General features: G+C 74.5%; 250 protein-coding genes and 5 pseudogenes. 154 read left to right on the forward strand and 101 right to left on the reverse strand.

What is annotated here, in order from left to right:
- Positions 1-98 precede the first annotated feature (98 nt).
- Positions 99-1256, forward strand: a complete 1158-nt coding sequence (locus tag CG736_RS13470) for an AI-2E family transporter (RefSeq protein WP_100586448.1) — start codon at positions 99-101, stop codon at positions 1254-1256.
- Positions 1257-1695: 439 nt separating this feature from the next.
- Here the strand turns inward: CG736_RS13470 and CG736_RS36165 are convergent, their stop codons facing one another.
- A complete protein-coding gene (locus CG736_RS36165; protein ID WP_157815564.1) occupies positions 1696-1854 on the reverse strand; it encodes a hypothetical protein in 159 nt (52 codons plus the stop codon).
- Positions 1855-2219: 365 nt separating this feature from the next.
- Here CG736_RS36165 and CG736_RS37660 point away from each other — a divergent pair, with 365 nt between their 5' ends.
- Together CG736_RS37660 and CG736_RS37665 are read left to right on the forward strand one after the other, a co-directional pair.
- On the forward strand, positions 2220-2657 hold the full coding sequence (locus CG736_RS37660) for a DJ-1/PfpI family protein (protein ID WP_232733978.1): 438 nt from the start codon (positions 2220-2222) through the stop codon (positions 2655-2657).
- An 81-nt stretch (positions 2658-2738) separates the two neighbouring features.
- Positions 2739-3080, forward strand: a complete 342-nt coding sequence (locus CG736_RS37665) for a hypothetical protein (protein ID WP_232733979.1) — start codon at positions 2739-2741, stop codon at positions 3078-3080.
- A gap of 64 nt (positions 3081-3144) precedes the next feature.
- Here CG736_RS37665 and CG736_RS13480 read toward each other — a convergent pair whose 3' ends face one another.
- A complete protein-coding gene (locus CG736_RS13480; RefSeq protein WP_100586449.1) occupies positions 3145-3354 on the reverse strand; it encodes a CsbD family protein in 210 nt (69 codons plus the stop codon).
- 97 nt (positions 3355-3451) lie between these two features.
- On the reverse strand, positions 3452-3826 hold the full coding sequence (locus tag CG736_RS37075) for a hypothetical protein (protein ID WP_198520490.1): 375 nt from the start codon (positions 3824-3826) through the stop codon (positions 3452-3454).
- A gap of 423 nt (positions 3827-4249) precedes the next feature.
- Here CG736_RS37075 and CG736_RS36170 point away from each other — a divergent pair, with 423 nt between their 5' ends.
- Complete coding sequence (locus CG736_RS36170; RefSeq protein ID WP_157815565.1) at positions 4250-4387, forward strand: hypothetical protein; 138 nt, start codon at positions 4250-4252, stop codon at positions 4385-4387.
- Between the two features lie 68 nt (positions 4388-4455).
- Here CG736_RS36170 and CG736_RS13490 read toward each other — a convergent pair whose 3' ends face one another.
- A complete protein-coding gene (locus tag CG736_RS13490) occupies positions 4456-5052 on the reverse strand; it encodes a TetR/AcrR family transcriptional regulator (RefSeq protein WP_100586450.1) in 597 nt (198 codons plus the stop codon).
- Between the two features lie 60 nt (positions 5053-5112).
- Here CG736_RS13490 and CG736_RS13495 point away from each other — a divergent pair, with 60 nt between their 5' ends.
- Positions 5113-6018: an alpha/beta fold hydrolase gene (locus tag CG736_RS13495; protein WP_232733980.1), complete on the forward strand. Its 906-nt coding sequence runs from the start codon at positions 5113-5115 to the stop codon at positions 6016-6018.
- A 24-nt stretch (positions 6019-6042) separates the two neighbouring features.
- Here CG736_RS13495 and CG736_RS36175 read toward each other — a convergent pair whose 3' ends face one another.
- Positions 6043-6279, reverse strand: a complete 237-nt coding sequence (locus CG736_RS36175; protein ID WP_157815566.1) for a hypothetical protein — start codon at positions 6277-6279, stop codon at positions 6043-6045.
- Positions 6280-6644: 365 nt separating this feature from the next.
- On the opposite strand from CG736_RS36175, the gene CG736_RS13505 reads away from it, so the two are divergent.
- From CG736_RS13505 to CG736_RS13555, 11 genes are all read left to right on the forward strand, one after another.
- Complete coding sequence (locus CG736_RS13505) at positions 6645-7628, forward strand: SigB/SigF/SigG family RNA polymerase sigma factor (protein WP_232734001.1); 984 nt, start codon at positions 6645-6647, stop codon at positions 7626-7628.
- Positions 7629-7709: 81 nt separating this feature from the next.
- On the forward strand, positions 7710-8273 hold the full coding sequence (locus CG736_RS13510; RefSeq protein WP_100586452.1) for an ATP-binding protein: 564 nt from the start codon (positions 7710-7712) through the stop codon (positions 8271-8273).
- The gene (locus CG736_RS13515; protein ID WP_100586453.1) at positions 8270-8695 is read left to right on the forward strand and encodes an SRPBCC family protein; all 426 of its coding nucleotides are present in this window, start codon (positions 8270-8272) and stop codon (positions 8693-8695) included. The genes CG736_RS13510 and CG736_RS13515 overlap by 4 nt, the downstream gene beginning before the upstream one ends.
- A gap of 73 nt (positions 8696-8768) precedes the next feature.
- Positions 8769-9638, forward strand: coding sequence for a Rieske 2Fe-2S domain-containing protein (locus tag CG736_RS13520; RefSeq protein ID WP_100586454.1), 870 nt, complete (start codon positions 8769-8771; stop codon positions 9636-9638).
- Positions 9635-10234, forward strand: a complete 600-nt coding sequence (locus CG736_RS13525) for an endonuclease (RefSeq protein ID WP_100586455.1) — start codon at positions 9635-9637, stop codon at positions 10232-10234. The genes CG736_RS13520 and CG736_RS13525 overlap by 4 nt, the downstream gene beginning before the upstream one ends.
- A 100-nt stretch (positions 10235-10334) precedes the next feature.
- Positions 10335-11801 (forward strand): MFS transporter, encoded by a 1467-nt coding sequence (locus CG736_RS13530; protein WP_100586456.1) that lies wholly within the window; start codon positions 10335-10337, stop codon positions 11799-11801.
- Between the two features lie 45 nt (positions 11802-11846).
- Positions 11847-12311, forward strand: coding sequence for a hypothetical protein (locus CG736_RS13535; RefSeq protein ID WP_100586457.1), 465 nt, complete (start codon positions 11847-11849; stop codon positions 12309-12311).
- Complete coding sequence (locus tag CG736_RS13540) at positions 12308-12646, forward strand: hypothetical protein (protein ID WP_100586458.1); 339 nt, start codon at positions 12308-12310, stop codon at positions 12644-12646. Before CG736_RS13535 ends, CG736_RS13540 begins: the two co-directional genes overlap by 4 nt.
- Positions 12643-12807: a hypothetical protein gene (locus CG736_RS13545; protein ID WP_157815567.1), complete on the forward strand. Its 165-nt coding sequence runs from the start codon at positions 12643-12645 to the stop codon at positions 12805-12807. Before CG736_RS13540 ends, CG736_RS13545 begins: the two co-directional genes overlap by 4 nt.
- A 53-nt stretch (positions 12808-12860) precedes the next feature.
- Positions 12861-13067, forward strand: coding sequence for a hypothetical protein (locus CG736_RS13550; RefSeq protein ID WP_157815568.1), 207 nt, complete (start codon positions 12861-12863; stop codon positions 13065-13067).
- A gap of 29 nt (positions 13068-13096) precedes the next feature.
- A complete protein-coding gene (locus CG736_RS13555) occupies positions 13097-13774 on the forward strand; it encodes a hypothetical protein (protein WP_100586461.1) in 678 nt (225 codons plus the stop codon).
- 7 nt (positions 13775-13781) lie between these two features.
- Here CG736_RS13555 and CG736_RS13560 read toward each other — a convergent pair whose 3' ends face one another.
- Positions 13782-15068, reverse strand: coding sequence for a glycoside hydrolase family 16 protein (locus CG736_RS13560; protein ID WP_100586462.1), 1287 nt, complete (start codon positions 15066-15068; stop codon positions 13782-13784).
- A 223-nt stretch (positions 15069-15291) separates the two neighbouring features.
- Between CG736_RS13560 and CG736_RS13565 the strand changes: the two genes are divergently transcribed.
- Positions 15292-16653 carry an NAD(P)/FAD-dependent oxidoreductase gene (locus CG736_RS13565; protein ID WP_100586463.1) on the forward strand — a complete coding sequence of 454 codons (1362 nt, stop codon included), beginning with the start codon at positions 15292-15294 and terminating at the stop codon, positions 16651-16653.
- A 15-nt stretch (positions 16654-16668) separates the two neighbouring features.
- Here the strand turns inward: CG736_RS13565 and CG736_RS38900 are convergent, their stop codons facing one another.
- From CG736_RS38900 to CG736_RS13575, 3 genes are read right to left on the reverse strand one after another with little or no spacing between them, the layout of a single operon-like run.
- Positions 16669-16818, reverse strand: coding sequence for a hypothetical protein (locus CG736_RS38900; protein ID WP_369880187.1), 150 nt, complete (start codon positions 16816-16818; stop codon positions 16669-16671).
- On the reverse strand, positions 16815-17189 hold the full coding sequence (locus tag CG736_RS13570; protein WP_369880189.1) for an AAA family ATPase: 375 nt from the start codon (positions 17187-17189) through the stop codon (positions 16815-16817). The genes CG736_RS38900 and CG736_RS13570 overlap by 4 nt, the downstream gene beginning before the upstream one ends.
- Before the next feature lie 43 nt (positions 17190-17232).
- On the reverse strand, positions 17233-17820 hold the full coding sequence (locus CG736_RS13575; protein WP_100586464.1) for a histidine phosphatase family protein: 588 nt from the start codon (positions 17818-17820) through the stop codon (positions 17233-17235).
- Between the two features lie 360 nt (positions 17821-18180).
- On the opposite strand from CG736_RS13575, the gene CG736_RS13580 reads away from it, so the two are divergent.
- The 5 genes from CG736_RS13580 (at position 18181) to CG736_RS13600 (ending at position 21397) form a co-directional block, all read left to right on the forward strand.
- A complete protein-coding gene (locus tag CG736_RS13580) occupies positions 18181-19026 on the forward strand; it encodes a hypothetical protein (RefSeq protein WP_100586465.1) in 846 nt (281 codons plus the stop codon).
- A 275-nt stretch (positions 19027-19301) separates the two neighbouring features.
- The gene (locus tag CG736_RS13585; RefSeq protein WP_157815569.1) at positions 19302-20030 is read left to right on the forward strand and encodes a hypothetical protein; all 729 of its coding nucleotides are present in this window, start codon (positions 19302-19304) and stop codon (positions 20028-20030) included.
- A gap of 16 nt (positions 20031-20046) precedes the next feature.
- Positions 20047-20433, forward strand: coding sequence for a hypothetical protein (locus tag CG736_RS13590; protein ID WP_100586467.1), 387 nt, complete (start codon positions 20047-20049; stop codon positions 20431-20433).
- A gap of 90 nt (positions 20434-20523) precedes the next feature.
- On the forward strand, positions 20524-21246 hold the full coding sequence (locus CG736_RS13595; RefSeq protein ID WP_198520491.1) for a DUF6338 family protein: 723 nt from the start codon (positions 20524-20526) through the stop codon (positions 21244-21246).
- On the forward strand, positions 21194-21397 hold the full coding sequence (locus CG736_RS13600) for a hypothetical protein (protein WP_100586468.1): 204 nt from the start codon (positions 21194-21196) through the stop codon (positions 21395-21397). Before CG736_RS13595 ends, CG736_RS13600 begins: the two co-directional genes overlap by 53 nt.
- Before the next feature lie 10 nt (positions 21398-21407).
- Here the strand turns inward: CG736_RS13600 and CG736_RS13605 are convergent, their stop codons facing one another.
- Positions 21408-26303 (reverse strand): CHAT domain-containing protein, encoded by a 4896-nt coding sequence (locus CG736_RS13605; RefSeq protein WP_100586469.1) that lies wholly within the window; start codon positions 26301-26303, stop codon positions 21408-21410.
- Positions 26300-29824, reverse strand: coding sequence for a right-handed parallel beta-helix repeat-containing protein (locus tag CG736_RS13610; protein ID WP_157815570.1), 3525 nt, complete (start codon positions 29822-29824; stop codon positions 26300-26302). Before CG736_RS13610 ends, CG736_RS13605 begins: the two co-directional genes overlap by 4 nt.
- A 140-nt stretch (positions 29825-29964) precedes the next feature.
- Between CG736_RS13610 and CG736_RS13615 the strand changes: the two genes are divergently transcribed.
- The 3 genes from CG736_RS13615 to CG736_RS13625 all read left to right on the forward strand — a co-directional run bounded on the left by CG736_RS13615 (position 29965) and on the right by CG736_RS13625 (position 33009).
- Positions 29965-30321, forward strand: coding sequence for a ferrous iron transport protein A (locus tag CG736_RS13615; RefSeq protein WP_100586471.1), 357 nt, complete (start codon positions 29965-29967; stop codon positions 30319-30321).
- Positions 30322-30384: 63 nt separating this feature from the next.
- Positions 30385-32058, forward strand: a complete 1674-nt coding sequence (locus CG736_RS13620) for an AMP-binding protein (RefSeq protein ID WP_198520492.1) — start codon at positions 30385-30387, stop codon at positions 32056-32058.
- A gap of 84 nt (positions 32059-32142) precedes the next feature.
- Positions 32143-33009 (forward strand): DMT family transporter, encoded by an 867-nt coding sequence (locus tag CG736_RS13625; protein WP_100586473.1) that lies wholly within the window; start codon positions 32143-32145, stop codon positions 33007-33009.
- A 51-nt stretch (positions 33010-33060) separates the two neighbouring features.
- Here the strand turns inward: CG736_RS13625 and CG736_RS13630 are convergent, their stop codons facing one another.
- From CG736_RS13630 to CG736_RS13640, 3 genes are all read right to left on the reverse strand, one after another.
- Positions 33061-35256, reverse strand: coding sequence for a M4 family metallopeptidase (locus tag CG736_RS13630; protein ID WP_100586716.1), 2196 nt, complete (start codon positions 35254-35256; stop codon positions 33061-33063).
- 474 nt (positions 35257-35730) lie between these two features.
- Complete coding sequence (locus tag CG736_RS13635; RefSeq protein WP_043907762.1) at positions 35731-36501, reverse strand: sigma 54 modulation/S30EA ribosomal C-terminal domain-containing protein; 771 nt, start codon at positions 36499-36501, stop codon at positions 35731-35733.
- A gap of 133 nt (positions 36502-36634) precedes the next feature.
- Positions 36635-37372, reverse strand: coding sequence for a DedA family protein (locus CG736_RS13640; protein WP_100586717.1), 738 nt, complete (start codon positions 37370-37372; stop codon positions 36635-36637).
- 107 nt (positions 37373-37479) lie between these two features.
- Here CG736_RS13640 and CG736_RS37670 point away from each other — a divergent pair.
- Together CG736_RS37670 and CG736_RS37675 are read left to right on the forward strand one after the other, a co-directional pair.
- Positions 37480-38010 (forward strand): annotated as a pseudogene (locus tag CG736_RS37670) (TerD family protein); the annotation flags it as partial.
- An 891-nt stretch (positions 38011-38901) separates the two neighbouring features.
- A pseudogene (locus tag CG736_RS37675) lies at positions 38902-39660 on the forward strand (VWA domain-containing protein); the annotation flags it as partial.
- Between the two features lie 7 nt (positions 39661-39667).
- Here CG736_RS37675 and CG736_RS13650 read toward each other — a convergent pair.
- The gene (locus CG736_RS13650) at positions 39668-40276 is read right to left on the reverse strand and encodes a CBS domain-containing protein (protein ID WP_232733981.1); all 609 of its coding nucleotides are present in this window, start codon (positions 40274-40276) and stop codon (positions 39668-39670) included.
- Positions 40273-40794 (reverse strand): pyridoxamine 5'-phosphate oxidase family protein, encoded by a 522-nt coding sequence (locus CG736_RS13655; RefSeq protein WP_100586476.1) that lies wholly within the window; start codon positions 40792-40794, stop codon positions 40273-40275. Before CG736_RS13655 ends, CG736_RS13650 begins: the two co-directional genes overlap by 4 nt.
- Before the next feature lie 201 nt (positions 40795-40995).
- Between CG736_RS13655 and CG736_RS13660 the strand changes: the two genes are divergently transcribed.
- From CG736_RS13660 to CG736_RS13710, 11 genes are all read left to right on the forward strand, one after another.
- Positions 40996-42591 carry a M4 family metallopeptidase gene (locus CG736_RS13660; protein WP_100586477.1) on the forward strand — a complete coding sequence of 532 codons (1596 nt, stop codon included), beginning with the start codon at positions 40996-40998 and terminating at the stop codon, positions 42589-42591.
- A 47-nt stretch (positions 42592-42638) separates the two neighbouring features.
- Positions 42639-42992 carry a zinc ribbon domain-containing protein YjdM gene (locus CG736_RS13665; RefSeq protein ID WP_100586478.1) on the forward strand — a complete coding sequence of 118 codons (354 nt, stop codon included), beginning with the start codon at positions 42639-42641 and terminating at the stop codon, positions 42990-42992.
- Between the two features lie 109 nt (positions 42993-43101).
- Positions 43102-43470, forward strand: coding sequence for a helix-turn-helix transcriptional regulator (locus CG736_RS13670; RefSeq protein WP_100586479.1), 369 nt, complete (start codon positions 43102-43104; stop codon positions 43468-43470).
- A 162-nt stretch (positions 43471-43632) separates the two neighbouring features.
- Positions 43633-43836, forward strand: coding sequence for a hypothetical protein (locus CG736_RS13675; protein WP_100586480.1), 204 nt, complete (start codon positions 43633-43635; stop codon positions 43834-43836).
- Between the two features lie 146 nt (positions 43837-43982).
- Positions 43983-45593, forward strand: a complete 1611-nt coding sequence (locus tag CG736_RS13680) for a SulP family inorganic anion transporter (RefSeq protein ID WP_232734002.1) — start codon at positions 43983-43985, stop codon at positions 45591-45593.
- A gap of 186 nt (positions 45594-45779) precedes the next feature.
- Complete coding sequence (crcB, locus tag CG736_RS13685) at positions 45780-46259, forward strand: fluoride efflux transporter CrcB (protein WP_198520507.1); 480 nt, start codon at positions 45780-45782, stop codon at positions 46257-46259.
- Entirely contained in the window at positions 46256-46606 is a 351-nt protein-coding gene (locus CG736_RS13690; protein WP_043907753.1) for a DUF190 domain-containing protein, read from the forward strand. Before crcB (CG736_RS13685) ends, CG736_RS13690 begins: the two co-directional genes overlap by 4 nt.
- Complete coding sequence (gene crcB / locus CG736_RS13695; RefSeq protein ID WP_100586482.1) at positions 46603-46977, forward strand: fluoride efflux transporter CrcB; 375 nt, start codon at positions 46603-46605, stop codon at positions 46975-46977. The genes CG736_RS13690 and crcB (CG736_RS13695) overlap by 4 nt, the downstream gene beginning before the upstream one ends.
- Positions 46978-47260: 283 nt before the next feature.
- Positions 47261-48460 (forward strand): cytochrome P450, encoded by a 1200-nt coding sequence (locus tag CG736_RS13700; RefSeq protein WP_100586483.1) that lies wholly within the window; start codon positions 47261-47263, stop codon positions 48458-48460.
- A 47-nt stretch (positions 48461-48507) separates the two neighbouring features.
- Positions 48508-48705, forward strand: coding sequence for a ferredoxin (locus CG736_RS13705; RefSeq protein ID WP_043909247.1), 198 nt, complete (start codon positions 48508-48510; stop codon positions 48703-48705).
- Between the two features lie 87 nt (positions 48706-48792).
- Complete coding sequence (locus tag CG736_RS13710; RefSeq protein WP_100586484.1) at positions 48793-49428, forward strand: AAA family ATPase; 636 nt, start codon at positions 48793-48795, stop codon at positions 49426-49428.
- 7 nt (positions 49429-49435) lie between these two features.
- Here the strand turns inward: CG736_RS13710 and CG736_RS13715 are convergent, their stop codons facing one another.
- The 3 genes from CG736_RS13715 to CG736_RS13725 are packed head-to-tail and all read right to left on the reverse strand — an operon-like array spanning position 49436 to position 51883.
- Positions 49436-50065 (reverse strand): MBL fold metallo-hydrolase, encoded by a 630-nt coding sequence (locus tag CG736_RS13715; RefSeq protein ID WP_100586485.1) that lies wholly within the window; start codon positions 50063-50065, stop codon positions 49436-49438.
- The gene (locus CG736_RS13720) at positions 50065-51150 is read right to left on the reverse strand and encodes an S-(hydroxymethyl)mycothiol dehydrogenase (RefSeq protein ID WP_100586486.1); all 1086 of its coding nucleotides are present in this window, start codon (positions 51148-51150) and stop codon (positions 50065-50067) included. Before CG736_RS13720 ends, CG736_RS13715 begins: the two co-directional genes overlap by 1 nt.
- A 55-nt stretch (positions 51151-51205) precedes the next feature.
- The gene (locus tag CG736_RS13725; protein WP_100586487.1) at positions 51206-51883 is read right to left on the reverse strand and encodes a phosphatase PAP2 family protein; all 678 of its coding nucleotides are present in this window, start codon (positions 51881-51883) and stop codon (positions 51206-51208) included.
- 145 nt (positions 51884-52028) lie between these two features.
- Between CG736_RS13725 and CG736_RS13730 the strand changes: the two genes are divergently transcribed.
- The 5 genes from CG736_RS13730 (at position 52029) to CG736_RS13750 (ending at position 58421) form a co-directional block, all read left to right on the forward strand.
- Entirely contained in the window at positions 52029-53150 is a 1122-nt protein-coding gene (locus CG736_RS13730; protein ID WP_100586488.1) for a CdaR family transcriptional regulator, read from the forward strand.
- 913 nt (positions 53151-54063) lie between these two features.
- On the forward strand, positions 54064-55164 hold the full coding sequence (locus tag CG736_RS13735) for a hypothetical protein (RefSeq protein WP_100586489.1): 1101 nt from the start codon (positions 54064-54066) through the stop codon (positions 55162-55164).
- Between the two features lie 164 nt (positions 55165-55328).
- Positions 55329-57035 (forward strand): cytochrome c oxidase subunit I, encoded by a 1707-nt coding sequence (ctaD, locus tag CG736_RS13740; protein WP_198520508.1) that lies wholly within the window; start codon positions 55329-55331, stop codon positions 57033-57035.
- Positions 57032-57409: a hypothetical protein gene (locus CG736_RS13745; protein WP_100586491.1), complete on the forward strand. Its 378-nt coding sequence runs from the start codon at positions 57032-57034 to the stop codon at positions 57407-57409. The genes ctaD and CG736_RS13745 overlap by 4 nt, the downstream gene beginning before the upstream one ends.
- Before the next feature lie 163 nt (positions 57410-57572).
- Positions 57573-58421, forward strand: coding sequence for an LLM class F420-dependent oxidoreductase (locus CG736_RS13750; protein ID WP_100586492.1), 849 nt, complete (start codon positions 57573-57575; stop codon positions 58419-58421).
- 55 nt (positions 58422-58476) lie between these two features.
- Here CG736_RS13750 and CG736_RS13755 read toward each other — a convergent pair whose 3' ends face one another.
- Positions 58477-59529: an aldo/keto reductase gene (locus tag CG736_RS13755; RefSeq protein WP_100586493.1), complete on the reverse strand. Its 1053-nt coding sequence runs from the start codon at positions 59527-59529 to the stop codon at positions 58477-58479.
- Positions 59530-59626: 97 nt separating this feature from the next.
- On the opposite strand from CG736_RS13755, the gene CG736_RS13760 reads away from it, so the two are divergent.
- From CG736_RS13760 to CG736_RS13775, 4 genes are all read left to right on the forward strand, one after another.
- Positions 59627-60037, forward strand: coding sequence for a MerR family transcriptional regulator (locus CG736_RS13760; protein WP_100586494.1), 411 nt, complete (start codon positions 59627-59629; stop codon positions 60035-60037).
- 95 nt (positions 60038-60132) lie between these two features.
- Entirely contained in the window at positions 60133-60537 is a 405-nt protein-coding gene (locus CG736_RS13765; protein ID WP_100586495.1) for an SsgA family sporulation/cell division regulator, read from the forward strand.
- Between the two features lie 177 nt (positions 60538-60714).
- On the forward strand, positions 60715-61239 hold the full coding sequence (locus tag CG736_RS13770; RefSeq protein WP_100586496.1) for a ricin-type beta-trefoil lectin domain protein: 525 nt from the start codon (positions 60715-60717) through the stop codon (positions 61237-61239).
- Positions 61240-61327: 88 nt separating this feature from the next.
- The gene (locus tag CG736_RS13775) at positions 61328-61711 is read left to right on the forward strand and encodes a VOC family protein (protein ID WP_100586497.1); all 384 of its coding nucleotides are present in this window, start codon (positions 61328-61330) and stop codon (positions 61709-61711) included.
- A 55-nt stretch (positions 61712-61766) separates the two neighbouring features.
- On the opposite strand, the gene CG736_RS13780 is transcribed toward CG736_RS13775, so the two are convergent.
- Both CG736_RS13780 and CG736_RS13785 read right to left on the reverse strand, forming a co-directional pair.
- Positions 61767-62387, reverse strand: a complete 621-nt coding sequence (locus CG736_RS13780) for a hypothetical protein (RefSeq protein WP_100586498.1) — start codon at positions 62385-62387, stop codon at positions 61767-61769.
- A gap of 12 nt (positions 62388-62399) precedes the next feature.
- The gene (locus CG736_RS13785) at positions 62400-64601 is read right to left on the reverse strand and encodes an MMPL family transporter (protein WP_100586499.1); all 2202 of its coding nucleotides are present in this window, start codon (positions 64599-64601) and stop codon (positions 62400-62402) included.
- A 292-nt stretch (positions 64602-64893) separates the two neighbouring features.
- Here CG736_RS13785 and CG736_RS13790 point away from each other — a divergent pair, with 292 nt between their 5' ends.
- From CG736_RS13790 to CG736_RS13800, 3 genes are all read left to right on the forward strand, one after another.
- Entirely contained in the window at positions 64894-66108 is a 1215-nt protein-coding gene (locus tag CG736_RS13790; protein ID WP_100586500.1) for a sensor histidine kinase, read from the forward strand.
- The gene (locus CG736_RS13795) at positions 66105-66788 is read left to right on the forward strand and encodes a response regulator transcription factor (protein ID WP_100586501.1); all 684 of its coding nucleotides are present in this window, start codon (positions 66105-66107) and stop codon (positions 66786-66788) included. The genes CG736_RS13790 and CG736_RS13795 overlap by 4 nt, the downstream gene beginning before the upstream one ends.
- Before the next feature lie 76 nt (positions 66789-66864).
- Complete coding sequence (locus CG736_RS13800; protein WP_100586502.1) at positions 66865-67482, forward strand: VOC family protein; 618 nt, start codon at positions 66865-66867, stop codon at positions 67480-67482.
- A gap of 7 nt (positions 67483-67489) precedes the next feature.
- On the opposite strand, the gene CG736_RS13805 is transcribed toward CG736_RS13800, so the two are convergent.
- Positions 67490-68683 (reverse strand): GDSL-type esterase/lipase family protein, encoded by a 1194-nt coding sequence (locus CG736_RS13805; RefSeq protein WP_100586503.1) that lies wholly within the window; start codon positions 68681-68683, stop codon positions 67490-67492.
- A gap of 350 nt (positions 68684-69033) precedes the next feature.
- Here CG736_RS13805 and CG736_RS13810 point away from each other — a divergent pair, with 350 nt between their 5' ends.
- Both CG736_RS13810 and CG736_RS13815 read left to right on the forward strand, forming a co-directional pair.
- The gene (locus CG736_RS13810) at positions 69034-70293 is read left to right on the forward strand and encodes a benzoate/H(+) symporter BenE family transporter (protein ID WP_100586504.1); all 1260 of its coding nucleotides are present in this window, start codon (positions 69034-69036) and stop codon (positions 70291-70293) included.
- Positions 70294-70344: 51 nt separating this feature from the next.
- Complete coding sequence (locus CG736_RS13815; protein WP_100586505.1) at positions 70345-70677, forward strand: hypothetical protein; 333 nt, start codon at positions 70345-70347, stop codon at positions 70675-70677.
- Between the two features lie 18 nt (positions 70678-70695).
- Here CG736_RS13815 and CG736_RS13820 read toward each other — a convergent pair whose 3' ends face one another.
- The 5 genes from CG736_RS13820 to CG736_RS13840 all read right to left on the reverse strand — a co-directional run bounded on the left by CG736_RS13820 (position 70696) and on the right by CG736_RS13840 (position 74763).
- On the reverse strand, positions 70696-72294 hold the full coding sequence (locus CG736_RS13820) for a serine/threonine-protein kinase (protein ID WP_100586719.1): 1599 nt from the start codon (positions 72292-72294) through the stop codon (positions 70696-70698).
- A 47-nt stretch (positions 72295-72341) separates the two neighbouring features.
- Positions 72342-72626 carry a hypothetical protein gene (locus CG736_RS13825; RefSeq protein WP_100586506.1) on the reverse strand — a complete coding sequence of 95 codons (285 nt, stop codon included), beginning with the start codon at positions 72624-72626 and terminating at the stop codon, positions 72342-72344.
- A gap of 294 nt (positions 72627-72920) precedes the next feature.
- Positions 72921-73562, reverse strand: a complete 642-nt coding sequence (locus CG736_RS37680; RefSeq protein WP_232733983.1) for a restriction endonuclease — start codon at positions 73560-73562, stop codon at positions 72921-72923.
- A 46-nt stretch (positions 73563-73608) separates the two neighbouring features.
- Entirely contained in the window at positions 73609-73812 is a 204-nt protein-coding gene (locus tag CG736_RS13835) for a hypothetical protein (RefSeq protein WP_100586507.1), read from the reverse strand.
- A 300-nt stretch (positions 73813-74112) separates the two neighbouring features.
- On the reverse strand, positions 74113-74763 hold the full coding sequence (locus CG736_RS13840) for a MerR family transcriptional regulator (RefSeq protein ID WP_100586508.1): 651 nt from the start codon (positions 74761-74763) through the stop codon (positions 74113-74115).
- A 92-nt stretch (positions 74764-74855) separates the two neighbouring features.
- Between CG736_RS13840 and CG736_RS13845 the strand changes: the two genes are divergently transcribed.
- Positions 74856-75362, forward strand: a complete 507-nt coding sequence (locus CG736_RS13845) for a DUF4188 domain-containing protein (RefSeq protein ID WP_100586509.1) — start codon at positions 74856-74858, stop codon at positions 75360-75362.
- Positions 75363-75514: 152 nt separating this feature from the next.
- Here the strand turns inward: CG736_RS13845 and CG736_RS13850 are convergent, their stop codons facing one another.
- Positions 75515-75862, reverse strand: coding sequence for a hypothetical protein (locus tag CG736_RS13850; RefSeq protein WP_100586510.1), 348 nt, complete (start codon positions 75860-75862; stop codon positions 75515-75517).
- Positions 75863-76359: 497 nt separating this feature from the next.
- Between CG736_RS13850 and CG736_RS13855 the strand changes: the two genes are divergently transcribed.
- Positions 76360-76881 carry a cysteine/serine endopeptidase inhibitor gene (locus tag CG736_RS13855; RefSeq protein ID WP_100586511.1) on the forward strand — a complete coding sequence of 174 codons (522 nt, stop codon included), beginning with the start codon at positions 76360-76362 and terminating at the stop codon, positions 76879-76881.
- A 63-nt stretch (positions 76882-76944) separates the two neighbouring features.
- Here the strand turns inward: CG736_RS13855 and CG736_RS13860 are convergent, their stop codons facing one another.
- Positions 76945-77715 (reverse strand): hypothetical protein, encoded by a 771-nt coding sequence (locus CG736_RS13860; protein WP_100586512.1) that lies wholly within the window; start codon positions 77713-77715, stop codon positions 76945-76947.
- Between the two features lie 202 nt (positions 77716-77917).
- Between CG736_RS13860 and CG736_RS13865 the strand changes: the two genes are divergently transcribed.
- The 7 genes from CG736_RS13865 (at position 77918) to CG736_RS13895 (ending at position 83967) form a co-directional block, all read left to right on the forward strand.
- Positions 77918-78595: a response regulator transcription factor gene (locus CG736_RS13865; RefSeq protein WP_100586513.1), complete on the forward strand. Its 678-nt coding sequence runs from the start codon at positions 77918-77920 to the stop codon at positions 78593-78595.
- Positions 78588-80072, forward strand: coding sequence for a HAMP domain-containing sensor histidine kinase (locus CG736_RS13870; RefSeq protein WP_232733984.1), 1485 nt, complete (start codon positions 78588-78590; stop codon positions 80070-80072). The genes CG736_RS13865 and CG736_RS13870 overlap by 8 nt, the downstream gene beginning before the upstream one ends.
- A gap of 135 nt (positions 80073-80207) precedes the next feature.
- Positions 80208-80954 (forward strand): hypothetical protein, encoded by a 747-nt coding sequence (locus CG736_RS13875; RefSeq protein WP_100586514.1) that lies wholly within the window; start codon positions 80208-80210, stop codon positions 80952-80954.
- A gap of 143 nt (positions 80955-81097) precedes the next feature.
- Positions 81098-81721 (forward strand): sigma-70 family RNA polymerase sigma factor, encoded by a 624-nt coding sequence (locus tag CG736_RS13880; protein ID WP_100586515.1) that lies wholly within the window; start codon positions 81098-81100, stop codon positions 81719-81721.
- 104 nt (positions 81722-81825) lie between these two features.
- A complete protein-coding gene (locus tag CG736_RS13885; protein WP_100586516.1) occupies positions 81826-82476 on the forward strand; it encodes a hypothetical protein in 651 nt (216 codons plus the stop codon).
- A gap of 104 nt (positions 82477-82580) precedes the next feature.
- Positions 82581-83339: a DUF5710 domain-containing protein gene (locus CG736_RS13890; RefSeq protein WP_198520494.1), complete on the forward strand. Its 759-nt coding sequence runs from the start codon at positions 82581-82583 to the stop codon at positions 83337-83339.
- Between the two features lie 82 nt (positions 83340-83421).
- On the forward strand, positions 83422-83967 hold the full coding sequence (locus tag CG736_RS13895; protein WP_100586517.1) for a hypothetical protein: 546 nt from the start codon (positions 83422-83424) through the stop codon (positions 83965-83967).
- An 88-nt stretch (positions 83968-84055) separates the two neighbouring features.
- On the opposite strand, the gene CG736_RS13900 is transcribed toward CG736_RS13895, so the two are convergent.
- Positions 84056-85879: a CocE/NonD family hydrolase gene (locus CG736_RS13900; RefSeq protein ID WP_100586518.1), complete on the reverse strand. Its 1824-nt coding sequence runs from the start codon at positions 85877-85879 to the stop codon at positions 84056-84058.
- Positions 85880-86169: 290 nt separating this feature from the next.
- On the opposite strand from CG736_RS13900, the gene CG736_RS13905 reads away from it, so the two are divergent.
- Positions 86170-86967, forward strand: coding sequence for a DUF1963 domain-containing protein (locus CG736_RS13905; RefSeq protein WP_100586519.1), 798 nt, complete (start codon positions 86170-86172; stop codon positions 86965-86967).
- Positions 86968-87075: 108 nt separating this feature from the next.
- Here CG736_RS13905 and CG736_RS13910 read toward each other — a convergent pair whose 3' ends face one another.
- The gene (locus CG736_RS13910; RefSeq protein WP_100586520.1) at positions 87076-87828 is read right to left on the reverse strand and encodes a DUF4937 domain-containing protein; all 753 of its coding nucleotides are present in this window, start codon (positions 87826-87828) and stop codon (positions 87076-87078) included.
- A 200-nt stretch (positions 87829-88028) separates the two neighbouring features.
- Between CG736_RS13910 and CG736_RS13915 the strand changes: the two genes are divergently transcribed.
- The 7 genes from CG736_RS13915 (at position 88029) to CG736_RS13945 (ending at position 94042) form a co-directional block, all read left to right on the forward strand.
- The gene (locus CG736_RS13915; RefSeq protein WP_100586521.1) at positions 88029-88643 is read left to right on the forward strand and encodes a hypothetical protein; all 615 of its coding nucleotides are present in this window, start codon (positions 88029-88031) and stop codon (positions 88641-88643) included.
- Positions 88644-88823: 180 nt separating this feature from the next.
- A complete protein-coding gene (locus CG736_RS13920) occupies positions 88824-89027 on the forward strand; it encodes a hypothetical protein (protein WP_100586522.1) in 204 nt (67 codons plus the stop codon).
- Positions 89028-89214: 187 nt separating this feature from the next.
- Positions 89215-89433: a heavy-metal-associated domain-containing protein gene (locus tag CG736_RS13925; protein WP_100586523.1), complete on the forward strand. Its 219-nt coding sequence runs from the start codon at positions 89215-89217 to the stop codon at positions 89431-89433.
- A 1086-nt stretch (positions 89434-90519) separates the two neighbouring features.
- The gene (locus CG736_RS13930) at positions 90520-91587 is read left to right on the forward strand and encodes an ABC transporter substrate-binding protein (protein WP_100586722.1); all 1068 of its coding nucleotides are present in this window, start codon (positions 90520-90522) and stop codon (positions 91585-91587) included.
- The gene (locus tag CG736_RS13935; protein ID WP_100586524.1) at positions 91588-92643 is read left to right on the forward strand and encodes an iron ABC transporter permease; all 1056 of its coding nucleotides are present in this window, start codon (positions 91588-91590) and stop codon (positions 92641-92643) included.
- On the forward strand, positions 92640-93419 hold the full coding sequence (locus tag CG736_RS13940; protein ID WP_100586525.1) for an ABC transporter ATP-binding protein: 780 nt from the start codon (positions 92640-92642) through the stop codon (positions 93417-93419). The genes CG736_RS13935 and CG736_RS13940 overlap by 4 nt, the downstream gene beginning before the upstream one ends.
- A 143-nt stretch (positions 93420-93562) precedes the next feature.
- Positions 93563-94042, forward strand: coding sequence for a DUF2231 domain-containing protein (locus tag CG736_RS13945; protein WP_100586526.1), 480 nt, complete (start codon positions 93563-93565; stop codon positions 94040-94042).
- Positions 94043-94046: 4 nt separating this feature from the next.
- Here CG736_RS13945 and CG736_RS37080 read toward each other — a convergent pair whose 3' ends face one another.
- Genes CG736_RS37080 through CG736_RS13970 form a run of 5 tightly spaced genes read right to left on the reverse strand, consistent with a single transcriptional unit; the run spans position 94047 to position 99447 of the window.
- Entirely contained in the window at positions 94047-95081 is a 1035-nt protein-coding gene (locus CG736_RS37080) for an ABC transporter ATP-binding protein (RefSeq protein WP_198520495.1), read from the reverse strand.
- The gene (locus CG736_RS13955) at positions 95078-96100 is read right to left on the reverse strand and encodes an ABC transporter ATP-binding protein (protein ID WP_100586527.1); all 1023 of its coding nucleotides are present in this window, start codon (positions 96098-96100) and stop codon (positions 95078-95080) included. The genes CG736_RS37080 and CG736_RS13955 overlap by 4 nt, the downstream gene beginning before the upstream one ends.
- Positions 96097-96957, reverse strand: coding sequence for an ABC transporter permease (locus CG736_RS13960; protein ID WP_100586528.1), 861 nt, complete (start codon positions 96955-96957; stop codon positions 96097-96099). Before CG736_RS13960 ends, CG736_RS13955 begins: the two co-directional genes overlap by 4 nt.
- The gene (locus CG736_RS13965; protein ID WP_100586529.1) at positions 96944-97903 is read right to left on the reverse strand and encodes an ABC transporter permease; all 960 of its coding nucleotides are present in this window, start codon (positions 97901-97903) and stop codon (positions 96944-96946) included. The genes CG736_RS13960 and CG736_RS13965 overlap by 14 nt, the downstream gene beginning before the upstream one ends.
- Positions 97900-99447, reverse strand: a complete 1548-nt coding sequence (locus tag CG736_RS13970; protein ID WP_157815573.1) for an ABC transporter substrate-binding protein — start codon at positions 99445-99447, stop codon at positions 97900-97902. The genes CG736_RS13965 and CG736_RS13970 overlap by 4 nt, the downstream gene beginning before the upstream one ends.
- A gap of 256 nt (positions 99448-99703) precedes the next feature.
- On the opposite strand from CG736_RS13970, the gene CG736_RS13975 reads away from it, so the two are divergent.
- Positions 99704-100321 carry a TetR family transcriptional regulator gene (locus tag CG736_RS13975; protein ID WP_100586531.1) on the forward strand — a complete coding sequence of 206 codons (618 nt, stop codon included), beginning with the start codon at positions 99704-99706 and terminating at the stop codon, positions 100319-100321.
- Here CG736_RS13975 and CG736_RS13980 read toward each other — a convergent pair.
- On the reverse strand, positions 100294-101091 hold the full coding sequence (locus CG736_RS13980; RefSeq protein ID WP_100586532.1) for a GntR family transcriptional regulator: 798 nt from the start codon (positions 101089-101091) through the stop codon (positions 100294-100296). The genes CG736_RS13975 and CG736_RS13980 overlap by 28 nt on opposite strands.
- A 233-nt stretch (positions 101092-101324) precedes the next feature.
- Between CG736_RS13980 and CG736_RS13985 the strand changes: the two genes are divergently transcribed.
- Entirely contained in the window at positions 101325-102074 is a 750-nt protein-coding gene (locus tag CG736_RS13985; protein ID WP_100586533.1) for a tyrosine-protein phosphatase, read from the forward strand.
- A complete protein-coding gene (locus CG736_RS13990) occupies positions 102074-103870 on the forward strand; it encodes a glycoside hydrolase family 3 protein (RefSeq protein WP_100586534.1) in 1797 nt (598 codons plus the stop codon). The genes CG736_RS13985 and CG736_RS13990 overlap by 1 nt, the downstream gene beginning before the upstream one ends.
- Positions 103871-103886: 16 nt before the next feature.
- On the opposite strand, the gene CG736_RS13995 is transcribed toward CG736_RS13990, so the two are convergent.
- The 6 genes from CG736_RS13995 to CG736_RS14020 form a co-directional block, all read right to left on the reverse strand.
- A complete protein-coding gene (locus CG736_RS13995) occupies positions 103887-104561 on the reverse strand; it encodes a response regulator transcription factor (RefSeq protein WP_100586535.1) in 675 nt (224 codons plus the stop codon).
- Positions 104558-105799, reverse strand: a complete 1242-nt coding sequence (locus CG736_RS14000) for a sensor histidine kinase (protein WP_100586536.1) — start codon at positions 105797-105799, stop codon at positions 104558-104560. The genes CG736_RS13995 and CG736_RS14000 overlap by 4 nt, the downstream gene beginning before the upstream one ends.
- Positions 105800-105954: 155 nt before the next feature.
- On the reverse strand, positions 105955-108156 hold the full coding sequence (locus tag CG736_RS14005; RefSeq protein WP_100586537.1) for an MMPL family transporter: 2202 nt from the start codon (positions 108154-108156) through the stop codon (positions 105955-105957).
- A gap of 195 nt (positions 108157-108351) precedes the next feature.
- Positions 108352-109554, reverse strand: a complete 1203-nt coding sequence (locus CG736_RS14010) for an acetylhydrolase (protein ID WP_100586538.1) — start codon at positions 109552-109554, stop codon at positions 108352-108354.
- A 34-nt stretch (positions 109555-109588) separates the two neighbouring features.
- Positions 109589-110425: an ABC transporter permease gene (locus CG736_RS14015; RefSeq protein ID WP_100586539.1), complete on the reverse strand. Its 837-nt coding sequence runs from the start codon at positions 110423-110425 to the stop codon at positions 109589-109591.
- On the reverse strand, positions 110422-111333 hold the full coding sequence (locus tag CG736_RS14020; protein ID WP_100586540.1) for an ABC transporter ATP-binding protein: 912 nt from the start codon (positions 111331-111333) through the stop codon (positions 110422-110424). The genes CG736_RS14015 and CG736_RS14020 overlap by 4 nt, the downstream gene beginning before the upstream one ends.
- Positions 111334-111467: 134 nt before the next feature.
- On the opposite strand from CG736_RS14020, the gene CG736_RS14025 reads away from it, so the two are divergent.
- From CG736_RS14025 to CG736_RS14060, 9 genes and pseudogenes are all read left to right on the forward strand, one after another.
- On the forward strand, positions 111468-112694 hold the full coding sequence (locus CG736_RS14025) for a sensor histidine kinase (RefSeq protein WP_100586541.1): 1227 nt from the start codon (positions 111468-111470) through the stop codon (positions 112692-112694).
- A complete protein-coding gene (locus CG736_RS14030) occupies positions 112691-113344 on the forward strand; it encodes a response regulator transcription factor (RefSeq protein ID WP_255419006.1) in 654 nt (217 codons plus the stop codon). Before CG736_RS14025 ends, CG736_RS14030 begins: the two co-directional genes overlap by 4 nt.
- 1161 nt (positions 113345-114505) lie before the next feature.
- Positions 114506-115144 carry a DUF4232 domain-containing protein gene (locus CG736_RS14035; RefSeq protein WP_100586542.1) on the forward strand — a complete coding sequence of 213 codons (639 nt, stop codon included), beginning with the start codon at positions 114506-114508 and terminating at the stop codon, positions 115142-115144.
- 144 nt (positions 115145-115288) lie between these two features.
- The gene (locus CG736_RS14040) at positions 115289-116143 is read left to right on the forward strand and encodes a DUF4132 domain-containing protein (RefSeq protein ID WP_100586543.1); all 855 of its coding nucleotides are present in this window, start codon (positions 115289-115291) and stop codon (positions 116141-116143) included.
- Positions 116140-121176 carry a hypothetical protein gene (locus CG736_RS14045; RefSeq protein ID WP_100586544.1) on the forward strand — a complete coding sequence of 1679 codons (5037 nt, stop codon included), beginning with the start codon at positions 116140-116142 and terminating at the stop codon, positions 121174-121176. The genes CG736_RS14040 and CG736_RS14045 overlap by 4 nt, the downstream gene beginning before the upstream one ends.
- Positions 121173-122330, forward strand: coding sequence for an AAA family ATPase (locus CG736_RS14050; protein WP_369880194.1), 1158 nt, complete (start codon positions 121173-121175; stop codon positions 122328-122330). Before CG736_RS14045 ends, CG736_RS14050 begins: the two co-directional genes overlap by 4 nt.
- 212 nt (positions 122331-122542) lie before the next feature.
- Positions 122543-123316, forward strand: a pseudogene (locus CG736_RS38905) (DUF5682 family protein); the annotation flags it as partial.
- Between the two features lie 1149 nt (positions 123317-124465).
- A pseudogene (locus CG736_RS38910) lies at positions 124466-127372 on the forward strand (DUF5682 family protein); the annotation flags it as partial.
- On the forward strand, positions 127369-129189 hold the full coding sequence (locus tag CG736_RS14060) for a hypothetical protein (RefSeq protein ID WP_100586545.1): 1821 nt from the start codon (positions 127369-127371) through the stop codon (positions 129187-129189). The pseudogene CG736_RS38910 and the gene CG736_RS14060, both read left to right, overlap by 4 nt.
- A gap of 23 nt (positions 129190-129212) precedes the next feature.
- Here the strand turns inward: CG736_RS14060 and CG736_RS14065 are convergent, their stop codons facing one another.
- The 25 genes from CG736_RS14065 to CG736_RS14185 all read right to left on the reverse strand — a co-directional run bounded on the left by CG736_RS14065 (position 129213) and on the right by CG736_RS14185 (position 161967).
- Positions 129213-130874 (reverse strand): hypothetical protein, encoded by a 1662-nt coding sequence (locus CG736_RS14065; protein WP_100586546.1) that lies wholly within the window; start codon positions 130872-130874, stop codon positions 129213-129215.
- 72 nt (positions 130875-130946) lie between these two features.
- Positions 130947-132434, reverse strand: coding sequence for a hypothetical protein (locus tag CG736_RS14070; protein ID WP_157815574.1), 1488 nt, complete (start codon positions 132432-132434; stop codon positions 130947-130949).
- Positions 132435-132437: 3 nt separating this feature from the next.
- Positions 132438-134168 carry a hypothetical protein gene (locus tag CG736_RS14075; protein WP_157815575.1) on the reverse strand — a complete coding sequence of 577 codons (1731 nt, stop codon included), beginning with the start codon at positions 134166-134168 and terminating at the stop codon, positions 132438-132440.
- 3 nt (positions 134169-134171) lie between these two features.
- A complete protein-coding gene (locus CG736_RS14080; RefSeq protein WP_100586549.1) occupies positions 134172-136049 on the reverse strand; it encodes a hypothetical protein in 1878 nt (625 codons plus the stop codon).
- 101 nt (positions 136050-136150) lie between these two features.
- Positions 136151-136741, reverse strand: coding sequence for a hypothetical protein (locus CG736_RS14085; RefSeq protein ID WP_100586550.1), 591 nt, complete (start codon positions 136739-136741; stop codon positions 136151-136153).
- Positions 136738-140793, reverse strand: coding sequence for a LamG-like jellyroll fold domain-containing protein (locus tag CG736_RS14090; RefSeq protein WP_100586551.1), 4056 nt, complete (start codon positions 140791-140793; stop codon positions 136738-136740). The genes CG736_RS14085 and CG736_RS14090 overlap by 4 nt, the downstream gene beginning before the upstream one ends.
- Positions 140790-142157, reverse strand: a complete 1368-nt coding sequence (locus tag CG736_RS14095) for a baseplate J/gp47 family protein (protein WP_100586552.1) — start codon at positions 142155-142157, stop codon at positions 140790-140792. The genes CG736_RS14090 and CG736_RS14095 overlap by 4 nt, the downstream gene beginning before the upstream one ends.
- Positions 142150-142758 (reverse strand): hypothetical protein, encoded by a 609-nt coding sequence (locus CG736_RS14100; protein ID WP_100586553.1) that lies wholly within the window; start codon positions 142756-142758, stop codon positions 142150-142152. Before CG736_RS14100 ends, CG736_RS14095 begins: the two co-directional genes overlap by 8 nt.
- 1 nt (position 142759) lies before the next feature.
- Complete coding sequence (locus CG736_RS14105) at positions 142760-143137, reverse strand: hypothetical protein (RefSeq protein ID WP_157815576.1); 378 nt, start codon at positions 143135-143137, stop codon at positions 142760-142762.
- Positions 143137-145026 (reverse strand): hypothetical protein, encoded by a 1890-nt coding sequence (locus CG736_RS14110; protein WP_100586555.1) that lies wholly within the window; start codon positions 145024-145026, stop codon positions 143137-143139. Before CG736_RS14110 ends, CG736_RS14105 begins: the two co-directional genes overlap by 1 nt.
- Positions 145017-145445 (reverse strand): hypothetical protein, encoded by a 429-nt coding sequence (locus CG736_RS14115; protein WP_100586556.1) that lies wholly within the window; start codon positions 145443-145445, stop codon positions 145017-145019. Before CG736_RS14115 ends, CG736_RS14110 begins: the two co-directional genes overlap by 10 nt.
- Positions 145442-145939, reverse strand: coding sequence for a hypothetical protein (locus CG736_RS14120; protein WP_232733985.1), 498 nt, complete (start codon positions 145937-145939; stop codon positions 145442-145444). Before CG736_RS14120 ends, CG736_RS14115 begins: the two co-directional genes overlap by 4 nt.
- A gap of 19 nt (positions 145940-145958) precedes the next feature.
- Complete coding sequence (locus CG736_RS14125; RefSeq protein WP_100586558.1) at positions 145959-149426, reverse strand: hypothetical protein; 3468 nt, start codon at positions 149424-149426, stop codon at positions 145959-145961.
- A complete protein-coding gene (locus tag CG736_RS14130) occupies positions 149423-149662 on the reverse strand; it encodes a hypothetical protein (RefSeq protein ID WP_100586559.1) in 240 nt (79 codons plus the stop codon). Before CG736_RS14130 ends, CG736_RS14125 begins: the two co-directional genes overlap by 4 nt.
- Positions 149663-149692: 30 nt before the next feature.
- Complete coding sequence (locus CG736_RS14135; RefSeq protein ID WP_100586560.1) at positions 149693-149914, reverse strand: hypothetical protein; 222 nt, start codon at positions 149912-149914, stop codon at positions 149693-149695.
- Between the two features lie 31 nt (positions 149915-149945).
- Positions 149946-150350: a hypothetical protein gene (locus CG736_RS14140; RefSeq protein ID WP_100586561.1), complete on the reverse strand. Its 405-nt coding sequence runs from the start codon at positions 150348-150350 to the stop codon at positions 149946-149948.
- A gap of 33 nt (positions 150351-150383) precedes the next feature.
- A complete protein-coding gene (locus tag CG736_RS14145) occupies positions 150384-151721 on the reverse strand; it encodes a hypothetical protein (protein ID WP_100586562.1) in 1338 nt (445 codons plus the stop codon).
- 148 nt (positions 151722-151869) lie between these two features.
- Positions 151870-152673, reverse strand: coding sequence for a hypothetical protein (locus CG736_RS14150; RefSeq protein ID WP_157815577.1), 804 nt, complete (start codon positions 152671-152673; stop codon positions 151870-151872).
- A 207-nt stretch (positions 152674-152880) separates the two neighbouring features.
- The gene (locus tag CG736_RS14155) at positions 152881-154311 is read right to left on the reverse strand and encodes a DUF2252 domain-containing protein (RefSeq protein WP_100586564.1); all 1431 of its coding nucleotides are present in this window, start codon (positions 154309-154311) and stop codon (positions 152881-152883) included.
- Positions 154312-154688: 377 nt separating this feature from the next.
- Positions 154689-155540, reverse strand: a complete 852-nt coding sequence (locus CG736_RS14160; protein WP_232733986.1) for a PaaX family transcriptional regulator C-terminal domain-containing protein — start codon at positions 155538-155540, stop codon at positions 154689-154691.
- 46 nt (positions 155541-155586) lie between these two features.
- Positions 155587-157959 (reverse strand): bifunctional salicylyl-CoA 5-hydroxylase/oxidoreductase, encoded by a 2373-nt coding sequence (locus CG736_RS14165; protein WP_100586565.1) that lies wholly within the window; start codon positions 157957-157959, stop codon positions 155587-155589.
- Complete coding sequence (locus tag CG736_RS14170) at positions 157956-159629, reverse strand: AMP-binding protein (RefSeq protein WP_100586566.1); 1674 nt, start codon at positions 159627-159629, stop codon at positions 157956-157958. Before CG736_RS14170 ends, CG736_RS14165 begins: the two co-directional genes overlap by 4 nt.
- Entirely contained in the window at positions 159626-160552 is a 927-nt protein-coding gene (locus CG736_RS14175; RefSeq protein ID WP_100586567.1) for an acyl-CoA thioesterase II, read from the reverse strand. The genes CG736_RS14170 and CG736_RS14175 overlap by 4 nt, the downstream gene beginning before the upstream one ends.
- Positions 160552-161055, reverse strand: coding sequence for a cupin domain-containing protein (locus CG736_RS14180; RefSeq protein ID WP_043907673.1), 504 nt, complete (start codon positions 161053-161055; stop codon positions 160552-160554). The genes CG736_RS14175 and CG736_RS14180 overlap by 1 nt, the downstream gene beginning before the upstream one ends.
- 105 nt (positions 161056-161160) lie before the next feature.
- Positions 161161-161967 carry a fumarylacetoacetate hydrolase family protein gene (locus CG736_RS14185; RefSeq protein ID WP_100586568.1) on the reverse strand — a complete coding sequence of 269 codons (807 nt, stop codon included), beginning with the start codon at positions 161965-161967 and terminating at the stop codon, positions 161161-161163.
- A 138-nt stretch (positions 161968-162105) separates the two neighbouring features.
- Between CG736_RS14185 and CG736_RS14190 the strand changes: the two genes are divergently transcribed.
- On the forward strand, positions 162106-162540 hold the full coding sequence (locus CG736_RS14190; RefSeq protein WP_100586569.1) for a RidA family protein: 435 nt from the start codon (positions 162106-162108) through the stop codon (positions 162538-162540).
- 113 nt (positions 162541-162653) lie between these two features.
- On the opposite strand, the gene CG736_RS14195 is transcribed toward CG736_RS14190, so the two are convergent.
- On the reverse strand, positions 162654-163892 hold the full coding sequence (locus tag CG736_RS14195; protein WP_100586570.1) for a S53 family peptidase: 1239 nt from the start codon (positions 163890-163892) through the stop codon (positions 162654-162656).
- A 443-nt stretch (positions 163893-164335) separates the two neighbouring features.
- Here CG736_RS14195 and CG736_RS14200 point away from each other — a divergent pair, with 443 nt between their 5' ends.
- Positions 164336-168298 carry a hypothetical protein gene (locus CG736_RS14200; protein WP_157815578.1) on the forward strand — a complete coding sequence of 1321 codons (3963 nt, stop codon included), beginning with the start codon at positions 164336-164338 and terminating at the stop codon, positions 168296-168298.
- A gap of 57 nt (positions 168299-168355) precedes the next feature.
- Here CG736_RS14200 and CG736_RS37685 read toward each other — a convergent pair whose 3' ends face one another.
- The 5 genes from CG736_RS37685 to CG736_RS14220 form a co-directional block, all read right to left on the reverse strand.
- The gene (locus tag CG736_RS37685) at positions 168356-169357 is read right to left on the reverse strand and encodes a serine hydrolase (RefSeq protein ID WP_232733987.1); all 1002 of its coding nucleotides are present in this window, start codon (positions 169355-169357) and stop codon (positions 168356-168358) included.
- A 5-nt stretch (positions 169358-169362) separates the two neighbouring features.
- Complete coding sequence (locus CG736_RS37690; RefSeq protein WP_232733988.1) at positions 169363-170274, reverse strand: hypothetical protein; 912 nt, start codon at positions 170272-170274, stop codon at positions 169363-169365.
- The gene (locus CG736_RS14210) at positions 170271-170951 is read right to left on the reverse strand and encodes a hypothetical protein (RefSeq protein WP_100586572.1); all 681 of its coding nucleotides are present in this window, start codon (positions 170949-170951) and stop codon (positions 170271-170273) included. Before CG736_RS14210 ends, CG736_RS37690 begins: the two co-directional genes overlap by 4 nt.
- Positions 170952-170999: 48 nt before the next feature.
- On the reverse strand, positions 171000-171182 hold the full coding sequence (locus CG736_RS14215; protein WP_100586573.1) for a hypothetical protein: 183 nt from the start codon (positions 171180-171182) through the stop codon (positions 171000-171002).
- Positions 171183-171599: 417 nt separating this feature from the next.
- Positions 171600-171956, reverse strand: a complete 357-nt coding sequence (locus CG736_RS14220) for a YciI family protein (RefSeq protein WP_100586574.1) — start codon at positions 171954-171956, stop codon at positions 171600-171602.
- A gap of 195 nt (positions 171957-172151) precedes the next feature.
- On the opposite strand from CG736_RS14220, the gene CG736_RS14225 reads away from it, so the two are divergent.
- Both CG736_RS14225 and CG736_RS14230 read left to right on the forward strand, forming a co-directional pair.
- The gene (locus tag CG736_RS14225) at positions 172152-173645 is read left to right on the forward strand and encodes an MFS transporter (protein ID WP_100586575.1); all 1494 of its coding nucleotides are present in this window, start codon (positions 172152-172154) and stop codon (positions 173643-173645) included.
- Between the two features lie 110 nt (positions 173646-173755).
- The gene (locus tag CG736_RS14230) at positions 173756-174415 is read left to right on the forward strand and encodes a LuxR family transcriptional regulator (RefSeq protein ID WP_100586576.1); all 660 of its coding nucleotides are present in this window, start codon (positions 173756-173758) and stop codon (positions 174413-174415) included.
- A gap of 25 nt (positions 174416-174440) precedes the next feature.
- Here CG736_RS14230 and CG736_RS14235 read toward each other — a convergent pair whose 3' ends face one another.
- Positions 174441-175463 (reverse strand): zinc-dependent alcohol dehydrogenase family protein, encoded by a 1023-nt coding sequence (locus tag CG736_RS14235; protein WP_100586577.1) that lies wholly within the window; start codon positions 175461-175463, stop codon positions 174441-174443.
- 271 nt (positions 175464-175734) lie between these two features.
- Between CG736_RS14235 and CG736_RS14240 the strand changes: the two genes are divergently transcribed.
- A complete protein-coding gene (locus CG736_RS14240) occupies positions 175735-176202 on the forward strand; it encodes a hypothetical protein (RefSeq protein ID WP_157815579.1) in 468 nt (155 codons plus the stop codon).
- 519 nt (positions 176203-176721) lie between these two features.
- Positions 176722-178137, forward strand: a complete 1416-nt coding sequence (locus tag CG736_RS14245; RefSeq protein WP_198520496.1) for an MBL fold metallo-hydrolase RNA specificity domain-containing protein — start codon at positions 176722-176724, stop codon at positions 178135-178137.
- Positions 178138-178167: 30 nt separating this feature from the next.
- Here the strand turns inward: CG736_RS14245 and CG736_RS14250 are convergent, their stop codons facing one another.
- Entirely contained in the window at positions 178168-179211 is a 1044-nt protein-coding gene (locus CG736_RS14250) for a zinc-dependent alcohol dehydrogenase family protein (RefSeq protein WP_100586579.1), read from the reverse strand.
- 139 nt (positions 179212-179350) lie between these two features.
- Here CG736_RS14250 and CG736_RS14255 point away from each other — a divergent pair, with 139 nt between their 5' ends.
- The 10 genes from CG736_RS14255 (at position 179351) to CG736_RS14300 (ending at position 191243) form a co-directional block, all read left to right on the forward strand.
- Positions 179351-181777 carry a glycoside hydrolase family 65 protein gene (locus CG736_RS14255; RefSeq protein ID WP_369880195.1) on the forward strand — a complete coding sequence of 809 codons (2427 nt, stop codon included), beginning with the start codon at positions 179351-179353 and terminating at the stop codon, positions 181775-181777.
- A gap of 172 nt (positions 181778-181949) precedes the next feature.
- Positions 181950-183284, forward strand: a complete 1335-nt coding sequence (locus CG736_RS14260) for a cytochrome P450 (protein WP_100586580.1) — start codon at positions 181950-181952, stop codon at positions 183282-183284.
- Positions 183285-183333: 49 nt separating this feature from the next.
- The gene (locus tag CG736_RS14265) at positions 183334-184464 is read left to right on the forward strand and encodes an acyl-CoA dehydrogenase family protein (RefSeq protein WP_198520497.1); all 1131 of its coding nucleotides are present in this window, start codon (positions 183334-183336) and stop codon (positions 184462-184464) included.
- 4 nt (positions 184465-184468) lie between these two features.
- Positions 184469-185656, forward strand: coding sequence for a GNAT family N-acetyltransferase (locus CG736_RS14270; protein ID WP_100586582.1), 1188 nt, complete (start codon positions 184469-184471; stop codon positions 185654-185656).
- A complete protein-coding gene (locus tag CG736_RS14275) occupies positions 185643-186098 on the forward strand; it encodes a type II toxin-antitoxin system RatA family toxin (protein ID WP_100586583.1) in 456 nt (151 codons plus the stop codon). The genes CG736_RS14270 and CG736_RS14275 overlap by 14 nt, the downstream gene beginning before the upstream one ends.
- Positions 186095-187345 carry an aspartate aminotransferase family protein gene (locus CG736_RS14280; RefSeq protein ID WP_100586584.1) on the forward strand — a complete coding sequence of 417 codons (1251 nt, stop codon included), beginning with the start codon at positions 186095-186097 and terminating at the stop codon, positions 187343-187345. Before CG736_RS14275 ends, CG736_RS14280 begins: the two co-directional genes overlap by 4 nt.
- A gap of 51 nt (positions 187346-187396) precedes the next feature.
- A complete protein-coding gene (locus CG736_RS14285; RefSeq protein WP_100586585.1) occupies positions 187397-187651 on the forward strand; it encodes an acyl carrier protein in 255 nt (84 codons plus the stop codon).
- The gene (locus CG736_RS14290; RefSeq protein ID WP_100586586.1) at positions 187648-188895 is read left to right on the forward strand and encodes a beta-ketoacyl synthase; all 1248 of its coding nucleotides are present in this window, start codon (positions 187648-187650) and stop codon (positions 188893-188895) included. Before CG736_RS14285 ends, CG736_RS14290 begins: the two co-directional genes overlap by 4 nt.
- Positions 188896-188929: 34 nt before the next feature.
- The gene (locus CG736_RS14295; RefSeq protein ID WP_100586587.1) at positions 188930-189961 is read left to right on the forward strand and encodes an SDR family oxidoreductase; all 1032 of its coding nucleotides are present in this window, start codon (positions 188930-188932) and stop codon (positions 189959-189961) included.
- 85 nt (positions 189962-190046) lie between these two features.
- Positions 190047-191243: a GyrI-like domain-containing protein gene (locus tag CG736_RS14300; RefSeq protein WP_100586588.1), complete on the forward strand. Its 1197-nt coding sequence runs from the start codon at positions 190047-190049 to the stop codon at positions 191241-191243.
- Between the two features lie 3 nt (positions 191244-191246).
- On the opposite strand, the gene CG736_RS14305 is transcribed toward CG736_RS14300, so the two are convergent.
- Positions 191247-191813 (reverse strand): hypothetical protein, encoded by a 567-nt coding sequence (locus CG736_RS14305; protein ID WP_100586730.1) that lies wholly within the window; start codon positions 191811-191813, stop codon positions 191247-191249.
- A 113-nt stretch (positions 191814-191926) separates the two neighbouring features.
- On the opposite strand from CG736_RS14305, the gene CG736_RS14310 reads away from it, so the two are divergent.
- From CG736_RS14310 to CG736_RS14325, 4 genes are all read left to right on the forward strand, one after another.
- Positions 191927-193078, forward strand: coding sequence for a hypothetical protein (locus CG736_RS14310; RefSeq protein WP_100586589.1), 1152 nt, complete (start codon positions 191927-191929; stop codon positions 193076-193078).
- A 322-nt stretch (positions 193079-193400) separates the two neighbouring features.
- A complete protein-coding gene (locus CG736_RS14315) occupies positions 193401-194060 on the forward strand; it encodes an SDR family NAD(P)-dependent oxidoreductase (RefSeq protein WP_100586590.1) in 660 nt (219 codons plus the stop codon).
- Positions 194061-194268: 208 nt separating this feature from the next.
- Positions 194269-195798 carry a M1 family metallopeptidase gene (locus CG736_RS14320; protein WP_100586591.1) on the forward strand — a complete coding sequence of 510 codons (1530 nt, stop codon included), beginning with the start codon at positions 194269-194271 and terminating at the stop codon, positions 195796-195798.
- Between the two features lie 190 nt (positions 195799-195988).
- Positions 195989-196651 carry a Type 1 glutamine amidotransferase-like domain-containing protein gene (locus CG736_RS14325; RefSeq protein WP_043907640.1) on the forward strand — a complete coding sequence of 221 codons (663 nt, stop codon included), beginning with the start codon at positions 195989-195991 and terminating at the stop codon, positions 196649-196651.
- A gap of 84 nt (positions 196652-196735) precedes the next feature.
- Here the strand turns inward: CG736_RS14325 and CG736_RS14330 are convergent, their stop codons facing one another.
- On the reverse strand, positions 196736-197650 hold the full coding sequence (locus CG736_RS14330; protein ID WP_100586592.1) for a DUF6039 family protein: 915 nt from the start codon (positions 197648-197650) through the stop codon (positions 196736-196738).
- Between the two features lie 315 nt (positions 197651-197965).
- Between CG736_RS14330 and CG736_RS14335 the strand changes: the two genes are divergently transcribed.
- Genes CG736_RS14335 through CG736_RS14350 form a run of 4 tightly spaced genes read left to right on the forward strand, consistent with a single transcriptional unit; the run spans position 197966 to position 202873 of the window.
- Entirely contained in the window at positions 197966-199459 is a 1494-nt protein-coding gene (locus CG736_RS14335; protein ID WP_198520498.1) for an ABC transporter substrate-binding protein, read from the forward strand.
- A gap of 35 nt (positions 199460-199494) precedes the next feature.
- The gene (locus CG736_RS14340; protein ID WP_100586593.1) at positions 199495-200430 is read left to right on the forward strand and encodes an ABC transporter permease; all 936 of its coding nucleotides are present in this window, start codon (positions 199495-199497) and stop codon (positions 200428-200430) included.
- Positions 200427-201245, forward strand: a complete 819-nt coding sequence (locus tag CG736_RS14345; RefSeq protein WP_100586594.1) for an ABC transporter permease — start codon at positions 200427-200429, stop codon at positions 201243-201245. Before CG736_RS14340 ends, CG736_RS14345 begins: the two co-directional genes overlap by 4 nt.
- On the forward strand, positions 201242-202873 hold the full coding sequence (locus CG736_RS14350; RefSeq protein WP_100586595.1) for an ABC transporter ATP-binding protein: 1632 nt from the start codon (positions 201242-201244) through the stop codon (positions 202871-202873). The genes CG736_RS14345 and CG736_RS14350 overlap by 4 nt, the downstream gene beginning before the upstream one ends.
- Positions 202874-202976: 103 nt before the next feature.
- Here CG736_RS14350 and CG736_RS14355 read toward each other — a convergent pair whose 3' ends face one another.
- The 5 genes from CG736_RS14355 to CG736_RS14375 form a co-directional block, all read right to left on the reverse strand.
- Positions 202977-204563: an AMP-binding protein gene (locus CG736_RS14355; protein WP_198520499.1), complete on the reverse strand. Its 1587-nt coding sequence runs from the start codon at positions 204561-204563 to the stop codon at positions 202977-202979.
- Entirely contained in the window at positions 204560-204835 is a 276-nt protein-coding gene (locus CG736_RS14360; protein WP_100586596.1) for an acyl carrier protein, read from the reverse strand. Before CG736_RS14360 ends, CG736_RS14355 begins: the two co-directional genes overlap by 4 nt.
- A 95-nt stretch (positions 204836-204930) precedes the next feature.
- Positions 204931-205611: a Crp/Fnr family transcriptional regulator gene (locus CG736_RS14365; protein WP_157815580.1), complete on the reverse strand. Its 681-nt coding sequence runs from the start codon at positions 205609-205611 to the stop codon at positions 204931-204933.
- 414 nt (positions 205612-206025) lie between these two features.
- On the reverse strand, positions 206026-206256 hold the full coding sequence (locus CG736_RS14370; RefSeq protein WP_100586598.1) for a ferredoxin: 231 nt from the start codon (positions 206254-206256) through the stop codon (positions 206026-206028).
- Between the two features lie 7 nt (positions 206257-206263).
- Positions 206264-207463 (reverse strand): cytochrome P450, encoded by a 1200-nt coding sequence (locus CG736_RS14375; protein ID WP_100586599.1) that lies wholly within the window; start codon positions 207461-207463, stop codon positions 206264-206266.
- A gap of 189 nt (positions 207464-207652) precedes the next feature.
- Here CG736_RS14375 and CG736_RS14380 point away from each other — a divergent pair, with 189 nt between their 5' ends.
- The 11 genes from CG736_RS14380 to CG736_RS14430 all read left to right on the forward strand — a co-directional run bounded on the left by CG736_RS14380 (position 207653) and on the right by CG736_RS14430 (position 253338).
- Complete coding sequence (locus CG736_RS14380; protein ID WP_100586600.1) at positions 207653-209002, forward strand: alpha/beta fold hydrolase; 1350 nt, start codon at positions 207653-207655, stop codon at positions 209000-209002.
- Between the two features lie 591 nt (positions 209003-209593).
- Positions 209594-210427, forward strand: a complete 834-nt coding sequence (locus tag CG736_RS14385) for an enoyl-CoA hydratase-related protein (protein ID WP_198520500.1) — start codon at positions 209594-209596, stop codon at positions 210425-210427.
- Complete coding sequence (fabD, locus tag CG736_RS14390; RefSeq protein ID WP_100586601.1) at positions 210424-212697, forward strand: ACP S-malonyltransferase; 2274 nt, start codon at positions 210424-210426, stop codon at positions 212695-212697. Before CG736_RS14385 ends, fabD begins: the two co-directional genes overlap by 4 nt.
- Before the next feature lie 60 nt (positions 212698-212757).
- Positions 212758-213630, forward strand: coding sequence for a DUF6039 family protein (locus CG736_RS14395; protein ID WP_100586602.1), 873 nt, complete (start codon positions 212758-212760; stop codon positions 213628-213630).
- A 248-nt stretch (positions 213631-213878) separates the two neighbouring features.
- Positions 213879-227486 carry a non-ribosomal peptide synthetase gene (locus CG736_RS14400; protein WP_198520501.1) on the forward strand — a complete coding sequence of 4536 codons (13608 nt, stop codon included), beginning with the start codon at positions 213879-213881 and terminating at the stop codon, positions 227484-227486.
- Positions 227483-249217: an SDR family NAD(P)-dependent oxidoreductase gene (locus tag CG736_RS38600; RefSeq protein WP_198520502.1), complete on the forward strand. Its 21735-nt coding sequence runs from the start codon at positions 227483-227485 to the stop codon at positions 249215-249217. The genes CG736_RS14400 and CG736_RS38600 overlap by 4 nt, the downstream gene beginning before the upstream one ends.
- Before the next feature lie 14 nt (positions 249218-249231).
- Complete coding sequence (locus CG736_RS14410) at positions 249232-250218, forward strand: LnmK family bifunctional acyltransferase/decarboxylase (protein ID WP_100586605.1); 987 nt, start codon at positions 249232-249234, stop codon at positions 250216-250218.
- Complete coding sequence (locus tag CG736_RS14415; RefSeq protein WP_100586606.1) at positions 250215-250478, forward strand: acyl carrier protein; 264 nt, start codon at positions 250215-250217, stop codon at positions 250476-250478. Before CG736_RS14410 ends, CG736_RS14415 begins: the two co-directional genes overlap by 4 nt.
- Positions 250475-251731: a hydroxymethylglutaryl-CoA synthase family protein gene (locus CG736_RS14420; protein WP_100586607.1), complete on the forward strand. Its 1257-nt coding sequence runs from the start codon at positions 250475-250477 to the stop codon at positions 251729-251731. The genes CG736_RS14415 and CG736_RS14420 overlap by 4 nt, the downstream gene beginning before the upstream one ends.
- 47 nt (positions 251732-251778) lie before the next feature.
- A complete protein-coding gene (locus tag CG736_RS14425) occupies positions 251779-252534 on the forward strand; it encodes a thioesterase II family protein (RefSeq protein ID WP_100586734.1) in 756 nt (251 codons plus the stop codon).
- Positions 252535-252537: 3 nt separating this feature from the next.
- Positions 252538-253338 carry a 4'-phosphopantetheinyl transferase superfamily protein gene (locus CG736_RS14430; protein WP_100586608.1) on the forward strand — a complete coding sequence of 267 codons (801 nt, stop codon included), beginning with the start codon at positions 252538-252540 and terminating at the stop codon, positions 253336-253338.
- Positions 253339-253399: 61 nt separating this feature from the next.
- Here CG736_RS14430 and CG736_RS14435 read toward each other — a convergent pair whose 3' ends face one another.
- Positions 253400-253810: a DUF3224 domain-containing protein gene (locus CG736_RS14435; protein WP_100586609.1), complete on the reverse strand. Its 411-nt coding sequence runs from the start codon at positions 253808-253810 to the stop codon at positions 253400-253402.
- Between the two features lie 144 nt (positions 253811-253954).
- Here CG736_RS14435 and CG736_RS14440 point away from each other — a divergent pair, with 144 nt between their 5' ends.
- The 6 genes from CG736_RS14440 (at position 253955) to CG736_RS14465 (ending at position 260146) form a co-directional block, all read left to right on the forward strand.
- On the forward strand, positions 253955-255145 hold the full coding sequence (locus tag CG736_RS14440) for a cytochrome P450 (RefSeq protein WP_100586735.1): 1191 nt from the start codon (positions 253955-253957) through the stop codon (positions 255143-255145).
- A 132-nt stretch (positions 255146-255277) separates the two neighbouring features.
- Positions 255278-255670: a DUF3224 domain-containing protein gene (locus tag CG736_RS14445; RefSeq protein ID WP_100586610.1), complete on the forward strand. Its 393-nt coding sequence runs from the start codon at positions 255278-255280 to the stop codon at positions 255668-255670.
- Positions 255671-255911: 241 nt separating this feature from the next.
- The gene (locus tag CG736_RS14450; protein WP_100586611.1) at positions 255912-257339 is read left to right on the forward strand and encodes an MFS transporter; all 1428 of its coding nucleotides are present in this window, start codon (positions 255912-255914) and stop codon (positions 257337-257339) included.
- Between the two features lie 27 nt (positions 257340-257366).
- Positions 257367-258095 carry a PIG-L deacetylase family protein gene (locus tag CG736_RS14455; RefSeq protein WP_100586612.1) on the forward strand — a complete coding sequence of 243 codons (729 nt, stop codon included), beginning with the start codon at positions 257367-257369 and terminating at the stop codon, positions 258093-258095.
- Between the two features lie 153 nt (positions 258096-258248).
- Positions 258249-259787, forward strand: coding sequence for a class I adenylate-forming enzyme family protein (locus tag CG736_RS14460; protein ID WP_100586613.1), 1539 nt, complete (start codon positions 258249-258251; stop codon positions 259785-259787).
- Positions 259784-260146 (forward strand): nuclear transport factor 2 family protein, encoded by a 363-nt coding sequence (locus tag CG736_RS14465; RefSeq protein ID WP_100586614.1) that lies wholly within the window; start codon positions 259784-259786, stop codon positions 260144-260146. The genes CG736_RS14460 and CG736_RS14465 overlap by 4 nt, the downstream gene beginning before the upstream one ends.
- A 105-nt stretch (positions 260147-260251) precedes the next feature.
- Here the strand turns inward: CG736_RS14465 and CG736_RS37705 are convergent, their stop codons facing one another.
- Entirely contained in the window at positions 260252-260827 is a 576-nt protein-coding gene (locus tag CG736_RS37705) for a hypothetical protein (protein ID WP_232733989.1), read from the reverse strand.
- Between the two features lie 598 nt (positions 260828-261425).
- Positions 261426-262469: a hypothetical protein gene (locus CG736_RS36190; protein ID WP_157815581.1), complete on the reverse strand. Its 1044-nt coding sequence runs from the start codon at positions 262467-262469 to the stop codon at positions 261426-261428.
- A 1348-nt stretch (positions 262470-263817) separates the two neighbouring features.
- On the opposite strand from CG736_RS36190, the gene CG736_RS14480 reads away from it, so the two are divergent.
- The 12 genes from CG736_RS14480 to CG736_RS14535 all read left to right on the forward strand — a co-directional run bounded on the left by CG736_RS14480 (position 263818) and on the right by CG736_RS14535 (position 273815).
- Positions 263818-264834, forward strand: a complete 1017-nt coding sequence (locus CG736_RS14480; protein WP_157815582.1) for a zinc-binding dehydrogenase — start codon at positions 263818-263820, stop codon at positions 264832-264834.
- Positions 264831-265748, forward strand: a complete 918-nt coding sequence (locus CG736_RS14485) for an ROK family protein (RefSeq protein ID WP_100586616.1) — start codon at positions 264831-264833, stop codon at positions 265746-265748. The genes CG736_RS14480 and CG736_RS14485 overlap by 4 nt, the downstream gene beginning before the upstream one ends.
- A gap of 104 nt (positions 265749-265852) precedes the next feature.
- Positions 265853-266863, forward strand: a complete 1011-nt coding sequence (locus tag CG736_RS14490) for a phosphotransferase family protein (RefSeq protein ID WP_157815583.1) — start codon at positions 265853-265855, stop codon at positions 266861-266863.
- Positions 266864-267009: 146 nt separating this feature from the next.
- The gene (locus CG736_RS14495) at positions 267010-267534 is read left to right on the forward strand and encodes an intradiol ring-cleavage dioxygenase (protein ID WP_100586618.1); all 525 of its coding nucleotides are present in this window, start codon (positions 267010-267012) and stop codon (positions 267532-267534) included.
- A gap of 82 nt (positions 267535-267616) precedes the next feature.
- Positions 267617-268885, forward strand: a complete 1269-nt coding sequence (locus tag CG736_RS14500; RefSeq protein WP_232733990.1) for an aspartate aminotransferase family protein — start codon at positions 267617-267619, stop codon at positions 268883-268885.
- Positions 268885-269823 (forward strand): inositol monophosphatase family protein, encoded by a 939-nt coding sequence (locus CG736_RS14505; protein WP_232733991.1) that lies wholly within the window; start codon positions 268885-268887, stop codon positions 269821-269823. Before CG736_RS14500 ends, CG736_RS14505 begins: the two co-directional genes overlap by 1 nt.
- The gene (locus tag CG736_RS14510) at positions 269820-270683 is read left to right on the forward strand and encodes a diiron oxygenase (RefSeq protein WP_100586619.1); all 864 of its coding nucleotides are present in this window, start codon (positions 269820-269822) and stop codon (positions 270681-270683) included. Before CG736_RS14505 ends, CG736_RS14510 begins: the two co-directional genes overlap by 4 nt.
- Before the next feature lie 61 nt (positions 270684-270744).
- On the forward strand, positions 270745-271623 hold the full coding sequence (locus CG736_RS14515) for a hypothetical protein (protein ID WP_100586620.1): 879 nt from the start codon (positions 270745-270747) through the stop codon (positions 271621-271623).
- The gene (locus tag CG736_RS14520; RefSeq protein WP_157815584.1) at positions 271620-272660 is read left to right on the forward strand and encodes a nitronate monooxygenase family protein; all 1041 of its coding nucleotides are present in this window, start codon (positions 271620-271622) and stop codon (positions 272658-272660) included. Before CG736_RS14515 ends, CG736_RS14520 begins: the two co-directional genes overlap by 4 nt.
- Positions 272653-272898, forward strand: a complete 246-nt coding sequence (locus CG736_RS14525; RefSeq protein ID WP_043907635.1) for an acyl carrier protein — start codon at positions 272653-272655, stop codon at positions 272896-272898. The genes CG736_RS14520 and CG736_RS14525 overlap by 8 nt, the downstream gene beginning before the upstream one ends.
- Positions 272899-273408: an MOSC domain-containing protein gene (locus tag CG736_RS14530; protein ID WP_100586622.1), complete on the forward strand. Its 510-nt coding sequence runs from the start codon at positions 272899-272901 to the stop codon at positions 273406-273408. It abuts the gene before it with no gap.
- Positions 273409-273551: 143 nt separating this feature from the next.
- Positions 273552-273815, forward strand: a complete 264-nt coding sequence (locus CG736_RS14535) for a hypothetical protein (RefSeq protein ID WP_100586623.1) — start codon at positions 273552-273554, stop codon at positions 273813-273815.
- Between the two features lie 3 nt (positions 273816-273818).
- Here CG736_RS14535 and CG736_RS14540 read toward each other — a convergent pair whose 3' ends face one another.
- Positions 273819-274091: a hypothetical protein gene (locus tag CG736_RS14540; RefSeq protein ID WP_100586624.1), complete on the reverse strand. Its 273-nt coding sequence runs from the start codon at positions 274089-274091 to the stop codon at positions 273819-273821.
- Positions 274092-274249: 158 nt separating this feature from the next.
- Positions 274250-274648 carry a hypothetical protein gene (locus tag CG736_RS14545; protein ID WP_100586625.1) on the reverse strand — a complete coding sequence of 133 codons (399 nt, stop codon included), beginning with the start codon at positions 274646-274648 and terminating at the stop codon, positions 274250-274252.
- 166 nt (positions 274649-274814) lie between these two features.
- On the opposite strand from CG736_RS14545, the gene CG736_RS14550 reads away from it, so the two are divergent.
- Entirely contained in the window at positions 274815-275780 is a 966-nt protein-coding gene (locus CG736_RS14550) for an SDR family oxidoreductase (RefSeq protein ID WP_100586626.1), read from the forward strand.
- On the opposite strand, the gene CG736_RS14555 is transcribed toward CG736_RS14550, so the two are convergent.
- The 3 genes from CG736_RS14555 to CG736_RS14565 all read right to left on the reverse strand — a co-directional run bounded on the left by CG736_RS14555 (position 275771) and on the right by CG736_RS14565 (position 280619).
- Entirely contained in the window at positions 275771-276844 is a 1074-nt protein-coding gene (locus tag CG736_RS14555) for a YafY family protein (RefSeq protein ID WP_100586738.1), read from the reverse strand. The genes CG736_RS14550 and CG736_RS14555 overlap by 10 nt on opposite strands.
- Positions 276845-277507: 663 nt before the next feature.
- On the reverse strand, positions 277508-279067 hold the full coding sequence (locus CG736_RS14560; protein ID WP_100586627.1) for a long-chain fatty acid--CoA ligase: 1560 nt from the start codon (positions 279065-279067) through the stop codon (positions 277508-277510).
- Positions 279068-279074: 7 nt separating this feature from the next.
- A complete protein-coding gene (locus CG736_RS14565; protein ID WP_100586628.1) occupies positions 279075-280619 on the reverse strand; it encodes a class I adenylate-forming enzyme family protein in 1545 nt (514 codons plus the stop codon).
- Between the two features lie 211 nt (positions 280620-280830).
- On the opposite strand from CG736_RS14565, the gene hemA reads away from it, so the two are divergent.
- The 10 genes from hemA (at position 280831) to CG736_RS14615 (ending at position 343441) form a co-directional block, all read left to right on the forward strand.
- Positions 280831-282075 (forward strand): 5-aminolevulinate synthase, encoded by a 1245-nt coding sequence (gene hemA / locus CG736_RS14570; protein WP_100586629.1) that lies wholly within the window; start codon positions 280831-280833, stop codon positions 282073-282075.
- 252 nt (positions 282076-282327) lie between these two features.
- On the forward strand, positions 282328-296577 hold the full coding sequence (locus CG736_RS14575; RefSeq protein ID WP_100586739.1) for a type I polyketide synthase: 14250 nt from the start codon (positions 282328-282330) through the stop codon (positions 296575-296577).
- 16 nt (positions 296578-296593) lie between these two features.
- On the forward strand, positions 296594-311554 hold the full coding sequence (locus CG736_RS14580) for a type I polyketide synthase (RefSeq protein ID WP_100586630.1): 14961 nt from the start codon (positions 296594-296596) through the stop codon (positions 311552-311554).
- Between the two features lie 40 nt (positions 311555-311594).
- The gene (locus CG736_RS14585) at positions 311595-323336 is read left to right on the forward strand and encodes an SDR family NAD(P)-dependent oxidoreductase (RefSeq protein WP_369880200.1); all 11742 of its coding nucleotides are present in this window, start codon (positions 311595-311597) and stop codon (positions 323334-323336) included.
- Between the two features lie 85 nt (positions 323337-323421).
- Complete coding sequence (locus CG736_RS14590; RefSeq protein WP_369880196.1) at positions 323422-333633, forward strand: type I polyketide synthase; 10212 nt, start codon at positions 323422-323424, stop codon at positions 333631-333633.
- 31 nt (positions 333634-333664) lie between these two features.
- Positions 333665-339958, forward strand: coding sequence for a type I polyketide synthase (locus CG736_RS14595; RefSeq protein ID WP_100586633.1), 6294 nt, complete (start codon positions 333665-333667; stop codon positions 339956-339958).
- 17 nt (positions 339959-339975) lie between these two features.
- A complete protein-coding gene (locus CG736_RS14600; protein ID WP_100586634.1) occupies positions 339976-340845 on the forward strand; it encodes a 3-hydroxyacyl-CoA dehydrogenase family protein in 870 nt (289 codons plus the stop codon).
- A gap of 70 nt (positions 340846-340915) precedes the next feature.
- A complete protein-coding gene (locus CG736_RS14605) occupies positions 340916-341197 on the forward strand; it encodes an acyl carrier protein (protein ID WP_100586635.1) in 282 nt (93 codons plus the stop codon).
- Positions 341190-342305, forward strand: coding sequence for an acyl-CoA dehydrogenase family protein (locus CG736_RS14610; protein WP_100586636.1), 1116 nt, complete (start codon positions 341190-341192; stop codon positions 342303-342305). Before CG736_RS14605 ends, CG736_RS14610 begins: the two co-directional genes overlap by 8 nt.
- 35 nt (positions 342306-342340) lie before the next feature.
- A complete protein-coding gene (locus tag CG736_RS14615; RefSeq protein ID WP_100586637.1) occupies positions 342341-343441 on the forward strand; it encodes an HAD family hydrolase in 1101 nt (366 codons plus the stop codon).
- Between the two features lie 53 nt (positions 343442-343494).
- Here CG736_RS14615 and CG736_RS14620 read toward each other — a convergent pair whose 3' ends face one another.
- Positions 343495-344157, reverse strand: a complete 663-nt coding sequence (locus CG736_RS14620; RefSeq protein ID WP_100586638.1) for an O-methyltransferase — start codon at positions 344155-344157, stop codon at positions 343495-343497.
- 87 nt (positions 344158-344244) lie between these two features.
- Complete coding sequence (locus tag CG736_RS14625; RefSeq protein WP_255419007.1) at positions 344245-346152, reverse strand: AfsR/SARP family transcriptional regulator; 1908 nt, start codon at positions 346150-346152, stop codon at positions 344245-344247.
- 558 nt (positions 346153-346710) lie between these two features.
- Here CG736_RS14625 and CG736_RS14630 point away from each other — a divergent pair.
- The 3 genes from CG736_RS14630 (at position 346711) to CG736_RS14640 (ending at position 349986) form a co-directional block, all read left to right on the forward strand.
- The gene (locus CG736_RS14630; RefSeq protein ID WP_100586640.1) at positions 346711-347472 is read left to right on the forward strand and encodes a thioesterase II family protein; all 762 of its coding nucleotides are present in this window, start codon (positions 346711-346713) and stop codon (positions 347470-347472) included.
- Positions 347473-347941: 469 nt separating this feature from the next.
- Positions 347942-348904 (forward strand): malonyl transferase, encoded by a 963-nt coding sequence (locus CG736_RS14635; protein ID WP_100586641.1) that lies wholly within the window; start codon positions 347942-347944, stop codon positions 348902-348904.
- Entirely contained in the window at positions 348901-349986 is a 1086-nt protein-coding gene (locus tag CG736_RS14640) for an arylcarboxylate reductase (protein ID WP_100586642.1), read from the forward strand. The genes CG736_RS14635 and CG736_RS14640 overlap by 4 nt, the downstream gene beginning before the upstream one ends.
- 99 nt (positions 349987-350085) lie before the next feature.
- Here CG736_RS14640 and CG736_RS14645 read toward each other — a convergent pair whose 3' ends face one another.
- Positions 350086-351417 carry an NADH-quinone oxidoreductase subunit D gene (locus CG736_RS14645; RefSeq protein WP_100586643.1) on the reverse strand — a complete coding sequence of 444 codons (1332 nt, stop codon included), beginning with the start codon at positions 351415-351417 and terminating at the stop codon, positions 350086-350088.
- A 301-nt stretch (positions 351418-351718) separates the two neighbouring features.
- Between CG736_RS14645 and CG736_RS14650 the strand changes: the two genes are divergently transcribed.
- The 4 genes from CG736_RS14650 to CG736_RS14665 all read left to right on the forward strand — a co-directional run bounded on the left by CG736_RS14650 (position 351719) and on the right by CG736_RS14665 (position 355392).
- On the forward strand, positions 351719-352168 hold the full coding sequence (locus tag CG736_RS14650) for a hypothetical protein (protein WP_100586644.1): 450 nt from the start codon (positions 351719-351721) through the stop codon (positions 352166-352168).
- Positions 352169-352238: 70 nt separating this feature from the next.
- Positions 352239-352655 carry a hypothetical protein gene (locus CG736_RS14655; RefSeq protein ID WP_100586740.1) on the forward strand — a complete coding sequence of 139 codons (417 nt, stop codon included), beginning with the start codon at positions 352239-352241 and terminating at the stop codon, positions 352653-352655.
- Positions 352652-354529 (forward strand): GMC family oxidoreductase, encoded by a 1878-nt coding sequence (locus CG736_RS14660; protein ID WP_100586645.1) that lies wholly within the window; start codon positions 352652-352654, stop codon positions 354527-354529. Before CG736_RS14655 ends, CG736_RS14660 begins: the two co-directional genes overlap by 4 nt.
- Complete coding sequence (locus CG736_RS14665; protein WP_100586646.1) at positions 354526-355392, forward strand: hypothetical protein; 867 nt, start codon at positions 354526-354528, stop codon at positions 355390-355392. The genes CG736_RS14660 and CG736_RS14665 overlap by 4 nt, the downstream gene beginning before the upstream one ends.
- Positions 355393-355507: 115 nt before the next feature.
- On the opposite strand, the gene CG736_RS14670 is transcribed toward CG736_RS14665, so the two are convergent.
- A complete protein-coding gene (locus CG736_RS14670; RefSeq protein WP_100586647.1) occupies positions 355508-355849 on the reverse strand; it encodes a hypothetical protein in 342 nt (113 codons plus the stop codon).
- A 1002-nt stretch (positions 355850-356851) separates the two neighbouring features.
- On the reverse strand, positions 356852-357391 hold the full coding sequence (locus tag CG736_RS38915) for a glycoside hydrolase family 3 C-terminal domain-containing protein (RefSeq protein WP_369880201.1): 540 nt from the start codon (positions 357389-357391) through the stop codon (positions 356852-356854).
- Between the two features lie 293 nt (positions 357392-357684).
- Between CG736_RS38915 and CG736_RS14680 the strand changes: the two genes are divergently transcribed.
- Positions 357685-358272 (forward strand): hypothetical protein, encoded by a 588-nt coding sequence (locus tag CG736_RS14680; RefSeq protein ID WP_100586648.1) that lies wholly within the window; start codon positions 357685-357687, stop codon positions 358270-358272.
- On the opposite strand, the gene CG736_RS14685 is transcribed toward CG736_RS14680, so the two are convergent.
- The gene (locus tag CG736_RS14685; protein WP_100586649.1) at positions 358269-359480 is read right to left on the reverse strand and encodes an NAD(P) transhydrogenase subunit alpha; all 1212 of its coding nucleotides are present in this window, start codon (positions 359478-359480) and stop codon (positions 358269-358271) included. The genes CG736_RS14680 and CG736_RS14685 overlap by 4 nt on opposite strands.
- 145 nt (positions 359481-359625) lie before the next feature.
- Between CG736_RS14685 and CG736_RS14690 the strand changes: the two genes are divergently transcribed.
- Positions 359626-363231: a hydantoinase B/oxoprolinase family protein gene (locus CG736_RS14690; protein ID WP_100586650.1), complete on the forward strand. Its 3606-nt coding sequence runs from the start codon at positions 359626-359628 to the stop codon at positions 363229-363231.
- Between the two features lie 6 nt (positions 363232-363237).
- Here the strand turns inward: CG736_RS14690 and CG736_RS37710 are convergent, their stop codons facing one another.
- The 3 genes and pseudogenes from CG736_RS37710 to CG736_RS14700 all read right to left on the reverse strand — a co-directional run bounded on the left by CG736_RS37710 (position 363238) and on the right by CG736_RS14700 (position 364874).
- Complete coding sequence (locus CG736_RS37710) at positions 363238-363474, reverse strand: universal stress protein (RefSeq protein WP_369880197.1); 237 nt, start codon at positions 363472-363474, stop codon at positions 363238-363240.
- A gap of 143 nt (positions 363475-363617) precedes the next feature.
- Positions 363618-363731, reverse strand: a pseudogene (locus CG736_RS38920) (hypothetical protein); the annotation flags it as partial.
- A gap of 315 nt (positions 363732-364046) precedes the next feature.
- Entirely contained in the window at positions 364047-364874 is an 828-nt protein-coding gene (locus CG736_RS14700; protein WP_100586651.1) for a lipase family protein, read from the reverse strand.
- Positions 364875-365674: the final 800 nt, after the last annotated feature.

Consider the following 365674-nt stretch of genomic DNA (forward strand, 5'->3'; position numbering starts at 1 on the left):
GGGCGGGCGGGAGGCCCGGGGAGTCGTGCTGTGCGCGGGCGGGCCCGGCACGGCGCGGAGCGGGTCGGGCAGGCGCGGCAGCGGGAGGTGGGGCGCTGATGCCCGATCGCACGGACGGCCGGCGGGATGACCGGGTTCGCGCGCCGCTCGGCAGTCGGCCGGCCGGGCCGCGGCGGCGGGCGGCGCTCGCGCGCGGCACCGGGGTGCCCGTTCGGCGGACCGGGCTGGAACGGTTGGCCGGGCGGGCGTGGCGGCTGCTCGCCGTCGCGGTCGCCGGGTACGCCGGGTACCTGATCGTCAGCCGACTGCTGCTGCCGGTGGTGGCGGTGTTCGTCGCGCTGGTCGTCACCGCCGTGCTGCGCCCGGCCGTCGACCTGCTGGCCCGTCGGATGCCGCGTGCGCTCGCGGTGCTGCTCACCGTGCTGGGTGCGCTGGTGGTGCTCGCCGGGCTGGCGGCACTGCTCACGGCGGTGGTCAGGTCGCAGTCCGGGCAGCTCGGCGGGCAGGTGCGCGGCGGGTTGGACCGGCTGGAGCGCTGGCTGGAGGGCCCGCCGTTCCACGCCCGGGCCGGCACCCTCGGCGACCTGCGGCAGCGGCTCGGCCAGCTGATCAGCACCCACCGGCAGACCGTGCTGTCCACGGCCGTGACCGGTGCTGGCTGGGTGGTGGAGGCGGCGGCCGCCGGTGCGCTGGCGCTGTTCTGCGCGGTGTTCTTCGCGCACTCGGGGGAGCGGATGTGGAGCTGGGGGACGTCCCTGCTGCCCACCCGCGCCGGCGCCGTGTGGCAGCGGGCCGGCCAGGCCGCGTGGCGCACCTTCGCCGGCTACACCCGCGGCCTGTTCCTGGTCGCGGGCACCAACGCCGTCGTGGTCGGCGTCGCGCTGGCCGTGCTCGGTGTGCCGCTCGCCGTGCCGCTTGCCTTCCTGGAGTTCGTGGCGGCGCTGATCCCGCTGATCGGCTCACCGATCGCCCTGGCCGTGGCCTCGCTGGTCGCGCTCGCCACCCGGGGGCCGGTGACCGCGCTGGTGGTGCTCGTCCTGATCGTGGTGGTCGGACAGTTGGAGGGCCACGTCCTGCACCCGCTGGTGATGGGCTGGGCGGTACGCCTGCACCCCGTCGCGATCGCCCTGGCGGTCGCCATCGGCGGCACCCTCGGCGGGATCGTCGGCGCGGCGGTCGCGGTGCCGGTGCTGTCGGTCGGGTGGGCGGTGTTCCGCGAACTGCACGCACCTGGCGGCGGGTCGGGCGGCGGCTGAGGGGCGCGCGGCAGGTGGTCGCGCGCCGGGCGCGCGGAAACGGGTCTGGTGAGAGCGGGGCGCGCGAAGTCGGCCCACGTACGCGCCCGGCGGGTGAATCACCGGCCCGCACCTGCGCCCGGCGGGTGAACCGTCGGCGCGGCCCGGGCAGTCGCGCGTTCGAGGTCGACCCGCAGTTCGGCCGCCAGTTGGGGCTCCCCGGGCGTGTGAGCCGTGCCGTCCGCCGTGCTCACCGCCACTCGTCATGCCGCCCCGGACCCGCCTCCGCCCGTCCCGGTGGCGCCCGCGCCGCCAGCGGTGCCAGCGGTGCCGGGGGCGGGTCGGCGCAGCGGCGCGCCCGCCTCCGGGTTCCCGCAGAGAGCGCACAGCGCCGTCCAGGCCATCGCACGGAGTCGGTACGCGGCCCGCCGCGCCGAGGCTGCCGGGCCCCGCGCGGCGCTCACCGGACACCGGCCCGGGTGAGGGCGGGCACGCCCGGGTCCAGCACCTGGTGGCCGAACTGCCGCAGTGCCTTCCGCCGGGTGAAGGCGTGCGAGTACGGGGTGTTCACCAGGGCGCCGTGCACGTCGAACAGCGCGGCCGCGGCGTCCGCTGCCATGGCGTTTCCTCCTCAGGGCGGTCCCGGGTCCCGCCGGAGCTGTCCCGGCGTTTCGGCCCGTCTACCCCCAACGCCCGCCCGCACACCCACTGTTGCGCCGGAGTCGTTTCCGGGCCCGGTACCGCGAACGGACCCGAGCGCGGAAGGGGGTGCAGGACGATGCCCGAGAACGGCCGGGGCTGCTCGCACCGACCGCCGGCCCGGTCCGGCTCCGGCTGCTGAACGTCGCCATCGGCGCCACGGCAGCCCGGGCTGATCCTCGGTGGGGCCGCCGTCGCGCCGCTCGCCCGCGAGGCGCGGGCCTGGCCTGATCTGACAGAGCCTGGTCATTGCGGCCATGCCGGCCCGGGCGGAAGGATCGAGACATGCCTGCACCGCACCGTGTCGTGATCGTCGCTTTCCCCGGCATCGAAGTGCTCGACGTCACCGGGCCGGCCGAGGTGTTCTCGGTCGCCTCGCGCGTCGGGAGCGGCGACCGGCCGGGGTACCTGGTGCGGATCGCGACGGTGGACGGCGGGCCGGTGACCACCTCCAGCGGGGTCCGGCTGATGGCGGACCTGGCGTTCGACGAGGTGGCCGATCCGGTCGACACCCTGCTGGTGTCGGGCGCGATCGAGCTCGTCGACGGCGGGGTGCGGCCCGTGATCGACCGCGACGTCACCGAGTGGCTGCGCGGCGCGGTGCCACGGGCCGGGCGGACCGGGTCGATCTGTGCCGGGGCGCACCTGCTGGCCGCCGCCGGGCTGTTGGAGGGCCGGCCCGCCACGACGCACTGGCTGACCGCGGACCGGCTGGCCGCCTAGCACCCCGGTGTCCGGGTCGACCCCGACCCGATCTTCATCCGGGACGGACGGCTGTGGACCTGCGCCGGCATCACCTCGGGGATGGACATGGCGCTGGCCATGGTCGCCGAGGACCACGGCCAGGACCTCGCGCTGATGACCGCCCGGACGATGGTGATGTACGTCAAACGCTCCGGCGGACAGAGCCAGTTCAGCGTGCCGCTCTCGGTCCGGTCCGCTTCGGACGACCGGGTCGACGAGCTGCGCCGGTGGATCGCCGAGCACCTCACCGAGGACCTGTCCCTCGAAGCCCTGGCGGCCCGCCTGCACGTCGGCCACGGCACCCCGCTGGATCCCGCCCGGGTGCGGTGCTGGGCCGAGCGGGAGCACCGCCGCCTCGCGCGACGCGGGGCCGGGGCCGGGGCCGGGCGCTCCGAGGAGTGAGATGCCGCTCACGGCAGCCCGCCCCCGACCGGTGGTCGGGGGCGGGCGGGCGACGGTCCGCGGGTCAGCGCTTGAAGGCGCCCTTGACCTTGTCGATACCCTCCTTGATCGCGTCCTTCGCCTTGTCGGCGGTCTGCTTGGCCTGGGCCTCGGCCTGGTCGCCGCGGCCCTCCTGCTCCAGCCGCTCGTTGCCGGTGGCGGCGCCGGCCTTCTCCTTCGCGGCGCCGACGGCTTCCTCGGTGCGGTGCTTGATTCGGTCGGAGGCGTCACTCATCGGGGTGTCCCTTCTCGCGCTGTCAGGCGGCGGGTTCGTGGGTTCGTGGGTTCGTGGATTCGTGTCCGGGAGTTCGTGGGTTCGTGGGTTCGTGGGTTCAGTGCGTGAAGCGGTGGCGTGGACCGCCGGGCGGCCGCTGCGCGGTGGCGGTGGGGTCGACGGTGCCGGTGCCGCTCGGGCCGACCGTCGGGTCGGCGGCGCGGTCGACGACCACGGGCTCGTCCGTCGCGACCCGGTGGGTGGCGCGACGGCGGCGGTGCCGACGCAGGCCGGCGGTCACCAGGGCGATGCCGGCGGCGGCCAGCAGCGTCAGGGCGATTCCGGCGAGGAACGCGCCGAGGGTGCTGATGTCGCCGATGTGGTGGCCGAGCACCGTGACGCCCGTCTCGGGTCCGCCGCCGAGGTTGTCGGCGATCAGCAGTCCGGCGAACGCGCCGGACGCGGCGAACAGGAGGAGTCCGAGCAGCAGCATGGTCCACGTCCTTTCGCTTGCTCCGTTGCTCCGTGTCGTGCTGCGTCTGCCCGGCGGCGGGCCGCCCAATCAGCGCGGGCCGCAGCGGCGGGCGCGCGGAGGCGCGGCGCGCAGTGCGTGGACAGCGGCGCCTCGGCCGTCCCGGCGACGGTTGCGACGCGGACGGCGGCTGGGCCGGGCGGGTCGGCTCGCGCACATCACGACGGCGGTCAGCGTGGTCCGGCCGTTTCCGGGAGGCTCGACGCTGTCGGCCGACCAGCCGACCGCGGGGCCGCCGTCGACGGCGTTGAAGGGCGTCGAGGTCTCGACCAGCCGAACCCCTTCGACCCGGAATTCACTTCCGGTGACGACCGTTCCGCGGGGCAGTGCGCCTGGGAGAGCAGGTAGCCGCCGTTCTCGGCCACGGCGGTGCTCCCGACGTACATGTTCGTCACGATGCGGGTCGCCGAGATGGCGGCCGCCGCGGTCGTGGTGGTGAGCGGGGCGGCGCAGGCCGCCACCGTCGCGCCGGTCGCGGCCGGAAATCTCCACGCCGATATCACTGCGTGCTCCTGGATGTAGGGGCCCCGACCTGGCTCGACAGAACCGGGGCCGCACCCCGGTGGGGGCCATCCGGAGGGAGCGCGGGATCAGGGGGCGCGGAACAGGCGGCCCAGGTGGTGGTGGAGGACGGCGGTGGCGGCCTCGGGGGTGCGCTGGCCGAGCAGGACGCTCAGGCCGAGGCCGGCGGAGAGGGCGAGCAGGGCGACCGCTTCGAGGTGGGGGTCGGTGACGGTGGCGGCCGTGAGCCGGTCGACCAGGAAGGCCTCCATCTCGTCGGGGGCGGCCAGGAAGGACTGGCCGGCGAGCGCCGGGTCGGTGACCGAGAGGACGGCGTACGCGGTGTAGACGAGGTGGAAGGTGCGGCTCTCCTCGTCGGTGGGGACGGCCTCCACGAGCACCGCCTCGACGATCTCGCGGGGGGACGGCGGCGCGGCCGACCCGGCGGTGGCGGCCCTGACCCGGTCGCGGACGCGCTCGCCCATCCGGACGCCGAGGCGGGTGAGGGCGGCGAGGAGGAGCTGCTCCTTGGTGTCGAAGTAGTACTGCACCAGGCGGACGGAGATGCCCGCCTCCTGGGCGACGGAGCGCATGGTGACGGCGTGCAGGCCCGTCCGCGCGGCGTCGCGCAGCAGGGCGTCGATGATCAGGGCCCGCCGTTCCTCGTGGTCGACCAGCTTCGGCATCCCGATCCCTTCGAACGTTTTTGTGGTACAAACATACCACCAAGCGATCAGGAGAGGATCATGACCAGGACCAGCGTCGGACACTTCGCCGGCGAGGAAGCCCGCACCGCGTTCCTCGACGCCTACGACCGGGCCATGGAGCTGTGGCCCGCCCCGCACCGCGCCCTCGACGTCGAGACCTCCTACGGCACCGTCCACGTCCACCACTACGCGGGAACCGGCGCGGGCGACCCCGTCGTGCTGTTGCACGGACACGCCGGCCACCCCGCCAACTGGTACCCGCAGATCGCCGCGCTCGGCGCCCACCACCCCGTGTACGCGATCTCCACCCTCGACGACCCCGGCCGCAGCGTGCAGCGCGCCGTCGCCGCCGGGCCGGCCGAGAACGCCGAATGGCTCGGCGAGGTGCTGGCCGGACTCGACCTGGAGCGCGTGCACCTGGTCGGTGTCTCGTACGGCGGCTGGCTGGCGCTCAACCAGGCGATCCGGCAGCCTCAACGGCTCGCCACCGTCACGCCGTTGGACCCGGGCGGCATCGAGAAGGTCCCCGCCCGGTTCTACCTCCACATGGTCGCCGGCCTGTTCGGGATGCTCGCCCCCCGCCGGCTGCGCCCCGCCGTTGCCCGGCTGCTCGCCAACCCCGCCCTCGTCGCCCCGCCCGAGATGCTCAAGCCGATGATGCTCGCCATGCGCACCTGGAAGCCGGCGAGCCGCCCCGCCGCGCCCCCGTTCACCGACGAGGAGCTGCGCCGCATCGCCCTCCCCGTGCTGGTCCTGATCGGCTCCCGCAGCGCCCTGCTGCGCCCGGGCCGGGTGCTGGCCCGGGTCGAGGCCCTGATCCCGTCGGTGCGGGCCGAGGTCGTTCCGGGCGCAGGGCACGGCCTCACCCTGGAGCGCCCGGAGCTGGTCAACACTCGGCTGCTGGAGTTCTTCGCCGCCACGAAGGAAAAGCGCGCGGTGAAGTGACGCGACGTCAGGCCGGGCCGACGGCTACCCGCCCGGCGGGGGAGTGGCCGGCTGGGGCTCGGGTTCGGGTGTGGGCTCCGGGCCGGGCGGGGTCGGGCTCGGCGGCTGCGGCTCGGTCGGGACGGGCGGGGAGAGCGGCGGGTCCGGGTCCGGCGGCAGCGGCGAGGGGCCGAGCGGGCCGGGCGGGTCGGTGGGGCGCGGGGGGCTGTCCGGCGGTTCGGGCGGCCGGACGTCGGGGTCGACGGGGATCGGCATGGTCATCGTGCTCACCGCCCCAGGGCGCTTTCGAGCTGGTGCTTGTTCATCTTCGAACGGCCCTCGACGTCGCGCCGCCGAGCCTCGTGCTCGTACTGGCGCTCCCGCTGGGGGCTCGATCCGGCGGGCATGATCGCTCTCCTTCCGTCGCCGGGCGGGTCATGTCGCGCATACCCGGATCGATCCGGACGAATCGGGTTCAATCCGGTTCAACGGCAGTCGATCGGGTACGAGTGGGGCGTCGCACCGAGCGCACCGCCCGGTGTGCCCGACCCGCATGCTCGCCGGCCGTTCGACGCGCGGCGGGCCGCCCGCCGGGGCGGCGCAGCGGGTCCCTCGCCGTCCCCGGGAGATGACTCCCCGTGACCACCATGATCAGCCGCCAGCCGTCGGCGCACCGCCGCGCCGCCGCCCGGCCGCACGACGACCGTCACCAGCGCCGCGCCACGAGCGGCCGCCCCGCCACCGGCCCGGGCGCCGACCCGACGCGCCGCACCGACCCGGTGCGCGACGTCGACCCGATGTACCGGCCGACCCGGCGCGAGATGCGCGCCATGGGCAAGTTCGAGGCCCGGGGGCTCAGCGACGCGCTGTTCCGGCGGCTGGCCGAACTGCCGCGCGAGGAGCCGAAGTACAGCTACGTGCGCGGCACCGTGATCGAACTCAACATGCCGCTGGTGCGGTTCGTCGCCGCCCGGTTCCGGCACCGCCCCGAGGAGCTCGACGACATCCTCCAGGTCGGCACCATCGGCCTGATCAAGGCCGTCGACGGGTTCGACCCGGACCGCGGCGTCGAGTTCGTCACCTACGCGATCCCGACCATCTCCGGCGAGATCAAGCGGTTCTTCCGGGACACCTCGTGGCCGCTGCGGGTCCCGCGCAGCGTGCAGGAGCGCTACCTGGCCGCCGCCCGCGCCTCCGACCGGCTCGAACAGGATCTCGGTCGGCTGCCCGACACCGCCGAACTCGCCGAGGAGCTGCACGTCACCGAGGCCGAGGCGGCCGAGGGACTGGACGCCGGGAGGCTGTGCCGCTGCGACTCGCTGGACTCGCTGCGCGACGACGACTCCGACGACACCGGCAGCGCCCTGATCAACCGGCTCGGCTGCTGCGACCCGGAACTCGAACTCGCCGAACTGCGCGTCGCCGCACGGCCGTTCCTCAGCAGGCTGCCCGAGCGGGAGCGCACCGTGCTGCTGCTGCGGTTCTGGGGCGGACTCACCCAGAGCGAGATCGCCCACGAGATCGGCGTCTCGCAGATGCACGTCTCGCGGATCCTCGCCGCCACCCTGACCGGGCTGCGCGAACAGATCGAGGGCGGGACGGGGGTCGTGACGGACACCGCGAGTGATTGAGCCCCGCCGGACCGGGTAGCCGCGCGGACCGAGCCGCCCTCGGGCGGAGAGCCGCATCGGTCGGCAGGAGGTGTTCGTACCGTGGACCCGCGACCTGCGGTCGGTGCGAAAGGGCCGGGCGGGCAGCGAGGGCGGGACCGGCCCGTTGCGGGCCGCACCGAGCGCCGCCGCCTGCCGCTGGACGCCGCGTCCGGGGCAGTCGCCCGCAGCCGCGAGTTCACCCGCCGGGCCCTGCTGGCGTGGGGCTGGCTGCCCGCGCGGGACGCCGACGGGAAGGCCGCCGCCGAGGACGTCCTGCTGATGACCGGCGAACTCGTCACCAACGCCTGCCAGCACGCGGTCGGCCCGTACGCGCTGGAACTGACCAGGTGCGGACCGCTGTTGCGGGTCGCGGTGTGCGACGGCGACGACCGGATGCCGGTGCTGCGCGCACGGTGCGCCCCCGCCCGGCCCGGCGGCCACGGGCTGCGGGTGGTCGACCGGCTCGCCGCGGTCTGGGGCAGTGAGCCCGTTCCCGGCGGCGGCAAACGGGTGTGGCTGGAGACGCTCCGCCCGCCGACGGGCCGTACGGGTTTGACCCACCCCGAACCGGTCAGACGCCCGGCCGGGGGCGATGCGACGAGAGACGGAGGAGAGCGCGCATGAGCATGATCCAGGAGACCGTCGAGGTGGACGTCCCGCTGAGCACCGCGTACGACCAGTGGACGCAGGTCGAGGACTTCCCCCGATTCATGGACGGCGTCGAACAGGTGACCAGGATCGACGAGCGGCACAGCCACTGGCGGACCAGCTTCTCCGGCGTCCCGCGCGAGTTCGACACCGAGATCGTCGACCGGCAGCCCGAGCAGCGGATCGCCTGGCAGGCCGTCGGCGGCGACATCCGGCAGCAGGGCGTGGTCAGTTTCGCCCGGCTCGACGACGACCGCTGCGAGGTGCGCCTCGCGATGGACTACGACCCGCAGGGGACGGCCCACCACGCCGCCGACACCATGGGCGTGATCGACCGGCGGGTGCGCGGCGATCTGGAACGGTTCAAGTCCTTCGTCGAGGAGCGCGGCGCCGACTGAGGCCCCGCCCCCGGGTTTGAGGCAGGACACACCCCCGGGTTTGAGGCAGGACACAACGGACAGCCGCCCCCACATGGAACAACTGCACTCAGGCCCCGCCGACTGGCTGGACGTCCCCGGGCACTGGACGTTCCTCGACCCGGTCGCCGAGCGCCTCGCCGACTTCATCCAGGCCCTGCCGCTCGGCCGTGCCCGCGACGTCCTGCACGGCGTCCCGCTCGGCCACCCGCTGCACCCGGCGCTCGTCCAGACCCCGATCGGCTGCTGGCTGGCCGCCGGACTGCTCGACGTCACCGGCGGTGACGACCGGGCCGCCCGCCGACTGACCGCCGCCGGGCTGATCAGCCTGCCGCCCGTGCTGTGGTCCGGCTGGGTCGACTGGTCCCGGCTGCCGCCCGCCCAGCGCCGCACCGGACTGGTGCACGCCGCGAGCGCCGTCACCGGCGCCCTGCTGCACCTGTGCTCGCTGCGCGCCCGCCGCCACGGCCACCCGCTGCGCGGCCGGATGCTCGGACTGAGCGGCACCACCGTCATCGGCCTCACCGCCGCGCTCGGCGGACACCTGGCCTTCCGGCAGGCCGCCGGCGCCGCCCACGCCGAGGCCGAGTTCCGGCTTGCCCCGCCCGACTGGCACCCGCTCGGCGAGACCGACGACTTCCCCGCCGACGTCCCGGTGCGCCGCCGGCTCGGCGAGGTCGCCGTGGTCGTGGTGCACGGCTCCGACGACAGCTGGACCGTCCTCGCCGACCGCTGCACCCACATGGCCGGCTCGCTCGCCGCGGGCGAACTGATCGACGGCTGCGTGCAGTGCCCCGTGCACCGGTCCCGGTTCCGGCTCAGCGACGGCCACCCCGTCCAGGGCCCCGCCACCGCCCCGCAGCCCCGCTTCGACACCCGCATCCTCGGCGACCACCTGGAGGCCCGGCCGCCCGTCGACCCGTGACCGCCGTCGCCGACCTGCTCGACCGCCACGGCACCACCTACGCCGAACAGGCCGGCATCCGGCTGCGCGACACCCCCGCGCCGCTGTACCGACTGCTGGTCCTCACCCAGCTGTGCGCGATCCGGATCCGTGCCGACACCGCCGTCGCCGCCGCCCGCGAACTGTTCGCCGCCCAGCTGCGCACCCCGCGCGCGATGGCCGACTCCACCTGGCAGCAGCGGGTGGACCTGCTCGGCCGCGCCCGCTACGTCCGCTACGACGAGAGCACCGCCACCGCGCTCGGCGAGGGCGCCGAACTCGTCCGGCGGCGCTGGCGCGGCGACCTGCGGCGGCTGCGCGAGGAGGCCGGCCGCGACCCGGCCGCGATCGGGCGGCTGCTCCGCGAAGTGCCCCGGATCGGTCCGGTCGGCGCGGACGTCTTCCGCCGCGAGGCGCAGCTGGTCTGGCCCGAACTCCGCCCGTTCTTCGACCGCCGCGCGCTGACCGCCGCCGCCGGACTCGGCCTGCCCCGCAGCCCCGACGCGCTCGCCGCCCTCGTCCCCGGCGACGACCTGGCCCGCCTTGCCGCCGCGCTCGTCCGCTCCGTGTTGAGCTGATCGGCCGACGGCCAGGTGTGCGCCACCTCCCTTACCGGGCACACGCGTTGACGGTGCGTCCGGAACGGCCGGGCGCGGGGGGCGTTCGACGGAGGTCGAGATGTCCGCACCGCAACGCCAGTCGGCCGTGGCCGTGGAGACCGCCGTCCCCGGCAGGCTCGACCGGCTGCCGTGGTCGCCCTGGCACTGGCGGATCCTGATCGGCCTCGGCACCGTGTGGATCCTGGACGGCCTGGAAGTCACCGTCGTCGGCAACCTGGCCGCCCGGCTGGCCGAGCCCGGCAGCGGCATCGCGATCAGCACCGCCCAGGTCACCACCACCGCCGCCGCGCTGTACGTGGCCGGCGCCTGCTGCGGGGCGCTGTTCTTCGGCTGGCTCACCGACCGGCTGGGCCGCAAGAAGCTGTTCATGATCACCCTCGCGGTGTATCTCGCCGCGACCGCCGTCACCGCGTTCTCCTGGACGGCCTGGTTCTTCTTCCTCTGCCGGTTCTTCACCGGCTTCGGCATCGGCGGCGAGTACGCGGCGATCAACTCCGCCATCGACGAGCTGATCCCCGCCCGGGTCCGCGGCCGGATCGACCTGATCGTCAACGGCAGCTTCTGGATCGGCGCCGCGATCGGCGCGTTCGCCTCGATCGCGCTGCTCAACACCTCGCTGTTCGCCACCGACGTCGGCTGGCGGCTGGCGTTCGGCATCGGCGTGGTGCTCGGGCTGGTCATCCTGCTGGTGCGCCGGCACGTCCCGGAGAGCCCGCGCTGGCTGATCACCCACGGCCGCCGCCGGGAGGCCGAGGAAATCGTCGCCGAGGCCGAACGGATCGTCGAACGGGAGACCGGCGGGCCCCTGCCGCCGGTGGACGAACCACCGATCCGGATCCGCGAGCGCGGTCCGATCGGCTTCGTCACCATCGGCCGCACCCTGGTCTCGCACTACCCGCGCCGTACGGTCCTCGGCCTGGCGCTGTTCATCGGCCAGTCCTTCCTGTACAACTCCGTCACCTTCGGCTACGCGGCGATCCTCACCACGTTCTTCGACGTCCCCGCCGGCGACACCGGCTACTACTTCGCGGTGATCGCCGTCGGCAACTTCCTCGGCCCGCTGCTGCTCGGCCACCTCTTCGACTCCGTCGGCCGCCGACCGATGATCGCCGGGACCTACATCGGCTCCGGCGTCCTGCTGTTCGGCACCGCCTGGCTGTTCCAGCGCGGCTCGCTGGACGCCACCACCATGACCGCCTGCTGGACGGTCGTGCTGTTCTTCGCCTCCGCCGGGGCCAGCGCCGCCTACCTCACCGTCAGCGAGATCTTCCCGCTGGAGACCAGGGCGCTGTGCATCGCCTTCTTCTATGCCGTCGGCACCGCCGCCGGCGGCATCTCCGGCCCGCTGCTCTTCAACGGCCTGGTCTCCAGCGGCCAGGTCGGCGACGCCACCCTGGCGTTCTGCATCGGGGCGGGCCTGATGACGCTGGCCGGCCTGGTCGAGGCCCTGATCGGCGTCAAGGCGGAGCGCCGCAGCCTGGAGTCGCTGGCGGCCCCGCTCAGCCAGGTCCCGACCGAGCCGTGACGGCACGTCAAACGGGGGCGGGCCAAGGAAGGCCACGGCTGTCAGGTGCGCTTTCCGACGAACGGGGTAGCACAGATTGAACCGGACCAGGTCACGGCGGCCGTACTCGCCGGGCAGGCGGCGACCACCGTGGTGACGCTGCTGGCCACCGACGCGTGGGAGGGCGCCAAGAGCGCCGTCACCGGGGCCTGGCGCCGACTGCGGCCCGAGCGGGCCGAGTCGATCTCGCAGGAACTCGACGACTCCCGCGAGGACGTGCTGCGGGCCCGCGCGGCCGGCACCGAGGACGAGACGCCGGCCTCCCTCGCGGGCGACCGGGAGAGCCGCTTCCGCCGGCTGATCGGCGACGACCCGGCGCTCGCCGCCGAGATCCGCCGCGTCCTGGACGAGGAACTCGCCCCCGCCCTGCCGCCCGAGCAGCGCCCCGCGGCCGGCGGCACGGTGTTCCACGCCGCCGTCACCCGCGGCAACGTCTACCAGGCCGGGCGCGACCAGGTCTTCCACCGGTGACCGGACCCGACCGGTCCTTCGACGCGCAGGTCCGCGACGGCAACGCCTACCAGGCCGGCCGGAGCCAGACCATCGACAACTCGCACACCGTGCACCACTACGACTCCGGGCGCGGCCGCGGCGTGCTCGGCGCGGTCGCGGTGCTGAGCGTGTCCGGCCCGGTGTTCGGGCTGTACCAGGTCACCCGGCACGAGGAGCGCCCCGCACCGCCGGCGCCCGGGCCTGCGGTGACGGCGCAGGGGAGCAGCGCCGCGCCCCCCCCGCACCCGTCACGCCGGGGGCGAGGCCCGAGCGGATCGTGCTGCAACGGAGCGGGCTCGGCGAGCTCCAGGTGATCGACCTGGACCGGCGGTCGGGCCGCTCGGAGCGGATCACCGACGACGAGTGGCGGCTGCGCGACGCCAAGGACCAGAAGTCCTTCGACCTGGTGACGTCCAACGCCTCCTGGGCGGAGTTCGAAGTCCCGGCCGGGGCGGCCGGACCGCCGGGGTGCTGAAGCCCGGCGAGCCCGTCGCCCGGGAGCCCTGCCTCCGGGCGGCCCGGAGCGGCTTGCTGGAGCGGCTCCGGATCTCCAACCAGTACCGCTCCGAGCTCGACCGGGCCGGGCTGCAACCGGGCGGCGCCGTCTGCGTGCTGACGGACCGCCACCAGCTGGTGCAGGCCGTCGTCACCGACCGGGAGTTCGACAACGACGATCCCTCCACCGCGGGCCGCCTCACCGTCGAGGTCACCGAGCTGGGGCCCGTCACCGACTGACCGCCGTCCACACGAACTCGGGAGTGCAGATGGATCCGGATCAGGCACCGGCGCGCAGGCGCCAACGCAGCGCGGCGGCGGTGGTCGCGGTGCTGATCGGGTGCGGGCTGCTGGCCGGGCTGTACCTGGCCGACCGGGGCGAGCACCGCGCCGCGCCGCCGGCCCCGGCGCCGGGCGCGCCGGAGAACAGCGGCGCGCCCGCCGGCTCCGCCACCTCCGCCGCACCGGGCCCGGCGCTGGAGCGGATCGTGCTGGAGCGGGCCCCGCAGGGCAAGGTGCAGGTGATCGACCTGGACCTGCCGTCCGGCCGCTCGCAGCTGACGACCGACGAGGAGTGGCAGCAGCGTGCGGACGGCGACCGGGCGCACATCGATCTGCTGATGGTCGACGCCGCGACGGCGGAGTTCGAGGTCCCGTCCGGCGACGGGCGGATCGGCGGGGTGCTGGCGCCCAACTGGCCGGTCACCCGGGAGACCTGCCTGCGGGCGGCGAACAGCGGCTCGCTGACGAGGTTCCGGGTCGGCACCGGCGACCGCTCCTCGCTGGCGAGCCTCGGCCTCCAGCGGGGCAGCGCCATCTGCGTGGTGACGGACAGCCGACAGCTGGTGCAGCTCTCCGTCACCGATCAGACCTTCGACAACGCGAAGATCAACACCACCGGCCGGCTCACCGTCGCGGTCACCCCGCTCGGACCGGTCACCGACTGACGGTGCGTCAGCCCAGCGTCCACCGCTGGGCGGGCGTGCCGTTGCAGGTCCACAGCTGGAGCCGGGTGCCGTCGGCGGAGGAGCCGTTCGGGGAGTCCAGGCACTTGCCGGAGCCGGTGTTCACCAGGTCGTGGCCGGCGCCGTACGACCACTGCTGGGCGCCGGTGCCGTTGCAGGTGTACAGCTGGATCACCGCGCCGTCGCTGTGCGAGGCCGCGTCCACGTCCAGGCACTTGCCGAGCGCGCGGACGGTGCCGTCGAGGCCGACCGTCCACTGCTGGGCGGCGTTGCCGGTGCAGTTGTGCAACTGGATCGGGGTGCGGTCGGCGCTGGAGGCCCCCGCCACGTCCACGCACATGCCGCCCGGGCCGGTGATCCGGCCGGTGTACGGCAGCGGGCCGGTGCCCGACGTGGTGGCGTGGACGTAGTCGACCACCATGGTCTGCGGGAACGTCGACGACCCGTCGGGGCTGCCCGGCCAGTCGCCGCCGACGGCCAGGTTGAGGATCACGAAGAACGGGTGGTCGAACACCCAGCGGTTGCCGCCCAGGTCGGCCGGGGTGCGGGTCTGGTAGGCGCGGCCGTCCACCGACCAGGTGAGGGCGGACGGGCTCCAGTCGACGGCGAAGACGTGGAAGTCGTCCGCGAACGCCTGCCCGGCCGGCAGCGAGTACGGCGCGCCGATGCCGCCCGCGCCCGAGTAGCCCGGCCCGTGAATGGTGCCGTGCACCGTGCCCGGCTCCCGCCCGATGTTCTCCATCACGTCGATCTCGCCGCTGTTCGGCCAGTTCACCGTGCCGATGTCGTTGCCGAGCATCCAGAACGCCGGCCAGATCCCCTGCCCGCGCGGGATCTTGATCCGCGACTCGAAGTGCCCGTACGCCTGCGTGAAGGTGCGGGCGGTGTTCAGCCGCGCCGAGGTGTACTGGCAGGTCCCGTACCAACAGCCCAGCCCCGCATCGGTGTTCCGCCGGGCGGTGATCACCAGGTGCCCCTGCCCGTCCAGCGCGGCGTTCGCCGCGCCCGCCGTGTAGTACTGGAGCTCGTGGTTGCCGTTGCCCGAACCGCCGGTCTCCACCGTCCACTTGGCGGGATCGACGGCCGCCCCCGCCGGGCCGTCGAAGTCGTCGCCCCAGCTCTGCGCGGCCGCCGCGGGCCGGACGGGGGCCTGCTGTGCGGCGGCCTGCTGGGCGGCGGCAGGGGTGGCGCTCGGGGCGGCGCCGAACAGTGCGGCGGCCAGGAGGAGTGCGAGGCCGACGAAGGGCCGGCGGAGGGTGGGCGGTGCAGCAGTCATGGACGAACCCGCTTCCTGCTAGCGCTCGTTGACGGCGGATCGACGCCGGTAGGCCTGATGGTACGAACACGTCCTCGGCATGGCAATGTCAAGGAAGTGGTTCAGGGATGCGCCGGTTGCGGCGGAATTCGATCACCGGGCGCACATCATCGGTCGCCAGGTGTGAGGGGCCCGCGTGGCGGGCACGGGGCCCCTGCGACCCCCTCACGGATCGGATCCCACGGTGAACCTGGCACGTCGCGGTACGGAGACCGGCACCGGCCACGCCCTGGTGCTGGGCGCCGGCATCAGCGGCCTGTGCGCCGCCCGGGCCCTCGCCGAGGTCTTCGACCGGGTCACCCTCGTCGAACGCGACACCCTCACGGGCGACGGCACGACCCGGCGCGGTGCTCCGCAGGGGGCGCACGTGCACTCGCTGACGGTCCGCGGCGCGACCGTCCTGGAGGAGTTCTTCCCGGGCTTCGCCGCCGAACTCGCCGCCGACGGCGCCACCCTCGCCACCGCACTGAGCGAGGTCGACATCGTGTTCTTCGGCTCCCTGCTGCGCAACGTGCCGGTGGGCACGGTGCTCCAGACCAGCCGGCCCTTCCTGGAGGACCGCCTGCGGGCCAAGGTCTGCGCCGCGTCCAACGTCACCCTGCTGGACGGCCGGGAGGCGATCGCCCCCCTCACCACGCCCGACCACGCCCGGGTGACAGGCGCCCGGGTGGCGCGGCCGGGCGCGCCCGACACCGCCGAGGACCTCGACGCCGACCTCGTCGTGGACGCCATGGGCCGGGCCGGCCGGGGCGCGACCTGGCTGAGAACCCTGGGCTACGAAAAGCCCGTTGAACAGCGGATGCGCGTCGACGTCGCATACGCGAGCCGCCGCTACCGGCTCCCCCCGGGCGCGCTCGGCCAGGGCAAGGCGCTGCTCGTCGGCGCGACCCCCGCCCGCCCGCGCGGCCTGGTCCTCACCGCGCAGGAGAACGACATCTGGGTGCTCTCCCTGTACGGATTCGGCAGCCAGGACCACCCGCCGACCGCGCCGGACGAATTCCTGCGCTTCGCCCAGGAGTTGGCGACCGCAGCCGCGTGGGAGGCGCTCCGGCGCGCCGAGCCGGTCACCGACGTCGCCTCGTTCGCCTACCCCCACTCGCTGCGCCGGGACTTCCACCGGCTCCGCCGCCTGCCCGACGGCCTGATCTCCATCGGCGACGCGATCTGCAGCCTCAACCCGATCTACGGCGCCGGCATGACCGTCGCCGCGCTCGAAGCCGCCGCGCTGCGCGGATGCCTCGCCGACGGCACCCGTGATCTCCCCCGGCGCTTCTACCGGTCCGCCGCGAAATCCCTGCAACTCTCCTGGCTGTTCGCCGCCCTGGCCGACAGGTCCATGCCCCAGGTCCCGGGCACCCGCCCCGCCCTCGCCGCCCTGCTGGCCAAATCCTTCCGGGCCACCATGCGGGCCGCGGCCACCGACGCCGAGGTCGCGACCGCCGTCTGGAACGCCGTCAGCCTCACCGGCTCCCCGGCCGGACTGGCCCGGCCCCGCATCATCGCAGCGATGCTGCGCAACTGGCCCCGGACGCCGACCGGCACCTGACCGGCGGCGGCACTGTCAGGTGAACGACGGCCGGCGGTCGGCGGCGGCCCAGACGCGCCAGTCGGAGTGGCCCGGGGGCGCCGCGGGGACGGGCCCGTCGGAGAGTTCGGCGAGGTCCGGTTCCTCGAACCGGTCGCGGCCGTCGCGGACTTGGGCCTCGGTCATCGAGCAGGCCCGGTCGGGACGGGTCGCCCAGCGGTGGGCGATCCGGGCGCGCCGGGTGACGGCGTCCATCGGCAGGTGCACGAGACGGCACTGCGCGCCTTCGGCCGCAGCCGGCCGGTGGACCGCTCGTCCCGCGACCAGCAGCCGAAGTCCACCACCGCATCGACGCCGACCCGGACCGCGTCCAGCGCGAGCCGGAGCATCCGCCCCTCCAGGACGTCGCGCCTGTCGCCCGGCTCGGCCCGGTCGAACAGCGGGAGCAGCCACCCGTCCGCTGGCAGCCGCAACGCGCGGTGCTGCTCGGCGAGTTGACGGGCCGTGGCGGTCTTGCCGGCCCCCGGGAGGCCGACCATCAGGAACAGTGCGGGCACGTCCACGACGGTGGCGCCGACCCGCCCGCGCGGCCATCGATTTCTACGGGACGTTCCAGGCGGAGAGCACCGGGCGGCCGTGTTCGACCGCCAGGACGGCGAGGGTGCCGGGGTCGGGGTGGCCGAGGAGGCCGGCGGCGGACGGGTCGAGGCCGAGCCAGCGGACGGTGAGAATGCGGGCCAGGTGACCGTGCGCGACGACGGCGACATCGCCTTCGGCCAGCAGCGGACGGATCCGGTCCAGCGCCGCGTCCGTGCGGTCGGCCACCTGCTGGAGCTGCTCGCCCGGGTACGGCGCGTCGCCGGGGACGACACCGTCCCGCCACAAGTCCCAACCCGGCCGGGTCCGCTCGATCTGATCCGCCGTCAGGCCCTCGTAACCGCCGTAGTCCCATTCGAGGAGGTCGGGGTCGAGGACGGCGCCCGTCAGCCCCGCGAGCTCGGCCGTCCGAACGGCGCGACTCAGCGGGCTGCTGACGACGGCGACCAACCGGCGGGCCGCGAGTCGTGGCGCGAGCGCCCGCGCCGACGCCTCGCCGGCCGCCGTCAACAGGACGTCGGTGCGGCCGGCATGACGCCCCGACAGGCTCCACTCGGTCTGGCCGTGCCTGATCACTATCAGCTCACCCATGGCCGTGCAGACTAGCCGATGAGATGCGCGGCAAGGTCAGGGGCAGGTCTTCCGGTAGGGGATGCCGGGCAGGAAGCGGCGCCACTGCTCGGCGGTGAGACCTCCGCCGAGCAGACCCTATCGGCCGCCGTGGCAGGGCCGATGTCGAAGCGCTGGAACGGGATGGGCCGGCCGCTCGCGTACCGGGCGGTGCCGTCGGGGAGCGAACTAGAGGGCGTGGATCGGGTCGCCGTTGGTCGGCAGCGGCGGGCCCAGTGACCGAGCTGCTGACCCGCCGCGTCCGGTCGGTCCGTGCGGTCCCCGCCGCGCGGGCCGGCTCCGGGGGAGGGCGTCGGGGCGGCTGCCGGGACAATGGGGTGCGTGAGTGAGGAATACGTTGACCTGGGGTTCGTCACGGCGCCGTCCGGGGTGCTGGTGCTCGGCATGGCGTCGTGGATCGACCGGTGGCCGGAGCTCGGGGCGCCGCTGTCCGAGCGGGCCGGGGCGGCGGCGGCCGGCGGGGGCGGGCACCTGTGGGACGGCGAGTGCGAGGCGGTGGCCGTCCGAGCCGCGGGGGGCGGGGAGTTGCGGGTTCGGGCCCGGACGGCGCTGTCCTGGTACACCGAGGAGCCGGTGATCTCGCTGCTGGAGGTCGACCTCGGCGTGCCGTGGACGGGGGAGGGCGACGACCCGATCCCGCTCGGCGACCTCCCGGTCGACCGGTGCGGCACGGTCGTCGGCGACGGCGTCGCGCTCGACGCCTGGATCGGACCGGCGGGCGAACCGGCCGACGGTCTCGCCGATGTCAGCTACTGGGGGCTCCACGCGGACGACGCCCACGCACAGTTCGGCGGGCAGCGGACGGCGCCGTACGAGGGCGCCCCCTGGGGCCGGCCCGACCTGCCGGTGGCCGAGGCCGAGGCGCTCGCGGCCGAGATCGGGACATGGCGGGGCGGCCTGCGCCGAAAGGGCGTCGCGGTCACGGTCGACAAGCACACCGACTGCCACCTCTTCCAGCGCGCCGCGGCGAACCACCCCCTGCTGGCCGGCGCGATCGAGGTCGCCGGCTGCCGGATGCTCGGCATCGACTGGGACCCGGCCGACCACTCGATGACCCATCACGGCGAACGGGAACTCGGCCGGGTCCACCCGGTGACCCTCGAACCCGACGGGACGGGCGGGACGGTACTGCGATGGCGGATCGAGCCGGTGGACGCGGCGGACTGACGGGCGCCGATGAGTTCGTTCGCGCAGCTGTGCCGGACGGCCGCGTGACGGTGTTCCGCGATTCGGGCCGGCGCGGATTCCCGAGTGTCGGATCCGGTGCTCAAGTCCCGTTCCGGGCCTGGCGGATACGCGTCAATGGAGGGCGGTCCGGCGGTGGGGGGAATCGACTTCCCAATGACAGTGGTGATCACTAGGGTCTGGGGGCTGTGACCACGAAAGAGCCCGGTGACGACCTGTGGGAAGGGTTCGTCAGGGAATTCGAGAAGAGCAACGCCGTGCACGAACCCAGTGCCGCCGAACGCGCCGCCGAACGTGCCGGGCGGCAGCTTCAGCCGCCCGCGGCGCGGCGGCGGCCGGGGCGTTGGCTGGTGCTGCCGGCGGCCGCCGTGCTGCTGGCGGCGGTGGGCGGGGTCGCGTACCTGACGCGGCCCTCGGACCGGGAGCCGGCCGTCACGGCTGCGCCCGCTCCGTCCGTGACGGCGTCGGCGACGTCGGCGGCACCGGCAGCGGCGGCGGCCGGGGCGCCGAGTGGCGCGATACCGCTGACGGTCTTTCCGGAGAAGGTGCAGGGGTACACGCTGGTGGCGAAGGCGGCGAATCCCGACTGCACGGGCTCCGACCTCGTGGGGCCGTCCCTGGCCGGGCTGATCGTCCAGGGGCACGGCTGTGTCGGGGTCGACGTGGCGCTGTACAAGGACGCCGACGGCAACCAGTACAACCTGGCGCTGTTCACCATGAAGGACCCGATGGACGGTGTCCGCCTGGTGAACGTGCTGGCCGAGCACGTCGAGTCGTACCAGGTCGCCGTCCAGCTCCCGCCCGACGGCTCCGGACTGCGTCGACTCCCGGCCGACAGCCCGCGGGTGCAGGGGTTCACGGTCGCCGACCACGGCATGCTGGTCGGCATGGCGCAGTGGTCCGACGGCCGCACCGTCGACTTCGACAAGCTGTCGGCCCGGCTCACACCGCTGACCGGTGCCGTCACGCGCGCGATCCTGGCCTGACGGGGGGAGCGGAGACGTGAAACTGTCCTGGTACTCCGAGTACGGCGAGGTCGACGTCGAGGGGACGGCCGAGGAACTGACCGCCCTGGCGGTGGCCTTGGACGCAGCGGAGGGGCATCTCACCGTCGAGGACGGCGAGTTGACGGGGGTCGAGGTGGTCGGGACGGACGGTCCCGGGGTGATGATCCGCGTCGATGCCGGGCGACGGGTGCTGGTGGTCCTCGGTGATGCGGACGGCCGGGAGCTGCTGGCGGAGGGGCTGCGGGACATGGCGTCCGCCGACGACGGCGGGCACTGGCACATCGACCACCACCCCGGGCACGCGTGGCTGGCCGAGGGGTCGGTGGCGCTGGTGGTCAACAGCCCGCTCGGCGGCATGCCGCTCCGCCGAGAGGGATCATGACGGACCGTCAACTCGGTTGAACCGCAGGCGGGCTGTCGGCGGACTCGGCTAGGGTGAGGTGCTGCGGCAGAGGTCGGGAGGGGTGGCGCGGTGCTTCCGAGTACGGTCGAGCAGTTGGCCATCCTGGTGGCGCTGATGCTGCCCGGGGTCTTCTACCAGGCCGTCTCGGACCGGCTGCGCGGGCCGCAGGCCTCCGAGCAGGAGCCGCAGAACCGTGCGCTGCGGGCGCTCGCGATCAGCGGGCTGCTGGACGCGGTGTACGCGGTGATCGCGGGCCCCTGGGTGGTGCGGCTGCTGGGCGAGGGCGACGGCGGGCCGCTCGCCGCGGTGCTGCGGCACCCGCGGCAGGCCGGGCTGGCGGTGCTGCTGCTGGTCGTGGTGGTGCCGGCCGGTGCGGCGTGGGCGGCGGCGTCCGTGCGGCGGCGGCGCGAGCGGGCGCACTACGAGCCGACGCCGACGGCCTGGGACTTCCTGTTCGCCGACCGCGACCCCGGTTTCGTCCGGATCCGGCTCAAGGGCGGCCTGTGGGTGGGCGGTTGGCTCGGATCGAGGTCGGCGGTGTCCGCGTTCCCGCAGCCGCAGGACATCTACCTGGAGTCGCAGTGGCGGCTGGACCGCGACGGGACGTTCCTCGGCCGGGTGCCCGGCACCACCGGGGTGTACGTCAAGGGCAGCGAGATCGAGGTGCTGGAACTGCTGGCGCCGCCGGAGACAGGACGGACGCCGGCACCGGTGCCGGTGACACGGAGGGAGCAGCAGGATGGCAGCGGCACGGAGCGGTCGGAACGACCCGAAGAAGCGCGGGAGCGGTGACGGCACGTCACCGGAGAGCCTGGTCGACGAGTTCCGCGACCGGCGGATCTTCCGGATCGGCGACGGAGCGGCCGAACCCGACCAGGGCCCCGAGGGTGCGTCGGGCACGGCGCAGAGCGAGAAGCCGGAGAACGGCGGACCGGAGTCCTGAGGGCCGGGGCTCACGGCCCGATGTGGACGTGCGCGGCCCACAAGTGCGTTGCGGGCAGCAGGCGTTCACGCAGTGATCGGACGGCTTGGTGCAGGGCGAGCGACGGGTCGAACGGCAGGCCTTCGGCGGCGTCCTCCGACAGCGCGGCGTAGAACTCCCCGGTGACGTGGCGGGCGATCTTGTCGGAGACGCTCCAGAGCGTGCCGACGACGTGGGCGAAGCCGGCCAGCTGGAAGGACGGCGCCAGGTGCACCGCCTCGTCCGGCAGGTCGAGGCCGCCCTGGGAGGTCGAGCAGGCGGAGAGGAAGGCGAGTTCGGCGTCGACCGGGCGGCGCGCGGACAGGTCGAGGGCGCTGAGCCGGCCGTCGTGGAGGACCAGTCCGCTGTTCGACGGGCTGGCCGGGTCGCTGACGCCGTGACAGCTGAAATGCACCCAGGAGTGCCGGTACAGCGCCCGGCGCACCCGTTCCACGGTGGCCTGCCCGCCGTCCAGCCGCAGACCGTCGGGGAAGAGCTCGGCCACCAGCGCGGCCTCGGGCCCGGCGCCCGGCAGCGGCGGGCCGCCCGGCGTCTGCGCGAGCGAGACCACCAGCGGAGCGGGGCGGCGACGGGGCGGACCGGCGTCGGCAGGCCTGCGGCGGGCCCGCAGCAGCGACCGCAGCGTCGGCGTGTACGAGGACACCGCCCGGTCCATCGCCCAGGTGCCGGGAATGCCCTGGCCCTTGCCCGCGGCGTGCAGCGGCAGGAACGCCAGCCGGCCCGTCGGGCACCACCACAGCCGCGGCCACGGCTCCCCGTCCAGCGGGGTCCCGCGCAGGCCGAGCCGGTCCAGGACGGGCGCGGCCACGGCCTCCCACAGCCACGCCAGGGCGGCGCGTTGCGCCTTCATCGTCCGGGTGGCCCGGTCCACGCCCTGGTCCCCGTACGCGGCGTCGATCGACTCCTCGGTGAAGGCATGTAGGGCCACCGTGATGTGCAGGGGCGTGAGGTCCGGCAACTCCACCACCTCGATGCGCGGCGGGCCGCCGGCGGGCGCGACCAGGAGCAGGGCGTGCGCGCCGTAGTCGCTGACGTTGACCACCACCACGGGGCCGCGCTCCGCCACCGAGAGCAGCTGATGGACGGTCGGCGGGCGCAGGAAGTCCTCCAGGCCGGGCAACGTGCGGATCTCTTCCAGGAGTCGGTCCCAGCGGCGGGACGTGGCGTGGCGCTCCTCGGCGTCCCGCAGGGCGGCCGCATCCGCTCCCGCCGCGCCCTGGGCGAAGAACGTGTCGGACGCCTCCGCCGACGCGAGGGGGTGCTCGCGGCTCAGCCGGTCCCGGATCGCCTCGAACTCCGTGGCGCGGGCCGGGTCGAGCTCGCGCAGCCGGGACAGGTCGCCCTGGTACTCCAGGCCCTGCGCCAGCAGCACGCACCGCCCCTGTTCGAGCAGCGTCAGCGCCCCGGCGGGGTCGCCGGCCAGGATCGCCAGCGTCGCCGCCGCGCTGGTCACCCCCCAGGAGGACGCCAGCCGGTCCTCCTGGTCGAGCCGGGCCAGGTGGCGGGGCGCCACGCCGGGAAGCAGGGCGACCGCGTGCTTGAAACCGTTCAGGGCCTCGGCGGGCAGGCCGGCGTCGGCCGCGATGCTGCCCCACATCCGCGCCGCCTGGAGGCGGGTGTGCGGCGGGAACGCCCGGTCCTCGGCCGTGCGCCGGATCAGCCGGATCGCCTCGGCCAGGTCGACCCGTTCGCCGCCCTTGGCCCGCCGCACCTGCGCCCGGGCCAGCGCCCGCCGGGCCAGCGCGGAGACCGGCGCGGCGTTCGCCGCGTCGTCGGCGAGGGCCTCGCGGGCAGCGGCGGCCGCCCGCCGCAGGACTGGCCGGGCGGCGCGCTCGGGGAGCAGGTCCGCGAGGCCGAGAGCGGCGTCGGCGAGCCGGGCCAGCGCGAGCGGGCGCAGCGGATGCGGGGAGCCCAGCTCCCCGAGCAGCACGTCGAACCGCCGGAACGCCTCGGCGGTGGCAGGCAGGTCCTTCGTCGAGCGGGCCTGCGCGAACCGCAGCACGGCCAGGTTGAGCGCGGCCCGCTCCCGGGCCAGGGACATCCCCGGACGCCGCTCCGCGGCCTCCTTCAGCAGCGCGAACGCCTGCTCGCGAAGCGCGGACTCCCCGGTCCCGGTCGTCCCCGACAGGTCGAGCAGCGCCATGGCGAGGTTGTTCAGCACCACCGGGCGCTGCGCCGAGGACGGCCCGGTGTGCTCCAGCGCGGCCCGGAACACGGCCACGGCCTGGAGCTCCCAGGCGCGGTCGCCGGTCCGGCCCGCCCGGTCGAGCAGGGCGACGCCGAGGTTGGTGAGGGCCAGGCCGCGGGTGTCGTGGCCGTCCGGCGCGACGTCGACGGCGGCCCTCAGCGTGCCGAGGGCGCCGTCCAGCCGCTCGGCCTCGCCGGACTCGACGGCCACCGACCATTCGAGGTAGCCGAGGTCGGCCTGGATCGAGGCGCGCTCCGGGTCGTCCGCGGGCAGCCGGTCCAGCGCGGCGCGGCAGTACTCCATCGCCTCGGTGCGCAGCCGCGGGTCCGGCCGGTAGCCGTGCAGGTTGGCGAGGCAGGTGGCGAGCCCGCTGAGGGCGGCCGGGTCGGGTTCCGGCGCGGTCAGGGCGATGGCCTCGCGGAGGCGCTCGACGGCGTGCTTCAGGTGCGTCGGGTCGCCGGTGAGGTGGTAGCGCAGCCGGAGGTTGCGGCCGAGCGCGGCCAGGAATTCCGCCCGGTCGGTGGGGTCCGGGTCCGCATCGTCTCCGTCCGGCCCGGCCAGGGCCTCGGCGAGCAGCTCGGAGGCCCGGTCGAGGGCGGCGATGTCCGAGCGCATCCAGGCGACCGAGGAGAACACCCCGGCGGACAGGACGGCCAGGTGCGGCCGCCGCGGGTCGCCGGCCGGGACCAGCTCCAGGGCCTGTTCGAGCGGGCCCGCCGCCCCGGCCACCAGTTCCTCCATGCCGCCGTGCTCGGCGAGGCCCAGCACGGCCGCGCCCAACGTCGTCCGGTGGAGCACCCGGTCGGCGGCGGTGCACTCCTGGTCGGCCGCCACGACCGCGCGCAGCACCCGGGCGCCCTCCAGGCGGGCGGCCGGGTCACGGGTGTCGTCCGCGTGCTGCACCCAGCGGGTGCCGAGCCGGAACTCCAGCTCGATCCGCCGCGGGTCGCCGACCGGCAGCAGGGCGATCGCCCCGGTCATCGACGCGACGGACCGCTGCCAGGCGTCCCGGTCGCCCGGCGCGACCCGCCGGGCGCGGGCGGTGCCCAGGGAGAACCGCACCTCCGCCTCGAACCCCGGCCCGGGGGACGGAAGTTCGAGACACTCCCGGTAGCGTGCCACCGCTTCGGCCGCCCGCTCCTCCCGATCGTCCCGCACCGCGGATTCGAGCAGGCAGTCGGCCAAGTACCGCAGCGCCTGCGCCCGTTCGACCGAGGGCGCGGGCAACTCCCCGACGAGCCCCCGCAGCAGCGCGAGCGGTTCGGCCGACGGATCGTCGCTGCCGTCCGCCTCGGCCCGCAGACCCAGCAGGTTCGCCAGGGTGTTCCCCTGCTCGACCCGGTGCGACGGCATCGACGCCGGGGTGGCCTCGAAGGCCTCGGTGGCCCGGGCGACGGCCGCCGCGAGGTCCGCCGGCTGCCCGTCCGTCAGGTAGCGCCTGGTCAGGGCGAGGGCGAGCAGCCCCCGGGTGTCGGCGAACAGCGCACTCCCGACCGGCGAGAGCTCGGCCGACTCGTACGCCGCGGTCAGCGCGAGCGACGTGGCCCCGGCGTCGTCCACGGCCGCGGACCTGAGCAGGATGAGACCCAGGTTGCACAGGTACTGCCGCCGGGTGGCGTCGGTGGGCGCGCTCTCGGCGGCCTGCCGGCACAGCGCCACGCCTTCGGCCCGCAGCGCGGCCGCCCGCTCCGACTCCGCCGCGGCCGGCGATCCGGTCTCCGCCGTCGCCCCGGCCGCCTCCCCGGCCTGGGTGATCAGCACCAGGCCCAGGTAGCAGAGCCGTTCCGGGTGGCCGGCGCGGTCTGAGGGGTCGGCGGTGCGGAGCGCCTCGCGGAGCACGGCGGCGGCTTCCGGCAGGGCGGGGCGGTCGCCGAAGAAGACGGCGGACTGGGTGAGGGCCACTCCCAGTTCGACGCGGCAGGTGGCGAGTTGGGGATCGTCCGGCGGGCAGAGGCGCAGTGCGGTGCGGATCTCGGAGACGGCCTCGCGGATGGCGCCGTCGGCGAGGCCGGCGTCGGACCAGAAGCGCAGGGCGGTGCCCAGGTTGGCGTGGCGGCGGGCCTGTTCGCCGGGTGCGCCCGGCACGGCGGCGACGGCGGCGCGGCAGGCCTGGACGGCTTCGGCGAGCGACGACAGGTCGGTGCGGTCGAAGTGGTCGTTCAGCAGGGCCACGCCGAGTGCGGAGAGGACGGCGCCCCGCAGCGGCGTGTCCGGCGGGCATTCGGCCGCCGCGTGGCGCAGCAGGGGGACGGCCGCGGCGGGCGCGCCGGGGTGCCGCCAGCGCTGGTACGCCATGACCAGCGCGATCCCGGCGGCGTGCGCCCGTTCGACGCTCGGCCCGGTCGGCGGGCTCTCCCCGTCGATCACCGCGAGCACCTCCGCGAACTCCGGCGCGACCCGTTCCGGGAAGTGGCGGCGGGCCAGTTGCAGGCAGAGCAGTGTCTCGCCGAGGAGGGACGGGTCGCGCTGGTCGTCGGCCCAGAAGCCGAGCAGGTCGCTGAAGCCGAGGGCGAGGGCGTGCTCCGGCGGGACGTCCGAGCCGGGCGGCACCCCGGCAGTCCGGAGGACGGCGGCGGCCGCGTGGGCCTCGGCGGTGCCGAACCACGGCATGAGGTCGGGGTCGGTCGCCACCTGGTCGAGGCGGGCGGCGAGGAGGTCGAAGGCTTCGTCGGTGTTCACAGCCAGGTGTTCTCCTCGGGAAGGTCGTCCGCCAGCAGCACCACCAGGTCCTCCCGGCCGGGGGTGTCGCCGCCGGCCAGCCGGGAGGCCTGGTGTTCGACCATCTCCTCCAGCAGGGTGCGGGCGTCGCGGGCGTTGGCGGGGTCGCCGCGCAGTTCGCGACGGGTGAAGCGTTCGACGAGGAGGTCCACCACCTCGGGGGCGAGGCGGTAGGCGTGGCGGTCGGCTTCGCGGGCGACGATCTCGGCGAGTTCGTCGGGGTCGTACGGCTCGAACTCGAGGATGCGGGAGAAGCGGGAGCGCAGGCCGGGGTTGGAGTCGAGGAAGGCCCGCATCTCCTCGGTGTAGCCGGCGGCGATGACCACGACGTCGTCCCGGTGGTCCTCCATCAGTTTGGTGAGGACGTCGATGGCTTCCTGGCCGAAGTCGCTGTTCGAGCCGAAGCGTCGCGCCAGGCTGTACGCCTCGTCGATGAACAGCACGCCCCCGGAGGCGCGGTCGAAGGCCTGGCGGGTCTTCTGCGCGGTGTGTCCGAGGTACTCGCCGACCAGGTCGCCGCGGGCGACCTCCACCAGGTGGCCCTTCTTCAACGCGCCGAGTCCGGCCAGGATCTGGCCGTACAGCCGGGCCACGGTGGTCTTTCCGGTGCCGGGCGGGCCGGAGAAGACCAGGTGGTGGGCCCGCGGCGGCGGGGGGAGGTCGGCGTCGGTGCGCCAGCGGGCCAGCCGGACCAGGTCGATCTGGACGTCGACCTGCCGCTTGGCCTCGGCGAGGCCGATCATGCGCTGGAGTTCGGCGATCGGGCCGGCCTCGGGCTGCAGGATGTCCTCCGGGGTGTCGCCGGTGCGGAGGTTCTCCAGCACCACCCGTTCGTTGGGGACCACGGCCTCGCCGGTGCAGCCGGTGATCTCACAGTCCTCCAGGCGGCCGTACACGTCGTCCTCCAGGCTGATGCCGTCGCCCCCGGCGCCGTGCACTCGGACCTTGGTGAGGATCAACTGACTGTTGTTGCACGCTCGGATGCCCCGGCCCCGGGTGTTGGTGATCTCCAGAGTGTTGATCTCCACCGTGGTGTTGGTGAAGGCCAGCAGTCCGACCTCGCCCGGTTTCGCGATGGTGCAGCCGTGGGCGGTCAGTCGGCTGCTGTCGCGGCAGTTCAGGCCGAACAGGCCGGGCTGTTCGATGGTGATCTGTTCGGCGGTGGCTCGTGCGCTGCCCTCCAGCACCAGCCCGGAGGCGGTCGCCTTGCTGATGACGGCGCCCTTCAGCTGGACGGTCACGCCGGTGCCGTGTCCGAACACGCCGTTCTTGCAGCGCTCCAGGCGCAGCCCGGTGATTTCCACCGCCGAGCCCTCCTGGATCTCCACGGCGCTGTCGGAGTGGTCGCGGATCTCCAACCGGGCGAAGGTGCCGCGCGCCTTGTGCACCAGGACGCCGGTGGCGCCGAAGGTGATGAAGCAGTCGTCGACCGTGGGGACGCCGCCGGAGGCGACGCCGATGCCCAGGCGGCCGGCCCGGTCGATCCGGCACTTCTCCAGTCGCCCGCGTCCCTGGTCCTCGACGACCACCCCGGTGTCCCGGCAGCCCGCGAACTGGCAGTCGCGGACCTTGGGGTCGGCGCCGCGGGCCACGTACAGCCCGGTGGTGGCGCCGTTGACGTTGGTGGCCTGGACGGTTCCCTGCGCCTGGTGGTCGTAGGAGATGCCGGTGGCGTGCACCTCGTCGATCCGGGAGGCGAGGATCTGCACCGCGGTGTGGTCGCCCGCGGCGACGGCGGTGTCGCCGGTGCCCCGGAACTCGCAGCTGCGGATCTCCGCGGTCGACGCGGCGGTGACGTCGATGCCGCGGCCCCGGCTGTCCGTCACCGTGCACTCGGTGACGGTGGCTTTCGCGCGGTCCTTCAGCACCAGCGCGTGGCCCCGGGCGGAGCGGAACGCGGTGCGCTCCAAGGTGCCGGTGGCGCCGACGAGTTCGGTCCGGCCCGCGATGATCTCGCTGTCCCGCAGGACGAGTTCGGCGCCCTGCGAGGCGAGCAGCGCGCACTCCGCCGGGCCGTCCATCCGGCAGTGGCGCAGTTCCAGGTGGCCGGTGACGGCGACGGCGACGGGCCCGCGGCCCTCCAGCACCAGGGAGTCGAGCGTGACCTGGCCCGCGCACTCCAGGGCGGAATCCTCGGGGGTCTCGATCACCACCTCGCCCGCGCCCCACGCCTTGACCAGTTCGACGGTGCCGGACAGCACCAGCGGCCCCGCCTCCCGGTACCGGCCGGGTTCGATCAGCAGCCGCCGCGGCCGGTCGTCCGACGTGGCGCGCAGCGCGGCGCCGATGCTCCGGTGCGCCGAGCCGCGGTCCGGGCCGACCCGGACGGTGACGGCCGCGCCCGCGACGGACTCGGCCCGGACGGTGTGCCCGGGCAGGAGGTTCGCGTGGTACGGCGCGAGCGCGTTCGCCAACTGGGCGGGGAAGACCGTGAGTCCGTCCATCTGGGCGAGCACCGGCGAGGTCAGCGGCAGGAGCTGCACGGCCTGCCCGTCGGCGCGGAAGGACCAGTGCGGCAGCTTCGCGGGCGGGCTCGCCCCCGGGTCGAGCCGGGCGAGCACCGCCCGCACCGGGATCTGCTGCCCGGCGCGGGGGACGGTGCGCTGCCCGATCTCCAGCGAGGCGATCTCGGGCCACGGCACGGCCCGCTCGTAGCCGCCGACGGTCACCACGACGCCCCGGTTCTCCACCCGCAACTCGCAGGGCCGGGACAGCCGCAGGATCAGCCGCCGGGTGCCGATCGCGCCGAACACCGCCAGGGTGAGGACCACCAGGAACGGTTGGAAGGGGGAGTAGTCGTCGAGCGCGGTCATGATGAGGACGGAGCCCGCGACCACCAGCAGCAGCACCAGCTGGGCCAGCCGCAGCACGACCCGGCCCGACCAGGTCAGCAGCGCGCCCGCCGCGAACACCGAGGCCGCGCCGGGGCCGTCCGGCAGCCGGGTCGTCCCGCCCCACCGGTCCGACAGCCGCGGGACGAACACTTCGTCGAGGCGCTCCGCCGGCACCGCCAGCGGCGCCAGGTCGAGCAGGATCCCGTGCCACGGCACCGACCAGCGCGGCGAGCCGCTCACCTCCAGCCCGCCCCGGTCGACCAGCGAGGTCCGCACCAGCAGCGAGCCCCGGAAGTACGGGGCCTCGTAGGCGGCCACGAAGCCGCGCATCGGGAGCACGCACACCCCGTCGACCGCGTCCCAGGGCAGCCGGACCTTCCGCAGGCCGCCGCGGAGTTCGAGGAACTCGGGATCGACCACCACCGTGGTGGGCGCCAAGGCGTGAAGCGCCTGCCGGACCAGCACCACCGCCCACACCACGGCCGTCACGCCGTCGACCAGTATCGGCAGCGGCTGCGTCGCCACGCCCGTGAGCACCGGCAGCCCGCAGCCGACGAACGCACCGGCCGCGAACAGCGCGACGGCCGCCCGCCGCCGCCGGTACTGCGGCGACGGCCGCAGCCGCACCTGCGCACTCTCCCGAGTCATCGCACCCCCCGTGAACCCCCGACTGTCCCTTCGTGCCATCAAATCAGCGAACTCCCGGCGCGGGACGCCGATTTGGTGATTCCGCCCGAGCGGGCGAAAACCGATGGCCCGGCGAGTGCCCGGCCAGCAGGATGATCGCCATGGCCAATGACCCACCCCTCGACCCGGAGCAGCCCCGGGACCGGGCAGCCTTCGAACGGCTCACGGTCCGCCCGCCCGACCGGCACCGGCCCGCCCGCGCACTCCTCCCCGGCGCCCGGGTCACCGTCGTCCGCTCCACGGAGTGGGACGGGCCCTGGCAGGTCGAGTTCGAGGGCACGGTCGACGACCTGGCCGCGCCCGAGCCCGTCGATCACCCCCGTGCCCGGGCGGGCGAGTCGGCGTACTGGGTGCGCTTCGACGCGCCGCAGTACGACGCCGACGGGGACGGCCCGTACCGCAAGGCGCTGATCTGGGAGCGGTACCTGCGCCCGGAGCGGGCCCGGCAGGCCGACTGATCGTCAAGCGGGCGCGCACCACCCCCACTTGGAGACTGGTCAACGGGCCCTCCGGTGGCCAGCATGGGTACTCGTCGTTCTGCACCACCGCGCCCAGGAGGCCCCGTGTCGCACGCCCCGAGCCAGCCGAGCCACTCCTCAGGACCGACCGGCACCCCGCTGCTCGGCGACACCGTCGGAGCGAACCTGGCCCGGGCCGTCCGGGCCTTCCCGGAGCGCGAGGCGCTGGTCGAGTGCGCCACCGGCCGCCGTTGGACGTACGCCCGGTTCGCCGCCGACGTCGACGCGGTGGCGCTCGGCCTGCGCGCCAAGGGCGTCGGCCGCGGCGACCGGGTCGGCATCTGGGCGCCCAACCGCGCCGAGTGGACGCTCACCCAGTACGCCACCGCCAAGCTCGGCGCGATCCTGGTCACCGTCAACCCCGCCTACCGCTCGCACGAGTTGGAGTACGTCCTCAACCAGGCGGGCGTACGCCTGCTGGTCGCCGCCCGGCAGTTCAAGAGCTCCGACTACGCGGCCATGGTCGACGAAGTCCGGCCGCGCTGCGCCGCGCTGACGGACGTGGTGCTGCTGGACGGCCCGGACTGGGACGAGCTGCTGCTGACTGGGCGGCAGGGCGATCCGGCGGTGCTGGCCGGGATCGGGGAGGAGCTGTCCGCCGACGACCCGATCAACGTCCAGTACACCTCCGGCACCACCGGCTTCCCCAAGGGCGCCACCCTCTCGCACCGCAACATCCTCAACAACGGTTACTTCGTCGGGGAGTTGTGCGGCTACACCGAGCAGGACCGGATCTGCCTCCCGGTGCCGTTCTACCACTGCTTCGGCATGGTGATGGGCAACCTCGCCGCCACCTCGCACGGCGCCTGCATGGTGATCCCCGCGCCCGCGTTCGACGCCCCCGCGACGCTGGCCGCGGTCGCCGCCGAGTCCTGCACCTCGCTGTACGGCGTGCCCACCATGTTCATCGCCGAGCTCGCCGACCCGGACTTCGACGGCTACGACCTGAGCAGCCTGCGCACCGGCATCATGGCCGGCGCGCCCTGCCCGATCGAGGTGATGAAGGACGTCATCGGCCGGATGGGCATGACCGAGGTGTCCATCTGCTACGGCATGACCGAGACCTCCCCGGTCTCCACCCAGACCCGCGCCGACGACTCGATCGAGCGCCGGGTCTCCACCGTCGGCCGGGTCGGACCGCACCTGGAGGTCAAGGTGGTCGACCCGGCCACCGGCGGCACCGTGCCGCGCGGCGACACCGGCGAACTGTGCACCCGCGGCTACTCGGTGATGCTCGGCTACTGGGGCGAGCCGGAGCGGACCGCGGAGGTGATCGACCCCGACGGCTGGATGCACACCGGCGACCTCGCCGTGATGGACGAGGACGGCTACCTGAGCATCACCGGCCGCAGCAAGGACATGGTGATCCGCGGCGGCGAGAACCTCTACCCCCGGGAGATCGAGGAGTTCCTGTACACCCACCCCGACGTGCTCGACGTCCAGGTGATCGGCGTCCCCGACGCCCGGTACGGCGAGGAGCTGATGGCCTGGGTGCGGATGCGCGAGGGCGCCCGCCCGCTCACCGCCGAAGCGGTCCGCGAGTACTGCACCGGCCGGCTCGCCCACTTCAAGATCCCGCGCTACGTGCACGTGGTCGACGAGTTCCCGATGACCGTCACCGGCAAGATCCGCAAGGTCGAGATGCGCGAACAGGCCGCCCGGCTGCTGGGCGACTGACGGGCCGTCGGGAGACCCGCCCGTCCGGCGCAATCGGGGCGGGGGAAGCACGGCTGCGCCACCGGGACGGGAGAGCATGGGGGCGTGCCCGCACTCGCCGTCCTGTTCGCCGTGCTCAGCGCCGCCTCCAACGCCGCCGGCACCGCGTTCCAGCGCAAGGCGGCCGCCAAGCTCGGCCGCGGCGGCGGCCTGCGGTTCGTGCTCACCCTGGCGCACGACCCGGCCTGGCTGATCGGCATCGCCGGGGTGACCGGGGCGGCCCTGTTCCAGGCGCTGGCGCTGAGCTTCGGGGCGCTCGCCCTGGTGCAGCCGGTGTTCGTGCTGGAACTGCCGTTCGCGCTGCTGATCGCCGCCCCGCTGCTGCACCGCCGACTGCCCCGGGCCGGCTGGGCCGGGGTGGGCGCCGTGGTCGGCGGCCTCGTCGTGTTCCTCGCCGGCGCCGCGCCCACCGGGGGCACCGACCAGGCCCCGATGAGCCGCTGGGTGCCCGTGCTGGCGGGCTGCCTCGGCATGATGGCGGCCGCCGTGCTCGCCGCCCGGCACTGGCGCACCCCGGTGGTCCGGGCCGGCGCGCTGGGCAGTGCGGCGGCCGTCGGCAACGCGCTGACCGCCGCGCTGCTGAAGTCCGCCACCGGCACCTTCGCCGACCACGGCCCCGGCGCGTTCTTCTCGGTCTGGCAGACCTACGGCTTCGCGCTCACCGGGATCGCCGCCGTCCTGCTGCTGGAGAACGCGCTGCAGGCCGGGTCGCTGGCCGTCTCGCAGCCCGCCCTCACCATCGGCGACGCCGGGGTCAGCCTGCTGCTCGGCGTGGCGCTGTTCGACGAGACGGTGCGCACCGGCTGGTGGTTGCTGCCCGAACTGCTCGGGCTGGCCGCGGTGATCAGCGGCGTGTTGACCCTGGTGCGGGCGGTCCCGCACATCCAGGAGGTCGTCCGCTCCCGGAAGTGAGCTTCCGGGAGCGGACGACCTCGGCGCAGGGACGGTCGGCGCAGGGACGGATCAGAAGACGAGCTTCCAGCCGTCGATGTAGCCGCTGTCGCCCCGGTACATGTCCTGGACCTTCAGCCGCCAGGTTCCGTTGGCGGGCTGGGCGGAGGCGTCCACCGTGTAGGTCTCGAAGACGTTGTCGGCCGAGTCGCCGACGTTGCTCTTCTTCAGCGAGTACACCGTGCCGTTCGGGCCGACCAGGTCGATGACCAGGTCACCGCGCCAGGTGTGCTTGATGTCCACGGCCACCTTGAGGTCGCTCGGCGCCTGGCCGGCGAGCCGGTCGACGACGATGTCCGAGAAGACCGCGGCGCCTGCGTCCGGGATCGGCGTCCGGGTGGTGTTCTCGACGACGGCCCTGGCGACCTTCCAGGTGAACGTCGTGACGCTGTTGCTGTGGTGGGAGGCCTTGGCGTCGACGGTGACCGTGTAGGTGCCCGGCGTGGTCGGGGTGCCGGTGATGCGGCCGGTGACCGGGTGGAGCTTCAGGCCGTCGGGGAGACCGGTCGCGTGGAAGGTGAGCTGACCGGGGTTGAAGTTGATGGCGTGGAGCTGGAGTTCGGCGGGCACGTCGACCGCGGTGACCTGGGAGGCGACGGAGTCCAGCATGATGCCGTCGATGACGCGCGGACCGACGTTGATGGCGGCCCAGGCGTTGGCGGCGTTCATGTAGGTCGTGCTGGTCTGCCCGTACAGGTCGGCGGCGGCCTTCAGGGTGGCGACGCGGGCCGCGGCGTAGTTGGTGGAGGACGTCATGTACGTGGTGAGCGCCCGGTACCAGATCTTGGCGGCGGCGTCCCGGCCGATCCCGGTCACCGACAGGCCGTCGGAGGTCGGGGAGTCGTAGTTCACGCCGTTGACGGTCTTGGCGCCGCTGCCCTCGGAGGCCAGGTAGAACCAGTGGTTGGCCGGGCCGGAGGAGTAGTGGACGTCGATCGAGCCGAGGTCGGCGGACCAGGCGTCCCGGGAGCGGCCGTCCTTGGAGGGTTTGTCCATGTAGCGCAGCGGGGCGCCGGTGCCGTAGATGTCGATCTTCTCGCCGACCAGGTAGTCGCCCTTGTCCTGGGGGTTGCCGGCCCAGAACTCGATGGCGGACGCCATGATGTCGGAGGTGGCCTCGTTCAGGCCGCCGGACTCGCCGCTGTAGATCAGGTTCGCGGTGGCGGAGGTGACGCCGTGGGTCATCTCGTGGGCGCCGACGTCGATCGAGGTCAGCGGGTGGGTGTTGCCCGCGCCGTCGCCGTAGGTCATGCAGAAGCAGCTGTCGGACCAGAACGCGTTGACGTAGTTCTTGCCGTAGTGGACCCGGGTGTAGGCGCCGACGCCGTCGTCCTTGATGCCGTTGCGGCCGTGGACGTTCTTGTAGTAGTCCCAGGTGAGCTGGGCGCCGTAGGCGGCGTCCACGGCGGCGGTCTGCCGGTTGGCGACGGTGCCGTCGCCCCAGGTGTCCGTCGGGTTGGTGACCAGCGTGCGGGTGCCGCTGGTGCCGTTCAGGTCGTAGGTGCTGTGGCCGCCGCGGGTGTTGTCGGTCATCGCGAAGCCGCTGCCCGCCGCCGTGGTGCCGATGGTGACCTGGCCGGAGTACTGGCTGTTGCCGATGCCGGTCTCGATGCCCTGGTACTCGAAGAGCTTCTTGCCGGTGTTCGCGTCGGTGATGACGTGCAGCTCGGACGGCGTGCCGTCCTCCTGCGTGCCGGTGACGACCGTCTCCCAGGCCAGCGTGGGGGTGCCGGACGCCGCCCAGACCACCTTGCGGGCGTTGTCGGCCGCCGGCTCCTCGACCTGCGCGCCCTCGGCGCTGCCCAGCGCGAAGGTCCGCGCGGAGTCGGCGCTCTCCTTGGCGGTGGTGTCGACCGCGATGTCCGCCTCGGTGGCCTTGGTGACGCCCGAGGTGGAGCCGTCCGGGGCGGTGTGGACCACCAGGTCGCCGCCGAGGACCGGCAGCCCGGCGTAGGTGCGCTCGTAGCGGGTGTGCACGCTGCCGTCCGCGTCCTTCGTCACGGACTTGGCGATCAGCGCCTCCTCCGATCCCAGGCCCAGCGACCTCGCGGTCTCCGCCTTGGCCGCGTCCGCCACGGCCAGCAGCTCGCCGCGCTGGTCCGCCGACAGCTGCACCGGCAGCGCGCCCGCGACGGCCTGGACCTCGGCCGGGGCCTGCTCGGTGGTGTCGGCGGCGGCGACACCGGACGTCAGGGCGGCCGCGATCATCGCGGCGCCGGCGATCAGCGCGGTCGCGGTGACGGTCTTTCGGGAGGATCGAGTCACACGGAACTCCTTCTGCGACGGCCGCGTGGGTACGGCCGGAGTCAGCCGGGAGGGCAGGGATGGAGCCGCCCGGTAGAGCTGGTGGTTCGAACGGGTCGGACGGTGCCCGACGGGTCGCCGCACCGTCGTGGTGCACGTGCGTCTGCCAGGGCCTGTGCGGCGATGGGACGGTACAGTGCCAGCTTTGTTGGGGACGCGTCACCCATGCGGCAAGAAGTTGGCCGAAATACTTCGTTGTCGACGTAATGTCGAGGCAATCGGCCGTCAGTGGGCAGGTAATGAGCCAAAAAAGCGGGAGCCGGGGACGGCCCCACACCGTCCCCGACTCCTCTTCCCGCGCTCCCGGACGGGCCCCACACCCGCCGGGAGCTCTTCCCGCCTCCGGACAGACCCCCACGCCTGCCGAAGGCTCGACCGCTACGCGGCGGGCGTGATCAGCCCGTAGTGCCCGTCGTAACGGTGGTACATGACGTTGCCGCGGCCGGTCGCGGCATCGGTGTAGAACACGAACGGCAGGCCACTCAGGTCCAGTCGGGCCCGCGCCTGGTCGCCCGTCAGGCAGGGCACCGTCAGCCGGCTGGTCACCAGGCCCGGCACCGGCGCCGGCAGCGGGCCGGTCGAGGCCAGCCGGTAGCCGCCCGCCGCGCCCCGGTAGACCAGGCTGTCGCAACCGCTCCCGGCGTCCGTGAACAACTGGAAGTCGTAGTCCATCGCCTCCAGTTCGAACACCGCGTCCAGCGGGCCCAGCCGCGCCGCGCTGTAGCTGCGGTGCCGCACCAGCCGACGCTCCTCCGGCGCGCGGTGGTGGCGCTGCGGGCGGTGCTCCGGGTCCAGGCCGTCCGCCCAGCCGAGCGGCGTACGGGTCGGGCGGCGGTGGTGGCGCAGCCGGGCGATCCGCGACACCAGCCGGTCCTGGAGCAGGTCGACCGCCTCGCGCATGGTGGCCGCCGCGACGTGCGCCCGCACCGGACGCCCGTTGACGTCCACGGTGGCCTGGGCGCGCGAGGGCCGGGCCATCGCGTGGTTGGGCTCCTGCACCAGCCGCACCCGGACTCCGAGCACCGGCTCGTCCAACCGGTCCAGCACGGCCGCGATCTTCACCCGCGCATAGTCGGGGGCGCCGGCCGAAACCTCGCCGCGGGTCTCCACCAGCACCTCGGCGACACTACGGGTCTGCAGACGGTTCATCAGAAACTCCTTTCCCGATGACTCCAGCCTGCTCCCTCGCCCCGGCCGCGCAGAGGGCCGAACGGTCCACCTCCGGGAGCCGACGGGCCCTGCCGGGAGCGGGACGGTCGGCCACCGCGCGCCCGACGGGTCGTCAGTCCTGCTTCGGCCCCCGGTCGTCGCGGCCCTCGCCACTGTCCTCGTCACTGCTCTCGTCGGGGCGGTCGTCAGGGCCGTCGGCGCGGGTGTCGGCAGGGCTGTCGGCACGGCTTTCACGGCTCTCACGGCGGGCCTCGCGGCGGTGCGCGCGCACCCGCCACACCACCAGGGCCACGACCACCACCGCCGCCACCGCGACCGCCAGCGAACGCCCCACCGTGCCCTCCACCCGGGAGTACGCCGAACCCGCGAAGTAGCCGAGCAGCGTGAACCCCACCCCCCAGAGCACCCCGCCGATCGCGTTGAACAGCAGGAACCGGGGGTACGGCATCCGCGACACCCCCGCCAGTGCCGGCATCAACGCCCGGAAGAACGCCACGAACCGTCCCAGCAGCACCGCGACCGGACCCCGACGGCGGATCAGGTCCTGCGCCCCCTCGACCCGGTCCGCGTGCTTGCGCAGCGTCTTCGTCCGCAGCACCGCCGGACCCAACCGGCGCCCCACCTCGTACCCCGTCGAATCGCCGAGGACCGCCGCGGACACCACCACCAGCACCATCCAGCCCAGCGACACCTTGCCCTGGTGCGCCAGCAGCCCGCCCAGCACCGCGGCCGTCTCGCCCGGCAGCACGAACCCGAAGAACAACGCGTCCTCGGCGAACACCAGGGCCCCCACCACCGCGTACACCACCGGCCCGGAGAGCCCGCGCAGCCAGTCGGTGACCGCGTGCACCAGGACCACCTCGCTCCCGGCTCGCCCACGGTCCGGCCCCCACCGTAGCGCCGCGCCCGCCGCCGCCCGCAGAACCTGCCTCCCGGGGGGCGCGTCGCACGCCCCCGATGGGCGAGACTGTGGCGGTGACCGCGAGATCCCTGGCCAAAGGCAGCAACCTCCCGATCGACGTGCCCGCCGTGCACGCCGACCTCACCTGGACACCCGCACCCGGCGTCCCCGACCTCAGCGCGGCCGCCCTGCTGCTCACCGCCGACGGACAGGCCCGCGACGCGAGCGACCTGATCCGGCGTCACCGACCCACCCACCGCTCCGGCGCGGTCCTGCACCGCGGCCGCACCGGCGGCGCCGAGGCCCCCGTCGAACGGATCGAGGCCGACCTCGCGGCGCTCGACGTCCGCGACGCCGCCGTCCAGCGCGTCCTGCTGCTCGCCGCCACCGGCGACGACGGCACCTTCGGCCGGGTCCCCGACCTGACCCTGCTGATCTCCGACGCCCGCACCGGCCTGCCGCTCGCCCGCTTCGTCATCGAGGCCGGCCGGGAGACCGCGCTCATCGGCGGCGAGCTCTACCGCCGGGGCGGCCAGTGGAAGTTCCGCGCCGTCGCCCAGGGCTGGGCCAACGGCCTGAACGGCGTGGCCGCCGCGTACGGCTTCGACCTGCCGGCGGAGGGGGATGCGGACGCGGACGTGGACATGGACGTGGACGTGGCCGACGGGCAGGTGCCTGCGCTGGGTGCGGAGTCGGCGTCGGCGCCCGTGCCCGGGCCGCGTGCGGCGGCAGAACCTGTGCCCACCGCGGTGCCGACGCCCGAGCCGGCGGCGGACGCCACGGGCGGGCTCGCGGTGCGGCACCCAGTGGAAGCGGCTGAGTCGGAGTCGGCGAGCGGGCACGGTTCGGTGCCGGAGCCCGCGCGGCATGCGGCGGAAGAAGCCGGCCCGGCGTCGGAGCGCGGGCACGCCTCTGTGTCGCAGCCCGCGCCGGAGCCGACGGCGGATGTCACCGGCGGGTTCGGGGTGCGGCACTCGGTGGGAGGGGCTGGGCCGACCAGCGGGCACGCCTCCGTGCCGGAGCCCGCGCGGCGTGCGGCGGAAGAGGCGTTGCCCGTCACCGAGTTGGAGTCGGCGCCCGAGTTCGGGCCCGGGCCCGGGCCGGACGCCACTCGTGAGTTGAGGCTGCGCCCGGCGTCGCTGCCGGAGCCCCGGCCCGAGCCGGCGACCGTCCCGCAGCCCGCCCTCGGGCTGCGCCCGGCGGCGGAGCCCGTTCCCGAGCCGGTGCCAGTGCCGGAGCCCGGGCGCGAGCCCGGACCGGTGCCGGTGGCGGGGCTCGGGCCGGACGCCACCCGTGAGCTCAGGCTGCGCCCGGCGGACTCGCGGCCCGAGTCCCGGTCCGTCGTGCCCGCGCCGGTGCCGGGGCCGGTCGAAGTGCCGCCGCCGACGGTCACCCAGCCGCTGTCCTCCCCGCACCCGTCGGCGTCCCCGGCCGTCCCGCCGCGGCCCGCGCACGCGCCGGACTTCGCCGCCGCTGCCGAGGAACACCTCCCCGTCGACATGCGCAAGCGCCTCTCGTTGCGCAAGCAGCAGGTCGCCGTCAGCCTGCGCAAGCACGGCGCGCAGGGGGTGGTGGCGCGGATCCTGCTGGTGCTGGACGCGTCGGGGTCGATGGCGGGGCTGTACGGCCGGGGCGTGGTCGCGGACGTGGTGGAGCGGATGGCCGCCGTGGCCGCGCAGTTGGACGACGACGGCACGATGCAGGCGTGGACGTTCGCCACCAAGCCCGCCCGGCTGCCGGACCTGAGCCTGCCGGGGTTGCCGGAGTGGCTGCGGCTGCACGTGCGGCCGGGCGAGGCGAACATGAGCCTCTTCGGGCGTCGCCGGGTGCGGCCGCCGCTGCCGGACGGGCGGGTGGACATGAGGGCGGTCGGCATCCAGAACGAGGAGCAGAAGGTGATCGCCGAGGTGCGCGCGTTCGTGCACGCGCACCCGTCGCCGCTGCCCACCCTGGTGCTGTTCTTCTCCGACGGCGGCGTCTACCGCAACTCGGAGATCGAGGCGCAGTTGCGGGCGGCCGTGGAGGAGCCGATCTTCTGGCAGTTCGTCGGCCTGGGGCACTCCAACTACGGCGTGCTGGAGTACTTCGACCAGCTGCCGGGCCGCCGGGTCGACAACGTCGGCTTCTTCGCGGTGGACGACATCAGCACGCTGCCGGACCCGGAGCTGTACGACCGGCTGCTGTCCGAGTTCCCGCAGTGGATCGCGGCCGCCCGCCGCATCGGGATCCTGGGCTGACGTAGCGTCAGGCGGCGTGCGTGGTGCGGTCGGTGACCGACACCACGCCGTCGACGGCGGCGCAGAGTTCGCGCAGGGTGCGGGCGGGGCAGTGCGGGGCGGTGGTGCCGCTGAGGGTGACCTCGCCCTGGACGACGTCGACGGCGATCAGCGCGGGGCTGGCGCCTTCGACGGTGGTGAGGACCTCCTCGACGATCTCGCGGCGGATCGCCCGGTCCTCGCGGAGGAAGACCCGCAGCAGGTCGCCGCGGCTGACGGTGCCGATCAGGCGGCCGTCGGCGGGCGAGACCACGGGCAGGCGTTTGACCCGCCGACGGGTCATCAGGCGGGCGGCGGCGACCACCGTGGAGTCGGGGGTGGTGCACACCGCTGGGGAGGTCATCAGGTCGGCGGCGGTGGTGCCGGTGCCGCGCAGGTGCACGGGCGCGGGCAGCATGGACGCCGGGTCGTACTGGGCCAGTTGGGTGCGCAGCAGGTCCGCCTCGGAGACCACGCCGAGCGGCCGGTGGTCGGTGTCGACCACCGGCACGGCGGTAATGTCGTACTCGGCGAGCAGCGCGACGATCTCGCGGAAGCCCGTACCGGGGCTGACGGTGACCACGTGACGGGTCATCATCGCTCCGACGGTGCAGTGCCGCATCGCCCTTCGCCTCCTCGGTCGGTGCCGGACCGGTGCCGACGTTCCCACTCTGCGGGGCGGGCGGCGTCGGGCGCGAGGGCCGGAGGTCCCGGTCGGCGGGGCCGGTCGGCGGGCCGGGGCGGCAGGAGTCTCAGCCCGGACACCCATTCCGGGCGGATCCGCACGGACACCGAGGGCGGCCCGGTCGCCGCGGCCGGGTGCACGGCGTCGGCGTGGCCGAGCACGGTGACCGTCCAGCCGCTGCCGTCGGTCGGGTCGACCTGGTCGGCCTGGAAGGCGACCACGGTGCCGGTCACGGCGCGCAGCAGTTCCTCGTCGGGCTGGTCGACCTGCACGCTTCCGCCGTCCACCAGGCGGTAGCGGACGGGCAGCACGGCGGGCAGGGCGTGCCGGGTGTAGACGAGCCGGCCGACCGAGTGACGGGCCATCAGGCGCAGGCACTGGCCGGGGTCGAGGGAGATGCCGTCGGGGGAGGGGGCGGGTTCGCGGGTCATGCTCCGATCCTGCGCGTCGCGTCCGCGCGGCGGGAGGGCCGTTGGTCGTTCCCGTGCCGGTCGAGCGGCCCCCCCGAACGGCGGGGGTGAGGGTGCTGGGATACGAACCGATTACTTTCATTTACTGTTCATAGAACTGTTTGCGTGTTCACCGACAGGCTGTCAGTCGGCCAGCCCCCAGCTACCCGACTGGAGTCACGAGTGAGCCCCTCCTCCTCCGCACGCCGCCGCACCCTCACCGCCGGCGCCCTCGCCGCGAGCGCCGCCCTGCTCGTCGCCGCCGTCCAGGTCGACACCGCCTCCGCCGCCCCCGGCCGCGACGCGGCGATCGCCCGCGCGGAGGCGAACGTCGCGCACCACGCCGACCTGTTCGGCTTCGGCGCCGGCCAGGGCCTGAAGGTCAAGGACGTGATCATCGACGCGAACGGCGCCCAGCACGTTCGCTTTGACCGCACCTACCAGGGCCTGCCGGTGGTCGGCGGTGACCTGGTGGTCCACCAGGACGCCCGGGGCAAGCTCGCCGACTCCTCCCGCGCCAAGGGCCACAACCCGGCGGTGAAGTCCGTGGTGCCGTCCGTCTCCCCGCAGCACGGCGCCGCCGCCGCGCTCGGCCAGGCCCAGGGCATATCCGGCGCCACCGCCACCCCCGAACTGGTCGTCTGGGCCGCCGACGGCGCCGCCCGCCTCGCCTGGCAGACCACCGTCAGCGGCGAGGGCAAGCAGGGCCAGCCGACCGGCCGGGTCGTCGTCACCGACGCCACCACCGGTGAGGCGATCGAGAGTTGGGACTCCGAGCAGTCCGTCGCCGGCACCGGCCACTCCGAGTACACCGGCGACGTCCGGATCGACACCACCCAGCAGGCCGACGGCAGCTACGCGCTGATCGACCCGGTGCGCGGCCACTCCACCCGGGACGCCAGGAACCTCGGCTCCAGCAGCGTCAAGGCCACCTCCGGCAACCTGGTCACCGACGCCGACAACGTGTGGGGCGACGGCCGGAAGTTCTCCACCGACCGGACCACCGCCGCCGTCGACGCCCACGCCAACACCGCCTGGACGTACGACTACTACCTCAACACCTTCGGCCGCAAGGGCATCAAGAACGACGGCCGCGGCGCCACCGTGTTCGTCCACGTCGGCACCAACTGGGACAACGCCCAGTGGGTCGACAGCTGCTTCTGCATGATGACCGGCGACGGCGACGGCACCACCGACCCCGAGCAGGTCGACCTCGACACCATGGGCCACGAGATGACCCACGGTGTCACCAGCGCCACCGCCAACCTGCGCTACAGCGGCGAGTCCGGCGGCCTCAACGAGGCCACCAGCGACATCTTCGGCACCATGGTCGAGTGGTACGCCAACAACGCCGTCGACACCCCCGACTATCTGTTCAGCGACCAGTCCACCCCGCCGTGGCTGCGCCGCTTCGACAAGCCCTCGCTGGACGGCCGCTCCGCCGACTGCTGGAGCAAGTCGGTCGCCAAGCTGGACGTGCACTACTCCTCCGGCGTCGCCAACCACTGGTTCTACCTGGCCAGCGAGGGCAGCGGCAGCAAGACCGTCAACGGCTATACCTACAACAGCCCGACCTGCAACAACTCCACCGTCACCGGCGTCGGCAACCAGAAGGTCGCCGCCATCTGGTACCGGGCGCTGACCGTCTACATGACCTCCACCACCAACTACGCCGGCGCCCGCACCGCCACCCTGAACGCCGCCCGCGACCTGTACGGGGCCGGCTCGGCCGAGTACGCGACGGTCGCCGCCGCGTGGAGCGCGGTCAGCGTCAACTGATCGTTCAGGCGTCCGGATAGCGGCCGATCGGCCGCTATCCTGGCCCGATGAGCGACAACCTTCCCCCCTGCCCCAGCTGCGCCGGCCAGTACACCTACGAGATGGACGCCCTGATGGTCTGCCCCGAGTGCGGCCACGAGTGGGCGCCCGCGGAGGAGAACGCGGCGCAGTCGGCGGGGGAGCGGGAGATCCGGGACGCCGTCGGCAACGTGCTGGCCGACGGCGACACCGTCACCGTGATCAAGGCCCTGAAGGTCAAGGGCAACGCCTCCGGCATCAAGGCCGGCACCAAGGTGCGCAACATCCGGCTGGTCGACGGCGTCGACGGCCACGACATCGACTGCCGGATCGACGGCTTCGGCGCCATGCAGCTCAAGTCCAGCGTGGTCAAGAAGGCCTGACAGCCGCTCTTCGTGCCCCCCGGCTCGTGCCGGGGGGCACGAGCGGTTGTTAGGGTCGGCGCGACGCCCCCGTGCCCTTTCGGGCCTTGAACGAGACGGTGACGACCACGTGAACGCCGAGAACCCGCAGTCGCCACCGGTGGCCAGCGTCCCGCTGTACCAGCTGAAGGCGGAGTTCTTCAAAACGCTCGGGCACCCGGTGCGGATCCGGGTGCTGGAGCTGCTCAGCACCCGCGACCACGCCGTCGCCGAGATGCTGCCCGAGGTCGGCGTGGAGCCGGCCAACCTGTCCCAGCAGCTGGCCGTGCTGCGCCGGGCCAAGCTGGTGCACGCCCGCCGCGAGGGCTCCACCGTGGTGTACACGCTGGCCAGCGGCGAGGTCGCCGACCTGCTGCGGGTCGCCCGTTCCATCCTCGGCTCGCTGATCACCGACCAGGCCGGCCTGCTCGCCGACCTGCGGGCCGCCGACAACGGCTGACGCTCCGTCACTTCCCCTGCCCCGCCCGCGAAGGCCTCGCTGCGCCCGGGACATGCAGACATTGCGACTTGCGAAATTCTTCAAGTCGATACATTCTGATCGGGTGCCCGGCCGGTCCGTCCTGCCCGGCCGCCTGCGCGCCGACACTGGAGAGGGGCCGACGTGACCGAGGTGTTCGAGCAGGAGCTCCGCGAGCAACTCGCCCTCGCCCGACGGGCGTTGCGCGAGGCGCGGGACGCCGAGGACGACCACGGCGCGCAGGCTCACGCGGGCCGGATCGCCGGGCTGCTGCGGATCGCGGAGCAGCACGGCATCGCCGTCCCGTCCCGGTCCGGAACAGAGCCGGAACCCCAGAAAGAGAGCTGAACCGTGCCCGCGTCGCAGTGCCACGCCCAGGCGGAGGTCCCTGATCCGCTCGCCACGATCCGATGCGGCGGGGCGGCGTGAACGGCGCGGGTGCGATCGGCCGGCGGCTGCGGGCGGTGCTGCCCGACCGCCGGACACTGGCCACCATGCGGCGGGACCCGCGGCGGGACCTGCTCGCCGGACTGACGGTGGCCGTCGTGGCGCTGCCGCTCGCCCTGGGCTTCGGCGTCTCCTCCGGGGCGGGCGCGGCGGCGGGCCTGGCCACCGCCGTGGTCGCGGGTGCGATCGCCGCCGTGTTCGGCGGCTCCGGCCTCCAGGTCACCGGCCCGACCGGTGCGATGACCGTGGTGCTGGTGCCGATCGTCGCCCGCTACGGCACCGGCGGGGTGCTGACCGTCGGCCTGCTCGCCGGCCTGCTGCTGGTGCTGCTGGCGCTCGCCGGGGCCGGCCGGTGGATGGCGTACGTGCCGGTGCCGGTGATCGAGGGGTTCACGGTCGGCATCGCCGGCGTGATCGGCCTCCAGCAGGTGCCCGGCGCGCTCGGCGTGGCCAAACCGGACGGCGAGAACCCGGCGGTGGTCGCCGCCCGCGCCGTCTCCGCGTTCGCGTCCTCCCCGCACTGGGCGGCGGTGCTGCTCGCGGCGGGCGTCGCCGCGCTGATGCTGATCGGCGGACGGCTGCGGCCCGGAGTGCCGTTCTCGCTGATCGCCGTGGTCGCCGCCACCGTGCTCGCCAAGGCCGTCGACCTGCCGGTCGCCGTCATCGGCCACCTGCCGTCCGGACTGCCCAGCCCCTCGCTGGGCTTCCTCGACCTGTCCGCGGTGCCCGCGCTGCTGCCGTCCGCGCTGGCGGTCGCCGCGCTCGGTGCGCTGGAGTCGCTGATGTCGGCGACCGCCGCCGACGCGATGACCGCGAACGACCCCCGCCGGGGCGGTGAACGGCACGACAGCGACCGGGAGTTGTTCGGCCAGGGCCTGGCCAACCTGATCGCCCCGCTGTTCGGCGGCGTCGCCGCGACCGGCGCGATCGCCCGCACCGCCGTCAACGTGCGCAGCGGCGCGGTCTCCCGACTGGCCGCGCTGGTGCACGCCGCCGTGCTGGCCGTGGTGGTGTTCGCCGCCGCGCCGCTGGTCGCCGACATCCCGCTGGCCGCGCTGGCCGGCGTGCTGATCGCCACCGCCGTGCGCATGGTGCAGGCCGGGGCGCTGCGCGCGCTGGCCCGCACCGGGCGTGGCGAGGCCGCCGTGCTGGCGGCGACCGCCGCCGCCACCCTCGCCTTCGACCTGGTCACCGCCGTCGCGGTCGGCCTGCTGCTGGCCGGCGTGCTCGCGCTCCGCGCCGTCGCCCGGGCCGCCCGGCTGGAGCGCCTGCCGGTGTCCGAGCAGGACCATGCGGGCGGCCGGATCGCCGCCTACCGGCTGCACGGCCCGCTGCTGTTCGCCGCCGCGCACCGCCTGCGGCTCGAACTGACCGCCGCCGACCACGCCGAGGTGGTGATCCTGCGGATGTCGCGCGTCACCGCGATCGACGCCAGCGGCGCGACCGTCCTCGGCGAGGCCCTCGCCGACCTGCACCGCCGCGGCATCCGGGTCCTGCTCTCCGGGGTGCACCCCGAACACCGCCGGCCCCTGGACGCACTCGGCGTGCTCGACGAACTCCAGGCCCAGGGGCGACTGTTCGCCACCACACCGGAAGCCCTGGCGTACGCCCGCGACACCCTGCCGGCCGTCCCGGCGCCCGCCGTCGGGACACGCTGAGCCGTCCCTGCTGCCGAGGGCGGCCCGCCCGGCCGGTAGAGTGGCGCAAGTGCCACCTTCCGAGGGGGCGCGACGGCGGTGGGGCTCGCCGGACCTGAACCGCGGCGAGTCGCCGCCAACGGTCCCTACTTGTACAGGACGCGCCCGGATCCTTCGGGCGCCGTGCGAGTGGGAGACGTGGTGCACGTGGAGAGTTCCCGGTCGGCGACGGCCGGCGCCGTCGAATCCGGGACCGAGGCGCGCCCGGCGCGCCGTCGCGGGCCGGACCGTGAACTGGCGTCCGTGCTCGGCGTGGTGGCCGTCGGCGGCGTGCTCGGCGCCTGCGCCCGGTACGCGATCGCGCTCGAATGGCCGACGGCGGCGGACGGCTTCCCCTGGGCGACGCTGGTGATCAACGTGGCGGGCTGCGCGGTGATCGGGGCGTTCCTGACGGTGCTCACCGAGGCCTGGCGCGCGCACCGGCTGGTGCGGCCGTTCTTCGGCACCGGCGTGCTCGGCGGATTCACCACCTTCTCCACCTACGCGGTCGACGTCCAGCGACTGATGCTGGCCGGCCGCGCCCCGGCGGCCCTGGGCTACCTGGCCGCCACCCTGCTCGCCGCGCTGGTCGCGGTCTGGGCCGGCGCGGCCGCCGCCCGCCGGGTGATCGGACGGAGGACGCGATGACCGCACGGACCGAACGGGCGCTGCGGATGACGGTGCTGGCCGGCGAGGACCAGCACTGGCACCACCGCCCGCTGTACGCGGAGATCGTGCACCGCGCGCACGCCGCCCGGCTGGCCGGCGCCAGCGTGTTCCGCGGCATCGAGGGCTTCGGCGCGTCCGCGCTGGTGCACACCTCCCGGCTGCTGTCGGTCGGCGACGACCTGCCGGTGGCGGTCGTGGTGGTGGACCGCGAGGAGCGGATCCGGGCGTTCCTGCCGCAACTGGACGACCTGCTCGACCGGTGCCTGGTGACGCTCGACGCGTGCGAGGTGCTCCGACCCGCCGACGCCCCCGGGGAGGCGGAGTGAACTGGCTGCTGGTGATCGTCGGCGCGGCGGTCGGCGCGCCGCTGCGCTACCTGACCGACCGGGCGGTGCAGGCCCGGCACGACACGGTCTTCCCGTGGGGAACGTTCGCCGTCAACGTGTCCGGCTCCCTGGTGCTCGGCCTGCTGACCGGCGCGGTCGCCGCCGGCGCGGCCTCCTCGCAGCTCCAACTGCTGCTCGGCACCGGCTTCTGCGGGGCGCTGACCACGTACTCGACGTTCTCCTGGGAGACGTTGCGGCTGGCCGAGAGCGGGGCCCGGTTCTACGCGGGGGTGAACGCGGCGGGCAGCGTGGTGGCCGGGCTGGGCTCGGCGTTCACCGGGTGGGCGATCGCCCAGGCGCTGTGGGTGTGAGGCCGTGGCCCGTTCTCGATCGGCCGCAAGGATGAGCCGTCGGCCGTGACGGACCCGGACGCGGCTGGTGGGCGGGGTTCCCGGTTCGGGGGCGAACGCATGCGCGTCGCCGGAATCCGGACAGAATTCACGATCCGGCCAGGATCACCTTCCCGTGGCCACGGACCGCGAGTTAGCGTGACCGTGAGTTAGTTGCCCGAGGCACTCAACAGCTCGGGCCGCGCAGTCGCAAGGTTCGCCCGCCGACGCCTCCGCCGGCCGAGCTCCGGGAAGGGACCACCAGATGGCCACCGCCGCGCAAACCTCTCCCACCAGCCACCCCGCCCCGCGCGGGACCTGCCCGTTCGCGCCGCCGCCCGCCTACGAGCAGGCCCGGCACGACGAGCCGATCAGCCGGGTCGGCCTGTACGACGGCGCCTCGTGCTGGCTGATCACCCGGCACGAGGACGTCCGCGCCGTCCTCGCCGACAACCGGTTCAGCTCCGACCCCGAAAACCCGGGCTTCCCGTTCCTCACCGAGGCCTCCCGCCAGCTCCTCACCGTCAAGCCCACCTTCATCCGGCTGGACGACCCCGAGCACGGCCGGCTGCGCCGCATGCTCACCGGCGACTTCACCATGCGCCGCACCGCCTCGCTGCGCCCCGAGATCCAGCGGATCACCGACGAACTGATCGACCGGATGATCGACGGGCGCCACCAGGCCGACCTGGTCAACGAGTTCGCGCTGCCGCTGCCGTCCCTGGTGATCTGCCTGCTGCTCGGCGTCCCCTACCAGGACCACGACTTCTTCCAGGAGTGCAGCCGCACCCTGCTGCACCGCGGCTCCACCACCGAAGAGGTCGTCGACGCCAACACCCGGCTCACCGAGTACATCGACGCGCTGACCGCGTCCAAGCGCGACAACCCCGACGACGGCATCCTCAGCCGCCTGGTCGCCCGCGGCGAACTGGAGATCGAGGACATCGGCGCGATGGGCCGGCTGCTGCTGATAGCCGGGCACGAGACCACCGCCAACATGACGGCGCTGTCGATCCTCGCCCTGCTGCGCAACCCCGAGCAGCTCGCCCACCTGCGCGCCCACCCCGAGGCCACGCCCGCCGCGGTCGAGGAACTCCTGCGCTACCTCAGCATCGTGCAGAACGGCCTGGTCCGGGTCGCCGTCGAGGACGCCGAGATCGGCGGCACCACGATCCGGGCCGGTGAGGGCGTCATCCTCCAGGTCAACACCGCCAACTGGGACGACGGCCGCTACCCCGGCGCCGACACCCTCGACCTCACCCGCGACACCCGCCACCACCTCGCCTTCGGCTTCGGCGTCCACCAGTGCCTCGGCCAGCCGCTCGCCCGGCTGGAGCTGGAGATCGCCCTGGAGACCCTGCTGCGCCGACTCCCCGAACTGCGGCTCGCCGTGCCGTTCGAGGACGTCCCGTTCCGGAGCGACATGCTGATCTACGGTGTCCACGAGCTCCAGGTCGCCTGGTGACCGCCGCCCCGCCGACCCGCCCGGGCGACCTCGCGAAAGAAGGAACCGTGACCGTCACCGTCGACCAGGACCGCTGCTGCGGCGCCGGGCAGTGCGTCCGCAACGCCCCCGAGGTGTTCGACCAGCGCGAGGAGGACGGCGTCGTGCTGCTGCTCGACGCCCGCCCGCCCGCCGAGCTGCGCTCCGCCGTCGAGGACGCCGTCGCGTCCTGCCCCGCCGGCGCCATCCGGGTCACCGACAGCTGACCCGAACACCCCGCCCCGCTATGCTGCCGAACCGTCCCGCCGTGGCCCGCGGCGGGACGGCCGTCGTCACAGCAGGGGGAGCACACCGTGGAAGCCGCCGGCGAACTCGCCCCGCAGGGCGTCACCGACCTGCGCGGCCGGCCCGGCCCGCCGCTGACCGTCCGTTACGGGCCCCACGCCGCCGTGGTGGTGGCCGGACTGCCCGGCAGCGGCAAGAGCACCCTGCTGCACCGCTGGGACGCCCACGCCCCCGTCCTCGACCCGCGCACCAGCCGCCTGGCCGCGCAGGCCGCGATGCCCGCCCGGCTCCCGTACCCCGTCTACCGGCCCGTCGTGCGGACCCTGCACCTGCTGCGCATCCGCGCCGCGCTGCGCGGCCCCGGGCCGCTGCTGGTGCACGACTGCGGCAGCCGCCGCTGGCTGCGCCGCACCCTCGCGCACTGGGCCCGCCGGTACGGGCGGGAACTGCACGTGGTGCTGCTCGCCGTCCACCCCGACCAGGCGCTGGCCGGTCAGCACGCCCGCGCCCGCACCGCCGCCCCGGGCACCTTCCGCCGCCACGTGCGCGGCCTGGCCGCCCTGGTGGCGGCCGTCGACCACCAGGGCCTGGCGGCGTTCCCCGGCGCGACGTCGGTGCTGCTCGCCGACACGACCTCGCGGGAACGGCTGGCGGCCGTCCGCTTCGCCGCCCCGGACGGGACGTCGGGGACGGCGAAGGGCTGACGGCCGGTCAGTGGCCGCGGGCGATCCACTCGGCCAGGTGCGGGGCCTCCGCGCCGACGGTCGTCGAGTCGCCGTGGCCGGTGCGCACCACCGTCTCGGCCGGGAGCGTCAGCAGGCGCTCGCGGATCGAGTCGACGATGGTCGGGAAGTCGGAGAACGACCGCCCGGTGGCGCCCGGCCCGCCGGCGAACAGGGTGTCGCCGGTGAACACGGTGCCGAGCTCCGGCGCGTACAGGCTGACCGCGCCCGGGCTGTGGCCCGGCGTGTGCAGCACCGTCAGCGTGGTGCCGGCGACGGTCAGTTGCTGACCGTCGGCGAGCGCGCCGTCGGGCTTCCGGTCCGGGTGGGTCTGCTGCCACAGCACCTGGTCGTCGGGGTGCAGCAGGATCGGCGCGCCCGTGCGGGCGGCCAGCTCCGGCGCGGCGTCGATGTGGTCGTTGTGCGCGTGGGTGGAGACGATCGCCACCAGCGTGCGCCCGGCCACCGCCGCGGCGATCGCGTCCGCGTCGTGCGCGGCGTCGATCACCACCACCTCGTGGTCGTCGCCGACCAGCCACACGTTGTTGTCGACCTGCCAGGTGCCGCCGTCCAGGCTGAACTCGCCCGCGGTGACCAGGTGTTCGATCCGGGCCGCCATCAGAGGACCACCACCGAGCGCAGCACCTCGCCGCGGTGCATCCGGGCGAACGCCTCCTCGACGCCGTCCAGCGCAATGGTCTCGCTGACGAACGCGTCCAGGTCGAGCCGGCCCTGCAGGTACAGGTCGATCAGCATCGGGAAGTCCCGCTCCGGCAGGCAGTCGCCGTACCAGGACGACTTGAGCGCGCCACCGCGGCCGAACACGTCCAGCAGCGGCAGTTCGAGGGTCATCTCCGGCGTCGGCACGCCGACCAGCACCACGGTGCCCGCCAGGTCGCGGGCGTAGAACGCCTGCTTGTACGTCTCCGGGCGGCCGACCGCGTCGATCACCACGTCCGCGCCGTTGCCGCCGGTCAGCTCCCGGATCGCCTCGACGGCGTCGGTCTCCCGCGAGTTCACGGTGTGGGTGGCGCCCAGGCCGCGGGCGGTGACCAGCTTGCGCTCGTCCACGTCCACCGCGATGATCCGCGACGCGCCCGCCAGCCGGGCGCCCATCACCGCGGCGTTGCCGACGCCGCCGCAGCCGATCACCGCGACGCTGTCGCCGCGGCCCACCTGGCCGGTGTTGATCGCCGCACCCAGGCCCGCCATCACACCGCAGCCCAGCAGGCCCGCCGCGGCCGGCGCGGCCGCCGGGTCCACCTTGGTGCACTGGCCCGCCGCGACCAGGGTCTTCTCGGCGAACGCGCCGATGCCCAGGGCCGGCGACAGCTCGGTGCCGTCCTCCAGGGTCATCTTCTGCTTCGCGTTGTGGGTGGCGAAGCAGTACTGCGGCCGGCCCCGCCGACACGAGCGGCAACGGCCGCACACCGCACGCCAGTTGAGGATCACGAAGTCACCGGGGACGACATTGTCGACGCCCTCGCCGACGGCCTCCACCACACCCGCGGCCTCGTGGCCCAGCAGGAACGGGAACTCGTCGTTGATCCCGCCCTCCCGGTAGTGCAGGTCGGTGTGGCACACGCCGCACGCCTGCACCTTCACCACCGCCTCGCCCGGACCCGGATCGGGCACCACGATCGGCACCACCTCCACCGGCGCGCCCTTCGCCCGAGCGATCACACCCCGCACAACCTGAGCCATCCCGAAAACCCTTCTTGATATACGGCAATTCGTGGCGCGGACGCGCCCCTGCCGGTCAATCCCGGCGCCCGCCGGGTCGACGTTCCAGCAGTACAGCGCCACTGTCCCGGCCCTGACACACCAGCAGCGTACCCAGCGCCAGCCACCCTGCGGCCAGCAGCCAGCCGCCCAGCACATCCAGTGCCCAATGCACCCCCAAGTACACCCGGCTCGCACCGACCGCCGCCGCGAACACCACCGCGCACACCGCGGCGAGGCGCGCCGCACCCGGACGGGCCAGCGCCACCGCCAACGCCAGCAGCCCCGCCCCGGCCGCTGCCGTGAACGCGTGCCCCGACGGGAAGGAGAACCCCGAGGCGTGCACCGCCCGCGCCGCCAGCGGCGGCCGGGGCCGGCCGAAGCCGTGCATCAGCAGCTGACGCAGCCCCTGACCCAGCAACAGCCACACCGTCGGCGCGAACAGCACCACCGCCACCGGCCCCCGCACCCGCCGCACCGCGAGCGCCCCGGCCGCCAACGCCATCAGATACGGCAACGGCGCCGACCCGCAGGCCGTCACCACCGTCGCCGCCGTCACCGCGACGTCCGGCCGATGCGCCACGCACCAGTCCAGCACGGCCTGTTCGAACCCGAACGCCGCCCACCCCTGCGCGGCCAGCGCCAGCGCCACCACCCCGAACGCCGCCCAACAGCCGATCAGCGCCCACCTGGGGCCCGTCGAGCCAGCCGTCATGGCGGAGAACCTCCCGAGATCACGGCGACGCACCGTCACGCGCCGCACCCGCCATCGTACGGGCCCGAACAACACCGGACGCCGGGACCGGCCCGCCGGCCGCTAGGATGCGGCGATTTCGAACGGCAGGTGAAAGGGCGTCAAGATGGCCGAGCAGACGGTGCCCGAGCAGAGCGTGGTCGGGGAACTCGGCGACCGGTACGTCGGGCTGCTCGCCGAAGTCTCCCGCTCCGGGCGACGCCTGAGCCGGGCCGAGGTCGAATCCCTGCGCGCCCTCGGCGAACGCTGCGCCGAGAACGGACAGGGCCTGCGCGACGTCGTCGCCCGGTGCATGGGCGCCGGCCGCCGCGCCTGGGCCACCCTCCCCGGGATCGCCGGCGCCGGCACCGTCAGCGAACTGCGCCAGGTCGGCGAAGCACTGCTGATCGCCGCCGAGACCGCGCTCGCCGCCCTCGGCGAGGGCCATGAACGAGCCCAGCGGCTGGCCGTCCGTCAGGAGGAAGCGGCCCGCCGCGAATTCATCGACGACCTGCTGTACGGCCGCAGCGACCTCGGCACCCTCGCCGAACGCGCCGAACGCTTCGGCCTGCGCCTCGCCCGCACCCACGCCGTCGCCGTCGCCGTCGCCGAACGGCCCTACGGCCACGTCGACCCCGTGGTGCGTCGCGTGGAACGGGAACTGACCGGGCGTTTCGGCGAACGCGACGTCCTGCTCGCCACCAAGGACGGCCGACTCGTGTGCGTCGCCCCCGAGAGCGAACAGGCCGTCCTCGACGCCTTCGCCCGACTCGCCCTCCGCCCCGGCCCCGGCTACCCGCCCGCCCGGCGGGTCGCCACCGGCCGCCGCCACTCGGGGGCCGGCGGTGTCGTGCGCAGCTACGAGGAAGCCCTCGACGCGCTCGACTTCGCGGAGCGCCTCGACCTGCCCGCCGAACTGCTGAAGGCCGAGGAGCTCCTGGTCTTCCCGGTCCTGATGCGCGACCGCGCCGCGATGGCGGACCTGGTCCGCACCGTCCTCGGCCCCCTCGCCGCCGCCCGCGGCGGGGCCGGCCCCCTCCTCGACACCATCGCCGTCCAGGCCGAAGCCGGCTACGTCAACGCCGAAGCCGCCCGCCGCCTCGGCGTCAGCGTCCGCACCCTCGGCTACCGCGCCGAACGCATCAAAGCCCTCACCGGCTACGACCCGGCGGACGCGCTCCACCGCTACACCCTGGAAACGGCCGCGATGGGCGCCCGCCTGCTGGGCTGGCCGCGACAGGCCCTTTAGCGGAAGAGCTGACGGCTGCGAACCGGGGAGAGCACCACCAGGGGCGCGGGGCACTGCGCGAGGGGAACGGCGCTCGTCGGAAAGATCGCGACGCGGGACATCGGCCTGCACGTGATCGCCGCCCTGCGGACGGGTGTGCGTGCTTGCCGCGCAGTTCTCCCCAGGCCCTGGCGGGCCGGGAGGAGCCCCCACCCGCCCCTGTCCTCGCGCCCGCCCGTGTTCGCATCCGAGCCTCCCCGCACGGGTGCAGAGTTCGGACGTCAAGAGGCCGACAAGATTGCCGGATCCTGGCAATGTGCGGACCGGCCCCGAGCTGTCACGATCTTCCTGTCGCCGGGAGACCGGCGCAGCCGGGTCGGCGGGAATCGGGGGATTCGTTCCGCAGGCCCTGGGTGTCGGCGCCCCGGATCCGGGGGGGTGGGGGTGGTCGGCGCCCGAGGGGGGAGACGGGGGGAAGGGCGCCGCCTTTTTCGGACGGGGCGAGCGGGGCAGACGGGGGTCACGGCCCCGACGGCCCCCTTCGAAGAAGGCGGCGGATCCCTCCCGGCGAACACCCGGCCGGCCGGGGCCGGTGGGACGTCCGGTAGCTCCGGCCCCATGGGAACGGGGACGGCTCAGCCGCCCCGGGTGTCGGCCGCGCCTACGCCAGGACCGGTAGCCGACGCTCCGTCGGTCGACGGACCGGCTGTCGTCCGAACGGCCGCCGGGGGTGGCCGGAGGTACGGGTTCGTGCCAGGAGGGTGGGTGTCGATCGGGGTCCCGCCTAGCATGTGTGGCCACCGGACTGCCGTGCCCGCGTCGCGTGTCCTCCGTGCACGGTCTGTCGTGTCAGGGGCCGCCGTGCCCTGTCCCGGGCGCCCCGGGAGGGGTGCGCCGCCGTGCCTGTCCTCACTGCCCTGGGGGTTGACCGCCCATGCACACCGGATCCGACCGACCGTCCGCCCGTCCCGTCCGGGCCGCGCTGCTGGCGCTGGCCCTGCTGGCCGCGCTGCTCGTGGCTGCCGTGCCGACCGCCGGCCCCGCGCGGGCCGCGGTTCCCGACCGCTGGGGCTTCGCGTTCGTCGACAACCCGACGCCGCCGCCCGGCTACGTTCCCGATCCGTCGCGCCAGTGGGGCAGTTGGGCCTCCCCGGCGAGCAACCCCGTCACCGTCGACCGGACCGGTCCCGGCAGCTACGTGGTGCACTTCCCGCTGATCGCGGGCCCCGGCGGCGTCGCGCACGTCACGGCCGTCAACCGCAGCGGCACCTGGTGCCAGCTGGCCGGTTGGGGGGCCGTCAGCAGTGGCATCGACGTGAGGGTGGCCTGCTACCGGCGCGGTGGCGCACCCGACAACTCGCCGTTCACCGTGCTGTACACCAGCAGCAGCGGGGGTCCCGTGCCGGGCGACTACGCCTACCTGGACTCCGCCGCGAGCGGCGCGCCGATCGACCAGTACAACTCCGCCGGGGGCGGCAACGTCTCCAGCCACGGGTCCACCGGCCTCTGGACGGTCCGGCTGCCCGGCGTCGGCTCCGCCCCCAACGTCGGCAACGTCGAGGTCACCGCCGTCGACCCGACGCAGGGCGCCCGCTGCAAGGTGGCCGAATGGGTGCCGTCCGACGGCGGGCAGAACATCGCGGTCCTCTGCTTCGACGCGTCCAACGCGCCCTACGACACCGAATGGACGCTCAGCTACTCCGCCGAGCGGGCCGTGCACGGCCCCGCGGTCCCGCCGCAGTCCTTCGGCTACCTCTGGTACGACGGCTCGGTGCCGTCCGGCACCAACTACAACTCGGTGGCCGGGAGCAACACGCTGGCCGTCGGCGTCCCCTCCACCGTCACCCTGCCCGGCGTCGCCGTCCCGGCCGACCACGCCCAGGTCACGGCGTTCGGCGGCGGCGCCGGCTGGTGCCAGCTCGCCCTGCCGTGGGCCCGCAGCGCCGGCGCCGTCGAGCTGTACCCGATCTGCTTCAGCCCCGGCGGGTCGCCCGTGACCGCACCGTTCCTGACGGCGTACACCTCCGCGTTCTGACGTTCTGTCACCCCGCGCGCCCTGCGCACCCCCGCGCGCCCCGCCTCCGGGTCCCCGGAGGCGGGGTCGGATGTGACCGCGAGCCGTTTCGTAACCGTACGGAGTCAGGGGATTACTGATAGAGATGGCGGGTCAGCTTTTGCAAGGGAGCCGCCATGACCGTCATGACCGACCGCACCCCGCCGCCCGCGGCGGAGCCCGACTCGCGGGGGGCAGTGCGCCGGCCCGGGAGTGTGCTCGTCCGCTGGATCACCACCACTGATCACAAGACGATCGGCAGCCTGTACCTGGGCACGTCGTTCGCGTTCTTCCTGATCGGCGGGGTGATGGCGCTGATCATGCGCGCCGAGCTGGCCCGGCCGGGCACGCAGATCGTCTCCAACGAGCAGTTCAACCAGCTGTTCACCATGCACGGGACGATCATGCTGCTGGTGTTCGCGACACCGCTGTTCTCGGGTTTCGCGAACTGGATCATGCCCTTGCAGATCGGCGCGCCGGACGTGGCGTTCCCCCGGCTGAACATGTTCGCCTACTGGCTGTACCTGTTCGGCTCGCTGATCGCGGTGGCCGGCTTCCTGACGCCCAACGGCGCGGCGGACTTCGGCTGGTTCGCCTACTCCCCGCTGTCGGACGCCATTCACTCACCGGGCATCGGCGGCGACCTGTGGATCATGGGCCTGGTGTTCTCCGGCTTCGGGACCATCCTCGGCTCGGTCAACTTCATCACCACGATCATCTGCATGCGCGCCCCCGGCATGACCATGTTCCGGATGTCGATCTTCGTGTGGAACACCCTGCTGACCGCCGTGCTGGTCATCATGGTGTTCCCCCTGCTGGCGGCCGCGCTGCTCGCCCTGGAGGTGGACCGCAAGTTCGGCGCCCACGTCTTCGACCCGCTGAGCGGCGGCCCGATCCTGTGGCAGCACCTGTTCTGGTTCTTCGGCCACCCCGAGGTGTACATCATCGCGCTGCCGTTCTTCGGCATCATCTCCGAGATCATCCCGGTCTTCGCCCGCAAGCCGATGTTCGGCTACTCCGGCCTGATCGCCGCCACCATCGCCATCTCCGGCCTGTCCCTGACGGTGTGGGCGCACCACATGTTCGTCACCGGCCGGGTGCTGCTGCCGTTCTTCTCGTTCATGACGCTGCTGATCGCCATCCCGACGGGCGTGAAGTTCTTCAACTGGATCGGCACCATGTGGAAGGGCTCGCTGTCCTTCGAGACACCGATGCTGTGGGCGTTCGGCTTCCTGGTCACCTTCCTGTTCGGCGGCCTGACGGGCGTGCTGCTGGCCTCGCCGCCGATCGACTTCCACGTCTCCGACAGCTACTTCGTCATCGCGCACTTCCACTACGTGGTGTTCGGCACCGTCGTCTTCGCGATGTTCGCCGGCTTCCACTTCTGGTGGCCCAAGTTCACCGGCCGGATGCTGGACGAACGGCTCGGCAGGATCTGCTTCTGGACGCTGTTCGTCGGCTTCCACACCACGTTCCTGGTGCAGCACTGGCTGGGCGCGGAGGGCATGCCGCGCCGCTACGCGGACTACCTGGCCTCGGACGGCTTCACCACCCTCAACATGATCTCCACCATCGGCTCGTTCCTGCTCGGCCTGTCGATGCTGCCCTTCCTCTACAACGTCTGGAAGACCGCCAAGTACGCGCCGAAGGTCCACGAGGAGGACCCCTGGGGCTGGGGCCGTTCACTGGAGTGGGCGACCTCCTGCCCGCCGCCGCGGCACAACTTCACCACCCTGCCGCGGGTGCGCTCCGAGTCCCCGGCGTTCAACCTGCACCATCCCGAGGTCCCCGACGACATCCAGGACGCCGGGCACCAGGGCGGCCGGGTGATCACGGGCGACGAGCAGCGGTGACCGAGCGGACGCCCACCGGCCGGGGCGGCGGCCGGCCGGTCACCGCCGCCGGCGAGGCCGACGCGGGACTGCGGCAGTTGGAGGGCTACCTGTACTGGCAGGACCAGAACCGGCAGGCCCGGCGGGCGGCCCAGGAGTTCGCCGAGCTGCTGCCCTGGCTGACGGCCGCTCAGCGGCTGGACCTGGAGAACCACCTCGCGCACACTCAGCTCCAGGCCACCCGCCGCGGGCTCGAACAGTTCCGGGAGCACCGCGAGCGACTCCGCGAGCAGTACGGCGCCCGCTACGACCGCCTGCGCGCCCGCTGCCTGCTCGCCGTGCTGCTGGCCACCGCAGTGTGCACGACGGTGCTCCTGGCGGTCGTCCGGTACTGACGGCACCCGGCGCGTCCGCCGGTGTTCCCGGGACAGGCCAGGACGGCGTGGGGCAGGATCGATCGTGTTCACCGGATCGGACCCGGGTGGGCAGGGGCCGGCCCGGGCTCCGGTCGGACCGTCGACCGGACGCCCGGCCGGGGCGAGGACGGAGGCGGGGATCATGGAACTGGGTGTGTACGGGCTGAGCGCCAAGGCGACGCTGGGGCCGGCCGACACGGCGCGGCTGGCCCGCCGGGCCGAGGAGTGGGGCTACCGGTCCTGGTGGGTCGGCGACCACGTGGTGCTGCCCAGCCCGCGGGTGCCGGACTCGCCGATGGCGCCCACCGACCCGATCCTCGACCCGCTGGTGCACCTGTCCTTCGTCGCGGCGCTGACCGAGCGGATGGAACTGGGCACCGGAATCCTGATCCTGCCGCAGCGCAACCCGGTGGTGCTGGCCAAGCAGGCCGCCAGCCTCGACGTGCTCTCGGGCGGCCGACTGCTGCTCGGCGTCGCGCCCGGCTACCTGGAGCCGGAGATGGCCGCGGTCGGCGTGCGGGTCGCCGAGCGCGGCGGGCGCACCGACGAATACCTGGACGCGATGCGCCAGTTGTGGAGCGCGCCCGAACCGGAGTTCCACGGCCGGTACGCGGACTTCGCCAGGGTCGACGCGCACCCGCGCCCCGTGCGGCCCGACGGCCCGCGCATCATGATCGGCGGCCACAGCCCGGCCGCCTACCGCCGGGCCGTGGCCAGGGGGCACGGCTGGATCGGCAACGGCCGCGGCCCGCAGGACCTGGTCCGCCACCTCGACGGGCTGCGCAAGGCCGAGGCCGAGGTGCCCCGGCCCGCGCACCTGGGCCGGTTGGAGATCAACTTCATGCAGATCGACCCGGTGGAGACCGGCCCCGACGACGCGCGGCGCTACGCCGAGCTGGGCGTGGACCGCCTGCTGGTCTACCCCCTGCCGCTGGAGGACCCGGCCGACGTCGAGGCCTTCCTGCAGCGGCACGCCGACCTGCCGCGCTGAGCGCCGACCGTGCGACGGGGCGGACCTGACGCCCCGTCGCACGAACGGGTGCTCCTCAGCCGTCGGACGCCGCGCGCTCGGCGGCCGGGCGGCGCAGCGCGGACGGGGCGAGCCCGGGGGAGGTCCAGACGCCGTCCGGGTGGTACACGTTGGTGCCCGGCGGGACGATCGCGTCGATCCGGTCCAGCGCCGCGTCGTCGAGCACCAGCGAGGCGCCCTTCAGCAGGCCGGTCAGCTGCTCCACGGTGCGCGGGCCGATGATCACCGAGGTGACCGCCGGGTGCGCCAGCGGGAACGCCACCGCGAGTTCCGGCAGCGTGCAGCCCAACTCGTCGGCCAGTTCGATCAGTTGCTCCACCGCTTCGAGCTTGCGGACGTTCACCGGCAGGGTCGGGTCGAAGCGGTGCGGGTGCAGCGCCGCCCGCCCCGAGGACAGGTCGATCGTCCCGCCCTTGCGGTAACGGCCGGTCAGGAACCCCGACGCCAGCGGACTCCAGGTCAGCACCCCCATGCCGTAGCGCCGCGCCACCGGCAGCACCGAGGACTCGATGCCGCGGGCCAGGATCGAGTACGGCGGCTGCTCGGTGCGGAAACGCGGCAGCGCCCGGCGCTCCGCCACCCAGTGCGACTCGACGATCTCCTCCGCGGGGAAGGTCGAGCACCCGAACGCCCGGATCTTGCCCTGCCGGACCAGGTCGCCCAGCGCCGACAGCGTCTCCTCGACGTCGGTCCGCCCGTCCGGCCGGTGCACCTGGTACAGGTCGATCCAGTCGGTGCGCAGCCGCCGCAGGCTGTCCTCCACCGCCTGCACGATCCACCGCCGCGAGTTGCCGCCCCGGTTCGGCCCCGGGCCCATCGGGAAGTGCACCTTGGTGGCCAGCACCACGTCCTCGCGCCGCCCCTGAAGCGCCTTGCCGACGATCTCCTCCGACTCGCCCGCCGAGTACATGTCGGCGGTGTCGACGAAGTTGATGCCGTGGTCGAGCGCCGCGTGCACCAGCCGGATGCCCTCCTGGTGGTCCGGGTTGCCGACCGACCCCAGCATCATGGTGCCGAGGCAGTGTGCGCTCACCTCGATGCCGGTACCGCCCAGAGTCCGGTAACGCATGGTCAATCCCCTTTGTCCCGCTGTCGGTTGTGCGGCGCGCCGACGGCCACTGTAGGAGCTGGAGTGGGCTCTAGATCAACTCTCCTATGCTGATCCGATGGAAACCCCGCCCGCCCCGGCCGCGTCCCTGACCATCGGCCAGGTCGCCGAACGCACCGGCCTGAGCGTGCACGCCCTGCGCTTCTACGAACGCGAGGGCATCCTCGCCGCGCCCGTGCGACGCACCTCCGGCGGCGGCCGCCGCTACAGCGAGAGCGACGTCGAGTGGCTCAACCTGTGCATCGTGCTGCGCGCCTCCGGCATGCCCATCCCCGACATCCGCCGCTACACCGAACTCGTCCGCGCCGGCGCCGGCACCGAACCCGACCGCCTCGCCCTGCTGCGCGCCCACGAGGCCCGGGTGCTGGGACAACTCGCCGAGCTTCAGCGCTCGTTGGACATCGTCCGGTACAAGGTCGCGGTGTACGAGGACTACCTGGAGCAGCAGCCGGCGGGCCCGGGGTTGTGAAGATTCGGGGTGCGAAGCGGTGGAGCGGGCGGGGCGGGGTAGCCGTCGGCGACCACCGACGAAGCGTCGCCGAGCGTTGAAGGAGCCCGCCCCGCATGGCCGTGACCGCTGCCCGGACCACCCGCGTCACCCTGCCGCTCAGCCCCTACCCGCAGACCGCCATCGAAGCCCGGCTGCGGTACGACTCCGCCGACCCGTACGCCGTCAGCCTGTTCTTCCCGCCCCTGCACCCCGACGACGATCCCGTCGAGTGGTGGTTCGCCCGGGCACTGCTCGACGAAGGACGCCGCGCCCCCGCCGGCGGGGGTGACGTCACCGTCGCCCCCGGCCCCGGCGCCACCGTGCACGTCACCCTGTGCGGGTGCACCGGCCGGGCCGTCGTCCGGATCCCCGACGAGGCCGTCGCCGGGTTCCTGCGCGACTCCTTCGCCCTGGTCCCGTCCGGGGCGGAGCCGGCGGGCGCGGATCTCGACGCCGAACTCGCCCGGCTGTGCGCCTGACGAGCAGTCAACGATGTGGCGCCGAACGGATTTCAAACCGGATGACACTCCATCGGATGGCTGCTGGTTCGTACCCGGGCGTGTCACGGCCGTCCGCTGCCAGCCTTGCCGACACCGGCGGGCAGGCGCGGCGACCGCGCCCTCCCGCATTCGTCGGTGCACCCACGGAGGTACGTCATGTCCCGTTCCACCACCGCGTTCACGGCCCTGGCCGTCGCCGGCCTGCTCGCCCTGGCCGCGCCCGCGACCGCCGTCGGCTCGCCGCGCGCGGGCGGCAGCACGATGTGCCTGGACGTGGGCGGTTCCCGCGACAACGGGGACTGGGCGAAGATCTGGCAGTGTCTGAGTCCGGGTTTCGGGAACCAGGGCTTCGTGGTCGACCGGGGGCAGATCAAGGTGAAGGACACCATCGGATCCGGCCGGGAGATGTGCCTGGACGTGGGCGGTTCCCGCGACAACGGCGACCGGCTGAAGATCTGGCAGTGTCTGAGTCCGGGTTTCGGGAACCAGGGCTTCGTGGTCGACCGGGGGCAGATCAAGGTGAAGGACACCATCGGATCCGGCCGGGAGATGTGCCTGGACGTGGGCGGTTCCCGCAACAACGGCGACCGGGCGAAGATCTGGCAGTGCCTCAGCCCGGGATTCGGGAACCAGGACTTCGTCATCGACAGCGGCCAGATCAAGGTCAAGGACACCGTCTGACGGCCCGTCCCGGTGACCGGCCCGGCCGGACGGTCCGCCCGCCTCGCCGGGTTGGCGTCCGGCCGGGGATTCGGGGAGACTCGCCCGCATGGTCTCGGTAGTGCAGAACGTGGCGATCGACTGCGCCGACGCGTACGAACTGGCCCGGTTCTGGGGCGAGGTGACCGGGCGCCCGGTCGACCCGGCGGCGAAGCCGGGGGACGGGGAGACGCAGGTCGAGCTGGGCGGCGGGCTGGTGCTGTACTTCAACCAGGTGCCCGAGCCGAAGACGGTCAAGAACCGGGTCCACCTGTGCCTGCGCCCCGAGACCCCGCGCGACGGGGAGGTCGAGCGGCTGCTGGCCCTCGGCGCCGCCTTCGTCGCCGACCGGCGCCACCCCGACGGCACCGGCTGGGCCGTTCTCGCCGACCCCGAGGGCAACGAGTTCTGCGTGCTGCGCAGCACCGCCGAACGGGCCGCGCCGAGCGCCTGACCCCGGGCGTGCGGAAACCCCTCGGAGCGACCCGCTCCGAGGGGTTTCCGCGCGGTCAGCCGGACGCCACCGGCGCAAGCGCGGTCGGATCGGCGGCGGAGGCCTGGCTGCCGGCGTTCACCCGGACGGGCACGGAACCGGCCGCCTGCTGGACCTCCCGCACGAAGGCCTGCGACTTCGCGCCCTCCTCGGAGGTGGTGACCACGATGCCGGTGCCGTCCGGGGAGGACCCGGACGCGAAGACCGGGAAGGAGAACGGCTTCCGCTGCTGGGCGGCGAACACCTGGGCGGAGGCCCAGGACTGGTCCCTCGCGGTGTACTGGCAGGCCCGGATCTCGACGTCCACCCCGGCGGTGTCCGGGTGGGCCCGGTGCGCGGCCTCGACCATGCTCCTGGCGCGGACCGGGTCGGTGGCGTACAGCACCACGTGGCGGGCGTCGACCGACAGGCTCCCGTAGGTGTCGCCGAACTCGCCGCGCCCCTGCTCGCCGAGGGCCGAGGCCGTGTCGGTCACCGCGACGGCGATCGACGGCGTGGTGCCGGCCGAGGGCGCGGACGCGGAGGGCAGGGCCGCCACCGCGACGGCGGGCGTGCCGGTGGTGGCGGAGCCACAGGCGGTGAGCAGGGCGAACGCTCCTGCGGCGAGCGGCAGGGCGACGGCGGTACGGCGGTTCAACTCGTTGTCCTCTCAGAGGTGTTGACGGACCGCGGATGGGACGTGCGGCGCATCCGACCGGTTCCCCCGCGGCGCGTCCGCAGTGCGCAGCGGCCACCAGAGCGCGCGGCCGAGGAGGGCGGCGACGGCCGGGACCAGGGCCAGCGAGAGGACGCCGGCGGAGAGCAGGATGCCGAGCGTGAGGGCGAAGGCGGTCTGTTCGGTGCCGGGCGTCGCGGCCAGGGTGGCGAAGGACCCGGCCAGCACCAGGCCGGCGGTGGCGATGGTCGGGGTGGTGTGGCGGACGGCGCGGGCCACGGCGGCGCGGGCCGGGCCGGGGCGGTGCATCTCCTCGCGGATCCGGTCGGTGATCAGGATGTTGTAGTCGGTGCCGAGCGCCACCACGAACAGGAACAGCACCAGCGGCAGGGTGAAGTCGACGCCGGGTCCGTTCCGCAGGTGCTGGAAGACCAGCGTCGCCGCGCCCAGCGTGGCCGCGAAGCCCGCGCCGACGGCGAGCATCAGCACCAGCGGGGCCAGCAGGCTGCGCAGGAGCAGCAGCAGGATCAGGGCGATCAGTCCGGCCGCGACCGGGAAGACCAGCGCCAGGTCGTGGTCGACGGCGGTGGAGATGTCCGCGAAGATCGCCGCCGTGCCGCCGACATGGGCGCTCGTCCCGGCGGGGGTGTGCGCGGCGACGGCGGCGCGGACGGGGCCGGCGACCAGGTCGCGGGCCTGCTTGCTCTGCGCGTCGGCGGTCGGGTACAGGTCGATCCGGGCGGCCCGGCCGTCGGGGCTCAGCGCGGGCCGGCCGACCTGGCCGATGCCGTCCACCCGTCCCAACTCCCGGGCGAGCGCGTCGAACTGCTCGACCTTGACGGCCCCGCCGTCCTTCGCCGTGAGGTACACCGTGGTCGGGTCGGAGACGCCCGCCGGCAGCGCCCGGGCGATCTCCGCCGCGGTGGCGGCCGCCGGGGTGTCGGAAGTGCCCCCGCTCTGGCCGTAGTTCATCCGGATGCCCGCGACGCCGGCGGTCAGCACCCCGAGCAGCACGACGGCCGTCATCAGCAGGGCCACCGGCCGCCGGGCGACCAGCTCGCCGTACCGGCCCGCGACGCCCTCCCGCGGCTGCCGGCGCAGGGCGCGGGACGGCCAGAACATCCCCCGGCCGCAGGCCGCGAGCAGCGCGGGCATCAGGGTGAGGCTGCCGAGCAGCATGACCAGCACGGCGACCGCGACGGCCGGGCCGAGCGAGCGGAACTGGCCGAAGCTCGCCACGCCCAGGGTGGCGAACGCCGCGACGATGGTCAGCGCGGCGGAGGTGATCGCGGTGCCGACCCGGCCCGCGACCTCGGCGGCGGCCTCCCGGGCGGGCTGGTCGGGCCGGGCCCGCAGCTGCTCGCGGAACCGGAACAGCAGGAACAGCAAGTAGTCGACGCCGATGCCGAGCAGCACCACCGAGATCAGGCTCTGGGTCGACGGGGCCAGCTTCAGCCCGGTCAGCGCCGCCATCCCGGCCACCGCCCCGCCGGCCGCGCCGCCGATGATCGCGACGGCGAGCAGCGGCAGCAACGCCGCCAGCACGCTGCGGAACACCAGCACGTTGAGCAGCACGATCAGGCCCATGAGCAGCGCACCGCCGACGGTCGCGGCCGTCCGGTTCGCGTCCGCGCTGTCACTGGCGTCGGCGAGGCCGCCGGTGAACCCGGTGCGCATCCCGGCCCCGGCGAACTCGGCGCGGGCGCTGTCCCGGAAGGCCTTGTAGACCTTCTGCACGCCCTGGTCGCCGGTGTCGCCGGTCATGGCGACGGAGAGCAGCTCGAAGCTGCGGTCGGGGGCGAGCATCGCCGGGGCGACCCGCGGGGTCTGCGAGTGGTCGGGCAGCAGGAAGGACGGCTCGTCGGGCAGTCTCGGCATGGCGACGCGCCGCTCGCCGAGCCGGGCCGCCCCGGCCTCGATCCGCTGCTGGTCGCCGTCGGTGAGCGCCCGGCCGTCGGTGCGGGCGACCAGCACGGTGACGACGGTGGCGTCCGGGTCGAGGCCGAAGTGGTCCTCGGCGATCCGCAGCGCGGCCGCCGAGTCGTAGCTGCGGGGCAGGAAGTCCCCGGTCTGCGACTGGACGACCCGGGAGAACAGCATCGGGCTGAGGAACGTCAGCCCGATCCCGACGACCGCCCACAGGGCGATGACCTTCCAGGCGTTCCTGGTGGCGAATCCGGTCAGTGCGCGGATCACGAAACCCTCCCGTTGATGGACGCGCACGTCCCCGGTGGACATGAACGTCGGTGCCGATGCCGGGACTTCCCGGCCTGTTCACAGCTCATCAGGCGGCAGGGGCCCGGGGCGTCGGGGCGGCGGACGATCCGCACCGGGGGCCCGGCTCCCGCCGCCCGCCCGGACCCAGGACCCTGCTCCCAGGGCCCGATGGCCCCGGGGGGCCACGACCGGCCCGTCGGCGCGGTGCGAGAATGGCCGCATCACTGCTGATCAGCGACCCGGGGGCGACCCGGCGACGGGGAGACGGGACATGCGCGGGCACCGGGGAGACGGGGACACGGGCGGGCAGCTGCGCCGCCGGCCGGACGGCCTGCCGTGGAGCCGGAACGACGCCATGGTGGCCGTCGGCGCCGGCCTGCTGGACCTGATCGGCTACCTGCTGTCCACGGCGGTCACCGGCGGCTCCAACGTGCCCGGCTTCCTGCTCGCCCTGCTCTCCGGGCTGCCGCTGCTGTTCCGGCGCACCCATCCGCTGCCGACGTACGCCGCCGTCCTGGTGCTCCAGGTGGGCGTCAACCTGGCCGGGCCGGTCGCCATCCACTTCGGCGCGGTCCTGATGGTGGCGCTGTTCAGCCTCGCCCGGCAGAGCCGGATCCGGGTGACCGCCGCGGCCGTCGTCGTCACCTCGGCGCTGACGGTGGTGACCCAGAGCCACTTCCGGACCCCCACCTGGGACGCCGTGATCGCCGCGCCGGCCTCCGCGCTGCTGGTGGCGGGCGCGGCCCTGGTGGTCGCCCGCTGGCAGCGCGAGGTGGCCGCCAACCGCCGACTGCTGGCGGACCGCGCGGTCGCGGACGAACGGCGGCGCATCGCCCGGGAGTTGCACGACATCGTGGCCCACCACATCACCACCATGCAGCTGATGGCCGGCGGCGCCCGCGCCAACCTCGCCGACCCCGAGGTGGTCCGGGACGCCCTGGTCACCCTGGAGTCCTCCGGCCGGCTCGCGCTGCGCGAGATGCGCCAACTGCTGGACGTGCTGCGGGCCGGCGACGAACCGGACGCCGTCCCGCCGGCCCCGCAGCCCGGCGCCGACGACCTGGCCCGGCTGGTCGACGACTCCCGGCTGGCCGGCCTGCCCACCGAGCTGGCCGTCCACGGCGCCCCGCGCCGGCTGCCGCCCACCCTCGGTCTGACGGTCTACCGGATCGTCCAGGAGGCGCTGACCAACGCCCGCAAGTACGCCGGCCCCGCCGCCCGCGCCACCGTCCGCCTGACGTACCGCCCGGACGCCGTCCTGGTGTCGGTCCGCGACGACGGCGCCGGCGGCGGTACGGGCGGCGGCAGCGCGGGGGAGAGCGGCGGCCACGGCCTGATCGGCATGCGCGAACGCGTCTCCCTGCACGGCGGCGCCCTGAACTGCGGCCCGCACCCCGACGGCGGTTTCGCCGTGCTCGCCGAACTCCCCCTGACCGCCGACGAGACGGCCGAGGCCGAGCTCCAGCACGGAGAGGTGTCCGCATGAACGCCGCCGCCCCCGCGATCCGCGTCCTGGTCGTCGACGACCAGCCCCTGGTCCGCCGCGGACTGACGCTGATCCTCGCCCCGAACCCGTCCTTCGAGGTGGTCGGCGAGGCCGAGAACGGCGAACAGGCCGTCGACCTCGCCCACCGCCTGCGCCCCGACGTGGTGGTGATGGACCTGCGGATGCCCGTCCTCGACGGCGTCGCCGCCACCGAACAACTCGCCCGCACCCTCCCCGACTGCCGGGTGCTCGCCCTCTCCACCTTCGACCTGGACGAGTACGTGGTCTCCGCGCTGCGGGCCGGCGCCCACGGCTTCCTGCCCAAGGACGTCTCCCCGGAGGAACTCGCCGCCGGCATCCGCACCGTGCACGCCGGCGACGCCGTGGTCGCGCCCCGCCTGCTCACCCGCCTGATCGCCACCCACGTCCGGGCCCCGCGCCCCGCGCCGACGACCGCCGACGTCCCCGCCGCCACCGACCTCACCCCGCGCGAACGCGAAGTCTGGCGGCTGATGGCCACCGGCCTCGACAACACCGCCATCGCCGACGCCATGCAGATCAGCCCGTCCACAGTGAAGAACCACATCACCGGCCTGTTCGCCAAGCTCGACGTCCGCGACCGCGCGCAGGCCGTCATCGCCGCCTACGAATCGGGCCTGATCACGCCCAGCCGGACCTGAGACCCGCGCGGGCGCGGCGTTCGAACGGTCAGGAATCGAGAAGCCCCCGGCCGGCCGCCGCGCCTACCGTCGAGGCATGGCAATCATCGACACCCTGACCCTCGACGTGGCCGACCCCGAGGCCGCCGCCCGCTTCTACGCCGACGCGTTCGACCTCGACGAGACCCGGCTGCGCCTGCGCCCCGCGACGGAGCCGACCACCGGCTTCCGCGGCTTCACCCTCGCCCTCACCGTGCCCCGGCCCGCCGACGTCGACAGCTTCGTCGCCTCCGCCACGGCCGCCGGCGCGACCGTGATCAAGCCCGCCGCCAAGTCGCTGTGGGGCTACGGCGGCGTCGTCCAGGCCCCCGACGGCGCGATCTGGAAGCTCGCCACCTCCGCCAAGAAGGACACCGGCCCCGCCACCCGCCGCATCGACGACTTCGTGCTGCTGCTCGGCGTCGCCGACTTCGCCGCCACCAAGCGCTTCTACGTCGAACACGGCCTCACCGTCGCCAAGAGCTTCGGCCGCACCTACGCCGAGTTCGACGCCGGGGACGGCCCCGTCAAGCTCGCCCTCTACCGCCGCCGCGCCCTCGCCAAGGACCTCGGCGTCGCCCCCGACGGCAGCGGCTCGCACCGGCTCACCGTGAACGCCGTCGGCACGGCGGCGTTCACCGACCTCGACGGCTTCGAATGGGCCGCAGCGGCCTGACGCGCCGTCAGCCTCTGCCGAACGGCGCGTTCGGGCCGAAGGCGAGCCGGGCGAAGTGCTCGCCGATCCGGCGGTGGGCGGCCGCGTCCGGGTGGAGCCCGTCCGGCAGCGGGAGTTCGGCGTACTCGCGCTCGCCGTACAGCTCGCGGCCGTCCAGGTAGTGCAGGTACGGGTCGGCCATGGCCCGCAGCCCGACGATCCGGGCCAGCTCGTCCCGGATCACGGTCAGCGTCAGCCGGCCGGCGGCGCGCTCGGCTGGGTCGCCGGTGGCCCTGAACCGCAGCTCGCCGTTCGAGAAGTCCGGCATCAGCGGGCCCGGGGTGTCCTCGTGCAGCGGGCACAGGACGGGGGAGACCACCAGCAGCGGCGTGTGCGGATGGCCCTCGCGCACGGTGTCCAGGAAACCGTGCACCGCCGGCCCGAACGCGCGCAGCCGCATCGCGTCGCTGTTCACCAGGTTGATGCCGATCTTCACACTGATCAGGTCCGCCCGGGCGGCACGGATCGTGCGGGCGGTGAACGGGTCGAGCAGCGCGCCGCCGCCGAACCCCAGATTGACCAGCTCCGCGCCGCCGCGCGCCGCCGCGACGGCCGGCCAGGTCCCGGTCGGGTGGGCGGCGTTGGAGCCGTGGCTGATCGAACTGCCGTGATGCAGCCAGACCGGGCGCCCGCGCTCCGGCAGCGGCTCCACCGGCGCGTCGGTGCGCAGCGCCACCAACTCGGTCACCTCGGTGTGCGGCAGCCAGATCTCCACGTCCTTGGCCCGGCCCGGCAGCCCGTCGAACCGGGCGGTGCCGACCGGCCCCTCGGTCAACTCGGCCTCCTGCGTCACCAGATCCGTCACGGTCCGCAGGTTGCCGCCCGCCACCGTCGCCTGCGCCGTCAACCGCCCGTCCACCAGCAGGTCGTACACCCCGTCGGCGGGCGGCGGAAACCCCCGGTAGGCCCGCCTGGTCGGCAACGCGTCCAACTCGATCCGGGTCGCCGACGTCCGGAACACCACCCGCACCCCCGACGGCTGCGCCTCCGCGACAGCCAGCTGCCGATCCGGCACCTGTCGCCGAGCCGCAGCCGGCAGCCGGTGCGGCAGCAGCCCGTGCGCCGTCACCTCCAGATCGAGGTGACCGCGCAGCAGCTGCGCGGTGACGGGGGTGGTGATCAAGTCCTGCGCGGAGCTCGTCGGTTCAGTTTCGGCTGCCATGGCCTCTCCTCGTTCGCCTATGCTCATCATGCAGTTTCCTAAGCACCTTAGGCAAGCTGGTGTGGGGTGATGGATATTTGCTTGATGGCGAGGGTGGACTGGAGTGGGCTGGAAGCCCGGGGCCGGGACGCGAGGCGGGCAGTCGGGCGGTGGCGCTGCTGCGGGAGCGGTCGTCGCGACGCGAAGCGGCCGGTGCTCGGGGTTCAGGGGTTGGTGGCTTGGGCGTGCCCGGCGGCGGCGGGATGGGGCGGGTGCCGCGGGGTGAGCAGTGGCGGTCGCCGGTGTGTCCGGTGGGGTCGGTTGGCTGACCCGGCGTCATCTCGTCTCCGGAGCCTCGGGATACTGCCCGAATGACAGACGATCTGACGGTCCGACCGGCTATCCCTGGGGCGGAGGACCCGTCGCGCCGGAGGCTGTGGCGGGATGTGTCCGGGCCCGCGCTGCTGGCCGGGCTGGTGTGTGTTGCGGTGTCGTTCTCGGGGCCGCTGGTGGTGGTGCTCGCGGCGGCCGCTGCCGGGCGGTTGGACGCCGGGCACACCGCGTCCTGGATCTGGGCGGTGGCGATCGGCAGTGGGGCGACGGGGTTCGGGTTGAGCTGGTGGACCCGTACGCCCGTGGTCACCGCCTGGTCCACGCCCGGTGCGGCGCTGCTGGTCACCAGCCTCGGCCACTACCCGTACCAGGAGGCCGTCGGGGCGTACCTGGTCAGCGCCGTCGCCGTCACGCTGTTCGGTGTCACCGGGTGGTTCGGCCGGCTGATCGCCGCCGTTCCCGAAGGGATCGTCCATGCCATGCTGGCCGGCATCCTGTTCTCGTTCGGCACCGGCATCTTCGGCGCCGTGCACGGCGCACCCGTGCTGGTGGTCGGGAGCTTCGCGGTGTTCCTGCTCGCCAAGCGCCTTGCGCCGCGCTACGCAGTGGTGATCGCCCTGGTCGTGGGCGGGGTGCTCGCCGCGACGACGGTCGGGCTGCGGCTGCACCCCGGCGTCGGCGGTCCGACCGTGCCGGTGCTGACCGTTCCGGCGTTCTCCTGGTCGGCGCTGGTCGGTCTGGCGCTGCCGCTCACCATCGTCACTCTCGCCTCGCAGAACGCGCCGGGGCTCGGCGTGATGCGGGCCTTCGGCTACCGGCCCGACGACCGGCTGCTGATCGGCGCCACCGGCGCGGCCTCCGTCCTGCTCGCCCCGTTCGGCTCGCCCGGCGTCAACCTGGCCGCCATCACCGCCGCGATCTGCTCCGGCCCGGAGGCCCATCCCGATCCCCGCCGCCGCTACATCGCGGGCATGTCCTCGGGCGCGCTGTACGTCCTGGTCGGCAGCTTCGGCGGCGTGCTGGTCGGCCTGTTCACCGGCCTGCCCAAGGAGTTGGTCGCGGTGATCGCCGGCGTCGCCCTGCTCGCCTCCCTGCAGAACAGCCTCGCTGCCGCCCTCGCCCCCGAACCCGGCCGCGACGCCGCCGTGGTGACCCTGCTCGCCGCCGCCTCCGGCGCCACCCTGCTCGGCATCGGCTCCGCCTTCTGGGGCCTGCTGTTCGGCCTCGCCACCCATGCGATCCTCACCGCCCGCCGGACCCCGACGGAGCCGGGCTCGCACCGCACGGCCGGGCCGTGATCGACTACTGCGGTCGCCGACACCGGTTCGGCAGAGAACGCTGGAGGGGCCGTGGGAATAGGGCTGGAACTGCACTCGGGGCGGCCCCGGCGGAAGAAGGGCGCCCAGGACACGGTGCTGCGTTCGTCGTACGAGTACGGCGAAGGGCTGGCGTCGGCGTTGGGCGGGCTCGATCCGCACAACTCGGGGGTGCTCGGGCGGGTGGACCCGTACCGGGACACGGTGATCAACGAGCAGGAGGCCGAACTGGCCGGCCGGCAGATCGTGGCGCTGATCGAGCGCTGCCCCACCGAGTACCAGAGGTCGGCGCTGCTCGACCTCGCCGCGATGCTCGAAGCGTGCGCGACGACGCCGGGCAGCCACCTGTGGTTCATCGGGGACTGACCGGGAAGTGCGGCGGCGTCAGCCGGACTTGGCGACCTTGAGGACCTTGCCGGTGGCGCCGGTGCTGAGGTAGCCGCCGCCACCGTAGTCGTCGGAGAGGTAGTAGCGCAGGGTGATCTCGTCGGCGAACCAGCCGTAGTCCACGATCAGGTAGGGGGACTTGGGGGCGGAGACCCCCAGCTCGGTCCGGGCCTTGGCCAGGCCGGCCGGGATCAGGGTCCAGTCGACCCGGCCGAGGTCCACCGGCTTCTCCTTGGCGGCGAGGGTGCCGCCGGGCTTGCTGGTGATCCTGCCGGAGCGGTAGGTGAGGTCGTCGTAGTGCTTGGGGTTGTCCTTGGTCACGACCCGGGCGGTGGCGAACTCGGAGCGGATCACCAGTTGGGTGACGGTCGCGCCGTCGGTGGCCGAGCCGATCGCCTCGACCAGGCCGCGGGCCCCGTCGGGGGTGAGCAGATCGGTGGCGGTGACGCCGTCGCCCCCGGCACCGGCCGTGGCTCCGGCACCGGCCGTGGCCCCGGCCCCGGCGTTGGGGAGGGTCTGCGGGGCGGAGTCGGCGGCGCGGTTGCGGCCGGGGAGGTGCAGCCCGCCGCCGTTGAGCGACCAGCCGAGCAGGCCGACCGCCGCGACGACGGCCACCGCCGAGGCCAGCAGCGGGCCCCGGCGTCGCCGACGGGCGGTCAACTGCGCGGTGGTGGCGTTCAGTTCGGTGGCGGTCCAGGGCGCGGGGGAGTTCAGCTGGGTCGGCGCGAACGTCCCGCCGCCGAGGGTGCCGTCGACGTTCTGCTCGGCCGCCGCGAACAGGCGGTCCAGCTGGTCGGGGCCGGGGCGGTCGGCCGGGTCGCGGGAGAGCAGCGCGACGAGGGTGGCGCCGAGCGGGCCGGAGTGCCGCGGCGGCGGGAGCGGCTCGTCGAGGACGGCGGCCAGGGTGGCGATGCTGGTGGCGCGGCGCAGCGGGTGGTGGCCCTCGACGGCGACGTACAGCGTCATGCCGAGCGACCACAGGTCGGAGGACGGGTCGCCCTCGTGGCCGCGGATCCGCTCGGGGGCGATGAACTCGGGCGAGCCGATCAGCGCGCCGGTCGCCGTCAGGCTGGTGGACTCGCTGAGCGCGGCGATGCCGAAGTCGGTGAGCACCGGAGTGCCGTCGGCGCGCAGCAGGACGTTGGCGGGCTTGACGTCCCGGTGCTGGATGCCGGCGGCGTGCGCGGCCCGCAGGGCGGAGAGGACGCCGCGGCCGATCCGGGCCGCCTCCTGCGGGGAGAGCGGCCCGCGGGCCAGCCGGTCCTGCAGCGACCCGCCGGCCACCAGCTCCATCACCAGCCAAGGGTGCGGGAGTTCGGGGGTGTCGACGATGTGGTGGATGGTCACCACGTGCGGATGCTGGAGCCGGGCCAGCGCCCGGGCCTCGCGCAGCACCCGCTCGCGCAGCTCGAACGCCGCCGCCGGGTCGGCGGCGAGCATCGCCGGGTCCGGCGGCCGGACCTCCTTCAGCGCGACCTCGCGCTCCAGCACGGTGTCCCGGGCCCGCCACACCAGGCCCATGCCGCCGCCGCCCAGCCGCCCCAGCAACTCGAAACGGCCGTCCACGAGTTGGGCACCCGGGCCCCCTGTCATCATGGCGGTCATCGTAGGGGCAAGGGCGGACAGCCCCCGCACCGGACCTGCTACTTCCGCCGCCGGCGGTGCGCGGGCGCCTCCTCCTCGTCCGACCAGTCGTGCGTCACGGTCGGCGGACGGCCCTCCGCGCGATGGGCCTCGCGGGGCTGCCTGCGCAGCGTGTCGATGGGCGCGGCCCCACCGGCGTGCGTCACGGTCGGCGGCCGCCCGTCGACGCGGTACTCCTCACGCTGCTCCACCCGCTCCTCGCCGCCACCCGCCGCGCGCTGCTCCCCACGGTCCCGCTCCGGCACGGGCACGCCGCCCGCACCGCCCTGCGGTGCCTCGTCCATGGTCCCGACTCCCTTCCCGCCGTCGGCCCGATCCACCTCCGCGCCTGCCCGCCCGGGCGGCGCCCAATCATCCGTGCTCACCCGGGCGTGCCGCCGCTGGTGATCTGCCACCGCCACCGCAGCCGCCGGCCCGCGCGAACGCCTGCTCGGGGCGCTCGTGTCGCCGACAGCCTCGACAGCTCCACCCCGGACGCCTTCCCGCTGCTCGCGGACGCCCTCGCCCCCAGGACGCCGGACCCGCCTCGACCCGACGGAGAGCGCGCCGTCCTGGACGGCCCGGGCATCCGCCGACGTTCACGCGGCGGCGGCCGCGATGCCGAGCACCTCGTACAGGTGCTCCCCGGCGCCCCAACGCTCCAGCGCGGCCTCGTCGACCAGGTGGATGCCCTGCTGCCGCGCGAACGTGCGGGCCGGGCCGGTGAATCCGGACAGGCCCACCATGACGGCCACCTCCGCCCGGTGGACCGGCCGGGCGGTGCCGTTGAAGGTCTGCACCTCGCGGCTGCCGACCGGCCGGCTGTAGCGCTTGCACTGGGCGACCACCTTCCGGCCGTCCTCGTCGTACGCGATCACATCGGCCCCGAGGTCGCCGGCGCCGCCGACCCGCAGCGCGCCGGAGAAGCCGTCCCGATCGAGCAGGGCCCGGCACATCTCCTCGAAGCCGGTCGGCGAGGACCCCGCGAAGTCGTCGAGGGTGTAGCCGGCCGACCACTCCGCGGCCACCACCGCGTGGCCCGGGCCGGCGTACGGACCCACCCGGCCGACGAGGCCCGTGGTGACGGCGACGGCGACCGCGACCAGCAGGGCGATCCCGCCGAGGCCGATGCCCAGGAACAGCAGGTGCGCGGCGGCCCACGCCCAGGCCGCCTTCAGCACCACCACGGCAGCGCCCAGGGCGAGGATCCACAGCACGACCTTGACCGCGTCGTCACTCATCGCCGACCCCGATTCGCCGCAGCGGACGGACGGTCGGGCCCGGCCGTCAACGGCCGGCCGGGGCGGCGGTGGGCGCGGTCGGTGCGGGCTGCGGCGACTTGGTGTCGTCGACGGTGCTGTTCAGGAAGAGCAGGACCGCCCCGATCCCCAGCACCGCTCCCGCCCCCCACCGCTTCGCGCCGCCGGAACCGGAACCGGCCCTGCGCCGGAAGTGCCCGCGTACCCAGATCCGGTCGCCGCTGCTCGTCACGGTGGTCCTTCCGTTCGTGGGCGCCCGCTGCGCCGGCCTGACCGCTGGTGTAGCAGCGGCGAAGGGCCTCTGGCGGGCGGTTGTCCGCACTCGAAGCGCCCGAAGGTCATGAACGGGACACGCGCGCCGGGGGCGTACGCCGCCCCTTCCCGGGCGGATCTTCGGCCCCGGCCCGGTGCACGACGGTCCGGCGAGCGGAGCCGGTTCACGGCCGTCGCCCACGAGCTGGGACGATGCCCGTGCGGGTCCAACGTCGAAGGCCTCGCGGCAGATTGGCGGAATCCGGCCCGGCTGTCGCGGCTACAGCCCGTAGCGGCGGCCGGATTCCTCGGCCTGGGCGAGGCGGCGGAGGTTGAGGAGGACGGGTTCGAAGAGGACGGCGCCGGCTACGGCGTATTCGGCCTGTTCGCGGGGGGTGGGGAGGACTTCCATCCGGTCGAGGTCGTAGGCGGCGGCCTGTTCCATGGTGCGGGCGTAGGGGAGCAGGTCGTCGGTGTCCAGGGGGTAGCCGAGGCGGTCGAGGGTGGCGAGGGCGGCGACCAGGGCGCGGTGGGCGGGGTTGAGGTCGCCGACCTCGCAGGTGGTGCGCCAGCCGAGGCGGGCGAGGAGGTCGGCGACGAGGGTGTGGGCGGCGGTGGTCGACGGGTCGTCCTCGGGGTCGGCGGACGGCTCGGTGGGGTGGGGCAGGGCCCAGAGGGCCGCGCCCAGGCGGAAGGTGAGGCCGAGGGAGTCGTCGTCGACGTGGGCGAGCACCTCCCGGACGGTGGCCACCGGGATCCGGCCGACCTGGATCATCGCCCGCACCAGCCGCAGCCGGCGCAGGTGCGACTCGTCGTACTCGGCCTGGGTGGCGTTGATCCGACGGCCCGGCGGGAGCAGCCCCTCGCGCAGGTAGTACTTGATCGTGGCGAGGGAGACGCCGCTGTGTTCGCTGAGATCCGCCAGGCGCATCCCCTTGTGCCCTCCATCGGTGAGTGCCACTATCCAAGCCATTGATGAGTGGGGCTATCCAATCATGGACGGCCCGACGAAAGGGGGTCGTCGTGTTCGCCAAGCCGATACCGGGCCGCACCACCGCAGCCGCCGAAGGGAAGGTCGTCCTCTTCCTGATCGGCATGCGGATCAATCACTTCTGGGCGCCGCACCACTGGTTCCCGGTCTTCCTCGCGATGCCGCGGATGCTGCGCGAACTCTCCCGCGACCCGGAGAGCGGCCTGCTCGGCTACCAACTGCTCAGCGGCTCGCCGCGCACCTACTACGTGGTCCAGTACTGGGAGTCCGAGGAGAAGCTGCTCGCCTACGCCTCCGCGCCGCAGAAGCTGCACCGCAAGGCCTGGGCGATGATCAACCGCTTCGAGCGCAAGTCCCGTCAGCACGTGGGCATTTGGCACGAGACGTACATCGTCCCGCCCGGCTCGTACGAGTCGATCTACGGCGACATGCCCCCGTACGGCCTCGGCGCCGCCACCGGCACCCTGCCGATCGAGCGCCGCGGCGCGACCGCCCGGCAGCGTCTCGCGCACGGGACGGAGGAGCCGGCCGACGGTTGAGGCCCGGTCGGCGGACGCTGTTGCTCAATTCGGGGCAAGAGGCCCGCCCGGCCTCTACGCGACCGCGCTCGGCCTGCTCGGCGTGGAGAACAACGTGCTGACCGAGTGGGCAACCGTGCGAAGGCCCGGGCCCTGCCCGGCCGACGACGTCCTCAGATGCTCCGAGTATCTACTGCTCCGAGTATCTGCACAGCAGCGAGGGCCGTCAGCCCGCGGGCCTGAACGTCCTGACCGAGTTCGGCCGCCCGCTCGCGGCTCTGGCATCGAACCCTGTGGACGAGGGTCTTGCGATCGGAGGCGAACACCAGCACGCTCCAGCCGCCTCGAAAGACGCCCCGGTGACCGATCATGTTGACCATCCAGCGTGCGGCCATGGTCCCGACGATGAAGTTCTTCACCGGCCGGTTGATTCGGCCGGACTTCACGACATCCACGAAGAGGCGGTCACCGTTGGAATCGGTGACGGCGAACGCGGCCCCGGTCGGTTGGCGCATGCCCATGACGGTCTCCTGGCCTTAACGCTGATCGAAAGTCGGAGCAAGATACCAAGCCTCGACCTCGCTGAAGAGACCAGGACGAGCAACAGCACCATTGCCGCGCGGGGACCGAACCAAGCCCTCGACGTCACCGACTTGCGCCGGGCCCGCTACCGCGGGCTGCTCAGGACCGGCCTCCAGCACGCCTACTCCGCCGCTGCGATCAACATCATCCGGCTCGACGCCCACTGGGCCGAAGACCCCCGACGTCCCCGGACCGGCCGACTCACCCGACTCGCCCACCGACTCGTGGCCTGATCAACGAGCCCGAATAGGGCAACAGAGTCTCGGCGGGTCGCAAAGTTTACCGACTCGTGTCCATGACAACATGTCGGAAGTGTGGACCACGAACGGTTGCTTCCGTAGGTTCGGTGCCTCCCGGTGGCCGGGCGATCGCCGAACTCCCCCCGGAGTTCGGCGAGTTGCTGCTGCCACGCCGAGCGCCGAGAAGCGGAGGAACCATGCGTGCCACCCGTAGGAACCTGAGGATGTTGGCGGGCGTCCCGCTCGCCGCGGCCGCCCTGCTCGCGCTGAGCGCCGGCTCCGCCAGTGCCGCGATACCGATCAACCAGCCGATGACCGGTATGGCCACCTACTTCAACGACACCGGCTACGGCGCCTGCGGCACCCAGATCAACGCCGGCACCCAGCTGCTGGTGGCCGTGCCCGCCAGCTGGTGGACTACTGCCAACCCGAACAACGACCCGCTCTGCAAGGGCATTTCGGTGAAGGTGACCTACAAGGGCAAGACCCTCACCCTGCCGGTCAAGGACCAGTGCCCGTCCTGCGCCTCCACCCACCTCGACCTCAGCCAGCCCGCCTTCGCCCAGCTCGCCCCGCTCAGCCAGGGCGTCATCAACGGCATCAGCTGGCAGTTCGTGAAGACCGCGCTCAGCGGGCAGACCGTCGCCCTGGGCGCCCCGGTCACCGGCTCCGTCGGCGGTGCGGCCACCCCGCTGGACGCCCCGCTCAGCGGCTTCTAGGCCGACACCGTCCGGTGCCCGCACGGCAGCGTGCGGGCACCGGCGGCACGGTGTGACGGGCCGTCAGCGGCGCCTGCGCTCGCCGGCCGCCAGGGCGAGGACCGCCAGCACGATCACCACGGCCAGCACCAGGCTCACCGGGCCGGTGCCCAGATCCAGGCCGCCGCGCTCCCGGCTCACCCCGGCCCAGTCGGCGAAGCACGCGCCGAGCGGCCGGGTCAGCACGTACGCCCACCAGAACGCCAGGACCGACGGCAGCCGCAGCAGCCGGTGGCCGAGCGCGGGGACCGCGATCAGCGCGGCGAACAGCAGACCGGACGGCAGGTAGCCCCAGCCGAGGGTGGCCGCCGTCAGGTCGCCGACGGCCGTGCCCAGGGCGAACGTCGCCAGCACCGCCGCCCAGTAGAAGACCTCCCGCCGCCCGCCGCGCACCGACTCCACCGCGAGCGTCCCCTCGGTGCGGCGCCAGAGCCAGAACACCGCGGCCAGCGCCACCGTGAACGCCCCGGCCGAGACCGCGTACGGAACGCCCAGCGCCACGTGCGCCACATCGGCGGCCATGGTGCCGAACACGCTGACCATCACCACCGCCGCCCAGTACACGGCCGGCCGGTAGCGGCCCGCCCGCGCCTGCGCGAACAGCGCCACCGCGAGCAGCACCGTCGCGCCCGCCACCGCCGGGATCGGCCCGAGCGTGCGCGCCAGGTAGTCGGAGGTGGTCTCGCCCATCCCGGTGGTCAGCACCTTCACCACCCAGAAACCGGCCGTCACCTGCGGCACTTTGCTCCACAGCGGCGCGGAGCGCAGCCCGCCCGGCGCGTCGGTCCCGGTCATCGTCGTCGTGGCGCCCACAGCGGCGGCACTCCTCTCCGTGGCGCGGTCGGGCCGCGCGCGGTCGCGTCGGTGGCCGGGCCGGTCCGCAGCACGGCCCCGGCAGCACGGCCGCTCAGCAGCATGGCCGGGCCGAGCTGAAGGGATGCTGAAGACCTGAAGACCCCTTCAGCTTCCGGATCGGCGGACCTGCGAGGCTGGGGGCATGCGCGTACTGGTGGTGGAGGACGAACAGCGGCTCGCCCGAGCGGTCGAACTCGGCCTGGAAGCCGAGGGGTTCGACGTCGACATCGTCCACGACGGCCTGACCGGCCTGGCCCGGGCGACCGAGCACTGCTACGACGTGATCATCCTCGACATCATGCTGCCCGGCCTCAACGGCTACCGGGTCTGCTCGCGGCTGCGGGCCGCCGGCAGCGACGCCGGGATCCTGATGCTCACCGCCAAGGACGGCGAGTGGGACGAGGCCGAGGCCCTCGACACCGGCGCCGACGACTACCTGTCCAAACCGTTCTCCTTCGTGGTCCTGGTCGCCCGGCTGCGCGCCCTCGCCCGCCGGATCGGCAGCCGCGCCCCGCAGCGCACCGTTCTCGGCGACCTGGTCGTCGACTCCGCCGCCCGCACCTGCACCCGGGCCGGCACCGCCGTCGCCCTGACGCCCCGCGAGTTCGCCGTGCTCGACCACCTCGCCCGGCGGCCCGGCGAAGCCGTCTCCAAACGGGAGATCCTCGAACAGGTCTGGGACAGCGGGCCGGACAGCGACCCCAACACCGTCGAGGTGCACATCAGCGCGCTGCGCCGGAAGATCGACGCCCCGTTCGGCCGCGCCGCCGTGCAGACCGTGCGCGGCGCGGGCTACCGGCTGGCGGCCGACGGTGGCTGACCGGAACGCCCTCCCGCGCCGGGCCGCCCTCTCGCGCCGGGCCGCCCTCTCGCGCCGGAACGCCCTTCCGCGCCGGAACGCCCTGCCGCGCCGGGCGGCCGCCGCGGCGGCCCGGCTGGCGCCGCGCACCGTCCGCACCCGCACCACGCTCGCGGCCTGCGTCGGCGTCGCCGTCGTCATGGCCGTCGCCTCCGCTGCGGTGCTGCTGGTGCTGCGGGTCAACCTGGAGCACACCGTCGAGGCCGAGGCCCGTGAACAGGCCCGGGCCGTCGCCCGGCTCGCCGAGGACGGCCGGCTGCCCGAGCAGGTGACGCTCGGCCAGGGCACCGACTTCGTTCAGGTCACCGACGCCGGCGGCCGGGTCCTGGCCGCCAGCCCCAATCTGGCCGGCCGCCCCGCGCTGCCCGGCACCGTCGCCGGCGACGGGCCCGGCAGCTTCGACCTCCGCGCCCTCGGACTGGAGCACCGCCAGCGCGTCACCACCGTCACCGCCGACCCGCCCACCGGCCCCGTCACCGTCCGGGTCGGCGCCTCCCTGCACACCGCCGACACCGCCGAGGACCTCACCACCGCCGCACTCGCCGTGCTCAGCGCCGTCCTGGTCGCCACCGTCGGCCTGCTCACCTGGCGGGGCACCGGCCGGGCCCTGCGGCCCGTCGAAGCGATCCGCGCCGAAGTCGCCGCGATCGGCGAGGGCGGCCTGGAGCGCCGCGTCCCCGAGCCCGGCAGCGACGACGAGATCGCCGACCTCGCCCACACCATGAACGCCATGCTCGACCGCCTGGAAGCGGCCGGCACCCGGCAGCGCCGCTTCATCGCCGACGCCTCGCACGAACTGCGCAGCCCGCTGGCCGTCCTGCGCACCCAGTTGGAGGTGGCCCACACCCACCCCGACCCCGACGTCCGCGCCGCGATGGTGGCCGGCGCACTCCAGGACACCGACCGGCTCCAGTCCCTCGCCGCCGACCTGCTGCTGCTGGCCCGCCTCGACACCACCGGCGGACCGGGCCCCGTCCAGCCCGTCGACCTCGCCGAGCTCCTCCGCGACACCGTCGCCGGCCGCGGCCCGCAACCGCACCCGGTCGACCTCGACGCCCCTGACGGCGTCGGCGCGGTGGACGGCAACCCGCTGTGGCTCGGCCGCCTGCTCACCAACCTCCTCGACAACGCGCAACGGCACGCCCGGACCGGCGTCTCCGTCCGCCTGCGGACCGACCCCGCCACCGGCGAAGCCGTCGTGGACGTCACCGACGACGGCCCCGGCATCCCGCCGGCCGACCGCGACCGGGTCTTCGAACGCTTCACCCGCCTCGACGACGCCCGCAGCCGCAACGACGGCGGCGCCGGCCTCGGCCTGGCGATCGCCCGCGACATCGCCACCCTGTACGGCGGCACCCTGCGCATCGAGGCCACCGCCGCCGGCGCCACCTTCCGCACCCGACTGCCCGGCACCGCCCCGGCGCCGGACGGCCGCTGACACAACACGCCCGTACCGGTTGTCGTCGGGCGAGGGGGTCCGGTTCCCGGCCGGGCGGTGTGACGCTCGTCATGTTCGCGAGGGTGGGGGAGGCCGGCGTTCGGCGGGTGTGAGGGGTGCGACGATGGGCCTGTCATGGACGCAGGACGAGTGGTACGGGCAGGTCGGGCCGCGGTGTTCGCGGTCGGCTGCGTGCTGCTCGCCGCCGTGGCGCACGTGCTGATGTCCGGCCGGCCGGTGGCCGCTCCGGTGTTGGCCGCCGCGCTCGGCGGCACGGCCGTGCTCGGATGGCTGACGGCGCGCCGGGAACGCGGCCCGCTGCTGGTCACCGCGCTGACCGTCGGCGTCCAGGCCGCCCTGCACACCCTGTTCTCGCTCGGCCGGGCCGCGCCGGAAGCCGCCGCGCCCGTCCCCGACGGCCTCGCCGCCCGCTGGGCCCACCTGCTGCTGTGCAACGCCGGGCCGCTCACCGACGAACAGGCCGCCCGACTGATCGAGGCCGCCGGCCTCGACCCCGGGACGATCCCCGGCGGAACGGCCGCCGGGCTCGCCGACCCGGCCGCGATGCCCGGCATGGCGCACCACGCCATGGCGATGGGCGCCGGGCAGCACAACGGTGTCGGCATGCTCACCGCCCACCTGCTGGCCGCGCTGCTGCTCGGCCTCTGGCTGGCGGCCGGCGAACGCGCCGTCCACGGGCTGGCCCGGACCGTCGCCGCCCGACTGTTCGCGCCCGTCCTGCTGCTGCTCGGCCTCGTCCGACCCGTCCGTCCGCCGCTGCGGCGCCGCCGGCCCCGCGCCGAGGCCCGCCGGCCCCGGTCGCGGCTGCTCGTCCATTCGCTCGCCACTCGAGGACCGCCGGCGGTGACCGCCGTCGCCTGACGGCCCGTCACACCCGGGGAACCGCCCCGCCCACCGTCACCACCGCACGCCCGCCGGGCGGACGGTGCCCGTCGGCGTGCGCCCCCGGCCGGCCTCGCGGCCCGACCCGGCCGCATCCGTCTTCCGAGCAAGGACACCCGGAGATGACTCCCGCCCTGACCGCGTCACGTTCCGTCACCGGACGGACACGTGCCGACGACCCCACCGTCACCGCCTGGGCACTGGCCGCCCGCGGCGGCGACCCGGCCGCCGTGGAACGGTTCGTCCGCGCCACCCGCCCCGACGTGCGACGCTTCGTCACCCACCTCAGCGGCGAACCCCAGGCCGCCGACGACCTCACCCAGGACACCTACCTGCGGGCGCTGCGCAGCCTGCCCAGCTTCGAGGGCCGCTCCTCGGCCCGCACCTGGCTGCTGTCCATCGCGCGCCGGACCGTCGTCGACCGCTACCGCTTCGCGGCCCGCCGACCCCGACTCTTCGACACCGACGACTGGCAGAGCGCCGCCGAACAGGTCCAGCCCCACCACCTGCCCGGCTTCGACGAAGGCATCGCCCTCGGCGAACTCCTCGACGCCCTGCCCGCCGAACGCCGCGACGCCTTCGTCCTGACCGCCCTGCTCGGCCTCCCCTACGAGGAGGTCGCCGAACTCACCGGCTGCCCGATCGGCACCATCCGCTCCCGGGTCAACCGCGCCCGCGCCGTCCTCATCCGCAAACTCGCCGACGCCGAACACGCCGACCGCCCACCGCTCGGCTGCGCGGCCTGACCGGAGATCCGGAACGGGGGTGCCGGACCGATCCGCCCGGTGCCCCCCGACGTCGTGCTGGAAATCGTGACGCACGAGCCGCGTCGCGTCGGGATACTGGGCCGGTGAGTGACGCGGTGGGCGAGTACGGGGCGGATGTCGAGCAGCTGGAGCGAGAGGTCTATCTCGGCCTGCGCGCGGACGACCTCGACCCGCGGCAGGTCGTCGCGCTCGCCTGCGCGCTGCTGGACTGGTTTCCGCGTGCCGATGCCGTTCTGGAGGTCGTCGAGCGGAATCCGGCCGAGGTGTCACCGCCGGAGCTGGCGGCGCTGGCGCGGCGGATGCTGGACGAGGTGGGGTTCGAGCCCGGGTTCGACCTCGTGCCCGAGCGGCTGGAGACGTTGCGGGCCGCGCTGCGGATCGTGGCCCGCGACCTGCCCACGCGGGGGATCGAGGGCGAACCGGAGATCGAGCTTCTGGAGATCGGCTTCCCGGCGGGGGCCGGTGTCCGTCTCGCCGACGGCGAGCGGCTCGACCGGGGCGGCCTGATCCTGCCGAGCGGGTGCGAGGACCCGGTCACGGCGCTGACCGGCCTGGCGATCCTGATCCAGGAGAGCCTGCTCGAACGGACCTGGCAGGTCTGGCCGGTGTGCCCCCGACACGACCTCGGCGTCCACGGCTCGCAGCGGGCGGGCGCGGCCGTGTGGTGGTGCGCCGGCAGCGGCGGACACGTGCTGGCGCCGGTCGGCGAGTTGTCGCGCGTGCTCCGATCCTGATCGGCGATCGGACGGACACCTTCGATCAACTGCCCGGCCCGTCGACGGGCCGGGCCCTAGGGTGGTCGAGCCCGCTTGCGGTGTCGACAACGAGGAGCCCGGGGATGGCAGTTGAGCGGATCTGGCTGGACGTTCCGTTCGCCGAGAAGGACGAGGCCAAGGCCGCCGGAGCGCGATGGGACCCGGCGGCCCGCCGGTGGTACTCGCCGCGGCCCGGCATCGCGGGTCTGGATCGCTGGGCCGCCCGGGCGGACGTCCCCCGGCTGCTCCCGGGCGAGGACCGCTCCCTCGGCAGCGGCCTGTTCGTGGACCTGGTGCCCAGCAGCTGCTGGTTCACCAACGTTCGCTCGTGCGTCGCCCCGCAGGACTGGGACCGGCTCCGCCGGATGATCCAGGCCCGGGCCCAGAACCGCTGCGAGGCCTGCGGGGCCGGCCAGGACCGCGAAGCGCAACGCTGGCTGGAGGCCCACGAGCGGTGGACCTACGACCGGGCCCGCCAGGTCCAGACACTCAAGCGACTGATCTGCCTGTGCACCGACTGCCACACCGTGACGCACTTCGGCCTCGCACAGGTCCGGGGCCTCGCACCGCAGGCCCGGGCCCACCTGATCAAGGTCACCGGCCTGACGCCCGATCAGGCCGACCGGCACATCGCCGAGGCGTTCGAACTCTGGCAGGCCCGTTCGCGCACCACCTGGGCACTCGACCTGAGCATCCTCACCGATGCCGGAATCACCCTCGCCCCGCCGCCGGACGCCGCCACCCGCGCCGACCTCGCCCGGGACGCCCTGCGGGCGGAGGCCGGCGGAGTACCCCGCCAGTTCGAATGCGAAGGCCGGACCGGGGCGCGTCGGGGCCAGTAGCCGGTCCGCTCCGATCACCTGATCGTCGGGCGATACTGTCCGGACCGAGGGAACGACCGAGGGAACGACCGGGGGAGTCACCGTGAAGCCGCTGCTGCCATTGCTGTACCTGGACGTCGACGGCCCGCTGAACCCGTACGCCGCTCAGCTGTTCGACCAGCCGCTGGACGGGTTCACGGTGGTCGAGGTGCCGCACGAGCCGGAGCCGTGGCGGGTCCGGCTCGACCCGCGGCACGGCGCGGGGCTGTCGGCGCTGGACTACGAACTCTGGTGGGCCACCACGTGGATGGCCGGCGCCAACGAGTGGATCGCACCGGTGGTGGGCCTGCCGGAACTGCCCTACGTCGACTTCACGGAGGTGCTCTTCCAGGAGCGGCCGGACGGCGTCCACTGGAAGACGCAGACCTTGATCGACCACGCCGCCGGGCGCCCGTTCGCCTGGGTGGACGACGAGTTGGGCCCCGAGGACGAGGCGTTCGTGGCCGCGCACCACCCGGGGCCGGCGCTGCTGCACTACGTGAGCCCGCTCAAGGGGCTGCGCGAGGAGGACTTCGCTGCGCTGACCGCCTTCGCCGAGTCCCTGACGGGCCCCGCGACTCCGCTGCCGCAGGGGCCGGGCGGACACTGAGAATCCGTGGACGGCGAGCCGGGGCCCGGTGTGCGAACGGGCGGGTGGACGGCTGTCCGCCCCGCCCGTTTCGTGTGCGGTGGTCCGGTCAGCCGAGGGGGAGTTCGAGGACGGCCTCTTCCTTGGCCAGGGAGGTGACGGTGATGACGTCGGCGCCGTTCTCCTCGTTGGCGAAGGAGTAGAGCGGGTCGCGGCTGTTGACGACCAGGGCGAGGCGGTGGCGGTCGGCGAGGTCGTAGGCGGTGGGCTGGAGCGTCCAGTGGACGGTCCGGTCGGCGCCGGGGGTCAGGCCGGTGGCGGTGAAGGGCTCGTGGGTGATGATCCGGGCGCTGCCGTCCGGGGCCACGTCGAAGAGGTAGGCGACCAGGGTCGCGGCGTCGCCCTCCTCGACGCGAAGGCCCAGGCGGACGGTGGCGGCGCCGCGGATGCGGCGGCCGTCGGCCAGTTCGTCGGTGGACCACACCAGGAGTCGGTCACGGTCGAAGCCGGCCGGGTCGTAGGGCTTCGGGCTGCCGGACCACTCCTCCTGACCGGTACCCATGATCTCGTCCATGGCGATGGCGGTGGTGAGGTGACCGGCGGTGAAGGGCCTGGTCCAGTCCGTGGAGGGCTTGTCGGACAGGGCGCCGTCGCCGTTGCCGTTGGTGCCGCTGAGGTACCAGGCCTCGGTGCTGGTGGTGGCCTCGGACCAGGAGCGGAGCGGCTCGCGGCGCGCCGGCTTGGTGATCTTCCGGCCGCCGCCGATGGTCCCCTTGGTCTCGTAGGTGAACATGACCTGGCTGTTGACCACCGGCCAGGTCGGTACCTCGGTGGGCTTGCCGAGCAGGTGGTGGTCCAGCCAGGCGTAGGCCTCGGCCATCGGGCGCAGCTGTTCGTCGAGGGGCATGCCGACGCTCGGGAAGCCGGTGATGCCGAAGCCCTCCGGGGCGCCGTGATCGCCGATCCACAGGTTCAGGTGCTTGGGGACGGTGAGCTGCTCGAAGGTGGCGATCGCCTCGGCGGCGGGGAACAGGCTCTCGTGCCAGGTGTTGGAGTAGAACGTCGGGACGTTCCGGCCGTTGGTGAGGTGGAGGTAGGTCTCGGGGGAGCGCCGGGTGCCCCAGGCGACCACCTCCTCCATCTCCCGCCCGTTCAGGAAGTTCTGGAGGATGCGCCAGGTGTCCTCGGTGAACTTCGCCTTCTGTGCCTCCTCGTCCTTCCCGGCCCCGGTGAAGCCGATCAGCAGCTTGACGGCCTCCAGGTGCCGAGTGCCGTTGTCGTAGAGGCTGGTGGCGAGGTTGCCCCAGGTGCTGAGGGCGGCCACGGCGGCGACCCGGTCGTCGTGGGCGGCGACCAACTGGCTGATCCCGGAGCCGTAGGACAGTCCCATGAGGCCGACCTTGTTCGGCGCGAACAGCTTCTGCGCGTGGTCGATCATCTTCGACCCGTCCAACCGGTCGTCCGGGCCCGCGACTTCGATGAACCCGTCGGAGGAGTAGTAGACCCCCGGCTGGCCCATGCCCCGCGGCGTGTACGCCAGCACGTGGTAGCCGCGCGCCGCCAGCGAGAGGTACCCGACCATGAACGGCAGCCAGCCGAAGGGGTTCCAGCCGGCCGGGACGATCACCACCGGGCGCGGTTCCGCGGTGTTCTGCTTGATCGTGAACACGGAGAGGCTGACGTCGTCGGCCACCGGGACGCGTTGGATCGCGGCCGCGGCCTGCCGGCGGACGGCGACCACCGTCTCGCGCAGTTCCTCGGGGAGTTCCGCGGTGGGCGCGGTGCCTTGGAGCGCAGCGAGGAGGGCCTGGGCGACGGCGAGCACCGCCGGATTGATGTCGAGGCTGGCACCGCGCCAGATGCCGTTCTCGGCGATGTCGGCGAGCGTCGCCCCGGTGACCGCCGGGATCGGGTCTCCATTTTCGATAGTCATACGAACTGCCCTTTCCAGGAAGGCCGATGCGCCCGAGCAGGGCACCGTGCAGGCGGATCATGGACCAGGGCAAACGCGTCGAAACGGAACCGGGGCCAGTCGTACCCGATCGAGTGGGTTGATCGCTCTCCGCGGCGATCGCCTCGTTCGACCTGTCACCCGAGAGCCCTGCCGCCGCCCCGCGCTCGGCGGTGAAGCCGGCGGGACTCCCGTAGAAGATCTCGACGGTGTGCTTCTCGCCCTCGGACGGCAGTTGTTCGGCGCGTGGCGGAAGTTGAGAGGATGCCGGGATGGAATTCGACAGCCCTGCCGACATGTACCGAGCCTGCACCGAACGGCTCGGCGAGCGATCCGGCCCGCAGTTCGCGGCGATGGCTCGCCGCGGCTTCCGGCTGGAGTCCTCGACGGGCGCCGTCCCGGCCACCGGCCGGTGCCGGCTCGGCGGTCCCGCCCTGCTCGCCCCCGGCACCCGCTGGCCCGACGTCGACGGTGTTCCGCTGTCCCTGCTCGCCGTCCTCGACGCCGATGCCCTCGCCTCCCGGCTCGACTGCGAACTGCCTGCACAGCCAGGCCTGCTCAACTTCTTCTACCTCGATCCGGACGTGCCGTACGAGGAGTACCGGAAGCTGGACACGTCCAGCCCCCGGGTGTGCCGCGTGATTCCTGCGGACCCCGCACGAGCGGTCGAGACAGCCGCACCCGAACCGGCGAGGAGCTACCCGGCCCGGTCCGTCCACGCAGTCGAGTCGACCATGCTCCCGGACTGCTGGGACGTCGAGGACGACGATGTCGAGTTCGACCCGACCGCGCACTGGGGCGCGGCGTCGCTCATCCTCACGGAGCTGGGCGACTTCGACGGGAACACCGCCGGGCGCCACTGTGCCTTCGGCTGGCCGGACACGTCGTACGCATCCCCGGTGACCCCTCGCGACGCCGATGGGCCCGCGGTCCATCTGCTCCAGCTCGCCGAGGACGTCGAGCTCGGATGGGGCTGGGGCGACGGAGGGACGGTGTACTTCACGATCCCGGCGAAGGCATTCGCGGCGGGGGACTTCAGCAAGGCCGAGGCGTGCATACGTTGCTGTTGAGCCGGTACTGGACCGGGACCGTCACGGGTCGGGAGGACTGCGACAGGCCGCCTGCGTTCGAGCTCGACCAGGTCACGGCCATGGCCACCTCGAACGGGGTCGGCACACCTACCGCGACTCCGTCGGCTTGATGCGCCAGGTCGCCTCCAGCGGCAGCACATGGCCGGTCATCGACCGAACATCACCGTCGAGGGCAGCGCGGGAGCGCAGGGCCGGCAGCTGCCGGCTCGTGTAGCGCTGGTGGGCGGCGGCGCCGGACCACAGCGTCGTGACCAGGTAGCGGTGCGCTTCGAGCTGGACGACGACCCCGGCCAGCATGCCCCCGGCCGCTGCCATGCCCGGCGCCCACACCTCGCGCTGGACTTCGAGGAAGTGCTCCTCGCGGCCGGGCAGCGTGCGGCAGTCGGCGACCCGCAGGAGCGCGGCGCGTTCGAGCGCGTGCGGCAGGTCGGCGACGTCCCCCGCCATCGCGAGGACGGTCCCACCGGTGGCGATGTCGATCGCGGTGTAGCCGGCGCGCTGCTGGTTGCCGGCGGCCACCGTGTCGTGCCGCTCGCGCATGAAGCGGCGGTAGGCGGCTTCGTCGGTCCACAGCCCGAGCAGATGTGCACGGCCGGTGGCCGGATCCCATCCGCCCAACTGTCCGACCAGGCCCGGCTGATCACTGATCGTCGACCAGGCCTCCTGAGCCGCGGAGAACCGCCCCCGCGCGGCCACCGGAACCTCGCAGCCAATCCACTTGCCCCACATGTGCAGCCTGCCTTCCAGCCGTCCCGCGCCTGACGAACCGACGCAACACATGATCGACCGCAGACCCGGACCGACGTCAATCCTCCTACGGACAGCGCCAATTGGGACCATCGACGTACGGCCGGAGGCGGAGCCGCGCCCGACCGGCCGTCGCCGATCGAGCTTGGTGGTCCGCGGGGAGGCTGCTGGCGCGGTTGCGCGGTCGTCGGGCCGGCCGGGCGTGAAAGTGGGTCCCCCCGCACGGCGCACCGCATCCGGTGTCACCGGAACCGGATAGCTTGCGGCGAGAAGGGTGGCTGACGGGAGCGGGCGTGGGCATCGAGGAGCTGCTGGACCGGCTCGGCACGGTGATCGGGCCGCCGCCTGCGGGCGGAGTGGTCCCGGTCCCGTGGGAGCTCGGGCCCGGGGTGCTCGGATTTCAACTGCCCGCGGACTACCGGGCGTTCATCGACCGGTACGGGATGGTCAGCATCAGAGGCGAGCTGCACATCTACGCACCATCGACAGCGCCCACTCCCGAGATCGGGCAGCCGCTCGGCTTCGAGGGATTCCTCTACTACACGACGGACCCCTACGGGTACTGCGCCTCCCTGGCCCAGGCCTATCTGGACGGGGACTACGACGAGTGCCCGTATCCGCTGTTCCCGGCCGAGGGCGGGCTGCTGAAGTGGGGCAACAACTACAGCGCCGCCCAGTTCTTCTGGCTGATGCGAGGCCCGGACCCGGACCGGTGGCCGGTGGCCGCCAGGCTCGACTCGATGCGGGAGTGGGACGTATTCGAGGGCGGCTTCCTGGAGTTCCTGCTGGCGACGGTGACGGGACAGTATCCGCACCATCGGGAGGTTGTCCCCCGTGGACCGAAGCAGGCCGGTGACAGCCGTGCCTACCGCCCTCGGGGTGACTGGTCGAAGCGGCTACGGTGGTGAACCGCGAACGTGGTCAACGGTCGGTTCCGGCCCGGTGACGTGACTGGCCGTTGCTCGAACGAGCTCATGAGAGTGGGCCGCCCGCACAGCTCGTGGGTGTCGAATCCAGTCGAACGACCGGAGGCCCTTGGCGCCGCACCGACCGGGCGAACGGTGCTGAGGCATCGGATCGGTGGATCGGTGCGAGTCGACGGCGGCTGCACCGGGAACCCGGTCGACCTCGTCCGCGGCCAGGAAGCCCGCACCGGCACCACCGAGGCGATGATCCGACGGCCGATGGGCGTGTGGCCGTGCGCCGTCGGCCTGCTCGGCGACCTCACCTGCCGCGACCGATGGCGCTCCTCGCCCACGCCGGGCGCCGCCAGAACCTCCAGTTCGCTCTGACGCTCCCTCACGAACCCTCCCGCAGCTCCCGACGGACGCTCCGCGTCGCGCAGACTCGTCGACCGCGCGGCGTGAACGGTTCCCGGGTCCACCCGAAGGGGGCATCGGGCCGCGTGTCCCGGTGCCCCGGGCGGTCGGAGTGCGCTGTCGTGGATCCGCATTGCCGATCACACCGATGGGAGTACGCATGTCCAGCACCACCGTCACCACCGTTTTCGCCGTCGAGGGAATGAGCTGCGGCCACTGCGAACGGACCGTCAGCGCCGGACTCGCCGCCCTCCCCGGGGTCACCGACGTCCTGGCGGACGCCAGGGCCGGACGGGTCACCATCACCGGCGCGGCCGACGAGAACGAAGTCCGCGCAGCCGTGGACCGAGCCGGATTCACCTTCGCCGGACGGATCTGACCGCCACCACCCGCGACGCCGACGACGGACGGCGGGAACCCGGGCCCGGTCGGACACGACAGCTGATTCGTGACCGCAACCCGACCGGCCCCGGGGCCACTACCGATCTCGGCAGGCTTCGCCGCGACCGGCGATGGTGTCGAACTCGGCGTGTGGGCCGGCGAGTTCGAGGAGCAGGAGAGCCTGCGGCAGCTACTGGCGCGGACCGGCCGGGCGGGTGGGAGGTGCTTGGCCGCGACCCTGGGCTCCGGGGAACGGGTCGCCGCCGAAAGCCGGGAGGGTCAGGTGGGCCGGACCACCGCGCTGCCCGACGGTACCGCCCCTGCCACCCCTGCCGCCTCTGCCGGCGACGCCGGCGATGACACGGCCGGTTCCGTCAGGTGGCTGCGGCACCTGGGTGCGGGCGTGGTGCCGCTCGGCAGCGGCCGGACCGGCCCCGCCCGCGCGGGCGGCGTCCACGACACGGCCGCACTCGCCGTTGTCGCCCCGGTCGAGGGTGCCGCGCTGTGCGACGTACCGGGAAGTCGGACGGCGGTGCCGGCGGAGGCCGAGGACCGTCCGGCCGTCGTTCACGCGACTTCGGTCGCCGGTGGGCCGTCGGATGGCTGCGTGGCCTCGGCGTGGATGTGGTGCCACTCACCGGCGACGGGCTTCGGCGCCTGCGTGGGTTCCGAGGGGCGGGTCACCGCCGAAGGCCGCGAGGTTCGGGCAGGCCGGGTCGCCGCTCCGGCCGGGAACGTCGCGCCGTGCGGGGCGAAGGCCGGTGCGGACGGTCGGGCGGCCGTGCCCGTGGAGGGTGACGGCCGTTCGGCCGCGGTCCGCAGTGGCCTCCGCCCCGCCGGCCGACGGGCCGTCAGCCGGCGGCGCCCGAGCGCGGACGTGGTGCCGCCGGCCGGCGACCGACCCGGCCCCGCCGGGGTGGTTGCCGCGGAACTCCCGGGCCGGGAGCGGGCGGTGCCCGGGAGGCGGTCGCGCTCGCCACCCCCGGCCGTCGTCGACGGCTCCCGCTCGCACTCACCGGCCCGCCCGCGCGAAAGGGCGGCAGGTGAGACCCCACACCCCACCACCACGTCAGGAGTGAACCCCATGCGAACCCGCGCCCTCTGCGGATTGGCCGCCACCGCGGCCCTGCTGGCCTCGGGCTGCGCCGGCAGTACGGCCGGTACCGGCGGCGAGAAGACGGCCGGTGTCACGGCCTCCCGGACGGCCGCGTTTCCGGTCAAGGTGGTGGACTGCCAGGGGCGGTCGACGACCTTCGGTGCTGCGCCCGGCAGGATCGTCACGAGCAATGCCGCTGCGCTGGAGATGCTGTTGGAACTGGGGGTCGGCGACCAGGTGATCGGGACCGGGTTTCCGCCCGGGGCCGGGTATCTGCCTGCGGGGGTTGCCGAGCAGGGGGCGAGAATACCGGTCCTCGGGAGCGCGGTGCCGGCGAAGGAGAAGCTGCTCGGGTCCGGCGCCGATCTGTACATCGACAGTTTCGCCTCGACGGGGGCCGTGGGCGGGACGGGCGGGCCGCCCAGTGAGCAGGAGTTCGCGGCTGCCGGGATCAAGCACGTCTACCTGCTGTCCACGGCGTGCGCGAAGAGCGTCAAGACGGATCTCGCCGAGGTGGAGCAGGACATCAAGCGGCTCGGCGCCGTCACCGGCACCCTGCCCGAGGCGGACCGGCTGGTCGCGGCCATGGACGGCACGCTCAACAAGGTCGCCACCGCGCTCGGCCGGCTCCAGGGCGAGCGGCGGCCCGGTTACTTCTTCTTCGACTACGACGCGGGGACCAAGCAGCCGACGGCCGTCTGCAACCGGCAGATCGCGCACGCGGTCATCACGCTGGCGGGGGCGCGCAACGTCTTCGCCGACTGCGACGCCGACTTCAAGGCCGTCGGCTGGGAGGACGTGGTGGCCAGGAATCCCGACTGGATCCAGTTGGGGGTTCGCCATCGCGGCAGCGAGGACGCCGACCGCCGGGCTTTCGACGAGGCCGAGCAGTTCCTGCGCACCAACCCGGTCACCAGGGAGCTGACCGCCGTTCGGCAGGGGCACTTGCTGCGGATCGGGTCCGAGGTGACGACCGTCGCCGGTGTCCGCAACGCCGACACCGTGCAGCGGATCGCCCGCGCGCTCCACCCCGATCTGGTCAAGGACGGTCAGTAGATGGCCGCCCTTGCTCCGGTCCGCCGAACCCGCACCGTCGGGGCGGGCGTTCTGACGGGCGGGCTGCTGGTCGCGCTGGTGGTGGCCCTCACCGTCGCCGTCTCGCTCGGCAGTGTGGACGTGCCCGCCCGCGAGGTGTGGACCGTCGTCGTCCGGCATGTGACGAACACTCAGGACGCGCCGGGCACGCACGACCTGATCGTCTGGCAGCTGCGCGTCCCGCGTGCTCTGCTGGCCGCCCTGGTGGGGGCCGGTCTCGGGTTGGTCGGGACGGCGGTGCAGGCTCTGGTGCGCAACCCGCTGGCCGATCCGTATCTGCTGGGGATCTCCTCCGGGGCCTCGCTCGGTGCGCTCGGCGCGATCGTGCTGGGGGTCGGTGCCGGCGGCGCGCTCGGACTCGGGGTCTCCGCCGCCGCGTTCGGCGGTGCGCTCGGTTCGTTCGCGCTGGTGTGGCTGGTCGCGCGGCGCGGTGGTGGCTTCTCGCCGCTGCGGCTGGTGCTGTCGGGGATCGCCGTCGGGCAGTTCCTCGGCGGGCTGTGCAGCTACCTGGTGCTCCAGGGCGGGGACGAGCAGCGGACCCGCGGTGTGCTGTTCTGGCTGATGGGCAGTCTCGGCGGGGCCACCTGGGGTCAACTCGCCGTCCCGGCGGTCGCGGTGGCGCTGGCCGGGGTCGCGCTCCAGGCCCGCGCCCGGGCCCTGAACGCGCTGGTGCTGGGGGACGAGACCGCCGCCGGTCTCGGCGTCGACCCGGACCGGTTGCGGCGCGAACTCTTCGTGGTCACCAGCCTGCTGACGGGTGTGCTGGTCGCCGTCTCCGGCGTCGTCGGTTTCGTCGGCCTGCTGGTGCCGCACCTGTGCCGGCTGCTGGTGGGCGGCGACCACCGCCGGCTGCTGCCGCTGTCGGCGCTCACCGGGGCCGTGCTGCTGACCGCCGTCGACACCGTCGCCCGTACCGCGCTCGACGCCCAGGAGCTGCCGATCGGCGTGGTCACCGCGCTGCTCGGCGCGCCCGTCCTGCTGTTCCTGCTCGACCGGCGACTGGAGGGCAACCGGTGAGACTCGCCCTGGACGATCTGCACGTCGCACTGGCCGGCCGGGACGTGGTGGCGGGTGTTCACCTGGTCGCCGAGTCCGGCGAGATCGCGGGGCTGATCGGGCCGAACGGCAGCGGCAAGTCCACGCTGCTGCGCGCCGTCTACCGCCATCTCGCGCCGCGGGCCGGACGGGTGCTGCTCGACGGCCGCGACCTGACGGCCCTGCCCCGGGCCGAGGCCGCCCGGCAGCTGGCCGCTCTGCCCCAGGAGCGGGGCGAGGCCTTCGAGTTGACGGTCCGTCAGATGGTCGCTCTGGGGCGGCTCCCGCACCAGCGGGCGTTCGCCGCCGACAGCGCCGAGGACCGGACGCAGACCGCCCGCGCGCTCGACCGGGTGGGCATGGGCGGGCACGCCGAGCGCCGTTTCGCCGAACTGTCCGGCGGCGAACGCCAACGCGTCCTGCTGGCCCGGGCGCTCGCCCAGCAACCCGAGGTGCTGGTGCTGGACGAGCCCACGAACCACCTCGACATCCGCCACCAGGTGGAGCTGCTGGCCCTGCTGCGGGCGCAGCGCGCCACCACGCTGGTCGCGCTGCACGACCTGAACGCCGCCGCGTCGGTCTGCGACCGGCTGCACGTGCTGGCGGGCGGCGCGCTGGTCGCCTCCGGTCCGCCCCGGGAGGTGCTCACCGCGGACCTGCTCGCCGAGGTGTTCGGCGTCCGGGCCGCCGTCACCGCGCACCCGCTCACCGGGGACCCGCTGATCGCCTTCGACCACCGGACGCCGCCGGCCGCCTGACCGTCCGGCCGGCCCGCAGCCGCCGCCCGAATGTTTGGCAGTTCATGGGCAATTGAGAAGTTCGGCTGCCACCATGGTGCGCGCCCGGCAGCCTCCCGCTCCGGGAGGCTGCCGGGCCTGCCGGTCGGAAGGAGCTTTTCTCGGTGAGCACGATCGACGGTCTGCCCGCGCACATACTCCTGGTCCACCTCGTGGTGGTGTTCGTCCCGCTGACGGCCCTGGCGCTGATCGTGTGCGCCCTCAGCCCGACCGTCGCCCGCCGGGCCGGACTGCTGCTGCCGCTGCTGGCGTTCGTCACGCTGGTGTCCGTGCCGCTGACCACCGACGCGGGCGAGTGGCTGGAGCAGAAGGTGGAGCGCACCGCGCTGGTGCGCGAGCACACCGAGCTCGGCGACGGGCTGCTGCCGTGGGCGGCGGGGCTGTTCCTGCTGGCCGTCCTCGTCTGGTGGTTCACCCGCAGGGCGAGCACCCGCCGGATCTCCGGCGCGGTGCGGATCGGCGCCACCGTGCTGTGCGCCGTGGTGGCCGTCGGCGCGGTCGTCGACGTCTACCGGATCGGCGACTCCGGCGCGAAGGCCGCCTGGCAGGACGCCGTCACCCACAGCAGCGGCGACGGGCACTGAGCTGTCACGGGCGCCGAGCCGGCCCGGGTGCTGAGCCGGCCCGGGCCCGGTCGAGGACGGGCAGCAGCGGCCGGTGGCAGGCGACGGTGCGGCCCGGGCCGACGGGGCGGGCCGCGGGCGTCTCGGCCGCGCAGCGGTCGTCGGCCAGCGGGCAGCGGGTGCGGAACCGGCAGCCCGACGGCGGGTCGAGCGGCGACGGCGGGTCGGCGGGCAGCAGGCCGGTGTCGCCCAGCGGGCGGCCCGGTTCGGGCACCGCGGCCAGCAGTGCGGCCGTGTAGGGGTGCGCGGGGGCGGCCAACACCGCCTCGGTGGGCCCGCGTTCGCACAGCCGGCCGAGCTGGAGCACCGCGATGTCGTCGCTGACGGCCCGGACCACGCCCAGGTCGTGGGTGATGAACAGGCTCGCCAGGCCGCGCTCCTCGGTGAGCCGGCGCAGCAGGTTGAGCACGGTGGCCTGGGCGGAGACGTCGAGCGCGGAGACCGCCTCGTCGGCGATCAACACCCGCGGCTCGGCGGCCAGGGCGCGGGCGACGGCCACCCGCTGGGCCTGCCCGCCGGAGAGCTGCTCGGGCCGGCGGTCACCGAACAGTTCCGGGGGGAGGCCGACGGCCGTCAACTGCTCGTCGACGACGGCGAGCCGGTCGCGCCCGCGGAGCAGGCCGGGGTGGGCGTCGAGCGGCTCGGCGACCAGGTCGCGGACGGTGCGGCGCGGGTTGAGCGAGGACAGCGGGTCCTGGAACACCATCTGCAACCGAGGTCGGAGCGCGCGCAGTTGACGTGAGGTCAGGGCGGACAGGTCGGTGCCGTCGAGGGTGACGGTGCCGGCCGTGGGTGCGGGCAGCCGCAGCAGGGCCTTGGCGATGCTGCTCTTCCCGGAGCCGGACTCGCCGACCAGGGCCAGGGTGCGCCGCTCGTGCAGGGTCAGGTCGACGCCGCTGACGGCGTGCAGCGGGCCGGAGCGGGTGCGGTGGACGACCTCCAGGCCGGTCGCCCGCAGGACGGCGGGGGAGGGGGCGGGGTCGGCGGGCGTGGCGCTCACGGGGTGCGCTCCAGGGAGGTCTGCGAGGGCCGGGGTGCCTCGGCGGCGAGGGGGAAGTGGCAGGACGCCGTGTGCGCGGGCCCGGCCCGGTGGACGGGCGGGGCGACGGTGGCACAGACGGACTCGGCGCGGTCGCAGCGCGGCGCGAACGGGCAGCCCGCGAGGGGACGGGAAAGGTCGGGCGGCGAGCCGGGAATGGCCGGCAGCACCCGGCGCAGCGGACCGGTGACGCGGGGCACCGAGCGCAGCAGCGCGGCCGTGTAGGGGTGGGCGGGGCGTTCGGTGACCTGCTCGGTGGGGCCGCTCTCGACCACCCGGCCGCCGTACATGACGGCGATCCGGCGGGCCCGCCCGTACAGCAGGCCGATGTCGTGGGTGATCAGCAGGGTGGCCAGGCCGCGGGTGGCGCGGTGGCGGTCCAGCAGGTCGAGCACGGTGCGCTGGACGGTGACGTCCAGGGCGGTGGTGGGCTCGTCGGCGAGCAGCAGCACGGGGTCGCCGGCCAGGGCGGCGGCGATGCCGACCCGCTGGCGCAGGCCGCCGGAGAGTTCGTGCGGGTAGGCGCGGGCCCGGCGCACGGGGTCGGGGACGTCGACGGCGGCGAGCAACTCGGCGGCGGTGCGCAGGCGTTCGCGGCGCGGCAGCCGGCGGCGGTTGGTGAGGGACTCGGTGACCTGGTCGGCGATCCGCACCACCGGGTTGAGCGAGGTCATCGGGTCCTGGTGGACCATGGCGATGCCGGTGCCGAGCAGGTCGGCGCGGCGGGCGGGGGCGGCGGCGAGCAGGTCCTCGCCGTTCAGCAGCACCTGTCCGGTGGACTCGGCGCGGGTGGTGCGGGCGTGCACGCCGAGCACCGTCCGGGCGAGCACGGACTTGCCGGAGCCGGACTCGCCGACCACGCCGAGGCACTCCCCGGCGTCGATGTGCAGGCTGACGCCGTGCAGGATGTGCAGCCGCCGGCCGTCGGGCGCGTGGATCACCGTGTCGAGCGAGCGGACGTCCAGGACCGGGGTGGTCATCGGTTCACCGTTGCCTTCCGGGAGGGCGAACGCAGGTGCTCGCCGAGGTAGTTGAGGGCGAGGACGGTCAGGCACAGGACGGCGGCCGGGGCCAGCGAGATCCACGGCGCGCTGCCCAGCGTGGTGCGGCCCTCGGCGATGATCCCGCCCCAGGACGGCTGCGGCGGGCGCAGGCCGAAGCCGAGGAAGCTGAGCGAGCCCTCGGCGACGATGGCGACGGTGGTCGCGGTGAACGCGAACGTCAGCGCGGCGGGCGCGACGTGCGGCACCACCTCGCGGCGCAGGATCCGCAGCGGCGCGGTGCCGATCATCCGGGCGGCCTGCACGAAGCCGCGCTCGGCGAGCGAGAGCACCACGGCGCGCACCACCCGGGTGAACGCGGGGACGGTGAACAGGCCGATCAGGGAGCCGATCACGGCCAGGCTCGGACCGCGCAGCGAGACCGCGATCATCACCAGGATCAGCGTCGGTACGGACATCAGCAGGTCGGTGGCGAACCCGATGGCCTTGTCGACCGGGCCCCGGAACCAGCCCGCGGCCAGGCCCAGCACGCCGCCGCCGAGCAGGCCGACCGCGACGGTCAGCCCGGCGACGGCGAACGAGGCGCGGGCCCCGGCGACGGTGCGCTGCAGCACGTCCCGCCCGCCGGCGTCGGTGCCCAGCCAGTGCCCGGGCCCGGGCGGCGCGGACGGTGCGGAGAAGTCGCCGTGCAGCGGGTCGAACCCGGGCAGCAGCGGCAGCAGCAGCGCCGCGAGCAGCACGACGGCCAGCCAGCCGGCCGCGGCCAGCACCGCGGCCGGCGGGCGGCGGCGGGCGGTGCGCGCCGGGCGGGCGGCGGCGATCTCAACGGTGGCCATGGGCGATCCTCGGGTCGAGCGTGCGGTACAGCAGGTCCACGGTGAGCGTGGCGAGCACCACGCCGACGGCGCAGACCACCATCACCGCCTGGATGACGGGGAAGTCGCGGCCGTTGATGGCGCCGGCGGCGAGCGTGCCGACCCCCGGCACCGCGAACAGCGACTCCACCAGGACCGAGCCGCCCAGCGAGGTGCCGATCCCGATCCCGATCAGGGTGACCAGCGGCAGCGAGGAGGGCCGCAGGGCGCGGCGCAGCAGCAGTCGCACGGTGCCCATGCCGCGGCTGCGGGCGGCGGCGATGTGGGTCCGGTCGAGGGTGTCCAGCAGCTGCCCGCGCAGGGTGCGGGTGAACACGGCGGCCTCCGGCAGGCCCAGGGTGAGCGCGGGCAGCACCAGGTGGCGCAGGTTCTCCACCGGGTCCTCGGTGAACGGCGTCCAGCCGGTGGCGGGCAGGATCCGCAGCTGCACGGCGGTGAGCCAGATCAGCAGCAGGCCGAGCACGAAGCCGGGCACCGCCAGCCAGCCGAACGCCCCGGCGGTGGCGATCCGGTCGACCGCGCCGCCCGGCCGCCAGGCCGACACCAGCGCGACCGGCACCGCGATGGCGAGCGCCACCAGCTGGGCGGCGACGAACAGTTCGAGCGTGACGGGGATGCGGTTCGCGAGCTCGGTGGTGACGGCCGCGCCGTTGGCGAGCGAATGCCCGAGGTCGCCGTGCAGCGCCGCGCCGATCCAGTCGGCGGTGGCGGCCAGCACGTTGCGGTCCAGGCCGAGCCCGGCCTCGAAGGCGGTGATCTGCTCCGGCGTCGCGGTGACGCCGAGCGCGGCGACGGCGGGCGAGCCCGGCATCAGGTGGGGCAGCGCGAGCGCGGTGACGGCGACCAGCAGCAGGACGGCCGCGGCCCGTCCGGCCCGCGCGGCGAAGCCGAGGAGGGGGGAGGTCACCGCTTCACCCACAGGGTGGCCGGGGAGACGTTGACGACGCTGCGCTTGGACAGGTCGGGCAGGCCGCCGACTTTCGCGGAGGCGGCGAAGCCGGCCTGGTTCTCGGTCAGGAACAGCATCGGGGCGTCCGCGACGATCGCCTTCGACGCCTCGTTGTAGGCGGCGGCGCGCCTGGCCGGGTCCAGGGCGGCCCGGCCGTCGGCGATCGCCCGGTCGACCGCCGGGTTGCGGTATCCGGTGAAGTTATACGGTGCGTCGGACGGGAACAGGCCGGCCAGCGCGGTGTCGGTGTCGCCGAACATGCTGGTGATGAAGTCCATCACCTGGAACTGGCGCTGCATCAGGGCGGTCGCGTTGGCGGCCGGGTCCAGCGGCTTGATGGTCATCCTGATGCCGGCCTCGCCGAGCAGCTGCTGGATCACGGTGGCGCGCTGCTGGCCCTCGGGGCGGCTGTCGGCCAGGAACTCGAACGACAGGTCGGGGTGGCCGGCCTCGGCGAGCAGGGCGCGGGCCTTGGCGACGTCCCGGGCCGGGTAGCTGCTCGCGGCGCGGTACGCGGAGGCGGAGCCGATCGGGCCGTCGGAGACCCTGCCCTGCCCCAGGTAGGCGATCTTCTCCACGCTGTCGCGGTCGATCGCGTACTGGACGGCCTGCCGCACCCGCGGGTCGTCGAACGGCGCGGCCTTGGTGTTGAACAGGACCGTCGAGGTGGAGCTGGGGCCGGTGGCGGTGCGCAGTCCGTCCCCGGCGGCCTGCTTGAGCTGCGCGGGCGTCTCGACCCAGGCCACGTCCGCGTCGCCGGAACGCAGGGACTGGTAGCGGCTGTCGGAGTCCGGCAGCACCCGGTAGACCACCTTGTCGGCGTGCGCCCGGGCGCCCCAGTAGCCGGGGTTGCGGGTGACGGTCACCGAGACGCCGGGCTGCACGCTCTCCACCGTGTACGGGCCGGAGCCGATCGCCGGGGCGTCGCCGACCGGGGCCTCGGAGACGTAGCCGAGCGAGCGGGTGAACAGCGAAGGGAAGGCCGCGTTCGGCGACTTGAGGGTGAAGGCGACCTCGGTGGGGCCGTTCACCGCCATCGCGCCGATGGTCCCGGCGTCCACCGCGCAGGCGCACTTGGTCTCCGGCTTCGCCAGCCGCTTCACGTGGTCGACCACGGCCTGCCCGTCCAGCGGCTTGCCGTCGCTGAACGTCACGCCCTCGCGCAGTTGCAGGGTCCAGACGGTGGCGTCGGCGTTGGGGGTGAACGACTTGGCCAGGTACGGCTTCACGGCGCCGTTGTCGTCGTTGACCATCAGCGGGTCGTACAGCGCGTTCGCCAGGATCATCACGGGCATCTGGGTCAGCGTGCCGTCCGCCGGGTCGAGCCGGGTGAACGGCCGGTCCAGGCCGACCTTGAGGGTGCCGCCGTCCACCGCCGGCCCGTCGCCGCCCTGGGCCGCGCCGCCCGCCACGGCGTCGTCGGACGCCGAGCACGCGCTCGCGCCGAGCGCGACGACGGTGGCGAGGGCCGCCGCCGAAAGAGCCTGCCTGTGCCGCTTCATGGGGTTCCTCGGGTTCCTCGAAAGGGGAAGGGAGCCGCCGGTCGTGGGGCCGGCGGGGCGGTGCCGCAGCGCCGCGACAGCCACCCTCCAGAAGTGGCAGTACTGCCAAAAGGCAGAAGTGCAAATTCCGCATGGCCAGTTGACGACGGTTCGGAACCTGCCTTGAGCGGCCCCTGCCACGCGTGGTTCTGTACACCCGACGACAACCAGGACGCCCGGCGGCGAACGCCGGGCGGCGACCAGGAGCAGGAGACGCATGCAGCCGCAGGGGGATGCAGTCGGCGCCACGGCGGAGACCGGACTGCGCGACCGCAAGAAGGCGCGCACCCGCCAGGCGATCCGCGCCGCCGGGCTCGACCTGTACGAGGAACAGGGCTTCGAGCAGACCACCGTCGACCAGATCTGCCGCCGCGCGGACGTCGCCCACCGCACGTTCTTCCGGTACTACGCCAGCAAGGAAGCCCTGCTGTTCGGCACGGACTTCGGCGAGGCCATCCTCGACGAGTTCGCCGCCGCGCCCGCCGGACTCGACCTCTGGGACGCGTTCCTGCACGCGGTCGCGCGCACCGACGGCACGCTGGAGGAACCCACCGAGCACACCGCGCGCCGACGCGCCCTGCGCCGACGGTTCATGGGCATCCGCACCGTGCACGACCACGCCGTGCAGCTGATCGACCGGCTCGTCCGACGCACCATCGGGATCGCCGCCGCCCGGCTCGGCGCCGACCCCGCCCGGGACCTGCGGCCGCACGCCCTCGGCGCGGTGCTCGGCGCGATGACCCGCCGTCACGTCGTCGACGGGGTGGAGGGGGAGGGCCCGATGGACCCCTGGTGGGACGCCTTCCGTCAGGTGATGCCGCCGCCGGGCCGGTGAGTCCGGCGCTCGCGGTAGTGCAGCACGAAACGGGCGCTGCCGCCGTCGATCCGCCGCCGCACGTACAGCGCCGCCGCGCCGTCCGGCGTGCAGCTGACGCCCTCGCGCACCAGCAGCGGCGTGCCGACCGGGACGCCGAGCAGCTCGGCGTCCGCCAAGTCGGCGCCGATCGCGCCGAACGCCCGCCAGTCGTACTCCAGTTGGACGCCGCCGGCGCGGGCCAGCTCCGGCACCAGGTTGCCGGACCGGCCCGGGCGCACCAGCTCGGCCGGCAGCGGACCGAACGGCACCCAGTAACTGCTCACCGCGCCCGCCCGGCCGCCCAGCCTGGTCACGGTGTCCACCCGGGACAGCTCCGCGAGCGGCCGGCCCAGCTGCCGCGCCGCCTCCAGGTCCTCCGCCGAACCCGTCACCGGCGCCGCCGCCACCACGAACTCCCCGGCGGCGCCCGGCTGTTCGCCGTCGCCCGGCAGTGCGAGGTTCGTGCTGCCGAGGTCGACGCGCTGGCTGCGCGGATCCACGTCGATCGACACCCGCAGGGCCGGCCCGCGCACGAACGTGCCCACACCGCGGCGGATCTCCACCGCCGCCGCCCGCTCCAGCTCCGCCACGGCCTGGCGGACCGTCAGCCGGTTCACCCCGAACTCGGCGCTCAACTCCGGCTCGCTGGGCAGCCGGGCGCCCGCCGGGTACGTCCCGGAGTCGATCCGCTCCTGGAGCCGGCGCGCGAGCGTGCGGTACAGCGGCGTGCCGCTTCGGTCTGCTGCCATGCCGGAGATCCTACGGAGCGCGGACCCGGCGGCGGTCGTCGCCGGACGTTCACCCGGCCGTCGCTTGCCACGGAGCCGCTGCACGAGGTAGACATCTAGACGTCTAGATGTCGTGATCGAGCGTGCGGCTTTCCCCGCACCCCCGGCATCCCCGCCCGGACCGTCCCGGTGTCCGGCCGCACACCCCCCTTCGCAGTGCGCATCCCGCTGCTGCACCTCCGAGAGGACCCCGCATGTCCCTGGTCAACTTCCGCGACCCGGCGGCCCAGACCGACCCCGAGGCCGCCCTGCTGCGCGCCGGCGTGCTGCACCGCTCCGCCCAGCCGTTCCCCGCCGCCGACGCCGCCACCGTCGAGCAGCTGCGCACCGCCGGCATCCGCACCGTCGTCGACCTGCGCGGCGACGCCGAGCGCACCCCCGAGGACTGGGCCGCCGTCACCGCCGCCGGCATCGACGTCGTCGAGGCCCCGATCGACCCCGCCTCGCCCGAACTCGAGGCGCGGATGGCCACCATGACCACCGCCGCCGACCTCGGCGCGTTCTACGTGCTGATGGCCGAGGGCGCGCCCGCCGGCGTCGCCGCCGCCGTGCTGGCCGCCACCCGCCCCGGCGGCGTGCTGCTGCACTGCGCCGCCGGCAAGGACCGCACCGGCTTCGTCACCGCCCTGCTGCTGGACCTGCTCGGCGTGCCCGCCGACCGCATCGTCGAGGACTACGCCCGCACCGGAGACGCGCTGGAGCAGATCTGGGCCGGACTCGCCGAACGCCACCGCGAGGCCCTCAACGACGTCGAACGCGGCGCGCTCAAGGTGCCCGCCCCGCTGCTGGAGGCCCCCGCCGGGGCGATGGCCGCCTTCCTCGACACCGTCCACGCCCGGCACGGCGGCGCCCGCGGCTTCCTGCTGGAGCTCGGCGTCGCCCCCGAGACCCTCGACGCGTTCCTCGCCAAGGCCGCGCCCGCCGCCGCCGGGGCGGTGCGCTGATGCCGACCACGACCGCGTACCTGCGCCACACCGACGGCACACCGTTCCGCGACCTCAACCACAACGGCACCATGGAGCCCTACGAGGACCCGCGACTGCCCGTCGAGGACCGCGTCGAGGACCTGCTCGGCCGGATGACGCTCCCCGAGAAGGCCGCCCTGATGTGCCACGGCCGGATGGTGACCCGCTCCGACCCGCGGATGCCGGTCCCGCTGCCCACCGGGGCCGAGCTGATCGCCGCCCGCGGCGTCACCCACTTCGCGATGATGGCCGTGCCCGACCCCCGTGCGATGGCCGAGTGGAACAACCACGTCCAGGACCTCGCCGCGGCCGGCCGGCTCGGCATCCCCGTCACGCTGTCCTCCGACCCCCGGCACGGCTTCGCGTCCAACCCCGCCACCGCGCACGCCGGCGGCGGCTTCAGCGCCGGACCCGAGCCGATCGGCCTGGCCGCCACCGACGACGAGGCACTGGTCGAGGAGTACGCCCGGCTGATCGGCCGCGAGCTGTGCGCCGTCGGCATCCGGGTGGCCATCCACCCGATGGCCGACCTCGCCACCGAGCCGCGCTGGGCCCGGATCAGCGGCACCTTCGGCGAGGACCCGCAGCGCGCCGCGCGGATGATCGCCGCCTACATCCGCGGCCTGCAGGGCGACGCCCTCGGCCGGGGCAGCGTCGCCTGCATGACCAAGCACTTCCCGGGCGGCGGCCCGCAGTACCGCGGCGAGGACTCGCACTTCGCCGCCGGCCGCCGACTGGTCTACCCCGGCGGCGCGTTCGAGCAGCACCTGATCCCGTTCGAGGCGGCCTTCGAGGCCGGCACCGCGCAGATCATGCCCGCCTACGCGATCCCCTCCGGCAGCGGCCTCGCCGAGGTCGGCGCCAACTTCAACCGGGGCGTCATCACCGGCCTGCTGCGCGAGAAGTACGGCTTCGACGGCGTGATCTGCACCGACTTCAACGCGATCACCGGCACCGAGATCCCCGGCGTCACGACCTTCCCGCCGCGCCACTGGGGCGTGGAGGACCTGACCGTCGCCGAACAGGTGGTGCTGACCATCGACGCCGGCGCCGACCAGCTCGGCGGCGAGACGGACCCCGAGCTGGTCCTCGCCGCCGTCCGCTCCGGCGCGGTGGCCGAGGAGCGCATCGACGCCTCCGCGCGCCGCATCCTGCGCGACAAGTTCCGCCTCGGCCTGTTCGACGACCCGTACGTCGACCCCGACGCCGCCGCGGCCCTGGTCGGCGGAGGCGAGGGCCGCGCGCTGGGCCGCGCCGTCCAGCGGCGCGCGCTGGTGCAGATCGCCGGGCAGCCGGTGGCCGGACGGCGGCTGTACGTCGAAGGCATCGACCCGGCCGTGGCCGCCCGCTACGGCGCCGTGGTGGCGCGGCCCGAGGACGCCGACGCCGCCGTGGTCCGCCTCCAGACGCCGTACGAGCAGCGCGAAGGCATGCTCGAACGCTACTTCCACAGCGGCTCGCTGGACTTCCCCGCGGACGAGGCGCAGCGGCTGCGCGCCCTGGCGGACACCGTGCCCACCGCGTTCGCCGTGTACCTGGACCGGCCCGCCGTCCTCACCCCGCTCGCCGAGCGGGCCGCGCTGCTGATCGGCGACTTCGGCGCGGAGGACGACGTGCTGCTGGACGCTGCCCTCGGCCGGGCCGGGATGCCGGGCGTCCTGCCGTTCGACCTGCCCTCGTCGATGGCGGCCGTCGAAGCCGCCCGCGAGGACGTGCCGTTCGACACCGCCGACCCGCTGTTCCGCTGCGGCCACCCGCACGCGACCCGGCCGTGAACGGCCGCCGGATCCGTCAGGCGGGCCGGCCCGGCGGGACCAGGCCGCACTGGTAGGCGAGCGCGACGAGCTGGGCGCGGTCGCGGACGTCCAGCTTGGACATCGCCCGGTGCACGTGGGTGCGGACGGTCAGCGGGCTGACGAAGATCCGCTCGGCGATCTCCTCGTTGCCCAGGCCGGTCGCGGCCAGCGCCATCACCTCGCGCTCGCGGGCGGTGAGCACGGCCAGCCGGTCGGCCGCGGGCTCGGCGGCCGGGCCCGGCTGGGCGCGGAAGCGGTCGATCATCGCGCGGGCGGCGGCGGGCGAGAGCAGGGCGTCGCCCGCCGCCACCGTGCGGATCGCGGCGAGGAGCTCGGCGGGCGCCGCGCCCTTGCCGAGGAAGCCGTCGGCGCCCGCGCGCAGGGCCTGGGCGATGTACTCGTCGATCTCGAAGGTGGTCAGGATCAGCACCCGGGTGCCGGACAGCTCCTCGTCGCCGCAGATCGCGGTGGTCGCGGCGAGACCGTCGCCGCCGGGCATCCGGATGTCCATCAGGACCAGGTCGGGCCGGGTGGAGCGGGCGAACTCGACCGCCTGCCGGCCGTTGGAGGCCTCGCCGACCACCTCCATGTCGTCCTCGGCGTCGATCAGCATGCGGAAGGCGCCGCGCAGCAGGGCCTGGTCGTCGGCGAGCAGCACACGGATGGTCATCGGTGGAGGTCCTTTTCTCCCTGGTCGGCGAAGGCGGGGGTGTCGCGGCTGCCGGTGCGCAGCGGCAGGTCGGCGGTCACCTGGAAGCCGCCGTCCGGCCGGTGGTCCGCGCTGAGCCGGCCGCCCACCGCGACGGCCCGCTCGCGCATGCCGATCAGGCCGAAGCCGCCCGGGCCGTCCTGCCGGAGCGCGGCCGGCGCCGGCCGCCCGGCCGCCCGACCGTTGGCGACGGACAGCGCGAGCCGGCTGCCGGTGTAGGCGAGGGTGACCTCGGCGTCGGCGCCGCGGGCGTGCTTGGCGACGTTGGTCAGCGCCTCCTGGACGATCCGGAAGGCCGTCAGGTCGACGCCGGGGGAGAGCGGGCGCTGCTCGCCCGCGACGGTGAGCCGCACCGGCAGCCCGGCCTGCTCGAAGGCGTTGATCAGGTCCGGCAGCCGGTCGAGGCCGGGCGCGGGTTCCAGCGGGGCGGGCTCCTCGGCCCGGCGCAGCAGGCCGACGGTGGCGCGCAGCTCCTGGAGGGCCGCGCCGGTCGCGTCGGTGAGGTGGCTGAGCACCTCGCGGGCCCGGTCGGGGTGCCGGTCCATCAGGTGGACGGCGATGCCGGCCTGGGCGTTGGCGAGGGCGATGTGGTGGGCGACCACGTCGTGCAGGTCGCGGGCGATCCGGATCCGTTCGTCGGCGACCCGGCGGCGGGCCTCCTCCTCGCGGGTGCGCTCGGCGCGCTCGGCACGCCGCTCGATCGCGGCCAGGTGGGCGCGGCGGTTGCGGACCGAGTCGCCGAGCGCGCCCGGCAGCAGCGCCCAGGCCAGCACGCCCAGCCGTTCGCCGATCGGGCCGCCCGGTCCGAAGGCCAGTGCCGTCACGGCGAGCAGCACGGCGCTGACGACCGAGGCGCGCAGCGCGGTGGAGCGGTCGGTGCGGACGGCCAGCAGGTACAGCGTCACCAGCAGCGGCGCGGCCAGTGCGACGGTGAGCCGGGTGTTGAGCACGCCCAGCGCCATGGTGCAGGCCAGGGTGACGGCGATCACCGCCTGCGGGAAGCGGCGGTGCAGGAAGACGGCGGCGGTGGAGGCCGTGGCGAGCAGGACGGAGGCCAGGCCGGGCAGGAAGAAGTGCCCGTTGTTCTGGTCGGCGCTGACGCCCTGGGCGACGACGGCCACCAGCGCGGCGCCGCCCGCGGCGTCCAGCAGCCGGGGGTGGTCGCGGCGCAGGCGCTGCCACAGGTCGGTGGTCGTCACGGTGCTCTCCGGGCCGGGCGCTGGGGTTCGGTGCGGGGGAAGTGCGCCGGTCGGCGCGCGGCGGCGGGGCCCGATCCGGAGGGGACGGCCCCGCCCTGCAACGGTAACGCTCCGGACTCGAACAACGGTCCGAGTCCGGAGCGCTCCGGTGCCGGTCAGACGGTGACGGGCTTCCGGTCCTCGACGGACTCGTCGGCCGCGGACTGCAACTTGGCGCCCTCGACGTCGACGTCCGGGAGGATCCGGTCGAGGCCGCGAGGCAGCCACCAGGCGCGGCGGCCGAGCAGTGCGAGCACGGCCGGAACCAGTGCCATCCGGACCACGAAGGCGTCGAGCGCGACGGCCGCCGCGAGGCCCAGGCCCATCATCTTGATCATCGGCTCGCTCATGCCGATGAAGCCGGCGAACACCGAGACCATGATCAGGGCGGCGGCGGTGACCACCCGGGCGTTGTGCCGGAACCCGGTGACGATCGCCTCGGAGGCGCTCTCGCCGTGCACGAAGCCCTCGCGGATCCGGGTGACCAGGAACACCTCGTAGTCCATGGCCAGGCCGAACACCACGCCGACCATGAAGATCGGCATCATGCTCATCACCGGACCGGTCTGGTCGACGCCGATCAGGTCGGCCAGCCAGCCCCACTGGAACACCGCGACGACGGCGCCCAGCGCGGCGGCGACCGAGAACAGGAAGCCGACCGCGGCCTTCACCGGCACCAGCACCGAGCGGAACACCAGCAGCAGCAGGACGATCGCGAGGCCGACCACCACCGCGAGGTACGGCACCAGCGCGTCGGAGAGCTTCTGCGACACGTCGATGTTCATCGCCGTGGTACCGGTGACCAGCACACTCGCGCCGGTGGCGGACTTCAGCCCGGCCGCGTCGTCGCGGATCGCCTGCACCAGGTCCTTGGTCTGCGACTCGGCCGGGCCGGTCGCCGGGATCGCGTTGACCAGGGCGGTGTCCCCGGCCGGGTTGAAGACCGGCGGGGTGACCGCGACCACCCCGGGCAGGCCGGAGACGTTCTTGGCGACCTGCTCGGCGGCGGCCTTCGGGTCGGGTGCGCCCTTGGCGTCCACCACGAGGGTCAGCGGGCCGTTGAAACCCGGGCCGAAGCCCTGGGACAGCAGGTCGTAGGCGCGGCGCTCGGTGGTCGAGGTCGACTTCGCCTCGTCGCCGGGCAGGCCGAGCCGCAGGTCCAGCGCCGGGGCGGCGATCACGCCGAGGCCGATCACGCCGCCGATCAGCACCAGCAGCGGACGGCGCAGCACGAACCTGGCCCAGCGGGCGCCGCCGTTGTCGCCGCTCGCCCGGCGGGTGCTGCCCGCGGCGGCCTTGCGCTCCTTGCGGGGCAGCACCTTGCGGCCGATGAAGCCGAGCAGCGCGGGCACCAGGGTCAGCGCCACCAGCACGGCGACGACGACCGTCCCGGCGGCGGCCAGGCCCATCTTGGACAGGATCGGGATGCCGACCACGGACAGGCCGGCCAGTGCGATCACCACGGTCAGACCGGCGAACACCACGGCCGAACCCGCCGTGCCGACGGCCCGCCCGGCCGCCTCGCGCGGGGCGCGGCCCTCGGCGAGCTCGGCGCGGTAGCGCGAGATGATGAACAGCGCGTAGTCGATGCCGACCGCCAGGCCCAGCATCATCGCCAGCGTGCCGGTGGTGGCGGACAGGCCGAGCGTGCTGCCCAGCGCCGTGATCAGCGCCATGCCGAGGCCGACGCCGACCACGGCCGTCAGCAGCGGCAGCCCCGCCGCGACCAGCGAACCGAAGGTGATCACCAGCACGACGGCGGACAGCGCCATGCCGATCGCCTCGCTGCTGCCGCCCGCCTCGCCGTGGCTGGCCAGCGCGGTGCCGCCCATCTCGACCTTCAGCCCGGCGTCCCGGCCGTGCTGCGCGGCCTGCTCCAGGGCGGCGGTGGCCTCCTCGGACAGCTCGCCGGCCTTGGCCGAGTAGGTGACGGTGGCGTACGCGGTGGTGCCGTCCTGGGAGACGGTGTGCGCCTGGAACGGGTCGACCGCGCCGGTGACCTCGGCGGCGTGCGCCAGCTCGCCGACCGTCTTCTGCACGGCCTGCCGGCTCGGCTCCGCGGTGATCTTCTGGCCGTCCGGGGCGACGAACACGATGCGGGCCTGGGCGCCGTCCGCGTGGCCGCCGGGGAAGCGCTCGTTCATCAGGTCGAAGGCCTTCTGCGCCTCCGTGCCGGGTATCGCGAAGCCGTCGGCGGGCGCGGCGGGCGCCTTGGCCGCGAGCACTCCGCCGACGGCCAGCACGGCGACCCAGAGCAGGGTCACCAGCTTGCGCCGGTCGAAGGCCCATCGGCCCAGGCGGTACAGGAACGTGGCCACGGGGGAGCGGCCTCCTTCGGGTTCGGTGCACGGTCGCGGAACACGCCGAGGGCGGCCCCGCGCACCGGTTCCGGCGCGGGCCGCCCGCAGCATGACCCATCCTTCGTCACCGCCCCCACCTGCGTCGTCGTCGCTGTGCAGGCAGTCGTGTACTGCGTCCGCAGTAGTTCCGGGCGGGTCCGCTCATCCTGGAGGTCAGGGCAGGTACGCCACCTCGGGGAAGCGCGGCGAGGGGCCGTCGAGCAGGGCGCCCCGGCGGTGGCGCAGGTGGAGGTCGAAGAAGGCGAGCGGGTAGGCCTGCTGGATCAGCAGCGCGCGGGCCGGGTCGATGGTGCCGACCATGCGGGCGATCTGCTCCTCGGTGAGGCCGAGCAGGCGGCCCGCCTGCGGGATCAGCGTGACGTTGTCGCCGTACGACGGGTGGACGGCGCCCGCCGCGCGGACCTCCAGGCGCCAGCCGCGCAGGTGGGACCAGAACTCGGCGACGTACGGGTCCGTCGCGCGCGGGAAGTCGGCGGTCATCATCATGAACGGCCGGTCCAGGTCGGCGGTGACGCTGGGGTGCCCGAAGCCGGGCTGCATCGGCCCGTCCAACGCCAGACCGGCCCGCACCCGGCGGTCGGCCAGCATGGTGCAGGCGGTGGCCGTGCCGCCCTTCGACCAGCCGAACATGCCGATCCGCGAGGTGTCGAGGGCCGTGCCCAGCCCGTCCGGGAGCGGACGGCCCTCGGCGTCCGGGTTGCGGCCGGCGGCGAGCTGCTCGACGCAGTCCAGGACGAAGCGCAGGTCCACCGTGTAGTCCAGGGCGTACATCGGGCCCCGGGCGTCCGCCGGGGTGAGTACCCGGCCGTCCGGCAGTTCGCTGAAGCAGTTGCCGAGATGGTCGACCGTGACCACCACGTAGCCGTGACTGGCGAGCTCCTGGACCATCACGGTGTGGTCGCTCCGGTGGCTGCCCGAGCCGTGCGAGTACACCACGACGGGCAGCCGGTGACCGGTGCGGTGCACGGGCGCGTCGACACGGGCGGCGATGAGTGGGACCAGCGCCGGGTCGAGCGGGAAACCGGTGGCCGCCAGGAACGCCCGCATCGTGGCGTCGGGCAGCCACGGGGCTCGCGGCAGCTCCTCGGCGGCCCGGGCCGGGTACCAGACGCTCGCCATCAGCTCGCGGTGCGGGTTCATGCCGGGCATCGGGTTCGGGCGGGACGTGTCGATCAGGTGCAGGGCCGCCGTGCCGACCGGGAACGGGCCGGTGGGGGCGGGCAGGGTGAGCCGTGCCGCCGGGCCGGTGTCGGCCCGGGCGGGCAGCGCGGCGGCGAACGGTGTAGCGGCGAACGGTGCGACGGCGCCGAGGGCCAGGGCGGTGCCCAGCAGGCGGCGGCGGGTCAACTCGGTCATCGGATCTCCGGAAGTGTGGAAGGACAGGGGAGGTTCACTGGTCGCGGCTCGGCACGGCGATCATCACCAGCAGCGCTGCGAGCGCCGCCCACACCAGGTAGACCGCCCAGGCCCCGCCGATCGAGGACGGGTAGGACTGGCCGGTGATCTCCCCGACCAGCCCCAGCCGGGCCCAGGCGTTGAACGGCTGGGCGTGCGCGACCACCGCGCCGACGTGTGTGTTCTCGCGGACGAACATCGGGATCATGAAGAGCAGCGCGAACAGCGCGACCATCGTCGTGACGCTGTGCCGGATCACCGCGCCCAGCGCCAGACCGACCAGCGCGCCCACCGGCGCGAGCAGCGCGGAGGCGACCAGCAGCCGCAGCGCGCCCGGATCGGCGATCGACACGCCGCCGTACCGGCCGGCCAGCATCGCCTCGTCCAGCCAGAACGAGACGGACGCCACCAGCACGCCGAACCCGGTGGCCACCGCGGTCACCACCGCCAACTTGGCCGCCAGCAGCTCCCGGCGGGCCGGCACCGCGGCGAAGCTGGTCCGCAGCAGGCCGGTGGTCTGCTCGCTCAGGATCGCGATCGCGCCCAGCGCAGCCGTCATCAGCACCACCAGCGATGCGCACGGCCTGGTGAACGCGTCGTGCAGCGCGCCGAACTCGGCGTAGTAGGCCTGCTGTTGGGCCGTCCAGGAATCGAACTCGGCACGCGAGACGCGCGCGCCGTTGGCGTTCAGGCCGACGATGGTCAGTGTGGCGACCAGCAGGAACCAGCGGATCGACCGCAGCGAGCGCAGCTTGATCCACTCCGCGGCCAGCAGGTCGGTGAACCGGGCCGGCGGCGCGGCCGGTTGGACGGTGGGGTGAAGGGTGCTCATGCTCGTGCTCCTGCCGCGTACTCGACGCTGCTGCCGGTCAGTTCCATGAAGGCCTGCTCCAACGAGCCCGTGCGGGGCACCAGTTCGTGGATCAGCAGGCGGTGGTCGAGGGCGGTCCGGGCGATCGCCGTCGCGTCCAGGCCGGTCACCGTCAGCAGGCCGTCCGGCGCCTGCGCGACCCGCGCGCCCCCGGCGGTCAGCGCGGTCACCAGCTCCGCCGGGTCGGTCGTGCGGACCTGGACGGTCTGCTGCGAGCCGCGGGCCGCGAACTCCGCCACCGTCTCGTCCGCGAGCAACTCGCCGCGTCCGACCACGATCAGCCGGTCCGCGGTGTGCTCCATCTCCGTCATCAGGTGGCTGCTGACGAACACCGTCCGGCCCTCGGCGGCCAGCCGCCGGAACAGGTTCCGGACGAACAGCACGCCCTCCGGGTCGAGGCCGTTCAACGGCTCGTCGAAGATCAGCACCGGCGGGTCGCCCAGCAGCGCCCCCGCGATGCCCAGCCGCTGCCGCATGCCCAGCGAGAACCCGCCGATCCGCCGGTCCGCGGCCGTCAACAGGCCGACCTCGCCCAGCACTTCGTCCACCCGGCCGACCGGGATCGCATTGCTGCGGGCCAGGAAACGCAACTGGTCACGGGCCGTCCGGCCGCCGTGCACGTCCCCGGCGTCGAGCAGCGCCCCCACCTGCCGCAGCGCCCGCCGCAGACCGCGACAGTCGCGACCGGCCACGGTCGCCGAACCGGAGGTAGGGGCGTGCAGCCCGAGGATCATCCGCAGGGTGGTGCTCTTGCCCGCGCCGTTCGGGCCGAGAAAGCCGGTGACATGGCCCGAACGAACCGTGAAGGACAGGTCGTTGACGGCAGTGACGCGGCCGTAGCGCTTGGTGAGACGGTTGACTTCGATCACGGGGACAACGCTGCCGGGCGCCGCCACCCGCGCACATTCGGCGACGGCGGACAATCCGGGTGACGGACGATCAACTCCGGGATGTCATCCCAGGACGACTGTGCCGCCCCGAGCATGATCGCTACGCTCGGGGCATGAATCTCACCCGGGTGCCGCCCAAGGTCCTCTCCCGCGTGGCGCCCGGCACCTGGATGGTGCTGCTCTGGTTCGCCGTCACCGCGTACACCGTCTTCGAGCAGATGCACACCCGGGACGGCATCTCCGTCCTCACCCTGAGCTTCGGCAACCAGGTCGACGAAGTGCTCGCCGTGCTGGCCGTGCTCGCCGCCGGCCGCCGCAAGCGCCGCCCGCTGACCGCGCTCTGCCTGCTGCTGTTCGGCACCATCGCCTCGGTGATGGCGATGGCCGTCACCGACATCCCGCTGCTCCAGTACCTCGTCGTCGACGTGGCGATCTGCTACCTCGCGGCCACCCAGCCCACCCGCACCTCGGTCATCGCCGGCGCGCTCGCCCTCGGCACCCTGCTCGGCTACTCCGGCCTGCGCGTGCTGCTCCACATGGACGACCACGGCAGCACCACCCTCACCGGCGCGCTCGCCACCGCCATCGCCTGGCTGATCGGACACGCCGTCCACCAGAGCCACACCCACGCCGAGACGCTGCGCGCGCAGGCCACCGAACAGGCCATCACCTCCGAACGCCTGCGCATCGCCCGCGAGTTGCACGACATGGTCGCCCACAACATCGGCATCGTGGCGATGCAGGCCGGCGCCGCCCGCCGGGTCTTCGACACCCAGCCGGAGCGGGCCCGCGCCGCACTCGGCGAGGTCGAGACCGCCGGCCGCGAAACCCTGGCCGGACTGCGCCGCCTGCTCGGCGCCCTGCGCGACGCCGAACCCGACGACGCCGCCGAACAGTCCGCCCCCGCACCGGGGTTGGACGACCTGGTCCGGTTGGCCGCGACCACCACCGCGGCCGGCGTCCGGGTCGACCTGGAATGGTCCGGCCCGCGCCGCCCGCTGCCGCCCGAGATCGAACTGTCCGCGTACCGGATCGTCCAGGAGGCGGTGACCAACGTGGTGCGGCACGCCAAGACCCGCGCCTGCCGGGTCTCGATCGACTTCCACCCGGACGAACTCGCCGTCAGCGTGGTCAACTCCGGCCCTGGGGGCGGAAGTTCGAGCGGGCGCGGCTACGGTCTGGTCGGCATGCGCGAACGGGCCGCGCTGCTGCACGGCGAGTTCGCCGCGGGCCCGCAACCGGGCGGCGGCTACCGGGTGGCCGCGAGACTGCCCGTCCCCGCCCTTCCCGCCCTTCCTGCTCTTCCTGCTGTCCCCGCACCCCTGGAGCCCGCCCGGTGATCCGCGTCCTGCTCGTCGACGACCAGCCGCTGGTCCGCGCCTCCCTCGACATGATCATCACCGACGCCCCCGACCTCACCGTCGTCGGCGAGGCCGGCACCGGCGCCGACGCCGTCCGACTGGCCGCCGAACTGCGGCCCGACATCGTCGTGATGGACATCCGCATGCCCGGCATGGACGGCATCGAAGCCACCCGGCTCATCACCGCCGCCCCCGACGCCCCACAGGTACTCGTCCTCACCACCTTCGACCAGGACGAACACGTCTACGGCGCACTCCAGGCCGGCGCATCCGGATTCCTCGTCAAGGACATGGAACTCGACGACATCCTCGCCGCGATCCGCGTCGTCGCCGCCGGCAACGCCCTGATCGCCCCCACCGTCACCCGCCGCCTGATCGCCCACTTCGCCCGCCAACCGACCCCAACCGCGGCGACCCCGGCCACCCTCGACACCCTCACCACCCGCGAGCGCGAAATCCTCACCCTGGTCGGCCTGGGCCGCTCCAACACCGAGATCGCCACCGAACTCCACCTCACCACCGCCACCGCCAAGACCTACATCTCCCGACTGCTCACGAAGCTCGACGCGAGGGACCGGGTGCAACTGGTCATCACGGCGTACGAGTCGGGGCTGGTGGGCTCGCGCTGAGCAAGCGCTGCGCTTCGGCGGGGCGGTGGCGTTTTGCTGGGTTTGGTGCGAGGGGTCGGGTTCAATTGGCCGTTGCGGCGTGCGGGTTGGGGTTGGTGGGTCTGCGCTGAGCAAGCGCTGCGCTTCGGCGGGGCGGTGGTGTTTTGCTGGGTTTGGTGCGAGGGGTCGGGCTCAATTGGTCGTTGCGGCGTGCGGGTTGGGGTTGGTGGGTCTGCGCTGAGCAAGCGCTGCGCTTCGGCGGGGCGGTGGCGTTTTGCTGGGTTTGGTGCGAGGGGCAGGGTGTAACTGGTCATTGCCGCATACGAGTTGGGGTTGGTTGGCTTGCGCTGGGGACCGAGCGCTGCGTTTCGGCCGGGCGGTGACGTCTTGCCGAGCTTGATGCGAGGGGCGGGGCGCAACTGGTCATTGCGGCGTGCGAGTCAGGGTTGGTGGGCCTGCGCTGGGGGCCGAGCGCTGCGTTTCGGCTGGGCGGTGACGTTTTGCCGGGATCGATGCGAGGGGCGGGGTTCAGCTGGTCGTTGCGGCTTGCTAGTTGGGGTTGGTGGGCTTGCGCTGCGGAAGCGCCGCGTTTCGGCGGGGCGATGGCGTCTTGCTGGGCGTCGGGTTCAGCTGGTCCTTGCAGTTTTGCGAGTTGGGGCCAGCGGGCCTGCGCTGGGGGTCAAGCGCTGCGCTTCGGCGGGGGTGACGTCTTACCCGAGGGGTCGGGTTCAGCTGGTCGCTGCGGTGTGCGAGGTGGGGTTGGTGGGTCTGCCTTGAGGGTCGAGCGCTGCGCTTCGACTGGGGGAGGGGCGATGCCTTGCCGGGTTTGGTGTGAGGGGCGGGGTTCAGCTGGTCGTTGCGGCTTGCGAGTTGGGGCCAGCGGGCCTGCGCTGGGGGTCAAGCGCTGCGCTTCGGCGGGGGTGATGTCTTGCGCGAGGGGGCGGTTTCAACTGGTCGTCACTGCTGGCGAGTTTGTTTTGGTCGGCCCGCGTTGAAGCGCTTTGCTTCGGCTGGGGGAGGGGTGATGCCTTCGGCGTGGGTTGTGTGTCGGCCGGGCCCCGGGGGGCGTTCATCGGATGTTGATCGGGTTTGGTGAGGATGCGGTCCGGTCGGGTGTTCGGCCGTACGAAGAACCGCACCGGTCCTGTTCGCGGGGCCGCAGAACCATGAGCGAGAACCATCATGCGTAACCGTCAACTGTCCTTCGCCGTCGGTCTGGTGGCCGTGCTGGGCCTCGGTGTGACCGCTTGCGGCTCGGATGCCGGCGGGGCCGGCGGGGCCAAGGCGTCCGCGTCGAGCAGTCCGCAGGCCGTTCCGGCGAACTCCCCGGCCGCCGGCCAGGCAAGCGCGTCGGCGAGTGGCAGGGCGACGACCACTCAGGCGGGTGCCGTCCCGGGGGGTCGCAAGTGTACGGCTGCCGATCTGAAGGCCGCGGTCGCGGGCGGGAGCGGTGCGCAGTCGCCGGATGCGCCGGGTGCGGAGGAGATCGAGCTGACCAACAGGTCGGGGGCGGTCTGCACTATGAAGGGGTATCCGGGGGTGGATCTGGGGGGTGACAGGGGGACGTGGAACCTGCCGCGTTTTCAGGGCGCGCAGGCCGAGCAGGTCACGCTGCAGCCCGGGGGCAAGGCGTACGTCGTCATCGACTACTTGCCGTTCGCAGGTGGCGGCGGGGTCGAGTTCAAGGTGCAGAGGATCGTGCTGACGCCGCCGGACGACACCTCGCAGCTGACCGTCCAGTGGAGCGGCGCCAACCCGCAGGACCAGAGTGGTGCCACCCACCCCGGAACCTACGTCCGCCCGGTGAGCGCCAAGCGCTGACGTGACGCCAGGCCCCGACTTCCCCGCGTGCGGGCGGGAGGTCGGGGCCTGGCGCCGTCTGCGGGCGGGGGCGGACGATCAGCTGTCGGTGCTGCCGGTTACGTTTCTTCCCAGCTCAGGAACGGCGGCCGGGAGGGCTCTGACGTGGCATGGCTGACAGCGGGCGACTATGAGGTCGCCCTGGAACCGGACGGGAAGGTCGCGTGTCGGAACGCGGCCGGCCGGCGGTTGAAGACGGTGCCGGCGAAGCTCAAGGACGACCCGGCCGTCGTGCAGTTGCGTCGGCTCGCGGAGTGGCTGGACGCGCACGAGCGGCAGTGCGCGGCGACGGTGGAGCGGTGGATGGTCCGCTCGCTCCCGGTGCCCGCGGCGGTGATCGGCGCGGTGTGGGCCGACGAGACCTGGCGGTCGGTGCTGCGCGACCTGGTGGTGACGGGCGCCGACGGCTCCGTCGCGGGGTTCCTGCGGGACGCCGACCCGGAGCGCGGCATCGGCGTGGTCGACCTGGACGGCGACACCGTCCGCCTGACCGACGTCGAGATCCGGATACCGCACCCCGTGCTGCTCGAAGACCTGGACGAGCTGCGGGAGTTCGCCGTCGAGCTGGACGTCGCCCAGCAGCTCCAGCAGCTGCACCGCGAGGTCTGGCAGCGGCCCGCCGACCTGGATCCGACGGCCACTCAGGTCGACACCTACGCCGGCGGCCGCTACAAGGAGCTGCGCGAACTGGTCGGCCGCTGCGCGCGGCTCGGCCACCGCGTGCGCGGCGGGTACGCGGTGGTGCCGCTGGTCGACGACGGCCGCCCGACGGAGGCCCGCCTGTGGGTGGGCGACTACTACGAGTACGACGAGTGCGAGACCGGCTCGCTGCACTGGACCGGCGCCGACGGCAGGCCCGTGCCGCTCGCCGAAGTGGGGCCGGTGGCCTGGTCCGAAGGCATGCGGATGGCCGCCGCGCTGTACGCCGGCCGCACCATCGAAGGGGAGGAGTCGGCATGACGGACAGCACCCGCACCGACGCGCAGTACCACGAAGACCTGCTCGACGCGGGCGCCGTCCTGACGGTCGGCCGGGTCGGCACCGCCGACGACCGCGACAGCACCGTCGACACGCTGACCGCCCGCAGCTACCGGCACCCCGGGCTGGACGGCCGCACCGTCGTCCGCCTGGTGCCCGCCGCCCTCGGCCCGGCCGAGGACCTCGCCGTGGAGTTCCTGGGCCTGGCGCCCGCCGCCGAACCCGTCGAGGTCGGCCAGGTCCGGCAGGAGGCGCTCGGCTTCCCCGCCTGGGCGCTGGTCCACGACCCGGCCAACGGGCACCACGCGCTGGCCGTGGTCAAGGAGATGGAACGCCTCGCCCGGCAGATCAAGTCCAAGCCCGGCAACGCCAAGGAGGGCTTCGACGAACTGGCCGTCCGCCTCGGCCGCGCCGTCCCGCACTTCCTGCCCACCTACTGCGAACAGGTCGGCCGGCTCTTCCTGGAGCAGGGCAACCAGACGTACGCCGCGACGTACTTCGGCAAGGCCCGGGAGGCCGAGCGCACCCACAGCCTGGCCATCGACGAGGAACGGCTGCGCGCCGTCTTCCTGGAGTTCGCGCTCGGCGGCGCACTGACCGTCAAGGCGCTGCGCCAGTACGTGAAGGACCTCGCCGGGCGGCTCGACGCCCGCACCGCCTGGCAGCGCTTCCGCCAGCTGTGCGCGGAGCGCTCCGCGGCGGGCATGGCCCCGTACGCGGGCATCGCCGAGGACGCCCGGCAGCTGATCCGGGCCGCCGGGCTCGACCAGCGGGAGCAGGAGCAGCTGCTGATCGGCGAGCTGCTGTCCTCGCCCGCCGTCGGCCGGACCCCCGCCGCGGTGTGGAAGTCCTGGCGCGGCGCGCTGATCGACCTGGCCCGCCGGGACGCCGCGGTCCGGGCCCGGCTGCTGGAGATCCTGCCGACCCCGACCGGCGCGAAGGACGACGCCGGCACCGACGCCGACTGGCTGACGCTGCTCCAGGAGTCCGGCGCCGAACAGCTCCTGACGGACCCGCGGGCCACCGGCACGGAGCCCGCCGCCCGCTGGCTCCGGCGCTGGACGGACCACCTCGACCGGGGCTGGCGCTCCCGCCCCGCCTGCGCGGCCACCCTCGAACTGGCCGGCCGGATGGCCGAGCGGCTGCGCACCGAGGGCGTCCCCGTCGAGCTCGTCCCGAACCATCCGACGGCGCTCAACCTGCTCGACCTGCTGCTCGCCGAACAGGTCCCGGTCGCCGACCCGCCGGACACCGTGTCCGTCAGCCTCGCCCCCTGGCTGGAGCACGGCGGCCCCGGCCGCCGCGACCTGGCGGCCGTGGCGGCCGACCCGCGCTTCCGCGACGCACTGCGCAGCGCCGTCCCCGCTGCCTGGGGGCCGCACGGCGGCAGCAGGGTCGGCCCGCTCACCCTCCAGTACCCGGTGCTGCAGGCCCTGTTCGTCGAATGGGCCGACGCGCAGGCCGACGAACTGCGGTCCGCGACCGGCCTGGCCGGCGCGCTGAGCCTGCTGTCCGCGCTCGGCCCCGTGCGCTCCGCCGTCATCGACGTCAACCCGGCCGCCGCCGCCCGGATCGCCGGACTCGACGTCGCCGCCCTGCTCGGCCGCACCCTCCGGGCCGGCATCCTCGACGAACTCGGCTGGCCCGCCCTGGAGGAGGGACTGCGCCGCCTCGGCTACGAGGACGAGGGGACCGGCCACGTCCCCGGCCGGGTCAACCGCAGCGACCTGCAGATCGAGGACGCCTGGCCGGCCCTGATCCTGGCCCGCAAGAACAGGGCCGTCGTGGTCGGCCCGGACGGCATCCTGCTGGAGCACGACCTGCGCTGCCCCGCCGACCTGTCCCGCTGGCACAGCCCCCGCCTCCGCTACGTCGACGGCGAACTGCTGGTCGCCTGGCGGGAGGACAGCGGCATCCGGGCCTACTGGTCCGGCCGTCCCGACCAGGTGTTCACGCCGACCGGCGAACCCGTGGACGTCGGCTACTACGGCCCCCACAACATCAGCTGGACGTCGCTGCCGCTGCCCGGCGGCGGCCGCGCCACCGGCGGCCGGGTCCTGCACGCCGGCGACACCGCGCTGCCCGCCGAACGCCCCGTCATCGGCGACGGCGTCGGCCACTGGGCGTACCGCCGCGGCGCCCTGGTCGAGTACGACCCCCTGACGGGCAGCCACGGCCGGGCCTCCGTGCCGCCGCTGTTCAGCAGCGACGGCGACGCGACCGGCACCCTCCGGCCGCTGCAGTCCCGGCTGCTCCCGCTCCAGCCCGGCCTGGAGCGCACCCCGCTCGGCACCGACGGCGCCCTGCTCGGCGGCTGGCTGCGCACCGGCCCCGACCGGGCGACCTTCCACGGCGTCGACGGCCGCTGCGTCGCCCTGCCGACGTCCGAGCACTGGCCGGTCGGCCGGCTCGACCTGCCCGGCGGCGCGGCCCTCGCCCTGACCGCCGCCGAACGCAGCATCGTGCTCGTCCCGGTCGACGGCTCCGGCCGCACCGCCGAAGAGCTCGCCGACGTCACCACCTCGCACCCCGGCCAGCTGTACGCCGCCGGCACGGCCCTGGTGCCGCCGCTCGACCACTGGCACGCGCTGCGCCCCCGCGACGAGGCCGGCTCGAAACTGCTGCGCGGGACGACGGACCGGCAGGCCGCCGAACTCCTCGACGCCGCCTGGCCGGTGGACCCCGCGGACCTGGAGCCGCCGACCCGCCCCGAACTGCTGCTGATCCAGGGCACCGTCCGGCAGGTCGCGCGCCGCCAGATCGTCCCGGTCGCGGCCGTCGCCGAGGTGCTGCCCGGCCTCACCGACCCGCTGCTGGTCGTCGGCGTCGCCGGACTCGCCCGGGTCGCCACCGACACCGCGACCCGCGCCGCCCGGTTCGCGCCGATCCCGCAGCCCGAGGCCGAGACCCCGGCCGCCCCGGCCGCACCCGTCGTCTCCCCCTGGCCCGAGCACGGCCGGGACGGCGTGCTGCACGAGGCACTCCAGGACGTCTTCGGCTACCTGGACGGCTTCGGCCAGAGGTGGAACCGCAGCGGCGAGCAGCGGCACGTGCTCACCCACCTGCGCGCCGTCACCGGACTGCTCGCCGCACCGCCGCAGGACCGGCCCGCCGGCTGGACGGTCGACCCGGCCAAGCTCGAACTGCCGGGCGGCGGCCACTCCGGCGGCAGCTACTACGGCTGGCTCCACCTGCTCGGCCGCACCGCCCCGATCGCGCTGGCCGCCGCCGCCCCCGCCACCGCGGAACCGGCCCGGTCCGCGCTGGCCCTGATGCTCACCGAACTGACCAGCGGCTGGCTCGCCGACCGCGGCCCGACGCTCCGTCAGGTCACCCTCGTCGAGAACCACGACAGCTCGCAGAACCCGTCCGAGGCCCGCGCGGCCCGGGTCGGCCAGGTGCTGCGCGACGGCGACCGCACCGTCGTGGTGCTGGCCTGCAAGAGCTACGGCCTCCGCCTCCACTGGGAGGCGATCGACCACGACCCGTCCGGCCGGTTCGGACCCGTCGCCGACTTCACCATCAGCGACGAACGGCGGGTGCGCGACGACCTGACGGCCGACTGGATCGCCCGCTTCACCGCCCAACTCGCCCAGCACGGCCCGATCGCCTGGCAGCCCGAGCAGGCGGCCGAGTTCGACGCGACCACCGGAATCGGCCGGGCCCGCGCCATCCTGCTGCTGGCCATGCCGCCCGGGGTGTTCTCCTGGTCGAGCGACTTCCCCACGGCCGAGCAACTCGCCCGGTACGAGCTGAAGGCCGCCCAGGTCAAGGTCGCCACGGAGTGGCTGTGCGCCGTCGACCGCACCGACCGGGACGCGCTCATGGCCGCCCTGCTCCCCGCCGACCCGGCGCAGCTCTGGCACACCGGCCTGGCGTCGGACGCCGCCGCGGCCCGCTGGATCGAACGCCGCGGACGCCTGCGCACCCTTCCCGAGGACGACCAGACCGCCGTCAACGGGACGACCGTCCTGGCGATCGAGCAGGTCCTCAACCCGGCGACCACCGGCTGGCTCACCCGCACCACCACCCAGCGGGTACGCCAGACCGACTACGGCGTCGACCTGCTCCCCGACGACCCGGCCGCCCTCGCCGACGCCCGGAAGCTCGCCGGGGCGATCGACGCGCTCCGCTGGCTCGCCCACCGCCTGCCGTACGGGTCCGAGCTGCGCCCGGCGCTGCCCGAGGCGCTCACCGCGCTCCGCGCGCGCATCGCCGACCCGGGCCTGCTGCTCGACCTCGGGCGGTACTCCACCGTCCGCGACCGGTCGCTCCCGGCGGTGCTGCGCAGCCACTTCGGGCTGCCGGAGCAGAACGACGCGGGCAGCACGGAGTCGGTGGCCTGCGGCGAGGCGATCGTGCTGGCCCCCGGCCGCTACGGCGAGAGCGCGTACCTGCGGCCGGCCGTGCTCGGCGGCCCCGACGACCCGCTGTTCGACCTGCTCACCGGCCTGGCCGCGTCCCCCGACGCGCAGAACGGACTGACCGCGCTGCGGGCACTGCTCGGCGACGACCTGACCCGGCTCACCGCCCACGGCTCCGCCGCCGACGAACCGGCCGGCTGGCCGCAGGACCCGCAGCGCAGCGCCCCCGCCCTGGTCGCCGAGGCCGCCCGGGCCCTCGGCCTCGGCGAGGACGCCGCCGCCCTCTACCTGCAACTGCTCGCCCTGCCCGACCCGACCGACCGCAACACCGCCCGCTGGACCGGCTGGAAGCCCGCCCGCCTCAAGCGCGCCCGCGCCGAACTGGCGGCCGGCGAACTGGTGCTGGAGGCCAAGCGGTCCCGGGCCGGCCGCAGCCTGTTCCTGCCCGGCGGCTGGCAGGAGGCCAAGTCGCCCGGCCTGCCGGTCGAGGTCTGGAAGGCCGGCCTGTACGCCATCCCGTCCGCGCGGGCGGTCCTGCCGCACCTCCCGGCGCCCGAACTGTTCGCCCGCGCCTGGCAGCGGATCGCCGACGGCGACCGCCCCGGCTACGAACAGCTCACCACCAACACCCGCCGGCGAGGCCGCCGATGAGCACGCACCCGATCGAGGACCACACCATGAGCACCGCGCCCGACCGGCAGATCGTCCTGCCCGAGGACAAGTACGCCGCCGAACTGGAGTTCCTCGCCGCGTACGACACCGGCCCGCGCCCGCCCGGCTGGCGGCTCACCCCGCGCGCCGTGGTCACCTTCGTCCTCGGCAGCGGCGGCGAGAAGCTCAAGCACGGCCGCAAGGGCCTGGTCGTCGAACCGAAGTTCGTCGGCGACCGCGCCCTGGTCGAACGCTGCGTCGTCACGCTGGCCGGCGAGCGCGGCCTGCTGCTGGTCGGCGAGCCCGGCACCGCCAAGTCGATGCTCTCCGAACTCCTCGCCGCCGCCGTCTGCGGCACCAGCGCACTCACCGTGCAGGGCACCGCCGGCACCACCGAGGACCAGCTCAAGTACGGCTGGAACTACGCCCTCCTGCTCGCCAAGGGCCCCAGCCGGGAAGCCCTGGTGCCCTCGCCCGTCCTCACCGCGATGACCGTCGGCGCCGTCGCCCGCGTCGAGGAAGTCACCCGCTGCCTCCCCGAGGTCCAGGACGCCCTGGTCTCGCTGCTCTCCGAGCGCCGGATCGCCGTCCCCGAACTCGCCGGCAGCCCCGACGCCCAACTCCACGCCGCACCCGGCTTCACCCTGATCGCCACCGCCAACCTGCGGGACAAGGGCGTCTCCGAGATGTCCGCCGCGCTGAAGCGCCGCTTCAACTTCGAGACCGTCGGCCCGATCGGCGACCTCGACGCGGAGATCGACCTCGTCCGACGCCAGTCCACCGCCGCCGTCGCCCGCGCGGGCGCACCCTACGCGGTCGACGACGCCGTGCTGGAAGCCCTGGTCACCGCCTTCCGCGACCTGCGCACCGGCCGCTCCGTCGAAGGCTGGGACGTCGAACGCCCCTCCACCGTCATGAGCACCGCCGAAGCCGTCTCCGTCGCCACCGCCCTCGGCGTCACCGCCGCCTACCTCGACGGCGGCGACACCCTCGCCCGCCTCCCCGGCCAACTCGTCGGCGTCGTCCGCAAGGACGACCCCGCCGACACCGCCCGCCTCCTCGGCTACTGGGACGGCCCGGTCCGCCGCCGCGCCGAACAGGGCTCCACCACCTGGCGCACCCTCTGGGACCTCCGCCCGGCCCTGGGGGACTGACCACAGTGACCACCGACACCGAGACCGGGACGCCCCCGGCCGAGCCTGTCCACGGGGAGCCGGACTGCTTCGGGCTGGACTTCACCGGCGTCTGCGGCGATGCCACGTCGGCCACGGCCGATGGCGCCGAGACCAGGGCGACCCCGGCCGAGCCTGTCCACGAGGAGCCGGACTGCTTCGGGCTGGACTTTGCCGGCGTCCGCGGCGGTGCCATGTCGGCCACGGCCGATGGCACCGCGACCGGGGCGACCCCGGCCCACGCCCGGGCGGCGCTCGTCCGCTCCGGCGTGGATCGCCTCGAATCGACGGGTGCGGCCGACGGCGACCGTCGGTCCGCCGGTGCCGAGTCGGGGGCTTCCCCGGCCGAGGCCCTGGCCCGGCTCGCCGGTTCCGGCGTGGACGGCCCCGGGCCGTACCTGATCGGCGTTCGCCACCATGCGCCGTCGATCGCGGCCGTGCTGCCCGCCCTGCTCGACGCGGCGCGGCCGGACGTGCTGCTCGTCGAGCTGCCCGAGGAGTTCCAGCCGTGGCTCGGCCTCCTCGCCGACGAGCGCACCGAGGCGCCGGTGGCGCTTGCCGCCGCCACCGCCGAGGAGGGCTCCGGCCCGGCGTTCTACCCGTTCGCGGACTTCTCGCCGGAACTGACCGCCCTGCGCTGGGCGGCCCGCCACGGCGTGCCGGTCGTGGCCTGCGACCTGCCACTGGCCCACCGCTCCACCGGGACCCGCGACACCGGCTCTGCCCCGCAAGGCCTCGCCGACGCCCTCCGCCGCCGCCTCACCGGCCGCCCCGACGAGGACCTGTGGGACCGCCTGGTCGAAGCCCCCGCCCCCGGCTCCACTCCGGAAGAAGTCCGCCGCGCCGCCCTCCTGGTCGGCTGGGCCCTCCGCCAGGACGCCCACACCGTCGACCCGCTCGACCTCCACCGCGAGTCGTGGATGCGCGCCCGCATCCACGCGGAATCGGTGAACGGCCGCCGGGTCACCGCAGTCATCGGCGCCTTCCACGCACCGGCCCTGCTCACCGGCGACGGGACGGCAGGCACTCCGCCGGCGACGGTCGCCGACCCGCCACAGCACGTCGCGACCGACGCCGCGTCAACGGCCGCGCCGGGGGCGGCGGTCGGGCCGGAGTCTTCCCACGTCGTGACCGACGTCGCGTCAACGGCCGTGCCGGGAGCGGCGGTCGGGCCGGAGTCTCCGGCGAGCACCGGGCCGTCGGCCACTGTCCCGCCGGCCGATGCCACCTCGGTGGCTGTCGTCCCGCAGCCTGCACCTGTCCCGGTGTTGCCGGGTCCTCCGGCGGTGGCAGTGGCGTCGCGGTTGGACGCCGCCGCGGCGTCGGCCACGCCGTCTGCTGCGGTCGGCATCGCGCCTTCGGTGGCTGTTCCGGCGTCAGCGACCGCGTCGGAGCGGGCGACTGCCTTGGCGGTGGAGGCATCCGGGCCTTCGGCAGCCACCCCGCGGGAGGCTGTCGTCCCGCAGCCCGCACCTGTCCCGCTGTTGCCGGGTCCTCCGGCAGTGGCCACCACGTCGCCGTCGGACGCCAGCCCGGTGTCGGCCACGCCGTCTGCTGCGGTCGGCATCGCGCCTTCGGCGGTTGTTCCGGCGTCAGCGACCGTGCCGGAGCAGGTAACTGCCTTGGCGGTGGGGGCATCCAGGCCTTCGGCAGTCATTCCGGTCTCGGCGGTCACCCCGCTGGAGGCTGTCGTCTCGCAGCCCGCACCTGCCTCGGTGTTGCCGGGTCCTCCGGCGGTGGCAGTGGCGTCGCGGTTGGACGCCGCCGCGGCGTCGGCCACGCCGTCTGCTGCGGCTGGCATCGCGCCTTCGGCGGTTGTTCCGGCGTCAGCGACCGTGCCGGAGCGGGCGACTGCCTTGGCGGTGGAGGCATCCGGGCCTTCGGCAGTCATTCCGCCGGGGGCTGTTGTCCCGCGGCCCGCACCTGCCCCGGTGTTGCCGGGTCCTCCGGCGGTGGCAGTGACGTCGCCGTCGGACGCCGCTGCGGCGTCGGTCACGCCGTCTGCTTCGGCCGGCACCGCGCCTTCGGCGGCCACCCCGCCGGAGGCTGTCGTCCCGCAGCCCGCACCTGTCCCGGTGCCGCCGGGTCCTCCGGCGGTGGCCGTCATGCCGTCGTCGGCGAAAGCCGAACGTTCTGCGGCCGCGCCTGCGTCGGTTGCCGCCATGCACCCGGGCGCCGCGCCCTCGTCGACCGACTTGCCGTCAACACCCGTTCCGGCGACGGCAATCGCGTCACCCGCCGGCCCTGACCCGTACGTCATCTCCCTCGTTCCCTACACGTACCCGCTGCTCGACGCCCGTTCCGGCTACCCCGCCGGGATCCGTGATCCGGAGTGGCAGCACACCGTGTTGGCCGCCGGTGGGGATCCGGGGCGGCTGGCTGCGGAGTTGACTCGGACTGCTGTGCGGATCTGTGCGGCGTTGCGTGGACAGGGGCATCCGGCCGGGCCTGCTGATGGGCGGGAGGTGGTGCGGGTGGCCGGGGATCTGGGGCGGTTGCGGGGGCTGCCGGCGGCGGGGCGGGGGGAGTTGATCGAGGCGGTGCAGACGGTGTTGGCGCAGGGGGAGCCGCTCGGGCGGGGGCGGGCTGTGGCGCGGGCGCTGGAGGAGGTACTGGTCGGGACGCGTACCGGTCGGCCGACTCCGGCCGCGCCCCGTACCGGTCTCGGTCCCGCCGTGGAGGCCCTGCTCGCGGAGCTCGGCCTGCCCCACGCGGCCGAACCGTCGCCGCGCGAGCTCCGGCTGGACCCGCACCGTTCGGGCCTGGACGCACGTCGTGAGCTGCTGCTGCGTCGCCTGGAGGTGTGCGGCGTGCCGTACGGCGAACCGGTCGCCGTGACGGGTGCGGGCGGCGCCGACGCCGTCGGCTCGCGTTGGCGGGTGCAGTGGACGCCAGCCGTCGCCGCGATGCTGACCGTCGCGGGGATGCGCGGGGTGACGCCCGCCCAGGCCGCGGACGGGACGCTGCGGGAACGGCTGCGTCGGGAGCGGGAGGCGGGCGGTTCGACCGCCCGGCAGATCATCGACGGTCTCGCCGCCGCCGCCGGGTGCGCCCTGCCGGGCCTGACCGCCGCCCGGCTGGACCAACTCGCCGACGAGGTGCCGGCGGTGGCATCCCTCCCCGAACTCCTCGACGGCCTTGCGCTGTTGGACCGACTCGCCGCCGGCCACCTGGCCGGGCCCGACGCGGCCGCGCCGCTGCTCGGTCCGGCCGCCGCGGCCGCCGAGCTGCTCACCGTCGCCGCCGTCCGGGGCCTCGACGGCCTGGCGGGCTCCGACGACGCCGCGGACGCCCGCGCACTGGTGGAGTTCGCCCGCCGGGCCGACGCCGACGGCGGCATCAGGCTCGGCCACGCGCTGCTCCTGCTGGCCGACGACGGCTCGCCGCTGATCCGCGGTGCGGCCGGCGCGACCCGGGTGCTGCTCGGCCACCAGGAGCCCGCCGAGTTCGGCGGCCGGGTCGTCTCCTGGGTGGACGCCGCCACCGCCCCGGACAGCCGGGTCGCGCTCGGCCGGTCCCTGCGTGGCCTGCTCACCGCGGCCGAGGGGCTGCTCGCTGCCGCCCCGGCCGCGCTCGAACCCCTGCTGGCACGCGTCACCGAGCTCCCCGACGAGGCCTTCCTGGACCGGCTGCCCGCACTGCGCGGCGGTTTCGACACGCTCAGCCCCGCCGCCCGGGACCGGCTGCTCGCCGTCGTCGAGGAACGTCTCGGCACGCACGTCGACACCCTGCCGACCGAGCTCGACCCGGCCACCCTCGCCATCTGGGCCAGGGCCGATCTGACGGCACGTCACATCCTGGAGTCGGGCGGGCTGTTGCCCGCCACCGACGAAGCGGCGTACACACCCGACGCGGCGCACGCGCCCGACGCCGCGCAGGCACCGGACGGGCCGGTGGCACCGGCCCCCGGGGCCGCTCTCCCGCCCGCCGACCGCTGGCGGCTGGTGCTCGGCCGCCGGGGCAGCGGCCCCGGCCCGACCGGGCGGTCCGCGCGGCTCGCCGCCGCGCTCGACGAGCTCTACGGCGCGGGTCGGGGCGAGGGCTCCGCCCCCGGCCCGACCGGCGACCCGCGCGGCGGCCGGGAGGCCCCGTACCCGGGCGTCCGGGAGTGGTCCGAGGAACTGGTGGCGCTGTTCGGGCCGGGCATCCGCGAGGAGGTCCTCGCCGCTGCGGCGGCGCACGGCCGCACCGACGTCCTGGAGGCGCTCGCCCCGGAGGCCGTCCGTCCCTCGGTCGACCTGCTGCGCACGGTGCTCCAGCACGCGGGCGGTCTGCCCGAGGCGCGCCTCGCCGCGCTGCGCCCGCTGGTCCGGCGACTGGTGGACGAACTGTCGCGCGAGCTCGCGACCACCCTGCGCCCGGCCCTGACCGGCCTCACCCTGCCCCGGCCGAGCCGCCGCCGGGCCGGCCCGCTCGACCTCGACCGCACGATCCGGGCCAACCTCGCCACCGCCCGGCCCGGCGCGGACGGCGGCACCGTGATCGTGCCCGAACGGCCGGTCTTCCGGACCAGGGCCGGCCAGGCCAACGACTGGCGGCTGATCCTGGTCGTGGACGTGTCCGGATCGATGGAGGCCTCCACCGTCTGGGCGGCGCTGACCGCGTCGATCCTGGCCGGAGTCCCGTCCCTGACCGCGCACTTCGTGGCCTTCTCGACCCACGTCGTCGACCTGAGCGGACGGGTGGACGACCCGCTGGGGCTGCTCCTGGAGGTCCGGGTCGGCGGCGGGACGCACATCGCGGCCGGCCTGCGGTACGCCCGCGACCTGGTCACCGTGCCGTCCCGCACGCTGATCGCGGTGGTCAGCGACTTCGAGGAGGGCTACCCGCTCGGCGGGCTGCTGACCGAGACCCGGGCGCTGGTCGGCGCCGGCTGCCACCTGCTGGGCTGCGCCGCGCTCGACGACACCGGGAAACCCCGGTACTCGAAGGCCGTCGCCGAACAACTCGTCGCCGCGGGCATGCCGGTGGCGGCGCTCAGCCCGCTGGAACTGGCCCGCTGGGTGGGGGAGAAGATCCGATGACAGACACCCGATGGCCCGCCGTCGCCGCCGAGGTGGTCGCGGAGGTGGTGTCGGCCCTGTCGGCGCGCCTCCAGAAGCGGCTCGACGGCGCGGCGGCCAAGCTCGCCGACCGCCCGGTCGTCCGGACGGGCGACGACTGGAGCGTGCGGATCGACGACGAGACGGTGCTGGTCCTGCACGCCCCCGGCGGCACCGTCCGGACGGCCGACGAAGTCCGCTGCGGCTGCCTGCTCGCCCCCGGCTGCCTGCACCGCGCCGCCGCCGTCACGGCCGCCCCGCTGGCCGCGCCCGCCGACGAGCAGACGCAGGCCGAGCAGACGCAGGCCGAGCAGACGTCGGCAGAACCCGTACCCGACACCGCAGTTGACGAGGCCTCGGCCGAGGAGCCGCTCACCCCCGCCGAGGCCGAGGCCGTCGACCGCCTGCGCCGGGTCGCGGCCGACACGCTGGCCGCCGGCATCAGCGGCGCGGGCAGCGTCCAGCAGGCCGAACTGCTGCGGATCGCCCACCAGGCCCGGCTGCTCGGCCTGCACCGGCCGGCCGCGCTGGCCGCCACGGTGGTCACCCGGCTGCGCGCCGCCCGGGCCGCCGAACCCGACCACCGGCTCGCCGACCTGGCCGCCGCCCACCGCGAACTGCTCGACGCCACCACTCTGTTGACGCCTCGTCAGGTACGTGCGGCGGCGCGGCAGACGTACCGGGAGGTCGGCTCGCTCCGGCTGTACGGGCTGTTCGCCGAACCGGTGGTGTCGGCTACCCACGCGGGCGTCACGGTCTGGGTGGTGGACGGCGACGGGCAGCTCGCCACCGTCTCCGACGTCACCCCGCACGCCGATCCGGCGGAGGCCGCGCAACTCGCTGGGGCCGCGGCCGGACGACCGGTCCGGCTCGGTGACACGACGCTGTCGCACCGCGACCTCGCCCGGGCCGGACTCGCCGTCCAGGGCGCCACCCGGACCGACTCCGGGCGACTCGGCGCGGGCGCGAAGGTCCGGGCCGTGCGCGCCGCCGGGGCGGGCTGGGACGAGGAGTCCGTCGCCCGGCTCTGGGCGGAGCCGGTGCCCGCCCAGGTCGAACGAGCGCTGGCGGCGGGGCGGATCCCCCACGAGCAGCGTCCCGCCGGATCGGACCTGCTGTTCCTCGACGTCACCGTGCTCGGGCCCGGGACCGTTCCCGGGTCGACCGCCCCGCAGCTGCTCGCCGAGTGCGTGGGGTCGACGGTGGCGCTGCTGCCCGCCCAGGACCACCCGCGGCTCGCGTTCGCCGCCAACCTGGCGGCCCTCGCCTCCGTGCCCGGCCTGCCGCTGCGCGTGGTCGGCCGGCTGGAGCGCGCCACCCACCCGCGCCTGCGCCTGCTGGCCGCCGCCCCCGCCCCGGGGCCCGGTCCGGTCCTCAACCTGCCGCCCGAGTACCGCGACCGGATCAACCTGGGCCTGGAACGCCTCCAGCACGCCGACCTGCCGCCGGACCGGCCCGAAATGCTGCCACCGGCCGCCGCGTTCGCCCCGCAGCCGCCCCTCCACCTCCTGACCCGCCCCCTCGAACAGGCCGTCACCGGCGGCCGCCGGGCCCTGGCCGGACGCGCCGACCAAGCCGCCGTCGAAGCCCGCCGACTGCGGTCGGCGGGCCTCGCCACCGCCGCCCGACTGCTCACCGCCGTCCACGCGGCCGCGGCGGACCAGGAACGCGACGTCTTCGGCCGCCTGCACACCACCGACCACCTCGCCTTCGCCACGGCCTGGCTCGCTGCGGCCCGCTACCAGGAGGAGGTGGCCACCGCGCTCTGCGCGGCCGCCTGGCCGGCCGACACCGCGTGACGCCGGCGGCCCGAGGGCCACATTCACCTCTCCTTCGGCACGTCGTTCCGGACGGGGACGGGCGGGACGCCGATGCCGCGTTCGACGGGCTGGTCGAAGGCGGTGGGGTGGAGGAAGAGGCCGCGCTGATCCGCCGGCTTGGGGGCGACCGGCGTGACGGGGTTGGCCCGTGCCCACTTGTCGAGGCGGACGCCGGTGACCTGCCAGCTGACCTGTCCGCCGGGTGGGCCGCCCGCGACGGAGAAGCTGTTGCCGGAGATCCGGGCGCTGACGTGGAGGTCGGGGGCGGGGGCGTCGAGGGCGGTGAGTTGGTAGCGGAAGTGCTGGTTGAGTGCGTCGAACCAGTCCGGGAGGGTGACGGTCGCGGCTCCGGTGTCATCGAGGGTGACGACGCCGTCGTAGACGTTCTTCTGTTCGGGCGAGGCGACGAAGGCGTGGGTGAGGGTGTTCTCGGTGGGGTCGAGGGGGTGGTCGATGACGAAGCGGGCGCTGCCGGCCGAGACGATCACGCCGTTCACCCGCAGGCTGCCGGTGATGTCCGCGCCGAGGGCGCTGCCGCTGGCCGTCAGGCCGGTCGAGCCCCAGGCGTTCACGCCCGCGCCGTACTCGCTGAGACCTTCGGCGCCCGCCCCGAACCAGCTGTGGCCTCGAATGGCCGGGCCTCTGTTGGGCGGGTCGGGTGAGCTGCCGCCGCCGCCGTTCCCGGGTTCCGGGTGCCCACAGGAAGCCGAGACGCCGACACCGTTGTGGCTGAAGGCCTCCACCGCGACGAACGACTCACTCGTCGCGTCGAGCCCGAAGCCACTGGTGCTGGTTGCGCTCACCGCGGTCCCGGACTCCGATATGCCGGAGACGCCGGTGCCGGCGGTGCTGATGCCGGACACCCCCGGCCCGGGGTCGGCGGTGCCCGTCACCCCCACGCCGTTCGGGCTCGTGCCCGCCACCCCGGGGGTGCCGGTGCCCAGGAGGCCCGGCCCGCCGGTGCTGGTGCCCGAGACACCCGGGCCCCCGGTGCTGGTGCCGGCGACGCCCGGCCCCGGCGGGCTCGTTCCCGTGACGCCGGGACTGCTGGTGCTCGAACCCGACACGCCGGGGGCGCCAGTGCTGGTGCCCGACACTCCCGGACCAGCCGTCCCCGCCCCCGACAGACCGGCGCCGCGCGCGCTGGTGCCGATCACGCCGGGACCGGCGTCCGCCTGCCCGGATACGCCGGGGGACGCGTCAGCACCTTGTCCGGCCACTCCCACGCCGTGCGCGCTCGACCCCAGCACGCCCGGGCCGGCTTCCGCCTGCCCGGAGACGCCTGCGGCCGCTCCGGCACCCTGGCCGATCACGCCCACGCCCTGCGCGCTGGTGCCGGACACGCCTGGGCCGGCCGCTGCGTTGCCCGAGACGCCGGGCGATGCTCCGCCGCCCTGCCCGGTGACGCCCGGCCCCTGGGTGCTGGTGCCGAGGACGCCGGGGCCGGTGTCCGCCTTCCCGGAGACGCCGGGCTGGTCGGCGCCGCCGACTCCGAGGACGCCGGTGCCCTGCGCGCAGAAGCCCTCGACCCCGACGCCCTGGGCGGCCTCGTTGATGCCGACAACTCCCGCTGCGCGCACATGTGTTGTGCCGGTCATCGGTGTGTCGCTGGAGCCGATCACGCCCGCGCCGACGTCCGAGTCGCCCCACACGCCGAACGTCAACGCCGGTGATTCCTGACCCGGATCGAACGTGCTCGCTCCGTTCTGTGAATCAGGTGGCTTGATGGGCATCGTTCACACCCCCTCGGGGCGGTTCGTCCGGACGGGGACGGGCGGGACGCCGATTCCGCGTTCGGCGGGCTGGTCGAAGGCGGTGGGGTGGAGGAAGCGGCCCCGCTGGTCGGCGGGTTTTGCGGTCACCGGCGTGACGGGGTTGGCGCGTGCCCACTTGTCGAGGCGTATACCGGTGACCTGCCAGCTCACCTTCCCGCCGGGTGTGCCTCCCGCCACGGAGAAGCTGTTTCCGGAGATCTCGGCGTCCACGTGCAGGCCGGGGGCCGGTGCTCCGATCGGGGTGAGTTGGTAGCGGAAGTCCTGGTTCAGGGCGTCGAACCAGTCGGGGAGGGTGACGGTGGCGGCTCCGGTGTCGTCGAGGGTCGCGACGCCGTCGTAGACGTTCTTCTGTTCGGGTGAGGCGACGAAGGCGTGGGTGAGGGTGTTCCCGGCGGGGTCGAGGGGGTGGTCGATGACGAAGCGGGCGCTGCCGGCCGAGACGATCACGCCGTTGACCCGCAGGTTGTTGCTGATGTCCGCGCCGAGGGTTCTGCCGCCGGCGGTCAGGCCGGTCGAGCCCCAGGCGTCCACTCCCGCACCGGACTCGCTGACACCTTGGACGCCCGCCCCGAACCAGCTGTGGCCTCGAACGGCTGGACCGTTGTTGGGTAGGTCGATGAACCCGATGCTCTCGCCGGTGTCAGGTTCCGGGTGCCCGCAGAAGGCCGAGACAGCGATGCCTTCGCTGCTGTAGATCGACGCCCCAGTGCCTGTGCCGGTCGTCGCAGTGAGTGCTGGGCCGCTGGTACTGGTTGCGCCCACCGCCGTCCCGGAGACCGATGTCCCGAAGACGCCAACGCCGGAAGGGCTGCTGCCGGACACCGCCGGCCCGGGGTCGGCGGTGCCTTCCACCCCGATGCCGAGCGCGCTCATGCCCAGGACGCCCGACCCGTGCCCGCTGTCGCCGAAGACGCCCGGGCCGTCGGTGCTGATGCCGGAGACGCCCGGCCCCGGCGGGCTCGATCCCGCCACGCCGGGATTGCCCGTGCTGATGCCCTGCACCCCGGGGGCGCCAGTGCCGGTGCCGAGGACGCCGGGACCGGCGTCCGCTTGCCCCGACACGCCGGGACCGGCGTCCGCCTGCCCCGACACGCCGGGGGACGCTCCGGCACCGTGTCCGGCCACCCCCACGCCGTGCGCGCTCGACCCCAGCACGCCCGCACCGGTGTCCGCCTTCCCGGAGACGCCGGGTTGGTCGGCGCCGCCGACTCCGAGGACGCCGGTGCCCTGTGCGCAGAAGCCCTCCACGCCGACGCCCCGGGTGGCTTTGTTGACGCCGACGACTCCCGCCGGGCCTGCGTGTGCAGTGTCGGTCATCGCCTCTTCGCCGGCACCGATCACGCCCGCGCCGGTGTCGGAGTCGCCCCAGACGCCGTACGTCAGATTTTCCTGGACGGGGTCGAAGGTACTGCCCGCTCCTGACCGTGAATCAGGTGGCTTGATGGGCATCGTTCACACCCCCTCGCGCCGGTTCGTCCGGACGGGGACGGCTGGGGCGCCGATTCCGCGTTCGGCGGGCTGGTCGAAGGCGGTGGGGTGGAGGAAGCGGCCCCGCTGGTCGGCGGGTTTTGCGGTCACCGGCGTGACGGGGTTGGCGCGTGCCCACTTGTCGAGGCGTACACCGGTGACCAGCCAGCTCACCTTCCCGCCGGGTGGGCCGCCCGCGACGGAGAAGCAGTTTCCGGAGATCTCGGCGTCCACGTACAGGCCGGGGGCGGGTGCGCCGATCGGGGTGAGTTGGTAGCGGAAGTGCTGGTTGAGTGCGTCGAACCAGTCCGGGAGAGCGACGGTGGCCGCTCCGGTGTCGTTGAGGGTGACGACGCCGTCGTAGACGTTCTTCTGTTCGGGTGAGGCGACGAAGGCGTGGGTGAGGGTGTTCCCGGCGGGGTCGAGCGGGTGGTCGATGACGAAGCGGGCGCTGCCGGCCGAGACGATCACGCCGTTGACCCGCAGGTTGTTGCTGATGTCCGCGCCGAGGGTGATGCCGCTGACGGTCAGGCCGGTCGAGCCCCAGGCGTTCACTCCCGCACCGAACTCACTGAGACCTTGGACGCCCGCTCCGAACCAGCTGTGGCCTCGAACGGCCGGGCCCCTGTTGGGCGCGTCACCGAAACCGACGCCGCCCGTCTCGGGTTCCGGGTGCCCGCAGAAGGCCGCGACGGCGACGCCTTCGTGGCTGTAGATCGCCACTGCGGTGCTCGTGTCGGTCGTCGCGCTGAGTGCTTCACCACTGGTGCTGGTTGCGCTCACCGCGGTTCCGGACTCCGAGGTGCCGGAGACACCGATTCCGGTGGCGCTGCGGCCGGACACTCCCGGTCCGGGCGTGCTTTCGCCGAGGACGCCCGGTGCGGCGGTGCTGGTGCCGGAGACGCCGGGTCCGCCGAGGCTGCTGCCGGACACTCCCGGTCCGCCGGTGCTGCTGCCGGACACCCCTGGGCCGGGCGTGCTGATGCCGGAGACGCCGATTCCGGTGGCGCTGCTGCCCGCGACGCCCGGCCCCGGCGCACTCGCTCCCACCACGCCCGGACCGCTGGCGCTCGAACCCGTCACGCCGGGACTGCTCGTGCTCGTGCCCGACACCCCCGGTCCGGCCGTCCCCGCACCCGCCACGCCGACGCCGTGGGCGCTGGTACCGATGACGCCGGGGCCGGAGTCGGCCTGTCCGGTGACGCCGGCGGAGGTCCCGCCGCCCTGTCCGGACACGCCGACCCCCTGCGTGCTGGTGCCGGACATGCCCGGGCCCGCATCGGACTCCCCGGTGACGCCGGCGGAGGTTCCGGCGGCCCGTCCGGTGACGCCGACGCCGTGGGCGCTGCGACCGAGGACGCCCGGGCCGGAGTCGGCTTCCCCGGTGACGCCGGCCCCTTGGGCGCTGACGCCGGTGACGCCCGGGCCGGCGCTCGCTCTCCCGGAGACGCCGGGTTGGTCGGCGCCGCCGATGCCGAGGACGCCGGTGCCCTGCGCGCAGAAGCCTTCCACGCCGACGCCCAGGGCGGCTTTGTTGACGCCGACGACTCCCGCCGGGCGCACGTGTGCGGTGTCGGTCGTCGGTGTGTCGCTGGAGCCGATCACGCCCGCGCCGACGTCGGAGTCGCCCCACACGCCGTACGTCAACGCCGGAAATTCCTGACCGGGGTCGAAGGTGCTCGCGCCGGACTGTGACGCAGGTGGCTTGATGGGCATCGTTCACGCCTCCTCGGGGAGGTCGTCCTGCCGGGCGGGGACGGGCGGGACGCCGATCCCGCGTTCGGTGGGCTGGTCGAAGACGGTGGGGTGGAGGAAGAAGTCCTGCTGGTCCGGACGTTTGGCGGCCACCGGGGTGAGGGGGTTGGCCTGCGCCCATTTGTCGAGGCGAACGCCGGTGACCTGCCAGCTGACCCGTCCGCCGGGCGGGCCGCCGGCCAGGGAGAAGCCGTTGCCGGAGATCTCGGCGCTGACGTGCAGGCCGGGGGCCGGTGTGCCGATGGGGGTGAGTTGGTAGCGGAAGTCCTGGTTCAGGGCGTCGAACCAGTCGGGGAGGGCGACGGTCGCGGCTCCCGAGTCGTCGAGGGCCACCACCCCGTCGTAGACGTTCTTCCGCTCCGGCGAGGCGACGAAGGCGTGGGCGAGGGTGTTCTCGGCGGGGAGGAGCGGATGATCGATCACGAACTGGGCGCTGCCGGCCGCGACCATCACCCCGTTCACCCGAAGGCCGCCGGTGATGTCCGCGCCGAGATGGCCTCCGGTGGCCGTCAGCCCGGTCGTGCCTCCGGCGGCGACGATCCCGACCTGAAATTCGCTGTCGCCGTTCACCCCGGTGCCGTCGGACGCGGAGCCGTGTACACCCGCGCCGGTGTCGGTGGCTCCGCTCACTCCCGGACCGTTGGAGCTCATACCAAACACCCCTGCACGGTCGACGCTACGGCCGAAGACACCCGGTGCGCCGGCACCGCCCGTCGCGGTGACCCCGGCCGCGCCCGGCCCGCCCGTACCGCTCACACCGACACCGCCTGCGCTCGTCCCCGACAGGCCCGGGCCCTGGCCGCTGGTGCCGGACACACCGGGGCCGGCGTCCGCCTGGCCGGATACCCCGGCCGACGTTCCCGACGCCTGGCCGCTCACGCCGATGCCGCCTGCGCTCGTTCCGGAGACACCGGGCGCCGTGTCGCCGCTCTGGCCGCTCACGCCGATGCCGTGCGCGCTCGTCCCCGACAGGCCCGGGCCCTGGCCGCTGGTGCCGGACACGCCCGGGCCGGCGTCCGCCTGGCCGGTCACCCCGGCCGACGTTCCCGACGCCTGGCCGCTCACGCCGATGCCGTGTTCGCTCGTCCCCGACAGGCCCGGACCGTCCGTGCCGAGACCCTCGACTCCGGCCCCGCGCGCGCTGGTCCCCAGCACGCCCGGGCCTTGCGTGCTCCTGCCGAACGCGCCGGCACCGGTCGTGCTGGTGCCTGCGGTGCCCGGACCGTCCGTCGCCAGGCCGGACACGCCGGTGGCCGTGTCCGTCGCCTGGCCGGACACGCCCGGGCCGGTCGTGCTCGTCCCCCGCACGCCGGGGCCGGCGTCCGCCAGGCCCGCCACCCCGGCCGAGGTGCCCGAGCCCTGGCCGAGCACCCCGACACCCCGGGCGCTCGTGCCCTGCACCCCCGGCCCGCCGGAGGCCGTTCCCGAGACGCCGGCGCCGTCGGTGGCGCGGCCCAGCACCCCGGTCCCCGAGGTGCTCGTCCCCTGCAGTCCGGGTCCGCTGCCGCTCTCGCCGGCCGCACCCGGACCGCTGTCCGACCGTCCTGAAACGCCGGGGGCTGCTCCGCCGCTCTGCCCGGTGACACCGACTCCCTGCGCGCTGACGCCGGTGACGCCGGGGCCGGTGTCCGCCTTCCCGGAGACGCCGGGTTGGTCGGCGCCGCCGACGCCGAGGACGCCGGTGCCCTGCGGGCAGAAGCCCTCCACGCCGACGCCCTGGGCGGCTTTGTTGACGCCGACGACTCCCGCCGGGCGCACGTGAGCGGTGTCGGTCGTCGGTGCGTCGCTGGCGCCGATCACGCCCGCGCCGACGTCGGAGTCGCCCCACACGCCGAACGTCAACGCCGGGGATTCCTGACCCGGATCGAACGTGCTCGCTCCGGACTGTGACGCAGGTGGCTTGACGGGCATCGATCACACCTCCTCGGCTCGGCCGGGTCCGTTCACTGGCAGACGATCTGGATGCAGTTCAGCGTGACGGCGCCCGTGTTGCCGCCACTGGTGGCATCGGCCTCGACGAAGTACTTGTTCGCGGAGTTCTTGACGGTCGTCGGCGTCACCGGTTGGGCGGGTTCCCCGAAGGCCTTGAAGTCGATGATCGGTACCGCGCCCGTCGAGGCCATGTCGTTGCTCCGCAGGTGGACGCCCGGCAGCGGCACCGGTTTGGTGGGGTCGGCGGGCCGGACGGAGCCGAAGACCGTCATCGACACGATGGCGGCCCCGTCGGGGAGCACGACGCTCATGATGCCGTGCGCCTCCGCGGCCGTGTCCGGTTTCTGCGCGAAGTCGTTGTTGAGGACCCAGGCGGCGGGCGGGGAAGTGTTGGGCGCCAGCACCGGGACGAGGCTGAGGACGGTCTGCTTCCCGGCGATCTTGTCGATCACCGGGTTGAGGTGGTCGTCGGCGATCGTGCGGAACTCGGCCTCCAGGTTGTGGAAGCGGATGTTGAGGCCCTTCTCGCCGCCGGCCTGGACCCGGTCCTCGTTGTCGATCCAGTCCTGGTGCGTGAACAGGGGATGGTACTCGTTGATCATGGCGGATCGTCCCTCTCCGGCCGGTGGAACGGCAGTTGGTCGTAGGTGTGGTAGGTCGGGAACGTGAACGCGGGCAGCAGGTCCGCGTCGGCCCCGGCGAGTTCGCGGACGTGCGCGCGCAGGTCGCCGGTCAGGAACTCCACGCCGATCGGCTGGAACCAGTTGAGGACGTTCAGCACCAGGTCGTACTGGCCCTTGCCGATCACCGCCTGCGGGTCCTTCGGCCGGACCTCGCACTGGTAGGGCAGGACGGGGCCCCGCAGGCAGTCGGCGCGGATCCGGACCAGTCCGGGGGCGAGGCCGGTGATCGCCGTGACCGGGGCGTCGAAGGCGACGGGTTCGGCCCGGCCCGGGCCGAACGGCAGCGCGGACCAGGCGACCCGCACCCCGGCGTCCGGGCCGAGGGTCTGCCGGGAGGTCAACTGCGGTGGCTGCGGCGGGCTCTGGCCGAGCGGCCGCTGGTCGGCGAGGAGCAGGGCGCCGCCGGCCTCGGGGGCGGCGAGCAGGCACGGCGGGTAGGGGGCGGCGGCCGGGGCGGCGGCCAGCGCGCGGCAGTCGTCGCCGGCCGCGAACGGCAGTGGCAGCCACTGGCCGTCGGCGGTGTCGAGGACGTGCACCCGTCCGCCCGTCCCGCCGAGGCCGGCCGTCGCCACGTACAGGTGGCGCTGGTCGGTGGCCGGGCAGATCGCCACCGGGGCCGTCCCCGGCGGGAAGGCGGTCAGGGTGGTGTCGGGCACGGCCGCACCCGGCCGGTAGATCTGGAGGGCGCCGCGGCCCGCCCCGGTGGCGCCGGTGTCCACGCCGACGTACAGCCTGCCGTCGGTGGGGCCGGACGCCGCGCACAGCACCCGGGCGGCGTCCGGGGCGGTGACGGGGTCGCCGTGCAGCGTTCCGGCCTGGCGGTCGACCAGGCAGAACCGGGGGCCGTCCAGGAGCACGGCCAGCAGCGGGCCGACGGGGGCGACGGCGCCGGGCGGGCCGGGCAGTGGCAGGTCGAGGAGCTGGGTGCCGGACTGCGGGTCGTAGGCGCGCAGGGTGCTGTCGGTCGCGGTCAGGTAGAGCCGGGTGCCGTCGGTGCCGAGGGCCACCGCGTCGGGGGTCGCCAGTGGCGTGGCGGCGAGGGTGCCGGGGTCGAGGGCGACCACCCGGCCGCGCTCGTGGGCGACGAACAGCCGGCCGCCGACGAAGGCCAACGAGACTGGCAACGGCCCGGTGAAGGCGGCTGAGGCGAAGGCGGCGGAGGCAGGTCGGGGCGGTGCTCCGGCCGGCGCGGACAGGTCGTACGCGACGATCCGGTGGCTGCCCCGGTCGGCCAGGAAGACCCGGCCGCCGTCGGGCCGGAAGCAGGCGGCGACCGGCGCGGCACGCGGGCCGACGGACACGGTGATCCCGGTCTCCGTGGTCAGTTCGGCCGTGGGCGGGCTCGGCGTCACCGTGAGCTGCTCGCCCGCCGCCACCGCGAGCCGGACGGAGCCGCGCTCGCCGCTGGTGGCGGGGGCCTGCACGGTGATGTGGTCGAAGCCGGCGGCGAATGCGCGTGCGGCCAGCGCGGCCGGGGACAGCGGGAACGGCAGACCGCCCGTGAACGGCCTGTCGTCGCGCAGCACCAGGACCCGGCCCTGGCCGGCCAGTCCGGGATCGGTCGGAAGGTAGGCGCTGACGACGGTGAGCGGTTCGGTTCGGCCGAGGCCGGCCAGCAGCCGGTCCAGGGCGGCTCCGGCGGCGGGCTGCATCCGCCGGTTGTCCGGGTCGGAGCCGTAGTCGACGGGTGCGGGCGCGGCGCCGAGGTCGTCGGTGCGCACCTGCAGGTACGCGGGGTCGAAGTCCTCCGTGACGGTGCCGGCCGCCTCCGCCTCGGTCGCGCCGATCCGGCCGTCCCGTCCGATGGTCTGCTCGGCGGTCAGCAGGTCCTCGGGCAGGCCGATCCGCACCGGCAGGCGGCCGCTGCGGGTGTGTCCGGCCCGGGTGACCTCGACGCCCACCGTGACGTCGCCCGCCGCGTTCGCGTGCAGGGTGGCGGTGTCGGCGGGACTGCCGGGCGAGACGGCGGCGTCGCCGGGGCCGTCGCGGGTGACCGACCAGCGGACAACCGCGCCGGTCACCGCCGACATCGGCGGGTCGAGGGCGAGCGCGGCGCTCCCTCCCCGGACCAGGGGCAATCCGGCGGTGACGGAGATCGCGAAGGCGTCGCCGGGCGGCTGGGAGGCGTGGATCCGGTCGTCCGGCCCGCAGGAGACCCAGCCGAAGCCGGCGGCGTGTGCGTGCACACCGAGTTCGGCGGTCGGGACGGTGCTGTGGTGCAGGCTCAGGGCCCGGCCGACGGCGTGCAGGCCGGGGCCGGCCGGGTCGTAGGCGTGCAGGACGGTCAGCTCGCCGTCCTTCGCCTCGGGCACGGCGGTGAGCCGGCCGAGCAGGGCGTCCAGTGCCTGCCGGGTGGTGAGCTGCATCAGCCGGTTGTCGTCGTTCCCGTCGAAGCCGAGACCGGGCGCGTTCCCATGGGGCGAGATCCACAGCGGGTCGAAGTCGGGCTCGTCCGCGGCGGTGCCGACGGCCTGCTCCTCGGTGGGCAGCGGGTCGCCGTCGGCGGCGATCCGCCGGCCGGGGGTGAGCCGGGGCGGCAGCACCCGCAGCACGGCGGAGCCGGAGGCGATCCGGGCGGTGGTCTCGTCGACCACCAGCAGGTCGGAGCCGTCGCCCGCGAGCCGGTTGAGGGCGTTCTGGAGGTTGTCGGGGGTGGGGAGCAGCCAGCTCTGGAAGATGCCGAGCCGGTCGCGGTACTGCTCGTCGCTCTCGCCGGTGACGGGGGCGAACGAGGTGCGGGCGAGGTCGGAGATCCGGACTTCCTCGACCAGCCCGAGGTAGGGGATGTCGGCCGGGACGTCCCCGGGGGGCTGGTGGGCGGCGCCGATCACCAGGGGTTGCCCGGAGGTGAGTGGTCCGAGCTTCTTGATCAGGGCCCGGTCCACCTCGGCGCCGTCGAGGTACAGCCTGGCGTCGGCTCCGGGGCCGGTGCGGCGCAGGGTGGCGGCGAGGTGGTGGAAGCGGCCGTCGGCCAGGTCGAGGTCGGCGAAGAGATCGGTTTCGGCGGCGCCGTCGGAGACGGTGAAGCGCAGGTTGTGGTCGATGCCGCGCCACGTGCCGAGGGTGAGCTCCCAACCAGTTGGCAGGGCAGACGAGTTGGGCGGATCGCGGCGAGCCAGCACGGCGCCGGGATCGGCGGCGGTGTGGTCGGGGCGGACGACGGCTTCGGCGGTGAAGTCGGCGGTGAGGTCGGGCAGGTCGGTGATGGTGATGGCGCCGCCGGGCGGGCCGAAGCCGAAGGCGGGCCCGAACCGGCCGGCCGGCCCGGGCCGGGCGCTGCCGGTGACGGTGCTGTGGGCCGGGTCCAGGTGCCCGCTCGCGTCGACGGGGTCGGGTTTGTCGAGATGGAGGAGGGCGAGGGTGTGCTCGTCCGGCTCGTGCCGCTGCGGCGGGAAGCGGGGCGCGCCGAGGTCCTGGCCGAGCAGGTCGAGTCCGGCGCCGCGGGCGTGCTGGGCGAAGCGCTGGCGGGCGACGTCGGCGCCGCGGCGGTCGAGGTCCTGGTAGTCGCGGCCGATCGTCCACAGCAGCCGGGCGAGGGTGCCGAGCAGCGCGGTGAGCTGCCAGTCGTCCGGACCGGTCGGCGCCGGCGGCTGCGGGGCGAGGCCGGTGATCCGCAGGCCGGGGCCGAACTCGGCTGCGGCACCGGGGAGTTCGACGGCCAGTTGGTCGCCGGCGGGCCAGCCGGCGGGGAAGGTGACGTCGGCGTTCTCCTCCGTCGCGCCGGGGGCGGTGGTGCGGGTGAAGGTGACGCGGACGGTCAGTGGTTCGGCGGAGGTGTGCGCGGGGGCGAGCAGGTGGTGCGGGGCGTCCGGGTCGCGGCCCCAGCGGGCCCGGTAGGCGGAGAGGCCGTCGTACTGCGGTGTCAGGACGCCGTCGGCGCCGGCGGTGAGCGGCAGGGCGAGGCGCTCCAGGCCCCGGGCGTAGGCGGGCGTCAGGCCGCCGGCCATCACGGCCAGGAAGTCGGCGGTCATGAGTTCACCACCTGGAGGTCGATCAGCGGGCTGTCGAGGTCGAAGGCGGCGATCTCGTCGGCGGCCAGGGCGAGGTTCTCGCCCACGGACAGCTCCCGGGCGTCGCCGTAGACCGCGCCGCCGTGCCCGACCTCGCCGAAGACGGGGGCGCCGCGGCGCAGGCGCAGGTTCTGCACGTCGGCGACCCCGGCGACCGACCGGGCGGTGAGCACCAGGTCGGAGTGGAGCAGGCCGCGACCCAGGCGCAGCCGCCCGACGGCGGTGTGGACGGCGTCCAGGATCTCGCCGCGGATGGCGTCGGCGTCGTGGCCGGGCTCGACCACCAGGGTGGCGCGCAGGCCGACGTCGACCTGGTTGGCGGGCCTGAGGTCGGGGAAGATCGAGACCGGCCGCCACTGGCGGACCACGTCGACCACGGCGGGGCGGACGGCCGGGACGTCGCCGTCCTCGGGGAGCCAGGGCCAGCCCGGTTCGACGGCGACGACGATGTCGAAGAAGTACGGGGAGCCGGTCTGCCGTCCGGCGGTGAACTGGTGCTGCCCGAACGCGTAGGTGTTGAAGGCGGCGTTCGACGTGTCGATGCCGCCGAGCGGGTCGAACAGGGCGGCGTCGCGCACCCCGGGGATGTCGAGGAGCTCGCTGAGCACCGCGTCCTGGGTCCACACCGTCCGGGGCACGCCGAGCAGTCGGGCGCGGTGGGCGTCGTCGGGCTCGTCCAGTTCGCCGCCGGTGATCGGCCCCTGCGCGGTGACGGTGACGGTGGCGGGGCCGAGGGCGAGGTGGACCTCGGCCCAGTGCGGCTCCAGTTCGAGGTCCGCCCCGTCGGGCGGGTTGCCGCCGGGCCCGCGCTCCACCGCGCGGACGCCGACCGTGGCGGTGGGAGAGGCGGCGTCGAGGGTGGCGGAGGCGGTGGTGCGCAGCTCGACGAGGGGCTTCCCGGCGGCGGGGACGGTGCGGACGGCGGCGCCCTGGGGGACGACGACGGCGCGGTCCGGGCCCTGGTCCTGCACGGCCAGGACGACTTCGCCGGTGGCCCACAGCTGCCGCCGGGGCCGGCCGAGGTCGAGGCCGAGCAGGGTGAGCGCCTCGCCCTGCGCGGTGGTGACGAAGTTGGCGTAGTACTGGTTCTCCAGCGCCCGCCAGAGTTCGTGAACGTGGATGGCGGCGGCGTCGAGCACCTTGCGCAGTGCCGAGCCGGAGCTCAGGTCGACGTCGCTGCCGAACATCGCGCGGGCGCGGGCCTGCTGGTCGGCGACGATCCGGTCGATGCCCTTGAGGACGAAGCCGTCCGCGGTCACGCCGTAGCCGTCGTCGGCGGGAGGGTCGGGGCCGACCGGTCGGGTGGGAGGGGTCTGGTCAGTCAAGGCGTCCCCCTGAGGTGAGGGTCAGCGTGGAGCCGGCGACGGTGTCGAGGATCGCGTGGACGGTGTACCGGCGGCTCGCCCGGGCCGTCTCGACGATCTGTCGGAAGGCCGCCGGGTCGAGGTCGGGCCGCAGTTCGAGGAAGCGCGGGTCGTCCTCGAAGAACACCTCCCGGACATCGGCGACCCGGCGGTCGGCGCCCAGGCAGCGGACGAGTTCCATCCGCAGGTACTCCTTGCGGGCCGGAAGGTCGAGCGCGTAGCGGCCGAGGGCGAGCCGGTCGAAGCCGAAGCCGGTGTTGAGCCGGTCGCTGCCGAGCTGGGTGTCGACGGCCAGCAGCAGCGCCTGGACGAGGGCGTCGGGGCCCGCGTTCTCGGCGGGGCCGCCGGTCGCCGGGTCGGTGACCAGATCGCCGTCGTCGAGGGCGAGGCCGTGGCCGAGGCTGGGCGCGCCGGAGCCGTCCGTCGGCGTCGCACCCGGCAGGCCGGGGTAGCGGGCGGCGAGCACGGCGGGGTCGGTCAGCACGCCCGGGTCGGCGAGGACGGCCGGATCGGCGAGGATGCCCGGGTCGACCGGGGCGGTCGGGTCACCGGGGAACGTCATGTCAGCTCGCCTCCAGGATCTGCTGGCCCGGGTCCGTGATCGTCCAGGCGCCCTTTCCGGCGCCGCTCATGGTGTCGCCGGTCGCGGCGTCGAGCAGCGCAGGCTGCCCTGCGACGGTGAGCTTCGTGGTGAGGCCCGCCGGCCGGGTGGGCGTGGTGACGCAGGGCTGCGGCTGCCCGTTCGGGAGGGCGGCGGGGCAGGGCGTGATCATGCCCGGGACGGGGGCGGCGGCGCTCCCGAAGGCGAACCCCGCCTCCGCGCCGGCCAGCAGGACGCCCGCCTTACTCACGGTGAGCGCGGTGCTGCCCGGCCCGGGCAGTCGGCACGCACCGCCGTGCACACAGGTGATGACTGCTCCTTCGACCAGGACGAATGACATCAGCCGATCGCCACCTTCCCCTGCTTCAGCGTCAGGCCGACTCCGCCGGCGCTGACGCTCGCCTGTTCCGCGGTCACGCTGAGTCGGGACGGTCCGACGGCCACCTGCACCTGGTCGGCGGAGACCGTGACGGAGGTCTGGCCGGCCGTCACCGTCACCTCGGCGCCGGCCGCGGCGGTGAGGTCGACGTCGCCGCCCGGGCCGATTCGCAGCGCAGTTCCGGAGGCGTGCGAGAGCTGGAACTCCTCGGCGTCGCCCTCGGTGGGCCGGTCCCCGACGGCGGAGCAGGCGGCGGTGCCGACCACCACCTTCAGCCCGGCCGCCTCGATCACCCGGCGGCCGTCCGCCGCGGTGAGGTCGTTGGCTCCCTTGCCGATCGGGCGCGGGTCCGGGCCGGGCGAGACCTCGGTGGGCAGGCACAGCCACCAGTCGCCGGCCTCCGCGGCGGGGCGGGCCATCGCCGGTTCGTTGCTCCACAGGAATCCGCCGACCACCGTGTCGGCCCGGGAACCGCGGACGCCGTGCAGCAGCGCGCGCATGCCCGGGTACACGGGGACGCTCAGGCCGGTGTTGTACCAGGCGAACGGCGCCGCCATCGGCTTGCCGTGCAGCACCGGACCGCCGGGGGCCACGGCGAGGTCCACGCTCGGCGCGGCCGCCGGCGGGCCGGCGCCCTGCCCGTACCGGAGATCGGCGACCCGCCGGTCGGGCTTGGCGGCGGAGACCTCGCCGACGTCGACCGACGGCGAGACGGCGCGGGCGTCGCGGATGCGCTGCGAGATCGCCTCGACGACCGCAGCCGGGCTGCCGCGGCGGGCCGCCTCGGTGTTCCGCCGGTTCGCGCCGTCGCCCCCGCCGCCGGTGTCGAGGCCGAGGCCGATGCCGCCCGGTGCGGCGGTGAAGGAGGCCGCCCGGCCGGTGCAGACGTAGCCCTCGCGGGAGGAGGAATGGGTCAGCTCGATGATCCGGTAGCCCCGCAGCGGGTTCTCGAAGCCGGCCACGCCCGCCGCGACCAGCTGGCCGGTCCGCAGCTCCGGCGTGCCCAGCACGGTGAAGTCGAACGCCGCCACCGAGACGTCGTCGGGCAGGTCGCCCGCGACCCGCAGCGTGGCGGCGGTGGCGGCCCGGACCGGCCGGAACGACGCCAGCCGGGCGACCGTTCCGGTCGCGGGCGCGATCAGCGCGTCCTCACCGGCCAGCGCCGACAGCGCGGCCGACGGGTCGGCCGGGACGGACCGGCCCGGCCCGCTCGGCGGGTGGGTGACCGCCGCGCCGAACTGCACGGTGCCGTCCTGCACCAGGAACTCCGCCCCGCAGTCCCGGGCCAGGTCCGACAGCAGCTCGAAGTCGTTGGGGCCGTCCAGGTTGAAGTCCTGCGGATCCCCGGCCGGGGCGGAGCCGGTCGCGAGGGTGCCGCCGCCGCGCTCGACGATGGCCTTGGCGGCGGCGGCCGGCGTGGTCTGCACGGAGTGGTAGTGCACGAGCCCGTCCCCGTCGGCCGCGCCGGTGGCCGTGAGCAGCCGGTGCGCGGCCTCCTCGTCGCCGGTCAGGCACACGCCCAGCGGCGGGAACCGGGGCGAGACGCCGATCCCGGTCACCCGGCCCCGCAGCACGGCCTGCCGGGAGCCCGGCGCGTCCAGGTACCCGAGCGTGATCACTGTCGGGACGCCGCCGCCCGCCTCGCCGCGCTTGTCGTCCAGCGCGCCCGACAGCGCCCGGTGGGCGGCCAACGGCAGGGCGGCCAGCTCGACGGTGAAGCCGCCGGCCTGGCTGAGCGCGTGGTCCACGGTGATCGCCGCGTCGCTGAGGATGCCCGCCGACGTGGCGTCGTTGGACACCGTGAGGCCCAGCGTCGGGAACGCCACCCGGTACCAGAGGATCACGCCCATCGCTGCGCCACCCCGATCACGATCTCGGTGCCGTAGTGGCCGGGCCCGTTGAGGTTGCCCCGGGCGACCTTCGCGGTCAGCAGGCGGATCGCCAACTGTCCTGCGGTGTGGACGAGTTCGGGTTCGACGACGAGCTTGCGCAGGAACACTGTGCGCGGCCCGGCCGCCCCCTGGCGGACCACCCGGAGCACCAGGTAGCCCGGCGGCGCCACCGCCGTGGGCGCCGGGGCGGGGGCCGCCAGGTCGTACAGCGTCTCCGGCGGGTCGGACTCGGGGGCGGCCAGCTCGGCGTACAGGCCGAAGTCGTAGACGGTGGCGCCGACCGGACAGCTGAACGCCTGCGGAAGGCCCTCGTCGGGCTCCACCGGCAGCCGGTCGAACTCCAGGGCCGGGACGGTCGGGACGGCGGACGTGGTCACAGCTTGCCTCCCAGCTGGCGGCGGACGGGAACCATGTCGCTGACGGTGGGCACGGCCGCGATGCCGGCCGCGAGCAGCATGTCGGCGGCCTCGCCGATCAGTGCGGACAGGCTGGACCGCGGGACCTGCTCCAGGGTGATGTTGGCGTCGATCGCGTCGCGCTTCTGGTTGGACTGGGTGAACCGCAGGCCGGTGATCTGCATGTCGAGGCTGATCGTCATCCCGCACACCACCGGGAGCCCGGCCAGGTTCATCAGCGGTGCCGTGGCCGGCGCCAGGGCCCGCGAGGTGAGCGCCAGCGCCTCCAGGCCCTTCTTCATCAGCAGCCTGGTCCGGCCGACCAGCACCGCCTCGACCGTGATGGTCCTGGTGGTCGGGGAGACCAGCTGCGCCAGTCGGCTGCCCGCGATCTGGGCCACCTGGTAGCCCTCGTCGACGGTCAGGCTGGTGACCGTCAGCAGCGGCACCGGGCCGATCAGCACGGGGACGTTCAAGCCGGACAGCATGACGGGCCTACCTCTCCGGTTTCGGTACGGCGCGGCGACGCAACGGCGGCTGCTGGGCCGGGGCCTCGGCGGGCTCGTCCGGCAGCGGCTCCGCCTCCGTGTGGATCCGGGTCTGCGCGGGCTCCGTGTGGACCCGGATCTGCCCGGGCGGCGGCGCGTCCACGTCCGTCGGGGCTCGCAGCTGCGGCCCGGCGACCGGCCGGCGGTTCTTGACCCTGGTCCGGATCCAGGTCTGCATCTCCTCGATCAGCTCCGCCTCCAGGGCCTGCGACCTCGCGAGGTCCGCGGCATCGGGGTAGTAGTACCGGGCGTTCGGCCAGCTCGCGAAGGTGTGCTCGCCCTTGGACGCGTTGGCGGACGCGTCCATCAGGCGGAGGTTCTTCCGTCGGACGGCGAGGCTGTTCTGCTCGGCGGCGGTCAGCAGCTCGAAGCCCTCCATCCGGGTGATCCGGCTCAGCGAGACGACGTGGTCCACCGCCAGCCGGCCGGAGGAGACGCCCAGCGTGCCGACCTGGTCGACCTCGCCGGAGGCGACGACCTCGGCCCGCTCCCGGGACGCGTTGAAGACCTGCCGCATCCGGGTGAGCGGATCCACCCGAAGGGCGTTCGCGACCTGCTCGGCCTGCCACATCCTGCGGTGCGCCTCGGCGATCTCGCCCGTCCCGGCGTCCCGCTCCCGCACGCCGCCCGGGCGGGTGACGAACTCGCCGGAGAGCCGGTCGAGTTCCGCCCTGATCTTCGCGATCCGGGCGTCGTCCCGGGCCCCCGCCGGGGTCTTCGGTCCGGCCCGCAGCTCCCGCAGCAACGCGTCCCGTTCCGCGTACAGCGCCCGCAGGCGTTCGCTCGCCTCGGCCAGCGCCTTCCCGGCCCGGAGCTGCTCCGGGGTCGGCGGGCGCCAGGCGCGCAGCTCGGCCACGATCTCCTCGAACACCGCCGCCGACCGCTCCGCGGCGAGCCGGTCGACGTACCGCATCGCCACGGCGTCGTCGATGCCACGCTCCTCGGCGATCTTGACGATCTCCTTCACCCGGGCGTACGCGGTGGTGATCGCCTCCTGCTCCGCCGGGCTCAACCGCGTGATGTCGCCCAGGAGTTCGGCGATCCGGGCCTCGCCGCGCAGGGCTTCGACGGTGGCCACGTGCTTCTTGGCGAGGTAGTACATCGCCTCCATCGGCCCGGTCGGGTCGACCAGGAAACCGCCGTGGAGCCGGCCGGCGAACTCGCCCAGGACGCGCTTGAGGCCCTGCTCCGCCGCGGCCCGCGCCTTCAGTACCTCCGCGAGCCTCGGCTCCAGGCCCTCGACCTCGTCGATCTTCGCGAGCAGGTCCCGGTAGCGGGCCGTCGCCGTCGCGACGTCCTTCGCCTCGCCGAAGTCGTGCAACTCGTTCCGGAGGGAGAACAGCCCCTTGGCGTTCGCTCCCCGCTTCAGCAGGGCGACTGCGGACACGTGGAGTTCCAGGGCCACCGAGGCCACGGCGACGGCGACCCAGAGCAACGAGGGCTCGTTCGCGATGAACCTCAGGTCGTACTCGGCGGACGCCTCCTGGTACTCCTCGATCGCCCGTACCGCCTGGGCGGTGGTGATCGCGAGGTTCGCCAGCACGGCGGCCGCGGCGACCCAGCCGCCGACCGGCACCAGCGCCGCGAGCAGCAGCGTGACGGCGAGGACGGCGGCCTCGGTGAACACGTGGAACTTGCCGATGGCCTCGATGTGGTGGTCGACGATCCAGGCGTAGACCGTCCCGTCCTTGACACCCAGGCTGCGCTTCGTCGCTTCCACGAGGCCCGGCTGGCTGAAGACCCGTTCGGAATCCTGCGCCAGCTCCTGCCGGACGGTCTCCCCGTCGGCCTGCCGCCGGTCCGCGACCTCCAGCAGGTAGGCCCGGGCGGCGTCCGCGTCGAGGCGGGAGAGCTTCGCGCGGTCGGTGCCCCGGCCCAGCCGCTCGGGGTCGACCAGCAGGTCGTGTTCGGCGGCGATCGCGGTCTCCCGGTCGGCCCGGGCGCGCAACTCGGCGGCCTCGATCCGGTTCAGGCCCTCCGTCGGGACGTAGATGCCGGGGGAAGGGGCGTAGCCGACCTCGGCCTCCAGATGGACGGCCCGGGCGTACTCGGCGGGGGCGGACGTCCGCGCGATCGCGGCGACCATCGTCTCGACGTACCCGGGGGTGCGCAGCCTGCGCCGCTCCTCCTGGAGCTGGTGGTCGATGTGGGCGAGGACGTCGAGCGCGATCCGCACCGCCTCGGCGCGGAACTGCCCCAGGTAGGCGTTCACCGAGGCCTCGAACGCCTCTTCGGTGAGGCCGCACCGGGCGAGCGCCTCGGCGAGGCGTCGGTGGGCCTCCATCTGCTCGGCGGAGGGCGGCGGGGGGTGCTCGGCCATGCCGAAGGCCTGCTGTTCGTCCAGGTTCCTCGAGGTCCGCCACAGGAGATAGAGCTCCTCCCGGCCGAACAGCGCGGCCGCCGCGGCCTCGGTCCGGGCGGTCTCGGCCGCGCGGTCGCGCTCGTCCGCCAGGAACCGGTCGACCGAGGCGTCCAGCTCCGCCCAGCTCCCCGGCCCGGCGGTGACGGTGTCCAGGTAGGCGGCGCGCTGCTCCGGCGTCATCGCGGCGAGCCTGCGCCCCAGCCGCACGGACGCGGTGAGGTCCGGCACGGACAGCGGCCGGTCGTCCACCAGGAGGGCCCGCCGGACGTCCTCGGGCAGGTCCGCGACTTCCCGGCGCAGATGTTCCTCGACGACATCCGCCCGCACGCCGCGCCGGCGGGCCGCCGCCTCCGGGCCGGTGCCGGCCTTCGTGCCCGGCGGCAGGCCCATCGCCTGCCGGAGCCGCTCCTCCGTCTCCGCCTCGATCCGCTCCCGCTCGGCCTCGGGCAGCAGCGCCGTCTCGGTCTCGGTGGCGTCGGTGACGGTCAGGTCGAGGTAGCCGCGATGGGCCTCCTGGTCGGTGACGGACCGCCCGTGGGCGCCCGTCCAGTGCCACCAGGCCAGCCGCCGTTCCACCTCCTGCTGGTCCGTGATCCGGTAGTACTGGCGGACGAACTCGCGCAGCAGGTCGTCCGGGCCCATCTCGTGGTCCACCCGCACCCGGAACCGCAGCCGGGTGGGCCCGCGCACCGCACCCGCCGACGTCCGGCGCTTCGCACCGGACCCGGCCCGGTCGGCGGGGCGCTCCCGCCCCGGCAGCCGGTCGGGCGGCGGCGGGGGAGCGGCGGTCTCCGTGCCCTGGTCCGCCGCCGACTCCGACAGCGAGAACGCCAGCAGCGGGCCGCCGCCGGCCGGCGGGCCGGCCATCGGCGCGGGCGGTGCGGGGGCTGCGGCGGCCAGCAGGTCCGCCCCGGCCAGCGCCCGGCCGACCGCCTCCAGCAGGACCTGCTCCACCTCCCGCGCCACGTCCGGGGGCAGCTGCACCGGACCGGCGTCGAAGACCACCGTCTCCGGGAGGTGCACCCGGATCCGCCGCACCTCGGCGCCGCTCATGACTCCTGCTCCCACTGCGGCAGCCGGCCCGCCAGTTCGGGCTGCTCCTCGGGCTCCGGCTGGGCCGGCGCGTACGGTGGGCGGTTCATCCGGTTCACCGCCAGCAGCTCTCCGGCCTGGCGGAGCCGGGCGGCGACCGCCTCCTCGACCGCCCGGCCGAGCTCGGCCAGCCGGTCCGGCGACGGCGTGCCGACGACCGTCACGGTGATCGGGAACTCCCACTCGATCCGGGGCATGCGCTCGGCTCTCCTTCGTCCCTGGAGGGCTCAGCTCAGCGCCCGGTAGAGCGCGTCGTAGACGGTGTCGGCCGCGACTGCTCCGGTCGCCCGGTCGGTGCCGCCGGCCAGCACCACGTGGATCGGGAAGACGTAGTGGATGTCGGCGCCCCCGGCCGCCTCGTCCGCTCCGGCCGCCCCGATCGCTCCGGGCGGCGCGACGGCCTGCCCGCCGTCCGGTTCGGGCACGGTGCCCTGGTACCCCTCCGACATGGGATCCTCCTTCCGCGCGGCTGACGGCCGGTCAGCCCGGCAGGGCCGGAACGGCCTGCAGGCAGACGCAGTTGAACGTGGTGGTGGGCACGCCGTCGATCACGATGGTGGTGGCGACCGAGGTGATGTAGCAGTCGTTGAAGGCGATGCTGTTGAAGGTCCAGTCGTTCCCCTTGGCCTCCTGCACGGCGATGGTGAACGCGGTGCTGTTCAGCGCCATCGTGGTGAGAGTCGCCACCGCCGTGCCGATCGCCTTGACCGCCATGGTGAAGGTGAACGCCTGCGGCTGGACGATGTGCGCGACGTTGTCCGCCTCCAGCGAATGCAGCGGCTGGACGGGCACGTTGAAGGTCGGGTTGAACGAGTCGATCGGCGTCACCGCGACGCCGTTCAGCATCACCGTCAGCCGGGTGTCCCATTTCAGGGCGTCGGGCATGGTGTCTCACTCCTTCTGGGTGTTCCTGCTCGCTCAGCCCTTGAGCACGAGGTCGATCGTCAGCCGGTGGATCGCTCCCGCGTAGACCACCTCGACGCTCATGTCGACGGACCGGTTCGCCCGGGCGGTGCTGATCTCGCCGGCCTCTTCGGTCGTGAGGTCCGCCGTGTCCTTGTCCAGCAGTGTCAGCAGTGGGACGACCACGCCGAATCCGTCGATGACCTGCCGCGCCACCAGCGGCGACAGCACCGCCTGCACGACCGTCTCGACGGTGCGGAGCCCGACCCGGGACAGGCGCACGTTGCCGAGCGCCGGGATCAGGGCGGCCTTGATCCGGAAGTTGATGTCGTCGAGGACGCGAACGATGTCGACGTACTTCTTGTCGTGGCTCCAGTCCGAGGTGTAGCCCTCGCCGAGGTACAGGGCCTGGCCCGGCAGCAGCACCGGCTTGGTGATCCAGTTGACCCCGACCTGGTCGAAGGCGTCGATCTCGTTGTCGGAGAACACGTCGGGCATCGCGACGCTGATCGGCTTGAGCAGCAGCGAGATGTGCGGCTCGCAGCCCGCGATGACGCCGGCCAGTGCCGCGGCGACGTCGTCCGGCGACCGGTGGGCGATCAGCACCATCCGCTCGTCGATCAGCGGCGGGACGACGAGCTTGGCCAGATCGTCGGTGGTCACGCCCTGATCGAGCATGGCCACGCCGATCCGTTCCTTGCCGTCGCCGAGATCGGCCGTCACGTGGTTCTTCAGCTTCGTGAGGGCGTCCGAGTTGTCCGAGTTGTTCGAGGCGAGCGGGGTGCGGGCGAGCAGCACGATCTGGACGTCGAGCTTGTCGACCTCGGTCAGGCCGTCCTCCCACTTGGGGGAGTCCGGCGCCAGCGGGACGCCCCAGACCACGGTCGGGGGCGGGGTCTGCGCGAACGCCGTGCGGATCGCCGTCGCCAGGTCGCTGTCGCTCTCCTGGGTGACTTTCGTTCCGATGTTGTAAGCGGCGCTCAGCTCGCTGTCCAGGGTGAGATCGAAGGTGGGAGGGGTCCCGGTGGACGGCGCGCTCACGGCGGTCACTGTGTGGACCTCCGACTGGACGTGGCCGGCCTGCGTGGCGTCGGTGAACCGCACCAGCACCGGTGCCGGAACCTTCGCTGCCACGGTGGCCTTTTTGTCTCCCTTGGTCGCTTGCGCCGTCAAGGTGGTCCCGCCGAGGGACTTGAGGTTCTCCGCGGCCGTGACCGGCGAGGTGAACCGCGCCGGGTCGGTGGCCGGCGTACCGAATCCGGCCCGGCCGACGATGGCGATGTTGCCGAACGCCCGCACCGCCGGTGCGAACAGTTCGCTGCGGGGGTTGACCGTGATGTATTTGACCGGCATCGACCGCTCCCTACGTGATGCGGTGACGGCGCGTCGGTCCGGGCCGATCCTGGGCCGGGCGAGAACTCGTCCGGGGCGGTCCCGGCCGGCGGGCTTCGAAGGTGGTCTGCAGGTTTCGGGTCTTCAGGTTCCAGCGGCGCCCTCTCGCTCAGGTCGTGGTCTCGAATGCGGCTACGAAGCCGTCCGTGGCCAGCAGGTCGGTCACCTGCTGCTCCAGGCCGGCGGGTTCGGGGTTCGGAAACGTCGCCGCCCGGGGGAAGACCGCCAGCCATGCGCCGGCGGCCAGCACCGCCCCGCCGTCGTACGCGTCGGGGTGCGGACGGGACTCGTCCAGCGCCTGCCGGCTCTGCACCAGGCGGCGCAGCGCACCGGCGAGGTCGTCCAGGTCGGGGAAGACCAGCGCCGAGATGCGCAGTCGGAAGTCACGGCCGGGCGCGGCGGGGTCGAACGGCGGGGGCTGCGCGTAGTGCAGCCGGTAGAGCCGGGGGAACTCCGCCTGGAGTTCCTGGTAGTCGGCCACGTGGGCACGGCGCATCAGGTCGGCGAGGTCGAGGAAGGCGAACCGGGCGGCGAACTCCTGCTGGGAGAGCCCGGTGAGGTCCTCGGAGGCGAGGGCGTCCAGCGCGCCACTGGTCAGCGCGACCTGGGCGGTGACCCGGGTGTCCAGCGCGACGTCGATCCAGAGCGGCGGGCCGGTGCGCGGGACCTCCAGGACGGCCCGCGCCTGGGCGGTGTCGGGCAGCAGCTTCTCCCAGTTCGCCCGTACCGTCAGCGGGTCGTCGAGCGGAACCTGGAACTGCGTCGTCAGGACGCGGGGGGCCGCCAGGACCCGCACCTCCAGGGTGCTGGGCTCGTACACGGACGCCAGCAGCGAGCGCAGCCGGTTCTTGTCGGGGTCGTCGGCGGGTACCAGCAGGTCCTGGATCCGGGCCGGATCCAGGTATCGGATCATCAGCTGATCGCAGAATGTGTTCATGCCAAATCCCGCGTGCGTCGCGCACTGTGCATGGTGAATCGCGCGGACCGTCCGTCACGAAGCGCACGAGGGGTGTCGCTTCGGACCGGACGCTCGGTTCACGGCCACCCTACGCCGCCCCTTTTCGACCGAACAGCCCTGACGGTCAGTGGCTCCGGGCCCGGCGTCCGGTCCGGACGGGCGCTAATGCTCCGGCAGTTCCTGGGCGGGCAGCCGGCCGGCCCGGACGGCGTCGACCAGCGCCCGGTGGTCGCGTTCGTTCCGGTCGGCGTACGCCTCGGCGAACGGCACCAGGGCGCGGTCGAACGCGTCGCCGTTGCCCAGGTAGGCGGCGATGGCGATCCGGTCGCCGGAGCGGGCGTGGGCGCGGGCCAGGGTGAAGCCGCAGATCTCGCCGAACGCCTTCATGCCGGCCGGCAGCAGGTCCTCGGCGACCACGATGCCCTTCCAGTCGCGCAGTTGGCGGACGTAGAAGTCGCGGCGCTTGCCGTCGATGCCCAGCGCCCGTTCCCAGCCCAGGAAGATGTCGCTGGCGGCCTGCATCAGCCGCTGGCCGGAGACCACCCGTTCGCCCTGGTTGTCGTACGCGCCGGAGCCGAGGTGGGCGGCCAGGACGGACTGGTCGGCCTCCTTGGCCTGGAGGAACAGCGGGTCGCGGCCGTCGCGGCCGAGCAGCAGGAAGATCCAGCAGCGGGTGCCGACACTGCCGACGCCGACCACCTTGCGGGCCACGTCGACCAGCCGGTAGTCGGCCAGCAGGCTGCGCCGGTCGGACGCGAGGGTGCGGCCGTAGCGTTCGATCATGCCGTGGAACTCCCGTTCCAGCGCGGCGCGTTCGATCTCCGGCAGCAGTTCGTCGATGGGCACCAGCAGCGGCGGGTCGGGGGCGATCCGCACCTCGCCGTCGCTCACCCGGGTGAGTTTGTCGAAGACCTGGAGGCTGTCGCGGGTACGGGCCTTCGCCATGCTGCGGTCCAGCGCCTTCCGGCCGCGCTTCCGGAGGTGTTCGGTGGCCAGCGTCCGGAGCTGGTCGGCGTCCATCCGGCTGTACCAGACGTCGAGGTTGCGCATGCCGGCGAAGCGGATCATCGACTCGCGGTAGGCACGGACGGTCGCCCGTACGATGTCGGCCCGCACTCCGTCGTCGAAGTCGTTGGCGCGTCCGGCGATCACCAGGCTGGCCGCGAGCCGCTTGACGTCCCACTCCCAGGGGCCGGGCAGCGTCTCGTCGAAGTCGTTGATGTCGAACAGTAGTTGACGCTCCGGCGAGGCCAGCAGCCGGAAGTTCAGCAGGTGGGCGTCACCGCACAGCTGGGCCCGGATGCCGGAGTCGGGCGAGCCGGCCAGGTCCGAGGCCATGATCGCGGCGGCGCCCCGGTAGAACCGGAACGGCGACTCCGTCATCCGGGCGTACCGGATCGGCACCAGCTCGGGCACTCGGGTCGCCGACTGCGCCTGAAGGATCTTCAGCGGGTCCGGACGGTTCTTCCCGGGCCGGAACTCCGCGTGGCTCGAACGCGGGGCACGGCGCCGGGCCGCCCGTCCGAGCGCCGCCCGCTCCTCGGGCGTCGCGCCCGGCACGGCCCGGATCGCCGTGGTCGACTCCTGCGCCATCAGAGGCCTCCTCGCGGTTCTTGCGGCCGCCGGTTCTCGGCGCCCGGCGGACGCCCACCCCCGATCATCTCGGCACCGGCCGGATCCGGCCTGTCGGAGCGGTGCGGCTGTTGTCGGCCGCGCCCGGTGCTCGGCGGCCCGCGACGAAGGGGACGCGACCGCCGGCGCGCCGCCGAGGGGCCGAGAGCGACGGGCCGTCCGGTCCGCGCGAGTTGGGCCCGGACGGGGCGAGCCGGCCGGTGCTCGCGCGGTTCCGCAACCGATCGGCGGGCGGCCGGGCGGTGACTCAGCGTGCCGAGCGCCGCCGGCGGGCGGTTCGGACACCGTGCGCCACCGGGGTCGACCCGCACGTTCGGCCGCTGCCCGCGCTCGGCGGCTCAGCGCCCCCTGGCGGACCAGTAGGGCGCGGCGTGCGCCAGGGCGCGGCCCTCCAGGGCGGCGACCAGGCGTTCGAAGAGGTGGAGGGCGGCGGGGCCGGACCAGTCCGGCGGCAGGACCTGCGGGGGCAGGCCGGGGTCGCGGAACGGGAGCTTGCGCCAGTCGTCGACCACCGACAGGTAGCCGACGAAGGCGTCCCGGCCGTCCACGAACGCGGCGGTGGCCAGCAGGTCGGCCTCGGCCGTGCGGTCGGTGAGGAACTCCCGGTAGCGGCGGTCGATCTCGGCCAGGTCCCAGCCCTTGCGGACCATTCCGGCGAGGTCCTGCCCGCCGACGTGGTCGCCGGTGAAGACGGCGCACTGGTCGGTCAGGTCGAGTTCGGCGATGGCCCGGACGGCGGCGGGGAGCATCCGGGCGGGGGCGATCCACACCGCCGCGCCGATGTTGCCGAAGCCGAGCGCGGCCAGGTGCGCGGTCAGCTGGTGGCGCTTGGCCCGGGCGGACTCCGGCACCGAGAAGTTGACGAGGCACCAGCCGTCGGCGAGGTCGGCGGGCTGCCGGGCGTGCCAGATCACCTCGTCGCCGGCGGCCAGCGCCTCCAGCGCGGCGGGCGTCAGCGCGTAGCCGCGCACCCCGGAGCGGGTCTGCGCCTCCAGCCAGCCGCGCTGCTTGAGGCGGAACACCGCGGTGCGGACGCTGGAGGCGTCCAGGCCGGCCTGGGTGAGCAGCTCGACGGTGCCGGCGATCGGCATCCAGTTGCCCAGCTTGCGGACGACGGCGCCGAGGAAGGTCACCAGCACGGTCCGGGAACGGCGCGCCGCGGCGGGCCGGGCCTCCATCGTCTCGCTCATCCCACCGAGTATGGCGGACGCCGAACCGATGATCGGACCGCGGTGGTCATGCGGACACCTCGATCCGGCCCGGCGTCCACCGCAGGTGCACCGTCCCGGGAGCGCCGTCGCGCAGCAGCGACAGCCGCGGCGGGACCCGGTCGGTGCGCGAGGTGGGCGGCCGGCGGCGACCGGCCCGCCACTGGACCGGCCACTCGGCGCCCGCGCCCCGGTAGTCCTGTTCGGCGGCCGCGTGCAGCGTCCACTGCGGGTCGTACAGCTGGGTGCGGCCCAGCGCGCACAGGTCGGCGCGCCCGGCCAGCAGGATCGAGTTGACGTCGTCCCAGGAGGAGATCGCACCCACCGCGATCACCTGCACCCCGGCCGGGGCGGCCACCCGGTGGCGGATCCGGTCGGCGAACGGCGTCTGGTAGGAGCGCCCGTAGGCCGGCCGCTCGTCCTTGGCGACCTGCCCGGAGGAGACGTCGATCGCCGCCGCGCCGTGCTCGACGAAGGCCCGGGCGATCTCCACCGCGTCCTCCGCGGTGGTGCCGTCCGGCAGCCAGTCGGTCGCCGAGATGCGCACCGTCACCGGGATCCGCTCCGGCACGGCCCGCCGGACCGCGTCGAACACCTCCAGCGGGAAGCGCAGCCGCCGCTGCAGGCTCCCGCCGTACTCGTCGGTGCGGCGGTTGGCGACGGGGGAGAGGAAGGAGGAGAGCAGGTAGCCGTGCGCGGCGTGCACCTCGATCAGGTCGAAGCCCGCGTCCACCCCGCGCCGGGCGGCGGCCTCGAAGTCGGCCACCACCCGGTCCAGGTCGGCCCGGGTCGCCTCGCGCGGCACGTGGCAGCCCGGCCCGTACGGCAGCGGGGACGGGCCGATCACCTCCCAGTTGCCGTCCGGCAGCGGCTCGTCGATGCCCTCCCACATCAGCCTGGTCGAGCCCTTGCGGCCGGAGTGTCCGAGCTGCAGGCCGAGCTTCGCCGAACTGCGCTCGTGGACGAAGGAGGTGACGCGCCGCCAGGCCTCGCGCTGCCCGTCGTCCCACAGGCCCGCGCAGCCCGGGGTGATCCGGCCCTCGGGGGAGACGCAGACCATCTCGGTCATCACCAGGCCCGCGCCGCCGAGCGCCTTGGAGCCCAGGTGCACCAGGTGGAAGTCGCCGGGCACGCCGTCCGTCGCGGAGTACATGTCCATCGGCGAGACGATGATCCGATTGTTCAGTTCCAGTGCGCCGATCCGCACCGGCTGGAACATCGCCGGGGCCGCCGCCGTCCCCTGCCGCGCGGCGAACTCGCCCTCCACCAGGGCCGCGAACTCCGCGTCCCGCTCCTTCAGGTTCTCGAAGGTGATCCGGCGCGAGCGGGTCAGCAGGTTGAAGACGAACTGGGCCGGCTCCTGGTCGGCGTACATGCCGATGTTCTCGAACCACTCCAGCGAGGCCTGCGCGGCCCGCTGCGTCGACTCCACCACCGGCTTGCGCTCCGCCTGGTACGCGGCCAGCGCCTCGGGCACGGACGGCTGCTCGTGCAGGCAGGCCGCCAGCGCCAGGGCGTCCTCCATGGCGAGCTTGGTGCCGGAGCCGATCGAGAAGTGCGCGGTGTGCGCGGCGTCGCCCAGCAGCACCACCTCGCCGTCGTACCAGCGTTCGTTGCGGACGGTGGTGAAGTTCAGCCAGCGCGAGCCGTTGGACAGGACCTGATGGCCCTTCAGCTCCTCGGCGAAGATCTCGGCGATCCGGGAGACCGCGTGCTCGTCCGACTCGCCCGGCCCGAACTCCCGCCCGTCGGTGCGGTCGAAACCGGCCCGCCGCCACACCTCCTCGTGCATCTCCACGATGAACGTCGAACCCGCCTCCGAGTACGGGTAGCCGTGGATCTGCATGGTGCCCCACTGCGTCTGCTTGACGAAGAACTGGAACGCCTCGAAGACCAGGTCGGTGCCGAGCCAGATGTACTTGTTGCGCCGCCGGTCCAGCGACGGGCGGAACACCTCGGCGCGCTCGGCCCGCACCGCGGAGTGCACCCCGTCCGCGGCCAGCACCAGGTCGTGGCCGGCCCGCAGCTCCTCGACGCCCGGCGCCGGAGTGCGGTAGTGGACCCGCACGCCGAGCTCCGCAGCCCGCTGCTGGAGGATCCGCAGCAGCTCCTGCCGGCCCATCGCGGCGAAACCCTGCCCGCCGACGGTGAACCGGTGGCCGCGGAAGTCGACGTCGATGTCGGTCCAGCGGGCGAAGCCGCGCTCCATCGCGGCGTGCACCGCCTCGTCCGCGCCCGCGATGCCGGTCAGCGTCTCGTCGGAGAACACCACGCCGAAGCCGAAGGTGTCCTCGGGGGCGTTGCGCTCCCACACCGTCACCCGGTGCGCCGGGTCCAACTGCTTCATCAGCGAGGCGAAGTACAGCCCACCGGGCCCGCCGCCGACCACCGCGATCCTCATGCCGTGCCCTCCACTGCCGTACCGTCGCCCGCCGTGCCCGCCGCCGAGTGCTCGACGAGCCGACGGAGCCGGAAATGCTGGAGCTTGCCGCTCGGATTGCGCGGCAGCGCCTCGACGAACCGCACCTCGCGCGGGTACTTGTACGGCGCGAGCTGCTGCTTCACGTGGTCCTGGATGCTCCGGGCGGTCGCCGGGTCCGCCGCCGCGCCCGCCCGCAGCACCACGAACGCGCAGACCACCGAGCCGCGTTCGGCATCGGGCGCGGCCACCACCGCCGACTCCAGCACGTCCGGGTGGGTGTCCACGGCGGCCTCCACCTCCGGGCCCGCGATGTTGTAGCCGGACGAGACGATCATGTTGTCGCTGCGCGCCCGGTACCAGAAGTAGCCGTCCTCGTCGCGGACGAAGGTGTCCCCGGTGACGTTCCAGCCGTTGACGACGTAGTCCGCCTGCCGCTCGTCGTCCAGGTAGCGGCAGCCGACCGGGCCGATCACCGCCAGCCGGCCCTCCACGCCCGGGCCGAGCTCCTCGCCGTCCGGGCCCAGCACCGCGGCCCGGAACCCCGGCACCGGCCGGCCCGTCGCACCGGGGCGGATCTCGTCCCCGGCCGCCGAGACGAAGATGTGCAGCAGCTCCGTCGCCCCGATGCCGTCCACCACCCGCAGACCGGTCTCCGCGCGCAGCCGCTCCCACACCTCCCGGGGAATGTGCTCACCCGCGCTCACCGCGACCCGCAATCCCGAAAGCCGCTGCGCCAGACCGGACTTGACGATCTGCCGGTACGCGGTCGGCGCCGTCGCCAGCACCGTCACCCCGTGCTCCGCGACCAGCGCGGCCAGCTCCGCCGGCGTCGCCGACTCGGTCAGGAACGCGCACGCCCCGGCCCGCAGCGGGAACACCACCAGCATCCCCAGCCCGAAGGTGAACGCCAGCGGCGCCGTGCACGCCACCAGGTCGTCCGGCCGCAGCCGCAGCGTGCACCGGCCGAAGGTGTTGTCGATCGACAGCAGATCGCGGTGGAAGTGCACCGTGACCTTCGGGACGCCGGTGGTCCCCGAGGTCGGCCCGAACAGCGCCACGTCGTCCGCCGCCGTGTCCGCCGCCGCGAACCGGCCGGCCTTCCCGGCCGCCCGCCGCACCAGGTCGTCCGCCGCGTCGCCGCCGACCGCCACCACCGCGAGGCCGGGCAGACCGTGCACCCCGGCCAGGCCCCGCACCTCGTCCAAGAAGCGGTGGTCGACCAGCGCCACCGCCGGCCGGGTCTTCGCCACGATCGGCCCCAACTCCCGCGCCCGCAGCGCCGCCATGGTCGCCACCGCGATCCCGCCGGCCCGCAGCACGCCCAGCCAGGCCGCCACCGCCCACGGATTGTTCGGCGAACGCAGCAGCACCCGGTTGCCCGGCACCAGCCCCAGGTCCTCGGTCAGCACCTGCGCGACCTGCGCCGACCGCGCCTGCAACTCGCCGTACGTCCACACCTCCCCGCCCGGCGTGCGCAGCGCCGGCCGGTCCGGGCCGAACTCCGCCACCTGGCGGTCCAGCAACTCCACTGCGGCGTTCAGGCGTTCGGGATACTGCAGCAGCTCGGTGGTGAACTCCAGCACCGGCCACTGCCCGACCGGCGGCAGGTGGTCGCGCGCGAAGGTGTCACGGAAACCGGACTCCGTCATCTGCCGTCCCCCGCCCGGATCATGCCCTCCTGGACCACCGTCGCCAGATGGACCCCGTCCGGCGTGAAGAACCGCCCCTCGCCGAGGCCCCGGCCCGACTCCGCCGCCACCGCCTGCTGCGCGTACAGCAGCCACCCGTCCAGCACCCCGGGGCGCGGCGGACGGTGGAACCACATCGCATGGTCCAGACTCGCCGTCACCAGCCCCGGCCGCGCCCACGCCAGGCCCAGCACCCGCAGCACCGGCTCCAGCACCGTGTAGTCGCAGACGTACGCCAGCGCCGCCGCGTCCCGCTGCGCCTCGCTCAACCCCTCCACCGGCCGCAGCGCGTCGAACGGCCGCACCCAGACCGCCTGGTGCGGCGCCCGCCCGCCGTCCACCGACAGGTACACCGGGCCGGGCACGTGCCGCAGGTCGAAGCTGCGGCCCGCCGACCAGTACTCCTTGGACGCCCCGGTCATCGTCCCGCCCGAGCGCTCCGCCAAGTACGCGGCGGAGCCCGGCAGTTCCTCGGGACCGGGCAGGCCGTCGGCGGCCCAGTCGGGCAGCGCGGCGGCGAAGCTGCCGCCGGGCTCGCCCGTCGCGAAGTTGGCCAGGCACACGTACAGCGCCTTGCCGCGCTGGTAGGCGCGCACCTGCCGGGTCGCGTAGCCGCGGCCGTCGCGCAGCAGCTCCACCTCGTGGCGCACCGGTTCGCCGATCTCGGCGGGCCGCATGAAGTAGGAGTGCATCGAGTGCAGCACCTTGCCGTCCTCGACCGACCGCATGGCCGCGGCCGCCGCCTGGGCGACCAGGTCGCCGCCGTAGGCCTTGGGCCACGGGCAGGGCTGGGTGACGGCGGTGAACGCGAGGTCGAAGTGCTCGGGCGCGACGGGCTCCAGGGCGACGGCCGCGCCGAAGAACTCCGAGGTGGTGTCGGCCATCAGGGCCGGTCCAGCCAGTCGGGCAGTTCCGCGTCCGGCACCTCGGGCAGGTTGACCACGATGTTCTCCGGGGTGCGGGTGGTCATCCAGGTCAGCGGGCGGTTGCGGTCGACGTTGCACTCCACGTGCGGCATGAACGGCGGGACGAACACCCAGTCGCCCTCCGCCAGGTCGACGTAGTCGGCGAACTTCGCGCCGAAGTAGATCCGGCCCCGGCCGGACAGCACGTAGCCGCCGGTCTCCGCCTCGCCGTGGTGGTGCGGCACCGACCGGTAGCCCGGCTCGTTGCCGACCTTGCCGAACCACAGCCGGGTGGCCGGGGTGTGCTGGATGCTGATGCCGGAGATCCGGGTGGCGCCGGCCGACTGCCCGGTGTCCCCGGGCTCGTCGCCCGCCCTGGTCACCACCGGGACCACCAGGCCGCTCTCGGTGGCGTACATCGAGTTGTCGCCGTCGAGCAGGTACGAGCTGTAGTCGGGGGAGTTGCCGGGGGTGGGGTCCATGGGAAGCTCCTCGTCGTGGCTGGGGGGTCGGTTCGAGAGGGTTCGCTCTGATGGATCGTCGGCTCTGCCGCGCCCGGCGGCGGTGCGGCTCGCCGGGCGCGGCGGTCAGTCGGTGAGGCGCACCGTGTTGCGCAGCGCGCCGATGCCTTCGATCGACGTCTCCAGCACGTCGCCGTCGGCCAGGAAGCGCTGCGGGTCGCGGGCCGCGCCGACGCCGCCGGGCGTCCCGGTCAGCACCAGGTCGCCCGGGCGCAGCAGGGTGAACGAGGAGGCGTACGCCAGCAGGTCGGCGGCGTCGAAGACCAGCGTCCCGGTGCCGGCGCGCTGCACCTCCTCGCCGTTGACCCGGCAGACCACCTCCAGCCCGGCCGCCGGGTCCACCTCGTCCGGGGTGACCACCTCCGGGCCGACCGGGCAGGACCCGTCCCAGGCCTTGCCCTGCAACCACTGCGTCGTCCGGTTCTGCCAGTCCCGCACCGAGACGTCGTTCGCCACCGTGTAGCCGGCGATCCCGGCCAGCGCCGTCGCCCGGTCGGCGCGGTGCAGCGGCGCGCCGACCACCACCGCGAGCTCCGCCTCCCAGTCGACCTGCAGGCCGCGCGGCAGCACCAGGTCGTCCACCGGGCCGGTCAGGGTGTCGGCGAACTTCGCGAACAGCGTGGGGTGGGCCGGGAGTTCACGCCCCATCTCGCGGATGTGCTCGGTGTAGTTCAGCCCGCAGCAGAGCACCTTGGCGGGCGTGGGCAGCGGCAGCACCGGGACGGCGCCGGGGATCTCCGCGCCGGCCCGCACCGGGGCGCCGGCGCGGAGGAACGCCGACAGGTCGGGGGCCGGCAGCGCGTGCCAGGCGTCCCCGTGCCGGACGGCGGCGGTGGTGCCGCCGTCCGGGCGGCCGACCGTTGCGAGACGCATGGGAGGGACCTCCACTTCGGCACCGCTGTCCGCCACCCGGTGCCGGGCGCGTTGTTTCAATGGTTCTGCGGTCGTCACAGAACTGTCAATAGCTGCTACGGTGACGCACCGACGGCACCCGACCCGCAGGAGTCCTCCATGGCGAGCTACTCGGCCCCCGTTCCGGTCAACCCCGCGTCGCTGCCCGAACCGCGCGGCTACTCGCACGGCACGCTCTGCGGCAACACCCTGCACCTCGGTGGCCAGACCGCCCTCGACCGGAACATGCGGATCGTCCCCGGCGGCATCGTCGAGCAGTTCCGGCAGGCCTTCGGCAACGTCCTCGCCACCCTCGCCGAGGTGGGCGGCCGTCCGCAGGACCTGGTCAGCATCACCCTCCACCTCACCGACATCCCCGACTACCAGGCGCACGGCAAGCAGATCGGCGAGGTCTGGCGCGAGCTCGCCGGCCCGGTCTACCCGGCGATGGCCGGCATCGGCACCACCGCGCTGTGGCAGCCGGAGGCGATGATCGAGATCCTCGGCGTCGCGGTGATCCCGGACGAGCGGCTGATCCGCCCGGCGTCGTCCTGATCCGTCACGGTCGATCGATCTTCGGGACACGGCAACGCCGAAGGGCGGCGGCGCGCAGAGGAGGGGAGTCCCTGCGCGCCACCGCCCTTCGACGGGTCGCGGGTGGAGCGTCGTCAGCCGGCGAAGGCCGCCGTGCCGTGAGGGGTGCCCAGCCCGGTCGGGCCGTCGTAGCCGGTGGTGGCGGTGCACAGGTAGCTCGGCGAGCAGCTGCCGTTGGAGCCGGTGGTGACGTCGTACAGGGAGCCGGTGTGCGCGTACGGGAACGAGGACGGGTAGGAGCCGGTGGACGGCGTCCCCGCCAGCGCGTACACGCTCGCGATGATCGGCGAGGAGGCGCTGGTGCCGCCGTACACCGCCCAGCCGCTGCCGCCGTACGTCTGGTAGACGGCGACGCCGGTGGCCGGGTCGGCGACCGCAGAGACGTCGGCCACGGTCCGCTTGGCGCAGCCGGTGTCCTTCTGCCAGGTCGGCTTGGCGTCGTAGGCCGAGCAGCCGGAGCCGGTGCCCTCGGTGGAGTTGGTGTACCAGACCGACTCGCCCCAGCCGCGGGTGCTGGAGTTGCGGCTCAGCGAGGTGCCGCCGACCGCGGTGACGTACTTCGAGGCGGCCGGGTACTGCGCGCCGTACGCGCTGTCGCCGGAGGAGACCGTGATGGCCACGCCCGGGTGGTTGAAGTACGAGCTGTCGTACGAGGTGTCGGACGAGGATTCGCCGCCGCCGTAGCTGTTGGACACGTACTTGGCGCCCAGCGCGACCGCCTCGTTCACCGACTTGCCGAGGTTGGCCATGGTCGCGCTGGTCGCCTCGACCAGGATGACGTGCGCGTTCGGCGCGACCGCCGAGACCATGTCCAGGTCGAGCGAGATCTCGCCCGCCCAGCCGGAGTTGGGGCTCGGCAGCGAGGAGCCGCCGGTCTGGTTGACCTTCTTGAAGCAGCCGTTCGCGGTGGTGCAGGCCGGCAGGCCGTACTGTGCGCGGTAGACCGCCATGTCGGCCTCGGCGTTCGGGTCGTCGTACGCGTCGACGATCGCGATGGTGGCGCCCGCGCCGCCGTTCGCCGGCAGGTTGTACGCACTCGTCAGGTCCGACGGGCCGTAGCCCGACGGGGTCGCGTTCGGCGTGACGCCGAGGGCGTGGACGTGCTGGGTCGCGTTGGTGACCTTCAGCGCGTGGCAGCCCATGGTGTCGCCCTTGGCGAGCGTGTCGCACGCCCGCACCCAGGACACCCCGCCCTTGCTGTACGCGGTGGGTGCGGACCGGGCGTCGGCCGGCGAGGCCGCGGCCAGGCCGGTGAACGCGGTGAGGGCGAGGGCGGCGGCGCTGATGAGGGTGGGCGCGGTGGGGGTACGCAAGGAACTGCCTCCTGGGGTCGGAGCACAACGGAGGGGCCGCGGGCGGCGGACGGGCCGAACACGCGGCGGGGCAGGCAGGAGCGGCGGCATGACTGGGGGCGCCGGGGCTCCTGCACCGGGAGTGATCGCACGGTTGAGCCGTCACCGACGCTAGTGATGGTGTCCCGTCAACTGCAATGAGCGGCAAGGAGATTGGACCTGCCCTTTACCGCCCGGGGGTCCCGGGTGACGGTTCCTCCATACACAGAACCGCGGAGGTAAAGGACGCCTGTGTTTCTCATCCGGGACACAGGTTCCGTACCGCACGTCCAGGTCCCGACCCGGCTGTCCGAAACAGTGTCCGAAAAGTTGTGGCGATGATGTGTGTACGCTCCGCTAGAATCCGCCTGCTCGAACTCCGGTGATCAGCACCGGTGTTGGGCAGTCGAACCATGGGGGGTTTGATGAGAGTGCTGCCGTTCTTCGGCAGAAACGCGCGTTCGGTGGGGGTGTTCGCGGCCGGTGCGCTGCTGGCCACCTCGCTGATCGCACAGTCCGGCACCGCCTTCGCGGCGGCCGCCGACCCGTCCGGCGCCGCGGCCAAGCCCGCGGCCGAAGCGCCGCAGACGCCCGCCGCGGCCGCCCCGCAGGCGGCGAAGGCCGAGCCGCAGGCCGCACCGAAGGCTGACCCGCAGGCCGAGCACCAGGCCGCCGCGAAGGCGCTGCAGGAGTCCGACCCGGCCGGGGCCTGCCCGGCGGTGCTCGACCCGCAGGCGCCCGTCACCTGCGCGCTGGGCGAGAACACCACCACGAGTTCCACGTTCGACCTGACGCAGGGTCACGACCTGGTCCTGTTCCAACTGCTGGCGACCCAGCAGTACTACCTGACCTGGACGCTCACCGCACCCGACGGCTCGGCCGTCGCCTGCGAGAGCGTGCGCAGCTACACCGGGGCGATCCGCTGCGCGACCGCGCAGGCAGGCACCTACACGCTGAAGCTGAGCAACTCCTGGGGGACCAACTCGGTCTCCGTCGCCTACCTGCCGCTGCTGTCCACCACCGCGTGCCGGACGGTGGCCGGCGACGACAGCAAGCTCGGCACCGCCAAGTCGTTCACCGGCTCGCTGGGCACCGGCGCGGTCGGCGACTGCTATCTCACCGACCTCGCCCAGGGCGACGTCCTGCGCACCTACGGGCCGAACTACCAGGCCACCTGGACCGTCTACGACGGCACCGGAGCGCGGATCTGCGACTCCTCCAGCGGCGACTCCAGCCGTGGCCTGGACTGCGCACTGACCGGTACCGCGCCCTACCGGGTGACGGTCCAGCAGGTCGCCGGCCAGGCGATCGGCTACACCTTCGCCGCGGCCCGGCTGTCCCGGGCCGAGGGCTGCGCCCTGGTGCAGCCGCAGGCCTTCGGCGAGGCCCCCGACCTGACCTCCACCGCCCGTTGCCGCACCCTGCGGGTGCCCGCCGACGGCCACTACCTCTACAACTGGGCGAACAGCTCCGGGACGTACCTGTACGGCCGGCTGTTCGGGGCCGACGGCACTCCGGAGAGCTGCCAGAGCGGCGACTGCACGCTGACCGCCGGCGACCACTTCTGGGCGCTCGACGGCAGCTCCGGTGACGCGGGCGCCTACGGGATGTCGCTGCGCTCGGCGACCGAGACCCGCGGCTGCACCGCCACCCCCGACGACGGCTTCGCCTCCGGCGCCGTCACCGGCACGCTCGACTCGGCCGGGCAGGCCCGCTGCCTGACCCTGCCGACCGCCTCCGGCAAGGGCCTGTACCTGCTCAACCGGCCGCCCGCCGACGGAGCCACGGCCACTGTCGAGATCGACGACGCGAGCGGCGTCAAGCAGTGCGACAACGGCGGCTACACGTACGCGGTCTGCAAGCTCACCGGCACCGCCCCGTTCCGGGCCGTGCTCACCGCCAACGCCGGCCGGCCCTACGGGGTGGCGATCCACCGCACCGACAGCGACGCGGGCTGCACCGCCTGGCCGCAGTCCGGCTACGGCGGCTCCTGGGGCGCCGAGGTCTCGCTGAGCCCGACCGACCCGCAGCGCTGCCTGAGCATCCCGGCCGCCCAGCACTCGCCCGCCGAGATGCTGGACTACGCGAACAACCTGAACCAGGTGAACGCGGCCGTCTACATCACCGACGGCACCGGCGCCGCCGTCTGCTCGACCCTCGGCAGCTCCACCACCACCTGCAAGTTCACGACGGGCGCGGCCTACACCGCGGTGCTGGTCGGCGGTCCGACGGACACCTACAAGCTGGTGCGACGCGACATCTCGCCGAGCGCGCCGTGCACCACCCGCTCCTCCACCACGGTCGGCGGCCCGTCCACCCAGTTCGACTTCACCTCGGCGCTGGACGCCCGCTGCGTGCGGGTCAACGGCGCGGCGAGCGACAAGTTCTGGCTGAGCAGCCGCACCACCGGCAACCGCTACGAGGCGGGCACGCTGCTGATGGCCGTGGACGCCGACGGCAACGTCCGGTGCCGGCAGTGGGGCGTCTCCTGCAAGATGACCGGCTCGACCTCGTACGTCGCTCTCGTGGTCGCGTCCGGCTACCAGGGCAAGGCGGTCCACGCGAACGTCGACGCCTGGAAGGTCGGCGGGGCGGACGGCTGGGCCACCGAGTGCAACGGCAACGTACTCTCGGCGAACGGCTTCCCGCAGCACAGCGGCATCCTCACCGAGACCGACACCGCGTACTGCGGCGTGGTCGACCTGAAGGCCGGCCAGGGCATCACCGTCGCGGGCACCACCAGCACCGCCGGGCCCTTCCTGCCGCCGTGGCTGGCGATCTCCGGCCCGAACGAGTGGACCGACTCCTACAACAGCTACCAGTGCTTCCAGAGCTACGGGCAGTTCGGCGGCGCCTGCACGAACTGGAGCTCCACCGACGGCCGGGCGCTGCTGATGGTCACCCCGGACAAGTCGCCCACCCCGGTCGAGTACACCCTCCAGGGCCTGGCCGGTAACTCGAGGCCCGACTACGGCACGCCGCAGTCGGTCGCCCCGGCGACCGGCCGAGCCGGCACCCTGGTGCCGGCCGTGATCCGGGGCACCGGCCTGACGGTGGGCAGCCGGATCAACCTGGAGAACAGCTCCACGAGCAGCCGGAATCCGGTCTGGCCGCAGTCGGCGAACGCCGACGGCACCGAGTTGCACGTCCTGGTCAGCACCAACGGCCTGGCACCGGGCAAGTACGACCTGGTGCGCGACGGCATGGGCTACACCCAGGGCCAGCCTTCGCCGGGCTACGTCCCGAACGCCTTCGAGGTCACCGCGGCCGACGACCCCGCCAAGTCCCGCTTCGTGCCGCTCGACGCGGCCCGTCTGCTGGACACCCGCGACGGCACCGGCGCCCCCAAGGCCAAGGTCGGCGCAGGCTCGACGGTGAGTGTGCAGGTGACGGGCGCCCACGGCGTCCCGGCCACCGGCGTCACCTCCGTGGTGCTGAACGTGACCGCGGTCGACCCGAGCGAGGACGGACACCTCACCGCGGGTCGGCCCGCGCCCGGCCTGCCGAGCCTGACCTTCGCCGCCCACCGCACCACGGCCAACCAGCTGACGGTGCCGGTCGTCGACGGCAAGGTCGACCTGCGCAACGACACCGGCACGGTCGACCTGGTCGCCGACCTCGCCGGCTACTACACGGACGCCGCCGACCAGGGCTCGGCCCTCACGCCGATCACCCCGGCCCGCTTCCTCGACACCCGTGACGGCACCGGCGCCCCCAAGGCCCGGGTCGGCGCGGGCCAGAGCGTCAGCCTGCAGGTGGCGGGCGTCAAGGGCGTCCCGGCGGACGGCGTCACCGCCGTGGTGATGAACCTGACGGCCGCGTCGCCGACGGCGACCGGCTGGATCACCGCCCACGCCGACGGGCAGCCGCTGCCCGCCACGTCGAACCTCAACTTCACCGCCGGCCGGACCGTCGCCAACCTGGTGACCGTCCCCGTGGTGAACGGCAAGGTCGACCTGCACAACAGCGCCGGCACCGTCGACCTGATCGCCGACGTCGCCGGCTACTACTCGGCGACCGGCACCAGCACGTTCTCCCCGGCCACCCCGCAGCGGCTGCTCGACACCCGCGACGGGACCGGCGCCCGGCAGGGCGCCGTCGGCGCGGGCGGCATCGTCAGCGTCCAGGTCGGCGGCGTCGGCGGCGTCCCGTACGGCGCGACCGCCGTGCTGCTGAACGTGACGGTCACCGACCCGACCGACACCGGCTACCTGACCGCCTACCCGCACGGCGCCGACCGCCCCGGCACCTCCAGCCTCAACTGGACGCCGGGCCAGACGGTTTCGCACCAGGTCCTGGTGCCGGTGGTCGACGGTCGGGTGGTGTTCCACAACTCCACCGGGACGGTGAACGTCACCGCCGACCTGACCGGCTGGTTCACCGCCTGACCGACCGACAGCACCCCACGGGCCGCCGACGCACCCAGCGTCGGCGGCCCGTGGGCGTCACAGGCCCCGGAAGATCCGGTAGCCGGTCTGGATGAAGCGGCCGTCCAGCCGGGGGCCCGCGTTGGTCAACGCGGCCAGGGCGGTGCCGCGGCGGGGACAGAAGGCGATGAAGGAGGTGCAGCCGCGGGTGCCGCCGGAGTGGAAGAGGACGTCGCCGTCGGCGGTCGGGCGCAGGTTCCAGACCAGGCAGATCCGGTCCGTGGAGCGGGGCTTGACCAGGCGGGGCCGCTGGACGTCGCGCAGCGCGGCGGTCAGGGCGGCGGTGGGGGCGGCGGCCGGATCGAGGTGGACGGTGAGGTAGCGCAGCAGGTCGCGGGCGGTGGAGCGGACGGCGCCGGCGCCCGGCAGGGCGGGGATCTGCCAGGGCGGCAGGGGGCGTTGGCGGAAGTGCCCGACGGCGGCGCCGGGTTCGCAGTCGGTGCCGGTGAGGCCGAGCGGGCCGCTGATCCGGGAGGTGAGCAGCGCCGGGTACGAGGTGCCGGCCCGTTCGGCGAGCGTCCGGCCGAGCAGGCCCACGCCGTAGTTGGAGTAGTGCACCCGGTCACCGGGCGGATTGCGCAAGCGGGTCCGGCCCATCGCGCGGTCCAACTCGGCGACGGAGTAAGCCGCGTACGGGTTGGTGAACCAGGCGGGCAGCGCCGAGCGCCGCAGGCCGGGCGGCAGGCGGGGGAGTCCGGAGGTGTGGGTGGCCAGGTGGAGGAAGGTGAGCGGCACGTCCGCGACGGTGACGGTGTCCCGGTGGCGGACCTCGCCGCGGGCGGCCAGCTCGGCGAGCAGGAGGGCGGTGAACGTCTTGCTCACCGAGCCGAGTTCGAAGCCGGTGTCCGGCGTCACGGGCTCGCCGGAGCTGCCGTCGGTCCGGCCGTGGCAGAGCAGCCGCTCGCCGTCGGGGGAGACGACGGCGAGGGCGACGGCCGCGCCGCGCGGCACGGTGCGGGTCAGGGTGGCGAGCTGCGGATCCACCGGGCGCACCGGGTTCACCGGACTCACCGGGTTCACCGGGCTCACCGGAGCGCGCGGGCGAGAGTGAGGGTGCCGGCCAGGACGCCGACCACGGCGGTGTGCTCGTTGTCCTTGAACGCCCGCTCGGGGTCCTCGTCGACCGGGTCCAGGTCGCGCGGCAGCAGACCGTCCGCGCGCTGGGCGGCGACCAGCTGCGCCCAGTTCTGCGGGTCGCAGACCGGCTCGGGCAGGCAGGCGTCCACGATCAGCAGTTCGCCGAGCAGGTCCCACTGCCCGGTCTCCCGCCAGATGTCGGCCCACACCGGCAGCCAGGCGGCCAGGTACTCGCGCAGCGGCGCGGGCAGCCGTTCGGGCAGCGCACCCCAGTCGGTGAGGTGGAAGACGGTGTGGGTGACGCTGTAGCCGGTCGTCCAGTCGATCGCCCAGGGTTCGGGGCGGGCGCCCAGCCAGGTCGCCGCGGCGAGCGCGTCCCAGTCGGAGCGGCTCCCCAGCCCGATCACGTGCCGGGCGTTGGCGATGGCCAGGCGCCGGTTCGGCATCGTCTCCACGGCGTGCGTGGCGCGCAGCCCGTCGAGGCCGGACAGCAGTTCGTCCAGCGCCGGGTGCCGGTAGCCGGAGCGGTGGAAGTGCAGGTACGTCTCCAGCGGGTCGCTGAGCAGCATGTGCCGGAACTGCCGTTCGTACAGCAGTTCGCCCTGGCGCAGCTGCTGCCAGCCGAAGTCCAGCAGCACCCGGGCGCGTTCGCGTTCGGTGGGGCCGGAGACGGTCTCGCGCAGCACCAGGGAGGCGGCCAGGGCGCATTCGCCGATCGGCTTGTACGCGTTGTCGGGGTCGGAGAGGTCGGCGCCCCCGTCGGGCGGCAGGGCGCCGTGGCCCTGCTCGTGCGCGGTGTGCAGCCACTCCAGCGCGCGGGTGGCCAACCGGTGGGCGTCCCCGAGCACGGCCGGGTTCATCCGGCGGCCAGGTGTGCGGCGACGGTGAGGTCGAGGGCGCTGCGCGCGGTGCCGTCGCCGGTCAGCGCCAACTGGCGCAGCAGCGGCGGGAGTTCCAGCGCGGCCGGGGTACCGGTGCGGTGCAGCCAGGCCAGCCAGCGGACCAGCCGGGCGGAGGTGCGGTGGTCGCGCCGCAGCACGGCGCGGGCGGCGCCGCGGGCGAGCGCGAGCGGGTGTTCCCGGGCGCGTTGGTGCACCGGGCCGTCCAGGGTCGGCAGGGCCAGGCAGGAGAGCTGCGCCATCCGCACCGACCAGCGCTGCCAGCCGTCCTCGCCGGGGTCGGGCGGCGGGGGCGGGGTGGGGGCCGACACGGGGTAGCCGGCCCGGGTGAGGAGCTCGGCGGTGGCCCGGTCGCGCCAGGTGTGGATCCCGGACTCGTCGGAGGGGAAGACCCGGAACGCCTCGGCGACGATCTCGGTGGTCTCCGGCGGGGTCGGGGCGCCGGTGAGCAGGGCCGGGGCGAAGACGTCCGGGCCCAGCACGCGGACGCCGGCCAGCAGGGCCTGCGGCTCCGGCGCGGCGGGAGCGGGGGTGGGAGGAGCCGCGCCCTCGGCGCCGGTGAGGGCGTCGAGGGTGCGGCCTGCCGCCCACTCGGTCGCGGCAGCGAACTCCCGCTGGGGCGATTCGGCGAACGGCATAGGTGGACCACTTTCTTCCGATGATTCCGATCTGATGCCGGGTCGGTGCTACTTCTTCTCCTTGGGACCCTTCGGGGAGAGCAACAGGGCGAGCAGCAGGACGCCGAGGGCCTCGGGGCGGTACAGCGGCGCGTCGCTGACCGGCGACTCGTCCTCGGTCATCAGCGCCTTGACGGTGCCGAGTTCGGGCGCCGTGGCGCGATGCGGAGCAAGCACGGTCTGGGCAAGCATCGGATACGCCTCCTTGGGGAAGGACGGACGTCATCGTCGGATCGACGATGTCCTCTCCCCACGCTAGGCGGGCTCCTGGAGCGACGCATGTGGAGTCCCGGCCGCCCGGAAGTGTCATGTCCGGGGCATGATGGCGTGTCATGGTCGCGGCAATCGGGAGGGCGGTCGTCGAGCGGACGGTCGGGGGAGCGGTCGCCCCTCTGCCGCCCGGGATTCCAGGTGACGCTGCTCGTGCTCGGCGCGGCTCGCCGTCGCCCGCGCGCCCCGGTGGGCGTGGGTCGGCAGCATCGGCGTCGACAGGCCCGTCACGGCCGGCGGACCGGCGTGCCGAGGGCCTGCGGACCGGCGTGCCGAGGGCCGGCGGCGCGAGTGCGCGCAGCAGGCCCTCGACGTCAGGTGCTGTCCTGTCGCCAAGTGTCAGTCGGAGAACAGCACCTGACGCACCTCCACGCCCAGGCCGGGAATCGCGGCGTCCGGGATCTGCGCCGCCAGCTCGACCGCCCGCTCCTTGTTCTCGCAGTCCAGCAGGTAGAAGCCGCCCAGGAACTCCTTCGCCGCCAGGAACGGACCGTCCGTCACCACCGGCTGCCCGCCCCGCACCGACACCACCACCGACTGCGACGGGTCCACCAGCGCCTGCGTGAGGATCAGCTCGCCGGAGTCCTTCAGCGCCTGGATGAACCGGCCGTGGCCGCTGCCGAGCCCGGCCTTCTCCTCGTCCGTCAGCGCGTCCAGCACCGCCGGGTCGATGTGCAGGCCGATCAGGAACTTCATCTCGCACTCCTCGTCGCTCGCGGGCCCCGGCCGGGGCCCTCGACCCGTTGGTCGGAGCCGCCGGCGCCGTCGTGACATCCCCCGCCGGGAAATCTCCGCAAGATTTCCGGCGTCCTCCGGCGGCGGGATGTCAAGAACCGCGCCTCCGCTCCGACCGGACGACGGAACAGTCGAGAGAAAGAGGAGCATTCGAACATGCGAGTCGACCGGGCACGGTGGGGGCTGGCCCTGCTCATGCTGCCGACACTGATCGTCGCGATGGACGTGACGGCACTGCTGCTCGCCCTTCCGCGGCTCAGCGCCGACCTGGGGGCGGACAACGTCGAACAGCTGTGGATCAGCGACAGCTACGGACTCGTGGTGGCCGGCCTGGTCATCACCATGGGCACCCTCGGCGACCGGATCGGCCGCCGGCGGCTGCTGCTCACCGGCGCGGCCGCGTTCGCCGTGCTCTCGGTGGTGGCCGCGTTCGCCGTCGATCCGCTGATGCTGATCGTGGTCCGGGCCCTGCTGGGCGTCGCCGGCGCGACGCTCGCCCCGTCCACGCTGTCGCTGATCACCAACATGTTCCGCGACGAGCGGGAACGCGGCCGGGCCATCGCGATCTGGGCCACCGGCCAGTTCGCCGGCGGCGCGCTCGGGCCAGTGCTCGCCGGAGTGCTGCTCCAGCACTTCTGGTGGGGCTCGGTGTTCCTGATCGCCGTCCCGCCGATGGTGCTGCTGCTGGCCGCCGGGCCCGCGCTGCTCCCGGAGTTCCGCAGTGACCGGGCCGGCCGGTTGGACCCGGTCGGGGTCGGGCTGTCGCTGGCCGCGATGCTGCTGCTGGTGTACGGCGTCAAGCAGCTGGCCGTGGACGGCATCGCGGGCGGCTCGTCGCTCGGGCCGGCGGTCGCGCTGGTCGTCGGTGCGGTGCTCGGTCTGCTCTTCGTCCGCCGCCAACTGCGGGTCGAGGAACCGCTGTTGGACCTGCGACTGCTGCACAGCCGGCCGTTCGCGGCCGTCCTGGTCGGACTGGTGCTGGCCGGCGTCGCGATGGCCGGCACCGGCCTGCTGGTCACCCAGTACCTGCAGAACGTCCTGGACCACTCGCCGGCCGTCTCGGCCATGCTGTTCGCGCCCATGGGCCTCGGCGTCGCCGTCGGCACCATGACCGCACCCGCGCTGGCCCGCCGGATGAAGCAGACCACCGCGATCGCCGGCGGCCTGGCCTGCTCTGCGCTCGGCGGGCTGCTGCTGGCCGCCGTCGACGGCTCGCTGGTGCTGGTGATGACCGGCATCACCGTGCTGGCCCTCGGCACGGGCCCGCTGTTCGCCCTCGGCACCGGCCTGGTCCTCGGCTCCGTCCCGCCGGAGCGGGCCGGCTCGGCGGCCTCGATGTCGGAGACCGGCAACTACCTCGGCGGTTCGCTCGGCTTCGCCCTGCTGGGTGTGCTGGCCGCCGTCGTCTACCGCCACCGCATGGACGGCGCCTCCGACTCGCTGGCCGGCGCGGTGGCTGCGGCCCGCGAACTCCCCGCCGAGCAGGGCGCGGTGTTCCTGCAGCACGCCAGGGAGGCCTTCACCGGCGCGCTGCACGTCACCGGGTTCGCGGCCGCCGGGATCTTCGCCGTGCTGGCCGTGCTGGTTCTGACAATGCGTCAATCCACTGTGGTGGCACCGGAGATGGAATTGGAAGCGAGTCACGGGTAGCGCGAGGTGCCGGGCAGTCGGTTTCGACTGCCCGGCACCGGGTGGGCGGCGCTGCGCGGCTACAGGTCCCGGAAGGTGCTGAAGGCAGAGGCGATGCTGCTCCGGAAGGCGTGAGTGACGGTGCCGGAGGCGGTCTTGCCGAAGATCTCCAGCCGGCCGTCCGGGGCCGCCTGGAGGAGCTCGCCGCGAACGCCGTGACGGAGTGCCGGTCGCTCAACCCGGGCGGTGCGGACCGGCCCGACGCGCGGGCGGCCTCCGCGCAGCTCAACGAACAGGCGCTGCGTCGGGGCGTCGGCATCAGGGCGATCTGCCGGGAGAGCTTCCGCAACGACCCCGACACGCTGGCCCACGCGCGCCGGCTGACGGACCTCGGCGGCGAGATGCGGACCGTCCCGATCGTGCCGACGCCGCTGGTGATCGTCGACCGCAGGGTCGTCATCGTCCCGCTCGACCCGGCCGACCCGCGGCAGGGCGCGCTGGAGCTGGACAGCCCCGGCATGCTGTCCGTCGCCTGCGCACTGTTCGACCAACTCTGGTCCACGGCAACCCCGTTCGGCTCCTCCGTCCCGGTGGACGGGCAGGGCCTCACCTCGGCCGAACGCACCCTGCTGGAGCCGGCCGCCGCCGGCCGCACCGACGAGGCGGCCGGCCGCAAGCTGGGCGTCCCCGGCCGCACCGTCAAACGCCAGCTGGCCGACCTGACGGCCCGGTTGGACGTCGACAGCCGCTTCCGGGCCGGGGTGCGGGCCGCGCACCGCGGCCGGCTCTGAGCGGGCGGAAGCGTGCGGTGGTGGTTCACTCCGCCAGCAGGACGGCGACGCCGGTGACCCGGTCCGCGGCGAGGTCCGCGAGGGCGGCGTCGGCGCGGTGCATCGGGTAGCGGTTGACCCGGACCGTCGGACGGACCTGCGCCGCCTCGGCGAGGAACGCGTGGCCGTCGGCGCGGGTGTTGGCGGTGACGCTGCGCAAGGTGCGCTCCTGGAACAGGTGCTGCTGGTAGTTCAGGACGGGGATGTCGGTGAGGTGAATGCCGGCGACCGAGAGCGTGCCGCCGCGGTCCAGCGCCGCCAGGGCGACGGGCACCAGCTCGCCGACCGGGGCGAACAGGATCGCGGCGTCCAGCGGCTCGGGCGGCGGGTCGTAGGAGTCGCCGGCGAAGCCCGCGCCCAGCTCCCGGGCCAGCTCGCGCGCCGCCGCGCCGCGAGTGAACACCGCCAGCCGGGCGCCCCGGGCCAGCGCCAGCTGGGCCGTCAGGTGGGCGGACGCGCCGAAACCGTAGATGCCGAGGAGGCCGCCCGGCGGCAACTCGGCCCGGGCCAGGGCGCGGTGGCCGATGATCCCCGCGCACAGCAGCGGCGCGAGCTCCTCGGCGGGCGGGCCCTCCGGCAGGCGGTAGGCGAAACGGGCGTCGGCCGTGACGAACCCCGCGTAGCCGCCGTGCCGGTCCCAGCCGGTGTACGTCGACCCCGGGCACAGGTTCTCCCGCCCGCTGCGGCAGTACCGGCAGCGCCCGCAGACCCCGGCCAGCCAGGCCACCCCCGCCCGGTCGCCGACCGCGAACTCCCGCACCCCCGCACCCGTCGACGTCACCCGGCCCACCACCTCGTGGCCGGGCGTGCAGCGCGGCACCCGCGGCGGCAGGTCCCCCTCGGCGAGGTGCAGGTCCGTCCGGCACACCCCGCACGCCTCCACCTCGACCAGGATCTCCGTCCCGCCGGGGACGGGCGGCGGCCGTCGCTCCCACACCAGCGGCCCGGGCCCGGCGTCCACCGGCCCCGGGCGGGCCACCACCCAGGCGCCGTCCCGCACGGTACGCATGCGTCCTCCCGGCTGTCGGATCCTCCCTTCAGCGTGCTCCGACCCCGCGGAGGGGACGAGTCGGCCCGGCGACCCGGGCCGGTTGTCGGGCCGAATAGGGCCGACCGGACCATGCGGCGGCACCGCCGTCCCCGAAAAGCTGGGGGAGAACAGGGCCAGGACGTGTGGCGAGGAGGCGGGCGGCATGCATGCGCATCCGCAGCAACGGAAGAACCCACTGAGGCGGAGCAGTGACCGCCTGCAATGGTGGGCGGCGCGAACGCTGCTGGTGGTGGCGATCGGGGGAGTCCCCGCGGCGATCGCCGTCGGCCTCGCGGTCCACCAGGACCAGGCCCGGGCCGTCCGGGCGGAGAGCACCGACCGGCACCCGGTGACGGCACAGCTCGTCGCGGACGTCCCGACCGCGGTCGGCATCACCACGACCCGCGCCGCCGTCGCCTGGAACTCCGACGGCGCCGACCACCTGGCGAGCGCGGTCGTCCCCTCCGGGCAGCGGGCCGGCACCCCGGTGCAGATCTGGGTGGACGACCGCAGCCGGGTCGTCCCGCAACCGGCCGGCACCGGCGAAGCGATCGCGGTCGCGGCGACCGCCGCCCTGCTCACCGTCACCGCCGTCCCGCTGCTCAGCATGCTCACCTGGAAGGGCACCCTGCACCTCCTGAACCGCCGCCGCTACGCGGGCTGGGACGCGGAGTGGCAGCAGATCGAGCCGCAGTGGACGCGGCGCCAGCCGAGCTGACCTCCCGGTGGGGCGGTGGCATCGGCCGAGCCGAGCCGGTCCGTTCGGGCGGGGGCGTGGGCGAGGTCGTGTAGGCGCTCGTGCTGGTGGCGGGGATGGTGCGGAGCGAACCGTGCCGGACGTGGAGCCAGCCGAGCTCGTTTCCCGCTGGGCGGTGGCGTCGGCGGAGCCGCTACGCGGAGTGGCAGCAGATCGAGCCGCAGTGGACGTGGCGTCAGCCGGGCTCAGTTCCCGGTGGGCGGTGGCGTCGACGGAGCCGGTCCGCTCGGGCGGCGCGTGTCGCGAGGGCTTGCGTGAGAGTGCGGCCGTGCCGTCGGCCGTGCTGGTCGCCGGGGCGGCGCGGGGTGAGCCGGAGTGAGCGCGGTGTCGGTCGAGGTGGCTGCCTGGTGGGCTCGGGTTGCCTGGGTGGCAGCGCGTCGCGGGGCTCGCGCATGCGTGGCGGGGTGCAGTGTTTTCGGTCGGCCGTGCCCAGGGGGTGGGGTGGGCGGATGCTGGGAGGCGGAGCTTTGGGAGGCCGTCATGGAGAATCAGCCCGCCCCGATGCCGCGGCCGGGGTTGCTCACGTTTCTGGGCGGGGTCGGTACCGTCACCGGGAGCAAGTTCCTGGTGGAGACCGACCATGCCCGGGTCATGATCGACTGCGGGCTGTTCCAGGGGCTGGCCGAGCTGCGGCGGCGCAACCGGCGGTCGCTGCCGCTCGATCCGGCGGACGTGCACTGCGTGGTGCTCACGCATGCGCACCTGGACCACTGCGGCTACCTGCCCAGGCTGGTCGCGGACGGGTTCCGGGGGCCGGTCTTCACCACCCCGTACACGGCCCGGATCGCCGAGCTGATCCTGCGGGACAGCGCCCACCTGCTCCAGGAGGACGCCGACCACGCCAACCGGCACGGCTGGTCCAAGCACCGGCCCGCGCTGCCGCTGTACACCGAGGAGGACGTGGAGCGGACGCTGGCGCTGTTCGACCCCGTCGCGCACCACGCGGAGATCGAGATCGCCGACCGGACGGTGCTGCGCCTGCACCCGGCCGGGCACATCCTCGGCTCGTCCTGGGTGCACCTCACCCTGGAGGACGGCCACACCCTCGCGGCCAGCGGCGACCTCGGCCGCCCCGTCCACCCGCTGCTGAACCCGCCCGACCCGTTCACCGGCGCCGACGTGCTGCTGATGGAGTCCACCTACGGCAACCGCCGGCACGAGGAGACCGCCGCCCGCGCGCACTTCGCCAACGCCCTCGACCGGACGCTGGCCCGCGGCGGCACCGTCGTCATCCCGTCCTTCGCCGTCGACCGCACCGAAGTGGTGCTGCACCAGCTCGCCGAACTCCGCCGCACCGGGCGGCTGCCGAGCAGCGCCCCCGTGCACGTGGACAGCCCGATGGCGCTCGCCACGCTGCGGATCTACCAGGACGCGTTCGCCGACCGGGCCCCCGAGCTGCGGCCCGAGGTGCTCGCCCGCGGTGAGGCCGCGATCAGCCCGGAGCCGTTCCGGCCGGTCCGCTCGCCGGCGGAGTCGCGGCAGCTGGAGCAGTCGCACCTGCCGTCGATCCTGGTGTCCGCGTCCGGCATGGCCACCGGCGGGCGCGTCGTGCACCACCTGCACCGGCTGCTGCCCGACCCCCGCAACACCGTGGTCGTGGTCGGCTACGCCGCCGCGGGCACCCGCGCCCGCGACCTGGTCGACGGGGCCCGGGTGCTGAAGATGTACGGCGGCTACGTGCCCGTCCGGGCGGAGGTCGTCAACGTCCCCGCGTTCTCGGCGCACGCGGACGCCGCCGAGATCGTCGACTGGCTGCGCCCGGCCCCCGCGCCGTCCGCGACCTACCTGGTGCACGGCGAACCCGAGGGCGCGCAGGCGCTGCGCGACCGGATCGACCGCGAACTCGGGTGGACGGCCGTGGTGCCGCGCTCGGGCGAACGGGTGCTGGTGCGCTGACACCCGCTCCTCGGCGGGGCGGGCCGCGGGTCAGGACCGGAACAGGGCGACCTTGAGCGCGCCGGTGCCCGCCGCGTCGGCGAAGACGTCGTACGCCTCCGGCATCTGGTCCAGGGCGAAGCGGTGCGTGACCAGTCCGCCCGCCGCCAGCCGGCCGGTCGCGAGCAGGTCCAGCAGCATCGGGGTGGTGCGGGTGTCGACCAGGCCCGTGGTGACGGTGACGTTCCTGATCCACAGCTCCTCCAGGTGCAGCACGGCGGGCCTGCCGTGCACCCCGACGTTGGCCACCCGGCCGCCCGGACGCACCAGCCGGGTGCACAGCTCGAAGGTGTCGGGGATGCCGACCGCCTCGATCGCCACGTCCACGCCGAGCCCGTCGGGGGAGAGCGCGCGGACCGCCTGCTCCGTGTCGTCGTCGGCGTGCAGCACCTCGTCCGCGCCGGCCCGTTCGGCCGCGGCCAGTCGGCTCGCCGCCAGGTCGACGGCGACGATCCGGCGCGGGCTGTACAGCCGGGCGGTGGCGATCGCGGCCAGCCCGATCGGGCCGGCACCGACGATCGCGACGGTGTCGCCGGGGCCCACCCGGCCGTTCAGCACGCCGACCTCGTACGCGGTCGGCAGGATGTCGGCGAACATCAGCGCCGTCTCGTCGTCGACGCCGTCCGGCAGCCTGTGCAGCGAGTTGTCGGCGAACGGGGTGCGCACGTACTCGGCCTGGGCGCCGTCGACCAGGTGCCCGAGGATCCACCCGCCGCCGCCCGTGCACTGGCCGTACATGCCGCGCCGGCAGTACCCGCAGCGGCCGCAGGCGGAGATGCACGAGACCAGCACCCGGTCGCCCAAAGCGATCGTGCGCACCGCGCTGCCGGTCTCGACGACCGTGCCGACCGCCTCGTGTCCGAGCACCCGGCCCTCGGCGACCTCGGGCACGTCGCCCCCCAGGATGTGCAGGTCAGTGCCGCAGATGGTGACGGCGTCCACCCGGACCACCGCGTCCTCGGGGTCGCGGACCACCGGATCGGGGACCTCGTCCCAGGTGCGGCGGCCGGGCCCGTGGTAGGTCAGCGCCTTCATCGCTCTCACTCCCTGCGCGGTATCGGCTCCGTCCACCAGCCTCCCCGCTGTCCGCCCGCCCCGCCGCCCGGCGCGACAGCGGCGGCCGGTCGGTGGGCACACTGGAGAACGGGCCCCGGCGCGCGAACGGAGGTGAGCCGTGGAACCCGACTCGTCCCACCGGCCGTCCGACGCCGCCCGCGGCTGTCCGATGCCCGATCCGTGGCGGCTGCGCTACACCGGGTACGCGCCCGCCGAGGAAGGTCTGCGGGAGGCGCTGTGCGCCGTCGGCAACGGCTACCTGGTCACCCGCGGCGCGGCCCCCGAGGCGGCGGCGGGCGGCGAGCACTACCCCGGCACCTACCTGGCGGGCTGCTACGACCGCGCCGACTCCGAGGTCGGCGGGCGGGTGTTCACCCACGAGGACCTGGTGAACTGCCCGAACTGGCTGCCCGTCACCTTCCGCTGCGAGGGCGCCGAGTGGTTCACCGGGCCGCCCGTCGAGCAGGAACTCGAACTCGACCTGCGGCAAGGAGTGTTGACCCGCCGGGCGGTGTGCGTGGACGGCGTCGGTCGGCGCACCCGGCTGGTCCAGCGCCGGATCGCCAGCCAGGCCAGCCCGCACCTCGCCGCGCTGGAGACCGTGCTCACCGCCGAGAACTGGTCCGGCCGGCTCGAAGTCCGCTCCGCCCTCGACGGCACCGTCACCAACGCGGGCGTGCCCCGGTACGCCGGCCTGGCCGACCGCCACCTCACCCCGCTGCGCCAGGAGGCGTGCCCGGACGGCGAGTTGTGGCTGGAGGTGGCGACCGGGCCCGGCCGGCGGATCGCGTTCGCCGCCCGGCACCGGGTGCGGGCCGGCGGCCGGCCCGTCGAGGCCGAGGTCCGGACGCGGGCCCGCCCGGGCCTGGTGACGCAGACCCTGGCGCTGGACGTCACCCCGGTCCGGCCCGTCACCGTCGACAAGGTGGTCGCCGTCCACACCTCGCACGACCCGGCCACCGGCGACCCGCTGGAGGCCGCCCGGCAACTCGCCGCCGAGGCAGCGGACTTCGACCGACTGCTGGCCGAACACGCGCTGCGCTGGGAGCAGTTGTGGGAGCGCCTGAGGATCGACGCCGACTTCCCCGGCCTCGGCCCGCTGCACCTCGACCTGTTCCACCTGCTGCAGACCTGCTCCGAGCACTCCGCCGACCTCGACGTCGGCATCCCCGCCCGCGGCCTGCACGGCGAGGCGTACCGCGGCCACGTCTTCTGGGACGAGCTGTTCGTGCTGCGGGTGCTGAACCTGCGCCTCCCCGAACTCGCCCGCGCGGTGCTGCGCTACCGTCGGCGTCGGCTCGACGCCGCCCGGCGGGCCGCCCGGGCCGAGGGCCGGCGCGGCGCGAGCTACCCGTGGCAGAGCGGGAGCGACGGGCAGGAGCAGTCGCCGCAGGTCCACCTCAACCCGCTGTCCGGTCGCTGGCTGCCCGACCACACCCACCTGCAGCGGCACATCGGCTCGGCGGTCGCCTACAACATCTGGGAGTACTACCGGGCCACCGGCGACCTCGACTTCCTCGCCGAGGCCGGCGCCGAACCCCTGCTGGAGATCGCCCGCTACTGGGCCTCGGCTGCCACCCACGACCCCGGCCGCGACCGCTGGTCGATCCGCGGCGTCCTCGGACCGGACGAGTACCACGACGCCTACCCGTGGGCGCAGGGGCCCGGGCTGGACGACAACGCCTACACCAACGTGCTCGCCTCCTGGGTGCTGGCCCGCGCCCGGGACGCGCTGCGCGTCCTGCCCGAGCGCCGGCGCGACGAACTGACCGAGCGCCTCGCGCTGGACGCCGCGGAGCCGGAGCGCTGGCAGGAGATCGGCCACCGGCTGCACGTGCCGTTCCACGACGGGGTGATCAGCCAGTTCGACGGCTACCAGCGGCTCGCCGAACTCGACTGGGAGACCTACCGCCGGCGCTACCCGGACCTGCGCCGCCTCGACCGGATCCTGGAGGCCGAGGGCGACACCGTCAACCGGTACCGGGCGTCCAAGCAGGCCGACGTGCTGATGCTCTGGTACCTGTTCTCCGCCGGTGAGGTGCGCGACCTGCTGCGCCGCCTCGGCCACCCGGCGGGGTACGAGCTGATGCGCCGCACCGTCTCCTACTACCTGGACCGCACCGTGCACGGCTCGACGCTCAGCTCCGTGGTGCACGCCTGGGTGCTGACCCGCTGCGACCGCCGGGCCTCCTGGCGGCACTTCCGCGACGCCCTCACCGCCGACCTGGTGGACGCCCAGGGCGGCACTACCCGGGAGGGCGTGCACCTCGGGGCGATGGCCGGCGCCGCCGACCTGCTGCAACGCTGCTACACCGGGCTGGAGTTGCGCGAGGACGCGCTGTGGCTGGACCCGCAGCTGCCGTGCGCGCTCGGCAGCCTCGACCTGGACGTGCGCTACCGCGGCCACCGGGACGTACGGATCCGCGTCGACCGGCACAGCGTCACCGTCGCCCTGGGCGCCGGCGCCGAGCGGCCGGTGCGGGTCGGGGTGCGCAGCACCGCCGTCGCGCTGCGGCCGGGGGAGAGCCACAAATTCGCCCTGTGACTTTCCGCGAATGATCTGACGGGTAGTAATTCCTATCGCAGGATGGCCACTTCAATTCCGCACGGCTATTTCCGGGATTCCCTTTCCGGTACTCTCTGTCCGAACGGCGTGGAATTCACGAGTCGATTCGACAGGCCTGCCCGCGTCCGGGCGGGCGAAGGTGGGCGAGCGCATGAACGCTTCCGCGGCTGAGCAGACGCAGACGGGCGACCGGACGGCGAATGCGGGCGGAATCCTGCTGTCGGTCTTCGCACCCGAGGCCCGCGAGAACCCGTACGCCCCGCTCGCCGAACTGCGCCGCCTCGCGCCGGTGCTCCACCACGAGGAGCTGGACACCCGCTTCCTGACGGGGTTCGCCGACTGCCAGGCCGCCCTGTCGAGCCCGGCCTTCGCGGTGCCCGACCGGCAGTGGCTGGAGCGGGAGCGCCCCGAGTGGCTGGCCCACCCGGCGGCGGACTACTTCTACACCTCGCTGCTCGGCACCAACGGCCCCGCCCACGAACGGCTGCGCGGCCCGCTGGTGCGGGCGTTCGGCCCCCGGCGGATGGGCGCGCTGGCGGCGGCGGTGGAGAAGACCGTCGACGAACTGCTGGACCGTTTCGCCGACGCGACCTCCGACGGCGGCGCCGCGGACTTCCAGGACCTGGTCGGGTATCCGCTGCCGGTCGCCGTGGTCGGCGGACTGATCGGAGTGCCGCCCGCCGACCAGGAGCACTTCCACCGGCTCGGACGCGACGCCGCGCGCCTGCTGGAACCGGTGCGCTCCGACGAGGACTGGCGGCTCGCCGACCGGGCGGTGACGGCGCTGCGCGCGTACTTCGCCCGACTGCTGGACGAGCGGCGCGCCCGACCGGCCGAGGATCTCGCCACCGCGCTGCTCGCCCAGGCCGCCGCCGAACGAGCCGGAACCGCCGGAACCGCCGAAAGAGCCGGAACCGCCGAAGCCGCCGTGAACGCCGGGAAAGCCGAACACCCGCTCACCGAGCAGGAGTTGGCGGACACCCTGGTGCTGGTCTTCGTCGCCGGGTTCGAGACCACCGCCGGACTGCTCGGCCTCTCGGTGCACGCCCTGCTCACCCACCCCGAGCAGGCGGCGCAGCTCCGCGCCGACCCCGGCCTGCTGCCCGGCGCGGTCGAGGAGTCGCTGCGCTGGGACGGGCCGGTGCTGATGACCGAACGGCTCGCCACCCGGCCGACCGAGGTCGGCGGTGTCACCGTCCCCGCCGGAGGCAGCGTCACCACCGTGCTCGGCGCCGCCAACCGCGACCCGCGGCGCTACCCGGACCCGGACGCGTTCCTGGTCCGCCGACCCGAGCGCCACGTGCTGAGCTTCGGCGCCGGCCCGCACTACTGCTTCGGCGCGGCACTGGCCAGGCTCGAAGGCGCGGCGCTGCTGGGCCGGCTGCTCACCCGCTTCCCCCGGCTCGCCCAGGCCGGGCCGCCGGTGCGGCGCGCCTCGGCCTGCCTGCGCTCGTTCGACGCGCTGCCGCTGGCGGCGACCGGCTGACGGCCGCCCGCCGGACGCGCCGTACCGCCCCTCCCCGAAGGACGTGCCCGTGAACTTCCTGCACCGCGAACGCGCCGAACTCGAGGCGCTCATGCCCGGGTTGGACCAGGCGCTCGCCCGCCACCCGCTGGCGGCGCTGGAACAGACGCCCAGCCCGGCGATCGAGGAGTTCAAGATCGCCGGCGGCCCCGGGCTGCTGGTGCCCGCCGCCCACTGCGGCGCGGGCGCGAGCGCCCTGCAGGCCGTCCGGGTGCAGCGCGCCGTCGGCGCCCGCTGCCCCTCCCTCGCGGTGGCCACCACCATGCACCACTTCTCCATCGCGGGCCTGGTCGAGGCCGCCAAGTACGGCAACGGCCTGGAAGGGCTGCTGCTGGAGGCCATCGCCAAGGAACGGATGCTGGTGGCGTCCGGCTTCGCCGAGGGCCGGCCCGGCCAGAACATCCTCACCCCGCACATCACCGCCGAACGGCGCGGCGACCGGATCGTGCTGAACGGCAGCAAGATGCCGTGCAGCCTGTCCCGCTCGATGGACCTGCTGACCGCCTCCGTCGCCCTCACCGGCCCGGACGGCGTCGAACGGCTGGCCGTCGCGCTGATCCCCGCCGCCAGCCCCGGCGTCACCGTCCGCCCGTTCTGGGGCACGCCCATCCTGGCCGGCGCCGAGAGCGACGAAGTCCGGCTCACCGACGTCGAGTTGGACCCGAGCATGGTGGTGGCGACCGAGGTCACCGCCGACGCCGTGCCCGACGCGCTCAACGTGGCGGGCTTCCTCTGGTTCGAAGTGCTGCTGACCGCCGGCTACCTCGGCATGGCGAGCGCCCTGGTCGAGCGCGTCCTGCACCGCCAGGGCGGCGGCGAGGACGACCCGACGCCCTACCTCGTTCCCGTCGAGGCCGCGATGCTCGCCGTCGAGGCCGTCGCCCGGGCCATGGCCGACGAGGTCTGGGACGAGGCCCTGCTGGTCCAGGCGCTGACCGCCCGGTACGCCGCGCAGGACGCCATCGCCCGCACCACCCGGGCCTGCCTCGCGGCGCTCGGCGGCATGGCCTTCATCGGCTCGCCCGACGGCTCCTACCTCGCCTCCGCCGCCGTCGGCCTGACCTTCCACCCACCGGCCCGCGCCAGGATGGCCCGCCCACTGCGGGAGTTCCTGGACGGCCGCGCGCTGCGGATCGGCTGAGCCGATGGCACCGGCGGACGACGGCTACCGGGCCGAAGTACTGCGCAGCATCGACGAGTTGCCGCCCGGAGCCTGGGAGCGACTCACCCCCGCGGACGACCCGATGTGGTCCCGCGGCGTGTTCACCGCACTCGAACGCGGCCGGGTCGGGCCCGCGGGCTACGCCTACCTGACCCTCCGCCAGGAGGACGACGTGGTGGCCGTCCTGCCGCTCTGCCTGTTCCGCGACCTGATGCTCGACCGGATCGTCGGCCCCCACGAACGCCGCCTGCTCGCCCCGCTGCGCCGCCTCGCGCCCCGACTGCTGCGGGTGCCGATGCTGTTCTGCGGCCACCTGCTCGGCCAGGGCCACCTGCTCGCCGACCGCCCGCTCGACGCCCCGGCCGGCCGGGTGCTGGTCGACGCGGTGCTCGACTTCGCACGCCGCGAACGCCTGGGCACCGTGGTGTTCAAGGACTTCGCCGCCCCCGACCTCGGCCCGCTGCGCGCACCGCTCACCGCCGCCGGCTTCTTCCTCGCCCCCGGCCTGCCCGACACCGAACTCGCCCTGACCGCCCGCACCTTCGACGACTACCTGACCGCCCTCCCCGCCAAGCCGCGGCGCAACGCCCGGGCCAAGATCCGCCGCTTCCGCGCCCACCCCGACCTGCGCATCGAAGTCCTCGCCGACTACACCCACCTGCTGCCCCAACTGCTCGGCCTCTACCGGCAGGTGATGGACCGCGCCGACCAGACCCTCGACGTGCTCGACCACGCCTTCCTCACCGCCCTCGCCGGCGCCGACGACCCGAGCAGCCGCCTGGTGGTCTGCCTCGAAGGCGAACGCGCCGTCGGCTTCCTGCTCTGCCTGTTCGCCGGCACCGGCGCCACCGGCGCCCGGATCGGCCTCGACTACCGCCTCAACCACGACGCCGCGATCTACCACAACCTGCACTACGCGGCCGTCCAGCTGGCGATGGCCGCCGGCTGCCGGCACATCCGCTTCGCCCAGACCGCCTACGAACCCAAGGTGGAGCTGGGCTGCGCACTCGTCGAGCAGTGGCACGCCATGACCCACCTGCGCACCCTGCCCCGCGCCGTGCTCCGCCGCCTCCTCCCGGCCGCCCTGGCCGCCGCCCGGGCCGACGCGCTCGGCCCGCACCACCGCGCACCGAACCACCGCGAAAAGAGGTCGTCACATGCCGCGCGTTGACGTGGAGTTGCCCATCGCCGTGGCGCCCGAGGACGCCTGGCCGGTGGTGGTGGACGTGCTCGGCTACCCCGACTGCATGGAGAGCGTCGACTCCGTCGAGATCCTCGACCAGCCCGACGAGCGGCACCGCACCACCGCCTGGTCCGTCCGGCTCAAGGGCTCCGTCCTGCGCTGGACCGAGGCCGAGATCGTCGACCACGCCGCCCGCCGCTTCGACTTCGAGCAACTCGACGGCGACCTCGGCGCGTTCGTCGGCCACTGGGCGGTCACCGCCGCACCCGGCGGCGGCAGCACCGTCGCCCTGCACGTCGACTTCGACATCGGCATCCCGCTGCTCGCCGACATGCTCAACCCCGTCGCCGCGGACGCCCTGCGGGAGAGCGCCGCCCAGATGCTCGCCGCCCTCGAACAGCGGCTGCTGCTCCGAGGAGCCGCCCGATGACCACCGTCACCACCCCGGTCTTCGACCTGCTGCGCCGCCACTTCTCCCCGAAACTCGCGCTGTCCGGCGGCTTCGCCGGGCGCGGCGCCGTCGAAGTGGCCGCCGAGGGCTGCCGGGTGACGCTCTCCGACGGCCGCACCGCGCTCGACTTCGGCTCCTACGCCGTCACCCTGCTCGGCCACCGCCACCCCGCCGTGACCGCCGCCGTCCGCGCACAGCTCGACGCCATGCCGACCGCCACCCGCAGCCTCGCCAACCCCGTCGCCGCCGAGGCCGCCGCCGCCCTGAGCGGCTACCTCGGCGACGCGCTCCCGAAGGTCTACTTCGGCCTGAACGGCGCGGACGTGGTCGAGGTCGCCGTCAAACTCGCCCGGCTCGCCACCGGCCGCGGCCGGGTCCTGGCGGTGCGCGGCGGCTTCCACGGCAAGTCGCTCGGCGCCCTCGCCCTCACCCACAGCCCGCTCTACCGCACCGGCCTGCTCGGCTGCGCCGTGGACGTCCTGCACGTCGACCCCGACGACCCGCACGCCGTCGGACGCGAGGTGGCCGGCGGCGAGGTCGCCGCCCTCGTCCTCGAACCCGTGCAGGGCGAGAACGGCGCGCTGCCGCTGCCCACCGAGACCCTGCGCCAGTGGTGCGAGGACGCCGCCCGGCACGGAACCCTGGTGATCGCCGACGAGATCCAGTGCGGACTGCGCCGCTGCGGCGAACGCTCCGTCGCCCTCGCCGACCGCCTGCCCGTCGACGCCGTCCTGCTCGGCAAACCGCTCGGCGGCGGCGTCGTCCCGCTCTCCGCGCTGCTGTGCACCGAGCGGATGTACCACCCGCTGGCCGCCGACCCGTTCCTGCACTCGGCGACCTTCGGCGGCCACCCGCTGAGCTGCGCCGCCGTCCCCGCCGCCCTCGCCGCCGTCGAACAACTCGCCGACCACGGACGCGAGTTGTCCGTGCAGTTGGACGCCGTGCTGGACGGGCTGCGGGCCCGGCACCCCGACGTGGTGCAGGCCGTCCGCGGCCGCGGACTGCTGCGCGGCATCGACTGCGTCTCGCCGTACGCCGCCGGCGCCACCCTGGTCGAACTGGCCGGCACCGGACTGCTGGTGTCCCCGTGCCTGAGCCGCCCCACCACCGTCCGGCTGCTGCCGCCGCTGATCAGCACGGCCGCCGACCTCGCCGAGGCCGCCGCCCTGCTCGACGCCGCACTCGCGGCGACCGGACGAACCCTGCGGGGGACCACCGCCGGCTGACCACGGCCGGCGCCGAGGCCGCACACCGCGGCGGAAGGAACGGGAGCAGTTTTGCCCACACGCGAAGAACTGGCCGTCACGGTCAGGACGGTCATCTCCGACGTCCTCGGCACCGACCCGGCCGAACTGCAGGACCGCACCAGCCTGTTGGAGGAGTACGGCATCGACAGCCTGGAACTCATGGAGATCGGCGCCCGGCTGGAACGCGCCCTGCAACTGCGCATCGACCCCGACGACCTGATCGCCGCCCGCGACGTCGGCCACGCCATCGACCTGCTGAGCACCCGGATGGACAGCCCCGTATGAGCACCCGTCACCCCTCGGGCGGACACCGGGTCGCCGTCACCGGGATCGGCGTCAAGTCCCCGGCCGGCAACACCCTCGAAGAGGTGTACACCGCCCTGCTGGCCGGCCGCTCCGCCGCCACCCGGCTCGACCGCCTGGTCGAGGCCGACCTGCCCGTCCACTTCGCCTGCCTGGTGCCGCCGTTCGACGTCACGGCCCACCTCAGCCCCCGGGAGGCCCGGCAGATCGACCGCCCCGCCCAACTGCTGCTCTGCGCCGCCGCCGACGCGCTCGCCGACGCCCGGCTGCCCGCCGACCGGTCGCCCGACCGGATCGGCGTGCAGATCGGCACCGGCATCGGCGGCCTCACCAGCATGGAGGACGCCACCACCGGCTACGCCACCCGGCCCCGCGACCTGCCCGTGCACACCGTCCCGCGCACCATGAGCAACTCGCCCGCCTGCCGGATCGCGCTGCGCCACGGCTTCCAGGGCGTCTGCACCACCTACTCCAGCGCCTGCGCCAGCGGCAGCACCGCGCTCGCCGAGGCCGCCCGCCGGATCCGGCACGGCGAACTGGACGTCGCGGTGGCCGGCGGCGTCGACTCCGCGGTCAGCACCGTGGTGATGGGCGCGTTCGCCCGGATGCGGGCGCTGTCCACCCGCAACGACGCCCCGGCGCTGGCCAGCCGCCCCTTCGACGCCGACCGGGACGGCTTCGTGATGGGGGAGGGGGCCGCCGTCCTGGTGCTCGAACGCCTGGACGCGGCCCGCGCCCGCGGCGCCGTCGTCCACGGCGAGATCGCCGGCTGGGCCGAGACCTGCGACGCCTTCCACATCGCCGCCCCGCACGAGGCCGGCGAAGTGGCCGGCCGGTGCATGCGGCAGGCCGTCGCCGACGCCGGACTGTCCGTCGCCGACATCGGCCACATCAGCGCCCACGGCACCTCCACGGTGCCCGGCGACCGCGCCGAGGCCCGGGCCGTCGACCGCTGCTTCGACGGCCAGTCGCCCCCCGTCACCGCCGTCAAGGGCGTCACCGGCCACCTGATCGGCGCCGCCGGCGCGCTGGAGGCCGCACTCGCCCTGGTCTGCGCGGCCCGCGGCACCGTCCCTCCGATCGCCAACCTGGGCAGCAGCCCCGAGGCCCACTGGGTGGACCTGGTGCACGGCGCGCCGCGCAAGGTCGCCCCCGCCCCCGTGCTCTCCAACTCCTTCGGATTCGGCGGCCAGAACGCCTGCCTGGTGCTCGCGCCCCCGCCCTGACCCCCCATCGACAGCCCGATCAGCGGAGCCAAACATGCGAGTCCTTCTCACCGGGGCGACCGGAGTGGTCGGCACCGAGTTCGCGCACCGGCTGCGCGCCGCCGCCACCGCGCACGGCCGGCCCCTCGACCTGGTCCCGGTGGCACGGCGCGACGAGGCGGTGGTGCGCTGGCGGATGGGCGACGAACCGCCGCCCGCCGAACTGGCCGGCCACTGGGACGTCATCGTGCACGCCGCGGCCAGCACCCGCTGGACCCTCGGACGCGACGAGGCCGTCACCGCCAACCTCGAACCGCTGCGGGCCGTCCTCGCCCTCGCCGACCGCGACACCCACCTCGTCCAGGTCTCCACCGCGTACGTCGGCGGCGTCCGCAACCCCGAGGACCTGCGCGGCACCGAGTTCGAGGGCTACCGCAACGGCTACGAGTGGTCCAAGGCCACCTGCGAGGCGATCGCCCGTCAGGCCCACCCCGGCCCGCTGACCCTGATCCGCCCGCCGCTGGTGGTCGGCCGCCGCGGCACCGGCGAGATCGCCCGCTTCTCCGGCCCCTACACCCTCCTCCAGGCGCTGGTCTCCGGCACCGCCGCCGTGGTGGTCGGCGACCCCGCCGGCCACGCCGAGATCAGCCCCGTCGACGAAGTCGCCGCCGCGATGGTCGCCGCCGTCCTCGCCGCCCCGCCCGACCGGCCCCGCACCGAGGTGATCGCCGCCGGCCCCGACAGCCTCTCCCTCGACCAACTCCTCGACGTCGTCTGCGGAACGCTCAACCGCTTCCGCGCCGCGCACGGCGTCGCCCCGATCGAGCGGCCCCCGCTGGTGTCCGTGGACAGCTGGAACCGCTTCTTCCTGCCGCTGGCCGACCAGTGGCTCTCGCCGATCCAGAGCCAGGCGGTGAAACTCCTCGCGATGTTCCAGAGCTACACCAGCATGCGCCGCCCCTTCGACCCGACCTGGAAGGTCGCCGACCCCGCCGCGGTCATGGCCGCCTCCGTCCACCACTGGGCCGAACGCCGCCCCCGGCTGGCCCTCGCCCGACCCGAACCCTGGACGCTGCTCAAGGGCTGACGAGTCGTCATGTCCGTTGCAGGGCAAGGGCGGTCGTGATCCCCGCGGGCTGTCGCGCCGATATTCTAGCGCTAGGATATGCGGCATGAGAGGCACGGACCCAGGCCTGACCGCCGCCGAACTGACCCTGCTCGGCCTCCTGGTCGAGCAGCCCCGGCACGGCTACGAGCTGGAAGCGGTGATCGCCGACCGCGGAATGCGCGAGTGGACGGAGGTCGGATTCAGCTCCATCTACTACCTGCTGACGAAGCTCCGGGAACGCGGCCTGATCGAACAGCTCGCCGGATCGGCCGCCGCGGGCGACAAGCGCCGCAAGGTGTTCGGCGCGACCGCCGAAGGGCGACTGGCCTGCGCGACCGGCGCCGAGCAGGCCATCGCCGAACTCCACCCGCTCTACCCGCGCGTCCTGGTCGGCCTCGCCAACCAGCCCGCCGTCGACCACGACCGGCTGCTCGACGCCCTGGAGCGGCGCGCCCGGGCACTCGCCGAACGGATCGAACAGGTGGCCCGGGCCGAGGCCGCCGGGCCGCCCGCGCCCGGTTCCGGGCACGCGATCTTCGACTACTCACTCGGTCAACTACGCGCCGAACAGGCCTGGTTGGACCGCTACCGGGCATCGCTGAGCGGCGCCCGCCGACCCGGAGGAGAACCGACCGTGGCGCCGTACGACATCAAGAAGGCCCTGAAGGAGTGCTACGCGCCCAGGAACACCGCCTGGGCCGTCGTGGACGTCCCCCCGCAGCAGTTCCTCGCCGTCGACGGCACCGGCAACCCGAACACCGCGCCCGCCCACAAGGCCGCGGTCGAAGCGCTCTACTCGGTCGCGTACACCCTCAAGTTCGCGACCAAGCACACCGAGGACGGGGACTTCGTGGTCGGCCCCCTGGAAGGCCTGTGGTGGGCCGACGACCCCGAGGCCTTCAGCAGCCGCGCCAAGGACACCTGGAACTGGACCATGCTGATCAGCCTCCCCCCGTGGATCACCGAGGAGATGATCGAGCAGGCCCGGCGGACCGCGCTGGCCAAGAAGAAGCACCCCGCCATCGCCCAGGTCCGCCGCCTCGCCCTGCACGAGGGCCCCAGCGCCCAACTGCTGCACATCGGCTCCTACGACGACGAAGCGCCCGCCCTGCACCGGCTCCACCACGAGTACCTCCCCGCCAACGGCCTGCGGCCCGCCGCCAAGCACCACGAGATCTACCTCGGCGACCCCCGCCGGACCGCCCCCGAGAAGCTCAGGACCGTCGTCCGCCAGCCGGTCGAACCCGAACCGGCGGGCTGACGGTCAGCCGAACCGGCCGGCGGGCCGGACGTCGTGAGGGGCGGCGGCGTCCACGACGGCGGCCAGTTCGTCGGCGGACCCGGGGGTCAGGCGGTAGAAGCCCTGGAGGCTGACGGAGTGTTCGAGGCGGCCGTCCACCAGGTACTTCAGGCCGCGGGTCCGGCCCCGGCGGTTGCGCCAGGCGAGTCGGTGGAGCACCTCGCCGGGTACGCGGGTGTCGAAGGTGACGGGCGTGGCGTCGACGTGCACCGGCGTCGCGCCGCAGCCGCCGGTGCCGAGCATCCACCAGTCCTGGTGGCCGGGGAAGGCGGGGTCCCGCCACGTCGCGGGGGCGGCGCCGCAGCAGTCGTTCCGCTCGGTGTCGAGCACCCGCAGCCGGCTCACCACGAAGACCTCGCACCGGTTCACGTGCACCGCGTACACCTCGTCGCCGGGGCGGGCCCCCGACCAGGCCGGCAGCGAGGTGTGCACGCCGCCGAAGGCGACCGGCGGCCGCTCGCCGACCCGGCCTTCCTTGCGCAGCGCGCGGCAGGTGTCGTGGGTCCAGAGAACGGTGAAGGCATCGGGCATGCGGCGATCGTAGGAACCCGGACCGACAACGGGCCGGGACGCCGCGCGGTCCGGTCCGGTGTCGTCGGAATCGGCGTTGCCATCCGCCCGGCCAGCCGAGATGATCTCGACCCGTGACACATCTCCTGGTCCTGACGATCCCCATTCTGATCATCGTTCTGATACGCAACTTCCAGAGCAACCGCACCGCCGGCTCCTCGGCCAAGCGCAAGTCCACGCCCGCCTTCCGGGTGCCGGAGTCGTTCGACGCCGCGGCGTACGGTCTCGTCCCGCTCGCGTCGCTCGACCCGAGCCGGTTGGGCCCGCCGTCCTCGGAGCGGGACTGCCGGCAGTCGCAGGCCGTCGCGGACGCCGCGTGGGAGGGCGACTGGCGGGCGGCCGCGACGCACGTCGCGGCGGCCGGCAACGACTGGGACGAGCACTGGTCGCGCTTCGAGCTGCTGCGCGAGATCGCCCGCCGGGACGACGGGTGGCTGAAGGCCTGGCGGGAGGCCGACCCGGACGACTGCGACGCGGCGGCCCTGGAGGCCGACCTGATGGTGCACCAGGCCTGGGCGATCCGGGGCGGCGGGTTCGCCAACGAGGTGCCGGCCGAGAACATGGCCCGCTTCCGCGCCCTGCTGCCCGCGGCGATCGAGGCCGCCCAGCGGGCCGCGCTGCTGGACCCGGAGAACCCGGCGCCGTGGGTGGTCATGGTGACGGCGGCGCGCGGCGCCCAGTACAAGCCCGACCGGTTCCGGCCGCTGTGGGAGGGCCTGGTCGCCCGTGCCCCGCACCACTACGAGGGCCACTGGCAGGGCATGCAGTACTGGTGCGCCAAGTGGTACGGCACCAACGGGCAGATGATGCAGTTCGCCGAGAAGGCGATGGACGGCGCCCCGCCGCACAGCCCGCTCGCGGGCATCTACCTGCACGCGCTGTCCGAGCTGGAAGGACGCGGCGCCGGACTCCCGGTCGGCGGCGCCGCGACCGCGCGACTGGCAGCCGTCGCCCGGGCGCTCGCCTCGGTCCGGCCCGACGACGACCACGTCGCGGGCCTCCGGCACCTGCTGGCCCACTACCTGGGCAGGGCCGGGATGCACGCGGAGGCGCTGGAGCAGTTCCGGCTCATCGGCCGCTGGTGCGGCGCCCAGGTGTGGGCGAAGCAGGGAAGCCCGGTCGAGGCGTTCCACGCGGCCCGCGCCGAGGCCGTGCTGAAGTCGAACGCCCAGCCGCTGCCGCCCGAGCAGTGGACGAAGAACACGGACATCGCCCTGCACTCCTGACCGGACGTCACCGCGATCCGGCGGGCCCGCCCTCGACGATCCACCGAGCCAGGCCCCCGGACCGCGCCCGGCACCCCGGCACCCCGGACCGGAGCCGGCGAGGCCGTTGCGTCGGTCGGCGCCGGTGATGCCCGGTGCGACGGAGGAATACCCGTGCGGCCACCGGTCGTCGACGCCGCTGGGCCGCGTCGACGACGGTGGCCGGAACGGGCCCGGGGCGGCAGGGCGTTGTCGTTCGGGTGCGCCGACTGCTGTGTTCCGTACTGGTGTTCACGGGCTGTGCGACCGCTGGGGCCCGGGCAGGGGATCGAGGAGGGGCAGCATGCCGGGAGCAGTGATCATCGGGGCCGGACCGGGAATCGGGCAGGCGGTGGCCCGCCGGTTCGCACGGGAAGGGCTGCCGGTCGGGCTCGTCGCCCGCAGCGACGGCACGGTGAAGGCCGCCGTCGAAGCCGTCCGGAAGGCCGCCACGGGCGGCGCGGCCGTCGTGGGCCGCACGGCGGACAGCACCGACGAGACTTCCCTGCGGGCCGCCCTGGACGACGTGGCGCAGGAGTTGGGGCCGCCGGACGTCCTGGTCCACAACGCGGCGCTCGTCCGACCGGACGCCATCGGGGAGCTGTCCGCCCGGGAGCACCTGGAGGCCTGGGCGGTCAACGTGGTGGGCGCGCTGACCGCCGCCGCCCACGTCGCCCCCGGGATGGCGGCGCGCGGGCGGGGCACCGTCCTGGTGACCGGCGGAATGCCCGAGCCGAAGCCGGAGTACGTCAGCCTGTCCCTCGGCAAGGCCGGCGTCCGCACCCTCGTCACCCTGCTGGACGGGACGTACGGGGCCTCGGGCGTCCACGCGGCGAGCGTCACCGTGGCCGGCCCCGTCGCGCCGGGCACGGCCTTCGACCCCGACGTCATCGCCGAGCACTACTGGCGGCTGCACGCGCAGCCGCGCGACGCGTGGGAGCACGAGGTCGTGCACAGCGGCTGACGCCATTCGCGCGGCCAGGGCGGGGAGGCCAACTCCCTTTACAGCGACCGCATCTGACGAACAGTCCGATAATCGATCCGGCGGGTCCGCGCGGGCGTCGTGCGGACGTATTTTTCTCATGAAGTTCCCAGGACTAGGGAGTGGGCGCGGGTTTGCCGGGACAGGGATCGATCCGACCCGATCGTTCCGGTGATCCCTGGAGGACCACGTGCGCAAGAGGTTGATCGTTTCTGCTGCCAGTGCCCTGAGCCTGCTCCTGGCCGTCCCCGCCTCGGCTTCCGGCTTCCAGCCGGGGGCGGACGGCGTGGGGGACCCGTACTACCCCACGCTCGGCAACGGTGGGTACGACGTCTCGCACTACGACATCCGGCTGAAGTACCAGCCCGCCACCGACGAACTGGAGGGCACCGCCACCATCCTGGCCACGACCACCCAGGACCTCTCCCGGTTCAACCTCGACTTCGCGCTGAAGGTCTCCGAGGTCCTGGTGAACGGGCGGCCCGCGACCTTCGCGACCAGCGGCGACCAGGAGTTGGAGATCACCCCGGCCCGGCCGCTGACCAAGGGGTCCCAGGCCACCGTGGTGGTCCGCTACAAGGACGTGCCGTCGACGGTGGAGAAGTACGGCGGCTACAGCGCCTGGCGCCGCACCCCGGACGGCGCGGTGGTGGCCGGCGAGCCCGTGTCGGCCGGCTGGTGGTTCCCGAGCAACGACCACCCGAGCGACAAGGCGACCTTCGACGTCTCGGTGCTGGTGCCGAACGGCACCCAGGTGGTCAGCAACGGGGTGCTGACCGGCACCAGCTCGCAGGCGGGCTGGACCCGCTTCAGCTGGCGCGAGAACAAGCCGCAGGCCACCTACCTGGCCGCTCTCGCGATCGGGAAGTTCGACGTCACCCGGGACGTCACCGCCAAGGGGGTGCCGGTCTACAACGCCTACAGCAAGGACCTCGGGGACAACGCGGCCGCGGCCCGGGCGAGCGTGGAGCGCACCGGCGAGCTGGTGGACTGGCTGAGCGGCTACTTCGGCGAGTACCCGTTCAGCTCGGTCGGCGGCTTCGTCCCCAACCTCCAGGCCGGCGGCGCCCTGGAGACCCAGACCCGGGTCTTCTACGGACAGGGAATGTTCGCCCGGGGGTCCAACACCTCGGTCGTCGTCCACGAGTTGGCCCACCAGTGGTACGGCGACAGCGTCTCGCTCTCCCGCTGGAGCGACATCTGGCTGAACGAGGGCTTCGCCCAGTACGCGCAGTTCCTCTGGTCCGAGCACGAGAACGAGGGCACCGCGCAGGAACTGGCCGACTACATCTACGCCTCGCACCCGGCCGACGACCCGTTCTGGACCGTCAAGCCCGGCGACCCGGGCGACGAGAACCAGTTCGACATCGCGGTCTACCACCGCGGCGCGGTCGCCATCCAGGCGCTCCGCAACACCGTCGGGGACGACACGTTCTTCCGGATCCTGAAGGGCTGGCCCACCGAGCGCCGCTACGGCAACGCCACCATCCCGGAGTTCCAGGCGTACGCCGAGCGGATCTCCGGCCGGAGCCTCGGCGACCTGCTGAACACCTGGCTGTTCACCCCCGCCAAGCCGCCCGTCGGCCCGGTCCCGAACGGCGGCACGGCGACGGCGGCCGCCGCTGCGGCCGCGGACCGCAGCGCCGGGCAGCCGCCGGCGGAACCGAAGTCCTGGAAGAAGATCCAGGACGCCGCCTCCGTCCACGCGAACCGGAAGTGACCGGCCCGCGGTGAAGCACCGGCGGCCCCCGCGCACGGCGGGGGCCGCCGACCGCCCGGCACGCCGTACGAACCGTCAACTCCCGCGTGCCACACTGCTGGTGACCCGGAACCGATCCCCGGTCGCCCGCCGCCGCGGCGGGCTCCAGCACCTCATCCGCAGGGGCTGCCGCCCCTGCGCCGGAGGCATCGTGAAACTGCTCCTCACCTCCGCCGGAGTGAAGAACCCCAGCATCCGGCAGGCCCTGGTCGACCTCCTGGGCAAGCCCGTCGAGGAGGCCGACGCCCTGTGCATCCCCACCGCCGGCTACGGACACCCGATGGGGAGCCCGGCCGGGGCCTGGCGCTTCATCACCGGGCGGTCCACCACCCCGATGTGCGAGCTCGGCTGGAGGTCCATGGGCGTCCTGGAGCTCACCGCCCTGCCCAGCATCGGCGCGGAGCGCTGGCTGCCCTGGGTCCAGCAGGCCGACGTCCTGCTCGCGAACGGCGGTGACGCGCTGTACCTGTGCCACTGGATGCGCCGGTCCGGCCTGGCGGAGCTGCTCCCCTCCCTGCACGACAAGGTCTGGGTCGGGCTGAGTGCCGGCAGCATGGTGATGACGCCCCGCATCGGGCCGGACTTCGTCGAATGGACGTCGCCCACCGGCACCGACGAGACCCTGGGCCTCGTCGACTTCTCCCTCTTCCCGCACCTGGACCACCCGGCCCTGCCGGAGAACTCGATGGCCGACGCCGAACGCTGGGCCGCCGCCCTGCCGAACCCGGCCTACGCCATCGACGATGAGACCGCCGTCAAGGTCGCCGACGGGGTCGTCGAGATCGTCTCCGAGGGCCACTGGCGACTCTTCTGAACGGCCGCGGAGAACCCTCCGCCCCCGATCCTGCCGTGCGCCGCACCCCGGGTGGGCTGCGGCGCACGGGTGGCGGGTGCGGGGTCAGAAGCCGATGGGCGTGCCGCTGTGCAGGGGGGTGAGGACGGTGTCGTGGATGCCGGCGTCGACGAAGGTGCGCTCCCAGGTGCCGCCGCCCTTGCGGGCCGGGACGAACTCGGTGGTGAGCATCTTCTGGAAAGCAGCGTCCCGGTGCTTCAGTTCGAGCAGGCGCTGGTAGCTGTCCAGGCTGTCGAGGTGGAGCATCCAGTGGATGCGGTCCTGCTGGCCGAAGGTCTCCTCGAAGAGGTACGCGGTGACGTCGCCGGCGAGGGCGCGGTTGACGTGGCGGGCCCACTCGAAGGCGAACTCGCGGGCCTCGTTGCGGAATTCGAACTTGGTCTGGGCGGTGCGGATGATGGTCAGTCCGGTGTCGGCGGAGTGCCGCAGGCGGTCGGCGGGCAGACCGGTCTGGTGCATGGCCGGCGGGACGAAGGTGGCCGGGGCGTGGTCGTCCTGGCCGTCGTGGGACAGGCCGTGCTGGGGGACGTAGACGCGCTCCTGGAACGAGCCCTCGACGTACATGCGCTCCCAGTTGCCGCCGTCGCGGTCCGCGAGGCGGTCGGTCTCGGTGACCTCCTTGAAGGACTTGTCGTGGTCGGCGACGTGCAGGAAGCGGCTGTAGTCGTTGGGCATCCGCATGTGGATCATCCAGTGCAGGCGGTCCACCCGGCCGAGGATCTCCTCGTAGACGAGCACGCTGGCGACGTCCGCCACGGGCTTGTTGAGAGCGGACACCAGGTCGCTGGCGAACGCGCGGCCCTCGTTGCGGAACTCGTGCCGGAGCTGGCCGACGCGGTGGATGATCAGCCCGGCGTTGCCGGAGTGCAGCAGCTCGTGGCCGGTGTCCGGGAGGGCGGCCATGGCGGGGGTGAAGAGGCGGCTGGTCCCGGGCCGGTCCGAGGCCGAGGTCTGGGGCATGGCGGAGTCTCCTTCGGCGAGAGCCCTCCGGGGACGGTCGGCCTCCGGCCGCGGCCGGGTCGCTGTCGCACCGGGTCCCTCGCGTTCGCTCAGGTGCAGGTGTGCCCCACGGAAGGGGGCGCTTGATGTGCACATGTTCCGCCCGGCCGCCCGCGCACGGTGATCAGATTTGAGCAGACCGGTCGAGGCGTTTCGAGCAATCTCGGTCATCGCCAAGTGGGTTCTGCCTGCCCCACGCCGATCGACCATGTGGAGAAGAACGCGATGCCCACGAGTAACAGTCTCGGCCGACGCGGTGTCCTTCAGCTGGGGGCCGTGACCGGAGTCGCGTTGAGCGGCCTTGCGGCGCTGACCGGCTGCGGCGCCGAGGACAGCGCCAAGTCCGCTGCGGGCAAGGGCATTTCGACCGACCGGCTGCGGGTGGGCGCCGCGGACGCCTCGGGTTCCGTGAGCATCGACCCGCGGACCGCCGGGTTCGGCGCCAGCTACGTGATCCTCTACCACCTGTACGACTCGCTGATGTACCTGAAGGGCGGGGCGTACGAGCTGGGCCTGGCGGAGTCCGTCGAGGCCAACCGGGACGCCACCGAGTGGACGATCCGGATCCGCAAGCGGGCGACCTTCCACGATGGCCGCCCGGTGACCGCCCAGGACGTCGCGTACAGCCTGCGCACCCTCGCCGTCCCGCCCTCGAAGCGGGCGACCGTCTACGCCGACGTGGACGTGGACCGCATCAAGGTGCTCGACGCCACCACGCTCACCGTCCCGATGCGCCGCCCCCGCGGCGACTTCCGGGAGTCGGTGCTGGTGGTCTTCTCGCCGGTGTTCCCCGAGGGGACGACCGACTTCTCCAAGGGCATCGGCTCGGGCCCGTACCGGCTCGCCGCGCAGGACGGCAAGAACGTCCGGATGACCGCCTACGAGGGCTACTGGGGCGGCCGTCCCGCGTTCGGGACGCTGGAGCTCGTCTCCATCGCCGACGCGGCCACCCGGATGAGCGCGCTCAAGAGCGGGCAGATCGACTACGCGATGGGCATCACCGCCACCGCGGCCAAGGCGGAGCGCGACAACCGGGCGATCGAGCTGCACCGCGGCGGGGTCGCCAACTCCAACGCGCTGTCCTTCGCGATGAACGAGCGGATCGCGCCGTTCGACGACCCGCGGGTCCGCCGGGCCGTCCGGCTCGCCGCCGACCGCGGGGCGCTGGCGGCGAACATGCTCGACGGGATGGGCGTCACCGGCGACGACGTGGTCGGCAAGGGCCTGCCGGGCTACGCGGGCCTGGCGGAGCGGCGGCGCGACGTCGCGGAGGCGAAGCGGCTGTTCGCCGAGGCGGGCGTCTCGAAGCTGACCCTCCACGCGGCGGACACGGTGGCCGGCTTCACCGGCGCGGCCCGCCTGCTGGGGCAGCAACTCGACGAGGCCGGCGTCAAGTTGACGGTCGACGTGGTGCCCGCCGACACCTACTACGCCGATCTGAAGGGCCTGTCGTCGATCCCCTTCCAGACCTTCTACTACACCAACCGGCCGGCCGCGGTGCACCTGTCGGCGCTCACCAACCGCGACGCCTTCTTCAACGTCACCGGTCTCGCGGACGAGCACTGGAAGCGGCTGGACGAGGCCCAGGCGACCGTCGACGACAAGGCGCGCGAGCAGCGCTTCGTCGAGATCCAGCGCGACCTGTACGAGCACGGCGGCGACCTGCTGTGGGGCTTCCAGGAAGTGGTGGACGCGTCGGTGGCCGGCGTGCGGGACGTGGTGTTCAGCCAGTCCATCCCGGTCTTCACCTGGGCCAAGGCGTCCTCGTGAGCGGCGGCCGCGCCCCGCTCCGGCTTCCGAGGCTGATGGCACGCAGGCTGGCGGGCGCGGTCGGCACCCTGTTCACGGCCTCCGCCCTGCTGTTCCTGGCCGCGGAGGTGCTGCCCGGCGACGCCGCCGCCGCCTCGCTGGGCGGCGGGGCGGACGCCGGGCAGATCGCGCGGATGCGCGCCGAACTGGGCCTGGACCGGCCGCTGGCGCTCCGGTACCTGGACTGGGTGGGCTCCGCCCTGGACGGCGACCTCGGCACCAGCACCGTCAGCCACCGGCCCGTCGGCGAGCTGGTCACCGACCCGCTGCTCGACACGCTGCTGCTGGTGGTGCTGTCGGTGCTGGTGACGGTGGTGGTCGCCACCTCGGTGGGCGTCCTGGCCGGTCTGCGGCCCGGCAGCGCGCTGGACCGGCTGCTGTCGGCGGGCGCGGTGGCCCTGGTCTCGATCCCGCAGTTCGTGACCGCGAGCGTGCTGGTCCTGGTGTTCGCCTCGGCGCTGGGCGTGCTGCCCGCGGTGTCGCTGGTGCCGCTCGGCGGATCGCCGCTGGACGACCCGGCCGCGCTGGTCCTGCCGGTCGCGGCGCTGTCGCTGTTCTCCGCGGCCTGGGCGAGCCGGATGGTGCGGGCGTCCGTCGTCGAAGCCGGTCGGTCGCCGCACGTGGAGAGCGCCCGGCTGGCGGGACTCCCGGAGCACCGGGTGGTGTTCCGGCACCTGCTGCCGACCACGATCGGCCCGTGCCTGCAGGCCTTCGCCTGGCTGACCGGTGCGCTGGTCGGCGGCACGGCCGTGGTGGAGCGGGTCTTCAACTACCCGGGGCTGTCCGCCCCGTTGGTGAGCGCCGTGGTCAACCACGACACGGCGGTGCTGGAGGGCATCGGACTGCTGCTCTCCGGCGCGGTGGTGGTCAGCCTGCTGCTGGCCGACCTGCTGGACCTGGTGGCCGATCCGCACGGGAGCGTGGCGCGATGACCGACACCGCGACCGAGGCCCCCGCCGCCGCGGTGCGGCCGTCCGTTCCGAGGCCGCCGGGCCCGGGCCCGCTCCGCCGCGTCCTGACCGGCCTGCTCTGGCTGCCGGCCCTGGCCGTGGTGCTGCTGGCCGTGGCGGGCCCCTACTCGCCGCCGGGGCCCGGCCTGCCGCTCGGCACGGACGCCATCGGCCGGGACGTCTGGGACCGGTTCCTGGCCGGCGGACGCCCGCTGGTGGTCGTCCCGCTGGTGGCGACGGTCCTGACCACCGTGGTCGGCACGCTGCTCGGCGTGCTGGCGGGCTACCTGGGGGGACGGGTCGCGGCCGTGATGACCTGGCTGGACTCGCTGCTGCTCGCGCTCCCGCCGATCGTCGTCCTGCTGGCGCTGCTGCACGGCCTGGGCTACAGCGCCGGGACGCTGCTGCTGGCCGTCGCGGCGACCGGGGTGCCGTTCGTCTCCCGCATCTCCCGGGCCGCGACGACCAGGGTGGTGCGCACCGGATACGTCGACCAGGCCGTGGCGCTCGGCGACGGGCCGCTGTCCGTGGTCGTCCGGGAGATCGTGCCGAACATCCTCCAGCCCGTCCTCGCCGACGCCGGCACCCGGCTCGCGGTCGCCATCGCGCTCACGGCGTCGGCGGACTTCCTCGGCTTCGGGCCCGGCACCCCCAGCTGGGCGGCGATGGTGAGCGAGAACATGGAGGGGGTCACCCTGGTGCCCTGGGGGGTCGCCGTTCCGGCGCTGGGCATCTCCGTCCTCACGGTCGCGGCGAACCTGCTGCTCGACCGGCTTGCCGCGAAGGGCGCGTCGTGATCGACATCGCAGAACTCACCGTCGTGGACCGCGCGGGCCGGGCCGTCGTCGAGGACCTCACGCTGACCGTGGAACGCGGCGAGTCGCTCGGCATCGTGGGGGAGTCCGGCTCCGGCAAGACGACCCTGGCGCTCGCCCTGCTCGGAGCGCTGCGGCCCGGGCTGGCGGTGCGCTCCGGATCGGTGCGCGTCGACGGCCACGACATGCTGGCGCTGAAGGGCTCCCGGCTGCGGGCGGTCCGCCGGCGGACCCTGACCTACCTCGCCCAGGACCCGGCCTCGGCGCTGACGCCCACCCTCAGGGTCGGCGGGCAGATCGCCGAACTCGCCCCGGACCGCTCCGCGGAGGGCGTCCGACGGCGGCTGGAGGCCGTCGGGCTGCCCGGTGACGCCGAGTTCCGGCGTCGCTTCCCCCACCAGCTGTCGGGCGGCCAGCAGCAGCGGCTCGCCCTCGCCCGGGCGCTCGCCGGAGAGCCGGCGGTGGCCGTGCTCGACGAGCCCACCACCGGCCTCGACGTGCTCACCCGGCGCCTGGTGCTCGACGAGATCGACCGGCCGGCCCGCGAACGCGGCCTCACCCTGGTCTTCATCACCCACGACCTCCCGGCCGCGGCCCGGCTCTGCGACCGGCTCGTCGTCCTGCGGGCCGGCCGCCTCGTCGAACAGGGCCCCACCCTGCGGACGCTGTCGCGCCCGGCCGCCCCCTACACCCGGGCGCTGGTCCGGGCCGTCCCCGACATCGCCGAGGCCGGCCGACGGACGCCCGCACCGGAGCCGCCGCCCGGACCGGAGGCCTCCGCGGACCCCGGCGACGACCGGGCCCTGCTGGAGGTGCGCGGCCTGCGGGCCGGGCACGGCCGCGGCCCGGGACGGGACGCCCCGACGATGTCCGGGGTGTCGTTCCGGGTCGGCCGCGGCGAGTGCGTCGCGCTGCTCGGCGCCTCCGGCATCGGCAAGACGACGCTGGTCCGCTGCGTCAGCGGCCACCACCGGCCGGACGGCGGCGAGATCCTGCTGCACGGCGAGCCGATGCCGCCCGACCTGCGCCGCCGCACGCCGGCCCAGCGCCGCAGCGTGCAGCTGGTGCCGCAGGACGCGGTGGGCTCGCTGAACCCGCGCCGCCGGGTGGGGGAGGCCATCGCGAGGTCGGCCCGGGTGCTGCGCGGCCTGGACCGGGCGGCCGCCGCGGCCGAGACGGTGCGGCTGCTCGGACTGGTCGGGCTGCCCGCGGAGTGGGCGGGGCGGCTGCCCGGGGAGATGTCCGGCGGCCAGCGGCAGCGGGTCGCGATCGCCCGGGCGCTCGCGGCGGCGCCCGAGGTGCTGCTCTGCGACGAGGTCACCGCGAGCCTCGACGTCGGCATCCAGGCCGAGATCCTGGAGCTGCTGGAGAGCCTGCGGCGACAGCTCGGGCTCGGGGTCGTGCTGATCACCCACGACCTGGGCGTGGTCGCCAGGAGCGCCGACCGGGTGCTGGTGCTGGACGGCGGCGGCGTCTGCGAGGAGGGCGCGGTCGCCCAGGTGCTGGGCGCGCCCCGGCACGCCTGGACCCGGTCGGTGGTGGGGGCGATGACCTCGCTGCGCGACCTGACGGAGGGGCCCGCGCAGGCCGAGGTCGGCGCGGCCGACTGAGCGGAACGCCGGCGCCGGGCCCGGAACGCCGGCCCGAAGCACGACGAGGAAGGCCCGCCGAATCCGGCGGGCCTTCCTCGTCGTCCTTGCCGGAGCCGTCCGGTCAGGCCGGCCGGTGCGGGCCGGCCAGCCGGCGGACCGCCTCCTCCCGCAGCGCCATCCGGTCGATCTTGCCGTTCGGGTTGAGCGGAGCGGCGGCGAGCGGCCACAGCTGCCCGGGCAGCATGTAGGGCGGCAGGAGCTCGGCCAGCTGCTTCAGGACGGCGGCGGCGTCGAGTTCGGCCCGGCCGATCACGAACCCCGCCAGCACCTCGCCGCCGGGGCCGGGGACGGCGAAGACCGCCGCGTCCAGCCCGGGCACCGCCCGGCGGACGGCCCGCTCGACCTCGCCGACCTCGATCCGGTAGCCGCGCACCTTGACCTGGCCGTCCGTCCGGCCCAGGTGCACCAGGCCGGCGCCGTCCTGCCGCACCCGATCCCCGGTGCGGTACCAGCGTTCGCCGTCGAGGTCGACGAACCGTCCGGCGTCGTTGGCCGGGTCGAGGTAGCCGTCGAAGCGCTGGGGGCCGGCGACGCAGAGCTCGCCGACCGTTCCGGACACCTCACCGTCCTCCAGCAGCAGGTGGCGGACCCCGGGGAACGGCCGCCCGATGGGCACCGCCCGGTCCGGTCCGGCGGCGTCGGCCGGGTCCAGGCGGTGGCCGGTGCAGGCGACGGCCAGCTCGGTCGGGCCGTACAGGTTGTCGATCACCGCGTTCGGTGCGAGCGACGACCAGTGGCGGGCGGTCTCCACGGGCAGCGGCTCGCCGCAGAACATGGTGTACCGCAGGCCGGGCAGCGCCCCGGCGGGCAGCACGCCGCGGCTCTGCACGGCGGCCGCCAGGCTGGGGGTGGACGTCCAGAAGGTGATGCCCTGGCGGACGGCGACCCGTTCCGGCGCCAGGGCCTGGACGCGGTTGAGGACGGTCAGGCAGGCCCCGGACGCCCAAGCCGCCCAGACCTCGAACATCGACAGGTCGAAGGTCAGCTCGTACACCTGGCTGAACACGTCCCGCGGCCCGATCTGGTAGCGGGGCAGCACGGCCGTGAGGAAGGCGCCGATGTTGCCGTGCCGGATCGGCACGCCCTTGGGCAGGCCGGTGGAGCCGGACGTGAACAGGATGTACGCGAGCCGGTCCACCCCGTCGTTCAGCGGTTCGGCGGGTGTGCTCCCGTCCGGGGTGACGACGGCGGCGCCGTCGAGCGCGGCCGACTCCCGCAGGGCGGCGGCGACCTCGGCGGAGCCGGTGAGGCAGACCCGGACGGGGGCGGCGGCGGCGAGGTCGGCGACCTGGGCCGCACCGGCGGGGTCGACCACGATCGCGTCCAGGCCGGCCGCCGCGACGACGGCCCGGTTCCGTTCGACCGGGTACTCCGGGCCGAGCGGCACCGCGGTGGCCCCCGCGTAGAGGGCGGCCAGGAAGCCCAGATAGGCCTCCTCGGTCTTGGAGGCCAGGACGCCGACCCGCCGCGGGCGTCCGCCGCAGCCCGCGATCAGCGCTCCGGCCCAGTCGCACGCCGCACGGTGGAGTTCCGTGTACGTCCAGGACCGGCCGTTCAGGCGCAGGGCGGGGCCGTCCGGGTTGACGGCCAGGCCATCGAGGAACCACGCGTGCAGGGGCTTGACGCCCTGCCCCCGCGGGGCACTCACGCGGTCCCGCCGGCGGCCGCTTCCGGGCCGGTCGCGGGGATGAGGGGCCGGAGCGTGTCCCAGACCGTCCGGGCGGTGACGAAGTTGGCCGGTGTCACGGCCTCGTCGGGCAGGGTGAGGGCGTACTCGGATTCCAGTGCGGTGATCAGCCCGATCGTTCCCATGGAATCGAGGCCGTGGGCCGCGAGCAGCAGATCGGGCTCCAGCGAAAGCTCCGGTCGCAGGTGCGGAAGATGGCCTCGGATGACCGACTCGAAACGTGCGTCCCACATGGCGTAGGGCTCCTGTTGACGTGAAATTGGGTTGACAGAGCCGAGGTGCGTGCCGTCGGGGCGGTCCGGCCGCCCGGACGGGGCGCGGTCGGCGGTCAGGCGTGCCGGGCGTTGAGGTACTCGGTGAGGCGCTGCCGGTTGATGATCAGGCGGGACGTCTGCGAGATGTCGATGAGGCCGTTACATCGAAAGGTCTTGAGGAAGAGCCCGACCCGGGACCGGGTCGTGCCGACCATTCTCGCCAACTCCTCGTGGGTGATGCGCTGTTCGATGCGCGGGTGGTGCGGATCGCCCTTTCCGAATTTGTCGGCGAGATCGAGGAGGATCGTGCCGAGGCGTTGTTCGCTGTCGACCGTCACCAGATTGGTGATCGCCTGCTGCTGTTCGAACAGCCGGTGCGAGAGATAGGCGACGAGATCGCCGACCAAACCCTCCTCGGTAATGGTGTTGAGGAATCTCGAGTACGGCACGCGGAGGATGACGCTGTCCTGCATTGCGATGGTCGACTCCTCGCGGGCTATGCCGCAGCCGCTCTGCTCGCCGAACATTTCGCCCGGACAACATATGCGCAGCAGACACTCTTTCCCGCTGCGCGAGAACATGACGGTTTTGAGGCGCCCGCTCTCCAGGAAGTAGATGTTCTGGTCGGTGTCGCCGCAGCTGTATGCGTAGTCGTTCTTCTCCAGCACGATGCGCGTGCCGATCAGTGGGCCGGTCGTGAGGATATTTCGCAGTCGGCCGGTGAAGCCGCCGGACGTCGGGACGGCATACGTCATGCTCACTGTTCATCCTCCTGGCGTGATTTCGGCGCGTGGGGGTGGCAGGGGGAAGGGGCGGACGCCGAGCGAAGGAGGTTGCGCGGGGAGTGTGCCGCCGAATCTTCCGGCCGTGCTTCCCCCGTGCTCCCGTCTGGTTTTCGACAACGGCAGAAAGCATGCGCCGGCGCAGGGCACATGCCGCCGTACCCCCCCTTGCGGCTGATCGTGGGGCGAGCCTACGCCAGGCGCGACCTGCTGTGTAGTGAGCAATGGGTCTTTGTGTCAGCAAAATGTCAGCCGCATAACTCTGTTGCCGCTGCGGAAAGTTCTCCGGGGCGGCAGAAGGCGCGCGAGGGCAGCATTTTCGGGCCCCGGACTTGCCATTTCGGCGATTCCGGGGCCTGAAAATGCTGGGGCGGGCTCGGGCGGCGGTCAGCTGGGGGCGAGGACCTCGCCGCTGTCGGCGTCGAGGATGCGCAGGGCTTCCATCGGGCAGGACTCGACCGCGTCGCGCAGCGTCTCGTCCGGGCGGGTCTCCTCGGCCGACGGGACGGTCCGGCCGTCGACCACCTGGAAGTGGTCGGGGGCGATGCCGGCGCAGATGCCGGTGCCGGCGCAGCTGTGGCGGTCGGCCTCCAGCCGCCAGCGGGTGGTGTCGGTCATCGCCGGCTCACCACGCGATCGGCAGCTGCTCGGGGCCGCGGAACAGCCCGCCCGACTTCCACACGACGTCCTCGGCCGGGACGGCGAGGCGCACGTCCGGGAACCGTTCGAGCAGTGATCCGATCGCCACTTGCAGCTCCATGCGTGCGAGTTGGGCCCCGAGGCAGAAGTGGGCGCCGTGGCCGAAGGCCAGGTGGGGGTTCTTCTCCCGGGTGATGTCCAGCCGGTCCGGGTCGGCGAAGACCCGGGGGTCGCGGTTGGCGTTGACCGCGGCGGCCAGCACGCCCTCGCCGGCCCGCACCGTGCCGCCGCTCAGCTCGACGTCCTCGGTGGCGACCCGGGCGTTGCCGATGCCATTGCCCAGGGGGACGTAGCGCAGGAGCTCCTCCACCGCGCGGGGGAGCAGCTCCGGCCCCTCGCGGAGCAGCGCCAGCTGGTCCGGGTGGGTGAGCAGGGCGTAGACCATGTTGCCCAGCTGGTGGGCGGAGGTCTCGTGGCCGGCCACCAGCAGGGTGACCCCGAAGGTGATCAGCTCGTCCTCGGAGAGCCGGTCGCCCTCGTCGCGGGCGGCCACCAGGACGCCGAGCAGGTCGTCGTGCGGTTCGGTGCGGCGCGCCGCCACGAGCTGCGCGAGGTAGCCGCGGATCGAGGCGTCGGCCTCGACCGCCTCCTCCCGGGTGTACGCCGTGGTGGACATGATCACCGCGGACCAGTGCTGGAACTTCTCGCGGTCCTCGTACGGGACGCCCAGCAGGCGGCAGATCACCGTGATGGTGAACGGCTCGGCCAGGTCCTTGGTGAGGTCGCACGGCGGGCCCTTGCGCGCCATGTCGTCCAGCAGGCCGGCGACGACCTCCTCCAGCCAGGACTGCATCCGACCGATCCGCCGCGCGGTGAACGCCTTGGACACCAGGCGGCGCAGGCGGGTGTGCTCCGGGGGGTCGAGGCTCAGGATGGCGTCGCCGCGGCGGGCCAGCGGCGTGGTGCGGGGAGTGTCCTCACCGATCGAGGCCCGGCTGAAGCGCGGGTCGGAGTTGGCGGTCTTCACGTCCTCGTGACGGGTGACCAGCCAGCCTTCGCCGCCGTACGGAAGCTTCACCCTGGCGAGCGGCTCCGTCTCGCGGAGCTCGGTGAACTTCGGGTGGATGTCCAATCCGCTTACCCGGCCCTCGAAGGGGTAGGTGTGAACCCGGTCGGAATTCGTCATGCCGTGGGTACTCCTTCACTCCTGCCTGCGACACGGGTGCCGCTGCCCCGTGAGGCTGGTTGCCATGAGCATGCCCAAAGGTAGCGCGTGAACATTCCGCTTGGGGAAGGGCACGTTCCGGGTCGAGCACCTCGGGCTGCGGACCAGCACACCGCGCGGACGGCCCGGACCGCCGCTCAATTCTGAGCGGTGACGTACCGGGATGTACCGGAGGCTGAGGCGGCCGCGAACTGCTCGCCCACCGACAACCCCCGGGAACGGACCGCGTTGGACGCCACCGAACGACTCCTCGCGCTGCTCGACGCGGTGCACGACACGGCCGCCGAGGTGCGGGCCCGCTGCGCCGAGTACTTCGACCACCAGCCGCTGCGCCTGCGCCGGACGACCCTCGCGCGGTGCGCACCGGACCCGGACGCACTCGCCGCCCGCATCGGCGCCGGCTACCGGCTGACCGTGCGCACGGTCGACGACGAGGCCGAACTCACCGCCGTCGACCGGCTGGCGGAGCACCGCGCCGCCGGCGCCGGGCACACCCGCGCGGACGAGCTCGGGGCGGACGGCCGCCACGACGGCGCCGCCCTGGTCGACGCCGTGCGCCGGAGCCGGGACGAGGCCGACCGCAGGCTCCGCGAGGAGGCCGAGCGGTGCGCGCAGGCGCCGCCGCGGCGGGTCGGCGTGCTGGGCGGCGTCCTCGCCTACCGGGTCGCGGGGGAGCCGGACCCGCACCGGCCGCCGGTCGTCGTCCTCAACGCCCTGGGCATGGGGCTCGGGCCGTGGCACCGGCTGACCGCCCTGCTGGCCCGCCGCCACCGGGTGATCTCCTGGTCGCCGCGCGGGTGCGGGCCGCGCGAGCGCCCGCTGCGCCTGGCCGACCAGGTGGCCGACCTGAGGGCGGTGCTCAGCGCCGAGGGCGTGTCCGACTGCCACCTGCTCGCCTGGTGCACCGGGCCGAAGGTGGCCCTGGAGTTCCACCGGCGCGACCCCGGCGCGGTGCGCTCGATGGTCCTGCTCAACGGCTCGTTCCGGCTGCTGGACCGGCCGGACGATCCCGACACGGCCTACGAGCGGAACCTGGAGGCGATGTGCCGCGCCGTCACCGCCCGGCCGGTCCTGGCCGACGTGATGCGGCGGATGCTGGGCGGCGAACTCGGCGAGCGGCCGGACTTCACCGCCGAACCCGACCCGGGACGCTGGGCGGAACAGGTCCTGGCCCTGCCGGCCGAGGACCTCGCCGAGGACCTGCGCCGCCCCTTCGCCGACGGACCCACCCTCCTCGCGTACGCCCGGCAGCTGCTCGACTTCTGGTCCCGGGACCTGCTCGCGCACGCCGAGCGGGTGACCGTCCCCGTGCTGGCCGTCACCGGGGAGCTCGACCGGATCGCCGCGCCGGACCGGCTCGCCCGGGACATCGGCCGGTTCCCCGCCGGGCGGCACGTGCGCCTGCCGGGGGCGACGCACCACGCGCTCCACGACCGGCCGTACGAACTCGCCGCGCTGCTCAGCGAGTTCCTCGACCGGGTCGGACCCCGGGCCGACTGACCGCCCGTCACCGGTCGTCCGGCCGCCGGCCGAGCGCCCCGAACGGCCCGGGGCGACGCACCACGCGTTCCACGACCGGCCGTACGAACTCGCCGCGCTGCTCAGCGAGTTCCTCGACCGGGCCGGGCCCCGGGCGGACTGACCGCCCGTCACCGGCCGTCCGGCGCCGGCCGAGCGCCCCGAACGGCCCGGGGGCGACGCACCACGCGCTCCACGACCGGCCGTACGAACTCGCCGCGCTGCTCAGCGAGTTCCTCGACCGGGTCGGACCCCGGGCCGACTGACCGCCCGTCACCGGTCGTCCGGCCGCCGGCCGAGCGCCCCGAACGGCCCGGGGCGACGCACCACGCGTTCCACGACCGGCCGTACGAACTCGCCGCGCTGCTCAGCGAGTTCCTCGACCGGGCCGGACCCCGGGCCGACTGACCGCCCGTCACCGGCCGTCCGGCCGCCGGCCGAGCGACTCGAACCGCCCGCCACCTGCTCAATTGTGAGCGGCGACGCCGGGCCCGCGCCGCCAAGGTGTGACCGGGAACGGCTCCGGTGCCGTCGGCGGCAGCGTTCGCACCCGTCCCCACGACAGGAGGACCCGTGGACACCGCCACCCCGCCCGCCGGCCCCCCGCCGGGCCGCCCGTACCTGGCCCTGCGGGTGACCCGCGAGTCCGCCGTGCTGCGCGTCACCCTGGCCCGCCCCGAACGGCAGAACAGCATCGACGGCACCGTCCTGGCCGAGCTCGGGCACGCGCTCGACGAGGCGGAGGCGGACCCGACCTGCGTGGCGATGGTGCTGGAGGGATCGGACGGGGTCTTCTGCACCGGCCTCGACTTCGGCGCGGCGGCGGCCGGCGGGCCGACGGGCGAGGCGGCCGGCGGGGAGGCGTTCATCGCGCTCATGCGCAGGTTCACCACCGCCCCGGTGGTGGTGATCTCCTGCGTGGACGGCCGGGCGGCCGGCGGCGGCGTCGGCCTGGCCGCCGCGAGCGACTTCGTCCTCGCGACCGAGCGCAGCAGCTTCGCCCTGCCGGAGGCACTGTGGGGTCTGCTGCCGTGCTGCGTGCTGCCCTTCGTGATCCGGCGCACCGGCCTGCAGAAGGCGTACACGATGGCGCTCGGCACCCTGCCGATGGCCGCCGCCGAGGCCGAACGGTGGGGGCTCGTCGACGAGTTGACCGACCGTCCGGACGAGGCTCTGCGGCGCCTGCTGGTCCGGCTGACCCGGATCGACCCGGTCACCGTGGCCGAGCTCAAGCGGTACGTCCGGTCCATGTGGTTCACCACCGAACAGACCGAGGAGTTCGCGCTGCGCGAGTTCACCCGGGTGATGGCCTCGCCGGTGGCCCGGCAGCGGATCGAGAGCCTCACCACCAACCGGGGGCTCCCGTGGGAGACCTCCGCCCAAGCAGGCAGGAGTCAGCACCGATGACGGCACTGGTCTTCCCGGGACAGGGGTCGCAGCGCGCGGGGATGGGCGCGGACCTCTTCGCGCGCTTCCCCGAGCTGACGGCGCAGGCGGACGCCGTCCTCGGCTACTCGATCGAGGAGCTGTGCCGCACGGGCGGCGCGGAGCTCACCCGGACCGAGTTCGCGCAGCCCGCCCTGTTCGTGGTGAACGCGCTGTCCTGGTTGGCCCGGGCCCCGGAACTCCCCGCGCCGAGGTTCCTGGCCGGGCACAGCCTCGGCGAGTACGACGCGCTGTTCGCCGCGGGCTGCTTCGACTTCGCCACCGGGGTCCGGCTGGTGCACCGCCGCGGCGCCCTGATGGGCCGGGCCGACGGGGGCGGCATGCTGGCCGTGCTGGGCGTGCCCGCCGAGCGGCTGCCGGAGCTGATGGCCGGTGCGGACCGCGGGCTGGTCGACCTGGCGAACGTCAACTCCGCCTCGCAGCTCGTGCTGTCGGGGCCGACCGAGGTGCTGCGCGAGGTGTCGCGCGAACTGTCGCGCCACGACGGCGTGCGCAGCGTCCCGCTGAAGGTCAGCGCCGCCTTCCACTCGCGGTACATGGCGGAGGCGGCGACGGAGTTCGCCGGGTTCCTGCGCGGGTTCACCTTCGCGGACCCCCGGGTGCCCGTGCTGTCCAACGTCACCGCCGCGCCCTACGGGCCGGGCCAGGTCGCCGAGTTGCTCGGGCGTCAGATCGACCACCCCGTCCGCTGGCACGAGATCACCCGCCACCTGCTCGACCACGGTGTCGGGACGGTCGAGGAGATCGGCCCGGGCCGGGTCCTCAGCGGGCTCTGGCAGTCGGCCCGGCGGGCCGCGGCGGCGGGGGAGGACCGGACGGCCGGGGCCGCCGCGACCGCGCCCGCCGCGACGGCCCCGGCGCAGACCGGAGCCGCGCTCCGGGCCGAGGACCTGGGCTGCCCGGAGTTCCGGCGCGAGTACGGCCTGCGCCTGGCGTACCTCGCCGGGGCGATGTTCCGCGGCATCGCCTCGTCCGACCTGGTGATCCGGCTCGGACAGCGGGGCCTGATGGGGTTCTTCGGCGCCGGCGGCCTCGGCCTCGACCGGGTGGAGAAGGAACTGCTCCGCATCCAGGAGGCCCTGGGGGTGGACGGGTCCTACGGGATGAACCTGCTGCACTCCGTCGACGACCCCTCGTACGAGAACAGCGTGGTCGCCCTGTACCTGCGCCACGGGGTCCGCACCGTCGAGGCCGCGGGCTTCACCCAGCTGACCCCCGCCGTCGTCCGCTTCCGCTTCGCCGGCGCGCACCGCGACGCCCGGGGCGGGGCGGTGGTCCCGCACCGGGTGCTCGCCAAGGTCTCCCGGCCCGAGGTCGCGGCCGCCTTCATGGGCCCGGCGCCCGCGGCGATCGTCGACCGCCTGGTCGGGGAGGGGCTGCTCACGGCCGAGGAGGGGCGCATCGCCGTCGAGGCTCCGGTGAGCGAGGACATCTGCGTGGAGGCCGACTCGGGCGGCCACACCGACGCGGGCGTGGCGCTGACGCTGCTGCCCGCGATGATGCGCCACCGCGACGCGGCGATGGCCCGCCACGGCTTCCGACGCCGCATCAGGATCGGTGCGGCGGGCGGCATCGGCGCACCCGAGGCGGTGGCCGCCGCGTTCGTCCTCGGCGCGGACTTCGTGCTCACCGGCAGCGTCAACCAGTGCTCCCCGGAGGCCGGGACGTCCGACACGGTCAAGGACATCCTCGCCGGGCTCGACGTGCAGGACACCGCGTACGCGCCCGCCGGCGACATGTTCGAGCTGGGCGCCAGGGTCCAGGTGGTGCGGAAGTCCACCATGTTCGCGGCCCGCGGCAACAAGCTGTACCAGCTGTACCGGCAGTACGACGGCTGGGAGTCCGTCGACGAGGCGACCCGGCGGCTGGTGGAGGAGACCTACTTCAAGCGCCCGTTCGCCGAGGCGTGGCAGGAGACCCGCGCCCACCACCTCGCGAAGGGCCGGGCGGCGGAGGTCGAGAAGGCCGAGCGGTCGCCCAAGCACCTGATGGCGCTGGTCTTCCGCTGGTACTTCGCCCGCACCGTCAGCTGGGCGCTGGACGGCGATCCGGCCCAGCGGGTGAACTTCCAGATTCAGTGCGGCCCGGCGATCGGCGCCTTCAACCACGTCGTCCGGGGGACGGCGCTGGAGGACTGGCGCGCACGGCACGTCGACCTGATCGCCGACACCTTGATGACCGGCGCCGCCGACGTCCTGGGCCGGCGCCTCCCCGCTCCCGCGGCCCGCTAGGCCCTGGCGGACACCGCACCCCACCGAAGAACCGTCCGAGAACCACTCCGAGGAGTACAGATGACGCTCGACCCGAACCCGTTCCTCGCCCGGCAGCAGACCTCGGTGGGTGCGGACCTGCTCCTGCACTCGACCAACTCCGGTGCGGTGGTGAAGCGCTCCGCCCAGCTCAGGCTGGCGCACCGCGACGAAGGCCGCCGGATCGCGCTGCTGCAGGCGGAGTACGTGAACACCAAGTACGCCGGCGACGCGACGGTGTTCGTCTTCGACGAGAAGTTCGGCCGCCGCGACCGCCTGCACTGGATGATCCACCTGCGGTCGCTGGGCGGGTACCGCGCCGTCACGGCCCTGCTCGACGGAAATGAGGGTCCCGCCGCGGGGACGGGCTGGCAGGAGATGTTCCTCGACGCGTCGTTCGACGAGACGGCGCTTATTCCGCAGGGCTGGGGGATGTACGGCACGGACGCGGTGCTGCCGGACGGCACGCCGATCGCCGAGGCCACCCCGGACCTGCTGGTGGCGCCCGCGCAGCACCAGACCGGCATCACCGCCGAGCAGACCGTGAACTCCTCGAACGCCGGACTGGTCATCCACCGGGTGGCCCAGCCCAAGTACGCCTTCCGCGCCGAGGCCCGGATGTTCGCCCGCCGGATCACCGAGTCGATCAACACCCGGCTGCCGGGCATCGCCTCCTCCTTCCTCTACGAGGAGGCGTTCGGCCCCGCCGACCGGACGCACTGGCTGATCCACCTGAAGTCGGAGACCGCGTACTACGACCTCATCGACATGCACATGCGCATGGACGACGACGTGCGGGCCATCTACCTCGACGAGATCATCGCGCCCGAGAAGGGCGGCGGCACCTGGAACCGGATCTTCGTCGAGGGCAGCATGGGCGACGTCTCCTTCGCCCCGCTCGCCGCCTCGATCTGAGACCCGCGCCGGCCCGTCCTCCGCCGACGGAGCATCGGGCCCGGCCCGATCCGTCGCTGACGTGGCATCAGGCCCGGCCCGATCCGTCGCTGACGGGGCATCAAGATCGACCAGGCCCACGGGAGTCGGCTTCCGGGCAGCCCGCACTTTGCTCACTTCTGAGCTGAAGTGCGGGTTTTGTCTTTCTAGGCTTCCGCATGTCGGAGAACGTCGGACACCATCTGGCATCGAACTGGGGAGCACGGCACATGGCGGTCGCATCCGGTCCCGATCCCCGGCAGCGCACGGGAATCGACACGCTGGCAGCGGACATCAGCAGGGCCCTCGCGCGCCTGCTCACCGAACTGCGGCCCGGCGAGGCCCCGGTGGCCCCGGACACGGAGCTGCGCACGGTCGGTCTCGACTCGATGACCGCGGCGCGGCTGTGGATCGCCACGCAGGGCGAGTTCGGCATCGACGTGCCGCTGACCCTGCTGGCGGACGCGCACAGCCTCGCCGACTTCGGGCGGCAGGCCGCCGAACTGGCGGCGGACCGGGCCCCGGTCGACGGCGCGGCCGTCGGCGCCGTGGTGGCGGACCCGGAGCGCGCGTTCGAGCCGTTTCCGCTCACCCCGCTCCAGGAGGCGTACCTCACCGCGAAGGAGCCGGCCCTCACCGAGGACGCCGTCGGCTGCCACCTCTACCGCGAGTTCGAGGTGGGCGGCCTCGACGCCGAGCGGCTGCGGAACGCCTGGGAGCGGCTGGTCGCCCACCACGACATGCTGCGGGCCGTCGTCACCCCCGACGGCCGGCAGCGCATCCAGGCGCAGACGCCGCAGTGGAGCATGCCGGTGTCCGAGCCCGTCGCCGGCCACCCCGACCGGGACTTCGAGGCACGCGCCGCCCGCACCCGGGCCCGGATGTCCCACCGCCGCTTCGAGGCCGGCGAATGGCCGCTGTTCGCCGTCGAGGTGACCCGCCGGGCCGACGGCCGCGCCCGGGTGCACCTCGGGATCGACGCGCTGGTGACCGACGGCGCCGGCCTCGACCTGCTCACCGCGCAGTGGAAGGCCCTGTACGACGACCCGGCCCGCACCCCGGCCACGCCCGAACTCACCGCCCGGGACTGCCTGGTCGCGCTCGCGGCGCGCACCGACACCCCCGGCCACCGGCGCAGCCTCGACCACTGGGTGCACCGGCTGGCCGAGCTCCCCGGCGCTCCCGGCCCGGTCCGGGACACCGTCGCGACCCGCCCCGAGGAACTGCCGTGCCTGCGCCGCACCACCCGCAGCGCCCGACTGGCCGCCGAGGAGTGGCGGGCCGTCCGGGAGCGCGCCGCCGGCCTCGGCGTCACGGCCACCGCACTGGTCCTGACCCTGTTCACCGAGGTCCTGGCCCGCCACGGTGCCCACCGGCCGTTCTCGCTGACCGTCACCACCAGCCGCCGGGCCCTGCTGCCGGCGGCGGCCGACCAGGTCGTCGGACCGTTCACCGGCACCGTCGCGGTCGAGGCCGTGCTGCCGCACGACCGGACCTTCGAGGAGGCGGCGCGGCTCACCCACCAGGAGCTGTGGAAGGCGCTGGAGCACTCCGCGGTGTGCGGGGTCACCGCGCTGCGCGCGTCGCGGGCCCGCGGCGGCGCGGCCGAGGCCTCGCCCGTGGTGTTCACCAGCATGCTCGACGCCGCGGCCGCCGCCCGCGGCCGGGGCTTCGCGGACGACCTGGTGCACGCCACCAGCCAGACCAGCGGGGTCTGGCTCGACCACCAGATGTGGGAGCGGGACGGCGGCCTGGAACTGCGCTGGGACGTCGCCGACGAGATGTTCGAACCCGGCGTCCCCGACGCGGCGTTCGCCTCGCTCCACAACGGCCTGCGGGTGCTCGCCGACTCCCGGGCGGAGCCCGAGCACCGCCCGCTCAACGAACTCCAGCAGGCCTACTTCGTCGCCCGCGCCGCCGCCGAGCCCCGGGAGTGGAGCTCCGGCCAGGTGTACCTGTCCTTCGAGACGGCCGGCTCCGTCGACCTGGTGCGCCTCGAAACGGCGCTGGTGCGGCTGATGAACGCGTACGAGGTGCTGCGCTCCGCGGTCACCGTGGACGGCCGGATCGCCGTCCGGCCGGACGTCCCCGAGGAGTGGGCGATCCCGGTCACCGGGCGCGACTCCGCCGAGCGGGTCCGCGAGGCGATGACGGCGAACCCCTTCCCGCTCGGCCGCTGGCCGCAGTTCGACCTCCGCGTCACCGAGGGGGAGGAGCACGACACCGTCCACCTCTGCGTCGACCTCACCCTCGCCGACGCGCACAGCATCCACGCCGTCGGCCGCGAACTCATGCGGCTCTACGCCCGGCCCCGGGAGACCCCGCGGACCGGCGCGCCGCACGCCGAGCACGCCCGGGAGGTCCGGGACCGCGCCGCGGCGCCGGAGCGGGACGCCTGGCGGGCGCACTGGCGCGACGCGCTGGCCGAGCTCCCGCCCGGGCCGTCGATCGGGGGCCGCACCCCCGGCGCCGGCCCCTCCAGCCGGATCCGGCTGGCGGGCAGCGTGCCCGGCCGGGACGCCCTCGCCGCCCGCGCCGCCCGGCACGGACTGACCCCGGACGCCGTGCTGCTCACCGCCTTCCTGGACACCCTGTCGCTCCGTCACGAGGAGGACTTCGCCGTCCCGGTGGTGCGCTGGGACGGCCCGGACGGCAAGTACCGGCCCGGCGAGTTCACCGCGCTCAGCTGGGTGTCGCGGGCTCCGCGCGGACTGTCCTTCACCGAGCGCGCCCGCACCTACCACCGGGCCCTCGAACAGGACGCGCCGGTGCCGACCAGCGGACTCGCCGAACTGCGCCGCCGGACGGCCGCGACCGGGGCGACCGGCCACCGGGTCGTCTACACCTCGGTCCTCGACCTGACCGACCGTCCGCTGCCCGCCACCGTACGGCAGGGCGAATGGCGCAGCTGCACCCCGGACGTGTCCCTGGACTGCATCACGACCGCGGACGACGACGGGACCCTGCGGTACTGCTGGGACGCGGTGGCGGCGGACTTCGACGGCGACACCCTCGCGGAGCTCTTCGCGGCCTACGGCCGGACGGTGACCCGCCTGGTCGACAGCGACGAACCGTGGGACCAGGGCGCCCCGGAACCGGCCCCGGCCGCGCAGGGCCCGAGCGCCGCCGAACTGCACCGGATCCTGCACGAGTGGAACGACACCGCCCACCCCTTCGACGGCGACCGGCTCGTCCACACCGCCTTCGAGGAGCAGGCCCGGCTGGCCCCGGACGCCGTCGCCCTGCGGTGGCGCGGCGGCACCATGACGTACCGCGAGCTCAACCGGCGGGCCAACCGCCTCGCGCGGGAGCTCCTCGCCGCCGGCACCGGGCCGGAGACCGTGGTGGCGGTCAGCGTCCCCCGCGGACCGCTGATGATCGCGGCGGTGCTCGGCGTGCTCAAGGCCGGCGGCGTGTACCTCCCGATCGAGCCGCACCTGCCCGGCGACCGGGCGGCCGTGATCCTGGAGGAGGCGGACTGCACCACCGTCGTCACCACCTCGGACCGCGCCGGATGGGCCGTGCCGGACGGGGTCGCGGAGATCCGCGCGGACCGGCTGCCGCCGTCCGACCTCGACCCGGACGCCGACCCCGAGCCCACGGCCGAGCCGTACAACACCGCGTACATCATCTTCACCTCGGGCAGCACCGGGCGTCCCAAGGGCGTCGCGGTCGCGCACCGGCCGGTGCTCAACCTGCTGAACTGGTGCCGGCGCACCTTCGCCTTCGACGCCTCCGACCTCGGGCTGTGCGTCACCTCGCTCGGCTTCGACCTGTCCGTGTTCGACGTCTTCGGACTGCTCGGCCACGGCGCCGGGCTCTACATCGCCGACGCGGAACAGCAGCGCGACCCGGCCCTGCTGCTGGACGTCCTGCTCACCGAACCCGTGACGTTCTGGAACTCCGCGCCGACCACGCTCGCCCAGATCGGCCCGCTGCTCGCCGAGCACCGGGGCGCACCGGGCACCCGCGACCTGCGGCTGGTCTTCCTCAGCGGCGACTACACCCCGCTGTCGCTGCCCGACGAGGTGCGCGCCGTCTTCCCGGCGGCGGACCTGATCAGCCTCGGCGGGGCGACCGAGGCGACCGTGTGGTCGAACTGGTTCCGGATCGGCGAGATCGACCCGGAGTGGCGCAGCATCCCCTACGGCAAGCCCATCGACAACTGCCGCTACCACGTGCTCGACGAGAACCGGCGGCCGTGCCCGGTCGGCGTCGAGGGCGACCTCTACATCGGCGGCGAGTGCCTCGCCCTCGGATACGTCAACCAGCCGGAGCTCACCAGCCAGCGGTTCATCCCCGACCCGCTGCACGACGACCCCGCGGAGCGGCTGTACCACACCGGCGACCGGGCGTCCTACTTCCCCGACGGCAACCTCTGCTTCCACGGGCGGTCGGACGGCCAGGTGAAGATCCGCGGATTCCGCGTCGAACTGGGCGAGATCGAGCACCGGCTGCGGCTCCACCCGGGCGTCAAGGACGTCGTGGTCCTCGCCCGCGGGGACGCCGGCGAGCGCGTCCTGGTGGCCTACCTCGTCCCGGTCGGCGGCGCCGCGCCCACTGCGCGCGAGCTGCGGGCGCACGCGGCGGCCGCCCTGCCCGAGTACATGGTGCCCAACTTCTTCGGCTTCCTCGGGACCTTCCCGTCCACCGCGAACGGCAAGCTGGACCGCAACGCGCTGCCCTGGCCCGTGCCCGCACGACCGGAACAGCCCGAGCCGCCGCAGCAGGCCGAGCCGCCCGAGCAGTTCGAGCAGTCCGGGCCGTACGGGCGGACGGGCGAGGAGCCGGCCGCGGCCGCCGACGGGCCGTCGTACGAGGAACTGCGGGAGGAGATCGCCGGCCTCTTCGCGTCCACCCTGGGCCTGCCGCAGGTGGACGCCGCGGCCGACCTGTGGGACCAGGGCGCGACCTCGTTCACCATGGTGCAGGTGTCGGGCGCGCTGCAGCGCCGGTACCGCCGGCGCATACCGGTGTCGGTGCTGCTCGACGAGCCCAAGATCGAGGCGATCGCCCGCTGGGCGCACCGTGAGCTCACCGGCGCCCCGGCCGGGGCCGGGACGACACCGGTCGTCGAGCGGACGCCGGCCGCACCGGCCGCACCGAAGACCGCGGCACCGACCGCACCGACCGCACCGGCCGCGCCGGCCGCGCCGACCGCACCGGAGACCGCGGCACCGACCGCGCAGGCGGCCGTCGGGCCGGCCGGGGCGGAGGGCCGGGGCCCGGGCGCGGTGGACTTCTTCTCCCCCGAGGACCGGGCCCGGTTCAAGGCCGGCCACTGGAACCTGCGCCCGGCCCGGCCGGACGAGCCGGCCCTGCCGCTCACCCCGGTCGGCTTCGACGAGGAACTCCTCGCCTGGCGCGCCACCCGGCGCGACTTCCTCGACGCGCCGGTCCCGTACGAGTCCTTCTGCCGCCTGCTCAGCCTGCTCCGGGAGATCCCCACCGCCGCGGGCGTCCGCCGGCTGCACCCGTCGGCGGGCGACACCTACGCCGTCCAGACCTACCTCCACCTGGCCGCCGACGCGGTCGACGGGATCGCCGAGGGGCTCTACTACCACGACCCCGTCGAGCACGCCCTGCGCCGGATCGACCCGGTCCAGCGGGCCGGGCGCAGCGCCCACTTCGTCTACAACCGGGAGGTGTTCGACCGTTCGCGGTTCGGCATCTACCTGGTGGGCCGCCGCCCCGGCATCGAACCGATGTACGGCGAGCAGAGCCTGCGCTACCTCACCCTGGAGGCTGGCAGCATCGGCCAGCTGCTGATGATGGGACAGGCGGCGGCCGGCGTCGGGCTCTGCCCGATCGGCGCACTCGCCTTCGACGACCTCGCCGCCCGGTTCGGCCTCGACGAGGGCCACGTGTTCCTCCAGGCGTTCCTCGGCGGCGCCGCCGCGCACCCCGCGGCCACCGCGGACGGCGTCGGCCCGGTGTTCGGCGCCCGGCCCGCCCCGGCGACCCGCCCCGTCCCGCCCGCCGCCGACGCGGCGGGAACGGCGGAGCCGACGGCCGTGATCGGCATGGCGGGCCGCTTCCCCGGCGCGGACGACCTGGACGCCTTCTGGGACAACCTGGAGGCGGGCGCGAACGCGGTCGGGCCGCCCCCCTCCGCCCGCCGCGACATCGCGCCCGCGGGCTCCGCCCCCGTGGGCGGCTTCCTCCGGGACGTGGACCGTTTCGAGAGCCTGCTGTTCCGGATCTCCCCCGAGGAGGCGCGGACGGTCGACCCGCAGGCACGGCTGATGCTGCAGGCCGTGTGGCAGTGCCTGGAGGACGCCGGGCACACCGCCGAGTCGCTGCGGCTGTCCGCCGGACGGGTCGGCGTCTTCATCGGCACCATGTGGCAGGACCACCGCCAGCAGGGCGCCGACCACTGGGCGGCCGGCGGCCCGGCCCGCACCCCGGCCACCGCGTCCGACATCGCCAACCGGGTCTCGCACTTCTTCGACTTCGGCGGCCCGAGCCTGGCCGTCGACACCTCCTGCTCGTCCTCGCTGACGGCCCTGCACCTCGCGGTGCAGAGCCTGCGCCGGGGCGAGTGCGGCGCGGCCGTCGTCGGCGCCGTCAACCTCCTCGCCCACCCCTACCACTGGGGCCTGCTCGAAGGCCTGGAGCTGGTGGCCCTGGACGGCACGCCGGAGGCCTTCTCCGCGGCCGGCTCGGGCTGGTACCCGGGCGAGGGCGTCGGCGCGCTGCTGCTGCGCCCGGCGGGGGCCGCCGCCGAGGCGGGCGACCTCGTCCACGGAACCGTCGAGGAGACCCGCATCGCCCACGCCGGGCGCGCGCCCAGGTACGGCGCGCCGCGGGCCGAGAGCCTGGTCGACTCGCTGGCCCGGGCGCTGGCCGGGGCGGGCGTCACCCCCGACGACATCGACTACGTGGAGTGTGCGGCGGCCGGCGCCGGAATCGCGGACGCCGCCGAACTCGAAGCCCTGGGCGAAGTGTTCGCCCGGCCCGACGACGCCCCGCGGCTCCCGGTGGGCACCGTGAAACCGAACATCGGGCACCTGGAGGCGGCCTCCGGCCTGTCCCAGGTGATCAAGGTGCTGCTGCAGATGCGGCACGGCCGGATCGCCCCGACCCGCACCGCCCGGCAGCGCAACGGCCTGGTGGACTGGCAGACCCTGCCGGTCGAGGTCGTCGAGCGCTCCCGGCCCTGGACCCCGGCGTCGGACGGGCGGGTCACGGCCCTGGTCAACGCCCTCGGCGCGACCGGATCCTACGGACACGTGGTGCTGCGCTCCGCGCCCGGCGACCGGCCGGCCCCGGCGCCCGCGACGGCGGCGGCGGGCCGCGCGGACGGCGGGTTCGACCCCGGGCGGGTGCTGCTGCTCTCCGCCGACGGCGCCGAGCAGCTCGGCACCGCCGCCCGGCGGCTGGGCGCCCACCTCGCCGCCCACGCCGACACCGTGGAGCCCGACCGGGTCGCCTGGACCCTGCAGACCGGGCGGGTGCACCTGTCGCACCGGCTGGCGCTGACCGCGGGCACGGCGGCCGGGATGGTCGCCGGTCTGAACGCCTTCCTGGCCGGCCGGTCGCACCCCGGCCTGTCCACGGCCGTCGCGGACCCGGCCGCCGGACCCGCCCCGACCGACCGGCCCGCGTCGCACGCCGTGGACCTGTGGCTGCGGGGCCACCCGGTGGACTGGGCGCGCCTGTGGCCCGCGCCGGGCCGACGCGTCACGCTGCCCGTGCACGCCTTCGCCGGCGACCGGCACGTGCTCGACGACCGGCGCCCGCTCGACGACGCCGCCCCGGTGCCCGGCACGGCCGTCGCCGACGCGGTGTCCCCGGCGGCGCAGGAGAGCGCCGAGCGGTACCTGGCCGGGCTGTACGCCGAGGTCAGCGGGATCCCGGTGGAACGGCTGCACCCGAAGGTCCCGCTGGAGAACTACGGGCTGACCTCGATGTTGGTCTCCCGGCTCAACAGCGAACTCCGGGCCGCCGTCGGCCCGGTGTCGCAGACCGTGTTCTACGAGTACCCGGACCTCGCGGGCGTCGCCGCGCACCTGCTGCGCCTGCACGACGGACCGTGGCACGGCGGCCCCGCCGGGCGGGTGCCCGTGCCCGTCACCGAGAAGCCCGTTGCCGAGAAGCCGGCTGCTGAGCAACTCGCCGCCGAGCCGATCGCCGTCGTGGGCATCGCCGGCCGCTACCCGCAGGCCGCGGACCTGGACCAGTTCTGGCGCAACCTCGAACAGGGCCGCGACAGCGTGACCGCGCTGCCCGCCGACCGGCCCGCCGTGTCCGGCGGGGCCGACCTCATGCGGGGCGGCTTCCTGGCGGGCGTCGACCGCTTCGACCCGCTGCTGTTCGGCATCACCCCGCGCGACGCGCGGCTGATGGACCCGCAGGAGCGGCTGTTCCTGGAGACCGCCTGGGAGACGCTGGAGGACGCCGGCTACACCCGGGCCCGGCTGCGGGAGCGGCACGGCGCGGGCGTCGGGGTCTTCGTCGGGACGATGTACAACGAGTACCCGTTCTTCGGCGTCGAGAGCTCGCTGTCCGGCGAACCGGCCGACAGCGGATCGGCCGTCGCGGGCATCGCCAACCGGGTCTCCTACTTCCTCGACGTGCACGGGCCGAGCATGGCGGTGGACACCATGTGCTCGTCCTCGCTCACCGCGCTGCACCTGGCCGTGCAGAGCCTGCGCCGCGGCGAGTGCGCGGCGGCCCTGGTGGGCGGGGTGAACCTGTCGCTGCACCCGCACAAGTTCCGCCAGCAGGCCCGGCTGAGGATGACCTCCAGCGACCACCGCTGCCGCAGCTTCGGGGCGGGCGGTGACGGCTTCGCCCCCGCGGAGGGCGTCGGCGCGCTGCTGATCAAGCCGCTGAGCGCCGCCGTCGCCGACGGGGACCGGATCCACGCCGTGATCCGCGGCACCGCCGTCAACCACGGCGGCCGCACCAACGGCTACATGGTGCCCAACCCGGTGGCGCAGGGCGCGCTGGTGCGCGCCGCGCTGGACGAGGCGGGCGTGGACCCGGCCGGGGTGGGCTACCTGGAGGCGCACGGCACCGGGACCTCGCTCGGCGATCCCATCGAGATCAACGGTCTGGCCCGGGCGTTCGCCGGGGCCGACCTGGCGCCCGGGTCCTGCGCCGTGGGATCGGTGAAGTCGAACATCGGGCACCCGGAGGCCGCGGCCGGCCTCGCCGGACTGACCAAGGTGGTGCTCCAACTGCGCCACCGCCGACTGGTCCCCTCGCTGCACTCCCGGGAGCTCAACCCCGCCGTGGACTGGGCGCAGTCGCCGTTCAGGGTGGTGCAGGAGCTGGAGCCGTGGGCCGCCCCGGTCGCGGCCGACGGGACGGTGCTGCCCCGGCGCGCGGGCGTCAGCTCCTTCGGCGCCGGCGGCTCGAACGCCCACGTGGTGGTGGAGGAGTACGTTCCGGCCGGGGCCGCGGCGCAGCCGTCGGACGAGCCCGGGCCGGGCCCGGAGCTGATCGTGCTGTCGGCCTTCAACGAGGAGCGACTGCGGGCGGTGGCCGGACGTCTGGCCGACCGGCTCCGCGACGGCGGCGGCGCACCGCCGCCCGCCCTCGCGGACGTCGCCCACACGCTCCTGGTCGGCCGGGAGGCCCTGCGCGAGCGGCTCGCGGTCGTCGTCGCCGACACCGGTGAACTGCTCGCCGTGCTGGACCGGTTCGCGGCCGGCCACCGCGACCCGGAGGTGCTGCACGGCCGCACCCCGGGGGACGCCCCCCGCACCGGGACGCCCGTCGCCCCCGACCCGGGCCTGCCGCGCGCCGAGGCGCTGCGCCGCCTGGCCGCCCGCTGGATGGCCGGCGACACCGTCGACCGGGACGGGCCGGGCGCGGGACGCCTGGTGTCGCTGCCCTCCTACCCGTTCGCCGGGGAACGCCACTGGCTGCCGGCGGCCGCCGCGCCCACCGCGACGCGGCGGCCGGAACCCGCACCGGCGTTCGAGCCGCCCGCGACGCCGCAGCCGGACCTCGTGTCGGCGTTCGAGCCGTCTGTGGCGCGGCGGCCGGATCCCGCACCGGCGTTCGAGCCGTCTGTGGCGCGGCGGCCGGACCTCGTGTCGGCGTTCGAGCCGTCTGTGGCGCGGCGGCCGGATCCCGCACCGGCGTTCGAGCCGCCCGCGACGCCGCAGCCGGACCTCGTGTCGGCGTTCGAGCCGTCTGTGGCGCGGCGGCCGGATCCCGCACCGGCGTTCGAGCCGTCTGTGGCGCGGCGGCCGGATCCCGCACCGGCGTTCGAGCCGCCTGTGACGCGGCGGCCGGATCCCGTGTCGGCGTTCGAGCCGTCTGTGGCGCGGCGGCCGGATCCCGTGTCGGCGTTCGAGCCGCCCGTGGCGCGGCGGCCGGATCCCGCACCGGCGTTCGAGCCGCCCGTGACGCGGCAGCCGGATCCCGTGCCGGCGTTCGTGCCGGCGTTCGAGCCGTCCGTGACGCGGCAGCCGGACCTCGTGCCGGCGTCCGAGCTGCCCGCGACGAGCCCGGCGGACGGCGTGGCGCTCTTCACCCCGGTGTGGACGCCGACTGCCGCGGCCCCCGAGCCCGGACCGGTGACCGGCCGCGTCGTCTGCGTCTTCACCGACCGGACCGCGGCGCTGGCGGACGCGCTCGCCGCACGGCTCGGCGCCGACCGGCTGCTGCTGGTGCGCCAGGGAGCGGACGCGGCAGCCGGGGCCGAGGCGCTCGTCGACGAGGCCGCGGCGGACCGCATCGCGGCCGACCTGGTGGGCCGCCACGAGGACATCGTCGGCCTGGTCGACCTCTGCGACGTGGCGGCCGGTGAGGGAACCGGGCGGTGGACCGACCGGCTGCGGCTGCTCCAGCGCCTGGTCCGCCTGCTCCGCGCCCGGGACCTGAGGGTCCTACAGGTCACGGAGGGCCTGTACGGGCTGCCCGGGGCGGTGCCGGCGTGGTCCGGCGCCCGCCTCGCCGGGTTCGTGCGGATGCTGGCGGCCGAGCACCCCCGGGTCGCGGCCACCGTCGCCGACATCCAGGGCGCGGGCGGCGACCCGGCGGCCGCCGCCCGGCGGATCCACGCCGAGCTGCTCGCCGCGGACGGCCTCACCGAGGTCTGCCTGCGCGGCACGAGGCGGTACCGGCGCGAGCTCACCGCGCTGCCCGGCGGCCCGGACCGCCTGCTGCGGCTCGACCCCGACCGGGCCTACCTGGTCACCGGCGGCACCCGGGGCATCGGCGCCGCCGTCGCCCGGCTGCTGGTCCGCCGCGGCGCCCGCCTGCTCGCCCTGACCGGCCGGCGCCCCCTCCCGCCGCGCACCGAGTGGCCGGCCCTCGACCCGGGCTCCCCGGAGGGGGAGACGGCCGCGCTCGTCGCCGAACTGGAGTCCGTGGGCGCGCGGGTGCTGGTGCACACGGGCGAGCTCGGCCGGGAGGACCGGACCGCGGCCTTCCTGGCGGAGGTCCGCGGCGGGCTCGGCCCGCTCGGCGGCGTCGTGCACTGCGCGGGCCGCGGCCCGCTGGGCCGGCCGTCCTTCGCGGGCAAGTCCGTCGCCGACATCGAAGCGGTGCTGGAGCCCAAGGCCACCGGCCTGGAGACGCTGGCCCGGCTCTGCTCGGCCGACGACCTCGACTTCTTCGTGCTGTTCTCCTCGCTGTCCGCGATGGTTCCGGCGCTCGCCCGCGGGGTGTCGGACTACGCCGCCGCGAACGCCTTCCTCGACCAGTTCGCCGACCACCGGGCGGCGGCGGGCGAGCGCCGCTTCCGCTCGGTCGACTGGCCGACCTGGCACGAGACCGGAATGGGCGCGGCCCAGCCCGAGGGCTGCGCGGTGGCCGGCGTCGGATCGCTGGGGGAGGCGGAGGGCCTGCGGCTGCTGGAGCGGATCGTGGCCCTGCCGCCCGAGGTCGCGCGCGTCGTGGTCTGCCCGCCGCTGGACGGCGTCCCCGTCACCCCCGACACGCTGCTGGGCAAACCCCGGCCCACCGCCCCGCACCCTGCTTCGCACCCCGCCCCGCCCACCGCTTCGCACCCCGTCGAGGAACCCCCCGCGGGCGCCTCCCCCCTACCACCTGTGGAGCCGACCGTGCCCGAGCCGACCGTCCGCGCGCTGGAATGGCTGGCCCCCCTGTTCTCCGACGCGCTGGCCATCCCGGCCGTCGACCTCGATCCGACCGCCTTCTTCGGCGACCTCGGCGTCGAATCGGTGATGCTCGGCGAGCTCGTCTTCCGCATCGAGGAACGCGCCGGCAGCCCCGTGGAGCCCACGGCCCTGCTCGAACACCCGACGCTGGAGCGGCTCGCCGCGCACCTCGACGCCCTGGGGATCGGGCCGCGCGAGGAGCCGGAGGCCGCGGCGCCGCAGAGCGCCGTCGCCGCGCAGCCGGCGCCGCAGTCCGGCCGGCCGGGGAGCGGACGGGTCGCCGTGATCGGCCTGGCCTGCCGGTTCCCGGGCGCCCCCGACGCCGAGGCGTTCTGGCGCAACCTGGTCGCCGGGGAGTGCTCCGTCACGGAGGTCCCGGCCTCCCGCTGGGACGTCCGGCGGCTGTACCGCCCCGAGTACGCCCCCGGCCGCAGCATCAGCAAGTGGGGCGGGTTCGTCGAGGGGATCGAGGACTTCGACCCGGAGTGGTTCGGGATGACGGAGGACGAGGCCACCTGCCTCGACCCGACCATCCGGCTCTTCCTGGAGTCCGCCGCCACCTGCCTGGCCGACGCCGGCTACCGCGAGGAGGAACTGGCCGGACGGGACGTGGGCGTCTTCGCCGGCGCCCGGCTGACCGGGTACGGGCGCCGGGCCCGCTCCCGCCCCGGCGGCGTGGGCATGGGCAGCGACCAGAACTTCATCGCGGCCCGGGTCGCGCACCGCTTCGACTTCCACGGACCCAACCTGGTCGTCGACACCGCGTGCTCCTCGTCCCTGGTCGCCCTGCAGGCGGCCTGCCGCAGCCTGCTCGCGGGCGAGTCCGAACTGGCCGTGGTGGGCGGCGTGGACGTCCTGCTCGACGAGGAGCCGTACCTCGACTTCAGCGCCGCCCGCGCGCTGTCCCGCACCGGCCGCTGCGCGACCTTCGACGAACGGGCCGACGGGTTCGTCCCGGGCGAGGGCTGCGGGACGGTGCTGCTCAAGCCGCTGGAGCAGGCCCTGCGCGACGGCGACCGGGTCCACGCGGTGATCGAGGCGGTCGCCGTCAACAACGACGGGCGCACGATGGGCCTCACCACGCCGAACCCGGTGGCGCAGGCCAAGGTCATCCGGCGGGCGCTGGCCGACAGCGGCCTGAGCGCGGAGTCCGTCGGAATGATCGAGGCCCACGGCACCGGCACGATGATCGGCGACCCGATCGAGCTGCGGGCCCTGACCGACGCCTTCCGGCCGGACGGCGACCGGACCGGCTACTGCGCCGTCGGCTCGGTCAAGTCCAACGTCGGCCACCTGCTGAGCGCCGCGGGCATGGCCGGGTTCCTGAAGACCGTCCTGGCCCTGCGCGAGGGCGTGATCCCGCCCACGCTGTTCTGCGAACGCCCCAACCCGCGGTTCGACTTCGCCGCCTCGCCGTTCTTCCCGAACCGGACGGTCCGGGCCTGGACCGGCGAGCCCGGCCGGCCCCGGTACGCGGCGGTCAGCGCCTTCGGCCTGGGCGGCACCAACGCCCACGTGATCGCCGGGTCGCTCGCCCCGGACGAGCGTCCCGCCGGAGCCGTCCGGCCCGCGCTGCCCGCGCCGGTCTTCCGCCGCCGCCGCCTCTGGCTGGACCCGGAACCCGCCGCGTCCGCCGGGGCGCCCGCGCCGCGGCCCTCCCTCACCACGTCCCTGCTGGCGGTCGACTTCGCCCGTCCGGCGTCCGCCGACCGCTCGTTCGCACCGGCGAACTCCCTGGAAGGAAAGCAGCGTTGAGCCCCACGCCCGGCCAGGACCCCGAGGTGGAGTGTCGCCTCGTCCTCCAGCACTCCGACTTCGTCATGCAGAACCACCGGGTGCACGGCGTGTCCGTGATGCCCGGGGTCACCTTCCTCGACATCGTGCTGCGCATCCTGCAGTCCCAGGGATTCGACGTCGCGCGCGCCGAACTGCGCAACGTGCTCTTCCACGAGGCCGTCGCCACCACCGAGGGCCACGACCGCGAGATCCGGGTGGTGGTCTCGCCGCCGGCCGACGGCCTGCGCCTGGTCACCGCCGAGAGCCGGTGGCGGCGGGACGGCGAACCGATCTCCCCGTACCGGCGCAACTTCGAGGCCGAACTGGCGTTCCGGGACGTGCCCGAGCCGCCCGCCGTCGACCTCGACGCGCTGCGGCGCTCCGCCGCCCGGACCACCGACATGGACGACATGTACGCCCGGGCCCGCGCCGAGCGGATCGTCCACGGGGACGCCATGCGCTGCTTCGGGCAGCTCCACCACGGCGCCGGGGAACTCCTCGCCGAGCTGGCCCTGGACGCGGAGTCCGCCGCGCTGGACGAGGCCTTCCTGCTGCACCCCGCGAAGATGGACTGCTCGACCATCGCCGCCTTCACCCAGGTCCCGATCGGCGACGACGACCCGTTCATCCCGGTCTTCATCGAGCGCTTCCGCGCCCCGCGGCCGATCCGCGGCGCCGTCCACGCCCACGTCCCGCAGCCGGAGACCCTGGCGGCCAGCGGCGACGTGATGCACAACAGCTACACGATCCGCGACGCCGACGGCCGGCTGCTGGCCGAGTTCACCAAGCTCACCTGCAAGCGCATCCGGCACCCCGAACTGATCGGCCGACTGCTGGCCGACACCGTCGGCACGGCCGGCACCGCCGAGCCCGAAGCCGCTGCTCCGGCGCCGGCCGCCGCCGAGGAGCCGACGGACGGCCGGGCCACCGCCGACCACCTGCGCGCCATGGTCGCGGCCCGGCTCGGCCGGCGGCCCGAGGACGTCGCCACCGGGTCCGGGTTCTACGACCTGGGCCTGGACTCCGGGCACATGCTGGAGATGAGCCGGGAGCTGGAGGACCTGGTCGGATCGCCGCTCTACCCGACGCTGCTCTTCGAGTTCTCCGACATCGACTCCCTCGCCGCGCACCTGGACCGGCGCCACCCCCCGGCCGACCGCCCGACCCCGGCCGCCGCCGGGCCGGCGCAGCAGACCCTTCCGGCCGAGGCCCCCGCGCTGCACTGCTACCGCCCCGTTTGGTCCGCCGCGCCCGCCGCGGCCGCGGACGGCGGCCGGGGCGCCCTGGTGCTGATCGGCGCGGACGCCGCGCTCGCCGCCGAGGTCGGACGGCTCGCCGGCGGCCGCCGCACGGTGCGCGTCGAGCGCTCCGACCGCTTCGCCCGGGTGTCCGCCGGGCACTACCGCCTCGACCCGGCCGACCGGGGCCAACTCGACCTGCTGTGCGCCGAGTTGACGGCCACCGGTGAAGCGCCGGCCGGATACGTCCGGTTCGCCGGGCCGGCCGCCGACGACGACCGGGACGCCGTTCCGACCGCCCACCGCGAATGCTCGGCGCTGGCCACCGCCGTCATCGGCACCCGCCCCACCGAACCCGTCGCCCTGCTCCTCCTGCACGAGGCCGCCCCGGACGGGGCGGCCCGCCCGGAGGAGGCCGCGATCGCGGCCTTCGCCCGGACCGTCACCGCCGAGGCGGCCGCGCTGCGCTGCCGGGCCGTGGGGTACGACCGCCACCTCGGCGCGGACCGGCTCGCGGAGATCGTGCTGGCCGAGGCTTTGACGCGCTCCGACGAGTCCGAGGTCCGCCACCGAGGGGCCGTCCGGGAGGCCGTCCGCCACGAGCAGCGCCTGCTGCCCGCCGCCGGCCCGGCGCCCGCCCCGCTGCGCGAGCGCGGCGTCTACCTGATCACCGGCGGGGCCGGCGGCCTCGGCGTCCTGCTCGCCGACCGCCTGGCCCGGGACCTCCGCGCGCGCCTGGTGCTCACCGGCCGCAGCGCGCCGAGCGCCGCCCTCGCCGAACGGATCCGCGACTGGCGCGCCCTGGGCGCCGAGGTCGAGTACCTGCCCGGCGACATCGCCCGCCCGGCCGACGCCGCCGCGGTGACCGCCGCCGCCCGGGCCCGGTTCGGCCGGATCGACGGGGTGTTCCACTGCGCCGGCACCGTCCGGGACGGCATGTTCTTCCGCAAGGACGAGGCGGACGTCGCCGAGGTGCTCGCCGCGAAGATCCGCGGAACGCGCAACCTCGACGCCGCCACCGCACAGGACGAACTGGACTTCTTCGCCCTGTTCTCCTCGGTGTCGGCGACCCTGCCCAACCCCGGGCAGAGCGACTACGCCTACGCCAACGCCCACCTGGAGCACTTCGCCGAACGGCGCTCCGCGCGCCGCGACCGCCCGGGCGTCACCGTCGCACTGGGCTGGCCGTACTGGGCCGACGGCGGGATGCAGGTCGCGGACGACGCGCTGCGCCGCGCCGCCGCCGACACCGGCCTCCACCCGCTCCCCACCGAACTCGGCCTGGACGCCCTGCTGGGCGCGCTCGCCGGCGGGGACGCCAGGCTGGTGCTGCCGTACGGCGAACCCGGCCGGGTCGCCGCACTGTTCCGGGCGCCGACCCCCGCGTCCGCGCCGGCCCCCGCGTCCGCACCGACCCGCGAGGCCGGCCGGCCGCAGCCCGCCGACGAACCCGTGGCGATCATCGGCGTGGCCGGGCGCTACCCCGGCGCCGAGGACCTCGACGCGTTCTGGCGCAACCTCGCCGAGGGCCGCGACTGCGTCACCGAGGTACCCGCCGACCGCTGGGACCACGAGGCGTTCTTCGCCGAGGAGAAGGGTGCGGCGGGCCGCACCTACAGCCGCTGGGGCGGCTTCCTGGACGGCGTCGACCGCTTCGACGCGGCCTTCTTCGGGATCTCCCGCCGGGAGGCCGAGCGGATGGACCCCCAGGAGCGGCTGTTCCTCACCACCGGTTGGCGGGCCGTCGAGGACGCCGGCTACCGGCCGGACACGCTGGCCGGCGGCCGGGTCGGCGTCTTCGCCGGCGTCATGTGGAGCCACTACCAGCTGCTCACCGACCCGCGCAGCGGCGTGAACCCGACCGCGCTGCACTGCTCGGTGGCCAACCGGGTCTCGTACTGCCTCGACTTCAAGGGCCCGAGCATGGCCGTCGACACGGCCTGCTCCTCCTCGCTGACGGCGATCCACCTGGCCGTCGAGAGCCTGCGCCGCGGCGAGTGCGCCGCCGCCGTGGCGGGCGGCGTCAACGTCGCCGTGCATCCGCAGAAGTACCTCCAGCTCGCCGAGGGCCGGTTCCTCTCCGAGGACGGCCGCTGCCGCAGCTTCGGCGCGGACGGCACCGGATACGTGCCCGGCGAGGGCGTCGGCGCCGTGGTCCTCAAGCCGCTGTCCCGGGCCCTCGCCGACGGCGACTTCGTGTACGCCGTCATCCGCGGGTCCTCGCTCAACCACTCCGGCCGCACCAGCGGCTTCACCGTCCCCAGCCCCGCCGCGCAGGCCGCGCTGATCCGGGACGCCGTCGACGGCTCGGGCCTCGACCCGGCGACCATCGGCTGCATCGAGGCGCACGGCACCGGCACCAGCCTGGGCGACCCGATCGAGATCGAGGGGCTGCGCAGCGCCTTCGCCGACGCCGGGCTCGCCCCCGGCAGTTGCGCGGTCGGCTCGGTGAAGTCCGCCATCGGCCACCTGGAGAGCGCCGCCGGCATCGCCGCCGTCACCAAGGTGCTGCTGCAGATGAAGCACCGCCGGCTGGCGCCCTCGCTCCACGCCGAGCGGCTCAACCCGCACATCGACTTCTCCGACACCCCGTTCCACGTCCAGCGGACGGCCGAGCCGTGGACGCCCGCCCCGGGCTGCGACGTGCTGCGGGCCGGCGTCTCCGCCTTCGGCGCGGGCGGCGCCAACGCCCACCTGCTGCTGGAGAGCGCACCGCCCGCCGACGCCCCCGGGCCGGACGGCGAGCAGCCGCAGGTCTTCGTGTTCTCCGCGCGGGACGAGGAGACCCTGCGGGCCACCCTGCGCCGGCACCTGAGCCACCTTGAGGGCGCGCCGGACAGCGGCGCCGACAGCGGGGCGACCGCCCTGGTCACCGCCGAGGTGGCCCGGATCCTCGGCGTCCCGGACAGCGCGATCGACCCGCGGGAGACCCTGGTCGACCTCGGCGTGGACCGCGTCGGCCTGGCCGGGCTGACCCGGAGCCTCGGGGACCGGCTGCCCGCCGCGGCCACCCCCTTCACGGGCGACGCCACGATCGTCGACATCGCCGCGAACCTCGCCCCGCGTGCCGGCGGCACGCGGGGACTGCCCCCGGCCGCGGACGTCGCCTTCACCCTCCAGACCGGCCGGGTGGCGCTGCCGGTGCGGCTCGCCGTCGTGGCCACCGGCCTGGACGGGCTGCGGCGCGAGCTGACCGACCACCTCGACGGCCACGGCACCGGCCGGAACCGCTTCACCGGCGACGGGGAACGGCGCACCGACCACCCGGCCCCCGCGCCGGACCGGCTGGTCGAGCTCCACCGCGCGGGCGACCTGCACGAGGTGGCCCGGAACTGGGCCGCCGGCGCCGACCTGCCGTGGGAGGCCTGCCACGACACCGCGGCGGTCCGCCGGCCCCGGCGGGTCCCGCTGCCCGTGCAGCCGTTCAACGAGCAGCGGTACTGGCTGGGCGAGTGGCAGCAGGAACAGCAGCGGCCGGCCGCTCCGGCGCCCGCCCGCCCGGCGGACGCCGCGCCCGCCGCCGCGCCCGTCGTCGAGCCCGCCGCCGCGCCCGTAGTCCGGCCTGCCGCCGGGCCCGTCGTCGAGCCGCGGCCGGCTCCGCTCCCCGGACTCGACCGCGACGAGGTGGTGCGGGCCGTCGAGGACGCCCTCTGCGCCGAGCTGTACCTGGAGCGCCACGAGATCGACGCCCGGCAGAGCTTCCACGAGATGGGCCTGGAGTCGGTCGGCGCGGTCCGGATGACCCAGCGGCTGGGCGAACGCTTCGGGCTGAGCATCGACCCGGTCGCGCTCTTCGACCACCCGACGGTGCCGCGCCTGGCCGAGCACCTCCTCACCGCGGACCGGACCGCTCCGGCGCCCGCCCCCGCCGAGGAACCGGCGCCGGCGCCGTCGCGCGACGACATCGCCGTCATCGGCATGTCGGGCCGCTTCCCCGGCGCCGAGAACCTCGACGAGTTCTGGGCGAACATCGTGGCCGGCCGCCACAGCTTCGCCGAAGTCCCGCGCGGGCGGTGGGCCGTCGACCCGGTCTACGACCCCGACCGGCGGGTTCCCGGCCGGACCTACACCAAGGCCGCGGCGATGCTGCCCGACGTCGACCGCTTCGACGCCGCGCTGTTCAACATCTCGCCGCTCGAGGCCGAGGTGATGGACCCGCAGCAGCGGCTGTTCCTCCAGCAGGCCTGGGCGGCGCTGGACGACGCCGGCCACGCCGTCCACTCCGCGGAACGCACCCGCTGCGGCGTGTTCGTCGGCTGTGCGCCCGGCGACTACAGCCTGCTGCTCGCCGAGGCCGGGCAGGCGGACAGCGGACACGCGTTCCTCGGGACGACCAGCTCGATCATGCCCGCGCGGATCGGCTACCTGCTGAACCTCGTCGGGCCCACCATGGCCGTCGACACCGCCTGCTCCTCCTCGCTGGTGGCCGTCCACCTCGCCGCCGAGAGCATCCGGCGCGGCGAGTGCTCGATGGCGGTGGCCGGCGGCGTGGCCCTGATGGTGACCCCGCAACTGCACATCCGCGCCAGCAAGGTCGGCATGCTCTCGCCGCTCGGGCAGTGCCTGCCCTTCGACGCGGCGGCCGACGGAACGGTGCTGGGCGAGGGCGTCGGCTGCGTCGTCCTCAAGCGCCTCGACCGGGCGATCGCCGACGGCGACCACATCCACGGCGTCATCCGGGCGACCGGCATCAACGGCGACGGCCGGACCAACGGCATCACCGCGCCCAGCGCCCGGTCGCAGGCCGCGCTGATCGCCGAGGTGCACGAACGCGCCGGAGTGACCGCCGAGGACATCGGCTACGTCGAGGCCCACGGCACCGGCACCCCGCTCGGCGACCCCATCGAGGTCAAGGCGCTGACCGAGGTCTTCCGGCGCACCACCGACCGGGTCGGCTACTGCGCCCTCGGCACGGTCAAGGCCAACATCGGGCACACCACCATGGCCGCGGGGGTCGCCGGGCTGCTCAAGGTCCTGCTCGCGCTGCGCCACGGCGAGCTCCCGCCCGCGCCGGCCTTCGACGCCCCCAACCCCAAGACGGGGCTGGAGAGCAGCCCGTTCTTCGTGGTGCCCGAGCGTCGGCCCTGGCAGCCGGGCGCGCAGGGCGTGCGGATGGCGACCGTCAGCAGCTTCGGCTTCAGCGGCACCAACGCGCACGCGGTGATCGCCGAGGCGCCCCGCCTTCCGGCGCCGCCGCAGCAGCCGGACGGCGACCACCTGGTCGTGGTGTCGGCCCGCGACGAGGCGGCGCTGGGCCGGGCCCTGGCCCGGCTGTCCGCGGCGCTCACCGGCGACCTGTCGCTGCGGGACGTCGCGTTCACCCTCGCCGTCGGCCGCAGCCACTGGCCGGTCCGGATCGCCTTCGTCGCCGACGACCTCGCCGAACTGGGGCAGCGGCTGGCCGAGGCCGCGGGCGGCGGCCTGCCCGCCGGCTGCTTCCGGGGCGGCGCGGCCGGTGCGGAGCAGGCCCCGGGCGGGTCCGGGCGCCGGGCGGAGCTGGAACGCCTGGCCCGGGCGTACGTCTCCGGGCAGGACCCCGACTGGTCCGGACTCTTCGAAGGCAGCGGCGCCCGCCGGGTGCCGCTGCCCGCCTACCCGTTCGCCGACGACCGGCACTGGGTCGAGCTGCCGCAGGCCCCGGCCGACGACCGGCACCCGTTCGTCGGCGCGCCCGTCGGCAGCCCCGGCACCGGCGCGGGCGCGCTGTTCGAGGTCGGCGTCCCGGCGGACCACTGGCTGCTGGACCACCACCGGGTGGGCGGCGGGCCGGTCCTCCCCGGCGCCGCGAGCCTCGACCTGGCGGCTGCGTCGGCGCGGGCCTGCGGACTGTCGGGGCCGCTCGAACTGACCGGTGTGCGCTGGCTGCGGCTGGTCGACCCGGCGGCGGCCGCGGACCTCAAGGTGCGGATCACCGCGACCGAGGACGGACACGGGTTCCAGATCGGCGCCGGCGACTCGCCGGAGCCGTACGTCCGCGGCGGCCTGTCCGGGCCGACCGGGGTCGACCGGGACGAGGTCCTCGACCTGGCCGCGATCGCCGGGCGCTGCCCGGGCGAGGTGCCCGCCGAACGCTTCTACCAGGACTTCCGCTCCGCCGGGATCGAGTACGGCGCCTCCTTCCGCGTCCTGGCGAGGATCTCCTTCAACGGGAACGAGGCGCTGGGCCGCTTCACCGGGGCCCCGGCCCGGCCCGGCTTCCTGCTCGACCCGTCCCTGCTCGACGGCGCCCAGCAGCTGGTCGCCGCGCTGGAGGCCGGCAACGACGCGATCCTCGTGCCGTTCGCCGTCGACACCGTCACCGTCCTGGCGCCCGGCGCCGTGCCCGTCTGGGCCCACGTCGAACGGGCCGGCCGGCAGCGCTACCGGGTGCGGCTCGCCGACGCCTCGGGGCGGGTGTGCGTGCGCTACGAAGGACTCTCGCTGCGGGCCCGGAACAACCCGGCCGACGAGATGACGTACCGCCCGGTCTGGCGCGAGGCGGCCCCGGCCGGCCGGGCCGCCGTCGAGGCCCCGGGGCGGCGCGTCGCCGTGGTGCACACCGCCGACGCGGCGGACCTCGCCGAGGCCCTCGCGGCCCGCACCGGCGCCGCCGTCACCGTGGCGCTCCCCGACGCGGGCGAGGCCGACCTCGCTCCGCTCGACGCCCCGCTGGACGCGATCCACTTCGTCGCCCGGACCGGGACGCCCGGCGTCGACCCCGAGCGGGACGGCACCACGCTCGCCCTGTTCCGGCTGGTCAAGCGCCTCATCGCGGCCGGACGCACCCGGGACCGGCTGGAACTGCGGATCGTCACCGCGGGCGCCGTCCCGGCCGACGCGGACGACCCGATCGTGCCGCACGCCGCCGGACTGCTCGGCATCGCCCGGGCGGTCGCGTCCGAGTGCCCGCGCTGGCGGGTCTCCTGCGTCGACGTCGGCGCCGGCCACCGCGACCCGGCCCGGACCGCCGACCGGATCGCGGCGGAGCCCGGCACGGAACCGCTGGTGCTGCTGCGCGGCGACCGGCGGCTGGAACGCACCTTCGACCCGGTGCGACTGCCCGCGCCCGAGGGCGCCGCGCCGTTCCGGCAGCAGGGCGTGTACGTGATCGCGGGCGGCGCGGGCGGCATCGGCTTCGCGCTCAGCCGCCTGCTGGCCCGGATCGCGCAGGCCCGGCTGGTCTGGCTCGGCCGCAGCCCGCAGGGGCCGGACCACGAGGCCAAGGCCGCGGAGATCGCCGCGCTCGGCGGCCGGGCCCTGTACCTGCAGGCGGACGTCGCCGACGAGGCCGCCCTGCGGCGCGCCACGGCCCGGGCCGTGGCGGAGTTCGGCGCCGTCCACGGCGCGATCCACGCCGCCCTGGACCTCCAGGACCGCACGATCGCCAACATGGACGAGGCCGCGTTCACCGCGGGCCTCGCCCCCAAGGTCGCCGGGATCACCGCCTTCGCCCGGGTCCTCGGCGACCGGCCGCTGGACTTCATGCTGGTCTTCTCCTCGGCCGTCTCCTTCGTCGAGGCGGGCGGGCAGGCCAACTACGCCGCCGCGAGCACCTTCGAGGACGCCTACGTCCAGTGGCTGGACCGGCAGCGCCCGTACCCCGTCTCGGTCGTCAACTGGGGCTTCTGGGGAAGCGTCGGCGCCGTCGCCAACCAGCGGATGCGCGAAGCGTTCGCGAAGCTGGGCATCGGTTCGATCGAGCCCGCCGAAGGCATGGCGGTGCTGCGCCGGGTCATCGGCGCGCGGCTGCCGCAGACCCTGGCGATGAAGGCCGACCGCGCCGCACTGCCCGCCATGGGCATCCACGTGACCGGCGACGCGAGCCGGACCCGGACCGAGGCCGTGCAGCCCGCCGCGCCCGAGGCCCCGTCGGCGGCTCCTGCTGCGGGGGGCGTCGCGGTGGCGGCGGTGCGGGGGTATGTGGCGGGGGTTTTCTCGGAGGTGTTGAAGACGCCGGTGGCGGGTCTGGAGCCGTCGGCGACGTTCGAGAACTTCGGGGTCGATTCGTTGGTGAGTCTGAACATCATCGACCGGTTCGAGCAGGATCTGGGCGATCTGCCCGCGACGTTGCTGTTCGAGCACATGACGATCGACCAGCTCGCCGCCCACCTCCTGGCGGAGCACGGCGAACGGCTGACCGGGCTGCTCGCGCCCGCCGGCGCCGCGGCCCCGGCGGCCCCCGCGGTCCGGCCGCTGCCCGTCGAGGCCCCGGCCGCCCGGCCGGCCGGCACCGAGCCCGCCGTCCTGAACCGCGCGCGGGAGGCGTTCGCCGAGGTCGAGGCGTACAGCCGCGACCTGCTGCGCACCGTGCTGCACCGGATGGCGGGCCGACCCGCCGCCGGCACCCGGGTACCGGTCGCCGAACTCGCGGCGCGGATCGGCGTGGTGGAACGGCACCGGAGGCTGCTGGACGCGGTGCTCGACATCGCCCGCGCCGACGGCGCCGTCCGGATGCACGGCGCGGCCGTCGAGTTCACGGCCGAGGCCGGTCGACCCGGCCCGGACGGCGCGGGCGCCGAACTGGCCCTGCGCCACCCGGAGATGGCCGGGCACGTCCACCTGGTCGGGCGCTGCTGCGAGGCCCTCCCCGAGGTCCTCGCGGGGCGGCGCAACCCCATGGACGTGCTGTTCCCGAAGGGCTCGGTCGCGCTCGTCGAGCCGATCTACAAGGGCCAGCCCATCGCCGACCACTTCAACCGGACGCTGGCCGAGGAGGTCGTCGCCGCCGCCCGCCGGGCGTACGAACGGACCGGCCGCCCGGCACGGGTGCTGGAGATCGGCGCGGGCACGGGATCGAGTTCCGCGACCGTGCTCCCCGCCTGCGGCGAACTCGGCGGCGACGGCGTCCACTACGTCTACACGGACATCTCCCCGGCGTTCCTGCGGCACGGCGAGCGGGAGTTCGAGCGCGCACACCCCTTTATGTCGTTCCGGACCCTGGACATCTCCAAGGACCCGCTCGCCCAGGGCTTCGAGGCCGCCGACTTCGACGTCGTGTTCGGCACGCACGTCCTGCACGCCACCCCCGACATCGAGCGGACGATGGCGAACATCGGCACGCTGCTGCGTCCCGGCGGGATCGCCCTGGTCAACGAGATCACCCGGTTCTCCGACTTCCTCACCCTCACCTTCGGCCTCACCACCGGCTGGTGGATGTACGAGGACGGCGAGCGCCGGCTGCCGCACTCGCCGCTGCTGAGCCCGGAGCAGTGGGCGCGGACCGCCGAATCCGCGGACCTCGCAGCGGTGCGCACGCACGGCGTCCCGGGAGCGGCGGCGGGCGAGTCGGCCCAGTCCCTGATCGTGGTCGCGAAGCCCGAGGCGGCTCCTGCTGCGGGGGGCGACGTGGCGGCGGCGGTGCGGGGGTATGTGGCGGGGGTGTTCTCGGAGGTGTTGAAGACGCCGGTGGCGGGTCTGGAGCCGTCGGCGACGTTCGAGAACTTCGGGGTCGATTCGTTGGTGAGTCTGAACATCATCGACCGGTTCGAGCAGGATCTGGGTGATCTGCCCGCGACGTTGCTGTTCGAGCACATGACGATCGACCAGCTCGCGGCGCACCTCCTGGCGGAGTACGGCGACCGCATCCCGATGGGAGCTGCCCCGGAGCCGGAGCCTGCGTTCGAGCCGGAGCCGGAGCCTGCGTACGAGCCCGAGCCCGAGCCGGAGCCCGAGCTGGAGCCGGAGCCGATCCAGGTCTCCGAACCCGTCGCCCCCGAACCCGGCGCCGTCGAGCCCCCCGCCATGCCGGTCGCGCCGGCCCGCTCCGGCGACATCGCGATCATCGGGGTCGCCGGCCGGTTCCCGGCCTCGCCCGACCTGGACACCTTCTGGGCCAACCTCTCGCAGGGCCGCAGCTGCATCACCGAGATCCCGGAGAAGCGCTGGGACTGGCGACCCCACTTCGACGAGCGCAAGGGCGTCAAGCACCGGACGTACAACCGCTGGGGCGGCTTCCTCGACGACGTCGACGCCTTCGACGCGCCGCTCTTCGGCATCCTGCCGCGGGAGGCCAACGACATCGACCCCCAGGAGCGGCTGTTCCTGGAGACCTGCTGGGAGCTGCTGGAGACCACCGGCCACCTCGGCGAGCGGACCAGGCAGGCGAGCACCGGTGTCTTCGCGGGCGTGATGTACGGCGAGTACGGACTCCTCGCCGCCGCCGCGGACTGGCCGGAGGGCCGCTACGCGACCGGGCACTCCGCGTTCTGGTCGATGGCCAACCGGGTGTCGTACACCTTCGACCTCCAGGGGCCGAGCTTCGCGGTGGACAGCGCCTGCTCGTCCGCGCTCACCGCGGTCCACCTGGCGTGCGAGAGCCTGCGCCGCGGCGAGTGCCTGCAGGCGGTCGCCGGCGGGGTCAACCTGATCCTCCACCCCGCGCACTTCGCCGCGCTCGCCGCCCGGAACATGCTGGCGACCGGCGACGGCTGCCGGGTCTTCGACGCCGACGCGGACGGCTTCGTGCCGGGCGAAGGCGTCGGGGCGGTGCTGCTGAAGCCGGTCGAGCAGGCCGAGGCCGACGGCGACACCATCTGGGCCGTCGTCAAGGGCAGCCTGAGCAACGCCGGGGGCAAGGTCAGCGGCTACACCGTGCCCAACCCCAACGCCCAGGCGCAGCTCATCGAGGAGACGCTGCGCCGGTCCGGTATCCACCCGCGGACGGTGTCCTACGTCGAGGCGCACGGGACGGGAACGGCGCTGGGCGACCCGATCGAGGTGGCGGGCCTCACCCGCGCGTTCCGCTCGCTCGGCGTGACGGACCCGGACTTCTGCGCCGTCGGATCGGTCAAGTCCAACATCGGCCACCTGGAGGGCGCGGCCGGCATCGCCGCACTCGCCAAGGTGCTGCTCCAGTTCAAGCACCGCACCCTCGCGCCGACGATCAATCTGGACACGGTCAACCCGAAGATCCGCTTCGAGGGTTCGCCGTTCCGGCCGCAGCGCACCGCGACGCCCTGGGAGCGGCCGGTCGCCGACCTCGGCACGGGCGAGCGGACCTGGCCGCTCCGCGCGGGAATCAGCTCGTTCGGAGCAGGAGGAGCGAACGTCCACATGATCCTGGAGGAGTACGTCCCGTTTGACGCGGATGGCCCGGACGGCGCCGACGGTGCGACTGCGGCTGTCGCGGCGGAGCAGCAGGTGTTCCTGCTGTCGGCGCTGAGCCGGGACGCGCTGCGCACCCACGCCGAGCAGGTCGCGGACTTCCTGGAGAGCCCGGCCGGCCTGGCCGCCCCGCTGCGCGACCTGGCCTCGACCAGCCGGACGGGCCGCCGCGAGCTGCCCGAACGGCTCGCCGTCACGGGCTCCGACCACGCCGCGATCGCCGCCGGGCTGCGGCGGTTCGCGACCGGCGACCTCGCCGACGGCGGGTTCGTCAGCGGGACGGCGGTCAAGGGCGCGACGTCCGACGGCCCCTCGGAGGACCCCGCGCGGGACTGGGTGCGCGGCGTGCCCGTCGACTGGCACGCGTTCGGGGCCGCCGACGGGGCGCGCAAGGCGGCGTTCCCCACCTACCCGTTCGAGCGTCGGCGGCACTGGATCACCGGGGCGGCCCGGCCGGCGGGCCCACCGGAACCGCAGGCGGAGTCCGGGCCCACCGGGCCGGTCGACGAGGTGGAACCCACCGGGCCCGGCGGCGAGGTGGAACCCACCGGGCCCGGCGGCGAGGTGGAACCCACCGGGCCCGCGCCGCGGTCCGAGCACACCCAGCAGGCGGAGCACCCACGACAGGAGGCAACGGTGGACAGTGACCAGCCGACCGTGGTCGAGCGGCCGGTCACCCACCCGGCGATCGACATCGCGCGGCACCACCGGATCGACGGAGCCCGCTGCGTCCCCGGTGTCGGCCTGCTGGAGGTGGCGCGCGGGGCGATGCCCGGCGCGGACGACTTCCCGCTGCGGATGACCGGAATCCGGTGGCTCTCCCCGGTCGATCTCGACGCGGGCGTGGACCGGGTCCGGGTGGCGCTCACCCCGCAGCACGAGACCGGGGCGACCGCGTTCCAGCTCTCCGTGCCCGCGGCGGACGGCTTCCGCACGGCCGCCCGGGGCGTGCTGGCGAACGACCCGCAGGCCACGGCCGACCCGGCCCTGGACCTGGCGGCCGTGCGCCGCCGGTGCGGGGAGCGGCGGTCCGCCAAGGACTTCTACGAGGCGTTCTCCCGCGGCGGCCTGAGCTACGGCCGCCCGCTGCGGGTGGTGGCCGAACTGTGGATCGGCGACAGCGAGGCCCTGGCCCGGCTCGCGAGTGCCCAGCAGACCCGCCAGAGCACGCTCCGGTTCGTGCTGCCGCCCACGCTGCTCGACGGCGCGCTGCAGGTCGTCTCGGTGCTCTGCGAGGAGGAGTCCGGCTACCTGCCGGTCGGCATTTCGGAGCTGCGCGCCCACGGCGCCCTGCCCATGGACTGCTGGGCCCGGGTGCGCGAGGTGACGCCGGAGGGCCGCCGCAACGGCCACCGGCGCTTCGACATCCGGCTGACGGACGGCGACGGCCGGGTCCTCGCGGCCCTCGACGGCCTGGAGATCGCCCCCCGGTCGGCGGACCGGCCGGCCGACGAGGCCCCGACGGCCGCCCCCGTGACCGGCGGGTCGGCGGCGCCCGCCGTCCGCGCGCCCGTCCCGACCCGGACCAGGTACCTGCGCCCGGTCTGGGAGCCGGCCCCGCTCGCCGTCGACCCGTCGGTGCCGCGCACCGTGCTGGTGCACGCCGAGGACGGCGCCGCCCGACAGGCGCTCGTCGAGCGACTCGCCGCACTGGGCGCCACCGCCGTGACGGTCGCCGAGGGCGAGGGCTTCGCCCGTACGGAGGACGGCGGATACCTGCTGCGCACCGCCGACCCGAGCTCGTACGAGCAGCTCGTCGCGGACCTCGCGGCGCGCGGCCCGGTGCCCGACGCGATCGTGCACCTGGCCGCCCCCCGCCCGCTGCCGGGCCCGGACGCCGCCGACACCGCCCTGCCCGCGGTGCTCTGGTCGAGCGTCGCGGTGCTGCGGCGGCCCGAACAGCCGCGCCTGACAGTGCTGTACGCCCACACCGGCACGCCCGAGGACGTCGACCCGCTCGACTGCGCCGTCGGCGGGACGCTGCGCACCCTCGCCCTGGAGCACAGCCGGTTCCGCGGGGTGCGGCTCGCCCTGCCCGGCGGACGGCCCGGCCCCGAGCACGCCGACCGGATCGTCGAGGAACTGCTGAACGCCCGGGCGGGCGCCCAGGACGTCGACCACCGCGACGGCGTGCGGCGCGTCAAGGAGCTGCGGCCGTTCGAACCGCAGGCCACCGGGACCGGCGGGTTCGCCCTGCGTGACGGCGGCACCTACCTGATCACCGGCGGGGCGGGAGCCATCGGCCTCCACTTCGCGCGCTTCTTCGCCGGCCTCGACCGGGCCGCCACCGTCGTCCTCGCGGGCCGATCGGCCGTCGACGACCGGATCGTCGAGGAACTGTCCGGGACCAGGACCCGAGTGGTGTACCGGCGCGCCGACCTGCGCGACCCCGAGGAGACCTCGGCGCTGGTGGCCGGCCTCACGGCCGAGTTCGGCCCGCTGCACGGCGTCATCCACTCCGCGGGCGTCAGCCGCGACGCCCGCGCGGTGCGCAAGACCCCGGAGGAGGTGGCGGCCGTGCTGGGGCCGAAGGTCGCCGGCACCGTCCACCTCGACCGGGCGACGGCCGGTCAGCCGCTGGACTTCTTCGTGCTGTTCTCCTCGATGTCCGCCGAGGCGGGCAACCCCGGACAGGCCGACTACGCCTACGCCAACGCCTTCCTCGACGCCTTCGCCGCCCGGCGGGCCCGCCTCGTCACGGCGGGGGACCGGTCCGGCACCACGCTGGCCGTCTGCTGGCCGCTCTGGGAGGACGGCGGGATGACGGTCGACGACGCCACCCGCGAACTGTTCGCCCGCAAGTGGGACATGGTGCCGCTGAGCACGGAGGCCGCACTCGCCGCCTTCGTCTGCGCACTCGCCGCCGGCGAGCCGTGCTGCGCGGTGGTCGAGGGCCTGTCGACCGGACAGCCCGAGGCCGCCACCGCCGCGCCCGCCCCGGTGGCCGTCGCCGCGGCGCCGGAGCCGGTCGCGGGCGACCCGGAGGTCCGGGAGTCGACCGAGCGTCGGGTGCGGCTGATGGCGGCCGAGTTCCTGCTGGTGGACGAGTCGGACGTGGACCCCCGTGCGGAGCTGCTGGAACTGGGCTTCGACTCGATCACGCTCACCGAGCTGGTGAACAAGGTCAACGAGCAGTTCGGGCTCGACCTGCTGCCCACGGTGCTGTTCGAGTGCCCGGACATCGCCTCGTTCACCGACTACCTGGTCGAGCACCACCGCGCCGAACTGTCGGCCGGGCAGGCGTCCCCGGAGCCCGCTCCGCAGCCGCAGCCCGAGCCCGAGCCGGTCGTGGTTCGGGTGGCCGCAACGGCGGTCGAGCCGGAGTCGGAGCCGGAGTCGGAGTCGGAGCCCACGGCCGCGGCCGCCGACCGTCCCGTCGCCGTCATCGGCATGGCCGGGGTGTTCCCCGGGTCGGCGGACGTGGACGCCTTCTGGGCGCACCTGGTGGCCGGTGACGACCTGGTCCGGCCGGTGCCGGACGACCAGGACCGGGCGGCGCTGCTCGCCGACCCGGTGGCCCGGGGCATGCGCGGCGGCTTCCTGGACGCGGTGAGCGCGTTCGACGCGCGCCTGTTCGGCATCTCGCCGAACGAGGCGGCGCTGATGGACCCGCAGCAACGCCTGTTCCTCCAGGCCGTCTGGCGGTCGATCGAGGACGCCGGGTACCGGCCGAGCGGCCTGGCCGGCTCCCGGACCGGCATCTTCGCGGGGGTCGCCACGCACGACTACGACGACCTGCTCAAGGAGCGCGGCGTGGCGTCCGAGGCGCACGCCGCCACCGGGATCGCGCACTCCGTGCTGCCCAACCGGGTGTCCCACCTGCTGGACCTGCACGGGCCGAGCGAGGCCGTCGACACGGCCTGCTCCAGCTCGCTGGTGGCGCTGCACCGGGCCGTGCGGTCCCTGCGCGAGGGCGAGTGCGAACTGGCCGTCGCCGGCGGCGTCAACGCGATCCTCTCCCCGGGGCTGCTGCGGTCGTTCGCCGGGTCGGGGATGTTGAGCGAGGACGGCCGGTGCAAGACCTTCGACGCGGCGGCCGACGGGTACGTGCGGGGCGAGGGCGTGGGCGCGGTCGTGCTCAAGCCCCTCGACCGCGCCCTCGCCGACGGGGACCAGATCCACGCGGTGATCCGGGGGAGCGCGGTGAACCACGGCGGGCGCTCCACCTCGCTGACGGCGCCCAACCCCGAGGCGCAGGCCCGCGTGGTCGCGGAGGCCGTCCGGTCGGCCGGCGTGGCGCCGGACACCATCGGCTACATCGAGACGCACGGCACCGGCACCCGGCTCGGAGATCCGGTCGAGATCGAGGGACTGAAGAAGGCGTTCACCCAACTCCACGCGGAGCGTGGCGAGTTGCTGCCGGGCGACGGGCGGATCGCGCTCGGCGCGGTGAAGTCCGCGATCGGCCACACGGAGACCGCGGCCGGAGTCGCCGGCCTGCTGAAGGTCCTGCTGTGCATGCGGCACCGGATGCTCCCGGCGAACCTGCACTTCAGCGAGCCGAACCCGTACCTGCGACTGGCGGACACCCCGTTCCGGATCAACGACCGGCTGCGGCCGTGGGAGCCGGCCCGGACCGCCGACGGCCGGCCGGTGTGGCGCGCGGGCGTCAGCTCGTTCGGGTTCGGCGGCTCCAACGCCCATGTCGTGCTGGAGGCGTACGAACCCGGCGGGCACCCGGCCGACGACCGCCGGGCCGACGACCGACGGGCGGTGGTCGTACCGCTGTCCGCGGGCAGCCCGGAGGACCTGGCCGACTACGCGGGTCGGCTCTCCCGCCACCTGCTGGCCCACCCGGAGGCGGACCTCGCGCGGGTGGCCCACACCCTGCGGACCGGTCGCGCCGAACGCCCGCACCGGTGCGCCGTGTCCGTGCACGACCGGGACGAACTCGCCCGCGTGCTGGCCGACTTCGCCGCGGGCGGGCAGCCGGCCGGGGTGGTCGCCGGAACCGCGCGGCGCGGCGTCCCCGCGGCGCGGGGCGACGAGGGGACGACCCGGCTCATGGAGCTGTGGTGCGAGGGCGCCGCCGTGTCGTGGCCGTCCGACGGCCCCGTCCCCGGCCGACTGTCCCTTCCGTCCGCACCGTTCGCCCGCACCCGGCACTGGGTCGACTCCCTCGGCCGCGCCACCGCCGAACCGCGGCGGACCGCGCACCACCGGCCCGGCGACACCGGCCGGGCGACCCGCGGCGAAGAGCCGCCCCGGAACACCCACAAGGAGACCCCCGTGCTGTCGATCCCCGCCGAGCGCCCGACCGGCCCGACCGGCCCCGAGCCGGCCGGGCGGGGGCCGAAGGTGAAACTCACCCTGCCGACCGCGCGGACCGCGCAGAGCGCCCCGACGGTGTCCGCGCCCCGGCCGCCCGCGCCTGCCCCCGTCGCTGCCGTGGCCGTCGCCGAGTCGCCGGCCCCGGCCGTCGCCCCGGGGGCCGACGCCATCGCCACGCTGCTGCGCGACCAGTTGGCGACGATCCTCGGCACCGCGGCCGCCGACATCGGCGACGACGTCCCGTTCGCCGAGCTGGGGCTCGACTCCATCTACCGGATGGACCTCGCGCGGCTGCTCAACACCACCTACTCGCTCGACCTGAAGGCCGCGGAGCTGTACGACTTCGACACGGTCGCCAAGCTGTCCGGCTTCGTGGCCCCGCTCTGCGGCCCCACCCCGACCGTGCCCGTCGCTCCGGTCGCGCCCGTCGCGCCCGCAGCTCCGCCCGTGGCCGCAGCTCCGGTCGCGCCCGTCGCTCCTGCCGTGCCCGCCGCTCCCGCCGTTCCGACCGTGAGCCCGGGGGCGGCGGCCCCGGCCGCGGGCGACCTGGAGGAGCTGCTGCTCGGCGCGCTGGCCGAGGCGCTGGGCCGGCCGGTGGACCGGCAGCTCACCTTCACCGACAACGGCTTCACGTCCTTCGACATGCTCAAGTCCGTGGCGGCGCTGGAGAAGCAGTTCGGGGCGCTGCGCAAGACGCTGCTCTTCGACCACCCGACGGTCGCCGAGCTGGCCGTCGCGCTCGGCGGCTCGCACGGTTCGGACGCGGCCCGGCTGCTGCGCGACGGTGCGGGCCGGACGGCCGATCCGTCGCCGGCGGCCGCGGACGGTGCGGCGCGGAGCGCGTACCGGGGCGGTGCGCTGGTGGTCGAGAAGACCGGGCTGGCCGACCGGCCGGAGATCGCCGCGGTCGTCGCAGACCTGGAGCACCGGTACGGCCGCGAGGGCGGCCTGCCCGGTCGGGACATCGCCCCGCTGATCTTCCTCGGCGCCGCCCGCACCGCGTACTTCAACTTCTCCCGGCGCGGCGACGCGATGCTGACCTGGAGCTACGTCGGGCCGACCGAGCAGATGCCCGCGCTGGCGGCGGAGTACGTGGAGTACGGCCGCGCGCACGGCATCGACCCGAACATCGTCTCGCTGATCCGACTGGAGGAGGAGGCCGGCGTCCGGTTCACCGCGACGCCGTTCGGGGCGCTGCAACGGCTCGACGACATCACGGACTTCTCGCTGACCGGCGGCCGGATGGCGCGGCTGCGCTACATCATCGGCAAGTTCGAGAAGGCCGGGGCCTGCCGCACGGTGGAGTACCGGGTGGGTTCCGACCCGGACACCGACCGGGCGATCACCGAGATGATCGACCAGTGGGGCCAGGGCAAGGAGATGGTCAACCCCTACGTCTTCACGGTCCGCGACGAGATCGGGCGGGGCCTGCTGCAGCCGCGCCACCGGATGTTCCTCACCTACGTCGACGACCGCATGGTCAACGCGGTGATCGTGACGAAGATCCCCTCGGAGCCCGGCTACCTGCTCGACCTGGAGTTCTACCCGCAGGACGCCCCGCTGGGCGGGCTGGACTACGCCGTGGTCGCGATCATCGAGCGGACCGCGGCGGAGGGCAGCACCGTCTTCAGCTTCGGCGGCAGCTTCGGCGCCAAGATCTGCGAGTCGCCGAACGCCGCTCCCGAGGTGGAGGCCGCCCTGGCGGAACTGCGGTCCCGGGGCATCTTCACCGGCGACGGCAACTTCCGCTTCAAGAACAAGTTCCGCACCACCAACCTCCCGCTCTACCTGTGCCAGCCGGCGGACTCCGCCCGCACCGACGTCTCCCGGCTGATCCTGATGATCGCGGACCCGACCGTCGACGCGCCCCGGCCGGACGGGGTCCCCGTCCCGCCCGCGCCCACGCCGGCGGCGTCCGTGCCCGTCCCTGTCGTCGCCGCACCCGCGCCGGTCGTCCCGGAGCGCCCGGCCCCCGCCGACGAGGCCGCCGCGCGGCGCGAGCGGTTGCTCGCCGCGCACGGCTGGAACCCGCTGCACGTCCCGGCGGACGAGGTGGAGTACGACCTGATCACCGACTCCTGGGCCGAGCAGTCCCCGGCGCTGACCGCCGCACGCACCGGACAACTGCGCTCCCGCGCCGCCCTCCTGGCGCCCGGTCAGACCCTGGGGGGCATCGACCTGCTGCCGTTCTCCTGTGTGCTGCCGACGCCCTCCGGGCGGGACGCCGAGGCGGCCCTGTGCCGGTCGTGGCCCACCCGCGGGCCGGTGGTGCTGCACAACTCGGTCTTCCCGACCTGGTACTTCAGCCTGCTGGACAACGGCTTCGAGCCGGTCGCGGTGCGCACCGCGCCGAGCGGGGCGTTCCGGGGCGACCTCGACCTCGCGCACCTGGCGGCCCGGTTCGCCGAGCACGCCGGCCGGATCGCGTTCTGCTGCGTCGAGGTCTCCACCAACGCGCAGGGCGGGGCCGCGATCTCGCTCGCCAACCTCACCGCCGTCCGGGAACTGGCCGACCGTCACGGCGTACGGCTGGTCCTCGACGCCACCCGTGCGCTGGACAACGCCGTGGTGATCGCCGAGGCCGAGCCGGAGCACCTGGGCCGGGACCCGTTCGACGTGGTGCAGGAGATCCTCGCGCTCGCCGACGCCGCGACCGTGAGCCTGAGCAAGGACTTCGGGACCGACACCGGAGGGATCGTCGCCACCGACGACCCGGAGGTCGCCCACCACCTGCGGGAGCGGGTCAACCTGCGCGGCCCGGGGGTCGGCCGGTCCGGCCGGGCGCTGGCCGCCGCGGCGCTGGGCGACCGCGAGTGGGCCGTCCGGTCCGTGCGCGAGCGGGTCCACCGGGTGGCCGCGCTGCACCGGCGGCTCACCGACGCGGGCGTGCCCGTCGTGCGGGGCGCCGCCACCCACTGCGTCCTGCTCGACACGGCGCGGATGCCGCAGCTGCGGGGCGTCGAGCACCCCGTCCCGGCCGCGCTGGCCTGGATCTACCAGCACACCGGCATCCGGGCGGCCGCGCACCTGAGCGCCGACCCGCAGGACGCGGGCCTGATCCGGCTCGCCGTCCCGGTCGGTCTCGACGACGCGGCCGCCGACGACATCGCGGACCGCCTGACCGGGCTGTTCGCCCGGCCGGGCGCCGTCCGCGACCTGCTGCTCGCGGCACCGGACGCCGAGGCCCCGGGCAATGCGGCGCTGGCCCACTACCACCCCGCGGAGCACGTGCCCGGGGACGTCAGGGAGGCCCTGGTCGAGGGCCACGAGGCGCGCAACGAGACCCTGGCGGTGCTGCGGGGATTCGCCCCGGACATCGAGCACAGCCTGCTGCGCCTGCCCGGCGGGGAGGTCGAGGTGTGGAGCGCCGGCGCGGGCCCCGTCCTGCTGATGATGCTGCCGTTCAACATCGGGGCGGGCCTGTTCGGCCCGCAGTTCGCCGAACTGACGGACCGTCACCGGGTGATCGTCGTGCACCACCCCGGGGTCGGCGCCACCACGCTGGCGGACGACCTCAGCTACGCGGGCCTCGCGGACCTGGCCCGGAGGGTGCTCGACGAACTGGGCGTCCGGGAGCCGGTCCACATCGCCGGCGCCTCGTTCGGCGGGCTGGTCGCCCAGACCTTCGCCCTGCGGCACCCCGGCACGACCGCCTCGCTGACGCTGATCGGCAGTTCGTACAAGCTGGGCAACCGCTCGGAGGAGGTCAACCGGCTCGCCGTCGTCGTCCAGGAGGACTTCGACAACGTCGAGCGGCGCAGCGGCTCGGCCCGGTTCGCGGCCGAGCGCGCCCGGCACGAGGAGGTGCTGCTGCGCTGCGAGAGCATGGATCCGCTCACCGGGCTGCGGTACCTGGACGTGTTCGCCGCCGAGCCCGACCTGCTGGGCCGCCTCGGGGACCTCGCGGTGCCGACGCAGATCCTCCAGGGCCGTCACGACACCGTCATCCCGCTGAAGACGGCGCACCTGCTGCACGGCCTGATCCCCGACTCGCGCTACCACGAGCTCGCCGACGCGGGTCACTTCCCGAGCCTGACCAGTGCGAAGGAGGTCAACGAACTCCTGACGACCTTCGTCGCGCAGCACACCCCCGCCGCCGCGACCAGCCCGTCCCGATGAGGAGCACTGCACCGATGACGACACCGATCACCCGCCCCCGGCGGCCGGCCGAGGCGCTGCCGGAGGTCCGCCGGACCGTCACCGTGCGGCCGGGGATGTGCGGGCCGAGCTCCCTGTTCCCGGGCCTGCTCGGCGACTTCACCTGGGAGACGGTCAGCGAGCTGGGCGGCACGGACGTGTTCACCGCCAGCGACGGCGCCGGCCACCCCACCTACCTGGCGTTCTACTACTTCCGGGTGCGCGGCAGCCGTTCCTTCCACCCGCGCCTGCTCGGCTTCGGGGACCGGCTCGACGTGGTTTCCGGCTGCTACGACCAGGGCAGTGAATCCGTGCTCACCCTGCACCGGGTGAGCCGGAGCGGCGGCCAGGACGCCGAACGCCCGCTGGACCCGGCGGAGTTCCACCTCGCCCCGCGCGAGGACTGCCTGTACGTGGAGAACTTCAACCGCTGGGTGGCCCGCGGCACCCCGGGCAGCAACCAGGGCCTGGTGAAGTCCTCCCCGCCGGGTTTCCGGCACGAGGCACTGCCGCCGCTGCCCGAGGAGTTCTCCCCGCGGGCGGTCTACCAGGGCGCCCGCCGCGACCTGACGTTCCACGATCCGGCCGATCCGGCCTACCGGCCGGTTCCCGGGACGGTGACCGTGGAGCACCCGGTCGACGTCGTCCGCGACGTCAACGGGGTGGGGCTGCTGTACTTCGCGTCCTACTTCGCGATGGTCGACGAGGCGCTGCTGGCACTGTGGCGCGAGCGGGGCGGCACGGACGCCGGGTTCCTCGGCCGCGCGGCCGTGGACCAGCAGATCTGCTACCTGGGCAACGCGGACGTGGACACCGTGCTGACCCTGACCGCGTCGTCGCGGCGCCGGAGCGGCGACCCGGGCGACGAGCTCACCGACGTGGTGATCCGCGACCGGGACACCGGCCGGGTCATCGCCGTCAGCACCACCCGCACCCTGACCGCCGGCACCACCACCGGACCCTCTCGGAAGGAATCGCAGTGACACTCGCCCCACATCCGCAGCGGGCCGCGACAGAACGGCTCGTCCGGGAGGTCGTGCGCAGCATCCTCCCCGGCGTCAGTGAGGAACTCATCGGCGGCAAGCGCCACTTGAAGGATCTGGGAGCCGACTCGGTGGACCGGGTGGAGATCATCGGGCTGCTGATCGAACGGACCGGCATCAGCACGCCGATGTCCGAGTTCAGCGACGTCCCCGACATCGAGGCCATGGTCGACCTGCTCTGTCGCGAGCAGCAGCGGTGACCGGGCCCGAGCGGAGCCGGCGGACCGGCTACGGGATCGAGGCCCTGAACGTGTGGTGCGGGCTCGCCGCCATCACGGTGCCCGAGCTGTTCCGGGGGCGGGGCCTCGACCCCTCCCGGATCGAGAACCTGATGATGACCCGGCGTTCGATCGGGCTGCCCTTCGAGGACCCGGTCACCAACGCGGTGAACGCCGCCCGGCCCGTCGTCGACGCCCTCAGCCCGCAGGAGCGCGCCCGGATCGAGATCCTGGTGACCTCCACCGAGTCCGGGGTGGACTACAGCAAGTCCGTCTCCTCCTACGTGCACAAGTACCTCGGCCTGAGCCGCAACTGCCGGATGATCGAGGTGAAGCAGGCCTGCTTCGGCGCGACGGCCGCCGTGCAGACCGCCGTCGGCTACCTGGCCTCCGGCGTCTCCCCGGGCGCCAAGGCCCTGGTCATCGCGACGGACGTGGCCGTCGTCGACGAGGCGGCCGAGTACTCGGAGCCGGCCGCCGGGCACGGGGCCGCCGCCGTCCTGCTGAGCGACGACCCCCGGGTCATGGCCATGGACCTCGGCGCCTTCGGCAACTACAGCTACGAGACGCTCGACTCGGCCCGGCCCTCGCCGCGGTTCGACATCGCCGACGTCGACCGCTCGCTGTTCGCCTACCTCGACTGCCTGAGCAACAGCTTCGCGGACTACGCCAGCCGGGTCGAAGGGGCCGACGTCTCCACCACCTTCGACCACCTGGTGATGCACACCCCGTTCGCCGGGCTGGTGAAGGCCGCCCACCGCAAGCTGATGCGGGAGTCCGGCCGCCCGGCCGCGGACCTCCAGGAGGACTTCGCCCGCCGGGTCACCCCCTCGCTGCGCTACCCCTCGACGGTCGGCAACCTCTGCTCCGGCTCCGTCTACCTGGCGCTCGCCAGCCTGCTGGACTCCGGGGCGGTCACCGAGGCCGGCCGGGTCGGGATCTTCTCCTACGGGTCGGGCTGCTCGTCCGAGTTCTTCAGCGGGACGGTGGACGAGCAGTCGGCCGCGACGGTCTCCGCCATGGGCATCGCCGCCCACCTGGAGAACCGCGCCGACCTGGCGTTCTCCGAGTACACGGAGCTGCTGGAGGAGAACCTGAAGTGCCTGGTGCCGGTGCAGAACCGGACGATCGACAGCGGGCGCTGGGAGGCCGTCGCGCGCCGCGCGGGCGGCCGCAAGGAGATGCTCGCCTTCACCGGGGTGAAGGACTACCACCGGCAGTACGAGTGGCGCTGAACGCGGCCGGCGCCGAACGACAGGACGAGAACGGAGAGAGGGAGACGATGTCCGGCCCCTGGATCAGCCCTGCACAGCGGAGTGGGCCGGACCCACGGCTGCGACTGTTCTGCTTCGCCCACGCCGGCGGAGGCAGCGCCTTCTTCCGGCCGTGGCGCGAGCAGGTGGCGCACGACGTGGAGGTGGTGTCGGTGGTCCTCCCGGGCCGGGAGTCCCGCATCCGCGAGACCGCCCACACCCGGATGGAACCCCTGATCGCGGACCTGGTCGAGGGCCTGCGCCCCCACCTGGACGGGCCGTACGCGTTCTTCGGGCACAGCCTGGGCTCCGTGATCGCCTACGAAGCGGCCCGGGCCCTGCGCCTTCGGGGGGAGCCGGGACCGGAGGCGCTGGTGGTCTCCGGCCGCCGGGCCCCGCACGCGCCCGACCGGCGCCCGCCGGTGTCGCAGCTGGGCGACGACGCCTTCCTCGCGGAGATGGTCAGGCTGGGCGGGACGCCGCCGGAGATCGTCCGGCAGCGGGAGATGGTCAGGTTCTTCCTGCCGTTCCTGCGGGCCGACTTCGAGCTGAACGAGACGTATCTGCCGAAGGCCGGCGGTCCGGCGCTGACCTGCCCCGTCTACGCCTTCACCGGCGACCGCGACCCGCTCGCGACGCCCCAGGAGGTCGGCGAGTGGCGGGAGGTGACGAGCGGTCACTTCCGGCTGCGGGTCTTCCCGGGGGACCACTTCTACCTGAAGGACTCCGAGGAGTTCCTCGCCGCCCTGCGGGGCTGCCTGGCCCCGGCCCACGCCGGACGCTGACCGGTGGACGCCTCGCGGCCCGGGCCGGAGCGGCTCCCCGTCACGGTCTGGCTCTGCCCGGACGAGGCGCTGCCGCCGCCGCTCGCCGACGCGCTCGCGCTCCACTGGTCCGACCGCGGCGAGCGGGCGGCGGAGGAGCGGCTGCTGTTCGCCGAGGACCGCCGCCGGCACCGGGTCGCCCGCGCCCTGGTCCGGCGGGGCCTGGCCCTGGAGACCGGGATCCCCGAGGCGGAACTGGCGCTCGCCCGCTCCCCGCTGGGCCGCCCGCACCTGCTCCCGCCGCCGGGCGGTCTGCCCCGCGGCGGGCCGCACCTGGACTTCAACCTCTCGCACACGGACGGGTTCTGCGTGCTCGCGGTGACCCGCCGCGGCCGGGTGGGCGTCGACGTGGAGCGGCTCACCCGGGCCACCGGACGCCCCCGGGACACCGAGGTGCTCGCGGCGGCGTTCGCCCCGGAGGAGCGGCGCCGGCTGCGGACGCTGGAGGAGGGCCGGCCGCGCGCGAGGATGGCGCTGCGGCTGTGGACGCTGAAGGAGGCGTACCTCAAGGCGCGGGGGATCGGCCTCGCCCAACCGCTGGACTCGTTCGCCTTCACCCTGGACGACGCGGGCCGGGTGGTCGACTTCCGCCCGCCCGAGGACGACCTGGCCGACCGCTGGCGGTTCCTGGGCTTCGAGGCGGGGCCGGACGTCCTGGTGGCGGTGGCCCTGCAGCCGGACGGCCCGGCGGGGGAGCAGGCGGTCCTGCTGCACCACGGCTTCCCCTGGCGCCGGGGCCCCGCGCGCAGGCTCCGCTGCGACTGAACGGCCGCTGCGGAACGGGCCCCGGACCCCCGACTTCCGGGGGTCCGGGGCCCGTCCGGGTTCAGCCGGCCAGGTCGGCCGGGAACCGCACCATCAGGTCGAGCGTGCCGTGGCCGAGCGTCCCCTCCCCGCCGACGCCCGCCAGCTCGCCGGTGCCGGAGCCGGGGACGATGCCCGCCCAGGTCACCGGCTCGCTCCCGGGAACCTGGGTGGCCCGGTGCTCCAGCACGAACGTCCCGGTGCGTCCGGCCATGGTTCCCACCACGCGCTCCTGCGCCGCGTAGGCGGCCCCGCCGGGGCCCTGGGTGGTCACCATGTGGCCGTCGGCGGTGCCCTTCACGTCACCCTCGGTGTAGGTCTTGGCCAGCTCGGCCCGGCCGGTGACCGGACCGCCGTCGACGGGTTCGTCGTCGACCGCGTCCCAGCGGTCGACGGTGAAAACAGCCTGAATGCGAACCTCTGCCTGTGTCATGGGGGCAGTATCCAGACGGTTTTCCGCCCCCGATGCTCCGGATTGAGCATGAACCCGCCACCCGGGCCCATACCCTGACAGCTCGTCACGCCGGTCGGCGCGGGCAAGGCTGCTTCCCGGACAAGGGTGAAAGTGGGCATCGACATGAGCACCGAACAGCAGGAACCGGTTTCCTACCCCTTCGCCGGCGGTGTGGGCATCGAGCTCTCCGCCGCGTACGACAAGCTGCTGGACGACGGGGAGCCGATCCGCGTCCAACTGCCGTTCGGCGAGCCCGCCTGGCTGGTCACGCGCTACTCCGACGCGCGGATCGTGCTGACCGACCGCCGGTTCTCCCGGGCGATGGCGCTCCAGCGCGACGAGCCCCGGATGACGCCGCGGCCGGTGCCGGAGAGCATCCTCACCATGGACGCGCCGGACCACACGCGGGTGCGGACGCTGGTGGGCAAGGCGTTCACGCCGCGCCGCGTCGAGTCGATCCGGGCCTGGATCGGCGAGGTGGCCGCGAAGCTCGTCGCGGAGATGAAGGCGGCCGGCCCGCGCGCCGAGCTGGTGAACTCCTACGCGCTGCCCATCCCGATCACGGTGATCTGCCAGCTGCTCGGCGTGCCGGAGGCCGACCGCGCGCAGCTGCGGACCTGGTGCGACGCGGCGCTGTCGACCAACGAGATGACCGACGAAGAGTGCATGAAGAGCTTCATGGACCTGCACCAGTACTTCACGGACCTCGTCCGGGAGCGCCGGCAGGCCCCGCAGGACGACCTGATGGGCGCCCTGATCGAGGCCCGCGACGCCCACGACCGCCTCAGCGAGCCCGAGCTCATCCAGCTCTGCATAGCGACCCTGATCGGCGGGTTCGAGACCACGGCGAGCGAGATCTCCAACTTCGTCTACCTGCTGCAGAGTCAGCGCGAGCTGTGGACGCGGCTGTGCGAGGACCCCGAGCTGGTCCCGTCGGCGGTGGAGGAGCTGCTGCGCTTCGTGCCGTTCGCCGCGAACGGGATCTCCCCGCGCTACGCCACCGAGGACATCCAGGTCGGCGACCTGCTGGTGCGCGCGGGCGAGCCGGTGATCGTCGACACCAGCGCCGTCAACCGCGACCGGCTCGCGTTCGAGAACCCGGGCGAGCTGGTCCTCGACCGCGAGGACAACCGCCACATGGTGTTCGGCCAGGGCGCCCACCACTGCCTCGGCGCGTACCTGGCCCGGGTCGAGCTGCAGGAGGCGATGAAGGCCCTGCTGGCGGGGATGCCGGAGCTGCGGATCGGCGGCGAGGTGCAGTGGAAGTCGGACATGATCATCCGCGCCCCGCGGTCGCTGCCCGTCGAATGGTGACCCAGCGTCCTTGATTCGTTGCTCAATAGTGAGCATGCCAGAGCCGGGCGGACGCTATCCTGACTCGGCGTCATATTCGGCCGTTGGAACGGTTTTGCGGCCGATCGTCTGGATCGAGAGGAACACCGCACCATGGCCACCCGAGCAACTGGGACGTACACGACCAAGTCGTGGAACGAGAACCCCTACCACAAGGAGGAGGGCTCGGCCACGCTGACCCGCGCGTCGGTCGAGAACGTCTTCACCGGGGACTTCGACGGCCAGGGCATCCTTGAGTACCTCATGGTCTACGGCGCCGACGGATCCGCGACCTACGTCGGCCTGCAGCGCTTCGAGGGCGCCATCGGAGACCGCAAGGGGACTTTCGTCGCCCGGATCGAGGGCACCTTCACCAGCGCCGCCGCCGAGACCTGGACGATCGTCGAGGGCTCCGCGACGGACGGGCTGGCCGGCCTCTCCGGCACCGGCTCGGTGAAGTCGGTGGACGCCACCACGGCCGAGTACACGGTCGACTACACCCTCTAGTCCTCTTCGGTGCCGACGCGGCACCGAGGGCTTTGCGGTACCCCGACGTGCCCAGGCGCGTCCAAAGGGGGGCGCGGGGCCATGGCACGAAGCGCCGTGGCCCCGCGCCCCCTTCCGTTGGAAGTCTCCGATCAGTTGCCCTGGGATGCGCTGAAGTGAGCATCCCGTCCCGCCCGCCCTCCCTAGCCTTGGCTCGTCCGGGTTCGCCGGAGCGGCGGTGCGCACAACGATCAGGAGATCCATGTCCATCGGGTCTGCCGACAAGCAGTCGGCCTCCGAGGAAAACCCCGCGTCGGGCTCCGACTCGCTCGTGGCGAAGCTGATCCTCGTCACCCTGCTGACGGCCGAGCTGCTCATCCAGGTCGACCAGACCATCGCCAATGTCGCGCTGCCGTACATCCAGCGCGACCTCGGCTTCACCGACTCCGGCCTGCCATGGGTGGTCAACGCCTACGGCCTGCTCTACGGCGGTCTGCTGCTGCTCGGCGGCCGGATCGGCGACGTGTTCGGCCGGCGCCGGATCCTCGTCGTCGGCGTCACGCTGTTCTCGCTGGCGTCCGTCGTCTGCGGGTTGAGCCCCAACCCGACGGTGATGGTGATCGCGCGGGCCGTGCAGGGCGCGGGCGGCGCACTGACCGCTCCCGTCGTGCTCGCACTGATCATCACCTCCTTCGCGGAGGGCCCCTCGCGGCAGCGGGCACTCGCCCTGTGGGGCAGCGCCAGCGCCGCCGGCGCACTGTTCGGCCTGCTCATCGGCGGTCTGCTGACCTCCGGCCCGGGCTGGGAGATCAGCTTCTTCATCGCCGTCCCGATCGGCCTCCTGGTCGTCGTGCTCGGCGGCCGGACCATCAAGGAGAGCCGCGCCGAGGAACGGCCCAGCCTCGACGTGGCCGGCGCGGTGACGGTCACCGCGGCGATGCTGCTGACCGTCTTCGCGTTCCTCGACACCGAGGACTCCTGGACCTCGCCGATGCGCGGCGGCTTCCTCGTCATCGCCGCCGCCCTGCTGGTCGTCTTCGGCGTCGTCGAGCGCAAGCAGGTCCACCCCGTCGTCCCGCTGCGCATCTTCAAGCTCCGCAACACCAACGCCGCGCTGCTCATCATGATGCTGTTCGGCGTGACGCAGATGAGCTACTTCTTCTTCGTCACCCTGTACCTGCAGAAGATCCTCGGGTTCAACGCCCTGCAGACCGGCCTCGCCTACCTGCCGCTGATCGGCACGCTGCTCGTCTTCGCCCAGATCTGCATGAAGACGATCGGCAAGGTCGGGATGAAGCAGATGCTCACGCTCGGCCTGCTCAGCCTCGGCCTCGGCATGGGGTGGCTCGGCCTCGCCGCCGACTCGGGCACCTTCGTCAGCACGGTGCTGGGCCCGACGATCCTGTCCGGCATCGGCCTGGGCCTGACCATGATGCCGGCGACCACGGCGGCCACCACCGGGATCCCGCCCGCCGACGCGGGCGCCGTGTCCGGACTGTTCCAGACCTCGATCCTGGTCGGCGGCTCCGTCGGGCTCGCCGTGCTGACCACGGTGACGCAGGCGGCCGGCGGCCTGGAGGCCACGCACGGCTACACCGTCGCGTTCCTCTCCTGCGCCGGCGTCATGGCCGTCGCACTGCTGATCGCCACCCTGATCATCCGCATTCCCCGGCAGGCCGACACGGCCTGACCGCCCCGGACTCACCTGGAAGGGCTCATGGCCGACTCATTGCAGGAATTCCCCGACGACTGGACCCGTGCGCTCGCGATCGTCGCCCACCCGGACGACATCGAGTTCGGAGCCGGACCCGCGGTGGCCCGGTGGACCGCCCAGGGACGCGAGGTGTCCTACCTGCTCGTCACCCGGGGCGAGGCCGGCATAGCCGACCTCGCGCCGGCCGAGTGCGGGCCGCTGCGCGAGGCGGAACAACGCAAGGCGGCCGTGGAACTCGGCGTCCACGAGGTCGAGTTCCTCGACGGCCACCGCGACGGGACGATCGTCTACGGCCCGGACCTGCGCCGTGATCTCGCCCGTGGCATCCGTCGCCACCGACCCGACCTGGTGATCACCTTCAACCACCACGACACCTGGGCGTCGGGTGCGTGGAACAGCCCCGACCACGGTGCGGTCGGCCGGGCGGCCCTGGACGCGATCGCCGACGCGGGCAACCGCTGGATCCACCCGGAGCTGTCCGACGAGGGGTTGGAGCCCTGGCGGCCGAAGCGCGTGGCGATCGCGGGATCCCCGCGGCCCACCCACGCGGTGGCCGTCGACGACGAGGCCCGCGAGCGCGCCGTCCGTTCGCTCGCGGCCCACCACCGGTACCTGGAGGCACTGAGCGAGGACCCGCCGGCCGAGCGCGCGCGGTTCATCCTCAACCACCTCCTCGCCTCCGCGGCTCCCTGCTTCGGGGGTCGCAGCTGCGTCGCCTTCCAGATCGTCTGAGGGCGACCGGCACGAGGTGCCCCGCCGCCGTCCCGGACCCGCGCACGCCACGCCACGTCGTGGCCGCGCCGGTCCGGGTCGGGCGGACGGTCACGCGTGCCCTGAACGGAAACCGTCTCCGGCTGCTGCGACACCCACCGTGAGGAACCCCCGATGGCCAATGAACGGACGTTCTCCTACCTGACCACCCAACTGCGCTCGCACGCCGCGCTCCACCCCCGGCGCACCGCGCTCATCATCGACGGCCGCCCGGACCTGCTCTACGGGGACTGGGACCGGCAGTCCGAGGCCCTGGCCCGCGGCCTGCTCGCCGCCGGCACCCCGCGGGGCACCCGCATCGGCATCTTCTTCGGCGACCTGGACTGGTCCGACTACGCGGTCGCCTACCTCGGCGTCCTCAAGGCCGGCGGCACCGTCGTCCACCTGCCCGCCGACATCCCGGTCGCCGAACTGGAACGGCGCGCCCGCCAGTGCGGGATGGCCGGCATCGTGCACGGCCGGATCCCCCCGCCCGCGACCGGGGCCGTCGACTGGACGCGCCCGCTCGACGAGCTGACCGTGGCCGGCGACGAGCCCGTGGACCTGGCCCACCGGCCGGACGACGACGCCGAGATCGTGTACTCCTCGGGCACCACCGGCCTGGCCCGCGCAGTCGTCGTGTCGCACCAGAACCTGGCGACGGCCGGCGGACCCCCGTCCGTGATGGCCCACGACGAGCCCGCGCCCATGGTGGCCTCCGTCGGCCTCGGCATCACCGCCAGCGCGACCACCGTCTCCATGGTGCTCAACGCGACGCCGACGACGCTCGCCCTCGCCCCGCCCGGCGACGCCGAACGCATGGCGGCGCTGATCGAACGCCACGCGGCGAGCACCATCATGATGACCCCGCACCTCGCCGTACTGATGGTCCGCGACGGCGTGCACCGCCGCCACGACCTGACCTCGGTGACCACCGTCGCCACCGCCTCCGCGTTCCTGCACCCGGCGCTGGCCGCCGCCCTGCTCGACGTGATGCCGCGGGCCAAGGTCGTCGGCGCCTACTCGGCGAGCCAGGCCAAACCCGCCGTCACCATCGGGACCTTCGACCCGAAGCGCCCGATGTCGGTCGGCCGGCCCGCCCCCGGCACCCACGTACTGATCACCGACGCGCGCGGCGCCGAACTGCCCACCGGCGAGGTGGGCCGGATCTGGCTGCGCTCCGAGGGCGCACCGCCCCGGGTCCGGGTCGACGAAGGCCCCGAGAGCGAGGGCGTCCCGGCCGGCGGCTGGTGCGACACCGGCGACCTCGGGCATGTCGACGAGGACGGCGAGCTGTACCTGTTCGACCGCGAGTCCGACGCCGTCGACACCCCCGACGGACTGGTGTCGACCCTGCAGGTCGAGTCGGCCGTCTTCGAGCACGAGGCGGTCGCCGACGTGGCCGTCGTCGGCACCCCGGCCGGAGTGGCCGCCGCAGTGGTGCCCATGGCCGGCGCCGCCGACGACCCGGCCCGCCTGCTCGCCGCCCTCGCCGCCCACGCGGCCGGCCGGCTCGCCGCCCACGAGATCCCCGGGACGGTGCTGCTGGCCGACGCGCTGCCGCGCAACGCGCTCGGAAAGGTCGTCAAACGCGAGATCCAGACCTGGTTCGCGGCCACCGCCGCACCGTCCGCTGCGGATGTCACCGACAACACCGGAGGAGCACTGTCATGAGCACCGAGTCCGAAATCACCCTGCACCCCGTCTTCGCGGAAATGGTCCGGTGCACCGCCGAGCGCGACCTCGACGGCCTGGTCGAGCTCTACCACCCCGAAGCCCAGTGGATCCGCTTCACCGGCACCGTCACCGGCCGCACCGAGATCCGCGCGCTGCTCGCCAAGTACTGGGAACTCGACCTCAAGTACGTCGACATGAACGAGTACATCCAGACCGACGACACCACCATGATGCGCGGAACCATGATCGTCCGCGGCGAGACGGTCGTGACCTTCGGCGTCTACGTGCTGCGCGACGGCAAGATCTGGCGCCAGTGCGGCGCCGACGAGGGCGGCGCCCGCGACTGGTGGGCCTGACCCGCACCCACCCGGGGCCGGAGCGGCTCGCCGCTCCGGCCCCGTTCTCGAAGCGGGCGCCGACCCCGGTGCCGGACCGTCCGGGCACGGACGGGCGGGCACGGATCAGTTCCGGTAGTCGATCTTCTTCTCCCGGATCAGCGTCTCCAGCTCCGGGTCCGACAGCGGGTGCAGGGTGTCCAGGAGCCGGCGCAGCCCCGCCTCGTCCAGGCTCTGGCCGGTGACCTCGACCTCCACGTCCCGGTGGCGGCGCACCAGCGTGACGTCGCGGCCGCCGCCGGGCAGGGCGTGGACCCTGAGCAGCTCGCCGGAGGCGTCCACCGTGCAGGTCGCGCCGGTCTCCGCAGGCTCCGGGCACCGGAGTGCCGGGGTGACGGGTCTGCGCACCGTAAGGTGCACCCGCCCCGACCTGTCCCCGTCCCGGACGGGTCGGTAGTCGACGCCGAGGTGGGCAGGGCCGGTCTCGACCCGGGCCACCTGAAGGCCCGGCGGTGCAGCGCCCAGGTACAGCAGCTCCGAACGCTCGCGGTACCGGGCGACCTCCGCCTCGTGCCGGCGCTGCTGCGCCTGTTCCGGGCCGACGAAACCCCCGTGGGCAACCCCGGCGGCCAGTGCGGCCAGTGCCGTCGGCCGCACCCACCAGCCCGGCACGAAGACCGCCGCGGCCACGACGTACGGCACCCCCGTCAGTGCGACTCGGGTGCCGGCACTCCCCAGGTCGACGCCCTTGCTGTAGGCGGCGAAGCCCGCCAGGACGCCGACCGTGCCGAGGCCTGAAGACCCAGGCCGCCCAGCGCAGCCGCTGTGGTGCGGAGCCGCACAGCGGAACCACGGTCCGGGCCTGCTTGCCCACCGCTGCCAGCAGGCTCACCATGAACGGCGCACCCACCGCGAAGACCAGCATGGCCGCACCGGTTCCGCCGACCCAGGCCACCGCCGGCAGCCCGACACCGATCGTCGGAACCATGACCGCCGTCGTCGCCCAGACCAGGAAGAGATGCAGGGCCGTCAGCGCCCCTCTGCTGCTCGTCATGGCGCGAAGCCTGTCAACCGGCGTCCTGACGCACATGAGTACGCGTACTCACCGTGCATCGCCGCCACCTCGGTGCGGCGACCGCAGGTGGCGCGGTGGGGGCGCCTGTCCGGGCGCGGCCGGCTTCCGGGCCCCGAGGTGCGCGCGGCCGGGACGGTGCGGCACCCCGGGGCAGGCCGGGCGTCGATGCTGTCGCCCGTGCTCCGGGCGGGACCGGGCGGGAGGGGGCGGGAGGGGAAGTCGGGGTCAGTGTCTGCGGCGGGCTCGGCCGAGGCGGAACAGTGCGGCGCCGGTCGCGGCGGTCAGGGCGGCGATCGCGGCCAGGGCGCCGGTGGCGGGGGCGCCGGTGGCGGGGAGGGTGGGGGCGGTCGGGTGGCCGGTCGGTTCGGGGGTGGTGGGGACTTCGCCGGTGGGGCTGGGCTGGGGAGTGGTGGGGCTCGGCGTCGGGCTGGGGCTGGGGCTGGGGCCGCAGGGCGTCCACTGGAGCTGGACCTCGCCGTCGCCGCTGCGAATGCCGGTGATGAACTGGGCTCCGGCGGGGCCGAGGCTGGAGCCGCCGCCTCCGCCGCCGCCGTCGAGTGTGCCGGCGGTGGAGGAGCCGCCCGCGCCGCCGCCGTGGGCGCCGCCTCCGCCGCCACCGCCAGTGCCCATGTGCGGGTCGCCGACGTTGAGCGCGCCGTCTCCGCCGACCATGCCGTTCGCGGGGCCGCCGGCCACGCCCGGTTGGTCCCCGGCGAACGCCGGGGTGCCGCCGGCCCCGCCGCTGCCACCGTCGCCGCCCGATGCGCCGCCGTGGCCGGCCCCCGGGGTGGGGGGCGTCTCGCCGGGCCCGCCGTTCTGACCGCCGTCGCCGCCGCGGCCGGTGCCGCTGTCGGTGAAGCTGCCGGCTCCGCCGCCTCCGCCGCCCGCGACGACGACCGTGCCGCCGTCGAGGGCCACGGTCGTCGCCCCGCCGCCGCCGGCCGCGGTGGCGCCGTTGCCGGCCGCCGGGGTGTCGTTGTAGGCGCCGCCCTGCCCGCCGCCGCCGTATCCGCCGTGCGGCGGGCTGCCGTCGGTGAGGCTGCCGCCGCTTCCGGCGCCGGCGACGTTCACGGTCAGTACCTGCCCGCTGTGGACGTCCAGCGTTGCGAGGACCTCGCCGCCCAGGCCGCCGGGCGACCCGTAGACCGCGTCGCCGCCGGCGCCGCCGAAGGCGGTCACCTCCACCTGGCACACGTCGTCGGGAACCGTGACGGACTGGGGAGTGCCGGTGAAGGTGAGGAACAGCGTTCCGTCGGGGGCTCGCACCACGGACGGGAGGGCCCGAGCGGTACAGGCTGCGGGGGCGGCGAGGACCAGGCCGGAACTCAGGGCAACGGCGCACGCTGCACGCACGGCGGGGTGTAGTTGTCTCATGCGCGCACGATATGTTCACGCTCGGTGTGTGATGAACTACCTTTAGCCATCATCCGGCGTGTCGGCCCCCTCGAAGCCTGCCGACCGGGTTACCGGGCGCGGGGTTGCAGCTCGCGGGCCGGCGGCCGTCCGTCGCGGGCCGGCGACCGGTGCTGGCCGGGCCGAACGCCGCGTCGGCGGAGAGTGCCCACTGCGAGCGCGCCACGCCCAGAGGGTCCCGGCATCCGTCCGGCGTCACGTCGGAACCGGCCACCGCCCGCGGCGGCGGGTCGTACGGCGGGCGATCCTCGGTGCCGGGACCGGACGAGCACCTGCGTGCCCGTGGGGCGACCCCTCGCCAGCTGCGCGCCGCCACGGGGCGCCCCCGCGGCCTGGGCCGCAGGCGTGCCGGTGTCGGCGAACGCGACAGCGCCGGGCAGCGCGAGCGCCCCCGCGACGGTGGCCGGGACCAGCGCGAGGTGCACAGTGCGGCGAACGGACGCGGTGGACGGTACGGGCTTCCGTGGGAGAGGTCGCCGCCTGCGGCCCGTCGGCCGAGGGTCCCCGTCCCGACCGTCGTCCCGCCGTCCGGACTGCCTCCGCGTGCTCCGGTCCGCATCCCGGGGGACGTCATATGACGGCGGCAACATTCCCTTCGGAATGAGGTGGATTCACGCAGTCACCGTCGCTGTTCCCGTTTCCCTTCAGTGGACTCGCGGACACCGCAATGCACAATTCCATCGCCGACAGCAGCAGTCGCTGGGGAAATGATTCTCGAATTCCGACCGGACAGTGCCGCAGCGGATTTCTCGCCACCCCGGTGCCCCGCCGAAATCCCAGTGGCCCCACCCGTGGCCGCCGCTCCCGCCCGGCGTCGGCCGCGGGCCGGGGCAGGCCCCGGACCAGCGGGTGAGCGCGGCCGGCGCAGGGCGGTCCTGGAACGGGGGGCTGTGCTGCGCCGTCCCTTTCGGCCGGGGCGATCGGGCCGATTGCCGCCCGGCGCGCGATCCGGGAATCACGCCGGGCGCACGCCCCCGTAAGGGTCGGGGGTGTCCGACGATGACCGAAACACGGACGGTTCGGGGGAGGACGGTGCAGGCTACAGTGAACGCCTTGCAAGCCAGATCGGTGACAGGCACCTGGTAGCGGTAGGCCCATCGGCCCCCAAGGAGACGCCGTGCGAGCTCTGGTATATCTCGGTTCCGGCTTCCATTCCGGTCCCGGTTCACATCCCGTCGAGTTGCGGGACCACCCGCGTCCGGAGGTGTCCGGACGCGACGACGTCGTGGTGAGGGTGGTGGGGACGGGGATCTGCGGCACGGACCGCAAGATCCTGCTGGGCCGCTTCCCGGCCAGGCCCGGCGTGGTCCTCGGGCACGAGTCGGTCGGCGTGGTGGAGGCGGTCGGAGCGGACGTGGCGTCCGTCCGCCCCGGCGACCGGGTCGTGGTCAATCCGACGCTGTACTGCGGCAGTTGCCCGCCCTGCCGGCGGGGCGCGACCAACCACTGCCGGAACAAGCGGGGCACCGAGGTCGGTGTCGACCGCGACGGCACGTACGCCGACCACGTGGTGCTGCCGGAACGGTTCACCGAGCGGCTGCCGGGCGCCCTCGCGTTCCGGCGGGCCGTGCTGGTGGAGCCGCTGGCCTGCGTCCTGAACAACGTGCTCGCCGCGGACGTGGGCTACGGCGACACCGTGGCCGTGCTGGGCTCCGGGCCGATCGGCCTCCTCACCGCCCTGGTCGCCGCCCGCCGCGCCCGCCGGGTGGTGATCGCGGAGTCGGACCCGTACCGGCTGGCCGTCGCCGGATCGCTGGTCGACCGGACCGTCGACGCCGGCGGGCCGAACCCGCTCGAAGCGGTGGTCAAGGCCGGGGACGGACGCCGGCCCGACGTCGTGTTCGACACCACCGGGGTCGCCGTCGAGCCCGCACTGCAACTGGTGGCCGACGGCGGCCGGGTCGTCGCCATGGGCTTCGACGACGGCTACCGGCCCCGGATCAGTCCGCTGTACCTGACCAACCACGGCGTCAGCCTGATCGGGGCCGGCGACTACCGGGCGGACACCTTCCCGATCGCGGTCGACCTGATCGGCGACCTGCCGCTGGAGCCGCTGGTCACCCACGAGTTCCCGCTCGACCGCTACCAGGACGCGTTCGCGCTGCTCTCCGCGGGCGCCGACGGCGCGGGCCACGGCACCGGGTACGGCGCGATGAAGGTCGTCATCCGGTCCGACTCCGCCCCGGTGGGCCCGGACGGCTGGCCGGAGGCCGCCGCATGAGCCCGCGTCGGGCGCTGTACGGCTCGGTCGAGTCGGGCGGCACCAAAGTCGTCTGCCTGGTGGGGACCTCGCCCTCCGCGGTGGTGGCCCAGGCCCGGTTCCCCACCGGGGCGCCCGGCGAGACCCTGGCCCGCGTCGTCGACTTCTTCGGCCGGGCGACGCAGCGGCACGGACCGCTGGCCGCCATCGGCGTCGCCTCGTTCGGCCCGCTGGAGCTGCGCCCGAACCTCCCGACGTACGGATTCACCACCGACACGCCCAAACCGGGCTGGGTCGACGTCGACGTACTCGGCTCGCTGGCAAGGGAGTTGAAGGTACCGATCGGCATCGACACGGACGTCAACGGCGCAGCCCTCGGCGAAGGACGGTGGGGTGCCGCGCGAGGGCTCGACACCTACGTGTACCTCACCGTCGGGACCGGCATCGGCGGCGGTGCGATCGTCGGCGGACGGCCCGTCAGGGGACTGGTCCACACCGAGATGGGGCACGTGGCGGTGAGCCGGCGGCCGGGCGACGACTTCCCGGGCAACTGCCCCTTCCACGGCGGCTGCCTGGAAGGCATGGCCGGCGGCACCGCCGTCGCGGACCGGTGGGGGAGGCCCGCGGAGCAGCTGACCGGGGACGAGCTGCACCGGGCGGTCGAGCTCGAAGCCGGCTACCTGGCCGAGGGGCTGCGCAGCATCGTCTACTGCACCGCGCCCGAGCGGATCGTGATCGGCGGCGGCATGTCGGTGCTCCCCGGGCTGCTTCCCGCGGTGCGGGCGGAACTGCTCAAGCAGCTCGGCGGGTACCCGGGGCTGCCCGAACAGGCCGCCGACGACTTCGTCGTGCCGGCGGAGCTCGGTGCGATGGCCGGTCCGGCCGGCGGCCTCGTCCTGGCGTTCCGGGCCGAGGCGCAGCACGACACCCGCTGACCGCACGGCGGGAGGCGGTCCGCGTTCGGCCGGGACCCGGGCGCAGCAGGGCCCCGGTGTGGCGCGCCCGAAAGCACGCGGACGGCAGGAAGGATGACGGAGTGGTGACGACCGACCCCATCGAGCTCGACGTCGGCACGCGCGCCTGGCTGCACGGCGAGGCCCTGCCCGGGGAGCGCGTCCAATGCGCCAGGCGGCTTCTCGGCGGGTGCAACAACGAGCTGATCCTGCTGGTGACCGAGGCGGACGGGCGCTACGTGCTGCGCCGCTTCCGGCCCGGCGGGGAGAGCGGGGTCCGGCGCAACACGTGCGAGGTCGAGGCCGCGCTGCTGCGGCGCCTGTCCGGCCGGCTTCCCCTGCCCGAGCTGGTGGCCGCCGACCCGGACGGCGCGGCCACGGGGTGTCCGTCCCTGGTCTACCGCTACATCCGGGGTGTTCCGCTGGCCGAGGCGCTGGCGGACGCCTCCGGACCGGCCGCCGCGGACCTGGGCCGGGCGGTCGGCGCGGCCCTGGCCCGGGTCTCCGAATGGGAACTGCCCCGGCCCGGCCGCTTCGAGGAGGCGTCGTTGGTTCCGCAGCCGCCGGACGGTCAAAGCGACCTGCGGGCCTTCGTGGACCACTGCCTGGCGGTCGCGGAGCGACGCCCCCCGTCGGAGGGCCGGCTCAGCGCGTCGGACGCCCGGACGCTCAGCCGGCTGGCCGAACGGGCCGCGCCGCTCTGCGCCCGCGCCGCCGCCGACCACCGGCTCGTCCACAACGACTTCAATCCCAAGAACCTGCTGGTCGGACCGGGCCGCGACGGGTGCTGGGAGGTCGCCGCCGTCCTCGACTGGGAACTCGCCTTCAGCGGCCCGCCGCTGATGGACGTCGGCAACATGCTGCGCTTCGAGGACGAGTACCCGCCGGACTACTCCCGGGCGTTCCTGGCCGGCTTCCGGGACGGCGGCGGGCTGCTGCCCGACGACTGGCGGCGCACCAGCCGGGCCCTGGACCTGTTCGCCCTGGCCGACATCCTGACCGCCCCGCCGGACCGCCGGGTGTTCGACCGGGTCCGCGCCGTCATGCTGCGCCGCGCGGCCGCGGAGAACGTCCTCGGCCGCCCTGTTCCGCGCTGATTCCCGGCCCGTTCGCATTATTGACACGGCCGCCCCGCGAGAGACATTCTGAGCGGACCGGAATTCGGTGCGTCGAATTCCGGCAGAACTTTCCGTCGGCTTCTTCGGCGGTCGCTGTGAAACGACCCGATGGAAGGCAGGAAACGGTGGGAGAAAATCCCGAGAACGATGTCCTGATCATCACTCCCGACGTCAAGTGCAACGGCATCCCGCCGACCCCGGCGCAGACCGAGGGCCCGTACTACAAGCCGGCCACACCGTTCAAGACGAGCTTCCGGTCTGACGTCCCGACCGGGACCCCCATGGTGCTGTCGGGCCGGGTCGTGGACCCGGACGGCAAGCCGATCGGGGGCGCCCTGCTGGACTTCTGGCAGGTCGGCGACGAGGGCGTGTACGACGAGGAGGGGTTCACCCTCCGCGGGCACCAGTTCGCCGACGAGGAGGGGAACTGGCGGCTGGAGACCGTCCTGCCGGCCGAGTACCCGGGCCGGACGCGGCACCTGCACGTGAAGGTGCAGCCGCCCGGCGGCGGCGTCCTGACCACCATGCTGTACTTCCCCGGCGAGCGCCGGAACCGGCTGGACAAGTATTTCCGCCCCGAATGCCTGATGGACGTCCAGGAAACCCCGGAGGGGTGGCTGGCGAGTTTCACCTTCATTCTGCCCGCCTGATCGGTTCCGGGACGCTGTCGGTCGTCGAACGAGGGCCTGCGCATTCTTTTCGGGAAGTGTCGGTTCGGCCTCGGGAGGAATTGTGGAAGACGCACGGAAGATCGAGGACCTGATCTACTACCAGGTCAGCGAGTACAAGATGCGGCACGGCGAGGGCATCCACCTCTACGACGCCGACGGCAGGGCGTACATCGACTGCGCCTCGGGGACGTTCAACCTCAGCCTCGGCTACGGGCACCCCGAGATCGTCAAGGCCATGCGCGAACAGGCCGACCTGCTGGTCCACGCCACCTCGACGTTCCGGACCGAGCCGGTGGACCGGCTGGTGCGCCGGCTGGTCGCGGTGTCGCCGCCGAACCTCACCCGGGTCCACCTGAAGGTCTCGGGCGGCGCGACCGCCAACGAGGGCGCCGTGAAGATGGCCCAGGTGCGCACCGGACGGCGGGAGGTGATCACGCTCTTCCGCAGCCACCACGGCCAGACCGTGCTGACCACCGCCATGTCCGGCGAGGCCTTCCGCCGGGCGCCGTTCCCGACGCTGGTCGCCGGCATCACGCACGTCCCGGACCCGTACTGCCTGCGCTGCTTCTACCGGCAGAGCCCCGACAGCTGCGGCCTGCTGTGCGCGGAGCGGATCAACGACTTCATCGACCACGCCTCGTCGGGCAGTGTGGCCTGCATCGTCGTGGAGCCGGTGTCCGGCTCGGGCGGCAACATCGTGCCGCCGGACGGCTACCTCGCGGCGCTCCGCCGGATCTGCGACGAACGCGGCATCGTCCTGGTCTTCGACGAGGTGCAGACCGGCATCGGCCGCACCGGCCACATGTTCGCCGCCGACCACTTCGGCGTGCGGCCGGACATCATCACCACCGCCAAGGGCCTGGGCGGCTCCGGCGCGCAGGTCGCCGCGATCCTCACCAGCGAGGAACTCGCGGGCCTGGACGGCGAGTACCACTCGTTCACCTACGGCGGCAACGTGCTGGCCGCCGCCGCAGCGGACAAGACCCTGGAGATCGTCTCCCGCCCGGAGTTCCTGGCACACGTCCGGACCGTCGGCGCCCACCTGATGGAGCGGCTGCGCGACCTGGCGACGCGGTACCCCCGGATCGGCGACGTCCGCGGACTCGGGCTGATGATCGGTCTGGAGCTGGTCGACCGGGACGGCCGGCCGGACACCCCGCTGACCCTGCACCTCGCCCACCGCGGCATGGACCACGGCCTGATCCTGCGCACCTCCCGCTACGGGCGCGGGAACGTCCTGAAGATCCGGCCGCCGCTGATCATCACCACCGAGGAGGCGGACCTCCTCTGCGACCGGCTGGAGACCCTCTTCGCCGCGGAGGCGACCTGATGACCGACATGCTGGACTACCTGCTCGGTCTCGCCCGGCTGGTCCGCGACGAGATCACCGCCGGCCGGGCCCGGTCCGAGAACCGCGGCGTCCGCGGCCACTCGCCGGGCGGCGACGCCCAGTTCGGCATCGACGACGTCGCCGAACGGGCTGTCTGGAAGTACGTCGTCGAGCACGACCTGCCGGTCGCCGTGTTCTCCGAGGACCGCGGTCTGCGCACCCACGGCCGCGACCCCGAACACCTGCTGGTGGTCGACCCCATCGACGGCACCCGGCCCGCCGTGGCCGGCCTGGAGTCCGCCACCGTGTCCGTCGCGGTCGCCCGGCTCGGCGACCGCCCCCGGATCGCGGACGTCGAGCACGCCCTGCTGATGGAGTGGAAGACCGGCGCCCACCTGTACGCCGAACGCGGCGTCCCCGGGGTGGTGGCGCACGGGTACGACCACCCCGTGCCCGCGCCGACCCGGACCACCGACCTCTCCCGGATGTTCTGGTCGCTGGAGTTCAACGGCCACCCCGCCCGGCTGATGACCGAGGCCTACGGGCACCTCATCGACCTCTCGGCCAACACCGGCGGCGTGTTCGTCTTCAACAGCGCCACCTGGTCCATCTCGCGCCTGATCACCGGTCAGCTAGACGCGTACGTCGACATCGGCAACCGGCTGCTGCGCGACGACCCCGCGCTGCTCGGCGAGTTCCGACGGGTCGGCAACGGGCGGGTGCTGCACCTGTTCCCGTACGACATCGCCGCCGCGGTGCTGCTGGCCGAGCAGGCCGGCCTGGTCATCACCGACGCGTACGGGCAGCCGCTCGGCGACACCGCGCTCACCGAACTGGACGTCGCCAACCAGCGGTCCTGCGTGGCGGCGTCCACCCCCGAGCTCCACCGAAAGCTGCTGGACGGCATCGCCTGGCGGACCCCCGGGCAGCGGGCATGACGGACGACACCGAATTCCGGCAGCTCCTGGAGCGGCTCTCGGCCCGGGCCAGCAGCGACTACTACAACCCGTACACCACCTTCGACTGGCCGGCCGAACTCCCCGAGGACGAGCCCTGGTTCTCGCCCGAGCTGCTGTCCGTCCACGGCACGGAGTACGCCGAACGGCTCGCCCCGGACCAGCTGCGGGCACTGGGCCGCGGGGAGAGCATCAACTTCTACAGCCTGAACGTCCACGGCATCAGGGAACTGCTCATCGAGGTGATGCGGCGGATCCACACCCCCGGCTTCGAGATCCCGTCCGAGTTCTTCCACCACTTCATCGGTGAGGAGAACGAGCACATGTGGTTCTTCGCGACGTTCTGCCTCAAGTACGGCGGCCGGATCTACCCGGAGAAGCGGCTGAAGCTGTCCGTCCCCGCCGACGACCCGGTCCGGGAGAACTTCCTGGTCTTCGCCCGCATCCTGCTGTTCGAGCAGATCGTCGACCACTACAACGTGCGGCTGGCCGCGGACGAACGGCTGCACCCGACCATCCGGCAGCTGAACCGGATCCACCACCAGGACGAGAGCCGGCACATCGCCTTCGGGGCCCGGCTGGTCCAACTGCTCTGGCAGCGGCTGCTGGAGACCGGACCGGACGAGGACGACCGCCGGGCCATCGGCCAGTACCTGGCGGGCTACCTGTCCGCGAGCATCGGCTCCCTCTACAACCCGGCCGTCTACCGGGACGCCGGGATCCCGGACGGACTCGCCTTCCGCAAGCGACTGCTGGACCACCCGGCGCGCCGGGCCGAGCACCAGCGAGTGCTCCGCAAGTCCCGGGACTTCCTCCGGCGGATCGGCGTCCCGGAGGCATGAACCGGCTCCGCGCCGCCCCCTCGCTCCACCCGCACCTTCGACCACCGTCCGGAGGAGGACGATGTCCCACACCGACCGTGCCGCGGCCCCGCCCGGCGCCCGCACCGCCTGGTCCGCCCAGGACGGCCTCGCGACGCTCCGAGGCCCCGCCACCGGCCTGCTGCACGCGCTCGACGACGTCCTCACGGGCTGGGCGACCGCCCGCGGCGCCGAGCCGATGACGCTGCCGCCCCTGCTGCCCGCCGCCGAACTCCGGAAACTGGACTACTTCCAGAACTTCCCGCACCTCGGCAGCACGGTCAGCCGGATCCGGCCCGACCGGCTCGACCAGGACAGCGCCAAGGCCGAAGCCGACCCGGTCCCCGCCCACGACCTCTCCGACGCCACCCACCTGCTGCCGTCCGCCGCCTGCTACGGGGCGTTCCTGCACCTCGCCGACCGCTCGCTCGGCCGGGACCCGGCCCTGGTGACCACCGTCGCCCACTGCTACCGCAACGAGGACCACCACGACGGCCTGCGCCGGCTCTGGGGGTTCACCATGCGCGAGATCGTCTGCCTCGGCAGCCAGGACGCCGTCCGCGCGCACCTGGACCACTACCGGACGGCGGTGGCAGCCTTCGCCGACCGCCTCGGCGTCGAACTGCGCCGTGCCCCGGCCAGTGACCCGTTCTTCCGGCGCGACAGCCCGCGCGCCGTGCTCCAGGTCCTCGCGCCGGTCAAGGAGGAGTTCCTCGCCCCCGACGGCACCGCGGTGGCCTCGCTCAACAACCACCGCAACTTCTTCGGTGAACGCTGCCTGATCCGGTACGACGGCAGGCCCGCCTTCACCGGATGTGTCGCCTTCGGCCTGGAACGCTGGCTGCACGTCCTGGACCTGCGCTTCGACGGGGACCTCGGCGCCGCCCGGGACGCGGTGGTCGCGGCCGGAGCGCCCCGGTGACCGGGCCGGCGCCGCGCCCGACGCGGCTGGAGCGGCGCCTCGGGGTGACCGTCCCGCTGCTCCAGGCCGGCATGGGCGGCGTCGCCGGGCCCGAGCTGTGCGCCGCCGTCTCCCGGGCGGGCGCCGGCGGCGTCCTCGGCCTGTACAAGGAACCCCCCGAACGGATCCGCCGACTGATCGCCGACACCGCCGCGCGGACGGACCGGCCGTTCGGGATCAACCTGGTGCCCGAGGTGCTGTCCCCGGACCGGTGCCGGGCCCAACTCGACGCGGCTGTCGGCGTCCTGCCGGAGCGGGCGTTCGTGACGTTCTACGGGCTGCCCGCACCGGACCTGCCGGCGGCGGCCGGCCGGGCCGGGCTGCCGGTGGTGGTCCAGGTCGGCACCGCGCACGCCGCCGGCCGGGCCCTCGAACAGGGGGCCGACGTCGTCGTGCTCCAGGGCGTCGAGGCGGGCGGGCACCTCCTCGGCACCCTGCCCGCCCTGCCACTGCTGCGGGCCGTCCGCCGGGACCACCCCGACGCCGTCCTCGCCGTCGCGGGCGGCATCGCCACCGGCGCCGACCTCGCCCGGGCCGTCGCCGAGGGCGCCGACGGGGCGATGGCCGGCAGCGTCTTCGCCGCGGCCCGGGAATCCGAGGCGCACCCGGCGTTCAAACGCCGGATCGTCGCGGCCGGGGCCGCGGACACCGTGGTGACGACGGTCTTCGACATCGGCTGGCCGAACCGGCCCCACCGGGTCCTGCGCAACGCGCTGACCGGGCCCGGCCCCCGGCTGTCCGCCCGGTTCATCGCCACCGCCGCCGGCCCGGACGGCCGGCGGCTGCCCGTCCCGCGGTACAGCGCCGCCGTGCCGTCCGTCCGCACCGAGGGCCGGATCGAGGACATGGCGATGTACTGCGGCGACACCTGCGAACGGATCACCGCCGTCGAACCCGCCGCGGTCCTGGTGGAGCGCATCCGCACCGAGTACCGCCGCGCGCACCGCCGCACCCGCCCCGAGCCGGACCGTCACGAAGGAGAGTGCCACGGTGAATGACTCCCTCAAGCCGGTGGTCGACTGGCTGCGCGCCCGCAACCCGGCGCTCGGCGAGATCCCCGCAGACCTCGACCTGATCGAGAACCGGATCGTCGACTCGCTCGCCTTCATGGAGTTCATCCTGTTCCTGGAGGACCTCGTCGGCCGTGAACTGAGCGTCACCGAACTGAGCGCCGACCAGTTCCGCACGCTGCACGCCATCGAGGAGAACTTCCTCGCGGGAGAGGGGAGTCGCTGAATGTGGCAGGGCACGGCGGTCTCGCTCCACCTCGCGCCGACCCACGGCGCGCCCCTCGTCGAGGTGCGGGAGGCCGTCGCCGTCACCGGCCGCGGCCTGGCGGGCGACCGCTACTTCCAGGACCGCGCGGGCGACGCACCACGCGGCCGGGCCCCCGGCCGGGCCTCCCGCGTCTGCGAGATCTCCCTCCTCGACATCGAAGCCCTCACGGCGCTGGAACGCGAGCACCGGATCCACCTCACCCACTCCGAGGCGCGCCGGAACGTGGTCTGCCGCGGCGTTCCGCTGACCGAACTCGTGGGCCTGGAGTTCACCGTCGGAGACCGGGTGCGCCTGCTCGGCATCGCACTCAGCGAGCCCTGCGCCCGGCTCGAACAGCTCACCAGCCCCGGCGTCCTGCGCGGCCTCGTCCACCGCGGCGGCCTGCGCGCCCGGATCCTCGAAGGCGGCCTCCTGCGCACCGGCGACCCGATCCGCCCGGCAGCGCCGGGCATCGGCACCGGGAGCTGACAGCTCGTCAGGAAAGGTCGGCCGGTCGGTGGGGCGTACGCAGGCGACCGTGCCGCAGACCCGATGTGACCCGGCGTCATCCCTCTTGACCGGACGGGTCTCCCCGGTGGCCACCTGCCGCGAACAGGGCAACGCTCGACACCATGGCGATCATCGTGCTGTTCGAGGGCCGGCCCGGCGGGGAGGCCGGCCCGGGCGTCGCGGAGCCCGCCGTGGTGGCGGTGCACGCCGCGGGATCCGACCCGGACGTGCCCGAGGACCCGCTGCCGGCGACGTTGTGCGGCCGGGACACCGTGCCGATGGAGCACGCCCACTACCGGCGCACCGCCCCCGGACAGCCCTGGTGTCCGCCCGAGTTCGCCGCGCAGCGGTGCCCGGAGTGCGCGTGGGCACTGCGCGAGCTGTGACGGTCAGGGCGTGTCGCCCGCCCAGTCCCACCGGAGCGGGTCGGCGGGGCGGGGTTCGTAGTGCGTGCGACCCCCGCCGCCGTAGTGGCCGAGCTCGGTGACCAGCGCGGCCCCGCAGTCGAGTTCGTCGCCCGTCCAGCCGGTGACGTCCAGCAGCAGGCCGTCGAGCGGGCCGCCGACCAGCTCCCGGTAGTCGCGGCCCGGGCGGGGGCCCGGATCGTCGTGCTCGGCGCCGTACACCCGGCCGCGCAGCAGTTGCTCGTCATGCTCGTCCATGCCGCCCAGCCTGGCACCGCCGACCGACAGCGCAGGCGTTCACCGGCACGGAGCCCGCAGGCAGGGCCGGGGCGGTGCCGGCGGCGAGCAGGTGCTCGCCGCCATCCGGGCAGCGGTTGCTCCGGCGGGATCGCGGCCCGACCCGGCCGTCCGTGGGGTCAGCGCACCAAGGACGCGTGCAACGCATCGAACATGTCGCGGAGTTCGCCGACGTCGATGGGATTGATTTCCATCTGCAGATGGCACACGTCGTCGTCACCGTTGGGAGTCAGCCGCACGAAGAAGGCGAACCCGTCCCCGACGGGTACGGCGCTCAGCACCAGCGGGTTGTTGCGACCCGGAGTCACTGCCGCCGAGAATCGAGAGTCCGAGCGCAGGTGGGAGCGCATCTGCGCGGCGAAGTCCGAGACTTCGTCCCCGGTGAGGCGGGCGGTGAAGTCGGCCGACAGCGATGAGCACCAGTCGGCGGTGACCTGCCAGCTGTCCTCGCCGGCCTGCACCAGCTCCAGCCACGCTCCACCGCTGCCGAGGCGTATCCGCGGCGTTTCCATCGTCATGCCCTCCGACCCTCGCACCCTGGCCGGTGATCCTACCGAGGCGGAACCCGGGCGGTCACAGCACCAGCCCAGCCCGGCCCCACCCGGTGGTGTCGATGTCGCGGGCAAGTTGTGCAGGAATTAAAGGTGACGGTTCTTGTCACCTTTGGCGGCGATCGTTGAAGGCATGGAGAACACGAACGATGTCCCGTCCCGCGACAGCCTCCCCGCCCGCCCGCTGGCGGGCCGGATCGTCCTGGTGGCGGGGGCGACCCGGGGTGCGGGACGGGCGCTGGCGGTGGAGTTGGGCAGGGCGGGGGCGACGGTCTACGTGACCGGACGGACGACTCGCGAGCGGGTGAGCGAGGTGGGCCGGGAGAGCGAGACGATCGAGGAGACGGGGGAGTTGGTGACGGCGGCCGGCGGGGTGGGGATCGCGGTTCCCACCGACCATCTGGACGAGGGACAGGTGCGGGCGCTGTTCGGGCGGATCGAGGAGGAGCAGGGGCGGCTCGACGTCCTGGTCAACGACCTGTGGGGCGGTGAGCGCCTGACGGCCGAGTCGATCTTCGGGAAGAAGAGCTGGGAGACGCCGCTCGCCGACGGGCTGCGGATGCTGGAACTGGGCGTGCGCTCGCACGTGATCACGGCGGCGCTCGGCCTGCCGCTGCTGGTGCGGTCGGCCGCACCGCTGCTGGTGGAGGTCACCGACGGCACGGCGGCGACCAACCGCCGGTACCGGGAGAACCTGTACTACGACCTGGCGAAGAACGCGCCGATCCGGATGGCCTTCGGGCTGGGTGAGGAGCTGGCGGAGTACGGCGGTGCGGCGGTGTGCGTGACGCCGGGCTTCCTGCGCTCCGAGCAGATGCTGACGCACTTCGGCGTGGCGGAGGAGAACTGGCGGGACGTCATCACGGTCGAGCCGGCCTTCGCGATCGCGGAATCGCCGCAGTACCTCGCCCGCGGGGTGGCCGCGCTGGCCGCGGACCCGCGGCGGGCCGAGCGGTGGAACCGGAAGTCGACGTCCAGCGCCGAACTCGCCCGGGTCTACGGCGTCACGGACGTGGACGGCAGCAGGCCGGACGCCTGGGCGTACTTCGAGGCGGTGGGCGAGCGGGGCGATTCGGTCTCGGCGGACGACTACCGCTGACACTCGGCGGGGCCGCCGTCCGGGACCCGGTCCGGGACGGCGGCGGCATCCCCGGCGGTCCCGCCGCCCGCGCCCTCGTCGCAGTAGAGCGCGGCGAAGGCCCGGGCGTGCCGGGCGAGACGGGCGCGGAGCGCGGGCGGGGCCAGTACCTCGGCCTCCGCGCCGAGCGAGGCCAGTTCGGCGAACGCGATCTCCTCGGACTCCACGGCCAGTTCGAGGGTGACGCGGCCGGCGGGGTCCGCGGGCGGGGCGGCGGCCAGCGCCCGTCCGGCCGCCGCCCGGTCGGTGACCTCGGGCAGGCGGCGCACGCCCGCCGGGGTGAGCCGGACCGTGACGGTGGCACGCAGCAGCGAGAGGGCGAACCGGGCGCTGTGCTCCTGCCAGTACGCCGCCAGGTCGAAGGACGCCTCGCGGGTGAACGCGTCGTCAACGGGCGTGTGCAGTGCGGTGATCCGGTCGGCGCGCCAGGTGCGGAAGGCGGCGGTCGCGGCACCGGGGATCCGGCCCACCAGGTACCAGACGCCCGCCTTCAGGACCAGCCCGTACGGTTCCACCCGGCGGGCCGTCCCGGGCTCGCGGCCGGGGCGGGCGTAGGCGAACTCGACCGCGCGGTCGGCCCAGAGGGCGCGGGCCAGCTCAGGCAGCAGCTCGGGGGTGGACGGCTCGCGGAACCAGGCCGGCGCGTCCAGGTGGAAGCGCCGGGCCGAGGACTCGGCGGCCGCCCGCAGCGAGGGCAGCAGGGTGGCGGAGAGTTTCAGCCGGGCGGTGCCGGCCGCGTCGGAGAGCCCGAGGTCGCGCAGCGCGGAGGGCAGGCCGGACAGGTAGAGGGTCTCGGCCTCGGTGGGGTGCAGCGTGGTCAGGCGGGTGCGGTGGCCGGGAGCGAGCCGGTAGCCGCCGGTCCGGCCGCGCTCCGACCGGACCGGGACCCCGGCCTCCTGGAGCGACTGGACGTCGCGGATGACGGTCCGCTCGGACACCTCCAGCTCCCGGGCCAGCTCGGCGGCGGTCAGACCGGGGGTGGACTGCAGCAGGAGGGCCATGCGGATCAGTCGGGCGGCACGCATGCACACCAGCATCCCCGATCCGCGGGCTCGGCAGTCGCGCGGGGCAGGACCGCACGGCGGTGCCCGCTCCTGTTCGCCGGGCAGTGGCGGTGTCGGCCAGGTGCCCGCCGAGATCGAGGGCGAGGGTGAGGGTGAGGTCGGGTTCCGGGTGCGGCGGCGGGTACGAGACGAGGTCCAGGGGCATCGCCGGGCACAGGCCACCTCCCCCGGGAACGGCGCGACCGCGTACGGCCGGGAGTCGCCGGAGGGCGGAAGCCTGCGCTGCCTTGTCTTCGACCGCAGCCGCGTCGGTCGAGGTCGAGGCTGCTGCGGCTCGCCGTTCTGTCCGGGTGGCCGGTCGGTGCCGGCCGTCGGAGGAAGGTGGTGTGCGGTCTCGACGGCAGCGTTCGCGGTGTGCCGGCCGGCGGCCTCGTGCGGCAGGTCTGCGCCGGGGTCACCGGGCCGGCAGGCCGACGCGATCCGGCGTGCGGCCGTCCGGTTCGATGCCACCGTCACCTGCGGAAACCCGTCCCAGCGGGTCGACCGGGACCCCGGCTTCCGGGACGGGTTCCGCACGGTGACTGCTTCTGCGCACGGGAATCGGCGTGGCCGCCCCGGCCGGGGCGGCCACGCGTCCCGCCCGCCCATCTGCCGTCCCGAACGGTCGGCGAATCGCCCCGAGGATCAGCGATCAGGCCGGTCCGCGGCGCTCAGCAGGGCGACCAGCTCCCGTTTGAGCACCTTGCCGCTGGCGCCCAGGGGGAAGGCGTCGACGAACTCCACCTGGCGCGGGTACTTGTACGGCGCCATCCGCTCCCTGCACCAGGCGACGATCTCGGCGCCGAGGGCCGGACCCGGCGTGGTGCCGGGGTGGGCCCGCACCACTGCGCAGACCTCCTCGCCGTGGACGGGGTGGGGGAGCCCGATGACGGCCGCCTGGGCGATCGCCGGGTGGTGGGCCAGGACGTCCTCCACCTCGCGCGGGTAGACGTTGTAGCCGCCGCGCAGCACCACGTCCTTCTTGCGGTCGACGATGGAGAGGTAGCCCTCGTCGTCCTTGACGCCGAGGTCGCCCGAGCGGAACCAGCCGTCCACGACGGCCTCGGCGGTGGCCTCCGGCCGGTTCAGGTAGCCGGCCATCACGTTGTGCCCCCGGAAGACGACCTCCCCCGTCTCGCCGGCGGGCAGCAGCTCGATCCGGTCCGCCACCTCGGCCCGGGCGATCTCGACCTCGACGCCCCAGATCGGCCGGCCCACCGTGCCGGGCTTGAGCGGCCACGCCTTCTGGTTGTAGGCCACCACCGGGGACGCCTCGGTCAGCCCGTACCCTTCGAGGACCGGGCAGCCGAACGTCTCCTGGAACGCGTCCAGGACCGCCACCGGCAGCGCGGCGCCGCCGGAGAACGCGCGGTCGAGCGCGGGCCTGCGCGGGTCGGCGCGGGCCGCGTCGAGGAGCGCCGTGTACATCGTCGGGACCCCCATGAACATGGTGCAGCCCTCCCGCACCATGAGCTCCAGTGCGCCCGGTCCGTCGAACCGCGGCATCAGCACCAGGGTCGCCCCCGCCCGGAAGCAGGTGTTCATGCCGCAGATCTGGCCGAAGGTGTGGAACAGGGGCAGGCAGCCGAGCAGGACGTCGTCCGCGGTGAAGTCGAACGGCGACAGCATGGTCGTGTCGACGTTCATCACCACGTTGAGGTGCGTGAGCTGGGCGCCCTTGGGTCGGCCGGTGGTGCCGGAGGTGTAGAGGACCAGCGCGATGTCCCCGGGGTCGCGCGGCACCTGGCGGTCGATCGGGGTGCTCCGCGCCGCGAGCACGTCCAGCCGCCGGGCGGGGGCGCCCCCGTCCGCTTCCTCCATGACGGTGAGCAGGGGTGTGCCGACCGTCTCCGCCGCCTTGCCGCCCTCGGCCAGCAGCGGGGCGGCGCAGATCAGCGCCGCCGCCCCGGAGTCGCGCAGGACGTACGCGATCTCCTCCGCCCGGAGCAGGGCGTGGACCGGGACCGCGACCGCGCCGAGCGCGAGCACGCCGAAGTAGGCCAGCGGGAAGTGCGGGGTGTTGGGCAGCAGCAGCGCCACCTTGTCGTCGGGGCCGATGCCCCGCGCGCGCAGCACCGCCGCGTACCTCCGCGCCCCGTCCCACAGCTCGCGGTAGGTGATCTTTCGGGTGCCGGACACGATCGCCGGGTGCTCCGGCCGGCGCAGCGCGGACTCGGCGAGGACGGCCGCCACGGAGAGGGTCACGGTGGTCTCACCCGCTCGCTTCCGCGGCCAGCCGCGCCTTGTCCGGTTTGCCGACCCCGGTGAGGGGCAGCGCGGAGCGGACGCGGATCCGCGCGGGGACGTGCTTGGGCGAGACGGTGGCCCGGACGTGTTCCGCCAGTTCGTCGGGGTCGGCCGTGCCCGCGTCGCGCAGCACCACGGCGGCGTGCAGGTACTCGATCCGGTCCCGGTCCCGGACGCAGAACGCGGCGGCCTGCAGCACGTCCGGGTGGGCCAGCAGGGCGTTCTCCACTGTCACCGGATGGATCTTGATGCCGTTGGTCTTGATCACCTCGCCGATCCGGCCGCGCAGGTGGAGGTAGCCGTCGCCGTCGACGAAGCCGAGGTCGCCGGTGTGCACCCAGCCGTCCCGTACGGTCCGGGCGGTGAGTTCGGGCTCGGCCACGTACGCGCTCATGGTGAAGGGCGACCGGACGACGACCTCGCCGGTCTCGCCGGGCGGCAGGTCGCGGTGGTCGTCCGGATCGGTGATCCGGACCCAGTCGGGCATCGGGCGGCCGACCGTGGCCCGCAGCCGGGCGTCGAGGTGCTCGGCGGGCGAGAGCATGCTGACGAAGCCCGCCTCGCTGGTCGCGTACACCTGGAGCAGCACGTCGCCGAAGACCTTGACCGCCTCGGCCAGTCGCTCGGGGGACGCGGGGGAGCCCAGGTAGGTGACCATCTGGAGGCTGGACAGGTCGGTCGAGCCCACGTCCGGGTGGTCCATCAGCAGGTACAGCTGGGGAGGGGAGAGCAGCATCCGGGTGACTCCGTGCCGCGCGATGGACTGCAGCACGTCGCCCGGGTCGAAGCCGTCCCGCAGGACCACCGAGCCGCCGGACGCGAGCGAGTCGTCGGCCGTGGCGCCGCTGGAGTGGCTGAGCGGGAGGCAGGCCAGGTAGACGGACCGCCAGCGCATCTGGAGACCGGCGGAGATGAAGCCGTTGCGGGCCCGGAAGTCGAAGGCGATGCCCTTCGGTTCGCCGGTCGTCCCGCTCGTGTAGGTCACCACCGCGGGCCGGTCGGGTGCGATCCCGAGGCCGGACAGGTCCAGCGCGTCCGGGTCCCCGGCCGTCAGGTCCAGGACGTCGGGGCCGAGGTCGCCGAGGGCGACGAGGGTGAGCGGGGCGCCCAGCCGCTCGCGCAGTTCGCGGGCGGTCGCGAGGTTCTCCGCGTCGACGGCCAGGTGCGTCGCACCGGTGTCCCGGAGGATCTTGAGCTTGGCGCCGGCGGCCAGGTGGTCCGCCGGGTCGACCGCGTTGGTGGTGTGCAGGTGGACCACCGTGGCCCCGACCAGGTTCGCGGCGTACCGCAGGACCAGCGTCGGGGCGGTGTTGGTGACGGTCAGGACGGCGACCACGGCGTCGACGCCGCTCCCGCCGGCCTGCTGGTGCAGGGCCTGTGCGGCCGACCGGACCAGGGCGGTCAGCTCCGCCGCGGTGAGCGTCCGGTCGCGCCAGGACAGGACCACTTTCTCCGGTTCCGCGGAGATTACCTCAAGGATTTGGCTGACGTACGTTTCGTCCGACGGCATGGGAAACTCCAGTGGTGCCGGTCCGAGGAATTTCCGCACACCCTACAACACGCAATGCGGGTCCGCCATGGGGCGTGAATCGGGAAAGCGGATGCGCGGCCGGTTCTCAATTGTCGCAGTCCGCGCCATCGAAGTGATATTTCGCTCTGAGACAATTTCCTCCGCCGGTCCGGGCCCCGCATCGGTGCAGCCTTCGGAGAAAAGGGTCGTCATGAACCAATACCTGGAGCTCTTCTCGCTGCGCATGGCGGAAGGCGGATCGCCGAAGGCGAAACGGGAGTTCCTGGAGATCGGCCGGCTCGCCGGGAAATTCCCGGCGGCCCGGAGCCTGCGGGACGGGGTCACCTCCGAGATCAGCGTGTGGTGCAGCAACGACTACCTGGGAATGGGCCAGCACCCGCTGGTCCTGGCGGCGACCCGCGACGCCCTCGACGAGTACGGCGCGGGCTCGGGCGGCTCCAGGAACATCGGGGGGACCAACCACTACCACGTGCTGCTGGAGAACGAACTGGCGGATCTGCACGGCAAGGAGGACGCCCTTCTCTTCACCTCCGGGTACACCGCCAATGACGGAGCCCTCACGGTTCTCGCCGGCCGACCGGGGGACTGCGTCGTCTTCTCCGACGAGATGAACCACGCCTCGATCATCGACGGACTCCGCCACAGCGGCGCCGAGAAGCACATTTTCCGGCACAACGACACGGCGCACCTGGAAGAGCTGATATCCGCCGCCGATCCCGACCGGCCGAAGATGATCGTCATGGAGTCGGTCTACTCGATGGCGGGTGACGTCGCCCCGCTCGCCGAGATCGCCCGGATCGCCCGGAAGTACGGAGCGATGACCTTCCTCGACGAGGTCCACGCGGTCGGGATGTACGGGCCGGAGGGCGCCGGCATCGCCGCGAGCCTGGGCATCGCGGACCAGTTCACCGTCATCATGGGAACGCTCGCCAAGGGATTCGGCACCACCGGCGGGTACATCGCCGGTCCCGCCGAACTGGTCGACGCGGTGCGCGGCCTGTCCCGCTCCTTCATCTTCACCACCGCCCTGCCGCCGGCGGTGGTGGCGGGCGCGCTCGCCGCGGTCCGGCACCTGCGCGGTTCGGACGAGGAGCGCGACCGGCTCCACGCGAACGCGCGGCTGGCGCACCGGCTGCTCACGGAGCACGGCATCCCGTTCGTCTCCGACGGCTCCCACATCGTCTCGATCTTCGTCGGGGACGACGCGCTCGCCCGGCGGATCTCCGCCCTGCTGCTGGAACGCCACGGCATCTACGTGCAGGCGATCAACGCGCCGAGCGTGCGCGCGGGACAGGAGATCCTCCGGAGCGCGCCCGGCGCCGTCCACCAGCCCGCGCAGGTCGAGGCGTTCGTCGCGGCACTGGACGGGATCTGGCGGGAACTGGGGGTGCCGCGCACCCGGAACCCGCAGCAGTCCGGCCGAACGGACGGCTGACCCGCTCCACGGGTGCGCGAGCGGCTCTCCCGCCGCTCCGCGCCCCACCTGCTCCCCCCTGCCCGCGTCGTGTCGCGGCCTGCGCTATCGGGCCGCTATGCGGCGTAGGAAAGATCGACGTCGCGGGTCCGGTGGCGGTTCACACCGGGCCTGACGAAGGCGTCCCGGTCGGCGCGCGACCCGCGAGTGCGGGCGCCCGCCACGGTTCGGCGACCGGTGGTCCCGCTCGCCGTGAAGGAGTCCGAAGACACGATGGCGCACCCCGACGGTACGGAAGCACCGCTGCTGTGGACACTGGCCGGCAGCGGCAGGGAGTCGCTGGCGGCCGGCGCCCGCGGCCTGCACGGGTACCTGGCCGGTCGTGACGACTGGAGCCCCCAGGACATCGCGCTGACCCTCGCCCGCACCGCCTCCGAGGGGAGCCGGCGGGCGGCACTGGTGGCCGACGACCGGGACGGGTTCCTGCGGCGGCTGGACGCGCTCGCCGACGGCCGGAGCATGCCGGGCCTGGTGGAGGGCACCGCCGGCGCGGGCCGCCGGGTCGCCTTCGTGTTTCCCGGACAGGGCGCCCAGTGGCCCCGGATGGCGGTGGACCTGCTGGACACCTCCGCGGTGTTCCGCGACCGGATGGACGCGTGCGCGCAGGCCCTGGAACCGTTCGTCGACTGGTCGCCGATCGACGTGCTCCGCGACCCGGACGCGCCGGGCGCGCCCGCCGGGGACCGGGCCGACGTGGTGCAGCCCCTGCTGTTCGCCGTCACGGTGTCGCTCGCCGAGCTGTGGCGCTCCCACGGCGTCGAACCGGCCGCCGTGCTCGGGCACAGCGTCGGCGAGGTCACCGCCGCCGCGGTCAGCGGCGCGCTGTCCCTGGACGACTCCGCGCGGGTGGTCGCCCTGTGGAGCCAGGCCCAGGCGACCCTGGCCGGCCAGGGCGACATGGTCTCCGTCATGGCCCCGGCCGACGAGATCGAGCCGCGGCTGCGCCGCTGGGACGGCCGCCTCGTCGTCGCGGCGCACAACGGCCCGCGGTCCGTGATCGTCTCCGGCGACCGCGACGCCGCGGCCGAACTCCTCGCCGAGCTGGCCGCGGACGCGGTGCACGCCCGGCGGATCGCGGTGGGCCTGGCCGCCCACTCGCCCCACATCGACGCGATCGTCCCCCGGATGCGCGCCGACCTCGCACCGATCCGGCCCCGCACCCCGCGGCTGCCCTACTACTCCGGACTGACCGGCGGACGACTGGACGCCCCGGTCCTGGACGCCGACTACTGGTGCCGCAACCTGCGCAACACGGTCAGGTTCCACCAGGCGGCCGACGCCCTGCTGCGGGACGGGTACGGCGTCCTGCTGGAGGTCAGCCCGCACACCGTGCTGACCTCCGCCCTCACGGACTGCGCGGAGGAACACGGCGCGCAGGCCGCCGTCCTCGGAACGCTGCGCCGGGACCAGGGCGGCCGGGGCCGGTTCCTGGCCTCGCTCGGCGACCTGTACGTGTGCGGCGCCGCCCCGGAACGGGAAGTGCCGTCCGCCGGGCAGCACGCCCCGATGCCGGAACTGCCGGCAGCCGTCCTGGCGGCGCTCGCGGAGCCCGGCCCGGCGGACACGGACGGGCCGGACGGCGCGGGCGCTGCGGGCGACGGCCGGGAGGCCGGCGGCGCACTCCGCGCGGAGCTGGCCGCAATGGGCGCCCCGGAACGGCTCGCCGCGCTGGCACGGCTGGTGGACGAGGAGATCGCCGCGGTGACCGGGCGGTCCGAACCGGTCCCCGCCGACCTGGCCTTCCTCGACCTGGGATTCGACTCCGTCACCGCCGTGGAGCTGCGCAACCGGCTGAGCGCGGCGACGGCGCTGCGCATCCCGGCGACAGCCGTCTTCGACTGCCCGACCCCGGCGACCCTCGCCGCGTACCTCTCCGACCGGATCGGCGGCGACCGGCCGGACGGGAACCCGGGCGCGGACCGGCAGGTGCCGCGGGCCGCGGACGACGACCCCGTGGTGATCGTCGGCATGGGCTGCCGCTACCCCGGCGGGGTCGACAGCCCCGACGAACTCTGGGAGCTGGTGTCGGAGGGCGTCGACGCCGTCTCCGCGCTGCCCGACGACCGCGGCTGGGACACCGCCGGACGCTACGACCCCGCACCCGGCACACCGGGCCGGTACTACCAGCGGGAGGCGGGCTCGCTCGCCGGCGCGGCCGAGTTCGACGCCGAGTTCTTCGGGATCTCGCCGCGCGAGGCGGCCGCGATGGACCCGCAGCAGCGGCTGCTGCTGGAGACCACCTGGGAGGCGCTGGAACGGGCCGGGATCGACCCGTCCACCCTGCGGCGGACCCCGACGGGCGTCTACGTGGGCGCGATGACCATGGACTACGGCCCCTCCCTGGAACAGGGCGCCGACGAAGGCGGCCACCTGCTGACCGGCAACACCGGGAGCGTCGCGTCGGGCCGCCTGGCCTACACCCTCGGTCTGGAGGGGGCGGCGGTGACCGTGGACACGGCCTGCTCGTCCTCGCTGGTGGCCCTGCACCTCGCGGTCCGGGCGCTGCGGTCCGGCGAGTGCTCGCTGGCCCTGGCCGGCGGCGCGACCGTGATGTCCACGGTCGGCATGCTCGTGGAGTTCAGCCGGCAGGGCGGGCTGGCCCCGGACGGCCGCTGCAAGGCGTTCGCCGCGGCCGCCGACGGCTTCGGCCTGGCCGAGGGCGTGGGCATGCTGCTGCTGGAGCGGCTGTCGGACGCGCGGCGCAACGGGCACCCGGTACTGGCCGTCATCCGCGGTTCGGCGGTGAACCAGGACGGTGCCAGCAACGGCCTGACGGCGCCGAACGGTCCGTCGCAGCAGCGGGTGATCCGGGCGGCGCTGGCGGACGCGGGGCTGACCGCGTCCGAGGTGGACGTGGTGGAGGCGCACGGTACGGGGACGCGGTTGGGCGACCCGATCGAGGCGCAGGCGCTGCTGGCCACGTACGGGCAGGACCGGCCTGCGGACCGTCCGGTGTGGATCGGCTCGCTGAAGTCGAACATCGGCCACGCGCAAGCCGCGGCGGGTGTGGCGGGCGTCATCAAGTCGGTGCTGGCGATGCGGCACGGCGTGATGCCCAGGACGTTGCACGTGGACGGTCCGACGCCGGAGGTGGACTGGTCGGCGGGCGCGGGCCGGTTGCTGACGGAGGCTCGGGCGTGGGACGACGCGGGTCGTCCGCGCCGGGTGGGCGTGTCCGCCTTCGGCATCAGCGGGACCAACGCCCACATGATCCTGGAGTCCGTGCCGGCCGAGGCGGTGGAGAGCGCTCCGCGCCCCGGGACGGTGGTGTGGCCGGTGTCGGCGCGCAGCGCCGAGGCACTGCGCGCGCAGGCGGAGGCGTTGGCGGCGCGGGTGGCGGCGGAGCCCGGGCTCGACGCGGCGGACGTGGGTCATTCGCTGGCGGTGGGTCGTGCGTCCTTCGAGCACCGTGCGGTGGTCGTGGGCGGCGATCGGAGTGAACTGCTCGACGGCGTGCAGGCGCTGGCGCAGGGTGCCGCGGTGTCCGGCGGCGGGCTGGTTTCCGGCCGGGTGGCGCTGGTGTTCCCGGGTCAGGGTTCGCAGTGGGTCGGGATGGCCGTGGAGCTGCTGGGCGAGTCGGAGGTGTTCGCGGCGCGGATGGCGGAGTGCGAGCGGGCGCTGGCGCCGTACACCGACTGGTCGTTGGCGGAGGCGTTGGGTTCGGAGGCGCTGCTGGCTCGGGTCGACGTGGTGCAGCCGGTGCTGTGGGCCGTGATGGTGTCGCTGGCGGAGGTGTGGCGCTCGTTCGGTGTGGCGGTCGACGCCGTGGTGGGCCACTCGCAGGGCGAGGTTGCCGCGGCGTGTGTGGCGGGCGGCTTGAGTCTGGAGGACGGGGCGCGGGTGGTGGCGCTGCGTTCCCGTGCGGTCGGGGCGCTGGCCGGTCGTGGCGGCATGGCGTCGGTGCCGTTGCCGGTGGACGTGGTGCGGGAACGCCTGGGTCGCCTTTCGGTGGCGGCGGTGAACGGTCCGTCGTCGACGGTGGTGTCGGGTGACGCGGACGCGGTGGCGGAGTTCGTCGACGCGTTGGTCGCGGAGGGAGTGCGGGCGCGTCTGATCGAGGTCGACTACGCGTCGCACTCCGTGCACGTGGAAGAGGTCCGCGAGCGCCTGCTCGCCGACCTGGACGGCATCGTGCCGCTGTCCGGTGCGGTGCCGTTCTATTCGAGCGTCACGGGTGGCCTGGTGGACACGAAGTCCCTGGACGCCGAGTACTGGTACCGGAACCTGCGGGAGACCGTCGAGTTCGAGCAGGCGACCCGCGCGCTCCTCGCGGCCGGGCACCGCATCTTCATCGAGTCCAGCCCGCACCCGGTGTTGTCGGTGGCGGTGGGGGAGTCGGTGGAGGCCGCAGGCGTGGACGCGGCGGTGCTGGGAACGCTGCGCCGCGGTGAGGGCGGCCCGGCGCAGGTGCTGCGTGCGGTGGGCCGTGGCTGGGAGCGCGGGCTGAGGGTGGACTGGTCGGGGGCGTTCCCGGGCGCTCGGCGGGTCGAGTTGCCGACGTACGCCTTCCAGCGCACCCGCTACTGGCTGACGGCCCCCGCCGCCGTCCCGGCCGCCCCCGCCGAGGACCGCTGGGAGGACCTGGAACTGCAGGACCCCGCCCGGCTCGCCGAGATCCTCGGGGTCGGCCGTGCCGCCCTGGACGAAGTCTTGCCCGCGCTGGCGACCTGGCGCTCCGTCAGGACCCGTGAACGGAAGGCGGAATCCTGGCGCTACCACGTCGCCTGGGCGCCCCTGTCGGTCACGCCGGCGGACGGCCTCCCCGGCCGCTGGCTCGCCCTGCGTCCCGAGGGCGGCGACGCGGCAGCCGTCCTGGACGCCCTCGGCGAGGCCGGGGCCGACCTCCTCCCGTGCGTCGTCGCCGATCCGGGCGCGACCCGCGAACAGCTGGCCGCCCTGCTCACGGAGACCGCCGGGGAGCAGCCGATCGCCGGCGTGCTGTCCCTGCTGTCCTGGGAGGAGCGACCCCACCCCGAACACCCCGACCTGCCCGGTGGTCCGGCGCTGACCCTCGCGCTGGCCCAGGCAGTCGAGGACGCGGGCATCCGGGCCCGGCTCTGGATGCTGACGAAGGGAACGGCGGTCCTGGGCGGCGCGGAGCGGCCCGGACACGTCGGTCAGGCCGCCTCCGCCGCCCTGGGCCGGACGCTGGCCCTGGAGCACCCGCACCGCCGGGGCGGTCTGGTCGACCTGCCCGAGGTGCTGGACGCACGGGCCGCCCGCCGCCTGTGCGCGGTGCTCGCGGGAGCCGCGGCCGACGAGGAACAGGTGGCGGTGCGCTCCACCGGGGTCCACGGACGCCGGCTCCGGCCCGCGCCGGCCGGGTCGCCGAAGGACCACGCGGGCGGCCCGGACGTCCGGTGGCGGGGCACGGTCCTCGTCACCGGTGGCACCGGCGGCGTCGGCTCGCACACGGCGCGCTGGCTCGCGGGCCAGGGTGCGGAGCGGCTGCTGCTGGTCAGCCGGCGCGGCGCCGACGCCCCCGGTACGGACGAGCTGCGGGCGGAACTGACGGCGCTGGGCGCCGAAGTCGCCTTTGCGGCGTGCGACGTCGCCGACCCGGCCGCCTTGGCGGCGCTGGTCGCCGACATCCCGGCGCGGTACCCGCTGTCCGCCGTCATCCACGCGGCGGGCGTCCTCGACGACGGTGTGCTCGACGCGCTGGACCCCGCGCGGCTCGCCGTGGTGCTGCGCGCCAAGCTGACCGCCGCCCGGAACCTGCACGAGGCCACCGCGGGCCTCGACCTGTCGGCCTTCGTGGTGTTCTCGTCCGTGATGGGCGTCGTGGGCAATGCCGGGCAGGGGAACTACGCGGCCGCCAACGCGGCCGTCGACGCACTCGTCGCCGCCCGTCGGGCCGCCGGGCTGCCCGGCACGTCCGTGGCCTGGGGCGCCTGGGCCGGGCCGGGCATGCTGGCGGACGAGGTGGCCGGCCGGCTGCGGGACCTCGGCCTGCCGGTGATGGAGCCCGAGACGGCCGTCACCGCGATCGGCCGGGCACTGGAGGCGGACGACACGCTGGTCGTGGTCGCCGACGTCGACTGGAAGCGCTTCACCGCGGGCATCGGCCTGCGCTCCGCCGCCCTGCTCGACGGGATGCCGGACCCGGCCGCCGCGCGGCCCGCCCCGGACACCGCCGCACCCTCGGCGGCCCGGGAGGGCGACGGCGCCGCCGACACCCTGCGGCAGCGGATCGCCGTACTGCCGCGCCACGAGGACCGGGTCGGGACCCTCACCGACCTGGTGCGCACCCACGCGGCGACGGTCCTGCGCCACCCCGACGTCGACACGGTCCAGCCCGGAAAGGCGTTCTCCGCACTCGGCTTCGACTCCCTGATGGCGGTGGAGCTGCGCAACCGGCTCGCCGCCGTCACCGGGCTGGCCCTGCCCGCCACCGTCCTCTTCGACCACCCCACCCCGTCGGCACTGGCCGGCCGGCTGCTCGCGGAGCTGGACCTGGATCCGGACCTGCCGGACGCGGCGAGCGGCGCCGTGGAGTCCGCCGACCCCGTCGGCAACGAGCCGATCGCGATCGTCGGCATGGGCTGCCGCTTCCCCGGCGGGGTCGCCCGGCCCGAGGACTTCTGGCAGCTGCTCGCCGAGGGCACCGACGCCGTCGGGGACTGGCCGTCGAACCGGGGCTGGGACACCGAGGGGCTGTACGACCCGGACCCCGAGCGGCCCGGCACCACGTACACCCGGCAGGGCGGCTTCCTGCACGACGCGGCCGACTTCGACGCCGAGTTCTTCGGCATCTCGCCGCGCGAGGCCCTCGCCATGGACCCGCAGCAGCGGCTGCTGCTGGAGACCGCCTGGGAGGCGGTCGAGGGCGCCGGGCAGGATCCGACCGCGCTGAAGGACCGGCCGGTCGGCGTCTACATCGGCACCAACGGCCAGGACTACTCCGCGCTGCTGGAGGGCGCCGAGGGAGTGTCCGAGGGCCATCTGCTGACCGGGAACACGGCCAGCGTGCTGTCGGGGCGGCTGTCCTACGTCCTCGGCCTCCAGGGGCCCTCGCTCACCGTCGACACCGCGTGCTCCTCGTCGCTGGTGGCACTGCACCTGGCCGTGCAGGCACTGCGGCGCGGCGACTGCGAGCAGGCCCTCGCGGGCGGGGTGACGGTGATGAGCACCCCGCGGCTGTTCGTGCAGTTCAGCCGTCAGCGCGGGCTCGCCGCCGACGGACGGTGCAAGGCGTTCTCGGCGGAGGCGGACGGCACGGGCTGGGGCGAGGGCGCCGGAGTGCTGCTGCTGGAGCGCCACAGCGACGCCCTGCGCCACGGCCACCCGGTGCTCGCGCTGATCAGCGGCACCGCCGTGAACCAGGACGGCGCCAGCAACGGGCTCGCCGCCCCCAACGGCCCGTCCCAGCAGCAGGTCATCCGCGCCGCCCTGGCCGACGCCGCGCTGCGCGCCGACCAGATCGACGCGATCGAGGCCCACGGCACCGGCACGAGGCTCGGCGACCCGATCGAGGCGCAGGCGCTCCAGGCCGTCCACGGACCGGAGCGCCCGGCGGACCGTCCGCTGTGGCTCGGCTCGGTGAAGTCGAACATCGGGCACACCCAGGCGGCGGCCGGGGTGGCCGGAGTGATGAAGATGGTGCTGGCCATCCGCCACGGCGAACTGCCCGGAACCCTGCACGCCGGGACGCCGAACCCGCACGTCGACTGGTCCGACGGCGGCATCCGCCTGCTCACCGCGCACACCCCGTGGCCGGAGACCGGGAGCCCGCGCCGGGCGGGCGTGTCGTCGTTCGGCATCAGCGGCACCAACGCGCACGTGATCGTCGAGCAGGCGCCCGCCATCGCGGTCGTGCCCGCCCTCGACCGGACCGACACCCCGGCCGTGCCCGCCGCGGGAACCGCCGCCGTCCCCGCCACCGCCACGATGGCCCTCGCCGCGGACACCGCCACCCCCACCGCCCGCCGGACCGGCCCGCCCGTGCCGCTGCTGCTCTCGGCCAGGACGCCGGAGGCCCTGCGGGCCCAGGCCGGCCGACTGGTGGGCCGCCTCGACGCCGACCCGGACGTCGAACTGGTGGACGTCGCCTACTCGCTCGCCACCGGACGGGCCCCGTTCGAACACCGGGCCGCCGTCCTGGGACGGGACCGGGCGTCCGTCCGGCGCTCGCTCACCGCGCTCGCGCGCGGCACGACGGCGGGCCGACTGCTCACCGGCGGCGCGGTGCGCTCCGGCCGGACCGCGTTCCTCTTCCCGGGACAGGGCAGCCAGCGGGCCGGCGCCGGTGCGGAGCTCTACCGCGAGGACCCGGTGTTCGCCGACGCCCTCGACGAGGTGCTGACCGGCCTGGACCCGCACCTCGACCTGAGCCTGCGGGACCTCCTGTTCGCCGAGCCCGGAACCCCCGATGCGGAGCTCCTCGACCGCACCCGGTACACCCAGCCCGCGCTGTTTGCCCTGGAGACGGCGCTGTTCCGGCTCGTGCGGCACTGGGGCGTGCGGCCCGACCTGCTGATGGGGCACTCCGTCGGCGAGCTCGCCGCCGCCCACGCGGCGGGCGTGCTGGACCTGCCCGACGCCTGCGCGCTGGTGACGGCCCGGGGCCGGCTGATGGACGAACTGCCCGGGGGCGGGGCGATGGTGGCGGTGGAGGCCGGCGAGGAGGAAGTGCGCCGGGCCCTGGTGGACGAGGACCGGGACGCGGTGGACATCGCCGCCGTCAACGGGCCCGACTCCGTGGTCCTGTCCGGCGACGAGGACGCGGTGCGGCGCCTGGCCGAGACGTTCCGTTCGCGCGGCCGGCGCACCCGGCGCCTGAGCGTGAGCCACGCCTTCCACTCCGCCCGGATGGACGGGATGCTCGACGCCTTCCGGGACGTGGCCGAGTCGCTGACCTACCACGCGCCCGGCATCGAGATCGTCTCCAACCTGACCGGGCGCACGGCCACGGCCGCGGAACTCCGCTCCCCCGACCACTGGGTGCGGCACGCCCGGGGCACCGTGCGGTTCCTGGAAGGGGCCCGCCGACTGCGGGCCGAGGGCGCGACGACCTACCTCGAACTCGGACCGGGCGGCGTGCTGTCCGGCATGCTCCACGCCTGCCTCCCCGAACCCGACTCCGACTCCGCTCCCGACGGCCCCGCTCCCGCGCCCGGCGGCCCCGGCGCGGTGCCGCTGCTGCGCGGTGACCGCGGCGAGTCGGACGCGGTCCGCACCGCACTCGCCTCGCTGCACCTGCGCGGCGTGGCGGTGGACTGGTCGGCGGGCTGGAGCGGCGCCGACGTGCGGCGGGTCGACCTGCCCACCTACGCCTTCCAGCACCGGCGCTTCTGGCCGGACGCCGCGTCGGACCCGGCTCCCGTCTCCTGGCGCGCCCGCCGGGGGACCGCGGCCCCCGCCGGCCCGCACCGCTACCGCATCGCGTGGGAGCCGCTCGCCGCGCCCGCGGAGCCCCGCCTCGCCGGCCGCTGGCTGCTGGTCGTCCCGGACGGACCCGGCGCCGAGGACACCGCGCTCGCCTGCGAGCAGGCCCTCGCCGGACACGGTGCCGACGTGGTGGTGACCCGGGTCGGAGCCGCCGTCGAACGCGCCGAACTGGCCCGGCTGCTGCCGGAGTTCGGCGACCTGGAGGGCGTCCTGTCGCTGCTCGCCCTGGCCGAGGGGCCCCACCCGGGCCTGCGGACGCTGGACGCCGGCCTGACCGGGACCCTGCTGCTGCTCCAGGCCCTGGGCGAGAGCGGCATCGACGCACCCCTGTGGTGCGCCACCCGCGGCGCGGTTGCGGCCCACGGCACCGAGGAGGTCCGCCCCGAGCAGGCCCAGGTGTGGGGCCTGGGCCGGGTGGCGGCCCTGGAGCACCCGCTGCGCTGGGGCGGCCTGATCGACCTGCCGGAGCTGCTGAACGGGCCCGCGCTGGACGGGCTGTGCGCGGTGCTGGCCGGACCGGACGGCGAGGACCAGGTGGCCGTGCGCACGCCGGCGCTGCTGGGCCGCCGCCTCGTCCCCGCGCCGGAGCCCGCGGCACCCGCGCCCGCCCCGTGGACGCCGCGCGGCACCGTCCTGGTCACCGGCGGCACCGGCGGCCTCGGCGCCCAGGTGGCGCGCTGGCTCGCGGAGCGCGGCGCGGACCACCTGGTCCTGCTCGGCCGGCGGGGCCCCGAGGCCCCGGGGGCCGAAGCGCTGACCGACGCCCTGGCGGCGCTCGGCGCCCGGAGCACCCTGCTGGCCTGCGACGTCGCCGACCGCACCGCGCTGGAACGGGTCCTGGAGCGGCTGCACGCCGAGGGCGACACCGTGCGGGCCGTGGTGCACACCGCGGGACTCACCTCGGACACCGCGCTGATGGACTGCACGCCGGAGGAACTGGCCCTGCGGACGGCCGCCAAGACGCGCGGCGCGGCCCACCTCGACGCCCTGTTCGAAGGCCACCCGCTGGACGCCTTCGTGCTGTTCTCCTCGATCTCGGGCACCTGGGGCAGCGGCGGCCAGGGCGCGTACGCGGCGGCCAACGCCTACCTGGACGGCCTCGCCGCGGCGCGGCGCGGCCGGGGCCTGCCGGCGACCTCGGTGGCCTGGGGCCCCTGGGCCGGCGCGGGCATGGCCGAGGGCGCCGTCGGCGACGGCCTGCGCCGCCACGGGCTGGTGCCGATGGACCCCGCCGCGGCGCTCTCCGCGCTCGGCCTGGCGCTGACCCTGGACGAGGGCGAACCGGTCGTCGCCGAGCTGGACTGGAGCCGCTTCGCGCCCACCTTCGGCGCGGTCCGGGAGAGCGCGCTGCTGCGCGACCTGCCCGCCGCCGCCGAGTTCCGGGCGGTGGACGGCGGCCCCGCGGCCACGGACACCCCCGCCGAATCCGGGACCGGCACCGGCGGCGACCCGTCGTGGTCGCACCGGCTGCGCCGGCTGTCCGAGCCCGAGGGCCGCAGGCTGCTGACCGAACTGGTCCGGAGCGAGGCGGCCGCCGTACTGGGCCACGAGACGGCCGTCGGCCTCGCCGCCGACCGCCCGTTCCGCGAGGCGGGCTTCGACTCGCTCACCGCCGTCGAACTCCGCAACCGGCTGGTCGCGGCCACCGCCCTGCCGCTCGCGCTCACCTCCGTGTTCGACCATCCGACGGCGGCCGCCCTCGCTGCGCACCTGTTCGCCGGGCTGGGCGGCACGGAACCGGATGCCGACGACACGACCGGCACGACCGGGCCCGCGGCGGCCGACGAACCCCTGGCGATCGTCTCGATGGCCTGCCGGTTCCCGGGCGGCGTCCGCTCGCCCGAGGACCTGTGGCGGCTGGTGGCCGACGGAGTGGACGCGGTCGCCGCGCTGCCCGCCGACCGCGGCTGGCCGCTGGAGGACCTCTACGACCCGGACCCGCTGCACCCGGGCACCTTCTACACCACCGGCGGCGGATTCCTGGACGGAGCGGCCGAGTTCGACGCGGAGTTCTTCGGGATCTCCCCGCGCGAGGCCCTGGCCATGGACCCGCAGCAGCGGCTGCTGCTCGAAACCAGCTGGGAGGCCCTGGAGCGGGCCGGACTCGACCCCGCGTCGGTACGCGGCAGCGAGGGCGGCGTCTACGTCGGCGTCGCCGCCCAGGGCTACGGCACCGGCCCGCAGAACCCGTCCGACGAGGTCGAGGGGCACCTGCTCAGCGGCACGGTCACCAGCGTCGCCTCCGGCCGGGTCGCCTACACCCTCGGCCTCGGCGGCCCCGCCGTGACCGTGGAGACGGCCTGCTCGTCCTCGCTGGTGGCCCTGCACCTGGCCGGCCAGGCACTGCGCGCCGGCGACTGCTCGTTCGCCCTGGTCGGCGGCGCCGCGGTGATGGCGAGCCCGGACGTCTTCGTCGAGTTCAGCCGCCAGCAGGGCCTGTCGCCCGACGGCCGCTGCCGCTCCTTCGCCGAAGGGGCGAACGGCACGGGGTGGGGCGAAGGGGTGGGCGTCCTGCTCGTGGAACGCCTCTCCGACGCGCGCCGCCTCGGGCACCCGGTCCTCGCCCTGGTACGGAGCACCGCGGTGAACCAGGACGGCGCCAGCAACGGCCTCACCGCCCCGAGCGGCCCCGCGCAGCAGCGGGTGATCCGGGCCGCGCTGGCCACGGCGGGACTCTCCGGCGCCGAGGTCGACCTGGTCGAGGCGCACGGCACCGGCACCGTGCTCGGCGACCCCATCGAGGCGCAGGCCCTGCTGGCCACCTACGGCCAGGACCGGCCCGCCGACCGCCCGCTGTGGCTCGGGTCGCTGAAGTCCAACATCGGGCACACCCAGGCCGCCGCCGGCGTCGCCGGGGTCATCAAGACGGTGCTCGCCCTGCGGAACGGCGTGCTCCCCGGCACCCTGCACGCCCAGCAGGCGTCCAGCCGGGTGGACTGGTCGGCCGGCGCGGTCCGGCTGCTCGCGGACGCCCGCCCCTGGGAGGCCCCGGACGGGGGCCGGCCGCGGCGGGCCGGCGTCTCCGCGTTCGGCATGAGCGGCACCAACGCCCACGCCATCCTGGAGGAGGCGCCCGCCGCCGCCGACGGCCCGCCGCCCGGAGACACGGACGTCGAACCGGCCGAGGACACCGGAGCCACCGTTCCCTGGCTGCTCTCCGCCATGGCCCCCGCGGCCCTGCGCCGCCAGGCGCGCCGACTGGGCGAGCACCTGCGGGCCGACCCCGGTGCGGGCGCCGCCGCGGCCGCCCGGGCGCTCGCCACCACCCGCCCCGCCCTGCCCTTCCGGGCGGCCGCCACCGGCCGCGACCGCGCCGCGCTGCTCGGCTGGCTGGACGCCCTCGCGGCGGGAGAGCCCGCCCCCGACGCCGTGCAGGACCGGGCGCGCGGCGGCCGCACGGTCTTCGTCTTCCCCGGCCAGGGCTCGCAGTGGGCCGGCATGGCCGCGGCGGCGCTCGACGCCTCCGAGGCGTTCGCCGCCGCCGTCGCCGACTGCGAACGGGCGCTCGCCCCGCACACCGACTGGTCCCTGACCGAGGTGCTGCGCGGCGCGCCCGGCGCACCGACGCTCGACCGCGTGGACGTCGTCCAGCCGGTGCTCTTCGCCGTGATGGTCGCGCTGGCCGCGCACTGGCGCGACACCGGGGTCACCCCGGACGCGGTCGTCGGGCACAGCCAGGGCGAGATCGCCGCCGCCTGCGTCGCCGGAGCGCTGTCGCTCGACGACGCGGCCCTCGTGGTGGCGCTGCGCAGCCGGGCGCTGCTGAGGCTGGCGGGCCGCGGTGGCATGGTGTCGGTCGCCGCCTCCGCCGAGCGGACCGCGGGCCTGCTGCCCGCCGGCGGACGCGCCTGCGTGGCCGCCGTGAACGGCCCCGAGGCCGTGGTCGTCGCCGGCGAGCCCCAGGAACTGGCCGCCCTGCTCACGGCCTGTGAGCGGGAAGGCGTCCGGGCCAGGGCGATCCCGGTGGACTACGCGGCCCACTCGGCCCAGGTCGCCGAGATCGAGGACGAACTGCGCGAAGCCCTCGCCGGGATCCGCCCCCGCGCCTCGGCCGTCCCGCTCTACTCGACGGTGACCGGTGAACCCGTCGCCGGAGAGTCGCTCGACGCCGCCTACTGGTACCGCAACCTGCGCGAACCGGTCGACTTCGCCGGAGCGACCCGCACCCTGCTGGACGCGGGCCACACCCTGCTCGTCGAGGTCAGCCCGCACCCGGTGCTGCTCGCCGGGATCGAGGCGGTGGCCGCGGAGGCCGGGCGGGACGTGACGGCGGTCGGAACGCTGCGGCGCGGCGACGGCGGCCGGGACCGGCTGCTGGCCTCGCTGACCGAGGCGTGGGCGGCCGGCGCCGGTCCGACGGACTGGTCGCCCTGGACGGGGACCCCCGGGCCGGGCGGCCCGGCGCCCGTCCTGCTGCCGACGTACCCCTTCCATCGCGACCGGTACTGGCTGGCCACCCCGGGCCGAACGGCCGCCGCCACCACGGCGGGGCCGGCCGAGGAGGTCCCGGCGGCCGCGGTCGACGACGACGAGACCCCCGCCGTACGGCTGGCCGCCCGGCTGGCCCCGCTGGACCGGCGGGCCCGCCGGCAGGCGGTGCTCGACCTGGTCGTCCGGCACGCGGCCGCGGTCCTCGGCCATCCCGGGACCGGGCCGGTGCGCCCGGAACGCGCCTTCGCCGAGGTCGGCTTCGACTCGATGCTCGCGGTGCGGTTCAGGAACGCGCTGTGCGAGGCGACCGGGCTGGCCGTCCCGCCGACGGCCGTCTTCGACCACCCGACACCCGAGGCGCTCGCCGCCTACCTGGACGCGGAGCTGTCCGCCGCGCCCGAGCCGCCCTCGCCGCTGCTGGTCGAGCTGGACCGGCTGGCCGCGCTCCTCACGGCCGCCCCACCGGGAGCGGCCGACAACGACGGGGTCGGCGAACGACTGGACGAACTGCTGCGCGGCTGGCGCCGCCGCACCGGCGAGGCACCGCCGCCAGGACCGGTGGACGACACGGCCACAGCGATGGAGACGGCGACAGCGGACGAGCTGTTCGCCCTGATCGACAACGACTTCGGGAACGTCTGAGAGAGAGCTGGCACTGATGTCCGACGACAAGAAGCTGCTCGACTACCTCAGGCGCGCCACCGCGGACCTCGGTGACGCCCGGAGGCAGCTGCGCGAGGCCGAGCAGGCCCGCCACGAACCGATCGCCATCGTCTCGATGGCCTGCCGCTACCCCGGCGGCGCCGAGACGCCCGAACTGCTGTGGGACCTGGTCTCCCGGGGCACCGACGCGGTCTCCGCCTGGCCGGTCAACCGCGGCTGGGACCTGGAGGGCCTCTACGACCCGGACCCCGAGCGGCCCGGCACGTCCTACACCCGGCAGGGCGGCTTCCTGCACGACGCGGCCGACTTCGACGCCGAGTTCTTCGGCATCTCGCCGCGCGAGGCGCTGGCCACGGACCCCCAGCAGCGGCTGGCCCTGGAGATCGCCTGGGAGGCGGTCGAGCGGGCCTCGATCGACCCGCGCACGCTGCGGCGCACCGCCACGGGCGTCTTCCTCGGGGCGATCGGCAACGGCTACGGCGAGGGCTCGCGCCACCTCCCCGAGGTCCAGGGCCTGCTGGACACCGGGACCGCGACCAGTGTGGTCTCCGGCCGGATCGCGTACACCCTGGGCCTGGAAGGGCCCGCGGTGACCGTGGACACGGCCTGCTCGTCCTCGCTGGTCGCCCTGCACCTGGCGATCCGGGCGCTGCGGGCGGGCGACTGCACGCTGGCCCTGGCGGGCGGGGTGTCGGTGATGGCGACCCCCGACCCGTTCGTGGCGTTCAGCCGCCAGCGCGCGCTGTCGGCCGACGGCCGCTGCAAGGCGTTCGGGGCCGACGCGGACGGCACCGGCTGGTCCGAGGGCGCCGGCGTCCTGCTGCTGGAGCGGCTGTCGGACGCCCGGCGCAACGGGCACCCGGTGCTGGCGGTGGTCCGCGGTTCGGCGACGAACCAGGACGGCGCCAGCAACGGCCTGACCGCGCCCAGCGGCCCGGCGCAGCAGCGGGTGATCCGGGCGGCGCTGGCGGACGCGGGGCTGACGGCGTCCGAGGTGGACGTGGTGGAGGCGCACGGCACCGGCACCACCCTCGGCGACCCGATCGAGGCGCAGGCCCTGCTGGCCACGTACGGCCAGGGGCGGCCCGCCGAACGGCCGCTGTGGCTGGGCTCGCTGAAGTCGAACATCGGCCACACCTCGGCGGCGGCCGGCGTGGGCGGCGTCATCAAGATGGTGCTGGCGATCGGGCACGGCGAACTGCCCAGGACCCTGCACGCGGACCGGCCGACCCCCATGGTGGACTGGTCGTCGGGCGCGGTGGAAGTCCTCTCCGAGGCCCGCGCCTGGGACGACACGGGACGCCCGCGCCGGGCCGGCGTGTCCGCCTTCGGCGTCAGCGGCACCAACGCCCACCTGATCCTGGAACAGGCCCCGGCGGAGGAAGCCGAACCGGCGGCCGGTGGCGACGCGTACCCGCTGCCCTGGGCGCTGTCGGGGCGCACCGACGAGGCGCTGCGCGACCAGGCGGCCCGGCTGCTGGCCCACCTGGGCGCCGATCCCGCACCGCTGCGGGCCGCCGACACCGGCCGCGCCCTCGCCCTCACCCGCACCGCCTTCGAACGGCGGGCCGTGGTGGTGGGCACCGACCCGGACGGGCTGCTCGACGGCGTGCAGGCGCTGGCGGAGGGGCGCACGGTGCCGGGCCTGGTGCTGGGGGACGGTGTGTCCTCCGGTCGGGTGGCGCTGGTGTTCCCGGGTCAGGGTTCGCAGTGGGTGGGGATGGCCGTGGAGTTGCTGTCCGGGTCGGAGGTGTTCGCGGCGCGGATGGCGGAGTGCGAGCGGGCTCTGGCGCCGTATGTCGACTGGTCGTTGGCGGAGGCGCTGGGCTCGGAGGCACTGCTGGCGCGCGTGGATGTGGTGCAGCCGGTGCTGTGGGCCGTGATGGTGTCGCTGGCGGAGGTGTGGCGTGCGTTCGGCGTCGTTCCGGACGCCGTCGTCGGCCACTCGCAGGGCGAGGTCGCGGCCGCTGTGGTGGCGGGCGGTCTGAGCTTGGAGGACGGGGCGCGGGTGGTGGCACTGCGTTCCCGTGCGGTGGGGGCGTTGGCCGGCCGCGGTGGCATGGCGTCGGTGCCGTTGCCGGTGGACGTGGTCCGGGATCGCATCGCGGGCCGGCTTTCGGTGGCGGCTGTCAATGGCCCGTCGTCGACGGTGGTGTCGGGTGACGCGGACGCGGTGGCGGAGTTCGTCGACGCGTTGGTCGAGGAGGGGGTGCGGGCGCGTCTGATCGAGGTCGACTACGCGTCGCACTCCGTGCATGTGGAGGAGGTTCGCGACCGCCTGCTCGCCGATCTGGACGGCATCACGCCCCTTTCGGGTTCGGTGCCGTTCTTCTCGACGGTGACGGGCAGTTGGCTGGACACGAAGTCGCTGGACGCCGAGTACTGGTACCGCAATCTCCGGGAGACGGTCGAGTTCGGGAAGGCCACCGAGACGCTGCTGGGGGAGGGCTTCCGGTTCTTCGTCGAGTCCAGCCCGCACCCCGTGCTCACCTTCGGCGTCCAGCAGACCGCCGACGCGGCCGACACCGCCGGCTCCGCGCAGGGCCCTGCCGTGGTCGTGGGCACGCTGCGGCGCGGCGAGAGCGGCTTCGACCGCTTCCTGACGTCCCTGGCAGAGGCCTACGTGGGCGGCCTGCTGCCCGACTGGGACCGGGTGTTCGCCGGACGCCGTCCGGGCGGCGTCTCCCTGCCCACCTACGCCTTCCAGCGTCGCCCGTACTGGCTGGAGGACACCGCCCCCGCGGCGGACGGTCGGTCCGGGACGTCCGCGGCGGGCGACGACTTCTGGGAGGCCCTGGGCGGGGGCGACCTGGACCGGTTCACCACCGCCCTCGGGGTGGCCCCCGAGGACCCGCTGAACGTGGTGCTCCCCGCGCTCGCCACCTGGCGCACCGAGCGCACCGAGCGTTCGGTGGTCGACTCCTGGCGCTACCGCGTGACCTGGCGGGCCCTGCCCGAGGGCTCGGCGGCCGCATTGGACGGCAGCTGGCTCGTGCTGTCGTCGGACGGCCAGTCCGAGGACGGGGAGCGCCGGTCGGAGGCTACCGTCCGCGCCATGGAGCAGGCCGGGGCCTCGGTGGTCCACGTACGGATCACCGAGGCGGCGGCCGACCGCGCCGTGCTGGCCGACCGGGTGCGCGCGTCCCTCGACGCGCTGCCCGGCCCGGTGGCGGGAGTGCTGTCGCTGCTGGGCCTCGACGAGCGCCCGCACCCGGCGCACCCCTCCGTCCCGCTGGGCACCGCGCTCAACCTGGCCCTGGTACAGGCCCTCGGCGACGCCAGGATCGGCGCGCCCCTGTGGTGGGCCACCCGGGGCGCGGTGTCGGTCGGGGGCACGGACACCGGAAGCGGGGTCAGCGCCGCGCAGAGCCTGCTCTGGGGCCTGGGCCGGGTCGCCGCGCTGGAGTTCCCGCAGCGCTGGGGCGGTCTGGTCGACCTCCCGGAGGTCCTGGACGCGGACACCGCCGCGCGGCTGTGCCGGGTGCTGGCAGGCCAGGCCGGGGACGAGGACCAGGTGGCCGTCCGGGCCACCGGCTGCCACGGCCGGCGGCTGGTCCGGTCCGCCTTGGGCGACACCGCGCCGCTGCGGAGCTGGCGGCCCGGGGGCACCGTGCTGATCACCGGCGGTACCGGCGGGATCGGCGCGCAGATCGCGCGCTGGCTGGCCCGGCGGGGAGCCGGGCACCTGGTGCTGGTCAGCCGGCGCGGTGCGGACGCGCCGGGTGCGCCGGAGCTCGCCGAGGAACTGGCCGCGCTCGGCGCCCGGGTCACCCTGGCCTCGTGCGACGTCGCCGACCTGGAGGCCCTGCGCGCGCTGAAGGACGGCCTCGAACAGGACGGCCACCGGATCAGCACCGTCTTCCACGCCGCGGGCGCCGGGCTGCTGGTGCCGCTGCCCGACACCGACGCGGACGAGTTCGCCGACACCCTGCACGCCAAGGTCGGCGGGGCCCGCAACCTGGACCTGCTCTTCGACCGCGACACGCTCGACGCGTTCGTGCTGTTCTCCTCCATCTCCGGGGTGTGGGGCAGCGCCGTCCACGGCGCCTACGCCGCCGCCAACGCCTACCTCGACGGCCTCGCCGAGGACCGCAGGAGCCGCGGCCTCGCCGCGACCTCCGTCGTGTGGGGCATCTGGAGCCCCGAGGACGGGGCCGGCGGGATGGCGGCCGAACTGGCGGAGGAGACCCTGCGCGGCCACGGCGTGCTCTTCATGCCGCCCGCGGTCGCGATCACCGGGCTCCAGCAGGTCCTGGACCACGACGAGACGGTGGTCGTGGTCGCCGACATCGACTGGGACCGCTTCGCGACGGTCTTCACCTCGGCGCGCCCCAGCCCGCTGATCGGGGAACTCCCCGAGGTGCGCGCCGCGCTGGCCGCCGGACCGGAGACCGGCGAGGCCGGCGCCGGGGGGACCCCCTCGGCGCTGCGCGAGCGGCTGGAGCCGCTCCCGGCGGCCGAGCGGACCCGGGTCCTGGTCGAGCTGGTCCGGACCCACGCGGCCGCCGTCCTCGGCCACGACTCGCCGGACGCGATCGCCCCCGGCCGGGCCTTCCGCGAGCTGGGCTTCGACTCCCTGACCGCCGTGGACATGCGCAACCGGCTGAACGCCGCCACCGGCCTGCGGCTCCCGGTCACCGTCGTCTTCGACTACTCGTCGGCGGCCGCGCTCGCCGGACGCCTGGAGACCGGACTGCTGGGCGCCGCCGGGGAGCCCGCCGCCGTCCGGCAGCCCCCGACGGCGGCGCCCGCCGCGGACGACGACCCCGTCGTGATCGTCGCCATGAGCTGCCGCTACCCCGGCGGCGTCCGCACCCCAGAGGACCTGTGGCGCCTGGTCGCGGACGGGCACGACGCCGTCTCCGGGCTGCCGTCCGACCGGGGCTGGGACCTCGACGCGCTGTACGACGCGGACCCCGACCGGCCCGGCCGGAGCTACGCCGCCGCGGGCGGATTCGTCCGGGACGCGGACCGCTTCGACCCCGGGTTCTTCGGGATCTCCCCGCGCGAGGCCCTGGCCATGGACCCGCAGCAGCGGCTGCTGCTGGAAACCTCCTGGGAGGCGATCGAGCGCGCCGGCATCGACCCGTCCACCTTGCGCGGCACCCCGACCGGCGTCTTCGCCGGCGCCTCCTACCAGGGCTACGGCGGCAGTCTGCGCGACATCCCCGAGGAACTGGAGGGCCTGTTCATCGCGGGCATCTCCACCAGCGTCCTGTCCGGGCGGGTCGCCTACCAGCTCGGCCTCCAGGGGCCCGCCGTGACCGTCGACACGGCCTGCTCCTCGTCCCTGGTGGCGGTCCACCTCGCCGCGCAGTCGCTGCGCTCGGGCGAGTGCACGCTGGCCCTGGCGGGCGGTGCCACGGTGATGGGCACCCCGCTGTCGTTCACCGGCTTCAGCCGGCAGCGCGGGCTCGCCGAGGACGGGCGCTGCAAGTCCTTCGCCGCCTCGGCGGACGGCTTCGGCATGGCCGAGGGCGTGGGCCTGCTGCTTCTGGAACGCCTCTCGGACGCCCGCCGCAACGGCCACCCGGTGCTCGCGGTGCTGCGCGGCTCGGCGATCAACCAGGACGGCGCGAGCAACGGGCTGACCGCGCCCAGCGGCCTGGCCCAGCAGCGGGTGATCCGCGACGCGCTGGCCAACGCCAAGCTGTCGGCCGCCGACGTGGACGCCGTCGAGGCGCACGGCACCGGCACCCGGCTGGGCGACCCGATCGAGGCCGACGCGCTGCTGGCCACCTACGGCCAGGACCGGTCCGCCGACCGGCCGGTGCGGCTCGGGTCGCTGAAGTCGAACATCGGGCACACCCAGGCCGCCGCCGGCGTCGGCGGCATCATCAAGATGGTGCTGGCCATGGAGCACGGCGAACTGCCGCGCACCCTGCACGTCGACCGGCCGACCCCGAACGTCGACTGGACGGCGGGCGCCGTCGCCCTGCTGACCGAGGCCACCCCCTGGCCGGAGACCGGCCGCCCGCGCCGCGCCGGCGTGTCCTCGTTCGGCCTGAGCGGCACCAACGCCCACGTCGTCGTCGAACAGCCGCCGGCCGAGCCGGTGCCCGCCGCGCCCGCCCTGCCCGCCGCGCCCGCCACTGTCCCGTGGGTGCTGTCCGGGCGGACCGCCGAGGCGGTGAAGGACCAGGCGGAGCGGCTGCACGCGTACCTGACGGAGCGGCCGGAGCTGGCGTCCGTCGACATCGGCTACTCCCTGGCCACCACCAGGACCGCCTTCGAGCACCGCGCGGCCGTCGTCGGCGGCGACCGGGAGACCCTGCTGGGCGGCCTGGCCGCGCTGGCCGCGGGAGAGCGGGCGCCCGGTCTGGTCCGGGGCACCGTCGCCCGGTCGGCCAGGACCGTCTTCGTCTTCCCCGGCCAGGGCTCCCAGTGGGCCGGCATGGCCCGGGAACTGCTCGACCACGCCCCGGCCTTCGCCGACCGGATCGCGGCCTGCGAACGCGCCCTCGCCCCGTACCTGGACTGGTCGCTGCTCGCGGTCCTGCGCGACGAGCCCGACGCGCCCCCGCTCGACCGGGTGGACGTGGTGCAGCCGGTGCTGTGGGCGGTGATGGTGTCGCTGGCCGAGCTGTGGCGGGCGCACGGGATCGTCCCCGACGCCGTGGTCGGCCACTCCCAGGGCGAGATCGCCGCCGCCTGCGTGGCCGGCGCGCTCTCGCTGGACGACGCGGCCCGGATCGTCGCGCTGCGCAGCCGGGCCCTGCTGGCCCTGACCGGACACGGCGGCATGCTGTTCGTGCCGCAGCCGGTCGAGGCCGTGCGCGAGGCACTGTCCGCCCACGACGGGGCGCTCGACGTCGCCGCGGTCAACGGGCCGACGTCGGTGACGGTCTCCGGCGACCCGGCGGCGCTGGAACGGCTGCGCGAGCAGTACGCCGAGGCGGGCGTCCTGGCCTGGCCCGTCCCCGGCGTGGACTTCGCCGGACACTCGCCCCAGGTGGAGCAGCTCCGCGAGGAACTGCTCGGCCTCCTCGGCGGCATCGCGCCGCGGACCTCCGCCGTCCCGTTCTACTCGACGGTCAGCGGCGGCCCCGTGGACACCCTGGGCCTGGACGCCGCGTACTGGTACGAGAACCTGCGCCGGCCGGTGGAGTTCGGCCGGGCGCTCGACGCGCTCGTCGCCGACGGGCACCACACCTTCGTCGAGTGCAGCACCCACCCCGCGCTGACCGTCTGGATCCAGGAGGCCGTCGAAGCGGCCGGGGTCGGCGACGGGGCCGTTGTCGGCACCCTGCGCCGCACCGAGGGCGGCCCCGGCCGCTTCCTCGCCGCGCTCACCGAGGTCCAGGTCCGCGGCCTGCCGGTGGACTGGGACGCGGTGTTCGCCGGGACCGGCGCGCGCAAGCGGCCCCTGCCCACCTACGCCTTCCAGCAGCAGCGCTACTGGCTGGACGACACCCCCGCCCGGTCTGTCGACACCGCGGCCGGCACTGCCGCCGCGACCGGCACCGGCCCGGCCGACTCCGGTTTCTGGGCGGCGGTCGACCACGGGGACCTGGACGCCCTCGCCACCACGCTGCGGGTCGAGGACGGGGAACTGCGGGCCTCCCTCGCCTCCCTGGTGCCCACCCTCGCCGAGTGGGCGCGCGGCCGGGCCGACGACCGGACCGCCGACAGCTGGCGCTACCGGGTCGCCTGGAAGCCCCTGCCGGCCCCCGAGCGGCCCCGGCTCACCGGCAGCTGGCTCCTCGTCGCCCCGGCCGGTGCCGCCGACGACCCGGCCGTCGCGTTCGCCGCGGACGCCCTGCGCGGACACGGCGCCACCCCCGTCCTGGTCGAGGCCGGCCCCGACGCGACCGACCGGACCCGGTTCGCCGCACTGCTCCGCGACGCCCACGACCGCGTCGACGGGCCGCCCGCCGGAATCCTGTCGCTGCTCGCCCTGGCCGAGGAACCGCACGGCGACGGATCGGCGCTCCCCCTCGGCCTCACCCTGACCGTCGCGCTCCTCCAGGCCCTGGGCGACCTCGGCACCGACGCCCTGCTCTGGAGCGCCACCCGGGGCGCGGTGTCGGTCGGCCGCTCCGACCGGATCGACAGCACCCTCCAGGCCCTGGCCTGGGGCCTCGGCGGGGTCGCCGGCGTCGAGTACCCGCAGCGCTGGGCCGGCCTGGTCGACCTGCCGCGCCGGCTCGACGACCGGGCCGCGACCCGGCTCGCCGAAGCCCTGGCCAACCCCGACGGCGAGGACCAGCTGGCGGTGCGCGCCACCGGCCTCTACGGCCGCCGGGTCGTCCACGCCGGACTCGGCGACACCGCCCCCGCCCGCGACTGGACACCCGAGGGCACGGTCCTGATCACCGGCGGCACCGGCGGCCTCGGCGCCCAGATCGCCCGTTGGCTCGCCCGCACCGGCACCGCGCACCTGCTGCTCACCAGCCGGCGCGGCGCACAGGCCCCGGGAGCCGAGGCCCTGCTGGCCGAACTGCGCGGACTCGGCGCCGACGCCACCGCGGTGGCCTGCGACGTCGCGGACCGCGACGCACTGGCGGAACTGCTCGCCGGCATTCCGGCCGAGCGCCCGCTGCGCGCCGTCCTGCACACCGCGGGCGTCCTCGACGACGGGGTGATCGACTCGATCACCCCCGAACGCGCGGCCGGCGTCCTGCGCCCCAAGCTCGACGGCGCGCGCAACCTCGACGCGCTCACCCGCGGACTCGACCTGACCGCCTTCGTACTGTTCTCCTCGCTCGCCGGCACCCTCGGCGGCACCGGCCAGGGCAGCTACGCCGCCGCCAACGCCTACCTCGACGCCCTGGCCCGGCAGCGCCGCGACCTCGGACTGCCCGGCACCTCGGTGGCCTGGGGCCTGTGGGGCGGCGAGAGCCTCGCCTCCGGAGCGGTCGCCGAACGGCTGATCCGCGACGGCCTGCCCGCCATGGACCCCGCCGCGGCCACCACCGCGCTGCGCCGGGCCCTCGACCACGACGACACGGCCGTCATCGTCGCCGACTTCGCGTGGGACCGCTTCACCCGGGCGTACACCGCACTCCGGCCCAGCGCCGCGCTCGGGGACCTGCCCGAGGTGCGCGACGCGCTCGCCGCCGCGGCCGGGTCCCGGGGCACGGCCGACGGCGCCGAGCCGCCGGCCCTGCTGCTGGCCGCACTGCCCCCGGCGGAACGCGACCGGGCCCTGCTGGACCTGGTCCGCCGCGAGGTCGCCGCCGTGCTCGGCCACCCCGGGCCCGAGGCGGTGGGACCCGACCAGGCGTTCAAGGACATCGGCTTCGACTCGCTGACCGCCGTCGAACTGCGCAACCGGCTCGCCGCGGCCACCGGCCTGCGCCTGTCGGTGACCCTGGCCTTCGACTACCCCACGGCCACCACCCTGGCCGGACACCTGCGCGCCGAACTGCCGGGGGCGCCCGCCACCGAGGCGCCCGACGCCCCCGGGCAGCCGCCCGCGGCCGTCGCGGTGCCCGAGGACGAGGCGATCGCCGTGGTCGCCATGAGCTGCCGCTACCCCGGCGGCGTCAGCACCCCCGAGGAGCTGTGGGAGCTCGTCGCGAACGGACGGGACGCGATCACCGGCTTCCCCACCGGACGCGGCTGGGACCTGGACGGCCTCTACGACCCGGACCCGGACCGGGCCGGCAGCACCTACGCGCGGGAAGGCGGCTTCCTGCACGACGCCGACCGCTTCGACCCGGCCTTCTTCGGGATCTCCCCGCGCGAGGCGCTGACCATCGACCCCCAGCAGCGGCTGCTGCTCGAACTGTCCTGGGAGGCGTTCGAGCGGGCCGGCATCGACCCGCTCTCCCTCAAGGGCAGCGCGAGCGGCGTCTTCGTCGGCTGCAGCCACCACGACTACGGGTCGCGGGTCACCGAGCCCTCCGAGGAGTTCGAGGGGTACCTCGGCATCGGCAGCGCGGGCAGCGTGGCGTCCGGGCGGATCTCCTACAGCCTCGGCCTCGAAGGGCCCGCGGTGACCATCGACACGGCGTGCTCCTCGTCGCTGGTCGCGGTCCACCTCGCGGCCCGGTCGCTGCGGGCCGGCGAATGCTCGCTGGCGCTGGCCGGCGGCGTGACCGTGATGTCGACCCCGGGCGCGTTCGTGGAATTCAGCCGGCAGCGGGTGCTCGCCGAGGACGGCCGCTGCAAGCCGTTCGCGGCCGCCGCCGACGGCACCTCCTGGGCCGAGGGCGCCGGACTGCTCGTCCTGGAGCGACTCTCGGACGCCCGGCGCAACGGCCACCCGGTGCTCGCCATCGTCCGCGGCTCCGCCGTCAACCAGGACGGCGCCAGCAACGGCCTGACCGCCCCCAACGGGCCCTCCCAGCAGCGGGTCATCCGGGCGGCCCTCGCCGACGCCGGACTGACCGCCGCCGAGGTCGACGCGGTGGAGGCGCACGGCACCGGCACCAAGCTGGGCGACCCGATCGAGGCGCAGGCGCTGCTGGCCACCTACGGCCGGGAGCGCGGCGAGCGGGAGCCGCTGCTGCTGGGGTCGCTGAAGTCGAACATCGGACACAGCCAGGCCGCCGCCGGAGTCGCCGGCATCATCAAGATGGTGCAGGCCATGCAGCACGGGACACTGCCGCGCACCCTGCACGTCGACACGCCGACCCCGCACGTCGACTGGTCGGCCGGTGCGGTCCGGCTGCTCACCGACGACACCCCGTGGCCGGAGACCGGCCGCCCCCGGCGGGCCGCGGTGTCCTCGTTCGGGGTCAGCGGCACCAACGCCCACACCATCCTCGAACAGCCCACCGAGCCGGCCCCGGTGGCCACCTCCGACGCACCCGTCGCCCTCGCTGCGCCCGCCCTGCCCTGGCTGCTCTCCGGCCGCAGCGCGGACGCGTTGCGCGAGCAGGCGGCCCGGCTGCTCCGGCACGTCGAGCAGGACCCGGACCTCGCCGTCGCGGACCTGGGCCGCTCCCTGGCGCTGCACCGCAGCGCCTTCGAACACCGGGCCGCCCTCACCGGCACGGACCGGCAGACCCTGCTCCAGGGGCTCGCCGCCCTCGCCGCCGGCGAGCCGTCGGCGGACCTGGTGCGCGGGGTCACCGGCCCGGCCGCGAAGACCGCCTTCCTGTTCCCCGGCCAGGGCAGCCAGCGCACCGGCATGGGCGCCGACCTGTACGCGCGGTTCCCGGCCTTCGCCGACGCCTTCGACGCGGTCTGCGCGGAACTCGACCCGCTGCTCGACCGCCCGCTGCGGGAGGTGATCGACGCGGCCCCCGGCGACCCGGGCCACGGCCTGCTGGACCGCACCGAGTACGCCCAGCCCGCCCTGTTCGCCCTCGGCGTCGCCCTGTTCCGCCTCGTCGAGCACTGGGGCGTGCGCCCCGACCGGCTGCTCGGCCACTCCGTGGGAGAGCTGGCCGCCGCCCACGTCGCCGGGGTGTTCACCCTGCCCGACGCCGCGGCGCTGGTGGTCGCGCGGGGACGGCTGATGCAGGCCCTCCCGGCGGGCGGCGCGATGGTCGCCATCGCCGCCGCGGAGGAGGAGGTGCTGCCGCTGCTCGCGGGCCGCGAGGGCGACGTCGGCCTCGCCGCCGTCAACGGCCCGGCCTCGACCGTGGTCTCCGGTGACGCGGCGGCGGTGGACGAGATCGCCGCCGTTCTCGCCGCCCGCGGCCGCAAGACCCGGCGGCTGCGGGTCTCCCACGCCTTCCACTCGCCCCTCATGGAGCCGATGCTCGCCGAGTTCCGCGAGGTGGTGGCCCGGATCGTCCCGCGGGAGGCCGCCGTCCCGGTGATCTCCGACCTGACGGGCGAGCCGGCCACCGCCGAGCAGCTCGGCTCGCCGGACTACTGGGTGGAGCACGTGCGCGGCACCGTCCGCTTCCAGGACGGCGTGCGCCACCTGGAGCGCGACGGCGTCACCGCGTTCCTCGAACTCGGCCCCGACGGCGCGCTCACCGCCCTGGGCCAGGACTGCCTGACCGGCGCCGCCGGCAGCCCGGTGCTGGTGCCCCTGCTGCGCAAGGACCGGCCCGAAGCACCCGCGGCGACGGCCGCCCTGGCCCGGCTGCACGTCACGGGCGTCCCCGTGGACTGGGACGCCGTCCACGCCGGCGGCCCGTCCCGCTCCGCCGTCGACCTGCCGACCTACGCCTTCCAGCGCGGCAGCTACTGGCTCCAGGCCGGCCCGGCCGCGGCCGGACTGCCCGCGGCCGGACTGCAGGCGGTCGACCACCCGCTGCTCGGCGCCGGAACGGAACTCGCGGACTCCGACGGCTTCCTGTTCACCGGCAGGTTCTCGGTCCGCAGCCACCCCTGGCTGGCCGACCACGGCGTCTACGAGGGCGTGCTGTTCCCCGCCACCGCGTTCCTGGAACTCGCGGTCCGCGCGGGCGACCAGGTCGGCTGCGACCAGGTCGAGGAACTGACCCTGGAGGCGCCGCTGGTCCTCCCGGCGGGCGGAGCCGTCGCACTCCAGCTCACCGTCGGCAGCCCGGACGCCGCGGGCACCCGCCCGCTGAGCGTCCACGCCCGGGCCGTCGACGACGGCCCCGACGCCCCCTGGACCCGGCACGCGAGCGGCCTGATCGGGTCCGCCGGAGCCACGGACCCGGCCGACCCGGAGGACCCCGAGGCCTGGCCGCCGGCCGGAGCCGTCCCGCTCGACACGGAGGGCCTGTACGACCGGTTCGCGGGCGGCGGGTTCGCCTACGGCCCCGCGTTCCAGGGCCTGCGCGCGGCCTGGCGGCTCGGCGACGAGGTGTACGCCCTCGCGAGCCTGCCGGCGGAGCAGCGGCCGGACGCCGCCGCGTTCGGCCTGCACCCGGCCCTGCTGGACGCCGCCCTGCACTCACTGGTGTTCGACGTCCTGGAAGGTCCCGCGCAGGGCTGGCTGCCGTTCTCCTGGAACGGGGTGCGCCTGCACGCCTCCGGCGCCGCCGAGCTCCGGCTGCGGCTGACCCCCACGGGCCGCGACGCCGTCGCCGTGACGGCGACCGACGCCACCGGGCGGCCGGTGGTCTCGGCCCGCTCGCTGGTCCTGCGGCCCGTCTCGGCCGACCGCTTCAAGGCCACCCGCGCCGGACACCACGAGGAACTGTTCCGCCCCGAGTGGCAGGCCCTGCCCGGGCGCGCCGCGACGGGCACCGTCTTCGGCCCGGAGTCCTGGACCGTGCTCGGCGCCGCGCCGCTCCCCGGCCGTGCGGTCGCCGACCTCGCCGCGCTGTCCGCCCTGCTCGACGCGGGCGCCCCGGCGCCCCGGCTGGTGCTGGCCGCCTGCCCGCCCGCCCCGGCCCCGTACGCGTCGCCCGGCGCTCTCCGCGACGCGGTCCACGACGGCCTCGGCACGCTCCTCGCGCTGCTGCGCGACTGGCTGGCCGAGGAGCGCCTGGCCGACGCCAAGCTGGTCCTGGTCACCTCGGGCGCGGTCCCGGTGACCGGCGACGACATCCCGGACCCGGCTCTGGCCGCGCTCTGGGGCCTGGTCCGCTCGGCGCAGACCGAGAACCCCGACCGCTTCGTCCTGCTGGACCTGGACGCCCAGGACACCCCGCCCGCCCTGCTCGCCGAAGCCCTCGCGTCCGGGGAACCCCAGCTCGCGATCCGGGCCGGAGCCGTCCACGTCGCCCGGCTGGCCCGGGTGCCGTTGGCCGCCACCGGGCGCACCCCCGGCTGGGGCGGCGACGGAACCGTGCTGATCACCGGCGGCACCGGTGCCATCGGCGCCCACGTCGCCCGCCACCTGGCCGCCGAACACGGCGTCCGGCACCTGCTGCTGACCAGCCGCAGCGGCCCCGACGCGGAGGGCGCGGCGGAACTCCTCGCCGAACTCGCCGCCCTGGGCGCGCACGCCGAGATCGCCGCCTGCGACGCCGCCGACCGCGACGCCCTCGCGGCCCTGCTGGCCGCCGTGCCCGCCGCGCACCCGCTGACCGGGGTGGTGCACGCCGCGGGCGTCCTGGCCGACGGCGTCGTCGCCACCATGACGCCCGGGCAGCTCGACCACGTCCTGCGCCCCAAGATGGACGCGGCGGTCAACCTGCACGAACTCACCGCCGACCTGGACCTGTCCGAGTTCGTCCTGTTCTCGTCCATCGCCGGAGTCTTCGGCGGCATGGGCCAGGGCAACTACGCCGCCGCCAACGCCTTCCTGGACGCGCTGGCCCACCGGCGCCGCGCCGACGGGCTGCCCGGCCGCTCGCTGGCCTGGGGCCTGTGGGCCAACAGCACCGGGATGACCGGCGGGCTCACCGAGGCCGACCTGCGACGGATCGCCCGGGGCGGGATCGTCGCCTTCAGCCCGGCCCAGGGACTGGCGCTGTTCGACACGGCCGGCACCCTCGACGAGCCGGTCGTCCTCCCGCTGCGGCTCGACACCGCGGCCGTCCGCGCCCAGGCCGCCACCGGCGGCGTCCCCGCCCTGCTGCGCGGTCTGGTGCGCCCCGCCGCCCGGCGCGGCGCCGCGGTCCCGGCGGCCGGCACCGGCTCCGACGGGCCCGAGGCCCTCAAGCAGCGCCTCGGCTCCCTCAACGAGACCCAGCGCGGCCGGGTCCTGCTCGACCTGGTCCGCTCGCACGCCGCCCTGGTGCTCGGCCACAGCGGCCCGGCCGCGGTCGAGCCCGGACGCGGCCTGCTGGAGGTCGGCTTCGACTCGCTGACCGCGGTGGAACTGCGCAACCGGCTGCGCGCCGCCACCGGCCACCCGCTGCCGGCCACCCTGCTCTTCGACCACCCCACCCCGGCCGCGATCGCCGAACACCTCGCCGCCGAACTGCTCCCCGACGCCGGCCCCGGCCCGCTCCCCGGCCTCGCCGAACTGGACCGGCTGGCGGGCGCCCTCGACGGCATCCCCGACGACCCGGCGGACCGCGAACGGCTGGCCGACCGGCTCCGGGAGCTGCTGCGCAGCCTCGACCCGGCGGCCGGCGCGGCCGACGGCGACGGCACGGCGACCGCCTCCATCGAGGACCGCATGGACGGCGCCAGCGACGACGAACTCTTCGACCTCATCGACAACGAACTCGGCCGGTCATGACAACGACCCGACCCGCGAACCAGGACGGCGGCCCCCGATGGTGAACGACGACAAGCTGAGGGACTACCTCAAGCGCGTGACGGCGGACCTGCACCACACCCGCCGGCGCCTGACCGAGGCCGAGGAGGCGAGCCGCGAACCGATCGCGGTCGTCGCGATGAGCTGCCGCTACCCCGGCGGCGTACGGTCCCCCGAGGACCTGTGGCGCCTGGTCACCGACGGCACCGACGCCATCACCGGCTTCCCCGCCGACCGGGGCTGGGACCTGGAGCACCTGGACGACCCGGAACAGCTGCGCGAAGGCACCAGCCACACCGCCCTGGGCGGCTTCCTCGACGACGTCGGGCACTTCGACCCCGGATTCTTCGGGATCTCCCCGCGCGAGGCGCTCGCGATGGACCCGCAGCAGCGGCTGCTCCTGGAGACCACCTGGGAGGCGTTCGAACGGGCCGGCATCGACCCCGCGACCCTGCGGGGCAGCCGGACCGGCGTCTTCGCCGGAGTGATGTACCAGGACTACGCGGTACGGCTGCGCCACGTCCCCGACGACGTGGCCGGCTACGTCGGCAACGGCAGCTCCGACAGCGTCGCCTCGGGCCGCGTCGCCTACACCTTCGGCCTGGAGGGCCCGGCGGTCAGCATCGACACCGCCTGCTCCTCCTCGCTGGTCGCCATCCACCTCGCCGCCCAGGCCCTGCGGGCCGGCGACTGCACCCTGGCGCTGGCCGGCGGTGCGATGGTCATGTCGACACCCGTCCCGTTCGTCGAGATGAGCCGCCAGGGCGGTCTGGCCCGGGACGGCCGGTGCAAGTCCTTCTCCGCCGCCGCCGACGGCACCGGCTGGGGCGAGGGCGTCGGCATGCTCCTGCTGGAGCGCCTCTCCGACGCCCGGCGCCACGGCCACCCGGTGCTCGCGCTGGTCCGCGGCACCGCCGTCAACCAGGACGGCGCCAGCAGCAGGCTCACCGCCCCCAACGGCCCCGCCCAGCAGCGCGTCATCCGGCACGCCCTGGCCAACGCCGGACTCACCCCCGCCGACGTGGACGTGGTCGAGGCGCACGGCACCGGCACCCCGCTGGGCGACCCGATCGAGGCCCAGGCCCTGCTGGCCACGTACGGGCAGGACCGCGCGGACGGGCAGCCGCTGCTGCTCGGGTCGCTGAAGTCGAACATCGGGCACACCCAGGCGGCGGCCGGCGTCGGCGGCGTCATCAAGACCGTCCTCGCCATGCGGCACGGCACCGTCCCGCCCACCCTGCACGCGCAGGACCCGTCCCCGCAGATCGACTGGACCGCGGGCGCGGTGCGCCTGGTCACCGAGAACACCCCCTGGCCCGAGACCGGACGGCCGCGCCGGGCCGCGGTGTCCTCCTTCGGCGTCAGCGGCACCAACGGACACGTCGTCCTGGAACAGGCGGACGAGCCCGTTCCGGAACAGGCCGACGAACCCGCCGCCCCCGCCGTCCTCCCCTGGGTGCTCTCCGGGCGCACCGCCCAGGCGCTGCGCGCCCAGGCCGCACGGCTCCGCGACCACCTCGACGCCCACCCCGGACCCGGCCCGGCCGAGGTCGGCCACGCCCTCGCGACGACCCGCGCCGCGCACGAGCACCGGGCGGTCCTGATCGGCGCCCGCCCCGACGAGTTCCGGGCCGGCCTGGACGCCCTGGCCGCCGGCCTCGACGCCCCCGGCCTGGTCCTCGGCACCGCCGGAACCGGCGGCGAAGTCGCCCTGGTGTTCCCCGGCCAGGGCTCCCAGTGGGCCGGCATGGCCGTCGAACTCCTCGACTCCGCCCCCGCCTTCGCCGCCCGGATCGCGGACTGCGAGCGCGCCCTGGCCCCCTTCGTCGACTGGTCGCTGGAAGCCGTCCTGCGCGGCGCCCCCGGCACCCCGCCGGCCGAGCGCGTCGACGTGGTGCAGCCGGCGCTGTGGGCCGTCATGGTCTCGCTGGCCGAACTGTGGCGCTCCCGCGGCATCGCCCCCGGCGCCGTCGTCGGCCACTCCCAGGGCGAGATCGCCGCCGCCGTGGTGGCGGGAGCGCTGAGCCTGGAGGACGGGGCGAAGGTCGTCGCCCTGCGCAGCCGGGCGATCCGCGCGCTGTCCGGCCGCGGCGGCATGGCCTCGGTGGCCCTGCCCGCCGAACAGGTCGCCGAACACCTCGCCCCCTGGGACGGCCGGCTCTCCGTCGCCGCCGTCAACGGACCCGACTCCACCGTGGTCTCCGGCGACACCGACGCGCTCGACGCGTTCCTCGACCGGACGGAGGCCCTGGGCGTCCGCAGCCGGCGCATCCCCGTCGACTACGCCTCGCACAGCGTCCACGTCGAGGACATCCGCACCGACCTGCTCGCCCGGCTCGACGGACTGACCCCCCGCCCCTCCGCCGTCCCCTTCTACTCCACCCTCACCGGCGGCCTGCTGGCGGACACCACCGTCCTGGACGCCGACTACTGGTACCGCAACCTCCGCGGGACCGTCCGGTTCGAACAGGCGACCCGCGCCCTGCTCGCCGACGGCTACCAGGTCCTCCTGGAGAGCAGCCCGCACCCCGTCCTCACCGTCGGCGTCCTGGAGACCGCCGAGGACGCGGGCGCCGACGCCACCGCCGTGGGCACCCTGCGTCGCGACGACGGCGGCCTGCGCCGGTTCACCGAGTCGCTGGCCGAACTCCACCTGCGCGGAGTCGCCCCGGACTGGGACGCGGTCTTCGCCGGCCGCCGCCCCGGCCGGGTGGAACTGCCCACCTACGCCTTCCAGCGCGACCCGTACTGGCTGGAGGACGGCGCCGCGCCCGCCGCCGACGTCGGCTCCGCCGGACTGACCCCCGCGGACCACCCGCTGCTGGGCGCCGTCGTGGTCCTCGCCGACAGCGACGGCCTGCTCCTCACCGGCCGCCTGTCGACCCGCACCCACCCGTGGCTCGCCGACCACGCCGTCGGCGGCCGGGCCCTGCTCCCGGGCACCGCCTTCCTGGAACTCGCGCTCCAGGCCGGAGCCCGGATCGGCTGCCCCCGGGTCGAGGAACTCACCCTCCAGGCCCCCCTGGTGCTGCCCGAACACGGCGGTACCGTGCTGCGCCTCACGGTGGGCGCCCCCGACTCCCGGGGCCACCGCCCGCTCAGCCTGCACTCCCGGCCGGACGCACCCGCCGACGGCGACCCCGACGACGAGTGGACCAGGCACGCCGAAGGCATCCTGGCCCAGGACGGCGCGGACGGCGCCGAGGCCGCCGGGCCGATGCCCTGGCCGCCGCCCGGCGCCGAACCCCTCGCCCTCGACGGGCTGTACGACCGCTTCGCGGCGGGCGGATTCGCCTACGGCCCCGCCTTCCAGGGCCTGCGCGCGGCCTGGCGGCGCGGCGACGAACTGTTCGCGGAGGCCGTCGTGCCCGCCGGGCCCGCACCCGAGGCCGCCCGCTTCGGCCTGCACCCGGCCCTGCTGGACGCGGCCCTGCACGCCACCGGCGTCCCCGGCACCCCCGGCGCGGACGCCCACCCCGAGGGACGGCTGCCGTTCGCCTGGAACGGGGTGACCCTGCACGCCACCGGCGCCGGGGTGATCCGCGTCCGGCTCGCCCCGGCCGGACCCGACGCGGTGGCGCTCGCCGTCGCCGACGCGACCGGCGCCCCCGTGGCGACCGTGGACGCGCTGGTCCTGCGGCCCGCGGGCACCGTCGCCCTCGGCGCCGACCCCGCCCCCCGCGGCCGCCACCACCAGGACCTCTACGCGACGGAGTGGGTCACCGCACCCGCGCGCGGCAGCGGCGAGCCCGCCGCACCCGCCCACCGCACCGCGGACCTGGCCGCGCTGCTGGCCACCGTCGAGGCCGGTGCCCCGGTGCCGGAGACGGTCCTGCTCACCTGCGCGGAGACCGTGGAGCCCGCCGCCGCGGCGGTCCGCGCGGCCGTCCACCAGGCCCTCGCCGACGTCCGGATCTGGCTCGCCGACGACCGCTTCGCCGACTCGCGCCTGGTGTTCGCCACCCGGGGCGCGGTCGCCGCCCGGGAAGGGGAGGACGTCCGCACCCCCGCGCACAGCGCGCTCTGGGGACTGATCCGCTCGGCCGGCTCCGAACACCCCGGCCGCTTCGCCCTGCTCGACCTCGACGCCGACGACGAGCACGGCGCCTCCGCGGCCGTCGCCGCGGCGCTCGCCTCGGGAGAACCGCAGTCCGCGGTCCGCGGCGGCGACGTCCTCGTCCCCCGGCTGGTCCGGGTTCCCCGGAACGACCAGGACCCCTCGGACGACGCGGCCGGGTCGCTCCGGGCCTTCGACCCCGACGGCACGGTCCTCGTCACCGGTGGTACCGGCCTGCTCGGTTCCCACGTCGCCCGCCGCCTGGTCACCGGGCACGGCGTCCGGCACCTGCTGCTGCTCTCCCGCAGCGGCCCGGCCGCCGCCGGAGCCGAGGAACTGCGGGCCGAACTCGCCGCTCTGGGAGCCGAGGCCGCCGTCGTCGCCTGCGACGCCGCCGACCGGGACGCCCTGGCCGCCGTCCTCGCGGACCTGCCGCCCGCGCACCCGCTGACCGCCGTGGTCCACACCGCCGGCGCCCTCGACGACGGCGTCGTCACCGCCCTCACCCCCGAGCGGGTGGACGCCGTGCTGCGCCCCAAGGTCGACGCCGCCCTCCACCTGGACGAGCTGACCCGCGGCCTCGACCTCACGCACTTCGTGCTGTTCTCCTCGGCCGCAGGCACCTTCGGCGGCCCCGGACAGGCCAACTACGCCGCCGCCAACGCCTTCCTCGACGCCCTGGCCACCCGGCGCCGGGCGGCGGGGTTGGCCGGCCAGTCCCTGGCCTGGACCCTGTGGGAGCAGCCCAGCGCCCTGACCGGACACCTTGACCAGGACGACGTACGACGCCTCGCCCGGTCCGGGATGCCGCCGCTCTCCACCGAGCGGGGACTCGACCTCTTCGACACCGCCCTCACCGTGGACCGGGCCGCCCTGGTCCCGATGCGCCTCGACACCGCCGCTCTGCGCGCCGCCGCGGCGGACGGCTCCCTGCCGCCGCTGCTGCGCGGCCTGGTGCGCACACCGCCGCGCCGGGCGGCCGCGGCCACCGCGGCGGAGGCCGACGACAACGCCCTGCGCCTGCGCCTCGCGGCCCTCGACGGCACCGGACGGACCCGGCTGCTCGTCGAACTCGTCCGCACCCACGCGGCGGCCGTCCTCGGCCACGCCTCCCCGGACACCCTCGACGCCGGACGGGCCTTCCGCGAGCTGGGATTCGACTCACTGGCCTCGGTGCAACTGCGCAACCGCCTGAACGCCGCCACCGGCCTGCGGCTCCCCGCCAGCCTGGTGTTCGACCACCCGACCCCGGCCGCGCTCGCGGCCTTCCTGGGCGCCGGACTCACGGACACGGCCACGCCTGTCGTGCCCACTGCGCCCGCCGGCCGGGACCGGGACGCGGACGACGACCGGATCGCGATCGTCGCCGCGGCCTGCCGCCTGCCCGGAGGCGTCCGCTCGCCCGAGGAGCTGTGGCGGATGCTGGCCGAGGGCCGCGACGGCATCTCCGAATTCCCCACCGACCGGGGCTGGAACCCGGACGCGCTCTACGACCCCGACCCCGACCGCGTCGGCACCTCCATCACCCGGCACGGCGGCTTCCTGGACGACGCGGCCGACTTCGACGCCGAGTTCTTCGGCATCTCGCCGCGCGAGGCGCTGGCCATGGACCCGCAGCAGCGGCTGCTGCTGGAGACCACCTGGGAGCTCTTCGAACGCGCGGCCATCGACCCGTCCACCCTGCGCGGCGCCCCGGTCGGCACGTACGTCGGCCTGATGCAGCAGGACTACGCCGCCCGGCTGCTGCCCTACATCCCCGAGGACGTCGAGGGATTCCTCGGCACCGGAAACTCGGGAAGCATCGTCTCCGGACGCCTGGCCTACTTCTTCGGCCTGGAAGGCCCCGCGGTCACCGTGGACACGGCCTGCTCGTCCTCGCTGGTGTCGCTGCACCTCGCGGTCCGGGCGCTGCGCTCCGGCGAGTGCTCGCTGGCCCTGGCCGGCGGCGTCAACGTGATGTGCAGCCCCGAACTGTTCGTCGAGTTCAGCCGGCAGGGCGGGCTGGCCCCGGACGGCCGCTGCAAGTCCTTCGCCGCGGCCGCCGACGGAACCGCCTTCGGCGAGGGCGCGGGCATGCTGCTGCTGGAACGGCTGTCGGACGCCCGGCGCAACGGGCACCCGGTGCTGGCGGTGGTCCGCGGTTCGGCGATCAACCAGGACGGTGCCAGCAACGGCCTGACCGCCCCCAACGGTCCCTCGCAGCAGCGGGTGATCCGGGCGGCGCTGGCGGACGCGGGACTGACCGCGTCCGAGGTGGACGTGGTGGAGGCGCACGGTACGGGGACGCGGTTGGGCGACCCGATCGAGGCGCAGGCACTGCTGGCCACTTATGGGCAGGACCGGCCTGCGGACCGTCCGGTGTGGATCGGCTCGCTGAAGTCGAACATCGGCCACACCTCGGCCGCCGCCGGTGTGGCGGGCGTCATCAAGTCGGTGCTGGCCCTGCGGCACGGCGTGATGCCCAGGACGTTGCACGTGGACGGTCCGACGCCCGAGGTGGACTGGTCGGCGGGCGCCGGCCGACTGCTGACGGAGGCCCGGGAGTGGGACGACACGGGTCGTCCGCGCCGGGCGGGCGTGTCCGCCTTCGGCGTCAGCGGCACCAACGCCCACGTCATCCTCGAACAGGCCCCGGCCGACCCGCTCGCCGACGAGCCCGGGACACCGGAGGCCGCACCCACCGCCGTCCCCCTGCTCCTCTCGGCGCGCACCCCCGAGGCACTGCACGCCCAGGCCGCGGCGCTGGCGGCCCGGATCGGGGACGGCTCGGGCGTCCGCGCCGCGGACGTGGCCTTCTCCCTGGCCACCGGCCGCAGCGCGCTGGGACACCGCGCGGTGCTGGTGGGCACGGAGGACAACCTCGCCGACCACCTGACCGCGCTGTCGCAGGGCACCGCAGTGGTTGGTGGTGGGCTGCTGTCCGGTCGTTCGGTGCTGGTGTTCCCGGGTCAGGGTTCGCAGTGGGTGGGGATGGCCGTGGAGCTGCTGGGCGAATCGGAGGTGTTCGCGGGGCGGATGGCGGAGTGCGAGCGGGCGCTGGCGCCGTACACCGACTGGTCGTTGGTCGAGGCGCTGGGTTCGGAGGCGCTGCTGGCGCGGGTGGATGTGGTGCAGCCGGTGCTGTGGGCGGTGATGGTGTCGCTGGCGGAGGTGTGGCGTGCGTTCGGTGTGGTTCCGGACGCGGTGGTGGGCCACTCGCAGGGTGAGATCGCGGCCGCTGTGGTGGCGGGTGGTCTGAGCTTGGAGGACGGGGCGCGGGTGGTGGCGCTGCGTTCCCGTGTGATCGGGGCGCTGGCCGGCCGCGGTGGCATGGCGTCGGTGCCGCTGCCGGTGGACGTGCTGCGGGAACGCCTGGGTCGCCTTTCGGTGGCGGCTGTCAATGGCCCGTCGTCGACGGTGGTGTCGGGTGACGCGGACGCGGTGGCGGAGTTCGTCGATGCGTTGGTCGAGGAGGGGGTGCGGGCGCGTCTGATCGAGGTGGATTACGCGTCGCACTCCGCGCATGTGGAGGAGGTTCGTGAGCGCCTGCTGGCCGATCTGGAGGGGATCGCTCCTGCCTCGGGCGAGGTGCCGTTCTTCTCGACGGTGACGGGCAGTTGGCTGGACACGAAGTCGCTGGACGCCGAGTACTGGTACCGGAACCTGCGGGAGACGGTGGAGTTCGGGAAGGCCACGGAGACGCTGCTGGGGGAGGGTTTCCGGTTCTTCGTCGAGTCCAGCCCGCATGCGGTGCTGGGTGTGGCGGTGGGGGAGTCGGTGGAGGCCGCGGGCGTGGATGCCGTGGCGCTGGGAACGTTGCGTCGCGGTGAGGGCGGCCTGGCGCAGGTGCTGCGTGCGGTCGGCCGTGGCTGGGAGCGCGGGCTGGAGGTGGACTGGTCCACGGCGTTCCCGGGCGCTCGGCGGGTCGAGTTGCCGACGTACGCCTTCCAGCGCACCCGCTACTGGCTCGACGTGCCGACCACGAGCCAGGACGTCGCCTCGGCGGGGCTCGCCACGACCGGGCACCCGCTGCTCGGTGCGGCGATGCAGGTCGCGGACTCCGGTGAGCTGCTGCTCAGCGGCCGGATCTCGCTGCGCACCCACCCCTGGCTCGCCGACCACGCCGTGTCGGGCGTCGTGCTCCTCCCCGGCACGGCGTTCCTCGAACTCGCGCTGCGCGCCGGGGCCGAGGCGGACTGCCCGGTGGTCGAGGAACTCACCCTCGGATCGGCGCTCGTGCTCCCGGAGGAGGACGCCGCCCACCTGCAGCTCCGGGTCGGCGAGCCCGACCGCGGCGGCCGGCGGAGGCTGAGCGTGTTCGCCCGGACGACGCGGGACGCCGACGCGCCCTGGACCGAGCACGCCACCGGCACCCTGGCACCCCGGCCCGCCGGGGACCCGGCCGGAGCCGGTCTGCTGAGCTGGCCGCCGTCCGGTGCCGAACCCGTGGACACCGGCGACCTCTACGAGCGCTTCGCCGAGGCCGGCTACCACTACGGCCCCGCCTTCCGCGGCATCCGTGCCGCGTGGCTCCGCGGCGGCGAGGTGTTCGCCGAGGTGGTGCTGCCGGAGCAGCAGCACGCCGACGCCGCCGGATGCGTGCTGCACCCCGCGCTGTTGGACGCGGCCCTGCAGACCGCCGCGCTGCTGCCCGACCAGGACGGCGGGGCCCGGCTGCCGTTCAGCTGGAACGGGGTGACCAGCGGGATCACCGGGGCCACCACGCTGCGCGTGCGGCTCGCCGCCGACGCGCCGGACGCCGTGAGCCTGCACGCCCACGACCTGTCCGGACGGCAGGTGATCGGCGTACAGGGCCTGTTGCTGCGGCCGCCGGCCGCGGGCGGGCCGCTGGCCGCGACCGCCCACGCCGATCTGCTGTACCGCCTCGACTGGACCCCGGCCACCGACCCGGCCGACAGCGCCGTGCCGACCTGGGCCGCCCTCGGCGGCGCCGTCCCCGATGCCGCCGTGTCCTGGCCGGACCTCGACGCGCTGGGCACCGCCCTCGACTCGGGCGCCGCCCTCCCCGAGGTGATCGTGGCGGCCGTCGCCACCGCCGACCTGCCCGACCCCGCCGACCGGGTCCGCGCCACCGCGCACCAGGGCCTCGCCCTGGTGCAGCAGTGGCTGGCCGACGAGCGGTTCGCCGCGGCCAGGCTGGCCCTGCTCACCAGGGACGCGGTCCGCACCGGACCGGTCGACCGTCCCGTCGATCCCGCTCAGGCCGCCCTGTGGGGCCTGGTGCGCAGCGCGCGGGCCGAGAACCCCGGGCGCTTCGTCCTCATCGACGCGGCCGGGACCGCCGAACCGGCCGACGCCCTGCCCGCGGCGCTCGCCGCCGGGGAACCCGAACTGGCGCTGCGGACCGGCCCGCCGCTGCTGCCGCGGCTGGTCCGCGGCGGACGTCCGGACGGCACGCTGGCCCTGCCGGACGGCGCCGCCTGGCGGCTCACCAGCGACGGTCAGGGCTCCCCGGAGGACATCGTGGCGGCGCCCGCCCCCGCGGCCCTCGCCCCGCTGGGCAGGGGCGAGGTGCGGATCGCGGTGCGCGCCGCCGGGCTGAACTTCCACGACGTCATCGCCGCGCTCGGCCTGGACCCCGACCCCGAACAGCAGGGCCTGGGCAGCGAGGGCGCCGGCACCGTCATCGAGGTGGGCCCGGGCGTCGACGACCTGGCACCCGGGGACCGGGTGATGGGGATCTTCGCGGGCGCGTTCGGCCCGACGGCCGTCGCCGACCGCCGCACCGTCGCCCGGATACCGGCCGGCTGGTCCTTCGCCCGCGCGGCGTCCGTGCCGGTGGTGTTCCTCACCGCCCACTACGGCCTGTTCGACCTCGGCGGGCTCCAGCGCGGGGAGTCGGTCCTGGTCCACGCCGCGGCCGGCGGCGTCGGCATGGCGGCGGTGCAACTCGCCCGGCACGCCGGTGCGCGGGTGTTCGCGACGGCCTCCCCCGCCAAGTGGGACGTCCTGCGGGCCGGCGGACTGGACGCCGCGCAGATCGCCTCGTCCCGCACCACCGACTTCGCGGAGACGTTCCTGACGGCCACCGGCGGGCAGGGCGTCGACGTGGTGCTCGACAGCCTGGCGCGGGAGTTCGTCGACGCCGGCCTGCGGCTGCTGCCGAACGGCGGCCGGTTCGTCGAGATGGGCAAGACGGACGTCCGCGACCCCGAGGCGGTCGCCCGGCAGTACCCCGGGGTGCGCTACCGGGCGTTCGACCTGATGGAGGCCGGTCCGCAGCGCATCGGCGAGATGCTCGCCGAGGTCCTGGACCTGTTCGAGCAGGGGGTGCTGCGTCCCCTGCCCGTCACCGGCTGGGACGTCCGGCAGGCCCCGGCCGCGCTGCGCTCGCTCAGCCAGGCCCGGGGCGTCGGCAAGAACGTCCTGCTGCTGCCCGCCCGGCCGGACCCCGAGGGGACCGTCCTGGTCACCGGGGCCACCGGCACCCTGGGACGGCTGCTGGCCCGGCACCTGGTCGTCGCGCACGGCACCCGGCACCTGCTGCTGGCGGGCCGTCGGGGCGAATCCGCCGACGGGATGCCGGAACTGGTCCGGGAACTGACCGGGCTCGGCGCGTCGGTGACCGTCGCGGCCTGCGACGTCGCCGACCGGGACGCGCTCGCCGCCCTGCTCGGGTCGGTGCCCGCCGCGCACCCGCTGACCGCCGTCGTCCACGCGGCCGGCGTCCTGGACGACGCCACGATCGCCGGGCTGACCCCGGACCGGCTCGACCGCGTCCTGCGGCCCAAGGCGGACGCGGCGCTGGCCCTGCACGAACTCACCCGGGACCTCGACCTCGCCGCGATGGTGCTGTTCTCCTCGGGCGCCGCCCAGTTCGGCGCGGCCGGGCAGGCGAACTACGCCGCCGCCAACGCGGTCCTCGACGCCCTCGCCGCCGAACGCCGGGCCGAGGGGCTGCCCGGCCTGTCCATCGGCTGGGGCCTGTGGGAGGAGCGCAGCGGGATGACCGCGGCGGTCGCCCCGGGCCGGGGCACCGGGGCGGGCGCGCTGACCTCGGCGGAGGGCCTCGCCCTGTTCGACGCGGCGCTCGACTCCCCGTACGCCTACCGGCTCGCGGCCAGGATCGCCCCGTCCGTGCTGCGGGCGGACGACCGGCTGCCCGCCGTGCTCCGCGGCCTGGTCCGCCCGGCCCGGACCGGCGCCGCCGCCGCGGAGGCGCCGGCCCGCTCGATGGCGCGGCAGCTCGCCGAGCTGCCCGAGGCCGAGCTGTACCGGACCCTGCTCGACCTGGTGCGCGGCACCGCCGCGGCGGTGCTCGGCCACAGCTCGCCGAACCTGGTCCGCCCGGCCCGCCCGTTCAAGGACGTCGGCTTCGACTCCCTCACCGGGGTCGAACTGCGCAACCGGCTGGCGTCCTCGACCGGGCTGCGGCTGCCGGCCGCGCTCGTCTTCGACCACCCCACCCCGGAGGCCCTGGCCCGCCACCTCGCCGAGCGGGCCGGCGCCGCCCGTCCGACCGGCGACGAAGCGGTCCGGGCCGGGCTCGACGCCCTGGAGACCCTGCTCGACGCCCTGCCGCCGGACGGCGTCAGCGACGAACTCGTCGCCCGGATCCGGGACGTGCTGTCCCGCCCGCTGCCCGGCGGGACACCGGCCGCCGCCCGCCCCGCGGGCGACCCGGACGACCTGGCCCCCGACCTGATCGAGGCGGCCAGCGACGACGAGATGTTCGAGTACCTCGACCGGCAGCTGGGGTCCGCATGACCAGGGCACCGGCCCGCGCCCCCCGCGACCCCCGCGTCCTTCGGGACGAGACCCGAGCAGCCCGAGACGAAAGCAGCGGTGTCCAGTGAGCGACCAGAGGATGCGCGACTACCTCAACCGGGTGACCATCGACCTCCGGGACACCCGGCAGCGGCTGCGGGAGGCCGAGGCCCGCCTGAGCGAGCCGATCGCGATCGTGGCGATGAGCTGCCGCTTCCCCGGCGGGGTCCGCACCCCGGAGGAGCTGTGGGACCTGCTCGCCGAGGGCCGCGACACCAGCGCGCCCGTCCCCGGCGACCGGGGTTGGGAGCGCGCCTGGCCGTCCGGCGGCACGATCCCCGGGCGGGGGGCGTTCCTGGACGGCGCGGCGGACTTCGACCCGGAGTTCTTCGGCATCTCGCCCCGTGAGGCGCTGGCCATGGACCCGCAGCAGCGGCTGCTGCTGATGGCGTCCTGGGAGGCCGTCGAGCAGGCCGGCATCGACCCGCTCACCCTGCGGGGCAGCCGCACCGGGGTGTACGCCGCGGCCGTCGACGAGGGCTACGCGACGCTGGGCTCCGGCGCCGCCGAAGCCGTCCAGGGGTTCCTGATGACGGGGAACTCGATGAGCGTGATGTCCGGGCGGGTGTCCTACGCGCTCGGCCTCGAAGGCCCCGCCATCACCGTGGACACCGCCTGCTCGTCCTCGCTGGTGGCGCTGCACCTCGCGGCGCGGGCGCTGCGGGCCGGCGAGTGCTCGCTCGCCCTCGCCGGCGGGGTCAGCGTGATGGCGCTGCCGGCGGTGTTCGTCGAGTTCAGCCGGCAGGGCGCGATGTCCCCCGACGGCCGCTGCAAGCCGTTCGCGGCGGCCGCGGACGGCACCGGCTGGGGCGAGGGCGTGGGCATGCTGCTGCTGGAACGGCTGTCGGACGCCCGGCGCAACGGCCGTACGGTGCTGGCCGTGCTGCGCGGTTCGGCGATCAACCAGGACGGCGCCAGCAACGGCCTGACCGCCCCCAACGGCCCCTCCCAGCAGCGGGTGATCCGGGCGGCGCTGGCCGACGCGGGGCTGACGGCGTCCGACGTGGACGCGGTGGAGGCGCACGGCACCGGCACCACCCTCGGCGACCCGATCGAGGCCGACGCGCTGCTCGCCACCTACGGCCAGGACCGGCCCGCCGGGCGTCCGCTCTGGCTCGGGTCGCTGAAGTCCAACATCGGGCACACCCAGGCCGCCGCCGGCGTCGCCGGGGTCATCAAGACGGTCCTCGCGCTGCGGCACGGCGTCCTGCCGCGCACCCTGCACGTGGACGCGCCCACCCCGCACGCCGACTGGTCCTCGGGCGCCGTCGAACTCCTCACCGAGGCCCGCGACTGGCCCGTCGTCGACCGGCCGCGCCGGGCCGGGGTGTCCTCGTTCGGCATGAGCGGCACCAACGCGCACGTCGTCCTCGAACAGGCGCCGGAGCCGGAGCCGGCCGACGGGCCGGAAACGGTGGCCGACGGACCGGAAGCGGAGCCCGGGGTGCTGCCCTGGGTGCTGTCCGGCCGCACCGCGGCCGCGCTCGGGGACCAGGCGGCCCGGCTGCGCGCCCGGCTCGCCGCGGACGCGCCCGCCCGGCCGGCCGACATCGGGTTCTCGTTGGCGACCACCCGGTCCGCCTTCGAACACCGGGCCGTGGTGATCGGCGACGGGCAGCACGCACTGCTGGACGGCCTCGCCGCCCTGTCCGGACCCGGCACGGACCTCCCCACCGCACCCGCCGACGTCGTCATGGGCACCGGCCGGGTCGTCGAGGGCCGGACGGCCCTGGTGTTCCCCGGCCAGGGCTCCCAGTGGGACGGCATGGCCCGGGACCTGCTCGCCACCAGCCCCGTCTTCCGGGACCGCCTCGCCGCCTGCGACGCCGCCCTCTCCGCCCACGTCGACTGGTCCTTGGAAGGCGTCCTGTGCGGCGCCCCCGGCGCGCCCTCCCTGGACCGGGTGGACGTCGTGCAGCCGGTGCTGTGGGCGGTGATGGTGGCACTGGCCGCGCACTGGGAGTCCTGGGGCGTCCGGCCGGACGCCGTGGTCGGACACAGCCAGGGCGAGATCGCCGCCGCCGTGGTGGCGGGAGCGCTGAGTCTGGAGGACGGGGCGAAGGTCGTCGCCCTGCGCAGCCGGGCGATCCGGGCGCTGGCCGGACTCGGCGGCATGGTCGCGGTGCCCCTGCCCGAGGACCGGGTCCGCGCCGAGATCGCCCCCTGGGCCGGGAAGCTGTCGGTGGCCGCCGTCAACGGGCCCGCCGCCGTGGTGGTCTCGGGGGAGACCGAGGCCCTGGCCGAACTGCTCGCCCAGTGCGCCGCACAGGGCGTACGGGCCCGGTCCGTGCCGGTGGACTACGCCTCGCACTCGGCCCAGGTCGAACGGATCAGGTCCGAGGTGCTGGCCGCACTGGCCGACGTACGCCCGCTCCCGGCCCGGATCCCGCTGTTCTCCACCGTCACCGGCGACCGGCTCGACACCACCGCCATGGACGCCGACTACTGGTACCGCAACCTCCGCGGGACCGTCCGCTTCGACGCGGCCGTGCGCTCCCTGGTCGAGCAGGGCCACGAGGTCTTCGTCGAGGCGTCGCCGCACCCGGTGCTGACCATGGCCCTCCAGGACACCGTCGAGGCCACCGGCGCCGAGGAACCGCCCGTGGTCGTCGGCACCCTGCGCCGCGACGACGGCGGACTGCGCCGGGCCCTGCGCTCGGCCGCCGAACTGTGGGTGGCGGGTGCGGCCGTCGACTGGTCCGCGGTGTACGCCGACACCGGCGCCCGACCGACCGCCCTGCCCGGGTACCCCTTCCAGCTGCGGCGCTACTGGCTGGAGCCGGAGGCACTGCCGGACACCGGGCCGGCCGCCGACCCGCACGACACGGCCTTCTGGCACATGGTCGACCACGAGGCCCCGGCCGAGATCGCCGCCCACCTCGCCGTCGACGAGGCCGCCCTCGCTCCCGTCCTGCCGGCCCTGCGCGGCTGGCGCAAGCAGCGGCGCGACGAGAGCGTCATCGACTCCTGGCGCTACCGCATCGGCTGGCAGCCCCTGCCCGACCCGCCGGCCGCCGCCCCCGCCGCCGGCACCTGGCTGGTCGTCCTGCCCGCCGGACACCACGACGACGCCCGGGTGCGCGGCCCGCTGCTCGCCCTCGCCGAAGCGGGCGCCACCGTCGTCACGGCCGAGCTCACGGCCGACGCCGTCCGCCGCACGGACCTCGCGGACACGCTCGCCACCGCCCTCGGCGACCGCGTCCCGACGGGTGTGCTGTCGCTGCTGGCCGCCGACGACCGGTCCCACCCCGACCACCCGGCCCTGCCCACCGGGACGGCACTCACCGTCGCCCTGGTGCAGGCCCTGGGCGACCTCGCCCTCACGGCGCCCCTCTGGTGCGCCACCGCCGGGGCCGTGTCGACGGGACCGGACGACCCGGTCACCCACCCCCGCCAGGCACTGGTCTGGGGCACCGGACTGGTGGCCGCGCTCGAACTGTCCGCCCGCTGGGGCGGACTCGTCGACCTGCCGCCGGACCTCGACGCCCGCGCCCGGGCCCGGCTCGCCGCCGTACTGACGGCCTCCGCCCCCGGCCGCGAGGACCAACTCGCCCTGCGCCCCACCGGCCTGCTGGCCCGCCGCCTCCGGCGCGCCCCCCGGAACGAGGGCCGCAACGAGAGCCGTGCGCAGCACTGGAAGCCCCGCGGCACCGTCCTGCTGACCGGAGGCACCGGAGCCGTCGGCCCGCACCTCGCCCGCTGGCTGGCCCGCAGCGGCGCCACCCACCTCGTCCTCCCCGGCCGCCGCGGCCCCCAGGCGCCCGGCGCGGCCGAACTCGCCGCGGAACTGGCCGCCCTCGGCGTCCGGCTGACCATGCCCGTCTGCGACCTGGCGGACCGGCAGGCCGTCGGGGCACTGCTCACCGGCCTGGAGACGGCGGGCGACCCGGTCACCGCGGTCGTCCACGCGGCCGCCTTCGTCGCGCTCGCCCCCCTGGACGGCACGCCGATGTCCGCGTTCGAGCAGATCGTCGCCGCCAAGGCCGCCGGCGCCGAACACCTCGACGCCCTGCTCGACCGCGAACTCGACGCCTTCGTGCTGTTCTCCTCGATCGCCGGAGTCTGGGGCAGCGGCGACCACGGCGCCTACGCCGCGGCCAACGCCTACCTCGACGCGCTGGCCCAGCACCGCCGGGCCCGCGGCCTCACCGCCACCTGCGTCGACTGGGGCATCTGGCAGGCCGAGAACCCCTACCAGGACCGCGTCGCCGGAGCGGACGCCGACCTGTTCAAACTGGAGGAGCACGGCCTGCCCCGGATCGCCCCCGACCTCGCGGTGCACGCCCTGCAACAGGCACTGGACGACGACGAGCCCGTGCTCGCCGTCGCGGACGTCGACTGGGAGCGGTTCGCCGCCGTCTTCACCTCCACCCGCCCCAGCCCGCTGCTGACCGGCGTCCCCGAAGCCCGCCGCGCCCTGGAGGCCCCGGCTAGCGACACAGTGGCGCCCGCCGCCGCACAGCTGCGCGAACGGCTCGCCGCCCTCGGTGAATCCGAACAGCACCGCCTGCTGCTCGACCTGGTCCGCACCCACGCGGCAGCCGTCCTCGGCCACTCCGGGGCGGACGCGATCCGGCCCGGCACGGCCTTCCAGGACATGGGCTTCGCCTCCCTCACCGCGGTCGAACTCCGCAACCGGCTCAACACCGCCACCGGACTGCGGCTGCCGTCCACCCTGATCTTCGACCACCCGTCGTCCACCGCGCTCGCCCGGGAGATCCGCGCCGAACTGCTCGGCCGGCAGGCCGTCGAACCGGACGCCTCCGCCCCGGACGCCGCCGCGCAGCCGCCCGCGTCCGACGACGAGCCGATCGCGATCGTGTCCATGGCCTGCCGCTTCCCCGGCGGCATCGGCACCCCCGAAGACCTGTGGCGCCTGCTCGCCGACGGCGGCGACGCCGTCTCGGACTTCCCCACCGACCGCGGCTGGGACCTCGAAGCCCTCTACGACCCCGACCCCGACCGCCCCGGCACCTCGACCACCCGGCGGGGCGGCTTCCTGCACGACGCGGCCGACTTCGACGCCGAGTTCTTCGGCATCTCGCCGCGCGAGGCCCTCGCCATGGACCCGCAGCAGCGGCTGCTGCTGGAGACCACCTGGGAGGCGATCGAACGCGCCGCCATCGACCCGGTCGCCCTGCGCGGCAGCCGCACCGGCGTGTTCACCGGCGTCAACTACGCCGACTACGCGGCCGTGGTCGCCCAGTCCGAGGAAGGGGACGGCCACCTGCTCACCGGCAGCGCACCCAGCGTCGTCTCCGGCCGGGTCGCCTACACCCTGGGCCTCGAAGGCCCCGCGGTGACCGTCGACACGGCCTGCTCCTCCTCCCTCGTCGCCATGCACTACGCCGGCCGTGCGCTGCGCGGCGGCGACTGCTCGCTCGCCCTGGTCGGCGGCGTCGCCCTGATGGCGACCCCCGGTGCCCTGATCAGCTTCTCCCGCCAGCGGGGACTCGCCGAGGACGGCCGCTGCAAGGCCTTCTCGGACGACGCGGACGGCATGGGCATGGGCGAAGGGGTGGGCGTCCTGCTACTGGAGCGGCTGTCGGACGCCCGGCGCAACGGGCACCCGGTGCTGGCGGTGGTCCGCGGTTCGGCGATCAACCAGGACGGTGCCAGCAACGGGCTCTCCGCCCCCAACGGTCCCTCGCAGCAGCGGGTGATCCGGGCGGCGCTGGCGGACGCGGGGCTGACGGCGTCCGAGGTGGACGTGGTGGAGGCGCACGGCACCGGCACCACCCTCGGCGACCCGATCGAGGCGCAGGCGCTGCTGGCCACGTACGGCCAGGACCGGCCCGCCGAACAGCCCCTGCTGCTCGGATCCCTCAAGTCCAACCTCGGCCACGCCCAGGCGGCGTCGGGCGTGGCGGGGGTCATCAAGACGGTGCTGTCCATGCAGCACGGGCAGGTGCCCCGCACCCTGCACGTCGGCAGGCCCTCCGGCCACGTCGACTGGACGCGCGGAGCGCTGGCCCTCGCGACCGAGCAGCAGCCCTGGCCGCAGCACGGCCGCCCCTTCCGGGCCGGTGTGTCGTCCTTCGGCCTGAGCGGCACCAACGTCCACACCATCCTCGAACACACCCCCCTGGAGAACGACGGCCCGCCGGCCGAGCGCACCCCCGTGCCGGAGGTGCCCTGGCTGCTGTCGGCGAGGAGCCCGCAGGCACTGCGCTCCCAGGCCGACCGGCTGCGCCGCCACCTGGACGGCGGCCCCGGGCACGACCCGCGCGACATCGGGTCCGCCCTGCACGCGCGCACCGCCTTCGAGTACCGGAAGGCACTGGTCGGGAACCGGGACGAGCTCCACACCCTGCTGGGCCGGATGGCCGACGACGACTCGGGAGCGTGGGACGGCGGTCGCCCGGTCGACGGCCGTTCGGTGCTGGTGTTCCCGGGTCAGGGTTCGCAGTGGGTGGGGATGGCGGTGGAGCTGCTGTCCGGGTCGGAGGTGTTTGCCGGGCGGATGGCGGAGTGCGAGCGGGCGCTTGCGCCGTATGTCGATTGGTCGTTGGTGGAGGCGCTGGGTTCGGAGGTGCTGCTGGCGCGGGTGGATGTGGTCCAGCCGGTGCTGTGGGCGGTGATGGTGTCGCTGGCGGAGGTGTGGCGGTCGTTCGGTGTGGTTCCGGACGCGGTGGTGGGCCACTCGCAGGGTGAGATCGCGGCCGCTGTGGTGGCGGGTGGTCTGAGCTTGGAGGACGGGGCGCGCGTGGTCGCGCTGCGGTCCCGTGTGATCGGGGCGCTGGCCGGTCGCGGTGGCATGGCGTCGGTGCCGTTGCCGGTGGATGTGGTGCGGGAGCGCATCGCGGGTCGGCTTTCGGTGGCTGCGGTGAATGGCCCGTCGTCGACGGTGGTGTCGGGTGACGCGGACGCGGTGGCGGAGTTCGTCGATGCGTTGGTCGCGGAGGGGGTGCGGGCGCGTCTGATCGAGGTCGATTACGCGTCGCACTCCGCGCATGTGGAGGAGGTTCGCGAGCGCCTGCTGTCCGATCTGGACGGCATCACCCCTCTCTCGGGTTCGGTGCCGTTCTTCTCGACGGTGACGGGCAGTTGGCTGGACACGAAGTCGCTGGACGCCGAGTACTGGTACCGGAACCTGCGGGAGACGGTGGAGTTCGCGGACGCCACGGAGGCGTTGCTGGGGGAGGGTTTCCGGTTCTTCGTCGAGTCCAGCCCGCATGCGGTGCTGTCGGTGGCGGTGGGGGAGTCGGTGGAGGCCGCCGGCGTCGATGCCGTGGTACTGGGGACGTTGCGTCGCGGTGAGGGCGGCCTGGCGCAGGTGCTGCGTGCGGTTGGGCGCGGGTGGGAGCGCGGGCTGGAGGTGGACTGGTCGGGGGCGTTCCCGGGCGCGCGGCGGGTCGAGTTGCCGACGTACGCCTTCCAGCGCACCCGCTACTGGCCCGAGCCGGCGCCCGCCACGGTGGCCGATGTGGGCTCGGCCGGGCTCGACCCGGCCTCCCACTCCCTCCTCGGGGCGGCCGTCGAGCTGGCCGACACGGGTGAGCTGCTGCTCAGCGGCCGGATCTCGCTGCGCACCCACCCCTGGCTCGCCGACCACGCCGTGGCCGGTACGGTCCTGCTGCCCGGCGCGGCCTTCGCGGAACTCGCCGTACGCGCCGCGGACGAGGCCGGATGCCACGCGGTGGAGGAACTGACGCTCCAGCAGCCGCTGTTGATACCCGCCGACACCGCCGTCCGCCTGCAAGTGCGGGTCGGAGCCGCGGACGCGCACGGCGGCCGCTCGCTGGACCTGTTCTCCTGCCGGGAGGACGCGGCGACCCCGCAGTGGACCGCACACGCGACCGGTCGGCTCACCGCCGACGCCGCGACCCGCATACCGTCGCCGGCACCCGTCCCGGAAAACGCGGGCTCCTGGCCCCCGCCGGGTGCCGTCCCGATCCCCGTCGACGACCTGTACGAGCGGTTCGACGCCTCCGGTTACGGCTACGGACCCGCCTTCCGCGGGCTCACCACCGCCTGGCGCCGGGGCGACGAGATCTTCACCGAGGTGCGCCTGCCCGAGGACCGCAATCGGTCCGCCGCCGCCTTCGGCGTGCACCCCGCGCTCCTGGACGCCGCCCTCCAGGGGCTGTTCCTGAGCGCCGAGCCGGAGACCGGGCCGGGCCCGGACCGGCCGTCCGCCGGACTGCCGTTCTCCTGGAGCGGGGTCAGGCTGCACGCCTCCGGAGCCACCGCGCTCCGGGTGCGGCTCGGCTTCCGGCCGGACGGCTCGGTGTCGATCGACGCGACCGACCCGCACGGCCTCCCGGTGGTGTCGGTCGAGGCGCTCGCCGTCCGCCCGATCGACCTCGACGCCCTCCGCCCCGTCGGCGGCCCGGAGTCGCTCTACCGGGTGCAGTGGTCGGCGGCGCCCGCGACCGCACCCGCTGCCCCCCTCGGCCCCTGGGCTGTCCTCGGTGGTGGCGAGCTCTTCCCCGACAGCCACCCGGACCTGGCCGCGCTCGGCGCCGCGCTGGACGGGGGAGCGCCGTCGCCCGCCGCGGTGCTGGCCTGGTGCGACCACACCCCGGACCTCCCGCTGTCCCCGCCCGACGCCGCCTCCGTGCACACCGCGCTGGACGACGCCCTGCGGCTCGTCCAGGGCTGGCTGGCCGACCCGCGCTGGGACGACGGCACCCGGCTCGTGCTCGTCACCAGGGGCGCGGTCTCCACGGCGGCCGGCGAGGAGGTCACCGACCTCACCGGCGCGGCGGTCCGCGGCCTCGTCCGGTCCGCCCAGTCCGAGCACCCGGACCGCTTCCTGCTGATCGACACCGACGACCCGGCCGCCGTGGCCGACCTGCTGCCCGAGGCGCTGGCCGGAACGGAACCCCAACTGGCGATCCGCGCCGGACGGCTCCTCGCCGCCCGCCTCACCAGGGCCATCGTCCCGGTGGATCCGGACACCTCGCCCGGTATCGCGGCGGCCGGCGGAACCGTCCTGGTCACCGGGGCCGGCGGTGCGCTCGGCGGCCTGGTGGCCCAGCACCTCGTGACCGCGCACGGCGTACGGAACCTGCTGCTCGTCGGCAGGCGCGGCGCGGACGCCCCGGGCCTGGCCGACCTCGCCGCCGAACTGCGCGGGCGCGGCGCCCGGGTGGACGTGGCGGCCTGTGACGTCGCCGACCGGGAGGCGCTCGCCGCCCTGCTCGCCGGCATCCCCGCCGACCGTCCGCTGAGCGCGGTCGTCCACGCGGCCGGCGTCCTGGACGACGGGACGGTCGAGTCGCTGACCCCCGATCGGATGCGCCACGTCCTGCGGCCCAAGGTCGACGCGGCCCTCAACCTGCACGCACTCACCCGTGACCTGCCGCTGGAGGCCTTCGTCCTGTTCTCCTCCGCGTCCGCCACGGTCGGCAACGCCGGGCAGGGCAACTACGCGGCCGCCAATGCCTTCCTCGACGCGCTCGCCCAGCACCGCCGCGCTCTGAAGCTGCCCGCCCAGTCGCTCGCCTGGGGCCTGTGGGCGCGCCGCAGCACCATGACCGGCACGCTCAGCGCCGCCGACCTGCGGCGGATGTCCCGGGGCGGCACCGCGGCCATCGACAGCGAAGAGGGCCTGGCCCTGTTCGACGCGGCGCTCACCCTGGACGAACCGCTGCTCGTCCCGGTCAGGATCGACCTCGGCCGGCTCCGGACGGCGGCCCGGACCGGGCCCGTCCCGGCCCTGCTCTCCGCCCTGGTCCCCGGGGCCGCACGTCGCCCCGCCTCCGGGGCGGACGCCGCCGAGGCGGACTCGCTGCGCCGCCGGCTGACCGACCTCGCCCCGGAGGAACGCCTCGCCACCCTGCTCGACCTGGTGCGGAGCCGGGCCGCCGACGTCCTCGGCCACGGCGGGGCCGGGGCCGTCGACCCGGACCAGGCGTTCAAGGACCTCGGCTTCGACTCGCTCACCTCCGTCGAGCTCCGCAACCGGCTCGGCGCCGCCACCGGCCGCCGGCTGCCCGCGACCCTGGTCTTCGACCACCCCACCCCGGCCGCCGTCGCCGCCTACCTCGCCGGGCGCCTGGTCCCCGACGGGCCCGCCACCAGGACGAGCACCGGGACGCCGGACCGCGCGGACCACGAGATCAGCTCCCTGCTCGCCGCGATCCCACCCGCCGCCCTGCGCCGGGCCGGGCTCCTCGACGCGCTCCTGGCCCTCGCCGACCGGTCGGAAGCGCCGGCCCCCGCCGCCGACATCAATGCCATGGCCGTCGACGACCTCGTCCGGATGGCCCTGGGTGGCGAACGTGACTGACCGACAGCCGCAGAAGGAGAAGCCCAACCCCATGCCCACCGACACGGACCAGGTGGTCGCCGCCCTGCGCGCCTCGCTGCTGGACAACCAGCGCCTGCGGCAGGAGAACCGGCGGCTCCGCGACGACTCCGCCGAGCCCATCGCCATCGTGGCGATGAGCTGCCGCTACCCCGGTGGCGTGCGCACTCCGGAAGACCTGTGGGAACTGCTGCTCAAGGAGCGCGACGGGGTCTCCCCGTTCCCCACCGACCGCGGCTGGGACGTCGAGGGCGGCTTCGACGCCGACCCCGACACCCCCGGCACCTTCTACGTCCGTGAAGGCGGCTTCCTGCACGACGCGACCGGCTTCGACGCCGGCTTCTTCGGCATCTCCCCGAGGGAGGCCCTCGCCATGGACCCGCAGCAGCGGCTGCTGCTGGAGGCGTCCTGGGAGGCGGTGGAGCGTGCGGGCATCGACCCGGCGACCCTGCGCGGCAGCCGCACCGGCGTCTACACCGGTGTGATCTACAGCGAGTACGGGTCCCGTCTCGGCCGGGTGCCCGACGAAGTGGAGGGCTTCCTCGGCACCGGCACCATCCCCAGCGTCGCCTCGGGCCGGATCGCCTACACCCTGGGCCTGGAGGGCCCGGCGGTCACCCTGGACACCGCCTGTTCGTCCTCGCTGGTCGCCGTCCACCTCGCCTGCCAGGGGCTGCGCTCCGGCGACACCACCCTCGCCCTGGCCGGCGGGGTGACCGTGATGTCCACCCCCGGCCTGTACGTCGGATTCAGCCGCCAGCGCGGCCTGGCGCCCGACGGGCGCAGCAAGTCCTTCTCGTCCGCGGCGGACGGCGCCGGATTCGGGGAGGGCCTGGGGCTGCTCCTGCTGGAACGGCTCTCGGACGCCCGGCGCGCGGGACACCCCGTCCTGGCCGTCATCCGCGGCTCGGCCGTCAACCAGGACGGTGCCAGCAACGGGCTGACCGCCCCGAACGGACCCGCGCAGCAGCGCGTCATCAACGGGGCGCTCGCCCACGCCGGACTCGCCCCGTCCGAGGTCGACATGGTGGAGGCGCACGGCACCGGCACCGTCCTCGGCGACCCCATCGAGGCCCAGGCGCTGATGGCCGCCTACGGGCAGGACCGGCCCGCCGGGCAGCCGCTGCGGCTGGGATCGCTGAAGTCCAACCTGTCCCACACCCAGGCCGCCGCGGGCGTCGGCGGGGTGATCAAGTCGGTGCTCGCGATCCGGCACGGCGTGATGCCGCGCACCCTGCACGTCGACCGCCCCTCGCCCCGCATCGACTGGACCGAGGGGGCCGTCTCCCTGCTCACCGAGGCCACCCCCTGGCCGGAGACGGGACGGCCCCGCCGGGCCGGGGTGTCCTCCTTCGGCGCCAGTGGGACCAACGCCCACGTCATCCTCGAACAGGCCCCCCTGGAGAACGACGGCCCGCCGGCCGAGCGCACCCCCCTGCCGGCCGTCCCCTGGATCCTGTCGGCGCGCACCCCGGATGCGCTGCGCGCCCAGGCGGCGGCGCTGTACGAGCGGGTGGCGGCGGAGCCGGGCCTGAGCGTGTTGGACGTGGGCCATTCGCTGCTGGCGGGCCGATCGCGGTTCACGGAGCGCGCGGTGGTGGTGGGGGCGGACCGTGACGAGCTGCTGGCCGGTGTCGCCGCCCTGTCGCGGGGCAAGGGCTCGGCGGCCGTGCTGGTCGGCGGCGGGCCGCTCCCGGGTCGTTCGGTGCTGGTGTTCCCGGGTCAGGGCTCGCAGTGGGTCGGGATGGCCGTGGAGCTGCTGGGCGAATCGGAGGTGTTCGCGGCGCGGATGGCCGAGTGCGAGCGGGCGCTGGCGCCGTACACCGACTGGTCGTTGGTCGAGGCGCTTGGTTCGGAGGCGCTGCTGGCGCGGGTCGACGTGGTGCAGCCGGTGCTGTGGGCGGTGATGGTGTCGCTGGCGGAGGTGTGGCGCTCGTTCGGCGTCGTTCCGGACGCCGTCGTCGGCCACTCGCAGGGCGAGATCGCTGCCGCGTGCGTGGCGGGCGGTCTGAGCATCGAGGACGGGGCGCGGGTGGTCGCACTGCGTTCCCGTGCGGTCGGTGCACTGGCCGGTCGTGGCGGCATGGCCTCGGTGCCGTTGCCGGTGGACGTGGTCCGGGAGCGCATCACGGGCCGGCTTTCGGTGGCGGCGGTCAACGGCCCGTCGTCGACGACGGTGTCGGGCGACGCGGACGCGGTCACCGCGCTGGTGGAGGAACTCCTGGAGGAAGGGGTGTGGGCGACTCCCATCGAAGTCGACTACGCGTCGCACTCCTCGCACGTCGAAGAGATCCGCGAGCGCCTGCTCGCCGACCTGGACGGCATCACCCCCCTCCCGGGCGCGGTGCCGTACTACTCCAGCGTGACCGGCGGCCAGCTGGACACGAAGGCCCTGGATGCCGAGTACTGGTACCGCAACCTCCGGCAGACCGTCGAGTTCGAGCAGGCGACCCGCGCGCTCCTCGCGGCCGGGCACCGCGTCTTCATCGAGGCCGCCCCCCAGCCGGCCCTGATGTACGGGATCGAGGACACGGCCGCCGACGAGGGCGCCCCCGAGACGGTGGTGCTCGACACCCTGCGGCGCGGAGCCGGCGGGCTCCGCCGGTTCCAGCTCGCCCTCGCCGGGGCACACGTCCGGGGCCTGCGCGTCGACTGGGAGCGGCTGTTCGCGGGAACCGGCGCCCAGCGGGTGGACCTGCCCACCTACGCCTTCCAGCGCCGCCGCTACTGGCTCGACGCCCTGCCGGCCGACCGGGACCAGGCGGCCGCCGGCCAGTCCGCCGCGGACCACCCGCTGCTCGGCGCCGCGATCGAACTGCCCGACGACGCGGGCACCCTCTTCACCGGCCGGCTCGCTCCGGCCACCCACCCCTGGCTCGTCGACCACGCCGTGGCCGGAGCCGTCATCCTGCCCGGCGCGGCCCTCGTCGAGCTGGCCGCGTACGCGGGCCGCCACCACGGCTGCGCCCTCGTGGAGGAACTGACCCTCGCCACCCCGCTGCTGCTGCCCGACGACCACGCCGTACAGCTGCGCGTACGGGTGGGGGCCGAGGACGGCACGGGCCGGCGCCCGGTGGAGTTCCACTCCCGGCCCGAGGCCGACCCCGGCGCCGCCGACCGGCCCTGGACCCGGCACGCGACCGGCACGGTCGGCCCTCGGGACGCCTCAGCCGACCAGGGACCCTCGGCCGATCTGGACGACACGGCCGGCGCGTGGCCCCCGCCCGGTGCGGTCCCGCTGGACGTGGACGAGCTGTACGGGCTGCTCGACGCCCGTGGCGTCGCCTACGGCCCGGCGTTCCGGGGCCTGCGCGCCGCCTGGCGCACCGCGGACGCGATCCACGCCGAAGTGGCCCTGCCCGACGGCCTCCTCGACAGCGCATTCGTCATGCACCCGGCCCTCCTGGACGCGGCCCTCCAGACGACCGGTCTGCGCGAAGGCGCCGCGACCGGCGGGGCCGCCGACGGCGTCCCCCTGCCGTTCTCCTGGCAGCGCGTCGCGATCGAAGCCTCCGACGCGCCGGTCCTGCGCGTCCGGCTGCGCCCCGACGGCCCCGACGCCGTCGCCGCGCGGATCACCGACCCCTCCGGACGCACCGTGGCGACGGTCGGCTCGCTCACCCTGCGCACGGCGTCCACCGCCGCGCTGCGGGCGTCCGCCGGCTCCGTCTTCCACGTCGGCTGGACGCCGGTCACCGCCGGGCCCGGTCCGCGCCCGGTCACCCGCTGGGGCCTCCTCGGCCCGCGGGACGAGCGGGTGCTGCCGGCCGCCTTCCCCGTCGAACCCCGGTCCGCGACACCCGACGCGGTGCTGCTGACCTGCCCCCCGTCGGCCGACACGGCGAGCGCGGACGCGGACCCCGCGGCGGTGCACGCGGTCGCGGCCGGGGTGCTGGACCGCCTCCAGGCCCACCTGGCCGACGACAGCACCGCCCGGACGCCCCTGGTGGTGCTCACCCGGGGCGCGACCGGCCCGCTCGGCGCGCGGCCGGCGGACCCCGGCGCGGCCGCCGTCTGGGGCATGCTCAGGGCCGCTCAGCTCGAACACCCCGACCGGTTCGTGCTGCTGGACACCGAAGGGCCGGACCAGGACGGCCTCGGCGACGCGCTCGCCGACCTCCTCGCCACGGGCGAACCGCAGGCGGCCCTGCGCGGCGGCGTCCTGTACGCCCCCCGACTGGTACGGCCCACGGCGGCCCCCGCACCCGCCCCCGCGACCCGGTCGGCCGGCGCGTTCGGGCCGTCCGAGGGGACGGTGCTGCTGAGTGGCGGCGGCGCCCTCGCGGCCGTCCTGGCGCGCCACCTGGTCGCCGCGCACGGGGTGCGCCACCTCCTCGTGCTGAGCCGCCGCGGCGCCGACGCCCCCGGCCTGCCGGAGCTGACGGCGGAGCTGGCCGGAGCCGGAGCCGAGGTGACCGCCCTGGGCTGCGACGTGTCCGACCGCCGGGCCCTGGCCGCCGCCCTGGCGGCCATTCCCGAGAGCCGTCCGCTGTGCGCCGTGGTGCACACCGCCGGAGTGCTCGACGACGGCCTGCTGGACGGGCTGACGGCGGAGCGGGTGGCCGCCGTCCTGCGGCCCAAGTTCGACGCCGCCCGCCACCTCGACCAGCTGACGCGCGGAGCGGACCTCGCCGCGTTCGTCGTCTTCTCCTCCGCCGCCGGCGTGCTGGGCAGCCCGGGCCAGGCGTCCTACTCGGCCGCCAACGCCGCACTCGACGCCCTCGTCGCGGAACGCCGACGGCTCGGGCTCCCCGGCCTGTCCCTGGCCTGGGGGCCCTGGGAGCGGGTGAGCGGGATGACGGCGGAGCTCGACGGCCCCGACCGGCGGCGGATCGACCGGCGCGGCGCCCGCGGCCTGTCCGACGAGGAGGCCATGGACCTGCTGGACACGGTGTGCGCCGCGGACGCCGCCCCGCCCGGGGACGGGAGCCCCGTCGTCCTGGCCCACCTCGACCTCACCGTGCGCGGCGACGGCCCGGTGCACCCGATGCTGCGCTCCCTGGTCCGGCGCGGCCCGGCCGCGACGACCGGGGCGAAGGCGGCGCCGAGCGCCGCCGCAGCGCTGCGGCGCCGGCTCGACGCCGCCGCCGACGCGCAGGAACGCGAGCTGGTGCTGCGCGAACTCGTCCTCGCCGAGGCCGCCGAAGTCCTCGGCCACACCGACTCCGGGGCGCTGTCCGCGACGGCGCCCTTCCTCTCCGTCGGATTCGACTCGCTGACCGCGGTCGAGCTCCGCAACCGGCTGGCCGCCGCCACCGGGGTGCGGCTGCGGCCCTCCGCGGTCTTCGACAGCGCCACCCCCGCCGCGCTCGCGGCGCGCCTCGCCGCCGAGGTCCGGACGGACGACACCCCCCGGCCCGAAGCGGCACCCGCGGCCGGCGCCGACGCGGCCGGCGCCGACGCGGCCGGCGCCGACGCGACGGGCGCCGAGGCCGCCGACACCGACCCGGCGAGCGTGCTGTTCCGCCGGGCCTGCGCACTCGGCCGGATCGACGAGGGCATCGCCCTGCTCAAGCACGCCTCCGCCCTGCGCCCGGCCTTCCACAGCGGCAGCGACCTCGCGGCCGCCGGCGCCGGCCCGCGGCTGCTGCGCCTGAACGAGCGCGCCGACGCCCCCGTACTCGTCTGCTTCGGCTCCGTCGTCGCCCTCGGCGGCGCCCACCAGTACGCCCGCTTCGCCTCCCGCTTCCGGGACCGCTACGCCGTCGCCGCGCTGGACGCCCCCGGGTTCACCCCCGAGGAGGAACTGCCCGCCGACATGTCGGCCCTGCTGGACCTCCAGGCGACGACCCTGCTCCGGGAACTGCCCGGCCGGACGCTCGTCCTGGCCGGCTCCTCCTCCGGCGGCACGCTCGCCCACGGAGTGGCCGCCGAACTGGAGCGGCGCGGCGCGGGCCCGGCGGCCGTGGTGCTGCTGGACACCTACCTCTCCGACAACCAGGGAATCACCCAGTTCAACGACGTCCTGCTGGGCGGCATGTTCGCCCGCGAGGACCGGGCGGCCCCGATGGACGGGACCCGGCTGACCGCGATGGGCGGCTACTTCCGGCTGCTCGACGACTGGAAGCCCCCGGCGGTCCGCGCCCCGCTGCTGCTGGTCCGCGCCTCCACCCCGCTCGGCCGCCCGTCCGCCGACGCCGGTGACTGGCGCGCGTCCTGGGACGGCGCCGACACCGTCGTCGACGTTCCCGGGGACCACTTCTCGCTCATGGAGCAGCACGTCGCGACCACCGGCGACGCCGTCGCCGACTGGCTCGATGCCACCCTGCGCACCCCCGACACCCTCCGTACCCCCGAAGACCAGTGAGAACGAAGGAGAACCCGTTGACCACCGCCCCGTACGACGATTCCCCCCCGCGGCACGCCCTCACCGTGCTGGGAGCCGGGGTGATGGGCGTCGGAATCACCGTCCTCGCCCTCGGGCACGGCCTGCCGGTCCACCTGGTCGACGTCGACCGGGAACGGCTCGACCGGGCCGCGGACCTGATCGGCGACGAACTCCGGCTGGCCGAGCTGATGGGCGCGCTGCCCGCCGGGACGCCCCTCGGCGCCCTGGCCACCGGCACCTCGCTCAAGGCCGCCGCCGGAGCCACCGCCGTCGTCGAGGCGGTCACCGAGAACGCCGCGATCAAGGCCGCCGTCCTGTCCGAGGTCTCCGGACTGGTCCGGCCCGGCACCCTGCTGATCACCAACACCTCCTCCATCCCCGTCGACGAACTGGCCGGGGCCCTGGAGCGGCCGGCGGAACTGGTCGGCACCCACTTCATGAACCCGCCCTACCTGATCGGCACCGCCGAGGTGGTCCGCGGCGCCAGGACCGGGGACGCCGCGATGGCCGCCGTGGCGGCCCTGCTCACGGCACTGCGGCGGAAGGCGGTGGTCGTCCGGGACGCACCCGGTTTCGTGACCAGCCGCATCCTGCACCCGATGATCAACGACGCCGCCCGGGTCGTGCAGGAGGGCACGGCGACCGCCGCGGACGTCGACGCCCTGATGCAGGGCTGCCTGGGACACCCCACCGGCCCGCTGCGCACCGCGGACCTGATCGGCATCGACAACCTCGTCGACTCCCTCACCGTGCTGCACGAGCGCACCGGCGACGACGGCTGCCGCCCCGCCGAACTGCTGCTCCGGCTGGTCCGCGAGGGCCGGCTGGGCCGCAAGTCCGGGCGCGGCTTCTACGACTACACCTGATCACCCCGACCAGACCCGATCGCCACGACCACCCCTGATCACCCCTGATCACCCCGACAAGGAGACGGCCATGAGCACGACGAACACGCCCGACACCCACGCCCTGGAGAAGGAGCTGCTGGAGTTCCTGGAGGGACGCACCGGGACCGCCTGGGACGCCGACACCGACCTGTTCGACGCCGGCGGGCTGTCGTCCCTCTTCGCCATGCAGGTGGTGGTGCACCTGGAGAAGACCTACGCCATAGCCGTCCGCGGCGCGGACCTGCGGCTGGACAACTTCCGCACCGTGCGCCGGATGGCCGAGCTGGTGGCCCGGCTCCAGGCGCCCGCCGCCGGGGGCCAGCGTGGGTGAGGACCTGAGCGGCGCGATGACCGCCGTCACCCTGCGGGTCGGCGACCTGGCGGGGGAGTGGGACCGCACCGGCCTCATCCCGCGGGACCTGCTCCGCGAGCTGGGCGCCGAGGGCCGGCTGTGCGCCGAAGTCCCGTCGCAGTACGGCGGCTGGGGGCTCAGCAGCACGGACAGCGGCGCGTACACCGCCCACGTGGGGGGCCTGTGCTCCTCGCTGCGCAGCGTGATGACCTCCCAGGGGATGGCGGCGTGGACCATCCAGCGCCTGGGCACCGCCGAGCAGGCGGCCGTCCACCTCCCCCGGCTGACCGGCGGCGAGCTGGCGGCGGTCGGCTTCAGCGAGCCCGGCGCCGGCAGCGACCTTTCGGCGATGACGACGACCGTCCGCCGCGACGGCGACACGGTCGTCGTCGACGGGCACAAGAAGTGGGTGACCGCCGCCCACTACGCCGACCTGCTGGTCGTCGTCGGCCGCTACGAGGACGGCGCGGTGGCCGTCGTGGTGCCGACCGACACGCCCGGCGTCCGGATCGAGCGGATCGCCGACCCGCTCGGCTGCCGCGCGGCCGGCCACGCCGACGTGCACCTCGACGGGGTGCGGCTGCCCGCCGACAGCGTCCTGGGCGGTCACGGACTGCCGCCCGCCCTGCTGGTGACGACCGCGCTGGCCTACGGGCGGATGTCCGTCGCCTGGGGGTGCGTGGGCATCCTGCGGGCCTGTCTGGCCGCGGCCACCTCGCACGCCGCCGGACGGGAGCAGTTCGGCAGGCCGCTCGCGGAGCACCAGCTCGTGGCCGGACACCTCGCCGACCTCTACACGGCCGAGCAGGTGGCCACGCGGGTCTGCGAGCACGCCAGCCGCTGCTGGGACGAAGGCTCGCCGGACCAGGTGGTGGCAACCGTGCTGGCCAAGCACGTCAGCGCGACCCAGGCCGCCCAGGGCGCGGCGACGGCCGTCCAGGTGCTGGCCTCGGCCGGCTCCCGGGACGGGCACACGGTGGCCCGGGCGTACCGGGACGCCAAGCTGATGGAGATCATCGAGGGCAGCAACGAGCTGTGCCGGCTGATGCTGGCGCAGCACGCCCTCTCCGCTCCGGGCACGCCGTGAGCGGGCCCGCGGCCGACGAGACGAGGAAGGACGACATGGCTGCAACCGTCAAGTGCCTGGTCTGGGACCTGGACGGCACCCTCTGGCAGGGCACCCTGCTGGAGGACGGCGAGGTGCACCTGCCGGACGAGGTGCGCAAGGTGGTGATCGAGCTCGACTCCCGCGGCATCCTCCAGTCCGTCGCCAGCCGCAACGACCACGAGCACGCCTGGGCCCGGCTGGAGGCGTTCGGCCTGGCCGAGTACTTCGTCCTGCCGGAGATCGGGTGGGGCGCCAAGTCCGAGTCGGTGCGCCGGATCGCCGACCGGCTGAACTTCGCGCTCAGCACCATCGCCTTCGTCGACGACCGGCCCGCCGAACGCGCCGAAGTGGCCTTCCACCTGCCCGACGTGCGGTGCTACCCGGCCGAGCAGGTCCTCGACCTCCCCGAACTCGCCGAGTTCACCCCCGCGACCAGCACCGTCGACTCCCGGCGGCGGCGCCAGATGTACCAGGCGGGCTTCCTCCGCGAGGCCGAGCGGGCGGCCGCCCCCGGCCCCGACGAGGAGTTCCTGCGCTCCCTGGACCTGCGGATGCGCATCGGCCGGGCGACCGGCGAGGAGCTGTCCCGGGTCGAGGAACTCACCCTGCGCACCAGCCAGATGAACGCGACCGGGGTCCACTACCCGGACGCGGTGCTGCGCGGCCTGATCACCGACCCCCGGCACGAGGTCCTGGTGGTCACCCTCACCGACCGGTTCGGCCCGCACGGCGCGGTCGGCGTCCTGCTGCTGGAGCGGCACCCGGGCCTGTGGCACCTCAAGCTGCTCGCCACCTCCTGCCGGGTCGTCGCCTACGGCGCCGGCGCGACCCTGCTGAACTGGCTGGCCGACGCCGCCGCCCGGTCCGGGGCCCACCTGGTCGCGGACTTCCGGGCCACCGAACGCAACCGGATGATGGAGATCGCCTACCGGTTCGCGGGCTTCGAGGGCCTGGACGAAGCCCCGTGCCCGTGCGCCGACGCCCTCGCACCGGCCGCGGAGGACAGCGGACTCCAGCGCCTGCACCTGATCCCCGGCCCGCGCGTGGTGTCCACCGTCATCAGCGTGGACGCACCCGACCTGAGCACGCCGGAAGGGGGCCCGGGAACGCCGTGACGGCCGCGGGGCCCGGCGCTCCCAGGAGCGCCGGGCCCCGGCCCGTGGTTCGTTCAGAGCTTGCGGACGAGGGTGATCCCGTCGGCCATCGTCAGCAGCGACAGCTCCACCCGGGAGTCCTCGTGCAGCACCCGGTTCAGCGCCCGGACCCCGGCGGTGTCCGGGTCCACGGCGGCCGGATCGGCGACCCGGCCGAAGAACAGGGTGTTGTCGACCACGATCAGACCGCCGGGGCGCAGCAGCGCCAGCGAACTCTCGTAGTAGCGCACGTAGTTGGTCTTGTCCGCGTCGATGAACACCAGGTCGAAGCTCTCCGGCCCGCGCTCCGCCAGCAGCGCGTCCAGGGTCGCGGCGGCATCGCCGATCCGCAGGTCGACCCGCGAGTCGACCCCGTCCCGCTTCCAGAACTCGGCGCCGATGGCCGGCCACCGCTCCTCGATGTCGCAGGACACCAGCACCCCGTCGGCCGGGAGGGCGCGGGCCATGCACAGGGTGCTGTAGCCGGTGAAGGTGCCGATCTCCAGCACCGCCCGCGCCCCCGTCAACCCGACCAGCAGGGCCAGCAGTTGGCCCTCCTCCGCCATCACCTGCATGGCGGTCCCGCCCGGCAGGTCCGCGGTGGTCTCCCGCAGCTCCCTGAGCAGGTCGTCGTCGCGGAGGGAGACCTCCCGGACGTAGGCGAGCAGGTCGCGGGTGGCTGTCGTCTGGTCGGCCATGGCGAAGGGTCCTCTCGGAGGGGATCGGATCGGGGGACATCGGGTCGAAAAAGGTCGGGGCGAAGGCGGGAGCGCGCCGCCGGGAGGTCACCCGGCGCGCATGTACGGGTGGTCGTGCTGCCGCACGGCGACCGCCTGCGCCCGCTCGTGGGCGTAGGCCCGCAGCAGTGCGTCCAGCCGGTAGCGGCCCCCCGCCGGCGCGCCCAGCAGGTTCGCCTCGACCAGGGCGTCCAGGGCCTCCTCGGCCTGCTCCTCGGAGCAGCCGAACATCACCGCGACCCGGCCGGCGGAGACCGAGCTCGTCCCGGCGGCCCCCAGCGCGGTGAACACCTCGGCCGGGTCGACCCCGGCCGGAGCGGTCCGCCGGAGCCCGGCGTGGTCGGCGTCGAGGCAGGGCCGGACGCCGAGGTCGCCCGCGTGCAGTTCGTCCAACAGCCGAGGGGCCTCGGTGAGCCGCCGGGCGAAGTACCCGATGCTCCAGTGCGGGCGCTCCAGCAGCCGGGTCCCCGCGATCCGTATCGCCAGCGGCAGGCCCCCACAGACCGTCAGCACCGTACGGGCCGCCTGCGGTTCGGCGCCGACCCGGGCCGGGCCGACGATGCCGCCCAGCAGCTCCAGCGACCCGGCCTCGTCGAGCGGGCCCAGCTGGAGGGTGTGCGCCCCGTCCAGGTCGGCCAGTCGCCGCCGGCTGGTCACCAGCAGCCGGCTGCCCCCGCTGCCCGGTATCAGCGGCCGTACCTGCGCGGTGCTGGAGGCGTTGTCGAGCACCACCAGCAGGCGGCGGCCCGCGGTGAGCGAGCGGTACAGGCTCTCCCGCTCCGACGCCTCCTCGGGTATCTCGTCCCGGGGCACCCCGAGGTCCGCCAGGAACCGCGGCAGGACCGCCCGGGCGGTCAGCGGCCGCGCGGCTCCGCCGAGATCCGCGTAGAGCTGGCCGTGCACCGAGGAGCCGCGCACGGCGTGCGCCACCTGCAGGGCCAGCGCGCTCTTGCCGACACCGCCCCGGCCGGTCACCACCGCCGTCGCCACCACGCCCGCAGGCATCGGGCCGGTCGTGAGGAAGTGCTGCAGCCTGGCCAGCGCACCGGAGCGGGCCGACAGCGGCAGCGGCACCGAGGGGAGCTGCGCCGGGCTCGGCCAGCAGGATCTGTCCCAGGCGGCGGCCGGCGTCGGCGCGGGGGCGGCCGCCGCCCGGGCCGGCGCGGGCGGCTCCTGCGGGCCGGGCGTACGGGGCCGGTCGTGGACCGAGAGGATGCGCCGGTGGACCTCGCGCAGATCGGCGCTCGGTTCGGTGCCGAGCTGCTCGACGAGCAGCACCCGGGTGCGCCGGTAGAGGTCCAGGGCCTCCGACTGCCGTCCCGAGCGGAACAGCGCCAGCATCAGCTTGCCCACCAGGGCCTCCCGCAAGGGGTGCTTGCGCACCAGCCGCACCAGCTCCGGCACGACCTCGGCGTGCCGCAGCAGCGCCAGTTCCGTGTCGAACCGCAGCTCCATCGTCTGCAGGCGGAGTTCCTGGAGGTAGCGGCCCTCCACGTCGCGCAGCGTCTGCGACGGGATGTCCGCCAGCGGCTCCTCGCGCCACAGGGCGAGCGCCTCGGCCAGCTCGGCGGAGGAGCCCTCCAGGTCCCCGCGCTCGGCCAGCTCCGCCGCGCGCCGGCGGTGGGCCGTGAACTGCCCGAGATCGCTCTCGTGCTCGCCGAGTTCGAGGAGGTAGCCGGGCGCCCGGGTGAGGATCCGGGCGGAGGCGACCTCGCCCAGCGACTGCCGCAGGCGCATCACGTAGGTGCGGACGGTCGCGGCGGCACTCGGCGGCGGGGCGCCGTCCCAGACGTACTCGGCGATCCGGTCGACCGAGATCACCCGGTTGGCGTTGAAGAGGAGCGCTGCCATGACCACGCGTTGCCTCGGCGCGGACACGTGCACCTCACACGTGTTCAACCGGATGGAAAGCGGGCCCAGCAGCAGGAAGTTCAAGGGGAGAGTCCTCTTCGTCACGCGGCCGGCGGGCAGGACTGCCTCCGGCCTCTTGGGGGACCGTGTACGCGTCAACACGGTCCTGTCGGGTCTGCGGGTTCTGTCGGATCCAGGGGGGTGCTTGGAGTGCGGGTCTTGCGCTCGTGCCGGGTCTGCGCTGCGCGACACCGTCGCGACGGTCGGGACCGCCCGCCCGTCCGCCGCGGCTCGCGGCGGTGGCCGACCACCCCGACCGGATCCGCGGGGCGCGGTCCGGTCGGGGTGGTGCCGCCGAGTCGGTGCCAAGTAAATCCCACGGGATTGCTCCGCATCGCAACGTCCTCACCAATCACCGAAGAGATGGCCGGAATTGAACCCGGTCCTGAGCGGATCGATGCGCTCCGGTGAGTACTTGCTGACATTCCGAGCGGTATGGCAGGCTGTCATATGCGGTGCCCGTGAGTGTCCGATCACCGTCGATCGAAGCTCCCTGTATAAGCGCGCACGAGACGGCCCGCCGGTGCGAAGGATGTCCTGCCCGATCACCACACCCCGCCCGTCGGCACTGCGCGGATTTCGAGAAGAGAATGAAAGGCCGACATGACCTCCCTCTCTTTGGACAGCGACCTGTGGTGCCGTCGCTTCCATCCCTCGCCGACGGCCGCGCGCCGACTGGTCTGCTTTCCGCACGCCGGCGGCTCGGCGAGTTTCTACTTCCCGGTGTCCGCCGCACTGCACGGCCCGGTCGACGTCCTGGCCGTGCAGTACCCCGGCCGGCAGGACCGTCGGGAGGAGGCCGGCATCCACGACCTGCACCGCGTGGCCGACGAGGTGTTCGAGGCGCTGCGCCGCTGGGACGACCTCCCCCTGACCCTCTTCGGGCACAGCATGGGCGCGCTCGTCGCCTTCGAGGTGGCCCGGCGGATCGAGCGCGCGGGCGGCCGGGTCGACCACCTCTTCCTCTCCGGCCGCAAGGGGCCGTCCGCGGACCGGCCCGACGCCTCCCACCCGGTCGACGACGAGGGCATCGTGGCCGAACTCAAGGCCATGAGCGGCACCGACGCCCGACTCCTGGAGGACGAGGAGCTGCTGGGGATGGTGCTGCCCGCGCTGCGCGGCGACTACCGCGCGGTGGGGGCCTACCGCGCCGACCGCGACGCCGCGGTCAGCTGCCCGGTCACCGCCCTGGTGGGGGACCAGGACCACTGGGCGCCGGTCCCCGAGGCCGCCCGCTGGCGCGACCGCACGACGGCCGCGTTCGACCTCAGGGTCTTCCCCGGCGGGCACTTCTACCTCACCAGCCGGGCGGACGAGGTGACCGCCGTGCTCCGCGACCAGCTCACCGGCGCGCTGCGCGCCTGAAAGCACGGACGGCGGGGGAGGGGGCGGGGAGTGACACCGTCGGCGACCTCCGAGCAGGTCGGGCCGGGCCGATTCGCCGTCTCCGGGCCGCGAACCGGCCCGCGCCGGTTTCCCGGGCGCACTCCCGCGGGATGCTCGGCGTCAGGATCCGGCCACCTCGCGTTCTCCCGGAATTCCTCGATTCCTGGAAGAGGGAGGGGTGCGCCGTTCCTTCGTCGCCCGTCGTGGGAGCTCCCTGGAGTACGGGCCGGGAAAATCCCTCCCGAAGGCGGTGAATATCCTCCGCCGCTGTGTCGCCGGAGATTTTCCCAGATCCGGATATCGTCTCGATATCGCATCGCGAGACGAGTTGCCGAGCGTCCGCCGGACGCCGGATTCTGCGGCATTGTGCGGTCGGGTTCACTTCTGTCGCACTACGCCCCAGCCGCACCACCGTTCCCTCCTTTCACACCAATTCACAGGAGCTGTCATGAGTCTGGGGTACCTGTTCGGCGGCGGCGTCGGGACCGAGCCGCACGGCCTGGAGCTCTACCGGACCTACGAGGTCGTGCAGGGCTGGTACGAGCAAGTCTCCGCGTGGACCGGGCTGACGGTCGGACAGATCCTGGAGGAGGACCTCCCGACCGCCCAGGAGGAGCGCCAGAGCGTCGGCACGGTCCGCGAAGCCGCCCTCGCGATCGGCGTGCACGACGTGCTCGCCTCGTTCAACCTGCGCCCCGCGGCCATCGGCGGCCTCAGCCTCGGCGCGATGACCGCCAGCTGCCTCGCCGGATCGCTGGGGCGACGGGAGCTGTTCGAGATGCTGGCCGGATCCCGCGACACCCCGGAACCGCCCGCCGAGGACCCGCAGCAGGGCATAGCCATCGCCTTCGGCTCCCTCGCCGACGGCGCCCCCGCCCACCCCGGCGAGAACGTCCCCGGCGTCTACCTGGCGGGCGACTTCGGCCCCACGGTCGACGGCACCAAGCGCATCATGATGCTCGCCGGCCACGCCGAAGCGCTCGGCGCGCTCGCCGCCGAGGCCCCGCCGGGAACGGTCGTCCCGCTCCCCGGCCGCACCATCGCCGTCCACACCCCGCTGCGCCGGCCCTACCGCGACTTCATGGCCCCGCGGATCGACGCGATCCCCTTCAGCGCCCCCGAGCTCCCCCTGCTGTCCTGCCTGGAGTCCAAGGTCCTGCGCACCGCCGACGACGTCAGGGACCTCTTCCAGCGCAACTCCACGGACCCGATCAGCCTGGTCGACGTCTACACCGGGATGAAGGAACAGGGCGTGCAGCTCGGGCTGGTGATGGGCCCCTCGATTCCCGAGGGCATCCTGGCGTTCCCCTTCCCGGTGGTGCACATCGAGCGGCCCGAGCACGTCGAGCAGGCCCTGACCACCGCCTACGAGCTCGGCATCGACCTCACCGGCGCCCCGGCCCTGTCGTGACCGCCACCACCGCCACCGGGACCGACCCGGACGCCCAGATCGCCCGATGGCTGGACACCGACCTCGACGAGTGGACCCGCACCGTGGTCCGGCGGCACTTCGACCCGGTGTCCGGAAGCCCCTACTGGCTCGCGCAGGCCCCCCGGCTGGACTTCGACCCGCGCGACATCACCCGCTACGACCAGCTCGTGGCCTTCGGCTCGTTCCCGCTCGACCGGCTGCGCACGGAGGACCCCGCGGACCTCGTCCCGCTGTCGGTGCCCAGGCCGCTCGTCGGCCGGGTCTGGGACTCCGGTGGCACCACCGGCACCCCCTGCCGGGCGTTCTACACCCCCGACATGCTGCGGCACCGGGCGCTCTGGCGCCGCTGGTCCTTCGTGCGGGAGGGCTTCGCGCCGGGCCGCACCTGGCTGCAGGCCACCCCCACCGGACCGCACCTGATCGGGAACGGCGTCCACGAGGTGTCCGAACTCCACGCCGGCCAGGTGTACGCCGTGGACATGGACCCCCGGTGGGTGAAGCGCCTGATCCGGGCGGGACGCCTTTCCGAGGTCGGCGACTACACCACCCACCTGCTGGAGCAGATCGCCGACGTCCTCGCGCCGGGCCGGGTGCACTACGTCAACACCACCCCGGCCCTCTTCCAGGCCCTCCGCCAGCGCCGGCCCGACCTGGTCGCCGCCCTCGACGGCGTGCGCCTGAGCGGGACCCAGATCAGCGCCGACATGTACCGGACCTTCACCGCCGCCCTGCAGGGCGGGATCTGCGGGCTGACCTACGGCAACACCTTCGGCAACGCGGCCTGCCTGGACATCGAGCGGGACGGCGAACTGATCAGCTACGTCCCGAACTACCCGCAGGTCACCATGGCGGTGGTCGACAAGGCCGACCCCTCGACCCAGGTCGCCCCCGGCACGGTCGGCCAGGTCCGGCTCACCGTCCTCCACGAGGACCTCTTCCTCCCCAACATCCTGGAACGCGACCAGGCCCTCCGTCACCCGACCGACCGCTGGCCCACCGACGGCGTCGCCAACGTCCGCCCCCTCCAGATCGCCAGCTCCTCCCCCGAGGGCCTCTACTGAACCGTCGCCCCACGGCGACGGCGGGCCGCAGGGGGCGCCCGGCCGCGGACTTCGGCGGGCGCCCCCGGGCCGGATGCGGTCAGGAACACGCGGCCGTGCTCACCGGTCCACGCCTCCCATCACCGGGTCGATGCTCGCCACCGCGACGATGACGTCCGCGAGCAGGCCGCCCTCGCACATCGCCGCCATCGTCTGGAGGTTGGTGAAACTCGGGTCGCGGAAGTGCACCCGGTACGGCCGCGTGCCGCCGTCGGAGACGACGTGCGCGCCCAGCTCGCCCCTGGCGGACTCGACCGCCGCGTAGGCCTGGCCGACCGGGACCTGGAAACCCTCCGTCACCAGCTTGAAGTGGTGGATCAGCGCCTCCATGGATTCGCCCATGATCTTCCGGATGTGGTCGAGCGAGTTGCCCAACCCGTCCGGGCCGAGCGCCAGTTGGGCGGGCCAGGCGATCTTCTTGTCGCCCACCATGACCGGGCCGGGGGCCAGCTTGCCCAGGCACTGCTCGACGATCCGCAGCGACTGGCGTATCTCCTCCAGCCGGATCAGGAACCGCCCGTAGGCGTCCGCGGTGTCGGCCGTCGCGACCTCGAACTCGTAGTTCTCGTAGCCGCAGTAGGGGTCGGACTTGCGCAGGTCGTGCGGCAGCCCGGTGGCCCGCAGGATCGGCCCGGTGGCACCCAGCGCCAGGCAGCCGGCCAGGTCCAGGTGGCCGACGTCGACCAGCCGAGCCTTGAAGGCCGGGTTCCCGGTCGCCAGCTTGTCGTACTCGTGCATCCGCGAGCGCAGCAGCTTCACGCCTTCGCGGATCTTGTCGACGGCGCCGGCAGGCAGGTCCTGCACCACGCCGCCCGGCCGGACGTAGCCGTGGTTCATGCGCAGGCCGGTGACCAGTTCGAGGATGTCGAGAACGACCTCGCGGTCCCGGAAGCCGTAGACCATCAGCGTGGTGGAGCCGATCTCCATCCCGCCGGCGGCCAGCGCCACCAGGTGCGAGGAGATCCGGTTGAGCTCCATCATCAGCACCCGGATGACGTCGGCCCGCTCCGGGATCTGCTCGGTGATGCCGAGCAGCCGCTCCACCGCCAGACAGTAGGCGGTCTCGTTGAACAGCGGCATCAGGTAGTCCATCCGGGTCACGAAGGTCGTGCCCTGGACCCAGTTGCGGAACTCCATGTTCTTCTCGATGCCGGTGTGCAGGTAGCCGATGCCGCAGCGGGCCTGTTTCACCGTCTCGCCGTCGATCTCCAGGATCAGCCGCAGCACGCCGTGGGTGGACGGGTGCTGCGGCCCCATGTTGACGATGATCCGCTCGTCGTCGGCCCGCGCGACGGCGTCGACCACCTCGCCCCAGTTGCTGCCGGTGACGGTGTAGACGCGGCCCTCGGTGGTGTCCCGCGCTCCTGACGAATCGTGCTCGCCGCTGCTCATCAGCCGTATGACCTCCGCTCGGGTCGCCGGTGGCGCCCGATGTGCCTGTGTCGCGGCGCGTGATCGGTCACGACAGGACCGCGGCCGTCCGAGCGGTCGCGAATCGGCGGCTCGGGCTCATCGAGTCCAGGATCGCGTACATCTGCGACGAGGCCGAGCGCGGCGAGCCGGAAGGGTCCGAACGAAGTCGTCGCCGGAAGCCGGTCCGACCGGCAGGGAGCGTCATTCCGACCGTGCTGCATGCCCCGGTTGACCTGCGGAGGCACCAGTCCTGCCCGGCGACAGCTCGGATTCTTCGCGGGTGGGGCACGCAGACTACTCCGGCACCGCGTACGCCGCCGGCACTGCCGACTGCCGCATCGGCGGCGGCACCGGCACCTGCGCGTTCACCCCCACCGCCGCCGACGGCGGCAAGAACACCGGCTCGCTCACCCTCACCTGCACCACCACCGTCGGCGGCACCATCCTGGCCGGGCACGTCACGGTCTCCGCAACCACCGGCGGCAACCGTCACCACCTTGGGTGGGCGGCCGCCTCCACCGCCGGTGCCGGCGGTGGCCGGGCCGGTGACGGCCGGTTCGAGGTCGCCGCGCACCGGGACCGGTGCGTACACCTGGCGGGCGGCGCCTCTTCGCCCGTGCTCTCCCGTGGACACCGGTCGGGGCTCGCGGGGTGCGGAGGAGGCGCGCGGGTCGTGGCGCACGCCGTGTGCCGGCGGTGTGATCCGGCCGGTCTGCGGAGGTGTGCATGATCGTGGTCGGTCCGAGGAATGATCACGGCAGCATGGGCGTCATGTGCATGATGATCAATGGGGGCGGGCCGTGTTTGTCGATCGGTTCATCGCGGTGTCGGCGGAGCTGACCGGTTTCAGCGCCGAGGAACTGCGCGCGACCGGCATGGCGGGTGACTATCGGGCCGTGGTGCTGGACCGGGCGGGCGCGGAGCGGCTGGGCCGGCTGGAGGCCGCGGCGGCCGGTGGCTCGGCGGAGCTCCTCCGGGAGCCGGTGCGGGAGTTGGCCCGGGCCGTGGCCCACCTGTGGTACCTCGGGACATGGCCCGGGCTGTCGGACGGGGAGCCCTTCGTGGTCTCGTCGCGCGCCTACGCCGAAGGCCTGGTGTGGCGGACCTTCCACGGGCACGCGCCGGGCACGGTGGCGCAGGGGCACGGCAGTTGGTCCGCCGCGCCGGCCTTCGGGGCCGCCCGCGACGCGGACGCGGTATCGGCGGAGCAGTGGTGAGCGCGCCGGACGCGCGGCACTGGGACGTGATCGTGGTCGGCGCCGGGTTCGCCGGATCCCTGGTCGCCGGGCAGCTCGGTGCGCGGGGCTGGCGAGTCCTGGTCCTGGAGGCCGGCCAGGGCGCACCCGATCCCGAGCAGGGGCATCTCGACGCGGTGGAGTCCTACCGCTCGGCCGTGGCGAAGGTGCCCAACTCTCCTTACGGAGCCGGTCGTTGGATTGACTCGCCGGACGTGACGGATCTCTCCGGCGACACCGGCGGCGGGTTCCGCTCGGACGGGTACTTCGTGCAGCGCGGCCCGCTGCCCTACGCCAGCGGATACCTGCGGGCCAACGGCGGCACCGGACTGGCCTGGACGGGACTCGCGCCGCGCATGCACCCGGAGGACTTCCGCGCGGCGGACTTCGGGCACGGCCGGAACTGGCCGATCGGCTACGGAGACCTGGAGCCGTACTACCGGGCCGCTGAACGGGAGATCGGGGTGGCCGGCGACGTCGACGAACAGCGTGAGGGCGTCGGCCTGCCGTTCCCCGACGGGTACCGGTTCCCGATGCGGTCGATCCCGCGCAGCTACCTGGACGAGGTGATGGCGAAGGCGCTGGACGGCAGGTCGGTGCAGGAGCCGGGCGGGCAGGGCCCGACCCGCCTGCGGGTCGTCACCACGCCGCACGCCCGCAACGGACTGCCCCACCCGGACGCCGACCCCGACGAGCCGGCCGCCGGGCGGCCGTGCCAGGGCCACGCCAGCTGTGTGCCGATCTGCCCGTCCCGCGCCAAGTACACGCCCCTGCGGACACAGGCCCGGTGGGGCCCGTCGGTCACCCTGGTCACCCGGGCCGTCGTCACCCGGGTGCGGATCGCCGGCAACGGCCGGGCCGCCGGTGTCGAGTACCGGGTCTGCCGCGACGACGCCGCCACGCCCGCCACGGCGAGCACGCACACCGCCGACGCCGACCTCGTCGTGCTGGCCGCGCACGCGATCGAGAACGCGAGGCTGCTGCTGGCCTCCGGCGCGGCCAACAGCAGCGACCAGGTCGGGCGCAACCTGATGGACCACCCGGTCCTGCTGACCTGGGGACTGATGCCGCGTCAGATCGGCCCCTACCGGGGCCCCGGTTCGACCTCCGGCCTGGAGGGCTTCCGCTTCGGGGCGGCCAGGGCCCGTCGCGCCCCGTTCCGGATCGAGATCGGCAACTGGGGCTGGAGCTGGGCGCTCGGCCCGCCGGACGGCCGGGTCGCCGAACTCCTGCGCAGCGGCGGCCCGGATGGCCGCGGCCTGTTCGGCCCGCAACTGCGGCGCACCCTGGCCGACCGGATCGGCCGGGAGTTCGCGTTCCAGTTCGAGATGGAACAGGACGCCGACCCGGCCAACCGGGTCACCATCGACCCCCGCCACCGGGACGCGCTGGGCAACCCGCGCCCGGTGCTGCACTACGACCTGTCCGACCACGTCAAACGCGGCATCGTCGCCGCGAAGAGCGTCTCCGACCAGCTCTTCGGCCTGCTCGGCGCCGAGGACCACACCCGCTTCGATGCGGGACCGGCCTGGCCGGGCCACTTCGAGTACGAGGGCCGGTCCTACGCCTACCGGGGCGCCGGGCACGGGGCGGGCACCCACATCATGGGCGACTCGCCCGCGACCTCCGTGGTCGACGAGTGGCAGCGCTGCTGGGACCACCCCAACCTGTACGCCATCGGTTGCGGCAGCATGCCCACCGTCGCCACCTCCAACCCGTCGCTGACCATGGCCGCCCTCGCCCTGCGCAGCAGCGACGAGATCCACCGCGACCTGCTCGCCCGCCGCCGCCCCGGCTCCGTCCGCGGGCCGGGCGGCACTGCCGACCCCGCACTCCGAGGAGCCGACCGCCGATGAGCCCGGACCAGCCGCTGCCCCTGCCGCCCGTCCCTGCGCCGTACCAACTGCCGTTCCACTACGGAGCGTTGCACAACATCGGCCTCGACTGGCTGACCGATCCGGGCCCCGTCCGGGAGGTCCTCGCCGAGCACCACCCCGACCTGGTCGCCGCGGACTTCGACGGGCGCGCCTGCGTCTCGCTCAACTACCAGCTCTACTTCGCCCAGTACCCGAACGGCGGCGGCATCACCCAGGAGATCGAGGTCAACATCGTCGCCCACCCCGCAGGCGCCGTCGGCCGCCTGCCGGAGGTCGGCTACGAGCAGTACGCGCGGGGCTTCGACCAGACCAAACTCCTGGGCATCGCCCGCATCCACGTCCTGTGCGACAACCCGCTCGCCATCGACGCCGGCCGCAGGCTCTACGCCGAACCCAAGTACCCGGCGTGGTTCGAGACCACCATGCCATCCCTCAACGGGCCGACGCACCAACGGACTTGGTCGGTCACCTGCCGACAGGCCGGACTCTCCGAGGACCGTACCGGCATCGACCGTTGGGACCGTGCCCTGTTCTCCTTCGAGGCCGACCTGGCCGGCCTGACCCCCGAGCCCGTCAACAACACCCCCATCACCGGCTACGGCACCGACCCGGTGGGCGGCCTGCTCGCCGGTCCGATGAACGTCTACCAGCCCTACCAGTACCACCTGCTCGACGACACCACCCGCGCCCGGGTCCGACTCACCGTCACCGACCCCGCCGACGGCGTCGGCCGCCACCTCACCGACCTCCTCGCCGACTCCCGCGCCGCCGGCGTCTGGACCTACCAGTCGGCTCCCGTGGCCGCCCACAACCGCCCCTACTACATTCCCGCCAAGGGCTGAGCGAGCGAGAAGACGGCAGGCGGGACGCCGGGCGCCGCCCGCGCCGGGGAGCGGGCGGCGAGCCGGCCGGTCAGCCCGCCCCGACGGCCGGCGCCCGTACCGGCCGACGCGCGTCTCACCCCTTCTTCCCGGCCTCCTCGCCATCCGCCTCGGGCAGCGAGGGCCGCTGAGCGCCTTCGATCCCGGCCCCCACGCGCAGGGTCCGCATCCGGTCCATCAGCCCGTCGAGACGGGTGATCGGCAGCGTTTCGAGGAACGCCGAGAGGTCGCTCCCGCTGATGAACTGCGGAACGGGCGCCTGGGAGATCTCCCTGAGCATCTTGAGCACCATGACGTTCTCCAGGCCGAGCACCTGGATCTCGGACTCCAGCTCCAGCCTCACCCGCCGCCGCTCCGCTTCCACCCGCACCTTGTACCGGCTGCGGTCGACGCCGGGCTGCCCGGTGCCCTGCGCCACCCCTGGCCGCCACCTCCCGAGACACCTCCAACTGCCGCCCGGCCCAAGGCATTCGAGCGCGCCGCAGCGTTCCGGCGACTCGCCGTGGCCTCGCCCCCACGTCCCGCCGTTCACCGCGCGCGTCCGGATCCGTCCCTGCCGCCCGGGCGTCGGGCCCGGCCGGCCTCGGCCGGACCCCGTGCACCCCGCTCGTCACCCGGGTCCCCGTCCGGGCCCGCACCGCCGTCCTGATCGCCGTCGGCGGCGCCACCGCCCTCGCGGCAACTACCGGACTGGCAGCCCCACTTGTCGCATGCGGCCGGCCTCGGCGGCACCGTCCGGGGCAACCTCACCCTGCTTCGGGCCATCGCCGCCCACGGCCACCTCAGGACCGGTGGACGACCGGCAGGACGGCGGGCCGCTGCCTGCTCAGCCCCGGCCGGTCGGCCGGTTCGTCCGGACAGCGACCGGTCCGCCCGTCCCCGGTTTACGGACGGGGCGGCGGGAGTATCGTGGGAAGAAGCCTGCAGGGCGAGCGAGGGAGTTCGACCGGATGGCCCCGGTGCTGGGCGGCGACGTCGCACGGGGCGTCTGTCAGCGGTCGGGCTGAGAGGCTGGAAGGTCTGTGAGACCGGAAGGCGACCTCCACCACCTGATCCGGACAATGCCGGCGAAGGGAGCCCACCTTGCAGGTTTCGCCTGTCCGGGCGAGATTCCTGCCGGACGCGACCAGCGAAGGGGGCGAGCGATCCGAGCGGTCGCGACGGCGCAGCGTGCGGCCTCGACGACAGCGAAGCCGACGAGCCGGCGGTCGGGGCGGCTGCGGTCCGAGCCGTCGGTGGCCGGGTAGACCTGCACCACCTCGCGGCCGGGACGCTGCCCGGTGTTGCACGCTCGGAAGGAAAACTCGACGAGCTCTTCGGCAGAGCCGTCCGCGAGGCGTACCTCGACGCTCTCGGAGGACCAGGTCGTGCAGCCGCCGCCGGTCCCGAACCAGTACGCGGGTACGCCGGCCCGGCGCTGTCAGGCCCGGTAGCCGATGAACAGGTCCTCGGAGTAGTCGAGTTGGCCTTCGGTCGGCACGGCCTCCCGGACCGGGCTGTCGGCCTCATCGGCGGGCCAGGTGGTGGGCAGCCGGCCGCCCGGGTCGACCGTGCCGAGCAGTACGTCGACGAGCGCCTCGCGGGCCTGCTGGCCGGGGAACCAGCAGATCAGTGCGGACGCCATCTCCTCGCGCCACGGCATCAGTACCGGGGCGCCCGCGTCGACCACGACCACGGTGCGCGGGTTGGCCGCGGCGACCCGGGAGACCAGTTCGTCCTGGCGTCCGGGCAGTTGCAGGTCGGCCCGGTCCATGTCTTCGCTCTCCACTTCCTCTTCCTCGGTGGTGCCGACCACGACCACGACCATCGCGACCTCGGCCGTGCGGGCGGCCTCGACGGCCTGCTCGATCAGCTCGCGTCCGGGGAGACGGTCGGCGCGGCGTGGCCGAGCGAGAAGGAGACCGGACCGAAGCTCGTCCGCGAGACAGGCACCGAACCGTGACTGACCGGAGCGGCAGATGTCGCCCCGTAAATCTGCGCCTTTTCCGGCGCCTCGCCGTGTCCGTGGCCGGACCGGAAGCGGACCGCCGACCGCCGAGGTGCTTTCGCGTGGAGTGGCAGGCTGGACGTGGAGCGTGACGGTCGCGCCTCGCGGCTGTCGTCAGGGGTGGTTGCCGGTCGGGCGCCGGGAGGAGACTGTCGGGGAGGGGCTGCGCGACGTGGCCGAGCGGGCGGGTTCGGTGTTCCGAGCGAGACGGGAGCCGACCGATGTCGGATACCGGTGTTGGTGAACTGCGGGCTTTTGTCGGTGAGTTGGCGGGTCTGGTCCGGCTCGCCGCAGAGGCGCTGGACGGCGCGACCGCAGCGCTGACGGCCGAGGTCGGCGCGGCGGACGGGGTGGTGCGGTCGGAGAAGGCGCTGGCGGAACTCCGCGGGCGGATCGAGGAGGACGCGGGTGCCGCGCCCGCCGGGTTGCAGGCCGTGGTGGCCGGCGTTCAGGTGGGCCGCGAGGTGGAGTGGCTGGGGGTGCTCGCCCAGCGGCTGCTGGAGGTGGCCTGGTCGCGGCAGGACCGCGAGCCGTTTCCGGAGCAGCTGCTCACGAGCCTGCGAGCCGTCGCCGACCAGGCCGTCGGTCTGGTCGGCAGGGCGGCCGACGTCCTGGAGCAGGCCGCACCGGAGGCCGTCGCGGACCTGCTGTCGGACGTGCCCGGGACGGTCCGGCGGCAGCGCCTGTTGTACGAGGGGCTGCTCGCGGCAGAGGCTCCGGTCGACGTCGGCACCGCCGCCGACCTGGTCCTGCTGTCCGGGCACTACCAGCAGTGCGCGGAGCACGCCGGTGCGATCGGGCGGTACGCCCTGCTGTTCACCGGCCCCGCGTCGCCGGGACGGGGCCGGAGCTAGGGCGGAGGTGGACCGGCGGTCGCCGTCGCGTCGGCGAGCAGTCGTCGTGTCGCGGCGTGCCGGACGGCTCCGCGGTGGGTCACCACCATGGCGTCCTGCACCGGATCGGTCGGATCGACGCGGAGCCCGTCGCGCCGGGTCAGGTGGGTCAGCAGCGCCAGCACGTTGTGCGCGTACGCCTCCGAGGCCGTCCCGGGGACCTGGGCGGCGAGTTCACCGGCGCCGATGACGATCACCCCGTCGCCGACCAGCGTCGTGGCGCCGGGCCGGGCGCACTCGAGGTTGCCCTGCGCCCAGCTGTCTGCGGGGGCGGGGACGTGCGCGGGCCCGGCCGTCAGGTCGACCAGGACCGAGCCGGGGCGCATGGCCGCCACCGCGTCGGTGCGCAGCAGCATCGGCGGCTCCCCGCCGGGCACGTCGAGTGCGGTCACCACGAGGTCGAAGTGGGGCACGACCGCCGCGAGCACCTCGCCCAGCGCGGAGCGGCGGTGCGCCAGCGTGTCGCACAGTTCCAGGTCGCCGGCCACCGGGTCGAATCCGGGCAGGGCCACCAGCTCGGCACCGAGTGCGAGGGCCTGCGCCCGCTCCTGGCGGCGCAGTTCGACGACCTGTACGCGGGAGCCGAGGCGGCGGGCGGTGTCGACGGCCTGGAGCCCCTCGGGCCCGGCGCCGACCACCAGCGTCCGGACCGGCTCGAACGCCGTGTCCGCCGTGCCCCAGGGCGGCAGGCACCGGCCCAGCCGTTCGGCCGCGAGCAGCACCGCCCGGTAGCCGGCGATCCGCGCCTGGGACGTCGTGGCGTCCATCGGACGGGCCGCGGGCAGCCGGGTGTCCGCCAGGTCGAGGCCGATCGCGGTGACCCCCCGGTCGGCCCACTGCCCCACCGGGCGGGGGATCGCGGCGGGGCGCAGGAGGGCGATCAGCAGCTGCCCGGGGCGCAGGTCGTGCAGTCGGTCGAGGGCCGGCGGATGCACCCCGAGGAGCACGTCGGCGCGGTGCAACAGCTGCGCGTGTCCGGCGAGTTCGGCTCCGGCCGCGAGGTACGCCTCGTCGTGCAGCCAGGCCTGGGCGCCGGCGCCTGGCTCGATCAGGACCGTCAGCCCGAGCCGCCCGACGGCGGGAACCACGTCGGGCACCAGGGCCACTCGTCGCTCGCCCGGCACCGTCTCCCGGAAAACGCCGACGGTCCGGGGTGCTCCGGTCTCCATGTGCGTCTCACCGCCCTCCGGGGCTGGCCGTATGTTCAGTATGTCCTTGTTTGCGACCCCGGCTCCTCCGGGCGGATACTCGACGAGGGGCGCCGTCGGGCGTGGCCCGCCGAACCTGCGTCCCGAGGCGGCGGAAGGGACCGAAATGCCCGGCCGGGGCTGGCAGTTCTGGGTGGACCGCGGCGGCACCTTCACGGACGTGGTCGCGCTGGCGCCCGACGGCCGGCTGATGACCCGCAAGCTGCTCTCGCACGACCCGGCCCGCTACCGCGACGCGGCCGTCGCCGGCATCCGGGCCCTGCTCCCGTCCGGCGACGAACGAATCGAATCGGTGCGGATGGGCACCACGGTGGCCACCAACGCCCTGCTGGAGCGAGCGGGTGAACCGACCGCGCTGGTGGTGACCCGGGGCTTCGCCGACGCGCTGCGGATCGGCTACCAGAACCGCCCGCAGATCTTCGCCCGGGAGATCACCCTCCCCGAACCGCTGTACGCCCGGGTGATCGAGGTGGACGAACGGATCACCGCCGACGGCACGGTACTGCGCCGGCCCGACCTGGACCGGCTCGAAGCGGAGCTGCGCCAGTGCCGGAGGGACGGCATCGACGCGCTCGCGGTGCTCTGCCTGCACAGTTACCTGCACCCCGCGCACGAGCGGGAGATCGGTCGGCTGGCCGAGCGGCTCGGCTTCGGCCAGGTGTCACTGTCCAGCGAGGCAAGTCCGCTGATGAGACTGGTGCCGCGCGGCGACACAGCCGTGGCCGACGCCTACCTCTCGCCCGGCCTGCGGCGCTACGTCCGGCAGGTGGAAGGGGAGTTGAGCGGCGTACCGGTGATGTTCATGCAGTCCAACGGCGGTCTCGCCGCGGCCGGCCACTTCCGCGGCAAGGACGCGATCCTGTCCGGCCCGGCCGGCGGCATCGTCGGCATGGTGCGGATGTCCCGACTGGCCGGATTCGAGCGGGTGATCGGCTTCGACATGGGCGGCACGTCCACCGATGTGTCGCACTACGCGGGCGAGTTCGAACGGGTGGTGACCACCGAGGTCGCCGGGGTGCGGCTGCGGGCGCCGATGCTGGCGATCCGTACGGTGGCGGCCGGCGGCGGCTCGGTGCTGCGCTTCGAGGGCGGGCGGCTGCGGGTCGGCCCGGACTCGGCCGGCGCCGACCCGGGGCCCGCCTGCTACCGGCGGGGCGGGCCGCTCACGGTCACCGACGCCAACCTGCTGCTCGGCCGGATCCAGGCCGAGCACTTCCCGCGCGTCCTCGGGCCGGACGGCGACCAGCCGCCCGATCTCGACCTGGTCCGCCGTCAATTCACCGTCCTGGCCGACCGGATCGCCGCGGACTCGGGGACGAGTTGCTCGCCGGAACAGGCCGCGGAAGGCTTTCTGCGGATCGCGGTCGGCAACATCGCCAACGCGATCAAACGGATCTCGGTGCAGCAGGGCCACGACGTCACCAGGTATGCGCTGACCACCTTCGGCGGCGCCGGCGGCCAACACGCCTGCATGGTGGCCGAGGCGCTCGGCATCCGCACGGTGCTGGTCCCGCCGATGGCCGGGGTGCTCTCCGCACTCGGCATCGGCCTGGCCGACACCACCGTGCTGCGCGAGCACGCCGTCGAACGCCGGTTGGAGGCCGAGGCCATGGCGGACCTGCGCGCACTGTCCGAGGAACTGGCGGCGGGCGCCACGTCCGAGCTGCGGGAGCAGGGGATCGCGCCGGACCGGATCCGGCTGGCCCGCCGGGCCCGGCTGCGGTACCACGGCACCGACACGACCCTGGACGTCGTTCTCGGCGAACTCCACGACATGGAGGGGGAGTTCAAGGAGCGGCACCTGGCCACCTACTCCTTCCTGATGGACCGTCCGATCGTCGTCGAAGCCCTCGCGGTGGAGGCCACCGGCCTCACCGAGCAGCCGGACCTGGGCGCGCCGCAGGTCCACCGGAACGGACCTGCCGTGCGCCCCGCCGTCCGGATGGCCACCGGCGGCCGGTGGCGCGAGGTGCCGCTGCTGCAACGCGAGTGGCTGCGCCCGGCCGACACCGTCACCGGGCCGGCCGTGATCGCCGAGGCCGGTGCCACCACGGTGGTGGACGACGGCTGGCGCGCCACCGTCACCCCCGCCGGCCACCTGCAGATCGAGCAGATCGCCGACCGGGCCGGGCCCGCGGTCACCGCCGAGGCCGACCCGGTGCTGCTGGAGGTGTTCAACAACCTCTTCATGGCGATCGCGCAGCAGATGGGAGCCCGGCTGGAGTCGACCGCCCAGTCCGTCAACATCAAGGAGCGACTGGACTTCTCCTGCGCACTGTTCGACCCGCAGGGCAACCTGGTCGCCAACGCCCCGCACATCCCGGTGCACCTGGGCTCGATGGGCACCACCGTCAAGGAAGTGCTCCGCCGCCGCGGGCCGGAGATGCGGCCGGGCGACTCCTACGCCGTCAACGACCCCTACCACGGCGGCACCCACCTGCCCGACATCACCGTCGTCACCCCGGTCTTCGACCCGGCCGGCCGCGAGATCCTGTTCTTCGTCGCCTCCCGCGGGCACCACGCCGAGATCGGCGGGATCACCCCCGGCTCGATGCCGGCGACCAGCCGGGAGATCGAGCAGGAAGGCGTCCTGTTCGACAACTGGCTGCTGGTGGCGGACGGCCGGCTCCGCGAGGCCGAGACGCTGCGCCTGCTCACCGACGCACCCCACCCCTCGCGCGACCCGGCCACCAACCTCGCCGACCTGCGGGCCCAGATCGCCGCCAACCGCAAGGGAATCGACGAAGTCAACGCGATGGTCGCGCAGTTCGGACTCGACGTGGTCCAGGCCTACATGCGGCACGTGCAGGACAACGCCGAACGGGCAGTGCGCGAGGCGATCGGCGAACTCGCCGACGGCTCCTACCGGTACGAGACCGACACCGGCGCGGTGATCGCGGTGCGGATCCGGGTGGATCGCCGCCGACGCACCGCCACCGTGGACTTCACCGGCACCTCGGCCCAACTCGACAGCAACCTCAACGCGCCGTCCGCCGTGGTGAACGCCGCGGTGCTGTACGTCTTCCGCACCCTGGTGGCCGACGACATCCCGCTCAACGACGGCTGCCTGCGCCCGCTGCGGATCGTCGTCCCACCCGGCTCGATGCTCGCCCCGCGCCCGCCGGCCGCCGTCGCCGCCGGCAACGTCGAGACCTCACAGGCCGTCACCGGCGCGCTCTACGCCGCCCTCGGCCTCCAGGCCGAGGGGTCCGGAACGATGAACAACCTCACCCTCGGCAACGACCGCCACCAGTACTACGAAACCATCGCCTCCGGCGCCGGCGCGGGCCCCGACTTCGACGGAGCCGCCGCCGTCCAGACCCACATGACCAACTCACGGCTGACCGACCCGGAAGTCCTGGAGTGGCGACTGCCCGTCCTCCTCGACGAGTTCGCCGTCCGGTCCGGCAGCGGCGGAACAGGCCGCCATCGGGGCGGTGACGGCGTGGTGCGGCGGATCCGCTTCCGCGAGCCGATGACGGTCAGCATCCTGTCGAGCCACCGCCGCGTCCCCCCGTACGGCATGGCCGGCGGCGCACCCGGCGCCCTCGGCTCCAACCGGCTGCTGCGCCGGGACGGCACGGTCGAGCCACTGGCCGGCTTCGCGACCGTGCACGTCGAGCCGGACGACGTGCTGGAGGTCGAGACCCCGGGCGGCGGCGGATACGGCGAGCCGGAACCACCGGAGCGGCCCGTCCGCAGAGGTGCGTAGCGGCCGTCAGTCCTCGGTGCGTACGACCACGACCGGGCAGGGCGCGTGCTGCACGCAGTACTGCCCGACGGAGCCCAGCAGCGGGCCTTCGAAACCGCCGCGGCTGCGGTGCCCGACGACCAGCAGGGCCGCCCGCTCCCGGGCGGCGGACAGCAGGACCCAGGCCGGGGTTGCCCTTCTCGACCCTGAGCCGGACGTCCACCGGCGGTCGAGCGCCCACGGCCTTCTCGACGCTCTCGGCAAGGGCCTTCCGTGCCGGCTGCCCCAAGCGACTCGGCGCCGGCGGGGGTGCGCAGGCCGGTGCGGCGGCCGAGCAGGTCGTACGAGAAGGCAGTGACCCGGCCGAGAGTCAGCACCCGGCCCGCGCCGTCGTGGGTGTACCGGGTGACCCGGTCGCCGGCGTGCATTTCGACGGTGCGGTCCTGGGCGTCGCGGACGTACTCGACGCGCTGCCCGGCGGCGTTGGTGGGGGCGGCCAGGACGCCGGTCAGGTCCCGCAAGTAGCGGACGGTGCGGCCGGCGAAGTCGGTCTCCCGATCACGCCGCCGGTGGGGTCGTGCTGGTGTGTCCAGCGATCGCCGACCGGGTTGCTGACGGCGGTGAGCCGCAGCTGGCCGTCGGGACGGCGCGCGGTGGTGATCGAGATCGAGGTCGTTCTGGATCCTCGGCCGCGTCCCCGTTCGCCGGGCGGGGCGGGGCGCGCACGGTCGTGTTTCGGCGTGAGGAACGGGATTCGCGCCATGATCCGGGTTCCGGAGGCCGGATCCGGATCATGTGCTCTCGACAATCGTCAACTCGCTGAGGTGCGTACCTGGTCAGCCGGTCTTGGCGAGGTTCTTCTCGAACGCGGCGAGGTAGTTGGGGAGGTGGTGGTCCCTGATGCCGTCGGTCTCGGGGGCGAACATGTCCTGGCGGAAGCCCTTGCCCCGGTCCATCAGTCCGGTGATGAACGGCATGGCCTCGTGGAGGTTTCCGTCCGCGTCGAAGTAGCGGAGCGCGTCGACGTGGGTGAAGACCGGCTCGGGCGGGAGTTGGGGGACGATGTCGTTGTTGTTGACGAAGCGGTAACAGCGGTTCCTGAAGGCCGCGTTGTGGGCGTCGGCGAGGAGGCGTTCGCAGGTGCGGGGCTGGCCGAAGGTGTAGACACCGTCGGGGAGTTGGTGGGGATCCTCGAAGTACCAGTTGGCGCCGGCCAGCATGGCGAGGGCGCCGCCGAGGCTGTGGCCGGTGAACCAGACGCTCTGCCCGTCGGTGCGCAGTTCCTGGACGGTGTCGCGGATCCGGGGGTAGACGGACAGCAGGGCCTGGTGGAAGCCGTAGTGGACGAAGCCCTTGTCGGCCGGTCCGGGGACGGGCGGAGTGTTGACGTCGGTGAGCCAGTCGTAGATCTTCAGGACCTCGGTGCCGCGGAAGCCGGTGACGATCATGCGGTCGCTGGCCATGGTGTAGGCCTGGGTGTCTTCGATCGGGAACGGCATCCGGTGCGTCGACTCGAAGTGGCGTACCTCGTCGAAGCCCCAGGCATGGGCCTTCTCCTCGATGCCGGCCCGGTCCAGCACGGCCAGCCCGGCGGCCTGCGCCATCCAGTAGGCGTGGGGGAGGGAGTAGCGGGTCGTCGAGTGGTCCAGGGCGGGGATGGCCATCGGTGTCCTCCAGGAAGCGGGCCAGTGGGTCGCTCAGCAACCCATTCCCGCATACGAACGAAGAGGAGTCGGCGGCGCTGGAGGCCATTCGGACGGACGCAACCACCACGGAGTCGCGGGCCGCACCGACCGCGAAGGAGCCGTCCCGGCACCCGGAAACCCTGGTTCGCGACACCGATCACGGGCTCGGCCACCTGTCGCACCGGCCGGCCCGACCGAGGCGGAACCGCATGACAGTCGGTCAGGCCACTGAACCGGCATCGGCCAGGGCCGCATCGGGCCCACCCCGGAGAGGCCGCGTGACCTGCGACAGCGCATTCGGCGTTCCGGCGGGCCAGGGGTCTCATGCTCCGCCGCATCCGCCGTGGGGGCTCGGGCGGATGTCCGCTCTCAGCTGCCTGTCGCCGTGTCGAGCAGGCGGCCAATCGGCAAGACAGCCGGCGCCCGGGGACGAGGGCCGCAGGGTCAAGTCCTGTCGTCCTGACAGCGTGTTCGCAGGTCGGAGGCCGTTTCCGCTTGAGTGGCGGAGGCGGACTTTCTGTTGTGGCGGCCGCGGTGGTCGTGAGCGTGCGTTCACATCGCTCGGCAGGGGCACTCCGCAGGACTGGGTCGCTCCGGCGCAACCACAGTGCGGCTGTCGGGTGGGCGATGCTCCGTCAAGGGAATCATCGGATTCCGACTGTGCCGGTTTCACGCGCCCTTCCGATTGCCTGTCCCGCGCCGGGAAGGCCCCGGCCGGCCAGGACTGTCGTCGGGCCGCTCCGTTGCGGGGGTGTGCCCGGAGGCACCGGCAGGTCGGC

The sequence above is a fragment of the Kitasatospora sp. CB02891 genome (assembly GCF_002803145.1).
GTDB lineage: Bacteria > Actinomycetota > Actinomycetes > Streptomycetales > Streptomycetaceae > Kitasatospora > Kitasatospora griseola.

Bases quoted from the DNA above. Each gene is read 5' to 3' on its own strand.
- CG736_RS13470 (WP_100586448.1), top strand. From the start codon at position 99: ATGCCCGATCGCACGGACGGCCGGCGGGATGACCGGGTTCGCGCGCCG.
- CG736_RS36165 (WP_157815564.1), bottom strand. From the start codon at position 1,854: ATGGCAGCGGACGCCGCGGCCGCGCTGTTCGACGTGCACGGCGCCCTG.
- CG736_RS37660 (WP_232733978.1), top strand. From the start codon at position 2,220: ATGCCTGCACCGCACCGTGTCGTGATCGTCGCTTTCCCCGGCATCGAA.
- CG736_RS37665 (WP_232733979.1), top strand. From the start codon at position 2,739: ATGGACATGGCGCTGGCCATGGTCGCCGAGGACCACGGCCAGGACCTC.
- CG736_RS13480 (WP_100586449.1), bottom strand. From the start codon at position 3,354: ATGAGTGACGCCTCCGACCGAATCAAGCACCGCACCGAGGAAGCCGTC.
- CG736_RS37075 (WP_198520490.1), bottom strand. From the start codon at position 3,826: ATGCTGCTGCTCGGACTCCTCCTGTTCGCCGCGTCCGGCGCGTTCGCC.
- CG736_RS36170 (WP_157815565.1), top strand. From the start codon at position 4,250: ATGTTCGTCACGATGCGGGTCGCCGAGATGGCGGCCGCCGCGGTCGTG.
- CG736_RS13490 (WP_100586450.1), bottom strand. From the start codon at position 5,052: ATGCCGAAGCTGGTCGACCACGAGGAACGGCGGGCCCTGATCATCGAC.
- CG736_RS13495 (WP_232733980.1), top strand. From the start codon at position 5,113: ATGACCAGGACCAGCGTCGGACACTTCGCCGGCGAGGAAGCCCGCACC.
- CG736_RS36175 (WP_157815566.1), bottom strand. From the start codon at position 6,279: ATGACCATGCCGATCCCCGTCGACCCCGACGTCCGGCCGCCCGAACCG.
- CG736_RS13505 (WP_232734001.1), top strand. From the start codon at position 6,645: ATGATCAGCCGCCAGCCGTCGGCGCACCGCCGCGCCGCCGCCCGGCCG.
- CG736_RS13515 (WP_100586453.1), top strand. From the start codon at position 8,270: ATGAGCATGATCCAGGAGACCGTCGAGGTGGACGTCCCGCTGAGCACC.
- CG736_RS13520 (WP_100586454.1), top strand. From the start codon at position 8,769: ATGGAACAACTGCACTCAGGCCCCGCCGACTGGCTGGACGTCCCCGGG.
- CG736_RS13530 (WP_100586456.1), top strand. From the start codon at position 10,335: ATGTCCGCACCGCAACGCCAGTCGGCCGTGGCCGTGGAGACCGCCGTC.
- CG736_RS13555 (WP_100586461.1), top strand. From the start codon at position 13,097: ATGGATCCGGATCAGGCACCGGCGCGCAGGCGCCAACGCAGCGCGGCG.
- CG736_RS13560 (WP_100586462.1), bottom strand. From the start codon at position 15,068: ATGACTGCTGCACCGCCCACCCTCCGCCGGCCCTTCGTCGGCCTCGCA.
- CG736_RS38900 (WP_369880187.1), bottom strand. From the start codon at position 16,818: ATGACCGAGGCCCAAGTCCGCGACGGCCGCGACCGGTTCGAGGAACCG.
- CG736_RS13575 (WP_100586464.1), bottom strand. From the start codon at position 17,820: ATGGGTGAGCTGATAGTGATCAGGCACGGCCAGACCGAGTGGAGCCTG.
- CG736_RS13600 (WP_100586468.1), top strand. From the start codon at position 21,194: ATGGCAGCGGCACGGAGCGGTCGGAACGACCCGAAGAAGCGCGGGAGC.
- CG736_RS13610 (WP_157815570.1), bottom strand. From the start codon at position 29,824: ATGACTCGGGAGAGTGCGCAGGTGCGGCTGCGGCCGTCGCCGCAGTAC.
- CG736_RS13615 (WP_100586471.1), top strand. From the start codon at position 29,965: ATGGCCAATGACCCACCCCTCGACCCGGAGCAGCCCCGGGACCGGGCA.
- CG736_RS13620 (WP_198520492.1), top strand. From the start codon at position 30,385: ATGGGTACTCGTCGTTCTGCACCACCGCGCCCAGGAGGCCCCGTGTCG.
- CG736_RS13630 (WP_100586716.1), bottom strand. From the start codon at position 35,256: ATGATCGCGGCCGCCCTGACGTCCGGTGTCGCCGCCGCCGACACCACC.
- CG736_RS13635 (WP_043907762.1), bottom strand. From the start codon at position 36,501: ATGAACCGTCTGCAGACCCGTAGTGTCGCCGAGGTGCTGGTGGAGACC.
- CG736_RS13650 (WP_232733981.1), bottom strand. From the start codon at position 40,276: ATGATGACCCGTCACGTGGTCACCGTCAGCCCCGGTACGGGCTTCCGC.
- CG736_RS13655 (WP_100586476.1), bottom strand. From the start codon at position 40,794: ATGACCCGCGAACCCGCCCCCTCCCCCGACGGCATCTCCCTCGACCCC.
- CG736_RS13665 (WP_100586478.1), top strand. From the start codon at position 42,639: ATGAGCGACAACCTTCCCCCCTGCCCCAGCTGCGCCGGCCAGTACACC.
- CG736_RS13680 (WP_232734002.1), top strand. From the start codon at position 43,983: ATGCGGCGGGACCCGCGGCGGGACCTGCTCGCCGGACTGACGGTGGCC.
- CG736_RS13690 (WP_043907753.1), top strand. From the start codon at position 46,256: ATGACCGCACGGACCGAACGGGCGCTGCGGATGACGGTGCTGGCCGGC.
- CG736_RS13700 (WP_100586483.1), top strand. From the start codon at position 47,261: ATGGCCACCGCCGCGCAAACCTCTCCCACCAGCCACCCCGCCCCGCGC.
- CG736_RS13715 (WP_100586485.1), bottom strand. From the start codon at position 50,065: ATGGCGGCCCGGATCGAACACCTGGTCACCGCGGGCGAGTTCAGCCTG.
- CG736_RS13720 (WP_100586486.1), bottom strand. From the start codon at position 51,150: ATGGCTCAGGTTGTGCGGGGTGTGATCGCTCGGGCGAAGGGCGCGCCG.
- CG736_RS13725 (WP_100586487.1), bottom strand. From the start codon at position 51,883: ATGACGGCTGGCTCGACGGGCCCCAGGTGGGCGCTGATCGGCTGTTGG.
- CG736_RS13730 (WP_100586488.1), top strand. From the start codon at position 52,029: ATGGCCGAGCAGACGGTGCCCGAGCAGAGCGTGGTCGGGGAACTCGGC.
- CG736_RS13735 (WP_100586489.1), top strand. From the start codon at position 54,064: ATGCACACCGGATCCGACCGACCGTCCGCCCGTCCCGTCCGGGCCGCG.
- ctaD (WP_198520508.1), top strand. From the start codon at position 55,329: ATGACCGACCGCACCCCGCCGCCCGCGGCGGAGCCCGACTCGCGGGGG.
- CG736_RS13750 (WP_100586492.1), top strand. From the start codon at position 57,573: ATGGAACTGGGTGTGTACGGGCTGAGCGCCAAGGCGACGCTGGGGCCG.
- CG736_RS13755 (WP_100586493.1), bottom strand. From the start codon at position 59,529: ATGCGTTACCGGACTCTGGGCGGTACCGGCATCGAGGTGAGCGCACAC.
- CG736_RS13760 (WP_100586494.1), top strand. From the start codon at position 59,627: ATGGAAACCCCGCCCGCCCCGGCCGCGTCCCTGACCATCGGCCAGGTC.
- CG736_RS13765 (WP_100586495.1), top strand. From the start codon at position 60,133: ATGGCCGTGACCGCTGCCCGGACCACCCGCGTCACCCTGCCGCTCAGC.
- CG736_RS13770 (WP_100586496.1), top strand. From the start codon at position 60,715: ATGTCCCGTTCCACCACCGCGTTCACGGCCCTGGCCGTCGCCGGCCTG.
- CG736_RS13775 (WP_100586497.1), top strand. From the start codon at position 61,328: ATGGTCTCGGTAGTGCAGAACGTGGCGATCGACTGCGCCGACGCGTAC.
- CG736_RS13790 (WP_100586500.1), top strand. From the start codon at position 64,894: ATGCGCGGGCACCGGGGAGACGGGGACACGGGCGGGCAGCTGCGCCGC.
- CG736_RS13795 (WP_100586501.1), top strand. From the start codon at position 66,105: ATGAACGCCGCCGCCCCCGCGATCCGCGTCCTGGTCGTCGACGACCAG.
- CG736_RS13800 (WP_100586502.1), top strand. From the start codon at position 66,865: ATGGCAATCATCGACACCCTGACCCTCGACGTGGCCGACCCCGAGGCC.
- CG736_RS13805 (WP_100586503.1), bottom strand. From the start codon at position 68,683: ATGGCAGCCGAAACTGAACCGACGAGCTCCGCGCAGGACTTGATCACC.
- CG736_RS13810 (WP_100586504.1), top strand. From the start codon at position 69,034: ATGACAGACGATCTGACGGTCCGACCGGCTATCCCTGGGGCGGAGGAC.
- CG736_RS13820 (WP_100586719.1), bottom strand. From the start codon at position 72,294: ATGATGACAGGGGGCCCGGGTGCCCAACTCGTGGACGGCCGTTTCGAG.
- CG736_RS13825 (WP_100586506.1), bottom strand. From the start codon at position 72,626: ATGGACGAGGCACCGCAGGGCGGTGCGGGCGGCGTGCCCGTGCCGGAG.
- CG736_RS37680 (WP_232733983.1), bottom strand. From the start codon at position 73,562: ATGAGTGACGACGCGGTCAAGGTCGTGCTGTGGATCCTCGCCCTGGGC.
- CG736_RS13840 (WP_100586508.1), bottom strand. From the start codon at position 74,763: ATGCGCCTGGCGGATCTCAGCGAACACAGCGGCGTCTCCCTCGCCACG.
- CG736_RS13850 (WP_100586510.1), bottom strand. From the start codon at position 75,862: ATGGGCATGCGCCAACCGACCGGGGCCGCGTTCGCCGTCACCGATTCC.
- CG736_RS13855 (WP_100586511.1), top strand. From the start codon at position 76,360: ATGCGTGCCACCCGTAGGAACCTGAGGATGTTGGCGGGCGTCCCGCTC.
- CG736_RS13860 (WP_100586512.1), bottom strand. From the start codon at position 77,715: ATGACCGGGACCGACGCGCCGGGCGGGCTGCGCTCCGCGCCGCTGTGG.
- CG736_RS13865 (WP_100586513.1), top strand. From the start codon at position 77,918: ATGCGCGTACTGGTGGTGGAGGACGAACAGCGGCTCGCCCGAGCGGTC.
- CG736_RS13875 (WP_100586514.1), top strand. From the start codon at position 80,208: ATGGACGCAGGACGAGTGGTACGGGCAGGTCGGGCCGCGGTGTTCGCG.
- CG736_RS13880 (WP_100586515.1), top strand. From the start codon at position 81,098: ATGACTCCCGCCCTGACCGCGTCACGTTCCGTCACCGGACGGACACGT.
- CG736_RS13890 (WP_198520494.1), top strand. From the start codon at position 82,581: ATGGCAGTTGAGCGGATCTGGCTGGACGTTCCGTTCGCCGAGAAGGAC.
- CG736_RS13900 (WP_100586518.1), bottom strand. From the start codon at position 85,879: ATGACTATCGAAAATGGAGACCCGATCCCGGCGGTCACCGGGGCGACG.
- CG736_RS13905 (WP_100586519.1), top strand. From the start codon at position 86,170: ATGGAATTCGACAGCCCTGCCGACATGTACCGAGCCTGCACCGAACGG.
- CG736_RS13910 (WP_100586520.1), bottom strand. From the start codon at position 87,828: ATGGTCCCAATTGGCGCTGTCCGTAGGAGGATTGACGTCGGTCCGGGT.
- CG736_RS13925 (WP_100586523.1), top strand. From the start codon at position 89,215: ATGTCCAGCACCACCGTCACCACCGTTTTCGCCGTCGAGGGAATGAGC.
- CG736_RS13930 (WP_100586722.1), top strand. From the start codon at position 90,520: ATGCGAACCCGCGCCCTCTGCGGATTGGCCGCCACCGCGGCCCTGCTG.
- CG736_RS13935 (WP_100586524.1), top strand. From the start codon at position 91,588: ATGGCCGCCCTTGCTCCGGTCCGCCGAACCCGCACCGTCGGGGCGGGC.
- CG736_RS13955 (WP_100586527.1), bottom strand. From the start codon at position 96,100: ATGACCACCCCGGTCCTGGACGTCCGCTCGCTCGACACGGTGATCCAC.
- CG736_RS13960 (WP_100586528.1), bottom strand. From the start codon at position 96,957: ATGGCCACCGTTGAGATCGCCGCCGCCCGCCCGGCGCGCACCGCCCGC.
- CG736_RS13970 (WP_157815573.1), bottom strand. From the start codon at position 99,447: ATGAAGCGGCACAGGCAGGCTCTTTCGGCGGCGGCCCTCGCCACCGTC.
- CG736_RS13975 (WP_100586531.1), top strand. From the start codon at position 99,704: ATGCAGCCGCAGGGGGATGCAGTCGGCGCCACGGCGGAGACCGGACTG.
- CG736_RS13980 (WP_100586532.1), bottom strand. From the start codon at position 101,091: ATGGCAGCAGACCGAAGCGGCACGCCGCTGTACCGCACGCTCGCGCGC.
- CG736_RS13985 (WP_100586533.1), top strand. From the start codon at position 101,325: ATGTCCCTGGTCAACTTCCGCGACCCGGCGGCCCAGACCGACCCCGAG.
- CG736_RS13990 (WP_100586534.1), top strand. From the start codon at position 102,074: ATGCCGACCACGACCGCGTACCTGCGCCACACCGACGGCACACCGTTC.
- CG736_RS13995 (WP_100586535.1), bottom strand. From the start codon at position 104,561: ATGACCATCCGTGTGCTGCTCGCCGACGACCAGGCCCTGCTGCGCGGC.
- CG736_RS14010 (WP_100586538.1), bottom strand. From the start codon at position 109,554: ATGACCGAGTTGACCCGCCGCCGCCTGCTGGGCACCGCCCTGGCCCTC.
- CG736_RS14015 (WP_100586539.1), bottom strand. From the start codon at position 110,425: ATGAGCACCCTTCACCCCACCGTCCAACCGGCCGCGCCGCCGGCCCGG.
- CG736_RS14025 (WP_100586541.1), top strand. From the start codon at position 111,468: ATGAATCTCACCCGGGTGCCGCCCAAGGTCCTCTCCCGCGTGGCGCCC.
- CG736_RS14035 (WP_100586542.1), top strand. From the start codon at position 114,506: ATGCGTAACCGTCAACTGTCCTTCGCCGTCGGTCTGGTGGCCGTGCTG.
- CG736_RS14045 (WP_100586544.1), top strand. From the start codon at position 116,140: ATGACGGACAGCACCCGCACCGACGCGCAGTACCACGAAGACCTGCTC.
- CG736_RS14050 (WP_369880194.1), top strand. From the start codon at position 121,173: ATGAGCACGCACCCGATCGAGGACCACACCATGAGCACCGCGCCCGAC.
- CG736_RS14060 (WP_100586545.1), top strand. From the start codon at position 127,369: ATGACAGACACCCGATGGCCCGCCGTCGCCGCCGAGGTGGTCGCGGAG.
- CG736_RS14070 (WP_157815574.1), bottom strand. From the start codon at position 132,434: ATGCCCATCAAGCCACCTGATTCACGGTCAGGAGCGGGCAGTACCTTC.
- CG736_RS14075 (WP_157815575.1), bottom strand. From the start codon at position 134,168: ATGCCCATCAAGCCACCTGCGTCACAGTCCGGCGCGAGCACCTTCGAC.
- CG736_RS14085 (WP_100586550.1), bottom strand. From the start codon at position 136,741: ATGATCAACGAGTACCATCCCCTGTTCACGCACCAGGACTGGATCGAC.
- CG736_RS14090 (WP_100586551.1), bottom strand. From the start codon at position 140,793: ATGACCGCCGACTTCCTGGCCGTGATGGCCGGCGGCCTGACGCCCGCC.
- CG736_RS14100 (WP_100586553.1), bottom strand. From the start codon at position 142,758: ATGACGTTCCCCGGTGACCCGACCGCCCCGGTCGACCCGGGCATCCTC.
- CG736_RS14105 (WP_157815576.1), bottom strand. From the start codon at position 143,137: ATGTCATTCGTCCTGGTCGAAGGAGCAGTCATCACCTGTGTGCACGGC.
- CG736_RS14110 (WP_100586555.1), bottom strand. From the start codon at position 145,026: ATGGGCGTGATCCTCTGGTACCGGGTGGCGTTCCCGACGCTGGGCCTC.
- CG736_RS14125 (WP_100586558.1), bottom strand. From the start codon at position 149,426: ATGAGCGGCGCCGAGGTGCGGCGGATCCGGGTGCACCTCCCGGAGACG.
- CG736_RS14130 (WP_100586559.1), bottom strand. From the start codon at position 149,662: ATGCCCCGGATCGAGTGGGAGTTCCCGATCACCGTGACGGTCGTCGGC.
- CG736_RS14135 (WP_100586560.1), bottom strand. From the start codon at position 149,914: ATGTCGGAGGGGTACCAGGGCACCGTGCCCGAACCGGACGGCGGGCAG.
- CG736_RS14140 (WP_100586561.1), bottom strand. From the start codon at position 150,350: ATGCCCGACGCCCTGAAATGGGACACCCGGCTGACGGTGATGCTGAAC.
- CG736_RS14145 (WP_100586562.1), bottom strand. From the start codon at position 151,721: ATGCCGGTCAAATACATCACGGTCAACCCCCGCAGCGAACTGTTCGCA.
- CG736_RS14150 (WP_157815577.1), bottom strand. From the start codon at position 152,673: ATGATCCGATACCTGGATCCGGCCCGGATCCAGGACCTGCTGGTACCC.
- CG736_RS14155 (WP_100586564.1), bottom strand. From the start codon at position 154,311: ATGGCGCAGGAGTCGACCACGGCGATCCGGGCCGTGCCGGGCGCGACG.
- CG736_RS14160 (WP_232733986.1), bottom strand. From the start codon at position 155,540: ATGAGCGAGACGATGGAGGCCCGGCCCGCCGCGGCGCGCCGTTCCCGG.
- CG736_RS14165 (WP_100586565.1), bottom strand. From the start codon at position 157,959: ATGAGGATCGCGGTGGTCGGCGGCGGGCCCGGTGGGCTGTACTTCGCC.
- CG736_RS14170 (WP_100586566.1), bottom strand. From the start codon at position 159,629: ATGACGGAGTCCGGTTTCCGTGACACCTTCGCGCGCGACCACCTGCCG.
- CG736_RS14175 (WP_100586567.1), bottom strand. From the start codon at position 160,552: ATGGCCGACACCACCTCGGAGTTCTTCGGCGCGGCCGTCGCCCTGGAG.
- CG736_RS14180 (WP_043907673.1), bottom strand. From the start codon at position 161,055: ATGGACCCCACCCCCGGCAACTCCCCCGACTACAGCTCGTACCTGCTC.
- CG736_RS14185 (WP_100586568.1), bottom strand. From the start codon at position 161,967: ATGCGTCTCGCAACGGTCGGCCGCCCGGACGGCGGCACCACCGCCGCC.
- CG736_RS14190 (WP_100586569.1), top strand. From the start codon at position 162,106: ATGGCGAGCTACTCGGCCCCCGTTCCGGTCAACCCCGCGTCGCTGCCC.
- CG736_RS14200 (WP_157815578.1), top strand. From the start codon at position 164,336: ATGAGAGTGCTGCCGTTCTTCGGCAGAAACGCGCGTTCGGTGGGGGTG.
- CG736_RS37690 (WP_232733988.1), bottom strand. From the start codon at position 170,274: ATGAACCCGGCCGTGCTCGGGGACGCCCACCGGTTGGCCACCCGCGCG.
- CG736_RS14210 (WP_100586572.1), bottom strand. From the start codon at position 170,951: ATGCCGTTCGCCGAATCGCCCCAGCGGGAGTTCGCTGCCGCGACCGAG.
- CG736_RS14215 (WP_100586573.1), bottom strand. From the start codon at position 171,182: ATGCTTGCCCAGACCGTGCTTGCTCCGCATCGCGCCACGGCGCCCGAA.
- CG736_RS14220 (WP_100586574.1), bottom strand. From the start codon at position 171,956: ATGAAGTTCCTGATCGGCCTGCACATCGACCCGGCGGTGCTGGACGCG.
- CG736_RS14225 (WP_100586575.1), top strand. From the start codon at position 172,152: ATGCGAGTCGACCGGGCACGGTGGGGGCTGGCCCTGCTCATGCTGCCG.
- CG736_RS14235 (WP_100586577.1), bottom strand. From the start codon at position 175,463: ATGCGTACCGTGCGGGACGGCGCCTGGGTGGTGGCCCGCCCGGGGCCG.
- CG736_RS14245 (WP_198520496.1), top strand. From the start codon at position 176,722: ATGGAGAATCAGCCCGCCCCGATGCCGCGGCCGGGGTTGCTCACGTTT.
- CG736_RS14250 (WP_100586579.1), bottom strand. From the start codon at position 179,211: ATGAAGGCGCTGACCTACCACGGGCCCGGCCGCCGCACCTGGGACGAG.
- CG736_RS14260 (WP_100586580.1), top strand. From the start codon at position 181,950: ATGAACGCTTCCGCGGCTGAGCAGACGCAGACGGGCGACCGGACGGCG.
- CG736_RS14270 (WP_100586582.1), top strand. From the start codon at position 184,469: ATGGCACCGGCGGACGACGGCTACCGGGCCGAAGTACTGCGCAGCATC.
- CG736_RS14275 (WP_100586583.1), top strand. From the start codon at position 185,643: ATGCCGCGCGTTGACGTGGAGTTGCCCATCGCCGTGGCGCCCGAGGAC.
- CG736_RS14280 (WP_100586584.1), top strand. From the start codon at position 186,095: ATGACCACCGTCACCACCCCGGTCTTCGACCTGCTGCGCCGCCACTTC.
- CG736_RS14290 (WP_100586586.1), top strand. From the start codon at position 187,648: ATGAGCACCCGTCACCCCTCGGGCGGACACCGGGTCGCCGTCACCGGG.
- CG736_RS14295 (WP_100586587.1), top strand. From the start codon at position 188,930: ATGCGAGTCCTTCTCACCGGGGCGACCGGAGTGGTCGGCACCGAGTTC.
- CG736_RS14300 (WP_100586588.1), top strand. From the start codon at position 190,047: ATGAGAGGCACGGACCCAGGCCTGACCGCCGCCGAACTGACCCTGCTC.
- CG736_RS14305 (WP_100586730.1), bottom strand. From the start codon at position 191,813: ATGCCCGATGCCTTCACCGTTCTCTGGACCCACGACACCTGCCGCGCG.
- CG736_RS14315 (WP_100586590.1), top strand. From the start codon at position 193,401: ATGCCGGGAGCAGTGATCATCGGGGCCGGACCGGGAATCGGGCAGGCG.
- CG736_RS14330 (WP_100586592.1), bottom strand. From the start codon at position 197,650: ATGCCCCAGACCTCGGCCTCGGACCGGCCCGGGACCAGCCGCCTCTTC.
- CG736_RS14340 (WP_100586593.1), top strand. From the start codon at position 199,495: ATGGCACGCAGGCTGGCGGGCGCGGTCGGCACCCTGTTCACGGCCTCC.
- CG736_RS14345 (WP_100586594.1), top strand. From the start codon at position 200,427: ATGACCGACACCGCGACCGAGGCCCCCGCCGCCGCGGTGCGGCCGTCC.
- CG736_RS14360 (WP_100586596.1), bottom strand. From the start codon at position 204,835: ATGTGGGACGCACGTTTCGAGTCGGTCATCCGAGGCCATCTTCCGCAC.
- CG736_RS14365 (WP_157815580.1), bottom strand. From the start codon at position 205,611: ATGACGTATGCCGTCCCGACGTCCGGCGGCTTCACCGGCCGACTGCGA.
- CG736_RS14370 (WP_100586598.1), bottom strand. From the start codon at position 206,256: ATGACCGACACCACCCGCTGGCGGCTGGAGGCCGACCGCCACAGCTGC.
- CG736_RS14375 (WP_100586599.1), bottom strand. From the start codon at position 207,463: ATGACGAATTCCGACCGGGTTCACACCTACCCCTTCGAGGGCCGGGTA.
- fabD (WP_100586601.1), top strand. From the start codon at position 210,424: ATGACGGCACTGGTCTTCCCGGGACAGGGGTCGCAGCGCGCGGGGATG.
- CG736_RS14395 (WP_100586602.1), top strand. From the start codon at position 212,758: ATGACGCTCGACCCGAACCCGTTCCTCGCCCGGCAGCAGACCTCGGTG.
- CG736_RS14400 (WP_198520501.1), top strand. From the start codon at position 213,879: ATGGCGGTCGCATCCGGTCCCGATCCCCGGCAGCGCACGGGAATCGAC.
- CG736_RS14410 (WP_100586605.1), top strand. From the start codon at position 249,232: ATGACGACACCGATCACCCGCCCCCGGCGGCCGGCCGAGGCGCTGCCG.
- CG736_RS14425 (WP_100586734.1), top strand. From the start codon at position 251,779: ATGTCCGGCCCCTGGATCAGCCCTGCACAGCGGAGTGGGCCGGACCCA.
- CG736_RS14435 (WP_100586609.1), bottom strand. From the start codon at position 253,810: ATGACACAGGCAGAGGTTCGCATTCAGGCTGTTTTCACCGTCGACCGC.
- CG736_RS14440 (WP_100586735.1), top strand. From the start codon at position 253,955: ATGAGCACCGAACAGCAGGAACCGGTTTCCTACCCCTTCGCCGGCGGT.
- CG736_RS14445 (WP_100586610.1), top strand. From the start codon at position 255,278: ATGGCCACCCGAGCAACTGGGACGTACACGACCAAGTCGTGGAACGAG.
- CG736_RS14450 (WP_100586611.1), top strand. From the start codon at position 255,912: ATGTCCATCGGGTCTGCCGACAAGCAGTCGGCCTCCGAGGAAAACCCC.
- CG736_RS14455 (WP_100586612.1), top strand. From the start codon at position 257,367: ATGGCCGACTCATTGCAGGAATTCCCCGACGACTGGACCCGTGCGCTC.
- CG736_RS14460 (WP_100586613.1), top strand. From the start codon at position 258,249: ATGGCCAATGAACGGACGTTCTCCTACCTGACCACCCAACTGCGCTCG.
- CG736_RS14465 (WP_100586614.1), top strand. From the start codon at position 259,784: ATGAGCACCGAGTCCGAAATCACCCTGCACCCCGTCTTCGCGGAAATG.
- CG736_RS14485 (WP_100586616.1), top strand. From the start codon at position 264,831: ATGAGCCCGCGTCGGGCGCTGTACGGCTCGGTCGAGTCGGGCGGCACC.
- CG736_RS14505 (WP_232733991.1), top strand. From the start codon at position 268,885: ATGACCGACATGCTGGACTACCTGCTCGGTCTCGCCCGGCTGGTCCGC.
- CG736_RS14510 (WP_100586619.1), top strand. From the start codon at position 269,820: ATGACGGACGACACCGAATTCCGGCAGCTCCTGGAGCGGCTCTCGGCC.
- CG736_RS14515 (WP_100586620.1), top strand. From the start codon at position 270,745: ATGTCCCACACCGACCGTGCCGCGGCCCCGCCCGGCGCCCGCACCGCC.
- CG736_RS14530 (WP_100586622.1), top strand. From the start codon at position 272,899: ATGTGGCAGGGCACGGCGGTCTCGCTCCACCTCGCGCCGACCCACGGC.
- CG736_RS14535 (WP_100586623.1), top strand. From the start codon at position 273,552: ATGGCGATCATCGTGCTGTTCGAGGGCCGGCCCGGCGGGGAGGCCGGC.
- CG736_RS14540 (WP_100586624.1), bottom strand. From the start codon at position 274,091: ATGGACGAGCATGACGAGCAACTGCTGCGCGGCCGGGTGTACGGCGCC.
- CG736_RS14545 (WP_100586625.1), bottom strand. From the start codon at position 274,648: ATGACGATGGAAACGCCGCGGATACGCCTCGGCAGCGGTGGAGCGTGG.
- CG736_RS14550 (WP_100586626.1), top strand. From the start codon at position 274,815: ATGGAGAACACGAACGATGTCCCGTCCCGCGACAGCCTCCCCGCCCGC.
- CG736_RS14555 (WP_100586738.1), bottom strand. From the start codon at position 276,844: ATGCGTGCCGCCCGACTGATCCGCATGGCCCTCCTGCTGCAGTCCACC.
- CG736_RS14565 (WP_100586628.1), bottom strand. From the start codon at position 280,619: ATGCCGTCGGACGAAACGTACGTCAGCCAAATCCTTGAGGTAATCTCC.
- hemA (WP_100586629.1), top strand. From the start codon at position 280,831: ATGAACCAATACCTGGAGCTCTTCTCGCTGCGCATGGCGGAAGGCGGA.
- CG736_RS14575 (WP_100586739.1), top strand. From the start codon at position 282,328: ATGGCGCACCCCGACGGTACGGAAGCACCGCTGCTGTGGACACTGGCC.
- CG736_RS14580 (WP_100586630.1), top strand. From the start codon at position 296,594: ATGTCCGACGACAAGAAGCTGCTCGACTACCTCAGGCGCGCCACCGCG.
- CG736_RS14595 (WP_100586633.1), top strand. From the start codon at position 333,665: ATGCCCACCGACACGGACCAGGTGGTCGCCGCCCTGCGCGCCTCGCTG.
- CG736_RS14605 (WP_100586635.1), top strand. From the start codon at position 340,916: ATGAGCACGACGAACACGCCCGACACCCACGCCCTGGAGAAGGAGCTG.
- CG736_RS14615 (WP_100586637.1), top strand. From the start codon at position 342,341: ATGGCTGCAACCGTCAAGTGCCTGGTCTGGGACCTGGACGGCACCCTC.
- CG736_RS14620 (WP_100586638.1), bottom strand. From the start codon at position 344,157: ATGGCCGACCAGACGACAGCCACCCGCGACCTGCTCGCCTACGTCCGG.
- CG736_RS14630 (WP_100586640.1), top strand. From the start codon at position 346,711: ATGACCTCCCTCTCTTTGGACAGCGACCTGTGGTGCCGTCGCTTCCAT.
- CG736_RS14635 (WP_100586641.1), top strand. From the start codon at position 347,942: ATGAGTCTGGGGTACCTGTTCGGCGGCGGCGTCGGGACCGAGCCGCAC.
- CG736_RS14645 (WP_100586643.1), bottom strand. From the start codon at position 351,417: ATGAGCAGCGGCGAGCACGATTCGTCAGGAGCGCGGGACACCACCGAG.
- CG736_RS14665 (WP_100586646.1), top strand. From the start codon at position 354,526: ATGAGCCCGGACCAGCCGCTGCCCCTGCCGCCCGTCCCTGCGCCGTAC.
- CG736_RS14685 (WP_100586649.1), bottom strand. From the start codon at position 359,480: ATGGAGACCGGAGCACCCCGGACCGTCGGCGTTTTCCGGGAGACGGTG.
- CG736_RS14690 (WP_100586650.1), top strand. From the start codon at position 359,626: ATGCCCGGCCGGGGCTGGCAGTTCTGGGTGGACCGCGGCGGCACCTTC.
- CG736_RS14700 (WP_100586651.1), bottom strand. From the start codon at position 364,874: ATGGCCATCCCCGCCCTGGACCACTCGACGACCCGCTACTCCCTCCCC.